Below are 345,644 nucleotides of genomic sequence, written 5' to 3'. Positions count from 1 at the left end.
TCACACCCGAGCTGCACATAGCTGTTGCAAACGGAGTCTTGCCAGTACGCGAGGCGCTGGTTTAGCGGCACGTTGTTTGTGTCGTAACGCGTCTGAATATCCATGTGGTCCCCTTGAATGGATCGACAAAGCATGTCGATCTTGCCCGAAAAAGCAAGTTTTTCCGCCCAGACGCAAAAGCACGACCGCCTGTGATCCGACAGCCTCTGTGCATCCAACGGAGGTGCACCATGTCTACTCAATTCAAAGTCGCTGCGGTTCAGGCGGCCCCCTGCTTTCTTGATCTGGACGCAGGCATCGACAAAGCCATCGGTCTGATCGAAGAGGCCGCGAAGAACGGCGCCAAGCTGATTGCATTCAGTGAAACCTGGTTGCCGGGCTATCCCAATCACATCTGGCTGGGCCCTGTTGCCTGGCAGATGCAGTTCGTGGGCCGTTACTTTGACAATTCGATTGTTGCCGGCAGCGATCAGGAAAAGCGCCTGTCCAAAGCCTGCCGCGACAACAACATCCAGCTGTCAATGGGCTGCTCTGAACGTGATGGCGGCTCGCTCTATATCGCGCAATGGCATTTCGACGAAACCGGTGAGGTGATCAACCGCCGCCGCAAGCTGAAACCTACCCATGTCGAACGCACGGTCTATGGCGAAGGCGACGGCTCGGACCTGAGCGTGGTCGACACCTCGATCGGGCGCGTCGGGCAGCTGGCCTGCTGGGAGCATCTGCAACCGCTGAGCAAATACGCCATGTATGCCCAAAACGAACAGATCCATGTGGCCGCCTGGCCGAACCTGGCGCTGTATGAGGGCACCGCCTATGCGCTGGGGCATCAGGTGAACAACGCGGCGTCCATGATCTATGCGGTCGAAGGTGGCTGTTTCGTTCTGGCCCCCTGTTCGCTGGTAACCAAAGAGATGCAGGACCTGCTGTGCGAGGGCAATCCCGAGAAAGAGGCGCTGTTCCCGCTGGGCGGTGGCTATACCGCGATCTTTGGCCCGGACGGGTCGGAGCTGGCCGAACGGATCCCGCATGACCAGGAGGGCATCATGTATGCCGATATCGATCTGCACATGATCGGCTATGCCAAGGCGGCGGCCGATCCTGCGGGTCACTATGCGAAACGCGACAGCACGCGGCTGCTGATCAACCGCAAGAAACAGCGCGCCGTCCTGCACTTCGACGATGCGCCCGGCTGGGAAGAGGTCGACCTGATCGACACCCAACCCGAAGCCGCGGAATAGCCGTCTCGGCGATGGCCCCCGGGGCGGGGCCATCCCAAAGCATCAAAAGGGGATCCGAAATGACAGACCCAACACCCGCAATTCCAACGCATGAAGAGTTCTACACCGACCAGCAGCGCAAGCTGCAGGACGCGCATGGCCACACCAAACTGTCTCATGCCGTCATTCAGGCCATCGTCCGCGATCAGTTGGAAGAGTATCACATCGACTATATCGAAAGTCGCGACTATTTCTTTCTGTGCACGGTCACAGCACAGGGCGAGCCGACGGTGTCCTACAAGGGCGGGCCCGTGGGCTTTGTGAAATCACTGGGCGATAACCGGCTTGTGTTTCCGAATTATGACGGCAACGGCATGTGGCTTTCGATGGGCAATATCGACGCCGCATCCAAGATCGGCATGCTGTTCATGGACTTCGAGACACCTTGGCGCATCCGCGTTCAGGGTGAGGCGAAGCTTTCGAAAGACCCCGAACTGATGGCCCATTTCCCGGGCTGCAACATGGTTGCCGTGGTCGAGGTCACACGCGTCTTCCAGAACTGTGCGCGTTACATCCACAAACACAAACGAACCGAGCCGCACTCAATCTACGTGCCCGACGCCGAAGGCAACCAACCTTTCCCGGCCTGGAAACGGATCGAACCGATCCAGGACTTTCTGCACGAAGACGACCAAGGCAAAGCCGCCGAAAACGGCGGCACAATCACCGAAGAAGAATACATGGGCAAGATCATGGACGGCACCTCTTAAGAAGGTTCGGCTAAAGACGACCCAAATACCAACAGGAGAGAAAAATGAAACGTGTAACCCCCCTGGTCACAGGAATGGCTGTGCTATGCCTGAACGCCTTTGGCACAGAAGCTCAGGCAAACGAAACCACACCGATTTGTGGAATGGGCTCGGGCGAAGCCGCAACAGGTGAACCCATCAAGGTGGGCGGCATCAACGGCAATGCCCCTCCGGGCGACTTTTCTGGCGGAACCGACGCCGCTGCGGCCTATTTCGCCTGCGTCAATGCCAATGGCGGCATCAACGGGCGCCCTATTGAATACATGGTCGAAAATGACCAATGGAACCCCGAGTTGGCGGGTCAAGTCGCCACCAAGCTGGTCAAGGACGAAGGCGTTGTAGCGCTGGTGGGCAATGGCTCGGTCGTTTCGATGGCTGTGAACACCAAGCTTTACGAAGACGAAGGCATCATGGCCATGGCATCGGGCTGCGCAATCTCGGAATGCTATGAAAGCGCCAACATTGTCTCGACCAATCAGGGTCCGGTTCCTTCGGGCATCGGCGCGCTGAAATACGCGATCGAAGAGCTGGGCACCACAAGTGCGGCCTGTATCGGGTTCAACATCCCCAACAATGGTGGCTGGGCCTGCGACTGGATGAACACCTATATGGAAAGCAAGGGTGGACGCGGGGTTTCGATCCTGATGGATCCGACGGCGGTCGATCTGAACTCGGTCTATTTGCAGGCCATTGCCGAAGGGGTTGATACGATCCTGCTGATGTTGCCAGCAGGCCCGGCCATCGGGTTGCTGAAGGTTGCCGAAGAACAGGGCGGGCGCGATCTGTTCACATGGGTGTCGCCGACACCGCTTTACGAACCGGGTGTCGAGGCCGTTCTGGGTGATTACTGGGCCGACAACCTCTATATCAACATCGAGCTGAACCAATTCGACAGCGCAGGCGACGACAATACCAACTGGGCTGCGGTGATGGACGCCTATGGCCAGGACGGAGACCGTCGCGATACGTTCAGCCAATCGGGTTATATCTCGGCCAAGTTTTTTGTCCACGCCCTGCTTGAGATGGACCCGGCAAGTATCGACCGTGCTTCGGTGACCGAAGCAATTCGCAACATCAGCGGAGCAAGGTCGGATTTGCTGTGCGGGCCATATTATGTGGGCAATGGCGACAAGCATCAGCCAAATCATGCGGGACGAATGGTTAAGTTCACCGGCGCTGGGTTCGAATTGATGCGTGATTGCTATGAGTTGGACACAGCCTATCTCGAGCCCTTCTTCGAGCAAGAGCGTGCTCTTGGGTTGCGATAACCGGTAATGAAGCGATCGGTGCGGGGGCCGCACCGATCCGTTTCCAAGGATGTTTCCCATGGTCTATGGTTTGTTTCTTGTCTCGGGACTTGCTGTCGGGTCACTCTATGCGCTCGGTGGCATCGGATTGGTGATCCTGCGCAATTCGACCGGCGTGTTGAACTTTGCCTATGGCGCAATCGCTGCCTTTGCTGCGATGTTTGCCTGGCAAGTGTCTGAATGGGGTCTGCCCGGAATTTTCGCCTGGTTGTCAGCGGTGCTGACGGGCATCGGTCTGTCCGTGGCCTATGGCACGTTTCTGGCACCATCGCTGCATTGGCGCGAACCAGCGGTCAAAGCCATCGCCACACTGGGATATATGTTGATCCTGTTTGGGGTGATGGGCGTCTTTTGGGAGGACGCGCTGCGCAAGATCTCGCTGCCCAGTGACAAGATCGCTATCACGATCCTTGGGGTGCGGGTCACTCTGACACGGATCATCGCTTTTGTGGTGTCCATTCTGGTGGTCATCGGCATGGTCACCTATCTGCGCCGCTCACGTACTGGGCTGAATATGCGCGCCTTGGCCGACAATCGCAATCACGCGGCTTTGCTGGGGATCCCGATCGTCAAGACCGAGACGCTGGCCTGGGGCATTTCCGGCGCGCTGGCCGGGTTCACCGGACTGATCTTTGGCAGTCTTGTCCGGCTGGAACCAACGGTGATCACCTTCATGGTCATCCCGGCTGTGGCTGCAGCCGTTTGCGGGCGGTTGACTTCGCTGCCGCTGACTTTGGCCGGTGGGCTATTCATCGGCGTCGTTGAATCGATGCTGACGCTGTACAAACCTGCCGCCGGGTTGCGCACCATGGCCCCTTTCCTCATCGCCGCGCTTGTCATCCTTTGGATGCAGCGCGGCCAGAAACTGACTTTTGCGAAAGAGGCCTAAGATGCTCAGACTACTTGCCGTCCCGCTGATCGTATTCCTTGTCGCTGTGCTGCTTCTGCCGCTGGTCCTGCCCGCGCTCTGGATCAAAGTTGTCACTTCTTCCCTGATCTTTGCGCTCGCGACAGCGGGGATCTCGGTACTATTTGCGCAGCTTGGTCTGATCAATCTGGGTCAGGTTGCGCTTGTGGGTGTTGGCGGATGGATCGCGCTGCGCCTGAACTACGCAACGCCCTTGCCCGTTACCGCGATAATCGCCATCGCGGGCATGATCACTGCCTTGATCGGAGCGGTGCTGGCGCTGCCTGCGCTGCGCATTCGTGGGCTCTATCTGGCCTTGGTCACCCTGATGGCAGCAGGCGCATTCCAGATCCTGTTCAACGCGTTCCAATTCCCCAATGGCGGGCCGGGATTCTGGGGGGTCGCGCAGCAATCGGGCGCAGAAATTCGACGCCCGAGTTTTGCCAAATCAGACGCGGCCTATCTGCGGTATACCATCTGTGTGCTGAGTTTCGGCTTTGGCCTTGTTGCGCTGCATCGGATCACCGCACCCGGCCGTGCCTGGGCTATGATCCGGCAGTCTGAGGCAAACGCCATGGCCGCGGGCATCAACGTGACCTCCTACAAGATCTGGGCATTTGCCCTGTCCGGCCTGTTGGCCGGCATCGCCGGAGGTCTTCTGGCCCATGCGCTGGGGCAGTTGGATGCGCGCAGCTTTCTGGCCGCCGAGGGGATCTTGCTTTTTGCCCTGACCGTGGTCGGCGGTGCGTTCTCGTGGGTCGGTGCGATCATTACCGGCATTCTCTACAAGCTTTTGCCTGCGTTGCTGAATGACTTTGGGGTCAGCGCTGACCTGGCTCTGATCATCTTCGGGGCGGCTCTGCTGCACGCCATCATGACAGCCCCACGCGGGATTGCCGGGCAATTGCTGGGCGCTTTGCAAAGGAAACCCACATGATTACCATCAACGATCTTTCCGTGAAATATGGTGGTGTGGTGGCGCTGGACAGTGTCACGCTGACCTTGAGGGACGATGTGACCGGTCTGATCGGTCCCAACGGTGCGGGCAAGACCACCATGACAAATGCGTTTTCCGGCTTTGCCCCTATCGCGGGGGGCGAAATCGTGATCGACGGGCTAAGCCTTCTGGATCTGCCCCCGCACAAGCGCGCCCGCTGGGGCCTGGCACGATCGTTCCAGAAGGTGCAGATCGTCGATGACCTTACAGTCGAGGCCCATCTGCACGCGGTTTGCGATACCAAGAAGATAGGTCGGCACGATCGTTCCGCTGCCATTGATGAGGTGTTTGAGTTTGTCCGGCTCAGCGATCAGCGCACCAAAATGGGGGCCGATCTGAATCCTTATGAAAAGCGCATGTGCGAAATTGCCAAATGCCTGATCGGTGCACCCAAGATCATCCTGCTTGATGAGCCGGGGGGCGGTTTGTCGGAAAGCGAAATGCAGGATCTTCGACGGATCATTCGCGAAACCAAAACACGATTTGGCGCCCAAATCATTATGGTCGATCACGACGTCGATCTGGTGCGAGATGTCTGCCAGTCAACAGCAGTGCTGGATTTTGGACGGCTCATTGCCTTTGGTCCGACGAATGAAGTGCTACAGGACGAGGCGGTCAAAACCGCCTATCTGGGCCGATAGGGAAAAAGTAGATGTTAAAAGTGAACAATATCTCGATCCAATCTCAGACCCGAACTGTCGTCAATGGCGTCTCCCTCGAGGTTGCCAAGGGCGAAATCGTGGCGCTCTTGGGCCCCAACGGTGCGGGTAAATCCGAACTGGTGCTAGGCATCGCAGGGGTGATGCCCCTGAACTCGGGCGTCGTCACCGTGGAAGACGCCGAGGTGTCGGGGCTGGACAGCCAGGCCGTAAGACGCGCGGGAATTTCGGCCGTTCCCGAAGGGCATCAGGTGCTGGAAAATCTCAGCGTGATAGATAACCTGCGGGCTGCCGGGTCTAACCTTTCGGCGCAGGAGTGCGCCACGGAAGTGGAGGGCGCATTGCAGGTTTTCCCCGAATTGGTGGCGTTGAAAGATCAAGCTGCGGGATCTCTTTCAGGAGGACAGCAACAGATGGTAGCCATCGCACAAGCGCTGGTGGCCCGCCCGCGCTTTTTGCTGATCGACGAGATGTCGCTTGGGCTGGCCCCGGTGATCATCGAACGCCTGATCGGTGTCGTGCGCGAGCTGCGCACCCGTGGCATCGGCATTCTTCTTATCGAGCAATTCACCCAACTGGCGCTGAATGTAGCAGACAGGTGCTATGTACTTTCACAAGGGAAAATACGCTTCGACGGAAAGCCATGCCAGCTCAAGGAAGATCCATCCATTCTGGAACGTGCCTATTTAGGCAATTGATAGGATCTGCAGACGCCTATTGTGCCAAAGATGTTTAGAGAGTCGAGATCTACTCCGAACAAGGAACTCTATGAAGCAAGCTCTTTGGCATCCAAATCCAAAGACATCACAGTTTACGGTTTGATAGCATCGCCATCATCGGATTGAATCGTTGGGATCGTTCCCAATTGGGCTCCAGATAATTCAAGTTTCGCCAAACTGCTGATGTTATCGGATCTGATATGTCCAAACCCGCTCGAGAACCCTGGTTTTCTAGAGAGCCATCTTGAGACGTGGGCGACTTTTCTGCCTGTAAAAATGGTCTCAAACCCCAAGATATTTCGTCAGGATCGCGCCATTCCCGGCGACATCGGAAGGTAAGACTGTCTCGCGGTCTTTGCCGTTTTCGATAAAGGTGATGCGGTCGGCGATGGACAGAACCGCGTCGATGCGCTGTTCGACCAGTATGATGGCATAGCCTTCCGCTTTCATCTTGACCACGACCTGCCGGATTTGCTCGATCATGGATGGCTGAAGCCCTTCGGTGGGTTCATCCAAAAGAAGCACCTTGGGGCGCAGGCACAGCGCGCGCGCTGTGGCCAGCATTTGTTGTTCACCGCCAGACAGCGTTCCCGCCACCTGATCCAGGCGCTCTGAAAGGCGCGGAAAGAGATCAAGCACCCAATCGCGGGTCTGAGCGCCTTCCCCTCGCGTCATGAGCCCCATCTCGATGTTCTCGGATACAGTCAGTTCCTTGAACAGTCGCCGCCCCTGCGGGACATATCCGATCCCGCGCTTGGGCACGAGATGCGCTGGAAGCCCGTCAAGATGCTCCCCGTCCAATTGGATCTCACCTTGTTTGAGCGGCAACTGCCCCATGACTGCCTTAAGCAAGGTCGATTTGCCGGCTCCGTTTCGCCCCATCAAACAATGGATCTCGGCGGCATTCACCGTCAGGGAAACCCCAAACAGAACCTGTACCTGGCCATAGCCGGTGTGGATATTCTTGACCTCAAACATCCGCAGTGGTCCCCAGATAGGCCGCCTGAACTGCGGGGTCGGCGTGGATTTCCTCGAAACTGCCCGAGGCCAACAGGCGGCCCTGATCCAACACAGTGACATGGTCGGCCGTGTCAGTAACGACGCGCATATTATGTTCTATCAGCAAGATCGTCGTTTCCTCGGCCATTGATCGCATGAGTGTCACGAACGCGTCCACCTCACCTTCGGCAAGGCCCTGGGTCGGTTCATCCAGAATGAACAGTTTGGGATCTTGCGCCAGGCCCATCGCGATCTCCAGCACGCGCTGGTGGCCATAGCTTAGATCTGCTGCGGTCTGATCGGCGCGCTCGGCAAGACCGATTTTCTCCAGCACGGCAGCGGTTTTGGCTGCATGGGCGGCTTTGTCATGGGCCAGTTTGCGGCCAGCAGCAAGAGCCACATTATCCTCGACCGTCAGGCCGGGGAAGATCGAGGTGATCTGGAATGTATAGGCCATTCCCAACTGCATGCGCTTATGTGCAGGCAAGGTACTGATGTCTTGACCTTCGAAGAACACCTTGCCTCGGGTCGGCGTTGTACGCCCGCTGACCATGCCGACAAAGGTTGATTTGCCAGCGCCGTTTGGCCCGATCAGCGCGGTGATTGCGTTGCGCTGCAAGGTGAAATCAATGTCTGTGTTGGCCTGCAACCCGCCGTAGATCTTGGTCAGGCCCTTGGTTTCAAGAATGTTCATGGCAGCCATGGCAAAGCCCTCTTGCGCAGAGTGCCCGCCAGCCCTTGTGGTGCGAACAGGGTCAGAAGCACAAGGGCCAATCCGGCTACAAGCATATAGGCGTTTGTGACCCCGCTGGAAATGTCGATCAGGTAGAACATGAAGATGACGCCAATCAAAGGGCCGACAGTGGTGCCAGCGCCGCCCAGCAGGACCCAAAGCAACGGAAAGATCGAATACTGAACCGAGGCAAAACTGGCGCCGACATAGCCGAACAACAAGGCATAAGCAGCCCCGGCCACGCCCGAGAACAGGCCCGAGACAACCAGCGCTGCCAGTTTCAACCGCGCAACGTCATAGCCCAACATGCGGGCGCGTTCCTCGTTCTCGCGGATCGCGATCAGGCGTTTGCCAAAGGGTCTTTGCACCAGTCGCGCCATCGCAAGAAAGCAGAAAGCAAACAGAATGAAGGCAGTGAAATAGCGCGCTGTTTCCGTGGTCAGGTCAATCCCGGCGATTTGCCTTTGGGCCTGCTGGATGATGAAGCCCTCATCGCCTCTGGTGTATTCGCCATAATAAAGGATCACCAAATAGAAGGTCTGGGCGAACATCAGTGTGACGATCATGAAGGCCACGCCGATTGTGCGCAGAGCCAGATAACCCGCCCCCAGCGCCAGAAGCCCCGCCGCTCCGACGCCGATGAAGAAGGCGGGCAAGACGGACAAGCCGCCCATGTTCATGCTCAGGCCGAAGCCGTACATACCAGCGGCAAAAAACATCGCGTGGCCCAGGCTGAGAAGGCCGGTATAGCCAAAGAGCAGATTGAAGCCGATGGCATAGATCGCGAGCACCATGATCCGCGAGAACGCTCCGACATGATAGGCGGGCAGAATGAAAAAGAGCGCAAACAGCACCACCAGAGTGCCGATATGAAGCGCATTTGATTTCGTCCAATCCATCAGGCGGCCACCCGTCCCATCAGGCCCTGAGGCCGGAAGACCAGCACCATGGCCACGAGAAAGGTCGCGATGATTTTGGCTAATGTCGGCGAGAAAAACACCGAGATGATACCGTCGCTCATTCCGATAAGAAGGGCCGCGATGACGGTTCCGGGCAGGCTGCCAAGCCCGCCGATGATCACGACGATAAAGGCCAGCAACAGCGGATCACCTCCCATCAGGTAATGAGCTTGCTGAATGGGTACAACCAGCACCGCCCCCAGCGCGGCAAGCCCCGCGCCCAGGCCAAAAACCAGCGAATAGACCTGCCCGACAGGGACCCCGAAGGCTTGCGCCATATCCCGGTCTTGCTGGGTTGCGCGCATCACCAGGCCAATCTTGGTGCGAGTCAAAACCAGCCACAGCGCGCCGAGTACCACAATGGCCGCGCCGATCACAAACAGCTTGTAGGTTGTGACGCTCAGCCCCCAGGGCCAGATCATCTGGAACCCGTTTTCGCCAAATTCAAACCAGGGCAGGGCGAGTCGCAGGTTAAAGGGCGGCTCTACGGGTCGTGCTTCGGGCCCGTAGAGCATCAATGTGGATTGCTGCACGATATAGAGCACGCCGATTGTGGCGACGATTGTGCGATCTACGTCATAGTCGATCCGTTTGAGGATCAGTTGGTCCACACCCGCCGCGATAGCTCCGACCAAAACCGGCACGATAATCAGCGCGGCCACAAAGCCCAAGGCGGCATGCCCGCTGATCATTGTCGTCACAGCCCAGGCAAACACGGCACCTAGCATGAAGAACTCGCCATGCGCGACATTCACCACGCGCATGACGCCGAACACGATGCTGAGGCCCATAGCCGTAAGCACAAGAATAGCCGAGATGACTGCCCCCTCGAGGGAGGCAAGCATCAGGTGAGGCCCGAAGTCCATCGCTGGTCTCGCTTAGTTGAGAGTGGGTCGTTTCAGAAGGATTGTGTCGTATAATCCACTTCGTCCGCATAAAGCCCATCTTCGATCGAGGCTGTGTGCACGACCTCAAGATTTCCGTCGCTGACCTTCGAGATGAACTGTTTGCCAAACGCCTGATGCGTCTTGCCGTTGAACAGCTTATCCCCTTGAGGATGGTCAAGTGACTCGGGCATGTCGGTCATGGCTTCGACCGCCTCGATCAGTTTGGTGCGATCTGCAGGGCCCTGATAGTCGGCAGCTTCCATACCGGCCTTGATCACGTTCAGAGTCTCCCAGCAGCCAAACATATGCGCGTAGGTTGCGACATTTGCCGGGTCGTCAATCGCGGCACCGCGGTCATTCACCCCAACCGCTGCACGATAGGCCGAGGCCGCCTCTGATTCATTTGCTTGTTTGTGGCGGGGCATGCCCTCCCAGAAATAGGTGCCTTCCAGGAACTCAAGACCGGGGCTTTGTATATCGACGGCTTCGAGGCTGTCGATAAAGCCAAAGATTTCGGGTCGGCTGGGTCCAAAGAACTCGCCCATTTCCTTGACGAATGTCAAAACTGCGGGGCCGACCATCACGTGATAGATGACTTCGGTTTCGCGCGGGATGTTGGGGAAATAGCGGGTAAAGGTTGTCTCGGTTGGAGGGATGGCGATCTTGGCCACAACTTCACCGCCTTGCGCTTCGATCGCTTGCGAGAAGAAATCGCGGTGATCGTGGCCGAAGGCAAAATCAGGATAGATCATAGTGACCTTTTTGCCGAGGTTGTCGGCCACGAAAGGCGCCATCGAGATCACCTGGCTTTTCACATCGGTGATACCCGGCTGCAGCGTATAGCGATTGAGCATTCCGCTGGCCACATGATGGCCTTCAGAGACCACAAAATAAGGCAGTTTCAATTCGCCTGCGCGAGGAGCAGAACCGATCACCACATGGCTGAACAGGGTTCCGAAGGCCACATCGACCTCATGCTGGTTGGCGAATTTTTCCAACACTTCAGCACCGCGCCCCGGATCGGTTGCGTCATCCTCGGTGATGATCTCGACGGGGCGACCGTTGATACCACCCATCTCGTTGATGCGCGCGACAGCCGCGGTTGTTGTTGTATCGTACCAACGGCCATAAGCGGCCCCGATACCGGTGGCATGTTTCTGAAAACCGATTTTGATCGGAGCCGAGCTTTGCGCCTGCGCAAACCCAAGCGAGCCGGGCAGGACGCCGGTTGTCGCCAAGGCTCCGGCGCCAGCACCGAGACCCAAAAGTGTCTTTCTGCGACTGATCTTTGGGGGGTTCTTCATGGCGTTTTCTCCTCTGTTGTTTGCTGGGCGATGTCTCGCCTCTTTTGAAGTAGTTTGTATGCACACTAACGAGTTGTCTACATTTTTATGCGCCTCTTGGGCTTGCGAGCAGCCAGAGTCCGAAGATTGTGTAGAAAACCATTAGAATTGAGATACCCGATTGCAGGGCCAGGATGTCTCGACGTGAACTGCAAAAAGTCTCGGCGGTTCGGTGACTTAGGATCACAGCCAGCACATGTGACAAGACAACCGCGCCTGCCTGGCAAAGCCATATTGCTTTTACCGTGCCGGGGACCGTCAGAAACCCGACCATCACGCGACGATGTCCCAGACCGAACAGGTTCCAGCCAAGAGCGAACGGATCTGCCAGTGTGGCTAGCACAACTTGGATCTGAACCAGGAAGGTCACAAAGTAATGTGCGAAATGATAGCCAATCGCAATCGGTAACAGGGTGACCGAAAAGCGTACGAAGGCTGTTTTGAATCCGACGCTGCCTTTGACCAAGGCTGTTCCTAAGAAAATGGCGAGTGCGAAAATCGCAGTCAGAAATAGAATGCTGCCGTAAAGGCCAAGCGTTGTAGGCCAGACCAGCGCAGTTCGGCCCGGATATTCAAGTGGATTGACCCCAATCCGCGCAAGCCACCAAAAGGTTTCGTAGAGGCCGTCGAAACTGCCCGACGCCAGGACAATCAGGATAAACCCCGCGTGGCTGAGATCTAGCCGATGTTTGCTAAAGACTTGCCACCCCGGAAAACCAATTGAGCTTCCCTTCACGGGACGAAGAAGGCCGATCAGAGTGAACAGTACCGTAAAGCACTCGACCTGCCGCAGCCAGGTCTCGCGCCCGAAAACTGTCATGCCCGCCAATGTAAACACCCAGTAGCCGATTACGAAAAGCGCCAAACGCTCAGGATCATTTGGTGCGGCGTCGGCGAGTACAAAGCCCTGAAATGCTGCCATAACCACAACTGCAGGCCAGATCGATAGACCGGCCGGCAAGGTGATCAGCGCTTTGGATTCAGGCACTAAAAACCGGTGCAAGGCAGGCCACGGGTTGATCCACGACCAGATGTCGAAAACCAGGGCCTGCACAACAAACAGCAGCATCCACCAGACTGTCCATAAGACCAAGGGCATCAGGTTTGCCTGCGGATCGGTGGGGCCGCGCAAGCCGATCAGTATCAGAAGCGCCAAACAAGCAGCGGCAAAAAGCTGCCCCCACTGGTTCCAGTCCCTTGCGCCCGGCGGCGGACCAAATTTCACTGGGCGCATCAAGTGGTCAAGCTGTCCGGGTCGCAGCAGGATAAGCAACAGGATTGTGGCCGCGACGGTCAGGGTGCCCCCGACAATATATGCGGTGGTCGGCAGAAGAAGTACAAAGCCCTGATCAGCGGCGTGGGCCAATGCGGGCCCCGACGCCAAAATGACGGCCAAAGGCGCAGCAAGGCAGGACTTCACAAGCAGCGTCATTTTATTAGTATACACATAAATTTCTGCGAGGGGGCAAGTCTGATGAAGAAACGCTGGTTCGTCATTGCGAGTGTCTCGGCTCTGCTTGGTCTCACCTACGTTTATACGAGTAAGCCGCAAAGTGAAGTTAAGGTTTCTGACGGGCGCGCCGTGCCTATGGGAGCCTCGGGCGAGCTGTTCATGGTCACTTTGAACCTGCAAAATGACGGTGCTGCGGTGGCCTTACAGGGCGTTACTTCTCCGTCCGGCGCAGACGTATCCTTCATGAACCCCGGCTATGATGGTCGTCTTGTGGTGCCCGGGGGCGATACGGCGCAGCTGGCGATGGATGGCGCTCATGTCGTACTGCGCGTGCCGCCGGGATCGTTTCCGGCGGGCGGGTTTCATTCCGTGGCCCTGGAATTCGACGACGGAAGCGAAGTCTCGGCTCGTATCCTGCATCCCGAAGTCACCGCAGCAACGGCAATGGATCACAGTGCAACCAGTGGAGTCGCCCTGTCGCCGGGGCCAACCATCGCGTTGGTGCAAGATCCTGAGGTCAGACCTGAAGGGTTTGATGTTGAGATCCGCGTTGAGAATTTCGAATTCACCCGTGTTGATGATAGCGCACCCCATATCGATGGTCAGGGCCATGCGCATATCTATCTGAACGGGCTCAAACTAGGGCGCCTTTATGAGGAACGTTTCGCCATTGGAACGCTGGCACCGGGCGATTATGTGCTGAGCGTTGTTCTCAATACGAACGACCATCGCCCTTACGTCTCGAACGGCGAGCCTGTCGTGTTGTCCTATGCGTTTAAGCTGTAAACTGTGCCGGTCGGATATTCGGGGATCTGTTCGTACACAAAATCTTTTGCCAACGGCGGTGCTTGAGCAGGCGTTCCACGTCAATCCACGAAAGCGCGTTCGACCACAAAAGTATCGGGCTTGTTGTTCGACCCCTCGACCAGCCCGAAACCTTCAAGGGCCGTCTTGGTGTCTTTGAGCATGGACATGGAACCGCAGATCATACCCCGATCAGCTTGGGGTGAGATCTGTGGCACGCCCAGATCGTCAAAGACTTTGCCCGAGGCCAACAGGTCAGTGATCCGGCCCATAAAGGGATAATGCTCGCGCGTTGTTGTCGCATAAAGGCGCAAGCCGCTGGCAAACTCACCACATAACGGGTCGTCCTTGACCGAGGCGACCAGGGTCTGGCTATAGGTCAGCTCGGCCACCTCGCGACAGGTATGTGTGACGATGACCTCTTCGAATTTCTCATAGGTTTCGGGATCGCGGATCAGACTGGCAAAGGGGGCAAAACCCGTGCCGGTCGCGAACATCCAAAGCCGTTTGCCCGGCAGCAGAGCGTCATTGACCAATGTGCCTGTCGGCTTTTTCCGCATCAGGACAGTGTCGCCTTCCTTGATCTTCTGCAAGTGCTCGGTCAACGGGCCGTCCGGAACCTTGATCGAATAGAACTCAAGCTCTTCGTCCCAGCTGGGTGACGCGATGGAATAGGCCCGGAATACCGGCTTTTCCGCGTTGGGCAGGCCAATCATCACGAACTCACCGGATCGGAACCGAAACGACGCGGGCCGCGTCATGCGGAAGCGGAACAAACGGTCAGTATAGTGTTGTACCTCGGTGACCGTTTCGGCGAATACGCCTGTGGGGATCGGGAATGCGGTCTCGATTTTGCCATCCATAACACTTACTCTAATCGTTAGTATACTAATGAATAGGCGATTGCCCGCGCGTGTGTCAATTCTTGTTTTCAAGGCTTTGAGCCGAACAAACAGGCTTGACGCTTTGCCCTAAGATATATTCGTATACTAACGAACGGATGGAGGTGCTCGTGGAAAAGCTGGTCATAAAAAACATCGGCATGATTTTGTCTGGCAAAATGGAAGAGCCGATCTTTGACGGAGACTGCCTGATCGCGATTGATGGCAAGATCCTGGAATGGGGGAACGAGAAAGATCTGGATACCGAGGATGCCACCTGTATCGTCGACGCACATGGGGTGACGCTGGCGCCGGGTCTGATCGACAGCCACGTGCACCCGGTTGTGGGTGACTACACCCCCCGTCAGCAGCAACTGCACTGGATCGATTCCACCCTGAATGGTGGCGTGACCACGATGATTTCAGCGGGTGAAGTGCATATGCCCGGGCGTCCCAAGGACATTGTCGGCCTCAAGGCGATGTCGATTGCGGCGCAGCGCTGGTACGAGAATTTTCGCCCCTCCGGGGTCAAGGTTCATGCGGGTGCGCCGGTGATCGAACATGGGATGGTCGAAGAGGATTTTGCCGAGCTTGCCAAAGCCGGGGTCAAATATCTGGGTGAGGTCGGGCTTGGTTCGGTCAAGGATGGCAAGACGGCCAACCAGATGGTGGACTGGGCCCGCAAATACGGCATTCAATCGACGATCCATACCGGAGGGCCATCAATCCCCGGTTCAGGATTGATCGATGCAGACATGGTGATCGAGACAGGCACTGACGTGATCGGCCATATCAACGGCGGTCACTCGGCCTTGCCCGATGATCAGATCATCTGCCTGTGTGAAACCTGCACCAAACAAGCCTTCGAGATTGTCCACAACGGCAATGAGCGGGCCGCCGTGCTGACAGTGAACACCGCGCGCGAGCTGGGCAAGCTGGATCAGGTCATTCTGGGCACCGACGGGCCTGCGGGTTCGGGGGTGCAGCCATTGGGCATTCTGCGCATGATCGCGATGCTTTCGGCCTTTGGTAATGTGCCCGCCGAGATCGCATTTTGCTTTGGCAATGGCAACACGTCCCGTCAACGTGATTTGGATGTCGGATTGATCGAAAAGGGCTATGCGGCTGATTTTGTCCTGTTGGATCAGGCTCAACACGCTCCGGGTAAGACCATGCTGGAAAGCGTGGCGCAGGGAAACCTGCCCGGTGTGGGTATGACAATCATCGACGGGGTAATCCGCTCGGAACGGTCACGTAACACACCACCGGCCCAAAGGCTGCCTGAACGCATCTTGTAAAGGGCGTCTTAGCTGATCTTTTTGAGCAGTTGCAGCAGGGTTTCTCGTTCAGCTGTATCAAGCGGAGCAAGCGTTTCGTCCGATATCGACAGCCCGTCGGCGTATAGCTGATCCATCAAGGCCGCGCCGTTCGACGTCAGCGAGATGATCGACCTGCGCTTGTCATGAGGATCTGACGCTGATTGCAACAAACCTTTTGACTTGAGCCGATCCACCACCCCCTTGATTGTGGCGATATCCATTGCGGCCAAACGTCCAAGCTGGTTTTGACTGACCTCGCCGGTTTCGGCGACGCGGATCAGGGTGGCAAATTGCGTAGGCGTCAGCCCTTCCGAGACCCGACTTTGAAAGATTACAGCGTGGCGCTGGCTGGCCAGCCTCAGAAGGTATCCGACCTGTTCACTCAGCCGATATTTTGTTTCGCTTTCGGACAAGACGGACTCCCATTTACCGAAGCCCGTCTTTGCCCTCTGCATCCGCATGGGTCAAGCCCCCGACACGTGGCAGGGGTCGGCCGCTATCAGTGACGGCGACGGCCACCATAATCTCATTGGCGCGCGGCGCATCGTTCAGGCGCACTTCGATCCCGTCAAAATGGCTGCGCACATAGGCGGCGTCCTTATGACCGAGAGGGACGTCCAGCACCTGACCGGGTGATCCCATCTTCTTTGATGAGGGCACCAGAGCGGCACCTTTCTCGACCTCTTTGCGCAGCGGAGCGCCAAGCTTTGGGTGCAGGATGGCTGCGGCGTGTTCCAATTCACCATTTTCGCCAACCATTGCGGATTTGCCAAAGCTTTCGGCCTGATCGGGAGTGATGCCCAAAGCCTGTACACATTTGCGACCCAAAAGCGCGCCCAGCTCTGCGCCAATATCCATCAGCGGTGTCAGATCTTCCTGATAGGCGCCCGCAAACGGGTTTTCGATCACCGCAACGGCCACCGCCTTGCGCGTGGCGGGTTCTATTTTGCGCCCGATTTCGGCGTGGATTTCTTCGATGGTAACGGCAATTTTGCGTATCTTGGCGGTCATCTCAGCCCATCCTCTCCCTTGATGTCTGCGGCGGCAAGGCCGCCTGCGCGGTTATGTATCCGCGCGCCGGTACTCATGACCAGAACCAGAGCCATCTCATGCGCTTTGGGCGCATCATTCAAGCCTACTTCCATACTGTCGAAATGGCTGCGCACATAAGAGGCGTTGATATGGGTTATCGGAACGTCCAGACGCCCACCAACACCGGCAACTTTCTTCGATGACGGCACGATTGCGTTGGAATCGTTCAACAGCTCGCGCATCGCATAGCCGCCCGGCGCGTGCCAAAGCGCGCCATGTTCCAACTCGCCTGCTTCGCCGATCATCGCGCCTTTGCCGTAGCCTTCGATCTGATCGGCATCGCCCAAAAGGTTCACCAGCCGCCCGGCCATCTGCAGGCCCAGCGGTTTGAGATCTTCCGTGAACCACTGGATATCCGGCTCATAGCGGCCAGCAAAGGGGTTGGTTATCACCGCAATTGCGGCAGCTCGGCGAAGGGGGGTCTTGGGCGCGGGGCCGCCTTCATGAAAGATTTCTTCGACCGTATAGGCGGTCTTGCGCAGGTCAAGCTTGGACATGTTCAGGCTCTTGTTGGAAGGTTAATATCTGAGCGCCGAGGGTGGCGCAGCGGCCTTGCAGGAACGCTGCAGCCGCAGCGATGCACCCCTGGGCTTGAAAGGTTCTGGCTGTTTCGATCCCGTTGGCCAGCGCGCGGTCGCACTCGTCGTCAGAGAGCGTGTCACAACTGACAGTGACAGGCAGATCGCCCAAATCGCTGGCCTCGTCAACCTCGTGGGCCGGGCGTCGGGTGACCGCAGGATGATCCGGCAAATCGACCGCATTTGCCACAAGCGTCGCCGCGACATCAGCCTTTGCGGCGGACCGGGCCAGAACGGTGACGCTGTCGGCGATCCCCAGCGACAGGCTGCGCCCGTGACGACCCGAAGTAGCGATGCCGCCAATACCATCTTCGGCCGAAATGTAGATGTGCCCCAATTCCTTACCATCATAGGCGCTGATCGCTGTCCTGAACGATGTGCCCGACGCCAGATATAAAGCGATATCACCACCATTGTTGACGTAGGCGCGGGTAAGGGTCGCGCCAGAGGTCATGGCGCCCAGCACCTCATCAGCTATCGCACCAGCAACGGCGGCCATGCGTGTCAGTTGCGTCTGACCCACATAGGGCAGGCAGACATCATGCATCCTCTTCGCAACCGCGCCTTGGGGCCGAGCGCTGCGGGTACTAAGGCGGGTGCGCAGGTCGGGGAGTTCGTCCACAAGCTCGGCGATGATGGTGCCAAAGCGCTTGGTGGCAGCGTGATAGGCCTGATCTCGGGCCCCTTCAGCCCATACGACCAGATCGCTTGGCCCGTGTTGCAGATGAAGCCGTTCGCCATCAGGCAGGATGCGGGCTGTTGCGCTCATTCGAGTTGGGCTTTCCACCGGTAATTGCCCAGATCCATCGGATCGCCCGCTTTGGGGTTTTGGGGCACGCGGCGTGTTTCGGTCGCGTTGATATCGCTGACGCGCCGCATGCTGTTCACGTGGCCACCCAAGGCGGCATAGTCGCTGACGCGCAGAGTGAACTCGATCGGTGCCACCAGTGCGGGTGTCGGCACATAGCCGAATGAGTTGGTGGGCATGTCCAAAACATCTACCATTACCGTGATGCCGCCACCGGGCCAGACATAGGCATTTGCGCCACCGCAAGAGACATGTGTCAGCGCGTCCTTGACCGATTTGGTCAATCGCACAGGGTTCTCGGTCACACCTGCGCGCAAGCTGCCACCGGCGCCCCCCATGAACAGGACCGAGCATACCGAAGGTTCGCAGTTCTCGGCGATCAGATGGGCCGACAGCGCCAGTGGCTTGGGCACATCGCGGGGCTCTGGCACAAGGTCCGCGTTCAACTCGTAATAAGCGAATTGTTCGCCGGTTGTGGACACCATGAACAGCCGCAGCCCTTCCCAGGCCACTTTGGGATTAAAAGGTCCAAGGATCGCCAGCGGATCTTCGATATCAGTGCCGCCCCAACCGGTGCCCGGTTCGGCCACCTGGAAATAGCGCCCGGGCGTCGAGCGACGCCCCTTGATCTTGATGCCTGTCGGCGGCACGTCCAACTGCTTGCCGGTTTCATGTTCGCTGAGCACACCGGTGATGTGGTCATCCACAACCACCACATCGTCCACATGGCCGATCCACTGTTTGGGGAACATGCCGATGGTGGCTGATCCACAGCCCACACGCATCAGGTTTTCGGTCACCCCGTTGATGATCGGGGGCTTGCCCGCCTCGACAACCACTTCGGTGGCGTGATCTGCCTCGCCAATGGTCATTGTTACGGCTTCGCGGTTGCACAGACGCAACAGCGCGTCGCAGGTCACCCGGCCTTCTTTTTTCGAGCCACCGGTCAGATGCTCGACCCCACCAAGTGAAAGCATCTTCGAGCCATATTCCGAGGTCATCACATGGCCGATGGGCTCTCCATCCACGCGCACGACATCACGCTCATGGCCGATATGGCGGTCGGTGTCGATCTTTACCTTGACGCCGCAATAGCTGAAGATCCCTTCAGTTACGACGGTGACCATATCAACTCCGTCGACCTCCTGACTGGCGATGAAAGGGGCAGGTTTGTAATCGGGATAGGTGGTCCCGGCGCCCACGGCTGTTACGAATTGCCGCCCACCCTTGATGATGTCGCCATCCCAGTCTGCTTGCGCGCCTTCACCCATGAACGGCACCAGATCCTGACCGCTTTGGATTATGGTAAGGGGATCCAGCCGGACCAACGTGCCCTTATGGTTGGCATAACGATCACAGGCACCGGAGTTGCCATCGGCGATATAGCACATCACCGGGCAGGCATCGCAGCGGATCTTTTCGGCTTTGCCCGCATCTTTCATGATGAGCCCCTTTGGTTGATAGCCGCATGGACGGTGCTTGGCGTGGCTGGTCCCTTGTACAGCCGCACACCCGTTGCATGTTTGATCGCGTTCAAAAGCGCGGGTGCAGTGGGGATCAGTACATGTTCACCCAGGCCCTTGGCCCCATAAGGTCCGTGTGCGTCCTGTTCTTCGATGATGATCGTCTCAATCGGGGGAATATCCCCGATGGTCGGTATCAGATAGTCATGCAAATTCTCGGTCCGGCCCGGGATATACTCTTCCATCAAAGCCATACCCAGACCTTGTGCAATGCCCCCATGCACCTGACCTTCCACCAGCATGGGGTTGATGGCCTGACCCACATCATGCGCCGCGACAAATCTGATAGGTTTCACAGTGCCCAGGGTCAGATCGACCTCGACTACCGCAAGATGCGCCGCATAGCCGAATTGAGCATAGGGATGGCCCTGACCGTTTTCATCCAGAGGTTTGGTCGGCGGATCATAGCTTTCGGAGGCGCACAGCACATAGCCCTCATCGTCAGCGGCCAAGGATCCAAGGTCCAGAACATGAGTACCGGCGGCATCGATGGCGTGAACCGCGCCTGCGCGGAACTCGAGCGTGGCATCTTCGGCCACGTTCAGCCGCTCAAGAATGGCCGCTCTCAGCGCTTCACCAGACAGCCGCGCGGCGTTGCCTGACACAAAGGTCTGGCGCGAGGCCGAGGTTTTGCCTGCATCGGGCGTCATATCCGTATCCGCTCCGACGCGTTCGATCTGGGCTGCATAAATGCCAAGTGCGGTGGCAAAGACCTGCGTGATCACCGTATTCGCGCCCTGACCGATATCCATCGCGCCCTGATGCAGCACGACTGTGCCGTCGGCGCGGATGCCGCTCTTGATGGTCGAGGGGTTCGGGAGCGAGGTGTTTCCACAGCCGTACCAGCCGCCCGCAACGCCAACGCCGCGTTTCACCTGTTGGTACTCGGCGTTGAATTGCGCCGCCGCCGCGCGTTCGCTGGCCCAGGCGGGACGCAGGGCCTCAAAACAGGCTTTGATGCCGACCCCCTGGTCAAATACCTGGCCACAAACGGTTGGGACTCCGTTGTCCAGTGCGTTCAGGACACGAAAGTCCAGCGCATCCATACCCAGCGTGTCGGCCAGTTCATCAAACAGGCTTTCTTGCGCAATCGCCGATTGCGGCACACCAAAGCCCCGGAATGCTCCGGCAGGGGGGTTGTTAGTATGTACGCCTTTGGCGTGAGCGCTGTAATCGGCCACGTGATAGGGCCCCGAAGCGTGAACCGGCACTCGGTTTGCAACCGTCGGTCCCCAACTGGCATAAGCGCCGGTATCGAATGTCCCGCGAAAGTCGAAGCCGCAAAGCTTTCCATCCCGGTTGGCTCCAATCGTCACCGTAATGTCCGAGGGGTGCCGTTTGGTCGAGCTTTGCATCGATTCCGTTCGGGTATAGCAAAGCCGCACCGGTTTGCCCGTTTTCAGTGCGGCGAGCGCAAGATAGGGTTGGACGCTCAGATCGAGCTTCGACCCAAACCCGCCCCCAACAGCTGTTGGGACGACGCGGATTTTGGACCGGCCGATACCCAGAATATGTTCCAGCCCTTCAAGGTCCATCACCGGGGCCTGCGTGCAGGCGTGAACCTCAAGGCGACCATCGACCAGTTGGGCAAACCCAGCCTCAGGCTCGATATAACCATGTTCAACAAAACCGCTTTGGAACCGGCCCTCGACCGTGACATCGGCGCGCGCTAAAGCGGATTTGGCATCACCGCGGCTGACAAAGCCGCCGCACATCACGTTGCGTTCGCGTCCCTTGTGCAATTGCGCCGCATCCGCACTTTGGGCTGCGTCAACATCGGTAGCAGCGGGTTCTTCTTTCCAAGTGATAGGCAAGCTCGTGGGATCAATTGCGCGCAACCTGTCGCGGGGGCCGACCAGTGCCGCGACAGCTTCACCCCGAAACCGCGTTTCAGTTTCCGCAAAGACGGGCTGATCCTCGAACCCAGGGATCACGCCGTATGTATTCTGACCCGAGACATCAGCCGCCGTCAAAACCGCATCAAGCCCTGCCTCTTGGGCAAATCCCTGCAGGTCGCCGATTTCAAACTTGGCCCGCGCAAAGGGGGACCGGATGACCAGGATCTCAAGGCAACCCATTGGTGCCACATCGTCGCCATAGGCGACTTGTGCGTTGACCTTGTCTCGCCCATCCAGATGCCGGATCGCATCGCCAACGGCGCCGTCAGTTCTTACCGCGACAGCCCGTACGCCCATCACCGCATCAATGATCCTGCGGTAGCCGGTGCAGCGGCACAAAACACCACCAAGCGCGTCTTGCACCTGTTCCTCACTGGGTTCGGGCACGTCGCGCAACAAAGCAATCGCCGATACCATCATGCCCGGTGTGCAGATACCGCATTGTGCGGCACCATGGTCTAGAAAGCTCTCGCTGAGACGGGTGGCCAGAGGATCATTGGCCTGAAGGCCCTGTACAGTTTCAACTTCACGACCGGCAACCTGATGTGCCGGTGTCAGACAGGCACAGACAGGTGCGCCATCGATCAGAACCGTGCACGCGCCGCAATCGCCCGCGTCGCAGCCGATCTTGACATCGCGCTGTCCGAGCCCTTCGCGCAGCAACTCGGACAAGCGCTGCCCGGACGCAAGAATTGGGGCCTGATCCTGCCCGTTCAGGCGGAACTGCGTCGGTTTGTCTGTCACTGGTTTATTCATGTTTCAATCGCCCTCAGGAAAGAACGTTGAATCTGTTCGGCAGCTGCCGCCAGGCGATAGTCACCGCTTCCGCGCACGTCATCAATGGGCGCCAGCGGGGCCAAGTGCGCCTGCGTGATCCAAAGTGCCCTCGGATCCTGGCCAATAAGATCGGCCTCAAGATCAGCAAGCCTCTGCGCCACGGCTGAACAGGCCCCCACAGCGATACGTGCTTCGGTGACCTTACCCTGTTTGTCCAGTACCACATTGGCCGCCGTCATGACGATCGAGATCACCAGATATCGGCGGCTTCCCAGCTTCTCAAATCCGGACCTCATGCCGGGTGGGCATTGGGGCACCAAGATAGCGGTCACCAACTCGTCTTTTGCCAAAGTGGTCTGCCGCACTCCTGTGATGAATGCGCTCAGCGGTATTACCCGAACACCGCGCTCCGCACTACAGAGCTCGACCTTTGCATCCAACGCCAACAATGGCGGCACACCATCCGCGGCTGGAGAGGCATTGCAGATGTTTCCCGCAACTGTGCCCGCGTTCTGAATTTGAAGGCTACCCACTTCGCGCGCCGCTTGTTTGAGCGCATCAAAGCCTGGTGGCAAATCCGCCTTAATCACATCGGACCAGGTGACAGCCGCGCCAAATCGGACGCCCTCGTGGTCCTGCGTGATGTCCGAGAGGCCATCTATCCGCGTGATATCAAGCAGTGATGTCGGCTGTTGCCCGGGCTGCATGGCGGGATAGAAATCGGTACCACCGGCCACAACACGTGTTTCGGCCTCCTGAAGAACAGAAAGAGCATCAGATAACAAGCTGGGTTGCGAGTAGGCCATGCGCTCCTGCTATCGTCGTTAGTATGCAAACGATAAGGGCTCGCATCTGACCGAGTCAACAACAATATCTGATTGGCGTAACGGATCTGGGCCGATTGATGAGGGATGGAATTTTCCGATTACCAACCATTGCAAGGGCAAGCGTCGCAGGCGGGTCGCGCGGAACCTAAAGGCGGTCTGGCCAGGCGACGCGGAATCCGTGATGTGGTGTTGCGCTGTCCGGCGATGTGCCCGATCGCGCAGCGATCCGGTACCGATAGCAATAAGAGCGGTGGCACAGGAATGATCCGCCTTTGGACAACTTATAACCTGGCATACTCGCTAGCCGGTCCCGGACTTGCTTTTTCAACGACTTGATCCTGAACGCATCGGCTGTCCATTCCCAGACATTGCCAACCAGATTGTACAGCCCATAGCCGTTTGGATCGAACGAGCGCGCAGGGGCCGTAGTGATAAAACCGTCTTGGCCGGTGTTAAACTCCGGGAAACGGCCTTGCCAGATATTACAGGGCAAGACATCGGTATCGTTGGGCTCCTGGTCTCCCCAGGGGAAGCGCACGTCGCCCAACCCCCCTCGGGCGGCATGTTCCCATTCGGCCTCGGTGGGAAGATAGCCTCCGACCCAAGTGCAATAGGCGCGCGCGTCGTTCCAAGAGACCTGAACCACCGGATGGTCTGCGTGCCATGTGTCTGCTTGTGTGCCAGGCCCGTTTATGTCGCGCCAGTTTGCGCCGTCGACCCGCCGCCACCATTCGGCCCCGGAAACAGCCTGTGTCGGCCCCACCTCTTTCGGGACCTCAGACCAGAATACAAACGACCATCCGATCCGTTCGGCTTCGGTGACATAACCTGTGGCCTCGGTGAAAGCTTGAAACTCTGCGTTTGTGACCGTCGTAGCACCTAAGCGAAACGGTTTTATCCTTGTGCGACGCAACGGTGCTTCGCCATCGTTTGGAATGAATTCGGTGCGGGTGCCTAGCAGACTGTTGCCACCGGGAATCTGGCAAGCGGTTGCCCAGAGCTTTTGATTTGTCAGAGGATCTTTCAAAATCTCAACAGGGGCCAGTCGAGAGCCGTTTCGTGCTGGCCCGCAACAGTTTGGATTTTTGTCAGAATGCGTCACAGGTTGGACACCTGCCTTTATATCGGTCAAAGAAAGTGGCGATGCGGTTGGATGCGACAATATCAAAACCAGAGACCACGTCGATATGCATATCATACGATTTGAGACCAGGTCATTTTGTTGGCCCGTGGAATGGGCGCTGCGCGGCGTTCCTTCCAGCCCTGAGCCTATTGCGTGAGATGATTGCCGACCTTAGAGCTTACCAAGACGCTGCGCGACCTGTCGTCACCACGTCAATTTGACACGTTCTTCTTCCTCGAAAAGGAAACCCGATGCCTGAATTTGCAAACTATCCCAGCCTGAAAAACAAAACGGTCATCGTCTCTGGTGGTGCCCAAGGGATCGGGTCCGAGATCGTCAAGGCGTTTGCTGCACAAGGTGCCAAGGTCGGGTTTCTTGATGTCGATGAGGCTGGAAGCATCGCTCTGACAAAAAGCACGGAAGGTGTGACCTACGAAATCTGCGATCTTCGTGATATCGCCGCGATGCAAGCGGCGCTAGGGCGCCTGACAGACCGTTTGGGTTCTGCGCATGTGCTTGTGAACAACGCTGCGCGAGACGACCGTCATGATTGGAAGGACGTGACACCTGAATACTGGGACGAACGCCAAGCAACCAACATTCGTCACATGTTTTTTGCCATCCAAACCATCGCACCGGGGATGATCGCAAATGGTGGAGGGTCCATCGTCAACATGGGTTCGAATTCCTGGTGGGAAGCCGGTGGTGGCTTTCCGGCCTATACAACCGCCAAAGCAGCAGTCCATGGTCTGACAAGAACGATGGCGCGTGATCTGGGGAACCACCGCATACGGGTCAACACCGTGGTTCCGGGTTGGATAATGACTGAACGTCAGAAAGAATTGTGGGCAACGCCAGAAGGTCTTGAAGCACACCGCAATCGCCAATGCCTGCCGGACCTGATCGATCCTGTCTATGTTGCTCGCATGGTATTGTTCCTGGCTTCCGATGACGCCGCGATGTGCTCGGCCAACAATTACATGGTCGAAGCTGGCTCGATCTGAATTGATGCGCGTGCTGACGTTTGGCGGGTGAACGCTTCCTGCGTGTCGCTTTCGATGTATTTCGCAAAACCCTTATTGTCGCTGCGCAGCCGCGTCGAGCCCCTTGTGCGGCGACCGTCGCGCGTAACCGCTGTGGCCTCGGCATAGACCAGTGCCGCGCCGCCCATGGCAAAGCGACCCAGATGCGCCAGATGCCAGTCATTGGCCAGGCCGTCCCTGGCGCGATATTGGCTCATCGGTGAGACTGCAATACGGTTTTTGAACACTACTTTACGAAGCGCGAAACTGCTGAAAAGCGCGGCCATCTGGTTCCCTCTTGCCCGTTAGTGGCACCTTAGCGGCAGACGACGCCCAAGCCAAAATGGAAAGGGTGCGTTTGACAGATCCGGTCTAAAAAAGTTGTGAAGGGTCAGGCGTCTCGAACCTGGGCCGTTGACCCAAGAGGCTGTGTTCTGTTCAATCATTGCATGGAAAGACCGATGAAAACCTGCTGTGCGATGATGGCTTGCCTTCTGCCCTATGTTTCGGCGGCAAACGCACAGGGTTGCACGCGCGATGCGATGTTGGTGTTTGATGGCTCGGCGTCGATGGCAGAGCTTGGTCTGCAATTGGATCAACCGCGCCGCATCGACGATGCCCGGACGGCTTTGCAGGATGCCATGCCGCAGATCGCTCCGATCCGGCGCATTGGGCTGATCACCTATGGGCCGGGACCCGAGAATTCCTGCGAGGGGATCAACCTGAAATTCGAACCGGTTGAGAACGCCGCGCAACCGGTGATGGACGCCATTGCTTTGCTGGATCCCAACGGATTGACGCCTCTGACCGAAGCGGTCCGGGTGGCCGCCGAAGTTTTGAATTACCGCACTGATCCCGGAATTGTGGTGCTGGTCACGGATGGAAACGAGACCTGCGGAGGCGCGCCTTGCGCTTTGGGGGCCGAACTTTCGGCAACGGCTGCCGATCTGACGGTGCATGTGATCGGCTTTCGCGTCGCCACGGATCGGTTTGCCTGGGACAGCCCGAATGTCGATTTGTTCCCCGACGGTATCTCGGTCGCAAAATGTCTGTCGGACAGCACGGGTGGGATGTATGTCTCGACCGAGACGATCGAAGAGCTTAGCGAAGCCTTGCGCAACACCCTGGGGTGCAGCTTTATTGGCTAGCCGTGGTTTGACGTTCCCTTTGGGTGTTGTTTGCGCGTTCGATGGAGGGCACAGCTGCCAATAGATCGCGGGTATAGCGTTGTTTTGGAGCGGAAAAGACGCAACGTTGGATCGTCCCATTTGTTTTGGACGATCGTTATGATTGAGAAACGGAGGACCGAATAGCCCACCAGAAGGAGTGCAATCAAATTTCGTCAAAGGCTATGAGCGTCTGATGGTGCAAGTCTCGCCGGCAACATAGGGTTGGGACCTTCAGGTCTATTGTGACGTTTCGAGGTGATTTGCTTCTCGGTCATTGACTCTTGGACTCTGGACACGCCGCCCTGACAGGTTTCGCAATCTGAGTTCTGAATTCGCGATCCCCTGCCCCGATCGCCTCTTGGCCATGATGACAATTTACCGACGAAGCAGACGCACAACGTCGCAGAGACTTACGGCAAAGCGATGGCCAGCCCAAATCGCACAAGAAATGACGAAACGAGGAAAGCGGTAGTCATTTTTAGTACGGTTGGGAAATCTGGCTGATTACAGTCAGAGGCTTGTCGTCAGTGCGTGCGTCGCCAACGACTTGAAAACCAACAAAAAAACAGCCTGGCGAATTGGTAAACCCCTTCTTTGGTAGCCGAACAATTCAATCGCTTGAGCCAAACTTGGTTTGGATAATGAATTGCGTCACCGGATCAATATCTTCGCTTTCAAGCAAATCTGCGAGTTGGCTATCCAAACGTGTTTCATTCCAATCGCGCATCGCAATCGCAATCTCCAATGCCGAAGAGTGATCTTGTTCCAACTCGCGGGAAAAGATCACTATGATCTGATCCCTAAGAGCCGGTGACACGGTGCCTGAATCAGCCAAAGCCCGCATGAGCGAGCGCTTATGCTCCAGCGAAAGATTTGCCGCTTCCAAAGCGGCGTCAATGGTGCTTACGGCTGACGGCCCATCCATCGCGACGCCGGCCAGCGCCCAATCATAGGCATATGCCGAGTTTTGAAGAACGGATCTGGGATATCGGGACCGGACAACGCGTTTGGCTTTGTCGTCATCAAGCTGAAGACCCAGCAACCGGATCGCGACCGGAACGAAGCTGATCCGGTTGATGTTGTTGAACTCGTGCAGCAGATCGTCCGTCGAAACTGAATTTCGCAACATCTGGATACTGTCGTATGGCGCACGGTCCATCTCGACCAACGCGGTGTCACGTAGAACCGGATCCTCATGCGAAAGATACTTTGCGAAAAATGCAATGCGCGCATCGGGTTCTGTTGCACTTGTCCGCCAAAGCTCTCGTTCCCTCCAGAGCGCATCCAGAAAGTGTTCGCGCGCAGTGTTCAGCTTGAATATCCTTGTCCACTTGCGTGACAAACCACGTCCGGCAGCGTCTTTAGTCACGGTTCCGTAGGTCAGCAGAACTGTCATCTCGGGGTTCGCACGGAAGGCCGCGCGGGTCGTGCTATCAATCAAAAAGGGGATTTCAGGAATTCTCGCAAGCTCGTCTGGTGAACCTTTGATTTGTTGCTTTGGAACGAATTTGAACGGGTTTTCCGGTACGGGTGCTGCAAGAACAATGACATCGGCAGCAATCAAATGATCTGCGAGTGTGGTCTCTGGCAATGTTGTGCAGACTGGGCATGCCAAAGCAAATCGCGGACCGAATACGCAGAAGAACAAAACTGTAGCGGTAAGAAAAAGCCTTGAAAACGGCCCCAGCAACCGCCCGCAAAACTGAGAGACGCAAGTCCCAATGCCTCGCTGCACCCGGTTCGATGTCAGATCGATAGATAGCGTTACAGGAAAACCAGCGCGCATTATTCACTCCTCAACCACTTATCGTGAACTACCCAAAACGGATAAGACGGTGTCGCCATACTCAGCCTGCAGACGGGCTTTGGTCAACATTTGTCTAAAATAGGTAAAATATCCGCCACGGCGCTGCCGTCTGAACGGCTCAGCTGCATATGGATCTGTTGCAAAGCTACTTACTGACCGAAGAGTTGGCACCGGCCCCGCAGATCATCTGCGCGACGCCTATCCCATTCAGTGTAGCCGCCGTTCGAACGAAGGCCTTGAACCCTAACGTCGGCTGAGCTCGTCTTTTGACGAAGCGCTGGTCCTGTTCCACGTTGCTTTGCGGGTATTTCCGCCTGACCATCGCGATGGAGATCGGACAGCCAAAGCTTTCCAGCATCTTGTTTATGGCGTTTATGCCAGCCGTATTTGCATCGCTTTTGTCGCTATCAATCTCTCTCTGTGGGCCGTTGACCTCCAGCATCCGCGCAAAGAATTCGGCGTTGGCGGGTTTGTTTCGACGACGCACAGCATCTGCAATCCCACAAGGGTAACGTATCACCCAGTGTTTCAGTGTGGTGTGACGGGCCAACATACCGCATCTCTTCGAGATCGCGTCCGACACAGCGAAAAGAGCAACGTCATTTGGACAATGCGCAGCTTTGAAGGAAACCATGAGCAGACTTTCAGTCGAATACTAACACTCCCCAAACCGGCGCAAACTCTACGATGGTCAATGATCATACGCTCGCAACAGATCTTAGTGTTCTCGGCGCGCCACCAGCATCTTAATTCGCATATGTGCAAAATATATTCTTTTTGCACATAACGTCTGATCTTCGCTTGTATTGTAAAATTCTGCGAAAGAGAGCCTTCGCACTAACATAGTAGCTTCTGAGCGAAAACGAGCACCATATGATGCTGGAAAGCTACCTTCCCCTTTAAATACAGCAAAAGCTCGTCGTGTTAAACCAGCGAGATAGAACACCTTCACTTAGCGCTTGGGCAAACGGAAACGTACCTCCCGTCCTTTTCTCCGAAGCCTACTCACCCATCCCTAAACATCGCGCACATGGCCAAGTCGGGTTCTTTCATAGTTTAAGCCATCATTTCAGCTTAGATCTTCGCGCAGAACCACAACCCAGATTGCACTGACAGCCACGACAATACAAAGCTTGAATCGGCACGAGAACGCTTGTCGCATCAACGTTTCTCATCACGATAAACTGGGTTTAGGCGAACCCGTCAGTAGTCATTCTGTTTTCAGTTACTCATCAAAAATGAAGGCGGTAACCCGTGGGTTACCGCCTGGCACATGTGAAATCCGATGGGACGTAACCCGTGGGTTACTCCTCCCTTAAGATTGCCTCAAAAGCCTCCACAGCTTTCTGCAGCTTGGAGCGATCAATTGAACTAAAATCCAGACGAGACAGGATTCTGCACTCACCTTTTCGAGCAGTAATCTTCGAAGACCCTACGTGAAACTCGTACTTCACACTCTCGCTTTTTTCTTTCGCCCTGCCCTCTGCGGGATTCTCAGCGGGTTCTGCCGCAAATGTTGCAAGAATTTCGTTTTGTTCCTCTGCCGTGTTCACACGCGCCAAACGCTCTTTCAAAGCCTCAGAAGTGCCTGCCGCGCGAAGCTTGCGCGCAACCTCCACGCCCAGGTTTCTCGAAATGGCCTTGGGGTAAGGCAGAGCTTCCTCGAGCGCGCCAAGAAGAAAAACAAAGCTGCGAATATATGAGCGCTTCATCTTATGCAAAGAAGCATAGAGCCTCCCAACCAATGCGTCAGCGTCCCCTGCCCCCAGCTCAGAATCGCGAGCTGCAAGAATAGCGACCTGCGCCATCTCTGCGAATGTCAGGTCTTCACGAACGACATTCTCCTCGACCATATCAACATACAGATCGATACGATCGACCCGAGAGTTGTCTACACGCGCCGTAACGCTGGCAAAACGCTCATCACCGGTTTCTTCGAAAAGCTGGCTGAGAGCCGTAAGACGCCTCCAACCTTTCTTAAGCTGGAAACGACCTTCGGAGTCTTTGTACACCTCAATCGGTTCTTTCTGACCTCTTTCCTGTATCGACGCTTTGAGCTCATCCATTTCATCCGAACTCGCCACCGCCGAGAGATCCAACCGATCACGTGGAAGATCCGAGGTGTGAATTGCATCCAAACCGATCACAGCTAAGACACGGCCTTCGTCCTGCGCTTTGCGATACTCCTTCGCGTCTGAAGCGTTCTTGCGCCGTTGCTCTACACGATCTTCCGTGCTTTCGCTCAAACTGTTTGCTGTTTCGCGCACAGCCGCACCCATGGGACCTACGTCGCGACGGCGGGTTTTCTTGAGATCGTTCTCATTAATCGGAGAGAAACCAAACTTGTTCCGGCTCATTCGATGCGCTCCTCAACCTTAGTCCGCGCGTTCCACGCCTTAAGTACAACGCCCTTAAATTCTCCATAGGCATTGTCGAATGACTGACGCGCGCGCTTCCATGTGTCTCGGGTCATTTGCCTATAGTCTTGCTCGTAAACCGACATCTGGAACCTACCAGACTGTTCAACCGCGCGCGTCATCTCGATAGGGTTTTGACAGACATCCGCACCAAATACGTTTTTGAAAGCGTCCATCATCGCGACATGCAGCGAATTGCTTGCTTCGAAACGCGTCATGAGTACACGAATGTCGTCAAACGTCTTGGGAAGAGTAATACCTGCATCCTGCGCGATACGTTCGAACCCGTTCGTAATATCTTCCAACGCATCGCCCAGTTGTCCCAGGTAGCTGGTTGTACTGTCATACTCCCAATAACCGGGGCCCGAGGGTATGTAGAGAATGTCTGCGGCAAACGCTGCATTCAAAGATTGATACCCAATCGCGGGCGGGCAATCGAAAATGATCAGGTCATATTGGTCATCAGGAAGCTCGTCCAGATACCGGGCGATGCAACCAAAGAAACTCCAGGCCTTGTGAATGGATCTGTATTGCGCGGAAGCAAACTCGACAAACGCGGCATTCGCACAGCTTGGGATAATATCGATTGTCGACCAGGACGTCTTTTGAATGAAATCCTGTACGCGTTGCGACCCAATTGATTGCACATCTTCAGGCAGTTCGTCGGCGGTAGGGTAGGGGCAGTCCGCTGGATCGTCATATTCTTCTGCGATCCTGTTTGCCTCACGACAAAGGTCGCGACACATAATGCCCCAAACCGTATTCCACTCTCTGACTTCTGCCAGACCCATTGAATGGGTCAGAGTCGCCTGAGGATCGAAATCCACAACAAGAACGCGGTAGCCATCCAGCGCAGAAGCGTTCGCCAGATGCTGTGCAACGACAGTTTTGCCGACGCCGCCTTTGAAATTGGAAACTGCCACCCTCATTGCGCGTCCCGCTGGTCTTTGCGGAAGGAGGCTCTTGCCTCTGAACCTCAATCGACGCCTGAGCTCGTTTATTTCTGCGAGGGAAAACCACCTTTGGCGCCCGTCATCTTCAGTAGCACCCTGTGGAAGAGACGGATCGTCCGCCAGTTTCTTCCTCAAAGTGTCTGCTGGGACATCGAACATGAACTGGCTAATTTCCCAGATTGAAAATGGTCGAAGCACTTTCTCATCGGAAGGTGAAAAGGTAGCGCGGCGAACGGCCGCCTGTTGGGCCAGGCTTCGTTCGTTCATCGCTTGAAGGTCGGTGTGGTCACGCATAGTGCTGCTCTTGTTATATCACGAATACTTTCTAATAACGCGATTTAGAGAATCTGCAAAACGCAAAGATTCAAAATTCCGCTTTTTGCTTGGGATTCTTTGAAATACGGGAGTAATTCTGCGTGAGAAGCTAAGTTTTGGTGACAGAAAATCAGCGCTGACCACATATAGGGTGACAAACTGGGGCCAATAGGGTGACATGCATCTGTCACCTATAACCGATATACCGAAAATTCTTTTGATTTTGGAAAATTGGATTTTGCTCCCGTTTTTCGAAGTGAGTTGACAAACTACGGGATTTCACCACACTGATTACAACAAATGGAATCGGACGTCGAAACCGATCCGCATCAGGCACAGCGGCAGTATCAAAATGGAAATAAAACGATTTACAGGACCTCAAGCCGGATCCCAGAAATATGACCTTCTGACTGCTATGTCCGTCGCCGGGCTCAATGGAACGAAGGGATTTCAATGTTCGATGATGCGGCTCATTGCATTGGTCACTGCTCGATACAATTGGCGAGTCGATGAACTGACGGTGGGGCAAAAGGAAATGGCACGCCTTTGGTCAGTTGATCAGCGCACCGTCAAGCGGGAGGTCAAGCGGTTGACGGAATGTGAAATCCTTCTTCAACTTCGACCTGGGGTTCGAGGTCGGGTAGCCGCATATCGCCTGAACTACAGCGAGATTTTCCGGCTCAGTGAACCGACTTGGAAAAATGTTGGATCTGACTTTGTCTCGCGTATGGAGGCCCAGACTCCAAAACCCGAGAACAAAGTTGTTCGTGTTCAGTTTGGACAGGACGTACCAGTGACCTCGAACCCAACAGAGCAGGACTTGAAAAACCCTTGGGGCAGGGCGCTTCGTCGTCTTTCGCAGTCCGAAACGCTATTGTTCAAAAGCTGGTATCGCGATCTCGAACATGTGGAAACACAAGATCAAGTCGTCATACTGCGAGCACCCAGCAAGTTCATAGCGCAATACATCCAGTCACATCATTTGAAACCGCTGTTAGGGGCGATCCAGCTTGAATTCGGGCAGTCTTTCAAGGTTGGCCTGATCGAGTAACACCTGCTGCTGATATCTCTCGGGGTATGCGGAAAATAGCGCCAAGTACGTTCGCAAAACGAACGATACGCGCGCGGGTCCAAGGTCAGGCAAAAAGAGGGCAGGGGAGGGGTATTCCCGGATCCACAACTCAGAATAGTTAGAGCAAAAATGCCCGCTTCTTGGGCTTCAGATTTTGACCGATTTGGCTTGAAATAGCTGCAAATGATCATCTCTCCCGACGTGCCGTGATGGGTTCAAAAACCGACGCGATTCTAAGCAGAAATTTCTTAAGCGGTTGATCAATATGGAAAATCTTTTGTTGCCGAAACCGGTTTCGAGTGTAAGATTGCTCGCATGGGGGAGAATACCGCAGATCAAAACAGCTTGTCCAAGCGACCTACGAAGGTGACAATCCAAGATGTCGCCCGTTCTCTCAATATGACTAAGGGTACCGTCAGCCGCGCGCTGAACAATTATGGGGACATCGCCGCTGAGACACGCGCACGTGTGAGAGCAGAAGCGGACCGGATGGGATATGTCCCAATGGCTCTGGCTCAGGCCATTCGTACGGGCAGGGCAAAATCCATCGGTCTTGTGATTCAAGAAGATGAACTTGGGGGGTTTGCTCCGTTCTTGGCCGATTTTCTGGCAGGTGTATCTACCGCGGCCAGTAAAAGCGGTTGGACTTTAACCGTAGCAACAGCCAACACCATGGACGGTGTTCTGGAGGTGCAATCCAGGCTCATAAGTGAACGTAAGGCTGATGGTTTTATTCTTCCGCGCTCGCGGGTTTCGGATCCTCGGGTCGACAAATTGGTTCAGGCCAATGTCCCCTTCGTTGTTTTTGGCCGGGAACCAGAAGGCATTCAATGCGACTGGTTCGATGTTGCGGGCGAAGATGCCATGCATGATGCCGTTTCGCGGCTAGTGAAATTTGGGCATTCGCGAATAGGGTTTTTGAAGGCCGGCGAGGACTATGTCTATTCCGGCCTCCGCGAGCGAGGCTATGTACAGGGCTTGGCTTCCGCAGGATTGCCATTCGCACCAGAACTCGTCGCAAAAGACGTGATGACACTAGAACAGGGCTCCATTGCCGCTCGTAAATTGCTCAGCTTGGAGGTCCCGCCAACGGCTATCGTTTGTTCGGTCGACCGAGCGGCACTTGGTGTTTACAGGACAGCATCAGAAGCAGGCATAGAAATCGGAAAAGATCTTTCGGTCATTTCCTATGACGGGATTCCTGAAGGCGAATTCGCAGTGCCCGCGCTGACAACCTACTCAGTCAATCGCCGTCATGCGGGAACACGGCTGACGCAGATATTGATCGATCGCATACGCAATTCCGATGCAGAAGCATTTTTGGAACTTGTGCCGGCTCAACTGATCGAACGCGCCTCTGATGGGCCACCGCGATGCAGTTCGGCTGACTTGGCTAAACTCTGGCACACATCATTCAACTAGCTGTTCTTACAGGGAGGTAGAACATGAAAATCTTGAAAAATTCCACGTTATTGGTCGGCGCGAGCCTAATGGCCACGATTGCTGCGGCAGACATGCTTGCGGCTCAGGAATTGCGTGTCTGGACCACAGAAACTCAGCCTGCGCGCTTGGAACGTCAGCAAAAAATGGCCGCAGATTACGAGGCTGCGACCGGTGTGAAGGTGGAAATGATCCCTGTGGATGAACAGGAATACGGTACGCGCGCAACCGCGGCCTTTGCGGCCGGTGACTTGCCAGATGTGATTTATTATCCGCTCCAATATGCTCTTCCCTGGACCGAAGCGGGAATTCTGGATGCCGAGGCCGCTCAAGAGGTGCTTGAGGAACTGGGAACCGAAACTTTTGCACCGGGACCGATCAATATGGCCCAGACTGAAGATGGGGTCGCAGGTGTTCCCGTCGATGGCTGGACTCAGATGATCGTCTACCGGAAGGATCTGTTTGAAGAGAATGACCTAGAGCCCCCCACCTCTTACGCGAATGTTCTGGCTGCTGTAGAGGCATTGCATAATCCACCAGAGATGTTTGGATTTGTTGCTGCAACCAAGGTCGACGAAGGCTTTATGAGTCAGGTCTTGGAGCATGTGCTTCTCGCCAATGGCGCAACCCCCGTTGATGAGAACGGGTTCAAAGGTTTTGATGAAGCCAACACCATTGAAGCCTTGGAGTTCTACAAAGCCATCGCTGAAGCGTCGCCTCCTGGTGAACTGTTCTGGAAGCAATCTCGAGAGCTTTATTTCGCGGGCCAAGCCGCAATGATCATCTGGTCGCCATTTATCATGGATGAATTGGCCGGGTTGCGGGACGCAGCTCCTGTTACCATCAACGATGACCCAACGTCTCGTGAATTAGCCAACGCAACGGGCTTTGTCACAAACTTTTCTGGGCCTTCAAATCCAGATGGCGCGGCATGGGCCGATTCACGCTATTTCGGTATTACGGCGGATGCCGACACTGAAACAGCGCAGGACTTTGTTCGGTTCGCTGTAAGCGACGGTTATATGGATACGCTTGCTATTGCACCTGAAGGCAAGTTTCCAAGCCGAAATGGCACGGCAGACAACCCAACCACCTATATTGATGGCTGGTCCAAGCTGGATGTGGGCGTTGATCGCCGCGCACCGCTTTCCGAGCTTTACGACGCGGCTGTTATCGACAACATCGTTGCTGGCCTAGATGTCGGCCAGCGTTGGGGTGTTGCTGAAGGTCAGTTGGGCCTGGCGTCCAAGATCATCAACAGCCAAGCCATCAACCGTGTTGTGCGTGAGTACATTGACGGTGACATTGACGCAGCTGCAGCAGTTGCGAAAATGAACGAAGAACTCGCTTCGATCGAATAGGCATCAGATCTTTCTCGAAAATCTGATCGGCGGTTGTGTACCGCCGGTCGGTGCCTGCGAATTCCCAGACAGGAGAGGTCGATGTCGACTGCAGTACCACCAAAGGGTACGGGGCCACTTGCCAGACGCGAAGCGCGATTGGCTTGGGGGCTTCTGTTTCCAACCATCTTCTCTGTCTCACTTGTGGTGATCTTGCCGTTGCTGGCAATCTTCTGGGTCAGTTTTAAGCCGATAGGGCTCGAAGACCTTCGACCACCAGAAACCGTTGTTCGTGAACAGTTGCGCGGAAGACCAGCCGAGGCAGGTGACGATGCGACGCTCAGGTATCGGATACGGAATTCCAGCCAAAACAAACCGCTTTCCGACGTCTCGATAACCGATACTTTGCCGGATGGCTTGACTGTCGTTCAGGTGGATGAACGTTGTTCGATCGATGGCGTGCTGCTGACTTGCGAGTTGGGAGATTTTGAAGGCGGCCAACGCGAAAACATTGAGATCGATGTGACGGTGAGCCAGGCATTCCTGGACGCTGATCCCGATCTTGAGGATACTCCAACAATCACCACGGGCACGGGTGAGAACATTCTGACGAACTCAGAGTTCACGCTCGAGAATTTTGCGCGCATCTTTGATGGCCGTGAATTCTGGGCTGTTCTCTATGCAACTATGTTCTACACAATAGTCGGAACAATCGGAGCCCTTGTGGTTGGTCTCTTCGCGGCATTGCTTTTGAACAAGGAGTTTCGCGGAAAAGGCATCATGCGTGGCCTTTACTTGTTTCCCTACGTTGCTCCGGTCATAGCCGTGGCGTTCTCATGGGTGACACTTTTCGACCCGTTCTCCGGCTCTGTGAACGCTTTGCTGGTTCAAATGAACGCCATCGACAGCCCAATCAACTTTTTCGGACAGCGGCCTCAAGCACTTATCATGGTGACCGTTTTCGAGATATGGCGATATTTCCCGCTTTCGTTCCTGTTTATTCTTGCCCGGATGCAGTCCATCGACACCGATATGTACGAGGCAGCGGATATGGATGGTGCAAGTCCTTTCCAAAAATTTTGGTATCTGTCATTGCCAATGCTGCTTGGCATTCTCAGCGTATTGTTTTTGCTCAGGTTCATTTGGACCTTTAACAAATTCGACGACATCTTCCTTTTGACAGGCGGTTCGGCTGGTACGCGTACCTTGACGGTTAATGTCTACGAGCAGGCTTTTGCTGTCTCCAACATTGGTGCAGGTGCGGCCGTAGCAGTTGTCATTTTCGGCTTTCTGCTGGCGTTCTCGATCTTTTTCTTCAAGTTCATGAGCCGGGAGGAAGGGCTGTGATGCGGGTGATCCAAAACGGCTATATCACAGCGGCAGTTATCGGTTGGTTCTGGGCCTACACCATAGCTATCGTTGTCGCGGTTCTAATGTCTTTCTCAACGGGCGACCCGTTCAAGCCTTCGTTCATGTTTTCGCTGCTGCTAGGAGCGGGAACCGGGCTTGGTACACTTTTCTACCGCCATAAATTGACCATGGCGGCGGGGCTGATGCTTTTGTCGATCTTGCTTGGCATGATTGGTTTCGGTCCAATCATTGTTGGTGAAGAGGCTGGCACATTCGGGATAGTTGTCTCGGCAGCTTTGTTCGGGCTTTTTACTGCATGGCCGTTGCTTACAATGCTTGAAAGCTTGGTTCCGGGTCAGCTGGATAAACATGAATTCGAAGAGGCGGTTATCCATTTCCTGACCGGATTTGGGTATATTTTCTTCACCACAGCGGTGTTGGTTCCATTCTATGTGATGGTGATGACCAGCTTGAAGAACCAACAAGAGCTTTTGCAAAACCCGTTGGACTTTACGATCGACTTTTCCAAAGGCACGGATCTTTTTCGCAGCTATGTCGAGCTTTTTGCTGACTTCAATTTCGGGTCGTATCTTTGGACGAGTTTCTACGTCTCTGTCCTGACCGTTTTCATAACCTTGGCGTTTTCGATCCCCGGGGCCTATGCAGTCGCGCGATTGAGGTTCAAAGGTCGCGCTGCGTTTGGCCGTTCGATCTTGCTTATCTACATGGTTCCGATGATCGTTCTTGCGTTGCCGATCTACATTGTTTTTTCGGTGACCGGGCTCAGGAATACCATTGTTGGCATCGTCATGATCTATCCTGTGACAACGATCCCTGTCGCTTTGTATATGCTGCAGGGCTATTTCCGAGGCTTACCTTCCGAGGTTGAGGAAGCAGGTCTAATGGATGGCCTTTCACGCATTGCGGTCATTTGGAAAATCACCTTACCTTTGGCTCTGCCGGCACTTGCCTCGGTCAGTCTCTATGTCTTCATGATCGCCTGGAACGAGTTTCTACTGGCTTTCATGCTGTTGGATGATCCAGCGAAATTCACGCTTACGCGGGGTGTCGCTTCGTTGAATTCATCTGAGGTACCGCGCCAGCACCTGATGGCCGGGGCGGTCATCGCGACCTTGCCGATCATGGCGATTTTTCTCGGGCTAGAACGCTTCATGACCAAAGGCCTCACCGCCGGTTCGGTAAAGGGCTAGACCGATGGACCAGATCGTTCATGACCGCAGACAAACGGTGGTTTGGCTTTCAAAAGTTAATGAGAGCCCGGCCAAGCCTTTGGGTCCGGGCCGTCTTGATGCGCGTCCCACTCGCGGCTTCGAAAATGTGAAACAAGCCGCCGCCCAGAAATTCAATGCGTACAGTCTGGTTGATGAACCGCGCACCGCTGGAGGTTCACAATTGAATACGAAAGCTCTGCTTTGTGGGGGCGAAATTCTGGGCACAGCCGGGGTCTGCGTGACTTCTGCTTCGCCATTCAAAGGAGGACACTGATGGGTTCGATAAAGCTGGATGCCGTAGAAAAATGGTACGGTGATCTTCAAGTGATCAAAGGTGTTGATCTAGAGATTCAAGACGGTGAATTCATCATTTTCGTTGGTCCGTCAGGGTGCGGAAAATCGACTCTTCTGCGTATGATCGGTGGTTTGGAGGAAACTTCGCGCGGCGCGATTGTCCTTGATGGTACGGACGTGACCGATCAGCCCCCGTCCAAACGCGGGTTGTCGATGGTGTTCCAGTCTTATGCGCTTTATCCCCACATGACAGTCCGCGACAATATGGGGTTTAGCCTAAAAACCGCAGGGGCACCCAAAGAAGAGATCAGACAAAAAGTTGACGAAGCAGCTCGGATCTTGAAACTTGAACCCCTGCTTGAACGTCGACCGAAGGATATGTCGGGCGGTCAACGCCAACGTGTAGCCATTGGCCGGTCTATTGTTCGGGCTCCAACAGCTTTTCTTTTCGACGAGCCGTTGTCGAACCTTGATGCGGCGTTGCGCGTTGAAATGCGCTTGGAAATTGCCAAGCTGCATCAGTCGCTTGAAACCACGATGATCTACGTCACCCACGATCAGGTCGAAGCCATGACATTGGCCGACCGTATCGTGGTCCTGGATGCTGGCCAGATCGCGCAAGTCGGAACGCCACGAGAGCTTTATAACAACCCTCAAAGTTTGTTTGTGGCTCAATTCATCGGCAGTCCCAAGATGAACATCTTACCTTGCAGCGCATCAGCGGGTGAGTTCCACTTGGAAGACGGGCGGGGTGGTGCCTATGGCGGCAGCGGTGCCCCATTGAAACTGGGTATCCGGCCAGAACACATTACTGTGGGCCAGCCTGGCAGCGGAAACTGTGATGGTGTTATTGAAGTGGCCGAATATCTCGGTGCCGACATATTCCTTTTTGTCGATTGCGGCGCATTGGGTGTTGTCAACGTCCGTGTCGAAGGTGGTGCCAATTTCAAAGTGGGGGACAAGGTCGGACTTGCGTTTGCACCCGATCGCTTGCACTTCTTCGATGAAAACGGCCTGGCCACCTGACAACGAAGCCGAGGTAGACATCGGCAACGATCGCATTGATCAAGTCGGTCGCCTATCGAGGCGCGCCTGCCGCGTCTCGTGAGATCGCGTGGTTCCACCCAGACAGGACCAATTGTTCGTTCGGGTGCTTGTTTCCATCCTCGATTTGATCTTTTCCGTCATAGATCTGGCACAAGACTGTTTTGCGTATCTTGTTCGAACGGTTGGGCATCGAACCGTGCAATGTGAAATAGTGGAAAAATACGACGTCGCCCGCCTTTGCTTCTACGACTGTGGCGTTTTCTATCGGATGGGCATCCAAAACATTGTTCGCTTGTCGGCCGTTCGCCCCTTCGATCCGCCCAAGTTTGTGAGAACCGGGATAGACCCGGAGACACCCCATATCATCTGTTGCGTCTGAAACATGAATTATTCCAGCTATCATGCTGTCGTTCTTGGTCGGGAAATACGGCCAATCCTGATGCATCGGAAAGGGTGAGCCATTCTCGGATGGTTTCTGAAAAAGCTTGGAATGGTGAAGGATGAGATCATCGCCGACGATTTGACGAACGACATCTAGAAAGCCGGTGTTCAAAAAGGCATCTAACCAAAGTCGCGAATACCTCTGCACGTTATGGGTATGTAAAATAACATCATCTTCGCTTGCCAGTTTGCGAGTTTCTGTTCCATCCCAAGTTGCATCAATTTGGTCGCCGCTTTGGTTTATTTGATCAACGATAGCGTCAAATTCCTCTTCCAGAGACGCAATCATATCAGCGTCAAAAACACCTTTTGCATGGTAGTAACCATTCTCGGAAAAGAACTCAGCGACGTTCGACATACTTCCATCCTCTTGCACACGATAGAAGAAATATAGTGTGCTGAACCAACCAGCTGAATTGCAAAACATCGGCAAAACATTGCATAATCCGTGATAATGACCGCTATCGACATTATCCCGGCACTTACACCAAACGAAGGATTTCGTGTCTGGCGTCGCAGCACGAGACGGAAATACGATTCAGCACCTCGGCGTTTGCCTGAGTGGAATGTTCTAATTTGCGTTAAGGGCAGGGCGCGCTATTTCGTTAATGGTACAATCGTGCAGTTTCGGCCGCGCGCTGTTCTTGTCCTGCCACCGGGTGACAGCCATTTCCTCATAAGTGAGACCAGTGAGGCGGATTTTGTCGTGGCACTTTTCGTCCCACAAATATTGAAGCAGACCCCGGTTCATCCTGATGTCAGCAGCATGCCAATCGGAGGGCACCGTCAGCTAAAGCTGTTGGAGGAGAGTGCGTATCGCGAAGTGGTCGAAATGGCCCAGACTTTGATAAACGAGGAACATCCTTCTGCTCTTCGGGTCGGCATCGACTGGTGGTTGCACCGCGTTTGGCGCCACTATCTCACTGCTGGACAGACAATTCGTCAAGACGGATTGCATCCAAGCGTCGCGCAGGCTTTGACTCTGTTGAAAGATGATCCAACGCGTAGCGTCGCAAGCATAGCAAACAGTGTGCCGCTGAGTGGTGATCATTTAAGTGTTCTGTTTCGACGCCAAATTGGAACAACCCTAAGCGGCTACCGTACAGCACTTCGGATTGAGATGGTTGAGGACATGGTACTTGGCGAGCCTAGTATTCGCCTCGAAGAAGCTGCCGCCAAGGTTGGTTTTGCGGATTATTCGTCATTCTATCGCGCGTATCGGAAGCTTAGGGGACAGGCGCCGCGAAACCTGCGCTCGCAATCAGACGGATGAACAGCAAGCTGACGAGGATATCTTTGAAACTGGATGATCTGTTCGGCCAAAAGGTTGATATGCGCGGGATTGATACGCCGGGACGCGCAGATCAGGTGAGTGTCCGAAAAGCGCACTTGTCGTGGTGCGAAATCGTGCCGGTTTCATTATTGTGCAAGGCTTCTGAATTGTGTTGGGCTCAGACCTGTGTGTTTTCGAAAGCACCGGTTGAAGTTTGAAAGCGACCCAAAGCCACTTTCCGTAGCAATTTTTAAGATATTGTCGGTGCCACGCATCAGCATGGCCTGCGAATAATTAAGCCGCAACAACTGGATGTATTCGTTCATCGTAACTCCTGTTGACCGCTTGAAAACGCTCATGGCGTACTTTGGGTGCAGCCGCGCGACTTCGGCGACGGCACTGGCGTTCAAGTCTTCGCGGAAGTTCTCGACGAGAAAATCTAGAATTCGCTTTACCTTTTCGTTTGTCGACGGGTCCGGAGCAACTGCAGAAGCATCGTTCGGGCTTGCCAAAACGAAGTCTTCAAAAGCAATCCGTTCAATTCGAAGGATCAGTTCCTCACCAGCGTGTTGCATCAGTTTAGCGTCACCTGAGCGCAAATATTCGCAAATACGGCGAAACGCGTGCCTGTCCTCGCGCGAACGGGACTTCGACAGGAGCGCACTTCCCTGCATCAGGGCTTCGCGGATCGTTTCGGGCAAGCGCAACCGGAAGTACATCGATAGGGGCAAATGGATTGCTTCGACCAAAGTCGTATCTTCGCATTCGCTCAAACGGTGCGGCAGTCCACCCCAGAACAAAGCGATTTCGCCAGCTTCTACCGTAAACTCGCGACCACACATTTCATAGGTAAGGGCGCCCTCGAATACATAATTGAGTTCAATCTGCATATGCCAATGGGCGAGCTTCATTATTGCAGCTTGACCGCGACCAATCACGATATCATTCGGCGCAAGTTCAACAGTCGATTCGGCGGGGTTCCAGATCTTTGGTCCTCGAATCTTACTATCTGCGCAATATTCCTGACTGTCAGGCAAGACGTGGCTCCTTCCTTGACGAATGATACTCACAGAGCGGCTTGGGGCAAGCTGCGACATCAGTGGAGGAGAGACCATGAAAAAAGTGATGTTGCCGACGGCAATCTGTCTGGCTGTTTCTGCGGGTTCCGTTCAAGCCGAAAATGACATCACCGTATGGGCTTGGGGGAGTGCTGCACCAGCGCTGCAAGCAACGGTCGACGGATTCAACGCACAGCACTCCGATATCAAGGTCACGATTGAACAGAATGGGTATTCGGATGTCAAAAGCAGGGTCTTGGCAGCTTGTGCTGCCGGTGGGGCAGGGCTGCCTGATGTATTCCAGTTCCAAAATGTCGAGATGGAGTTGATTACTGCACAATTCCCGGACTGTGCCGCTGACCTTGTTCCGTTGGGCTTTGACCAAAGCGCACAATCTGCTTTTCCCGACTTCAAGCTTTTTGCGCTGAAACAGGGTGATCGTGTGCTTGGGATGCCCTGGGACAGTGGGCCTGTGATGATGTTCTATCGCCGTGACTTCTATGAAAACGCAGGGGTTTCGCTTGAAGATATCGAAACGTGGGACGATTTCATTGAAGCGGGGAAAAAGGTGCAAGCTGCCAATGATGGCGTCACCATGATCAATGACAATCTTAACGGTGGAGCAGAGTTCTTTCGAATGATCGCCGAGGAACAAGGTTGCGGCTATTTCTCGGCTGATGGCAATCAGATCACGATGGCGCAGCCAGGATGCGTAGCTGCGCTTGAAGTGATTGGCAAATTGAACGACGCGGGTTTGGTCACTGCGGCCAACTTTAACGAAAAACTCCAAAACAACGCAGCAGGTGTGGTTGCAACGCAGATGAGTGGCGCCTGGATGGAAGGCCCAATCCGCAACAACGCGCCAGAAGACCAAGCAGGTAAATGGGGTATTTACGAGATGCCCAGTGTCGTCGACGGCGGGGCACGCGCGGCGAATTTCGGTGGCTCGCTTCTGGCCGTCGCTGGAAACAGCGATCAAATGGAAGCCGCATACGCGTTCCTGTCTTATGCGCTTGGGTCGGTCGAGGGCCAGGTCACGATGCTGAAAGACCAAGGTCTGGTGCCATCGCTGACGTCTGCTCTGAACGATCCTTTTGTAAGTGAGCCGAGTGCTTTCTGGGGCGATCAGGCAATTTGGACAACGGTGCTTGGCCGCTTGGAACGGATTCAACCGATCAACGGTACCGAGTTCTTTAGTGACGCAGACCAGGTCATGATCGCAACGCAGACCGCGTTCCTGAACGGCGAATTCGAGAGTGCTCAGGCCGCTCTTGATGATGCTGCAAAGCAAGTCAGCTTTGCAACAGGGCTCGCGGTGGCAGAATAATTCCACGAATATCGGGCGCGCGCCAACGTATCGTTCGCGCGCCCAACGGAGGACAGCCAATTGCGTTTGCGCACAAAAACCGCCTACGGCTTTATCGGCCCTTACTTGTTAATTTTCATAACGTTTTGGGCTTGGCCGATCTTGTATTCCTTTTACCTGTCCTTTCTTTCAACGCGTCGTGCACCTTGGTCCTTTGATCCGACCATGACTTGGGGTCGGCTGTCGCAGGACCCCGCGTTTTACAATGCTTTGAAGAATACGCTGACAATACTAGCCATACAGGTTCCGATCATGATCTCGTTGGCCTGCGTTCTGGCCGTGATGCTTAGCTCTTCGCTATTGCGAGCTAAAGGTATAGTACGTTTCGCGTTCTTCGCGCCGGTCGTGATCGGGGAAGCAGCTTATGCAGCGGTTTTTCGACTGATGTTCAACGCTGAATTCGGGATTGTGAACAAGGCGCTGGTCGGTATCGGGCTCCCTAAGATCGACTGGTTTGCAAACCCGACGGCGGCGATGGCATTGATCATCCTTGCTGTTACCTGGCGATGGGTCGGCTACAATGCGATCATTTTGCTCGCGGGGCTCCAGTCTATTCCGAAAGATGTCTACGAAGCCGCTACTTTGGATGCGGTATCACCGCGACAGCAGTTTCTGTATATCACTTTACCGCTGATTAAGCCTGTCATCGTTTTTTGTCTGGTCCTGTCGACTATTGGTTCGATGCAGCTTTTTGCCGAGCCGTTTTTGATCACGAATGTCGGCGGGCCTGGTGGCGCGACCGAAACGCTTGGGTTGTTCCTATATAAGCAAGCTTTCCTGAACCTGAACTTCGGATATGCCTCTGCGATCGCCTACACCATCGCCGCGCTCGCTCTTGTGATCTCTGCTGTGAACCTTTGGGTCTCGCGTGAGGATGACGCATGAGCGCGCAAAACAGTACAACGCGTTGGCGAGCGTTCGGTCTACATGCCTTTATTCTGCCATTGGCGCTCGTCTGGCTCATGCCGATCTGGTTGATGTTCGTGTTCGCGACGCTTGGGGACAAAGCCATCTTTTCCCCAGAAATCCAGCTATGGCCCGGTTCAGAGTTTTTCACCAATTTCGAACGTCTTCAGGAAGACCTCGAATTCGTTCGGACTGTCTTTGTCAGCTTTGTTGTCGCTCTTGTTTATACAGCTGCTTCGGTGGTGCTAACGTCAATGGCTGGCTGGGCAATCGCGATCTACAGTTTTCGCGGAAAATGGGTCGTTCTGGGCCTAATCTTGGGCACACTGACTTTGCCGTACTTTGTAGTGGTAATTCCGCAATTCATCATGGTTGCCCGAGACTTTGGTCTTTCAAACACCTGGTTTGCGCTTGTTGTGCCCCCGCTTTTCAATTCGCTTGGCGTGCTATTTATGCGGCAAGCATTTGCATCAATGCCAAAAGAGCTTTTTGACGCAGCGCGCGTCGAAGGGGTCAAAGAATGGCAGATATTTGTCTTTGTAGCGATGCCTCTGGCAAAGCCAATGCTGGCGGCGCTCTCGATCATTTTGTTCCTGCACTCCTGGAACAACTATCTGTGGCCTCTGCTGATATCAAACGACAAAACGATGATGACCGCACCAGTCGCGCTCGGCTCACTATTTGGGTTGGTCGACGTGTCCTGGGGTGGGGTCATGGTTGGGGCGACCTTGATGACCGCCCCAATGCTTGTGGTCTTTGTTTTCCTGCAGCGTTTCTTCCTAGCGGGGATTACCGCAGGTGCAATCAAATGACCAGTTCACATGCTTTCCAATAAATCACCAATAGGTCCAATTCATGCCTCGTAAGCCGCTTTCATATCAGACGCTTGGCGTTTGCTATTATCCTGAACACTGGCCGCAGGATCGCTGGCCACAAGATGCGCGCATGATGGTCGAGGCAGGGATAGAATTTGTCCGGATCGGTGAGTTCGCATGGTCGCGCCTGGAACCGGAACCAGGTCGCTTTGAGTGGGCTTGGCTTGACCACGCTTTTGAGATCTTGGCCGAAGCGGGTTTGAAGGTCGTTTTGGGCACCCCAACGGCAACACCACCCAAGTGGCTTGTCGATGCGATGCCAGACATGCTGCCAGTTGGGGCCGATGGTCGGGTGAGGGGCTTTGGATCCCGGCGACACTATTGTTTTAGTCATAAGGGATACAGGGCCGAATGCGCTCGGATCACAACTGCTTTGGCAAAACGCTATGGTGAACACCCAGCCCTCGCGGCCTGGCAGACCGACAACGAATATGGATGTCACCGGACAACACTTTCCTATTCGCGGGCTGCACTATTGGGTTTCCGAGATTGGCTTGCCCAACAATATCAAAGTATCGGAGCGCTAAATCGAAGTTGGGGCAATGTATTCTGGTCGATGGAATACAGATCATTTGATGAGATCGAGCTGCCAGTGGGGGCTGTGACGCAGGTTAACCCGTCCCATTTGATTGATTTCCGCCGATTTGCTTCTGATGAAGTGGTGGCCTTCAATCGGTTGCAAGCAGAAATCATCCGTCTCCACTCACCCGGTAGGGCAATCAGCCACAACTTTATGGGCAAGTTTTTCGAATTTGACCACTACGCCGTAAGCGCCGATCTCGATATCGCAACTTGGGATGCGTATCCTTTGGGTTTCCTCGATCGCGAGATAGGGGATCCGGTTTTTATGGAGCGGTACATGGGTGTTGGTCACCCAGATTTTGACGCGTTTCATCATGATCTGTACCGAACTTGTGGCCAGATGCGGCAGGGCACGGAAAACGGGCGCTGGTGGGTAATGGAACAACAGCCACCGGGGCCGCTCAATTGGGGCGCATTCAATCCGGAACCCAAACCCGGCGCGGGGCGACTCTGGGTGTGGGAGGCCTTTGCGGCTGGAGCAGAGGTCGTAAGCTTCTTTCGGTGGCGCCAACCACATTTCGCACAGGAACAGATGCACGAAGGCCTACTGTTACCTGACGGAACGCCAAATCATGGGTATGAGCTTTGCAAAGAGATAACAGCGGATCTGGCCACTCACACCCCTGTGCCGGTGAACAAGAGATCTGATGTCGCTCTTGTCTTTGACTACGACAGCCAATGGATGACCGAAATCATGCCCGTCGCTGCAGACGCATCACATTTCGATAGCGTCTTCCGTAGCTATTGCGCCCTGCGACGAGCTGGGATCAGCGTTGACATCATACCGCCTTCGACAGACGCCATTTCCAGCCGCAAGCTGATAGTGATGCCCATGCTCGTGCACTGTACTGATGCTTTCGCAGAAGCGCTCGACCGCAGTGAGGCCGTCATTCTTGCAGGTCCATGGACGGGGGCGAAGACACGTAACCTTGCTATCCCTGAAAACCTACCACCGGGTCCGCTTCAATCACTCATCGACATCGCATTGCGGCGCGTCGAAACTCGAAGGCCCTTTGCACCATTCAAGATCGCCAACAGTGAGGCCTTTGCCGGTTGGCGCGAGGACATTGTACCAGGAGAAAGTGTTGACGTGATCGAACGGCTGGAAACAGGTGGGCCGGCTGTTTTGCAGAAAGGCAAAGTGATTTATCTTGCCGGGCGTGGGGACGAAAAAATGCAAGACAAACAAGTGCGTCGAGCGCTTGATCTGGCAAAGATCAAATGGATCGATCTGCCCGAGGACCTGCGAATCCGCGATAACGGGCAACTGAGTTATGTGTTTAACTATGGAAGCAAAACGCGAGATATTACTTCGATTGCCAAGGGCCGGAAACTTGAAATGGGGTCTTTGCAATTAGAGCCGTGCGGCGTGACCTGTCTTGGACCGCGCGTATAAAAACTGAGCATCCGTAAACCGGTATAGAACCAGCGGCAGGCCGAGTGCCAAGCGCCGGATCTTCATTTGGGGGCAGAGAACAAAGCTCGGCTGGTGGTCTTAGCTGTGGGTCCTGATCGGACCAGAACAAGAATTGCTCTGGCCCGGATCAAAAGTCTCAAGGCTTGAAAGGGTCAGAAAGACCAGCGTAGCCCGGCAAGAAAGTTCGGTCCTTGTGCATCAGATCCAAACTCTTGTTCGGCATTGGCCTCGAACCGCATATTGTCGAAGAACTGGTGCTCATAGCCGATTTCGATGCTGCCACCGCTAAAGTCATTTGCGGCAAAAGACAGGGTCTGGGTCGTCGAGAAGAGTGTCACCGCTGCGCTGGTGTCATCAAGGTTTTCGCGCACCACTCCGCTCAGCTGGCCATAGATTGTGCCACCGCTGTTGAGAACCTTGTCGATCTCGATACCCAACCGTGCTTCGACAACCTCGGTCGTGCTGTCGCCAACCGTGACGTTGGCCAGTGAACCGGTTTCGGTATAGCTGTCATCGTCCTGGTTGCTATAGCGCACCTCTCCAAAGCCTAGCAGACCAATTTTGTCACTGACGTCAAAGGCACGCTGAGCGCCCAGATGGACGGTCCACAAGGTGCTGTCGAAATCGGCCTGGGCATCGCTACTGCCGCTGATCTGGCGCGTGCGGTCGGTGGACAGCCACGCGTATCCAAGGCCCGCCTCGACCTGATAGGCGCCGAACTGACGCCCGACAGCGGCGTTGACGTAAAAGCCGTCCGTGTCGAAATCGATATTGCTGGTATCCCCGTCAGAGCGGAAAACGCCGATCCCGGCCGAAAGGGCCAAACCGTTTTCCAGATGGCCGGAATACCCGGCGCTGCCGTTGAAGACGGTGACATCAGTGTCGCTGCCGGGGATGTTTTCAAACTCGCGCGATTCCCCTTCGATCAGGGCAAAGGGACGGAACCCACCGATCGAGAAACGTGAGATACCGCCCGCAGCGTTGCGCGTCACTTGTGCCTCGGGCTCAAAGCTGAGCGTATCTGCCGACCGGCCGATCAACTCACCATAATAGGCTGTCAGGTTGGCCTGGGCCAGCAGGTCGACCGCATCGACGCTGGCATAGATCGGATCAGTGCCATCTTCATCTTCGATGAACCAGGCGAACCGGTCGTCCGAGACAGTGGTGACAAAGGCGCCGCTGCCCGGGGCTGCGTCCTCAAAACGGAACACCGCGCCACCGCTGACTGCATCCAGATTGACGTTGTGATCCTGCACTCGGATCAGCCCATTGACCTGATCGGTGGTGACAATGTTCAGCGTGCCGGTACCTGTGCCCAAGAAGATGGCATAGGCATCTCCGGTGTCCGAACTGGCCGAGATCTGGCCCACCCGGGTGATCACCCCGTCGAAGTTTTCGAAATACAAACCAAAGGCTTGCGAGGTTTCGGCACGCGAAGCGCTGGCCGAGATAACACCGGTATTGGCAAAACTGCCCTGCATATCCTCGACCCAGATGCCCGCGGCGCTGACCTGATCTGACGGCCCATTTCCGGCGGATACGGCCGAGGCCGTGATCGAGCCCGAGTTTCTCAGTGCACCTCCATAGGTGCTTTCAAGCTGGATGCCCTGCGCCGAGCCATTCGTACTGGCATTGGCCCGCGCAACAATCGAGCCGCTGTTGCGGATCGCCGCGCTTGTGTCTTCATCAAGGTAGATGCCCTGTACCACGGCCCTATTGCCGGCTGAGGTACCGATCGCCGTGATCGAGCCAGTATTCGACAGGGATCCTCCCAAGATGTTCGTAATCGCAATGCCCTGCGCTTCGACGCTTGCAGAAGAGGGGCTGCGCGCCGTGACACTGATCGTGCCAGAGTTGGTCACGTTGCCTGCGGTCGTGCCGCCACCGCTGCTGTAGATGCCAAAGGCTTCGGCTGAACTGCTCAGATCAACAGATTCAACCGAGATAGTGCCGGAGTTTGTGATGTTTCCACCAACACCGCCGATCAGGTAAAGCCCGCCGGCTGTCGCTTCGGTTTCGCCAATTGCGGTTGCTGCGATGCTCCCTGCATTGGTGACACTACCGGTTGTGCCGCCGGTCACGGAAAGACCAAAAGCCTCGGATTCTTCTTCCAGCGTATCCGCGAGGACAGAGATTGTCCCAGAGTTGTCGAAGTTTCCGGTCAGCCCTCCGGATACGTCGATGCCGTAAGCGGTTGCAGATGTATCACCCTTGGCGCGTACGGAAATCGAGCCGCTGTTGGAGATATTCCCGGCCAAACCACCGCTGATATCGGCCCCATAGGCCTCGGCCTCGGAGGTCCGGTCAGTCGCGATTACCGTGATCGTACCAGAGTTGTTGAAGTTTCCGGTCACGCCGCCGCTTACGTCAAACCCATAGGCGGTTCCTGAACTTTCGCCGTCGGCGCGGGCAAATATTGTGCCGCTATTGGTAATGTTGCCTGTCACACCACCCGAGATGTCGATAGCTTCGGCGACCGCCTCGTCCGTTTGGTCTGTCGCGCGCACGCTGATGGTGCCGGAATTGTTGAAGTTCCCGTTCAATCCACCGGTTATGTCAAAGCCGATCGCTGTGGCCGATGAGAATCCTTCGGCAAGAACATCAATCACGCCAGTATTCGTGATGTTTCCGGTCACACTGTTGCGAATGTAGACCCCGGTCGCCTCGACCTCTTCGCTTACATTGTCCGTCGCGCGAACGGTAATTGTTCCTGAATTCAAGAACTGCCCGTTCAAGCCGTCACGAATTTCAATGCCAACAGCGGTTGCCGAGGACGCGCCATCGGCCTGAGCGATGATCAAGCCGCTGTTTGTAACGTTCCCGGTCACCGTGCCAGATACATAAAGGCCGTTTGCTTCGCCTTCTCCGTCTGTCGCATTTGCTGTGGCACTGATGCTACCCGAATTATTGAAGCTACCATTCAGGTCACCCGACAGGTAGAGGCCTGCCGCCGTTGCGGATGTGCTACCTTGGGCGTTGCCGATCACGGTGCCGGTGTTGGTGATGTTGCCGGTCGTGTCGCCCTGAATGTAGACGCCTGCACCGTCGGCTGAGGCGCCGGTGGAGTTGGCGATGCCCTGGAGTGTTCCGCTATTTGTCAGGCTGCCATTCAGATCACCGATGATGTGATAACCCCAGCCGGTTGCGCTGCTGAAACCGTTGCCGGTTGCGCTGATGGTGCCGCTGTTGGTCAGGTTGCCGTTAATATCATTGTTGACGCGTACACCTATGGCTTGGGCGCTGGTGCCTTGGTTGGCGGTTGCCGTGATGGATCCGCTATTGCTGAGGTTGCCATTCACATCCGTGGCAAAAAACAGGCCCATGGCCGTGACCGAGCTGGCATCGCGTGCAAGCGTGGTGATGGTGCCGGTGTTGACAACGGATGTATCGACGTCATCAAAGAACGAAAACCCGAACGCACCTGCAAAGCTGGAGCCGTCGCTGTCGGCCTGGGCGGTGATGATGCCGTCATTTCGGATCGTGGCGGTGGATTCGGCGCCGTCATCAAAGAAAAGGCCTGCGGCGTTTGCGCCACCACCGGCGCTGTCGGCAATAGCCGTGATCGTGCCGGTATTGGTTACCGCGCCTTCGACACCGTCGTCGAACACCAAACCGCCCGCAGAAACGCCGGAGCCCATTGCGTTGATGTCAATGGTGCCATTGTTGATGATCTGGCCGCTGGTCAGGATTTGCCCGTCAAAGAACGCACCCACCCCAACATTACCCCCGGCCGATGGGCCGGAAATCGTGCCATTATTTGTGAGGGTGCTGCCAAAATCGGGAACAACAAAAAGCGACGGACCGCTTGTTGTGGTCAGATTGATTGCTCCGGTCGGCGTGATCGTGATGTCGTTGTCGACAACAACCACTTCTTGTGTGGTCTGCGGTGCCGAGATTACCTGGGCCGCTGCGATACCAGCCGACAATGCCGCAACCGATACGCTTGCCAGGAACACTGAAGGGGCGACGCTTGCGATCTGCCCCTTCCACTTCACCACTCGCCCACCACGCGATACACGCGACGGCGTGTTTGTCGCTGCACAACCCTTCATATCAAGATTAACCCCGAAATTCACTTATACGTTTACTGATCCGTTAGCGTAGTGCTCAAGGTGGGCGCAAATATGGCCTTTGCGTAAAACTTTCGAAGATTTTGTAGTATGGCATAAAGAACACACATATGCTGGGGTTAGATCGCACCTATCGGAGTGGCAGAGGATGGACGCGCTTTGGTGTTTGGGCTACCAGAGCGGGGCTGGCCTAGATCCTTGAATAACGTCGGCGATCCAGAGGCAGGGCGATGACGCAACAAAAACAGCTTTCGATTCAACAGGCGTTTGAGCTTGGGGTCTCGCACTATCAGGCTGGCCGGTTGCAGCAGGCGGCGGCGTTGTTTTCCCAGATTGTCAAACTTGCGCCGAAACATGCGCAGGCGCACCATCTTTTGGGGCTCGTGGCGTTTCAAGCCGGGCAGGTTGATCCAGCTGTTTCGCTATTGGAAAAAGCTGTGAAAATACAGCCAGATAATGCGCATTTTCTGGCCAATTTTACTGAAGTGCTGCGCCAGGCCGGTCGGTTGGACCAGGCTCGGGCGGTTGGTGAGCGCGCGGTACATCTGGAGCCGGGGAACGCGGCGGCGCAGTCCAATTTGGGGCTCGTCTACTACGATCTGGAGCTTCTTGATCAGGCCAAAACCGCGCAAGCGCGTGCGATTGCCTTGTCGCCCGATTTCGACCGGGCGCTAAACAATCTGGGCAGTATTGCGCGGGATCAAGGGGATCGCGACACGGCAATCACGCAGTATCGCACGGCGCTGCGGGTCAATCCGGGCTCGGCCGAGACCTCCAACAACCTGATTTCGGTTCTGATCGAGGCCGAGCGGATTGCCGAGGCACGAAGCTTTGCAAAAGGGCAGGGTGCGCGCTTTGCCAAGGATGCCGAATTTCAGCGCAATCTGGGCCGGATTTGCGTCATGGAGAATGATCTGGATCGTGCCGAACAGGCGTTTCGGCGCGCGCTTGTTTTGGATGATCGTAAGCCGGAAAGCTATGTAGGCCTGTCTCAGGTCCTTTTTGAGAAGAACCACCCCAAGCTTGCGCTGATCGAAGCAGAGCAAGCCCTGCGGCTTGAGCCCGACAACGCTGCGGCCTGTCATCAGGCGGGGCTGGTTAAAGCGCATCTGGGCGATGTCGAGGCCGCCACGGCGCTTTACAACAAGGCGATTGCGCAAAAGCCCAAGCTGATGGCAAGCCGTCTGGCGCTGGGTCATCTGGCCGTCGAGCAGGGAGATTTCGACACAGCGCGCGACTATTTCGAAACGGCGGCTCAATCCCCTGACGATGCGCTGAGCGCGCATATTGCCTTGGTTCGGTTGGGCAAAATCACCGAAGATAGCCCGTCTTTTCAGGCGCTTCAGGCGGCACTGCCCGAGGTGGACAGCATGGTTCTCCCGAAGGCGGCGGCGTTCTATTATGCGTTGGGCGAATGCTATGACAAGCTGGGGCACTATGACGACGCCTTTGCGCAGTTCCAGCAGGGCGCCCGGATCAAGCGGGGCCTGGTGTCTTATGATGCGGATGCGACGGATCGGATGGTTGACGATCTGATCTTAACCTTCGATGCCAACCGAATTGCGCAGTTGCGGCAGAACGCCATTTCCAGCGCCAAGCCGATCTTTGTGGTGGGAATGCCACGGTCGGGCACCACTCTGACCGAGTCTATTCTGGATTCGCATCCCGACGTGTTTGGCGCGGGTGAGTTGAACGATCTACAGGCGCTGTTTGGCTCGGTTGGCGCGGGTCAGGCAAATGTGGCCGCTGCAATCCGCACCATGTCTGCGGATCAATTGACGCGCCGGGCCGAGGATTTTGTGGATGTTTTGACCGCTGTGGGTGGTGACGCGCCCCGTGTTGTCGACAAGATGCCCGCCAATTTCCAGATGATCGGGCTGATCCATGCGCTGATGCCACATGCCAGGATCATTCATATCAGCCGCGATCCGCTGGATATCTGCTTGTCCTGTTACACCCGTCTGTTCGAGCGCAGCCAGCAACACAGTTATGACCTGGTCGAGCTGGGGCGGTACTACAACAACTACGTGCGGATCATGTCCCATTGGCGGGATGTTCTGCCAAGCGACGCGTTCCATTCTATCCGCTACGAAGAGCTGGTGGATGACATTGAAACCGTCACGCGCGGGATGTTGGCCTATTGCGGGCTGGATTGGGCCGACGATTGTCTGAGCTTTCATTCCGGCAAACGTCGTGTGCGCACAGCCAGCGTGCAACAGGTGCGCCAGCCTTTGTATCGCAGCTCAAAAGAGAAGTGGCGGCGCTATGAGACGCATCTGCAACCGCTGATCGACACGATCGGTGACAACCGAATCTAGGGCCTGACCTGATCCTGTAGCTTGTCGGCCAGTTTTTGCAGCAGGGTCAACAGCTTGTCGTGATCTTTGTCACCCAAGAGCGTGCGATAGTGCTCTGCGATCTCAATCGCTTCGCTGAGATGCGTGTCGATGATTGCCTGACCCTGCGAGGTGATCGCGATATGGTGGCGTCGCCGGTCATCGGCGTCGGTTTCGCGCTGGACGTAGCCACTGCTTTGCATGGATTGAACGATCCGCGTCAGGCTGGGCGACATCAGACCTGCGCGTTTGGCAAGATTGCCCGCATCCATCGGCCCGCTTTCGCTGAGCACCCGCAGAACCCGCCATTGCTGCTCGGTGATGCCAGCCTTGAGCAGCATTTTACGGATAGGAGCCATGACCGCCTCGCGCGCCAGTATCAGCGACACGGGCAAAGACTTGCGGGTCGGGGGCAGGGAAGTGCGTTGATGAGAGGGGGCGGGTTTGGTCATGAGGCACCGTGATTACATCACATGTTAAATAAATCGATTGACTCGACTCTGCAAGCTTGGGTAAGACTGTCATTAGTTAACATGTAAAATAAAAGCTGAACGCCATGCCGCATATTCAGATCGAGTATTCAGGGAACCTTGAAAGGATCGTTGACATGTCGGCCCTGTGCGAGGCGATCCGGCAGCGGGCTGTGCAGATCGAGGCGTTGCCGATGCCTGGTCTTCGGGTACGGGCGGTGCGGGTGGATCACTATGCCATTGCGGATGGGGATCCAAAGCATGGGTTTGTCGATATCAGTCTGCGTATCCGCGAAGGGCGCCCGAATGCGGTCAAGCAGGACGTGGTGACCCAGATCTTTGAGGCGGCACAGGATTTTCTGGGCCCGGTGATGGCCAAACGCCCGGTGGCCTTGTCTGCCGAACTGCGCGACATTGATGCCCGGTATTCGCCGAAATGCGGCACGATCCGGGATCATCTGGAGTAAGCACATGACCACACGCGACGAGAATATCAAAAAGCTTGAAGTGTTGCTGGCGCGGTTTCGTGAGGGCGGGATTCAGAACCGCATTGCGGGCGAAGATCGGCCCGGATCGGGCGGTGTGTTCGACACGATTTCGCCGGTGGACAAAAGCCTGATCTGTAAGGTAGCGCGAGGAGGGCCTGAGGATATTGACGCCGCGGCGCTGGCAGCAGCGGACGCGTTTGCAGGGTGGCGCGACATGCCCGCCAAAGAACGCCGCGCCATCCTGATCCGCGTGGCCGAGGCGATTGAGGCCCGCGCGGAAGAGATTGCCTTGTGCGAATGCTGGGACACCGGGCAGGCGTTCAAGTTCATGTCCAAGGCGGCGCTGCGCGGTGCCGAGAATTTCCGGTATTTCGCCGATCAAGTTGTGCAGGCCCGCGATGGGCAGCATCTGAAATCACCCACCTTGATGAACATCACCACCCGCGTCCCCATCGGACCGGTTGGGGTGATCACGCCTTGGAACACGCCCTTTATGCTGTCCACCTGGAAAATTGCACCTGCCTTGGCGGCGGGTTGCACTGTGGTTCACAAACCGGCCGAGGCCAGCCCATTGACCGCGCGCCTTCTGGTCGAAATCGCCGAAGAGGCCGGGTTGCCCGAGGGCGTGCTGAACACGGTGAACGGGTTCGGTGAAGGGGCAGGCAAAGCGCTGTGCGAACATCCCAAAATCCGCGCCATCGCCTTTGTAGGCGAAAGTCGCACAGGCAGCCTGATCACCAAACAGGGGGCGGATACGCTCAAGCGCAACCATCTGGAGCTGGGCGGCAAGAACCCGGTCATTGTGTTTGACGATGCTGATCTGGACCGGGCGCTGGATGCGGTGATCTTCATGATCTATTCGATCAATGGCGAGCGCTGCACGTCTTCATCCCGGCTGCTCGTACAAGACTCGATCCGGGCCGAGTTTGAGGCCAGGTTAATCGAGAGGGTCAACGCCATCCGCGTCGGCCATCCGCTGGACCCGAAGACGGAAATTGGGCCTTTGATCTCTGAAGAGCATTTCAACAAGGTCACCGCCTATTTCGACATTGCCAAACAGGATGGCGCAACCATTGCCGCCGGGGGCGAGACCGTTGGCGATGAAGGGTTTTTCGTGCGGCCCACCTTGTTCACCAACGCGACCAATGACATGCGCATTGCCCGGGAAGAGATCTTTGGCCCGGTGCTGACCGCGATCCCGTTTTCGACCGAGGACGAAGCGTTGCAACTGGCCAATGACACGCCTTACGGCCTGACCGGCTATGTCTGGACCAATGACCTGACCCGCGCGCTGCGCTTTACCGACCGGCTCGAGGCCGGGATGATCTGGGTGAACTCGGAGAATGTGCGCCATTTGCCAACCCCGTTTGGCGGCGTCAAATCCAGCGGCATCGGGCGCGATGGTGGGGATTGGTCGTTCGAGTTTTACATGGAACAGAAACATATCGGCTTTGCCACCGGTCAACATAAGATCACCCGGCTGGGGGTTTAGACCTCATGCCGATCGTCAGCTCAGGAGTTTGACATGCCCGTACCCGCTCCGAATCTATACCCGGATTTCAACACCATCCGTCTGAGCCATGTGTGCCTGAATGTCAGCGATCTGGCCGCATCGCGCGCTTTTTACGTCGATCTGTTTGGCTTGCAGGTGTCTGAAGAAAGCGACAGCCATATCTATCTGCGCGCGTTGGAAGAGCGTGGGCATCATAGCGTGATCCTGCAGAAATCCGATCAGCCCGGCACGGTCGAGGTGATGGGGTTCAAGGTCTTTGATGAACAGGATCTGGACAGAGCTGAGGCGTGGTTTCAGGCAAAAGGACGTCCAACAGAGTGGATCGAGCGCCCGCATCAGGGGCGGACGCTGCTGACCTCGGACCTGTTTGGCATTCCGCTGGAGTTTTACCACAAGATGGACCGCCTCACGCCGATCCATCAGGATTATGCCCGCTATCACGGGGTGCGCCCATTGCGGATCGATCATTTCAACTGTTTCAGCCCCAATGTCGATGACAGCGTGGCCTTTTACAGCGAAATGGGATTCCGGGTGACGGAGTATACCGAAGACGAGGAGAGTAAGCGGCTTTGGGCCGCGTGGCTGCATCGCAAAGGTGGGGTGCATGATATGGCCTTCACCAACGGGACGGGCCCTCGGATGCACCATGTGGCCTTTTGGGTGGCCAACCCGTTGCACATCATCGACTTGCTCGATGTGATGTCGACCACCGGCTATGTCAGCAATATCGAACGCGGTCCGGGGCGGCATGGCATTTCGAACGCGTTTTTCCTCTATATCCTTGACCCGGACGGGCATCGGATTGAAATCTACAGCTCGGATTACCATACGGTCGATCCCGATCATGAACCGTTGAAATGGGATCTGAAGGACCCGCAGCGTCAGACCTTGTGGGGCGCGCCTGCGCCGCGCAGTTGGTTCGAACATGGCACAAGATTTGTGGGCACGGATGTGCGAGAGCCTGATCTCTACGCTACACCGATCATCGCACCATAAGGGGGGTCTATGGACTGGGAGGATTTCAGCGACTGGGGCAAGAAGATCGCGGATTGGGCGGAGGAGTATCACAAATCTCTGCCCGACCGTCCCGTGCGGGCGCAGACCGCGCCGGGTGAGATTGCAGCGCAATTGCCGGGCCACCCGCCCGAGGTCGCCGAAGAAATGGAGCAGATCATGGGTGATTTCGAGCGGATCGTCATGCCCGGTATAACCCATTGGCAGCACCCCAGGTTCTTTGCCTATTTCCCGGCCAATGCAGCCCCACCATCAATGCTGGCCGAGATGCTGGTGACCACGATCGCAGCGCAATGCATGTTGTGGCAGACCTCTCCGGCGGCGACCGAGATGGAGCAGGTGATGATCGACTGGTTGCGGCAAGCGCTGGACCTGCCCGAGGGGTATACCGGTGTGATCCAGGACAGCGCGTCCTCGGCCACTTTGTCTGCGGTTCTGACCATGCGCGAGCGGGCAACCGGCTTTACCGGCAATCGCGACGGGCTGAACGGCAAGGGCGCGTTGCGCATCTATTGCTCGGATCAGGTGCATTCCTCGATTGATCGAGCCTGTTGGGTGGCCGGGATCGGACAGGAAAACCTGATCAAGATCCCAACACTCGGGCCGCGTCACGGGATGGATGTTGGTGCGTTGCAGGAGGCGATCAGTAAGGATCGCGACGCAGGTCATTTCCCTGCCGGGATCATCGCGGCCACCGGCGGCACCGGGGTTGGGGCCAGTGACCGTTTGGGTGACGTGCTGGCTGTTGCGCAGCGCGAAAACCTTTATACCCATCTGGATGCTGCCTGGGCGGGATCCGCGATGATCTGCCCCGAGTTTCGCCAGGATTTCTGGGATGGGGTCGAAGGCTATGACAGTATTGTCTTTAACCCGCATAAATGGCTGGGCGCGCAGTTTGATTGCTCGGTCCAGTTTCTGCGCGATCCGCAGCCGCAGCTGAACACGCTCAAGATCGAGCCGGAATATCTGAAGACAAGCGGGTCCGAGGTGACCAATTATTCGGAATGGACCATTCCGCTGGGTCGCCGGTTTCGGGCGCTGAAGATCTGGTTTCTGATCCGCGCCTATGGGCTGGAAGGCTTGCGCGCCCGTATTCGCAACCATGTTACCTGGGCCGGCGAGGCCTGTGAGGCGATCCGGGCCCTGGACGATTTCGAAATTGTCACCGAACCGATCCTGAGCCTGTTTTCCTTCCGCTGCCCCGGAGACGATGCGATGCAACAAGAACTGGTGGATGCGCTGAATGACGACGGGCGGATCTATCTGACCCAAGGCATGTTCGAGGGGCGCAAGGTGATCCGGTTCTCGGTCGGGCAGTTCGACACGACGCGCGAACAGGTGATGATGGCGCCCAAGGTGATCGCAGACGTCTGGAGGTCGTTGACATGAAATTCGCCACCTATTCCGTGGGCGATCAGACCCATTATGGGGCCGTCAACGATCAGGGGATGATCGCGCTGGATCCGGTGTTTCCGCATTGGCCGACGCTGCTGGATGCGGTCAGGGCAGGGGGGTTGCCTGCACTTACCAAGGCGGCTGAGGAGCGGCTGTTCTCGCATACTGACTTCACCTATGAGATGGTCCTGCCCAATGCCACGCGCATTCTATGTGTCGGGGTCAATTTCCCGGACCGGAATGCCGAATACAAGGACGGCACCGCGCAGCCGGGCAACATGTCCTTGTTCCCGCGTTTTGCCAGCGGGTTTACCGGCCATGACAGGCCGCTGATCCGTCCGCCGGAAAGCCATAAGCTGGATTATGAGGGCGAAGTGGCCATCGTGATCGGCGAGGGGGGGCGCAGGATTCCTCAGGCGCAGGCCTATGACCATATCGCGGCACTGACCTTGTGCAACGAAGGCACGATCCGCGACTGGGTGCGTCATGCCAAGTTCAACGTCACCCAGGGCAAGAACTGGGATCGTTCTGGCGCGATGGGGCCCTGGCTGGTGCCGTTCACCGATGCGGCGCAGTTGGATGAAGCGCGGATCCAGACCCGCGTGAATGGTGAACTGCGGCAGGACGACAGCCTGAACCGAATGATCTTTCCGATCCGGCGGCAAATCGAATATATCTCGACCTTCATGGCCTTGCAGCCCGGCGATATCATCGTCACCGGCACGCCCACCGGCGCGGGCGCGCGGTTTGATCCGCCCCGGTTTCTGACCCCCGGCGATCTGGTCGAGGTGTCGGTCGAGGGGATCGGCACGTTGCGCAATACGGTCGAGGATGAGGCACCATGACGCCCGAAGACCACGCCCGCGCGGCTGAAGATCTGTTGCAGGCCGAACGCAGCGGGCAGCAGATCGGATTGCTGAGCCTGCGCTATCCCGAGATGGGCATGGATGATGCCTATGCGATTCAGAACGCGCTTTATCGTGCCAAGCTGGCGCAGGGGCGCCGCGTGATCGGGTGGAAGATCGGGTTGACCTCGAAAGCGATGCAATATGCGTTGAATATCGACATTCCCGACAGCGGGATCGTGTTTGACGATATGCTATTTGACACCGGGGCGCAGGTGCCCAAAGGTCGGTTCATTCAGCCAAGGATCGAGGCCGAGATCGCCTTTGTCATGAAAGCCCCGCTGAGCGGTGTGGATGTGACCCGCGATCAGGTGCTGGCCGCAACCGATTATGTCGCGCCAGCACTAGAGATCCTCGACACACGTATCCTGCGCCGTGACCCGGAAAGCGGGCAGACGCGCTCGGCCTTTGACACGATCAGCGACAATGCGGCCAATGCCGGGATCGTGCTGGGCCCACAGCGCCACGCGGTGGATGCTCATGATCTGCGCTGGGTTGGGGCGATGACCTTCCGGGACGGTCAGATCGAAGAGACCGGCCTGGGGGCTGGGGTTTTGAACGATCCGGTTGAAAGTGTCGTTTGGCTGGCGCAACGTATGGCTCAATACGGGCAGAGCATCGCACCGGGGCAGGTTATCCTGTCGGGCAGCTTTATCCGCCCTGTCGAATGCCCGCCGGGCACAGAGATCCACGCCGATTTCGGCCCGTTTGGCCAAGTCGGTATCACGTTTGAATGAGGTACAAATGCCCACCCCACATAATCCGTTCAAAGCCGCGCTGAAGCGGGGCGAGTTGCAGGTCGGCTGCTGGTTGGGCCTGGCCGATCCCTATATCGCGGAAATCAGCGCCACGGCGGGGTTTGACTGGGTTGTGGTCGATAACGAACATTCGCCCAATGACCTGCGGTCAACCGTGGCGCAGTTGCAGGTACTGGCGGCCCATGCCTGTCATCCGGTTGTGCGTCCGCCGATCGGAGAGGCCTGGATCATCAAGCAGATGCTGGATATCGGGGTGCAGACCCTGCTGATCCCGATGGTCGAAAGCGCCGAGCAGGCGCGCGAGTTGGTGCGGGCGGTGACCTATCCGCCCGAAGGCATTCGCGGGGTCGGGGCCTCGCTTGGACGTGCCTCGCAATTTGGCGGCATACCCGATTATCTTTCGACCGCGCGGGACGAGATTTGCCTGCTGGTGCAGGTCGAAAACCGCAAGGGGCTGGAGGCTCTGGACGAGATTTTGCAGGTGGACGGCGTGGATGGCGTTTTTGTGGGCCCGGCGGATCTGGCTGCGGATATGGGCTTTCCGGGTCGACCGGACGCACCTGAGGTCAATGCCGCCATTCTGGAGGTGATGCGCAAAGCCGTGGCCGCCGGTAAGGCTGCGGGCATTTTGACGCTGGACCCTGGGATGCAGGCGTCTTGCATTGCCGCAGGCGCCACGGTCATGGCCACCAATATCGATGTCACTGTTTTTGCCGGATCGATGCGCGCGGCGGGCAAGGCGGCGCAAGGGCTGAAAGGCGGCAGCTGAGGCGCAAGAGCTTGGGGGCGATATGGCAGATCTGTTAAAAAAACCGTTTGGAAAACGCGGCAAGGTTCATGATATCACGTCCGGCTCGGCCGGGTGGCGTTATGTCGGGTTCGGATTGTACCACCTGAGGGCCCGGGATGTTGCCGCCGAAGTGACGGGCGAATCCGAAGTGATCCTGGTCATGGTTGAAGGCAAGGCGCGGCTGACCGGGGCCGGGCAGGACTGGGGTGTGCTGGGCGATCGTATGGATGTGTTCGAAAAGACCGCGCCCCATTGTCTCTATCTGCCCAACGATTGTGATTGGCGCGCCGAGGCGGTGACCGATTGCGTTATCGCCGTCTGTACCGCTCCGGGCAAGGGCGGGCATGGGCCGCGCCGGATCGGCCCCGAGGCCATCACCCTGACCGAACGCGGTAAGGGCAACAACACGCGCTATATCAACAATATCGCGATGGAGGATGCCGACTTTTGTGACAGCCTGCTGGTGACCGAGGTGTTCACTCCTGCGGGCCATTGGTCGTCCTATCCCAGCCATCGCCATGATGAGGATGATTTCCCCCGGATCACCTATCTTGAGGAAACCTATTACCATCGTTTGAACCCGGCAGATGGGTTTGGCATTCAGCGCGTCTATACCGATGATCGGCAGCTGGATGAGACCATGGCGGTTTCGGACGGAGATGTTGTGCTGGTTCCGCGCGGGCATCACCCCTGCGGCGCGCCTTACGGGTTTGAGATGTATTACCTGAATGTCATGGCCGGGCCCCTGCGCAAATGGCGCTTTGTTCCGGCCCCCGAGGTCGAGTGGATCATGGAGCGCGACGCCTGACAGCGCACGGTTTGGGTGGTGACCTTCATAGGTCATGCGCATGTTTGCTAGGTATTGAATTCGGGTAAGGGGCGGGCGCTATAAATTCTCAGTTGCGTACATCAACCATTTTTTCGAGTGAAGGGATGCTTTTGGGTAACCAGACCGACTTGCTGACTGACCCGAACACACGTGTCGTGGTTCCCTTGCTTTCACCCAAAGTTGCACCCCAACTGGCCATTCGATTGAAACCGGATTTTCTGGTCGACAGGCAAGAGATGGGGGTGGTGACACGGTTCCTTGCGGCTGTTCCGACAGCTATTTTGAAAGAGAAGATTGGTAATTTGCGGGTCAGTCCGACCAGATTACAGTCGCCTTCGACATACAGATGAAGGGTTTCTGAGCATTTACCATAATCATCATTACGCGCGACTTCATTCGTACCCGCAAAACAAACATGTCGCGGCCGCTTTCTCGCGCACATGTGCTTGTCAGTTGACCGTCCCTGTCGCAAATGCGGGGCGCATGACACGCCCCGCTGCTGTTTTTAACGCCCCCTTGCCTTGCCAGGGATATCCATTCGTTTGGCCGCGCGCGGTTGGGGCTTTATTCGCAGGTCGCGCGGTGGTTTAGTTTTGGCTTTGAATCTTTTGGCGGATTTTGGGGGCTCCTCCCCAGCAGGAAGGGTCCGCCCGAAGGTGGTTTTTGGTGGTTTGAAGGGCATGTTGCACCTCATGACAAAAAGAAGCTGAAATCGTGCAGATTCACGACCGAAAACACCCACGAGGGGTTAGCGTCGTATGTCCATTGTCAGAGTCCTCCGCAGGAGCGTTACATTGCGCATTCTGACATTCCGGGTCAGTGCGCGGCTGTATCAGAGAGTTTGCTGGTCCATTGTTAGAATCTCCTCTGCGAATGGCAGAAATGTTTCAAAACACGCAGCATATGTCAAACCTGCTAAATCAGCGGGTTCTACGGTTGTCGTGAGATCGGGCACCAATCCAATCTAACGTCTTGAAATGAAGCGCCTTTTCTGGGTCCGTGATGGGTTTTTCAAAAGGTATGAGGATGAGCTCGGACCTGTGATTGATATCCAGACAAGAATATATCGGCCCATACAGTACAAACCCATCAAGCGTCGGAAGCTTTGGAACATGGTCGTCGCATTGCCACATCTAACGGCTGAGATCTGGGCGCTGATTTGTTTTGCGGCCCCGCATCGCCCCTCTCGAATGATTAGCGTCGAATAAATCGTCAAGCTCGAAGAAGTCCACCGCAGAACCTTGAGGTTGCAGCGATCGCGGATCATGATTTGAAGACGTTCGGTTGCGACATTAACGAGACACGCGGGAAATTCGTCTTCTGGCAAACACTTTCAGAGGTCTTGCACAAGTTGCCGGCAAAGCCGAAGGTGCGACCATGGCAGCCGAACTTGAGTTTTCCATCGCAGCGCTGAGCGGTCCAGCGAGACGGCATATCCGGGTGTTTCAAGTTCACCAATTTCTCGATCGTTTCGCGATGGGCTTGACGGTAGCGGTTGTTGCACTGGCCTTGACCGATCGCGGCATGGATATCTTCCAGATTTCGCTGCTTTTTGGGGTCTATTCACTCACGACCATGGCGATGGAACTGCCATTTGGCGGATTGGCGGACAATATCGGACGCAAGCCGGTTTTTCTGGCAGCGGTCGTCGCAAGCGTGATCTCGCTCGCACTCTTTCTTTCGACAAGCGATTTCTATGTTCTCGCGTTGTCATTTGCCTTCATCGGGTTTGGGCGGGCACTAAGGTCGGGTACGCTCGACGCGTGGTTTGTTGAAACCTTCAAAGCCGCTGCGCCAAATGTTGATGTTCAGCCCGCCCTCGCAAAAGCACATTGGGCCAATGCGATGGGTCTGGCGATTGGCGCAGTGTTAGGGGGCGTGTTGCCCGATCTTTTGGGTCCAGTGGCGGTTGGGCTGGGCGTCAGTATCTACGATGCGTCTTACGCAGCAAGTTTGGCGGTGATGCTTGGGGTGTTCGTCTATACTCTGTATTTCATCGAGGAAAAACCGCGCCCGTTGAATCCCAAAGCCCTGAAACAAGGGTTCACCACTGTTCCATTGGTGATCAAAGACGCAGGTCTTCTTGCCCTGAAGCATCCGGCATTGTCGCTACTTCTGGCTGCACTGGCGTTCTTCCTGATGGCGACCAACCCCGTCGAGGTGATCTGGCCGACCCATGCAAAGCCCATGCTGCAGGAAGGCTATGCCAACACAATCATCGGTGTCCTGACTGCAACCTACTTCTTTTCAATCGCCTTTGGCGCGTGGTTGTCGCCGCACATCAGTCGGATTTTCAAACGACAACACGCAATGACACTTGCTGCAGCTTTTGCTTGCATGGCGGTTTTTCAGATCGCATTGGCTCTGCAGGCAAATATCGTCGGGTTTGCTTTGGTCTCGATTGTATATTCTGTTGCTCTTGGTGTTTCTGAAACGCCTGCCAGTAGTGTTTTGCATAAATGTGTGGAAGATCACCAAAGATCCACGATGTTGTCCTTACGGTCGCTGATACAACAGCTTGGTGCAGCTTTGGGCCTGATTTTGGCGGGAGCGATTGCCGAGCTCTACTCTACTCCTACGGCTTGGATCGTCGGTGCGGTGTTTCTTGTTCTTTCCGTGGTCCTGATTGCAATCCTGGCCAAACGGCTTGGCGCAGGGATCGATTAACGGCCATTCAGGAATCTTGCAGTTTTCGTCCTTGAGGTTTTTCCCAACGTTTGCGGTGTTTTGCGCCAAAGGTTTGTTTGGCCAATCTAGAAAAAGGCCCACGGCTTTTCTAGAAGTGAAGCGGAAGCGAATAAGAGCCACTCGTTAGCTTTCAGACCCCGCAACCAAGGCGTTCGTTTTCATGGTCCCCTAAAACGGCCAAGGCAAAAGATATGCAATGTCGCCACAAATAAATATTGCAACCGGTTGCAAAATAGACAACACTGATGCTCGGCGAAGGATGGCCCAGATTCTAAGAATGATCTTGGATCGGGCAGTGCCGGGTGTTCGATACTGGTAGAGTCGAATGTCCGGTGTGGTCTTGGCCAGACGTGACAAAGACGTGCGCTTGCACGAAAACCGGGAGAGAACCATGAAAAAGATCTTTTTGGCCGCTGGCCTGTCCGCGCTTATGATGGGCGGCTCTGCGATGGCGCAGAATATCGGCGCATCCATCGCGCGTTTTGACGACAACGGCCTGACCATCATGCGCAACGGCATGACCGCGCATATCGAAACACTGGATGGTGTGAACCTTCAGATGGAAGATGCGCAGGACGACGTTGCCCGCCAGTTGGACCAGATCAACAACTTCATCGCATCCGGCGTTGACGCAATCATCGTGAATGCTGTGGATACCAATGCAACCGAAGCGATGTCGAATGCGGCCGCTGCTGCGGGTGTCCCTCTGGTTTATGTCAACCGCCAGCCGGTCAACATGGACACGTTGCCTGATGGCCAGGCCTTTGTGGCCTCGAACGAGATCGAATCCGGTACACTGGAAGCGTTCCAGATCTGCCGCAACTTGCGCGCTGAAGGCAAATCGGGCGGTGCGCGCGGTTATCTGATGAACGGTCAGCTTTCGAACCAGGCTGCGGTGCAGCGCTCGAAAGACGTGCATGACGTGATTGGCATGGATATGTGCAACTTTATGGAGCTGATCGACGAGCAGACCGCAAACTGGTCGCGTGATGAAGCACAAGACCTCATGACCAACTGGATGTCTTCGGGCGAGCCGTTTGACTTTGTCATCGCCAACAATGACGAGATGGCGATTGGCGCGATTCAGGCGATGAAGGCCGGTGGCATCGACATGGCAGACGTGCAGGTTGGCGGTGTCGACGCGACTCCGGATGCTCTGGTGGCGATGGCAGCTGGTGACCTTGACGTCACTGTGTTCCAGGATCTGGCCGGTCAGGGCGCGGGTTCGATCGATACGGCGCTGAAACTGGCAGCTGGGGAAGATGTCGACAAGACCGTGTTCATCCCCTTCATTCTGGTGACACCCGAAAACGCCGCTGAATTCCAGTAAAGACAGTACGCAAGAACTGAGGGCAGCGCTGCGGTGCTGCCCCCTCTCCCGATCCGGGCGAGACACGAGTAGTATAGAGGGAGGGACTGACCGATGGCCGATACGTCGCACGGAATTGGCGGGTTAACCTACGACAAAAAGAAACGATCACTGCCGGGAGAGCTAAACATCTTCCTCGCGATGATCATAATTGTGGTTATCTTCGAGATTCTGGGTCAGGTCCTGCCCTATATGAACGGACAAAGCTTCCTGTTTGACACGCAGGATCGCTTTGACACCATTTTCAATGAGGCGCGGTTGCGCATCATCATCCTACAGGTTTCGATCATCGGGATCATCGCGCTTGGGGTGACGCAGGTGATCATCTCGGGCGGGATCGATCTGTCCTCGGGGCCCTTGGTGGGCGCGACAGCAATGATCGTGATGTCCTTTGCCCAGACCGAGCTGGTCAACGGCAATCCCAACCCCAAAGCGGTTTTTGGACCATGGGCCTTTGACTTGCCGGTGATCATACCGGTGCTGGTCGGGCTGACTTTCGGGGCCATAATAGGTTCGATCAACGGGGCGCTGATTGCCTATACCCGCATTCCACCTTTCATCGCCACTCTGGGCATGTTCTTGATCTGCCGTGGCATCGCCCAGGCCTGGACACGCGGTCAGCCGGTTTCGTTCCCGACCGAAAGCTTTGCTGCCTTGGGCAAGGGTATGATGCCGGTCTTCTGGTTCGTTGGGCTTGCCATCCTGATGCATATCGTCATGCGATATACTCTGCACGGCAAACATACTTATGCGATTGGGTCGAACGAGGATGCTGCGCGGATGTCAGGGATCAATGTCAAACGGCACAAGGTGCGCGTTTACATGATCGCCTCGATGCTGGCGGCTTTTGCGGCCATCGTGCTGAGCTCGAAGAACCTGACGGCACAATCGGGCATGGGTATTTTCTATGAACTCTACGCCATTGCCATGGCCGTTATCGGCGGCGTCAGTCTGACCGGCGGGAGAGGATCGATCCCAGGAACAGTGTTGGGTGCGATGGTCTTTGGCGTGATCCAGTCCGGGTTTACCTATGTGAAACTTGATGCCTTCTATCAGCTCATGGCCATGGGTGGGATCATTATCGCCGCTGTGGTGCTGGATAAGATGCGACAAGAACGTGCGGCAGCGCGCAGTTAAGGAGGCTGACATGAGTGAAATCATTCTTGAAACCAAGGGCCTCACAAAACACTACGGTGGTGTGCATGCCTTGAACGATGCCAATTTTGTCCTGCACAAGGGCGAACACGTGGCAATTATGGGTGATAACGGGGCCGGAAAATCGACCTTCGTGCGTCAGATCACCGGCGTGGAACAACGCACCAGCGGCACGGTGATCTTTGATGGTCAAGAGGTTCATTTCTCGGGCCCTCTTGATGCCCGCGAAGCCGGGATCGAAACCGTGTTCCAGACCCTGGCCCTCGCCGATGCGCTGGACGTGCCTGACAACCTGTTTCTGGGGCGCGAAAAGACCAAATTCGATTGGTTGGGTCCGTTCCGGTTCCTGGATTACAAGGCTATGCGGAACGATACGCTGGCCGCTTTGGAAAAGACCGGCGTTAAGATCCCCAATATTCGCAACACGATCCAGAACATGTCAGGGGGTCAGCGCCAATGTGTTGCCATCGCGCGCACGGCCTCGTTCCATTCGAAGCTGACGATCATGGATGAGCCTACTGCGGCCCTGGGCGTGCAGGAAACAGCTCAGGTCGAAAACATCATCCGCACGCTGAAGGAACAGGGCGAGCCTTTGATCCTGATCAGCCACAACATGCGTCAGGTGATGGATTTGGTCGACCGGATCATCGTTTTCCGACGCGGGCGCATCGTTGCAAACCTCAAAAAAGAAGAGACCGACGGTCAGGACATCGTGGCCTATATTACAGGTGCCAAAACAGGAGCCGAGTACGAAGGTGCCGCCTAAGAAGCAAGCAAGGTTACTCGATTTCGACATACCTTTCTTTCTGCCCGTATGGCGGCGCGTTCTGGTCGTGGTTGTGCCTGTTCTTTGGGCGATATTCGAGTTTTCAACCGGCGCGCTTGCTTGGGGCTTGATCTTCCTGGGGCTCGGTGGCATCGCCGGTTGGAAGCTGCATATCGCGGATTGGGATGCGGTCCGGGCGGCAGCTGAAGCCGAAGATAAGGAATAGGCAAAGGAGCGTTCTTGGTGCCGGTGACATTGAAAGAGGTTGCAGAACGTGCGGGCGTGTCCCGATCTGCTGTCTCGCGCACCTATACCGAAGGCGCCTCTGTCAGCCCAAAGACCCGCGCAAAGGTGGAAAAGGCCGCTGCTGCTTTGGGTTACAGCCCCAACGCTTTGGCCTCATCTCTGACAACCGGGCGCACAAAGCTGATCGGGTTGGTGTCAAACAACTTTCACAACCCCATTTTCCTGCGGGTGTTCGACCAATTCACCAAAGGTCTGCAGCAGCGCGGATTGCGCCCCTTGCTGGTAAACCTGACGGATGAGACCGAGCCCACAGCGTCCTTGCGCATGCTGCAGGCCTATTCCGTGGATGGGGTCATCGTGGCCTCATCGACCTTGCCTGCAACCTTTGCCGAGGCGTTCAAGGATGTTGGCATCCCGGTGGTGCATTCCTTTGGTCGCCACTCGCCCAGCCCCAAGGTCAACATATTGGGGATCGACAATATCGAGGCCGGTCGCCTGGCTGCGGGAACCTTGATTGCCCGGGGATATACCCGCGTGGCGTTTCTGGGTGGCCCCGAAAGCGCGACCTCGACGCAAGACCGTCTGAAGGGATTTGCCGAGGTTCTGGACGCGCATCCATCGATGCAGTGGTCGGTCAGCTTTGCCAGCAATTACTCGTTCGATGCAGGCCGCGCTGAAATGCTGAACCTGCTGAAGGGTAAACCTGCCGAAGCCTATTTCTGCGGCGATGATGTTCTGTCCATCGGGGCTCTGTCCGCCATTCAAACCGCTGGTCTGAGCGTGCCCGACGACATCGGTATTATCGGTCTGAACGACATGGAAATGGCCGGGTGGCAGAATATCAACCTCACCACCATCGGCAACCCGATCGGGCAGATCATCAACTCGTCCATCGAGCTGATCGAGGCCTGTTTGAAAGACGAAAACCGCCTGCCTGAGGCGCGGCTTTTTGCATGTACGATTGTGGAAAGGGGCACATTGCGCCCCCTGCCCTAACGTTGTTCAGCGAAACATTGGCGGACGCGCATCCAGCCACGCGCCGTCAGCCTTGGCCGAAGCGACGGCCTGATGCACTGCCGCAATCGAGCGCAGCCCATCCGTGGCAGACGGGAACGCGCCATGGGCTTCGCCCCGGATCGCTGCGGCCAGATCCACATAGATATTGGCCACGGCCATCGGAAACCCTTCGGGGTGGGCGATGGCAACACGGCTGAGGCGTGCGGCCTCGTCGGACAGACCGCCCTCACCTTTCTCGATGATCTGGGTGCGACCGCCCAAGGGCGTATAGAGGATCTGGTTGGGCTGTTCGGCAAACCACTTCATGCCACCGGTTTCGCCAAAGACCTGAATCTCGAACCCATGCTGACGGCCAACCGCCACCGATGAGGTCCAGAGCCGCCCGACCGTGCCATTTTCCATGCGGAAATTGACCATCGCGTCGTCTTCCAGCTCTCGGCTGCCAATGGTCGAGGCAAAATCCGCGGACAAAGAGCGCACCTCGTCACCTGCGATAAAGCTGGCCATATGCATTGCGTGGATGCCGCAATCGGCAAACTGGCCCGAGACCCCGGCCATCGCCGGATCATAGCGCCAGCGCACGCGCGGATTATCGGCATCCGCTGCGTCGCCGTGGTGTCCGTGGCTGAAATTGGCCACGATCAGGCGCACTTTGCCGATCTCGCCCTCAGCCACCATGTTGCGCATCTCGCGCACCATCGGATAGGCCGAATAGCAATAGTTGACCGCGCAGATCTGCCCAGTCTTTTCGGCGATCTTCACGACCTCTTCCGCCTCTTCCACGGTCATGGTCATCGGCTTTTCGCAAAGCACGTTAAACCCCGCCTCAAGGAAGGCTTTTGTGATCTCGAAATGGGTCGAGTTTGGCGTGGCCACGGTGACCAGATCGACCCGATCTTCGCGGGATTTCTCGCCTTCCAGCATCTCTTGCCAGTTGCCATAGGCGCGATCTGCCGCGACGCCCAGCCGCTGGGCATAGTCCTTGCCGCGTTCCGCGTCATGATCTAGCGCGCCAGCCGCCAGAACAAAGTTGCCATCCGCCTGCGCACCCATCCGGTGCGCCGGTCCGATCTGGCTGCCTTCACCGCCGCCGATCATGCCCCATTGCAGTCTTTTCATAAGGAGGTCTTTCCCTTTTCTGGCCTTAGAAGCCAATGGATTCCAGATATTTGCGGTTGCTTTCCGCGTCTTCCAGCGGGGTGCCGGGCAGCGACGGATCACAGTCTTGTTCAACGGTGCACCAGCCCTCGAACCCGGCATCCAGCAGAACCTGGCGGACGGCGGGGAAGTCCACATCGCCCTGTCCCAGATTGCAGAAAATACCCTGCCCACAGGCCTTGTAGAAATCGGTGCGGTTGGCAACGACATCGGTTTTCACCGCAGGATCGATATCCTTGAAATGCATATAGCTGATGCGGTCGACATTCCGCTTCATGAACGCGACCGGGTCGAATCCCGCATAAGAATGATGGCCGGTGTCAAAGCAGATTTTGAGGATGCTTTCGTCTACTTCGGATAGCAGTCGCTCCAACTCGGGCTCGAAATCCATGAACCCACCGGCATGGGCGTGAATACCAACGGTCAGGCCGTATTCTTCGCTCCCCATTTTTGCGATGGTTTCGATCTTGTCCCGGAACGCAGTCCATTCGGCCTTGTCCATTTGTTCGGCCTCATCCGCCCGTCCGGCTGTGGGCGCGCGGCGGGGTGAGATGCTGTCGATCAACACCAGGTGCTGGGCACCATGGGCCACAAGCGCCTTGCAGGTCCGCACCGAGGCATCCATGACCTCATCCCATTTGTCAGGATCATGGAAGGGGCGAAAGACAACGCCGCCGATGATGGACAGGTCATTCTTGTCCAACTCATCCCGCAGGACGGCCGGATCTTCGGGCATATACCCGATGGGGCCAAGTTCGATCCCCTTATAGCCCGCTTGCGCGCATTGGCTGAGCACCGATTGCCAGGTTGGATAGGCCGGGTCGGATGCAAATTCGATACCCCAGGAACAGGGTGCGTTGCCGATCTTGATCATGTCTTTGTACTTTCTAATAGTCGGCCACGTTGACCCAAGCGTTCGTCTCGCTTGAATCAAGCGCTGCCTTGACGACGCGATTGACTTCCAGGCCTTCCGCAAAGGTCGGCCAGATGTTTTTTCCTGTTGCGATGGCGGTCAGGAAATCCTTGGCTTCGATAATGATCTGGTCCTGATAGCCGGTCCCATGCCCGGGGCCCTGACAGAAGGGTTCGTAGTCGGGATGGGCAGGCCCTGCCAGGATCTTGCGAAAACCGCGCTCGGCCTCGGGGCCTTCCATCGTATAGAGATGCAGGGCGTTCTGATCTTCTTGATCGAACCGGATCTGCCCTTTTGTGCCTTGGATTTCATAGGCATAGCCCATCTTGCGCCCTGTCGCGACGCGGCTGAAGAACAGATGACCCAGCGCGCCGTTTTCGAACCGGCACATGAACTGCGCCTGATCATCATTGGTCACCGCAACACCACCGCGTGTGGCATGGACCGTCTCGACCTGCGCGCAAAGAGATGTGATCGGGCCGATCAGCGCCCGGGCACCATTGATCATGTGGGGTGAAAGATCCCCCATACATCCGTTGGCCATGCCTTCGGTCCGCCAATTGCCGGGCAGGTCCGCATCGGCCAGAAAATCTTCGGTATGTTCGCCGCGGAAATAGGTGACTTCCCCGATCCGGCCTTCGGCAACCAGCTGCCGTGCATATTGCGACGCGGGCGTGCGGATATAGTTGAACCCGACCATATTGATCTGACCACTGGCCACGGCCGCATCATTCATTGCGATCGAATCGGCCAGATTCTCGCCCAGAGGTTTCTCGCAGAACACCGGCTTGCCCTTGGCAAAGGCGGCCAATGCGATCTCACGATGTGTGCTTTGCGGTGAGGCTATGACGACAGCCTCGACCTTGGGGTCATCAACCAGATCACGCCAGTTGTCGGTGCCCCGTGCAAAGCCATAGGCGTGCCGATAGCGTTCCGCCGAGGCTTTGGAGGTCGCGCACACAACTTCGAGCCGTGGTCGAAGTTCGGTGTCAAACAATGTGGCGACCGCGCTATAGGCGGCAGCATGCGCCTTGCCCATATAGCCGCCACCGATGATGCCGATCCCGATTTCTGACATCCCAGCGCCCTCCCTAAAATTTTCTTGCAACCGGTTGCAAAACGGATATCCTTACTCTACCACCAAGGTCAACATACAATCGTGACCAGCGCAGAATTTGCACTATCAAAAGGGAGGAAATCCATGGGGCACGCGGCGCAGACCGTGACGCTGACCACAGCGCAGGCCATTGTTCGGTATTTGGCCAACCAATGGATCGAAATCGATGGCGTCGAGACACGAATCTGCGGTGGTGGGTTCGGTATTTTCGGGCATGGCAACGTGACCTGTCTGGGTGAGGCGCTGTATGGGCATCAAGACGAACTTCCTTTGTACCGGGGTCAGAATGAACAAGGTATGGGATTTGCCGCAGCGGCCTATGCCAAGGCTTGGCTGCGCCGTCGGTTCATGTTCTGCACCGCATCGGCAGGGCCCGGTACAGCAAACTTGCTGACCTCGGCGGCGCTGGCCCATGCCAACCGGCTGCCGATGCTGATGCTGTGTGGTGATGCCTTCCTGACACGTTTGCCCGACCCGGTCTTGCAACAGCTGGAGCATTTCGGAAACCCCACCTTTGGAACCAATGATGCGTTCAAGGCGGTGAGCCGGTATTGGGACCGCATCACCCATCCCGCACAGGTGATCCAGTCCCTGCCCGCAGCGTTGGCGACAATGCTCGATCCCGCAGATTGTGGCCCGGCCTTTATCGGCTTGCCTCAGGATGTGCAGGGCTGGACCTATGACTATCCCGTCAGTTTCTTTGATAAACGCGTGCACCGGATCCGCCGGCAGGCCCCGGATACGCTTGAAGTGGCCGACGCGGCTGCGCTGTTGAAATCGGCCAAACGCCCGATGATCATCGCGGGCGGCGGTGTGCAATATTCCGGCGCGGTGGCTGAATTGACCGCCTTTGCCGACAGCACAGGTATCCCGGTTGTCGAAACCATCGCGGGACTTGCCAACCTTGTGCATGATCACGGGCTGAACATTGGCCCGATTGGGGTGACCGGCTCGGATTCGGCCAACAATATCGCAGAAGAGGCCGATGTGATTCTGGCCGTCGGAACGCGTTTGCAGGACTTTACCACCGGGTCCTGGACCGCCTTTGCCCATGACGCAAAGATCATTGGCCTGAATGTCGGGCGCCATGATGCGGCCAAGCATATGTCGACCACGGTTGTGGGTGACGCTAAACTGGCCCTGCCCACCTTGGCGGATGCAATCGCAGGCTATGCAGCGCCCGCAGATTGGACCGCCAAAGCCAAGGCCGAGCGGGCCAAGTGGGACGAATATGTCGCCGAAAACACTCGCGTCGGAAATGGACCGGCCTCTTACGCGCAAGCCATTGGTGAGGTGAACCGCCTGTGCGATGCGCGCGACCGTGTGGTTGCGGCAGCAGGTGGTCTGCCTGCCGAAGTCACCGCAAACTGGAAAACGCTGGATATCGGAACGGTGGATGTTGAGTTTGGCTTTTCCTGCATGGGTTATGAGATCGCAGGCGGCTGGGGCGCGCGGATCGCGCAATCGCAGATGGAGCCCGACCAGGATACGATCGTGTTCACCGGCGATGGCTCATACCTGCTAATGAATTCGGATATCTATTCGTCGGTTCTGACCGACAAAAAGCTGATCATTCTTGTGCTGGACAATGGCGGCTTTGCGGTCATCAACAAATTGCAGAACAACACAGGCAATGAAAGCTTCAACAACCTGATCGCCGATACGCCAACGGCCACCAATCAGGTTGGAGTGGACTTCGAAGCGCATGCCCGCGCCATGGGGGCCGAGGCTGAAACCGTCAGCTCTCCGTCCGAGTTGGAAGAGGCGTTCACGCGCGCCAAGGCCGCCGTCCGGACCTATGTGATCAGCATGAAGGTTGATGCGTACGAAGGTTGGACCACCGAAGGCCATGCCTGGTGGGAGGTGGGCACCCCCCATGTCACCGCATCAGACAAAGTGCGCGCAGCGCATGTGGATTGGGAATCCACGCGTCCCAAGCAAAGAAAGGGCGTTTGATGTCAGCTTTGTTGGACGGCATCAAAAAGAACAACTTTGTTGTGGTTGGCCGCGCGGGGATCGATTTTTTCACCGATCCCGGTGTTGCGGCTGAGGATGCCAAGACGGTCACCGTAGGGCTAGGCGGGTCTTCGGCCAATATCGCGGCAGGTATCTGCAAACTGGGCGGTCAGGCATCGCTGGTCACGCGCGTATCGGATGACAGTGTTGGCAGCTACTGCATTGGGCAGCTGAAACGTTATGGTGTAGGCACAGAGTATGTCACACCGGTGGGCGGCGAATACCGCAACTCGCTGGCGTTTTACGAAAGCCGCGTCGAAGGCCACCGGAATGTGATCTATCGCAACGGGGCTGCGGATTTCCAAATGAATTCCGATGACGTGGCCGCTGTGGATTATGCCAAGTTCGGGGCTTTGATCACCGCCGGTACGGTTTTTGCCGCCGAACCCTCGCGCAGCGCAACGTTTGAGGCATTTGATCGCGCGAAAGCCGCAGGGCTGCCGATTATCTTCGACGTGGATTACCGCCCTTATTCGTGGCCCTCACCACAAGTGGCCGAAGAGGTGCTGAGCCGCGCGGCGGCAGCGTCGGACATGATCGTCGGCAATGATGAAGAGTTTGGCTTTATGGCAGGTGGGATCGACAAGGGTTTGGACAAGGCGCGGGCGCTGGCCGAAAGCACCGCGACCATCGTGATCTATAAGATGGGCGAAAAAGGTGCCGTTACCTTTGCCGACGGTACCGAAATCCATACCGGGATCTGGCCGGTTGAGGCGCTGAAGCCCACCGGCGCTGGCGACAGCTTTATGGCAGGCCTGGTGACCGGTCTGGCTGAAGGCCAGGACTTGCGTGCCGCGATCCTGCGCGGGTCGGCCTGCGCCTCGGTCACCGTTTCGCGCCCCGGCTGCGCGCCCGCGATGGCCGACACTCCGACACTTACGAAATTCATGGCCGAACACCCCGGCCCGACTGACGCCTGAGAGGACCCCAGATGCATATTCCACCGTTTGACAACCAGAACAAACCCATCGTCGATGTGGATGATCCCTGTGTTCCGCTGAACTATTTCAACATCGTCAAGTTGAAAAAGGGCGAGGCGTTTGAATACGCGGTGCCGGGGTACGAGACTTGCATTGTCCCGGCCACGGGCACCATCGATGTGGATATCGAAGGGTTCAAATCGCAAGGCTTGGGCGAGCGTGTCGAAGACGTTTGGGATGGCGAGCCGGAAGGCGTTTACGTGCCCACCGCCGCCAAGGCCGAGATGGTCTGTATGTCGGATGAGGCCGAGATCTTTGTCTGTGGCGCGCGCTATGACAAAGTTCTTGACGCGTTTGACGTGCGCAAGGATGAGCTGGATTTGGTGCAATACGGCTCGGACGAGACCAAAACGCACCGGAAGATCAAGCATATCCTGGGCACCAAATACCACGACAAGGTCGGGCGCTTGTTGGTGTCCGAGCTGTTTACAGTGGGTGAAGGCGGCTGGTCGGGCTTTCCCTCGCACAAGCATGATACGGATCGTCTGCCCGACGAAACTCGCCATGACGAGACCTATAATTTCCGCTTCAAGCCGAACCATGGTTCTGGTGTGCAGATGTTGCAGCGCGAGGATGGTAAACCTGGCGATGCCTATCACATCGTCGACGGATCGACGATCTGTCTGGACAGCGGCTATCATCCTTGCGCGGTGTTGCCGGGATATCAGATGTATTACTTCACCATTCTTGGCGGCCTGTCGCAGCGCAGCCTGGCTCAGTTCTTCCAGCCGTCCCATGCCTATCAGATCGAGACGATTCCAGGCATCAAGGACATGATCGCGAAGTTCAAATGACCCTTGTCACACTGAAAGACGTCCTACAGCCCGCGTTGCAGCAAGGCTATGCGGTTGGCGGGCTGGTTTGTCTGGGCTGGGAGGATATGCGCGCCTATGTGGCCGCTGCCGAGGCTGAAAATTGCCCCGTGATCCTGCAAGCCGGGCCAAGTTGCCGGGAACATACGCCCTTGCCGATACTTGGAAAGATGTTCCGGCATCTGGCAGATAAGGCCAGCGTGCCCGTGGTGGCCCATCTGGATCACGGATACACCTATGATGAGTGTTCCGAGGCGCTGGATTCGGGTTTTACGTCGCTGATGTTTGACGGCTCGCGCAAGCCGCTGGCCGAGAACATAGCCGAGACTCGCAAGATCGCCGACCTGGCGCATCAGGCGGGGATTTCCTGCGAGGGCGAAATCGGGTTTGTCGGCTATTCCGGCGGCGAGGCCTCGGCCGGGACCGACCCCAGCGAGGCGGCAACGTTTGCAAGCGAGACCGGTATCGACGCAATGGCCATTTCGGTCGGCAATGTGCATCTGCAACAGGATAAAGAAGGCGGCTTGGACGAACCCCGGATCGCCGCAATTCAAGCGCTGACACCGGTGCCTTTGGTCATTCACGGTGGTTCGGGCGTGCCTGTGGCGCAGCGTAAAGCGCTGGCAAAGAACACAAATATCTGCAAGTTCAACATCGGAACCGAGCTGCGGATGGCCTTTGGTCAAGCGCTGCGAACAGCTGTGAACGCAGATCCCGACCGCTTTGATCGCGTGACGATCTTAAAAGAAACACATGATCCGGTTGTCGCGGCTGCGCGGACCGTTCTGCAAACGCTCAAAGGGTGAGAGATGGTAAAGATCGGGATTCTGGGCTGCGGTCGCATCGGTCAGGTGCATGTACGCAGCATCAAAGCGCTGAACAATGCACAGGTCGTGGCCGTGGCGGATGCCGTCCCAAAGGCGGCAGACGCATTGGCAGCGACCGCAAGTGCACGGGTCTCTACTGCAGATGAGATCATCGCAGCGGCGGATGTAGATGCAGTGGTCATCGGCACTCCCACCGACACGCATTTCGACCTGATCCACAAGACCGCAGCCGCAGGCAAGGCGATTTTCTGCGAAAAGCCGATCGATATGTCGGTGGACAATATCCGCACCTGCATGAAAGCGGTCGAAGAGGCAGGCGTGACCTTTATGACCGGGTTCAACCGGCGGTTTGATCCGAATTTCGGCCATCTGCGCGCCCGCATCGCCGCAGGGGATATCGGCGCGGTTGAACTGGTGAGCATCACCTCTCGCGACCCTGCGCCACCGCCTGTTTCTTATATCGAACGGTCAGGCGGATTGTTCCGGGACATGATGATCCACGATTTCGACATGGCGCGTTTCCTGATGGGGGAAGAATTTGTGCGCCTTCACGCGGCCGGGTCAAATTTAGTGGACCCGGCCATTGGTCAGGCCGGAGATGTGGACACAGCCGCCGTGATCCTGACCACGGCCAGCGGCAAGATATGCCAGCTATCAAACTCGCGCCGTGCGGCTTATGGCTATGACCAGCGGATCGAGGTGCATGGTCAGAACGGCATGTTGCGGGCCGAAAACCAGTTGGAGACGACGGTGGAATACGCAACCTCGGACGGGTTCCGCCGTGCACCCGCGCAGCATTTCTTCCTTGAACGCTACGGTCAGGCCTTTGAAGCCGAGATGGCGTCCTTCGTCTCTGCGGTGACCGAAGGAACATCGGTCACTCCCGGTATTCAGGACGGGTTGCAGGCGCAGATACTGGCCGACGCGGCCAGTGCGGCACTTGAAAGCGGTCAGCCGGTCGAGCTTGGTTAATCGACTGAGAACACGTCATACGCCTTGAGCGCCTTGGCGCTATAGGCGTAGGATGGTCCGCCACCCATATAGGTGGCCATGGCCAGTGCCTCGCACAGTTCCTCGCGGGTCGCGCCCAAGCGGATCAGTGATTTGACGTGAAAGCCAATGCAGCTGTCACAGCGCGTGGCGATGGCGATGCCCAGGGCCATGAACTCTTTGGTCTTTTCGCTCAGCGCGCCATTAGTCTTGGCGGCTTTGCCCATGATGCCGAACCCGCGAGCGGTATCCGGCACCTCTTTGGTTAAGCTGCCCAGGTTGGCCTCGGTCTCGGCCATAAACTCTTTCCAGTCCATCAGGTCCCCCCTTATCCACGCTCATCCGCGCCCATGCGGCGTTCCAACCAACGTACTCCGGCGCTGATGATCAGCACTAGGATCAGATATTCGAAAATCAGCAGTGTATAGATCTCGAGCGGGCGGTATTCCGTCACCACCAGCTCATTCGCGCGGCGTGTCAATTCCTGCATACCGATGACACTGGCAAAAGCGCTCATCTTGACGATGTAGATGAACTGATTGGCCAGAGGCGGCAGGATGCGCCGGATCGCCTGCGGCAGGATCACATAGCGCATGGTCTGCACATAATTCAGCCCAACGGTCTGCGCCGCCTCGCGTTGACCGCGCGCGATGGACTGTATGCCAGCGCGATAGATCTCGGCGGTGAAGGCGCTGTCGGAAATGGCCAGCGTGATGATCGCCCCCCAGAACGGATCGATGGGGATGTTCAACGCCATGGACTTGAAAACAATCGGCAGCCCGTAAAACACCCAGAACAGCATAGGCAGCAAGGGGATGGCGCGGATAAATTCGACATAGACCCGATTGACCAGGCGCCAGCCGCGTTTTTCGGAAAGGCCGGGCAGTGCCACCAGCAAGCCAATCACAATCGACAGAGCCGCTGCGATCAGAGAAATCAGAATGGTTGCGCCCATTCCCGAGATCAGAAACTTGACGTTGGTCCAGCCCGCATCCGTTGTCGGGTTGATCACATACCAGCCCCAGGTTTGGGAGGACGAACACCCTGCCAGAAGAGCGAAAACTGCGAACAGAAGAAAGTTTCTCATCATCGCCCCTTAGTGCTGCAAGATCTGGCTGAGGAATTTGCGACACCGCTCGGACTTGGGATTGGTGAAAAAATGTTCGGGCTTTCCTTCTTCGACAATCTCTCCGGCGTCCATAAAGATCATCTTGTCAGCCACCTTGCGCGCAAATCCCATCTCATGGGTGACGACCACCATGGTCATGCCGTCATTTGCAAGCTCGACCATCACATCCAGAACTTCCGAGATCATCTCGGGATCCAGCGCCGAGGTCGGCTCGTCAAACAGCAGCACGCGCGGCTCCATACATAGCGACCGGGCAATCGCCACGCGCTGTTGTTGCCCACCAGACAGCTGAAGCGGGCGTTTATGGGCCTGATCGGGGATATGCACACGATCCAAATAGTGACGCGCCCTCTCTTCCGCGTCATGCCGTGAAAGGCCACGGGCCTTGATCGGGCCAAGCGTCAGGTTTTCCAGAACGGTCAGGTGCGGAAACAGATTGAACTGTTGAAACACCATGCCAACCTCAGAGCTGATCGCAGCGATGGATTTGGCATCATCGGTCAGCTCCACCCCATCCACACGGATGGTGCCTTTCTGGTGCTTTTCCAGCTGGTTTATGCAGCGCACAACAGTGGACTTGCCCGACCCGGATGGGCCACAGATCACCACCTTTTCGCCGCTCTTGACCGTCAGGTTGATGTCTTTGAGCACATGGAACGTGTCAAACCACTTGTTTACGCCCACAAGCTCGATCGCGGCGTCTGGCATATGAGGATCTGCCCCTGCTTTTGCTATTGATAATATTATCTTGAGGTTATCTTTCTCTTTAGGCTTAAATCAATGAACATTAGGGCAGCAAGGCGATCCGCCCCAACGGGAGAAACAGATGAACACTTTTTTGAAAGCTGCCGCAGCAGCGGCACTTGGATTGGTATTGTCAGGCGCTGCGCATGCTCAATCCGCGCTAAACGAGATACTGGATAGCGGCGTCTTGAAAGTAGGGACAACGGGCGACTGGAACCCAATGACCCTGCGCGATCCGGCGACCAACAGCTATAAGGGCTATGATATCGACATCATGAACGAACTCGCCTCCGATTTGGGGGTTGAGGTCGAATTTGTACCCACCGATTGGAAAACTCTGGTGAACGGCGTGGTGGCCGGGAAATACCACCTGACCGGCTCGGCCTCGATTTCACCGCCACGGATGAAGGTTGCGGGCTTTTCCGACAGCTACATTTCGGTCGAGCTGTTTCCCTATACCACCGAAGACAAAGCGGATAAGTTTGATGGCTATGACTCGATCAACAAGCCCGGTGTGACGGTGGCCACAACCTTGGGCACCACGTTCGAAAAACGTGTGCGTGAGTGGTTCCCCGAGGCTGAGATCAAGGTTGTCGAGGCCCCGGCGCGTGGATTTCAGGAAGTGATTGCCGGTCGGGCGGATGTGTTTATCACTTCGAATATCGAAGGTTCGACCCTTGAAGAAAAGTTCCCGGTTGTTCGGGTCAAGAATGCCGGGCCGCGCGCGCCGTCACCCATCGCGATGATCCTGCCACAAAGTGATCAGGTCTGGATCAATTATGTGAACAACTGGATCGAGGTCAAAGAAGCGCAAGGGTTCTTTGAACAGAACAAGGAAAAGTGGGGTCTGTAAGTTCATTCCCAACGCTTCCGAACGCCCGGTCTTTGGATCGGGCGTATTCTTTTTCAAAGTACATCGGTCGCGAAGCGACCGCTCTGCCAACCGTTGCGGCGCTTTGAAAAAGTAATGATGAACAGCCTTATTCACCTGCGACGGACGCGCCGGTGTTTGGGGTCTCAGAAACTTGGTTGGGTTTCGGGCGTTCTTTGAAAGGAGCACTTGGCGTAAAGCGCCAAGCCTCCAATCAGTGTCGCTAGGAAGCCAGAAGCCATGTAGAGGCTGAACGCTATCAGTATGCCATGCCCCATGATCAATGCTGTGATAAAGGTCGTAAGGCCCGTGACTACCCCCAATCCCAACACTACAATCAGCATGTATTCCATCTCCATCCCAAGCTGTGCCAGTGAGTTTTTCAGCGAAACCAGTCGCTGAGTGCACAACCTTTGCGATTATGATTTACAGAGTTTCTGGCTAAAGTGTGGCAGCCAAGTGTTAACAGCTGACTAATTTATTGAGGGAAAGTGGTGAGATTTGGCCTTGGCAAGTGGTCTGCCGAGGTTCGTGACCTACCACTTCTCACTAATCTAAGGCTATCACAAACAGGTAATAGACCAGCAATTACAGAAGTTTAAACTATGAATTCCAGCGCCAGAATGCATCTGAACCCCGGGTATATTTGTGCCCAGAGCTCATTCCGTATCCAAAAAAGAGTAAGCAGCAAAGCTTTGCCGATCAGGACTTTCCGTCGAATTCACGAGCGATTCGAGTGCTGATCATTCGTTTGGTCTGACGCAAATTGCTCATCAGACGATTCTTCGGGCGCGCTTGCTCGGCCAACGCCTGCTCGCGATCCGCCAGGTACTCATCACTTAGTTCTGGCGCGGCGGCCAGTGGCTGCGACAAATCGGGGTCATACCCAAAACGATCGAAATCAATGTGATAAAGCTCGGTAATCAAACGTATCTCGGCCTGTGACGGTTTTACCTTTTCTGTTGAAACCGACCGATAGTCACCGCGCTTGTTCACGTGCGGAAGAACGCGAGGTCCTGACTTTTCTCCGGTTATTCGGTCAAACCATGGGATCAGTGCGTCGAGCCCATGTTCGAGGTGAAAGATTTCAGCCTCAGGAGGTACGATCTCATCCATTGAAAGAAGGTGGTTATCAAATGCATAGCGTGGGTTGTCGGGCAGTGTTTCCAACCAATCGCCAAATGAAATGTCATTGATCTTACCTTCGACTTCTTTCTGGAAGTGAAACGCGCTGACGACACGTGCAACTGGATGGCGTACAATTGCGAATGAACGGTCAAAGAAGTTTTCTGGAAAAAGCCGGTCCAGCGCCGACAGGTTAATATGTTGGGGCGATGTCTTGGACCAACGTTCTTTTTCGTCAATCATGTAATATCGATTGTCTGAGAAGGCGAGCCCACCAAAACGTTTGTTTATATAGTCCGCGACTGTGGAACCGCCGCATTTTGGTACATGCGCATAGTATACGAGCTGAGTCCCGGTTCGGAAAAACGGCATGGGAAACCTTTGACAAGAACACCTTCAAGCAACGAAACAAAACGTTCCGTATTGAAGATGTGTTAGTAAATCCGGGTAGCTCAGTCTACGGCTTACAGAAATTTTTGAACAGGTGCGCGGAAATCAGCTTCAAATCAGTTATTTAGTCACTATTGTTGCCGACTTGGAAATCAAATCTCGTGCTTCCTTCTGCCCGAAGCGTGTCCACTATCGCTTCGACCATGAGTTCCGAAAAAGCATCACGTTCAGAAGCTGGGACGTGAGAAAAGTCAGGTATGTCGATTGTTTCAACGCCTGGAACGTCCTCGAAATGAATACCCTTCGCAGGAATGGCCTCTATCATTTTGTCCCAATATTGAGCTCTTGGAAAAAACTGGCTTTCGGTTTCGTACACGATATCGGCCGATGGCATCCGAACGAGAATGACGCTGCCGCCGCGTGCTTGTATTTTACCTATTTTTTCAGACAGATCTGCATAGGCTGCGTCCCAATCGAAATCTTGTGGGACCGAATTTCCCTCGGCGACGACTTTCGCTGCCCAGTCCGTGGCCCGCTGTTGCGCCCGATCTACGTCGATTACAGTAAGGTATTGCTGCCTATCATCACCGGTAATTATTATGTTTGTTCTGTTGTCCGTCCGAATGGGTCGCCCGGTCTGAGCGATATTCCTAACCATCGTCGAGAACGAATGGTTGTTGTTCCGCAGCACCATATGGCTTGCGACGGCATTGCCCATTTTGGTCTCAGCGGCACGGGCGAGATTCCAGTGGCTATGATAATATTGAACCATTTCCACCTGATCGTGACGCCCCTGATCAGGCAATAGCCACGTGGAAAGAAATGAAACAATGACGAGACCGCTGAAGTCGGTATTATCTGCAATATCTGCAAGAGCTTCGTATGGCGCCTTTCCAACATAGGCGAGGTTGTAAATGTTTGCGCCAGGCATGGCTTTGCGCAAAACGTCATGTGACAGGCCGCTTTGCGCGCGTGACGCGCCCAACAGTACCACGGCTTGAGACGAGGTATCTTTTTCAACCTGAGATCGAACAAGCGCCCACCGTGCGATCGTATTCTCGACGCTGGGCACTGCACCAAGTGATCGGATCCAATACTCGATAGAAAGAATGAGACCAAAACCAAGGGCAGCAGATAAGATGAGGGTGCCGAGAGGAGTCCAGCGCTTAGAACTGAAAATAGATGAAAGTGTCATACGCTTCCCCTCCCATCAGACCAATCATTGCCACCATGAACGCGCCGACGCATACGCGACACCAGTTCGGTATCGCCCTCACTATATCCTCGAATCGTCGACCACGCATTGTCCAGTGAATGCTGGCCAGGGAAATTGAGCAAATCAGTACGAGGAGCTTTTCAGTTGTCGGTAGATAAAACGCCGTTTCGGGATGCGAGGTGAAAAAGCTCGCATACATGTCCATGACCTGCTGGAAGCTGCGTGACCGAAAAATGATGACCAGCAACATCATGGTCATCAGAGTCATGCCCGAGAACAAGATCGTCGCGAAACGTGTTTTCCAGATTTTCCAGGACCCTATCGATCTTTGCAGCAATATCTCGATCACAATGACAAGGCCATTCAGGAAACCCCAAAGAACAAAGGTAACTCCTGCTCCGTGCCACAGGCCGATCACTGTCATCGTCATGAGTTGGGCGAAAAGCTTGTAACCAAAAGATGAGTTTTTGCCGCGAAGCGGTGCGTAAAGGTAATCTCTGAACCAACTGGACATGGAGATATGCCAGCGTTGCCAGAAATCCTGCATGCCAATTGCTGAAAATGGAGCGCGAAAGTTTTCAGGCAGACTAAAGCCCATCATCATCGCCACACCGATGGCAATAAGCGAATACCCGGCAAAATCACAGAATATCTGAACCCCAAACGCCATAGCTGACAAAAGCACCGTTTCGCTGGGCAGCGTCCCAGACTGTGCAAAGACGCTGTCAACGACAGGAGCCATCAGCCCGTCTGCGATGGCAATCTTCTCGAAGAAGCCGATGAGCACAAGTGTTCCCCCCCAGCCGAAACGCTCGCGCGTGACGACAGGAGGCCTCAGGAGTTGCGGCAGAAAGAAACGTGCACGAACAATCGGACCGGCAACCAACTGGGGAAAGAAGGTCACAAACAGCGCAAAATCCAAGAACGATCGAGTCGGCTTGGTTCGGCCGCGATAGATGTCAATCGTATAGCTAAGAGTTTGAAACGTATAGAACGAGATCCCTACGGGTAGCAGGATATTCCATGGTGCCGGCTCATAGGTGATACCAAAGGCAGCGACAAACTGCACGAACCCTTCCAACAAGAAGCTGCCGTATTTGAAATAGCTGAGTACGCCAAGATTTCCGACAAGGCTGATAATCAGCCAGAACCGCTTTTGTCTTTGGGTAAGTGCTTTTGAAATTCTGTAGCCGCTGACAAAGTCGAGGACGGTCGATAACAAGATCAACAACAGATATGGGGCGTTCCAAGAAGCATAGAACAAATAGCTCATCAGTAGCAGGATCAGCTTCTTGATCCGCCAACCAAGATTCAAAAAATAGATCGAGAACAGTACGACTGCAAAGCAGATGAAAAGGTAACTATTAAAGACCATGGCTGTCAGTGGCCTCAGTCACAACGGGTCCTCTACATTTTTGGTCTTCGCAACGTTTCATAGCTCTCTGTAATGTTTGTTCAAAAACGCAAACTTGCCTAAGCTATGTTGTTTCTAAGCCGTCATAACAAAGAATCAAAATATGAAATCGTGGCTTCCAGCCCGCTTTTCAGGTCGACCTTCGGCTGCCAGCCCAAAACATCGTTCGCGCGCTCAATAACTGGGCGCCGCTGGGTTGGGTCATCAGGGGGCAACGAGAGGTAGGTCAGCTTTGATTTGGAGCCGGTCAGCGACAGGATGGTTTCGGCCAGTTCGGTCATCGAAATCTCGACCGGGTTGCCCAAGTTGATGGGGCCGGTCACATCGTCTCCGGTGGCCATCAGGCGGCTGAGCCCGTCAATCAGGTCGGTTACAAAGCAGAAGCACCTGGTCTGGTTGCCATCGCCATAGATCGTAATCTCTTCGCCTTTGAGGGCTTGCACGATGAAATTCGATACCACGCGCCCGTCATCGGGATGCATATGGGGCCCGTAAGTATTAAATATACGGGCGATTTTTATGCGGACCTGGTGTTGTCGGTGATAATCGAAAAACAAGGTTTCGGCACAGCGTTTGCCTTCGTCATAACAACCACGCAAGCCGATCGGATTGACATTGCCGCGATAGTCTTCGGGCTGCGGATGAACCAGTGGGTCACCATAGATTTCTGATGTCGACGCCTGCAAAACCTTGGCGTTTGTGCGCTTGGCCAAACCCAGGATATTCATGGCTCCGTTCACGGTCGTTTTGATCGTTTGAACCGGGTCGTTCTGATAGTGGATCGGGCTGGCAGGACACGCCATGTTATAGATCTCATCCACTTCAAGATAGAGCGGAAAAGACACGTCATGGCGCACGAGTTCAAACGCGGGGTTGTCCATCAGCGGGACAATATGTCGCCTGCGCCCGGTCGAGAAGTTGTCGACGCAAATGACCTCGTCGCCACCGTCCAAGATCTTTCGACACAGATGAGACCCCAAAAAGCCCGCGCCGCCGGTCACCAAAACACGTTTTGGAGTGAGTTTTTCCTGAATAATCTGAGTCACGACCTTAAAACTTTGTTCTACCCATTAAACAACTGACAGTCGCAAAAAATCATCTTTGCCCGAGTAAGGCGAGCGATTTTTGCGGTATACTCGATAATACGTCTCATACCTGAGACAAAATCGGTATAGTTTTCAAGATTGTTTCCTGGCTGGTGATCTTTCGGGCGAAAATGGTAAAAAGGGGTGATATTGCCGCAAAAATGAGTGATTTTAGCTGACAAGTGTCGCCACGCCTTGCTGAGTTCGGGCAACGTTCCATGTAAGGGCATGTTTTTTAGTGATCAGGGTTTGAACAAAATATGACGGATTCAAATACAAGAAAGGCCATCATTATTGGCGGTGGCCCCGCCGGGTTGACCAACGCGTATGAGCTTTTGCGCCTTGAGCCCACCTGCAAACCTGTTGTCTTGGAAGGCGACAAGCTGGTTGGTGGAATCGCCCGTACCGAAAGCTACAAAGGTTTTCGCTTTGACATCGGTGGTCACAGATTTTTCACCAAGATCAAAGAGATCGACGACATCTGGCATGAGATCTGCGGCAAGGAATTCATCACCGTCCCGCGGCAGAGCCGGATCTTTTATCAGGGTAAGTTCTACGACTACCCCCTGAAACTGACCAATGCGCTGTATAATCTGGGTATTTTCGAATCCCTGAGTGTCATGGCCAGCTTTGCAAAATGGCGTGTTTTCCCGAGCAAACAGGAAGATACTTTTGACCAATGGGTGACAAACCGGTTCGGCAAGCGCTTGTTCGACCACTTCTTCCGGTCCTACACGGAAAAGGTTTGGGGCGTGCCCTGTTCCGAGATCCGCGCCGACTGGGCCGCTCAGCGCATTAAGGACCTGTCTCTGACCAAGGTCGTGTGGAACGCGATCTCGGGCGCCAATGATTCTTCCAGCCTGATTGAAGAATTCCAGTATCCGCGCCTTGGCCCCGGCCAGATGTGGGAACTGATGGCCGAGCATGTGGAAAACAAGGGCGGCGAAGTGCGGATGCAATCCTATGTCAAACGGGTAATCCGGGACGGGATGCGAATCACAGGTGTCGAAGTGGTGGCACAAGACCCCGAGACCGGAGAAACGCGCACTTATGTCGAAGAGGGTGATACCTTCTTCAATTCGATGGGGTTGCGCGATTTGATTCATTCTATGGATCCTCCACCCCCGGCCGAAGTGGTCGCAGCAGCAGATCGGCTTAAATACCGCGATTTCATGATCGTGACGCTGGTGCTCGATCATGCCGACCCCTTCCCGGACAACTGGATCTATGTCCACGAACCCGAAGTACGTGTGGGACGGATTCAGAATTTCCGCGCATGGTCTCAGGACATGATGGCCGACAAGACCAAAGCGTCGATCGGGATGGAGTATTTCCTCAACGACGATGAAGAGATGTGGCACACCGATGACAAAGAGCTGGTGGCGATGGCTGCACGCGAGTTGGAGCGTGTGGGTCTTGCACCTGCAAAATCGGTGATCGACGGGGCGATTATTCGCCAGCCAAAAGCTTATCCTGTCTATGATGCCGAGTATATGGAGGCGCTTGAGGTGATCCAGACCTGGCTACAACAGCTGGAAAACTTTGAAACCGCCGGACGCAATGGTTTGCATCGTTACAATAACCAAGACCATTCCATGCTGTCGTCGATTTATGCGGCGCGTAACATGCTGGGTGCCGACTACGACGTGTGGAACGTGAATGTCGAACGTTCCTATCATGAGGAGTTTCAGACAAAACCTTATGAACGGGGTGAGTCGGCCAGCGCGGCCTGACATGGACCTAGTTGGTTGCCCAGTGTTTGGACACCGGGAAAAATGGTATGAGTGACAAGGTATCAGGACCATTCCGATATGGTGGGCTTTGGCTTTTGGCCGCATTGGTCATGAGCCTGTCGGTCTATGTGTTGAACGGCGGTCTGCTGTATTATTTCGATACGGCCGGATACATGATTCAGGGGCTGAATACTCTTGAGATTCTGAACCTGTTGCCTGCGCAAGCTGCGGCGGGTGAAGGCGGTGGCGGCGGTGGAGCTCAGGTCGATACGGGTAACACGGTCAACGGATCGCGGTCACTGTTTTATGGTTTGATCGTGGCCGGTCTTACCAGCTTTGCCCGACTAGAACTGATCATGGTTTTGGGCTTTGCGACGATCTTTGCGTCGGTTTGGTTGTTGCTGCGCGTGGTTCAGCGCGCCGATCAGGTTGCTCTGTCTCCGATCGCGGTTGCCGGGGCGTCGGTCTTCGTGGCCTGTTTTGGTGCCCTGCCCTTTTATCTGGCCTATGTGATGCCCGACATTCTGGCACCGGTGCTTATTCTGGTTATCGCGCTTTTGGCTGGGTACGCAAATCGCATGAATGTCTGGGAGCTGGCTCTGGCGCTAGTGCTGGGCTTTGCTGCCGTTCTATCGCACCCCTCTCATCTTGCGATTGCGGGCCTTAGTATTCCGGTGGTCGCCGTAATTGCAGCCTTTGTTCAGCGTCGCAGCTTCTGGATTGCTCCGGCTCTGATCGGAGTGTTGGTGCTGGGTGCGGTTGCCGAACGACAGGTTTTCAAATCGCAAGTGACCGAACGCACCGGTTCGGCTGTGGTTTATAACCCCTATATCACCGCGCGGTTGATCCAGGACGGACCTGCCTATGCATATTTGGCCGATCATTGCCCGGATGCCGCCATCGCCACCTGCGCATTGTATGAGGCGTTGCAGAACTCGGACGATCCGATGCGCCTGACGGCGAGCCATATTATTTTTGAGAAAACTGAGCAGCTGGGGTCGCTGCGTCATCTGGATGACCAGGCCCAGAAAGCCATCGGGGATGAGCAATACCGGTTCTTCTTTTCGGTCTTGATGAACCGACCTGTGCATACGATTGGCGCGCTACTGGGTAATACGCTGGAACAAGCCAGCCATTTTGGAGTCTATCAGACGATCCCCAATGACAATGCGCGGCGTAATGTTTTGGAAAGCGCCAAGATCCCGGACGACACCTTTATCGATGGGCGATTAAGGCGTGACCAGGGCTGGAACAATCCGGTCTATGTGTTTCAGACCGCGCTTTATGCGGTGTCGCTGGTGGTTATTCTTGCGCTGTTGATAAAACCTTCGCCCGTATCCGGGCGGCTGAAGGCTGTGGCGGTCATGCTTGTGCTGGGCATTTTGATCAACGCCTTTGTGTGCGGAGGACTTTCGCAACCAGCGGCGCGCTATGGCGCGCGGGTGATCTGGTTGCTGCCGCTTATGGCCGTGATTTTGCTTGGCGTCTCGCGGGCGCAGGTTTTGAGATCTGGAACAATGGGGCAACCTCAATGAGTGACGTAAAGATCAGCGTGATCATGCCTGCCTTCAAAGCCGCGCATCTGTTGCCGCGCGTGTTGCCACCACTGTTGTCGATGCGCGACCGGGGCGAGGTAGCCGAGGTGATCGTGATCGACGATGTCTCGCCCGACAACACCGCTGATCTTGCGCGCAAGATGGGTGCGGATGTCTATGTCATGGACAAGAACGGAGGCCCGGGCGCGGCCCGCAATTTCGCTGCGACCAAGGCCACCGGGGATGTATTGTGGTTTGTCGACTCGGACGTAATTGCCAAGGACAACGGGGCCCGGCGCTTGCAGGAGATTTTTGGCAAGGGTGATGTGGCGGCGGCATTTGGGTCTTATGATGAAAGTCCCGAAGGCCCCTGGTTTTCACGCTACAAGAACCTGATGCACCGGTTCTATCATCAGACAGCGCGCCGTCAGGCCCGCACATGGTGGGCGGGGTGCGGTGCGATCTCGGCGGATATGTTCAAGCGTGTCGGTGGGTTTGATGTCGAAACCTATCGCATTCCTTCCATCGAGGATATCGAGCTGGGTTATCGCATACATGCAGCTGGTGGTGACATCGTGGTGGATCCCGAGCTTCAGGGCAAACATCTCAAGATTTGGTCGGTGCGCAATTCGGTCCATACCGATATCTTCTGTCGTGCGCTGCCTTGGTCGCGGCTGATTATCAATCGCGAAGGTCTGACAGATGATCTCAATACCGGGATCATGGAGCGTGTGCGGGCCGGTCTGGCGGGTCTTCTGTTTTTGTCGTTTTTGGCCACGATCGCGCAGCCCTCGCTGTGGCCGGTTCTGATCCTGCTTTTGGTGGCCGTTTTCGCCGTCAACAGCCAGCTTTTCCGCTTTATGTGGCAGGCAGGTGGCCCAACATTTGCCATCAAGGCGCTGCTTTATCATCAGTTTTACTACGTATATTCCGCAAGTGCCTTTGTTTGGTGTCTGTTTGAGTATCATGTTCTTGGCCGAAGGAATCGTTTGCATGTGCCCTGATTTCCGCAGCTTGTTTTGGTGTGAAAGGAATCCGCGATGGCTCGATTCCTGATCACCGGCGGTGCCGGATTTGTCGGCATGCATCTGTCCCACGCCCTGACCGGCGCCGGGCATGAGGTTGATATTCTTGATAATCTCTCGACCGGTCGCCGCGCCAACCTGGCGCCGGGGGTTCGGTTCCATGAAAGCGACATCAACAATACCCAGCTGCTGCGAGATGTGCTGCAAGAGATCGACGGAGTGTATCATCTGGCTGCAGTGTCCTCGGTGCAGACCTATCTGAGCGATTGGACTGGCTCGGCACGGGTCAATCTGGGGGGCACGCTTTCGGTTTTCTCGGCTGCGGCGGACGCGAATGTACCGGTTGTCTATGCCAGTTCGGCGGCCATTTACGGTGCTGCAACCGATCTACCGATCCGCGAAGACAGCCAACCCAACCCGATCTCGGGCTACGGGGCGGATAAGCTGTCGGGCGAATACCACGCTCGCGCCATGGCCGAGGTGGCGGGCCTGAATTCGGTGGGGCTGCGGTTCTTCAACATCTATGGCCCCGGCCAATCGCGCCAATCGGCTTATACCGGGGTGATCACCATCTTTCTGGACCGCTGGCTGAGCGGGGATTCGGTGGTGATCTATGGTGATGGCACCCAGACCCGTGACTTCATCTATGTGGGCGATGTCGTGCAGGCGCTCATGCGGGCCATGACCCATGCTCAGGCCGGACATAGCGATGTGTTCAACATCTGCGCGGGCACTTCGGTTTCCGTGCGTGATTTGGCCGATGGCATCGGCCGCATCACAGGCCGCGCGCTGAGCTATGACTTTGCCCCTGCCCGCCCCGGAGAGATCCACGCCTCATGCGGGTGGCCCGACAAGGCGCGCGAGATATTGGGGTTTGAGGCCCAGACAGAATTTGAAACAGGCTTGGCCCAGCTGATCGACTGGTTCAAGGCACAAGATAATGCAGTTGCCGAATAGCACGCGATGGCAGGAGCAGTTCCGAACATGACCACACAGACCACCCTGACCGAGGCAGAAGGACAGGACGCCGCGCCGCAAACGCTCAGCGTTGTGATCCCCGCCTATAACGAGGAAAATGCCGTCCGCGCGACGGTGGAAGATGTGCGCGAACATCTGGCCCCCTTGGGGATCGACTATGAGATCATCGTTGTGGATGATGGGTCCGAAGACAATACCCGCGCCGAAGCCGAGGCCAGCGGTGCGATTGTGGAATGCAATCAGGTCAATTCTGGTTACGGGGCCTCGCTGAAGCGCGGTGTGCGCCGGTCGAAATACGAATATGTCGCCATTCTGGATGCCGATGGCACCTATCCCGCGCGGTATCTGCCCGAGATGCTGGAGATGTGCCGCCATCAGGATATGGTGGTCGGAGATCGCGGTGCGGCGATGAAAAACGTCCCGCTGTTGCGGCGCCCGGCCAAGAAATTCCTCTTTGCCTTCGCCTCGTTCCTGGCCGAGCGCAAAATCAATGATCTGAACTCGGGCCTGCGGGTGTTTCGGCGGTCTGAGCTGATCCCGTTCTTGCCACTGCTGCCACAGAACTTTTCGTTTACCACAACGATCACCCTTTGCATGACGTCAAACGGCAAGCGCATGGTCTATACGCCCATCGAATATGGCAAGAGGGTTGGCAAATCGAAGATCAAACCGATTGATTTCATCAATTTCATCATTCTGATCCTGCGCATCTCGACCCTGTTCAATCCGTTGCGTGTGTTCATCCCGCTGGGGCTGGTGTTCATGGGACTGGGTCTGATCAAGCTGGTCTATGACATCTTTGTCGGCAACCTGTCGGAGAGTGCGATCTTTGCCTTCCTGGCCGCGATCATGATCTGGTCGCTTGGGTTGATCGCCGACATGATCTCGCGCCTGCATCTGAGGCCGTGACGTGACGCAAGCCCCGCATAGCCCTCGTGTCAGCCGCAAATGGTTGATCCGCGCCGCAGGTTCCGGCCTGTTGCTGGCGGTGCTGTTTTGGCTGTTGCCCTGGGATGCGATCAAGGCCGGGTTTCAGGCCACACCTTTGGGGGTCTTTGCGGCGGTTCTGGCGATCTTCGTCCTGGCCCATTTGGGGGCGGCTTTGAAATGGCGGATGCTTCTTGGCCCGGATATGCCCATCGGTACCACGTTTCGCGCGCATTTTGCCGGGCTGGCCGCAAATCTGTGCTTGCCGGGCGCCGTTGGTGGCGACGCCGTGCGTGCGGCGATGGCACAGGCGCAGCTGCGCGATGGGCCTCGGGTTGTAGCTGTGGCGATGATCGACCGGGTGATCGACATGGTCGCCTTGCTGATGCTGTCGGCACTTGGACTGTTGCTGGCGCGCGGGCATGAGACCGGCTTGGCCATCATCTTGCAAACACTGGTTGTGCTTGCTCTGGTGATCGCCGGGTTTCTGGCCCTGCCCCGGCTCTTGCCGATGATCTGGAGGGTGATCCCCGCTTTGCCCGGGCGCGGCTTTGGCGAACGGCTGGCCGACAGTTTCCGCCTGTTGGCGGCACGTCCAGCCCTGCTGGTCAGCGTGTTTCTCGCCTCAAGCGTCGTGCAGATCGTTTTGGTCTCGATCGCCTGGTGGCTGGCTGTTGCCGCTGGCGCTGGTGTGGCCTTCTGGCCCTGGCTGTTTGCGTGGCCTTTGGCGAAACTGGTGGCCGTTCTGCCGGTGTCGTTGAACGGTCTGGGCCTGCGTGAGGCCACGTTGGCCGGATTTCTTTTGCCCTTCGGGGCCCATGCACCTGCGGTGGTGGCCGCGGGCCTGATGTGGCAAGCGGTGTTGTTTGCCGCCGGCGCCTTGGGCGCAATGATATTGGTTTCGACCGGCCAGGGCCTGAGCTTTGGTCGCAAAGAGGATATTGTCAGCAGTGAATAAACCGGTGGAACAAAAACCCAAATACACCATTCTGGGCGGCGGCCCCGCAGGGCTTGCGACGGCACATCTGCTGGCGCGCGACACCGAGGCCGAGATCGCCTTGATCGACCGCGCGCCGAAGCTGGGCGGCAATGCCGGATCTTTTAAGATCGAAGGCATTATCACCGACTATGGCTCGCACCGGTTTCACCCGGCGGCGGACCCCCATGTAATGAATGAGGTCAAATCGCTCTTGGGCGATGACCTCTTGCTGCGCCCGCGCCATGGCCGGATCCGGCTGGGGGGACGTTGGATCCACTTTCCGCTCAAACTGGGGAATGCGTTGAAATCGCTCCCCCTGCCTTTCGCCACATCCTTGGTCCGCGATATGGTCACCGGCCCGCTGCGCCGTGCACCCGAGGGTCCGGCGACCTTTTCCAGCGTATTGCTGAAAGGTCTGGGGCCTACGATCTCGGAAAACTTCTACTTCCCTTATGTGCGCAAGCTGTGGGGGCTCGATCCCAGGGCGCTGGCGGTCAAATTGGCTGAACGGCGCGTGTCGGGTTCATCCGTGTCAAAGATCGTAATGAAGATGGTGCGTATGCTGCCCGGATTGCGCGGCGAGACGACGGGGCGATTCTTCTACCCCCGCAAAGGTTTTGGCCAAATCTGCGAGTCGATGGCAGAAAGCGCGCGCAAGAACGGCGCTGAAATCCGTCTGGAGGAAGGCATCGAACGGGTCGAGCGTGACGGCAACACCGTCACCGCTGTGATCACCAAAGACAAGGCCGGGGTTGAGACGCGGCACGAAAGCAGCCAGGTACTGTCAACCATTCCACTGACCGCGCTTCTGAAAGCCATGCATCCGGCGCCACCGCCCGAGATCGTTGCGGCCGCCGAGGCGATCCGGTTCCGCAGCATGATCCTGATCTACATGGTGCTCGAAACCGGCCAGTTCACGGAATATGACGCACATTATTTCCCCGAGATCTCGATCCCGATCAGTCGGATGTCGGAGACCAAGAACTACAACAACGTGACCGCCCCCGAAGGCCTGACAGTTTTGTGCGCCGAGCTGCCCTGCGACCCAACCGATCCCTGGTGGGAGATGTCTGATGATGAGCTGGGCGCGCATTTCCAGCAATGGCTAGGCAGCGTGGATCTTCCGGTGAATGTGCCAGTGCGCAAAGTGATTACGCGGCGTCTGTCGCATGCCTATCCGGTCTATGATGTGGACTATGCCGATCACTTCGCCGTGGTCGATGACTGGCTGGAATCGCTGGATGGGCTGGTCAACTTTGGCCGTCAGGGCCTTTTTGCCCATGACAATACGCACCACGCCTTAGCCATGTCGTTTGGCATCGCCGATTGTCTGGGGGCCGATGGGTCTTTCGATCAGGCGAAGTGGACGCAATACCGCGAAAAATTCTCGCATCACGTGGTGGAGGATTAGACGCTTGGCAAACCCGGTGATCGATATTCTGATGTATCATTCGATTTCCGACGCGGGCGGGCCGACGTCGATTGCGCCGGATATCTTTGCGGCGCAGATGCAGGTTGTGGCCGATTCCGGCGTTGCGCTGATCACGCTGGATGATCTGGCGGATCATGCAAAGCTGCCTGCGCGGTCTTGCATTGTGACTTTCGATGACGGGTTCGAAGATTTCGCCAAAACCGCTTGGCCAACCATGGCCAAGCTGGGCGTTCCTGCCATTGTTTATCTGCCGACCGGATGTATGGGCGGTGCCGAGAACTGGCGCGGCTCCAATACGCCACCCCGCCCATTGATGAACTGGGACACGGTGCGTGATCTGGCCAGTGACGGCGTGCAGTTTGGCAGCCATACGGTGGCGCATCCCGATCTGGATGGGTTGGATGAGGCACAGCTGGAACAGGAGCTGGTTCAATCCAAAGCGACGCTTGAAGACAAGCTTGGCCGCCAAATCCGCCATTTCGCCCCTCCTTACGGGCGGGCACAGGCGCGCGTGCGAGCCCGGATCGCGCAGCATTATGATACCTCGGTCGGCACGCGACTGGGTTGTGCGGCAGCATCCGGCGACCTGCATGATCTGCCCCGACTCGAGATGTTCTATTACCGCGACCCCAAACGCCTGCGCGCGCATCTGCTTGGACGCGGGCGTAGTTATCTGGGGTTGCGGCGTGGGTTGCGCGCAGTGCGAGACCTGAGTTCCAAACCCTGGGAGCGGACAACATGAGCGCGTTGCAATCCATTGCCCGCAAGGTGCTGCCGGAAAGCACGCGCCGCTGGATCACCGTTCAGCGTCAGAAACACCGCCTGCAATGGCCGCGCGCGGGATCCATCGATTTTGGTGACTTTGATCGGCTGGCCCCGGTGTCCAACATCTTTGGCTTTGATCGTGGTCAGGCCATTGACCGCTATTACATCGAGGCGTTTCTGCGCGAGAACCGCGCTGACATCACGGGCCGCTGCCTGGAGCTGGGTGACCCGGCCTATATCGAGAAATATGGCCAGAATGTCTCGCAAGCGGATGTGTTGCATTATGTCGAAGGCAACCCACAGGCCACCATTGTGGGCGATCTGACCAACGCGCCGCATATTCCCGACAACAGTTTTGACTGCATCATCTTTACGCAAACCATTCAGATGATCTATGAGCCGCGCGCCGCATTTCAGACTCTGCACCGGATTCTGAAACCGGGTGGCGTGGCTTTGATAACCTCAGCCGGAATCGCCAAGATCGGACGCCGCCTTGGGCGCGACGATTGGGGCGAATACTGGCACTTCACCGCTCAATCCCTAAACGCAATGGCCTTAGAATTCTGGGCCGAAGACGGGATCACCATTCACAGTTATGGAAATGTAATGACCGCATGTGCATTCCTTCAGGGCTTGGCCGCTGAGGAGCTTTTGCCCGCTCAACTGGATCACCGAGATGAGGATTTCGAAGTCATCGTAACCGCACGATTGCAGAAGGAGGGCGCATGACAGAGATCATCCTGACGCCCGAGCAGATGCGCGGTGCACATGACTATCTTGGCGGTGACACAACCGTTCTGGGCCAGCTGTTTGAACAGGTCGCGCCCGGTCAGAACGTCAAGCTGCCTGTCACGCCTGAGACGGTGTTCTACATCGAAGGCATCTGGCGGCTGTTGGTAGACAAAGGTTTGAAGCCGTCCTTGATGCCTTCGGAAGGGTTGAACGCGCGGGAAGAGGAATTTGTCCACGACTTCAAACATTTCTTCCTGAAATCAGCCCCTCCGGGTGAGGCGAACCCATCTTCGATGCTGTCGGACGCAATGGCTTTGTTGTGCCATGGCACAATGGCGTTTTTGACGCTGGGCCCCGGCCCGGTGCCCGAGCGGCAGACCATGCCATCGGTGGTTCTGATCGGAGCCTATGGGGGCGAACATGTCGGAGATGCGGCCATTCTGGGCGGCGTTTTGCTGGGCCTGCATCATGACTACGGCACTGTCCACGCCACGATCATGAGCAAACGCCCCGAACACACGCGGCGCTTGGCATCAGCGCTGGATACTCCGGTTGAGGTGACCGTGGTACCCTATGGGCATCGTGAAATTGGCAAGGAAATCGCGGTCAGCGACGGGCTTGTCTTTGCCGGTGGCCCGCTGATGGATCTGCCGCGCATGTTGGTGATGCATCTGAAAGCTGCTCGCCTTGCAGCAATCCATCAGGTTCCATTTGTGGTGCGCAATGTGGGCGTTGGACCGTTCAAACGCAAACTCTCTCGCTGGATTGCGCGGCAGATTGCCATGCATGCCGCTGTGTTCACAGTACGCACCAGCAAGGCCGCAAAAGCGCCCGAGCTTAAGGGGATCGACGTCAAGATCGGCCATGATCCGGCCTTTGATTACCTCAACAGCCGACCTGCTGATCTGGGCAAGCTGACGGCGCCCGAACAGCAATCGGTGGATCAGCTGCTGGACGGCACCAAAGGGCGGACGCTGATCGGCGTCAATATACGGCCCATTCGGCATGATTGGTCTGACCGTGGTGAGGCATTTTCACGCGAGGCCGAAAAGCGGTGCTATGAGGAATGCAGCAAGGCGATGATCCAACTGGCGCAAACCAGCACCCAGCCGGTGACGTTTGTGTTTTTCCCGATGAACCCAATCCAGCTAGGCGCATCGGATCTGGAATCGGCCTTTATCCTGCATCAGATCGTAGAAGATCAGATTGATTTCCGGGTGCTTGAAGCTGACCCGGATGTGGATGGCGTGCTGTATCTGCTCCGCCGACTGGACGCGGCCATCGCAATGCGCTTCCATGGCTGTATCTTCTGCCTGTCGCAACAGATCCCCACTTTCGGGATCGATTACTACCCAGGTCAAGGCGGTAAGGTCGAACAACTGTTCACGGATAATGATCTGAGCGCGCGGGTTCGGATCATGGATCAAGTGCAGGCAGATTGGCTGCAAGACGGCCTGGATGCGGTGGTTCAGCAACTGAACGCATCACCGGAGCACAAGGATATGAAGCAAAGCGCCGAGGGTATTGTTTAGAGGAGACATGTTATGAGCGTTGGACAGAATATTACTGCGGGCAATGCAGATTGGACATTTGGCAACGACGTGCCCGACACGTTTGTGGACCACATCAAGGTTTCGGTCCCGCTTTATGAAAGCGGCCATGATCTGGTCTGTCAGCTATCTGATTATTTCGTGAAAAAGCAGGGTGTCGCCTATGAGATCGGCACCTCGACCGGAGAATTGCTGCGCAAACTGGCCGAACATAACAGCCATAAGCCTGATCTGCGCTGGATCGGTCTGGACGTCGAAGAGGCGATGATTGCAGCCGCGCGCAAACACTGCGCCGATATCCCCCAGATCGAGATCCTGAACGAAGACATCCGTTTGATGGAGCTGGAAAAGGCGGATCTGATTGTCAGCTATTATACGATGCAGTTCATCTCACCGCGCGACCGGCAAGCGGTCTTTGACAAGATCTATGAAACGCTCAATTGGGGCGGCGCCTTTATCATGTTCGAAAAAGTGCGCGGACCGGATGCGCGGTTTCAGGACATCGTCACGCAGCTTTACAACGACTTCAAGCTCAAGAACGGGTTCTCACCGGAAGAGATCATTGAAAAATCGCGCTCTCTGAAAGGTGTGATGGAGCCGTTTTCCACCCAAGGCAATCTGGACCTGTTGGGCCGCGCCGGGTTCAAGGACATCATGAGCATTCAGAAATATATCTGTTTCGAAGGCTTCCTGGCGATCAAGTAAAGGTGTTCGGTCAAAAGACCGGGCGCCCAAGGGTCCATTTTAGCTTGGTACCATCAGGCAGTTGCACCATGACCGGATTGTCGCCGTCGTCTGCGATCATCTGGAACCGGGTCTGCTGCCAGTCGGGAACGGATTCAAGCTGCTTTGTCTCTGCAGCTTGACCGTTCAGCAGAATTTGTACCTCAGCCCCTTCATAATCGGCCAATCGCAACCGCAGATCCAGCGGTTCACCCGCGCGCAGTTTGCCTTTGGCGAACAGTCGGGCCGATCCATCCAGTTGCAGGGGCGCATCATAGGCGGGGACGCGCGCCCAGCGATCTGGTTTGAAGGCAAACCCATAGATACCGGCTCCCAGTCCCAGAACGATGCCCAAGGGCAACAACCATTTCAGGCGGAACATGCCTCGCCACACAAGCGTCGGTGCATTGGGGGTGGGACCATCCAGCGCGGTTGAGATCCGCCGCGCATAGACAAGCATTCCGAAGATGGCCAGCCCGGTCAGCATCACACCAAAAGCAAACCACAAGATGCGCGTTGCCATGCCGCCCCATATGCCGAAATGCAGGCTATCTGCTGCTTCTCGCAGGCGGGTCATGAGGCTCAGCTCTTGCGCAGTGAACGCACCGAGCACTGCCATATTCGATGGATCCAATGTCACCTTGTTGGCCCGCCCGCGCACCAACCACGCGTCAGCCTGACCTTGCACAACGATGCTTTGCCCTGGGAATGACGGTAAGATCACCAGCTCAGGTTCCAAGGTTGGGATCTCTTCCTGCGCTACGCTGACGGCTCGTAGCACATCAGCCCCATCAAAGCTTGAAGGCAGTGGTTGCTGGCGCTTTTCGATCGTTTCAGCTGCAGGATAGTGATATGGTGTCAAGCTGAGCACCGCAGCAAAATAATACAAACTGGTCAGCGCCACGACGACAAGAAAAGGAAGTGACCACAGCGCTGTTAGTCGATGCATACCTCCCCAATAGGATCGCGCATTCATCTCCCGTTTCGGCCAGCGGAAAAAGCCGCGCCAAAACCTGCGGTAGCTTATTAGACCGGTGATTATCAGAATGATCATTATCGGTGCGGCCAATGTAACAACAAGAGTTCCGACCACGTGTCGAGTCAATAGGCTGTCGTGGAACGATCGGAGGATTTCTTTGAAGTCAAGCTTACCCGTAATGCCTTGAATTTCACCGGTTTGCGGGTTGGTCCACACCAGCGCCTGTTCTCCCCAAGGGGTCAGAATTGTGGTGTTATCCGCTACGAAGCCAGAAGCCTCACGCTCAATTCTCTCGATTCTGGCTTGCGGCCACTCGGCGCGGATATTGTCATAAATCTCAGCTACGGGCAGTGGTGCGCGCGGCGCATCCGCGCGGCGTGTACTATCAACCAACGCTTCGATTTCAGGTGCCAGAACCAGAACGGTGCCCGAGAGGAAAATGAGTGTCAGATACAGAACGATATTCAGACCAAACCATGTATGCAGCCAAAACAAAAAAGAACGAAAAGACTTGCGGTTGCTCATAATAGGTCCTGATAAACGCAGCTCGGCGCGCGGGTTAGTATATGCCCAATCCGCGTTGAGTCTATGCCGCGACCCTGCGGCATATGTGCTTTGAACTTAGTCTGAGGCGCGCTCGGGTGGCTTGGCATAAGCAACGCGCACGAGGTCGGAAAACAGGGATTTTCTACGTACCAATCCGCACAGAACAAATACCACCAAACCGGCAAATCCGGCCTGAACCCCCGTACCAAGCGCGAACCACACAGTCAGCGCCGCCAGCGCCGCAAGGCCCGGTATTACGCTCGGACGGATCAGGGACATCGCTCCGATCTGACGGTTCACAGCAAACTGCGTAACGCAAGCGCTGGCAAAAACTGCGGCGAAAAAGCTTAGGGCGGCACCGACTGCGCCCAGATGAGGAATGCATATTAGGGCTACGGTGATCAGGGCCAGCGCGCCTACGATCTCGGCGCGCAGCAGAAGCCTTTGTTTGCTCTTGGCAATCAGGGACCACCGCGCATGGCCGCTAAGCAACCGCAAGGGAAACACCCAGGACAGGCAGATCAAGACGGGGGCGGCCGTGGCGAAGGCCTCGCCAAACACAAGAGTCATGATCGGCGTGGCAAACAGCGTCAGGCTGAGTGCTACAAAAATACCTCCCCAGGCAATCACATGGATTGAGGACTGCATCATCCGTTCCCATCCGGCAAGGTCATTGTACAGGCTGCGGGTGATCGCCGGGTATAGGTTGAAGTGATAGATAAAGCTGAGCACCAGCAGCGAGATCACCAACCGCTGAGCCGCACCCAGCCAGGCGGATTGTTCGGGCTCGGCCAGAACCGACAACAGCATCATCGGCGCATAAAGCATGAAGGCCCAAAGCATGTTCGACAGACCAACCGCAGCTCCGGTTTTAAGGAAAGTCAGCGACTCGCGGATCGGCCAGCCGGTTCGAAATGGCAGGCCCAGATAGTATTGGCCCGCGATGTAATAGACCGAAACCAGCAGCAACGTGACGCATTCGATCCAGCCCACTGTTGCAATCGAGGTGCCCGGATGCACCAACAGAAACACGCCTGCGGCAAAGCCAAGCGAACGGATCGGGCGCGCCAGAGCTGCCAGATTCATATGTTCCAACCCCTGAAACAGCCATTCCTGCTTCAATGGCGCAAAGATCAGGCTGGTGATATAGATCCACAAAAGCGTCTGGCCCGTTGGTGTCAGATTGGCCAGCAGTGACAGCAAAAAGGCCGCGGGAATGACGAACAGGGCCATGATAAACCGCGCAACCGGGATCTGGCTGGCCAGAACGCCGGCGTCTGCGGGCTTTACAGCCAGCGCCTTGACCCCGATGGGCCCGACACCGCATTCGATGACGATGGCCGCAAAGGCAGCAATCGATATAGCCAGCTCGATTGTTCCATAATCTTCGGGGCTCAACTGCCGCGCCAGATAGGCGAAGGTGATGAACCCGACGACCATGCTCAGCGCCTGCCCTCCGGCCAGCGACAGCAGATCGCGCAGAAATTTGGGCCCGGATCGAGAGAAGAACTTGCCCAGCCAGCTGGTCGGTTGATCACTTGGGGGCATTTGATTTCAACACGACGATGCCGCCGCTCGCCAAGGTGCCGTGGAAATAGTCGGCTTCGGAGAAACTCTCCTCAATGGTGCTCAGGATATCTGCGTGCCTCCGTCGGGTTACAGATGGAAAGGTATAAACGATCCAGGTTTCCTGTTCGGGATCGTAAAGCGACTGAAACTCGGCCAGACTGTCCGCCCCGGCCCAATGCGGCGCAAAATAGTCCCGGTATGGGGGCACGGTCAGGCCCAAGGCAATGACCTGAGCATCTGCGGCGCGGTGGGTTTCGACATAATCACGCGCGCCGGTGAAATCCTGTTTGGGATAGAGGTAGTTCTTGGGCAAAAGAACCAGCGTCGACACGATCCCCAACAGGGCCAGCCACCGTCCCGGATGGGCGATCGAAAGCCTCAGCTTGGTGGCCAACCAATCCCCCAGCCCGGTGGCGCCATGGATAAGGAATAGGCAGATCAGACCCAGATCACCCAGAAAATACCTCGGCCAGACCCGGAACGACAAAGCGACCAGCAAAGCAATGGTCAACGCAATGTGCAGCACAAGCACCAGCGGCAAGACGGGCGCGGTTCGGTACAGCCGGACCATGGCGATGCTCATGACCGCAAGAGCCACCGGTAAAGCGGGCCCAAGGATCGGGCCAAGCCCGCGCACGATCTCGGCCAGAGTCCAAAGCGGGTTCTTCCATTGGGCAATCGACTCAGCCCGCACAGCATCTTCAGGCCCGGATTGTACGGCGGTGAATGTGGTGATCATCGAGTCGATCATGGGCAGGTAGATTGCGGCTGTCAGGGCAAGACCAAAAAGCGCACCGACCAAAGGCATCAGGATCGACCCACGCGGGATCTCTTGCCCGCGCAGCCGCGTAAGCGCCAAGGCCAAAATCCAGGTCAGCCCCAGCGCAGCAAAGTAGAACGCTGCCGACAGGTGGGTATACATGGCGCAGGCGAAAACAACGCCAAAGCCCAGCCAGATGCGCCGGCTGGGCCTCCGCATCCCCTCCAGCACCAGCACCAATGCAATGAGTCCTAGAAACAAAAGCCCGGTATAGCCGCGTGCGTTTTGTGAGAACCAGACATGGTGGTAAGACACGGCCATCAATGCTGTGGCCATCAACGCCTCGGGCACGGGTACAACGCGGCGGGCCAGCAGCCAAAGCGCCCAAAGGCTGGCCACGCCCCACAATACTGCGGGCAACCTGAGGGCCCAGGCGCTTTCCCCGAACAGTCCGATTGAAGCTTTGCCTTGTAGTGTGAAGAAGACGTGGTTGTTCAGGCTGTCATACTGCGTGAACAATTGCGCCAGCGGTAGGCGGACGTAATCGACCAGCGTGTTAACCTCATCATACCAAAGTGCTGCATCCAAACGCGCCAGACGCAAGGCCAGCCCGACCAACAGGATCCCCCCAAGGATCACATATTCATTGCGCGAAACCGCAGGGGCCAGAGGCTGATCTGAGGAACGAAACCGGTTCATGGTACCAAAATAACAAACACTATCCTGCATTGGACTAACGGAAATCTTGGTCCAAAGCCAGCATCGTCATTGGACGTGCCCAGCTTGCGGCCAGTATGTCACGCAAGCGTCAATTGTTTCCGACTATTCGAACACGCGGGTGCGGTCTAAGGTGGGTGAGTATTTGGTGACTCAGTGATGTGAGGGCATTCATGTTCGGTTTTTTCAAACGCGTTTGTTTATTTGTTTTCTGTGTTGCGGCTACGGGACAAGCGGCCCAGGCGCAGGACGCCACGATCCAGCTTTACCCCGATCAGAAATTCCAGACGATCAACGGCTGGGAGGTTCTGGCCCGTGGATGGGAATACGACAAGGCCGCGGATCGGTTCGATGGCAGCTGGTACCAGGACAAGGCGCTGCATGATCGCATCATAGACGCGCTGGTGGAACAAGCTGGGATCAACCGCGTTCGGATCGCGATCCGATCCGGCATGGAGAACCCAATTGACTATTGGGCGCTGTATGAACGTGGTGAGATTGGCTATGAAAAGGTGAAAAGCCATTTTTATCATAAGGTTAACGACAATGATGATCCCTTTAAGGCGCGAGCAGAGGGGTTCCAGTTCTCATATCTCGACTTTCAGATCGAAAACATCGTCAAACCGATGCAAGAACGGCTGCAAGCGCGGGGGGAAACGCTTTATATCAACCTCAATGTCGTGGACTTCAAATGGGGTGGCGAAGAGCAGAGCAATTTCAAACTGGCCAGTAACCCGCAGGAATATGCAGAGCTTGTGACACAGGCGATGCTGCATCTGAAGAATACTCATGGGATTGTGCCTGACGCGCTTGAGGTCATTCTGGAGCCAGAGAACACCAACGGCTGGCGCGGTTTTCATATCGGACGGGCCGGAGCAGCGGCGTCTGATCGTCTAAACCAGCATCAAATGGCGCCCGAACTGTTGTTGCCCTCGGTCCTTAATGCGCGCAATGCGGTACGCTATTTCGAGGCCGCGATAAGCGTTCCCGGCGTGGCCCCACGCACGGGCGCGATCACCTATCACCGCTATGCTGGGCGTCGGGCTTCGGTTATGGGCGATATCCGCAATGCGGCGGCGCGGCGGGGGATCCGCGTCGAGATGCTGGAATACACCAATGGCACGGTAGAGGATCTGATCCAGGACATGACAGTTGCGCAAGCCAGCGCCTGGCAGCTTTTTTCGATCATCGCGCGACATCCGCCCGCATCATCCGAGGTGGCGCGCAGCGTGCTGTTTTATGGCACGCCAGAGGACGGCAAGATCGGACTCTCGCACCAAGGGCGCAGTTTGGCGCAGTATTTCCGCTATGTCCGCCGGGGGGCCGAACGGATTGGTGCTGTCACAGATAACGGGGATTTCCTGGGCCTGGCCTTTGTAAACCCCGATTATGCGCTTTACCCCGGAGCGGTTGTGGTCATTCGCAGCCAGCGTGCGGGTGAGGTAGCTGTAAACGGCCTGCCCTACGGGCGTTATGGTGTCAGCTATTCTGGCGCGGGCGTGGTGACAGGCGAACTCCCACCGCTGACTGTTGAGGGGGCGCAAGCTACGTTATCGGTGCCGGCCAATTCTGTAGTGACGATTTATCCCGCGCCCTGACGCTCAAGACCCGTCCAAAGCGACCGCTTTGAACTGGTCGTTTTCGTATAGGACCGTCCCGTCCCATGGCGTATCTGCGTAAAGAAGAGCGAAACTTGCACCCAACTTAGTGGCAGCCGGTATCCAATCGGTGTTTTCCCGATGGGCCCTACGCATTTCCCGCAAGGCACCAAAGCCGCGTTTGGTAAAGGGTCCGTAGAGCGCCTCTAGCCGGTTGCGCCAGTTCATCAGCCCCGCGTCGTCAAAAGGGATTGCGGTAAAGCTGACCAGAACGCCGCGATTGGCCAACAGCCTGAACCGTTCCTGATCAGGTGGCACAACCCAGATCGCGCCCTCGGGGCTGATTGTGCGGGCCTGACGGGCAATATCCGCTTCGGCATCGCGGTGATCGGACCAGCTAAAGGCCGTTTTTGCCAACGGCCCGCTTGTTGATGATTTGGCCACCATGGCGAGGGCAAGAGGCAGGCCAATGCTGAGGATCACGGCCAGCATCACACTACCCCTAAAAGGTCGCAATAGAACCAGCGCCAAAAGGGCAAACGCCGCAACACCACGCAATGTTTGCATTGGCACGCCATAACGCCAGGCCAATGCCGCTGCGATCAGAACGCTGAAGCCCAACCCTAGCCAAATTACGATCTCAGCGTTGGTTTTCAAAAGCTTGCGCACTATCCAGACCGCAAGACAAACCAACAAAACCAGCGTCACCGCATAGGGCTGCGCGTCCGCGCTGGCCAGCAGCAGGATCAGCGCGCAGATCAGCGCCGTTGCTTGTTCTCGGGTATAAAGATCTCCGATCAGGCGGCCCAGCAACAGAAACCCGGCCCATTTCACCACCATGAGCATTCGAAACACTTGCGCAGTGGCCCATAGGCGGCTGTGATGAACATCTGTAAACCACAGGCTTGCCGCACATCCGACCAGCACCATCAGACAGACGAGCGCCAACATCAGGCTTTGCTTGCCCGGCAGGGCTCGGCGCGCGGCAAACCAGAGGAAAATGCAAGCTGTCAGGGTGACGAACAATCCGGCCTCGATCCACGAGCGGCGAAAGAATTCAGTGCCCAGATAGTGATGGGGTGCGCGGAAGCTGATCAGGATGTCAAAGAATTCTGCATCCGTCAGCTTTGCGCTGTCATGCCCACCTCCGGGCAGTGCCCAGAACACCACCATCAGCACAACAAACAAAACCCCGGCACCAACAATGGGTGCGACGGTGCGCAGACGGGGCTGGGTTTCAGGCGTCAACAGACCCACGATACCGGCGGCCAAAAAAGCCATCATGGCAATCTCGGTCCCGATCAAAGGATGCATCAGAGCGGCCGGTACAAAGGCGACAACTGAAAGCCAAACCCGCCCTGTGAACAGCAAAACCATCCCACCCAACGCCAGCGCGATGGCGACATTCGCGGGCTGAAAACTGTCAAAGCGCAAAAAGCCGGCCAGCCCCAGTGAGAAGCTGCCATTCGTGATCGCCAAAGCCGCGGACAATAGTGCTCCGGTGCTGCTGGCTCCCACCAGATTGCGCGCTCCTAGATAAGTGACCGCTCCTAGCACAAAGGCGAACAGACACATCAGGCTGTGTACGACGATGGGCAAAGGCATCAGGCTGACCAATGCGGCCATCGCTTTTGCATAATAGATCCGCGGGCCAAATGCGGTGGCATGATCGGTATAGAAATCCCCGGCCATGGCCGAGGGATCAAGCAGTCGGGCGATGATCGGCAGTTGCTCGACCTGATTTCCGTGACCAAACAACGCGCCCACCAGAGGCAACAGTGATAGCATCGCCAAAAGCGATAGAATCTGGAATGGGCCGGGCTGTGGGGATTTGGGCTGCGCTGACATCTTACCTATAAGAACTTGTTCAAATCGCCGAACATGTTGGCACCCAATTCATACCTCAGCTTGCACGCCCAACCCAGAGCTTCGCGCGCATTGCGTTGATTTTCTGATCAATCCGCGAATGCGTGCCCTATTTGTTTCACCGCCGCGACGAATACCCTCCAAGCTTGGCGCACCTTGCGAAACCTGTTTATGCTGCACGCAGTTTCTGGGCCTGATTTGACGAGTAAGTTCATTGACATGAAGACGATTTCGATAGTCTCACCCGCCTATAACGAAGAAGAGAATGTAGAACGCTGCTACAGCGTAGTGCGTGATCTGTTCGAGGCCGAATTGCCCGGTTATAAGCGCGAGCATATCTTTGTCGACAACGCGTCCGAGGATGAAACGGTTGAAATCCTGCGGGGGCTTGCAGCCAAGGACCCGGCCGTCAAAGTGGTGGTCAATGCGCGAAACTTTGGTGTGTTCCGGTCGGTTTTCAACGGTTTAAAATACGCCAAAGGCGATGCGGTTCTGGTCATGCTGCCGGTTGATCTGCAAGATCCGCCCGAGTTATTGCCCGAATTCGTCAAGCTTTGGGAAAACGGATATGAGGTTGTAGCAGGCGCGCGCACGGTGCGCGAAGAAAGCTTTGCCATGCGCTCGGTTCGCAAGGCGTTTTACTGGATCGTCAATCGTTTGTCGGATTTTGAGATCACGCAGAATGTGGGCGAGTTCCAGTTGCTGGATCGCAAGGTGATGGATGCGCTGATGGCGCATGAGGATCAATATCCCTACATTCGTGGCATGATCGCTTCGCTTGGGTTCAAGCGCATCATTGTCCCTTACGTCTGGAAAGAGCGTAAACGCGGCCTGTCCAAACACAATCTGCCGATGCTTGTAGATCAGGCGCTGAACGGCATTTTTTCGTTCACCCGCGCGCCCATGCGGTTTTGCACCATCGTGGGCCTGTTCATCTCGATCTTCTGTATCGCCTTCGCGCTTCTGAACGTGATCTTGTTCCTTCTGAACCCCGAACTTGCCCCCCGCGGGGTAACCACGATCATCACGGCGCTGTTTTTCCTGTCGGGCATACAGATGTTCTTTATCGGGATGCTTGGCGAATATGTGACCTCGATCCACAACCAGGTCCGTCGCGGGCCCATCGTGGTGGAACGCGAGCGGATCAATTTGGATGACGACGTCAGCTAGGCTTTGGTGAACGGGAACCGCCCGGTCAGAACTTTGCCAATCAGCAAAAAGGACAGCACTGCCGCTGCGGGCGCCATAATCGCTTGTGCCAGATAGGGCGACAGGCCGGTGCCCAGTGCAAGCTGCAAGCCAAACGCGTTAAACAGGTAGATCACGCCGTAACAGAGCGCATAGGCGGGGAACTTTTTGAACCCTTGTGCGCTTTCTGAAAAAACCAATTTGGCATGGGTGAAGAAGTTCCACAGTACGCCCAAGAAAAACGCCAGCGCCAGCGCCGGTTGCGGTGGCAGACCCAGAAACACCAAAGCGGCATAGATCAGGTAACCGACCAAAGTGTTAAGCAGTCCGACCAATACGAAATGCAAAAACCTGCGCGAGTCACTGCGCATCTTTGACATCCTTCGGCAGCAGGTTTTGACGTTGCAGACAGTCCTTCAGACCGTCGGGCAGAGAATACCGCGGGCTCCACCCGATGCTGTTAAGCTTTTTCGTATCTGCGCAAATCACCTCCGGGTCCAAGACGGGCCGAGACCGTGCGCCGAGCCGGATCAGATCGGGACGGCCAAGCAGCGTAGCGGTTCCCATGATCAGGTCTTTCACTGGCTTAGCAGTGCCCGAGCCGATATTGACCGCACCGCCAAGCTGACTGTCCAGCACTGAGGCCAGAGCTTCGCCAAGATCACTTGCATAGAGAAAATCACGTCGCTGTAGGCCATCGGTACAGTCAACGGGTTCTGCGTTTACAATACCTTGGGTGATATCGCTCAGCAAGCGGCCAGGGGCCTCATTCGGGCCGTAACAAAAGAAGATCCGTGCCCAGCTGAGGGTGAGGCCAAGGTCTTTTTGCGCCGCAGTCAGCAGTTCTCCGGTATGGGCTTTGGCTTTGCCGTAAAGGCTGGCCGGAGCCAATGCGCTGTCCTCGCGCAAAACACCCGTGTCGCCCAATGCCTCTGGCGACCAGTCATATTCGGCACAGCTGCCCGCACACAGCACGCGTTGGCCCCCCGATGCTGCGAACTGGCGCACCAGATCAATCGTGGCTGCCGCCCAATCCAGGTTTTCAGGCGCGTGCCAGCGGTCTTTGGGGTCGTCGTGCCAGGCCAGATGCATCAGATACGAGGCCTCTGCCGCGCGGATCGCATCCCGGCGCTGCGCCTCATCCAACAGATCAGCCTGAATATCGTTTCCCGCACCGCGTCCCAAGGTGACAGTCTGAAAGCCGCGCTGCTCCAGAGCCCGATGCGCATGGGGGCCGATCAACCCCCCTGCCCCCGTCATCAGGACGCGGGGTTTCATCGCGAGAAGATTTCCAGTGATGGGATCGGCACCACAAACTGCGTGCCCTGTTCGGCCAGATCACTCAGTTGCTCAGCAATTTCATCGCGCAGGTTCCAGGGCAGGATCAGCACGAAATCGGGCCGCTCTTCGCGCAGGCGCTCAACCGGGCTGACCGGGATATGAGAGCCCGGCAGCAGTTTGTTCTGCTTGGCTGGGTTGCGATCGACACAATAGAGGATGTCGTCTGAGGTGATGCCGCAATAGTTCAGCAAGGTGTTGCCCTTGGCGGCTGCGCCATAGGCGGCAATGCTGCGCTTGCCCTGTTTGGCCGCACGCATGAAGGTCAACAGGTTCTGCCGGATCTCGCGGACCTTGTCATCGAACCCGTCATAGCCTTTGGGATTGTCCAGATTGGCCTGACGCTCTTTTTTGCGCATCCCTTCAACGATGGGCCGTTCGGTGCGGTCGGCCTCTTGCTGGCAGATATACAAACGCAGTGATCCGCCATGGGTGGGCAAAGTCTCAAGGTCGAAGACCCGCAGCCCGGCGGCAGCAAAGATAGTCTCAAGCGTAAGCAGGGACAGATATGTGTAGTGCTCGTGATAGATGGTATCGAACTGGACCTTTTCGATCAGGTTCAACAGATGCGGAAATTCAACCGTCCAAACGGCGTTGTCGTCCAGCAAAGTGGCGATACCACCAACAAAATCGTTGATGTCAGGCACATGCGCCAGCACGTTTGCCGAGGCCACCAATGACGGGCGCAACCCTTCGGCCACCAGTTGCTTGGCCAAGGCGCTGTCGAAATATTCGATCCGCGTTGGCACGCCCTTTTCGATGGCGGCGTTAGCGACCCCAGCTGCGGGTTCGATCCCCAGCACGGGAATGCCACGTTCCACAAAATATTGCAGCAAATAGCCATCATTCGACGCGATTTCGATGACCAGATCATTGGTGTCCAGCTTCAGCTGATTGGTGATAGTATCCACGTAATTGCGGCAATGGGCCAGCCAGCTTTCCGAGAAGCTGGAGAAATAGGCATAATCTTCGGAAAAGATATCCCCCGCCGGAACCGCATCTTCGACCTGAACCAGAAAGCACTTATCACAAACGCGGACATGCAATTCGTATTCAGGGCATTTGACCCCTGCATTTTCGGGTTTGACATACGAGTTTGCCAGCGGAGACATCCCCAGATCGACCAGAGTACGGGTCAACGGCGCGTGGCAATGGCGGCAAGTCGGGGACGTTTGCATTATACTTTCGAACCTCTGTTCTGGTAATCGTTAATCTGCGACAGGCAGAGCGCAGTGACGTCATCGCCCCGCGACCAGCCCGCGTACCAATCCGCAACCATGCGTATCGTTTCTTCAAAATTCAATTTGGGCGCCCAGCCGATCTGACGGGCGCGGCTGCTATCCAGCCGGAGCGTGGTGGATTCGTAAGGCGCATCCTTGGGCATATCGATCTCGATCCGCCCCTGCCCCAAGGCACTTGTCAAAGCCTGCGCCACATCGATGACTGGTCGCTCATCCGATTGATCCGGGCCGAAATTCCACCCGCTGTCATGCCCGTCATGCTGGGCATAAAGCCCTTCGGCCAGCATCAGATAACCGCGCAGAGGCTCCAACACGTGCTGCCATGGGCGCACGGCGTTGGGCGAGCGGATCTCGACACGGCCTTCATCGCCCAGACATCCCCGAATGATATCGGGGACCAAGCGATCTTCCGACCAATCCCCCCCGCCAATCACGTTACCCGCACGGGCCGAGGCGATCCGACAGGGATGGCCACCTTGCGCGTAGGGAGCAAAGAAACTGTGGCGCATCGCTTGCGTGGCCAATTCGGTACAACCTTTTGACCCTGAATAGGGGTCGAGGCCCCCCATCGGGTCGGTTTCGACAAAACTGCGACCGTCCTCGCGGTTCTCATAACATTTGTCCGAACTTACGATGACGCAGGCCTGCACAGTCTTTGCCGCTGCGATGGCCTCAAGCAAATGCACAGTGCCCATGACATTGGTGGCAAAGGTTCCGGCTGGGTCCTGATAAGACCGACGCACAAGGGACTGAGCGGCCAGATGCAAGACGATATCCGGCTTGGTGCCCTGCACCACATTGATCAAAGCGGATCTGTCGCGGATATCGATCTGGTGGTGTTCAACATCGCTCTGACCGCTCGAATCCCACAGGTTGGGTGTGCTGTCAGGCAGAAGGCTTACGCCGGTGACCTCAGCCCCCATTTGATTTAACCAAAGTGTCAGCCATGCGCCTTTGAAACCGGTATGTCCGGTCACCAGCACGCGTTTGCCTGTCCAGAAATTCGGGTTCACGTCGCGGGGTTGCATCGTCAGTCCCAGATCTTCCAGGGTGCCTTGCCGGAATCCCACAGTTCTTCAAGTTCTTCGCGTTCTCGGATCGTATCCATCGGTTGCCAGAACCCGGGATGGGCATAAGCGCGCAAATGGTCATCTTCGGCCAGTTTTTGCAACGGCCCCTGCTCCCAGATCGTGCGATCCCCTTCGAGATATTCACCCACCTCGGGCGACAGCACGAAGAACCCACCATTGATCAATCCGCCATCGCCAAGCGGTTTTTCCGAGAAATCCATGACTTTGTCACCTTGGGTGATCAATTGTCCAAAGCGGCGCGGTGGCGGAACGGCCGTCACGGTCGCGCGTTTGCCATGGGCTTTGTGAAACGCAATTAGGTTTGAGATGTCTACGTCACCAACACCGTCCCCATAGGTCAGGCAGAAGGCTTCCTCGTCCTTGAGCAAGGGCAGAACACGGCGCAGACGGCCCCCGGTCATGCTATTGGCGCCGGTGTCTATCATTGTGACCCGCCAAGGTTCGGATGCGCTGTGGCTAAGCTCTATCTCACCCGTCGACAGATCGACGGAGACGTCGGACATGTGCAGGACGTAATTGGCGAAATACTCTTTGATCACATAGCCTTTGTAACCAAGGCAAACGATGAAATCAGTGATGCCATGCGCGGCATAGATCTTCATGATGTGCCACAGGATGGGGCGGCCACCGATTTCGACCATGGGTTTGGGAATGCGCACGGTTTCCTCGGCAAGGCGAGTGCCCAGGCCACCGGCTAGAATGACGCATTTCATAAAAACCCTCTCTTACTTTTTAACACTTTAACCGGACCAAACCGTCACGTAATGGCCGCACCTTACCCCAACGTCGGATATGAGGAAATGACGAGCTGACCTGTCGGTGAAATTGGATCAAAATTTTTGACAATAGCTATGCGGATCGGAGTTTGTTGTGCGAAACGCAGGTAGAAAAGGCAAGGAAATCAGCACTTCAGAGCAATACCGAAACGTAGACCGAAGGCTTTGGCAAGCCTTCAGCTCCACTGCCTGCTGATTCTTTACTGGCCGCTGACGCCAAGCCGGATCGCGTCAGTGAACCCTGTCTGAAACCCCGCTGCTCGCGGCTTCGGGCGTGATCACCATCCGACGGAAATCCCGCGCGAACATGGTCCGCGTGAACCGCCCCAGACCTGTCGGGTGCTCACCAAAAGTTTCAAGGCGTGACAGAAGCACCGATTTGATGCGCGGGTCGACCTGGGTGTCAAAGCCCATTTCCTGATCGAACCGGAACGCATCCAGCGGCGTATCGAAATCACTGTTCTGCCAGGCCTCAATATCGTACCAGGTGGACCAGATCGGTGTATCCTCAAGGGTTTCTGCAAAAGGCACACTCAGCATGGTCGAGCGGTAATAGCTGATAATGCTGTAGAGCTGCGTCAGCGCATCACTATCGTCAGTCGGAAGCAGTTCGGCAATCGCACGATGCAGGAAGTCGAGGGCCTCTTCCACGATGATGAAACGGCCGATCATGGCGTATTTCGACAGAAGGTTACCACCCAGATCGCCCGAGATCAGAGCATCATAGTTCTCTTTGGCCCACTCCACACATTCGTCGCGGGTTTCGAACAGCTCTGACTGATTTTCGGTAAGGTAATCGTCGATCGTTTTCTGGAACCCTTCAGGCGCCTGATCCAAAAGCTCCTGCATTTTGCGGACCACCAGATAGGGGCGAATGCCCTGCGCGCGGCAGAACCGGAACGCCTCTTCGAAATTTCCTTCGTAATAGAAAATCGTCAGAAGCAGGTGGAACACGCGGGTGTCTAGATAATCCTGGAACGAGAAGCTTTCGCTTTCGACAACCATCTCTTCGGTTTCGACCACTGTATTGCCGGTATAACGGCCCAAGCAGCGGGCCACCACGCGGTGTCGGGTCTTGAAGCCGAACTTTTCGCGCGAATCCGGATTGGACAGAGGCGCGCCATGCAACAGCATCAACTGATGCGCCGCAACGCGGCTGACACCGGTTTCTATCAACTGGTCCACCGCATCCATGAAGCTGGCCTTGGTTTCGCCGGGCATACACAGGATCAGTTCTCCATAGGATTGCATCCCTTTTGCATGCAGGTCCTGTTGAATTTCGGCATAAGTTTCCAGCTTGATATTGTCGCGTTTGATGTTCTTCAGCACGGTCGGGTTCAGAGATTGAACCGATGACGTCATCGGCAAGCGCCCACGGGCCTTGTTCATCACCTTGAGGATACGGTCACCGCGGTTTTTCCCTGTCGTGGTGCGGATGTATTTGGGCCAGTCATATTCATCCATCAGACTGCCCAGATAATCGGCAACCTCTTCATCCTGCACATACATCCCGAAATTGTCATCAGCGAAACACAGTGGGCTGGATCGGTCTATCCGGCTGACCAGATAGTCCAGATCCGCCTTGGTGCGTTCAAACGAATGACGGAACACTTTCGAGTTGGATTTGACGGCCGAATTGCAGAAAGTACAGGTGAACGGGCAGCCACGCGCAAGCTGCATCAGGGCAAAAAGCCCGGTGTCAAAAAACTTGTCCATATAGCCCGCCAAATAGGGCGAGGGGATCTCATCCAGATCACGAATGCGGGGCACTTCGGCACCGCGCACCACTTCTCCGCTTGTACGATCATACCATAGCGCGCCGTCAATGGGTTCTGACTGCGCCTTCTTAAGGTCTTGATCGCAATCGATATAGCGCTGAACGGTATTGAGAAAGGCGCGCTCGCCTTCATATGTGGGGCCACGCACATGGATGTCGATCTGCGGCATGGTGCGGATCCAGTCATCCTGTTCATCATGGGTCAGCGGAAAGTTTGGTCCGCCCATCAGCGTAAGTGTCTCTGGCGCGCGGGCTTTGACGTAATGCGCAAATTCCTCGGCCAGACGGTGGTTCCAGGAATAGCTGGAAAAGCCCACGATATCCGGTATTCCACGATCAAGAGCATCCTTGAACTCCGACGGGTTGCGGAAGATCTCGACCGTTACCGGTGTTCGGCTTTTTGCGTAAGCCGTTACATATGTCGCCAGGTTACCAACCCCCAATGGGTAAGTATCCGAAGTTTCGGTGACCAGGTTATGTCCTAGGTCGGCCAAAAAAATTTTCATCTGCAATCCTCTCAATGAGTGGAAGCAGCAGGCAGCGTCTCGTGCCGTCTTTTTTGTTTTTTTATGCTAAATTATGAGGTGGCTGCCGCCTCCGTAAACTGTTCGATCTCACTATCCTCGTTTGTCTTGATTTCAGATTTTGGGTCAATGATGATGGTGTCGCCGTCGATATGGCAGGCGACGCGTTTCAGCTTTGGCAAAGTTTCGCAGGCGGATTTACCTGTCTTTGCCTTGAAGGGCAGGTTGTGCCAGGGGCACACCACACTGTCGCCATCGACCCAGCCGTTGGCTAGATCACCACCCGCATGGGGGCAGCGCCGTGTCAGCGCAACAACGTTGCCTTCGGACAGATGAGCCACGCAAAGCGCAGCAGATGCGCCACGTACCGTTCCCGGTGGCACCTCGGACAGGGGAACCTCAATACCGCGGTCGGTCTTTGTTCCGATGGCTTCGGCTGGATTTGGCTCGGGGTTTTCGGGCGCCATTGAGGGGATCAACTTGTTGCGCGCCCGCAGCGCAAGGCTGGTGACATAGCTGGATTGCAGCTTTGCCGGCCACTCTGCCAACGGGTTCAGCGCGCCAGAGCCGCTCCAGCCGGAATAGACGTAATTGTGGTGGTGCAGCTGCGGAAAGACCGGACGGTCGACAGACAGGCGGCAGGAAATGGCAAAGCGCGTTTCATTCGTGCGGTTCAGCTCGGATCCATGCACGTGATCGGTGTGGAAAATGACCACATCGCCGGGATGCAGGTCAAAGGTCCAGGTTTTGTGCAGCTTCTCACCATCAGAGATATTGCCGGAGGTTTCGAACTTGTATTCGCCAACATAGTCGTCGGGATAGATCGTCAACCCGTTGCCGGGTCGGATGCGGCCCATTGCAAACCAAAGGTTCATCCCGTTCGATGGACAATCCAGCCAGCTGTCGCGGTGCGGACCATGTGCCGCGATTTTGCCCTGACCATAGGTTTTGGCGAATTTGTTGAACTCGTCCTTGTGGCTGCGGGCAATGTCATAAGGAATATGGAACCGCACATTGGGTGCGCGTTCGTAGAAGAAGGTTTCCACATCCGGGAAAGTGCCCTTCATGAAACGATCAAGAAAATCATGGGTCAGCGGCTCGATCTCGGCATAGACCGCGTCGGTCACCTTGGGGATATCAATCGGCGAGACCCATTCATGAATGCGGTGAAACCCGTCGCGTTCAGCGCGGTCTGCGGCTTCTTTGCCGACAGAAGCAGTGATCCCGCGGATCGTCGCTTCGTGCCACATGTCATAGAGACCAAATGCCTGCAGGGCCTGACGGAAAACGTATACTTCGCCATCCAGGACCTTTTGCTGCATTCCCGACCGGTTCAGGCCTTCGCCCTGATCAAAACGCAGATCGTGGTACCCCATAACACTTTCACCTTTCAATGCACTCGAAATCGAATCAACCAAACGCCGCACCATCTAAATGAACAGCGATGGCATCCTTGTTATCTTAACATGTTTTTGCACGAAAAAACCCATTTCATGCAATTCCCTTCCCCGACTCCGGGTATCTTTTCGGCATTCTTGAGCCTCAAATCCGGCTCAGATACATAATTGTTGCACAACAAGAGACAATTTCGCGGCAGGTTGCTGCGGCATTGGCAAAGCTCTTCGGAAGTTTCTAAGCTTTGTGCATAACCGGATTGCGATTGCAGTTAAGATTTTTGGATTGAGTACGCGGGACAAGACATGACCCAGATTGGCCAAACCGGTCCGGAGACGGCTGCACGAAAACCGGCTTACGAACAGCTTTGCCGAGACAATCTTGTTTCGCTGATCTTGGTGGGTGAAGGCGACACTGCCGTCGACGAACATGGGTTGCGATCGATATCGCGCTTTGCCAATGCGCGCTTCGACTATCATGAGCTGATCATTATCGCCTCGGACCGTGCGCCGGATTGGGACAATCGGTTGCGGCAGATCGGTCAGGAAATCGAACATCTGCGTGTGCTGAGCGTTGACCGTCAAAGCGACTATGAAGACATGGTCATTCACGCGATGCACCACGCCATCGGCGATTACATCCTGTGCATGGCCCCGGACGCGGCTTCCGAGGCCGAGTTGGACCAACTGCTCGACCATATCGCCGGGGGTGAGTTTGATGTGGTCAAAGCTGTCTTTGACCCCGCACAGATCCGGCGGCGCGACCGCGTGACTGCCAGTGTGATGGCAGGGATCATGCGGTTGGTCACCGGTCAACAGATTGAATCCTTTCAAGCCCGCGCTTTTGTGCTGACCCGCACCGCCATGTCGCGGTTGGAACAGATGGGTGATATCCTCAAGTTTTTCCGCATCCTGGATCTGTCTGCGCATCTGTCGCAGAAACGGGTCTTTGTCTCGCGCCCGCCCCGCCGCCGTTTTCTGGCAGGGTTCAGCGACAAGGCGCGGCTGAGCGCCGAGTTGGTCTCGCTGTCCTCTGAACGGCTGGTACGCAGCTTTGCGCTGGTCTGCCTGTGCCTGTCGCTGCTCAGCATTCTGGCCACGCTCGGGGCGATCATCACGCGCTTGGTTTTGCAAGATGTGGCCCCCGGCTGGGCCTCGCTTGCGGTGCTGTTCTCGGCCTTGTTTGCCGCGAATTTTGGCGTGTTGTCTGCGATCTGCCTTGGACTGCTGCAATTGCTGAGACAGGGTCGGCGTCGCCGCGAAACGGATTTGGTTTCGGAAATCAGTGGCGGTGACCTCTATCACGTCAGCGCCGCGTTGAACGTAGAAGGATCGGACGAGAGCAAATGACACATGCTTTGATCGGTCATACCGGTTTTGTCGGCGGCACGCTTTGGGGCACAGGCCGCTATGACGTTGGTTTCAACTCCAAGAATTTCCGAGACATGGAAGGCCAGAGCTTTGACACAGTGACCTGCGCCGGGGTGCAGGCGCAGAAATGGTGGGCAAACCAGAACCCTCAAGCCGATTGGGACGGCATAGCGCCGCTTTTGGACGTGTTGGGAACGGTCAAGACGCGCCGTATGATCCTGATCTCTTCGGTGGATGTTTATCAGACACCAGTGGGCGTTGACGAAAACAGCCCCACGCCCGTGGACGGGCACCATCCTTACGGGCTGCATCGGTTGCAGGTCGAAGACCGCCTGAACGCCCTGTTCGACGATTGTCGTATTATCCGCCTGCCCGGTCTTTACGGCGCAGGTCTGAAAAAGAACCTGATCTTTGACACGCTGATGGCGCGGGACCTGTCCGGCTTTGACGCAAGATCCGAGTTTCAGTTCTATCACCTGAAACGGCTTCAATCCGATATCGACCGCCTGTGCGAGACGGGTATTCACAAGCTGAATTTGGCGACCGAGCCGGTGTCAGTGAAAGACGTCATTCACAGCATCAACGGGCAATCCCACACGCTGGAGCTGTCGCGCCCGCCAGTGGAATATGACATGCGCACCTGCCACGGGGGTATCTGGGGCCAAGACGGGCTATATCTGGTCTCGGCTAAAGATTGTCTGGCCGATATCGCCGCATTTGCGGATGAGTGGCGGCGCGAACACCCATGAAACTTGCGGTTTCGAACATCGCTTGGACGGCAGAAGAGGATGCCGTGATCGCACAGCGGTTGCGGGATGCGGGGGCGGATGCGCTAGAAGTCGCGCCGTCGCGGGTGTTTGCCGATGTTGCCGCGGCCACTTCTGAGGATGCGCTTGCGGTTAAGGCGGACTGGGCCGCAGAGGACCTGCCGATCGTGTCCATGCAGGCACTTTTGTTTGGGCAGCCCGACCTGCGCTTGTTCGGTACCGCCCGGGATCAAGACGCTTTTGTAGATTATCTGGCGCATGTCATGGCACGCGCTGGCGAGTTGGGCTGTGGCCCGCTGGTCTTTGGCTCTCCGGGCAATCGCAAGCGTGGGGGGCTGAGCCTGGATCAAGCCTATGACGCAGCGCTGCCGGTGCTGCGCAGAGTTGCAGAGATCGCCGCTGAAACAGGCACGTATTTCTGTCTTGAAGCCAACGCCACAGGATATGGCTGTGATTTCATGACGCAACTGTCAGAGGCCGCCGAGATGGTGCGGCGCGTTGATCATCCCAACATGAGGATGGTTCTGGACACTGGTAATATGCTGATGGCCGGTGAAGACGTAACTGCCATCGAACCGGTCCTGCCGCTGGTTCAGCACGTCCATTTCAGCGCCCCGCAACTGGCCCCGATTGCAGAGCACGCAGCCTTTCTGCGTGCGGTTCTGAGCGGCGTGAAAACTGCAGGCTATGCTGGTTATGTCACGCTTGAGATGCGCAAAACGGACAGCCTGACGCCTTTGCTGAATAACCTGGCGTTCCTGCGTCGGGAACTGGATGAGGCTATGGCATGACGCAACTGCCTCAGTCGGCGGATGTCATCATCATTGGTGGCGGGTTCTATGGGGCGTGTCTGGCCTTGTTCTATCGCTCGGTCGCTGAAAATGTCGTGGTGCTTGAGGAACGCGGGGGTCTGCTGGAGCGCGCCTCTTACGTCAATCAGGCGCGCATTCACACCGGGTTCCACTATCCCAGAAACTTCAAGACCGCACGTCGGTCGCTGTCTTTGTATCAGCGGTTCATTGCGGATTTTCCGTCAGCCGTATTTGGCAATTTCACCATGCTCTATGCCGTCGCGCGGCATGGTTCACGCGTGACGCCGCAGCGATTTGAGAAGATGTTTACCGATCTGGGCGCACCGATTGAGCGGGCCAATCCGACAGAGGTCGCGCTGTTCAATCCCGCTGAGGTCGCGCAGGTCTGGCGCTGTCAGGAATATGCGTTCAACGCAGCGGCTTTGCGCAAGGATCTGGAACACCGTCTGGCACAACAAGGTGTCTCGGTGGCGATCGGGGCCAAGGTTGTCGCGGTCACCCCGGACGGCCCTGATGCGCCGATCCGCGTTGCTGTGGACGGCCATGGAGAGATCCGCGCGCCAATCGTCATTGATGCCACCTATGGTCATCTGGCAGGCCAAAGCGACAGCGGCAACAGGCTGGGCTTCAAATACGAACTGGCTGAGGTTGCCCTGATCGACCCGCCTGCGGCGCTGGAGGGTGTGGGCGTCACCATGATGGATGGTCCGTTCTTTTCCACCATGCCTTTCCCGGCCGAGGATGCCTATTCGCTGACCCATGTACGCTATACCCCGCATCGCGCCTGGTTGGCCGGGCAGGCGCCTCAAGCGGCGGCGTGCAAAAGCCACTGGATGCATATGTTGCGCGACGCCAGCCGTTACCTGCCCTCTCTGTCAGGGGCCACATGGCGCAAGTCTTTGTATGAAACAAAGACGGTTCTGCTGCGTAATGAACGCGATGACGGGCGTCCGATCCTGCTGGACCGAGACCCGCGCCATCCGGGCCTGATGATGGTCATGGGGGGCAAGATCGACAATATCTATGATCTGTTCGAGCGGCTGCAAAGCGATGGCGGATTGGCGCAAAACGCCCATACCCGGTTCATCGAGCGGGGTGGTGTGGCATGATCAAAACCGCGGAAATCGGCCAGATGGCCCGGTTCCTGACCACCGCAGTCGGCGGGTTGGTTCTGGATCTGGCAGTCGCCAGCGCGATGATCCTGATCTGGGCCTTCAGCGACCCTGTCGCCGCCTTTGTTGGCCTTGGCTGCGGCATGGTCTTTAACTATTTCGTTCATCTCAGCTGGACCTTCAAAGATCAGAACAAACGGGCCTCATTCGGTCATTTCCTTCGTTTTGCAGTGGGTGTCGGCGTGGTGCTGGTGTTCCGCATTGGGCTTTTGTGGGCGATGGAGGCCTACGGGATGCAGGCCTATCTGCACCCCACCATCCGATTGGGCATCGCCGCAGGCCTGTCTTTTGTCTTCAGCTATTTGATTTGCAGCCGGCTTATTTTCAGAAACCAGTCCGCAAACCCAGATACCGAGGGGCTTTATTGATGCGCGCTCCCATACAGTTGATTTTGGCGCTTGGTTCTCTGGCAATCCTGATCGGGATGTTGGCTGTGGGCCCCAGATTGCTCCCCCCGGATCCAACGCTGCCAAATGTTGCTGCGATGCAGGGGTATAATATTGGACTGGCCTGGATATTGATCTTTGTCTGGGCAGTTTTGGTGATCTTGCTAACCAGCCTGCCCGCCCAGACCCATGCGGTTGAGGCCCAAGCCACGCAAAGGCCCGTTTCGCTTGTGCAGGCTTGGGTAGAGCGTCTGGTGGTTACCCTGCCCCTTTTCGTTTTCTATTGGCCTTCGGCCATTGCGCGTTTTGGCCCGCATATCGAAGACAGTTACTTCATCGCCGCGTTGCACCGGATATCCTGCGGGCAAATCCCTTATCAGGATTTCGAGTTCCTCTATGGCCCTTTGATGCTGATCCCAGCAGCGATGCTGATAGGCGACGGGTTCTCACCGCTTGGCTATTACTGGATTTATCTGGGTCTACAGGCGGCGTTGCTGATCATCGTCATGGCGGTGCTTCAGCGACTGATCCCGCAAACGGGCAAGCGTTGGCTGGTATTTGTCTTGCTGCTGCCCTTCTGGGTCGATGTCTTGCTTGGGCTGAACTGGATCGCGTGGCGTTATCTGCCCGCCATTCTGGCCATTGTCCTTGTTGCACATGCGCCCAGAAAACCGTCAATGCTGGCGCTTGTTGCGGTTCTTCTGGGGATCGGTGCCGGGTATTCGCATGAATATGCGATAGCAGGTCTGGTTGCTGCCATTGCCATTCTGGTGCTCGATGGCTGGGACCAGCCGCGCGCTTTGGCTCTGCGGATTTTAGGCCTGATCGCCCTGACAATTGTCATCTGGTTGCTGGTTGTGTCCTGGGCGCTTGGCGGCACTCTCGCACCCTATTTCACCCAAACCTTGCAGGTGATGTCTCGTGCCAGCGCAGAAGGGCTGGGGCAGTTTTCCTTTGCGTGGAGCCTGCATAGCCTCGCCTTGTTCGGCCTTCTGGCTGCCGCTTGTGTGGCGGCGGGATCGGGCGTGCGGCGACTGGCGGGCACGCACGCAACCGAAGGGGATCTGATGTTGATGGGTTCGGGCGTATTTGCTGTGATCACGCTCAAGATTGCGCTGCAACGGGCCGATTTTCTACACCTCGCCGTGCCGTTTGTGCCTTTGATCCTGGTCTGGCTTGCGGGCCAACCGACCGCTTTGTTTCGCGTATCCCTGCCGCTTAGACGGTTTGGGGTTGCGATGATTGCATTGGCGGCCTGCGCGCAATTGGCGGGTCATGCGCCTCTGGGCCGCTGGGTTCTGTTCAGCAACCTGCGAGGGCTGTTCCATGAGGTGACAGGCCGCGACACCGCAGGCGCGATTGAGGCGCGCGGACCATCGACACAGGCGTTCCGCACCAAGGCGCAACCAGCGCGTGTTGATCTGGCCGACCGCCTCGCCGCGCCGGATTTGGCTGGGCGGCCTGTGATCTTCTATGGCAATCTTTGGAAAATGGCGGCCGAAACAGGCACTTGCCCGGCAGGATATTCGTTTTATGACATCCTATATACCGACCCGTTTAACCCGCTGTCCCAGACCGCCCGGGCAGAGGGCACAATCATTGTCGCCCGTGCAGATGACCTAGCTGACTTGACGGCAGAGACCGGGACAGAGCCCAAGGCACAGCTCGCCAAATCAGGGCTTTTGCCTTGGATTATCGGCGACGTCGCCTCACAATCAAAACTGGAAAACCAAATCGAGTTTCGCATGTGGCAACAGGCTTTGGGGGCGGATCTGGTAGAGGACTTCGAAATGTTCGACCAGTCAGGGCCTTACGTTTTGATGGAGCAAAAAGATGACTGATCAATTGCTCTTTTCCATCATCATGCCTGCCTATAACGAAGAGGACGTGATCGAAGATACGATCCGCGATCTGTGTGAGCACCTGAACACGACCGAGTTCCACTATGAGCTGATCGTCGTCGATGATGCCAGTTCGGATGCCACCGCCGAAATTCTGAAGAAGCTGGTTTGGGATTATCCGAACCTGCGCAATATCCACAATGCAGGCCCGAACGGGTACGGATTTGCGATCCGCAAGGGGCTTGAGGTGTATAAGGGCGATGCTGCGGTTGTTGTCACCTCGGACGGGGCCGATGCGCCGCAAGATGTGGCGGCCTATTTCAAATGCATCGCGGATGGGGCCGATTGTGCCTTTGGCGCACGGTTCGGGCCGGATAGCACCGTGGTGGGCTATCCGCCCGTCAAACGCGTGATCAACCGGGTGACAAACACGCTGATCGGCTGGATGGTTGGCGCGCCCTATCGGGATTTCACCAACGGGTTCAAATGCTATCGCCGGACGGTGATCGACGACATGCAGCCGCTGGTGGCCGGTCAGTTCAACATCACGATCGAAATGTCTCTTAAGGCGGTTCTGGGCGGTTGGAACTATTCGGTTGTCCCCAATGATTGGCGGCAGAGGGATGGCGGAGAATCCAGCTTTAGTATTCTCAAGCTGATCCGCCCTTACGGGGCCACTCTGCTGTATTGCCTGCTGCGCAATTACCTTATGTCCGTACGTCGGTAGCTGCCATGAAACCTTTGCGCATTGCCATGGTCACCACGTTTTACCCGCCCTTCAATTTCGGCGGTGACGGGATTTATGTGCAGCGTCTTGCCCGGGCGCTGACCGCGCGAGGCCATCATGTTGAGGTTATTCACGACACTGACGGGTTCCGCCAGTTGTCAGGCCGCACCCCCGATCTACCACCAGAGGATGGGGTGATTGTGCACCGTCTGGGCTCGCGCTTTCCGATGCTGGGCGCTTTGGCCGTGCAACAAACCGGCCAGCCACTGTCGCATAGACGCGCCTTGCAAGAGCTTTTGACGGACCGGTTTGACGTCATCCACTACCATAACATCTCGCTGATCGGCGGGCCCGGGATCTGGAAGATTGGCACCGGGATCAAGCTGCATACCGCACATGAGCACTGGATGGTGTGCCCCTCGCATATATTGTGGCGCGACAACCGTGAGATCTGTGACGAAAGGCGCTGCTTACGCTGCGTGCTGCGCCACAAGCGACCGCCGCAGCTGTGGCGCGCGACCGACCTTGTGGCGCGCGAGGCGCACCATGTGGACGCGTTTTTGATGCTCAGCCAGTCTTGTCTGGACAATCATCGCCGCTTTGGGTTCACAGCGCCTGCGCAAGTGATCCCCTCGTTCCTGCCTGACGCGCCCGAACTGCCCGAGCAACCCTCGATCCACCCGCGCCCGTTTTTCTTTTTCGCCGGTCGATTGGAAGTCATCAAAGGCTTGCAGGACGTCATCCCCGCCTTTGACGACCGATTGAATGCCGATCTGCTGATTGCAGGCGATGGCGAATATGAACCTGAACTGCGCCGTCTGGCCGAAGGGAAATCCAACGTGCATTTCCTGGGTAGACTACCGCCCGAAGATCTGCGGCGATACTATCGCGACGCACTGGCCGCTATTACACCTTCGCGTTGCTATGAGGTCTTCCCGCTGGTTGTGCTTGAGGCGTTTCGCGACGGCACGCCGATCATCGCCCGCGATCTTGGTCCCTATCCGGAGATTGTTCATCACACGGGGGGTGGGGCTCTGTTTCGATCGACCGATGAGCTTGCGAAAATCCTGCGGCAATTTGCGGATGATCCCGCCCTGTCAGCCCAATTGGGGCAGAAAGCGCTTCGGGGATTTGATGAAAACTGGCGAGAAGACGTTGCCCTGACGGCCTATTTTGGAATCATCGAAAATCTGAGAGAACAGCGATCTTGAAGACGCTTTTGGGTTGAACGGCCCCTCAGAGCCCGTATGATCAAAACTTAATATCTTATTTAAACCCTCAGCTATTTTCATTCCAGTGTTGCGAACATATCATTATCCACCTGAAAGGCCCAGTTTGTGGGGGCGACTCCCTATTGTTGACAAATTTGTCCCGCAGGTTTCGGGGCATTCCGGTGGGGTGAAGATTCTTCGGTGGTTAGTGAGTTGAAGGGAGAGAGTTCGGTGAAGGCCATTTTCTGTGGCAATGAAGCGCTGCTGTTACAATCTGCGCAGGTTTTTCTGGATCGCGGCGGCGAAATTTCGGGTGTTCTATCGCGGGATCCAAGGGTTGTGTCCTGGGCGGTTGAACGGGATTTGCCGGTCTTTGCAAGCGACCAAGAGGCGGTCCAATCCGCGGCGCAATGTGATTTTCTGTTCAGCATTGCCAATACGCAGATACTGTCCGCAGATCTGATTGATTTGCCCCGGCTCGCTGCGATCAACCTGCATGATGGACCCCTGCCTGCCAGAATTGGTGTCAACGTTCCTGTCTGGTCGATCTATGAAGGGCGGACGGCCCACGCAATCACCTGGCATGCGATGCAGCCGGGTTTGGCGCCGACGCGTGCCTATCTGATCCGCGAGTTCGACATTGCCCCGGAAGATACCGCCTTCAGCCTGAATGCGCGCTGTTATGAAACAGCGCTTGAGACCTTTCCGCAGCTATTGACCCTGTTAGAGAAGACCCCGGAGCCCGCGATCATTTTGGCGGGTACGGGTCAACGCTATAATCATACGAAGCGCCCGGCCCATGACGGGCAGCTTGATCTGCAACTGTCCGCGTCGGACCTGATGCGTCAGATCCGTGCTCTGGACCATGGGTCTTACAAGAACCCGGTGGCTTTGCCCAAGCTTTGGACCGGACAGCAGGTTTTGATGATCCGTTCTGCCAAGTTGTCCGGTGCAGCGAGTGGTGTTCCCGGTCAGGTGATCGAGGTCACAGGCGACACAATCACCGTGTCCTGCCAGGATAGCGATCTGGTTTTGCACGGCCTGCAAGACGCAAACGGGAACGCGCCCAAAGGGCTTGAGCAGGGGCATATCCTGCCTCCTCCTCTGAATGTTGATATCGGCCTGTCAGAAGGCAGCGCCAAGCAAGAGGGCAACTGGGCCGCGGCTCTACTGTCTGCAAAACCCGCTATTCCGCCCTATCCGCGCAACACGATGCGCAACGATGCGGTACAGCAGCGGATTTTGGTGGACATTCCAGCCAAAGCCGATGCGACGCAGCTTACAGCAGCTTGGCTTGCGTGGAATGCAGGCTTGAACGGCGCGCAAAACGCTTCGATCTCTGTCCTGTCCACGCCGGGTTCGGCGCTGTTTGCGGGCGACCGCCCGATGGGACTGGACATCGATCCCGAGCAGCAAGTGGAGCAGTTTCTGGCGCAGGCCAGGGCCGAATGGGAGCGTGTGACCCAAGCCAGCCCCATGGCGGTCGACCTTCCCTTGCGGATGGGTGCGCAGCGCGATCAGGCGTTGAATGCCCTGTCCGTCGCTGTCGATCTGCGCACCAGTCCAGCGACGACCACACAGGACTTTGTGCTGATCCCCGCCGAAGGAGATCTACCCGCCAAGCTGAGTGTATCCCCTGCCCTGATGACTGATGCGGTGGTGCAGGCCATCGCGCGTGATTTCGCGGCGTTCTTGCAATCGATGCTGGACAGGCCCGAGGCCGCTCTGGGCGATTTGCCACTGGGCACGCCCACTATCGCTGCGCGCTCGGATGAGGCATCAGATGGCGCGGCCAGCGTCCATGCCGCTTTCAGACGTCAGGTCGCGGCCACCCCGGATGCCACCGCCCTTGAGGTCGAAGACCGCCGGTTCACTTATCGCCAGCTTGATGCAGACTCGGATGCTTTGGCTCGCGTCTTGCAAGCGCGCGGGGCGCAGCCGGGGCAGATTGTCGGCCTGTGTCTGGAGCGCAGCGCCGATCTGGTGGTTGCGATGCTGGCCATCCTCAAGACCGGTGCCGCCTATCTGCCGCTGGATCCGTCTTACCCCGAAGACCGTATCACCTATATGATCGAAGACAGCGCGGCGGCGCTGATCGTCTCAAGCCCGTCTGCGGCGGCGCGCCTTTCCCTTCCACCTCAGATCACCATTATGGCGTCGGAACGTGATCAAAGCGGCGCGCCGCTTCCTGATCTGGGAGCCGAAAACGATCTGATGAACCTGATCTATACGTCAGGATCCACAGGTCGGCCCAAAGGGGTGATGATCCCGCATCGCACTGTTCTGAATTTCATGGCCGGTATGGATGACGAAGTGCCGCTGCTCGCCGGATCCCGTTTGTTCGGTGTAACCTCGGTATCCTTCGACATCTCTGTGCTCGAGATTTTCTGGATCCTGTCGCGCGGCGCCACGTTGGTGTTACAAACCGATGGGGCCAGCGAAACCGTCCTTCCCGATTTCTCATTGTTTTACTTCGCGTCCGAGGCATCTGGAACCGGCCATCACGCCTATCGCCTGCTGATCGAAGGGGCCAAGTTTGCTGATCAGAACGGGTTCAAGGCGGTCTGGACACCGGAACGGCATTTCCACGCCTTTGGCGGGCTCTATCCTAACCCGGCTATTGCTGCGGCCACCTTGGCCGGTATCACCAACAATATTGAATTGCGCGCAGGCTCTGCCGTGTTGCCCCTGCACCATCCCGTGCAAGTGGCCGAAGATTGGGCGCTGGTTGATAACCTGTCGAACGGGCGCGCGGGCATTGCTTTGGCGTCAGGTTGGCAGCCAAATGACTTTGTTTTGAACCCATCAGCCTTTGCCAGGCGCAAAGAGGTGATGATCGAAGGCATCGATACGCTGCGCGCCCTCTGGAAAGGCGAAGAGCGCAGCTTTCCGGGACATGACGACAAACCGGTTTCGCTGGAAATTCACCCGCGCCCGGTGCGTGGGGACATACCGCTTTGGCTGACCGCTGCGGGCAATCCCGAAACCTTTGCTGCAGCGGCCCAAGCTGGGTGCGGGGTTCTGACCCACCTTCTCGGGCAAAGCTTTGACGAGGTGGCGGAAAAGATCCGTGCCTACCGGCTCGCCTGGCGCGCTGCCGGACATCCCGGAAACGGACATGTTGTGTTGATGCTGCACACTTTTGTTTCAGACGACGAAGAGAAAGTGCGCACCCAAGCCCGCGAGCCGATGAAGCAATATCTGCGCTCATCCGTGGACCTGCTGAAAAAGGCCGCATGGACCTCGCCCCTGATGGCGGAACGGTCGCGCGAGTCGGGCATGAACCCACAAGAGATGTTCGAAAAGCAGGAACTCAGCGAGGATGAGCTGGACGCGCTGCTGGATCATGCGTTCGAGCGGTATTACCACAGCTCGGGCCTGTTCGGCACGCCCGACAGCGCTGGTGACATGGTGCGCCAGCTGGCGCAGGTCGGTGTGGATGAAATCGCCTGCCTGATCGACTTCGGGATCGACACCGATGTGGTCATGGAAAACCTGCCCCATATCAAAGCGTTGATGGACAACCTTACGCAACAGGGCGGCGTCGATCGCAAGGCCACCGTGGCCGAAGAGATCATCGCCAAGGAAATCACCCACCTGCAATGCACGCCACCCATGGCCTCGTTGTTGGCCGCTGATGGTGTCGGACGGCAGGCTTTGGGGCAGCTGGATGTGATGATGGTTGGCGGCGAAGCCTTTCCACCCGATCTGGCGCGCGGCATCCGCGACGCTATGGCTAAGGACGGGCTGTTGCTGAACATGTATGGCCCCACCGAGGCGACGATCTGGTCGTCAGTCGCGCGTCTGGATGACCCGCAAGCGCTGATCCCGCTGGGCGACCCGATCCGCAACACGACACTTTCGATCCGTTCGGATACCGGGCGCGAATTGCCGGATCTGGTCGAGGGTGAGCTTTGGATTGGCGGCGAAGGCGTTGCTGACGGCTATTGGAAGCGCCGCGACCTGACAGCCGAACGCTTTGTCTCAGCCGCTGGTCAGAAATTCTATCGCACCGGAGACTTGGTGCGGCGGGGTGCGTCCGGTCAGTTGGAATTCCTGGGCCGCAAGGACAATCAGGTCAAAATCCGTGGCTATCGGATGGAGCTGGGTGAGATCGAAGGCGCGCTTGGTGCTGTTGCCGGTGTGCGGCAGGCCGTGGTCAAAGCGGTTGAGTTCGGACCGGGCGATATCCGGCTTGTTGGCTATGTCACCGCCAGCGGACCGGCACCTGACCCAGCGGCCTTGGGCACAGCCTTGGCACAGGAGCTGCCCGATTTCATGGTGCCCAGCCAATTCATGGTCATGGCGGATTTCCCGCTGACCCCAAATGGAAAGATCGACCGCAAAGCGTTGCCCAAACCGGTACTGGAACAGGTTGAGGACGGCGCATCCGCCGCCACCGAATTTGAGGCGGGAATTGCAGAAATCTGGGCCGAAGCACTGGATGTGCCAAGCGTCCCGGTCACGGTGAACTTCTTTGATCTGGGTGGGCACTCGTTGTTGGTGGTGCAATTGCGACGCAGGTTGAAAGACAAATTGGGCCTGGATGTTGCTGTGACCGATATTTTCCGCTTTCCAACTGTACGAGGGTTGGCTGAGCATTTGGGGCAATCTGGGACGGACACAGGCAACCAACCCAGCAAAGCTGCAAGCCGAGGGGCTGCGCGCGCGCGAGCCCGTCTGGCCCACACGAAACGACGCTGAGGCGCAGGCTGGTATACCGTCTGGAGAACGAGCAATTGAGCAACGACGCAACAGGCAGTTTTGACAACCGCATCGCCATCATCGGCCGCGCAGGCCGGTTTTCGGGTGCGCCTGACATTAATGCCTTTTGGCAACTGCTGTCCGAGGGTCGTACAGGTGCGGCGCGTTTGTCTGACGCAGATCTTTTGGCGCGCGGTGTAACACGCAAAGAATTGGCCGACCCGAACTATGTCAAAGTCGCGCATATCCTGCCGGATATGGAAAACTTTGACGCGGGCTTTTTCGGATTTTCCCCGCGTGAGGCCTCCATTCTTGACCCGCAGCACCGCCATTTCCTGCAATGCGGCTGGGAAGTGCTGGAAGACGCGGGCTGGATGCCTGAAAGCTTTGACGGGCGTATCGGTGTGTATGCCGGTTCTGGCATGCAAAGCTATCTGCCCTTCAATCTTCTCAGTAACCCTGATCTGGTCGAAGAGATCGGGATGTTCCTGTTGCGCCATACGGGCAATGATAAGGATTTCCTGACCACTCGGCTGTCTTATCTGTTGAACCTCACCGGTCCTTCTGTTGCGGTGCAAACCGCCTGTTCCACCTCGCTTGTGGCCGTCCATCTGGCCTGCGGGGCACTGATGAACATGGAATGTGACATGGCTCTGGCTGGGGGTGTCACGATCGAGCTTCCGCACCGCGTCGGATATGGCTTTTCCCCGGGTGAGATCCTGTCGCCTGATGGCGTCTGTCGCGCCTTTGACGATGACAGTCAGGGCACTGTCTTCGGGTCGGGCGCTGCCGTTCTGGCCCTACGGCGCTATGAGGATGCGGTTAGGGACGGTGACGACATCAAAGCCGTCATTCTGGGCACAGCGATCAACAATGATGGGGTCGGCAAGGCCAGCTATCTTGCGCCCTCGGTCGACGGACAAGCCGAAGCTGCCGCCGAAGCCCTGGCCCTGGCCGGGCTTGAGCCGGGCGATGTCGATTATATTGAAGCCCACGGTACGGGTACGCCAATCGGCGACCCGATTGAGCTGACCGCATTGCAAGATGTCTATAGCGGTGTGCAGGCTGGGTCGATTGGTATCGGGTCGGTGAAAACCAATATCGGGCACACAGATACCGCCGCAGGGGCGGCCAGTTTGATCAAGGTGGTCGAAAGCCTGACCCATGAACGCTTGCCTGCGAGCCTGAATTTCAACACACCCAACAGCCGGTTCGATTTCGCCCGCAGCCCGTTCCAGGTTGAGGCGCGCGGGCGCGATTGGCCGCGTGGACAACGGGTCCGCCGCGCCGCTGTGAACTCGTTGGGAGTGGGCGGTACCAATGCGCATGTGGTTGTTGAAGAGGCCCCCGCCCAACAACAGACACAGGAAGACAACCAGTGGCGGTTGTTCCCGTTCTCAGCCCGCAAAGATGGCGCATTGTCCGCGCTGCGCGAGAAATGGGTTGATTACCTGTCCGACCATTCTCCGGCCAGCCCCGACATCGCAACCACGCTGCGCGATGGCCGCCGCGCCTTTGCGGAACGGTTTGTCGTCGCAGCGCGCAATCCGTCAGAGCTGCGTTCGGTCCTGCAAGCCAAGGCGCATCCGCTTGGTGCAAAAGGCAAAAGCACCGAAGGCGATACGACGCCCGAGATCGTGTTTCTCTTCCCCGGCGGAGGCGCGCAATATCCCGGTGCAGGCACCGAGATGCGCACATCATCGGTTGTGTTTGACGCCGCCGTGCATGAATGCCTGAACGCGTTGCCCGCAGACGCGCCTGCAGACCTCGAAGAAATGATGTTCGCGCGGGATCGCTCGGATGCTGAAGCTTCGGCCAAGCTGTCGCGCTCGGATTATGCGATACCGGCTTTGTTCATTCTTGAATATGCCTATGCGCGGCTGTGGGACAGTTGGGGCGTCAAGCCCGACGTGATCTTTGCCCACAGCGTGGGCGAATACGCGGCTGCAGTCATCGCTGGTACGATGCAGTTGGGGGATGCGCTGAAAATTGTCACCCTGCGCGGTCAGGTGATGGAAGCTGCACCCGAAGGTGCGATGACCACCGTGCCCTTCAACGAAGCCGACACTGCCGAATTTATCCAGAGGACCGGGGCCGAGCTGGATATCGCCGCGCTCAACCTGCCGGACCGCACAGTGGTATCCGGCCCCTTGCAAGCCATCGAACGGCTTGAGGACGAGCTTGCCAAACAAGATCACGAGGTGCGACGGATCCACATCGCCGTGGCCGCACATTCGCGCCAATTGGACGGTCAGCTGGATCGCTTCCGTGCCGGATTTGAGGGCGTGACCTTTGCTGAGCCTAAGATCCCGGTGATGTCGTCGTTGCGCGGTGCCCCCGCGCAATCCAGTGATCTGGCCTCGGCTGACTATTGGGTGCAGCATTTGCGGCACACGGTCCGCTTTACCGATGCCACGAAAGAGGCGCTTTACGCGCCGGGTCGGATCGTGATCGAAGTGGGCCCTGGCCAGACCTTAGGTCCGTTGGTCGAGGCGATGGAGCTGCCTCACAAACCACGCGCAATGGTCTATTCCGCACCTTCCGTGCGCGCGCCACGCGACGAGTTCGGGGTAATGCTGACAGCATTTGGCGCGCTCTGGGCCAATGGCTGCGACGTTGAATGGGACAAGGCCGTTCCCAGGGGTGGTCGCCGGATCTCGTTGCCAACCTATGCGTTTGACAAGACACGACACTGGATCGAACCGGGCCGTGGCAAAGCTGATGCTGATGATCAGGGCCCGCTGACCCTGCCCCGCATCGCGCAGATGGATGACTGGTTCGAAACCATCGAATGGGCACCCACGCCTGTGGCCTCGTTGGGTGCGACCACAATTGGCGCATCACCATTGTTGGTCTTTGCCGGGTCCGACACTTTGTCGCGTGCGGTTGTCAAAGACCTGTCGCGCGCGGGTGCAGAAACCACCGTAATCACTGTCGGGTCTGCATTTGCCAAAACCGAGGACGGCTATCAGCTGCGCCCGAACGCGGTTGAAGATTTTGATGCATTGCTGGCTGAAATCGGTCAGGCTTTGCCAGCGCGGATCTTGATGTTGTGGCCTTTGGCCGACACAAGCACAACAGCGTTTGACAGCACCGTTCTGCTGGCGCGCCTGTTGCAACAGGCCGATACTGGCCGAATTCGGGTTGTTGTTGCCGCACGGGGGGCCACTGGCCCGGATACGCGTGATCCCGAACTGGCGCTTTTGGCGGGCGTCATCCGATCTGCCCCGCGCGAAGTGCCCGAGTTGGAAGCCGTGCTGGTTGATCTGGACGCGCAGGCCTCGGAACCTGCTGCAATCGCTACGGATGCGCGCCGGATATTGGACGAGGCGCTGTCCACAAGTCCGGAAGATCAGGTCGCTTGGCGCGGCGACGTCAGGCTGACGCGCAAACGCGTTTCCAGCCCCATGCCCACTCAGACGGTGGAGTCCCGCATCCAACCCGGTGGCACCTGGTTGATCACCGGCGGCACCGGTGGCATCGGGCGTCAGTTTGGGCGTTGGCTGGGTGAGACCTATCAGGCCAAGATCGGGCTTCTGTCGCGCTCTGCCCATGAGGATGAGGCGCTGGCCCGCCAGATCCGCGCGGCGGGCGGTGATGTCATGTTCCTGAAAACGGATGTGACGGATAAAGACGCCATGGCTGCCGCAATCGCCTATCTGCAAAGCAGCTTTGGGCCGGTGCGTGGCGTCTTGCATGCAGCGGGCGTCCTGGATGACGGCCCCTTGTCCGTCAAATCGCTGGACGATCTGCATGCAGTCATTGCGCCGAAAGTCAAAGGCGCGCAGATCCTGGACGAATTGCTGCCCGATGGCAGCCTGGATGCATTTGCCGTTGTCTCTTCGACCTCGGTCGAAACCGGACCCGCCGGACAGGTGGGCTATGTGGGCGCCAATGCGGCGCTTGAGGCGCTAGCGGCGCGGCGTAGTGATGGGCTGTCTTTGGCTTGGGGTGCCTGGCGCGACAGCGGCATGGCCGCGCGCGTCTTTGGCCATGCTGGTTTTGAAGCGGAAACGGATAGACATCCGCTTTTGGGTCATCGCCGCAGCGAAGACAACGGTGAGGTCATCTTTGAACGGCTGATGCATCCCGAAGAGGATTGGGAGATCGCAGATCATGTGGTAGCGGGCCTGCCCGTCCTGCCCGGTACGGCCTTTATCGAGCTAGCGCAAAGTGCCGCCAAAGAGGTTCTGCAATCGTCACCATTTGAAATCTCCGCCCTGTCTTTCAACCAGCCGATGGTATTTGCTGAGAACCTGCCGCGCCTGATGCGGGTTACACTGACTCCGATCCAAGACGGGTTCGAGCTGAAAATCAGCAGTATGCTCAGCGCCTCTGATCCTGCCGAGGACCAAGTGCAGATGCAAATCCTGACAAAACGCAAGGCAGACAAAGCCTTGCCACACGGGTTCGACGCCATCCCGGCGATGTCGCCCATAGCGGTCGAGGATTTGGTCAAGCAAGATGACGTGATCGGGTTTGGTCCACGTTGGGACACGGTTGGCCCGGCCCGGCGTGCGGGCAATTGGTGTGAGGGTCAGTTCACCCTGCCCGAGGCCTATCTGGCCGATCTGAGCACCCATCCGCTGCATCCCGGCCTTCTGGATATGGCCGCCACCGTTGGTCTGAACGGGCTGCAACGCGACGCCACAGCCCCGCTATACGCTCCGATGTCGGTGGCCCGCATCCGGGTCTTTGCACCGCTGTCCCAAGCGATCACCGCGCAATCGGTGAAAGTGGCGGAAACCAGAGGTCAGTTCGCAGCCTTTGACGTGGTGATCCGCGACAGCGCAGGCGTTGTGCTTATGATCTTTGAGCATCTCGCCCTGCGCGCCCTGTCGCAAGAGGCGCTGTCCACCGCCCCGGCCCCCGCGCAATTGGGCAACCAACTGCTGGCGACCGGTATCCGGGACAGTGAGGCTGACGCGCTGTTCACACAGATCTTTAGCCATCCCAGCCGCCATCAGATCATCTCGCCGGTCTCGCTGGATCTGGTTAATCTGATGATGGTCGAGGCGCGCCCAAAACCCAAAGCGCGCGCCAAATTAGACAACGCTTCCAAATCCAAACTGGGACCTCACAGCGCCAAGATGGCCGAGATCTGGGAGGACATTCTGGGTGCGCCCGATCTGCAGCCCGAAGATGACTTCTTTGACCTCGGCGGCCATTCCCTGAACGCGGTTCGCCTTTTCGCGCGGATCCGGCAGGAATTTGACGTGGGGCTGCCGCTGGCCACGCTTTTTGAAACGCCGACCCTTGGGGCGCTGACAGCTTTGGTGCTGCAAACCGCAGGCTTGAGCGAGGACGAGGATGTGCCCACGCCCAGCCTTGCCACCTCATGGAGCCCTCTGGTTCAAATCACCAAAGGCGACGAGAAAAGCCGCCCGTTGTTCTGTATTCACGGCGCAGGGGGCAATATCCTGAACTTCCGTCCGTTGGCCGGGTTCCTTGATCCGTCCATCCCGTTCTTTGGGCTGCGGGCCCTCGGCTCGGATGGCGGTGCCGAAGTCGATGCCACGATCGAGGAGATGGCAGCGCGCTATATCACAGCGATCCGCGAACGTTATGGCAAAGGCCCTTACCGTCTGGCTGGATATTCGGGCGGTGGCGTGGTGGCCTTTGAGATGGTCCGGCAATTGCGTGCGGATGGTGAAGACGTCGACAGCCTGACTTTCTTTGACACGATCGCCCCACATATGTCGCAGCGCCCGCTGAGCCTGGGCCAAAAGCTGTGGGCGGCGCGAAAATGGGATCTGGCCTATGCGCTGGATTGGATGAACCGACGTCGTTCGGGCCAGGAGAATCGAGACAAGCTGTCCGAGATCAAAGCCATTCTGGAGTCGGGAAAACCGCTGCCGGATGAGCTGATCGGTCCGCGCATGACCCATTGTTTTGTGCAGGCGCAAAACCTTTACGACACACCCAAACTGGACGTGGATATCCACCTGTTCAAAGCACGTCGCGCCAGCGCGCTGTTCATTGCGGCGGGGGACGATCTGGGTTGGGGCGAATATGTCGAGGGGCAGATCACCACGCGTGAATTCGACTGTGACCATTTCACCATGATGGCCGAACCCGCCATCGCCCTGATCGGTCGAGAGTTGAACCAGCGGTTGCTTGGCCTTGAGCACGAAGCAGATGAGATGGGCAGCGTGGCCTGACGGTTAAGTGTCGGGACCGACGACGATAAAGGCTACGAGATCTTCGGCCAGCCCCTGCGTCATCAGGTTGGTATGGGTGCCGTCAGGATAGACTATCTGCCGCTTGGGTTCGGGCAACGCGTCATAAAGCAAGTTTGCCCAAACCATGGGAATGTCGCGATCTTTTTGCCCATGCGCCAGCAAGATCGGCGCGCTCAGGTCAGAGGCATGGGCGATGACATCATGGCGCTCGGCCCACATCAGCCGACACATGGGAAAACCGCGTAACCGCCTTTCCTGAAAGCGGCACAGGCTGTCATAGCCTGCTTCGATGATCAAACCACCCACTGGGCGCTGTGCCGCTAAGGCTGTGGCCGGGCTGACGCCAAGGCTGTATCCGTGAACAAAACGTTGTTCGGGTGACGTCGACCGCCCAATCAAAGTGTCCAGATGGTCGTACAGCGCCATTGCATCAGCGGCGAAATTTGCCTCGGACGGAATGCCCGGCGCGTCCCCTGAGCCGCGATATTCCAGCATCACCACTCCGATCCCCTGATCGATGATCGGCTGAAGGCGAAGGAACGAGGGCATAAGGCCAGTGAAGTTGCCATAAAAGCTGATCAGGACGGGCGCATCCGGCAGGCCGGGCACCGCAAAGGCCCGCAACTCGGTGCCGTCGCTTGCCCGAAAAACCACACGTTCGACGCCTTCAAACGCTTCGGCACGGGCAGGTTCGGCTGAAAACCGGTAGATCTTGTATTTCGACCAATACAGCACCCCTGCCATGACAGCAATTGCCAGTACCACAAGCCCCGCAAGGGCGAAAACAAGAAGACGCGCGCCGTCCATCGTACCAAATTTCCTGAAGCTGCTATGCCCTGTTCATGGCAATAATTTCGGTCCACTTGATGGGCCCGCTGACAGATGTCCTGTTCAAGATCACGTCAAAGCCTGCCTGCTCCAATAAATAGCGATGGTTATGCGAAAAGGAATGCTCCTCTCCGTGGCTGAAGCTTTCGGTTGTGCGGTCCATAGCATGCGCCTGGGCCACCGGTTCGACCAAAGCCATGGCGGTCCCGGGTTTCGACGCCAGCAGACCGTAGACATCTCGGAGCTTCTTTTCCGAGAAATATTCCAGAACACCTCCATAGGCCAGTACCAGCAGATCGCGCTTCAAGTTTTGTCTGAGCCATCGCTGAGCACCGAAACAGGTAAACTCCAACCTGCGCTTGTTTGAAAAGGCGCGTTTGTTGCGATCGATGATCGATTTGTTGATATCGATACCGGTAAACGTCATGCCCTGCGGCATATTCTGGGCACAATAGTCAAGGACGCGCCCGTCACCGCAGCCGATTTCGACCATATTCTCGAAGTGCCGGGCTCGCGAAAACGTCACCAGGTCTTTGAAAAAATCCTTATGTGTGCTGCGAAACCACATCTGAAAGCGATCAGAGTATCGATCATAATACTGCGTATTGATGCCATCCTGCCAGAGGCTTGCAAAGGCCGTTTGCAGTTCCTCTTCGTTGCCACGTCTCGACGCCCGCTCGACCCGGGCCCATGTGATCAATTCCCGCGCCTTGCGACTAAAGGAACCGCCTTTGTTTTCGCTCAAAGGCATGGCGTATTCCAGCGTTGTTCCCAGAGCGATGCGCAACTTCTTTCGTAGTCTATTCATAGAATACCCTTTCCGGTCTAGCTGACGATGCAGCAGGTGACCTCAGGTGATATGTCCAAGAAACGTACTTCGCATTTGGGCTGGCTTGGGTGCTTGATCCCAATGGGCCAACCGTCTTCCAGTTCAAGTTCAATTGATTTTGGCGCCAGTGACAGGCCTTCACCGGTCAGTTTCATGCGCGCCTCTTTCGCGGTCCAGAACGCAAAGAACCTTTGGTTCCAAGCTGCGCCCGAGACGGTGTTCAGGACAGCGCATTCGGACTCGGTAAAGCAACTTTGCGCAATCCCTTGGCTCGCCAGACGGCGGTCATTGAATTCAAGGTCAATGCCCACCGACCTTTCTGCCGAAACAGCCAGAACCGCGCGGTCACGACTGTGGCTGAGATTGAAATGAGGGCCAGACGCGAGCGTCGGTTTACCGTTACCGATTTCGGTGAAGGCCACATCCTTTGCGGAACAGTCGAGATACCCGGCCAATACCTGCCGCAAAAACCCCCGGCCCCGCACAAAGCGATGGCGGTCTCGATCATAGACAAAACGGTCAGCCCGACTGCGCTCGACCAGATTGAGCGACCGCAGCGCAATGTCCAAATCTATTGTGGCATCATCGTCCAATGAGGCGGACCAAATGTCCAACCCGGTCAGTGTAGTGGATATTTGGTCCACTAACGCCATGGCTAAGTCTCGTTCGGATTTTGAAGATGTGCTTCCATCGTGCCGACCAAGACGCGCGCCTCGTCCCCGACAACCATCCCAAGGTGAGACCCGCTGAGGAAGCTCGAACGATACTGCCCATCCAGCAGAAAGCGACTCCATCCTAGTGAGGGTTCGATGTCAAAGGCTTTGCGTTCTTTCAGACAGGCGGGCTCGACAAAGATCAGGCTGGTCTTGCCGCCGAAAATGCCCCCGTCATAGCTTTGCGCAGCCTGAAACCATCCTTGTTCTACTTGCTGAAGCAGCGCCAGTTCGGGGCTATCGGGACGTAGCCGTTTCAGCAGCTTGTTGCCCAGACCGTGGCGCCAACGCGCATCCAGACGCTCCTTGAAATAGCTAAGGCCCCGCGCGCGCATCAGCTCGATCTCGTTCTGAACCCATTCACGCGGCCCAAGATGAACAGGGGATCGGAAATTTTCCGCAAACCCCGGCGCATAGGTGTCCAGAATGAACAGTCGACGAACCTTTTCACCCGCGGCTTCGAGTTGGCGGGCCATCTCAAAAGCGGTGATCGCTCCGCCGGAGTATCCGGCCAGTAGATAAGGACCTTTGGGCTGGTGTTGGCGCAGGTATCGGATGTTGTCCTTGGCCATCGCCTCGATGGTGGTGTGCATCCTGTGGCCAAGAATGCCACGCGTCTGCAGCCCGATGACCGCGCGATGGCTTCCCATAATCGCGCCAAAATCCAGAAGGTTGTTGACGTTGCCACCTGCGCCGCCGACCACGAACAAAGGTGTACCCCCATCTTCTGGTCCGGGGTGAATGACCGAACTTGGATCCCAATCGGCATCAGGATCAAATTCGCCATCAGCATCCTGAACCCGCAACAGGCGCGCCAGTTCACGCACCGTGGAATGCTGGAACAATGTCGATATGGGCAGTTTTGATCCAAACTCTTCGTGGATCCGAGCAAACAGACGCACGGCGAGAAGAGAGTGTCCGCCCAATTCAAAAAAGTCATCATCGACATGTAGTTGGGTGGTCCCCAGAACCTCGGCCCAGATTGCCAGCAGTCGAGTTTCTTCAGGAGATTTAGCGGCAACCGGGTCTTCGGTTTGAACACGTCTGACAGGGGCCGGCAGCCTTTTGCGATCAACCTTACCATTGTGACTCAGGGGCAGGCTGTCCAGTGCTACAAACAGCGTGGGTCGCGCATAGGCTGGCAGCGTGTCGCGCATATGGTCGTCCAACTCGGCGCGGCTCAGCGCCTGATCCTGCGGCACATAATAGGCCACAAGAACCTTGTCGCTTTGACCCTGAGGTATGCGCGCCTCGACCACAGCCTGGCGAATTCCAGGGTGTTTGACGAGCGCGGTTTCTATTTCGCCCAGTTCGATACGGAAACCGCGGATTTTGACCTGAAGGTCGGCACGGCCGAAAAACTTCACCATACCATCGGTCGCGCGGCGCACCAGATCTCCGGTGCGATAGAGCCGCAGGTTTTCATCCCAAGGCGCGGCCACGAACTTGTCAGCGGTCAGGTCCGCGCGGCCCAGATAGCCCAGGGCCAACCCGTCGCCCGATACACAAAGCTCACCCATTTCGCCATCCGGCAATGGGTTGAGATCAGCATCCAGCACATGGATCTGAGTGCCGTTGATCGCATGACCAATCGGCAGCGCCTGCCCGCTTTGCGCCTGCGTCAAAGTGATCCTGTGGCAGCAAGTGAACGTGGTGTTTTCGGTCGGGCCATAGCCATTGATCAAGGTCAAATCCGGGCAAGCCGTCAGAACCTGTGCAGCCTTGACCGGAGAAACCACGTCCCCGCCTGTCAAAAGCTGCTGCAAGGGGCGGAAGGCCACGGGGGTCTCATCCGCCATCGCGTGGAACAATCCAGCGGTCAGCCAAAGGGTGGTGATCTTCTCGCGCGCTATGATGTCGCCCAAACCGTCCAGCGACGCGGGCGTCTGTGTATCGCGCAGCACCAGCGCACCCCCGTTCAACAACGCGCCCCAAATCTCGAAGGTGGCGGCATCAAAGGCGATGGGTGAGTTCTGCAGGATGCGCTGATCGGGCCCGAGATCGGCAAAATCCTGACCTTTGACCAGACGCAAAACACCACGATGCGGAACCATTACACCTTTGGGTCTGCCGGTCGAGCCGGACGTGTACATCACATAGGCAAGGTCCTCGCCACCCAGCTCGGGCAAATCTGGCATTGGGTCGACCTCGGGTAGAACCGAGACATCGAGTGTCTGGACCCTGGGCAAACCCGCATCAGGTCCAAGTATCAGGCTTAGACCGGTATCTTTGACGATGAACTCGATCCGTTCTGGCGGCAGCGATAGATCCAGCGGGACGTAGGCGCCACCGGCCTTGAGGATGCCGACCAGTGCGGCGATCTGTTCCAGCGACGACCCATAGCTGAGACCGATTTTTTCCCCTTTGGTTACTCCTTTGCCCAACAAATGCGCCGCAATCCGATCCGACCATCGGTCGAGTTCGGCATAGGTCAAAGCCTTGCCATTGCAGCCGACCGCTTGCCGGTTTTGATGCGTCGAAGCCGCTGTTTTGAAGGCACGCGTGATGCCTCCGTCATAGTCTGCGGGGCTTGTTTGCGGCGATTGCTGCGGCGCAGTTGATTCACCTTGATCCCGCGTCAGCTGCCCAAGCGGGGCGTCCGGCCCGTCAACTATGCTGGCCAGCAGCTCGGAAAACCCGGTGATGTGCCGCGCGATGGTCTCGGCATCAAAGAGATCGCGGTTATAGCTCCACTCGGTTGTGACGCCGCCGTCAATCTCGGTGACATTGAGATAGAGCTCAAAATTCTCAAACGCGCGCGGGTTTGAGGTGAACGTATCTGCAGGAGACCCCACGGCCAGTGCCGACAGGTCGATACCGTTGTCCACGTTGAACACAACCGAGATCAAGCCGGGCCGCGACGGATCGCGTTTCTGCTTGAGCGCGCGTGTGAGGACCCCATAGGTAAAGCTCTGATGATCCGCGCCGTCCAGCAGGGCGGTTTTGACCTCTTTGAGATAGTCGCCAAAGGATTTGTCGCCTGAGGGCTGAGTGCGGATCGGCATCAGGTTGACGCAATGACCCACCATCGACTCCATACCATTGGCCGCCTGCCCTGCTGAGGGTACGCCAACAACCAGATCCTGATTGCCCGAAATCCGCGCGACATAGGTTTTGAACGCTGCCAAAAGCAGGGTTACGAAACTGCTGTTCTGACGCTCGGCCGTTTTGCGCAAACCGGCCACAAGCTCGGCATCCAATGCCGCGTCAAGCCGGGCCCCACGGACGCTGCGGATGGCAGGCCGGGGGTGATCCAAGGGCAAGTCCAGCACGGGAACTTGCGTCTCAAACCGCTGAAGCCAATAGGCTTTATCGCGCTGCGCACCCTCGGATTGTGCCCAATCCTGCTCGTGGCGTGCATAGTCGATGATGCTGTGCGGCGCGTCCAGAATTGCGGGCTTGCCGTCGATGATCATCCGGTAAAGGCGCGCGATGTCGCGCATGATCACATCGATCGACCAGCCGTCACAGATGATGTGATGGGCTGTCACCACCAGATGATGCAGCGCCTGACCATCTTCTTCGCCCATATCCACAAGATCGGTGCGCAGGAACGGGCCGTTCTGCATATCGAAGGGTTCCGAGACATGCTTGTCCAACAGATCTTGCAGTTTCTGCCGGCGGTCCTGCTGGCCAAGCGTGCTCAGATCCATCTGTCCGATTTTGTGGTACATCTCGGGTTGGATGAACATGGTCAGCCCATCCTCGGAGAAGGTTGCGCGCAACGCGTCGTGTCGCGCGTAACAGGCCTGAATGGCCTCAAGCAGCGCATCGGTGCTCACCGCACCCCGGATTTTCAGCGTAACGCTTTCATTATATGCGGCAGCAACTTCGGGCGTGACCACCTGGGCGGCAAAGATCTCGCGCTGCGCTTCCAGAGTCGGGCAGGCCAGCGGTGCCAGAGGGGCGGCCATATCTTGCGCGATGCGGGCTTCGCCACCCGGCAAACTCAGCCGAGGCGGAGCCGCGGTTATCTGTGGGTCATAGTCGCGGCTGTCGGCCCGTCCGTCGATCAGGCCATCGGCGCGCATTTCCGAAGCGCTGTCCTTGATGGCGTTGATGATGTGGTTGATATCCTCATCATCATGGGCGGCGGTCATGTAAGAGGGAAAACCTTCCAGAAGGAACACGCCCCGGTCGCGCAGATGCGGACCCAAGAGGCCGCCAAACCGCGCATTCTTGTCGATCCGCAAATACATCAGCGACCCGCAGTTCGGCATCTCGAACGGCATGTCGTTTTCTTTGAACCAGCGATCGACCGTACCCGCGACCTTGTCGCCTTTGGCATCGATGGTTTTCCAGAAAAACGCGGGCTGCGATTTGAAGAACCGCATCATCTGGACGGTGGCAGCCATCACCAGAGGATGGCGCACGAAGGTGCCCGCAAAGAACGTCACCGGAGCTTCGGGGAAGCTGTCATCCCCGTAATTCCACTGACCCCCATCAAAGGTGTCCATGTATTGGGCCTTGCCGGCAACAACACCAAGCGGCATCCCGCCCCCGGCGATTTTGCCATAGGTCACAAGATCAGCTTCGATGTTGTAATAACCCTGCGCGCCGCGTGGCCCGAAACGGAATCCGGTGACGACCTCATCAAAGATGAATAGCGCACCGTGTTTCTGGGTGATGTGGCGCACTTCGCGGATGAACTCATGCGGGCGGAATTCGGGCCGACGGCTTTGCACCGGCTCGACCATGACGGCCGCCAGTTTGCCCGCGTTTCGGCGGATGTAGTCCAGCGCCTGCGGCGAGCCATAGGGCAACACGATCACATTCTTGACCGCATCACGCGGCACACCGGGTGCGATGGGCAGGCTGCGCAACCCGTCCTTGCCTTCGACCCCGCGCACCAGAACTTCGTCGAAGTTGCCGTGATAATCCCGCGCAAACAGAACAATCGTGTCGCGCCCGGTCACGGTGCGTGCAAGACGCATCGTAGCATACACAGCCTCGGACCCCGTGCAGACAAAGCTGGCCCGGTCATTGCCGGTGACGTCACAGAACAGCTCGGCCGCTTCCATTGCCAACAGGCTTTGCGGCCCAACTTCGAATCCGTCATCCAGCTGTGTGTGCAGAGCCTTTACAACACTGTCCGGGGAATGACCCAGAAAGCCCGGACCAAAGCCATTCAGGATGTCGACATATTCGTTGCCATCCACGTCCAGAAGGCGCGAGCCTTTGGATTTGACCGATACGATCTGATAGACAAGGTCTTTCCACAGCCGGTTAAAGCCCGATGCTGTGCGCGGATCGGCATGTCTTGGGCGGTGCTTTTGTGTCAGCGCTTTCGACTGCGGCGTCTTCGCGTTGAACCGGGCCACCAGCTTGTCGATATGTGCCTGTTGGCGCGGTGTCAGCGCCTCATCCGTGGTCGAGATTTGCGTAACGGGCGCGGAAATCTGCGGATCCGCTTTGGCAGCCTCGGGCGCGGCAGGGGCTGGGGTGAACTCCTGATCAGACGGGCCTTCGGTACCGATCTCACCGTGTTTTTCGATATGTTCAGCCAAAGCGCCAACATTCGGGAAACCGTCAATCAGTTCGCGCAGCGAAACCGCAACGCCGAACTGATCTCTCAACTCACGTGTGGCCTGTGTCAGCAGCAAGGAGTCAAAGCCAAGTTCCATAAAGCCTGCGGTTGGAATGATCTCTTCTGCGTCCAAACCGCTGAGATCCGAGAGCAAGGCTTGCACCGCGCTAAGCGCATCGGGTTTTGCAATCACCTCGGTGGGAGCCGTATCCGGCACATCGGCTGTTTCAGGGTCAGAGGTAATGGCAGCAGGTTCGATCCAGAACCGCTTTCTGACAAAGGGATAGCTGGGCATCCCGTGCTGGCGCGGTGTCTCGGTATCGACGCCGATACCGGACCAATCCAACGGATAGCCACAGGCCCACAGCTCACCAAAGGCGCGGTACATTGTCAGTTGCGCATTTGCCTGCTCTTCATGTGCGTGCGGTAAGGATGACAATGCCGGAGAGGCCGTTGCGCGATCAGGGTTCTGGGCGGCCAGAACCGACAATGTTCTGCCAGGTCCTGATTCCAGGAAGATATACTCCCCATCTGCCCACAGCACCTGCATCGCATCAAAGAACCGGACAGGGCGGCGCATATGCTGCGCCCAATAGTCGGGATCGGTTGCTTCATCCTCGGACATCCAGTCGCCGGTGACGGTGGACAGGATCGGACGAGTTGGCGCTGCCAGAGACAGTTTGGCAAGCTCAGCTCGGAATGGCTCAAGCGCCGGGTCCATCATTCTGGAATGGAACGCGTGGCTGGTATGTAGTTCCGAAGTGGCGATGCCCGCTTCCTCAAGCACGGGGATCAAAGCCGCAATAGCTTCATCCGACCCGGCCAGCACGCAGGCTTTGGCACCGTTCACAGCGGCCAGATCGACCGTATCCCCAAGGTACGGTTGCAAGTCTTCCTCGGATGCACGCACCGACAGCATCTTGCCGCGCGGAAGATCTGCCATCAAACGACCGCGCAGAACGATCAGGTTCAGCGCGTCCTTTAGCGAGAAAACACCGGCCAGCGTAGCGGCCACAAATTCACCGATGGAATGCCCGACCATTACGTCGGGGCGAATACCCCAGCTTTCCCACAGCTTGGCCAAAGCAAAGCTACAGGCGAAAATGGCAGGCTGGGCGAAATCGGTGCTTTTCAGCTTTTCGCGCGCCTCTGCAATCTGATCGCCTTCGGCATAAAGCACAGCCCGCAGATCCAGGCCCATCGCCTGCTCCAGCGGGGTCAGGCATTGATCCAACGCGTCGCGGAACACTGGTTCGTTGTCGTACAGGTCACGGGCGATACCCACGTGCTGAGACCCCTGCCCGGCAAACATGAAGACCAGTTTTTCGCGTGCACCGGCCCTTTGCCCCTGCCCCTTGTGATCTTGGGCTGCCTTGGCGAGTTCAGCCATATCATGGGCGGCTATCACCGCGCGGGTTTGGAAGGCATGGCGGTGTTCGCGCAATGTTGTGGCTAGACCATCGGGGTCCGCTTCGGGATTGGCCAAAGCCCATGCGCCAAGGTCTTGCATCGCCAAACCCAACGCTTCGGGGCTTGAGGCTGAAACAGGGAACAGACGGGGTTTGCGCGTTTTGGGTTTCGGCTTGGCCACTTGTGCCGTGCCTTCGCCAAGGACCACATGCACATTCGTGCCGCCCACGCCAAAGGACGAAACCCCGGCATAGCGCGGTTCTTCGCCCATGGGCCACTCCGTCAGTTCGGCCACGGGCCGGAAGCTGGAGTTCTCAAAATCGATACGTGGGTTTGGTTTTGTGTAATGCAGCAGCGGTGGGATTTTGCCGTGTTTCAGGCAAAGTGCGGTTTTGATCAAACCGGTCACGCCCGCAGCGGCATCCAGATGACCCACATTGGTTTTGACCGAGCCGATTGCGCAACGCCCGGTTTGCCCGGTGTTGCCAAAAGCCTCGCACAGGGCGGTAAATTCGATCGGGTCCCCCAGAGGGGTGGCGGTGCCATGGGCCTCGACATAGCCGATGTCTTTCGGCGCGACCCCGGCTGCAGCTTGGGCCATGCGAATGGCCTCGGCCTGAGCGGTGATCGACGGCGCAGCATAGCCTGCCTTTTGCGCCCCGTCATTGTTGACGCCATGACCCCGGATCACCGCGATGATATTGTCGCCATCGGCCTCGGCATCTTCCAGACGGCGCAGCACAACCAGCCCGGCGCCATCGCCAAAGACCGTCCCTGTCGCCTCCGCGTCGAAAGTGCGGCAATGGCCATCGGCCGAGGCCATGCCATCGGGCAAATACGCATAGGGCCGTTTGGTCGGGAAGGTCACCGCAACACCGCCCGCCAGGACCATATCGGCGCGCCCCATGCGCAGGCTGTCGCAAGCTTGCGCCACGGCCAGCAGCGATGTCGAACAGGCTGACTGAACATTTACCGCAGGCCCGGTCAGACCCAGCTTATAGGCAACGCGGGTGGCCAGAAAATCCTTGTCATTGCCAAACAGGGCCGAGAAATCTTTGACTGGATAGCTTGCCGCGAAATTGCGCGCAGCACCAGGTGCGGACAACACGTTGTTGAGCAAATACGAGTTCTGTGCCGATCCGGCGAAGATCCCGATGCGCCCATCAAACCGCTCGGGGTCATGGCCCGCATTGTCCAAAGCCGTCTGCGCAAGCTCCAGCATGATCCGATGCTGCGGGTCCAGCGCCTTGGCTTCTTGCGGCGGGATGTTGAAATGGCGCGCGTCAAACAGATCGGCATCTTCCATAATGCCCCGTGCGGCCACATAGGTGCCTTGTGGGTCGTCCTTCGCCGGATCGACCTCAAGCTCGTCGGCTGAGAAGTGCGAGATCAACTCTTCCCCGGCCAGCAGTTTTTGCCAGAACGTGTCGATATCCCTGGCACCGGGGAACCGCCCGGCCATGCCCACAATCGCAATCATTCCTGATCCGGCGGGCTTGGTTACGGTGGTCTCGCCGCTGTCGCGGCTTTCCGTGTGATGACTTAACTCTGCTGCCAAAGACCGCACGCTGGATTTGTCGAACAAAAGCGTGATTGGAAAACGCCGATTCAGTGCAGTTTCAAGTTGGTTATGCAACCGCGCAAGCTGAAGGGACGAGGCGCCCAGATCGAAGAAATTCACATTTGGATCGACTGTTTCACACTCAAGGATATCTTTCAGGAAGCCCGAGATGAGCGTTGCGATGTCAGCCCCTACATTGGCGGCTTTGGCACTTGGGGCAGCAGATTTCGGCTTGTCCAAGCTGGCCAACAATGCCCGTCGATCCACCTTGCCGTTATGGTTCAATGGCAGTGTTTCAACGACCTCAAGCCGTGCGGGGCAGGCATATTCAGGCAACGTATCCCGCAGATGGGATTGAACGGCTTTAGCATCAAAATCCGCATTCTTTTGAACAACGCAGAACCCGATCAAGGACTTGTCAGCTTGATCCGCACCAGCACGGGCAACCACAGCTGCGCGGGCAATTGAGGGATGCGCCTCAAGCGCAATCTCGACCTCGTCCAGTTCCACCCGGAAACCCCGGATCTTGACCTGAGTGTCGATACGTCCAAAGAACCGAACGACCCCTGCGTCGTCCATTTCGACCAAATCGCCCGAGCGATAAAGAAGCTGATCTGCGTCCCAAGGGGCGGGAATGAATTTCTCCTGTGTCAGATCGGGGCGGTTCCAATAGCCCAGGGCAAGCCCGGCGCCGCCGATATACAGCTCACCCTTTTGGCCCGACATGCACGGGTTCAGATCCTTGTCTAGAACGAACAGGTCCGTACCCTTGACCGCTTTGCCTATCGGGATCGCCTGCCCTGTCTCAAGATCTTCAGGAGTAATCAGATGCGCGCTGACCACGTTGCTTTCGGTTGGTCCATAGCCGTTTATGACCTTCAAATCCGGGCAAATTGCCTGAACCTTGGCCACATGGTTGGGCGAGACCACGTCGCCACCAACAACAAGCTGCTTTACCTTTTCAAAACACTCCGGTTGCAGGTCAGCAATGGCGTGAAACAAGCCGGATGTCAGCCACAGCGTGTTGACGCCGTTACTATCAATCGCGTCCACCAGATCCGAGATCGAAAGCCGCCCGTCTTGCGGGATGACAACTGTGCCGCCGTTCAGCAGTGGTGCAAAGAAATCTATGATCGAGGTGTCAAAGGCAAAGGCCGACGAATGCAGCGTCACGGTATCGCGATCAAGCGCAAGCCAGTCGGCATCGCAAAGCAGTCGCATGACAGATCTATGGGGAACCATTACACCTTTTGGCGTGCCCGTAGTGCCTGAGGTATACATCACATAGGCGATGCTTTCACCGGTGATCTGCGCGTCGGGTCTTACGTCTGTTTCCCCTGGGAAAGCTTCGGCGGCTAGTATGGTTAGGCCCGGATCGTCGAGCGTCGCGCAATGACCCAACAAGACCGAGATGCCGGTGTCCTGGGCCATAAACTTCAGACGCTCAGCAGGCAATGTCACGTCAAAGGGTACGTATCCTGCCCCAGCTTTCAAAACCGCCAGAATTGCGAGGGGCAATGCCAGAGATCTTTGCGACGAGATCCCAACAAGATCACCGGGCCGCACCCCTTGATCGATCAGCCAAAGAGCCAGCGCATCAGAACGGCGATCCAAAGTGGCATAGTCCATAGCTTCATCGCCAAACCGCACGGCAGTGCGTTTGCTCAGTTCATTCGCGATTTGGCGAAACCTTTGAACAACGTCGCTATGCCCCGACACCGGCAAATCCTCTACTGTCCCAGACAAAGGTTGGCTTTCGGCTACTTCGGGGATGATCTGTCTATTCATGAAACTGAGAACTCAATAAACCTACACTCAAAACACACCTTACTCGGCTTCAGGTTGTATGGATTCGGGGAACTGGGGGTGCTGACGTCGCGCGACGTCCACAAAAAGAATCCCGCATCAACCTGGACTTAAACTCTAGCCCGCATCAGCCGTGAATCGTAGTGAAATCGCATCCAGCGAGCCAATGGCCGTCAATATTTATGTGTTTCAAACGCTATTTTCAACATTATGAGGTGTTCTTAAGATATTGTTTCCATTTCAGGCATTAACCTGAAAGAGCACCGTGGAATCTTGCAAAAATTTCAGTTCACCGAGCAGGAAATTCTTAATATTTTTTTAGAAAAAACAGGCATTGAGTGGCGAAGTTATCCACAGGATCGGTGTTTTAGTGCCGCTTGGGTTGAACGTTTTCCGGTTAAACTGGGGGGGGCAAAGAGCCCCCCAAAATGTCTTACGCCTTGGTGACGTTCTTTTCTGAAAGCTGTCGCCGCGCAATCGCGTTGCGAGTGTCGATCACCGGAATCCCGAGGTTAACCAACGCTTCATAGTCAACCTCGTCATGGTCGGTCGAAATCAGGATGGCGTCAAAATCCTCGGCGCGAATGTCGTCAAACGGCAGCGATTGCCAGCCCAGAAACTCGGGATATTCGCGCATTTTCGGGATCGCCGGTACATGCGGATCGTGAAAGGCCACTTTTGATCCGGCCTGGTTCAGCAATGACATCAACCGGACCGAAGGGCTTTCGCGCATGTCCGAGACATTTTTCTTATAAGCTATTCCGATGATCAGAACCCGCGCTCGCGACAGGCCGATGCCTAGTTCGCGATCCAGCGTTTCGCGCAGGCGTGCGACAACATAGTTCGGCATGTTCGAATTGATCTCGCCCGCCAGCTCGATAAAGCGCGTCGACAGTTCATATTCGCGCGCTTTCCACGTCAGATAGAACGGGTCGATAGGGATACAGTGCCCGCCAAGGCCGGGACCGGGATAGAAGGGCATGAACCCGAATGGTTTGGTCCCTGCGCCGTCGATTACCTCCCATACGTCGATGCCCATCGCGTCAAAGATCACCTTCAACTCATTGACCAGAGCAATATTCACAGCCCGAAAGATGTTCTCGGTGATCTTGACCGCCTCGGCGGTTTGGGTGGTCGAGACAGGTACCACCGCGTCCACAACATTCTCATAAAACAGCGTGACCAGCTTGCCAGCGGCTTCGCCGTCGCCGGCAACGATTTTGGGAATGGTGGCGGTGCGAAAATGCTTGTTGCCCGGATCCTCGCGTTCTGGTGAGAAGCCAACGAAGATCTCTTCCCCCGGGACATGGCCGGACTTCGCCAGGATTGGTGTCAGAACCTCGGCCGTGGTGCCGGGATAAGTGGTTGATTCCAAAACAACCATCGCACCGGCTTTGATGTGCTTGGCGATAACCTCTGTGGTCTCGGTCACGAATGACAAATCGGGGTCACGGTGTTCTGTCAACGGTGTCGGCACGCAGATGACGATGACATCCATGCCTGACAATTGCGAAAAGTCAGCGGTCCAGGCCACGGTTCCCGCATCCAGCAGCGATTTGAGGTCTTCGCTGGCCACAGCTTCGATATAGCTGTCGGATTTGTGCAGAGCGTCAATCTTGAACGGGTCGATATCGAACCCGGTGACAGGCATACCCTTTTTGGCCGCCGTCACCGCAAGCGGCAGCCCGACATAGCCAAGCCCAATTATGCCAACTTGGGCGCTTTTGTTTTTAAGCTTGTCCCAGAGGTCCTGAAAGCGATCATGTTTCAAAAGATTTTTTCCCGTTTTGACCGTGGGCGATCCCATTCGGTGCAAATGTGTTGGTCATGAGATACTCGCGAAGAGCAGCGGTGAATTGCGGGGGGGCGTCCTGAGACACGGGTGCCTGTTTGTGCTGACCCAGCGTTTCAAGGGTGCGGTCCAGCAAAGCGGGCAGTTCGGTTTCATCCTTCGCCACAAAGATGTTGGGCCGATCTCCCAAGTGTTTGGCGGTGGTGAACTGATGGTCGTTGCGGGTTTCGCGCAAGTGACCCCTGCGGGGCATTACAACAATGGGTTTCCCGCGGCTTAACGCTGTCAGGATCGACCCCATACCGGCATGGGAGATGATCAGATCCGACTGCTGGAATTTCAGATTGTAATCTTTTGGCGTCATGCGCGCGACCGCCTCGAAATTCTTCGGGCGGTGATGGGTCATGCCTTCATCGGTGATCTGACCGAACACTTTGGGGGGGTTGGGCGTCGTCCCGCACCATTCATCGATCGCGCGGATCAGCCGTTCAAACGGCTCGTGCGTCCCAATCGTCAGAAAGATCACAGCACCGCCCCCAAATAGTGGGGGCCCTCGGGCTTGGCCAGATGCTCCCATTGAGTCAGCCACAGATCAACATGTTTGCCGATTTTCTGACCCGAGAGCGAAAGCTCTTCGGCGTTGGCCATGCTGTCGATCCAGATGGTGCGTGCGCCCAACAATCCGCCCAAGCGAATGGCGAAATAGCCCGGAGCTGCTCCGGTGCTGACAACCACATCCGGGCGATAGCGGATTAAAACCCAGGTGATCTGAATTAGCTGCTTGATCAGGCGAATTTTTTGCCAGCGGTTCGCTTCGGTCACCGTTGCGAAGTTGGGCGCAGCTTCGCCCGCCTCTTGCGCCTGTTGTCTCAGCAGCTCGCCCGAACCGGGATCGGTCGTTACATAGGTCACTTTCATACCGTCCCAAGCCTTGCGCAGGCGCATCAACTGCACCCAATGCCCGCCTGTAGATGAAATTGCCATGACATGTGGCATCTTACTCATACTCTTCTCCGCATAGCGGCCTCTAAACTGGTAAACCCAACGCTTGTCTCAACATCCAGAACATCCGTAGAAGCCTGAGTCGAAACAGCGTTGCAACCGTGGCACAATACTCTCTGGCCCCTTGTAGGCGTGGTGATCGCAGGACCTTTGGGATGTGTACGACCGCGCTGAGCGGCATTAAACAGGCCCGCCCGATCCAGCTTGCGCGGCCCAATACACCGGGCCGGTTCTTTTGGAACAATAGATAACTTTCATTGGTGAGGCGCTGCCATTTACGGCGCAGTGCGTCCCAATCCGAACGGCTGGGATGTGACACCGCAAGCGCATCCACATAGATCAGGGAATAGCCTTTGTCACGGGCGCGCCAGCACCAGTCATTGTCCTCGGAAACACCTGCCTTGAACGGGCCGACGGCTTCGAAAACATCTCGGCGTGTGATCAGGTTTGCGGTAACCGAAAATCCCTTTTGCTCTATGTAGGACTGACAGTTAAACGCAAACACCGTCTCAAAACCTTCCGCACCGCTACGAGGAGGAGGAGTTTCGTCGAACACATCGACGCGCCCACCGATCATGTCTGCATCAGTTCGGACCCGCCGCGCTGTTTCAACCCAATCGTCGGCAGCAACACAATCGGCGTCGATGAAATACAGATACGCCCCTGAAGTTTCAGCCACACCGCGATTGCGCGCTGCGGCTGCTCCTTTTTCGCCTTCGGCAACAATGCGCACGTTCTCATATTTGGTGCGAATTTCGTCCAACGACTGGTCAGATCCGTTGTCTACAACAACAATCTCGACCTCCGATAGGTCGTTGGCCATAAGCGAGGCCAAGCAGCGATCAAGGCGGACCACGTCATTGTAGTGCGGGATAATGATCGAAGCGCTTATTTGAGTGTCATTAATAGCCATAAGCCGTATCGCTGTAGTGACATTTGTTCAAAATGACACCCATCACATTTGTCAGCTCAGCCAAGTGACGTTCTGCGATATCAACTTGTTTGACCGATGTCTTGTCGGCTTCGACCATAAGCAACGCGCAGTCGACATTCTTGAGGAAAGCAAAATTATCGTCGCTGACCAGCAAAGGTGGCATGTCAAATAGCATGATGTCTGGCTTGTACGCTGCTTCAATTGCGTTCAGCACGCGTCCAGTCGATTGCGATTGCAGAACCTCAGCCGAGCTTCCGACCGGTGCATCATTCGCACCAAGTATGACGTTCTCACCGATGCGAATACCGTGTTCGGCAAAGTCGACCTTGCCCTCGAAAACAGACTTCATGTTCGATTTGGGCTGCAATCCGAGCAATCGCGCGAGGTTTGTGCGGCGTAGATCGCAGTCTAAAACCATTGTGCGCAGGTCGGCCTGTCGCTCGAAGCTGAAAACAAGGTTGGATACCGTCGTGGATTTTCCGCATCCGCTGTGCGGCGACACAATCGCAATACGTTTCCAGTCATTCAGCTGCGCCAGCTGCAAGATGCGCGTCCGCAGCATATCGTATGGGGCTGCATGTTCGCCTCCGGAATAGGCGACCATCCGGTTCTTTCGCAAAATTCGCGGGTTCAGCTCCGCCTGTGCCAATGACGCCCAGGCCGAATTTACGGCCTCTTCCGGCGTTTTGACGGGTTCGTTGACCACTTCCGGTTTTTGAACCGGGTGTCCATTGATCGTCTGGGATTCCTGGCGCTGGACCCGCGCTTTTTCAATCGCGGCCTGAAGCTTTTCCATTTCTTAGTCCTTTCGCCCCAATACCAAATACACCGTCATCAAGCCGCCCCCAGACTGTCGACAATAGGTGTTACAATTGCATCAAGTGGTTGATAATAAACATGAACCGCATAGAGCAGCGCGGGCACTCCGACTACGATCGCGATCAGCCAGGCGGCGACGCGCATCCGTGCACGGAAACGGTCAGCGGCTGTTTCAATGTAGGGAATCGTCGCCAGTGGCGTTACATTGAGCCGGGAAACCAAGTCTTGCGGGCGATGCACCGATTGGTCCAGCAGCATCAGCAAAATAATCAAAGCAGCGCCCGTCATGATGCCGAAGAAACTGCCGCCCACTGCAATGAGCAACCGATTGGGCTTACTGGGCGCATCAGGGATCGACGGTGGCTCCAAAACGACGACGCGTTGCCCTTGATTGCCTTCGACAATCTCTTTGCTGGCAGCGGCGTCTGCCAGTTTTGCGCGAACATCAGTGTACTGTCGCTGGATATTGTCGCGCTCCAGCGTAAGTTCTTCCAGTTGAATTGCGTTGATTGGTGTCTGGTCGATCGTGGCTTCGATCCTTTCCAGCTGCAGCAACGCGTCTGTTTTTTGTGCTTCGATATCCGCAATGCGCGAATCGATATCGGCCAGTTGGCTATCCAGCAGCGGGTTGCCGGTTGTTCCCGGCTGTGCTTGCGGAGCGGGTTGCAGGCTTACCACCTGTTCCAACTGCCTTACCTTCGCGATCAACACTTTGACCTGAGGGTGTTCTGACGACTTAACCGCCAGTTCATCATTCAGCTGCGCTTGAAGAACTCTCAACTGTTGTTGTTCTGGCGTCAGGTTCTGTGTCACGGCAGCACCGCTAACTTGTCCCGTCGACTCGAATATCTGGATCAGACGCACACGCTGATCTTGAAGGACCGAGCGATCACGCTCGTACTGTGCGATCCGGTCCAAAAGAGTGCTTTGCTGACCCAGCCGAGTGTCCAGCGTTTCGGGCAAAGCGTTAATGTTCTCGCTCTTGAATGCCAGGATGCGGGCGTTCTGGTCGGCCAGCTTTTCGCGCAACTCGGTCTCAAGACGTTCGAAGAAACCAAGTTTTTGTGCTGCGTTTTCAACGCCTTCATCAATACTGATCTGATTGATGATTTTCAGATATTCTTCAAGAACCCACGCCGCATGCTCGGCTTGTTGTGCCTCAAAGCTGATATCCATGAATGTGGCTTCACCGCGCCGTGCACGTGCCCAAATATAGGTCTTGCTGCGCATCCAACTTTCAATTTCATCTGGGCTTTTATTTGCTTGATCCGGCACCGGCTGTACTAAGTCGGCGATTGCCAGAAGGTTGGCCCGGGTCATCAACTTGCCCTGCGCAATCTGCAGCTGCGCTAGCTCCGGGGCAAGTTGTCCTGACGGGTCATCGATCTTTGGACGTTCAACTGCCAGCTTGGCCGCCGACACGTAAGAAGGGGGCAACGTTTGCGCAACAGTGATCGCGACCGCCGAAATCGCAACGGCGATAATCAGCAGCAGAGGAAACCGCCGCATGAACAATGAGAAATAGTAACGTACGTCCAACACTAGCCTAAGAACCTTTTACCCTAGATGCCCCTACCACCCAATTGTGGCATTATCCTGTCTGACCTTCCGGAATGATGCGGTCGGATGACCGAAGGAAAAGCAACTCGCTATTGTCTTTTTCTTTTTCTGCGGTGCTCTTCTCGTCGTCATTAATTTCGTCCTCGTCGCTCTCAAGCGCGAAGCCACCGAAGAACACGCCGTCTTTCAACACAGACTTCACCACCCTCAACGACACAACATTTGTCTCGTCGCTCCAGGCGTACATCAGCGCAAATTCACACAGTTGGTTTACCAGCCGGGGAACACCCTGTGTGGCTTGAAAAATCGCTTTGCAGGCACCTGAGGTGAACTCTTTGCCGGTACCACCAGCGGTTTCCATGCGGTGCGAGATATATTTGGTGACCGTTTTCTGATCCATCTTATCAAGGTGGAAACTGGCCGCCACACGCTGTGCAAGTTGGCGCATGCTGGGTGAACGTACCATATCACGTAGCTCTGGTTGACCAACCAAGATGAGCTGGATCAACTCATCTTTATTACTGTTGATGTTGGTCAACATCCGAAGTTCTTCCAGCCCTTCCGACGACAGGTTCTGCGCCTCGTCGATGATGAGGACGACGCGTCGCCCGGCAGCATATTCGCTGATCATGAATTCCTGAAAACGCTGAAACATCGAGACATAGCTTTCGCCTTGCACGAAAGGCACGGAAAGCGCGTTCAGAACCCATTGGAGCAATTCACCGCGCCCACCCTGAGCGTTCGAGATCAGGCCGATCGAGACCTGTCCGTCGTCCACCTTGGACAGCAGCTTTTGAACCAGTGTTGTTTTGCCAGCACCGATTTCACCTGTGACCAGAGTAATCGGAGCGCGGGACATAATGCCGAATTCGAGGACAGAGAACGCGCGTTGGTGTTGGGTCGACCAGTACAAAAAGCTTGGGTCCGGAATAAGCGTGAAGGGGCGCTCATTCAGGCCAAAAAAGCCAGTATACAACTCTCCCGAACTCATCTCGTTTTACCGACTTTCTCCGAAACCACGACGATCTTTACCAACACATAGCACGCATCCACGACAGTCAGGGATACACGAGCCGTAGCACAACATCTTACTCAACTTTCTGAATGATTCATTTGCTGGATGCAAATTGTCCAGCGGCTGATACACGATTACCACTCAATCTCTTCTGGATGCGTCAAATATAATCCTTTCTGGAAACAATACTAGGCCACTGCCTATGCCAGCATCGCGCCTAAAGCGAGATTTTTCTGCGGTACAGCATAACAGTGAATCACCTGCTCGCGGCTCAAGTATCTTGTGGATCAGAATTCTAGACAAAAAGGGTATGCGGTCGGGCGCTGAAGGTAGTACTTGCGATAGTTGGGTATCTTATAGGTAGAATCGCCTTTGGCCGATGACGTCGAGAGCCCAGAAAACGGTAGGGCAAAGTGGGAAAGATTCTGTCAGAACTGTGCCTTGTACAACAGTTGCGCCGACATTTTGTGCATCAATGATATTTCTTAGCCAGTATTGCGTAAGCAACGGAAACAATTCGGCCTTGAAGATGTACAGTGATGCTGATAGTAATGTACAGGTTATCAAAGGCTTAACGCGAAAATTAAAATTTTTTGCCAGAACGAGTAAAAATTATGGCGACAAAGCTGGTCAAAACCTGAGAAAACAGGGTGACAGCATTTGGAAAATTTTCATAAAGATGCGTTGTTCGTCGAGTAGTGAGTAATGCCAGGGCGTGTGTGTTAGCGTCCGGTTTTGGAGTGAAGTTTGTAATGGTAACACAGATGCATAATTTCGATGCCGTGGAAAAAGTTTCCCCGGACGGATCTGTAAGAAGTGCGCGTGCGCTCGGGCGACCGGCCACACAGCTTTATCGTGACTACTTGAAGCGCGCTTTGGATATTTCTTTCATCCTGTTGGTTTCGCCGATCGCTCTGCCTCTTGTCGCCATTCTTGCGCTGGTTGCATCCCGCGATGGAGCCTCACCTTTCTATACCCAAGCCAGGGTGGGTCGTAATGGTGTCGTTTTCACCATGTATAAAATCCGCACTATGGTGAGCGACGCAGATGCCCGTCTTGAAAAACATCTGGCCGAAAATCCGGGTGCACGGATCGAATGGGACAGCACGCAAAAGCTTAAAAAAGACCCGCGCATCACTGCAATCGGTACGTTCATGCGCCGTTCTTCTTTGGACGAGTTACCACAGCTGCTTAACGTTCTTCGCGGTGACATGTCGTTGATTGGGCCGCGACCGATGATGGTGAGCCAAAAGGCCTTGTACCCAGGGCGTACCTATTATGAGTTGCGCCCAGGAATTACAGGCTTGTGGCAAGTTTCGGATCGCAACGAATCGACTTTTGCGGATCGAGCGCGATTCGATACTACATATGGGAAAACCCTCTCTTTCAAAAATGACCTGATGATCTTGTTCAAAACTGTCGGCGCTGTGTTGCGCTGCACTGGACACTGAGCAGGGAGTTTCACAGCGCCATTGCGCAAGTATTTGGTTTCGCTGTGAAAAAAGAGAAAGCTTTTGGAATGCTGAGTTGGTAAAATTTAGAAGAGGCTGAAGCAAATTTGTCTCAGGTTTTTCTCCGGCTCGAAAATAATCTTCGTACGGCCCGACTAAGGGTTAAATTTGACAACAACTTCACAACCGGGGGAGACCAGATGTATAAACTCCTTTGCAGCCTTTTCGCCATTGCTTTGATGGCCACGGGTCTGACTGCAACCAAGGCATCGGCACAAGCTGGATATCGCATTCAACCAGGCGATATCTTGCAAATTGAAGTGCTGGAAGATGCCAGCCTTAACCGCCAAGCACTTGTGCTGCCAGACGGATCTATCAACTTTCCGATCGTTGGCTCTGTTCAGGCAGCGGGTTCATCCGTTGGCCAGCTTCGTGGCACTTTGACAAGTCGTTTGGCACCGAACTTCGCCACGACACCGACCGTCTTTGTTTCAGTTGGTGCACTTGCCGCGCCAACTGTGGCTGCAACGGCTGCAACCGGCAACGATGTGTTCATTACCGGAGAGATCACGATCCCAGGCCGTGTCCCGATCATAAACAACGCCACAATCCTGCAAGTTATCGCGGAAGCTGGTGGTTTGACCCGCTTCGCAGCCGGAAAACGCATCCAACTGCGTCGGGGAAGCAACGTTTACAGCTACAATTACTATGACAACACCGGCAATGTTGCGCTTCAGGCTGGTGACGTTATTGTGATCCCACAGAGGAAGCTATTTGAATAACCATCGCCCAGGAGCAGGGGGCCCAGGTGAAAAACAACAAAAGTTTGACGTTGGCACTCGCGGCAACGACCGCCATATGTTCAGCCAACACAGCTGCAGGCCAAGCAGTACCAAGCGCTCAGTCAGCCCCGGGGGGGCTGACTTACACGTATGGGATCAGTTCTTCACTGCGTATTAACGATAATTTCGGACTTGATGTCGGAAGTTCGCAGGAGACGACAACTATTCTGGACACCACATTGTCCTACGGGTTGTTGAAAGAAACCCAGATTGACACTTTGCAATTTGATCTGAGCGGCATCGTGCGGCTGGGTGAGGTTCCGGGACAATCCCAGAATGTCGATGTCGACGATCCCAATGCGTTCTTTGCCTATACGCGCGATGGCGCCAATAGTCGTCTCGCGACAGATGCACGGATCCGTCGGGTCGATCTGAATTTCGACGACCCGTTGCGCGTTCAAGACCAGTTGAATTCGAACAGCCTGATCATTGATGATGGAACGCGGACCACCTCGCGGCTGAATTTCGCTTGGGAAAATGGGATCAACGACGCGGTTGGCTATGGGTTCGACCTGCAATACTTAGATGAAAGTTTTGAGGATACAACGGATCCCGGCCTTTTCGATAACGACGAATTGCGCTCTGAGGTATTTGGCACGTTCCGCTTCACATCGACCGCAACCGGGCGCCTCAGCTATTCGCGGATCGATTATGAGGCCGATGACACGCTTCAGGAAGAACGCGAAACACAAGAGTTGTTGTTTGACTTGACCTATGCGGTCAATCCGATCACCGACGTTTCCGTACGGGTTGGCTACGCTGATATCGAAGAGACAGATATTACGCCATTCACCACTGAAGAAGATGGTCTTACTGGTGGGCTGACCGTTACACGAAGCCTGACCAATGGCTTTGCGGCAATTGGAATTGACACCGGTGTGGCGATCACTGGCCGTCGGACGAATTTCGACGTTACACGATCGTTTTTGTTAAAGGGTGGTTCCTTTGATGCAACGCTGGGTGTCACGCGTGGACCGTCGGGCGATATAGATCCGATTGGACAGATCGGATACAACTATACCTTGGCGAACGGGTCGATCGGTGCCGCATTTGTGCGAGACTTCCGGAACGACGTTCAGGGTAATGACATTCGATCGACACGCGCAACGTTGAGTTACCTAACTGACATCAATCCGGTGTCCAGCCTGGATTTTCGTGTTGGATACGGACAAGTGGACGACGCCGGCAATGGTAGCGTGACCGATACCGACAATACTACTTTCCGAGCAACTTACATCCGCGCCTTGAACGCCGATTGGAACCTGTCTGCAGGTTATGAATACCGGCACCGTTTCGAAGAAGGTGTTGGGTCAGCCAAATCCAACGAAATCTTTTTTTCATTGGACAGGTTTTTCGTCGTTCAACGCTGAACGGATTGATCGTGTAGTAACAGGAAACGATTTCTTTCCAAAAGAAATGGTTTCCTGTTTTTTCTCGCGACTGTTGAGCTGATCATCTATTGTTCTGTTTGCCGGATGGCGTTGATTCATTAGTTTTCTTGTTTGTGTAACCAAGTCTCTGGGAAGGCCGGACAATGTTTCGATCTGCACTGCTGATCCTGTCCGGGAACGCGTTCGGGTCTGCGATGACCTTTCTGCGCAACCTCCTTGTTGCCCGGTTGGTCAGTGTTGAAGATTATGGCATCGCGGCGACTTTCGCCATCAGCATGGCAATCGTCGAGCTCACCTCTAGCTTTGGATTGCAACAACTGATCGTTCAGGACAAAGACGGAAACGACACAAAGCTTCAATCTGGCTTACAAGGCTTTCACGCCGTACGCGCCGTGTTTTCGGCAGCCCTGCTTTTCTTCCTGGCCCATCCGATCGCAAATTTCCTTGGAATACCGGAAGTTGCTTGGGCCTATCAGGTTCTGGCCATTGTCCCGCTCTTGAACGGATTTATCCATTTCGATGTCTATCGCTTGCAACGGCAACAGAAATTCGGCCCGCTGATCCTCAGCACCAGCCTGCCTGCGTTTCTTTCGGTGGTTCTAACCTGGCCTCTGTTTCAGTATTTTGGCGATTACCGTGTGATGTTGTATGCGGTGATTGCGCAAGGTGTCGCGACGGTACTCTTTTCTCATCTGGTGTCGATCCGTCCTTATTCTTTGCGCCTTGATCGCCAGTTGGTGGGACGAGCCTTTCATTTCGGTTGGCCGCTTTTGATTAACAACATCTTGCTTATTCTTGTCTTGCAGGGTGAAAAGCTGGTTGTCGGTCGCGAACTGGGCATGGCTGAACTGGCGATCTTTGCTATGGGCTTCACCTTGACGCTCACGCCAACATTGATCGTGGCCAAAAGCACGCAAAGCTTTTTTCTGCCGCAACTTTCTGCAGCCAAAGGCGATCAAGAGCGTTTTGAGCAGTTAGCCTATGCAACCATGCAGACGAGCCTGACAAACGGTCTGTTTCTGATGGCGGGCATCGTGGTGTTTGGCGCGGTTTTTGTTCATTTTGTTCTCGGCGACAAGTACGCAGCACTTGTCCCTTACCTCATCCCCTTGGCTTTGTTGCATGCCTTGCGAGTCTTCAAAACAGGAAGCGCGGTCGTTGCCCTGGCTAAAGGCCGGACGAGCAACGCTATGATCGCAAACATGTTTCGGGTCATGTCACTACCCGTCTCATGGTATGCGGCCGTTCACGGATACGGTCTGTTTGTCATTATTCTCATAGCATCTTCAGGAGAGCTTTTTGGGTTCATTGTGTCACTGCGCCTTGTTCAGACGCGCGTAAATCTTTCGCTTGGCCCAATGGGTATTCCGGTTCTGATCGCTTTTGTTTTGCTGGCTTTGGCAATGACAAAACAAATCTGGTTCTCAGGCTTAGACCTTCTTTTGACTACGGTCGTAACCGCGACCTTAATGGCGGTTGCCCTTTTTGTGATGAAGAACCTTCGACGCTATGTAAGCCAGCGTGTGTTCACGCAATATGTGGAGTGAACTGTGACCAATCCCCTGCCGTTACTTCATATTGGGTATCACAAGACCGCAACGACATGGATGCAGAACCAACTGTTCGTTCCGCGTCACGGGTTTCGCCAACTGGCCGGGCACCAGACGATTTTTGAAAAAGTCGTAACTCCACATGGGCTGACGTTTACGCCCAAGCCGATGCAGGCCCATATTGAAGAGGCCTGGCAAACACTGAAACCTGGCGAAGTTCCGGTGATCTCGTCAGAGATTCTAAGCGGCCATCCCTTCTTCGGTGGTCGCGAAAGTGACCTTTATGCGCGCCGCCTGAAGAAAATCTTCCCAGACGCTCGTATCCTTGTGTCAATCAGAAATCAAATGCGCATCTTGCCATCAGTCTATATGCAATATCTGTTGCGCGGTGGCACGATGCCCTATGACCGGTTTTTTCGAGAAGAAAATGACCTTGGTTTTTTCTCGTTTTCTGCGGTGCATTTCGAATATGACCGGTTGATCGGACTTTACCAGTCTCTTTTCGGTGTCGAGCATGTCTATGTGTTGACGCAGGAGAGCCTAAGGCAGGATATGGACGAAGCAGCAGAACGTCTGGCCAAGTTCTGTGATAACAAGCGGTTTGAAAGCATACACCCCGACGCTCGCGCAGCGCATACGCCAAGTTACCCCGAATATGCTGTACCGGTCCTGCGCAGAATTAATCAGGTGCAAAGCTCGGTTCTAAACCCCAATCCGTTTCTTCACTTGGGGCATACACCAAACGGTTTGTATCGTGGCGCCGGATATTTGCTAAAGCGCCCATTGGCTAAAAAGCTCTTGCGTCGAAAAAAACCAGTTACGTCTTTTGTAAAAGGTCACTTCTCTGGTCGATATTCTGATAGCAATCACCGTTTACGGTCTTTGGTTGGTGAACAGACAGATCTCAGTAACTATGATTGACGGCCCTGCCGAACCGGAAACCGCGTGTAGTTGATTTTTCTTTTGCTTTCAGTTTCTTTGGAACCGTTTTGATCTTCTTTCGGTTGATAACTCAGAAACCAGCCACCGGTGCCAAGTAGGAAACTATACAAAACAAACGGTACCTTCCAGAAATGTACCATCCAGCCCGCCATAAAAAGACCGACCATCGTAACTATCCATCCCATTCGGTATTGACGCATTTTAGGATCAGTCAGTGGTCGTTTGATTATAGAAATCATCATGCCGAAATACGCAGCCAAGACTAGGAAGCCTGCCGGCAACCCAGCAATCATTGCATAGTAAATCCAGAACATATCGACACTGTCTGTCAACCAAGCTGGACGAACCCAGTCATCAAACCCAATTCCGAAAAGCGGATTAGCCAGGGCATTCTGCATGCCGTAGTCAAAAATCAGAATTCGCCCGTAACCCGTTTGAGCGTTCAGCGCGAAATAGCTGATCATAACTTCAATCGGTGTCCTGTTGGACAGAATATCGACGGCTACGTACCATATTGCCACCAGCCCTGCGAGTATCCACCAACGGCTCTTTACGTCACGCAAAACAACGTCCCAGGCGATCAAACCGAACTGAGCTGTCATTGCCGCGAGGGGCCCTGAAGACAACGAGAAGAACGCTGTAAGTGCAACGAGACCTGTGCGCCAAATTCGGCCCCACACATCACGACCATAGCCGTAAACATAACACGCAAGTCCGATCAAAGCGCCGCCGTAGACCCCGAAGTGGATCGGGTGTTCGAAAGGACCTTGGACGCGATCGAAGCCGAGCCTCTGCTCGTGGTCGACATCAGGAAATGCACTGCCAACATAGCTCCACAATTGGAGCAGAACGTTTTGTGCGGTTAGAGCTTCGATCAGAGCGAATGGCAACAATAGTGAGAAGCAGACAACAAGCAGTTTGGCAACTTTGAAAAATTGCTCTGGCGTCCTAACGAACGCGCGTCCGAGTAAGTAGCAGCCGAGCAATTCGGCGGTATGCACGCCAACAGTTTGCCAAACACCCAATCCATGATTTGCGACCATCGCGATGATGAACCAGGCGCTTAATCCGATCATCGCATAGTCTGCGAAATTTCGCGGCCCGGCTTGCCCTCGACACCATGCGATAAACGCGGGAAAAAACAAAAGCAGAGCGACCGCACGATACGCGAGCAGCTTTATTCCAGCCAGTTCAATCGTGAGAGGCACCAAAAGACTGAACAGAAAAAAGACCACCAGGATATTGAGTTTTGCCCCGGTGTCGCGTGTTTGCGCGCGCGTGTATGTTTCTTCTGGGTGTGTTACAGCCATCTAACCAAAAATCACTTTCCCGGCGTCAATACCCGTCTTGCCATTCCTTGCGCCGATGCCAGATCTCACCCCAGACCGTCGCAGCCTCCTGCCGGCGCAAGAGTTTCAGCCCCACCATACGCGACCAGGGCCACAGCCGAAACATAGATTGTCCGATCCCTCGTTGCCATTTGGGGAAGTGATGCTGGATTAACGTCATCTTTGCCCTTAGCAACCGCACCATTTTGTCCGAGCGTACTTTTTCAGAAGCACCCGCATAGTGGATGATCTGAGCCGTTGGTGTGATGCGCGGACGCGCGCCTTTCGCGCGGGCTCGCAAGCATAGATCTGCTTCTTCTCCATACATGAAAAAGGCTTTGTCAAAACCGTCCAGTTCTTGCCAAAAATCGCGTTTGATCAGGAAGAAACAGCCTGTCACGATATCAACTTCGTACTCGCTGTCACGGTCCCAGCCTGGAATGGCTTCTGGGTTGAACAGATCGCTTTTTCGAAACACGCTCGAGAACCCAAGCGCTTGACTGATCACGCCCCACAGGGTCATCTGGTTCCACGCATTTGTCGGGTTCAGCGACATGTCACCATAGTAGGTCTTGCCACCCCAAATCCGCGCTTGTGGGTTTTTATCCGCAAATTCAATAAGATGATTGATGGCATGATCCAAGACAACCGTGTCGGGGTTTAGCAGCAACAGGTATTCGCCTCGTGCCCTTAGGGCAGCAATGTTATTGGCCAGAGCAAACCCGTGGTTGTCCTTTTCTGCCATCAATTCGATGTCGGGGAATTCGGTCGCAATCGCGTCGGGCGAACCATCGTTCGAAGCATTGTCGACCACGATCAATTCATAAGGAACTTGGGTCTGCTCCTGAACCGAGCGCAGGCACTCTAGCGTCATGTCTTTGGTGTTGTAGCTCACCACAATAATGGACACTCGCGGGGAGTCACTTGGGTCGATTTGGGTCACTGCTTTACTCATTCAAATTTGGAGCCAAAAAAAAGGGGTAACGGCCCTGCCCCCTCATTACATATTTTAGGATAGTTTGTAAGGATTTCCCGCGTTCTCGTGCGAAGTCGTCAAAAACAGCATGAATTATCGCCGGATTGGTTTTAATCAGGCAAGTTTGGCCGGTATCGTTTTTGCCAGACCAAACAAGAAAGGAGCGCGAGTTTCCCCGCGCCCCGAATACTATCAACCAAACACAGCCATCGAGTCGTCGATGACATTTGTTGTGTCAAAGAAGTTTGCTTGATCGTCGATGCGGAAGTCGTAGATTTCGCCATCAAACCCGTTGCCCCATTTGGGCCCCAGGGTCCAACCCCACTCTTTGCCACCAGCACCGACAAAATCGAGATCATAGCTTTGTTCGTCGAGAACAAGTTCACCATCCACGATCACCTGGATTCGGTCGGTTACTGCATCAACGATGACCGTCAACTGATGCTCATCGGTATCGTTCAGACCAAGGTCTTTCAGGATAAACCCGTCTGAGAATTTGGAGTCATTGTTCGCAACCTGAATTTCCAGCCCGTCACCAACCAGCGAAACACCAATCTTTTTGTGGTTCCAGACCAAGGCTTCTGTTTTTCCATCAGCAGTGTCACGTTTGAAGTCAATGCTAAACGAAATCTGATCAGAGTCTTCTAGCGGCTTAAGACGACCCAAGTCAGCCTTGTCTTTCACACCATCCAGATAAAGCGCTTTTTCACCGGACGCTGTCGTAATGACTTTGGCGTCGCCTTTCAGAGCAGATGTGCCTTCGATATCATCCAAGTCCAATATGTAAGCGTCTATCGCAAAGGAGCTGACATCAAAGTTGGATGAAGAACTCCCGCTGGTATCCACAGGATCAGGGTCAACCGTGACTGTTGTCGGGTCTGTGGTCTGAACAGGATCAGTGACAGCCGTGTCAACCGGGTCAGTAATGACAGGAGTGGTTGTGGTCGGTGTCGAGGTCGTCGGGGTCGAAACTGACGACTGACTTTCTTCAGGATGTGCGAGGATCGCCCCCGCGTTCAGAAGATCGACAATGCTGCCTGGGATCACATCGTAATTGTGGTAAGGCGTGCTATCGTTAAGTGACTGGGCCGTGAAAACGTCCCCATAAAAACCTGCGCCGTTTGGATTACTGTTTTGGATCAGTGCGTTGTCTTGAACATTCCAATTTGACTGACCATTATACCCGTCAATTTTTGCGACCGCGTTTTGCTCGATAGTTACATTTGTCGATCTGGATGCGATATTGATCTGTGGTGGTGCCAATGAACCACCTGTCGTCGGCATATTGGGATCGCCGAAAGCCTGTACGATCGTGTTATTGCTGACCACAAGACCATTGGTTTCACCGACCGTGATCCCGTGATACTGCTGATTGTAGATGACGTTATTCTCGATCGTGATGTTCTGATAAAACAAGGACGTGTTGCCTTGTTCAGCCGCCAGATTGCGCATGAAGATCGTTTGCGTCCAACTTCCCTGACCGATGTCAAAGGTGTTGTTTCGGATGACTACGTCCGTCGTCGCTTCGGTTGTTTTGTTCGTCCAGAACTGGATCATATCCCGGTGGTCGCCCGACGTTGGCGATGCTTCAAAGTCGTGGATATAGTTTCCTTCGATAAGGACACCTTGCACCTGTACAAAGTTCAGGCCATCCGAGCGGATCGAGTGGATCTCGTTGTTGGAAACGTTCAGGTTTGTGCTGTCTGTTAATACCGCAGCTTTCCAGAAATCATACATTACATTTCCGGTGAAGGTGATGCCGTCCGACCCATCAACGGCCAGGCCTTTCCCGGCGCCGTATCCATTATCTTCTGCGGTCAAACCACTTGCGACATCCCCATCGAAAGTGGAATTCTGGATCGCGATATTAGAGCTGTTGTTGATCTGAAACGGTTCGTACCAAATCTTGTCACCAGCGCTGAAGCTGTAGTCAAATTCGACGCCGTCGATAGTAATATTCGACGCGCCATTGATATTCATAGTCGAGAAACTGGCGGGATTGCTTGGATCGTCAGAGACGATGCGGACTTCAGAATTGAACGATTTGCTGATGTTCAAAGCGCCGTAATCGCCCCCAGACAAGCGGATCTCATCCCCACCGCTTGCGCTGGACAACGCAGCCGTGAGCTCTGCTGCGTTGGTTACGTTATAGATTGTCATCCGTAGTTTTCTCCTGCTCGGATTTCCATTCCCCAATCAACGGTTATGCGGGGTGGAAACAAACTGCATCTATTTTGTTAATTATCCCTTCGATTACGGCAGAAAGGAGCCGATACTATGGATGATCGGTGGCTAGTTGCTGAAAAATGGAGGTAATTAGGCGTAGTTCCGTGAGCAATCGGCGAAGTTTTGCCGCTGAAATAAGGCAAAATCGTGGAATCCACACATTTCGCTTGCTCATCCGAGTCGCATTCGAGAATCAGTATGTTTGCGACTGTATGCCACTCTGTGATCAGCTTTGACGTCTTTTTCCAGCCGAGGTTACTCTGCGCTGTCTGGGGGGCAGAGGTGCGATTTTCATCGTTTGCTTTTCTACCGGCGGCGTTGTGAAAACCTCTTCTCGATCACCTTGCTTCAATACACGCCCCTTGTGCAGGATCATCACTTTGTTTCCGGCTTCAACGATACTTGGACGATGTGCCATGGTTACGACGATACTGCCGCGGTTGCGCAGGTCTTGAATCGCTTTGACCAAGGCAGCGTTACCACTCTTGTCCAGATTTGAGTTTGGTTCGTCCAACACAATCAATCGCGGCTGTTTGAAGATGGCTCTGGCCAAACCCAGCTGCTGAACCTGACCACCTGACAAAGGGTAGCCACCCAGACCGATGCGTGTCCTATACCCATCGGGCATATTCTGGACCATATCGTGGATGCCAGCGATCTGTGCGGTCTGAACAATGTCTTGTTCGTCGGTTTGCTCTTCAAAGCCAGATATGTTCTGGGCGATGGTACCGGGCAATAGGTCTACGCGTTGCGGCAAATAGCCGACGGACGGCCTGCTCGAACTATTTCGCTGTGTTACCACCGGAGTGCCACCCAGCAATACCTGTCCGGTGTCAGGTGTCCAGATGCCCACAAGCAATTTGGCCAGGCTGGACTTGCCGGCCCCGCTGTTGCCTATCACCACCAACCCGTCTCCGGGCTGCAGGGACAGTGTTACCTGGCTCAGGATGTAAGGCCGCGTCATTTGTGCCCCGGTTGGAGCGGACTTACTTATCGCATCGACGCGCAATTGGGTGATCAGGTTTGCGGACGGGTCCACCGTTACCGGTTCCGCTGGCACAGCTTGCAACGCCGAAAGCCTGCGATGAGCGGACAACACACGACCGAAAATGCGCCACTGGGTGATAACGTGATCCAAAGGGGCCAAAACGCGACCGGCAAGAACCGATACCGCAATGATCGCACCCAAAGAGATCTGGTGTTGAATTGCCAGAACAGCGCCGGTTGTTAGCAGTGCTGATTGTAAGAAGAGTCGAAAGCCTTTTGAGAACGCTGCAAAATACTCAGAAGTGTCTGAACCTTTGAAAAAATGCGACATGCTTTGCTGGTGTAAGCGATCCCAATGCGCGATGACATTATCTTTGATCCCTAATCCGAATATCGTTTCGGCGTCGCGGTGAGCGTGGCGAATAAAACTGCGCTCGTGATTGTCCGCTCGAGTCGCTTGCGAGACAGGCGCCTGAGTGAGCTTTCTGTTCAGCAACGCTGCAACGATAACAATTGCAGCACCAGAGATGGTTAAAAAACCCAGCCAGGGGTGGATCCAGAAGACCACCCCTAGAAAAAGTGGTATCCAGGGCAGGTCGAACAACGCCAATACGACGGGGCTGCTTATGAAGTTCCGCATGATCTCGAGATCGCGAAGGGGATCATGCTGAGAGCCTGGCTGTTCGATAGCTTCTACCAGCCATTTTTCGCATACCGTATCGCGTGTTTCGGCATCCAGTTGGAAACTGGCTCGAGACAAGATCCGTGTTCGCCACCACTCGAAGACGCCAAATAGAACAAACAGGATGATCACAAGCAAAAAGAGCTTAACCAGAAGATCCAGCGACCCAGAGGGCAAGACCTGATCGTATACAACGATCATGTAAAGCGGGCCTGTCAGGATCAAAAAGTTGACGATGGCGCTCAGCCCGCCAACTTGCAGGATTTTCGCCCGCAGCTTGTCAATCGCCAGACGGTAGAAATTTTTCTCCGCTGAAGAAGGTCTTTTGATTATTGGTTCAGTTTCTGATGCATCGAGTTTCACTAGTCACCATTACCAAACTGATACAGCCTAAACCGCCTTCAAGTCATATCCGTGATCATCGGAACGAGTTCAGAGCTTCGAATAGAACTCAATATTGTCAAGCCACTATGACACAAATCCATAGCTTCGCAACCGCAGCAGCATATGCTGTCTGCGTTGTATTCAGCTTGTCAGTTGGCTTTGTGCTAGTCCAGAAGCCCGGCCAGGTAGGCGCCATAGCCGTTCTTCGAAAACCGTTTGGCTTGCTGTTCCAGGGCCTCGCGGCTGATCCATTGCTGTTGATAGGCAATCTCTTCGGGACAGCCGGTTTGCAACCCTTGCCGCTCCTCGAGCGTGCGCACAAAGTTTCCAGCGTCCAGCAGCGATGAATGCGTCCCCGTATCCAGCCAGGCATATCCGCGCCCCATGGTTTCGACTTGCAATGCGCCCTCTTCCAAATAGCTTTGCAGAAGCTCGGTGATCTCCAATTCGCCCCTGTCCGAGGGTTTGACAGCACGCGCCCGTTCGGGTGCTGTGGCATCTAGAAAGTAAAGCCCCGTCACAGCATAGCGTGAGGGCGGAACCTCGGGCTTCTCGATGATTTCACGGGCGCGCCCGGCTTCGTCAAAGGCGACCACGCCATAGCGTTCGGGATCGGCCACGTGATAGCCAAACACGGTGCCACCAGAAGGTTTCTGATCCGCTGCGGCCATCAGAACCGGTAGGCCGTGGCCGAAAAAAATGTTGTCGCCCAGGATCATCGCCGACGGCGCGCCGTCCAGAAACGCTTCGGCCAGGATATAGGCTTGCGCCAGACCATCCGGGCTGGGCTGAACCTGATAGCTGAGCGAAATACCCCATTGCGACCCGTCGCCCAGAGTTTGCTGGAACTGATACTGATCCTGCGGGGTGGTGATGATCAATATATCGCGGATACCGGCCAGCATCAGCACGCTGAGCGGATAATAGATCATGGGCTTGTCGTAGATCGGCAGCAATTGCTTCGACAGCCCCATCGTAATCGGGTAGAGCCGCGTGCCGCTGCCCCCGGCCAGGATGATCCCTTTGCGATCCGTCATCCGGTTTCTCCTAAGTCTTCCAATATCTGTGTCAGCTCTTGACGCCAGTCGGGTCGCGTAAGGCCAAAAACCTTTTCGGTTGCGCTGCAATCCAAGCGCGAATTCAACGGCCGCGTTGCAGGGGTCGGGTAGTCCCGGGTGAGGATATCCGTGACCGAACAGGTGATCTGCGCGCGGCTGAATATCTCGCGCGCGAAATCGGCCCAACTCGTTTCAGGCCTACCCGAAAAGTGATAGATGCCGGATTTGTTCGGATCGGACATCAAGCCCTCGGCCATAATGATACAGGCCGCAGCGATTGCGCGCGCCGAGGTCGGGGCGCCGATTTGGTCGCTTACGACGGTCAGATCATCACGGTCGCGTCCAAGCCGCAGCATGGTCTTGATGAAATTACTGCCATGTGCAGACACCACCCAGGAGGTGCGCAAGATACCATGATAGGCCCCGGCAGCCATGATCGCCTGCTCTCCGGCCAGTTTGGTGCGACCATAGGCACCCAGTGGCGCGGTTGCATCCTGAGGTGTCCAAGGCTCGGTGCCGGACCCGTTAAACACATAATCAGTTGAGATATGAACCAGCGGAATGCCCAGATCGGCACAAGCCCTTGCCATGGCCCCCGGCGCGTCACCGTTAATAATGCGCGCGGCCGTTTCTTCGTCTTCCGCCCGGTCAACTGCCGTGTAGGCTGCCGCGTTGATTACCGCCGCGGGTTTGGTATTGCGTATCGCCTGCGCGCAGCTTTCCGGATCAGAAAGGTCTGCAGCGGCTCGATCCAGGCAAGACACGTTGGGATAGGCGGCAAGTTCCTGCGCCACCTGCCCCGTCTTGCCAAACACGAGGATCACGCTTTTACTCCCAAACGCTCGCCCACACCCTGCCGGTTTTGTAGTGCGCGCCACCACTCCTCGTTGTCCAGATACCATTGCACCGTAAGCTCCAACCCCTGTTCAAGCGTGACAGAGGGGCGCCATCCCAGCTCGGTTCTTATCCGGGTCGGGTCAATGGCATATCTAAGGTCATGACCGGGGCGGTCGGCCACAAAGGTGATCTGGTCTGCGTATGACCCGCCGGTGGGGCGTTTTTCATCCAGAATGGCGCAGATCATTCGGACCAGATCGATATTCTTGGCCTCGTTCTCACCGCCCACATTATAAGAGCGACCGTTCTGTCCCTTTTGCAGGATGGTCAGCAGCGCGTCGGCATGATCTTCGACATAGAGCCAATCGCGGATATTCTCGCCCTTGCCGTAAACCGGGATCGGTTTGCCCGCCAAAGCATTCAGGATAACCACAGGGATCAGCTTTTCGGGGAAATGATACGGCCCGTAGTTGTTCGAACAATTCGACAGGACAACCGGCAGCCCATAGGTCTCATGCCAGGCGCGCACGAGGTGGTCGCTGGCCGCCTTTGACGCCGAATAAGGCGAGCGGGGATCATAGGCCGTGTCTTCGGTAAACTCACCGGTGTCGCCCAGCGAACCAAAGACCTCATCGGTCGAGATATGGTGAAACCGAAACCCGTCGGGCTGACCTTTGCCATGCCAATAGGCGCGGGCGGCTTCGAGCAGCGTGTAGGTGCCGGTGATATTGGTCTCGATAAAGGTGCCGGGCCCGTCGATCGAGCGGTCGACATGGGATTCGGCGGCCAGATGCATCACCGCATCTGGTTGATGTTCGGCAAAAACCCGGTCCATTGCGGCACGGTCACGAATGTCGGCCTGCACGAAACTGTAGCCGGGGGCTCCTGCCACACTTGCCACATTGTCCAGGCACGCCGCATAGGTCAGCGCGTCCAGATTGACCACGTGATGCCCCTGGCCAAGGGCCTGGCGCACGACCGCCGACCCAATGAAGCCGGCGCCTCCGGTCACGATGATCTTCATGCCGCGCCCTCCCATATGAAGGGGCTGTCAAAGTTGTCAAACCTTGCGGCCTTTGTGTCTTTTTCAGACAGGATCGGGGGCTTGCTCAACCCCCAATCAACCCCGCAGCTGTCCCAGTGAACTACACCGTCACAGTCGGGTGCGTAGAAATCGGTGCATTTATAACAAATCTCGGTGTTAGGCTTCAGCGTAAGAAAGCCGTGCAAAAACCCCTTTGGGACCAGCAATTGGCGACCGTTCTCGGCCGACAGCTCAACCGAGATCCATTTGCCGAAGGTGGGCGAGCCTTTGCGGATATCGATCGCCACATCCAACAGCGCCCCACGACCGCAGCGCACCAGTTTGTCCTGTGCATGCGGTGGGGCTTGAAAATGCAACCCGCGCAACGTACCCGTTTCAATCGACAGAGAGTGATTGTCTTGTACGAAATCAAACTCTATCCCATGGGTGGCCAGCGTGTTTTTGTTCCAGCTTTCGCTGAAAAAACCGCGCTCGTCGGAGAACCGCTTGGGTGTTAGAACGACAACCCCCGGCAGAGCGGTCTCTTCTACTTGCATCAATCAGTACCCTTCTTAAACTACTCGAACTCTTAACAATGGATAAATGCGTTGTCACTAACGCTACACGTTACCTGCCACAGCCCTTGGACGGTGTTGAAAAAAAGTGCAATACAATCATCGCCAAACTCATATCTATAAAGCGAGATTATTTTTTCTTACGGATCTATTTGCGCAACAGTCTACTTGGTATTCGGAAAATTGTTCGCACATATCGTGTTTTTTTGGGGTTGGGTCGTTTTGTGCCTGGAAAGTGTGCCGGGCCCCTACCGAGAACACCGAAATAGCGCTCACATCGCACCTTTTGTGTTACACCACCGTCGCTAGGTTAGCAGACCAGAGGACCCATCCCGATGATTGCCTATGTTACTGTCGGCGCTGACGATCTTGCCAAAGCAAAACGGTTCTATTCTGCGTTCTTGCTTGCGTTGGGCTATACGTTGGACGAAGGGCCCGAGGGGCTCAGCTTTGCGCTGCCGGTCGCGCCCGGTCAGCGACCTGTTTGTCCAGACTTCTATGTGAAACCCCCGTTTGACGGTGCGGCGGCCTCGACCGGTAACGGGGCGATGGTGGCTTTCGAGGCAGGCAACCAGCAGCAAGTGCGTCGACTTCATGCCGCCGCCCTGGACGCAGGCGGTACAGATGAGGGTCAACCGGGCTTTCGCCCCAACTATGGGCCACAATTCTATGTCAGCTATCTGCGGGATCCGCAGGGCAACAAGATTGCGCTGTTTTCAAGCAACCCAAATGAGCCCGGGCGCGATGGTTAGGCGGGCACCCCGACTGACCAATTGAACTGGGCCTCACATGGATCGTAAACAGCCCCGTGCCTTACCAGACGAAAGTAACATCTCGAATGTCCAACCTTCTTTATGATGCGCTCTTCGCTCCCCACGCGACCAATCCCTCCTGTTTCATAAGCCGCAAGGGCACAGCTGATCTCAGCTATGCCGAATTTGTTGCACGCGCCGCCCAGTTTGCGCACGCCCTGCAAGCAGCCGGTGTGCATCCGGGGGATCGTGTGGTTGTGCAGGCGCATAAATCGGTCGAGATGGTATTGCTTTACGCGGCCACGCTTCAGGCCGGGGCTGTGTTTCTGCCTTTGAATACCGCCTATAAACGCGATGAGGTCGCCTATTTCGTCTCTGACGCGGCCCCTAAGCTGCTGGTCTGTGACCCGTCATCGTCTGAAGCTTTGGGGGACATCGCCGAGCAAGCCGGTGCCCGGCTTCTAACCCTTGATGCGGATGGGCATGGAAGCCTGAGCGAGGCTGCGGAAGGCCAATCCTCGCATTTCGAAACGGTGCCCCGAGCGCCCGGCGACTTGGCGGCGCTGCTTTACACGTCAGGCACCACGGGCCGGTCGAAAGGCGCGATGCTGAGTCATGAGAACCTGCTGTCCAACACCCAGGTGCTGACGGATCACTGGCAGATCACCGCCAAAGACCGTCTGATCCATGCTTTGCCGATCTTTCACACCCACGGTCTGTTTGTCGCGCTGAATACCGCGCTTTATGCCGGATCACAGGTCGTGTTCATGCCCGGCTTTCACGCTGATGCGATCCTCAACGCTCTCCCTGATGCAACCATGCTGATGGGTGTTCCCACCTTCTATACTAGGCTTCTGAATGACCCACGCCTGACCAAAGAGGCGGCCGCAAATATGCGCCTTTTTATCTCGGGCAGCGCACCGCTTTTGGCCGAAACCCACGAGGCGTTCACCGCCAGAACCGGGCACCGTATTCTGGAGCGGTATGGGATGACCGAAACCAATATGAACACGTCAAATCCTTATGACGGCGAACGTCGCGCGGGCACCGTTGGCATGCCCCTGCCCGGCACCGAGGTGATCGTGACCGACCCTGAAACCGGTGCCCCCCTGCCCCAGGGCGAGGTTGGGATGATCGAGGTGCGCGGTGCCAACGTGTTCCAAGGCTATTGGCAGATGCCGGAAAAGACCGCTGAAGAGCTGCGGGACACAGGTTTCTTTATCACCGGTGATCTTGGGCAATACAGTGCAGATGGATATCTGACGATTGTGGGCCGATCCAAGGATATGATCATAACCGGCGGCTACAATGTTTACCCCAAAGAGGTCGAAGATGTTTTGAATGACATCGATGGGGTGCTGGAATCTGCCGTTTTTGGGGTGCCGGATGCGGATTTTGGCGAAGCGATTGTGGCTGCCCTCGTGGCCGAACCCGGGGTCGCGCTCTCCATCGATCAGATCGCTGCGGTTGTGAAAGAAAAACTTGCGCGGTTCAAACATCCCGGTCGGTATGAGGTTCTGACAGAACTGCCCAGAAACACGATGGGGAAAGTGCAGAAAAACCTGCTGCGGCAGGAGTACGGCGCACGCTGAACAAGTTGGACCGCCGGTGACAGCGGTCCAATCATTTTACCGGCCGCTGATCCCCGTACCCAGGGCCGGGAACCGGACAATCTTGTAGGTCCCGATTGACGCGTCTTCGCCGCCGTTCAGCACCGGTGAACGGTGAAGCTCGTTGATCGTGGCATAGACATAGCCATCAACGCCCATCGCAAAACCGTCTGGCCAGGGCAGCCCCTCATCCGACTGATACAGCACCTCATAGGTGCCGTCGGGTTTGGTAACACCCAGAGCATTGTCGGTCATCGCGGTGATATAGACATTGCCATCCGCATCAACAGTTGATCCATCCGAGATGACCTTGTCGCCATAGCGTTCGACCTTGGCGGCCAAATCCGCATCGCTGAGGCTTTCATCCAACAGATCGGTGGTGCGGACACGGTACATCGCGCTGGCCGTCATCGGCGCGAAATAGACCCAGGTGTTGGTCGGATCGATGGTGATCGGGTTGATCCCGATCTTGGCGGGATTGCCGCCCAATAGGATCTCGCGCCCGTCGATGATCATCGGCGTGTCTTCGGGAATGGTGAATTGGCTGCCTTCCAGAACCCGGCGGGCACGACCGGTGTCCATATCAATGACGATGATGGCAGAGTTCTGCCCGTCACCGGTATCCGAGATATAGATCGCGCCGTGTTCGCGGTCGATGGCCAGGTCGTTCAGGAACGATGTTGCGCGCGCAGCGGGCTGTCCGACATAGTAGATGGCGTGCAGCTTTTCACCCTTGGTGTCCCAGCCGACAACACGACCGGTCTGCCCTTCGCCCTGCCCGTCGAGCATCCACAAGATGCCCTCACGGTCGGCGCGCAGACCCAAAACACCGCGCAAGCCATCTCCGTCCTCGACAGGTGCGCGAGCCCATTCCTCGGTCGGATAGGGCTTGGTTGTGCCATCGGGCATCACCTCAACCACCCGCAGTTCTGGGCCATAGAATTCATGCACAGACATGAACATCCGGCCATCAGGCCCAATGGCCAAATTGCCCGGAGGCATATCTTTTGGAAAATCCAGATAGGTTTCTAAACCCTCGGCATGGCTGATTCCGGTCAGCGCCACGCTCAAACCAGCGGCAAACAACAGTTTCTTCAAGGCAGTCTCCTCCATTTACTTGGCGAAGGGATAGATCAATTGAATAACTTGGATAAATAGGCTCAATATGGAAACCTGTGTTCGAAATAATCGAATGATCTGACCAAATGTATAGCATCGACGACCTAAAGACGTTTGTAGCCATCGCTGACGCACAGGGTGTTACGGCAGGCGCAAAGCGGGTGGGGATTTCACCAGCCACCGCAAGCCACCGTCTGAACAAGCTGGAAATGGCGCTGAAACTAACGCTGTTCCATCGCAATAGCCGCATGTTGCGGCTGACCGATGAGGGGCAGATATTCTTTGATCGCACACGGATCATTTTGGCCGACTTGGCGCAAGCCGAACGGGACGCCGGTAGTGGGTCGGCACAGCTGACGGGACATCTGCGGGTCACAATGTCACCTTGGGTTCTGTCGCGTTTTATCTTGCCGGGGCTGCCGAAATTTCAGGCGCAGCATCCCAACCTGACCTTCGAATTCCTCGCGGTGGATCGGTTTGTTTCTCTTTCGGCCGAGGGGCAGGACTGCGCCATCCGTGTGGGCAAACTCGCCGACAGCGCCATGGTGGCGCGCAAGCTCAGCGACAATCACCGGGTGATCTGCGCGGCGCCTGAATTTCTGGCCCGTCATAATCGGACACAAACGGCAACCGATCTGTTGCAACACCCTTGGGTCTGCCTGCCGTGGCAGACCCGGCTGTCCCTATGCGATGCCAAAGGCCGCCGGCGGGATGCCACAGTGAAATCGAACGTTCTGGTTTCCAATTCCGACATGCTCACCGACGCGGCGGTTCAGGGGCTTGGGCTGGCGATCAAATCCCGCCTCGCCATCCAGACCGAACTGGAAGAGGGCCGTTTGATCGAAGTTGCGCCGGGTTCGTTGTGGGAGGCCGAGGCCCCGATCTGGTTTCTGTTCTCGCCTGAATCGCGGGCGGGCCAGAAGAACAAGATTTTTGGCGAGTTTGTCTCGACCTGTTTTGCCGGACACACACGCAACTGACCCTTGGTCAGAGCGGTTGGGTGCCTAGTCCCAGGGTCTCAGGATGATTTTGGGTGCAGGCACCTCGCCTGCCCGCAACGCCCTGAAAGCTGCAGCCCCATCAGAGAGCGGCCGTTCTTCTATCCAGCTCAGCGCGCCCAGCCGGCCGTCATAGATTGCCTGCGCCGTGTCGCGAAAATCCTGATCTGTGTAGGTGTAAGTGCCGATGAAAGTAATCTCCTGCAAAGTCATCCGCCGCACATCAAGACCGCCCGCGCCGTCACCCAGACCCACATGCGCGATCACACCTCCGGGTGCCGCCAGCGCTGAGGCGGTCTCGCGCGTTGCGGCATAGCCTACGGCGTCGATGACCAACGGGTATTCCCCATTGGCCGATTGGGTGGTTTTCAGATCATCAATCTCGTCCAGATAGGCACGGCGCAGGTCGTTGGGCTCGACTATTGTGACATCGCCAACGTTCATCGCCTTTAGCGCAACGGCCGCCGCCACCCCAATGGCGCCACCCCCAATGACCAGTGCACGGCGCTCCATCGCCGGGTGCAAAGCCTCAAGGCCCAGACGCGCCGCGTGCCAACTGACGGCCAATGGCTCAGCCAGAGAGGCTTTGGCCAAAGAAACGTGGTCCGGCACCTCAACCAAATTGCGTGCGGGCATGGCGACGTATTGCGCAAAGGCCCCTTCGCGCGGCGGCATCGAGATGATCTGCCGGGACGGGCACAGGTTTTCGCGGCCCGAGGTGCAATAGGTGCAAGCCCGACAAGACACCAGCGGGTTGATTGTAACCCGTGCCCCATCCTGCGGGCCGCCAACGATGACACCTGCGGCCTCATGGCCCAGGATCAACGGCGCCGGACGCCGTGCATCGTGCCCCAGATAGGCGTGCATGTCAGACCCGCAAATGCCTACGGCGTCAACCCGGATCAGCTGTTCGTCTAGTCCGGGGACCGCATCCGGGACATCCCGAAGCACAACCTGTTCAACGCCTTCATAGACCAAAGCTTTCATTTCGCCGTAAACCCCCCGTCGACCATCAGAACCTGCCCCGTCACATAGTCGGACGCCTGCGAGCAGAAAAACAGGATCGGTCCGTCTATATCGTCCATCCGACCATTGCGCCCGATACAGGTTTGGGCGGCGTTGCGTGCGGATCGCTCGTCGTCATCAAACACGGCCTGGGTCAGTTCGGTTGGGAAAAACCCCGGCCCTATGGCGTTGGCGGTGATACCGAAAGGTGACCAAGCCTCGGCCATCGCGCGGGTCAGTTGGCCGATCCCTGCCTTGCTTGCACCATAGGCGATGCCCCCCGGAAAGGCGCGCGTTGTTTGCAGTGATGCAAAGGTGACGATCCGCCCCCATCCGCGCGTTTTCATGGCGGGCACCAAGGCTTGGCTCAGAAAGAACGGAGCGCTCAGGTTCAGCGCCAAGGTTTGATCCCATCCTTCGGCAGTGACCTCATCGGCCGCTTCGCGCGTGTTAACGCCTGCGGCATGCACCACGATGTCCGGCGCGCCGAACGGGTCGGATATCTGCCGAGCCAAGGCTTGAACCTGATCCCGATCCGCCACATCTGCTGCAATCGCCGCGGCGGAGGGACCTATTTCAGCCTGCAAACCTTCCAACGCATCGCGACGGCGCGCTACAGCCACCACCCGCGCACCGGCAGCGGCCAGAGTCTGAGCGGCCTGGCGGCCAAGGCCCGAACTGGCCCCCGTGACGCAAGCCACCCGCCCCGTCAGATCGAACAGGCGGCGCGGATCATCCATCTGCGGTCAGGTCGAACTGCTCATCCGGGAAATACTTGGCCAGGCGGACATCAGCAGCACGGGCGTGCCCTTCCATCCCCTCCAGGCGCGAAATGCGCGCGGTGGCTTCGGCAATCGATTTCGACCCCTCACGCGTTGCCCGCTGCCAGGTGACGATTTTCATATACTTATGCACACTCAGACCACCCGTATAGCTGGCCGCGCCCGAGGTTGGCAGCACGTGGTTCGTGCCGGTGGCCTTGTCGCCATAGGACACGGTGGTTTCTTCACCCAGAAACAGGGATCCGTAACAGGTCAACCGATCCAACCACCAATCCAAATCTGCGGCCTGAACTGTCAGGTGTTCCGGCGCATATTCATCGGAACAGGCCGCCATCTCTTCCCTGTCCGAACACAGGATCACCTCAGCATAGTCGCGCCAGGCCGCAAACGCGTTCTCACGATTCAACTCGGGCAGAGCGTCGATCAGAACGGGCACCTGCTCCATCACCTGTTCAGCAAGCGCACGATCATCGGTCACCAGCCAAACCGGTGAGTTATAGCCATGTTCCGCCTGACTGACCAAGTCGGTCGCCACCACATGGGCATCGGCCTGACCGTCGGCCAGAACCAAGCTGTCGGTTGGCCCCGCGATCATGTCGATGCCGACCTTGCCATAGAGAATGCGTTTGGCTTCGGCAACGAACTGGTTGCCTGGGCCCACCAGAATATTCGCTTTGGGCAAACCAAATAGCCCATAGGTCATAGCTGCCACACCCTGCACCCCGCCCATGGCCAGAATGCTGTCGGCCCCGCAGATATGCGCGGCATAGACGATTGCTGGCGCGACTCCTTCGCCGGGGCGCGGCGGAGAACAGGCAGTGATATGGCGGCACCCGGCCACCTTGGCGGTGGTCACCGTCATGATCGCACTGGCGATATGGCTGTATCGCCCGCCCGGCACATAACACCCTGCCGCATCCACCGGGATCGCCTTTTGCCCGGCGACAAAGCCTGGCACGATCTCCATCTGCACGTCCGATACGGTGGCTTTCTGTGTCTCGGCAAACCGGCGCACATTGTCATGCGCAAAACGGATGTCGGCCTTCAGCTTCTCCGGCACCTGCGCGATTGCAGCGTCAATATCGGCCTGTGTCAGTAAGACATTGCCATCGAACTTGTCGAACTTGGCCGCATATTCCAGCGCCTTGGCATCTCTTCCGGTCTCGATATCCGCGAGGATAGTTTTGACTGTTTCATGCACTTCGCCTGCATGAGACTGAGAGGTTAGCGTTGCCTTTTTCAGATAGTCACGTGGCATGGTTCAAAGATCCCTCAACAAATGTGCCGCCCTCGCGCAGAGGCTTGGACGTGCAATGTAAGCGCTTACACGCAAAATGCAAGCGCTTGCATTTGGGCTTTTCCCCAAATTCGAAAACCGCTACCTTCTTTGGTATTGGCAAATCAAGAGTTCAGAAATGTCGAAACTAAATGTGGCTCCGACCCTTGGGGATGTCGCTAAAAAAGCAGGAGTGTCCACAGCCACCGTTTCCCGCTGCCTCAACGATCCCAAACGTGTGGTCGAGGCGACCCGTGAACGGGTGATGTCGGCGGTCGAGGCTTTGGGCTATACCCCGAATTTCGCTGCCCAGGTAATGGCCGCCAAGCGGAGCCTGACCATTGGTGCGATCATTCCAACAATGGAGAACGCCATTTTTGCGCGTGGTTTGCAGGCTTTTCAGGAAGAGCTGCACAATCGTGGCTATACCCTTCTGGTTTCAAGCTCGGCCTATGATCCGAAGATCGAGAAGGAACAGATCAGAACCCTTGTGGCCCGCGGTGCGGACGGGATTCTGTTGATCGGGCATGAACGGGATCCGGCGATACATGACTATCTTGCGCGGCAGAACGTGCCCGCTTTGGTCGCTTGGTCTTATCGTTCTGACGCGACGCTACCATCAATCGGGTTTGACAATCGCGCGGCCATGTCTGATCTGACCTGCAAGGTGCTGGACCACGGCCATAAGAGTATCGCGATGATCTCTGGCATCAGTTCGGGGAATGACCGAGCGCGTGAACGCATCGAAGGATTTCAAGCGGCGGCAACGGCGAATGGGCTTGATGCGCAGGCCTTGCCGATCATCGAAAGCAGCTATGATATCGAAAGCGGTGCTGCAGCCTTCTCCAAATTGATAACATCGACGCCGCGACCAAGCGCGGTCTTGTGCGGCAATGACGTTCTGGCCGCTGGTGCCATAAAGCGAGCTACCGAAATGGGACTGCACGTGCCAAATGACGTTTCCATCACCGGGTTCGACGATATCGAACTGGCGCGCGTGGTCAGCCCAGCTCTGACAACCGTGCATGTCCCGCATCGAAAGATGGGGCGCAGAGCGGCGGATATGCTGATTGCAATGGTTGAGGGCAACTTTTCGGGCACGTCGAAACAGCTTGAAACGCACATCATCGAGCGCGCATCGCTGGGGCCGGCGCGCGTGACCTGATCACGCGTATAGTGGGCTATTTCAGTGCCCGCGCCAAAAATGCCTGAGTGGCTGCCTTTTTCGGGTTTCCAAACAGTTCCTCGGGGCTACCCTCTTCCACGATACGACCGTCTTGCAGGAAACAGACCTTGTCGGCGGCCTCGCGCGCAAAGCCCATCTCATGTGTTGCCATGACCATCGTCATCCCCTGCTTTTTCAGCATCAAAAGCACGTCCAGAACTTCACCCACCAATTGCGGATCAAGGGCCGAGGTGATTTCGTCAAACAGCATCACCTCGGGCTGCATGGCCAGGGCGCGGACAATCGCGACGCGCTGTTGCTGACCGCCCGACAGTTGATCGGGATAGTTGTGCATTCGGTCGGCCAGACCAAATCGTGCAAATAACTCCTCAACCTCGGGCAGCAATTCGGCCCGCGATTTGCCGCGCACGCGACGCGGGGCAAGCATCACGTTTTCAATGGCTGTCATATGCGGAAAGAGGTTGAAGCTTTGAAACACGATCCCGATCCGCGCCCGCACTGATTGCGGATCCAACCCGGGGACGGCAATATCTTCTCCGTCAAAGAAAATCTCACCGTCTTCGATGGGCTCAAGCAGGTTGATGCAGCGCAGAAGCGTGGATTTGCCCGCGCCTGAGGCGCCGATCAGGCAGACCATCTGCCCTTCTTCAACATCCAGATCGATACCGTCGCACACGGTTCTGTCGCCAAACCGTTTGACGACGCCGCGCAGTTCCAGTTTTGCCATTACTGTCTCTCTCGCATCTGGCGCGCCATCAGGTGATCGGCATAGCGCGTGGCCGGAATGGTCACGATCAAAAAGATGATCGCCGCCCCAACATAAGGAGTGAAATTCGCCAGAAGCGACTTGAAAACACCGGCCTGGCGAAAGATCTCAACCGGGCCGATAAAACTGAGCAGCGAGACGTCTTTTTGCAGCGCGATCAGCATGTTCATCTGCGATGGCACCACATTGCGCACCGCCTGGGGCAGCACCACATCGCGCATCACCTGCCGTTCGGACAGACCCAAAGACAGCGCCGCCGCACGTTGGCTGTGATGGACGCTTTCGATGCCCGACCGGAAAATCTCGGCCACATAGGCGGAATAGGTCAGGATCAACGCCAGCGAGCCCCAGATATAGGGTGAGTTCCACGGGCGCGGCAGGCCCAGACCCGGGATGCCGAAACCGATCAGATATACGGTCAGAATAACCGGTACGCCGCGAAAGATATCTGTGAACGCAGCACCGAATATGCGAAGCGGAAACAGCGCCGGAGATTTTGCATCACGCGCCAAGGCAATAAGCAGGCCCAAAACGGCAATGGCCGGAGCAGACCAGGCAAAGATCATCACGTTGATCCGAAACGCCTCGAGCAGTTTGGGAAAGGTCTTCAGCAAAACCTCACCGTTGAAAAAGCTCAGCTGCACCTTCTGCCAACCAGGAGCGAGCGGCACCAGAAGGACCAGCGCAGCCAAAACAACAACAGTGCTGGTCGCGGCGATGATCAAAGACCTGCGCCGCTGCTGCGCCTCATAGCGTTCGCGGCGGGTCTGTCCCGCCGCCTGTGATTTGGTCATGTTACTTGATCAGCGGAACACCGGTGGTGTCCTGAAGCCATTTTGCCTCGATCTCTGCAAGCATGCCGCTGCTGGCCAGGGCCGCGATGGCCTCATCCACGCAAGCCTTGAGCGGGTTGCCATCCTCCATCAACATGCCGAACTGATCGGGATTGTCGCTGGCATCAGCTGGGAATTGACCGATCACCTTCGAACCCTCGATCATCACGGCGCTCAGGAACAGAGCGGTCGGCAGGTCGAACAGGGCCGCGTCAATCTGATTGGCCGAGATGGCCGCGTTCACATCCGCATTGTCACCATAGAGCAGTGGATCGCTGTCTGGTTGGATCACACTTGCCAGTTTCGGTACGGCAGTGGTTGTGCCCACAGCGCCCCATTGCAGCCCTTTCAGAGCTTCAATGCTTGGTTCGGTCTCAGTGGCGTTGGGGCCAACCAGCACAGCCATGGGCGCGGTGTAGTAGGGTGCCGAGAAATCGACCACTTGATCCCGTTCCGGTGTGATCGAGTATTGCTGCATGTTCACATCAAACTCTTTCGCACCCGGTTGAATCGCCTCGTCAAACGAAGATCGCACCCAGACCACGTCTTCGGCGGCGAAGCCCATTTCTTCGGCCACAGCATAGGCCACAGCAGCTTCAAACCCTTGCCCGCTTTCCGGTGCGTCATCCAGAACCCAAGGGTAATAGGCCGGATTACCGGTCGCGATGGTGAATTTGCCGTCGGTCAGCGTTTTGCCCGCGGCACAATGCCCATCTGCAAAGGCGGCAGTAGACAAAAGTGCAAGGCTTGTCGCGGCAAGGGTAAGCGTCTTGGACATGGGCACGATCCTTTTGTTGGTGTCGCGCCAAGGTAAATCCGTGTCCCTTGTCTGTCCAGCAGGTTGGCGGTTGCAATGTCGCATTCAGCTAGTCTGAAACTGGACAATGCTACCTTAAGCTACCCTTGGCATCCATCCAATGCCCAGCGACGCAAATTGACTTTTAGACCGCCACCATAGGGGTGTTGTTTTGCGACATTCCCTGCCGCTGGGCGTTCGACATAGGTTTGCGCCTGATCGCATAAGGCTTCAGCGGTCCACTGATGGCAGTTGGAGCAGCTTTGATCTTTCCACAGCTCCTCGGGGAGCCCTTCGATCGGAGGGAATTGAGGCGAGCCCGCCACCAATTGATTGATCGATTGCCCAAGCACATAGGAGTTTCCAAATGTCAGTGGGGAGTCGAGCGTTAGAACGATGTCGGCAGAAATCGCCCCTTTGTTTTCCGCATCAGGCGCCTCGACATTGGGCTCGGCTTTGCGCGTTACCGTTTCTTCACCCAATCGTAGGGCTGCCATGCGTTCGACGGCATCATCGGCGAAAACACCGTCCGGGAAGCTGTGAAGATAAACCTCGTATGAATGAATCGTGTCGTCGGTGAGCGCCAACTCATACATCAGTCGATCTGTTTCAGTTGCCTCGGCCTTAAGTTGTTCTGGGTCTGAGTCTGTCGCGGCGGGCTTAATTGGTGTGCCGAAAGAATCGGCCATGACAGATTGCAGTAGGTCCGCCGCGTCAGTTGAGTGAACGCTGTTGGGATAGGCTCTCATAAACAGCATGATCTGTACGGGGTCGCGAGAGCTATTGGCTGCTTGCCACAGATCCTCTTCACTTTCGTGCTGTGTGATTTGCGTTTGTGTTTCGGTCGAGAAGGTAAAGTCCAAGGTCAGCGATGAAGTATCCCAAGGTGTTTGCAGGCCACGGGTTTCTTCCAAAACATCCACTCGGACCTTCTTAAACAACTGTTCGATCGCCATACCGGGCGTATCGATGTGTTTGGCAAGGCTCAGGGTAAAGGGGCTGTTTCCGGTTTCCCCGTCCAGCGCCACCCCGCCCGGGTCGGTCGCGTAGGCCAGGAATGTGCCGGTTGGAGCCTTCATTTCGGCCAGGCCGTTGTCGTCCATGTCCACAAGATCTTCGAACGGATTGTTCCGGCAGGCGTCGAGAATCACAATATTGGTCTTGTTCTTTGCCGAAGCCATTTGATGCAGAACCGAGCGCGCTTCGACCGCCATCAGATCGAGGTCGGCCGGGTCGTTCAGAGACACGTCGATCGGCAGAAGATAGTTAGAGCCGAAAGATTGCACGCCATGCCCTGCATAGTAGAACAGCCCGACGGCGTCTTCTCCACCATTCCGCAGATCGCGTCCGAATTGTGCGATGGCGCGTTTCATATCCACTTGGTGGCTGTCGGACAGATGTCGAACCTCGAAGCCTAAGCCGGTCAGTTTCTCGGCGATCAGCGCAGCGTCATTCACAGGATTGTCCAGGGCCGAAACGGATCCATATGCCGAATTGCCGATAACCAACGCGATGCGCGGTTCGGCCCAAGCCTGCACGGCCCAGCACAGGCTTACCAGCGAAACCAGAATTTTGACTACGTGACGCACGTTCGGTCCCTTGAATCCCTTTTTCCATTCAGCCCGTGACATGGGCGCACCAAGCTGAGTCGGATCTGACTAGCCAGCTTTTTTGGCTTTGTTGTGGCTCGTTCCTGTCTTATTCAATTTGGGGGCAAAAAAGATAGGAAATAGTTCACACATGTCACATTCAGGCTTGGTGCGATTAGTTTTTACCATTTTGACGATTTTTGCAGCCAATTCCACATGGGCACAGAGCATTGATCCTTTTGAATATGGATGGGAACTGGATGCTGGGTCCTCCGAACTGCAGTTTTTGTCGGTCAAAAAGAACTCGATTGCCGAAAACAGCGGTTTTGCAACCCTATCTGGTGTGATCAGTCCAGAAGGCGCAGCAGAGATCCGTGTGCAGATGGATAGCGTGGACACCAAGATTGACCTGCGCAATGTGCGTATGCGGTTCTTGTTCTTTGAAACCTTCAATTTCCCCGAGGCCGTGATCACGGCACAGCTGCCCCCGGAAAAGCTGATCGATCTGCATCAGACGCGGCACAAGATCATCGACTTGCCGTATCAGCTTTCGTTGCACGGTGTGACCAAGGAAAGCACCGCACAGGTTGCGATCACATTGGTCGACAACGACCGGGTCGCAGTGGCCAACACCACCCCGATCGCGATCGCCTTGACGGATTTCAACCTTGAAGAAGGCCGTGCCAAGCTCGAAGAGGCGGCAGGCGTCGACATTCTGCCCTTTGGGTTCATCAGCTTCGGGTTTGTCTTCGACCGCGCCCAACCCGGCACCCCACCGCAGCTAGAGCTGGTTTCGGCCACGCCCGGAGCTGCCGCGCTTGAGACCAAAGGAGATCTGGATCGCGAAGCTTGCGAAGGTCGGATGGAGATCCTGTCGCGCACCGGCAATATCTATTTCAACTCAGGCAGTGCGCGGTTGTCGGATGCTTCGATCCCGCTGTTGACCAATCTTCATGATATCGTAAGCCGATGCCCAGATCTGACGATCGAAATCGGGGGCCACACAGACAGCGATGGTTCGGACGCCGCCAATCGCGCGCTCAGCGAACGTCGGGCACAAGCGGTCAATACTTATCTGGTCAATCAAGGTATCGCACCGGAACGCCTTGTAACCGTCGGCTATGGCGAGAGCCGCCCGGTTGTCTCGAATGACACGGTTGAAGGCAAACGCCGCAACCGCCGGATCGAGTTTGTACCGATCAACTGACACCCGCGATTAAGTCTCTGGAAATCGCTTAAGAAACTTTAACCTTTTGGTGGGGAAGACCTCATCGAAAGCTCTCATGTTCTTTCCTGAACAAGGTCTGAATACGAGAGGAGTCTGAGATGGCCTTTACCGAACACCGAACCCCGGGACATTTCTTCAGCTGGCTTGTCGGGCCTGTCGAAGAACGCAAAGCACAGCAGGCACTGAAAGCTGAAAAAAGGCGCAAGAGACTAGAGGAAAACCTCAAGGTGGCTCGCGACCTGAGCGCTTCTGGCTATTTCGACGAGCTGCCGCCTGAGGGGTATTATTACCGGCACTACTATTTTTGACCTGGTCTATCGCCGTGCTTAGACGTCAGGTAGCGTGAACTCGATCCTTCGGTTTTGCCACCGGCCGCAGCCACGGAGCAAAGCCTGGCAATAAAGGTAGATTCCGGTAAGGGCGCAAGATTGTAACATGCTCAAATCCGGCGATGGTGACGAATTGAAGCTATTGGATTCTCTACCTCATAACATTTGATTTTGCTAACATATTAAATCTACCAGAAAACCACTTGTTCAGATTGGAGAGCAAAGGTCTGCTTTGCGGACAAAGCGGACTTTCAAACTTGGCCGCAAGAAAGCCTCTGCGTGAAACCGGCTAACGCGCTCAAGTTTGTAATTAGAACCTGACCCTAAACGCCAGGCCAATCAATGGGGCAGTCTCATAGCTTTGACGACTAATTTCTGCCCCGTTCGCATCATCCAGCGTCAGGCGGCCGTCAAATTCAGCGCCTGCAAATACGCTCAATGAAACCCCAGGATTCGGGTTGTACCCAACAGAGAGAACGACAGGGATGCTCTTGTCTTCGCCCACTCCATCCGGGGCAAGGCCATCTCCATTCAACCTGAACCGAATTCTCTCGGATCGCGCACTTAGTGAAATGTCCAAGGCCTCATTTAACTTGTAGCTTAGCGTTAACCCCGGCCCCTGCGTCGCTCCGACTCCAGAACCTGTGTTCAAGTTCCAGCGATCATTTATGTCCCAATCGATCAGCAATGCAGGAAAATAGTCTGCACCGTCCTCGTCAAACTGAGAAAACGCACCAAAGGCCGGACCTATCGTCAGCCTCTCGTTCAGCTGCCAAGCAATACCTGCAAAAACTCCGTAAGTTCTGCCGTCAGATGAGGAAGCCCCGCTTTGATAGTCCCACCTGAGCTGTGGTGACACAAAAATTGTTGCTGTGTCGCTCGCACGAAATCGCATGGGAACACTAACGCGAAAGTCACGGATGTTTTCCCATGGCTGATTGTTCAATTGACTAAAGCTATATTCCAGCTTGCCGAAGCTGGTTGAAAGCCCAATGGAGCTTCCTCCTTCAAGATTGTAAAGTGCGGTCGCACGTAGAAATGCCCGGCTTGCCGAGAACTCACCACCGTCGCTCAGATCCGCGTCCCCTTGAAACGCAGCAATCCCATCAACCTGATACGCCCAACCTAGCCGGGGCTGTGCAGCTAACGGAAACGCTGCAAACCCAAGGGAGATAGTTCCAAAGCAACACGTTAGAACTAGGCTTTTCATCTTACATTTCTCACGTGACGTTGGTTTCCTATTGGGTTGCCATTCATGGACGAGCGGTTCAAGTCCTTTAAAGCCTGCCCAAAGTACAACGCAGCCGCCCAGTTCAAGCGGCGGCTATGTAGGCGTAAGGTTGGCCAGGTGTTAATTGGCCGCAACAGTCTTAGGCATCAAATCGTACGACGCTTTCGCCGTTTCTTCGACAAAGTACTTTTGCGCGTCATCCAGCACGACATCGTGCGCCCGGAACATTCGCATGTCGGTCTTTGGCTTCGAGCCTACGAAACCCACCTCAATAGGCCGTGCCAGGATGTTCGGTTCAGTTCTCAGACAGAATGATCGGGTCAAATCCACCTCTGCGCCATTGTTGCAGGGCCGAGGTGAAATTTGGTCCGGGCACTCCGTCGATTGCGCTGGAGTAATAACCGGCCTGCTGTAGCAGTTTTTGAACTTCCATGATTGTCTCGCGTGACCATTGGTCTGATGCCAATGAGAGCTGATCGAGGATGGCACCATCATCCTCTGCCGCGCCACGTAACAGCATCCGGGCCGCTTCAGATGGATCACGCGGAACCCCGCGGCCTTCATCCAGTAAAATGGCCGCCGCCAGATAGCCCTGATATTCTCCGTCGCGCGCCGCTCGCTGGAAATACCCCAGCGCCTGGTCTGGGCTGCCGGCGATACCGTCCTGAGCCAGTACGCCGAGGTTGAAGGTGGCTTTGGCCGAGCCACCATCTGCCGCTTGCTGCAACAAAGCCACTGCTCGGGTTTCGTCTTTGGGAACGATCTGCCCCTCGAACAAGGTCACGGCCAGGTTGATCATCGCGTCGAAACTGCCGCCTGTCGCAGCGCTTTCGTAGAGTTCCAAGGCACGGCTGGTGTCCTGCCCCACACCGGTGCCGCCTTCGTACAACTGCGCAAGCGAGACCATGGCGCGCAGGTCCCCTTGCTCTGCTGCCTGTCGATACAGCGTAACCGCACGCTCGATATCGCCGGACGCAATGGTTGCCCGGGCCAGAAGGGCCACGTAATGCGGCAGATCGGGCGATTGAGCAGCCGCGGCACTACAGGCCTGGATCGCCGAGATCGCATTTTCCTGCAATCGTGTGAAAGGAACTCCGGGAATGCTGGCGGTTCGGTCCCTTGGATGCGTTGCCAGTCTTTCGCAAATGCCCCCGGGTGTGCTGTCTTCGGGACGCGGAATCGATGCAATCAGCCGCTGTGCTTGTTCCACATGACGTCCGTCAGGATACTGCTCCAGATAGAATTCCAGCAAGGGACGCATCCGGCTGCGTTGTGCGAGTTTCCAGAGCCGTTCAGCCTGCTCATCCGCGTCACCGGTCGAAAACGAGCGGGTTACGATCTCGCCTTGATCGGCTTTGTCCAGAAAGGCCACCACTTCACCCACATGCGCGCCCTGAGGGTAGCGATCGATGTAAAGCTGCATCAAAGTCGGGTCTTGCGCATTGGCCGCGACTTGCCACAGCAGAGTTTCCTCGGATGCAGTTACAGGGCTGTTGTCAAAGCGGAATTGTTGGGTCAGGGACGAATTGTCCCACGGGATCTGGCGCCCGCCGGTGGCCGCCAGCACATCCTTGCGCACCGAGATCAAAAGATCCGAGATATCCTGACCCGGCGTATAGATATGGCTCAGCAAGGCTTCGGTGAAAAAACTGTTCCGTCCGGTCCCGTCATAGGCCACATTGTCGGGCTGTGTGGCATAAGCGAATAGAAAGTCAGCCGCGCTGCCCACGCGGGCAAGCCCATCACCCCCCACATCAAGTCCGGTGCCCTCGAACGGATTGTCGCGGCAGGCATCCAGAAAAACCAGCCGGATCCCATTCGAACGTTCCATGCGGCTGACAAATTCCTCCATCGCGACGGTCTGTTCGGGGATGTCCGCGGGGGTCGAGATCTCGGCATCCACGGGCACAAGATAGTTGCGACCGTCCACCTGAAACCCGTGACCCGCGTAAAACAGAAGGGAGACGTCGGAGTCCGCCGCCGTCGCCCCATAGGATTCCGCAAGCGTCAACATCTCGTCCCGAGTCAGATCCGTGCCCAAAAAGACGTCAAAACCAAGCCCTTCAAACGCGATGGCCAGATCCGAGGCGTCATTGATTGGATTGTCCAGCGAGCCAACCGCCAGGTAATCCGAATTGCCAATCACCAAAGCCACGCGTTTGTCTGCAAGCGCAGCGCAGGCGCTGAACAGCATCAATATCACAGCGGCGAGGCTACGGATCAAAAACACGGTGCTTACTCCGGCAGATCAAAGGCCGATGGCGCGGGTGAGGCTGATTTCAGCCTGGCCTACGGCAGCTACGATTGTTTCTACCTGCTGGTTCTGGATGATGACAAGTTCCGGGTCCGTTGCGCGGATCAATGTGATCGCTTTGCGAATTTCGCGCTGCGCCTGCTGAATCTCGCGCCGCGCCTGTTGCACCGCATCGCGGCGGATTGCTGCGCGCTCTTCTGCGGTGGTGGCCAAAGCCAGACGGCGGTTGGCCGTTTCGCCGGCTTCACGGATGCCCGCGCTGGCGCCTCGGATGATGTCGCCCACGGATTCAAGGCCGGGCGGAAGACCATCGACGATCTCATCCAGATCTTCGGCGTAGTCATCCATGGCTTCGGCCAGGCATGACAGGTATTCGCTGACATTTTCTCCGCTGCTGGCGCAAGAGGAAACATCGCTGTCGAAATCCTGCGACGCATTCTCGACCGTGCCCAAAGCCGCTTCTGCCTCGGCTACGGTTGTGACGGCTGTGCCACCGCCGCCGCCACCGGTGATCGTCGTGTCAACTGTGGGTGTGATTGTCACTGTGGGTGTCGGGGGCACCGGAATAATCGTTGTTGTGCCACCGATCACTGCGACCCCCGGCAAAGAGGCGACCGCATAGTTCACACCGCCGGAGCTGACCAGGTTCGATGAGCTGAGCGTAAAACTCGTTGTGCCCGGTGAGGTGCTTGCGAAATTTGGCGACTGGAATGCGGATGCGGTGTTCAACGTATCCGAGGCGGGTCCAAACAGGTAGACCGAAGGCCCACCATAGACGGTGCCGGTTGCGGTTGCCGTCGATGTCGCACCGGTTGGGACAACCATCGAATTCGGGATCGCAAAGACCACTGGCGAGGTCGTGTAGTTGGCTGGGTTTGTGCTGCCCGTTCCGGGGGCCCAGTTTGTTCTGAAATTCCACCCTTGGGCGGAAGCGAGGCGATAGAATGTTTGCGTGTTCTGCAGTTGTCGCGTGGTCAGGCTGGTGCCGCCGCCCGCGCTGGACGATTGCCCGGTTGTGTTGCGGTTCCAGAACGATGCGTTAACCGAGCCGGTATTCGCACCAACCAGCCCACCAAGTCGCGGCGAGACATTCGCCCCGGAAAAACTGACGGGCCCGGTGGCGTAGGTGCGCGTTATCGTGCCGCTATTTGATCCGACCAGACCGCCAAAATTGGCTGGTGATGTCGACGGCGCCAGGCTGTTTCCACCTGTCACACTCGACGTGGAATATGAATCCCGTATCAGAGAAAAATTCTCACCAACGAGACCACCCATTACATAGGTTAACGAAGCGCTGCCGGTTACCGACCCTGTGCTATGGGATCGGATAATGCTGCCGGTGTTTCGACCCACCAAGCCACCGGTGATTACCGTGTCCGATTCAATCGGGATCACATCGACGGCGGCTGTGGAAAAGCTATCGATGATCGTGCCGCTGTTTTCGCCGACCAATCCGCCGGACGGGGCATAGCCACCGCTGAACAACGTCCCCGAAGTCATCACGCCCGATACGGTGCCGTCGTTGACGGCGGCCAGTATACCACCTTCACCAACCGAGACGTCGGCATTGGTGATCGACAAATTCCGGACCGTGCCGCTGAGGACGTTGAAAAGCCCAGCGGCGTTGAAGGTGTCGTTTATGAACAATCCGTCGATAGCAAACCGGTTGCCTTCCAGGGTGCCAGAAAAATTCATCGGTTCAAAACCGCGGAACCAGGTCGAGGTGGCAGAGGCGTCGATATTGTTGGCCAGTTCGAAATTGAGGCTGGACAGCTGCGAGCCGCCAATGCCTTGCAGGCCATAGACGTCGGTCAAACTGTACGGATTCGAACCTGATCCGTTGCCACCCGTGACGCGCAGGAAATTGGCTGAGGGGTTGATCGCGAAATCGGACGCCGCAAAGCTGGGCAGATTGGTGCTGATCTGACGCCAGAAGCCTGCCAGCAAAGAAAATGTGCCGACATTGACGTCCCCACCGGCGCCTGTGGTGATCAGACCAAGCCCGTCGACGGCCCCGAGCGCAGTTAAGACCAACCCACCGCTGGGCGCAGTGATGGCACCGTTCAGCGTAATCGCATTGTCCGCGATCAAGATAAGATCGGTGGCGCTTGTCCAATCGATATCCGCGTTGATCGTGATGTTGCCCGCATCCGGACCGGTTCCCGACGTGGTCAACGTCACATCTGCCGAGGCCAGTTGCCCTTCCAGAACAGCTTCCGAAATCGTGCCGGGAACGGTCACATTGATCGGGTCCAGCAGCAACTCGCCAATTCGGCCATTGGGCGCGCGCAAGTCGGCGAAACCGCGATAGATCAGATCGATCTTGCCAGAAACCTCGGCAAACCCGCCATCGCCAGCTTCGGCGCCGCCACGGGCCGAGATGTCGCCATGGAACTTGGTCAGATAGTCGGACCAGACGATGATGCGCCCGCCGTCACCGCGCGTACCGCCATTTGCGACGATCTTTGAATTTGCATCCACCGTGGTTGTATGCGCCGTTTGCAAGGACCCGCCGCCCTGGAAGTCACCGCCAACAAGGATGGTGCCGCCGTCTCCGGCCCCTGCCCCATTGGCTTTTAACGTTGCACCGGCCAGCTTGATCGCCTCGCCAGTGACCGTGATTGTGCCACCATCCGGCGACCGAACCCGGGGCCGGGGCGAGCGGGTCAGTTCCGCTTTGCGCGCCGAGGTGTCGATCTTGCCGCTGATTTGGACGCCGCCACCGCTGCCGCCAAGCACCACTGCGCCGGACACACCACTGACCGAGCGGGCCTCGATCACGCCTGACATATTGATAACCTGACGCGCCGCATTGCGCGCGCTGGCGGCTTTCAGGTGCACAACACCTCCATCCGCTTCGATCCGCCCGGAATTGGTGACCAGATCCTCCATTGTCGTGTCAGAGGGTACGGCAACCTGAAGAAAGCCATCGCCCGACACATCCAATGTTACTTTTTCTCCGGCCCCAAGCCCGACTTTGCCCAAGGGAACCTGGATCAACCCCGAATTGGTCACCTTGCCACCGATCAGTGCGGCATAGCCCCCGGGTACGATGGATATCGTCCCGGCATTCTCAACAGCGGCTGACGCGCCGTCGCCAGCGTAGCGATATCTGCCGTTCAGAAAATCATCATCCGAGATATCCAGTGTCGAGGCCACAAATCCCGCTGCGTTAACATGGCCATTTGGCCCGATGACGATACCGTTGGGATTGACCAGATGAACCTTGCCATTTGCGTTCATCTGACCGTGGATTTGGCTGGTTGTGTCGCCGGTCACGCGATTCAGGATCACACTGTTCTTGCCCGGCTGCTGGATGTTGACCGTCGATCCCGACCCGATCGAGAACCCGCTCCAGTTTACAATCGCAGCGTTCGAACCCTGGTTGATGTTCAACGTGTTCGCGTTGGGTTGCTTGATCTTGACCTGGCCCGCTGCAACGGTTCCGCCATTGGGCAAGGATTGCGCCACCGCCGTTGTGGTCCACAACAGCGCCGAGGCGGACAAAATCGCCGCGCAGTACCACAGGGTGGCTCGCTTAGAACCTGCGGCTTGCAACGATGGTGAACCTGTTTCCATCTTGTCCAAGGTCATCGCGTTCGCCCCTTCCATATTCCACTCGTACCGATCCGGATCGATAGGCCGAGTCTTCAATCGTAAACAAATCAAGCCCGATCCCATAGGAATAGGCAGTGGTTGTGCTTTGCTCAAATACTGTGGGTTGTTGCAGGCCAAGTTCTCCGTATGCGCCGAAAGCATAGGGTTTCAGCAACAGAGGAACCCCAGCAAGCGTGACTTGCTGCGACCGCCCAACCTCGGTCCGAACAACCCAGCCATCATCCCCGCGCAACTCGCCGGCATCAAAGGTCGACAATTCGCTAGAGCTGGCGATATTGAATTGCTCGGAGGTCACCAGCGGGTCTCCAAAGCTTGTTTGAACGCGACCACTCATGCTAAGCGACCACAGCGCGCTGAGCGGGCGCTGATATTGCGCCGACAGAACCAGCTTGGTGAACTCTGCGCTGGCCCCTTGCCGGGACAAGGGTGTGTCGCCCGGCCCCGCAGTCGAACTGGCACCAAATGCGTCCAATCCACGTGACAAGATCGCGCTACCCCTCAGAAACGATCCGTTTTCATAGTTCACCGACGCGTCAGCCGTCGCCCGTAGAACACTTAGATCGTCGTCATAGATCGGCAGCTTGAGTGATCCTGCCAAAATGTCCTGCGAGTCGCTGATCCGATCCAGAATAAGTTGTGATGACAGGTTCAGTTTCCGCGACCTGATCCAGGGATAATACAACCTGAACGAAAAGCGGTCGAAACGGCTTTCATTAGGCAGGAAACTGGAATCGGGTTGCGCTGTACTTGTGGTGAATTCAGCGTTAAGGGTCAGACCGTCGTAACCGACCGGAAGCACAGCCCCCGCCGCAAGAATCCGGTATTGGGGATCACTTGAGAAATAGCGTGGCGCTGCACCGCCTGCGTTGAAATAGAATGTCTCACCCAGATCAAACGCACCGTTGACCTCAAGCCCGAGCGACAGGTTTACAGGGCCAAGTTCATCCGACAGCGTGTTGTCAAAGCCATAAGATCCGGTGAACTGCTTGAATTGACCATCCAGTGTCAAAACCGTTGCACCCGAAGCATCACCGGCTGACAGTGTTGAAGCCAGGCGCAGTCCAAACGTATCGCCCGCAAGCAACAGGGCGCGTTCAATCTGTTGCAGTGTCACTCCGCGCTTGCCGATCAGAGGCTGCGTGATCGCAACAACCCGTTCGCGCGCCTGATCGGGTACCTTTGCGGCAACAATCCGTTCGATGAAGCCATCGATCACGACGATCCGCAGGGTTCCGCCGTCTCGCAGCGTCTGCTGCGGAAGGACCACGCGGCTTAGAACGTACCCCGCATTGGTGTAGGCGGTTTCAAGCCGATTGGTCGCCGCAAAGATCTCGGATACGGCAACGCGCTTGCCGGTCAGCCGTTCGGCAAAAGCGGCGTTGGCCTCGGCCATCTGTGGCAAAGCGCCTTGGATATCGACACCACCGACGGTGACAAACAATCGATCTGCACCCTCGGGAATCGGAGCGCCAGGATCGCGCGCGACAGTAACTGGCCCGGTACTGCGTTGATTTTGCGGTTGAAATGTCGAAGGTGCCAGGTTGGATGCACTTTGCGCCTGCGCGGGCCCGCTGGTGACCAGAGACAAAGCCGCAATCATCGAAGCGACCGAAGCGAACTTGTTGATAGGCGTCATGGGACGAGGCGGCCTTTGGCGTTTGGTCTGGTTTGGCTTGGGAGCATTGCGGCACCGATCAGAACGCAGCCCAATACCCAAAGCAAGATCGGTTCGAGCATTACTGCCTGCTTGTTGAATTTACCCCACATAAGGAAACCTCTTCGCGGGTTTTATGTGATCGGTCTGTGTTCCAGATCACAAAGGCGGGGCTCCTGGTGCAAAAAACTCAAAAAAGACCCTGCTCAAGCCATTCTTCGATCTTGTCGCGGCTCACTTCGAAATGCATCGAATCCTCGCGTCCCCAGGCCGCCCCCCATACCCATCCTTCATCGCGGAAGAAGTCTGCCAAGATTGTTAGGCCAAGCTGTGTTTTTCCGTCGCCAAGGGTATCGAGCACACCGTCAATATTGAGATCGACCGCAAGACCATAGGCATGCGCAGAGGCCGATTCAGTCGCCCCTCGGATGCGGCGCACACATAGTGAGCCGGCCGTATTGATCCGGGCATAGAGATCGGGGTCTGTGCGTTCGATGTTCTCGAAAACCGTTCTCAGGGATTCGATTGCCGGTTTCAGCATCCGCACCCGAACCGGCCCAACATCCTCCAACACCAGGTTATCCTGCAGACGAGGGTTGGTCATCGACTGACATTCATCCGTCAATTCCTCGCGCGGCAGGCCAAATGTTTCGCGAAGAAATGCCGCGCCAGCCAGTTCAAGATCTTCGTTCACCTTTTTGCGGTCTGCAATCAGCACAACCTGAGCGTATGCGTCTATGATTTCATTCGGTGTCGAACTGTCGAACCCAAAATCATCCGCAGCATCAAGGTTTTGCTGCTGTAAATACGTCCCACCGCTCTGGCCGCTGGACATCTGCTGAGTCAGGCGTTCGACCTGATTGCGCAAATCCTCTACCTGTTGGCTCAGCATCTCGATTTCGATCCGCGCGCCCGAGTCGATTGCGGGCCCCTCGAAGTTTTCCTCGAAAGGCATGACCAGAGGAACGACATACCAGAGAATCGGGGCAAGAATAATTGCCACGGCCAAGATGATCGCGGGCACGATGCGCATTGCGTGGGTTTTCCTGTTTTCTGCTGCCTTCTAGGTTGAACTTAAAATGCGCCCGCCAAGTTGTCACCCAATTGCCCTAAAATTGTCTTTCGACTGTGTGACATTCTTCATTGTCGGGTGTTGGGCGCACCGGTAATCTCTGGCTCAAATTGAGAAGGAATTGGACAAATGATTGCACTTTCATCCCTGAAATATATCGGCGCTTCGGTGTTTGCTATCGTATGCGCGACCAATATCGCTTTGGCCCAATCTGACGAGCTGACCACCGACGAGATCACGGACGCTTTTAACAAGCAAAAAACGCGTGGGCTGGTTCTGGTGCCCTCCACCGCGACAGATGAGACGGCCAATGTCGTGACTGAAACCACTGTCGCCACAGCGCCCACTGGATATCAACCCGTAGCAGCCGAAGATCAGGTGAACATTCAGGTTCGCTTTGATTTCGCCTCAGCTGCGCTGCGCGAAGATGAAAAGCCGAAACTGTCGTCCCTGTGCCAGGCCATGAAGAATGTGGACGTGAACGTCTTTCAGATCATCGGCCACACCGACAGCGCCGGTTCGGCGGAATACAACCAGAACCTGTCTTTGCTGCGCGCCAAGGAAGTTAAGCGCTTTCTGGTCAGCGATTGCGGCATCGCAGAAGAGCGGCTGGAGGTTTTGGGCCTCGGCGAGGCCGAACCTCTGAACAAAGCTGATCCACGTGCTGACGAAAATCGCCGCGTTGAATTCCAGGCCCTTGGCTGATTTATAATCTGCTAAACACCTAAAAAACTGAGGGCAGCATGACTGAATCCCGCGCAGGCGACCTGTTTCAGCCGGGCGATCTGGTGAACAATACTTATCGGATCGAGGCCATTCTTGGGCGGGGCGGTACATCTGACGTCTATCGGGCCCGCTCTGAGATTTCAGGGCGGCTCGCAGCGCTGAAAGTTCTGAAGGCCGAATTTTCAAGCAATGACGACTACCTCGTTCTGCTGACCCGCGAAGAGGAAATTCGCGATATCCGCCATGATGCGGTTGTCCGGTATTCCGAGAACAACCGCACCGCAGATGGGCATGTCTATCTGGTGATGGACTATGTGGATGGCCCGGGTCTGGATCAGAAATTGCGCCAAGGTCCGATGTCTGCGGCGGACATACTGACCGTTTGCAAACGTGTTTGCGAAGGGCTCGAGGCCGCCCACGCGCGTAAGATTGTCCACCGCGACCTGAGCCCTGACAACATCATTTTGCGTGATGGGGATCCGGCGCAGGCGGTGATCATTGATTTCGGAATTGCAAAAGACACGAATCCGGGTGCGGAAACCATCGTCGGTGGAGAATTTGCGGGTAAATACGCCTATGCAGCCCCCGAACAACTTTCGGGCAAAACGGATCAACGCACGGACATCTATTCTCTGGGCGCTCTGCTGCTGGCCAACTTTCGTGGGCAAAAGGCCGACGCCGGGCGCAACCTTTTGGAAGTTGTCGAGAACAAGAAACAGCCGCTGGACACGAGCGGTGTACCGGAACCTTTGAAGGCTATCATCGACAAGATGACGGCGCCCAATCCCGATGAGAGGTACCAAACCGCCAGCGACGTGCTGCGCACTTTGGCGTCTGCGCGGTCAGGCGCCTCTGTCGAAGCCGAGAGCGAAGACGACGCGACAATTATCGTTCCCAAAAGCCAGTCCGCGCCAGCGCCGGAATCGGTGAAGGCCCCGTCCGAACCCGCCCCGACCCCGCGCAACACGAGCTCAAAGCCTGCGAAGGCCGGTCAAACCAAGAAGTCGCGCGGGGGACTGGTTGCAGTTGTTGGCGTTCTGGCCGTCGCAGGTATTGGTGCTGGTGGTTACTTCGGCGGTGCATTTGACGGCTTTCTGGCCCCGTCCTATCCCGTCGCGGCACCCTATACGCTTGTGGCAGATAAGCGCGCCGACCTGCCGCCGCGCGTAGTGGGCTTTGTTCCTTCCGAAGATGTTCGTGATGCCTTGACCAGCGACATGACCGCCGAAGGTGGCGAAGTCGATCTGACCCTGGCTTCGGGCGACATTTCCGAGAATTGGGGCAGCGCTGTCACTGAAATCGTCGACTCGGTCATGGAAATGGACGAATGGCGACTGGTGGTGAACGGGAATGAGGCGAGGCTGACCGGCCAAACCACCAACGAAACCCTGCATGGCGCATTGGAGCAGCTTTACTCGGCTGGCCTTCCTGCTGGGCTCGAAGGCTCTGTCGAGCTGGAGCTTGAGCCCTTGTTCCTACCCGCCGCCGATATTCGCCCGGTCTTGAATGGGCTGGCCGATTGCGGGCCGCTTGAGCTGGTCGATGCCCCGGCCACAGGTTACGGCCCCGAGACAGCGATCAGAGTCAGCGGTACCCTGGCGTCGCAGGACAGTATGATCGGATTGCAAACCGCGTTGAATGCGCTTGCCGGTGGTCGGCCTATTGATTTGGGCCAGGTCAATTTGCTGAACCCAACCCTGTGCTTGATCGAAAATTTCCTTCCAAGCGCTCCGTCGAGCGATATTTCAATCGCATTTTTCAATGGGGAAGAAAACAACAGCCCGAACCCATCCGGGGATTTCGTTGTAGGGCAAAATCCAGTGATTGATGTCGATCTGCCCGGTGACGTGCAGGATGGTTACTTGTCTGTGTCCGTGCTCGATGTGTCTGGCAACGTCTTTCACCTGATCCCGAACGTGACACGTCAGGAAAACAGTATCTCAGCTCTGCGAAATGGTGAAACGGGTCCGATGTCGGTTCGGGTTGCCTATTCGATCCCCGAAAGTCGCGAGAACGGTGGCATCGCGTTTCAAGTCGATGACAGTGCGTTGGGCAAAAGCAAAGTGATTGTCCTGCACACCGACAACCAGCTGTTCGACACGCTCCGGCCCACAACCGAATCCGCTGCGGGTTATGCCGAAGCGCTTCGGGAACAGGATCGGAACGTCGACACGCAGATCCTGTCCTTGGATAGCCGCATCCTGACAACTCTGGAACAATAGGAACGGGTGCGCTGATATCATGCCCTGCTTTTGCAAATCCAACGCGACCACCCTGCCCAACCTGAGGCCAACGGCGAACCTGTCGGTGCGCGCAGTGCCGCCACAGATGATGAAGCTTTTGTCGTTGCTGGGTCTGCAGGGCAATGCCAGCAGTCAGGCGCGCGCGGATCTGAAACTGAACGCGATGCTGCCTGATATGACGCCTGACATGTATATGCGGGCGACCATGAATGCCAAGGCCCCCAATGTCGCTCTGCCAGCTATCTTGCCAACTGACGGTGGTGGTGCGATCTCAATGATGATGAAACTGGTCGCCGCCGGTTTCCCGCTGACCAACACGCGCGCCTTGCTGGCAGAGATACAGCAAGCGGTGATGAGCCTTGCGGCAAATGTCCTGCCCGCCGCGCAGAACATGCCCAAGATACCGGGGCCTCAGCTGCAAAACATGACCTTGGCAGCCAATATGACACTGGCGTTGCGTGCGCGTGGGATCTGTCCGATGGCGCTTGCAGGGCTCGATTATTCCTATGAGGCGGCCATGGAAGTTGGTGAGGCTGGATCGCGAGGCACCTGTTCTGCGGCTCTGAACTTCGCGGCCTCCCTGCCTCGTATCACGCTCCCGCCCTTTGCCTTGCCGCGCCCCAAACTTGATCTGTCGAGACAGCTTGCCTTGCTGGCCCCGGCGGCAGCGGCACCGGCGAGCATGGGTCTGCCTCCGGTTTCGGATCCGAACATGATGCGGGCGCTGTTGGGGCAGTTGGCGGCGCTTTCGGCGATACCGGTCCCGAATTTGCCGATCTCATTGGATGAGCTGATGGCCATGGCCGATCAGCTAAAGGATCTGACAACGATTCAAGAGGCCTTTGGCCCCGACGCGCTGACGCCCAGCGGTATTGCCCGGGTTAACGCGATGCTCAGATACATGGCGCGGTTGCATGTCCCTGTCCCGCTGGAAGCTCAGGCGCTGCAATTGCAACTGGATGCGCTGCCCAAGCTAGAAGACGTCACACAAGGGGCACAGACCGCACAAAGCGGTGCGATGAACCTCGCAGCTTCACTGCGTGTTCAACCCCCAGCGGTGCCGATCCTTCCGATCCTCCAGGCGCTGGCGAAAATGGCCAAATCCCTGCCGGGACTGCCACTTGGGCCTTGCGACGCCTGCACCACAGATATTGGATCAGTGCGCGACAGCCTGAGCAGCATGAAACTGCCGCCAGCCCCAGCCATCCCGCCGTTGCCGCAGATGTTCTAGGTCAGAGAACGTCCACCACGATCACGCTGATATTGTCAGCCCCGCCGCCATCCAGAGCAACTTGGATCAACTGATCCGCAACCGTTTCAATCGGCATCTCGGTCAGGGCCTTCTCGAGCATCGAGAAAGTGGCATATTTGCTAAGCCCGTCCGAGCAGATCAGGAAACGGTCGCCGGGCTGAACCTCGCCGCGGATTTTGTCCAGCTCCAACGTGTCACCAACGCCAACCGCGCGGGTGATAGCATTGGATTGCGGATGTTGTTCGGCCTCATCCCAGCTCATTTGTCCGGCCAGAACCAGATCGGCAACAACCGAATGATCAGTCGTCAGCATCTGGATTTTGCGCTCCCGCAACAGGTATATCCGGCTATCCCCCGCCCAGAGCCCGACAAAATGCCCATTGGCGAGCATGATGCACGCGACCGTAGTGCCAATGGTGCCACCGCCTCGAGCCTCGGATTCCTGACGGATCACGCCATGCGCTTTCTGGATCGCATCGCGCAAGGCCGACAAACGCTCGGTCGGAGGCAATCCCGGCGGCATCGCGGCAACCATGTCGGCCACCAGGCGGCTGGCATAGTCCCCTGCCTCATAGCCCCCCATGCCGTCAGCAACGAGCCAAAGGCTTTCCTCTGGCAGCGCCAGCACCGAGTCTTCGTTGACCTTGCGCTTTAGCCCGACATGGCTGCGGGCGCTGTACCGAACGCGGTGACTTGAATTCATATTGGTCTGGCCTCGGTCCATAATGCGGCGTGAAGATTGAACAGGCCTTGCAGGTTTGGCCCTTCCGGCAAACCTTCACAGACCATCAGCCTTGGCACCCCGTCGATTTCGGTGCTCCAAACACTTGGGGTGCGATATCGTTGCGATGCCAACCCGGATGCGAAATCCGGCAGCAAACTGTCGGACGCTTCACCGCGTGTCAGGACCATCGTATTTCCATGTCCCCGGACGGGCGCTGCAGGTTGTTGGACGGGCGCGGCGATTTCCGCCAAACCCGCCTCAAGCTTGTCACGGGTCATGTCATCTTCCAACGCGGCCAAAGCCAAGTCTTCAAGCTTCCGGTAGGTGTCCAATGACCGGAAATGCGCCAGCAGGGCCGAACCTTCGTTTGACAATGGCGCGACCAGTGTCAGGGGAAAACGGCGACCGACCCGATCAACCGACGGCATCAGCACGCCCAGCATCTTTTGCGGACCGGCCAGCCCCGGCGACAGGCAAAACCTCCAGATCGGGCTGGACATATAATGCTGGTCCCACGCCTGACCCAGGGATTGCGCCGCGTCCAGCATGCTGCGCTGTATCCAAGTATCCCAGGGCTGCACGAAACTCGGGGGAACGCCCAGTCGAAAAAAATCCCCGACCGAAGGCATTTTGCCAAAAGCGCCAAAGCCCGTCTGCTGCATCAGAACGACTTGGGGCAGCTGAACTGTTGCAGCGCCGGCAGTGCAAAGGGGTTGATGACCGATCCCGACTGCAACTGGAAGATCGCGATGCGACCGCCCACGTTAAAGATCACTTTCTTGCGGTCCGAGACATTCGTGCGGCGCACCTCTGCCGCATCCAGCAGACGGAACCACGCCCAGGGGCCATCCTTGGACAGCACACTTTCAATGTTGCGTTTTTCGGGGTCAAAGCTCACCCGTGCCAACCCGACCGACCCCGGCCAGGTCACCGCCAAGGGCGATGGCAGTCCGCCACGGTGACGGAACTCAAGCGATTGGCCGTCGATCTCAAGCTTTACACCTTTTGCCTTTGGGTCCAGCGCTTCGGGCATGATCTGAAACTGGATCTGAGGCTGCGGACCTGCGGCAAAGAACGCCTCTTTGATTTCGGCGGCGTTCTGGAATTGGGTCAGGACAGCCTGGCTAATCCCAAGATCGGCCTCGTTGACACCGGATTTCCAAGACCATGGCCGGGTGCGCATATCTACGTGTTTGGCCAGATTTTGCGTAAAAAACGTGTCGATCAAACCCTGCGGGCCGAACAGCTTGCCAAAATCGCCCATCGCCACATCAGCGCCCGAGCGGCGGTTGAACGGATACCGATCGGTAACCACCTGTTTGCAGAACGGCAGAACATTGGCCTGCCAACGCGCATTGATCGACGCCCGGGTGCTGTCCGAGGTGATCCCTGACGATCCGTCGATGATCTGTACGGCCCAGCGTTCCATCGGGCCGGGTATGCGGGCAGCCTCTTGCTGGAACTGCTGCAACGCCTGACCGGTCTCACCGCCTGAAACGCCACTGAACGACATTTTGTTCAGCTCTTGATACACGCCGGTTAGCGAGCCCATCAGCATATCCAATTGCGAAGGTTGCCCCTCTTGTGAATCGACCAGTTGATGCAGCCAGGAAAAGCGATCCTGCACGTACTGGCCCGGTTCCTGCACCGGTTCGGAGTTTCCAACGCCGCTGGACTTGGCCAACGCTTCAAGCAGGATCTGGGTTTGAACCGATGTGGCCGACTGCAATTCAAGGCTTGCAGCGTTTGACAAGCCCTCGTTCAGAGCGCCACTATCCGCCAAAAGCGATTTGCTTTCGGTCAGCTTGGTTTCATCTGAAATCGAATTCAGAATGTTAACAATCGGAGACGTTGGGCCCGACAGAACGTTCGTCACCTCAACCGCGTGGCTGAGGCTTTCCATCGGAACAATGTCGATATCACCGAGCATCGCGTCATAGCGGGCGATATAGTCGTTGTAATAGAGATCCAGAACATCCCGGCTGAGCGCAGCAAGCGCCTGCTCGGTCTGTTCGGCCTCACCACGCGGACCCAATACCCAGCTTTCCTTCTGCACCCGTTTCGCGACGCCGAGGGCTTCGCCCAGCAAAACATCGTTGAACCCGGAATGCGTAAAGATCCCTTCGATGCCCTCATTCAGCGGCTTACCCGAGGAGCGGACCAGAACACGGCCCACTGCGGGCCCACCAACATCCGTGATCCGCCATTCTGGAAGCGCTGTTGCCGCGGGGCTAGAGATGATACCGTTGTAAACACGCTGTGCTAAAGGCAGTTCCGACAGGATGCCCTGAATTTGATCGACCATCGGGCCGTTCAGCGCCACCTCTTGCATCGGCTGGCTGAGCAGCGCATCCAGGTGGTCGTTCAGATCAGTGCGCAACTCTTCCCGCGACGGACCAGGGAAGGACACTGTCCAATCGATATTCATCCATTCCTTGACCAGATCCTGGTTCATAGGCCCCTGCAGCCCCAGCATCAGATACACTTTCAACGCTTCGTACAGAACGTCGGGGTTGTTGATATTGGCGGCCATCTGTTCTTCCAGACGTAGCAATAGCCGCGGCAGCAAACGCTGGTTCAACGCAGCGCGATAGGTTTGCGCTGCCTGCGTGCCAATCACATCGCCCTGATACAGCCCATAGGTCAGTCGCCGTTCCGGGTCTGGGTCGGACAGTGTCGGATTGGCGGGCAGGTCGCGCAGGGAATTCAACGCGGCAACAACCGGCACCAGATCAGTATCGCCCACCGGGCTGGGCGGCAGGGTCGCCGCCGCTGCCTGATAGGCCGACACGCCCTCCTGCGCTTCGGCGATCAGATCGGAATTGCCCATAAAGCTGCGCACCAGCAACCCACCGACGGCAATCGCTGCCAGCAAAGTGGCCGCAATCGACGCCCATTTGGTGATTTTGTATCGCCGCTCGACCTTGTCATCGGCGCTGACCAGACCTGCCTCGCGAAAGATGACCTGATCAAAGAGCCGCGTCAGGAAATACGACCGCCCCGAGCCCTGCCCGGACCCGATGGCCTGACGCCCGATGCCGAAGGTGCGCGCCATGCCGAGCATCAGCCGGTCAATCGGAGTACCTTCTTGCGTGCCAGACGTGAAATACACGCCGCGCAGCATGTGGCGATGTTGATATCGGCTGTCCTGAAACACTTCGGTCAGGAATTCATGCGCCACTTTGCGGACTGAAGCGACCTGCATCGGGAAACCGGCGATCAGCGCACGGCGCTGCGGATCGGTCTCGGTCTGCATACGCTCCAGCGACTGAGCATTAAGACGCCCCAGCAACAAAGCAAATTCTTCGTCAAAAGCCGCGACCGGTGATTGTTCGCTGCGCGACTTGTCCAATGGCAGAGTGAAACCCCAGACCTGTTCGCGATCTTCCTTGCCCAGATTGTCAAAGAACTCGGCAAAACCCGCGATCAGGTCTGCCTTGGTAAAGAGGATATAGACCGGGAACCGCACGCCCAGCTTCTCGCGCAGCTCTTCCAGTCGACGGCGCACTGCTTTGGCGTGTTCTTGTTGCGTCACCTCATCTTGCAGCGACAGATCAGACAGGGAAATCGCGATCATCGCGCCATTGATCGGCTGGCGTTTGCGGTATTTCTTCAGCAGGTTCAAAAACCCGATCCAGGCCGCGTTGTCGACCTCGGCATCGCTTTCCTGGGTCGTATACCGACCGGCCGTGTCGATCAGCACGGCGTTCTCAGTGAACCACCAATCGCAGTTTCTTGTGCCCCCAACACCGCCGATTGCCGTTTTGCCCAGCTCATCCGCCAGAGGGAAGTTCAGGCCCGAGTTGACAATGGCTGTGGTTTTTCCGGCACCCGGGGGGCCGATCATCACGTACCAGGGCAGTTCGTTCAGGTGACGCCGTCCGTTCTTGGATTTACGCAACGCTGCCATGGCGGTTTTCAACTTGCCGCGCAGCTCGGAAATTTCGCTGTCGATCATGTCACCGCCATCACTGACGGACTCAGTGATCTCTTCGGTCAGTTTCTTGTCGCGCCGCCGGCGCAAGAAGAAGACTGTCAGCCCGATGGCCAAGAAAAAGGCGTAGATAACCCCGCACCAGATCAGTCGTGTGGTTGAACTGTCCAATGGTCGCCACTCATCCGATCCGATCATCGGACCGAAGAAGTACAAGGCCAGCGACAGCGCGGTGGCCGTAAAGAACAGCACGGTGTAGATCGACAGGAATATGAATTTCAGAATCTTGAGGAAATACATCAGCTCTCCTCCTGAACCAGCAGGACTTCGATCCGGCGATTGGTCGCCCGACCTTCGCGGGTGGCGTTATCGGCAATTGGCTCGCTTTCGGCGCGGCCCTCGGCGCTGAGCCGGTTGGGGTTGGCCATTTCACCGGCCATTTGGTTCATCACCGATTTGGCGCGGGCCAAAGAGAGGGCCAGATTGGACGGGAACCGGGACGAGCGGATCGGCACATTGTCCGAATGCCCCGCGACAATCACCGTTCCGGGCTCTTCATTCAGGGCGACGGCCACGCGGCGCACCGGTTCGCGGAATTTGTCTTGCAGATGATCCGAGCCCGATCCGAACATCCCCGACCCTTTGATACGTATGATCAGCGTGTTGCCCTTTTCAAAGACTTCTACCAAACCTTCATCGATTTCCGGCTGCAAGAAGGCCACGACCTTTTCGACCTGCGGCTGAGCTTGCGGTGGCGGTGGCGGTGGTGGTGGCGCACGGCGCTGTAATTCGGTCACCGGCCCTGCATCAATCACTGACATCTGTCCGACGAGGTTTTCGGTTTTGTTCGACAGGGCATACGACAGACCGCCAAACTCGATCATCAGCAACAAGGCAGTTACACCAAGCGCGATCCAGACCGGTTTCCATAGGCTGAGCGCGCGATAGGGCTTGTTCTCACCTTCCCAATGCGGTGCCAGATCATGTTCGAACGCACCGCGCTGTGCCCGGATCACGCGGGCCAGACCCTGCCGGATTTGCAGATGTTTGTCGGGCCCGCCCTGTTCCACCCGCAACCGGCCTTCAAAGCCAAGCGAAAGGCACATATACACAAATTCCAGCAACTCGATATTGTTCGCCGGATCCTGTTCCAGCCGGGCAAGCAAGTCATAAAACCGGTCACCGCCAACAGTTTCGCGATGGAATGTCCCCACCAGGGATTGCGTGGCCCAAGAGGATTGCCCTCCCCAAGGCGTGTTCAGGACAACATCATCCAAAGTGGCGCACAGCGCATATCGGGCGACCTTGACGCTTTGGGCCGGGATGCCAGCTTGCAGTGCGGTATTCTCAAAGCTGCGCACCTCGGCCACGACGCTTTGGCGCAGTTTGTCCGGGTCCATATGCTGTGCGCGGTTGCGAATGCGGCTGATCAGGGAAAACAGCGGTGCCGCACAGGCATTCAACCGGTTCATACCCGTGGTTGCCAAATCCTCGGTCGGGCCCGAAGGCGGTTGTGACTGCGCGGGCGGCACACCGTATCCCGCCGGAGCTGCTGCTTGCGATGCAAGCGGCTGCTCTAGCGGATCGGGATACCCTGCCGGATGTTGCGGCGCCGCAGGCTGCTGCACGCCACCAGTTTGACGGCGACCACCCGGATTGGGTCGGATCACCGTTTTGTCGGTATCGTCCGGTTCGGCAAAAGGATCTTTGTCGGACATCGTCTACCTGTTTCCTTCAAGGCCCCCTGTTGCAGTCTGAGCCACAGGATCGACCCTATCAATTTGTTTCGCCTCAGCCAGTAATCACCTTCACACAGGAAGGGGTGAATTTACTGATTACGGATGGCCCACAGCTCCATTTCAAGCCCCGGATATTGCCCCGACACATGCACTGCGATACCGCCAGAAGTTGTCATTTTGCTCCAATACGGGCTGGCGGCATCAAGCTCGAAATAGACAACGCCAGAATGGTAGGGGATTTGCCGCGGGGCCACGGGCAAAGGCCGCAAGGTAATTCCGGGCAGAGCCGAATTTACCAATTGGCGGATTTCCTCGACCGGGCCAGTCTTGGCCTGACCGGCAAAGTGGCGGCGCACGTCTTCGGCGGGAATATCGGCATTGACGGCCAGCACAAAGCCCGCGCTGCCAATCAGCTTGCGATCGGCAATGACGCCAACGCTGATGCCGTATTTGCGCGGCTCCAGCGGGATCGAAATCGCGGTCTGTTCCAGAACCGAGCTGAGATATTGCCGCAGCGCCCGGATCACCGGAGCGAATGACTCGGTCAGACTGTCATGCTGATAGGCCGGGAATTGCACGGCCTCTTTCTCGGCGCTCATGAAAGTTGCCAATTCGCCCGCAAGCGAGGCGCAGACGCGATAGGCGTGTTCGGGATGCACATTTTCGATATTGGCGAAATGGCGTACCAGCGGCAGGTTGCGGTTGATTGTCATCAACAGCAAAAAGTCCGAGATCTCGGCCGCACCTTTAGCCGGGCCGCCCTCAGACAAACGCCCGGCCAGCGCTTGCATGCGATGAGACAGCATCCCCTCAAGCTCGTTCATGAAGCCAGCCAGCGCGGGTGCCGCACGCACGTCCAGAACCGACGGGATGAACCCGCGATCCAGGATGATCTCTTTGTCGGGGCGCACTTCGATGATCTTGGCAATCGGAATGGCCAGCTTATCGGCCAGATCATCCACTGCGAGCGCAAATTGCAGGCGCAGCTTGCCAACGCCCAACGTCACCGGTTTTTTCTGCTGGCTCATCACATCGGTGATTTCCTGTTCCGCTGGGCGCAACCGGCTGACGGATTGCTCCGCACCGCTCAAATCGACCTCGGACGCTCCCTGGCGACGTTGCGGGACGGTCAGATAGACAATGCAATCCTTGATCGTTTCCGGCACTTCCAGCGCGGGCGGGTGATCTTCGGCTTGTGGCACGCGAAACACCTGCCCGTCCGGTGTCAGCCCCGAACAGGATTTCAGCGCGAATTGGCCGACTTTCAGAACTTCGTCATCAATCTCAAGCGCGCTGACACCCCAGGCATAGGGGGTGACGCGGCGGGCAAGCCCAGCGACAAGCGCCTCGGTATACCGATCCGCCTGCTGAAAATGATGGGGTTGCAGAAACAACCCTTCGGTCCAAAGCACCTTGCTGTCCCAGGACAATGGCTGCCCTCCTTTGTTCTTTCGCCCAATTCAGGCGTTATTTCAGCTTTTCCAGCTGATCTTTGTACGCGCGCGCGAATTCCCGGCTGAAGAGATCGTGGAAATCATTTTCTGCCTGATCCGAGATTTCGGCATACATCTTTTCGTATACTTCCCAATATTGGGCCTTCTTACCCTTGAAAAGTGACCCAAGTTTGCCCGAATCCTCAATTTTTCCAGCCAGCACCTCGGGGTCGAGCCGGGCCAGAACGCCTTTCAACGCGGCCTCCATGCCCGTAACCATCGCAACCTCATGGGCTTTGATGTCATTCAAAGCCTGCTCGGTGGCTTCCTCGGACGCCAAATACCCTTTGACCCGGGGTTTGACCAACGCCTCGATGGCCTGTTCGGCACTGATCGAGAATTTCAGCGGGTTGTTCCCACCGGCGCTGATCATCGTCTGATCAATGCGAAACTCGGACTTGATCGAGGTGCGCGTCATCAGGATTTCGCGCAGACCCGAGATCATGGTGCGCAGCACGCGACCCATCCGCCCCATCGTTGCGGGCAGGTCAGCATCGTCGATTTTCAGATCATCGACCTCCAGTGCTTCCAAGAACGCACGCGCCGCGGACGGATCACCTACAGTTGCGGTCACCGGTGCGGGGGGTTCGGGTATTGGCGGCTTGGGATGCGCAGGAGTTTGATCTTGCGGCGCAGGCCTTACAGGCGGGGGGGTGGTTTGTGCAGAAGGTTCCGGTGTGGAAAAAGGATCTGCAGGTGCGCCGCCTGAAGGCGACAACAGATCATCATCCCAATCATCCGGAATCAGGTTCGCCCTGCCCCCGCTTTGTGGGGCCGTAAACGCATCCGATGTGGACGGGTTATGCATCGCATCGCTAGCCCCCATACCTGCATGTGGATCTTTGGGTTTGGCGAAAAACGGATCGTCGTCATCGAGCGGAGGCAGCAATTCGTCCATCGGATCTGGTGTCGCAATCTGCCCCGGTCCCTTTGGCGCATCACCGCCCAGCAGATCATCGAGAAAGTCACCACCCGGCCCTGCGTCATCCAGCAAAGCCAAAGGATCCGGCGCATTCTGAGCCTGACCCGGAGAGACCCCGGCCTGTTGCATCGGCTGCGGGATCATTTCTTCGAATGTCGGAAGATCTGCGCCAATCTCGACGATCATCTCATAGCCGCCCGCCGTCAGCACATCGCCGTTGTTCAAAGGCGTTGGGGTGCGGCCCAAGGCGATCTTGGAATAGTTCAGAAAGGTCCCGTTCGTCGACAGATCGACGATCACCACATTGCCATTGTGATCTTCGATCACAAAATGGCTTTTGCTGAGCGTTTTTTCGGGATCGGGCAATACAAGGTCGTTGGCCGGGCCACGCCCGACGGTCAAAGAGCCCCCCTGCATCGATACCGGGCGCCCGTCGCCCGGCACGATGCCGGTGGATTGAAATTTTAGTGTGACCGTCATTCCTGTGTCTTCATCCTCCAACCAGCACCGTGAACTCCCCCTTGATGATCGGGCCGCCGCAGGCGCAGGTATCCATCACCCGCGCCGCCGGTAACTTGCTGATCAATACCGTCGCCGACCCCTTGATGATCGGGTGCGGGAAGGCCGGTGTCGCAAGATCCGTCAGCCGCGCAGCAGGCAGCTTGGCAACCAGAACCGTTGGGCAGCAGGGTGGCATGATCGGCATTGGCACCGGGGCCGGTGGTGGTGGCGCTGGCGGCGGCGCCGGCAGCGTACACATGTGCAAATCCGTTACACGGGCCTGAGGGAATCCCATGTCTAATCCTCTGTCTCGTTCGTGGCCGCCTCGCGGTCCAGCTTACCATTCCCACCCCGAGCAATATCGACGCCTCGGTCGATCAGCAACTGCACGTAGGCATCAAAATCGCCTTCATGGTTGTCCATGGCAACAACATTCATCGCAAAAGCCACTGTTTCAGCAGCGCCCGGAGGCGAGGGAATGTTGGCCAGATCTCCTGTTCCCAGCGTTCCTTCGGAATATAGCACGCCCATGGCGCAGTTCACGGTCTCGTCGTCGGGTTCTGCCAAGTCGAGCGTTTCTCCGGCCTTTTCACGGTTTTCCTCGGTCGGCCGAAACACCCATTCCTCGGCGGCGGCAAGCGAAGCCGTGTTGTTATCCGGTGCTTCGCCTACATAATCTCGCGCCGCGAGGCACGACCACCAGACCCGCTCGCGTGGCGGCAGCGCAACACCCAAAAGACGCAATATGTCGATAAACGCCTCTTTCTTGTCCAGCTCAGCCAGCACAACATCCAAGGGTGCGCTGGCCGGCGCGTCGAGCTTGGTCCCCAATCGGGCGTTTGCGTCCGCCAACATGCGCGCCGCTGGCGCGTCGGGGGTTTTGGTCATTCCACTAAATCGATCACTCATCAGCCTATCCCCTAGTTGATCATGGTCAGGCCGCCCTTAAGGGTCAGCATCGCATCGCCATTCACGGTGGTCATCGGGCTTTTGGCGTCAAGCTTCGCATTCGCTTGCACCTTGATCATGGTGCTCTTGATGGTCACCGACGTTGGGTCCAGCTTGATTGACGAGCTGCCAACTTTCAGCTCGATCGACTGCATGGCAGTCATGGTGATCTTACCAGACTTCGCGTCGACCTGGATGTTGCCCATGCTCACCGTCGTTGTCTTGTTGCCGGATTTGACCGTCTCGACAGTGTTGCCGGTCACGGTCCGGGTCGACTTGCCTTCGATCGTTTCGGTCTGGTCGGTCTTGATGCTGACCGTCTGGCTGCCGGTTTCGATCTTGAAGGTGTGATCACCTTCCTTGATCGTTTCATCCACGTTCTTCTTGACTACCTGGCTTAGACATCCGTCGCCACCATTGCCACCCTTGTCCAGCTTGTCATAACCGATGGTAATAGTGGACATGTTCTTGACCAGTTTCTCGTGGTCTTTCTGCGCCTGGAAACGGACAAGCTCGGCGTCTTTTTTATCTTCGAACATAAGTTCGTTGTAAGTATCAGCACTGCCCTTGGTGGTGGACCGGGTCTTGATCCCAGACTGTGTCTGATTGGCAGGCAGAGCATAAGGTGGCATCGTGTCTGCGTTATATAGCATCCCGGTACAGATCGGCCTGTCGGGATCACCCTCTTCAAACTGGATGACCACTTCCTGACCGATGCGCGGTATGCTGACCATACCCCAGTTCTTGCCCGACCACGGTGTCACAACGCGCACCCAGCAGGTGGTTTTCTCGTCGTTTTTGCCTTCGCGATCCCAGTGGAACTGAACTTTGATACGCCCATATTTGTCGGTCCAAATCTCCTCGCCCTTCTTGCCTGTCACAATCGCAGTATGCAGGCCGGATATCTCTGGCCAGGCAATCGTCCGCAAGGATTTAAACTCAGTTTTCGCAGGCTGAGCCTCGAACTCGACCATGAACATCTCGCCGCTGTCATCGGGAAACTCCAACGCGCCGGTGTCCAGGTCCTTTTGCTTTTTCTCAAAGCCATAACCTTCGGTTGTCTGAATGAAATACTTGGCGCTGACGATCAGGTATTCGGCATTCTGAGACTTGTCGGGATGATCCGTCAGCGTGAACTTTCGCCCCGTTTCCAGCGACCTGACCGAGGCACGGGCCCGGCGTCTATCAAACAAGGCGTCTTCTGCCAGCATGCGCACCCGGGCACGGGTATCACCCAGCTTGGTCTCTTTGTGGTGACCCGGAATGTCATAAAGTTCCAGTTTGTCTTTGAAACTATGGCCGGGTTTGGTTGCCGTATTTGCCCGCGCATCCAACGACGCTTTGGGTTTTTCAAAGTCGAAATCCCCAAGCGAGACGACACCCGGTTTGATCGCTTCGGACGCGGCCCATTCGGTGACGAAATCACCCAGCCGTTGTTCATAGTCGTCACCGCCGCGAAATTCGACCTTGGGCTCTCCTTTGATCGGTGTATGGGCTGTCGGGCCGTCGCACAGAACAAGTTTTTCGTTTTTCTTGTCCGCGTCAGAATAGTCGAAGAAGTAGTAGATCCCTTCTTCCTGCATCAACCGGGACACGAAGTCGAAATCCGTTTCGCGATATTGAACGCAGTATTCTCGCTTTTCATAGGTTGAAGACAGGACTTTTTTGAAGTCAGAAATCTTGTGCTCGTCCTTAAAGATTTTCTCGATGATCTCGACCGATGTCATGTTCTGGAAAATACGACTGTTGGTCGATTGCGTGAGCAACCAGAACCAAGGGCGCAGTTCGGCCAGAAACTGCACGAAACCGTCGCGCAGGGCCAGACGCTCGACCCGGACAATCGTGCCGGTGAATTTGCGCTTTGCGCCTTCTTCGGCGTCAAGGTGAATGGTCATCACCTTGCCCAACAGCTTATCCAGTTCAATCGTCGTCATTTCCGACATGAACTCGACCTGAATCTCGGTCAGTTTCCCAAGTTCTTCGGTCACGATGGCGCGTCGGATGACCAAATCATCTTCGCCATAGGAATATGAACCTGTGATCCGGAGGGGCCACTCTTTGCTCTGCAAACTTTCCGCCATTTACCATTCCTTCCAAATCTTGTTCGCCCTGTTGTCACAAGTCGGCAAGCAGCGCCGCCAATTCAGGGTCGATATCATCTTCACTGTCGTCCTCATCATCCGAACTGTCGTCGAACCCGGCCAGAAAATCATCCAGATCGCTCGAGTCGTCCAAATCGAGATCGAGGTCCAGATCCAAGTCGAGGTCGGTCGCCTCCGCGTCTGATGCGTCGTCGGAACCCAGATCGATGTCGAGATCCAAATCATCCACATCGAAATCAAGGCTTTCATCGTCGTTTGTGTCCACCTCATCCGTTTCGGGCGCGGCTGGAATATCAGGCGAGGGATCCGGTGCCGGGGCATCGGACCAAGGCCCCAGGATTTCCTGACCGGCGACCGAGTTGAACGAGCCAAGGCGGATTTCGTCACGACCCTTTATCGACAAAACGGGCATGTATCCGCGCTGAACGGAATGTTCGTGTTTTTCCAGCGTGATGTTGCGTTCCGTGCAGGGCAGCGCGACCTGATCCCCGTAACGATCATTGACAAAGTGATAGGGAACACCGCCCAAGCTCATGACCGAACCCAGGTTCATCGCTTTGCCGTTTTGCTTGAATGACCGCGCCAAAAGGATAGAGACCAGAACCGCTGGGTTCGCCCAGAGCATCCCGCGCAGGCCTTCGGCCTCGGTGAATTCCTCAAAGTCGAACTCATAGATCGGTTCGGATTTCGCCCCATAAGGACGCCGCAACAGGAACCGCGGCGACGCCAAGCCAACATAGCCGGCCTCGGGCATTGCGCGCAGCGTCTCCCAGGCCTCGACCACCAATGAGTGTCGGTCTTCGGGTTTGATATGGAGATATGACGGCGTGATGGCGCTGATAAAGGGCGCGTCCACATGTGCCGCCACGCGTCCAATCCGACCCAAAAGCTCAGCATGCGGGGGTGTTTCTTCGAACGTGTAAAGCCCGATCATCGCCGAATAGCCGCCGCGCCCGTTTTCTTCGTCCAGGGGTTCTTCGGTGAGCAGACGCACCAATCCGGTCTGCGCCAGATCTTCTTCTGCAGCCAGATCGGCTGCAATTTCTTCAGCAGACACATCGTAGAGGATAACATCCAGTGTATCGTCATCTTCGATGCTGCGAGCAATCAGATCAAGGCTGCGCCACTGCGCCTCGACCGACTGAAACTCGGGGTGGTGCAGCACCATGCGCATGGCCGCGCTCAGCGCTTCATCAACCGCAGACTGCATGGCCGAGACATCGGGGCTGGGCAATTTGTGGATATGCGGGCCGACGACACGCTTGAGCAATTCTTCAACTGGCGACGCTTGCGTCAACTCTCCACCGCTATCCCCGATCAGCTTCTGGAAATCGCTCAGTTTCAGGTCAGCGCGGACAGTGTTGCCGCCCGAGCTTTTGCGCGGTGGTACAACGGCCTGACCAAACTCTTCACCCCAAGCAGTCAATTGCCTGGCCGCGTGATCTGCCGTTGCCCCGGCGCTGAGCTGGCTTTTCAAGCTGGACAAACCATCAAACAGTTCGACATTTTCGTACAGCTCGTCGGGGTGCAGGTCATCCAGCTCTTTCAGGTTTACCGCGATCCCGGCCCCGTCCTTGCCGATGGGAAGCACCAGTTTGGTGGCAAAGCTTGTGATGACCTCATCGACCGTGTCGGTATCCAACAGGATAGGCTTGCGTGCTGCCAGTGCATCCCCGGTTTCGATAAGCCCCCGGGCTGCGCGACCCGAAAAGTCACCGAAAATCGCAAGACGGAAGCGCGTGCGCTTCAAACGCTCTGGATCGGGTCTGTCGGCGCTCATGCGACCAAAGGCCAGAACCGGCTCGTCGGTCAGCTGGGCCTCTTCTGCTGGAGGTTCAGCTTCTGTTTCGTCATCGCCGAGGAGATCATCGATATCAAAATCCGCCCCCTCTGCGTCCGACGCGGGAACGTCATCATCCAGATCTGACAGCAAGTCATCCAGATCAACATCGTCGAAATCGGATTGTTCTGTTGCTGCGCCGTCTTCATCGTCCGAACTGTCTGCGCTTGCCTCAGACGTATCATCGTCGGCAAGAAGATCGTCGATGTCGATATCTGCCGAGTCTTCCGGCTCATCGCTCAGGTCGTTCAACAAAGAATCCAGGTCGACGTCTTCGCCTTCCGCCTGTTGTTCCTCATCGGCACCAAGGTCGTTCAGAAGATCATCCAGATCCACCTCGTTTTCATCCGCTGGCGTATCTTCGGAAAGATCGGCAAGCAATGCGTCCAAATCTTCGGTTTCATCGGTCGGTTCGCTGTCGCCCAAACTGCTCAGGGTGTCGTCCGATGTCTCCTCCGCATCGCTCACCTCGGTATCCGGCACCGAAGCCAAGATGTCATCCAGTGTGACGTCGGTTTTTTCGTCTTCCGTTTCTGTTTCGGCCAGATCCCCTAACAGTTCGTCCAACGCATCTGCGTCAGGTGCGTCCTCAGGGGCAGCATCTGCCAATTGGTCCAGAACGTCCGAAAACGCCTCATCCTCCTCGCCCTGCTCAGGTGCATGGTCGGCAAGGTCATTGAGCAGATCATCAAGGTCGCTGTCATCGGTTTCGGTATCCTCGGGTGCAGCGCCCGCCAAGCCGTCCAGAACATCCGAAATATCTTCTGCATCTTCTTCGGTGAAATCAGGCAATGACGACAACGCGTCCGCGGTCGCGTCCTCGTCCGTTGACGCATCACTGCCCAGATCCACAAGATCGCCCAACACGTCATCCAGGTCGGTATCGCCGCTCAACTCGGCTTCAACCGGTGTTTCGGCCAGTTGGGTCAAAACCTCTGAAGAGTCGTCGTTTTCGGTGGCCTCGACGGTTTCCGGGACCGATGCAAGGGCGTCTTCGATTGCTGAGTCAACGGCAACAGGCTGGGGTTCGGCTTCGGAGAGATCCGAGAGAATATCGTCGCTTGAGTCTTCGTCTACGCTGTCCTGATGGTCGGGCAGCGACGATAGGGCATCCGACAATGATGTGTCTTCCACGGTCTCCGTCGGCGCAGTGTCGACAAGGTCAGTCAAGACATATGTTGATTTGTCATCGGCTTCGTCGACCGTGGTTTCAGGGATCGACGCAAGTGCGTCCTGAACAGATGTATCTTCGGGTTGATTTTCCGGAGCAAGAGTCGCCAGCCCGTCCAATACATCACCTGTGTCAACATGCGGTTCGTCCGCTGGCGCAATCTCTGGCAACGAAGACAGCGCGTCCGCAACGGACGTGTCTTCGGGCGTCTCGTCTAGTGCCGCATCAGCAAGGTCTTTCAAAACGTAGGGCGCAGTATCGTCTTGGGTGTTGCCGTGGACCTCAGGAAGTGAAGCCAGAGCGTCTTCGACCGATCGATCCTCGGGCGCGTCCTCCGGAGCCAGGGCGCGTAGAGCGTCCAGTGTAGCGGCAGAAGCGTCCCCTGAGACCTGACTGTTAGCCAACGAACCCAGCAGGGCCGGATCGGCAAGGATCTTTTCGATCAACGCCTCAGCCCCGGCTTTGCCGTCCATATAGGCCATCAGAGTGGCAAGTTGTGTGCGGGCCTCAAGAAGCTTTTGCAAGGGTTCGATCTTGGCCGCGATCTGAGCGGGGTTGAAATCCTCCATCTTCTCGAAAGTCAGATCAACGCCCAGATTGCCTTCACCAGTCAGAGTGTTGGGCACCGAAAACTCGACCCTTGGGGCCATGGCTTTCATGCGATCATCGAAATTGTCGACGTCGATCTCAAGAAACTTCCGGTCTGAAACGGCGGGCGTTTCAGCTTTTGACTTGCCTGACAGATCGCTCATCACCCCCATGACAAAGGGCAATTGAACCTTCTTCTCAGCGCCATAGAGTTCGACATCATACTCGATCTGGACCCGAGGGGCCCGGTTTCGGGCGATGAATTTCTGGGAACTGTCAGCCATCGGTCTGACCTTTCAGCTCGGCCACTTCGCGGCGCAGGGCCCTGACCTCGACCAACAGTTCTTTGACATGATCATCCACAATATCGGTCTCGCTGCGAACCAGTTCGCGCAGGTGCGAGAACTCTTGGACCGATTCATCCTCAACGGCAGATTGCATTGTGTTCACAAGCAAACCGATGAACAGGTTGAGAACCGAAAAGGCAGTGATGACGATGAAGGGAACAAAAAAGATCCACGCGGTCGGGTGCGTTTCCATGACTGGGCGTACGATCCCCATGGACCAGCTTTCCAGCGTCATGATCTGGAACAGCGAGTAAAGCGACCGGCCCAACGTTCCGAACCACTCGGGGAAATCGGGGCCGTACATCAACGTCGCCATAACGGCAAAGACGTAGAACACGATCGAGATCATGATGATTACCGCGCCCATGCCCGGCAGCGCATCCAGCAAAGCCTGAACCACAGCGCGCATCTGCGGGATGACCGACAAAAGGCGCATAGCCCGGATCACGCGCAAGCCACGCAACGCGGACAGGCCATCACGGTTGGGCAACAGGCCCAGTGTCACGACAACAAGGTCAAAGATATTCCAGGCGTTTTTGAAGAAATCCAATCTATAGGCATAGAATTTCAACAAAAGCTCAGCGACAAAAACGCCAAGCACAAGGGTGTCAATGACCCGAAGCACATGACCCAGATTGGCCTGGATTGACGGAGAGGTCGACAGGCCCAGCGTGATGGCATTGAAAATGATCACGCCAAGGATCGTGTTGGTGACTGCCCTGCGCTCGACAAACTCGCGCACGGTGTCGCGGAGCGCTTCGCTCTTCTCGATACCGGTGTTCACCATTGCCTCCTGTCGTTCATTGCAGACCGGGCGTGGCTTGGCCCCGCCCGGTTCGATTTATGTCTTAGCCTACAACGTCACTGATTTCGTCGACCAGCGTGTATACGCCTTTGACCGAAGTCAGCATCGTCTTGGTCTCTTTCAGCACAGTCATCTTGTCCAGCTTCTTGAGCTTGTCGACAATCGTCGTGTCGTCCACCTTCAGACCGTTGCCTTCCATCAGAGCTTCCATTTCAGCCAGGAACTTCTGGCGCTCTTCCAGTTTGGCAGCCATGGCACTTGCTTCGCGCTTGACGGTCATGCACTCGGCGCCCAGCTTGATGCCTTCTTTCAGCGTTTTCTGCGATTTGGCAGCCTTCATCAGTTTGTCTGCCGCTTGGCCCAAGGAATCCACTTTCTGACGGGTCTTCGTCGTGTGTTCCCGGTACAACTTGCGCTTTTTATCCGAGTCCTTCTGGTAAGCCTGATAGCCCTTGATCGCGAAATCCATGATGTCCTTGGCGATGGCTTTGGGGTCGCGCCCCTTTGTCACTTCTTCGCCCATACCAACGGCTTTGGCGGTCAGCTTCTTGATCGCTTCCATCGGCTTTTTGACAGAAATTCCAGAGGTATCGGTAATCCCCTGCCGCTCGGCGGCCTGCATGATCGATGTTCCGCGCAGGGTGATGTATTTCTGGATAGCGCCGTACAAGTCCTTGCGAAGCTTTTCCTCGCCCTTCAGCTGCTGCTGAACTTCCTTGCCCAGCTCATAGACCTGTTTGACAATCGTCTTATAGGCCATCACATCGGCCCCAGACGTGGCCACCAGGCGGGTTACAGCAGTGCCGATCTTGATCACACCAGCCGTGACCTTCAGCGTGGTTTTGACCCGCGCCTCTTTCAGCAGTTTGTCTTTGTTGGCTTCAACCTTGATCTGCTTTTCGATTGCAACCTGCGCGGCGCCCTCGGCAGATTTCAACGCGTTCTTGATCATCACGTTGGTCGCCTGGATCATCTTCTCGGCCTCAGCCTGAGATTTCTGACCCGGCGTCTTCATCAGTTCGCCAACTTTTTTGTCAAGCTTGACGGCCTCTTCCGAAATGACCTTCTCATAGCGTTCCAGCTCTTTCATCCCGGTCGCTTCAAGACGCTTAAGCGTTGTCGACGGGACCGGGCCTTTGGCGGTGACATCGAATTTGACGTCAACGCGATAGCTGGGGATCTCAATATACTGCAGTTTGGGTTTCGACCGTATCAGATCGACAACGTAGAACTTGTGCGATGTAACTGTCGTCTTTGCCATGATAGAACCTTGTGTTTTCTAGTGTTTTCCTGCCCCCGGATATTTTGCACCGCGCGTGCTAGTCGCACGCGCGATGCCAGTGATTGCGTTAGCCGATTGCCTCTTCCAACTGATCTTTGCCTTCGGATGCGATGTCGTTGAACAGGCCCAAAGCCGTGTTGACTGTGTCCAGCGTGCTTGAGGCTTCCTTGAATCCGACGCCAGCATTCGCGCCGGCCAGGGTCAGATTGACGACTACAGGAAAGACCTTGTCGAAGATCTGCGCATATTTCGGGTTGGTCGAATTCAGCGCATCCAGCATCTTTTTGAGGTTGGGTGCGTTTTTGTCGGCGTTCGAGACACGCTCCATCATCGACGAACACCCATCCAAAGCCTTTTGCAGCGCTGCGCGGGCCTTTTTCAATTTGTCCAGATATTTCCCGGCCTTCTTGGCGTCGGCCTTCTTCATGGCCTTTTCAAGCTTGTCGCAATCAGCCAAGCCCTTGATGATGGCTTGAGACAGCTTGCGCCCGCCCACTTCAAGTCCGGCGACCTTGTTCTGCCAAAGCCCGTAATTCTTGTCGCATTTGGGCAGCGTTGCCAGGAAAGGCGCGTCGGTGCCCAGAATGCCTTTCAGAACCGAGGCACCCACTTCGGCACCACCCTGTACATTCTTTTTCGCTTCTCCTTCGGCGTTGCGATACCGTTTCAGCAGCGTGTCCAGATCGCTTTTCAGGGTCTTTTCGACCTTTTCCGCCTCTTGAGCGGTGTCTTTGATCTTGTCGGCCAGCTGCGCAACACCGCGCACCAAAGATACGATGCCCAGGGCCAAAGACGCCCCACCGGTTGCGGCGGCACCCGCAACCCCCACAGCACCGCCCACAACACCCAATGTGCCAAGCGCGATGTCAAAGCCGGTTTTGACCTTGTATTCCTTGTATTGCTGTTTGCGCTTTACAAAGGCTTGCCAGCGTTTCGCAGGGATTGCCTCGTAATGCTTCTTGGCACCGTTCATGATGGTCTTGAGCTTGTCCTCAAACCCCTTGATCAGCGCGGCCCGCTTTTTGGCGTCCGTTTCCTTTTTGCTCGCCGCATCCGTCGACATCAGCTCTTTGGCGATCAGCGCCACAAGCTTGTCGGTCACAGCATTGGCATCATCCACCATCTGCTGAGGCGTGACATAGTCGCCTTCGTCTTCCAGAACATCCAGAAGGTCTTCGTTCAGCTTCAGCTGGAACGCATAGCCTTTGAGATCCTTCAGCCAATCCGGCTTGAACTTCTTGGTTATCTCCTCGCCCAGATCCTTTTTCCAGATCACAACCGATTTGCCGACTTTCTGTTTTGGTGTGTCGGCTGGTGCCGATTTGGCGCGATCCTCGGCGTCCTTCTGCTTGGCCTTAAGCTCTTTCTCGGTCTTGTCGATGATCTTGGGATATTTCTTGAGAACCGTAACCGTGTCAGTATGTTTGGACCCGGCGGCTTTGACCGCCTCGGCAACCTTGCGCTTGACATCTGACAGCGCTTTCAGCGACTTCGCCCAGTCCATCTGATCCTCGGCGATCTGATAGGCTTTCAGCGCATCACCCAAGCCGGTTTTCTTCATCAGCTTGGGCTTGTTCTTTGACCACCATTTCTGGTCGAGTTCCGGTGTCATTGTCGGTTTCACAATAAGTCCCTTTCGGTTGCCAGACGCATCATGCGTTGTGGTCAATCAAACCCATAAGTGAACTCGCCGTCTGTGACATTGATCACGACTTTGCTAACTTCTTGCCCTTCCATCATTCTTTTTAAGAATTCGGCCGAGATGTCCGGCAACATGGTATTGGTAACGATGGCGTCGATCATGCGGCCACCGCTGTCGAGCTCCTGACAGCGATTCACGATCTCTTCTACAACAGCGTCGGTGTATTCGAACGGAACACCATGGGCCTGTTGCACGCGCTTCTTGATGCGGTTCAATTGCAGCTTGGTGATTTCGCCCAGCATATCGGGGCTGAGCGGGTAGTAAGGGATGGTCACCAGACGCCCCAGCAGCGCAGGTGGGAACACTTTGAGCATCGGGTCGCGCAGCGCCTTGGCCATGCCTTCGGGATCCGGCATCAGATCGGGGTCGGCGCACATATCCATGATCATCTCGGTCCCGACATTCGAGGTCAGCAGGATCAGCGTGTTCTTGAAATCGATCACGCGGCCTTCGCCGTCTTCCATGACACCCTTGTCGAAGACCTGGAAAAAGATCTCATGCACGTCGGGGTGGGCTTTTTCGACCTCGTCCAGCAGAACAACCGAATAGGGTTTGCGCCGCACCGCTTCGGTCAGCACGCCGCCTTCGCCATAGCCCACATATCCCGGAGGGGCGCCTTTCAGGCTGCTGACGGTGTGGGCCTCTTGGTATTCGGACATGTTGATGGTGATGACGTTCTGCTCACCGCCATACAGCACCTCGGCCAGGGCCAAAGCGGTTTCTGTTTTGCCGACACCGCTGGTCCCCGCCAGCATGAACACGCCAATGGGCTTGTTGGGATTGTCGAGCCCTGCGCGAGAGGTCTGAACGCGTTTTGCGATCATCTTCATTGCATGGTCCTGGCCGATCACGCGTTGCGCCAGACGGTCTTCCAGGTTCAGGATCGTCTCGATCTCGTCCTTGACCATGCGCCCGACCGGGATACCGGTCCAGTCGCCAACGACGCTGGCCACGGCCTGATGATCCACGATGGGCAGGATCAGGGGGCTGTCGCCCTGCAAGGTCTCAAGCTCTTCGTTCTTTGCCTTCAACTCGGCCAGCAACGCGTCGCGGTCGATGGGTTGGGCTTCGACTTCGGGGGCCTCTTCAGTTGCGGCTTCGCCTTCGGCTGTGCCGGTACCTTCAACCTCTTGCCCGCCTGCCCGCAGCTTAGCCCGCAGATCGAGGATATCCTCGACCACTTTCTTTTCGGCATCCCAACGGGCGGTGAGTTCTTCCAGCCGCACCTCTTCCGTCTTTTTCGCAGAGTTCACCGCATCGCGCCGGTCGGCGACGTCATAGCCTGCGGTCTCATCGCGTTCGATGATTTCCAACTCGGTGGTCAGCGCCTCGATCCGACGGCGGCTGTCGTCGACTTCGGCCGGAACTGCGTGTTGAGACACGGCAACCCGGGCGCAGGCGGTATCCAGCAAGCTGACCGATTTGTCGGGCAATTGCCGGGCTGGAATATAGCGCGCCGACAGGGTCACTGCGGCTTCGATGCCCTCATCCAGAACCTGAACGCGGTGATGTTTTTCCAGCATCGACGCGATGCCGCGCATCATCAGAACCGCCTTGGGGATATCGGGTTCCTCGACATGCACGACCTGGAAGCGCCGGGTCAGGGCCGGGTCTTTTTCGATGTATTTCTTATATTCGGCCCATGTGGTCGCGCCGATGGTGCGTAGTGTGCCGCGCGCCAGGGCCGGTTTCAGCAGGTTGGCGGCATCACCGGTACCAGCAGCACCTCCGGCGCCCACTAGCGTATGGGTTTCGTCTACAAACATCACGATGGGCGTCGGGCTGGCCTGAACCTCATCAATCACCTGACGCAGACGGTTTTCAAACTCGCCCTTCATGGACGCGCCGGCTTGCAAAAGGCCAACGTCCAGCACCAGCAGACGCACATCCTTCAGCGCGGGTGGTACGTCGCCGCGTGCAATACGCAGGGCAAAGCCTTCGACCACAGCCGTTTTGCCCACGCCCGCCTCACCGGTCAGGATCGGGTTGTTCTGGCGACGCCGCATCAGCACGTCGACTATCTGGCGTATTTCCTCGTCGCGTCCCACGATCGGGTCGATCTCGCCATTGCGGGCCTGCTCGGTCAGGTCGGTGCAGAACTGTTCAAGCGCTTCGCCCTTGCCCATTGCGCCGGGCGCCATTGCGCCGCTGGCCTCACCCGGTTCCGCGCCACCACCCACGTTCGAGCCATCCTGCGCACCCAAAGTATCCTCGGGCGAACCATCCGTGGCCACTCCGAAATTGTCGGCCAGATCATCGGCCCCGATCTTGGCCAGTTCCGGCGACATGCTGGCCAGAATGTTACGTAATGCAGGGGTCTTGAGCATCCCCAGGATCAGATACCCTGTGCGAACTTTGCTGTCGGAATAGAGCAGCGACCCCCAGACCCAGCCGCGCTCCATCGCGTCCATCAGATGATCGGACAGGTCCGAGATCGAAGACGCCCCGCGCGGCAGCATGTCCAAGCTGCGCGTCAGTTCCGAGGCAATCTTGCCCGGGTCCAGATCATAGTGCTGAATGATGCGGTGAATGTCGCTGTCCTGCCCGTTCAGGATCTGATGCAGCCAGTGCTGAACCTCGACATAAGGATTGCCCCTCATCTTGCAGAATACGGTCGCCCCTTCGATGGCCTGATAGCCCAGCTTGTTCAGTTTACCAAACAGCGAAACACGGCTGATTTCCGTCATCTTCAATACCTCTCACTATGGGCCGCTTCCTGGGCCTCGAATTCTTGCGTCGCGAAGGTGGGATACAGGATCAGATCATCTGCATCCTGCCCTGCCACATCCGGGTCGTCTCGGGTCTTTATCCAACTGGTGTGGCCCAATTGTGTTGTTCCACCCAGTGATGCGCGTGGGACCTCGTCGCCTGCCAGAACCAGATTGACCTCCCAATCCAGCGTGTCGCCGACATAGGTGCGCAGAATTGCTTCCATCCGGCGTTGGGACACGCCACCGGGCAGCAAGCGTTTGTAATCGCTCAGGGTCAGCGGCCCGATCCGCAGACGGAATTTGGCTGACCGGGACCAGACCCGGCTGCCGATGTTGGTCGACTGTCCAAGCCGTGCAGCCCCACCTAATTGCCAAGTGTCATCGGGTTCCAGCTCAAGCCATGAGCCGATGAATTGCTGCACATGCACCTCGACCCCAAAATAGTCGGATAGGATGGCGATCAGCCCCTCGACCGTTTTTGTACCCGAGCCCAGATGCCCGGAAAAAAACCGGCGCAGCATATCCGGCATCGCGTCGCGGTCAGAAAAATCAACCCCCTTGAACCCGGCCAACGCAGCGATGCGTTGCTCGAACGGGTCGTCGCCACGGTCAAAACTGGGGGCGGGTTCGGCTTCGGCCCAGGCGCGATAGAGCAAGCTCATCATGCGGTGGGTCAGCATATCCGCGAAGGCCACAAAGGTCGGGTCGCGGTGATTGCGCAGACGGTCGCGCGCAAACTCGGTTAGGTGCAGCGGCAAAGGGCCTTGCGGGCCAAAGAACCCAAAGAAAAGATTGCTGAGCTTGCCAGGTTCGGTAGCGGTTCCCGGCTCGAACTTCGTCAGGGTCGTGGGCGGAAACGCAAGTGACACATCCTGCCCAAGCCGCACGCGGTCTTCGCGCGGCCGTCGCGACTCGCCCAGGCGAGGTGCGTCGGTATAGTGCGCCTCGATAATGCGAAGCGCCTGAAAGACGTGGTGCCTTTCAGGATCAGCCGCCAGCGCGGCCAGCAGGCTCAGATGATCCTGCCCAGACCCGCCGCCGGTCGCCATCTGGCAATCTCTCCTCGTTTTTCTGTTTTAAGCACCGTTTCGGTGAAACTGTTGATGGTCGTGTATTTTCGGAAGAACCGTTCCAGCACGGCGCCCAGCACGTAAACACTGGTGCCCTCGTAAAAGCTCTCGTCAAAACCTAGCGAGATTTCGAGACCCCGTACCGCTGTGCTGAGAACCTCGTCGCTCATGCGGCGCACGATGGGGCGGCTAGTGACCGAGACCACGCCCTCCAGCTGCTTTTCGGTGACGCGATTGCCAAGGGGCGCGTAGATGCCCAACAGCTCACGCAGGGCGCCTGCCCCGCCTTCAGGACCATCACCGGCAATGGACAGATAATTCAGGCTCAGGTGGCTGATCAGTTTCCAGGCCGCGTCCCCTTGTGCAAGCGTTGCATGGGGTCGGGTTGGTGTCACTGGCGTACGTACCGCTTTGACCGGCCCGCCTTCGGGCAGATGAAACACGTCATCACCACCTGCAGCCAAAAGCAACGGCAGATCCCGGTTCGAACACAAAGCCTCGACCGCAAGCTGATCCAGAGACACCGGGTAAGGCGCCTGCGCACGGTCCACCAGAGTCAGATACACTTCGGAGCCTAAATATGAGGTCCGAACCCCACGCAGTCGTTCCTTTTCGTTCCGTTGCCGCATCCGGCGTTTGACGGTGTAATAGGCCAGGTGGTTGTCGCCCGCAGCGGTCAGATCGGTATCGCTGTAGAACGGTCGAAACGGAATATCGCCCTCTTCTTCCGACTGAATACCCGTCACTTTGCTGATCGAGTAGATCTCAAAATCCAGCCCTGCGGTTCTGTTGGGAACCACGTGATGTTGCGTATCCATCTGTGTGATGTGCACGCGGTCACAGCGCCGGTGAAACAGGTTGACTGCTGGTACGGCATTAAGCGTGAACGCAGCCGGTGTGACTGCCGGGGCCAAATCGCGCATGCCGTCTTGTAACAAGATGTAGATGTCTACATCTGTGCCGGCTGACTGGGTCAAAGCCACGTTTAAACCGGTCAGTTCGACGAACAGAAACCGCTCTGGCATGGCGAAATATTCCTGCAACAGCCGATAGCCATCGAAGGACTGGCGCGGTGTCGGCAGCAGGGCCTCATCCGCCTCGAACCCTTTGGGGATCACATCCGCATCATTCAACCGCACCGTCCAGTCGGCGCGGCGATCCGTCGAGCGGGCGGTCAGCCCAACACATTGCGTGCTGAGCACTTCGTGCAACGACCAGGCCTTGCCGCTTTGCGTATCCAGATGCAACACAAGACGGTCTAGGCCCAGTTCGGCCATCGGCTCGCCATCGGTGCGGTTCAGACGCAAGCGAATACCCGCACGCGCATTGGTTTCCTTGGCCACGCCGGCAGCAACCAGCTCTCCGCGCCCATCGATGTATTCCGCTTCGGTCACTTCAATAGGCCAGAGCGTCAGATCAGACGATGTCGTGAATTCACACGCGGTCTGCTCTCCTTCGGCCAATCGTGCGCGCAGCGTCGTGCCTCGCGGCATGGGATAGCCTTCCTTGAGCGCGGCATTGCCGATATCGGGCTCGAACTGAGCGATCATCATCGACGGTGTGGGCGCCAGATAATGTGGGTAGACGATTTCCAGCAGGTTCGACGTGAAGGTCGGGAACTGCATGTCCAGTTCCAGCTGAACACGCGCGGCCAGAAAAGCGCTGCCCTCGAGCAAACGTTCGACATATGGATCGACAACTTCGATCCCTTCCATGCCCAAGCGCGATGCGATTTTGGGATAGGCGCTGGCAAATTCCGCACCCATTTCGCGCAGAAAAGCCAGTTCGGTTTCGTAATGCTTGAGAAGCCGCGTATCCATTCTGCTTAGCTCCTCTCGATCGCCACTTCACCGGTCGTCACATCGACACGGCTGCGCAAATAAAGCTCAAGCGGCATCGGCTGCGCCCACATGACGGCGCGAATGTCGAACTCAACGTGCATTTCGCCGGACCGTTGTTTGGAACGAAGGTCAACGACTACGGAGCCTTTGACAATCCGCGGCTCGAACACTTCGATTGAATCGGCAATCGATTGCTGGATGCGTTGCGCCTGACGCATGGTGGAAAATGAGCCCGATGTTTCGCGAATCCCATAGTTCAGAACCGACTTGGCGGCGTGGGGATAGACATCTTCGTCGATCAGGTCGGACTGATCGGTCGTGTTTAGCAGCAGGGAAAGATCACGTTGGATGATCTCGCGTAGACGGCCAACGTCGATCACCCGCGCGTCGCGGCCTTCTTTCAGCTGATCCGGGGCATTGTCGGTCAACCGGTCAAGAAGCGAAGGTTGTAGTCTTTCGACAAGCGCCTTCTCAGCCATCTCCTGCCATTTCCCCGGACTCGGTGGTCACGTTCAGGACCAATTCGCGAACGTCCAACAGAGCGACATCTGACGTATCGGTCGTCAAAAGACGCTGTCCCAATCCAACAAAGGTCTCGGCCCCGGCATCGATCCAACTGGTCGCGCGCGCAAGGCGTGCGGCATCATCCCCTTGATCCGTTGTTCCAGCGTAACGCGTCGGGATCAGAGCCGCGACCTCGCCGCCGCTTGCGACGGTGAGTGTACACGCCGTCCAAACGGAATCTCGCAGATCGCTGGGTTCTTCGATTTCAAGCCGGGCGATCTGAGAAAACGGCAGCCAGAAATAGCGCCCGTTTACAATCACCTCCAAAACCGGCCCCAACCGCATATCGGCATCGGCGATCCATTCAAACGCTTCGCCATTCACAGTGCCCGACGTTGCAGGAGCCGCGTCAAAGGCTTTGGCCCGCAACTCGGCGGCCTGTTCGAAATGGCCACCTGCCGTCAGTTTCTGAGCTTCGATCAGATGAGCCAGCCATTCTTCGGGCTCACCAAAAATCATTGGGGTCTTCTCACCCGCAAAAACCTTTTTACGATAGACCTCGCAGATAATGGCCTCGCGATAGGTTTTGGCCATCATCGTGGCCTCTTCTTCCATTTCCGCGCTCAGTTTCAACTGCGTTATGGCGCGTTTCCAGTCGCCCATGACACAAAGCAGCTGAAACAGAAAAATCCGCAGCCTTGCATCTGCGGGGTTTGCGCGGATCTTGTCTTGCAGCGTTGAAAGCGTTGCGGTCAGATCGCCTGATTTAAGATGTTCTTCTGGCGTCATGAAACCCTCGCGCAGTCTGGAAGCAAAAAAGCAAAAGGGCCCCGGCGGCACCTGCCGCCAGAGCCATTTTCAGATCGGACCTTAGCTGACGTCGCCAGTCTCCAGATTCCACTTGAACTCGTTGCAGTCGCTGAGTTTGCCGGTTTTGAAATCGGCGATCTTGTATTTGACCGAGATGCCACGATACGCGACGGTCCAGGATTCCGACGGGATCGAATCTTCGCCACCCGAGACCGAGTAGCTGTCGACGATGGCGTCGCGCAGGGTGATGATCAGGTAAGGTTCCATACCCTTCTTTTCATCATCGCCCGCCCGGCACAGATGGATTGTCATCTCGCCGTTTGCTTTGCCCGAGGCAACATAGGTCATGATCTTTGCCGAAGCTTTGCTCAGCTCAGTGCTCAGTTCGACCTTGCCAAAATTTGCGTTCGCATAGCCGCGCTGGGTTGTGCCCATGTCGGACATATCCAGCGTCCGCTCGACGTTCCAGCTGATCTCTTTACACGCGATCCAGTCTGTGTGTGCTTTTTCCCGGGCCTCGCCAGGGAAGTCCATTTTGATGAATACGTTTTCCATTTTGGGTTCCTCTAGTATGTGTACCCTTGGTTTACCTGAGGGCTACATGGGCGGCAGTGAATTGCTTCACATGCCGCCATTTTTTTTCGCGAAATTATCCAGCTTTTTCAGATGGAAGTTTCGAAACAAGGCGCAGGGACACTGACAAGCCTTCAAGCTGATAGTGCGGACGCAGGAAGAACTTGGATGTGTAGTATCCAGGGTTTCCTTCAACGTCTTCCACAACAACCTCGGCAGAGGCCAGCGGCTTGCGCGCTTTTTCCGCTTCGGCCGAAATATCGGCGTTGAAATCCACGTACTGGTTGATCCAATCCTGCAGCCAGCTTTCCATATCCTGACGGCTTTTGAACGATCCGACTTTGTCGCGCACCATGCATTTCAGATAATGCGCAAAACGGCAGGTCGCGAACAGATAGGGCAAGCGCGCGGCCAGATTGGCGTTCGCGGTTGCATCGGGATCATCGTATTCTGCGGGCTTGTGCAAAGATTGCGCGCCGATGAACGTTGCCGAGTCGCTGTTCTTGCGGTGGATCAGAGGCATCATGCCATTTTTGGCCAGTTCCGCCTCGCGACGATCCGAAATCGCGATTTCGGTCGGGCATTTCATGTCGACACCGCCATCATCGGTCGGGAATGTATGCGCGGGCAGGCCTTCGACCGTACCGCCACTTTCCACTCCGCGAATGCGCGAGCACCAACCATATTCCTTGAAGGACCGGTTGATGTTCACCGCCATGCCGTAGGCCGCATTCACCCAGCTATAGCTGTCGCTGTTGGCACCGGTTGTATCTTCCTCAAACGCAAACTCTTCGACCGGTTCGGTCTTCGAACCGTAAGGCAAACGGCCTAGGAAGCGTGGCATCGCCAGACCTACATATTTGGAATCTTCGCTCTCGCGCAGCGACCGCCACGCGGCGTATTCCGGTGTCTGGAAGATCTTGGTCAGATCGCGCGGGTTGGCCAGTTCCGACCAGCTGTCCATCTGGAACAGGCTTGGCTTGGCCCCGGTGATCAAAGGAGCATGAGCTGCGGCCGCAATCTTCGACATCTCACCCAGCAGTTCGATGTCCTGCGGGCTGTGGTCGAAATGGTAATCTGCCACCAGCGAGCCGTAAGGTTCACCACCAAACTGGCCGAACTCTTCTTCGTAAAGCTTCTTGAAGATTGGCGATTGATCCCACGCGGTGCCTTTGAACTTGCGCAGGGTCTTGTGCATGTCTTTCTTCGAGATGTTCATCACGCGGATTTTCAGCATCTCGTCAGTTTCGGTGTTGTTCACCAGATAATGCAGACCACGCCACGCGCTTTCCATCTGTTGGAACTCTTCGTGGTGCAGGATCAGGTTGACCTGTTCGGTCAGCTTCTTGTCGATCTCGGCAATAATGCCTTCGATTGACCGCAGCGCGTCATCAGAGATCAGGCCAGCGTTGGCCAGAGCCTGTTCGGCCAGCGTTTTAACCGCGCTTTCAACGGCGGTTTTTGCCTGATCCGATTTCGGACGGAATTCCTTTTGCAGCAGCGCCTCGAATTCCGAGGATCCAAACGCTGTTGCGCCTTCGGCGGCTTCTACCTTGGCTTCTTCTTCGGCCATCTTTTAGTCCTCCTCGGCTTCATCGCCGCCCGGTTTGGGTTGGGCTGCCAGTGTTTTCAACAAGCTCGGGTCCTGCATGATCTTTGTAATCAGGTCTTCAGCACCGGTTTTGCCGTCCATGTAGGTCATCAGGTTGGACAATTGAGTGCGGGCATCCAGCAGCTCTTTCAGCGGCGCGACCTTTGCGGCTATCGCAGCAGGGCTGAAGTCATCCATGCTTTCAAAGGTGATATCGACCGCCAGGTTGCCTTCGCCGGTCAAGGTATTGGGCACGGTGAACGCGGCACGTGGGGCCATCGATTTCATCCGGTCATCGAAATTGTCGACGTCGATCTCAAGAAACTTGCGGTCGGCCACTGCGGGCTGTTCGACCTCGGACTTACCGGCCAGGTCGCTCATAACGCCCATGACAAAAGGCAACTGAACCTTTTTCTCAGCCCCATACAGTTCGACATCGTATTCGATTTGAACCCTCGGAGCCCTGTTACGGGCTATGAATTTTTGTGAACTGTCAGCCATCTGATGCTCCTCGATTCATGTGTCTGTGTTTGTTCTAAGTCCGCTGTCCCAGGGCATCTGGGGCGGTTCAATAATCGTCATCGTCTGATTTGAGGCCACCAATCTGACGGACCTCATCCAGACCTTCCTTGGCCATATCTTCGATAATCGTCAGGAAATCCGCGTTCACAAGCCGTTTGGCGCGCTCAAGCAGAATGGGCAGTGGGCTCGACGGTTCGCAGCGTGCGTAATAGTCCATGATGCGGTCCAGCATACGCGTGACATCCTCGGGCGAGTTGATCGCCCCGCCGCCCGACGGACCAGCAGCTGCCGGAGCTGCAGAAGAAACAGGCGCGTCGTCATCGCTATCGCTTGCGTCATCAAGCGCCACCTCGCCTACGTCAGCATAACGTGCCAACGCTTGTTGAATACTCTTCAACGCCTCGGTCAGCGGATCAAGACTTGGTCCTTCGCCAGGCGTTTTATCGGCAAAGATTGCATCGATAGCAGCGATATCTTCCAGCGCTGCGGCAGCAGCTTCGGCATTCGCAGCCAACACCTCGTCATCGGTGTCTTTGAAAGCCGCCGCAACACTGTTTTCGTCGGGTATCTCTTCCAGATCCGCAGGCATGTTGATCCGGCCATCAACCACGTCGAGATGGCGCAGTGTCATACGGCCAAACATGCGACTGTCTGTGATACCGGTGCGCCGCAAAGCGCGCACCATGCGGTCCGACGAGGACAACCCCTGAACCGCGTTTATGCGCATCGTGGCATCGCCATCGTCTTCATCAAGTTCGGGATGGCATGTGTCCCAGAACTCATCCAGCAGCGATCTCGCATAGCCAACTGCCGCGGCGAACGCTGGCAGACCTTTGGTGTGCAGAACGGCCTCGGCCAGATAAATGGCGGCACGCAAGTCATGGCTCTTGTCCATAACAGCCAGCGCCTTGTCTTCGACGTCGCTCCAGTCCTGCTCTTCTGCTGCGACGTTCTCGTCGCCCATCTGCCGCTCTTCACCGGGCTGTGCAGCGATTTCAAGATCCGTAAACGCTGGATCGTATTCCAGATTCTCTCCGCTTGGAGGTTCTTCACCTCTGGGTTCGAGATATGAGGATAGGTCCATTTTCTGTTATCACCCTATTGCCCGTTGGCCGCGTTTCGTTGTTGTTTATCGCCTACCGCAGTGCTCACGATCTTGTGTATGACCTAGTTCACATGATCATTAAACTCGCAAACTTTTCTACTATTTTCGCAGCTCGTGTTCTGAATCAGCCGCATCACCGGGCTAAAGTCAAACCTCTTAAATACGTTTTTTTTGCGGCATGGGCTCGGCGCTACACTGCTGAAATTCAATCGCGGCTTTCTGGTCACAGGCGCTTCGTGCATGTCTTGGAAAAAACTTCTTCCCGCGTTGAACCGAATGCTGCAATGATCAAGCCTGAATGCGTTTGGGCCTTATATTCTTGATCCTGACGCGATCTGACATCGGCTTTGCAGGGTCGATACATGACGGCGAAAAAGGGAAAAACATGAAAATACGCATACTTGGCGCAATTGCGCTGATGCTCGCACCGCTGGTTGTCGCAGCTGAAGAGGGGAAGCTGTCGATCGAGTTGAACAAGTTCGAACCTGGTGAGAGCAACGGATGTCGTGCGTATTTTCTGTTTCGAAATCGGACGGAGAACAGTTTTGAAGACTTTGAAATGTCGCTGGCTATCCTGGACAATGATGGTGTGATTGACCGGCTTCTTTCCATTGACGCCTCGCCGCTGCCTGTGCAGCGCACCGTGCTGAAACTGTTTGAAATCCCCGAGGTCAATTGCGCAGACATATCCGAAGTTCTGCTGCATGATCTGCCTGCTTGCAAGCCACAGAACGCTGAACCGATGGATTGCTTCCCACTGCTGACGCTTGGCAGCAAAACGACAGCTAATCTGGCGCAATAAACAATGTTTGGCTTTGAAAACTTGGGCACAGGTGGGCCCATCATTGCGGTTCTTGGTCTGCTGTCGTTGCTGTCGCTGACCCTTATCGTGGTCAAAACCCTGCAATTGGCGCCGGTGCGGTCGGGCGAAGCATCGCGGGATGCCGCCTTTGTACAATGGGCCAACGGGGATCGACAGCCCGCTCAGGCGGCAGTGGCAGCCGGCAAATCCCCTGCAGATCGCGTTTGCGCCTATGCAATGCAGGCCCTGATGGATGGGTTTAAGGGATCAGCGCTGATGGCTGAATTGACCCGACGCGGCAATCAGGAATTTGTTGCAATGAACACCTGGATCAGAGTGCTGGAGCTGATTGCGATGATCTCACCGCTTTTGGGCCTGCTGGGAACCGTGACCGGCATGATCCAATCTTTCCAACAGTTGGAACTGGCCCAGGGCGCCGCCAACGCGTCGGTCCTTGCGGGCGGTATCTGGCAGGCCTTGCTGACCACCGCCGCAGGGCTTTTGGTCGCCATTCCCGCAGCCATCGGCGCCTCGCTTTTGTCCGGGCGCGCCGAGGCCGGGGCGCAATCCATCGAAAACGCCATCGGCCAGTTGATGGTGATCGAGGAACGAGGCACGCCATAGGATCCTTCCATGACCTCCGAGCTTACCCTGCACAGGCGCAAACCGACCCGGCCCTTAATCTCTTTGGTGCCGATGATCGATGTTTTGCTGATCCTGCTGGTGTTCTTCATGGTCACCTCGACCTATCTGAATCTAGACATGATCCCGGCGCTTGCTCAATCAGACAGCCCGGCCCCAGAACAGCAGGCGTCGGGCGAAACCAACGCCAGCGCTTTGTTGATCCGCATCGGCGCTGACGGCGCACCTTATCATCAGGGCAAACCACTGACCCTGTCCGAACTCGACACATTGTTGGCATTGCGTCTCGAGGATGACCCGTCAACTCAGGTCATCATTCTGCCCACAGGGGGTGCGGCACTGCAATCGCTGGTATCGGTGATGGACAGTGTGACACTGGCAGGCGTTGTGAACATGCGTGTCGTGCGGCTTGAGGCCAGCCCATGAGGATCACACGCCCTGCCCCCCGCACGCAGCCAGAGACCATTATCGCTCTGATCGATGTGGTTTTCTTTCTGCTAGTGTTCTTCATGCTGATCGGTCGCATGGACGCTACTGCACCGTTTGATGTGACCCCGCCAACGGCCACTACCGGTGCAGATATGCCTGCCGGTGGTATCACCTTGTCAGTGGGTGCTGATGGTGTGTTGGCTTTGGACGGCGTCGAACTGAGCCAGCAAGACGCACAGGGCACAGTGCTGGCGCGGATCTCTGACAATCCTGAAACGCGTGTGCGCATCAACGCCCATCGTGACGCGATTTTGCGCGACATCCTGCCCCTGATCGCGCGGTTTGAGGCCATGGGTGCGCGCGAGGTAGTTCTGGTCGTGACACCTCCGGGGCCGATCCGGTGACGGGCGGACCGCTGATTTGGGGGGCCGGGCTTGTAGGCTCGGTCGCGCTGCATGTCGCTGGGGCGCTGCTTTTGCTCTGGACCATCGACCCCGACCCGGTGCTGGACCAGCCCGTTCCCGAAACGCGGATGCAATTGTCGGCCCACCAGGTGAAGCAAAGCCAAGCGGTAGAAGCCCAACTGCAATCCGATGCGGCCCGGGCCAAAACCGCCAGCGGGGCGCGTCTGGATCAGGGTGTCATAAGGCAATCCAGCGCTGCCGCTGCCCCATTGCCACAGCAATCGCTTGCAGCGTCACCGCCACAAACCAACGCGCAGCCCCCGCTCGCGCATACCGCCAACCGGATCGAAGCGCAGCTGGCGCCAACGCTGGGCCTAACCGAAGTTACCAGCGCCGCTGAGGTGCTTGTGAGTGCCAAGGTTTCCCCGACCCCTGTCACCGCTACGGTTGTCAACCAGGCATTGTCCCGACCCGCAGAACTGGAGGCACAGCCCATTGTCTCGGCCACCCCGGCGACGGAGACGGCGCAGGCGGTTTCGCCACAACCTGTTGCGCTCAGACAATCCGAGCCCGACACGACAACAGCCGTGGCCTCAGATGTCATGTCAACAACCGGAGACGGCCCGATTGACCCCGTCTCGCTGGCCGCAATCCAAAGTTTCATGCGCCCCGAGGATGCCGCACAGGCTGCGCAGGATTTGCGTGACGGGATCGATGGCCTGCTGGCCCAAGTGCCCTGCTCCCGCCTGCAGGTGCAGTTCCAACCCGAAACCAACACGCTTGAGGTGATCGGCCATATTCCCGAAGACGGGTTGCGCGCTCCGACGCTTGCGGCGTTGCAGGCCCAGATGGGCGAGAATATCCGCGTCGCCGACAACATCCTGCTGCTGCCCCGTCCACAATGCGGCGCGCTGAGCGGAATTGCAGATGTCGGCCTGCCGCAATCCACGGACCAGATCACCAACCCTCTGCTGATCGGCGACGATGTGCACGCGCGCGAATTTCGCTATGTCCAGGGTCAGCAACTGGTTCTGGATCTGTCCGGCGCAGATTATGACGCCTATGTCTATGTGGATTATTTCGATGCCGATGGGCAGGTGATCCACCTCAGCCCCAACGCGTCAACACCGCTGGAGCTGACACCGGCCAAAGCCTCGCTTCGTATCGGAGCAGATGAGCCCGGCGAACCGGGGCTATTCATCACCATCGGCCCACCTTACGGCCAGGAGATCGCGGTGGCCTTTGCGTCTTCGGTGCCGCTTTACCAGGACGAACGGCCATTGGTCGAACCCGCTGATGACTACCTGAGATTCCTGAAATCCCGCATTTCTGCGGCCCGCTCGGAGAACCCGGATTTCAAAGGTGAATGGGTCTATTTCTTCATCACCACCGCAGCAGAATAGCCTAGACGTCAACCTATGCTGTCGTGCAAGCCGAGCGCAGCCCGTAGATCGCGAACCCGTTCGGCGTTATCTTTAGCAAGGCTGCCATCTGCATTGTGCAGATTGTTTTCAAACCCGATCCGCATCTCGCCACCCATTTGGTGGGCCTTGACCAGGCAGGCCGTTTCAGTCTGACCGAAGGCACATGCCATCCAGCGCGTTGGCCGAATGCCGACATCCAGAAACGGTTGCAGGTTTTCCGGGCGACTTGGCAACCCGTCCTCATAGCGCCCCAACACAAACAGAACGCGCTGCGGCTTATCGGGTATCACATGCCGGTCTTGCAGTTCCTCAAGCCACTCCCGATCTTTCGGAGAATAGAGAATGTGTTGGATTTCAATGCGCGACTCATCCGCCCAGTGATAGAACTGCCGCGCCGTGGCATCATCGGTACCGGTCATTTGTTCCCGCAATGCGACCGAGACACGCTGCGGCATCACATCTCGGACCAGTTTTCGTTGATCCGCAGCATCATATCGGTCGAGGCTTTCGGTGGTGATCTGCAACTGCAATTCCGATACCTGCAGGGTGCATTCCTGCAAAACCTCGCGATATTGCCCGGCATCCAGCAGGTGATTGCCTGCGCTGTCGCGAACATGTGCATGAAGGGCGTCCGCCCCAGCGGCATGGCACTCCTGTGCGCAGGCGATCAGTTCGGCAACAGTTGTCGGGACAGCAGGATGATCCGCCTTGGTCTTGCGACCACCATTGGGCGCGACCATGATAAACGGCTTTTTGAACTCATTCATGGCTGCTGTCTGGTTGCTTTGCGCCGGGCTGGCAAGAGCCTTTCTTCTGCTTTTCCTTTGTCGCTTGTTGCGTTGAAATCAACGGGCGACTTCAAACGCCTTGCGACATCAGCAAAAGATGGTCGGTGACAGCGACAAAAAACAAGACACTGCCGGTCAGCACAAACACATGCCAGATTGTGTTGTGAAAGGGCAGCCATTCCATCAGGTAAAAAACCACACCGATCGTATAGACCAGGCCACCCGCGATCATAAGCGTCAGGACAAAGGGCGATAGCTCAGCCAGCATCGAATGCCCGGCAAGCACAGCCGCCCAGCCCATGATCAGATAAAGCGCAAGGCCGAACCAGCGGAACCTGTCCGGGTCCAACATTTTCAAAACAGATCCAAGCGTGGCCGATGACCACAAACCCACCAAAAGCCCGGTGGTGGGGGCGCCTGAAAGCACAAGAAAGGGCGTATATGTCCCTGCAATTTTTACATAGATGCCCGAATGGTCCAGACGGCGAAACAGGTCGGTCATGCGATGGGTGTCGAACATGTTGTAAACCGCCGAGAACGACAGCATCAGCACCAGGGTGCAGCCATAGATTGATGCGGCCAAAACGGCTTCGGTCTTGGGGTGGCTGTAGGCTGTGACCCATATGAGGATTGGCACCGCGATGACGGCTGAGGACACCCCAAGTACATGAACACATCCGTCACTGATACGCTCTGCCCGGCTATAGGCTGGTCGGATATGCGCAAAAGACATCATGGATCAAAGGTAAGCGCACAGAACCCTCGCAACAAGTTAACAAAACCGCGAGTGTGAGCGCCACGCCTATTCCGGCGTGTCATCCGGTTTGGGATCCTTGTACCGGTTCAGATCAAAAATCCCCGCCTGTAATGGGTCGCTTGCGGCAAAAGCCTGATGCAACTGGTCGCTTGATGGCCAGAAGTTCGGGCTGGTCCGGCGCACACCAAAATTGTTGACCAAAGTCAGATAGTCCTCCTGCGTTGCGATGGATTTCACCTCTTCTGTAAACACATCAAGCTGTGCTTGTGGCACCCGAAAGAAGAAATTGGGATAGCTGCCGAAGAGCCCCGGGAGGATCGTCAGAACATCCTCGTCAGGCTGGCGCCGGGACGGCTCGTGAAACAGAAACGCGATATTGGAATGCGCTTTGTCATGGGCAATGGTGAAGATCTGATCCTCTTTGTCCGGGGTCTCAATGATCAAGACCGAGAGATCTGGAAAGAACTTGGCCCAATGTCCAGGTTCAGCAGCGATGGTACGCAGGGCCTGATCCCTGCAGGTTTCGTCCGTGCACCGATTTATCGGGTCAGACAGAGGCCAAAGACCACCGCCTCGCGCAAGTAACGCTAGCAGAAATTCCTGTTTCGGTTGGTTTGTGGCATACGCGATCCCGGTGGGAAACGTGTCATCCACCCGCCGCTGATGCCAGTAGGTATGCAATTGGGCCAGAGGCCCGCTATACCAGCTCTTATGAATCTCTGGACGGCTCTCACGTGGCATGAAGGTCAGGAATAGATCCTCGCTCTCCATCCGCAACTCGTCCATGTAAAGCCGTGTCGCCAGCTGATGTTCAATCCGGCCAAAGACATCGAAACCGGCAACTAGGTCGTAATAAATCCGCTCGAACACGGGGTAGTCGATCACCCATGCGGTTTCCGGGATCGCACCGTGAAATCCAGTCATGGCCGACGCGTTGTCGAAATTGCGAAACACCGTCAGTAGGGCGTTTGTGTTCGTGCCCTCACCGTCCCAGATCGCGTCATAGCCAAACCCTTGTTGATGCGCCGGGCTGGCACGGTATCGGGCGTCGCGGAATTCAAGATAGCGGACCTGATTTTTATGGGACAGACCATGCAAATCGCCCAGCTTTCCCCGATCGACCTGCGCCACCGGCAATTCCAGGAAGGCGGCGCCGTCTTGTAGGAAACTTGGGTCGGTGACCGACAAATCCGCGTCCGGGTCCAGGAAACTGACCCAGAACCGATCCTCAATAACGTCAACCGCTGTGGCCCCATGACAGACCGGGCCGCGGATAAAGCTGCGCACAAAAAACAGGGCGTCGTCCAATAGAAACTGATAGCGCGATCGTGGGGGCAGGCTGGCGAAGGTAGTGAACGGATCACCACCCTCGGCATCTCCGTAAGGCGGCAACCCAGCCAGCGTCCAATCGCTGTCCAAAAACAGCTCTTGATACCGCGCCATGCGGTCGGCGCCCAGCGAGTAAACCAGATGCTCTTTGTGGACAATGGTTTCGTCGATCACCCGCAGCCTGTAGTAGAACGGTCCGTCTCCGGGGCTGTCGAACGGGCGGCGGGTTGCGATGACATCGATCTCTTGGCCGTACGGAGTTCTGGATCGGACCAATTGGAAGAACCGTCTGGGGTCATCCCCGACAAAGTACAGATGGGCCAGGAACAGGTGTTCGTAGAGATAGCGGCTCATCAACTGGGTCCGCATATCTGAGGCGTTCAAAAAGGCCTCCCATTCGGCAAGCTGACGTTGGATGTCTTCCGGCACCTCGGTTTGTACTGTAGGTACAACCGCTCCTGCGCGCGCCCAGGCCGCCAAGGTTGCATATTCGTCATCGCCCAAAGCTGCGGCTGCATAGGGCATTCCGGCCAATGGGTTGTTTTTGGCAAACGCGTCGAACTGATCGGGCGTGGGGCAAACCAGAGTTCGATCAACCGCAAGCTCCAATGCCTGCGGGACAGGCGCATTCGTGGACAAGGGAGTCTGCCTCCCCAACTCAAGATAGCGTTCGATCAGATTGGCCGAGGCTTCTGCCTGCTGCGGATCACGGGTGACAGAAAAGAATCCAAGATCCCGCCAACCTGCCACGGTTGTAGCATCAATCCCCAGCCGCGTGGGCTGCGCATCGCTCAGACGTTCGGTGTGATAGACAGGCTGCTGGCTCGCGCCGCGCAGAATACCTTGTGGGGATGTCAGTTTAAGCTGACAGGGTGCGTCATAGCAGCTGTGGCAGACAACACAGCGCTTATCCAGAACCTCTTTCACATCCTTCCAAGCAGGTTCAGACAGCGTATCTTGGCTATGCGCCATGATTGGAAAGCAAAGCGCAAAGACCAGCCAAAGCACCCCTGCGTTCCATTTCTGACCCGTGTGTTGTCGATCATGCGGCATGTCCGGCCCCCTGTTCGGCAGATGTCTGCAAGACCCATGACACCCCGATCCGAGATCGGATACAAGCCGGGACCGGATTAAGTTTGCCGGAATGAGTCCCTGAATGAGCAAGACTAAACCGAGCCGTCCTGAATTTCGGCCAAAAGCCAGGATTTCAAGCTTTGGGCGCCTTCGGACAAATGCTCATCCGCGCGCCCGACCAGATAGAAGTTGTTTGGCGCCGGGATCGCGTGCTCATCCAAAGCCACGAGCTTTCCGCTGTTCAGCATCGGGTGCACCAGGCGTCTCCAACCCAAGGCCAGACCCGCCCCTTTGCGCGCCAGTTGCAAGGCCAGCGCATAGCTGTTCACCCGCGATTGCACGGGAACCTGCCCGGTATATCCAAGTGCCTGAAACCAGGCGGGCCATGTGGTCCAGCTGCTGTCATGAGTGTCGAGATGGATCAGAGGCTGCTGCGCAATGTCAGCAAGCGTGGCCCCTTTCAGCTGAGTGGCCAGTGTGGGGCTGCAGACAGGGGTCAGCACATCCCGATAGAGTTGCGTATGCGGCAGAGATGATCCGGGCGCGTGGCCATACCGTATGAAAAAATCCACATCAGATCGATCGTTAAAGGCCGTATCCTGTGCCAGCTGGTTCACCTTCACATGCGGGTAATCCTGCCAGAAGCGGATCACCGAGGGGGACAACCAAAGGGCCGCCACCGCAGTGGTTGCGCCCACGGTGACATGGTTTTCCGAGTCCCCGCTGCGAATTTGTTCAAGCACTTTGGACACTGTCTGAAAAGAGGTGCTGAGCGCCTCGCACAGTGCGGTGCCCCCGTCGGTCAGAGCAACGCCGCGGTGACGGCGGATGAACAACGCTGCCGACAGCTCGGTTTCCAGGGCCTTGATCTGGTGGCTAACGGCCCCCGGGGTGACAGACAGCTCGACGGCTGCGTCCTTGAAGCTCAGATGGCGTGCGGCGGCCTCGAACGCCGAGAGCGATGCAAGCGGTGGCAAGTTGTAGTGACGTCGAGACATTGGCTGCGAGCATATCCAGTTGGCTTGAGCGACATTCACCCCAGCTTGGCAACAAATCTGTCAGAAATCCACTTGTTTCACCGCCCCATGCGCTCACCAAACGGCAACCGGATCGCCCACTACGGATTTGTCGACTTCGATGCCCAACCCCGGAGCATCCGGCACCATCACGCCGCCATCCTGGACTGGAGCATCAAACCTCGCGGTCGACAGAGTTACCATGTCGCGACAATCCAGAATGCAGCGCAGGAAACGCCGCGGTACGGTGGACCCCAGATGAGCAATGGCAGCAAAGGCAATGGTTGACCCCACCGTGTCCTGCACGCTGAGTGTCAGACCGGCGGCGCAACAGATATCGCGATGACGCCGCCCATGGGTCAGGCCGCCCGCTTTTGAGATTTTCAGGCCAATCCCGTCAGCCACATCCTGCGCAATGATCTGAATGATGTCCTGATCCTGCTGCGCCAACTCATCGATGATGATCGGGACATTGCATCTTTGCCGCAAAGACAGCGTCTCGCGCCAAGTGGCACAGGGCGCTTCCAACACGAAATCGAGCCCTTGGGGCAGCAATCCCAACATCCGAAGCGCGGTTTCCGGCAACAGGCCACCGTTTGCATCAACGATGAAATACTCACCCGGCAGGCGGTCCGCCAGGGCGGCAGTGATCCGTTCCGCATCCAGCGCCGGACCACCTTCGCTGTCCAGCGCACCGATTTTGATCGAATGCCCTTGATACCCCATGCTGCGATGTTCGGCGACGCGGTGGCGCATGTCTTCGGGCGTGCCCGCATAGATCGACGAGATGATGGGCATGCGATTCCCCGTCGACCCGCCCAGCAAAGCACAGACGGGCATGTTCACGGCTTTGCCAAAGATGTCCCAGCACGCCACGTCCAGCGCGGTTTTGGCGTGGTTGTGGCCCACAAGCGCTGTATCCATTGCATCATTGATCCGATCCACATGGCGCGGATCGCGACCGATCAAATGTGGTGCGATCTCGGCGATGCCAGCACGTACTCCACGCGCATGAGCGGCGATATAGCTCGCCCCAAAGGGCGTGCTTTCACCCCAGCCTTCGATCCCGCACTCTGTTTCGATCCGCACGATCCCGGCGTCAAAACTGCAATATGTGCGGCCACCGGACAGCTGATAAACACCACCCGAATAGGGCAGTTCAACCTGATACAGTTCGATGCGCTTGATTTTCACTCAGGCACCTCGGGCGGAAGCAGAACAAGCTTGCCGATATGCCGTTTTGCCAGAAAATCCTGTTGAGCGCGGGCAATCTCTTTCAACGGATAGGTAGCCGACAAGGCCGGACGGATCTCACCCCGTTCGATATATGAGACAAGGTTCGGAAACACCTCTTCAGCTTGGTAGGTCGAGCCGAAAAGTGAGAGGTCTTTGAGGTAGAGCGTGCGCACATCCAGCTCTGCCATTGGCCCTGCGATGGCCCCTGCGGTTGCGTAACGGCCTCCTCGGCGCAATACCTCAAGCATGCTGGGCCATTGCGGCCCCGCTACCAGATCGATCACCACATCTACCGACATTTTCCCCAAACTGGTTACTAAACCGGCATTGCGGTCAATAACCTCGTCGGCACCCAGATCCAGAACTTCATCAGCTTTCGATCTTGAAGACACGGCTATGACATATGCGCCCCGACGTTTGCACAATTGCACAGCCGCTGAACCCACGCCGCCTGACGCGCCGGTGATCAGCACGCGCTCGGCCCCGACCGAGGCTCGGTGCAGCATATTTTCCGCCGTCGAATAGGCGCAAGGCATCGAGGCGAGTTCGGCATTGGTCCAACCGCAATGAACGGGATGGGCAAATTCGGATTTGGCCAAGGTGAATTGCGCAAAGGCACCATCGCATTCCGAACCAAAAGTGATGCAGCTGAAGGGCGGGTGTTCGCGCAAGGGTTGGATCGATTGCACCAGCACTCGTTGCCCGATCCGCGACGGGTCAACGCCATCCCCGACGGCCTTGATATATCCGCAGGCATCTGCGCCCTGAATGCGCGGAAAGCTCAGCGGAGTGCCTGACCAGCTGGCGTCGCTGTTATCAACACTCTCGAACCCCTGAGCGCCACCGGTTTCAGTGTCTTCGGTCACCGCTTTGGAATACCAGCCGATCCGGGTGTTGATATCGGTGTTGTTGATGCCTGCCGCCGCAACGCGGATCAGAACTTCGCCCGGACCCGGTGAAGGTACCGGTATATCGGTGCGGTATTCAAGCTTGTCCAATCCGCCATGACCCGTCAGCACGACCCCTGCCATCGTTCTGATCATGATACCGCCCCCTTCGGTTAACAATCCCAACTCGTCCTATACCATCATACCCTAAACCATCGGCTCAAACGCCCCTTTGCGTCAAATGCCCAAACGCTCGGCACGTCCCCGCTCGTACAGTTTACGGTTCAACTCCTCTGCTTCAGGTGCGCCATGTTCCAGCGCGTAGACAAAAGCGTGTGTAAGATAAAAACAGGCGGCATCGTAGTCCTGTCGCACCTCTGCAACCTCAGCCGCTTGTTGATACAACTGAATCAGCGCCCGCACGTCCTGCTTGGCGTGGGCCTGCAACAGCTGCTGATCCAGTTTGTTCAGGTCCACTGTCAGTCCGCGTGCGGCGCCGAGCGCGCCTTTTCGATCTGCGAAGCAACCCAGTGATGAAAACAATGCGTCGGTCCGTCCATCACAGGTGAAAAGCGGCCACCGTCGAACTTAATGCCATGCCGGCCCTTTTGCATGCCTTCGACGACAAACACATCCTCTTCGAAAACCGTTTTCCAAAGAGCCGCATTCTGGGCGCGCAAAGCTTCGTGCTCGGGTGTATCCTCGGGGGGTTGAGCATAGTAGAGCTCGATCCGTTCGTTCGAGCGCTCATGGCTGATCGGGTCGATGATAAAGGCAAACCCGTGGTCGCGCTGTACGCCCAACAAGGTGTTGGGATAGACAACGATATATTCGGCCCCTTCGGTCCATTTCTCGCTTAACCCAGCGAAATCATCCAGCTTTTCGCCCGCCTCCCCTTCGAATTGGCGGTACACATAGGTGCCCTGGCCGGAATACTTACCCAGTTCGTTGATGTTGTAATGGTCCTCAAGACGGGAATAGCTGTTCAGCCCGGGATGCACCCAGGGCAGGTGATAGCTTTCGCAGAAATTCTCGACCGCCAGCTTCCAGTTTGAGGCCAGTTCCAGATGGACCGAAGCGCCGTCTCCCCCGTGATACATCGGTTGATCGAAATCCTGCCAGCGCTCCATCAATTCGCCGTGCACCTCTTCGAAGTCAGGAGCGGTGCCGTCGATATTCACAAAGATCACATCGCGCCAAACATAGGATCGGATGCGGATCAACCCCAGATCGGCATAGTCCATATCCTCATGTGTATTCTGACCGGGGCCACCAACATGCGGTGCTGCTTTCAGCGTGCCGTCCAGCCCATAGCACCAGCTGTGATAGGGGCAGCGGATCGCGCCGCGGATCTTGGCAGGCTTGTCCACTAAGATCATTCCACGATGGCGACAGGTGTTCTGAAACACGCCTATCTGGCCTTCGCGATCTCGCACCATCAGCAAAGGCATCCCCAGAAACTCGATCGGATAAGCATCGCCCGCTTCGGGGATATCCTTGCCAAACCCAATGCCAGACCAATTGGCAAACAAGACGGCATCACGTTCTTCCACAAAGACATTCGGGTCGATGTAATGGGCGTTGGGCAGACCTTTGGCCTTGTTAACCTCGGTCAGAACAGATGAAAGCGAGACGCGTGTGTTCATCGATTACTCCTGATTGTCCAGAATGGGCTTGGTATCAGGACCCATTGGCAATGCTATTGATCGATCTTCAATATCAAAAATCCTAACCGATGAGTGAGCTTGGCTAAATTGAAATCTACAAAGGCTTAGATGCGGTGTTCTCAGCGTCCGTCGATGCTGGTGGAAGAGCCACCTTGGTCAAAAGGCGCGAGATTCACGCGCAATACGTCTGAAAAAGGGAAAAAGGCCGCGAAAATTCTCCGTTTCAGGCCGATTTCGCGGACTGTGCGCCCGTTGGTGCTGATACAGATTGAAGCCACCGACCACGAATGAGAGCTCAGATGTCAAAAACTTGTTATGCCTACCAATCCATCGCCCGCGCCACTCATGAACATGGGGTCGATACCATGTTCGGCCTGATGGGTGACGCGAATCTGTTCATGGTCGACAGCTTTGTGCGCGACTGCGGCGGGCGGTTTGTCGGTGCGGCGCATGAGGCGAGCTCGGTCCTGATGGCGTTGGCCTATTCCTATGTGTCAGGCAAGGTTGGGGTGGCAACAGTAACGCATGGCCCGGCGCTGACCAATTGCACAACTGCCCTGACCGAGGCCGCGCGCGGCAATGTTCCGATGGTTGTTCTGGCTGGTGACACACCGGTCAGCAACCCGCGCCATGTGCAGGGCATCGATCAGCGCGAGGTTGTCAAAGTCACCGGTGCCGGATTCGAACAATTGCGCTCGCCCGAAACCATTGGCGCGGATGTGGCTCGTGTGTTCTATCGCGCGCAGATCGAACAGCGCCCGATTGTTCTGAACATGCCTGCTGATTTCATGTGGCAAGAGGTTACGCACAGCGCCCATGTTCTGAACGTTTACAACGCACCCACCGGCGTCGCGGAGAGCGATATTCTGGATGACGCGATAGGCATGATCGCCTCGGCACGGCGACCGTTGATCCTGGCCGGAGCCGGGGCCGTTGCAGCCAAGGATCAGATCATCAAGCTGGCCGACCGGCTGGAAGCGCCGCTTGCCACCACGCTCAAGGCCAAGGGCCTGTTCAACGACCATCCCTATAATATCGACATCTTCGGCACGCTCTCGACCCCTGCGGCCTATGAGTTGATTGCTCAATCCGATTGTATCGTCTGTTTTGGCGCGCAACTGCATGATTTCACAACCGATCGTGGCAAGCTGATGAAGAACAAGCGGGTGGTTCAGATCGATGTTCAGGCCTCGGCCATTGGTGGTGGGTTGCACCCGGATGCTGCGTTGATCGCAGATGCCGGACTGGCGGCAGAGACGATCCTGTATTGGCTGAACGAGGCGGAAATCCCAGCCAGCGGCTTTACCCGCGAATTGGATGTACCAACGCTTACCGCCCATCCCGACCCTGCGGACAAAACTGCGGGCGGTTGCATCAACTATATCCACGCGCTGAACCGGCTTGAGGCTGAGCTGCCCCAGAATCGCGTGATGGTTACCGATGGGGGTCGTTTCATGACCGAGGTCTGGTGTCGCCTATCCGTGCCCGACCCTCACAGCTTTGTGCCGACCGCCAATTTCGGATCGATTGGCCTGGGCTTGCAAGAGGCCATCGGCGCGGCCATTGCCGAACCAGACCGCCCCACGGTTTTGTTCTGCGGCGATGGTGGGTTCATGATGGGCGGCATCAACGAATTCAACACAGCCGTGCGGTTGGGGCTGGATCTGATTGTCATCATCGCCAATGACTCGGCCTATGGCGCTGAACATATCCAGTTTATCGACCGCCAGATGGACCCAAGCCTGACTGAATTCAACTGGCCCTCGTTTGCCGAGGTCGCAAAGTCACTGGGCGCAGACGGGGCCGAGGTGCGCACCAAAGACGATCTGGAGGCTGCACTTGACGAGGTCAAAACCCGCAAAGGCCCGTTCCTGATCGAGCTTCACCTGGATCCCCATGATGTGCCGCGCATGCGGATCTGAGCCTGCCTAACTGGCTGCCCAAGTGCAATCTGTTCACCCCATATCAGTTGGGGTGACGCGCAGTCAAAAGGACCATTGCGAATCTATCTACCTATTGGTAGGTAAATGTGTGAACCCTTCATACCGTGTGATCTCACCACCAGAAAGGAATTCCCTCATGGAACTGAACTCCGATTTTACGTCCCGCGTGGTGGTTCATTCTGATCAGCTTGATTGGCAAGCTTCGCCGATGAAGGGAGTCGACCGCCGAATGCTGGATCGGATCGGTGGTGAAGTTGCCCGCGCAACAACAATCGTGCGCTATGCGCCGGGCAGCAAGTTTTCCGCGCATACCCACACCGGGGGCGAAGAGTTCATTGTACTGGACGGAGTGTTTCAGGACGAACACGGGGATTTCCCGGCAGGCACCTATGTCCGGAACCCGCCGACCTCGGCACATACACCGGGGTCCGAACCGGGCTGCACAATCTTCGTCAAGCTGTGGCAGTTCAACATGGACGACCGAACGCAGTTTCGAAAAGACATGGCGGCCGAGCTTGCTGCGCCCGTAAACGGAGTTGCCACCGCTGCTTTACACGAAGACGCCCGCGAGATCGTCACCTACAGCCACATTGATCCGGGTGCGCAATTGTCGTCGGATGCGAAGGGCGGAGTCGAGTTGCTGGTGATTGACGGCGAGATCACAGCCGGTGCTGATGTTCTGCGCAAAAATAGCTGGTTACGCCTGCCCGAAGGGGAAGCGCTGGCAGCAACAGCGGGTGCGGACGGTGCAAAGATCTGGATGAAAACCGGGCATTTGCCCTATGCTCAAGCCCCTGTGGTGTGACAGATGACTGACCCTAAACCCCTTGCTTTGGTGGCCGGTGCCGGCGCTGGCCTTGGCCAATCTCTTCTGACCCGCTTTCAGTCTGCCGGTATGGAGCCGGTCGGGCTGGGCCGCACGAGACCCGAAGACACCGTTGGCACGTTCCATCAGGTTGATCTGTCAGATCCCGACAGCGTGTCGCCGATAATAGCTAAACTGATCGCCACCCATGGCCCACCCAAGATCGTTGTGCACAACACCGCTGAACTGGTTATTGCCCCCTTCGCCGGGACAACACTGGAAGACTATCAGCGCACTTGGGCTTCGATGGTTCAATCCCTTGTGGTCCTCGGGCAATCGGTGCTGCAGCCGATGGTGCGGGGTGGTGGAGGCACCTTTATCGTCTCGGGCGCAACGGCATCACTGCGCGGTGGCGCGAGGTTTTCGGCTTTTGCCTCGGCGAAATTTGCCTTGCGCGGTCTGACCCAATCGCTGGCGCGGGAATACCAGCCTTCCGGGATACATGTGGCGCATGTCATTCTGGACGGTATCATCGATACGCCGAGATCCCGCGAACTGCACAGCCCGGATCCGTCAAAGATGATGAAACCCGATGAGATCGCCGAAGCCTATTGGCAATTGGCGCAACAGCCCGCGTCAACCTGGACCCATGAGTTGGATCTGCGCCCGGCTACAGAGGGTTTCTGAGCAATGCAGACCGAAACGCTGATCATCGGCGCAGGGCTTTCAGGCCTGTCACTCGCGACGCAACTGGCCGAAACGGGTCAGGACTATCTATTGGTCGAGGCCCGCGACAGGATTGGGGGTCGCATACTGACCGAGCGGTCAGGGGCCGGTTATTTTGATCTGGGCCCCTCATGGTTCTGGCCCGGACAGCCCCGGATCGCGGCGCTGATCAGCCGGTTGGGGTTGGAGCGTTTCGATCAATACAGCATCGGAGCGCTCAGCTTTGAGGATGAGCAGGGCCGCGTGGAGCGTGGCAGAGGCTTTGCCTCGATGGAGGGCTCGTATCGGGTCGAAGGTGGGTTGGCTGCCGTGACAAACGGATTGGCGGCACAGCTCAAGCCGGATCGGCTTATGCTGTCGACACCCATTGTCGGCCTGACGCGTACACCGAACGCGATCGTCGCTACCGGTAATGCAGGACAAGAGATCAAGGCAAAGCAAGTCGTGTTGGCCTTGCCACCACGGGTCGCAAGCCGGATCACGTTTTCGCCTGTGCTGCCGCAAGCCACCCGGACCGCGATGACGGGCATTGCCACCTGGATGGCGGGTCAGGCCAAGGCTTTTGCGGTCTACGAGACTCCGTTCTGGCGAGAGGCGGGGCTTTCGGGCGACGCCATGAGCCGCTGCGGACCGATGGTGGAAATTCACGATGCCTCACCTGCAGAAGGTGGACCCTACGCTTTGTTTGGCTTCATCGGCGTCCCGCCGCAAGCCCGGCAAGACGCGTCAAGTCTGCACCAGGCTCTGCAAGATCAGTTGATCCGACTGTTTGGGCCCAAAGCCGCGGACCCTATTGCGCTATTTGTCAAAGACTGGGCGTTTGACCGGTATACGGCGATCGAATCTGACCAGCGACCATTGACTGCGCATCCGGCCTATGGGTTGCCACAAGCCATGTCGGGCCTTTGGGATAACGCTCTGATCTTTGCTGGCACCGAAGTTGCCACGCAATTCGGAGGCTACGTGGAAGGCGCCCTCGAAGCCGCAGAAAACGCCATGGCCCGGATCGAAAGGAAAACCCCTGCCCCACAAGAGCACTGATACCAAAACGGCGCTGCTGGATGTGGCCGAGCTTGCTGTGCGGTCGCGAGGGTTTGATGGATTCAGCTATGCGGATCTGGCGCAAGTCGTTGGGATTCGCAAAGCTTCGATCCACTATCATTTCCCGACCAAGGCGGATCTGTCAGCGGCCTTGGTCGAACGCTACCACAATGCGCTCGACCAAGAGTGCCACCGGATCGAAACTCAGCACAAAACTGGGCGCGACCGGTTGCAGGCCATGATCCAGCTTTATCGAGACGCGCTGAATGATGGCACGACCTTATGCCTGTGTGTGTCGCTGATCAGCAGCCGCGAAAGCCTGTCCATTGGCGTGATCGAAAAAATCAAAGCTTTCCGCGCAATGATGGTCGCCCGATTTGCTGAAGTCTTCCGGCAATGCCAACAAGATAATTCGATCCGCGACGTGTCAGATCCCATGGCCGAGGCCCGCGCCGCCCTTGCCCTGCTGGAAGGGGCGCATTTGTCGGCGCGCGCTGAAAACAGCGTTGACGCTTTCGATCGTGCATTGTGGATATTGACGTCCCGTTTGCGGTAAAGCTGCTGCTCGCAAAGGCGTGGCTGCGGTCTGACAACAAGCTGTCTGCCGGAAGCCTTTGCCCCGCCCATGAGGATTGACGCATCGACGGATAATCTGAATCGTGACAGAGTTACGCATGCTTGGACCCCGAAAAGGAATGCGGTTTGTCGGATACAGAAATGTCAAAACGAAAAGCCATCATCGCGCATTGCAGGGCACTGAACAGCAGCGGGCTTAATCAGGGAACAAGCGGTAATATCAGTATCAGACACCAGGATGGGATGCTGATCTCTCCGACCAGTCGCCCCTATGACAGTTTGCAACCCGAAGACATCGCCTTTGTTGATCAGAACGGCATAGCCACAGGCAAATTTGCCCCGTCAAGTGAATGGCATTTCCACCTCGACATTCTGCTGCAGCGTCCGGACGTAAACGCCGTTGTTCACGCGCATCCGACCTATTGCACCACTTTGGCAATTATGGGCAAGGAAATCCCACCCATTCACTATATGATTGCAGCGTTTGGCGGCGCGACCATTCGATGCGCTCCGTATGAGATCTATGGCACCGCTGCCCTGTCGAAGGTCGCGGTAGCGGCGCTTGAAGGGCGTAAAGGATGCCTGCTGGCACATCACGGCATGATCACTGTGGGTCAGTCGATCGAACAAGCCTTTTGGTTGGCCGGAGAGTTAGAGGCCCTTGCGCGCCAATATCACGGCTGCCTTGTTTTGGGCGAGCCGCCCCTGCTGAGCAATGCGCAGATCGAAGAGGTTCTTGAGAAAATCAGTGGATACGGTCAAAACCACAGTAGCTGACACCGTATTCTTCACACAGCGAACACATCACATCTTAGAATGTTCATCGCGAAAAACCTGGCTTTTTCGCGCGGATCGTTCAGTATTCTGAACAAACGAATTGAAGGGTCGCGAAACCCAACATGCTTGACCTACTCAGCGATATCCTCACGCGGCTGTCCATGCGTGGCACCTTGTATTTCCGAACGTCCTTCAGCAAACCCTGGGGCGTGGCCGTGCCCCAGCATCAAAACGTGGCGCGATTTCACTATGCACATCGGGGTGCATGTCTGGTCGCGGTCGTTGGGCTGGAAGAACCGGCATCTGTCGAACAGGGCGACCTGATCATCATCCCCCATGGCGCGCCGCATGAGCTGTATTGCGGTCACAAGCCCGAGGAAACCATTCTGCCGCTTGAGACAGTATTAGAAGACTCCGGCTATGACGGATCGGGGGTGCTGGTATATGGCGGGAACGATCAACCGCTGAGCGAAACGCAATTGATCTGCGGGCATTTCTCGTTCAACGCGCAGTCGCGCCACATTCTGTTCGAGCGTTTGCCGCCGCTGGTGCATATCAAAAACTATGGCGAGTCTGCTGGCAAATGGATGGATGCGACGTTGCGGGTAATAGGCGACGAGGCCGGAGCGCACCGGATGGGTGGCGATCTGATTGCATTGAAGATGTCAGAGGCGATCCTGGCCCAAGCCATTCGCAGTTTTCTTGAAAGCGACCTGGCTGAGGATTGGAAATTGGCCGGGTTTTCGGACAAGAACCTTGCTCAGGCCTTGGACGCATTTCATCAGAATCCACATCGCGCATGGACTGTTGAAACGCTGGCAAGTTCGGCGGGGATGTCGCGCACCAGCTTTGCAGTGGCCTTCCAAAAGAAAATGGCCATGACACCCATGGACTATGTGACAAGCTGGCGTATGGAGCTTGCCAAACAGGCGCTGTTGGATCCTCTGAATACTGTCGCCGACGTAGCCGAGTCCGTAGGATACGCATCAGATTCCGCCTTCGCGCGCGTATTCAAGAAAGAAACCGGTTTTACCCCTGCAGGGTTCAAACGCCTCGAAAACGCAAACCGTGCAATAGTTTGAACGTTCTGCGCGAAAAAACGAACGGGCGGACATTCATAGATCGAAACAAGCCCCGTATTTCTTAGTTATCGGCAATATTGACCGGATTGAGAAAGGAAAACACGATGCCTCGTTTCGTTACCAAAACCATTCACGCATATCTCGACTATCCTGTTGCTTTGAGCTTGGTTGCCATGCCCTTTCTGTTTGGGCTGGGCGCCTCAAACCCGCTAGCTTTTTGGCTATCTGTTATCACAGGTGTCGCCGCTTTTGTGCTGACGGTGTTGACCGATCATCACCTGGGTATGATCCGGGTGCTGCCGTATAAACTCCACCTAGCGGTCGATGGATTGGTCGGTGCTGTCTTTGTCCTTGCCCCGTTCGTGCTGGGCTTTGCCGGTCTCGACATGTGGTATTATGTCATTCTGGGCGTTACGGTCCTTCTTGTAGTCAGCTTGCATCAACCGGACGAAGCAGGCGCGGCCACCTAAACTACACGGGGGACCAGGCATTCTACTCGGCCCCCCGATAATCTTCGCAATTGACGGGTGGATCAGGCCAGCTGTTTCAGCCTCGGCATCAAATCCAGTAGTTCTTGAGTGTAGGGATGCTGAGGTGCGTTAAAGAGCTTGTCTGTCTCCTGAACCTCGACCAGCTTTCCTTGCCGCATAACACCTACACGGTCGCACATTTGGCGCACAACCGGTAGATCGTGACTGATGAACAACATGGTCAGGCCAAGGTGGTCTTGCAGGTCCTTGAGGATGTTCAGGATCTGCGCCTGAATCGAAACGTCAAGCGCGCTGGTGGGCTCATCGCAGATCAAGAACCTGGGCTGTGTCGCCAGCGCCCGAGCGATACAAATTCGCTGGCGCTGGCCCCCTGAGAACTCATGCGGGTATTTACGCCAGGCATCCTTTGCCAAACCGACCCAATCCAGCAGTTCACGCACGCGGGGGCCGATATCGGCTTTGGGTAAGATCTTGTGGTGATGAATGGGTTCTGCGACCAGATCACCGACCTTCATGCGCGGGTTGAGGCTTGAGAAAGGATCCTGAAAGATCATCTGGATCTGACGACGGTACCCTTGCAAAGCATCGGCCCCCATGGCCGTGACATCCTCACCGTCAAAGATCACACGGCCACCGTCCACGGGGTAAAGCGTGCCGACCATACGAGCCACGGTTGATTTGCCCGACCCACTTTCGCCGACAAGTCCAAAAACTTCGCCATCTCGGATGTCAAAGCTGACCTGATCCACAGCGGTGAAATACTGCCTGTGCGACGGAAGAATCGCGCCCTTTTGCAAAAAGGTTTTGGTGATGTTTTCAACCTCAACCAACTTGCCGGATTTGGACAGATCGGTTTTGGTCCAATGGGCTGCCAGATCGTCGATCTTGAACGTGCTGACACGGTCGCCATAGCTGACCATGGGAAACCGCTCGACCTTGGTATGGGGCCGTGGCACCGCAGCGATCAGCGATTTGGTATAGTCATGTGTGGGCGCGCCCAGGATCTGATCCGTTGTGCCGCTTTCGACCACATGGCCGGAATACATGACCGTCACCGTATCAGTGGTATCTGCAATGACGCCCATGTCATGGGTCACAAGAATGACGCCCACCTGACGTTCCTTGGCCAGTTCCTTGATCAGATCCAGCACCTGCGCCTGCACTGACACGTCCAACGCGGTTGTCGGCTCATCCGCGATCAGCACGCTGGGCTCGGTGCACAAGGCCAGCGCGATCACCACCCGCTGACGCATCCCGCCGGAAAACTGGTGCGGATATTGGTCGAACCGATCGGCCGGGTCCGGGATCGAGACCCGATCAAGCAGCGCAATCGCGCGCTTTTTGGCCTCGGCCGCTGACAGGCCCAGATGCAGCTGGATGGTCTCGACCAATTGCTCGCCCACGGTAAAAAGCGGGTTGAGCGAGGTCAGAGGGTCCTGAAAGATCATCCCGATCTCTTTGCCCCGGATCCGGCGTTTGTCTTCGGCGTCCAGCGCGTCGATGCGGCGACCGTTCAGCCACACCTCACCCTCGGACACATGCGCCGGAGGGTCCAGCAGCCCGATCACCGCGTTGCCGGTCATCGATTTGCCTGCGCCGCTTTCGCCCACAACGCCCCGGATCTCACCGGGATGCAGGTCATAGGTCACATGCTCGACCGGTTTGAAAATGCCGTGGCGCGTGGGGATTTCTACCGTCAGGTTGCGGATCGAAAGAACGGGGTCGGTCATTTCAGCCTCGGGTTCAGAACATCACGCAGCCAGTCGCCCAGCAGGTTCACACTCAGCGCCAGCGCCAGCAAGGTGCAGGCCGGGAAGAACAAGATCCACCATTCGCCCGAGAACAGGAACCCCTGCCCGATGCGAATGAGCGTCCCCAGCGAGGGCTGTGTCGGCGGCGCGCCTACGCCCAGAAAGCTGAGCGTGGCCTCGGCGATGATCGCAAGCGCCAGCGAGATCGTGGCGATAACCAAAACCGGTGACAGCACATTGGGCAGGATATGACGCAGCATGATGGTCAACGGGCTTTGCCCGATGATGCGCGCGGCGGCGACATAATCCTTGTTCTTTTCTACCAAAGTGGCCCCGCGCACGACCCGCGCAAACTGCACCCAATCTGACAGGCCAATGGCCAGGATCAGCACCCAGATGGCCATCTGGTCACGGTATTCCACCGGGGTCACACCCTTGGCGATCCCAAAGATCAGCATGGCCAGCAGGATCGACGGAAACGTCAGCTGCACATCCGCGGTACGCATGATGATCGTCTCGGTCCAGCCGCCAAAATAGCCCGACAACAGGCCCAGGATGATGCCCAGCACCATGGCAAACAAGACGGCGGCGACACCAACAAACAGAGAAATACGCATCCCGTAGAGGATGGTGGAAAACACATCCCGCCCCTGATCGTCGGTGCCCATCAAAAAGCTTTCACCGGTGAAGGCGTTGGGCTGCATCGGCGGGGTAAAACCGTTCATCAGGTTCAGGCTGGACGGGTCGAACGGGTTTGTCGGTGCTATCAGTGGTGCTAGGACCGTCGCAAGGATCAACAACGATGCAACCGCAGCCGACACCATGGCCACCGGAGAGCGGCGAAACGCGTAGAACTGATCGCTGTCCAGAATAGTTTGCAGACGGCTCATGCGCTGACCCTCAGACGCGGATCGATAAAGGCATAAAGGATGTCGACCGCAAGGTTGATGGTGACGAAGATGACCGAGATCATCATCAGATAGGCGGCCATGACCGGGATATCGACGAACTGGATCGCGTTGATGAACAAGAGGCCAAGACCCGGCCACTGGAACACCGTTTCGGTGATGATAGCAAAGGCGATTATCGCCCCCAATTGCAGGCCGATAATTGTGATGACAGGCACCATCGTGTTTTTCAACGCATGGCGAAAGTTGATGGTCCGATCGCTTAGGCCCCTTGCACGGGCAAAACGAACATAGTCCTGTCTCAACACCTCGAGCATTTCGGATCGCACCAGACGCATAATCAGAGTCATCTGATAGAGGCCAAGCGTGATTGCCGGCAGGATCAGCGCCTTAAGACCGCTGGCCGTCAGCAGCCCAGTATTCCACCAGCCCAAATCCACAACCTCGCCGCGCCCAAAGCTGGGCAGCCAGCCCAGTTCGACCGAGAAAACATAGATCAGCAAAATCCCGATCAGGAAGGTGGGCAGAGACACCCCGATCAGCGATGCCGACATGATGAAATTCGCTGCAAACCCGTCGCGTTTGATGGCGGTGAACACTCCCAGCGCAATCCCTAAGACAACCGCAAAGATGGCCGAGACCAATGCCAGTTCCAGCGTCGCCGGAGCACGTTCGGCCAGGATTTCGGCAACGGGGCGGCCTTGGCGAAAGCTGACCCCAAAATTGCCTTGCACCGCTTCTTGCAAAAACTTGACGTATTGCACGGGAAACGGTTGATCCAGACCAAGCTGCGCGCGCAAACGCTCTACATCTTCCATGGTCCGTTCCTGCCCCAGCATGTTGTCGATCGGATCACCGACAAACCGGAACATGGAAAAGGCGACAAGGCCCACGACAAAAAGTACCAGCGCCGACTGGGCAATGCGCCTGACGATGTATGACAGCATTTAGTTGACCGTGACCCAACGCAGCAGGAAGAAATTGTCAGGGCGCTGGGTCAGTTCGACATTGCTGCGCGCACCCCAGACCAACGGCTGGACATAGAGCGGAACATAAGCCACCTCGTCTTGCAGTATTCCCGCAACCTCATCCAGCATCGCCTGACGCTTGGGCTCATCGATCTCGGACTGGATCAAGGGCAAAAGCTCATCCACGCGCGCGTTCGAGTAGCCGCCAAAGTTCCAGGACCCCAACTTCTTTTCCTCATTTGGAGTCGAGGCAAGAAAGCGCACGGGATGTTCAGCATCGAACGTGCCCGGCGACCAACCCAACAGGTACATATCAAAGTTGTCGGCGCGCAGTTCCGGCCAATAGTTCTGCACCGGCATCGCATCCAGCGTCACGTTCAGACCAGCCTGAGTCAGCATGGCCGTGATCGCCTGACAGACCGACTCGTCATTCAGATAGCGGTTGTTGGAGCATTTGAAGCTGACCTCGGCCCCTTCGGCCCCGGCCTCAGCGAGCAGCGCCTTGGCACCTTCCAGATCAAAGGCGTAAGGGTCGGCATTCGCAGCCGAGTATCCGCGCATCGCGGGGCTGACCAATTGGCTGGCCACTTCGGCATTACCGCGCATGATGGTCTGAAGGATGGCCGGAACATTTACCGCCTTGGCCACAGCCTCGCGCACACGGGCATCTTTGAACAGATCCGAGCTGCCCTGCCCCGTTTCGCTGGCACCCTCTTTCTGGTCAAAGCCCAGCATGATCACGCGAGCCTCGATACCCTGAATGACTTTCACATCCGGGTTGCCCTGCAAGCGGGCGACGTCCTGAATGGGCACAGGGTTGATGAAATCCACATCCCCTGACAGCAGCGCGGCCAGAGCGGTTGCGGGGTTCTGGATCGGCACCAGTTCCGCGCTGGTCAGGTTGTGTTCAGCCTCATCCCACCAACTGTCAAAGGGCTCCAGAACCGTGCGCAGCCCGGGCTCGCGTGCGGTCACACGGAAAGCACCAGTGCCGTTGGCGTTCAGCGTGGCATAGTTCCCGGCTTCTTTATCTGGCAGCGCCGCGTCATTTGCCTCGGCCCAACCACTGTCCATGATCATCCAGTTGGCGATGCTGTCCGGGAAGATCGGGTTTGGCGCGGTGGTCATGACGTCAACGGTATAGTCATCAACCTTAACCACATCGCTGACCGGTGCAAACCAGCTGCGTGTGTCCGAGCTTTCGTCCGACGCGCGCTGATACGAAAAGATCACGTCATCTGCGTTGAACTCGGACCCATCATGAAATGTCACACCTTCGCGCAGCTTGAACCGCCAACCCGCACCGCCATCGATGGTTTCCCAACTGGTCGCCAGAGCAGGCTCGATGGTCATGTCTTTGCCACGACGCACGAGGCCTTCATACACATTGTTCAGAAAACCCAGCACCGGGGCCGAGTTGACCGCGTGCGGGTCCATGGTTTGTGGATCGGTTGTCACGGCGAATTTGAACTCTTCGGCCGCAACGGGCATGGCAAGCGCGCCCATCAGCGCGGCAGTGGTCAGACGTTTCATGATAGCTCCCACTTCATATGGTGACGGACCCCGTGGGTCGGAGCCCGCCAGAAAGGTTTAGTTCAGGCCGAAATGCTTGACCATGGGCTGATCCTCGGGATCAACCTCGATGGCCAGGTTTTCTGCCATGCCCCAGTTCAGCACCTGATGGTGGATCGGGATGTACAACTGCTCGTCCTGCACAACACGCCAGATATCAGCGATATCCTTGTTGCGCGCGTCCAGATCGGTGTTCGAGGCAAGCGATTTGATCTTCGCATCAAGATCGTCGTTGTCGAAACCGGTACCGTTCCAAGTGCCGATATCACTTTCGCGACCATGGACCAGGAAGTTGAAGATGTATTCCGAGTCATATGTCGGAACACCCCAACCCAGCATGTAGAAATCGGTCAGACCATCGGTGATCAGCGGGAAATGCTGTGCTTTTGGCTTGGCGTCGAGGTTCACCGTGATCCCGATTTGACCCAACATGCCAACCGCTGCCTGACAGATACCCTCATCGTTGATGTAGCGGTCATTCGGGCAGTCCAGCCGGATCGAGAAACCGTCCGCATAGCCTGCCTCGGCCAACAAGGCCTTGGCCGCTTCGATATCAGTGCTGCTTTCGGCGTCCATCTCGGCCGTCCAGCCGTTCACAAACGGAGGCGCAATCATCCCGGCGGGTTGAGATTGGCCGCGCATGACAACCTGCTGAATGGCATCGCGATTGATCGCTTTCGACATCGCCTGACGTACGCGTACGTCCGCCAGAGGGTTCTTGCCGTCAATATTGTCGGCTTCGATATCGTCCGCGCCCTGGTTCATCCCGAAAAAGATCACCCGGTTTTGTGGGGCCTGTTTAACAACCAACCCATCGACGGCATCGACCCGCTGAAGATCTTGTACCGGCATGTCCTGCAGGAAGTTCACCTCACCCGACAGCATTGCCGCAACGCGGGTCGCATCGTTTTGGATGGGGGTATAGATGATCTCGCTGATCGCCATTGGAAACTGATCGCGTCCCCAATAGTCCTCGTTGCGCTCCATGACGGTTTTCACGTCGGGTTCACGGCTGACCAGTTTGTAAGGACCGGTGCCATTCACATTGGTGGTCGCAAAAGTGATCTCACCACCTTCGAAATCCTGCACGTCGACTGTGTTGTTCGCTTCGGTCCAGTCTTTGTCCATGATGAACAGATCGGTCAGGTTTGCAGGCAGGATCGGGTTCGGACCATCTGTCACGATCTCGACCGTATGGTCGTCAACCGCGCGCACTTCGACAATCGAATTGATCAGCTCTTTCATGTCCGAGTTTGGCTGTTTCGCGCGATTGATGCTGAACACCACATCCTCGGCAGTGAAATCCGCTCCATCGTGGAATTTCACACCCTGGCGCAGGTTGAATACCCACACGTTCGGATCGTCCGCGCTAGGGGCCCAATCGGTGGCAAGAGCTGCTTCGAACGCACCAGACGTGTCGCGAATAATCAGTGGCTCATACATCTGATGGCGCACAGTATGTGTCGGCCCTTCGTTCTGCGAATGTGGATCAAGCGTGAGCGCATCGCCCGACCGCGCCCACCGCAAGGTTTCCGCACTGGCCAACGAGGTCGTCGTCATCAATAGCGCAAGCGCTAGCATAGGTTTTTTCATTTTTTACTCCCGTTTTGCAGACATTTAGCTGCGGTGAATTCGCGATTCTCTGTCACGAATTTCTATGAACGTTATGGCTGCGGATAGCATACCAACTGCGGACGCATGTCAATCAGCGATCGTATGGGATTAGTTTGGATCAACTACCTGAGTTTCGGCGTCAGGTAAGCTTGTCGCAAGTAAAGGACGATGCAAATGTGTGCCGGTTAGAACCTTCGAGCGCCTAGCTCAAAACAGGTGAGACGAGGACTTGATACTCATTAAAACACGGAATGATGCGCCGGGAGTTGCCGCGTCTAAAGGTGAACACAGGTTCGACTTTTTCATGGCTCGTAATGGTACAATCAAACGATGCTGTCTCGGCTAAACGTCTTAAACTGAAAGACCGGTCCAACCGCAATAGGCCCACGCAAATCGCGTGGGCCTGTTTCGTTTTGGAACCTTGCCATCAATAGCGGTACCTGCAGCTTTTCAGCTGTCTCGCTGGCATTTGAGGTTCGAGCATGGTCCAACGTCCAAGTATCTTCTCAACGCGCCCAAATCTAAGACTGAAAAGAGGACACTGATCGCCGCAAAATTGAGCAAACCCTGAATAGCAGGGCGCCCCAAGCATTCTCTCCAACTTTGTTTTGCATTATGGAAACAATGGCCTCTTTGGCAGATTATTGCTAATTAATACCTTTTGGACGTCATTTTTCCGTCTCTTTTCTCGGCTCTTCAAAAGAGGACCAAGAGAAGTGAGTTGAACGCTGTTGTTGGGCGCAGGGATGTGAAGAATGACTGGCTTGAAAAAGAATGAATACGTCGAAGAAGAGCAGACGTTTGTAGACGAGCTGAAGCCCGGTACAGAGCTTATGCACAGGCAGTTTCGGATCGAACGTTTTCTGAATGCTGGAGGTTTCGGGATCACTTACGAAGCCAAAGACAGCCTCAATCGGCGCGTTGTCATCAAGGAGTGTTTCCCCGGAGCATTCTGCCGACGTTCGGTTGTTCAAGTCGTGGCCCGTTCGCGTGCGCACCAGCAAGATCTTGCCTCGATCGTAAAGCTATTTGTGCGTGAAGCACGCAGCCTCGCCAAGCTCAAGCATCCCAACATCGTTGGCGTGCACCAGGTTTTCGAGGAAAATAACACCGCGTATATGGCGCTTGATTTTGTCGACGGCCGCGACCTGCTTCAGATCATTGAAGACAAGCACACCAATCTCTCTCCAGCGCTGATCGAAGAAATTTTAACTAATTTGCTTGATGCTGTCGCGTTTGTGCATAATCAGAATGTGTTGCACCGGGATATCTCGCCTGACAACATCCTGCTGGACCTTAACGATCGCCCGGTTCTGATTGACTTTGGCGCCGCGCGCGAAGAAGCCACGAAACAAAGCCGAGTATTGACCGCCATGCGTGTCGTCAAAGACGGCTATAGCCCGCAAGAGTTCTATATCGCGGGCAGTGAGCAAGGACCGCATAGCGATCTATACGCACTTGGCGCCAGCTTCTATCACTTGATCTCGGGCGAAGTGCCGCCAAACAGCCAGGCGCGCCTGTCCGCTGTGGCAGCTGGCGACCCCGACCCTTACCAGCCGCTGGAAGGGCGCTTTGACGACTACAACCCCAACTTCCTTGCAGCGCTTGATAAGTCGTTGGCTATCCTGCCCAAAGATCGCATGGCGAGTGCAGAAGACTGGCAGGCGATGATAAAAGGGCTGGCCCCGAAATCTGCTGATGTCGTCGTTCTTGCGTATGGTTCCACGCCAAAACCGGCTAACGAGGTCAAAGCAGAACAACAACAAGAGCTGAAAAAAGGGAAGTCCCGCACCGGGTTGTTGTTGGCATCCGCAGCAGTTGTAGCAATTGCTGCAGTTGGCGTCGCATATCAATCAAGCCAGCCCGGTGGTCTCGATCTTGGGTCGTTGACAGGCATTAGCGTAGCTGTGACCGCAGAGCCGAATACGGCAACAGCGGAAGATGCATCCGAAGTAGCTGCGGCGACTCCGAACCCGGCTGAGAGCGCACCTGCCCTGCCTGCGTCTTCTGTTTCTGAAACCCAGCCAGCAGATGGCTCAACGCAGGACGCACCGGCCCCTGTCATCGCTGACGCCAACAAAGCCGAGACACCGGAAACTGTTGCTGAACCCGAAGTCAGCGCACCCGTTGTCGCAGAAGCGGTGCCTGCAAGCCCGGAAAGTGTCGTGCGGACAGAAGTTGCGACAGACGTTCCGGCAGCTGAATCCCAGCCGGCAGAGACAAGCCAGCTCGCTTCAGAGGTTGCCGCTTCGGAAATCGTCACACCAAACGCATCTGACGACGACACGACCGAACTGGCCAGCCTCGGAAATGCAGCCGAGCCAGTGGTCGATCTGTCCTCGACAACGACAAGTGTTGAGACTGCGGTCGAAAACACCCCACCCGCTGTTGCGACGCCGGTCACCAAAGCCGAGCCTGCGGCGGTCGACACCAAAGTCGTCCCCGAATTGCCGGCGCAGAATGATATCGAAATCGCCGGACTACAGTCCGAGCGCTTGGTGCAGCTGCCCTATGAAGGCCTGCTTGATGCGAGCGAAGGTGAGACGCGCATATTTGCCGTCAATGGGACACCAGTTGCTAACCGGGACGATTTCAATGCTGTGACCGAAGGCCTTCTGGCCAATTCAGATGGCTCGACCCTGGAAGTAACTGTCAGCATCGGCGTCACCACCGCGGACGCACGGGAACAGACCCTGACTTTGCCGGTTTTCCAGCGTGTGACGCTTTCCAACGGTCTGATGTTCAACACTACTTATCAAGGCGATAGCTGGACAACACGCGTTGCGGCTGTCCCGGATGAGCTGAACCTGGATATGCGCCCCGGCGACATTCTCTATGGTTATCTCATGACAAATGAGTTGCTGACCGGTCCGTATACAGTTGAGACAATCCTGGAAGAGGAAGTCGGGCAAGGGAAATCTTCGTTCAGCTTCGCTGTCAAACGCGGTGAAGACATCTGGGCCGTAGCTTTCCCTTTTGATGGCAATGCTCCGATTGTCACGGCCGCTGCCACGGTAGACCAGTAAACGGTTACAGATCCACAGACGGAGGGGTTGTTGTGAACTTTCTCAAGAGGCTATTTGGATCCAATTCCGATACCAAACACGACGCACGCAAGCGCGCGTCGGCCAAAAGAGAAATCGCTAAGGCGGACGCCGAACGGAAAAAACGGCTCCACGCTGTGGTGAACCGGCATTCTCAGAAAACGGCAAAACCTGCTGAAGCCAAGGAACAAAAGCCTCAGCCGAGCAAACCCGCCACCCGCAAGGAACAGGCCAAAACCCGTTTGATTGCGCTTGATCGGTCAGAACCTCAAGTTGTCGATCTGATTGGGAATCGCAAGCAAGCGGCGAAGGATACGAAAAACCAGTTCCCCGTGGGCTGGCTTGTCGTGATCGGTGGGCCCGGTCAGGGGCGTTTCTTCCCACTGCACTCGGGCCTGATGCAGATCGGACGCGGCGAAGACCAGCAGATTTCCCTGGACTTCGGAGACACTACGATTTCGCGGAATAATCATGCTTCGCTCGTCTTTGACGCAGACAGCAACCAGTTCTTTCTGGGGCATGGTGGGAAGTCAAACATTGTCCGTCTGAATCAAAAACCAGTTCTGTCAGATGTGATCTTACAGGACCGGGACGAAATTATTGTAGGTGAAACTGTTTTGAAAATCAAAATGCTGGCCGGTGCTGATTTCTGCTGGGCCGAAACCGGCAACAACAAGGAGCGTAAATATGTGGAGAGCGCCTGAACCGCGTTATGATGTCGCCTCAGGGCTGTCTCAGGGTGGTCGCGACTACCAGGAAGACGCTTTGGTAACTGATTTCCCCTTCGGGATGGACAGCGGGGTTGCCGTTTTGGCCGACGGGATGGGCGGCCATGAGGCCGGAGACGTCGCTTCGAAAATTGTATCGACCGAGGTGTATAGCGCCCTCAAGTTTCGCTCGGCCAGTTTTGCCGAGGCTGAAAAGGACATACCCGATCACTTTGCAGTCGCAACAGCCGGGGCCAATGGCACGATCCGTGACTACGTTTCGGAAAATCCGGGCGCTCGCGGTATGGGTGCGACACTGGTTGCTGTCGTTGTGGCGGAAAACCGTATGTATTGGATGAGCATCGGTGACAGCCCGCTTTATTTGCTGCGGGGTGGCAAACTGCAGCAGTTGAATGAAGACCATTCGCTGGCACCGCAGATTGATTTGATGGCAGAACAGGGTCTTCTGAGCCCCGAGTTGGCCAAAAATCACCCGGAACGGAACTGCCTGACTTCAGTCATCATGGGTCAGAACATTCCTAAATTTGACTGCCCGTCAAAGCCTTTTGAGCTTCAGCTTGGCGACATCGTGGTCGTATCCTCTGACGGGCTTCAATACCTGGGTGAGCCGATGCTGCAAAAGATCTTGCACCGCTATCGCCGACGGAAATCGGCAGAAATTGCAGGGCATCTGTTGAACGCGATTTCAGATCTCGATGATCCCGATCAGGATAATGTGTCCTTTTCGGTAATCAAATTGAACCACATGAAACCCGTCGAGCGTAAAATCACGCAAAAACCGATCGGCATGTCCGAAGAACAAGGTCAAAGCCTTACTCGTGTGGTCAGTCTGGAAGACAAAACCAAGACTGCTGCTGGCTCGAACGAACCGGCGGATCAACCGGAGTTCAAGCACGCCCGATCTGGTTAGAACGCTTGATAACTCTCAAAATAGGGCCTGCTTGCGGGCCCTTTTTTGTGTCTTGGTATCCGAGCCAAAAGTCGGGATTAGGGTCCTAAACGCGTTTCGATTAACGCGTCTTGGCGAAATCGCAAGAGAACCCATAAATTAACAACATGCAGAACATCTTCCACCACTCAGACATCTGTCAGATTCTGTACATCGTGGAATGCTAAGACTTCCAATCTTTCTCCCGCAGCAACCCCCTGATCCACAATCGAAGCCGATGTGGGTCAACCAATGGGATCCCCGGGTTTCTGCATTCGAAACAGAGTGCAGCATCTTGGGGATCCCATTTGGTGCCTGTGTCGTCAAAGGCGTATACCAAGGGTTTCGCGTCTCAATAAGGTTGCGACCCAAATGGCATGCGATGACCTGACAAGTGGGTTCCTCACTTCGTTTCCTGCCCAAAACCTCGAAATAAAAAGTGAGTGACTCACCCAATTAGTTGTGGATTATCAAATAGTGGGTTTATTGGTCTTTGCGGGTCTAAGCTGCTCAGACCCCGACTGAATAATGGGAGGACATCATGAAACATCTTAAAGCGTTCCTTGGGGGCGTTTCACTGGCAGCGGTGATGGCAACCGCATCAACGGCACAAGAAGTCACGCTCAAACTGCATCACTTCTTGCCCGCGCAGGCCAATGTGCCGCGTCTCATTTTGGATGTCTGGGCTGACAAGATCGAGGCCGAGTCCGAAGGGCGCATCAAGATTGATCGTTTCCCGACCATGCAACTGGGGGGCAAGCCGCCCGAATTGCTGGATCGTGTGATTGATGGTGTCGATGATATTACCTGGACAGTGGTCGGCTATACGCCCGGGCGTTTCCCATCGACTGAGGTATTCGAGCTGCCCTTCATGGTCGAAGATGCCCGCGCAGCGTCTTGCGCCTATTGGACGATCTTTGACGAAAGCATGAAAGACGGTGAATTCAGTGACGTTCAGATCCTGGGCACTTGGGTACACGGGCCTGGTATGTTTCACACCGCTGATCCGGTCGAAACACCTGCTGATCTTGAGGGCATGAAAATCCGTGGTGGATCGCGCCTGGTGAACGATCTTTTGTCCGAAGCGGGCGCAACACCGGTTGGCATGCCCGTTCCCGCAATCGCCGAAGCACTCTCGAAAGGTGTGATTGACGGAACCACTATCCCGTGGGAGGTCACACCAGCGCTGAAAATACCTGAACTTGTTGAAAACCATACCGAATTCGAGGGGCCCTCTCTCTATACCCTGACCTTTGTTCTGGCCATGAACAAAGCGTTGTATGAGGGCCTATCGGATGAAAACAAGGCCGTAATCGACGCCAATTCCGGAATGGATTTTTCGGTCTTTGCTGGTGGCACACAGGCGGATGCCGATGGCCCGGCGCGTGAGGTTGCGGTGGACGCGGGCAACACAATCATCACCATCTCGGACACTGAGGAATGGAAGGAACTGGCCGCGCCGATCTATGAAAACTGGATCGCTGATCTTGGAGAAAAAGGTATGGACGGCCAGGCATTGATCGACCGCGCCCAAGGGTTGATGAGCGGTGAGTGCAAAGGCGCAAACGCGAAAATGTAATCCTCCTGATCCAGCGCCCGTCATCGGGCGCTGGCGAGGCTTGGGGTGAATTCTGAATATGCACGCTTTTGTCTTTAGGCTTGCTCGTCTGCTAGCGCATTTGGGCGGGATCACCTTGGCTGCGTTGATCCTGATTGTGTGCGTCTCGGTCGCCGGGCGCTTGCTGAATGGCGTTTTGCACGGCGATGCAATACAAAGCTTTGCTCCGGGTATTGCCGATTGGCTGCTGGCCTTGGGAATTGGTCCTGTCAACGGTGATTTCGAAATTGTCGAAGCCGGAATGGCCTTTGCGATTTTTGCCTTTCTTCCAGTTTGCCAGATCACTGGCGCCCATGCTTCTGTCGATATCTTCGCCTCAAGACTACCTGCCCCGGCGAACAGGGTGCTGAGCTTGTTGACCGAGCTCTTGTTTGCCGCCGTGCTGGTTCTGCTGGCCTGGCAACTGACCTTGGGTGGGCTCAGCAAATTCCGGTCCGGTCAGACTACCCTGTTGCTGGAGTTTCCGGTCTGGTGGTCCTATGCCGCAAGCATCGTCGCGATGTGGATTGCCGCCCTTGTAGGGATCTACATGGCCGTGTTGCGCGCCGGCGAGGTCATCGCAGGCCGAGACAACCCTCTTTCTGACGAAAGGCAAAACTCTTGAGCGACATTGCCATTGGACTGTGGTCCTTTCCGGCGCTTCTTGCGCTGATTTTTGTGCGCGTGCCGATCGGTCTGGCGATGTTCGTGACCGGGTTTGTAGGCATCATCCTGATGACGGGTGACACCAACATCGCCATCGGACGGCTAAGGACCGAGACCTATACGACCTTTTCGAACTATTCCCTGTCGATCATCCCGATGTTCCTGCTGATGGGCCATTTCGCGACGCTGGGCGGGATGAGCCAGGCCTTGTTCAAATCCGCTGAAAGCTGGCTGGGTCACCGCAAAGGGGGTGTGGCCATGGCCAGCGTGGGGGCCTGCGCGGGGTTCGGGGCTATCTGCGGATCATCTCTAGCGACCGCAGCCACCATGAGCCGTGTCGCGCTGCCCGAATTGAAACGCTATGGCTATTCGGGTGGTTTCTCGACCGCTACGCTTGCAGCGGGTGGAACATTGGGCATCCTGATACCGCCCTCGGTGGTATTGGTGATCTATGCCATTATAACCGAACAGAACATTGCCAAGCTGTTTCTGGCGGCTTTCATCCCCGGCATTCTGGCGGCCATCGGCTATATGATTGCTATTTCGGTCTATGTCCGCGTCAATCCCGGTTCGGCGGGAACGCGTGAAAGGATGCCTTACGGAGAACGTTTTCGAGCATTGTTTGATGTCTGGCCGGTGCTTTTGGTCTTTTCGCTGGTTGTGGGCGGTATCTATCTGGGGTGGTTTACCCCAACCGAAGGGGCGGCCATCGGCGCGCTTGGCACAGCTGTTATTGCCTGGTTTGCTGGCGGACTGACCCGCGCCAGTCTGAGCGAAAGCTTTGTGGTCACCGCCAAATCCACCGCGATGATCTTTTTTATCATCCTGGGGGCTGCATTCTATAATGGCTTTTTGGCGCTGACCCAGATGCCGCAGGCTGCCGCTGAATGGGTTTCAAACAGCGGGTTCGCACCGGTCACAATCATCCTTGTGATCCTTGTCTTTTATCTGATCCTGGGATGTTTTATGGACAGCCTGTCGATGATCCTTCTGACGATCCCGATCTTTTGGCCTATCGTGCAAGGACTTGATTTCGGTCTTGTTTCTTTGGTCGAGTTCCAGTCTGCGCGCTTGGATGATTTGATTGCCTCTGGCAAAGAAATCCCCACAGCCGCCTTGGCCGAGGCCCAAGCCTTGTTGGCCTCAGGCCAAGAGCTTAGCCGCGAGATGGCCCGTGAACTGGGGCTGCGCGGTGCGTCCACCGGAGCCTTCAATCGGGTGAATATCGAACAAACAGCCATCTGGTTTGGCATTCTTGTGCTGATTGTGGTTGAGGTCGGGTTGATCACTCCTCCTGTGGGCATGAACCTGTTTGTCATCAACGCGATGGATCGGGAAACACCAATGACCGAGACCTATCGGGCCGTGCTCTATTTCGTGGGCTCTGATTTGATCCGTGTCGGGATATTGCTTGCCTTTCCAGCGATCACACTCATGCTAATCCCTATTTAAAGGCGGTCCGAGGTCATGTGCTATTCCCGTCAGATTGTACACAGATCCGGAAAGAGGTCCCCACAGTGACTGTGCTGATTGCAGGAGCTGGAATCGCAGGCCTGACGATGGGTCTGACCTTGCACCAAATTGGTATTCCGTTTCGCATTTATGAAAAAGTAAAGCGACCGCAGCCGCTTGGCGTGGGCATCAACTTGCAACCCCCGGCAGTGCGGGAATTATTCGACCTGGGGCTCGAACCGCTGTTGGACCGGGTCGGCATTCAGACTCGCGATTACGGGTTCTATACTAGGACCGGTGTCGAGATCTGGACCGAACCACGCGGTCGATTTGCAGGCTATAAATGGCCTCAATATTCGGTTCACCGTGGTCATCTTCAAATGCAATTGCTGGAGGAGCTGTTGCAACGCTGCGGTGAAGCGTCTGTTGCGTTTGGATGTGATGTCGAAGGATTTGCGGACAGAGGCGATGGCGCAGAGCTGATCCTGCGCGGCTCCGATAGTCGCGACAGCGTGTTGGGATCCATGGTGGTTGCAGCCGACGGTATCCATTCGGCGGTTCGCGCGCAGATGTACCCATATCAAGGCCCTCCGGTTTGGGGCGGCGGGATCATGTGGCGTGGCACAACAATTGGGAAACCCTTCCTCTCCGGTGCCTCGATGATTCTGGCGGGGAATGACACGCAGCGCTTTGTGTCCTATCCGATTTCGCAGCCAAACCCGGATGATGGCAGGACCGTTATCAACTGGATCGCAGAAATGCGGGTCGACCCAAGCTCGGCAATCGAGAAAGAGGACTGGAACCGCCGAGTTGATGCGGTCCGTTTTGCGAACGAATTTGCTAATTGGGATTTCGACTGGATCGATATTCCCGCGTTGATCGCGGAAGCCGAGGCCGTATTCGAGTACCCGATGGTCGATCTTGAGCCTGTGGACACCTGGACCGACGGGGCCGTCACTCTGATCGGTGATGCCGCACATGCCACCTATCCGGTTGGGTCAAGCGGCGCGAGCCAGGCCATCATTGACGCGCGCACGCTTGGCGCGGCCATTCAGGATCTGGGCCCTGGTCACGCTGCGGCGCTGAGATATGAGCAAGCCGTGCGCCCGATGGCTAACGCGGTCACCCGCGCCAATCGCGGATCTGGCGGCCCTGATGCGATCATGCAGATGGCCGAGGACCGATGCGGTGGCGATTTCTCCAAGCTTGATAATCTATTACCGATGGCCGAGCGTCAGGCCCATGCGGATGGATTCAAACGGCTCGCGCATTTGACTGTCGAAGACACCAACGCACAGGTCTCGCTGATCAGGCTATCCTCAGACAAATAGCGTCAGGCCAATCATGGACACGATCAGGAACAGAAGGGTCATGATCCCGCCCGAGCGGATAAAGTCCACAACGCGATAACCCGCAGGACCCATGATCAGCGCATTCACCTGATGTGTCGGGATCAGGAACGAGTTTGAGGTCGAGATTGCAACCGTCAGCGCAAAAACCGCCGGGTCACCACCGGATGAAATCGCGATGGATACCGCCAAGGGTACCAGCAGGACCGTAGCGCCCACATTTGACATCACAAGCGTAAAGATCGTGGCCAATATAGCCAGTCCCGCCTGGAGCGACCACAAGGGCCAGCCATCCAGCAGCGACAGGATCTTTTCGGCGATCCAGGCAGCTGTACCGGTGTTTTGCACCGCCATACCCAAGGGGATCAGCGAGGCCAAAAGGAAAACGGTACTCCAACTGACAGCTTCATAGGCTTCGTCAATGGACAGCACGCGCGACAGGATCATACCGACGGCACCTGTCAGCAACGCAAGCGACAACAACAGGTCTGTGAACAGGATCAGGCACAGCGTCAACAAGAAGAACCCAAGCGCCCAGTTCACTTTGTGCGGGCGCAGTTCTTCTTGCGGAAAGTCCGAGGTCACGACCACGAAATCCTGATCTGATTTCAAACGCGTCAATCGTTCCCATTGGACATGAACCACCAGAGTGTCACCGGCCTGAAGATTGACTTCGCCGATATGGGTAGCCTCGTGGACTTCGGTTTCAACATGGCTCAGAGTTCCTTCGCCCCGATGTATTGCCAGAACCGACAGGCCATGGGTTTGTCGCAGGCGCAGCTCGATCGGGGATCGCCCGATGACGCTGGAACCGGGTGGGATAACCACTTCGGCCACACCAGATTCAGTGGCGGCAAAATCATCGGCAAACACGTCCAGCCCGGGCAGGATTTCCAGACCATAAGGCTCGGCGAATTCGTCATGCAACACCCGTCGCAGACCCAGAACAGCCAGACGCGCAGGCGCTTCGATTGTGGTATCGGCCATTGGCGCGATGACCTTGTGACCGCGAAAGGAGGTCCCCAGAATATAGATGTGATGCGCCACCATGATATCGGCCAGCGTCTGACCGATCAGGATCGACCCTTCGGGCACGCGCACTTCGAACATATCGGCGCGCAGCCCATAGGTATTCTCGATATAGGTCTGCATCGAACGCGCAGCACCCGCATCCTCGCCTCGCGCCCGTTTACCGGGCAGTATCCATCGGCCCAACAGAACGAAATACAAAACCCCGGTCAGCACCAGCATCACTCCGATGGGTGTGACGGAAAACAAACCAAAAGGCTCCATTTGATGATCTGCGGGCAAGCTGCGATTGGCCGAGATCAGCAGGTCATTCAGCAAAATCAACGGGGAAGAGCCGACCATCGTGATCGTCCCGCCAAGGATGGCGCAAAACCCCATCGGCATGGCCAGGCGGCTCATGGGTATTTCGGTGCGTGCCGATATGCGGCTGATGACAGGCAGGAACAACGCGGCAGCGCCAACATTCTGCATGAACGAACTGATGACACCCACGGTGCCCGAGACGATGGGGATGATCCTGGCCTCGGTTGTTCCCCCGCGTTTCAGGATCAGCGCGGCGACCTTCGACATTAGGCCGGTTTTGTCCAACCCCGCTCCGATGATCATCACAGCGATGATCGAGATAACCGCGTTTGAGGAGAAGCCAGAGAAAAGCTCGGACCGGCTGGCGAGGCTTTCAAGACCCGGCAGTGTGCTGAGCACGCCCAGGATCACCAGAACCAGGATCGCCGCCAGATCAATGCGAATTATTTCCGAAACAAAGAGAAATACGGTCAATGCCAGCAGTCCAAGGACCACCATCATTTCGAAAGTCAGTATTGTTGTTTCCATCGTCTATCCTTGCGCACAAGTCTAGCGAGGGTTTCCAATTCCGCATAGGGCCAATCCAACAGTTTTGCTTTGCCAGTTCCCAAATTCGAGGCAAAGCTATATGCGCAGTCAAAGAGGGTAGCGTTCTGATAGATATGCGCTTTTACACATCGTAAAGACCCTACTAGACTGGACAGAGCTCAAAACACTGCCTTTGGCGATGTCACTGAAACTCGAAGTGGCGACCCGATACAAATCTGTATTCTGGCATCTTCGTTCAACACCGCTGTGTGTTCACGTGGATGGCATAGAGGCTGGTGGTTGCTGTGATGAACAAGTGCGTGTTCCTTGTGCCGCCAAATTCAAGGTTGGATACAACCTCGGGCACAAAAATTCGCCCAAGCAGTTTTCCATCTTGATCGAAACACTGCACGCTATCAGCAGAGGAAATCCAGACGTTTCCATGGCAATCGACACGCAAGCCATCCGGTATACCCGGTTTAATTTCAGCGAATACGGCGCGCTCAGAGAGCGTATTTTCTGCGGTCACATCGCAAACATAGACCGTTGAGGGGACCGAACGATCATGACTGGCACCGGAGTCAGCGATATACAAACGCGTCTCATCTGGAGAAAAAGCAAGCCCGTTAGGCTGCGCAAAGGAGTCGATGACTGCTTTTGTCGATCCGGTCGTTGGATCAAAGCAAAAAACGGATCTGGCAGCTTGTTCCGGGACAGCGCGGTTGCCTTCGTAATTGCCCATGATCCCGTAGGTCGGATCGGTGAACCAAATGGTGCCGTCTGCTTTGACGACAACGTCGTTCGGAGAGTTCAGAGGTTTTTCATCATATTTGTCGGCCAGGGTCTCAATCGATCCGTCGTGGTTGGTTCGGGTCACGCTGCGTGTCCCATGCTGGCAGGTAATCAGCCTCCCTTCGGCATCTAGTGTGTTGCCATTGGCAAATCCCGAATTTTCGCGAAAGACTGTGATCTGCCCATCCGGCGTCCAACGATGAATCCTTTGGTTAGGAATGTCGGAGAAATACAAGCATTGATGCGCGGGGACCCAAACCGGGCCTTCGGTCCACATATGACCGCTGGACAGTTGCATGAGTTGGACGTTGTGAAGGATCAAATCCAGGAAACGAGCGTCGACGATGTCATATTCGGCCTTCATGCTGCGTACTTTCGTTTACTTGCAAAGACTACAACCATCATGATGATTACTCCGGTAAGGATCAGTCGCGCACCAGCCCCAAATCCATAACTATTCAGCATTGAGACCAACAGGAACATAAACAGGGCTGCCCCACAAACGCCGGGCACATTTGAATTGCCACCCGCGATGGAACTGCCGCCGATCACGACCACAGCGATTGAGGTCAACATGTACTCGGCGCCCATATTCAGGTTTGCTCCACCCGAGAAATTCGCCAGCAGAAACCCTGAAAGTGATGCAAGGATGGCAGATGCAACATAAACGCCAAAGCGCACACCATTGACCGGTACTCCGCTAAGTTGCGCAGCTCGCATGTTCTGGCCAGTGGCCAGAATCCAGCGCCCCACAATCGCGCGTTCAAGTACGATCCAAGCAACCACAGCAACACCGATGGCAACCAGTGCAAGGTTCGGGATCACTAGTCCACCCGTTGCAAAATCAGCCAATGGTTCAGGCGGCTTGATCCGCAGCCCACGGTTGGACCAGATGGCCAGGGACTGAAATAGGAAAGACGAGGACAGCGTCGCGATAATCGGCGGGATACGCAAAAGCAGGATCAGACCGAAATTGAAGATGCCACAGGCTGTTCCAATTCCCAGTGCGATCAAAAGCCCCGGCAGCATAAGGCTTGTATTGGTATCCATGAACTTGAGCGCCAGTGTCGCCGCCAGTGTCATGGTGGCGGGAATGGACAGATCAACATTGCCGGGGCCCAGCGTGATCACAAACATCTGCCCGACACCCACGATGACGGCAAAGGACGCAAAGGTCAGCGCCGCGAAGAAAAGCGACCCGCCGCCCTGCCCGCCCGAGACGATCATCGTTGCGCCAAAGGCCGCAAGTGCCGCCAAATAAGACCAGATCCACGGTTTTTGACTCAAGCCAGACATCAGCGTTCCTCCCGGCGGGACACCAGCAGCCGCACTGCCAAAACAAGAATGAGGATCGCCCCCTGTGCTCCGATCTGCCAATCGGGCGACAGGCGCAGGAAGGACAGAAAACTTGCGGCAAGCGTCAGCGTCAAAGCACCGATCACGGCTCCGATCGGTGAGACCCGTCCACCGGTGAACTCACCCCCACCCAAGATAACGCCGGCAATCGAAAGCAAAGTATAGCGCAAGGCGATGTTGGCATCCGCAGATGTCGTCAGCCCCACCAAAGCCATTCCGGCCAAGGCACCAAAAAGACCAGCGATCCCGTAGGCTGTCGCCTTGAGTTTTACAATCGACCACCCGGCACGTTCCAAAGCGCGCTCGTTCCCACCGACGCCTTGCAGCACAACTCCAAAAGACGAACGCTTTACGAAAAGATGCGTCACAAGAGCGATCAAGGTGGCAGCGATGATTGCCATAGGCACCAGAGGCGGTTTGGATTTCATCAATGTCTGCAACCATTCTGGCGATGCACCGCCAGGTGACGGCAAAATCAGAACGGCAAGGCCGGACCAAACAAAGGACATCCCCAATGTCACGACAATCGCAGGCAAACCCCGGGCATGGATCACAGCCCCGATGGCAGAATAAGCCAGGATCGCAATGGCAAGAATGGAATAGCCCAACAGCGGCGTGTCATGGACAAAGGTTGCTGTGACACAGGCGCAGAAACTGACAAATGTGCCGATCGACAGGTCGATATCGTTGACCATGATGATCATCATCTGCGCAATAGTCGCCAAAGCGACCGGTATCGCGAGGTTGAAGAGCAGGTTCAGGCCGAAATAGCTCATCGCTCGGGGCTGCAGATAGAACACCGCGGCCAACAAAACGGCCAGTGACAGCACTGGCAGCAGGATACGAAGTTGATCCCGTGTCACGCAGTGGCCTCCTGTAACTCAAACGAAGCGCGCAGCAGGTTTTCCTCGGTGATCATGTCACCTGTCAGCTCGGCCGAAATCTCACCATCGCGAAAAACATAGACCCGGTCGCATTCCAGCACTTCTTCTGTTTCAGTCGAATACCAAAGAAAGCTGCGCCCAGTGTCAGCCTCGGCACGGATCATGGAATAGACCTCTTTCTTGGTGCCGATATCGACGCCGCGCATCGGGTCATCCATGATCACTATCGGCGCCGACGAAGCCAGAGCTTTGGCAAAGAGCACTTTCTGCTGGTTGCCGCCAGACAGCGACAGGATCGGGTCCAGCGGGTTATTGGCCTTGATTTTGATCCGCTCTTTCCAAGTTTCATAGAGCCTGTCTTCTTCGCTGCGATTGACCAAACCGTTTTGGCTGAACTCGCGCAGCGTCATCAGGCTGAGGTTCTTCAGGATCGACCACAAAGGCATCACACCATCACGGGTGCGGTCACCCGCGACAAAGGCCACTTCGGGGGTCTTAGAACTGCGCCAGACGGAAGCACGAGACATGTAGAACCGTGCCAGTGCCTCGGCCTGCCCGTGCCCGGCAAGCCCGGCAAGGCCCACAATCTCGCCTGCGTGAACCGTCATGCCATTGTTGAGCCTGGCAACTTCTTCTCCAACCGCCCGGCGTTGCCTTGCACTTTGCGTACGACCTGAGGTTTCGACAACATGGCCCATGGCATCGACCAAGCTGTCGCGGGTAAAGGCATTGGCCTGTTTGTCCTGCGTCACGCGACCGTCTTTCATCACCAGAATACGCGTGGCGACCTCAAAGATTTCGCCCAACAGGTGCGAGATAAAGATAATCGTGCCGCCTGCCGCACAGAATTTTTTGATATGGCTCAGCAATTGCTGCGCGATGGCGGCATCCAGTGACGATGTCGGCTCGTCCAGGATCACCAATGCCGGTTCAGTATCTCGCTCGGCGAAAGCAATGGCGATTTCAACCATCTGCCGTTCCGCAATGCTGAGATCGCCGACAACTGCATCAGCCGATATCCCGTGATCCGGGAAAACTTCGTCCAACGCCGCCAGCACCATGCGCCGCGCTTCCCGGCGCCACGCCTTGCGCGGCATGTTGCGATACGGGATGCGCAGGTTCTCCAAGACGGTAAGATTTGGGCAGAGAGACAGTTCCTGGAATACACTCCTGATACCGGCTTCTTGAGCACCAGTGGCCGCGTCGAATTGACCGCCGTGGCCGGAATACCGGACTTTACCCTGGGTTGGAGTGAGGCGCCCGTTGATCACATTGACCAACGTGGACTTGCCCGCCCCGTTATGTCCGACAAGGCCGACGCATTCACCCGGCCAAAGTTCAAATCGCGCATCGACCAATGCGTGCACAGGTCCGAACGACATATGTACGCCGTCAAGCGATACAACCGGCGCCACTGCGGCGCCGGGTCTTGTGTTGAGGTCTGTCAAAATATGCCCTCGGGACTATTGGCTGGCGTCGATGACGGCCTTCGCGTCTTCCAGAGAATACTCCACATTGGCAACAGAACCGACCGGTGTCGTTTCAAGCGCGGCTTCCAATCCGTCCTGTTCGATGGTCAGGAACGGCACTGTCAGATCTTTCGGAACATCGGCACCATCCAGGATCTGTTGCGCCACCCAAAAGGCCAATGTGCTAACCCCAGGTGCGATGGAGAGCGACGTGGTCTCATACCCGTTTGCGGCCTTCTGCTCGGCCCACCAGGCAAGTTCGTCCTGACGGTTGCCCATCACGATGGTGGGTGTCGGACGATTGGCTGCAGCAATCGCCTGCGCAGCGCCATATCCGTCGCCGCCCTGAGTCACAACCGCCGTCAACTCGGGCAAGCTGGGCAGAATGCCAGCCACAGCTTTCTGCGCGACATCTTGTGCCCAGTCACCGTGAACCGACCCGACGATTTCGAAATTGGTGTTCGCGACCTCTTCGTGAATGCCTGCGCTGATTTCATCGTCAACAAACACGCCAGCCAGGCCACGGATTTCCAGCAGGTTGCCGCCGTCAGGATAGCGTTCGGCCAGGTATTTCACCTGATTTCGACCCATTTGCTTGAAATCCACCGCGATGCGCCATGCACAGGGTTCAGTGACGATCCCGTCAAAGGATACAACCGTGATACCTGCATCGCAGGCCTCTTTCACGGCACCGTTGATCGCGGTTGGCGATGCAGCGTTCAGAACGATCGCATCATAACCCTGCAAGATCATGTTTTGTATCTGGGCCGCTTGTTCAGTGGCTTGGTTTTCAGACGTGGTAAACGCATCCGCAGCCTTCACAACCCCATCGGCCACCGCAGCGCCCGTGACTTTGGACCAGCTTTCGAGCATAGCCTGACGCCAACTGTTGCCCGCATAGTTATTGGAAAGCGCAATACTCTTTCCCGATGTATCAGCCGCAACGGGCAAAGCTGTGGTCATCGCCAAGGCAGCTGTAACCGTAAACAGTTTGGCAATCGTCTTCATCATGTTCCTCCCATGTGCGGTCGAAGCCGCAGAAATTCTTCCTAACGCCTCCTCGCGTCAGGCCAAAGCTAGCGGCAATCGCCCGCCAGCATCAGGGTAGCAGTCGCAGGTCAATTGCGGTTTCCCGCAAAACCCATGAGGTGAAACGCAAGACCCAGGGTAAGCTTTCGTCTAAGCTTGGTATCGGGAGGAGAATGCATGTGTCCGAGCTTGAGTATTTCCTACGCATTTCGAACCACCTTGCTGGTGAGGTCGACATTCAATCTGCGTTGCGGGCGGTCAAGGCCGAGATCGACAAGATTATCACCGTAGACCATCTGGACATTTGTCTGATGGACGAGGCCAATCGCACCAATCGTTCCTATGAAGTGGGTTTGAGCACGTTCTGGAGCACCAGACGGACGTTGGTGTCTCGGTCTCCGGTCCGCGATGTACTGCTGGGAAAGACAGACTCGATGCTATCGGGGGATGCCACCAAGGATTCTCGTTACATTTTTCCAGGTGCAATAAGTGGGCCGATTACTCAACACGGGTTGCGAAGCCGTATCAATGTCGCGATGAAAGTCCTCGGTCGCACTGTCGGTGCACTCAATTGTTCGTCGCGCCAGGTTGACTATTACACCGAAGAAAATCTGCAAAAGGTCAAGATCCTGGCTGATATCCTGGCACCCTATTTCTTTGCTTTGCGATCTTCGGAAGATGCCCGGCGGCAGGCTGTCAGACGCGCCCGCGCAGAAAGCAAGCAAGAAGGATTAAGGGTTGGGGCCTTGCGCCTTACCCACGCGCTGGAAGCTGAAAGACAGCGCATAGGTATGGATCTGCATGATCAGACTCTGGCCGAACTTACGCGGCTGGCGCGCCGTCTTACACCTGAAATGACCGAATCTGAAACAGCGGACCTGCGCAGCGACATGCACGCATGCATCCAGCATCTGCGCGAGATTATAGACAGTTCGATCCCCTCTATTCTGGAATTGTTTGGTTTCGAAGAAGCGGTGCGGTCGCATTTTGAAAGCGCTGGCGGCGCGGTGGCTGGTCTTACCTTCCAGTATGAGGATCAAACCAATGGCGAGATTGACAAGCTGCGCGATACCGTGAGAACAGCGCTTTTCCGGATAGCGCAAGAAGCGATCAATAACACATTGCGCCACGCCCAAGCTTCCCAAATCAACGTTCTTGTCAGCCAATCACCCGAAGGCACTTTGGCTATGACCATTCGCGACAACGGGTCGTTCAAAGCGCGAGTTGACGCTCGGTTGGGAGGGATTAACCATATGCAGACGCGTGCTCAGCTCATCGGAGCGTCATTTGAAGTCAAAGATAAAGACGGAACCGAAATTGGAATTCGTCTTGAGCCGGAAATTCTGTCGGAGTTGAGACATGCACATTCTTTTGGTTGAAGACGACAAAATGCACCTCGCGTATTTGCGCGACCAAATCACTGCGACATTCGGTTCATCTGCCCGCGTGGACGTTGCCCAGGACGGTCGCGAAGCCGAGACGCTGGCGCGTGCAGAACAAATACCCGCGGTCGTGATGGATCTTCGGATGAAGGATCGCAGCGGCATCGACGCGGCGCGCGTTATCTGGGGCGAACGTCCCGATACGCGCGTGCTGTTTTGGTCGAACTATTCGGATGAAGCCTATCTGCGCGGCATTTCGCGGATCGTACCGGACGCGGCGGCCTATGGCTATGTGCTCAAGACCGCGTCGTCAGAACGTCTGGCACTTGCCTTACGAGCTGTGCTTTTCGAAGGACAGGTGATGATCGACCGCGAGGTTCACTCGCTCCAAAGCTCACAAATACGGTCTCCTGACGCGTTGACAGAAGTCGAGCATGCCATCCTTCTGGATGTCGCCATCGGCCTGCCGGACAAGGCCATCGCAGAAAGACGCGGGTTATCATTGCGCACCGTACAGAACAGGCTCACGACGCTATACGAAAAGCTAGGCGAAGATCCTGATAGCGATTGCGGGATTGGTCTGAATAAACGAATGCGCACAGTCACGAATGCCCTGATCCGTAAGCTGATCAATTCCGAGATTCTCGAAGAGGCCGACCGTGACTTGCAACTTTGGATGAGCCGTCAACGCGCAAAGTAAAGACTGCGCCATCCGGCCAAAAAAGGGGTTTGGTCGAAGACCAATCGCCAACAACTGCTTGCTGGTCAAATCAGGTAAGCAACCGGAAAACAGGCATTAACTGCGAAAACACCGCTATCGTACGCGCCACAAGCTTTGGCTCGGTTGCAAAACCAGGCGTCTGGGTGTCATTCCACACGCTAAATCCCTTCCGCCGCAGAGCGTCTTTATTTGGGTGACCTTTTTCAAAACCTGCAGGAACTCGTTGCAGCTCGGGCTCACCCACCCTGAAACCTTCATTGCGCATCCGGTCAGTAAGCTGGATCAGCTCAGCCCCTTTTGGCCCAGCCATCGCTTTACGAAACTCGGCCAGCGCCTGTCTTTCATATTGAAAAACTCCACAGCCTAGAGACAGTTTTTCAGGTGAAAGGCCAAAAAACCACATCGGCGGTTGAGCCGCAGTTTCTTCAGGTTTGAAAGCGATATGCAGATGCGCGTTATAGGGTGTTTTGTCTTTGGAGAACCGGACATCGCGATAGATTCGAAAGATCTTGCTGCTGTGCGGACGTCCAGTCAACTCTTGCAACGCTGCGCACATGTCTGCAGCAAAGTCCTGACCGGGGCCCTTTATTTGGGCCTCGTAAACAGCCTTGTGCGATGTAAACCAATCTTTGTTTTTATTGGCCTTCAGATCCTTAAGAAAGACCAGCGCTTCAGGCTTGAAACTGTCAAATCGTGTCATCAAAAACTCCATTCAACTCTTCGCCGGAAGCGCGGCGGCATGACCTAGACAAAGCTCTAGCCATCGGTCGAGCGAGGGACCGTCACATTCGGCGGCGTTTACGGTCACGAAACCCCCAAGTTTGCGGCCCCCGTGGATCACCGGTTGGGCGCTTACGTCCTGTAAAGCCAAGCTTTCATTCGCTTTGCCAACTCGAAACATGAACCGGCCAACACCATCCTTATGTAGTCGTGCACCACACAGCATGTTACCGTTCAAAAAGAAGCACTGACCACCCATCATCTGTTTTTCCGAGATACCCGCACACGTGGCCAGAGCGTCACGTATGCGAGCGTTGAGAGCTTGATCAACAGGCATCAGCCGGCCACGACAAGATGCCAGAGGATGGCCAGTGCCAGCACCAGCATGGTGAGTGTAGTTAGCGCCGCACCGACCGCCCGCCCCTTCCCATCTGGTGCAGAACGCAGACTGAAATAGTGGATCAGGCGGGCAAGCAACAAAGCCCCACCACAAAGCCAGACCAGCCAGGGGGCGGTTCCAACAATTTCGGCTCCGGCAAGCGCCAGCAACGCAAGCGGGACATATTCGACAAAATTTCCATGCGCACGCATCAGCCTGAGCAGGTCATCATCCGTACCATGCAGCAGAAGTATCCCGGTTTTACTGCGGCGCACACCAACGGCAAGCGCCATTGGAATACTCATCAACACAAAAACTGCGGTGAACCCCAATGCGATTTGGGGAAGCTGTTCCATCTGATCGCTCCTCTTCTGCGCTATGCCTGTGAAGCCATGCTTTCATAAGTAATCAGTGCGAACCGGGCACCTTGCGGGTCGGTCAGCGTGGCCATCCGCCCGACCCCGGGCATATCCATTGCCGGCTGAACCACCGTGGCACCTTTGGCCTTGGCCGTATCAACACTTGCGTCCACATCGGCTACAGTGAAAAAGATCGTCCAGCTGCCCTGGTCCTCGGGCATAGGAGAAAACCCTCCAATCGCCGTCTCGCCCACTACGGCTGCGGAATAGCTGGATCCGTCCTGCATCGGCATATCGTTGATCGTCCAGCCCAGGACATCACGATAGAAGGACTTCGCCTTGTTCTGATCGGGGCCGGAATGTCCGATCCAACCTGAGTTGCCGACTGTAGTCATTTCAAGAATACTCATGGGTATCTCCCTTGGTTGCGCCCGCCACATGCGGGTCTGATCCAAGGACGCGCGAGCCGAAAGCCGACCTACATCTCATCCAACATTTTTTGGCTGATCCTGATTTTGTCTTTAATCACAACACGTTCCGGTTCAGTTGGCGCAAGGGTCAACACCGTCTCAAAGGCGTCAATGGCCGCCCGGTGATCACCCGTTTCCTGCAACAACCCACCCCGCATCGCATGAAACCATCGATAACCGGACAGGTCCTGTTCCAAAGCCTCAAGTGCCTCAAGCGCATGGTGAGGACCGTGGATTTTGGCTTGTGCAGCGATCTGATTAAGCCGGACCACCGGTGTTGGCTGCAGTGCATAGAGCGCCGCGTAGTGGCTTTCGATCAGCGTCCAGTCAGTATCCTCGTGTGACCTTGCACGGGCATGCGCCGCAGCGATTGCCGCCTGAATGACATAAATCCCATGATGACCGGTCCTTTGTGCTTTTTGCAGCAATCCCATGGCTTCGGCAATGTTGGGGCCATCCCACAAGTTTCGATCCTGATCATCAAGAGCGACAAGCTTTCCCACCTCGTCTATCCGCGCACGTCGCCGCGCATGCTGAAGCAACAACAAAGACAACAAAGCCGCTTGCTCGCCCATGGCCGGAAACAGGTCCACAAGCAAGCGGGCCAGCCGGATCGATTCTTCGCACAGGGTCAGTTTCATCTGCGTTGGGCCCGCCGAGGTCGACCAGCCTTCGTTGAACATCAGGTAGATCATCAACGACACTTCACCCAGCCGCGTCCCGCGCTCGGCTGGGCTTGGAGTTTCAAAAGCAACCCGGTTGCTCAGAATTTTCTTTTTGGCCCGCGTGATCCGCTGCTCCATCGTTTTGGGTTTGACCAAAAAGCCTCGCGCGATTTCTTCAACGCTCAGGCCCGCAACAACGCGTAACGCTATGGCAATCTGATCCCGCCGGTCCAGTTCGGGGTGACAGCAGATGAACAGCAAGCGCAAGACATCATCTCGCAACTCGTCCGGATCGGGTGTTTCTGCGGGCATCGGCTGAAATTCCTCGGTATGGCGCGACAGGATCTCTGCGCGCCGCCGGGATTTGCGCAAACGATCCAAACCAGCGTTCCGCGCCGTTGTCAGAAGCCAAGCCAACGGATCACGAGGCGCACCATCCTGCGACCAGACCGTGAGGGCCTTTACACAGGCATCGGCAAAAGCCTCTTCGGCCAGATCTATATCCCGGAACACCCGCGTCAGAGCCGCGATCGCGCGGGGGCGTTGTTGGACGAATGTGGCCTCAAGCCAGTCCGACATTTGCTATTCCGAAGAAATGGCGCCACCTGCCCAGGCGACAGGGCGCACCTCAAGCCGCGCAACCGGAGAAGAGATCATCTTTGCATATTCCAAAGCCTCATCAAGATCCTTGAATTCAGCGGCATAGAAGCCAAGAAAGCTCTCTTTCGTCTCGGAAAACGGGCCGTCCGTGATCAGGGGCGCCGCACCTGTGTTCCCCGCTGCTTCAACCATCACAGCCGAAGTCGGCGGCATCAGCTTGATCGAAATAAACTCTCCCCGCTGCGCCAAAACCTCCTGTAGCGCGGTATGCCCACCAAGCACCTCGTCCTGACGCTCTTTTGGAAGAGCTTCAAACACTCCGGCTTCGCCATAAATTGTGATCGCGAATATCATTCTAACCTCCTTAAATGTTGGTACACTGCAAGGACGCTCCGAATCCTGCAAATCCGACATCAAACGATATCTATTTGTCTACGCCACGCTATAGGGGTCCATGTCATACAGCACCCAACAGCGCAGCAAAGAACTACTCGAAGCTTGAAAACGTTATCGAACAGCCGGAAAAGCAAGGCATCAAACTCACGAACTGCGACTGAGCCGCTCTTTGACGAAATCTTCAGCCGTTTCCAGAATGTCGTTCTCTAACCTGCGCGCGGCGGGGGACAAGACCGCACCAGCTTTGCGCAAGATGTGAATCTGCCTTTTGGCAGTCTCATCTGCGAGCGGGCGAAAAACCAAATTCCACTGCACCGCTGAAATCGCTGCAAGTTCAGGTAGGATTGTGATGCCAATCCCGGCTCGAACAATCCCAAGGATTGAGGTAATGTTGTGGGCAGAAAACAGCGACCTGGCGTGAAGCTCCGCCGCTTCTTTGGCAGGGATACTTTCTGAAAGACTGTTTGCAATTAAGTTCTGCGACCTCAATGCGTCCCAACCTATGGGACTCGTGGTGTTAGCCAGCGGATGGTCGACCGGTAACAGCACACCAAACCTGTCAGTAAGCAAAACCTGACCATGCAGGCCGGGAACATTGGCCCCCAAAGTGGCAATGCCGATATCGATGCGATCACGAAGCAGCTCGTGTCGAACCGACTTCGAATCCATGTCTCTCAGATCAATCCTAACATTTTGGTAGCCCCCGATATTTCTGGCAAACGCTCGAGGGATAATCGTCGCAGCTATGGAAGGAACCGTGGCTATTTTTACCTGTCCAATTTTCGAATTTGCAAAATTCTCGATGGCGCGTACCGTGCTATCGAAATGCAGTAATTCCTTTTCCGCTTGCTCGAACACAAACTCTCCCAGCGCGGTGAGCTTGTTCTTTCGATCTGTCTCAAACAGCGGTTCTCCTAGATGCGTTTCGAACTGTTTCAGCATCATTGAAAGGGCTGAAGGTGTCCGTTTCAGTGTCATGGCTGCGTCGGTCAGGTTCCCATAGCGAGCAACTGCGACAAAGCCGCGAAGCATTTCTATTTTGAGTGTCATCTCGGCGGATTTCAGATTTGTTGAAATTTTTTTCAATAATTTTAGTTTGATTGACGCCCTAATTGGAGTCCATACCCCAACAAACGATTTTTTGTGGGGAAACAGCCGTGGCTGACGTTCAAAAGAACCTAATAGCTGGTGAATGGGTCATCGGTGACAGTGTCATCGAAAACCGTAACCCTTCCGATCTGACCGATCTGATTGGTGTATTTGCGCAGGCTAGCACGGATCAATTGCAAAAGACCTTGGATCAGGCCCGCATCGCCCAGCAAGAATGGGCAGCCTATGGGCTGGAGCGTAAGCAATCCGTTCTGAACGCTATCGGCAATGAGATGATGGCCCGCGCCGAAGAACTGGGCACCTTGCTCAGCCGTGAAGAAGGCAAACCATTAGCCGAAGGAAAAGGCGAAGTTTTCCGCGCGGGGCAGTTCTTTACCTACTATGCCGCCGAGTGCCTGCGTCAGATCGGCGAGAACGCCGATTCCGTGCGTCCCGATATCGAGGTAGATGTGCGCCGCGAAGCCGTGGGTGTTGTCGCGATCATCAGTCCGTGGAATTTCCCGACTGCGACCGCCTCTTGGAAGATTGCCCCTGCGCTATGTTACGGCAACGCGGTAGTCTGGAAGCCTGCCAATATCACACCAGCCTCAGCTGTGGCCTTGACCGAGATCATCGAGAAGCAGGACATCCCAAAAGGTTTGTTCAGCCTCGTCATGGGTTCAGGCGGTTCGGTCGGACAGTCTTTGGTCGAGAGCCCCAAAGTAGACGCGATTTCCTTCACCGGGTCTGTCCCGGTCGGAAAGGGAATTGCCACCGCTGCCATTCAGAACCTGACGAAAGTGCAGATGGAGATGGGCTCCAAAAACGCTTTGGCCGTCATGGATGACGCCGATCTGGATCTGGCGGTGTCACTGGCCTTGGGTGGCGCGTTTGGCGGAACTGGTCAGAAATGCACTGCGTCGTCCCGCCTTGTTGTGCATGATCGCATTCACGATGCGTTTGCCGAGAAACTGGTGGCAGGTGCTCAAGCGATGAAAGTAGGCCACGCGCTGGAAGAAGGTACGCAAATGGGTCCCGTCGTCAGCCAGCAGCAGTTGGCTGAGAACCTGGCTTATGTCGATCTGGGCAAGTCCGAAGGCGCAGAACTGGCTTGTGGAGGTGTTCGTCTGGATATGCCTCACGAAGGTTTCTATATGTCACCAGGCGTGTTCCTGAACACCGACAACGCAATGCGCATCAACCGAGAAGAAATGTTTGCACCGCTGACCAGCGTGATCAGGGTCGGCAGTTATGACGAGGCGCTGAGCGTCGTCAACGACACCAACTTTGGCCTGACCTCGGGCATTGTGACCAAGTCATTGGCCCGTGCCACGCACTTCCGCCGTAACGCGCGTACCGGTGTTGTCACCGTGAACCTGCCCACGGCAGGCACGGATTATCACGTGCCGTTCGGCGGTCGCGGCGACAGCTCTTACGGGCCGCGGGAACAGGGTAAAGCCGCTGCTGAATTCTATACGACCGTCAAGACTGCCTATATCAGCGCGGGACCTGTGTGATGCTGATCGACGGGCTGCAATATGCGAACTGGTCTGAAAAGATCTTTCGGCAATTGCGCCAGGGGGACGTCGACGCGATCCATGTCACGATCTCGTATCACGAGAATTTCCGCGAGACGGTTCTGAATTTCGAGAAGTGGAATCGCTGGTTCGAACAATATCCGGACCTGATCATGAAAGGCCGCTGGGCCAGCGATATCGATATCGCGCGGGAAACCAGTCGGACGGCTGTGTTCTTCGGGTTCCAGAACCCGTCCCCGATCGAAGATGATATCGGCTTGGTTGAAGTCCTGCATGATCTGGGTGCGCGATTTATGCAACTGACCTATAACAACCAGTCCCTGCTGGCGACCGGATGCTATGAAGCCGATGACACAGGCATCACACGAATGGGCAAACAGGTCATTAAAGAGATGAACCGCGTCGGCCTGGTGGTCGATATGAGCCACTCCGCAGACCGCTCTACAATTGAGGCTGCAGAGCTTTCCGAGCGACCAATCGCGATTACCCATGCCAACCCATATGACTGGGCCCCGGCCTTGCGCAACAAACGCCATGACGTAATCCAGGCGGTCACGGAAAAGGGTGGGATGCTGGGCTTTTCGGTCTATCCTCATCACCTGAAGGATAAATCCGCCTGCACCGTGGAAAGCTTTTGTGAAATGATCGCTCGTACTGCCGAAAAATATGGTGTCCAGCATCTGGGGATCGGCACGGACCTGTGTCAGGATCAGCCAGACAGCGTCGTCGAATGGATGCGTGTCGGTCGCTGGACCAAAGAAATAGATTATGGTGAAGGCTCGGCCTCGGCACCCGGTTTCCCACCGATGCCTAACTGGTTCAAAGACAATCGCGACTTTGGCAACATCGCCGCTGGCTTGCGTGCAACGGGCATGAACGACACAGAAGTCGCCGGGATAATGGGCGCGAACTGGTATCGTTTCTTCGAGCACAGTTTCAAGCCAAGCTCCTGACCAAGGACCAACGATACGTTTGAATACCAATTGGAGAGAATGGTAACCGACCTGAAGAGGCAAGACCGAATGGCAGACGTTTCCCGTCGTGATCCGAACATCGTAATGCGCCTGGCCCGGCTTGGCTCGATGCATCAGTCACGTCTTTCATTCATGCGAATCCTGACCCGGCGCTTGGCTCGGGAAAACTGGCGGTTTGAAAGGGCAGCATTCGACATTGACTCGACGGGTGTTGGGCACGCGATCTATACCGCCCACGGGCCCGATCGGTCTTATTCGCTGATTGCCTATGCACATGATTTACCGCCGGAGAAGCGATCCGATAGAGTGATCGCAGAAGCATGGGATGCCACTTTTACATTATTTGATGGCGTTCCGACCGCCGACGATATCGAACGTCTTTCGCACAATATTCCTGTGCAGGAGGCCGGACGCGTATCTGAAACCGAGCTGTCCGTTTCTCGAGCCAATAGATCCGTTCGCCTTTGGGAGCATGTGGTCAACGAATTAGCCGAAGGTCGCCAACCGTCGTACGAAAAAATAGCTGCGGTGGGCTATTTGATGCGTACCACCGCAGTCTATGGGTCAGGCAAACTGGGAGCCGCCGACCGGGAAATGATTGCAGACCGACCCGAGTTTCGCGCTCCGTTCCAGGTCGAAATGCTGTCGGTCTATCTCACGCGTTGGTTCGTAGTTGATTTGGTGCAGCACATGGCCAAAGCGCGGGCGGCATTGAGCGGCACACAAGCCGCTGAATTAGATGCGGGAATCGCGCGTTCAATAGGCATCGGCAATTCAACCGGATTGGGTATGGCACCGTTCTTGCTAAACCATCCGCGACTGTTCAATAACTGGATAACCGCGCGTGAAGACGCCATACAGGCTGTGCGCAATGTCAAATGGGCACGGGACGAAGAAATAGCGCAGTTCCATGACATTCTGCTGCGTAACATCCAACTTATTGAATCGTGGCAGTCTCAGCACCCAGTTCAAATTGAAAAGCTAGCGGTGCTCGGCAAGGACATCGCTTTGGTAAAGGGCTATCTGTCGCGCACCGACCTCAGCATGAAACAGCCCTGGGACGCGTTGTATTCCTGGTCGGAAGCAGCCTTGTCGCTGGAGGGGCAAGAATGGATCGCCTCACTGATTCTGGAACCCTACGGAGCTTTGGTCGATAAATTCGCCAAAGCCATGGCTTCAGATGACGAGCCTGTTGCCCTCATTGCCGGCGCGACGCAAATCGGCAGCCTTCGCGCCGTTTTGGAGGATGTCTACCGTTGGGCCATTGATACGGATTGGACGGTTCCGACCAACATGGCCCGCGCTTGGTACATTTCGGAGGAAAAGCAAGAACCTCGTCTGGGCCAACGATTTGAAGAACCAATCGAAGAGTATGAACAGCCTTTGGCGCCCGGTCGCGATGCTGCAGTGCTCTATCAAGCGTTGACGCATTGGCCCGACGAAGCGGAAGTGGCCGATTTCTTGCTAGAGAATCCGGAACACCGGCATACCTTGCGTCGTATTCAAGTTGCAGGGTCCTCACCCTATGCGGAAATTCGCGACAATACGATCTCTAACAGCATGTTGCCCATCGACATGCTACGCTGCAAACTTTCCTTTTTCGGCGCGACCAAATTCGACCCGCGATCGGATCGATGGGTTCGCATTTGCATGTATGGAAACGCCCCGCTTCCCTATGAGCTCTCGCAAGCAAACGCCGACTTTTGGGTTTTTCCAAACTCGACCGAGACGACTGCATGAGCCATTCGCTGAACGAAATCGAAACCATGAGCAAACGTGCCGCGCGTGGTGCGGGTCTGCCATGGGGTTTGGCTGAAGAGGCTGGTAAAACCACACGCTGGCTGTCCGCCTATGGCTTTCCGGGTGTTAACCTGTTGGTCGATCTGCTTGAGATGCACGACGCGCTTCCAATTCTTGATGTATCTCCTGTCTCGCTGGAGGCGGAAACTTGGTCTGCGCCGATTGGCCGGATGAGCCCCCTGATCGCGAATGCCTCGGTGAGCGACTGTGCGGCCCGCCTTTTATCTCGCCGGACGATCACCCTCGAAAATGTCGACCTTCCATTGCTGGCAGTGCCATCCGTCGGTGCGGTCGCGTCAACTCTTGGGGTCTCGGTTGCAGCCGAGTGGCAGAATGCTCGGCTAGTGGCAGATGGATCAGCGATTTGTGTAGAAGGCGACCCCAAGGCGCTGGAAGCGCGCCACACGGCCAAGATGGTGTTTTCAATACCCGCCGAGTTGAAGCATCGACAAGAGCCAATGCTAAGGGCTCGTGTGTCCGATAGAAGCTGGAGCAAGCTCAGCGCATTCGCCCATCGAACCTATGCGCCTGCTACCGAAGAAAGCCGACAACTCGGTGCGGGTAGCAGCCGGAACGACAACGACTGACAACGCGCTCCTCCCAGAAAAGAAACAAAACGATGAACAGGAAACGACCATGATTGCCACTGAAACCCTGTCTCTGTCCGAAATCGAAGATTTGGCCTTTCAAGCGCTTGTCAAAGCGGGAACGTCCGAGGAAAACGCGCGCCCGCTTGCAGTTGCGACGGCAATGACCGAGGCAGATGGCGTCGCCTCTCACGGTCTTGCTTATATCCCGATCTACGCGCAGCATGTTGAGTGCGGCAAAGTAGACGGGTTGGCCGAACCCTTGATATCACGTCCACGCCCCGCTGTGGTCGCAGTAGACGCAGCAACCGGATTTGCCCATCGCGCAATAAATTTGGGTTTTGAAAGCTTGATCCCACTGGCACGCGAACAAGGGGTGGCCGTATTGGCAATCAACAATTCCTACAATTGCGGAGTTCTGGGCATTCACACCCAACGCATCGCTCAAGCGGGCTTGATGGGTATCGGGTTCACAAATGCTCCTGCATCCATCGCTCCTTCGGGCGGCGCCAAGCCCGTATTAGGAACAAACCCAATTTCGATTTCTGTTCCTGACGCAGATGGCAATCCGGCTCTGTTGATTGACCAGTCCGCCAGCACAATCGCAAAAAGCGAAGTCATGAAACACGCGCGTGAGGGCAAACCGGTGCCAGAAGGTTGGGTCCTGGATGTAGAAGGTCAGCCCACCACAGATGCTGCGGCTGGCTTAAAGGGTTCTATGGTGCCGTCTGGTGGCTACAAGGGTGTCGGAATCGCATTGACCGTCGAGCTGATGGCTGCGGCTATGACTGGTGCAAATCTAGGCTCTGTCGCCAGCCCATTCTCGGGCACCGAAGGCGGCCCACCGAAAACCGGTCAGTTTTTCATTGCAATTGACCCGCAGGCTACATCGGGCGGTCTATTTCAAGAAAGGTTATCGGATTTGATTGGCTCGTTTCGTGCTCAAGACGGTGCGCGACTGCCAGGCGATTGGCGCCGGAAGTGTCGCGAACGCGCGTCGACCGAAGGTGTTGCGGTGAATTCCGCTATTCTTGAAAAGGTACGCGCGCTGGTCTGACTTCGTTTCAGACAAGCTCTGTCAACGCGTACGCTAGTTGCACAAAAACTTGCGAAAGGCGGTATTCAACTGCCGCCTCTCTGGTCTTTCCCTGGCGCTTAATTCTCGAGTGCAATTTCCTTCAAACGGACCGCGACGCCCCCGTGGTCTGCAAACCATAGTCCGGATGGATCAAAGGCCGGTCCTGCGCTTCCAATCAAGTCAGAGCACTCGCTTGGGCATGAACGATATCTTGAAGCTTCTGCAAGACGTCGTGCTGAACCGGTTTGAAAGAAAACCGCCGCCCGCTGGTGGAACGAGACAAACCGAGCTTTCGATGCGATGCCAAATCGTGCTATCCGCACCATAGAGGGCGAGGCCTTTGGGAAACGTCAAAAATCTATTGAAACCGTAACGTTCGGGACTGAAGCAAAGGCGGGCCAAACAGATGAAACAGATTGCCTTGATCGCACATGACAACAAAAAACCTGATCTGGCCGATTGGGTGAAACGCCACGCGACCCAATTGCGCCCGCACAACTTGATCTGCACAAAAACAACAGGGACTGTGATCCAGGCCGGCGTCTCTTTAGAGAATATCGAACTTGTTAAGAGCGGACCATTAGGAGGAGACCAACAGATCGGCGCCTTAATAGCGCTCGACAAAATAGATCTACTTGTGTTCTTCACAGATCCGATGACACCTCATCCCCATGATGTAGACGTCAAAGCCCTGACTCGTCTGGCGACCGTCTACGACATTCCTATGGCGTGTAGCAAAGCGACCGCGAATTTGATTATCGCTTCAGGATTCTTGGAAAGCTAAACTGTTCCATCAATTGGCGTCGGCAGCCCAAGACCAAGCCAGCGGCGATTTTCGTTTGAGAGCACCGCTTAGATGACGCCTCATGCGATGAGAGGCGCCCAGGTTATCTCCCGCCTCCAACAGATCCAAGATTTCAATATGTTCAGTGCATTGCTCGATAAGGCGGTCGTGGTTCACATCGGCACGATACTCCATGAGGCGCCGCATGCGATTAACACGCTGCAGTGAAACCAGGAAAAACGGGTTTCCGGAAAGCTTTATGACCTCTTCATGAAAAACCGAACCGTTTTGTAAAAGTGTTTCTGCCGGAACCGAGCTGAAATCCATTTCCAGCATTCCTTCCTGCGTCCGCCTTAGTTCAGTCAGAACTCCTCGGTTCAACTCAAAGGATGGTTCGAGCATCGCAGCGGGCTCAATCGCCATACGAAACCGATAGATCTCGTCAAACGCTTCTGGTGTATTTGCCACGGGAAGAAACCGCCAACCATAGCCTTCTTTTCTCTCGACCCACCCTTCACGCGTCGCCCTCACCAGAACCTCGCTTGTGCAGGCCTTCGACCAATCATAGCGCTGGCGCAAAAACTGTTCTGTGACTTCTTCGGGAAGCTCTCCCCTTAGCCAATCATCCGCCAAACGATGATAAGGGCTTTGGTCTTGCTCGGGTTGCTGTTCCAGCACCTCTGCAACGACATCAGGATCCAGTTCTCCAACAAAGAACCCTCGGTTCTCCTGACGCTGTAGAAAACCTCTTTGTTCAAGTAAATTCAAAGCTTCTCTGATCGGAGTTCGCGAAACTCCGTAACGATCCGCCAATTGTTGCGCTCCCAGATGCTGGCCCGTTTGCAGCCCACCAGAGGCGATATCTTGCAGCAATCGTCTGGAAATTCTCTGTGGAAGGTCACTTGAGCGCAAACCGCCCTCCGGCTATTTACTAAGTTGAATTGGCTGAGTAGCACGACATGTTTCAGCTTATTGGTTTTTAGGGCCAATTTGCAACGTCAAAAATGGTTTTTATCGAACCAATGTGCAGCGCAAGTTAAGCGCTCTTAGAGATAACCACAATTCCCGACTGCGCAGTCTTTGGTGCGTTTGTAATCGAATAACGACCGCCAACCAGCTGCAGCGTGACGCGGTTTCCATCGGCTTGAACCATGTGACCCTTCGCACGAACAACATTTGGATCAGAGGCCAGCGTTTTGGCGAACGCATCCGCATCGACCGTTTCGGTCATTGACAGTGTATTTGTCACCAAAGGGATTTTGTGAGGCGCAATATCCAGGTCTGACGCACGATCAACGCTTACGTCATCCAATAGTAGTATACGAGCAATGCCATCTACCTTGCTTTCAAGCACACTGGCTGAAGGGGCATGGCGACCGACCAGTTCACGACTCAGGCTCGTTTTCTCAGGCGGCGCAAGATCGGTTTTGGTCAGGATCACAAGATCGGCCGAATTGAGTTGTCGTGTGATCGTGTCTGAGATGTAAGTATCGCTGAGAAGATCTGGCAGCGTTTCTGCATCCACCAAGGTCACAACTCCGTGGAACCGGATGTCGTCGCCAAACCGGCTGATAGAAGACGCGATTGCACGAGGCAAAGCAACGCCCGACGCCTCAAGCAAAATATGGTCAGGGGCCGGATCCATGTTGCGGATCTTCGTCAGCGCGAACATCAGGTCGTCACCATAGGAACAACACACACATCCGCCCGCAAGGGTCACCAGATCGCCGTCCTGCGCCTCGATCAGGTCGGCATCAATAGGAAGGCTTCCAAATTCGTTGACAAGAACTGCGAGGCGTTGCCCCTGTGCGTTGCGCAACAGTGTATTGACCAGGGTGGTTTTCCCGGCCCCCAGATTGGTTGGCTCGATATGCCAAGTCGGATTGATTATTAGTGCATGATTGGTCTCTGGTTCATCGGGGTAATGGTTTCCGGTGCCGATGGACGGTAACCCAAGGCGCTGTGTGGTCTCTTGTTGTTGTAGTGCTTTCTCCAACTTTCAATGATGATCTGCGCTTCTTTCAAGGAGTAGAAGATTTACCGGTTCAGCAGCTCTCTCTGACTCGAGCGTCGAAAATCTCAATATAGGCATTCTCCCAAGGGCTGCCTTGCTCGATGAAGGCTGTCTTGGCGCCGGCTGCTCCGATCCAGTCTCGAACCGCTTGGGCAACAATTTCCGGTCCCGTAACACCTTCGGAATGATGTTAATGCAGAGGCTATGATTTCCTGCGCAGCCCTCAAATAGCGCAGCAGGTGATCATAGCCGGTTCTCAGGTCTCTACAGTGGTTTTGCGACAAACCACACCGAAGAGGAGACCGACTATGACCGACACCATTATTACACAGTCAGAAGCCGTTTTAGTGGCGATTGATATTGCCAAATCCGACCACGAGGTTCTGCTTCAGATCCCTGGGACGAAGCGCCGACGCCGTTTCACCATTCTGAACCAGCTTGACGACTTCAATCGGTTGATCGCCATAACCACCTCGATTGTTTCAAACCGCGTAAGCAGTTCTTCCCACAAAATGCGCAGCTGCATTTCTGCTACTCCCCCTATCCAAGTCAAGACTTTCCCAATCAGGTCTTCTTTGGTGACACGCACTTGCATACGTCCTATTCGACAGATGCGGGGATGGTCGGTAACACACTTGGTCCTGACGAGGCGTATCATCATCATCAATCAGCGACAGGTTGATGTTCTAGCCAGTCAGTTCGAAGACACCTGGCGGCGCGCTCCGACGGCGGAGGAATTGGCAAAGCTGAAGGAGGATTGGCTGAACCGCGAAGTTCTTTACCGCGAGGCGATGGCGCTGGGGTTGGATGGGAATGACGAGATTATCCGCAATCGCCTGGTGCAGAAGATTAACTTTCTTCTGGCCTCTGAGGCGGGCGCGGCCCGGCCCGAGGATGAGGTGCTGCAGATTTACCTGTCGAACAATGCTGAGGCGTTCACGACATCTGCACAACTTGCAGCAAACCTTGTTTACCTGGGACAAAACCCCAGCGACACGTTTGTCGAACTGACACGGGCGCGTTTGGCTGCAGGCGAAGATCATCGCAGTTTGGGCCAGGCTTCACTGCTACCGACCGAGTTTGATATGAGCGCCCGAAGCTCAGTTGATGGCAACTTCGGAACGGGCTTTTTTGATCAATTGGAATCATTGCCGCTGGACGAATGGAGCGGACCTGTTCAATCGGCATTCGGGTTTCACTTTGTTCAGCTCGTTGAAAGATCTGACGCTGTTTTGCCACCGCTTGGCGCGATCCGCGATCGCGTTTTGGCGGATTGGCGAGAGAAACAAATTCAACGTGCGACAGAGACGTTCATAGACAATCTTCGATCCACTTATACCGTGCAAGACTTGGCCGAGGCGGGTACGCCTGCGGGTGAATCATGAGGTGCAGTCTGACGCTGATCGCGTTTCTGGCGGGGCTGCTGGCCCCCATATTCGCGCACGCCCATGCACTGGAACCGGGCTATCTGGAAATCTCGCAGGAAACCGAAAGCGACTGGTACGTGTTCTGGCGCAAGCCTGACGTGCAGGGCGCGCCGATGGATATCGACGTTGCTCTTCCGGATGTCTGTACCGCGCCAACTTTTGAAGCGCCAGCCTTTGACGGCCGCGCTTGGACGCAGATCTGGCGCATGACCTGTACCGAAGACCTGCGTGGCAACACGATCCGGATCGACAAGCTTGAGGCGCAACGCACGGACGTTTTGCTGCGGGTGGGGTATCTGGATACAGTGAATATGGCGACCTTCCGCCTGACCCCCGACGCACCTGCCGTCACGCTGCCCGCACAACAGGGGCTGGTCCAGACGCTATGGCAATATGGCGTGCTAGGCTTTGAACATATCCTTGAAGGCTGGGATCACCTGCTGTTTGTCTTCGCCTTGCTGTTTCTGATCCGCAACCTGCGCCAGCTCATCTGGGCGGTAACCGCCTTTACCGTTGCGCATTCGATCACGCTGGGGCTCGCCACTTTCGGCGTGTTGAACGTACCCGGCCCACCGGTCGAGGCCGTGATTGCCCTGTCCATCGTCTTTCTCGCAACCGAGGTTCTGCGGTCGGAGGACAAACCAAAGACACTGGCGAGCCGCTTTCCATGGGTGATTTCCTTTGGGTTCGGCCTGCTGCACGGATTGGGCTTTGCCGGGGCGCTGGCCGAGATTGGCTTGCCCGAGCAAGACATCCGGGCAGCCTTGCTGGCCTTCAACCTTGGGGTCGAGGCCGGGCAGCTCACCTTCATCTTAGCAGTGCTGGGCATTTTCCTGACGGCCAGGAAAGTGGCGCAAGCGCTTTGGGGCTGGTCTTTGGCGCATGGTCCGTCGCGCCAGATCCTGGGATATCCGATCGGATGCATCGCTGCATTTTGGCTGGCCGAACGTCTGGCCGGATTTTGAGTTAACCACGAAAAGGAGAATAGAAAGTGACTAAGATACTGGGGGGTGCGATGGTTCTCGCAATATTCGCGATCAGCGGTTGCGATGTCGTCGATCCGGATTGCACACCGGAAAAAGCCGCGAAGCGCCAAGTCCAGCAGGCGACGATTGGCATCAGCGCCAACCGATGCACACCTGCAGAGACTGCACGCGATACTGCAGGTATCGATGGTTAAAGAATTCGGATACACCAGAACTGAAACGTGAGTGGTGGCGAAGTGGCGTCCGGTACCATCCTGATCAGACCGGCGTCGCTTTCTCAGATTCTGGTAATCCGGATCGGTTCCCCGTTCAAACCTCGTAGATCGGGGAACCGTCAGAAATTGGTATTGAAACGCCCGGATAGGATGGAGACAACATGCGCTGGAAAGGACGACGCACAAGCAAAAACATCGACGATCGACGCCATACGTCACGCGGTGCGTCGCGCGCGGGTGTGGGCGGCCTTGGTTTGATCTTTATTGTTGTCGTCGGGTTTTTCCTGGGCGTCGATGTGACCCCGTTTTTGACCGGTGGTGGTCAACTCTCGGCACCGCAAGCAAATGCTCCTGTTCAGATTGACGATGAAACCGAAGAGTTTGTGGCCGTCGTTCTTGCAGACACCGAGGTGATTTGGAGCGAGATATTCAGGGGTTCGGGGATTCAATACACGCCACCTGTGCTGGTGCTGTTTGCAGGCAGAACCCAATCGGCTTGCGGACGTGCCATGTCGGCAACCGGTCCGTTCTACTGCCCGGTCGATCAGCGCGTTTACCTCGATACGTCCTTCTTTCAGGTGATGGAGCAACGTCTGGGCGCACGCGGTGATTTTGCCAAAGCATATGTCATTGCGCATGAGGTGGCCCACCACGTTCAGCATAGTCTGGGGGTATTAGACCGGGTGAACCGCGCAAAACGACAGTCCAGCCAAGCCGATGCGAATGCCTTGTCCGTGCGCGTGGAACTTCAGGCTGATTGCTATTCCGGTGTCTGGGCGCGGGCTATGGATCAACGGTTTGGAGTGCTGGAACCCGGTGATATCGAAGAGGCGCTCAACACAGCCGCCGCCATTGGAGACGACGCCCTGCAGCGAGCTCAGCAGGGCGTTGTAGTCCCTGACAGCTTTACCCACGGCACCAGCGAACAACGGCAAAACTGGTTTTACCGTGGATATGAAACCGGGGACCCAAACAGTTGCGACACCTTCTCGACGAACCGGTTGTAGGAACAGATGATGACGACGTACGTATTCGAGTTTCGGAACAAATTTTGCTTAAAAAACCTCTGAACTTCGCTCTTCGGAGAACCAATCTAATTGAACGATGTGAGTATGAAACGTGAAATCTCTTTTATCCTGAGTATTTCTGTGCTGCTCGCTTTGGTATCTTTGCCAGCCATCGGCAGAGCACAGGATCGTAGTGGCCCTGTGCCAATCGCTGCAGCAGTTTGTCCACCTTTCGTGATGCAGGAGGGTGAAAATCTGGATGGTCTGGCCATCTTCTTGGGGGCTCGCGTCGCCCGGGAGCTTGGGCTGGACTACGACATCACGCTGATGAATTTCGGAGACATGATCGACAGCGTAGCTGAAGGGCGATCGGCAGTCGGGATTTCCTGCCTGTCGATTACACCCGAGCGGGAAGAACGGGTGGATTTCTCGCATTCGTTTTTCGAGACGCACAAGGCCATCGGGATCAAGAAAGCCAGCTATCTAAGGTCCATTCGGCAGTTTCTTTTGAGCCCGCGCATTCTGACCGCGATCATCATCGTGTTGGGTGCAGCAGCTCTGGTGGGTGGGATTTTCTACCTGCTCGAACACAAGATAAACGCAAAGCTCTATGCTATGAAAACGCGCGGTGGGAAAGTGATGGAGGCGTTGGTCATCGGTATGCTGTTCGTGACGCGCGGACCCATTCGGTATTATGAGTTCAAAACACCAACGGCTCGTATTCTTTCAGCGGTGCTGGCAATTGGCAGTACCATCATGGTCGCAAGCATCACCGCAATTCTGGCCAGCGCGTTCACGCTGGAACAGATCCGATCCGAAATACGCTCGCCAGACGATTTGGTAAATGTAAGGGTTGCGACATTAGCGGATTCAACCTCATCAGAATATCTACAGCGTTCGGGCATTGCCGCGCGGTCCTATGATAGTCTGACCGAGGTGGTCACCAGCTTGGAAGCGCACCGCGTCGATGCGGTTGTCATGGACGCGCCCGCCCTGAAATACGAAATACTGCGCAGCCGCGAACAGGGGCGTTTCGAGGACCTTGAAGTGCTGCCCTATGAGTTCGAAGAGCAGAACTATGCCTTCGCGCTGCAGGATGAAAGCGAGTATGTTGAAGTTCTCAATCGCGCTTTGCTGTCTGTCCGCAAAAGCCTGGCATGGGACACCGAGGTGCTAAGATACATCGGGAAGTGAACCACAGAATTTCTGATATACTACCGGAGCTTGATATTGATTGAGGTGTGTTGATGGATTTCTTTGTTGATGGTCTGAACGGAATTCTCTGGAACTATGTTCTCGTATACGGCCTGTTGGGGGCAGGGCTCTACTTTACGATCCGGTTGGGCGCCCCGCAGTTCCGGCACTTTGGTGAGATGCTGCGCGTCATCACTGCCGCCCCCAGCACCGACAAGCGCGGAATCACTCCGTTTCAAGCTTTAACCGTCAGTCTTGCGTCGCGGGTCGGCACCGGAAACCTCGCAGGAGTCGCCGTTGCTCTGACTCTGGGTGGTCCCGGAGCAATCTTCTGGATGTGGATGGTTGCCCTGGTTGGCATGGCGACGGCCTATTCCGAAAGCACCCTGGCGCAGCTTTATAAGGTGACCACCAAGAACGGTGACTTTCGCGGCGGTCCTGCGTTTTATATCTCAAAAGGACTGAATGCCCCTTGGGCAGGTGCGATGTTCTCGGTCTGCCTGATCCTCAGTTTTGGTCTGATCTTTGTCGCTGTTCAGTCCAATTCGATTGCCGAGGCGCTGAACGGCGCGTTTGGGATCGAAAAGCTGTGGGTTGGTCTCGGCATCGCAGTTGGCGCGGCAATCGTGATCTTTGGTGGGATCAAGGCTATTGCGAGAGTCGCCGAAATTCTGGTGCCGTTCATGGCGGGTGGCTATCTATTGATCGCGATTATCGTGATGGTCCTCAACATATCCGAAGTGCCTGGACTGCTGTGGTTGATTGTATCCAGCGCACTGGGTCTGCAAGAGGCCGCGGGCGGTGTTGCCGGCGGTGTGATGGCCGCCATGTTGAACGGGATCAAACGCGGGTTGTTTTCCAATGAAGCGGGCATGGGATCGGCCCCCAATATTGCCGCTGTTGCGACGCCTTCGCCACATCACCCGTCAAGCCAGGGTTTGGTGCAGGCGTTTGGGTGCTTCGTCGACACGATCCTTGTTTGTACGGCGACCGCGCTGCTGATCTTGTTGTCTGGCGTGATTGATGGCGAAATTACTGGCATGCAACTGACTCAAAGCGCACTGGACGTTCATCTGGGTCCGGTTGGGACTTATTTCATCGCCATTGCCATCATATTCTTCGCCTTCACATCCATCCTCGGTAACTATTCTTATGCTGAAAATGCCATGGTTTTTCTGGGGCTGGAGGGCAAGGCCCCGATAACTATCTTGCGAGCGGCCTGTCTGGCGATGGTTGTATGGGGAGCACTGCAAACCGTCGCAACAGTCTTCAACTTTGCCGATGCAGCAATGGGTTTGATGGCTGTCATCAACCTGACCGCAATCCTTTTGTTGTCCGGGACGGTGTACCGGCTGACCAAGGACTACTTTGCTCAGAGAAAGGCGGGGCAGGAACCGACGTTTGTGCTGGAAGAGTTCGAAGGCGCGACGGACGGAATATCTGATAAAATTTGGAATGAAGATGCCCCAACTGCCTGATCCCCCTGAAACCCAGAAAGTGCTGGATGATATCGCTGCCCGAATGGCGGGAGAGACTGATCGCGGCGAGGTGGCAAGCTATATACCGGAATTGGCGCGCGTTCCGCTGAACCGGTTTGGCATGGCGTTTGCGCCGTTGAACGGAGAACCGATCATTGCGGGTGACGGCGATGTGCCGTTCTCGATCCAGAGCATCTCGAAAGTGTTCGCGCTGGTCGTGGCGCTTGGGCATGTCGGCGCGACGCTTTGGCGGCGTGTTGGTCGCGAGCCGTCGGGCGATCCTTTTAACTCGATCGTCCAGCTTGAATTCGAACGTGGAAAACCGCGAAACCCCTTCATCAACCCCGGCGCGATTGTTGTCTCTGACGTGATCTTGGAGCATCAATCCGGCCAGGCTGCACCGCATCCGGTTCTTGAGATTTGCCAGCTTCTGGCCGACGCACCTGATATCGCGGTCGACGAAGACGTCTTCGGCTCCGAAGTCGCGACGGGTGATCGCAACCGAGCCTTGGCTTACTTTATGCTTGCCGAAGGGAACATTCGTGGAGACGTAACCGCAGTCACCGAAAGCTATTTCCGTCAATGCAGCATCGAGATGAGTTGCCGTCAGCTCGCTGCGGCCACCCGGTTTCTGGCAACCGGTGGCGAAGGGGCTGATGCCGAAATCGCGGGTGTCACACCAGAACGCGTCCGGCGCCTGAATGCCCTGATGATGACCTGTGGCTGCTATGACGCCTCGGGCGAGGTGGCATTTCGGATCGGATTGCCCTGCAAAAGCGGGGTCGGTGGGGGACTTGTTGCCATTGTACCCGGTGTTGGGTCTATCGCTGCATGGAGCCCCGGTCTGGACAAGAAAGGCAACTCGGTCCTGGCCATAAAGGCCGTTGAAGAATTGGCACATCGGCTTGGCTGGTCGGTGTTCTGAGCGCGAAAAATCGACTCGCTTACCGACAAAACAAGGTGGAACAAATGAACCTCGTCAAAGCAATTCCGGCTGCGTTTCTGTTTGTGACAAGCGCCGCGCTCTGCGCTGAATACGAAGAGCCACCTGAACTGTCGGCGCAGGAAACCGTTCAAGACCTTCCGCTTTCGACTGAGACTTATCGGATAGAAGGACAGGTGCCGACCGACGGGTTCATGGCGATCTACCGGATCGATACCGCATTTGGACAATTCTCGGCCTCGGGTCCAGGCATGTTGCAGGCGCGTTTGACCGAAATCCAGGCTCTTGCCGCACTTGATCACATCCAGAACGATCAGCAATTCATCGATGCGGCCGAGGAAACAGCCGGAGAAACCTTCGAAAACCTGCGCCAATTCGCCAAGCAGCCGAAAGAAACTTTGAAAGGCGTGCCGGAAGGCATCGGGCGGTTTTTCAAACGCACAGGACGGTCGGCCAAGACCGGTCTGCAAAAACTAGGTGATGTTCGAGAGGGAAACTTGCCAGGCGTTGATCCCGAGAATGTTTCGAACCTTCCCGGCGGTTCGGCGGATCAACATGCAAGCCCGCAGGGCAGCTTTACTGAGAATGTTGCACGCGCTGGGGGCGATGTTGCGGTCAACATACTCGGGTTTGACAAACAACGCCGCCGGTTGGCCAAGGAATTGGGTGTCGATCCCTACACCACCAATCAATTGCTGGCGGCGCGTCTGGACGAGGTCACGTGGGCAGCGTTTGCCGGTGGGCTGTGCCTCTGCACATAGACTGGGGCCCCAGAGTCAGCTCAGGCAGGCTAGAGGCCGGCATGGTCGTCTGTGTCGAAAGCCTTATCGCCGAGGAAGGATCAGAGAGCGTAAAACTGGAAACCCAGGTGTTGGTGACCGAGAACGGTTATGAGCGTCTTGATACGTTCACTTTCGAGTGAATCAGTCACACCCGAGCTGCACATAGCTGTTGCAAACGGAGTCTTGCCAGTACGCGAGGCGCTGGTTTAGCGGCACGTTGTTTGTGTCGTAACGCGTCTGAATATCCATGTGGTCCCCTTGAATGGATCGACAAAGCATGTCGATCTTGCCCGAAAAAGCAAGTTTTTCCGCCCAGACGCAAAAGCACGACCGCCTGTGATCCGACAGCCTCTGTGCATCCAACGGAGGTGCACCATGTCTACTCAATTCAAAGTCGCTGCGGTTCAGGCGGCCCCCTGCTTTCTTGATCTGGACGCAGGCATCGACAAAGCCATCGGTCTGATCGAAGAGGCCGCGAAGAACGGCGCCAAGCTGATTGCATTCAGTGAAACCTGGTTGCCGGGCTATCCCAATCACATCTGGCTGGGCCCTGTTGCCTGGCAGATGCAGTTCGTGGGCCGTTACTTTGACAATTCGATTGTTGCCGGCAGCGATCAGGAAAAGCGCCTGTCCAAAGCCTGCCGCGACAACAACATCCAGCTGTCAATGGGCTGCTCTGAACGTGATGGCGGCTCGCTCTATATCGCGCAATGGCATTTCGACGAAACCGGTGAGGTGATCAACCGCCGCCGCAAGCTGAAACCTACCCATGTCGAACGCACGGTCTATGGCGAAGGCGACGGCTCGGACCTGAGCGTGGTCGACACCTCGATCGGGCGCGTCGGGCAGCTGGCCTGCTGGGAGCATCTGCAACCGCTGAGCAAATACGCCATGTATGCCCAAAACGAACAGATCCATGTGGCCGCCTGGCCGAACCTGGCGCTGTATGAGGGCACCGCCTATGCGCTGGGGCATCAGGTGAACAACGCGGCGTCCATGATCTATGCGGTCGAAGGTGGCTGTTTCGTTCTGGCCCCCTGTTCGCTGGTAACCAAAGAGATGCAGGACCTGCTGTGCGAGGGCAATCCCGAGAAAGAGGCGCTGTTCCCGCTGGGCGGTGGCTATACCGCGATCTTTGGCCCGGACGGGTCGGAGCTGGCCGAACGGATCCCGCATGACCAGGAGGGCATCATGTATGCCGATATCGATCTGCACATGATCGGCTATGCCAAGGCGGCGGCCGATCCTGCGGGTCACTATGCGAAACGCGACAGCACGCGGCTGCTGATCAACCGCAAGAAACAGCGCGCCGTCCTGCACTTCGACGATGCGCCCGGCTGGGAAGAGGTCGACCTGATCGACACCCAACCCGAAGCCGCGGAATAGCCGTCTCGGCGATGGCCCCCGGGGCGGGGCCATCCCAAAGCATCAAAAGGGGATCCGAAATGACAGACCCAACACCCGCAATTCCAACGCATGAAGACTAACACATTGACGACCGGCGGCGGTATGAGCACCGAAGAAGGTTGCATGGGAAAGACCATGGACGGACCCTCAGAGGAAGGACTGGCCCTGAACGGAATGTGCTTGCCGCATAAATCCCATGAACTCAACATTTGAGGGGATTGCGTCGAAGGACAGGGCGCTGACCAAATCAGGCCTTGCATCCAACGTTACGAGCCTATGTCATACCGCCATTGCGACTGGATGGTTTGATCAGAGGTTTACGTGTCTCAAGGCTTGGAAAAATCGACTGAAGAACAGCCCGCGCAATCTTCCCCGAAAGTGACCCGAACGCTTGGGCCCTGGACCTGCACCGCACTTGTGGTCGGCAATATCATCGGTTCGGGCTTTTTCCTGGCACCCGCCGCCCTGGCCCCGTTTGGAGCCGTCGCGATCATCGGCTGGATCGTGATGTCCATCGGCGCCTTGTGTCTGGGCCTGGTGTTTGCGCGCCTCAGCCGGGTCGCGCCGGAAACCGGTGGCCCCTATGCCTATACCCGCCTGGGGTTTGGGGATTTTGCCGGGTTTCTTGTTGCCTGGGGCTATTGGATCGCGGTTTGGGTGGCGCTTCCGGCGATTGCCTTGGGTGCAACGGATTATCTGCTGTATTTCGTACCAGGCCTGAACGACCTGCCGGGTGGCGGCACCACCGTAGCTTTGGCAATGATGATCGGGGTTGGACTTTTGAATCTCAGAGGTGCTGAAACCGTCGGAGTGTTCCAGCTTGTCATCGTCTGCATCAAGATGATCCCGTTTCTGGCAGTCTCATTTGTGGGACTGTTCTGGGTGGACTGGGGGCATTTTACTCCGATCAACCCGACGCCGCAGTCCTTTCTATTGGCCCTTGCAGGCACTGCGCCGTTCATCATGTTTGCTTTCACCGGTGTGGAATCCGCCACTGTACCCGCGGGCGATGTCAAAGACCCCAACCGCACAATCGCCTTTGCAACCGTCGTTGGAACGCTTTTGGCCGCACTGGTCTATACGTTCGGCACGCTCACGGTGATGGGCGTCATGGATGCGGACGCGCTTGCGCAGTCTACAGCTCCTTTCTCGGATGCCGCCAGCCTGATTTGGGGTGATTGGGCGGGATATGTCATCGCCGTCGCCGCCGTGTTGTCATCCGTGGCGGCGCTCAATGGCTGGACATTGCTTATGGCGCAGGTGCCGCTTGCGGCTGCGCGCCACGGGTTATTCCCCGCATGGTTTTCTCAACTGAACAAGAACGGTGTCCCGGCAAAGGGGATCGTGATTTCAATGGCGCTTTCCGTTGCGATCCTGCTGTTCAAATCCTTTGCGTCCAGCTCTTTGCTGGGGCTGTATGAATATCTGATCGACCTGTCGATTGTGACCGACATGGTCAGCTATTTGTTCTGCTGCTGTGTCGAAGGCCTGATCCTGATCTCGCTGGGCCGCCGTATCGGTTTCCTCAACCCGTGGACCTATCTGCCCGTCGCTGGCATCGCCTTTGTGTTTTCGCTGCTGACCATCTATGGCGCTGGGGCCGAAGCCGCGATGTGGAGCTTTTTGCTGCTTCTTGCTGGAATTCCGATCTTTGTGCTGAATCGGATCCGTCAAGCGGCTCGGCAGGACTAAGCGGATGAACGTGAATGCCAGAACGTCCTCTGAGCGCATCGAAACGCTGTCCCGTGCTGCCAACCCCGCCCTGTTCGAAGCTGCGATAGATCCACAGCTTTTGACGGTTCTGATGCTGGCCAATCTTATGAGCCCGACGCTCTGGCAGCTTAGGGACAAAGTGCTTGCCCGGGCCCACGCAAAATACCCCAACGAAGACCATCTGAGGCAAGCCCATATCACGCTTGAGATGCTGGCCTATGTGAACCAGCATTTCACCCATGACTATCCCATGAACACCGCACAAAAGGTTGGCGTGGCCGAATTATCCGACATTCGCCAACGTCTGGGGGCCGCAGGTGTGGACGACGCGCTGGATTTGATCCGGCAGCATTTCCATCACCGCGATGAACAAGGGCTGCTGACGCCGGCTCTGGATATCTTTCCGGTGCTGAATCAGGAAAAGTTCCCGATCTTCAACTATTCGACCATCGACGGCCTGCGTGCCATGCGCCGTCTTTTGGGGCATAAGAAACACAAGCCCATGGGTGTGACCATCTGCGCGGATGAGGCGACGCTGACAGCGACATTGGCCAATATCCTGCACGGTATATCTTTCGTAGACATCTTTTTGCTCGCCACGCCCGCCCATTACACGACCTTCCTGCGCAAGGACGGTGAAAGGTTCTGGTGCAATGGCAAGCCCGAGTTTTTTGACAAGCACACATGGGACAAGACCTGCGCCGCGCCTGGGTCTCCGGGGCCGCAAGCTGCCTTTGCCGCACGGCTTCCGTTCCTGGATCGGCTTATCTCACCGCTGGGCACGTTGCGGATCGCGACCGGTGAAAGCTCAATTCCCAAACCCGCGCTTGATAGGTTTCTGGACGAAAGCCGTGCCTTTTTTGGCTGTACCCTGGACCCGCTTCAGCAGGCCGTAGATGCAGGCATCACATTTCAGACGCCAAGCATCGATGCATCTGATCTGCGGGCTCTGGACCAATTGACGGGGGCCGATCACGCGCGTCAGGTGATTTCCGATCTTGCCAAGGCTCAACCGATGTCGGTATTCGATCAGGCCTTGTACTGTATCCGCGATCTGGATGTCCCCTACCCCGGAGCCTATCTGGCCGCGGCTTTGCACGGGACCAAACTTCGGGGCGCTGCGGCTCGGGTCGCGTCTTGGGCGGATGCCTGCGCAGTGGTTGATACGATTGCGGGTACCGAGCCTGTGCTGGGCGCCCGTGACAGGCTTGCGCTGCCTGATGAGGTATTGTTGTTTCAGACCGGCGACGATGTGGACAAGGGGCTGTTGCTGTTCTCATTGCTCTTGGCCAGCGCAGCCTTTGACGAAACGGACAAAGCATCCGCGCAGCTTCGAATTACCGAGCACGCGACCTACTGCACTTTTCAGGGTCAAACCATTGACCTTCGCACCCTCACGCCGGTGGTCACCCCAACGGGTCGGGACCGTCTGATCCTGACCCAAGCCAGCTTGAACACCTAGAAGAATTTTCGTCGGCTTGATCCGTTTGGGGGCTGGCGATCCGGCCCAATACCCACTATCGCCAAAGCCAGAGATCCTTGTGATCGGGACTAATTTTCATGGAGATTTCCAACGTGACCATCACCCGTATTGAAACCGGCCAGCGCATGAGCAAGATCGTGAAACATAATGGCGTTGCCTATCTGTGTGGTCAGGTCTCGGATGCCGAGACCGCAGCGGATCAGACCCGCGATATTCTGGCCAAGGTCGAGGATCTTCTGGCTCAGGCAGGCAGCGACAAGACGCGGATCCTGCAATGCGTGATCTGGCTGTCGGATATGGCCGATTTCGCCGAAATGAACCAGGTTTGGGATGAATGGGTGCCGCAAGGCCACGCCCCGGCCCGCGCCTGTGGCGAAGCCAAACTTGCACGCGATGTGCTGAAGGTTGAGATGATCGTTACCGCCGCCTGCGACTGACAAGGGCGGCATTAAGGTGCCCGACCAGGGCCCGGATCCCGCGCGGCTCCGGGCTTTTTCTACCAGATCGGCGGTTACAGTCCTGCCATCTCGCTTTGATAGCCGAACAGGGCCGGCAACCCGCCCGTATGCACCATCACAACCTTTTGCCCCGGATGGATCTGCCCGGTTTCCACCAGATCCAGCAGCCCGGCAAAGGTCTTGGCTGTATAGACCGGGTCGAGGAATATCCCTTCGGTCCGCGCCATGCGTTCAAGTGCCGCCTGTGTCTTGTCGCTCAGCTTGCCATAACCCGGCGCGAGCGCGCGATCCCAGATCTCGATCCGCGCTTGCAACGGTTCGGGATCAATCCCAAGCAGATCCGCCAGCTTTTCCAGCACAGTATGCATCCGTGCTGTTTGTTGTTCCGCGTCACGACGCACACAAACGCCAAACACCTTGGCTGGAACGCCCGAGACCGCAATCCCGGTCAAAAGACCCCCATGGGTGGCCCCGCTACCCGAGGCCACAACAGCCACATCGAAATCCGGCATCTGGGTGCAAATCTCTTGCCCGGCCACCACATATCCCAAGGCCCCCAGCGGCGGGTGGTGCAGCCCCAAATGGATGACGTAAGGGGTACGCCCCTCGGCCCGCAGCGCATCAGCGCGCGCGTGCAGGGCCGCATCGGCCCCAGCCTCATCTTCGCCTTCAGGATAACTCATGTGTTCAGCGCCCAAGAGCTTGGCCAGCAACACGTTGCCCGAACTGTAATACTCCGCACCCATATCCGGCACCCGCTCTTCCAGCTGCAGCACCGATTGCATACCCAGACGGGCGGCGGCAGCAGCAGCCGAACGAACATAGTTCGATTGCACCGCGCCGGTGATCAGGATCGTATCCGCCCCTTTCTGTTGCGCATCGCCAAAATAGTATTCCAGTTGCCGGGTCTTGTTGCCGCCAAAACCAAGCCCGTTCAGATCGTCGCGTTTCAGCCACAGATCAATCCCCAGCTCAGCCGATAGCCTGTCCAGCCGCTCCAGCGGCGTGACCCCCGACATCAGCCGCGCCCGTGGGAATTGCGCAAGAAGGTCTGTCTCTGTCATCGTCATTTCCCCAAATTAGGCCATCACATAGGCGCGTTGAAAGAGCAAAGCGCAGGCCAGCACGGAAATGATCCGTATGGTCACACTCACCAGGCGTTGCGGCAGATAAGGGCCCACCACGCGACCCATCAAGCTGCCGAACACCGTGGCGGCAACAAAGGCCCAAAGCTGCGGGCCCAAAGGCAGTGTTGACGTCCCGTGCAGCAAGAACGCCACCCCGTAGGCAACCAGCGCAATGGGTTGCACCAGGCGCGCAACCGCGCGCCCCGCATGGCCTTTTGCCATCAGCCCAAGCACCATCAGTGGCCCCGGCATCGCGGCCCACACCGTGGCCAGCCCGGATAGGCCCGACATGGCCATGAACCCCACAGGCCCGGTCGCGCGGCGCAGGGGCACCAAAGATGTTGCCAGCCCGATCAACAACAAACATCCCGTGAGGGCCAGAACAAAAGGCTCGCTCAGCAGCGGGTAGAGCATCAGCCCGATCCCCACCCCAATCAGACAGCCCAGAATGGCGATCAGAATGCTGCGCCGTTCGGCCTTCACCACGTGTGGATCAGTGGCCACCGCCGACACTAAGGTGTTGAGCAGCAGCAGAACGGGCACCGCGGTTGATGTGCCCAGCAGGATCATCATCGGCGGCCCGGCCAGAATGCTGAACCCGATACCTATTCCCACCTGCACCACGGCGCCCAGACAGATGGCAAGGATCAGAAGGGTCAGATCGACGGGCACGTTGCTCTCATGCGGTTTACTCTGCGGATCGCGCAGCAGACCCTAGACGCAGTCTTGACCTCAGGTCCATGCCCTTTCTCACCCGCTGCGGCACAGGCCCAAACGATAGCTAGAACCGCATCGGTGAGAACGCCGCCATGTCGGTGTTGGGGTGACGATCTGACATAAGGTCTGCCACAAGCTCAGCTGTTTTGGGCGCCATCATCAGCCCATAATGAGAATGCCCAAAGGCGGTGAACAGCCCTTTGATCCCTTCAATCGGACCGATCGCAGGCAAACTGTCGGGAAAGGACGGGCGACGCCCCATCCAGAACCGCACCTGACTGGTATCTAGATCAGGCACCATGGATTTCGCCTGATCGATCAGCATCTTCTGCTTTTTGGGATCGGGCGGCGCATCGATGCTGCCAAATTCGGCTGTCCCAGCCACACGCAACCCACCTTCCATGGAACTGGCCACTACTTTTGCGTCCACATCCATGATCGAATTGTTCAAGGTGGCCTCGGGGTTCGAAAACTCGACGTGATAGCCGCGTTCGGCCACCAGCGGCACGGAAAGCCCCAATGGTTTCAAAAGATCAGCCGACCAAACGCCCGCTGCCAATATCACCTGCTGGGACTTCAACGTCTTGTCCTTGGTGACAACCTGCCAACCGCCCTGCTCTAATCGCGCCAGTTTGGTGACCTCGGCACGCAGGAACTCGGCCCCTTGCGCGCGGGCTTTGTCGGCCAAAACCGCCCCCAAACGACCGGGTGAAAGGGCCCGCGCCTGGCCCTTGATCACGATCGCCGCCTTGAAATCATCGGACAGAGCCGGTTCCATCCGGCGCAGCTCGGCCCCTTCGATCCGTTCCAGATCGCCACCTTTTTCGCGACGCACGCGATAGCCGAAATCATCCAGACTGGCCTGATCCGCGCGACGGAACGCATGCAGGTAATAGCTGTCTGCGATCAGCCCCTCATGCCCCGTCCCCTGTAAATGACGCCGATACAGGTCAATCGACGGGCGGCACAAAACCTCCATACCGTCCGAAATCTTTCGCACGCTTTGTTCGCCCGAGATGCTGAGAAAGCGCAGCCCCCAGGGGATCATTCTGGGCCAAAACCCGGCCCTTACCGAAAGCGCGCTCCTGGGGTTCAGCAAAAGTTGCGGAAGTTGCTTCCAGATCCCTGGAACTGCCTGCGGGATGATCGACCAGGGCGATACCACACCGGCGTTGCCAAAAGAGGTCTCCTGTCCGGGCTCACCCCGGTCGACAAGCCGGACAGGAATTCCGCGGTCTTGCAGGGACAATGCGCAACAAATGCCGACGATCCCTGCGCCGATAATTGTGACCTGTTCAGCCATCCTTTCAGGCCGGTGACTGACTGCGGCTGCGGCCAATCAACTGGGTGATGATCACGGGTGAGGCCACAGCCAGAGCAACAAGATCAGCCGTCAGGCTGGGCGCAACAAAGATCACTCCGGCGATGGCCATCAGGATCCGTGACGCGAAGTTCAGTGGTTTCAACCAGTAGCCCACAACCGCCGCCGACAGGGCGATGACGCCTGCGATACAGCTGGTGGCGGTATAGGTGAACTCCCACAGATCAAAGCCTGTCGACGACACAAACAGCAGCACCGGCGCATAGACAAAGGCCATTGGCGCTATCACCTTGCCCAAGCCCAGGGTAAAGGCCGACAAACCAGTTCGGAACGGGTTCGAGTTTGCGATGGCCGCCGCCGCATAGGCCGAGGTACAAACCGGTGGCGTAATCTCGGACACCACGCCGTAATAGAGCACGAACAGATGAGACGCGATCGGCGGTACACCCAGCTGCGCCAGCGCTGGCTGCGCGACCGAGACCAGCATGATGTAAAGCGCCGTGGTCGGAATGCCCGCCCCCATCAGAATGCAGACGATGGCAATGAAGACCAGCGAGATGAACAGCTGCAAGTCTTCCAGCGCAAACAGCTGGAAACTGCCAAACGAGATCATGTTATAGACATCTGCCGCCAGATTGCCTGCCCCTTGGGTCACCATGAACCCGATGCGAAAACCGATACCGGTTGTGTTGATCACACCCACCACGATGCCGACCGCAGCAGCAGCAGCACCCACAGCCAGCGAATATTTCACACCCAGTTCGACCGCCTGCAGCATCTCAGGCACTTCGATGCGTTTCTGTGGGTTGAAGGTGGCGATCACCGACAAGCCACACAGGATGGCCGTCATGGTCAGATCAAACCCGCCATCGGAAAACTTCCACAGCACAAAGGCCAGGAACGCAGCAGCATAGATCAGTGTCGGCGGTTGCTTGACCCGCGACATGCCCGCGATGACAGCCAGCGAAATGCCGCAAAAGGCCGACATGAACGGCGTGTATCCCGTGAACAGAACCACAAGAAGCCCGATCAGCGGCACGATATTGGCCCAACCTTCGGCCCAAACGGCCTTGAGCTGCGGCAGTTGTTCCTTGGCCAGACCTTGCAGGTTCAGCTTGCGCGCCATCAGGTGCACAACGGCAAAGACGCCGACATAGTGCAGGATCGCAGGGAAAATCGCGGCGATCACGATTGTCGTGTAAGGGACCTCAAGGAACTCGGCCATGATGAAGGCCGCAGCCCCCATGATGGGCGGCGTGATCTGCCCGCCTGCCGATGACGCGGCTTCAACCCCGCCTGCAAAATGGCCGGGGTATCCAAGGCGCTTCATGTTGGGGATCGTCAACGCACCGGTCGAAACGGTGTTCGCAACCGAAGAGCCGGAGATCGTGCCGAAGAAGGCCGAGGATACCACCGACACTTTTGCCGGACCGCCAGTATAGCGACCCGCCAAAATCGTTGCATTGTCGATGAACAATTGTCCCAAACCGGTGCGCTGAGCGATCACACCAAACAGGACAAAATGGAATACGATGGTCGAGACCACCCAAAGCGTGACGCCATAGATCCCCTCTTGCGGGAAATACATCGACGACACGAAAGTTTTGAAGTTCACACCAGGATGTTGCAGCAACCCGGGGAAATACGGCCCCAGCAAGGCGTATGAAATAAAGACACAGATGATTAGCGGCAGCACCCATCCCAGCGTGCGGCGCGCAATGTCCAGCACCAGCAGGATGATGATAACACCCAGGATCACGTCATAGGTGTTCGGATTACCCATGCGGAAAGTCTGTTCCTCGATCCCGAGGAACGGAATACCGCGCCAGGCAACACCCACATACAGAGCGGCGATGATGCCAAGCCCCATGAAGACAAGATCATAAAGAGGAATATTGCCGATCCGGAACCGGCTGACCTTGAGAGCATAGAGGTTCTTTGACCCGATGATCGGGATCGTCGCATAGACCAGAATGAACAGCAGGGCCAGATAGATGCCCATATGCCAGTGATCGGCTGGAAGGCCAAACCCGGCGGTAAAGAATTCGTAAGCTGCGAAAATCAGGGCAACAACGCGCAACACCATTCCGGTTGTTGGGCTCACCTGACGAACCGCTGCGCCTTCGTCGAACTGTTCTTCGATGGCCGCAAGCTCTTCGGCGGTCAATTCGTGGTCATCAAGCTGCTGATTGTCGGTCATTGCGGCCCCCTGCCTTCGCATAGATCGGCTATGCGGTGCCCCGAGGATGGGGCACCGGCGATTTCATTGCGATGTGATGTGGTTACTGAAGAAGCCCGGCTTCTTTATAGAACTTCTCGGCACCCGGATGCAGCGGAACACCCAGCGCGGCAACACCGTCCAGCGCCGTGTCAGGCGTGATCTGCTTGCCTTTGGCGTGGCCGTTGTCCAGCAGCTTGCGGGTGTTGTCGTTCCACAATGCCTTGGTCAGTTGATAGACCAGATCGTCTGACAGCTCTGACGAGACAACCAGCATCGCGCTGACCGCAGGGGTTTTGGTTTCCGTATCGATACCTTCATAGACACCACCAGGGATGGCCGACGGGATATAGGCCGGGATGATCTCGTTGATCTTGGCCAGATCTTCGTCGCTGAACGAATGCAGGTTCATACCTTTGGTCGAGGACAGCTGCACCATCGCGGCAACCGGCCAGCCCGCCGCATAGAAATAGGCGTCCAGCTGACCATCGGCCAGGCGCTCGGCGCTCTGGCTGTTGTTCAATTCGGCCTCATCCATGTTGTCGCGGGTCACACCCCAGGCGTCCAGCATTTGCAAAACGGCAACCTGCGTGCCCGATCCGGCCTGCGCGATACCGACGCGCTTGCCTTCCAGATCGCTAAGATCACCGATGGTTTCGCCCGCAGGCAGCACCAGGTGCAGATCTTCGGGGAACAGGTTGGCGACGATCCGCAGGTTGGGATGCGGCTTGCCTTCGAACTTACCCTCACCCAGATACATCGAGCGGGTCACGTCAGCAGCCGCCAGACCGGCCTCAAGCTCACCGTTTTGAACAGCAGCATTGTTAAAGACCGACGCGGTGGTCGATTGCGCAATCGCGATCAGGCCCGGAACACCACATTGGCCGCCTTCTTCACACGGACGCGAACCCGGAGGGGCCGAGATGCCGTTTGCGATGGTGCCACCGATGGGGAAGTAGGTTCCGCCAGCACCGCCGGTGCCGATACGGAAAAAGGTCGGGTCCTGCGCCAAAGCCGGTGCAGCAAAGGCTGCCGCCAGGGCCAGGCCGGTCAAGCTTTTCATAAAACTCATCATGTTCTCCAGTGTTGGTTCGTCGGATTCGGTTTGCCCGAACTTCGATTTTGATGAGCCTAAAGAGAATTCGCATAAATACAAATTTGTTATATTTCATAAAACTAAAGTTTGGCTTATATATTTCCACATGAACCTGACGCAGCTCACCGTGTTTCGCGAAGTGATGGAAACCGGCTCCATTTCGCAAACCGCGAAGAAATTGAACCGCACCCAACCCGCCATCAGTTTGGCCCTGAAAACGCTTGAGAAAAACCTGGGCCTTACTTTATTCGAACGCAAAGGACGCAGATTGGTCCCGGTGCCCGAGGCGCATTACCTGCTGGCAGAAACCACCGGCATTCTGGATCGCCTTTCGGTCATTTCGAATACCATGGAAGGTTTGATCAAGGGCCATTCCGGCAGTCTGAACATCGCCACCATGCCCGGCCCTTCGACCTTTCTCTTCCCTCATTTCATCAGCAAGTCGCTGGGAGAGAACCCCGACATCCGAATCACGCTGTCGACGCGCAGTTCTCTGCAGATCATGGAATTGGCCGGCACCCAGAATATCGATTTCGGCTTTGCCGATTTCGAACATTCGTCGGGAAAAGAGCCGCAATACTCCGCCGAACTGATCCGAGCAAACTGCTTTTGCGCGGTCGACCGCGATCACCCGCTAGCGACGCGCAGCAGTGTCTCGATCTCAGATCTTGATGGCGTACCTATTGGCGGACTGCACGCGACACACCCGTTCCAAACCAGAATCCAGAACGCGTTTCAAGAAAGCGGCGTCGACTACAATCTGACTGTGAACTGCCAGTATTTCCTGCCGCTGATCCCCTTTGTCAGCTCGGGCCAATGCTGTTCGATCGTCGACCCCCTAACCGTCGCGACAGAGCGCGAGTTGAATGCATCCAAAGGCAAAGTGGTGTTTGTGCCGCTGAAAAGCCCGCTGCAGTATGAGTACGCCATTTTGGAACCAAACCACCGCCCTCCATCACAGCTGGCCTTGAAGATCAAAGCCGGATGGATGGCTGAAGTTCTGAACAAGCTGACGGAATTGGATGCGGAACCAAGCGTCAAAGAGATTGGTGCAAACGACAGTAACTGACATCTCCAACGATCCGAACGGCTTAACTCTTTGGCTGGTGGTTACGGCTCTGATGCAAAGATTTGGCTGTTGATGCACTAGTGTTTAGCGAGTGGATGGCCTTTCGGATAATGAAATTCGCCGCGCGCGCGCCGAAGAACTTGCTACGAAATATGGCGTCTCGGCCCATAACATCGCGACGGCCTGGGTTCTCGCGCAGTCATTCCCATCGCTTGCTTTGATCGGTCCACGAAGCCCGGGTGAGATCGCGTCGACACTTCCTGGCCTCGGTCTCGATCTGACGACCGAAGAAGTGGCTTGGCTCTATCTCGAAGGGTGATTGCGTCGCGAGCGCCCGGCTCGCGCTTACGAGGCATACCAAGATTTGCGAGAATGGTGAAACCCGTCAGGGATGTGTCACAAACTTTGAGCCTGGATTGACGAGCATTCTTCATCTGAAGTTTGTGCTGGTCGAATAGTTTTCGAAAAGGTTATTTGAGAATGCTTTCGTCAAAGCGGTAACGGCAAGCGGACCCGGTATTTGGTCAAGAAAAGCAGTTGTTAGTCCGCCCATGACAAAATCAGCAGGGTTCGCATGCTGCGGTTTTGTCGGAAAGAAAACGCCGATGACCCCTGGTTCGGGATCGTGACTGATCAATTCACCGCCCAAGAACTTGTTGATAGGCGGCACAGGAAACCTTGAACGACCTCACCTTGGGTCCAGTTCTCAGAGGTAATTGTATCTGCCTCCAAACATCCCTTTTGTGTTGGTGGCTCTTGCGGCAGGGGCTCAAGCCAAAGCTCGCAACCATGCAGCTAGTGCTTGACCGATCTGTTGCCCGCTGTCTTCCTGGATGAAGTGGCTGCCTTTGACGGTTATCTCCTGCTGGTTTTTCCAACTGCGGCAGAAGTCACGCGCTGCGCCGACGAGGATTGCGCCGGGGTCGGCATTTACGAAGAGTTTTGGCAGGTCGTTTTCCGCCATCCAATCCGCGTATTCCGCGGCAATCGTGGTTACGTCTGCCGGGTCGCCACCAACTGGAATCTGGCGCGGCCAGGTCAGCGTCGGCCAACGGTCTTCCCGGTTTCGGAAGGGGCGGCGGTATTCATTCTGCTCTGCTTCGGTCAGGTCGCGGAGGACAGAGCCAGGCAGAACCTTTTCGACAAAAAGATTGCGGTCGAGCACCAGTTCTTCGCCCTTATCCGAGCGGAAGCCCTGGAAGAGCGGCGCAGCCTGGGGGTTGAACTCGGACCAATCGGCCAGTGGTTTCACGATCCCTTCCATGTAGGCAATGCCGGAAACGGCATCGCGGTGACGGTTGGCCCAGTCGAAGCCCAGTGCCGAGCCCCAGTCGTGGATGACCAGAACCGCATCGCGCGTCACGCCCACGGCGGTAAGAAAGCCCTCGACAAAGCGGCGATGGGTTTCAAACGTGTAGGTATTTGGGCCGGGATCGGGCAGTTTGTCGGAATCGCCCATGCCAATCAGGTCGGGCGCAATGAGGCGACCCAGCCCCTCGCATTCGGGCATGACATCACGCCACAGGAAGGACGAGGTGGGATTGCCATGGAGGAACACGATTGGCCGCCCTTCGCCACGTTCGACATAGGCCATGTCATGACCATTCACTGCTACTTTGCGCTTTTGCGCTGCCCAGTCGGAACTCATTGCCGTTTCTCCTTTTTCGTCCAGCGCGAAATCATCGCGCGCATGTGGTCACTGCCGCCGGGGCCCAGAACCGGGGTTACATCGCGTGGGCCAAGTATCCGTCCGTCTTGCGCCGTCACGGCTATCTCTTGCACCGGCCGCCCTGTTTCCCGTTCCACCAGCGTGAGGCGTGGTCCACGCCCGTTTGGGGCCCATTTCTCTCCCCAGTGCAGAAGCGCAACCAGCACCGGGTAGAGATCGAGCCCTTTCTCGGTTAGCCGGTATTCATGCGAGCGCCCATCCTCGGGGTTGGGCAGCTTTTCGATCACACCTTGCTCAGTCAGTGTTTTCAGTCGTGCCGCCAGAACGCTGGTGGAAATGCCCAGGTGATCCTGAAGCGCATCGAAGGTGTGCATCCCGTTGAAAAGGTTGCGTAACACAAGAAGGGTGCGCCATTCGCCCACCACGTTGAGCGCCTGGGCCACACCACAATCGTCGGTGATCGGTGTGCGGGTCATTCGCCTTTGAACTCCGGCTTTTGCTTGGCCAGGAACGCGGCGATCCCGTGAGGGCCGTCATGGGTGCGCATCATGGCGGCGATGGAACGGGTTTCCTTGTCAATCTGCGCTTCGAAGCTTTCGGAGAATGCCGTTTCGAGAAGACGCTTGGCCCCGCCATAAGCTTTGGTTGGACCCTTGGCGAACCGGGTGGCGAGTTTGCGCGCCTCTGTCATCAGGTCTTCAGCCGCGACCACGCGGGTGACGAGGCCCCATTCACAGGCCTCATCAGCACTGAGAACACGATTGGTCAGTACAAGCTCTTTGGCGCGCAGAAGCCCCACATGCTTGGCAATGTAATAGGTCGATGACCCGTCCGGGGTCAGCCCCGAGGCGGTATAGGCCGAGACGAACTTGGCCCTGTCCGAAGCCAGAACGATATCGCCAGAGATGGCGATGGAAAAACCACCGCCGCCAGCGGAACCGTTTACGGCGGTAATGACGGGCGCGTCCAAATGGGTCAATCGTGCCAGCGCGGCGTGCAGGATCGTCGCCATTCGGGTCACGTGGTCCGACTTGTTCGCGGCGGCCTCGAACTCGGCCAGATCGCCACCACCATTGAACATCTTGCCCGCGCCTGTGACGATCACGGCGCGCGCGCCTTCCGCCTCGCATCGGCAGGCGACATCGAACAGTTCATCGGCCATCCGTGCATTCAAGGCGTTGGCGTTGTCAGGGCGGTTCATCGTGATCTCGACGACGCCGTCTTCAAAGGCCCAGTCCAGTGTTTCATATGTCATGGAGCCGTCCCTTTGATCATTCTGCGGCAACGCGAACACCGCCTGACATGGTGGCCAGCCGTTTGACAATGATCGCATCGGCTTCATCCATGATCCGGTCAATCAACTCTTTGCAGGTGGGGATGTCGTCAATCAATCCAGCGACCATGCCACAGGACCAGGCGCCGGCGTCCATATCACCATCGAGCATGACCTTTGGATAGACGCCCGCGACCTCTTCGACGATGTCCTCGAACCGGATCTTGTCGCCCAGATTCTTTTCCTTTTCCAAAAGGCGTTCGACCGCCGCATTGCTCAGCACCCGTTCGGTATTACGCAGCGGGCGCATGACAAGACGTGTGTCCAATTCGCTCGCCGCGACGATGGCATCCTTGACCCTCTGGTGTACCGGCGCTTCCTGCGTGGCAATGAAACGTGTGCCCATGTTCATACCTTCGGCACCCATCGACAATGAGGCAACCAGGCTGCGCCCATCGGCCATGCCACCCGACGAAACAAAGGGGATCTCTAACTCGTCCGCAGCGCGGGGCAATAGGATCATGTTGGGAATGTCATCTTCGCCGGGGTGGCCGCCGCATTCAAACCCGTCCACCGACACCGCGTCACAGCCAATCTCTTGCGCTTTCAACGAGTGACGCACCGAGGTGCATTTGTGGATCACCTTGATACCTGCATCCTTGAGATACGGTAAAACCTCGGATGGGTTGCGACCTGCAGTTTCCACGACTTTCACCCCTCCATCGATGATGGCTTTGACATAGCCCGGATAATCGGGGGCATTGACAGTGGGCAGGAATGTCAGGTTGACCGCGAAAGGCTTGTCGGTCATGTCGCGGCATTTCGCGATCTCATTGGCAAGGTCGGCAGGAGATTTCTGTGTCAGCGCGGTGATCGTGCCCAATCCGCCTGCGTTTGACACGGCGGCGGCCAGTTCGGCAAACCCGACATAGTGCATGCCGCCCTGCAGGATTGGGTGCTCGATGCCGAACATTTCGGTGATACGGGTTTTCATGGATTGTCCTTCGTTTTTCGGGCTGAACCTGAGGTCCAAAAAATAGCTTTCTTTATCGAAGTTTAATTTCCCCTATGGGCCACGCAAGCTGATTCCAGCCGGGTTCGGGAAAATGCCGTAACGTCGTGACGGAGTTAGGATTGTGAGTTGTCGGTCAATGTACCTGCGGCGATCCCCAAAGCAAACGTCGTCGGATCGCTGGCATCCGCAGAAAATCTTGGCAGTTCCCGCGCCAAGAAACACTCTGTTCCGTCACCGTTGACCCTGCTGCCAGAGGTCTGGTCGTCGTGCGATTTGGGATTCCGCGCGCTACTTCGGTTCAAGAAGCTGTTCTATCTCAACGCCTTGGTTTGCAGTGCTCGTTATGACAGCTTCCCGCAACGCCCTACTGCGCTCAACGAGCCTGCCGAATCGTTCCTCGTCCAGCACGAATAGTGTCGTGGGCACAATCGCTCGGACGGAGGCGCGGCGTTTTTGCCGAAGCAATAACTCGGCCTGCCCGAAGATATCACCACGCCCTAGCCTCCAGCTCTGGCCACCCATCTCCAATTCAACGGCGCCTGAAGCAATGAAGTAAACGCCTCGCGCTGGTGCGTTCTTTTGGATGACAACCTCACCTGCCTCGCCGTAGCGAGTTTTCAAGACGCGGACGAGCCGTCTTAGCCTTGCGTGATCCAAAAGCGCACGTTCGGCCAGACGAATTGAAAGAGATCTGTCGCGCACATTGCCGAGGACAAAACCGAACCTCCCTACACTATTATCACACCATACTTGCAATGCTCATTATAGCGCTATTTTGCACATCACTGGGTCGGCGGCTCTTCGGGCTAGTGATCCTCAAAAGCCTCGGGCTCGAGCTCCGCCCAGAAGTTTATGATCGCCGCGGCGTTCAGACCTGACCGCCAACCATGTGCCCGAAAATGTTCGCGGTCCAGATCATCTTTCAGCCCGGCCATAAAGAGCCGCTTATCAGCGTCTCTCTGGGTCGGGTTTCGTCGCGAAACCAGATCTTGGACCACCGACAGCTTGCGCGCACGCTCCGAGCGTTCCGCTGCGCGAGACGCATAGGCCAGATCCTCTCGCTGTTTTTCCTCAGACCGTTGTTGTGCGGCAGCAATAGCATCAGAGTTCGGTTCAGCAGGCTTTACAGATTCGGGCGGACGAAAGTCATCGCGCAGGGCGGCCGACAGATAACCAACTGTCGATTTCACACCCCCCTGCCCTTTCACGTAATCCAGTTTCTCGCGCACATAGTCTTCACCATGTTCCGCAATCCATTGCCGCGCCAATCGGTCCGACACACCTTGCGCCCGAAGCGTTTTATAGACTTCCAGGTTTCGAACACCATCATTGTCGTCAATCTCGAACATGGCTTTCTGAGGATTGCCTTTGATCCGAAACCGTATGTCCGTCACGCTCCGGCCTTTTTTCTGAAACTCCGGTTCGATGAAAATGTCCGAGCTTCGGTTCACTTCCGACACAGCGGGTTTGATAATCTTGGCGTTCAGGTGTTTGAAACTTGCATAATAGTCGCTGCCATCCACACCCATCAGTTTGCGAAATACATCCAAAGCCCACCATCCTGTCGAGCCTGTTCGGACGAATCGATAGCAATTTTCGTATAACGCCAACCCATGACCAGAGCTGAAATTGCGCTGTATATGTACATTGATCAGCGCATAGATCTTTGGGTCGTAAAGCTTCTGCGCCAGCGCGGGTGAATAGGCATATTCACACACGCCTGCCTTAAGTTTGGCGAAACTCAACAACGAGGATACGCCCCATTCCTGCCGCCCCTGCTCGTCCAGCATATCCCATTCGGCGACCGTCTCCGCTAATGCACGCAAGCTGGCCCGCAAAGTGTCAAAATCGTTCGAGTTATAGCCAACCATCATCGCCAATGTGCGCGCATCAATGGTATGGGTGGTCGCCGAGGTCAGCGCATCATAGGCATTGAGAAGCAACACGTTCGAAAGCTTGCGCTGCAACAGCGAAAGCTTACCGCTGATATGTATCGCGGCAACGTTCTTCTTCACCGTCTCTCGACGCAGTGCGCCCGAAAGGTGATCCATGTCCAATTGTGTATCCGGCATGATTCTGCCTGGCTGCTCGTTTTTTGAATTTGTTGCACAAAAGGTACCCAGGTTGCAATTATATTTGGGTGCCCAAATACGGGATTGGACTGATCCCGCAAACAGGTACCCTAAGCGTGGATTTCAGAGTTATCCACAGAAAGCCTTTCATTTGGCCTCTCGTCAATCTGGTCATGGCCCGAAGAAGCAGGCTCTATATTCCCAATTAGACCCAGTTCAGCCATTTCCCGAGAATCAGTGCCCGTAAAACCGAAAGCAGCGACCCGACATCCTGTATATTGGTTCCTTTGATCCCGTATCCGGTTACCTTTGAACCTGTTTTTGGTTACCCTAACCTGGCTAAGTATATGTTTATGATAGATAATATTATCCCAAAATATACAAAGTAACTAAATAAAAGAAACGATTTGTGTGGTCTTCAAATTATTGATTCAGGAGTTTCGTGACGAAACACCCCTCTCATAGCCCTGTTCTGTGGAAAACTCGAATTTCTGGGATAGCCACTCAGGAAAAGGTTCGCTAACTTGGTGAATATACGCCGCAAAGGCGAACATTTTTCGAGGCAACGACAGTGAACAAATCCAACCAACCTCCGCTCCCGCCTTATTTCAATTTGGACCCGGGTACTGCGGCGTCGAAATTACCTGATCCTATCGGGACATCACGATTCGCAAAAGCCGCCACTTTCTGTGCCAAGGGTCGCGAGGATCTGGCGCGGCGCGGCTATGCACCCGATGGCGAAAAGCGGCTCCGACGGTTCTCGACCTGGGAAATCACGAAGTACCTGATCCCTATCGCACCAGCCCATCTGCGCCGCGTACTCAAGGCCAACCCGGACTTGCCACAAGGCGAAGGCGAAGGTGGATCAAAGTGGTTTACACTCGATGAGGTGTTGGTTCTGCGACAGCATTTTGCGGCAGAAGGCGTCAGCACCAAAGAGTATCTGCCCTATCGGCCCGAAGGTCTACCGGCCAAGGTTGTGGCCGTGGCTAACTTCAAAGGTGGTGTCGGCAAGACGTCGACCGCCGCGCATCTGGCCATGTCAGCGGCGCTGGATGGCTACAAGGTTTTGGTGATTGACCTGGACAGTCAGGGTTCGATGACCTCGATTCTCGGAGGGCGCGTGGCCGATGAGTGGCAAACGGTATTTCCTCTGATTGCAAAAGACTATGCGCGCGCAGTGCAGTCGGAGAACCGTGTTCGCGCGGCTGCGGGTCAGGCTGAAATTCCTCTGGATGAGACCTTGCATGAGGCATTGTCCACCTCGCCGCGTGATGTGATTCAGAAAACCCATTGGCCGAATATCGATCTGATCGGGGCGCAGTTGAACCTCTATTGGGCAGAATTTCAGATCCCGGTCTGGCGGATGGGGCTGCGCAGCTGGCCCTTATGGGACGGGTTGACCAACTTCCTTCAGGACGAGGGTGTATTGGATGACTACGACATCGTCTTCCTCGATACGCCTCCTGCTCTTGGGTACCTAACGATCAACGCCTTGGCTGCGGCGGATATATTGTTGGTTCCTCTCGGTGCGAGTTTCCTGGAATTCGACTCCACCGGTCGGTTCTTTGATATGCTCTACACCACCTTCGCCAGTATCGAAGACGGGGAAAATGCAGCCCACAGGGCGGCGGGTTTACCAGAACTTAAGTTCGAATGGGATGTAGTACGGGCTATCATCACGCGGTTCGATGCCAGTCAGCAAACGGATATGGCCAATGTAATCCAAGCCTATTTCGGCGATTTCATGAATGCCTACCGGCAGGACTTTACCGCTCTGGTTGGTCAGGCCGGGGAACAGGTCAATGGTATCTACGAAGCCGACTACCGCGATTTCAACCGTGACACCTATGTACGGGGGCGGGAAACTTTCGACAGAACCTATGCCGAGTTCAAAGAGGTTCTGATCGGATGTTGGTGGCGTGATGCTCAGATGGGAGGAGAGGCAAATGGCTAAACGCAGAAGACTTATCGCCCCGGACACGGCTGAGCTGGAGCAAATGGAGGCAGGTTTCGCGACGAAACCCTCGATCAGCCCGTTCGATACCAAGTCAACGCCACCCATTGCGCAGGTCGCCGGAGAGGCGGCGGCCTTGGGCGGGATGGCTGCTGTGACGGATCGGGTTGCCATGGCCAAGGATCACACAGATGCCGAGCTGTGGCGGGAAGCGCAGACGGCAGGGTTGGTCGCCGAAAAGCTGGCGTTGGATCAGATTGATGCGGATTTCATCCGTCGTGACCGTATGGTCGAAGACGAAGAGGCGATGGCGGAACTGCTTGAATCGCTGCGTGTTCACGGATTGCGCACCCCGATTGAGGTAACGCGGACCGAGGACGGGTATGGCTTGATCTCGGGCTTCCGGCGCCTGAACGCGTTCCGCAGGTTGGCCGAGACCGATCCGGCCTTTGCCGCAATTCCAGCATTCGTACGCGATGCCGGGACTGGGCAGGGCGCGTATGTCTCTATGGTCGAAGAGAATGAGCTGCGGTCCAATCTCAGCCCCTATGAGCGCGGTCGCATCGCTGTTTTGGCGGCGGGGCAGGGGATCTTTTCCAGCACCGAGGCAGCGGTTGATGTTCTGTTTGGTGCTGCGTCCAAGGCCAAGCGGTCAAAGGTGCGTGGTTTTGCGATGGTGCATGAGGCGCTTGGGGATCTGCTGCGCTTTCCGGTCGCGCTGTCCGAGAAAGCCGGGCTTAAACTGGCCGCCGCTTTGCGGGAAGGAGCGCAAGCCAAGCTGCGCGATGCCCTGGCAAGCGCTGATGCTGTTGACGCCAAAGCCGAGTGGATGGCACTTGAAAATGCGCTGAAAGCCGTCCCGCAAACGGGTACCTCAAAGCCGCGCGGTGGCCGCCCTCAGCAAATCTCGCGACTGCCTGCAACGGATTTGGCCGGTGGTGGCGCAATCCTGGCAGAGCTGTCGAGTGACGAGCTGCGGATCCGGATCAAAGGCCGTAACCTGTCAACGGATGAGGCTCAGACGCTCTTGGCTCAGATCGCAAAACTCCTGAGCTAAGGCAAACAGACAGGCGGGGTAGGGGGGCTAAACGCCTCCCTTTCTTTCACGCGAGTAGAATTCTTGTCTGAATCGACACTTAGTGTTTGCAGCTCTCAGTGGCGAGAAAAAACAATTAAAAACAATAGCTTATGCGCCAATATGAGCGCAGCACCTCAAAATATCGTGAAACCCAGATCTAAGCGCAAATTCACCCCCGCAACACCCGACCCAAAGGGTCAAAAGGCGGTTCATGCAGGATAACCGCCTTGTGCGGACGGCCCAAAACCATCACTTCAACCGCGTCTCCGGGCTGGGCGTTTTTGACATACCCCAGCGCCAGCGACATGCCGACGGAATAGCCGTAAGCACCGGATGTGACACGTCCGATACCCTGGCCATCCTTGAAAATCGGCTCACCTCCGGTTGCGTCCGCATTCGATGCGGTGACGTCCTCTGCGTCCAGATGCAGCATCACCAGCTGCTCGCGCGCGGGGTTCTGCAACACCTTCTGCGCGGCGTCTTTGTTCAGGAACTCTTTTCCGAACTTGCACAGCCGGTCCAGACCGACCTCATGGGGCCAGTATTCGGGGCTGTATTCACGGCTCCACGAGCCGTAGCCCTTTTCGACGCGAAGCGACATTAAGGCCCGGCTGCCGACGGGGCCTGCGTCAAATGCCGCTCCGGCCTCCAGCAGCGCCGTGTAGAGGCGGGATTGGTGTTCTGTGGGGCAGTGGACCTCCCACCCCAGATCGCCTGTGAATGAGACGCGCAGGGCCAGCACTTCGATCCCGGCCAGTTCGATCCGGGCTGACCGCATAAAGGGGAAGTCTTCGGTGGCCAGAGAGGTGTTTGTCAGCCTCTGCAAAATCTCGCGGGATTTCGGGCCGGCGATGTTGAAGCCACATATCGCGTCGGTCATGGATGTGAAGGTGGTGCCTTCGGGCAGGGGGACCTGTTTGAAGAACCGTTTGTGATAGCGTTCGGCCATGCCGGAACCGATGATCCAGAACTCATCCTCGGCCACGCACGTCACGGTGAAATCGCCCGCGATGCCACCGCGTTTGGAAATCAGCGGGGTCAGGCATGATCGCCCCACCGTTTTGGGCATGGTATTGGCAAAGACCGCGTTCAACCAATCCGAGGCACCGGGGCCTTTGCAGACGTATTTGGCAAAGTTCGAAATGTCGATGATCCCCGCCCGATCTCGTAGCATCTTGCATTCTTCGCCCACTGGCCCCCACCAGTTCTGCCGGGTAAAGCCGTTGGTCTCGACCGCGCCGGGCGTGTCGGAGAACCACAGCGGATGCTCCCAGCCTGCGTTCAGGCCAAAGACGGCGCCCATGGCCTTTTGCGTCTCATAGACCGGGCGGATGCGGGCAGGGCGGCCCGCGCTGCGTTCCTCGTTCGGGAAATGGATGGCGAAGCGATGGGCGTATTGATCCTGCACCCGCGCCTTGGTGAAGTCCTTGGTGGCCCAGTTGTCAAAGCGGGCCAGATCCCAGGCGAACATGTCATATTCGGTCTCACCTTCAATGATCCACTGCGCGGCCATCAGGCCCATGCCGCCGGATTGGGAAAAGCCGGGGATGATGCCGTTGCAACAGAAATAGCCATCGACCTCGGGCACCGGGCCCATCAGAACGTTGGAATCCGGAGACCAGATCATCGGGCCGTTGATCACCCGTTTAATCCCGGCCTCACCCACAGCAGGCAGACGTTCGATGGCGTTCATCATGTTTTCTTCGATCCGGTCCAGATCGTCGGGGAACAGGTCATGGGCAAAATCCAGCGGCGTGCCCTCTTCGGCCCAGAACCGCATGTCTTTCTCATAGGCCCCGACCAGCAGGCCCTGACCTTCCTGCCGCAGGTAATATTCACCATCCCGATCGGCGACCGAGGGCAGACGGGTACCGTGCCCTTCAACATCCGACATGGTTTCGGTGACGAAATACTGGTGCTCGGTCGGTTGCAAGGGCAATTCGATCCCGGCCAGCGCCGCCACCTCGCGGCCCCAAAGCCCTGCGGCATTCACCACCCAGGGCGTGCGGATGTCGCCCTTGGGCGTTTTGACGATCCACGACCCGTCGTCCTGCTGCTCGGTCGCGGTGACGGGGGTGAAACGATGGATCTCTGCCCCGCGCTGACGCGCGCCCACCGCATAGGCATTGGTCACGCCCGAAGGGTCAACATTGCCACCATCAGGTTCATACATCACACAGCGGATACCGTCGAAATTGACCAGCGGGTGCAGCTTCTGCGCCTCTTCAATGCTTATCTCATAGAAATTCATGCCATAAAGCTTGGCCTTGGCCGCCTGCAATTTCAGCTGATGCTCGCGCTGTTCGGTCTGCGCCAGATAGAGCGAGCCGGGCTGAAACACGCCGCAGCTTTGGCCGGTTTCTTCTTCCAGCGATTTATACAGGTTCATCGTATAATGCTGGATGCGGCTGATATTGGTGCTGTCATGCAGCCCGTGGATATTTGCCGCCGCGTGCCAGGTCGAACCCGAGGTCAGCTCGTCGCGTTCCAGCAGAACCACATCGGTCCATCCCAGCTTGGCCAGGTGATAAAGGATCGAACATCCGATCACGCCTCCGCCAATTACAACTGCCTGTGCTTCTGTCCGCATGTCCAAATCTCGCGCGCTTTTCTGTCTGATGGATGATCTACGATTGCCGCCTAGCCGACAATCCAGACAAAATTCATTGTCGCGTGAGGCAGCCTCATCTCAGACCACAAAAGCGACGGGATCAGGGGGGCATATGACGGGATTGGCACATGCGTCTGCGCACGCGCCCGTTTGTCGGCCTGTGCGGGTACATAGCGCCAGAATCAACGTATCTGCCGCAGGGATTGGTTACGCGATCTCGTGCGACCAGGGCGGGTTTGCACCTGCGCGCGATACGGTCACTGCAGCGACCTTGGCCCCCAGCGCCAGCGCTGCGCGCAAGGTGGCGGGCGGTAGCGCACGGAGGCCAGGTTTCGAGAGATGACCTGCCTCTTCCAATGCGGCCAACACACCTGCGTTAAACGTGTCGCCCGCGCCCACGGTATCGACCACCTTTACCGGCTCGACCGGGACCGAGGTTTGGCGGCCATCCGCCAGATAACCCGTCGCACCTTCGGCGCCGCGCGTGACGATCACCACGGCAGGACCGGCTTGCAGCAGCAAAGGTACTTTCTCATCCAGGGTTTCTGGGCCGGGGATGATCCAATCCAGATCCTCATCCGAAACCTTGACGATATCGGCCTGCGCGATCATCCGGTTCAGACGGGTGCGATAGCGGGTTTGATCCTTGATGAAACCGGGTCGGATATTGGGGTCCAGCATCACCGCGCGATCTGCCCCATGTTGCTCCAACAGGGCTGCATAGGCATCTGCGCAAGGTTCACAGGCCAGGCTTATGCCCCCGAAATACAGTGCGCTAATGGCACCGGGCAGTTGGCGTGGCATATCTTCGGGCCGCAACATCCGGCCAGCGGTGTTTTCGTCGACAAAGTTATAGCTGGCGTGCCCGTCCTTCAGCTGCACGAACGCCAGGGTTGTGGGGCGGTCCGACTGGATCACATGGCTTGTTTCAACGTGGCTGGCCTGCAGGGCTGCGGCCAGTTGCTGGCCGAACATATCCGTCGACAGCCCGGTCAGCAGCCCAACGGGTGCGCCCAAACGGCCTAATGCAATCGCCGTGTTGAACACCGCACCGCCGGAATGGGGCACAAACCCGTCCGCGCCCGAGGCCGTGGGTTCTGCGATCATGTCGATCAAGGCTTCACCGCAGCACAGGATCATGAGGTCCCCTCCCAGGTGCGTGCTCTGTCAATCGGACAGGGCAGATTTGCAGAAGTTGTTTGCACCGATCACACCGAATTCGGCGTGATTCGAAATGTATAGGTTCAGCCCTTGCCGCACGGAATCGAACCGTCCTCCAGCGTTAAAGGCCGACCGGAAGGCTTCTCCGAACAGCCAACGGTTCTTGTCGGCCACACCGCCCAGCAGGAAGATCCCGCCCGTGGGCATCAGAGTGACCGAGATATCGCCGATCACCGCAGCCAGATGGGTGGTAAACATCTCGGCACAGCGGACGGCAACAGGGTCTGTAGCGGTTTGGGCATCTTGCAGGATGTCTTTGGCCGGGCGGGCGGCCACATCCGTCAGCCCTTCGGCCAGACCAATGGCTTGATAGAGAACCGGCAAGCCGGTTCCGCTGAGGAACATTTCGGCCTCAACCGCCAGGCTGTCACCAAAGAAGCATTCTGGTACCAGAGTGCGGGCAGCCTCGAACACCGCCACTTCTTCGCGATAGCGCGGGGCCAGACCCACATGACCGCCTTCGCCCGATGCCGTATGATAGCGGCCCTGTGACCATAGTAAGGCACCGACCCCAAGACCGGTTCCCGGACCAACCACAAGCCGGGTACCCGCGGGCGGGGTCGGGTCGCCTTGCAGCACTTGTACGTCATCCTTGCCAATCTCGGCCACCGACCAGGCGGCGGCGGTGAAGTCGTTGATAACAAAGGTTTGTTCGGCTCCGGTGGCCTTCGCGATATCGGTCTCGGACAGGGTGACTTGCGCATTGGTCAGGTGAATTGTGCCGTCACGGACCGGCCCCGCGCCTGCGGCCACGACGGCCAGCGGGTTGCTGCCCACCACATCGCGGGTTGCGTGAAACGCATCCAGCAGGTCGCTATTCGTACCGGTCGGGAATTTGTGCAGCTCAGTCACTTCTCCGTCAATGACCACACCCAATCGCATATTGGTTCCGCCGATATCGGCGACCAATGTCCAGCTGGGCTTGGCCAGTGTCGGAGTAGGGAAACGTGCGGTGGACAAGAGACTGGTTCCCAAAAAGCTGCTTTCAAGTTCGATACGTGCTTCGGTATTACGGCGCAACACCCGATCAGGGGTTGCACAGCCTCTAGCAACTTATGTTAGCGGTATCAATTCTTATGATCATCCGTCTATTCGACTTACAGTTCGTTGAAGACCACACCGCAGCCCGGTACCTGCGTGCCGTTCCACTCGACCGCCTTGTCGTTATAGTTGATCAGGACCTCATGCCGCGCCGTTTCGCGTCGCCGCAGGCCAGGGGGCATCGGAAAGATCTCTAAGCCCGTGGCTTGTGCCGCCAGAGCGATGACCCGATCCCATAGCGGCTCATCCGGGAAACAGCCCAAGTACCACATGTCATCATTGCCCATCAGTGCCGGGGTGCCGTCTTCGAACTCCAACAGTTTGGGCGCTGTGCCGGACAAGCGTTCCACCCAATGCTGCGCCGCACCGCCACCGGTGACCGGACGTTCGACAGTGGGGGGCAGGCTTTCGACCAGCTCGACCTGGCAGTCCAAAGCGAAAAGGCCGGGGCGCCCGCCCGCCGGAATCTGGAAATCGGGCGTGATCGCACCGCTGCGCGGACCAAAGAGGGCCAGATCACAACCGTTCGCGATGCGCGCCGCCAGAGCGTCATCCACCGAGGCCAGCCCTGGGGCCAGGATCAGTTTGTAAGCTTTTTGCGGGATGTTCTCGGTCGATACAAAGTCTACCGACAAACCGGCCCGCCGCAGGGCGCGATAGGTCGAAAAGACCAAACGGAAATAGTCAAACCCCGCCCCTTGCGGTTGCGTCGCCCAGGCCCAGTCTGATGCATAGTCAAACACGATGGCCACCTTTGCCGGGCGCACTGATGTGTCCCCCAAACGCGCAAGATCTTCGGCAGTTTGGCGCGCCTCGCCCATGCCGGGGGCCTCGGTGTCATGCGGTGTCAGCAGCCCCGCATGCATTTGCTCTTGCGCAAACGGCGCCTGTCGCCAGCGGAAATAGCTGACCACCTCGGCCCCATGCGCCACGGCCTCAAGCGACCACAGGCGGACCATGCCGGGCAGGGGGGCCGGGTTGAACGGCGCCCAGTTCACCGGGCCGGGCTGTTGTTCCATCACCCACCAGCGTCCACGCCCGACAGCGCGATAGAGGTCGTGGTGAAAGCCCTGCATATCGGGATCACCCTGCTGTAGATAGGCCGCTTTGTGCGCCTCGTCAGCCTCAAGCCGGTCGGACAGAAAGCCGATGGGATAGCTGTCCCATGTGGCGATATCAAGATCGGCACCCACTGCGAAGTGATCAAACTCCAGTACGCGGCCCATGTAATTGTGCAGCAGCGGCGCGTCGGTTAACTCGCGCAGTACATCGACCTGCGCCTTGTTGAACGCCACCACCTGATCCGAGCTGAAGCGCCGGAAGGCCAGAACATGCGCCGGGTTCGGTTCGGTCACCGTCAGGTTTGGCAGCTCGATCTGATCAAAACTGTCATAGTCCATCGACCAGAACACATTGCCCCAGGCTTCGTTCAGCGCCGCGACCGTGCCATAGCGTTCCGCCAACCAAAGGCGGAACGCGGCCAGCGCAGGCTGCGAATAGCTGAGCGTGGTGTCGTGACAACCATATTCATTGTCGGTCTGCCAGGCGGCCACATGCGCATTGCGGCCATAGCGTTCAACCATGATCCGGGTGATGCGCCGGCATTCATCGATATAGCCCTGATGGCTGAAACAGTAGTGCCGTCGCGACCCGAATTTACGGGGGTTTCCCTGAGCATCCACCGCCAGCATGTCGGTGTGCCGGTCCAGCATCCAGCGCGGCGGCGTTGCCGTGGGTGTACCCATCACCACCTTGAGGCCCGCCGCGCCCAGTGTTTCCACCGCGCGGTCCAGCCAGTCAAATTGCAGATCGCCCGGTGATGGCTCCATCCGGCTCCAGGCAAACTCACCGATCCGAACCCATGTCAGGCCGGTTTCAACCATACGTTTGGCATCATCGGCCCAGCTGTCTTCGGGCCAGTGCTCGGGGTAGTAACAAACACCCAGTTCGGGTTTCATAGAAGGACTCGTGGTTCTGCTTGGCCCTTGCCCGCATTGGCGGCTGCAAAGGTCATGCCGTTGCTGGGTTGACGCGCCATAGTGTCCGCATCGACGTCAACGCTGGCGGTAGTGCAATAAAGGGTGGTCAGATCCGCGCCGCCAAAGGCAGGGCACGAGGTATGCTGCGCCTCGAAACTGACGGCCTGAAGAAAACGCCCTGCAGGGTCATAGACCGCCACGCGCGATGCGCCCCATTGGGCGATCCAGATGTTTCCCATTGCGTCCACAACGGCCCCGTCGGGGTTCAAGCCTTCATCCCGAAGATCAAGATAAAGCTCGGCCGTGCCAGCGGGCCAGCCGGTTTCTGGGTCAAGTGCCTGACGCATGACCTGCCCAGAAGCTGTATCGCTGTAATAGGCGCAGCTTTTGTCCGGGGCAAAGCAGATCGCATTGGTGATGGTGACATCACTCACCAGCTTGCGAAGTTCGCCTTGGAACAACCGGTAAATCGAACCGGCACCGGTTTCGCCAGATTTCCCCATCGTCCCGATCCAGAACCCGCCCCAGGGGTCTGCACGCCCGTCATTGGAGCGGGTGACCGGATTGTCGGCCTCAAGCGGAACCACAAGCTCTTTCGCACCGGTGTCCAGGTTGAACGTCCACAGCCCGGTTTCCGAGGCGATCAGCAGAGTGGTGGTGTCGATCCACCCTGCAGCCGAGACATGCTCGTCAAAGCTCCAGCTTTTCGCCTCGCCGTTTTCGCGCGTCATCAGCTGTTTGCCGATGATGTCGAACCAGAACAGTTGCTGTCGTTCGGGGTGCCAGAGTGGTCCTTCCCCCAAGGCGCAGGGGCGGTTGTCGAAAACCTGGCTCATGCCAGGGCCGCGTCATAGGCGGAAACGATCTGGGCTGCGCGTGTGGCGATGTCATCCACCGACATGCCGGGCTTGTAGAGCGCCGAGCCGATGCCAAACCCGTCGGCGCTGGCCTTGAACCAATCGCCAAAGTTTTCAGGGCCCGCGCCGCCTACGGCATAGACCTGCGTGCCCTCGGGCAGCACGGCGCGCAGCGCGGCCAGCCCGGTTGTGCCAGCCATTACGCCCGGAAACAGTTTCAACCCGGTTGCGCCAGCCTTGAGCGCCGCAAAAGCTTCGGTGGGGGTAAAGATGCCCGGCCAGCTTTCAAGGCCCAGCTTGGCGGTATGGGCAATCACCTCGGTATCACAATTGGGCGACACGATCAGCTTGCCACCGACCGAGGCGACACCGTCGACCTGCTCTACGCTCAGCACGGTGCCTGCGCCGATCAGGGCACGATCCCCAAAGGTCTGGGCCAGCGCGCCGATAGAGTCCAGCGGATCGGGCGAGTTCATCGGCACCTCGATCTTGTCGATGCCTGCGTCGATCAGCGCCTGACCAACGTCCGCGGCTTCGGCGGGAGTCAATCCGCGCAGGATGGCGATAAGAGAACGGCTCATGCAGTTTGCCTCGTTCGGTTGCGGGCCATGGCAAGCCCGGCCAGAGTGGTTGTTGTGGCGTCTGCGGTCTCAACGCTGGCCCCTTGGGCACCGAGCGCTGTGGCATAGGCAGCGGACAGGGTTTTCGAGCCGATGATTGCGATCTGCTGACCCAGCCAATAGGCACGCGAGGCGGCCAGCTCGGCCCCGATCAAAAGGCCCGACAGACGGGCGCGTGCGACAGAGGCATCTTGCGCGTGCAACAGATCCGCGGCGCGCAGACCAAACAGGCGTGCGGCCAGCTGTTCGGGTTTCGACAGCGCATCTGAGACGGCCTCGGCAAAGGCGTCGTCATCCCAGCCGTCCCCGATCGAGTGTTTCAGAACCGATTGCTTTCGCAGCAATTCGAACATTTCACCGGTCATGAAAGTGCGGAAGCTCACCACCTCGCCAGCGCTGATCTGGGCCCATTTGGTGTGGGTGCCCGGCAGGCAGATAATTCCGTCCCAGTTGGGATGGGTGGCCAGAAAACCCGCGATCTGGGTTTCCTCGCCGCGCATCACGTCTGGCGGGCTGTCCTGTTTCAGACCGGGTACAACAAAGGCGCGGATGCGCGGATCGGTATCGGGCACACGGATCGGAATGTCGGGCACAGGTGCAGAGGGTACAGCCGCATAGGGTGCCTCGACCCAGCCCTGACGGGCGCCAACCATACCGCATGCGATGACATCAACAGGGTCAATACCCAGCCAGCAGTCGACAAGCTCCAACAGGGCGGGTTGAAAGCCGCTCTTGTCCAGGCGTCCCATGCCTTTGGCGGATTGCTTTTGGTCCTGCACAGCGTCGCCGCGCATTGCCCAAACGCGCAGTTGCGACGTGCCCCAATCCACCGCGATCCATTCAGCGTTCATCGCATCACCCCGACACCACAACGCCGCCGTCGACCGCCATGCACTGCCCGGTCATGGCCCGGCTGGCTTCTGAGGCCAAGAAAAGTGTAGGCGCAATCATGTCTTCGGGCGACAGATGTTCTTTCAGACATTGACGGTCCAGATGGGCGGCCAGATCTTCCGGCGTGGCCCACATATCCAGTTGTTTCTGCGTCAGCACCCAGCCCGGTGCCAGCGCGTTAACGCGGATTTTCTGCGGCCCCAGCTCACGCGCAAGCGACCGGGTCATGCCCGTGATACCCGCATTCGACGTGGTATAGATCGGGTATCCCGCATTGCCCATCATATAGCTGATCGAGCTGAAATTGACGATGGCGCCGCCTTTGCCCTGCATCTGGCGCGCGGCCTCCTGACAGGCAAAATAATAAGCCTTGAGGTTCACCTCGATCATCCAGTCCCAAAACTCGGGCGTGGTTTCTTCAAGCGAGTGCCGTTTGTCATTGGCCGCGTTGTTGATCAGCACATTCAGCGGGCCATGCGCCTCGGCCGCCTTTTGCATCGTGGCATGCAGCAGTTCGGTGTCGGTCATGTCGCCCTGCATGAACAGCGGCGCGCGCCCGTGTTTCTCGTGCATCTCCTCGACAAAGGCCGAAGCGTCCGAGCGCCCGATAAAGGCGACATTTGCGCCTTGTGCCAGGAACCCATCGGTCAAGGCCGCGCCAACGCCCGAGCCTCCACCGGTGATGTAGACAGAGGCGCCGTTCAGATCGTGGAAAGTGGCGGTTTGGTCCATCAGTGACTCTCTCGTGTGACTAGGCGTGTATCTTTGCCGACAAGAAAATCAAGGTCGGCACCTCGATCGGCTTGCAGCACGTGGTCGATATACAGCCGCGCATATCCGCGGGTATAGTGCGGATCGTCCGGTTGCCACGCGGCGCGCCGGGCGTCCAGTTCGTTTTGATCCACCAGCAACTCAAGCTCACCCTTGCTGGCTGAAACGCGGATGCGATCTCCGGTTTTCACCAAGGCCAGGGTGCCACCGGCCTGGGCCTCGGGGCTGACATGCAGGATCACGGTGCCAAAGGCGGTGCCCGACATGCGTGCATCCGACACGCGGATCATATCGCGGGCACCCTGTTTTACCAGCTTGCCGGGGATCGGCATATTGCCCACCTCAGGCATCCCCGGATAGCCTTTTGGTCCGCAGCCCTTGAGCACCAGAATGGTGTCGGCGGTCACCGGCAGATCGTCGCGGTCAATATTGGCCTTTAGGTCTTCGATGCTTTCAAACACAAAAGCCTCAGCCTCGGTTTCCAGCAGCGTATCGGTCGCCGCCGACGGTTTCACAATCGCGCCGTTCGGGGCCAGATTGCCGCGCAGAACGCGCAGACCGGCAGCGGGTTTCACTGGATCATCAAAGGGGCGGATGACATCGCTGTTATAGCATTCGGCCCCCTCATAATGCGCCGAGATATCCTTGTTCAGCACCGTCTTGGCCGGACGCAGGAAGGATTTGAGTTCATTCAGAACGACGGGCACGCCACCGGCGTAACAGAAATCCTCCATCAGGTATTTGCCCGAGGGCATGCAGTTGACCAGCAGCGGGATTTGCGAGCCGATCTCGAAAGCCTTCAGTGTCAGGTCAACACCCACACGGCCCGCCAAGGCCAGCAGATGCACCACGGCGTTGGTTGATCCGCCCACGGCCGCATTGGCCAGAATGGCGTTTTCGAAGGCTTCCTTGGTCAGGATGTCCGAGGGTTTCAGGTCTTCATCCACCATCTCGACAATGCGCTTGCCGGTCAGATGCGCCAGCGCCATGCGACGGGCATCGACAGCGGGAAGGGCGGCGTTGGTGGGCAGGGACATGCCCATCGCCTCGACCAGAGACGCCATTGTGCTGGCGGTGCCCATGGTCATGCAGACCCCGGCGCTGCGCGACATGCCGGATTCGGCGTTCATGAAGTCCTGCAGGGTCATTTCGCCCGCGCGAACCTCTTCCGAGAATTTCCACACATCGGTGCCCGAACCGATATCCTTGCCTTTGAACTTGCCGTTCAGCATCGGGCCCGAGCTGACCACAATCGACGGCAGGTCGACCGAGGCCGCGCCCATCAACTGGCCCGGTGTAGTCTTGTCGCAGCCACCCAGCAGAACCACGCCGTCAATGCCATAGGCGCGGATCGATTCCTCGACATCCATCGCCAGCAGGTTGCGGAACAGCATGGCGGTAGGCTTCATCTGGGTCTCGCCCAGTGACATGACCGGGAATTCCACCGGAAAACCTCCGGCCTCCCACACGCCGCGTTTCACGCCCTCGGCCAGATCGCGCAGGCCCGAGTTGCAGGGCGTCAGTTCCGACCAGGTGTTGCAGATGCCAATAATGGGCCGCCCGTCAAAGGCGTGATCGGGAAAGCCCTGGTTCTTCATCCAGGACCGATGAATAAACCCGTCCTTGTCGAGTTTCCCGTACCAGTGCTGAGACCTGCGTTTTCGGGTCATAGCTTGTGGCCTTCGATGACCCACATGGATTGTGGGAAGCTCCAGGGCAGCGACAGGCCCTGGCTCATCAGATATTGCCCGCTGACGGTGATCGGCCCCTGTTTCAGGGCCGGGTTGCCGCGCGACAAGGTGGCCGGTGCGGTGGCCGTATCCCGCAGTTCGACGCGGTATTGGGCATCCGCCTCAAGCCGGGTCAGGCGCAACGGGCGCGGCGCGATTTGCGAGGACGTGTCGGTTTTGCCGGCAAAGACCACAAAGCGCGAGCCATCACTGGTTTGCTGCTGTTCGGCAATGACCGACGGGTCTGGGCTGTCCAGTCGCAGGATGTCGGCATAGTACAGCCAGTCGCGGTTGTCCTTCCACCATTGGGTGACCTCGCGCAGAACCGTCTCTTCTTCGGGGGTCAATTCGCGAGGGTCCATCTCGAACCCCATATGGCGTTGGGCGGCAACCCATGCGCGGAACTGGATGTCCAGCACGCGGCCCGAGGTATGGCACACGCGGGGCCCCACATGGCTGCCGGTTACAGCCATGGGCAGGAAGATCGCGGCGTTGTGCTGAATGCGCAGCCGTTCCAGAGCGTCGTTGCTGTCGCTCAGCCAGACCCTCTGAGTACGTTTGAGAATGCCGAAATCAATACGCCCGCCGCCGCTGGCGCAGCTTTCGATTTCCACATGCGGGAAGTCCTGCCGCAGCCGGTCGATCAGCGCATATGACCCACGGGTCTGGGCCGCATCGGGCATGGGCAGCACGCGGTTGTGGTCCCATTTAATATAGTCGATGTCGTGGCCCGCAAGGATTGTCGACATGCGTTCATAGAGGAACTCGCGCACCTCCGGCAGCGCCATGTTCAGTGCTTTTTGCTGGCGGCCCAGGATCTGATCTTCACCCCCCAGCGCCCATTCGGGATGAGCCCTGTGGATGCTGCTGTCAGGGTTGATCATCTCGGGCTCGAACCAGATGCCGAAGGTCATGCCCAGCGAATGCACATGTTTGATCAGCGGGTCGAGGCCATCGGGATATTTCCGGGTATCGACCTCCCAGTCACTCAGAGAGGATGTGTCATCGTCACGCTGGCCGAACCAGCCGTCATCCAGCACGAAGCGTTCCGCGCCAAGCGCGGCTGCGCGGTCGGCAATGTCCTTGAGCTCGGGGAGGTTGTGATTGAAATAGACCGCTTCCCAACAGTTGTAATGCACCGGCCGTGCACGGTCGGGCTTGGGAAACGCGACGATGCGGTCCCGCAAATGCCGTTGGAACGCAACTGCGCAGCCGTTGATGCCATCGGCCGAGAACACCGCATAAAGCGGCGCGGTTTCAAACCGGGTCGAGGCCTCGCGCTCCATCCGGGCGGCCTGTCCGAACTGGATCTGGCGGCGCCCGTCGGGCAGCTCTTCGGCCACCATACGGTGCCCACCGGACCAACCGTAGTGGAAGCCATAGGCCTGGCCTTGCGCGTTGGTCGCACCCCGGACCGGGACGATCAGGCCGGGGAAATGCTCGTGCCCCGTGCGCCCGGTACGGTTCTCGCGATAGCGGATACCGGGCGACCACGGCGTGGTGTTCATCTGAAACTCACCACACCAGCGACCGGCAAAGTCGATCAGCTCATCCGACAGCTGTGGGGCCGGAAAGACCGGGGCCGACAGCCAGTGCAATAGCACCGGGCGATCCGCCTCGACCGCTGCGCGGGCCTCGATGATGTGAGTTTTCGGGTCGATCGAAAAGATCGCCTGATAGGTCAGCCGATGATCATCATCCCGAAAGGTCAGGGTCAGGTGGTTTTCCGAAACCTCTTCGCTTTCGAAACAGAATTTCGGAAGGATCGGCGTGCCATCCCCGTCCCGCATGATCAGGCCTGGCTGGCCTGGGAAACTGCGCGTGGCTTCAGGACAGATGGACAATTCCGGGTTGGCATCCAACATGCCCCCGGTCACGTCCAGCCCGTAGGCGTCAAATAATGTGTCTAGGTTTTCGTCATCCGGCAATCGAGGGCCAAAATACACAACTTCAGGAAGGTGCTCGCGATGGGCCGCGAGCACCAGAGATTGTCGCTCATCATGAAGCGACCATGTTCTTATCATTACTTTACAGCTCCGAGGGTAAGACCTGCGATGAAGTGTTTCTGCATCAGGAAGAACATTGCCACCGGTGGCAGGGCCGCGACGATAGAACCCGCACTCATCAATTGATATGCGGCACGGTACTGCGCGTTAAAGCTGGTAATACCGGCTGTAACAGGTTGGCTTTCAGGACCTTGTGTCAGCACGACGGCCCAGAAGAAGTCATTCCAGATGAAGGTGAAGATCAAGACGCTGAGCGCGGCAATCGCCGGTTTCATCAGCGGCAGGACAACATACCAGAAGATGCGCCATTCACTGATGCCTTCAACCCGTGCGGCCTCGATCAGCTCGAAGGGCAGGGCGCGGATGAAGTTGCGCATGAAGAGGGTGCAAAAGCCGGTCTGGAACGCGATGTGGAACAGAACCAGCCCGGTCTTGGTGTTGTAGAGGCCCAGCTCCAATGTCAGGTCCCGAACCGGAACCATCAGGATCTGGAAGGGGACGAAGTTGCCCGCAACGAACATGAAGAAGATCCAGATGTTCGACTTGAACTTGTAGATCCCCAAGGCAAAGCCGGTCATGGTGCTAAGTGCCACCGCTCCGATCACCGTTGGAATGGTGATCATGAACGAGTTCAGCAGATACCGGGGCATGTCCGAGTTGAAGAAAACCTGCCCGTAGTTGAAGGCCCCCTCAAAGCTGGAGGGAAGCCCCCAATAGTTGGCGTTGGTGAAATCCGCTGCCGGTTTGATCGAGAACAGGGCCACGGCCAGAAGGGGCCCCAGCCACAACAGCAGAGCGACGGGCAACAGGGCCTGATAGGTGATCTGCGCGGGGCGGGATTGTTTTTCTATAGGTGTCGGAAACATCTTAGTGCCCCTTTTCTTCGCGATACATCGACCACAGGAAGTAGGCGATGAAGCAGAGCATGATCAGGAACAGGACCACGGCGATGGCAGCACCATATCCCATGCGGAACCCGTATTCGGACAGGGCGACTTCGAACATGTAATAGGCCAGCACGCGGGATGAGCCGAACGGGCCACCCTGTGTCATGATCGAGATCAGGTCGAATGAGCGCAGAGCGCCGATGATGGTCACGACAAATGCAATGAAGGTGGCCGGGCGCAATTGCGGCAGGATCACATGCCACAGCATCCGTCCACCCTTGGCACCGTCAAGACGCGCAGCCTCGATCTGTTCGGGATCCACCGCGTTCAGACCGGTGAGATACAGGATCATGCAATAGGCCGTTTGCGGCCAGAGACCGGCAAAGATGATGCCGTAGGTTACGAACCGTTCATCCCCCAGTACGTTCAGCGGACCCATTCCGAATAGGCCGAGAAATTCGTTCAGAAGGCCGAAGGTCGGATCATAAAACCAAGTGAAAACCAGGCCAACCACAACCTGCGAGATCACAAAGGGGAAGAAGAAGAGCGATTTGTAGAGCCGGATGCCCCAGACCGTCTGGTTCAGAAACAGCGCGATGAACAGACCGGCGGGGATCGCCAGAAGATACAGGACCAGCCAGATCAGGTTGTTCTTGAGCGAGACATAGAATGCGTCGCGGTCAACCCATTCCCAATAGAGGTCTTCATAGTTGCGAAACCCCACATATTCAGCGGCCCCCAGACCGTCCCATTCGTACAGGGACAGGTTGAAGGATTGGAAAACGGGGATGATTACGTAAACCAGGAAAAACAGCAGGCCGGGGGCTAGAAACAGCCATGGGGCGAGGCGTTGCTGGTTTTTGTGGAACCAGCTTTCCTGTTCAGGGACGTCGACGGCTACGGTCATGGAAATACTCTGGCTAGGGTGAGACAGGGCGGGATCATGGCCCGCCCTGTGCTGAGCTTTGGCAATGGCCGGGACATAGCCCGGCCGTCACCCCTATCAGTTGTCGTAGATGCGCTGACGTGCGCGTTCCAGCTTGGCCAGAACCTTGTCAGCATCGTCGGGCTTGACCATGAATTCCTGGAAGCCTTCCATCGACACTTTCGCCATTTCCGCTGGTGCGTCACGGTCCCAGAACTGTGCAACACCGCCCGGGCTGTTGGACGACAGCATCTCAAAGCCTTGCAGCAGGAATTTGTCGTTATCCACCGAGGATTTCGCGTTCACGGGCAGCTGACCCAGGTTCGCGCCGTTGTTGATCTCGGTCTGCTCGTCCGGAGAAACCACAAAGCGCAGGAACTCGCGCGCGGCTTCTTTGTTCGATGCATTGGCCGGGATGTGGAACGTGTCGGTTGGCGCGTCTTCGGCCAGTTCGACATCAGGGTTGATCGATACGAACTGGTAGAAGTCCAGTTGATCATCGGTCAGGCCTGCTTCGCGCAGTGGCGCAACAGCAAAGTTCCCCATCAGATAGGCCGCGGCTTCACCGTTGACCATGAAGGGCAGAGCTTCCTGCCAGCTGTAGGTCTGGTGGTTGTCGATGAAGGCACCCATGTCGATCAGCTCTTTCCAGTTCGCGAAAGTCTGCTTGACGCGATCATCTTCCCAGCTGATTTCACCGTTGGCCAGCTGGTTGTGGAACTCATAACCGTTGGTGCGCATGTTCAGATAGTCGAACCAGCCGCCGGCGGTCCACAGGAACTTGGTGCCGATGGTATAGCAGGCACGGCCCGATGCGACGATCTTTTCGCAGTTGGCCTTTTCTTCTTCCCATGTGGTCGGCTCGGACAGGCCCAGCTCGTCAAAGATGTCTTTGCGATAATAGACGCCCCACTGATAGTAGGTATAGGGCACGCCCCACTGTTTGCCGTCGATGGTCATCGCACCTTTGGTGGATGCCAGGTTCTCGGCGATCTCGGGCTCGGCCCACAGATCGGACACGTCTTCGAACAGACCCGCCTCGACATATGGCTTCATGCGGTTCGCGGCGTACCAGGTTGCAACGTCAGGCGTGTCCGCCGTCAGGAAGTTGCGGATCTGGGTTTTATACGCTTCGCGGTCGATCACGGTTGTCTCGATTTCCAGGCCCGGGTGCTGGGCTGCGAAACGGTCGATCATCGCTTCCATCGTCGCGCGTGGCGCAGGGTTTGATGTGTCCAGGAAAATCCGCAGCTCACCTGTGAGCTCGGCAGCAACGGGTGCTGCAAGTGCAACGCTGGCGGCCAGCGCGGCCGCGGTGCGCTTGAACATGGAATGCATGGTGTCCTCCCTTAAGCTTCCATATATTCAGTTCCAAATATTGAAACCAAGTTTTATATGTTGAAAACTACACATCGAATCGGCTAGTCTTGTCAAGACCCTCGTCGGGAGAGCGATGGTCAAACGGAGGAGACTGACACCCGTGTCAGGTGATGGAACGATAGGCAAGGCATGTGACGTGCTGGATCAGGTGGCCGCCTTTGGCCGGCCTGTGCGATTTGGGGAATTGCTTGAACACAGCAGCTTCCCCAAGGCGACCCTTTATCGGTTTCTGCAATCGCTCAGCAATCAAGGTATGCTCAGCTATGAGCCGGATCGGCAGACCTATTCGCCGGGCATCCGGTTGGTGCGTCTGGCCCATGCGGCCTGGATGCAAAGCTCTTTGGCACCGATTGCGCGCCCGGCCCTGGATGCGCTCAGCCAGGACACGGGTGAGACCGTTCATCTGGCGCAGTTGGACTCGGGTCAGGTTATCTATGTCGATAAGCGCAACGCGCACCGCCCGATCGAGATGTTTTCGGACGCCGGCAAGGTGGGCCCCGCCTATTGTACCGGTGTTGGCAAGGCGATGATGGCCTATCTGGACGAGGCGCAGCTGCAAAAGACGATCTCTCAGCAAAGCTTTCATCGGTTCACGCCAAAGACATTGACGTCAGAACAGGCGCTGCGCCGAGATCTCGCAGCCATTCGCAAGCGTGGCTATGCGGTGGATAACGAAGAACACGAGCCCGGCATCATATGTGTCGCCTGTCCCATCCTCACGGATGGGGGCAGGTTGCTGGGTGCCGTGTCCGTAACCGGTTCGACCGAGCGGATGAAATTAGAACAATTGGAGACATGGGTTCCCCGCGTGCGTCGTGTCGCCGAACAGATCGGAACCGAGGCGCAAGCATGGCGCTTTCCAGAGAATCAGCAGAATAGGATGCAAGTAACATGACGGGTGTGACTCTGAACGGTGCAATCAAGCGCTATGGTCAAACGCAGGTGATCCACGGGATCGATCTTGAAATCAAGGATGGCGAATTCTGCGTTTTTGTCGGCCCGTCGGGGTGCGGCAAATCCACTTTGCTGCGGATGATTGCCGGGCTTGAAGAGACCTCGGAAGGGCAGATTCATATCGGTACGCGGGACGTGACCCATCTGGACCCGGCCAAGCGCGGCGTGGCCATGGTGTTCCAGACCTATGCGCTTTATCCGCACATGACCGTGGCTGAAAACATGGGTTTTGGCCTGCGCATGAACGGCGTGCCCAAGGCAGAGATCGAAAAGAAGGTTCAGGAAGCCTCAAATATCCTGAAGCTGGATCAATATCTCAAGCGCAAACCAAAAGCTCTGTCTGGTGGTCAGCGGCAGCGGGTGGCCATCGGTCGTGCCATCGTGCGCGGCCCCGAAGTGTTCCTGTTTGACGAACCTTTGTCCAACCTTGACGCCGAATTGCGCGTCGAGATGCGGGTCGAGATCGCCCGTCTGCACAACGAAATCGGCGCGACGATGATCTATGTAACCCACGACCAAGTCGAAGCGATGACCATGGCCGACAAGATCGTTGTGCTGCGTGATGGCCGGATCGAACAGGTTGGTGCGCCAATGGATCTCTACCGCGATCCGGACAACAAATTTGTGGCGGGCTTTATTGGCTCGCCTGCGATGAATTTCCTCGATTGTGAGGTCGCAGATGGCGCGGCGCATCATTCGGCGCTCAGCGCGCCGATCCCGCTGACCAACAGCGTGCCAGCCGATGCCAAGAAGGTTACGCTGGGCATTCGGCCCGAACATATCGAGGTTGACCGGAACTCCGACGCCTGCACCGTGGATCTGACCGAAGCGCTTGGCGGCGTGTCTTATGCCTATTTGCTGGCCGCCAATGGCGACAAGCTGATTGTCGAAGAACGCGACGATCACCGCAGCACAATGGGTGAGAAAATCGGAATCTCGGTCCGTACTGACCGGGCGATGATGTTTGATCCCGAAACCGGTCTGCGCCTGCGCTAAGCTGGTCCGACAGTTCTTGTAAGTCTCAGGGGCGCCGTTGAGCGCCCCTGACCTTTTTGGGCGCGTCGGTTTTGTTAGTGGGATTTTAGTTTTGGATTCTGTATCCAAAATCCATTACTGATTGACGCAGCTGACCAACCAACCGAGTCGCAGATTTGCGAGAAGGAGCCCAACCATGCAGCCGACCATCTTTACCGGCATGATGCCTGCCCTGATGACCCCGTGCAAACCTGACCGCACGCCAGACTTTGATGCTCTGGTCCGCAAGGGGCAGCAGATGATCGCGGCGGGGATGTCGGCAGTTGTCTATTGCGGGTCGATGGGGGATTGGCCGCTGCTGACCGATGCTGAGCGGATGGAAGGTGTCGAACGGCTGGTTGCGGCTGGGTTGCCAGTGGTGGTGGGCACGGGAGCGATCAACTCGAAATCCGCCACCGCCTTGGCCGCGCATGCGCAGCAGGTTGGGGCGGCGGGGTTGATGGTGATCCCGCGCGTGCTGTCGCGGGGGTCATCCGTGACCGCGCAACGCAACCATTTCAAAGCCATTCTGCAAGCCGCGCCAGACGTGCCGGCCATTATTTACAACAGCCCGGTTTACGGGTTTGCGACCCGGGCTGATCTGTTCTTTGCGCTACGGGATGAACATCCCAACCTTGTGGGGTTCAAAGAGTTCGGTGGCAAGGATGACCTGCGCTATGCGGCGGAGCATATCACCTCGCGTGATGATCAGGTCACGTTGATGGTCGGTGTGGATACCGAGGTCTATCATGGCTTTGTCAATTGCGGCGCAACCGGTGCAATCACGGGGATTGGCACCGCGCTGCCGAAAGAGGCTTTGCTGCTGGCGGCCTTGTGTGAAAAGGCAGCACAGGGTCATGCCGAGGCGCGACTGCGTGCGCGCGAGCTGGAAGAAGCGTTCGGCGTTCTGGCCAGCTTTGATGAAGGCACCGATCTGGTGCTGTATTACAAACATCTTCTGGTTCTGAACGGCGAGGAAGAATACCGGCTGCATATCAATGAAACCGACATGCTGTCGGATGCGCAGCGAAATTATTGCGAACAACAATACCGCCTGTTTCAAACCTGGTTTGCCGATTGGTCCCGGCAGGGCGGGGTGATTGCCGAATGCATGTGATCGACAGCCATACCGGGGGTGAGCCGACACGTGTCATCCTGAACGGAGGGCCCGATCTGGGCCAAGGGTCCATGGCCGAGCGGGCACAGCGTCTGGCGCAGGATCACCGTGCCTTCTACCGCTCGGTCCTGTTGGAGCCGCGCGGGCAGCCAGCCATGGTGGCCGCGCTTTTGGTGGAACCGCAGGATCCAAGCTGTGTTGCCGGTGCGATCTATTTCGATCTGGATGCGGTGTTGGGGATGTGTGGCCATGGCACCATTGGCTTGGCCGTTACCCTTGCGCATCTAGGGCGGATCGATCTGGGCCGCCACCGGATCGAAACCCCGGCGGGAGTGGTAACGATTGAATTGGAAGATGCAAACACGGTCACCGTCACCAATATCGAAAGCCGCTGCGTGGCGGCGGATGTCGTGCTGGACGTGCCGGGCTATGGCCCGGTGACCGGAGATGTGGCCTATGGCGGCAATTGGTTTTTCATCGTCGACCCCAGCCCGATCCCCATCGATCCGGCCAATATTCCACAGCTGACAGCCTTCACCACCGCGATCCGACAGGCATCCATCGCGCAAGGCATTGGTGGAGAGGCGGGCGAGCCGATAGATCATGTGATCCTGCAAAGTCCGCCTGAAGGCGCGGTACACAGCCGAAATTTTGTGCTCTGCCCGGATGACAATTATGATCGTTCCCCTTGTGGAACCGGCAGTTCTGCCCGTTTGGCCTGTCTGGCGGCGCGCGGGGTGCTGCGCCCGGGCGAAGAGATCGTGCAGGCCAGTGTTATCGGCAGCACCTATCGCTTGTCCTATCAACCGGGGTCCCGCGGTGGGGTGATCCCGCGTATTACTGGCAAGGCCTTTGTGACCTCGGACAGTACGATGATCTTTGACGCGAAAGATCCGTTCCGGTCGGGCATCGTGCTGTGAAGCGCGTTGTCATTGTTGGTGCCGGTGTCATCGGGATTACCACGGCGCTGGAACTGCAACGCCGGGGGCACGCGGTTCAGGTGCTGGACCGGGACGGAGTTGCGGCGGGTGCCTCTGCCGGCAATGCGGGGGCCTTTGCCTTTGCCGAGATCGAGCCTTTGGCGACACCGGGGATCCTGCGCAAAGCGCCGCGTTGGCTGCTGGATCCACTGGGCCCGTTGTCGGTACCGCCTGCCTATGCGCTGAAAATCGCGCCTTGGCTCTGGCGGTTCTGGCGGGCCAGCCGCGCGCAGAACTATCAGCACGCATTGGCGGCGCAAGCTGGTTTGATGCAGCTGTCCTCGGCCGCTTTGGACCGGTTGATCCCCTTTGCGGGGATGCAGGACATGGTGCAGAACGACGGTCAATTGCAGCTGTATGAAAGTGAGGCCGCATTTCGCGCCAGCCTGCCCGGCTGGGAGCAGCGCCACCGTCATGGTATTGCGTTCACACTGCTGGAACATCCCGAGGCGATTGCCGAAATTCAGCCGGGGCTAAGCCCTCGCTTTACCCATGCGGGGTTCACGCCGGATTGGATCAATACCGCAGATCCAAAGGCCTGGGTCGAAACGCTGGCGAAGGCGTTTCAAGACAAGGGCGGACAGATCGACCGGCGCGAGGTGTGCGCCCTGTCTGTGTCTGATCAGGCGGCGCAGGTGCACACGACTGATGGCACGATTGCAGCCGACAGCGTTGTGGTGGCTGCTGGTGCCTGGTCGCATTTTCTGGCGCGGGGCATGGGTGACCATATCCCGCTGGAGACCGAGCGTGGATACAATACGACCCTGCCTGCAGGCGCGTTTGACCTGCGCACGCATTTGACCTTCTCAGACCACGGGTTTGTGGCCAGCCGGATCAACGGCGGTGTGCGTATCGGCGGTGCGGTTGAACTGGGCGGGCTCGACATGCCGGCCAATTTCAAGCGGGCAGATGTGATGCTGACCAAGGCCCGCGATTTCCTGCCGGGGCTGAAGGCCGAAGGCGGCCAGCCATGGATGGGATTTCGCCCCTCTTTGCCCGATAGCCTGCCGGTGATCGGGGCGGCGTCACGCAGCGATCGGGTGATATATGCGTTTGGCCATGGTCATTTGGGTCTGACGCAATCAGCAGGCACGGCTGAACTGGTTGCAGCGCTGATTGATCGCCAACCACCGCCCATATCGCTTGCCCCATTCGCGCCGACGCGATTTTGAAAGAGTTCTTATGCGAAGCCGTCACGACACAGACAACACTCTGAACACAGGACGCCAGACATGACAGCGAAACGTGCGATCCAGCGCCAAAGCCTGCCCGATGTTATTGCCAGCGATCTGCGGGAGCGCATCCTCAGCGGCGATTTGGCCGAAGGCGAAACCATCCGGCAAGAGGCGCTGGCCGACGAGTACGATGTCTCGCGCATGCCCGTGCGAGAGGCGCTGAAACAGCTGGATGCCGAGGGGCTGGTACAATTGACCAACAATCGCGGCGCCACGGTGACAGAGCATTCACTGGCTGAGATTGCCGAAATCTTCGACCTTCGCGCCTTGCTTGAGGTTGATCTGTTCCGACGTGCCATTCCGGCCATGACGACGGTGGATTTCTCAGTCTGCACCAAGATCCTTGAGCAGATGGAACAGTCTTATGACGCCAATGATGTCAGCGCCTGGGGGGCGCTGAATCACAAGTTTCACACCGCACTTTATGCGGCGGCGGATCGCGGGCTGACCAACGATCTGCTACACCGGGTGGCGCTGCAATCGGACCGCTATGTGCGGATGCATCTGAGCGTGATGGAACAACGCGAACCGGCACGCAAAGAGCATCGCCAATTGTTGCAGCTGGCCCAGTCCGGTCAGGTCGACGCGGCCTGCACCTTACTGTCACATCATATCGGACGCACGAAAGAGGCGCTTTTGGCACTGATGGCCGCGCGAAATGACCCAGAGACTACTGTGTGAACATCAACCGCGCGGTTACGGGTATCGTGCGGGTAATGCTGGGCAGCTGCGCCAGCTCCATCAACTTGTCGACCCCGGCCGAGACATTTGCGTCTTCGGTGCTGATGAACACCATGTCATTGGTTGAAACCATGACCCGGTCTTCGGCCACCCGCAGGATGAACATATCCGCATAGAATTCGACATCGGCGCTTGCCAGCGACAGGGTGGCATCCACCTCGATCACCGATGTCTCACCAACGCTCAGCCCGGAAACAGCATCCATGTCGATCTGGGCGGTCAGTTTGGCAGTTGGGGCTTTGCGAAACACATGTTCGATCATCCGTTCGTTGCGAATATCGATATTGGTTTCGACCGAGGACAGATCGATCTCAATCTCGACCTGACCATCATCGCCGACATGACCCGACAGGTTGGTGAAGGAATTCACCTCGCCCAGATCCTCAAGCTTGATCGTGCCATAGGCCAGATGCGAGGTGTCCGGGTCCAGCGTCCAATCTGCGGCCAGGACTGGGCTGGCCAGCAGGACCGACGCAATCGTGATTGTTTTCATCATCAGTTTCATTTCTTTCCTCGCCGTAATATGTCACTCAGGGCAGGGGTTCTGGCCCGTCTATGACATAAACACACACAGGTCGCGGCTTATTCGATGGATGTCGATCTTAACTCGGAACAAGCCGTGCGCGGCGCGATCCAGACGCATTCGAAAAGGGTATGGCGGTTTGCTTTGTCGCTGTCGGGGGCGTCGGATATCGCTGATGATCTGCTACAAGCAACTTGCCTTCGCGCACTGGAACGCCACCATCAGGTGACATCAACGGCCCGGTTGGACAGTTGGCTGATGACAATCTGCCGCTCGATCTGGCTGAATGAAATACGGTCCCGCTCGGTCCGCAAGGCGCAGGCCTTGTCGGTGACGCCCGAGGTCGAATTGATTTCACAAGATGCCGACGCAGAAACGAATATTTTTGCGGCTGAAGTGTTTACGAAAGTGATGGAACTGCCCGAAGCGCAGCGTGAGACGGTGATGCTTGTGTTTGTAGAAGGATACAGCTACCGCGAGGCGGCGGATATTCTGGGCGTTCCGATTGGCACGATCATGAGCCGGCTGTCCAATGCCCGGCAGAAACTGAAGTCTGCGATTCAGCCTGATGAGGCTGGGTCTGATCGACGGAGTGGCAAATGAAGTTTTCCGACGAGACGCTGTTGGCGTATCTGGAAGGCGATCTGGATCGCGACACGGCCAGCGCCATCGAAGACGCTGTTGCCGAAGATGCCGAGCTGGAGTCGCGCCTGATGGCGCTCGACCCGATAGCGCCCATGGTTCAAACCGCGTTTGAAAACGTGCCCGCCAAAGCACCCGTTATCGATCTGCCCGAACCAGAACTGGCACCCATTGCAGGCCCCTCACCGGCGATGGGAATTGGGCGTTTGTTGGCTGTGGCGGCTTCGGTCTCGGTCATTGCGGTCTCGGCGACCTTTTGGGCCACCCGCCCCGAACCGATGGGATGGGCCGAGCAGGCGGCGATTTATCAGTCGCTTTACGCGCCAGAAACGGTTGCCGCGCTTGACCCGTCACCCGAGGCTTTGGATGCGCAATTTGCGCAGGCAGAAGAACAGCTTGGTCGATCTTTGAACCGCGATGTGCTTGAAACCCTTCCGGGGCTTGATCTGAAGCGTGCGCAAATTCTCTCATTCAAGGGGAAACCGCTTATTCAGGTGGTATTTGCAGACGCACAAGGGCAGCCATTTGCCTTCTGTGTCATACGCCAGGGGCCTGGCGCACCAGCAAAGAATGTTGAACACGCCGTTCTCAGCGGTTTGGCAACCGCGACCTGGGCGCAGGATGGCTATGGCTATATCCTCATGGGCAGCGATGCCGACAGCCCGCTTGAAGGGAATCTGGATATTCTGACCACCAGTTTTGCAAGCTGAGCCGCGCACCGCGAAAAGAGCTTGAGAACAGGTGAAAATCTTCGAAGAATGGGCGGTATGAAGCCCAAATCCGCCATACCTGATCCGGACGAGGAAGAACTCGGGCCGCGCAGCATCTATGATTCCGATCCGGTGGATGAGGATGACCTGTGGTTCTTGCCACCCGAAGAGGAAGTGGCCGATGAGGATTTCCTGCCACCCGGACCGCGCGCGGAACAGGGTCTGCTGTTTGATCCCCGCGACTGGCAGGCGGCGCAGAATGATTTGTCCGCCGAGCTTGCCGATCTGTGTCTGACCTTCGGAGCGCTCGATGAGCGCTTGCGCGCGGGCCCCAAGGGCTGGGGCCATCGGCTGGCCCTGATGGACGTGTCGGATCTGGGCTGGTGGACCGGCGACCGGATCAGCGTTGATCGGCTGGCGCTCTGGACCGAGTTGCGGATCGGAGCCACCTCGGATGATGTGCAGGCGCTGTACCGCGCCGGTTGGGCCGTGCGCCGCCTGACCTCGGGCGCGCCACCTGCGGATGGTGGGTGGGAGCAAGGGTTGACCGCGTTTCTGGATCGCATGGCACAAGGGCTGGACGCGGTGCCCGAGGCGGTGGCCGATCTGGCCGAGGTGTTGCACAACGCGCAGAGCCTGCATCCGGCGACCCAATCCGCGATTGCCTTTCATGCCTGGCGGGCCCTGTCGCAAGGTATTGGTCAGGATACCGAGGCGGCCATCATCGCCGCACGCCATGCCGCCAGCATGGGCCGGGGTGGCGCGCTGTTCATGCCGCTGGCCCTGTCCGGCCCCGGTGCGCTGCGCGGTGTCGGCGACCCGCATGAAAAACTGGGTGCCTGGTTGCGTGGGGCAGGGCAGTCCGCTCTGGCCGCCTTGCTGCATCTGGACCGCGTCAGCGCGTGGGACACCCGCGCGCGGGGCGCTACGACAGATCTGAGCGGCCGCACCCCACCGCGGTTGATCGAAGTTCTGACCGCGT

At 56.6% G+C, this 345,644-nt stretch carries 288 protein-coding genes and 3 pseudogenes; 137 read left to right on the top strand and 154 right to left on the bottom strand.

What is annotated here, in order from left to right; all coding sequences use genetic code 11:
- Window positions 1–230: 230 nt before the first annotated feature.
- The 7 genes from GOV38_RS13925 to GOV38_RS13895 are packed head-to-tail and all read left to right on the top strand — an operon-like array spanning window position 231 to window position 6,597.
- Window positions 231–1,241, top strand: coding sequence for a carbon-nitrogen hydrolase family protein (locus tag GOV38_RS13925; protein ID WP_171208162.1), 1,011 nt, complete (start codon window positions 231–233; stop codon window positions 1,239–1,241).
- A gap of 59 nt (window positions 1,242–1,300) precedes the next feature.
- Window positions 1,301–1,990: a pyridoxamine 5'-phosphate oxidase family protein gene (locus GOV38_RS13920; protein ID WP_171208351.1), complete on the top strand. Its 690-nt coding sequence runs from the start codon at window positions 1,301–1,303 to the stop codon at window positions 1,988–1,990.
- Between the two features lie 44 nt (window positions 1,991–2,034).
- Window positions 2,035–3,297: an ABC transporter substrate-binding protein gene (locus tag GOV38_RS13915; protein ID WP_171208350.1), complete on the top strand. Its 1,263-nt coding sequence runs from the start codon at window positions 2,035–2,037 to the stop codon at window positions 3,295–3,297.
- Between the two features lie 58 nt (window positions 3,298–3,355).
- Window positions 3,356–4,225, top strand: a complete 870-nt coding sequence (locus tag GOV38_RS13910; RefSeq protein ID WP_171208349.1) for a branched-chain amino acid ABC transporter permease — start codon at window positions 3,356–3,358, stop codon at window positions 4,223–4,225.
- A 1-nt stretch (window position 4,226) separates the two neighbouring features.
- Window positions 4,227–5,180 (top strand): branched-chain amino acid ABC transporter permease, encoded by a 954-nt coding sequence (locus tag GOV38_RS13905; RefSeq protein ID WP_171208348.1) that lies wholly within the window; start codon window positions 4,227–4,229, stop codon window positions 5,178–5,180.
- On the top strand, window positions 5,177–5,881 hold the full coding sequence (locus tag GOV38_RS13900) for an ABC transporter ATP-binding protein (protein WP_171208347.1): 705 nt from the start codon (window positions 5,177–5,179) through the stop codon (window positions 5,879–5,881). The genes GOV38_RS13905 and GOV38_RS13900 overlap by 4 nt, the downstream gene beginning before the upstream one ends.
- 11 nt (window positions 5,882–5,892) lie before the next feature.
- The gene (locus GOV38_RS13895; RefSeq protein WP_171208346.1) at window positions 5,893–6,597 is read left to right on the top strand and encodes an ABC transporter ATP-binding protein; all 705 of its coding nucleotides are present in this window, start codon (window positions 5,893–5,895) and stop codon (window positions 6,595–6,597) included.
- A 303-nt stretch (window positions 6,598–6,900) separates the two neighbouring features.
- Here the strand turns inward: GOV38_RS13895 and GOV38_RS13890 are convergent, their stop codons facing one another.
- The 6 genes from GOV38_RS13890 to GOV38_RS13865 all read right to left on the bottom strand — a co-directional run bounded on the left by GOV38_RS13890 (window position 6,901) and on the right by GOV38_RS13865 (window position 12,986).
- The gene (locus tag GOV38_RS13890; protein WP_171208345.1) at window positions 6,901–7,596 is read right to left on the bottom strand and encodes an ABC transporter ATP-binding protein; all 696 of its coding nucleotides are present in this window, start codon (window positions 7,594–7,596) and stop codon (window positions 6,901–6,903) included.
- Window positions 7,589–8,311, bottom strand: a complete 723-nt coding sequence (locus GOV38_RS13885) for an ABC transporter ATP-binding protein (RefSeq protein ID WP_171133007.1) — start codon at window positions 8,309–8,311, stop codon at window positions 7,589–7,591. The genes GOV38_RS13890 and GOV38_RS13885 overlap by 8 nt, the downstream gene beginning before the upstream one ends.
- Window positions 8,308–9,249, bottom strand: a complete 942-nt coding sequence (locus tag GOV38_RS13880) for a branched-chain amino acid ABC transporter permease (RefSeq protein WP_171208344.1) — start codon at window positions 9,247–9,249, stop codon at window positions 8,308–8,310. The genes GOV38_RS13885 and GOV38_RS13880 overlap by 4 nt, the downstream gene beginning before the upstream one ends.
- A complete protein-coding gene (locus tag GOV38_RS13875) occupies window positions 9,249–10,175 on the bottom strand; it encodes a branched-chain amino acid ABC transporter permease (RefSeq protein WP_171132946.1) in 927 nt (308 codons plus the stop codon). Before GOV38_RS13875 ends, GOV38_RS13880 begins: the two co-directional genes overlap by 1 nt.
- 32 nt (window positions 10,176–10,207) lie before the next feature.
- The gene (locus GOV38_RS13870; RefSeq protein ID WP_171208343.1) at window positions 10,208–11,500 is read right to left on the bottom strand and encodes an ABC transporter substrate-binding protein; all 1,293 of its coding nucleotides are present in this window, start codon (window positions 11,498–11,500) and stop codon (window positions 10,208–10,210) included.
- 85 nt (window positions 11,501–11,585) lie between these two features.
- On the bottom strand, window positions 11,586–12,986 hold the full coding sequence (locus GOV38_RS13865; RefSeq protein ID WP_171208342.1) for a hypothetical protein: 1,401 nt from the start codon (window positions 12,984–12,986) through the stop codon (window positions 11,586–11,588).
- A gap of 27 nt (window positions 12,987–13,013) precedes the next feature.
- Here GOV38_RS13865 and GOV38_RS13860 point away from each other — a divergent pair, with 27 nt between their 5' ends.
- On the top strand, window positions 13,014–13,778 hold the full coding sequence (locus GOV38_RS13860) for a hypothetical protein (RefSeq protein WP_171208341.1): 765 nt from the start codon (window positions 13,014–13,016) through the stop codon (window positions 13,776–13,778).
- Between the two features lie 80 nt (window positions 13,779–13,858).
- Here GOV38_RS13860 and GOV38_RS13855 read toward each other — a convergent pair whose 3' ends face one another.
- Entirely contained in the window at window positions 13,859–14,659 is an 801-nt protein-coding gene (locus GOV38_RS13855) for a ferredoxin--NADP reductase (protein ID WP_171208340.1), read from the bottom strand.
- Between the two features lie 179 nt (window positions 14,660–14,838).
- Between GOV38_RS13855 and GOV38_RS13850 the strand changes: the two genes are divergently transcribed.
- Window positions 14,839–15,975, top strand: a complete 1,137-nt coding sequence (locus GOV38_RS13850; RefSeq protein ID WP_371808505.1) for an amidohydrolase family protein — start codon at window positions 14,839–14,841, stop codon at window positions 15,973–15,975.
- Window positions 15,976–15,983: 8 nt separating this feature from the next.
- Here GOV38_RS13850 and GOV38_RS13845 read toward each other — a convergent pair whose 3' ends face one another.
- From GOV38_RS13845 to GOV38_RS13810, 8 genes are all read right to left on the bottom strand, one after another.
- Entirely contained in the window at window positions 15,984–16,409 is a 426-nt protein-coding gene (locus GOV38_RS13845; RefSeq protein ID WP_254430479.1) for a MarR family winged helix-turn-helix transcriptional regulator, read from the bottom strand.
- Window positions 16,410–16,422: 13 nt separating this feature from the next.
- A complete protein-coding gene (locus GOV38_RS13840; protein WP_171208338.1) occupies window positions 16,423–17,007 on the bottom strand; it encodes an amino acid synthesis family protein in 585 nt (194 codons plus the stop codon).
- Window positions 17,004–17,585, bottom strand: coding sequence for an amino acid synthesis family protein (locus GOV38_RS13835; RefSeq protein ID WP_171208337.1), 582 nt, complete (start codon window positions 17,583–17,585; stop codon window positions 17,004–17,006). The genes GOV38_RS13840 and GOV38_RS13835 overlap by 4 nt, the downstream gene beginning before the upstream one ends.
- Entirely contained in the window at window positions 17,572–18,435 is an 864-nt protein-coding gene (locus tag GOV38_RS13830) for a UPF0280 family protein (RefSeq protein WP_171208336.1), read from the bottom strand. The genes GOV38_RS13835 and GOV38_RS13830 overlap by 14 nt, the downstream gene beginning before the upstream one ends.
- Window positions 18,432–19,916: a 6-hydroxynicotinate reductase gene (locus GOV38_RS13825; protein ID WP_171208335.1), complete on the bottom strand. Its 1,485-nt coding sequence runs from the start codon at window positions 19,914–19,916 to the stop codon at window positions 18,432–18,434. The genes GOV38_RS13830 and GOV38_RS13825 overlap by 4 nt, the downstream gene beginning before the upstream one ends.
- A complete protein-coding gene (locus GOV38_RS13820; RefSeq protein ID WP_171208334.1) occupies window positions 19,913–22,651 on the bottom strand; it encodes a molybdopterin cofactor-binding domain-containing protein in 2,739 nt (912 codons plus the stop codon). Before GOV38_RS13820 ends, GOV38_RS13825 begins: the two co-directional genes overlap by 4 nt.
- A complete protein-coding gene (locus GOV38_RS13815; protein ID WP_171208333.1) occupies window positions 22,648–23,478 on the bottom strand; it encodes a xanthine dehydrogenase family protein subunit M in 831 nt (276 codons plus the stop codon). The genes GOV38_RS13820 and GOV38_RS13815 overlap by 4 nt, the downstream gene beginning before the upstream one ends.
- Before the next feature lie 166 nt (window positions 23,479–23,644).
- The gene (locus GOV38_RS13810) at window positions 23,645–24,526 is read right to left on the bottom strand and encodes a formylglycine-generating enzyme family protein (protein WP_254430478.1); all 882 of its coding nucleotides are present in this window, start codon (window positions 24,524–24,526) and stop codon (window positions 23,645–23,647) included.
- A 347-nt stretch (window positions 24,527–24,873) separates the two neighbouring features.
- On the opposite strand from GOV38_RS13810, the gene GOV38_RS13805 reads away from it, so the two are divergent.
- Window positions 24,874–25,626, top strand: coding sequence for an SDR family NAD(P)-dependent oxidoreductase (locus GOV38_RS13805; protein ID WP_171208331.1), 753 nt, complete (start codon window positions 24,874–24,876; stop codon window positions 25,624–25,626).
- On the opposite strand, the gene GOV38_RS13800 is transcribed toward GOV38_RS13805, so the two are convergent.
- The gene (locus tag GOV38_RS13800) at window positions 25,599–25,931 is read right to left on the bottom strand and encodes a hypothetical protein (RefSeq protein WP_171208330.1); all 333 of its coding nucleotides are present in this window, start codon (window positions 25,929–25,931) and stop codon (window positions 25,599–25,601) included. The two genes, GOV38_RS13805 and GOV38_RS13800, sit on opposite strands and share 28 nt — an antisense overlap.
- A 174-nt stretch (window positions 25,932–26,105) precedes the next feature.
- On the opposite strand from GOV38_RS13800, the gene GOV38_RS13795 reads away from it, so the two are divergent.
- Entirely contained in the window at window positions 26,106–26,792 is a 687-nt protein-coding gene (locus GOV38_RS13795; protein WP_254430477.1) for a VWA domain-containing protein, read from the top strand.
- A 631-nt stretch (window positions 26,793–27,423) separates the two neighbouring features.
- Here the strand turns inward: GOV38_RS13795 and GOV38_RS13790 are convergent.
- From GOV38_RS13790 to GOV38_RS13775, 4 genes are all read right to left on the bottom strand, one after another.
- A complete protein-coding gene (locus tag GOV38_RS13790; RefSeq protein ID WP_171208329.1) occupies window positions 27,424–28,254 on the bottom strand; it encodes a hypothetical protein in 831 nt (276 codons plus the stop codon).
- A 511-nt stretch (window positions 28,255–28,765) separates the two neighbouring features.
- Window positions 28,766–29,173, bottom strand: coding sequence for a DDE-type integrase/transposase/recombinase (locus tag GOV38_RS13785; RefSeq protein ID WP_254430476.1), 408 nt, complete (start codon window positions 29,171–29,173; stop codon window positions 28,766–28,768).
- A 751-nt stretch (window positions 29,174–29,924) separates the two neighbouring features.
- Entirely contained in the window at window positions 29,925–30,977 is a 1,053-nt protein-coding gene (locus GOV38_RS13780; RefSeq protein WP_171208327.1) for a ParB/RepB/Spo0J family partition protein, read from the bottom strand.
- The gene (locus GOV38_RS13775) at window positions 30,974–32,284 is read right to left on the bottom strand and encodes an AAA family ATPase (protein WP_171132939.1); all 1,311 of its coding nucleotides are present in this window, start codon (window positions 32,282–32,284) and stop codon (window positions 30,974–30,976) included. The genes GOV38_RS13780 and GOV38_RS13775 overlap by 4 nt, the downstream gene beginning before the upstream one ends.
- A 373-nt stretch (window positions 32,285–32,657) precedes the next feature.
- Here GOV38_RS13775 and GOV38_RS13770 point away from each other — a divergent pair, with 373 nt between their 5' ends.
- The 7 genes from GOV38_RS13770 to GOV38_RS13740 all read left to right on the top strand — a co-directional run bounded on the left by GOV38_RS13770 (window position 32,658) and on the right by GOV38_RS13740 (window position 40,059).
- Window positions 32,658–33,356 carry a DnaA N-terminal domain-containing protein gene (locus GOV38_RS13770; protein ID WP_171208326.1) on the top strand — a complete coding sequence of 233 codons (699 nt, stop codon included), beginning with the start codon at window positions 32,658–32,660 and terminating at the stop codon, window positions 33,354–33,356.
- A 336-nt stretch (window positions 33,357–33,692) separates the two neighbouring features.
- The gene (locus GOV38_RS13765; protein WP_171208325.1) at window positions 33,693–34,799 is read left to right on the top strand and encodes a LacI family DNA-binding transcriptional regulator; all 1,107 of its coding nucleotides are present in this window, start codon (window positions 33,693–33,695) and stop codon (window positions 34,797–34,799) included.
- A 23-nt stretch (window positions 34,800–34,822) separates the two neighbouring features.
- Window positions 34,823–36,178 carry an ABC transporter substrate-binding protein gene (locus GOV38_RS13760; RefSeq protein WP_171208324.1) on the top strand — a complete coding sequence of 452 codons (1,356 nt, stop codon included), beginning with the start codon at window positions 34,823–34,825 and terminating at the stop codon, window positions 36,176–36,178.
- Window positions 36,179–36,259: 81 nt separating this feature from the next.
- The gene (locus GOV38_RS13755) at window positions 36,260–37,504 is read left to right on the top strand and encodes a sugar ABC transporter permease (RefSeq protein ID WP_171132935.1); all 1,245 of its coding nucleotides are present in this window, start codon (window positions 36,260–36,262) and stop codon (window positions 37,502–37,504) included.
- A complete protein-coding gene (locus GOV38_RS13750) occupies window positions 37,504–38,718 on the top strand; it encodes a carbohydrate ABC transporter permease (protein ID WP_171208323.1) in 1,215 nt (404 codons plus the stop codon). The genes GOV38_RS13755 and GOV38_RS13750 overlap by 1 nt, the downstream gene beginning before the upstream one ends.
- Window positions 38,719–38,722: 4 nt before the next feature.
- Entirely contained in the window at window positions 38,723–39,013 is a 291-nt protein-coding gene (locus tag GOV38_RS13745; RefSeq protein WP_171208322.1) for a hypothetical protein, read from the top strand.
- Window positions 39,013–40,059 carry an ABC transporter ATP-binding protein gene (locus tag GOV38_RS13740; protein WP_171208321.1) on the top strand — a complete coding sequence of 349 codons (1,047 nt, stop codon included), beginning with the start codon at window positions 39,013–39,015 and terminating at the stop codon, window positions 40,057–40,059. The genes GOV38_RS13745 and GOV38_RS13740 overlap by 1 nt, the downstream gene beginning before the upstream one ends.
- 52 nt (window positions 40,060–40,111) lie before the next feature.
- Here GOV38_RS13740 and GOV38_RS13735 read toward each other — a convergent pair whose 3' ends face one another.
- Window positions 40,112–40,948, bottom strand: coding sequence for a phytanoyl-CoA dioxygenase family protein (locus GOV38_RS13735; protein WP_171208320.1), 837 nt, complete (start codon window positions 40,946–40,948; stop codon window positions 40,112–40,114).
- A gap of 27 nt (window positions 40,949–40,975) precedes the next feature.
- Between GOV38_RS13735 and GOV38_RS13730 the strand changes: the two genes are divergently transcribed.
- Window positions 40,976–41,794, top strand: a complete 819-nt coding sequence (locus tag GOV38_RS13730) for an AraC family transcriptional regulator (RefSeq protein ID WP_171208319.1) — start codon at window positions 40,976–40,978, stop codon at window positions 41,792–41,794.
- Window positions 41,795–41,940: 146 nt separating this feature from the next.
- Here GOV38_RS13730 and GOV38_RS13725 read toward each other — a convergent pair whose 3' ends face one another.
- Entirely contained in the window at window positions 41,941–42,831 is an 891-nt protein-coding gene (locus GOV38_RS13725) for a helix-turn-helix domain-containing protein (protein WP_171102217.1), read from the bottom strand.
- Window positions 42,832–42,907: 76 nt separating this feature from the next.
- Between GOV38_RS13725 and GOV38_RS13720 the strand changes: the two genes are divergently transcribed.
- From GOV38_RS13720 to GOV38_RS13705, 4 genes are all read left to right on the top strand, one after another.
- Window positions 42,908–44,179, top strand: coding sequence for an extracellular solute-binding protein (locus GOV38_RS13720; protein WP_171208318.1), 1,272 nt, complete (start codon window positions 42,908–42,910; stop codon window positions 44,177–44,179).
- Window positions 44,180–44,470: 291 nt separating this feature from the next.
- Window positions 44,471–45,103: a carbohydrate ABC transporter permease gene (locus tag GOV38_RS13715; protein WP_217352093.1), complete on the top strand. Its 633-nt coding sequence runs from the start codon at window positions 44,471–44,473 to the stop codon at window positions 45,101–45,103.
- Window positions 45,100–45,936: a carbohydrate ABC transporter permease gene (locus tag GOV38_RS13710; RefSeq protein WP_171208316.1), complete on the top strand. Its 837-nt coding sequence runs from the start codon at window positions 45,100–45,102 to the stop codon at window positions 45,934–45,936. The genes GOV38_RS13715 and GOV38_RS13710 overlap by 4 nt, the downstream gene beginning before the upstream one ends.
- 43 nt (window positions 45,937–45,979) lie before the next feature.
- Window positions 45,980–47,977, top strand: coding sequence for a beta-galactosidase (locus GOV38_RS13705; protein ID WP_171208315.1), 1,998 nt, complete (start codon window positions 45,980–45,982; stop codon window positions 47,975–47,977).
- 173 nt (window positions 47,978–48,150) lie between these two features.
- Here GOV38_RS13705 and GOV38_RS22605 read toward each other — a convergent pair whose 3' ends face one another.
- Window positions 48,151–51,996, bottom strand: coding sequence for an autotransporter outer membrane beta-barrel domain-containing protein (locus tag GOV38_RS22605; RefSeq protein WP_171208314.1), 3,846 nt, complete (start codon window positions 51,994–51,996; stop codon window positions 48,151–48,153).
- Between the two features lie 302 nt (window positions 51,997–52,298).
- Here GOV38_RS22605 and GOV38_RS13695 point away from each other — a divergent pair, with 302 nt between their 5' ends.
- On the top strand, window positions 52,299–54,386 hold the full coding sequence (locus tag GOV38_RS13695; protein WP_171208313.1) for a tetratricopeptide repeat-containing sulfotransferase family protein: 2,088 nt from the start codon (window positions 52,299–52,301) through the stop codon (window positions 54,384–54,386).
- On the opposite strand, the gene GOV38_RS13690 is transcribed toward GOV38_RS13695, so the two are convergent.
- Window positions 54,383–54,856, bottom strand: a complete 474-nt coding sequence (locus GOV38_RS13690) for a MarR family transcriptional regulator (protein WP_171133215.1) — start codon at window positions 54,854–54,856, stop codon at window positions 54,383–54,385. The genes GOV38_RS13695 and GOV38_RS13690 overlap by 4 nt on opposite strands.
- 104 nt (window positions 54,857–54,960) lie before the next feature.
- Here GOV38_RS13690 and GOV38_RS13685 point away from each other — a divergent pair, with 104 nt between their 5' ends.
- The 15 genes from GOV38_RS13685 (at window position 54,961) to GOV38_RS13615 (ending at window position 69,786) form a co-directional block, all read left to right on the top strand.
- Entirely contained in the window at window positions 54,961–55,341 is a 381-nt protein-coding gene (locus GOV38_RS13685) for a 5-carboxymethyl-2-hydroxymuconate isomerase (RefSeq protein ID WP_171208312.1), read from the top strand.
- 4 nt (window positions 55,342–55,345) lie between these two features.
- Window positions 55,346–56,854, top strand: a complete 1,509-nt coding sequence (gene hpaE, locus GOV38_RS13680; RefSeq protein WP_171208311.1) for a 5-carboxymethyl-2-hydroxymuconate semialdehyde dehydrogenase — start codon at window positions 55,346–55,348, stop codon at window positions 56,852–56,854.
- A gap of 33 nt (window positions 56,855–56,887) precedes the next feature.
- Window positions 56,888–57,871 carry a 3,4-dihydroxyphenylacetate 2,3-dioxygenase gene (gene hpaD, locus GOV38_RS13675; protein ID WP_171208310.1) on the top strand — a complete coding sequence of 328 codons (984 nt, stop codon included), beginning with the start codon at window positions 56,888–56,890 and terminating at the stop codon, window positions 57,869–57,871.
- Between the two features lie 9 nt (window positions 57,872–57,880).
- The gene (locus tag GOV38_RS13670; RefSeq protein ID WP_171208309.1) at window positions 57,881–59,278 is read left to right on the top strand and encodes a pyridoxal-dependent decarboxylase; all 1,398 of its coding nucleotides are present in this window, start codon (window positions 57,881–57,883) and stop codon (window positions 59,276–59,278) included.
- Window positions 59,275–60,129: a fumarylacetoacetate hydrolase family protein gene (locus GOV38_RS13665; RefSeq protein ID WP_171208308.1), complete on the top strand. Its 855-nt coding sequence runs from the start codon at window positions 59,275–59,277 to the stop codon at window positions 60,127–60,129. Before GOV38_RS13670 ends, GOV38_RS13665 begins: the two co-directional genes overlap by 4 nt.
- On the top strand, window positions 60,126–60,926 hold the full coding sequence (gene hpaH / locus GOV38_RS13660; RefSeq protein WP_171208307.1) for a 2-oxo-hept-4-ene-1,7-dioate hydratase: 801 nt from the start codon (window positions 60,126–60,128) through the stop codon (window positions 60,924–60,926). Before GOV38_RS13665 ends, hpaH begins: the two co-directional genes overlap by 4 nt.
- 7 nt (window positions 60,927–60,933) lie before the next feature.
- On the top strand, window positions 60,934–61,716 hold the full coding sequence (locus tag GOV38_RS13655; RefSeq protein WP_171208306.1) for an aldolase/citrate lyase family protein: 783 nt from the start codon (window positions 60,934–60,936) through the stop codon (window positions 61,714–61,716).
- A 22-nt stretch (window positions 61,717–61,738) separates the two neighbouring features.
- On the top strand, window positions 61,739–62,545 hold the full coding sequence (gene iolB, locus GOV38_RS13650; RefSeq protein ID WP_171208305.1) for a 5-deoxy-glucuronate isomerase: 807 nt from the start codon (window positions 61,739–61,741) through the stop codon (window positions 62,543–62,545).
- A gap of 125 nt (window positions 62,546–62,670) precedes the next feature.
- Window positions 62,671–62,916 carry a CcdB family protein gene (locus tag GOV38_RS13645; RefSeq protein ID WP_171208383.1) on the top strand — a complete coding sequence of 82 codons (246 nt, stop codon included), beginning with the start codon at window positions 62,671–62,673 and terminating at the stop codon, window positions 62,914–62,916.
- Window positions 62,917–63,943: 1,027 nt separating this feature from the next.
- Window positions 63,944–65,233: an MFS transporter gene (locus GOV38_RS13640; protein WP_171213016.1), complete on the top strand. Its 1,290-nt coding sequence runs from the start codon at window positions 63,944–63,946 to the stop codon at window positions 65,231–65,233.
- 412 nt (window positions 65,234–65,645) lie between these two features.
- Window positions 65,646–66,584: a sugar ABC transporter substrate-binding protein gene (locus GOV38_RS13635; RefSeq protein ID WP_171133205.1), complete on the top strand. Its 939-nt coding sequence runs from the start codon at window positions 65,646–65,648 to the stop codon at window positions 66,582–66,584.
- A gap of 93 nt (window positions 66,585–66,677) precedes the next feature.
- Window positions 66,678–67,760 (top strand): ABC transporter permease, encoded by a 1,083-nt coding sequence (locus tag GOV38_RS13630; RefSeq protein WP_171102199.1) that lies wholly within the window; start codon window positions 66,678–66,680, stop codon window positions 67,758–67,760.
- 10 nt (window positions 67,761–67,770) lie between these two features.
- Entirely contained in the window at window positions 67,771–68,544 is a 774-nt protein-coding gene (locus tag GOV38_RS13625; protein ID WP_171102198.1) for an ATP-binding cassette domain-containing protein, read from the top strand.
- Entirely contained in the window at window positions 68,534–68,770 is a 237-nt protein-coding gene (locus GOV38_RS13620) for a hypothetical protein (RefSeq protein WP_171208303.1), read from the top strand. The genes GOV38_RS13625 and GOV38_RS13620 overlap by 11 nt, the downstream gene beginning before the upstream one ends.
- Window positions 68,771–68,787: 17 nt before the next feature.
- Entirely contained in the window at window positions 68,788–69,786 is a 999-nt protein-coding gene (locus tag GOV38_RS13615) for a LacI family DNA-binding transcriptional regulator (protein ID WP_171208302.1), read from the top strand.
- Window positions 69,787–69,792: 6 nt separating this feature from the next.
- Here the strand turns inward: GOV38_RS13615 and GOV38_RS13610 are convergent, their stop codons facing one another.
- From GOV38_RS13610 to GOV38_RS13600, 3 genes are read right to left on the bottom strand one after another with little or no spacing between them, the layout of a single operon-like run.
- Entirely contained in the window at window positions 69,793–70,926 is a 1,134-nt protein-coding gene (locus GOV38_RS13610; protein WP_171208301.1) for a Gfo/Idh/MocA family protein, read from the bottom strand.
- A 25-nt stretch (window positions 70,927–70,951) separates the two neighbouring features.
- Complete coding sequence (locus GOV38_RS13605; RefSeq protein ID WP_171102194.1) at window positions 70,952–71,839, bottom strand: sugar phosphate isomerase/epimerase; 888 nt, start codon at window positions 71,837–71,839, stop codon at window positions 70,952–70,954.
- Window positions 71,840–71,852: 13 nt separating this feature from the next.
- Window positions 71,853–72,956, bottom strand: a complete 1,104-nt coding sequence (locus GOV38_RS13600) for a Gfo/Idh/MocA family protein (RefSeq protein ID WP_171208300.1) — start codon at window positions 72,954–72,956, stop codon at window positions 71,853–71,855.
- 123 nt (window positions 72,957–73,079) lie between these two features.
- Here GOV38_RS13600 and iolD point away from each other — a divergent pair, with 123 nt between their 5' ends.
- The 5 genes from iolD to iolG are packed head-to-tail and all read left to right on the top strand — an operon-like array spanning window position 73,080 to window position 78,602.
- Entirely contained in the window at window positions 73,080–74,951 is a 1,872-nt protein-coding gene (gene iolD / locus GOV38_RS13595) for a 3D-(3,5/4)-trihydroxycyclohexane-1,2-dione acylhydrolase (decyclizing) (protein WP_171208299.1), read from the top strand.
- On the top strand, window positions 74,951–75,931 hold the full coding sequence (locus tag GOV38_RS13590; RefSeq protein ID WP_171208298.1) for a PfkB family carbohydrate kinase: 981 nt from the start codon (window positions 74,951–74,953) through the stop codon (window positions 75,929–75,931). The genes iolD and GOV38_RS13590 overlap by 1 nt, the downstream gene beginning before the upstream one ends.
- Window positions 75,932–75,942: 11 nt before the next feature.
- Window positions 75,943–76,785, top strand: a complete 843-nt coding sequence (locus GOV38_RS13585; RefSeq protein WP_171208297.1) for a 5-deoxy-glucuronate isomerase — start codon at window positions 75,943–75,945, stop codon at window positions 76,783–76,785.
- The gene (locus GOV38_RS13580) at window positions 76,782–77,609 is read left to right on the top strand and encodes a class II fructose-bisphosphate aldolase (protein ID WP_171133195.1); all 828 of its coding nucleotides are present in this window, start codon (window positions 76,782–76,784) and stop codon (window positions 77,607–77,609) included. The genes GOV38_RS13585 and GOV38_RS13580 overlap by 4 nt, the downstream gene beginning before the upstream one ends.
- Before the next feature lie 3 nt (window positions 77,610–77,612).
- On the top strand, window positions 77,613–78,602 hold the full coding sequence (iolG, locus tag GOV38_RS13575; RefSeq protein WP_171208296.1) for an inositol 2-dehydrogenase: 990 nt from the start codon (window positions 77,613–77,615) through the stop codon (window positions 78,600–78,602).
- On the opposite strand, the gene GOV38_RS13570 is transcribed toward iolG, so the two are convergent.
- The 3 genes from GOV38_RS13570 to GOV38_RS13560 are packed head-to-tail and all read right to left on the bottom strand — an operon-like array spanning window position 78,599 to window position 80,457.
- Window positions 78,599–78,937, bottom strand: coding sequence for a carboxymuconolactone decarboxylase family protein (locus GOV38_RS13570; protein ID WP_171102187.1), 339 nt, complete (start codon window positions 78,935–78,937; stop codon window positions 78,599–78,601). The two genes, iolG and GOV38_RS13570, sit on opposite strands and share 4 nt — an antisense overlap.
- 11 nt (window positions 78,938–78,948) lie before the next feature.
- On the bottom strand, window positions 78,949–79,707 hold the full coding sequence (locus GOV38_RS13565; RefSeq protein WP_171208295.1) for an amino acid ABC transporter permease: 759 nt from the start codon (window positions 79,705–79,707) through the stop codon (window positions 78,949–78,951).
- Between the two features lie 9 nt (window positions 79,708–79,716).
- Entirely contained in the window at window positions 79,717–80,457 is a 741-nt protein-coding gene (locus GOV38_RS13560) for an amino acid ABC transporter ATP-binding protein (RefSeq protein ID WP_171133192.1), read from the bottom strand.
- A 118-nt stretch (window positions 80,458–80,575) separates the two neighbouring features.
- Here GOV38_RS13560 and GOV38_RS13555 point away from each other — a divergent pair, with 118 nt between their 5' ends.
- Window positions 80,576–81,346 carry a transporter substrate-binding domain-containing protein gene (locus GOV38_RS13555; RefSeq protein WP_171208294.1) on the top strand — a complete coding sequence of 257 codons (771 nt, stop codon included), beginning with the start codon at window positions 80,576–80,578 and terminating at the stop codon, window positions 81,344–81,346.
- A gap of 720 nt (window positions 81,347–82,066) precedes the next feature.
- On the opposite strand, the gene GOV38_RS13550 is transcribed toward GOV38_RS13555, so the two are convergent.
- The 4 genes from GOV38_RS13550 to GOV38_RS13535 form a co-directional block, all read right to left on the bottom strand.
- Window positions 82,067–82,861: a sulfotransferase family 2 domain-containing protein gene (locus GOV38_RS13550; protein ID WP_171133190.1), complete on the bottom strand. Its 795-nt coding sequence runs from the start codon at window positions 82,859–82,861 to the stop codon at window positions 82,067–82,069.
- A gap of 142 nt (window positions 82,862–83,003) precedes the next feature.
- A complete protein-coding gene (locus GOV38_RS13545) occupies window positions 83,004–84,074 on the bottom strand; it encodes a hypothetical protein (protein WP_171136743.1) in 1,071 nt (356 codons plus the stop codon).
- The gene (locus GOV38_RS13540; RefSeq protein ID WP_171208293.1) at window positions 84,046–85,368 is read right to left on the bottom strand and encodes an MBOAT family protein; all 1,323 of its coding nucleotides are present in this window, start codon (window positions 85,366–85,368) and stop codon (window positions 84,046–84,048) included. Before GOV38_RS13540 ends, GOV38_RS13545 begins: the two co-directional genes overlap by 29 nt.
- Window positions 85,369–85,592: 224 nt before the next feature.
- Window positions 85,593–86,555 (bottom strand): UDP-glucuronic acid decarboxylase family protein, encoded by a 963-nt coding sequence (locus GOV38_RS13535; protein WP_371808503.1) that lies wholly within the window; start codon window positions 86,553–86,555, stop codon window positions 85,593–85,595.
- A 299-nt stretch (window positions 86,556–86,854) separates the two neighbouring features.
- Here GOV38_RS13535 and GOV38_RS13530 point away from each other — a divergent pair, with 299 nt between their 5' ends.
- Genes GOV38_RS13530 through GOV38_RS13480 form a run of 11 tightly spaced genes read left to right on the top strand, consistent with a single transcriptional unit; the run spans window position 86,855 to window position 98,955 of the window.
- On the top strand, window positions 86,855–88,327 hold the full coding sequence (locus tag GOV38_RS13530; protein WP_171208292.1) for an NAD(P)/FAD-dependent oxidoreductase: 1,473 nt from the start codon (window positions 86,855–86,857) through the stop codon (window positions 88,325–88,327).
- Between the two features lie 47 nt (window positions 88,328–88,374).
- On the top strand, window positions 88,375–89,862 hold the full coding sequence (locus GOV38_RS13525) for a hypothetical protein (protein ID WP_171208291.1): 1,488 nt from the start codon (window positions 88,375–88,377) through the stop codon (window positions 89,860–89,862).
- Entirely contained in the window at window positions 89,859–90,866 is a 1,008-nt protein-coding gene (locus GOV38_RS13520; RefSeq protein ID WP_171208290.1) for a glycosyltransferase family 2 protein, read from the top strand. Before GOV38_RS13525 ends, GOV38_RS13520 begins: the two co-directional genes overlap by 4 nt.
- A gap of 36 nt (window positions 90,867–90,902) precedes the next feature.
- A complete protein-coding gene (locus tag GOV38_RS13515; protein WP_171208289.1) occupies window positions 90,903–91,844 on the top strand; it encodes an NAD-dependent epimerase/dehydratase family protein in 942 nt (313 codons plus the stop codon).
- Window positions 91,845–91,871: 27 nt separating this feature from the next.
- A complete protein-coding gene (locus GOV38_RS13510; protein ID WP_171208288.1) occupies window positions 91,872–92,774 on the top strand; it encodes a glycosyltransferase family 2 protein in 903 nt (300 codons plus the stop codon).
- 1 nt (window position 92,775) lies between these two features.
- On the top strand, window positions 92,776–93,750 hold the full coding sequence (locus GOV38_RS13505; RefSeq protein ID WP_171208287.1) for a lysylphosphatidylglycerol synthase transmembrane domain-containing protein: 975 nt from the start codon (window positions 92,776–92,778) through the stop codon (window positions 93,748–93,750).
- The gene (locus GOV38_RS13500; RefSeq protein ID WP_171208286.1) at window positions 93,743–95,182 is read left to right on the top strand and encodes an FAD-dependent oxidoreductase; all 1,440 of its coding nucleotides are present in this window, start codon (window positions 93,743–93,745) and stop codon (window positions 95,180–95,182) included. Before GOV38_RS13505 ends, GOV38_RS13500 begins: the two co-directional genes overlap by 8 nt.
- Before the next feature lie 4 nt (window positions 95,183–95,186).
- A complete protein-coding gene (locus tag GOV38_RS13495) occupies window positions 95,187–95,945 on the top strand; it encodes a polysaccharide deacetylase family protein (RefSeq protein WP_171208285.1) in 759 nt (252 codons plus the stop codon).
- Window positions 95,942–96,697: a methyltransferase domain-containing protein gene (locus tag GOV38_RS13490; RefSeq protein ID WP_171208284.1), complete on the top strand. Its 756-nt coding sequence runs from the start codon at window positions 95,942–95,944 to the stop codon at window positions 96,695–96,697. The genes GOV38_RS13495 and GOV38_RS13490 overlap by 4 nt, the downstream gene beginning before the upstream one ends.
- Window positions 96,694–98,232 carry a polysaccharide pyruvyl transferase family protein gene (locus GOV38_RS13485; RefSeq protein WP_171208283.1) on the top strand — a complete coding sequence of 513 codons (1,539 nt, stop codon included), beginning with the start codon at window positions 96,694–96,696 and terminating at the stop codon, window positions 98,230–98,232. The genes GOV38_RS13490 and GOV38_RS13485 overlap by 4 nt, the downstream gene beginning before the upstream one ends.
- 12 nt (window positions 98,233–98,244) lie before the next feature.
- Window positions 98,245–98,955 (top strand): methyltransferase domain-containing protein, encoded by a 711-nt coding sequence (locus GOV38_RS13480; protein WP_171102170.1) that lies wholly within the window; start codon window positions 98,245–98,247, stop codon window positions 98,953–98,955.
- A gap of 10 nt (window positions 98,956–98,965) precedes the next feature.
- On the opposite strand, the gene GOV38_RS13475 is transcribed toward GOV38_RS13480, so the two are convergent.
- The 3 genes from GOV38_RS13475 to GOV38_RS13465 form a co-directional block, all read right to left on the bottom strand.
- Window positions 98,966–100,477, bottom strand: coding sequence for a PepSY domain-containing protein (locus tag GOV38_RS13475; protein WP_171208282.1), 1,512 nt, complete (start codon window positions 100,475–100,477; stop codon window positions 98,966–98,968).
- A 96-nt stretch (window positions 100,478–100,573) separates the two neighbouring features.
- Entirely contained in the window at window positions 100,574–102,046 is a 1,473-nt protein-coding gene (locus GOV38_RS13470; protein WP_171208281.1) for an oligosaccharide flippase family protein, read from the bottom strand.
- Window positions 102,033–103,526 (bottom strand): glycosyltransferase family 39 protein, encoded by a 1,494-nt coding sequence (locus GOV38_RS13465; protein ID WP_171208280.1) that lies wholly within the window; start codon window positions 103,524–103,526, stop codon window positions 102,033–102,035. The genes GOV38_RS13470 and GOV38_RS13465 overlap by 14 nt, the downstream gene beginning before the upstream one ends.
- A gap of 191 nt (window positions 103,527–103,717) precedes the next feature.
- Between GOV38_RS13465 and GOV38_RS13460 the strand changes: the two genes are divergently transcribed.
- The gene (locus tag GOV38_RS13460; protein ID WP_171208279.1) at window positions 103,718–105,142 is read left to right on the top strand and encodes a hypothetical protein; all 1,425 of its coding nucleotides are present in this window, start codon (window positions 103,718–103,720) and stop codon (window positions 105,140–105,142) included.
- Between the two features lie 3 nt (window positions 105,143–105,145).
- Here GOV38_RS13460 and GOV38_RS13455 read toward each other — a convergent pair whose 3' ends face one another.
- On the bottom strand, window positions 105,146–106,990 hold the full coding sequence (locus tag GOV38_RS13455; RefSeq protein ID WP_171208278.1) for a DUF6798 domain-containing protein: 1,845 nt from the start codon (window positions 106,988–106,990) through the stop codon (window positions 105,146–105,148).
- 237 nt (window positions 106,991–107,227) lie between these two features.
- Between GOV38_RS13455 and GOV38_RS13450 the strand changes: the two genes are divergently transcribed.
- Window positions 107,228–108,178 (top strand): glycosyltransferase family 2 protein, encoded by a 951-nt coding sequence (locus tag GOV38_RS13450; RefSeq protein WP_171102164.1) that lies wholly within the window; start codon window positions 107,228–107,230, stop codon window positions 108,176–108,178.
- Here GOV38_RS13450 and GOV38_RS13445 read toward each other — a convergent pair.
- The 7 genes from GOV38_RS13445 to GOV38_RS13415 form a co-directional block, all read right to left on the bottom strand.
- Entirely contained in the window at window positions 108,175–108,567 is a 393-nt protein-coding gene (locus GOV38_RS13445) for a GtrA family protein (protein WP_171102163.1), read from the bottom strand. The two genes, GOV38_RS13450 and GOV38_RS13445, sit on opposite strands and share 4 nt — an antisense overlap.
- Complete coding sequence (locus tag GOV38_RS13440) at window positions 108,557–109,474, bottom strand: NAD(P)-dependent oxidoreductase (protein WP_171208277.1); 918 nt, start codon at window positions 109,472–109,474, stop codon at window positions 108,557–108,559. Before GOV38_RS13440 ends, GOV38_RS13445 begins: the two co-directional genes overlap by 11 nt.
- Window positions 109,471–110,712, bottom strand: coding sequence for a class I SAM-dependent methyltransferase (locus GOV38_RS13435; protein WP_171208276.1), 1,242 nt, complete (start codon window positions 110,710–110,712; stop codon window positions 109,471–109,473). Before GOV38_RS13435 ends, GOV38_RS13440 begins: the two co-directional genes overlap by 4 nt.
- The gene (gene rfbG, locus GOV38_RS13430) at window positions 110,712–111,803 is read right to left on the bottom strand and encodes a CDP-glucose 4,6-dehydratase (protein ID WP_171208275.1); all 1,092 of its coding nucleotides are present in this window, start codon (window positions 111,801–111,803) and stop codon (window positions 110,712–110,714) included. The genes GOV38_RS13435 and rfbG overlap by 1 nt, the downstream gene beginning before the upstream one ends.
- A gap of 2 nt (window positions 111,804–111,805) precedes the next feature.
- Window positions 111,806–112,579: a glucose-1-phosphate cytidylyltransferase gene (gene rfbF / locus GOV38_RS13425; protein WP_171208274.1), complete on the bottom strand. Its 774-nt coding sequence runs from the start codon at window positions 112,577–112,579 to the stop codon at window positions 111,806–111,808.
- Window positions 112,580–112,873: 294 nt separating this feature from the next.
- A complete protein-coding gene (locus tag GOV38_RS13420) occupies window positions 112,874–114,925 on the bottom strand; it encodes a radical SAM protein (RefSeq protein WP_171208273.1) in 2,052 nt (683 codons plus the stop codon).
- A 71-nt stretch (window positions 114,926–114,996) separates the two neighbouring features.
- Window positions 114,997–116,319, bottom strand: coding sequence for a Rieske 2Fe-2S domain-containing protein (locus GOV38_RS13415; RefSeq protein WP_171133166.1), 1,323 nt, complete (start codon window positions 116,317–116,319; stop codon window positions 114,997–114,999).
- 324 nt (window positions 116,320–116,643) lie between these two features.
- Between GOV38_RS13415 and GOV38_RS13410 the strand changes: the two genes are divergently transcribed.
- From GOV38_RS13410 to GOV38_RS13365, 10 genes are all read left to right on the top strand, one after another.
- Window positions 116,644–117,687, top strand: coding sequence for a hypothetical protein (locus GOV38_RS13410; protein ID WP_171208272.1), 1,044 nt, complete (start codon window positions 116,644–116,646; stop codon window positions 117,685–117,687).
- Window positions 117,684–118,457, top strand: coding sequence for an NAD(P)-dependent oxidoreductase (locus GOV38_RS13405; protein ID WP_171208271.1), 774 nt, complete (start codon window positions 117,684–117,686; stop codon window positions 118,455–118,457). Before GOV38_RS13410 ends, GOV38_RS13405 begins: the two co-directional genes overlap by 4 nt.
- A complete protein-coding gene (locus tag GOV38_RS13400; RefSeq protein ID WP_171208270.1) occupies window positions 118,454–119,266 on the top strand; it encodes a sugar phosphate isomerase/epimerase in 813 nt (270 codons plus the stop codon). Before GOV38_RS13405 ends, GOV38_RS13400 begins: the two co-directional genes overlap by 4 nt.
- Complete coding sequence (locus tag GOV38_RS13395) at window positions 119,263–120,396, top strand: FAD-binding oxidoreductase (RefSeq protein WP_171208269.1); 1,134 nt, start codon at window positions 119,263–119,265, stop codon at window positions 120,394–120,396. The genes GOV38_RS13400 and GOV38_RS13395 overlap by 4 nt, the downstream gene beginning before the upstream one ends.
- The gene (locus GOV38_RS13390; RefSeq protein WP_171102153.1) at window positions 120,393–120,827 is read left to right on the top strand and encodes a GtrA family protein; all 435 of its coding nucleotides are present in this window, start codon (window positions 120,393–120,395) and stop codon (window positions 120,825–120,827) included. The genes GOV38_RS13395 and GOV38_RS13390 overlap by 4 nt, the downstream gene beginning before the upstream one ends.
- Window positions 120,827–122,686: a hypothetical protein gene (locus GOV38_RS13385; protein WP_171208268.1), complete on the top strand. Its 1,860-nt coding sequence runs from the start codon at window positions 120,827–120,829 to the stop codon at window positions 122,684–122,686. The genes GOV38_RS13390 and GOV38_RS13385 overlap by 1 nt, the downstream gene beginning before the upstream one ends.
- Window positions 122,679–123,413 carry a glycosyltransferase family 2 protein gene (locus GOV38_RS13380; RefSeq protein ID WP_171208267.1) on the top strand — a complete coding sequence of 245 codons (735 nt, stop codon included), beginning with the start codon at window positions 122,679–122,681 and terminating at the stop codon, window positions 123,411–123,413. Before GOV38_RS13385 ends, GOV38_RS13380 begins: the two co-directional genes overlap by 8 nt.
- 5 nt (window positions 123,414–123,418) lie before the next feature.
- Window positions 123,419–124,624, top strand: a complete 1,206-nt coding sequence (locus GOV38_RS13375; RefSeq protein ID WP_171208266.1) for a glycosyltransferase family 4 protein — start codon at window positions 123,419–123,421, stop codon at window positions 124,622–124,624.
- Window positions 124,625–124,855: 231 nt separating this feature from the next.
- On the top strand, window positions 124,856–129,328 hold the full coding sequence (locus GOV38_RS13370; protein WP_171208265.1) for a MupA/Atu3671 family FMN-dependent luciferase-like monooxygenase: 4,473 nt from the start codon (window positions 124,856–124,858) through the stop codon (window positions 129,326–129,328).
- 35 nt (window positions 129,329–129,363) lie between these two features.
- Window positions 129,364–135,489 (top strand): type I polyketide synthase, encoded by a 6,126-nt coding sequence (locus GOV38_RS13365; RefSeq protein WP_171208264.1) that lies wholly within the window; start codon window positions 129,364–129,366, stop codon window positions 135,487–135,489.
- Window positions 135,490–135,492: 3 nt separating this feature from the next.
- Here the strand turns inward: GOV38_RS13365 and GOV38_RS13360 are convergent, their stop codons facing one another.
- The 11 genes from GOV38_RS13360 to GOV38_RS13310 form a co-directional block, all read right to left on the bottom strand.
- Window positions 135,493–136,317 carry an alpha/beta hydrolase gene (locus GOV38_RS13360; RefSeq protein WP_171208263.1) on the bottom strand — a complete coding sequence of 275 codons (825 nt, stop codon included), beginning with the start codon at window positions 136,315–136,317 and terminating at the stop codon, window positions 135,493–135,495.
- A gap of 22 nt (window positions 136,318–136,339) precedes the next feature.
- Complete coding sequence (locus GOV38_RS13355) at window positions 136,340–137,146, bottom strand: class I SAM-dependent methyltransferase (protein ID WP_171208262.1); 807 nt, start codon at window positions 137,144–137,146, stop codon at window positions 136,340–136,342.
- 17 nt (window positions 137,147–137,163) lie between these two features.
- Complete coding sequence (locus tag GOV38_RS13350) at window positions 137,164–137,820, bottom strand: 4'-phosphopantetheinyl transferase superfamily protein (protein WP_171208261.1); 657 nt, start codon at window positions 137,818–137,820, stop codon at window positions 137,164–137,166.
- Between the two features lie 2 nt (window positions 137,821–137,822).
- A complete protein-coding gene (locus GOV38_RS13345) occupies window positions 137,823–148,166 on the bottom strand; it encodes a non-ribosomal peptide synthetase/type I polyketide synthase (protein ID WP_171208260.1) in 10,344 nt (3,447 codons plus the stop codon).
- Window positions 148,167–148,617: 451 nt separating this feature from the next.
- Window positions 148,618–149,955 carry a nucleotide sugar dehydrogenase gene (locus GOV38_RS13340; RefSeq protein WP_254430474.1) on the bottom strand — a complete coding sequence of 446 codons (1,338 nt, stop codon included), beginning with the start codon at window positions 149,953–149,955 and terminating at the stop codon, window positions 148,618–148,620.
- Window positions 149,945–150,502, bottom strand: coding sequence for a glycosyltransferase (locus tag GOV38_RS13335; protein WP_171102142.1), 558 nt, complete (start codon window positions 150,500–150,502; stop codon window positions 149,945–149,947). Before GOV38_RS13335 ends, GOV38_RS13340 begins: the two co-directional genes overlap by 11 nt.
- Entirely contained in the window at window positions 150,499–150,981 is a 483-nt protein-coding gene (locus GOV38_RS13330; protein WP_217352092.1) for a UDP-N-acetylglucosamine--LPS N-acetylglucosamine transferase, read from the bottom strand. Before GOV38_RS13330 ends, GOV38_RS13335 begins: the two co-directional genes overlap by 4 nt.
- Window positions 150,982–151,003: 22 nt before the next feature.
- The gene (locus GOV38_RS13325) at window positions 151,004–151,891 is read right to left on the bottom strand and encodes a glycosyltransferase family 2 protein (RefSeq protein ID WP_171208258.1); all 888 of its coding nucleotides are present in this window, start codon (window positions 151,889–151,891) and stop codon (window positions 151,004–151,006) included.
- Complete coding sequence (locus GOV38_RS13320; RefSeq protein WP_171208257.1) at window positions 151,881–152,708, bottom strand: CpsD/CapB family tyrosine-protein kinase; 828 nt, start codon at window positions 152,706–152,708, stop codon at window positions 151,881–151,883. The genes GOV38_RS13325 and GOV38_RS13320 overlap by 11 nt, the downstream gene beginning before the upstream one ends.
- A 38-nt stretch (window positions 152,709–152,746) precedes the next feature.
- Window positions 152,747–154,051: a hypothetical protein gene (locus GOV38_RS13315; protein ID WP_217352091.1), complete on the bottom strand. Its 1,305-nt coding sequence runs from the start codon at window positions 154,049–154,051 to the stop codon at window positions 152,747–152,749.
- A gap of 271 nt (window positions 154,052–154,322) precedes the next feature.
- Window positions 154,323–155,150 (bottom strand): ExeA family protein, encoded by an 828-nt coding sequence (locus GOV38_RS13310; protein ID WP_254430495.1) that lies wholly within the window; start codon window positions 155,148–155,150, stop codon window positions 154,323–154,325.
- Window positions 155,151–156,070: 920 nt separating this feature from the next.
- Here GOV38_RS13310 and GOV38_RS13305 point away from each other — a divergent pair.
- The 5 genes from GOV38_RS13305 to GOV38_RS13285 all read left to right on the top strand — a co-directional run bounded on the left by GOV38_RS13305 (window position 156,071) and on the right by GOV38_RS13285 (window position 161,461).
- Window positions 156,071–156,757, top strand: coding sequence for a sugar transferase (locus GOV38_RS13305; protein ID WP_171102137.1), 687 nt, complete (start codon window positions 156,071–156,073; stop codon window positions 156,755–156,757).
- Between the two features lie 107 nt (window positions 156,758–156,864).
- Window positions 156,865–157,539 (top strand): polysaccharide biosynthesis/export family protein, encoded by a 675-nt coding sequence (locus tag GOV38_RS13300; RefSeq protein ID WP_254430473.1) that lies wholly within the window; start codon window positions 156,865–156,867, stop codon window positions 157,537–157,539.
- A 239-nt stretch (window positions 157,540–157,778) separates the two neighbouring features.
- Entirely contained in the window at window positions 157,779–158,969 is a 1,191-nt protein-coding gene (locus GOV38_RS13295; RefSeq protein ID WP_171208254.1) for a hypothetical protein, read from the top strand.
- Window positions 158,970–159,133: 164 nt separating this feature from the next.
- Window positions 159,134–160,537, top strand: coding sequence for an oligosaccharide flippase family protein (locus GOV38_RS13290; RefSeq protein ID WP_171208253.1), 1,404 nt, complete (start codon window positions 159,134–159,136; stop codon window positions 160,535–160,537).
- A gap of 3 nt (window positions 160,538–160,540) precedes the next feature.
- Entirely contained in the window at window positions 160,541–161,461 is a 921-nt protein-coding gene (locus tag GOV38_RS13285; protein ID WP_171208252.1) for a sulfotransferase, read from the top strand.
- Here GOV38_RS13285 and GOV38_RS13280 read toward each other — a convergent pair.
- The 8 genes from GOV38_RS13280 to rfbC form a co-directional block, all read right to left on the bottom strand.
- Window positions 161,452–162,792: an O-antigen ligase gene (locus tag GOV38_RS13280; RefSeq protein ID WP_171133142.1), complete on the bottom strand. Its 1,341-nt coding sequence runs from the start codon at window positions 162,790–162,792 to the stop codon at window positions 161,452–161,454. The genes GOV38_RS13285 and GOV38_RS13280 overlap by 10 nt on opposite strands.
- A gap of 25 nt (window positions 162,793–162,817) precedes the next feature.
- Window positions 162,818–163,753, bottom strand: coding sequence for a glycosyltransferase family 2 protein (locus tag GOV38_RS13275; RefSeq protein ID WP_371808502.1), 936 nt, complete (start codon window positions 163,751–163,753; stop codon window positions 162,818–162,820).
- 225 nt (window positions 163,754–163,978) lie between these two features.
- The gene (locus GOV38_RS13270) at window positions 163,979–165,946 is read right to left on the bottom strand and encodes a right-handed parallel beta-helix repeat-containing protein (protein WP_171213014.1); all 1,968 of its coding nucleotides are present in this window, start codon (window positions 165,944–165,946) and stop codon (window positions 163,979–163,981) included.
- A 292-nt stretch (window positions 165,947–166,238) separates the two neighbouring features.
- A complete protein-coding gene (locus GOV38_RS13265) occupies window positions 166,239–168,044 on the bottom strand; it encodes a type I secretion system permease/ATPase (protein ID WP_171208249.1) in 1,806 nt (601 codons plus the stop codon).
- 185 nt (window positions 168,045–168,229) lie between these two features.
- Window positions 168,230–169,102 (bottom strand): glucose-1-phosphate thymidylyltransferase RfbA, encoded by an 873-nt coding sequence (rfbA, locus tag GOV38_RS13260; RefSeq protein ID WP_171133138.1) that lies wholly within the window; start codon window positions 169,100–169,102, stop codon window positions 168,230–168,232.
- Entirely contained in the window at window positions 169,099–169,947 is an 849-nt protein-coding gene (rfbD, locus tag GOV38_RS13255) for a dTDP-4-dehydrorhamnose reductase (protein ID WP_171208248.1), read from the bottom strand. Before rfbD ends, rfbA begins: the two co-directional genes overlap by 4 nt.
- Window positions 169,944–170,984: a dTDP-glucose 4,6-dehydratase gene (gene rfbB, locus GOV38_RS13250; RefSeq protein ID WP_171208247.1), complete on the bottom strand. Its 1,041-nt coding sequence runs from the start codon at window positions 170,982–170,984 to the stop codon at window positions 169,944–169,946. Before rfbB ends, rfbD begins: the two co-directional genes overlap by 4 nt.
- Window positions 170,981–171,541: a dTDP-4-dehydrorhamnose 3,5-epimerase gene (gene rfbC / locus GOV38_RS13245; RefSeq protein ID WP_171208246.1), complete on the bottom strand. Its 561-nt coding sequence runs from the start codon at window positions 171,539–171,541 to the stop codon at window positions 170,981–170,983. The genes rfbB and rfbC overlap by 4 nt, the downstream gene beginning before the upstream one ends.
- Before the next feature lie 353 nt (window positions 171,542–171,894).
- Between rfbC and GOV38_RS13240 the strand changes: the two genes are divergently transcribed.
- Both GOV38_RS13240 and GOV38_RS13235 read left to right on the top strand, forming a co-directional pair.
- Window positions 171,895–172,311: a VOC family protein gene (locus tag GOV38_RS13240; protein WP_171208245.1), complete on the top strand. Its 417-nt coding sequence runs from the start codon at window positions 171,895–171,897 to the stop codon at window positions 172,309–172,311.
- A gap of 86 nt (window positions 172,312–172,397) precedes the next feature.
- A complete protein-coding gene (locus GOV38_RS13235; protein WP_171208244.1) occupies window positions 172,398–173,903 on the top strand; it encodes a malonyl-CoA synthase in 1,506 nt (501 codons plus the stop codon).
- A 36-nt stretch (window positions 173,904–173,939) separates the two neighbouring features.
- On the opposite strand, the gene GOV38_RS13230 is transcribed toward GOV38_RS13235, so the two are convergent.
- Window positions 173,940–175,019 carry an SMP-30/gluconolactonase/LRE family protein gene (locus GOV38_RS13230; RefSeq protein ID WP_217352090.1) on the bottom strand — a complete coding sequence of 360 codons (1,080 nt, stop codon included), beginning with the start codon at window positions 175,017–175,019 and terminating at the stop codon, window positions 173,940–173,942.
- A gap of 107 nt (window positions 175,020–175,126) precedes the next feature.
- Here GOV38_RS13230 and GOV38_RS13225 point away from each other — a divergent pair, with 107 nt between their 5' ends.
- On the top strand, window positions 175,127–176,020 hold the full coding sequence (locus GOV38_RS13225) for a LysR family transcriptional regulator (RefSeq protein ID WP_171208242.1): 894 nt from the start codon (window positions 175,127–175,129) through the stop codon (window positions 176,018–176,020).
- Window positions 176,021–176,044: 24 nt separating this feature from the next.
- Here GOV38_RS13225 and GOV38_RS13220 read toward each other — a convergent pair whose 3' ends face one another.
- Genes GOV38_RS13220 through hisD form a run of 3 tightly spaced genes read right to left on the bottom strand, consistent with a single transcriptional unit; the run spans window position 176,045 to window position 179,083 of the window.
- Window positions 176,045–177,025 carry an alcohol dehydrogenase catalytic domain-containing protein gene (locus GOV38_RS13220; RefSeq protein ID WP_171208241.1) on the bottom strand — a complete coding sequence of 327 codons (981 nt, stop codon included), beginning with the start codon at window positions 177,023–177,025 and terminating at the stop codon, window positions 176,045–176,047.
- Window positions 177,022–177,783, bottom strand: coding sequence for an SDR family NAD(P)-dependent oxidoreductase (locus GOV38_RS13215; protein ID WP_171208240.1), 762 nt, complete (start codon window positions 177,781–177,783; stop codon window positions 177,022–177,024). Before GOV38_RS13215 ends, GOV38_RS13220 begins: the two co-directional genes overlap by 4 nt.
- The gene (gene hisD, locus GOV38_RS13210) at window positions 177,776–179,083 is read right to left on the bottom strand and encodes a histidinol dehydrogenase (protein ID WP_171208239.1); all 1,308 of its coding nucleotides are present in this window, start codon (window positions 179,081–179,083) and stop codon (window positions 177,776–177,778) included. The genes GOV38_RS13215 and hisD overlap by 8 nt, the downstream gene beginning before the upstream one ends.
- 157 nt (window positions 179,084–179,240) lie before the next feature.
- Between hisD and GOV38_RS13205 the strand changes: the two genes are divergently transcribed.
- Window positions 179,241–180,266: a LacI family DNA-binding transcriptional regulator gene (locus GOV38_RS13205; RefSeq protein ID WP_171208238.1), complete on the top strand. Its 1,026-nt coding sequence runs from the start codon at window positions 179,241–179,243 to the stop codon at window positions 180,264–180,266.
- A gap of 16 nt (window positions 180,267–180,282) precedes the next feature.
- On the opposite strand, the gene GOV38_RS13200 is transcribed toward GOV38_RS13205, so the two are convergent.
- The 4 genes from GOV38_RS13200 to GOV38_RS13185 all read right to left on the bottom strand — a co-directional run bounded on the left by GOV38_RS13200 (window position 180,283) and on the right by GOV38_RS13185 (window position 184,313).
- Complete coding sequence (locus tag GOV38_RS13200; protein WP_171133126.1) at window positions 180,283–181,014, bottom strand: amino acid ABC transporter ATP-binding protein; 732 nt, start codon at window positions 181,012–181,014, stop codon at window positions 180,283–180,285.
- On the bottom strand, window positions 181,014–181,847 hold the full coding sequence (locus GOV38_RS13195) for an amino acid ABC transporter permease (RefSeq protein ID WP_171208237.1): 834 nt from the start codon (window positions 181,845–181,847) through the stop codon (window positions 181,014–181,016). The genes GOV38_RS13200 and GOV38_RS13195 overlap by 1 nt, the downstream gene beginning before the upstream one ends.
- A 1-nt stretch (window position 181,848) precedes the next feature.
- On the bottom strand, window positions 181,849–182,664 hold the full coding sequence (locus GOV38_RS13190; RefSeq protein ID WP_171208236.1) for an ABC transporter substrate-binding protein: 816 nt from the start codon (window positions 182,662–182,664) through the stop codon (window positions 181,849–181,851).
- A 119-nt stretch (window positions 182,665–182,783) separates the two neighbouring features.
- Window positions 182,784–184,313 carry a caspase family protein gene (locus tag GOV38_RS13185; protein WP_171208235.1) on the bottom strand — a complete coding sequence of 510 codons (1,530 nt, stop codon included), beginning with the start codon at window positions 184,311–184,313 and terminating at the stop codon, window positions 182,784–182,786.
- Between the two features lie 109 nt (window positions 184,314–184,422).
- On the opposite strand from GOV38_RS13185, the gene GOV38_RS13180 reads away from it, so the two are divergent.
- Window positions 184,423–185,478, top strand: coding sequence for an OmpA family protein (locus GOV38_RS13180; RefSeq protein WP_171208234.1), 1,056 nt, complete (start codon window positions 184,423–184,425; stop codon window positions 185,476–185,478).
- Window positions 185,479–185,597: 119 nt separating this feature from the next.
- On the top strand, window positions 185,598–185,807 hold the full coding sequence (locus GOV38_RS13175) for a hypothetical protein (RefSeq protein WP_171208233.1): 210 nt from the start codon (window positions 185,598–185,600) through the stop codon (window positions 185,805–185,807).
- Between the two features lie 331 nt (window positions 185,808–186,138).
- Here the strand turns inward: GOV38_RS13175 and GOV38_RS13170 are convergent, their stop codons facing one another.
- The 5 genes from GOV38_RS13170 to GOV38_RS13150 all read right to left on the bottom strand — a co-directional run bounded on the left by GOV38_RS13170 (window position 186,139) and on the right by GOV38_RS13150 (window position 195,618).
- The gene (locus GOV38_RS13170; protein ID WP_254430472.1) at window positions 186,139–187,038 is read right to left on the bottom strand and encodes a hypothetical protein; all 900 of its coding nucleotides are present in this window, start codon (window positions 187,036–187,038) and stop codon (window positions 186,139–186,141) included.
- Between the two features lie 316 nt (window positions 187,039–187,354).
- Window positions 187,355–189,289 (bottom strand): caspase family protein, encoded by a 1,935-nt coding sequence (locus tag GOV38_RS13165; protein ID WP_171208232.1) that lies wholly within the window; start codon window positions 189,287–189,289, stop codon window positions 187,355–187,357.
- 18 nt (window positions 189,290–189,307) lie between these two features.
- Window positions 189,308–192,925: a filamentous hemagglutinin N-terminal domain-containing protein gene (locus GOV38_RS13160; protein WP_171208231.1), complete on the bottom strand. Its 3,618-nt coding sequence runs from the start codon at window positions 192,923–192,925 to the stop codon at window positions 189,308–189,310.
- On the bottom strand, window positions 192,852–194,567 hold the full coding sequence (locus tag GOV38_RS13155; RefSeq protein ID WP_254430471.1) for a ShlB/FhaC/HecB family hemolysin secretion/activation protein: 1,716 nt from the start codon (window positions 194,565–194,567) through the stop codon (window positions 192,852–192,854). Before GOV38_RS13155 ends, GOV38_RS13160 begins: the two co-directional genes overlap by 74 nt.
- 208 nt (window positions 194,568–194,775) lie before the next feature.
- On the bottom strand, window positions 194,776–195,618 hold the full coding sequence (locus GOV38_RS13150) for a M15 family metallopeptidase (RefSeq protein ID WP_171208230.1): 843 nt from the start codon (window positions 195,616–195,618) through the stop codon (window positions 194,776–194,778).
- 168 nt (window positions 195,619–195,786) lie between these two features.
- Here GOV38_RS13150 and GOV38_RS13145 point away from each other — a divergent pair, with 168 nt between their 5' ends.
- Genes GOV38_RS13145 through GOV38_RS13135 form a run of 3 tightly spaced genes read left to right on the top strand, consistent with a single transcriptional unit; the run spans window position 195,787 to window position 199,857 of the window.
- Complete coding sequence (locus GOV38_RS13145; RefSeq protein ID WP_171208229.1) at window positions 195,787–196,362, top strand: OmpA family protein; 576 nt, start codon at window positions 195,787–195,789, stop codon at window positions 196,360–196,362.
- Between the two features lie 38 nt (window positions 196,363–196,400).
- Window positions 196,401–198,605 carry a serine/threonine protein kinase gene (locus tag GOV38_RS13140; protein WP_171208228.1) on the top strand — a complete coding sequence of 735 codons (2,205 nt, stop codon included), beginning with the start codon at window positions 196,401–196,403 and terminating at the stop codon, window positions 198,603–198,605.
- A gap of 19 nt (window positions 198,606–198,624) precedes the next feature.
- The gene (locus GOV38_RS13135; RefSeq protein WP_171208227.1) at window positions 198,625–199,857 is read left to right on the top strand and encodes a hypothetical protein; all 1,233 of its coding nucleotides are present in this window, start codon (window positions 198,625–198,627) and stop codon (window positions 199,855–199,857) included.
- Between the two features lies 1 nt (window position 199,858).
- Here the strand turns inward: GOV38_RS13135 and GOV38_RS13130 are convergent, their stop codons facing one another.
- The 23 genes and pseudogenes from GOV38_RS13130 to tssA all read right to left on the bottom strand — a co-directional run bounded on the left by GOV38_RS13130 (window position 199,859) and on the right by tssA (window position 230,682).
- Entirely contained in the window at window positions 199,859–200,581 is a 723-nt protein-coding gene (locus GOV38_RS13130; protein WP_171208226.1) for a PP2C family serine/threonine-protein phosphatase, read from the bottom strand.
- Window positions 200,578–201,264 carry a type VI secretion system-associated protein TagF gene (gene tagF / locus GOV38_RS13125; protein ID WP_171208225.1) on the bottom strand — a complete coding sequence of 229 codons (687 nt, stop codon included), beginning with the start codon at window positions 201,262–201,264 and terminating at the stop codon, window positions 200,578–200,580. Before tagF ends, GOV38_RS13130 begins: the two co-directional genes overlap by 4 nt.
- The gene (tssM, locus tag GOV38_RS13120; protein ID WP_171208224.1) at window positions 201,264–204,836 is read right to left on the bottom strand and encodes a type VI secretion system membrane subunit TssM; all 3,573 of its coding nucleotides are present in this window, start codon (window positions 204,834–204,836) and stop codon (window positions 201,264–201,266) included. Before tssM ends, tagF begins: the two co-directional genes overlap by 1 nt.
- On the bottom strand, window positions 204,836–206,254 hold the full coding sequence (icmH, locus tag GOV38_RS13115) for a type IVB secretion system protein IcmH/DotU (protein WP_171208223.1): 1,419 nt from the start codon (window positions 206,252–206,254) through the stop codon (window positions 204,836–204,838). Before icmH ends, tssM begins: the two co-directional genes overlap by 1 nt.
- Window positions 206,255–206,364: 110 nt before the next feature.
- Window positions 206,365–207,705: a type VI secretion system baseplate subunit TssK gene (gene tssK, locus GOV38_RS13110; RefSeq protein WP_171208222.1), complete on the bottom strand. Its 1,341-nt coding sequence runs from the start codon at window positions 207,703–207,705 to the stop codon at window positions 206,365–206,367.
- Window positions 207,706–207,742: 37 nt separating this feature from the next.
- Window positions 207,743–209,170 (bottom strand): type VI secretion system-associated FHA domain protein TagH, encoded by a 1,428-nt coding sequence (gene tagH / locus GOV38_RS13105; protein ID WP_171208221.1) that lies wholly within the window; start codon window positions 209,168–209,170, stop codon window positions 207,743–207,745.
- 10 nt (window positions 209,171–209,180) lie between these two features.
- Window positions 209,181–209,486: a PAAR domain-containing protein gene (locus GOV38_RS13100; protein WP_171103373.1), complete on the bottom strand. Its 306-nt coding sequence runs from the start codon at window positions 209,484–209,486 to the stop codon at window positions 209,181–209,183.
- A 2-nt stretch (window positions 209,487–209,488) separates the two neighbouring features.
- Complete coding sequence (locus tag GOV38_RS13095) at window positions 209,489–210,100, bottom strand: hypothetical protein (RefSeq protein WP_171103371.1); 612 nt, start codon at window positions 210,098–210,100, stop codon at window positions 209,489–209,491.
- 11 nt (window positions 210,101–210,111) lie between these two features.
- Complete coding sequence (locus GOV38_RS13090) at window positions 210,112–212,220, bottom strand: type VI secretion system Vgr family protein (RefSeq protein WP_171208220.1); 2,109 nt, start codon at window positions 212,218–212,220, stop codon at window positions 210,112–210,114.
- Between the two features lie 34 nt (window positions 212,221–212,254).
- The gene (locus GOV38_RS22375) at window positions 212,255–214,933 is read right to left on the bottom strand and encodes a type VI secretion system contractile sheath domain-containing protein (protein ID WP_371808504.1); all 2,679 of its coding nucleotides are present in this window, start codon (window positions 214,931–214,933) and stop codon (window positions 212,255–212,257) included.
- Between the two features lie 711 nt (window positions 214,934–215,644).
- Window positions 215,645–216,124: pseudogene (tssB, locus tag GOV38_RS22370) on the bottom strand (type VI secretion system contractile sheath small subunit); the annotation flags it as partial.
- Window positions 216,117–216,974, bottom strand: coding sequence for an ion transporter (locus GOV38_RS13080; RefSeq protein WP_171208218.1), 858 nt, complete (start codon window positions 216,972–216,974; stop codon window positions 216,117–216,119). The pseudogene tssB (GOV38_RS22370) and the gene GOV38_RS13080, both read right to left, overlap by 8 nt.
- 61 nt (window positions 216,975–217,035) lie before the next feature.
- Window positions 217,036–218,253 (bottom strand): hypothetical protein, encoded by a 1,218-nt coding sequence (locus GOV38_RS13075; RefSeq protein WP_171103361.1) that lies wholly within the window; start codon window positions 218,251–218,253, stop codon window positions 217,036–217,038.
- Between the two features lie 88 nt (window positions 218,254–218,341).
- The gene (locus tag GOV38_RS13070; RefSeq protein ID WP_171208217.1) at window positions 218,342–219,886 is read right to left on the bottom strand and encodes a hypothetical protein; all 1,545 of its coding nucleotides are present in this window, start codon (window positions 219,884–219,886) and stop codon (window positions 218,342–218,344) included.
- 53 nt (window positions 219,887–219,939) lie between these two features.
- A complete protein-coding gene (gene tssH / locus GOV38_RS13065) occupies window positions 219,940–222,663 on the bottom strand; it encodes a type VI secretion system ATPase TssH (RefSeq protein WP_171208216.1) in 2,724 nt (907 codons plus the stop codon).
- A gap of 2 nt (window positions 222,664–222,665) precedes the next feature.
- Window positions 222,666–223,736 (bottom strand): type VI secretion system baseplate subunit TssG, encoded by a 1,071-nt coding sequence (gene tssG / locus GOV38_RS13060; RefSeq protein ID WP_171208215.1) that lies wholly within the window; start codon window positions 223,734–223,736, stop codon window positions 222,666–222,668.
- Window positions 223,700–225,577, bottom strand: a complete 1,878-nt coding sequence (tssF, locus tag GOV38_RS13055; protein WP_171208214.1) for a type VI secretion system baseplate subunit TssF — start codon at window positions 225,575–225,577, stop codon at window positions 223,700–223,702. Before tssF ends, tssG begins: the two co-directional genes overlap by 37 nt.
- 5 nt (window positions 225,578–225,582) lie before the next feature.
- Window positions 225,583–226,077: a type VI secretion system baseplate subunit TssE gene (tssE, locus tag GOV38_RS13050; RefSeq protein ID WP_171103351.1), complete on the bottom strand. Its 495-nt coding sequence runs from the start codon at window positions 226,075–226,077 to the stop codon at window positions 225,583–225,585.
- Window positions 226,070–226,891: a type VI secretion system accessory protein TagJ gene (locus GOV38_RS13045; RefSeq protein ID WP_171208213.1), complete on the bottom strand. Its 822-nt coding sequence runs from the start codon at window positions 226,889–226,891 to the stop codon at window positions 226,070–226,072. Before GOV38_RS13045 ends, tssE begins: the two co-directional genes overlap by 8 nt.
- An 81-nt stretch (window positions 226,892–226,972) precedes the next feature.
- Window positions 226,973–227,467: a type VI secretion system tube protein Hcp gene (locus tag GOV38_RS13040; RefSeq protein WP_171103347.1), complete on the bottom strand. Its 495-nt coding sequence runs from the start codon at window positions 227,465–227,467 to the stop codon at window positions 226,973–226,975.
- Window positions 227,468–227,561: 94 nt separating this feature from the next.
- Window positions 227,562–229,058 (bottom strand): type VI secretion system contractile sheath large subunit, encoded by a 1,497-nt coding sequence (tssC, locus tag GOV38_RS13035; protein WP_171103344.1) that lies wholly within the window; start codon window positions 229,056–229,058, stop codon window positions 227,562–227,564.
- Window positions 229,059–229,061: 3 nt separating this feature from the next.
- Window positions 229,062–229,577, bottom strand: coding sequence for a type VI secretion system contractile sheath small subunit (gene tssB, locus GOV38_RS13030; RefSeq protein WP_171103342.1), 516 nt, complete (start codon window positions 229,575–229,577; stop codon window positions 229,062–229,064).
- Window positions 229,578–229,644: 67 nt separating this feature from the next.
- Window positions 229,645–230,682 carry a type VI secretion system protein TssA gene (gene tssA / locus GOV38_RS13025; RefSeq protein ID WP_171213012.1) on the bottom strand — a complete coding sequence of 346 codons (1,038 nt, stop codon included), beginning with the start codon at window positions 230,680–230,682 and terminating at the stop codon, window positions 229,645–229,647.
- A 406-nt stretch (window positions 230,683–231,088) separates the two neighbouring features.
- On the opposite strand from tssA, the gene GOV38_RS13020 reads away from it, so the two are divergent.
- Genes GOV38_RS13020 through GOV38_RS22600 form a run of 5 tightly spaced genes read left to right on the top strand, consistent with a single transcriptional unit; the run spans window position 231,089 to window position 234,383 of the window.
- Window positions 231,089–231,505, top strand: a complete 417-nt coding sequence (locus GOV38_RS13020) for a hypothetical protein (RefSeq protein ID WP_171133015.1) — start codon at window positions 231,089–231,091, stop codon at window positions 231,503–231,505.
- Window positions 231,506–231,508: 3 nt separating this feature from the next.
- Complete coding sequence (locus GOV38_RS13015) at window positions 231,509–232,129, top strand: MotA/TolQ/ExbB proton channel family protein (RefSeq protein WP_171103331.1); 621 nt, start codon at window positions 231,509–231,511, stop codon at window positions 232,127–232,129.
- A gap of 9 nt (window positions 232,130–232,138) precedes the next feature.
- Complete coding sequence (locus GOV38_RS13010; protein ID WP_171208211.1) at window positions 232,139–232,573, top strand: biopolymer transporter ExbD; 435 nt, start codon at window positions 232,139–232,141, stop codon at window positions 232,571–232,573.
- Window positions 232,570–232,980, top strand: coding sequence for a biopolymer transporter ExbD (locus tag GOV38_RS13005; protein WP_171208210.1), 411 nt, complete (start codon window positions 232,570–232,572; stop codon window positions 232,978–232,980). Before GOV38_RS13010 ends, GOV38_RS13005 begins: the two co-directional genes overlap by 4 nt.
- A complete protein-coding gene (locus tag GOV38_RS22600) occupies window positions 232,977–234,383 on the top strand; it encodes a DUF4384 domain-containing protein (protein WP_171208209.1) in 1,407 nt (468 codons plus the stop codon). The genes GOV38_RS13005 and GOV38_RS22600 overlap by 4 nt, the downstream gene beginning before the upstream one ends.
- A gap of 8 nt (window positions 234,384–234,391) precedes the next feature.
- Here the strand turns inward: GOV38_RS22600 and GOV38_RS12995 are convergent, their stop codons facing one another.
- The 8 genes from GOV38_RS12995 to GOV38_RS12960 form a co-directional block, all read right to left on the bottom strand.
- Window positions 234,392–235,171, bottom strand: a complete 780-nt coding sequence (locus tag GOV38_RS12995) for a 3-keto-5-aminohexanoate cleavage protein (protein WP_217352089.1) — start codon at window positions 235,169–235,171, stop codon at window positions 234,392–234,394.
- Between the two features lie 91 nt (window positions 235,172–235,262).
- Window positions 235,263–235,928 (bottom strand): hemolysin III family protein, encoded by a 666-nt coding sequence (locus GOV38_RS12990; RefSeq protein WP_171208208.1) that lies wholly within the window; start codon window positions 235,926–235,928, stop codon window positions 235,263–235,265.
- Between the two features lie 66 nt (window positions 235,929–235,994).
- Entirely contained in the window at window positions 235,995–238,331 is a 2,337-nt protein-coding gene (locus tag GOV38_RS12985; RefSeq protein WP_254430470.1) for a fatty acid cis/trans isomerase, read from the bottom strand.
- A gap of 113 nt (window positions 238,332–238,444) precedes the next feature.
- A complete protein-coding gene (locus GOV38_RS12980; protein WP_171208207.1) occupies window positions 238,445–239,350 on the bottom strand; it encodes a LysR substrate-binding domain-containing protein in 906 nt (301 codons plus the stop codon).
- Between the two features lie 93 nt (window positions 239,351–239,443).
- Window positions 239,444–240,562: a mandelate racemase/muconate lactonizing enzyme family protein gene (locus GOV38_RS12975; RefSeq protein ID WP_171208206.1), complete on the bottom strand. Its 1,119-nt coding sequence runs from the start codon at window positions 240,560–240,562 to the stop codon at window positions 239,444–239,446.
- A complete protein-coding gene (locus tag GOV38_RS12970; RefSeq protein WP_254430469.1) occupies window positions 240,559–241,647 on the bottom strand; it encodes an alcohol dehydrogenase family protein in 1,089 nt (362 codons plus the stop codon). Before GOV38_RS12970 ends, GOV38_RS12975 begins: the two co-directional genes overlap by 4 nt.
- An 81-nt stretch (window positions 241,648–241,728) precedes the next feature.
- Window positions 241,729–241,968: a hypothetical protein gene (locus GOV38_RS12965; RefSeq protein WP_171208205.1), complete on the bottom strand. Its 240-nt coding sequence runs from the start codon at window positions 241,966–241,968 to the stop codon at window positions 241,729–241,731.
- A 2-nt stretch (window positions 241,969–241,970) separates the two neighbouring features.
- A complete protein-coding gene (locus tag GOV38_RS12960; protein WP_171208204.1) occupies window positions 241,971–243,137 on the bottom strand; it encodes an aromatic ring-hydroxylating dioxygenase subunit alpha in 1,167 nt (388 codons plus the stop codon).
- A 320-nt stretch (window positions 243,138–243,457) separates the two neighbouring features.
- Here GOV38_RS12960 and GOV38_RS12955 point away from each other — a divergent pair, with 320 nt between their 5' ends.
- The 8 genes from GOV38_RS12955 (at window position 243,458) to GOV38_RS12920 (ending at window position 250,578) form a co-directional block, all read left to right on the top strand.
- Entirely contained in the window at window positions 243,458–245,080 is a 1,623-nt protein-coding gene (locus tag GOV38_RS12955) for a thiamine pyrophosphate-binding protein (RefSeq protein ID WP_171208203.1), read from the top strand.
- Window positions 245,081–245,237: 157 nt separating this feature from the next.
- Window positions 245,238–245,906, top strand: a complete 669-nt coding sequence (locus GOV38_RS12950; protein WP_171208202.1) for a cupin domain-containing protein — start codon at window positions 245,238–245,240, stop codon at window positions 245,904–245,906.
- A gap of 3 nt (window positions 245,907–245,909) precedes the next feature.
- Window positions 245,910–246,593, top strand: a complete 684-nt coding sequence (locus GOV38_RS12945) for an SDR family NAD(P)-dependent oxidoreductase (protein ID WP_171208201.1) — start codon at window positions 245,910–245,912, stop codon at window positions 246,591–246,593.
- A 3-nt stretch (window positions 246,594–246,596) separates the two neighbouring features.
- Window positions 246,597–247,673 (top strand): NAD(P)/FAD-dependent oxidoreductase, encoded by a 1,077-nt coding sequence (locus tag GOV38_RS12940; RefSeq protein ID WP_171208200.1) that lies wholly within the window; start codon window positions 246,597–246,599, stop codon window positions 247,671–247,673.
- A gap of 22 nt (window positions 247,674–247,695) precedes the next feature.
- Window positions 247,696–248,229, top strand: a complete 534-nt coding sequence (locus GOV38_RS12935) for a TetR/AcrR family transcriptional regulator (protein WP_371808501.1) — start codon at window positions 247,696–247,698, stop codon at window positions 248,227–248,229.
- A 161-nt stretch (window positions 248,230–248,390) separates the two neighbouring features.
- The gene (locus tag GOV38_RS12930; RefSeq protein ID WP_171208199.1) at window positions 248,391–249,026 is read left to right on the top strand and encodes a class II aldolase/adducin family protein; all 636 of its coding nucleotides are present in this window, start codon (window positions 248,391–248,393) and stop codon (window positions 249,024–249,026) included.
- 122 nt (window positions 249,027–249,148) lie between these two features.
- Entirely contained in the window at window positions 249,149–250,108 is a 960-nt protein-coding gene (locus tag GOV38_RS12925) for an AraC family transcriptional regulator (protein ID WP_171208198.1), read from the top strand.
- A gap of 104 nt (window positions 250,109–250,212) precedes the next feature.
- Window positions 250,213–250,578, top strand: a complete 366-nt coding sequence (locus tag GOV38_RS12920) for a hypothetical protein (RefSeq protein WP_171208197.1) — start codon at window positions 250,213–250,215, stop codon at window positions 250,576–250,578.
- A 62-nt stretch (window positions 250,579–250,640) separates the two neighbouring features.
- Here GOV38_RS12920 and GOV38_RS12915 read toward each other — a convergent pair whose 3' ends face one another.
- Genes GOV38_RS12915 through GOV38_RS12895 form a run of 5 tightly spaced genes read right to left on the bottom strand, consistent with a single transcriptional unit; the run spans window position 250,641 to window position 257,391 of the window.
- Complete coding sequence (locus GOV38_RS12915; RefSeq protein WP_171208196.1) at window positions 250,641–252,329, bottom strand: ABC transporter ATP-binding protein; 1,689 nt, start codon at window positions 252,327–252,329, stop codon at window positions 250,641–250,643.
- Window positions 252,326–253,240 (bottom strand): ABC transporter permease, encoded by a 915-nt coding sequence (locus GOV38_RS12910; RefSeq protein WP_171103297.1) that lies wholly within the window; start codon window positions 253,238–253,240, stop codon window positions 252,326–252,328. Before GOV38_RS12910 ends, GOV38_RS12915 begins: the two co-directional genes overlap by 4 nt.
- Window positions 253,237–254,205 carry an ABC transporter permease gene (locus tag GOV38_RS12905; RefSeq protein WP_171103295.1) on the bottom strand — a complete coding sequence of 323 codons (969 nt, stop codon included), beginning with the start codon at window positions 254,203–254,205 and terminating at the stop codon, window positions 253,237–253,239. Before GOV38_RS12905 ends, GOV38_RS12910 begins: the two co-directional genes overlap by 4 nt.
- The gene (locus tag GOV38_RS12900; RefSeq protein WP_171208195.1) at window positions 254,206–255,759 is read right to left on the bottom strand and encodes an ABC transporter substrate-binding protein; all 1,554 of its coding nucleotides are present in this window, start codon (window positions 255,757–255,759) and stop codon (window positions 254,206–254,208) included.
- Window positions 255,760–255,816: 57 nt separating this feature from the next.
- A complete protein-coding gene (locus GOV38_RS12895; protein ID WP_171208194.1) occupies window positions 255,817–257,391 on the bottom strand; it encodes an ABC transporter substrate-binding protein in 1,575 nt (524 codons plus the stop codon).
- A 776-nt stretch (window positions 257,392–258,167) separates the two neighbouring features.
- Here GOV38_RS12895 and GOV38_RS12890 point away from each other — a divergent pair.
- The 7 genes from GOV38_RS12890 (at window position 258,168) to GOV38_RS12860 (ending at window position 267,158) form a co-directional block, all read left to right on the top strand.
- Entirely contained in the window at window positions 258,168–260,438 is a 2,271-nt protein-coding gene (locus GOV38_RS12890; RefSeq protein ID WP_171208193.1) for a serine/threonine-protein kinase, read from the top strand.
- Between the two features lie 32 nt (window positions 260,439–260,470).
- Window positions 260,471–261,160 (top strand): FHA domain-containing protein, encoded by a 690-nt coding sequence (locus GOV38_RS22595; RefSeq protein ID WP_171208192.1) that lies wholly within the window; start codon window positions 260,471–260,473, stop codon window positions 261,158–261,160.
- On the top strand, window positions 261,144–262,094 hold the full coding sequence (locus GOV38_RS12880; RefSeq protein ID WP_171208191.1) for a PP2C family serine/threonine-protein phosphatase: 951 nt from the start codon (window positions 261,144–261,146) through the stop codon (window positions 262,092–262,094). Before GOV38_RS22595 ends, GOV38_RS12880 begins: the two co-directional genes overlap by 17 nt.
- Window positions 262,095–262,653: 559 nt before the next feature.
- Window positions 262,654–263,691, top strand: a complete 1,038-nt coding sequence (locus GOV38_RS12875; protein ID WP_171208190.1) for a TRAP transporter substrate-binding protein — start codon at window positions 262,654–262,656, stop codon at window positions 263,689–263,691.
- Between the two features lie 58 nt (window positions 263,692–263,749).
- On the top strand, window positions 263,750–264,334 hold the full coding sequence (locus tag GOV38_RS12870; RefSeq protein WP_171208189.1) for a TRAP transporter small permease: 585 nt from the start codon (window positions 263,750–263,752) through the stop codon (window positions 264,332–264,334).
- Window positions 264,331–265,827, top strand: a complete 1,497-nt coding sequence (locus GOV38_RS12865; RefSeq protein WP_171208188.1) for a TRAP transporter large permease — start codon at window positions 264,331–264,333, stop codon at window positions 265,825–265,827. Before GOV38_RS12870 ends, GOV38_RS12865 begins: the two co-directional genes overlap by 4 nt.
- 65 nt (window positions 265,828–265,892) lie before the next feature.
- Complete coding sequence (locus tag GOV38_RS12860; protein ID WP_171208187.1) at window positions 265,893–267,158, top strand: flavin-dependent oxidoreductase; 1,266 nt, start codon at window positions 265,893–265,895, stop codon at window positions 267,156–267,158.
- Here GOV38_RS12860 and GOV38_RS12855 read toward each other — a convergent pair.
- The 6 genes from GOV38_RS12855 to GOV38_RS12830 all read right to left on the bottom strand — a co-directional run bounded on the left by GOV38_RS12855 (window position 267,147) and on the right by GOV38_RS12830 (window position 274,545).
- A complete protein-coding gene (locus tag GOV38_RS12855) occupies window positions 267,147–269,036 on the bottom strand; it encodes an SLC13 family permease (RefSeq protein WP_171208186.1) in 1,890 nt (629 codons plus the stop codon). The genes GOV38_RS12860 and GOV38_RS12855 overlap by 12 nt on opposite strands.
- Window positions 269,037–269,292: 256 nt before the next feature.
- Entirely contained in the window at window positions 269,293–270,192 is a 900-nt protein-coding gene (locus GOV38_RS12850; protein WP_171208185.1) for an SMP-30/gluconolactonase/LRE family protein, read from the bottom strand.
- Window positions 270,189–271,124: an ABC transporter permease gene (locus GOV38_RS12845; RefSeq protein ID WP_171103270.1), complete on the bottom strand. Its 936-nt coding sequence runs from the start codon at window positions 271,122–271,124 to the stop codon at window positions 270,189–270,191. The genes GOV38_RS12850 and GOV38_RS12845 overlap by 4 nt, the downstream gene beginning before the upstream one ends.
- Window positions 271,124–272,047, bottom strand: coding sequence for an ABC transporter permease (locus tag GOV38_RS12840; protein ID WP_171208184.1), 924 nt, complete (start codon window positions 272,045–272,047; stop codon window positions 271,124–271,126). The genes GOV38_RS12845 and GOV38_RS12840 overlap by 1 nt, the downstream gene beginning before the upstream one ends.
- Entirely contained in the window at window positions 272,044–273,516 is a 1,473-nt protein-coding gene (locus tag GOV38_RS12835) for a sugar ABC transporter ATP-binding protein (protein WP_254430468.1), read from the bottom strand. The genes GOV38_RS12840 and GOV38_RS12835 overlap by 4 nt, the downstream gene beginning before the upstream one ends.
- 15 nt (window positions 273,517–273,531) lie before the next feature.
- The gene (locus tag GOV38_RS12830) at window positions 273,532–274,545 is read right to left on the bottom strand and encodes a substrate-binding domain-containing protein (RefSeq protein WP_171103264.1); all 1,014 of its coding nucleotides are present in this window, start codon (window positions 274,543–274,545) and stop codon (window positions 273,532–273,534) included.
- A gap of 200 nt (window positions 274,546–274,745) precedes the next feature.
- Here GOV38_RS12830 and GOV38_RS12825 point away from each other — a divergent pair, with 200 nt between their 5' ends.
- Window positions 274,746–275,945, top strand: coding sequence for a sensor histidine kinase (locus GOV38_RS12825; RefSeq protein WP_254430467.1), 1,200 nt, complete (start codon window positions 274,746–274,748; stop codon window positions 275,943–275,945).
- Window positions 275,926–276,648, top strand: coding sequence for a response regulator transcription factor (locus tag GOV38_RS12820; protein WP_171103260.1), 723 nt, complete (start codon window positions 275,926–275,928; stop codon window positions 276,646–276,648). The genes GOV38_RS12825 and GOV38_RS12820 overlap by 20 nt, the downstream gene beginning before the upstream one ends.
- Before the next feature lie 70 nt (window positions 276,649–276,718).
- Here GOV38_RS12820 and GOV38_RS12815 read toward each other — a convergent pair whose 3' ends face one another.
- The 7 genes from GOV38_RS12815 to GOV38_RS12785 all read right to left on the bottom strand — a co-directional run bounded on the left by GOV38_RS12815 (window position 276,719) and on the right by GOV38_RS12785 (window position 281,344).
- A complete protein-coding gene (locus GOV38_RS12815; protein WP_171208182.1) occupies window positions 276,719–277,369 on the bottom strand; it encodes a DUF2461 domain-containing protein in 651 nt (216 codons plus the stop codon).
- A 12-nt stretch (window positions 277,370–277,381) separates the two neighbouring features.
- A complete protein-coding gene (locus GOV38_RS12810; protein ID WP_171208181.1) occupies window positions 277,382–277,726 on the bottom strand; it encodes a TfoX/Sxy family protein in 345 nt (114 codons plus the stop codon).
- Window positions 277,726–278,124, bottom strand: a complete 399-nt coding sequence (locus GOV38_RS12805; RefSeq protein ID WP_171208180.1) for an MAPEG family protein — start codon at window positions 278,122–278,124, stop codon at window positions 277,726–277,728. Before GOV38_RS12805 ends, GOV38_RS12810 begins: the two co-directional genes overlap by 1 nt.
- Window positions 278,125–278,144: 20 nt before the next feature.
- Complete coding sequence (locus GOV38_RS12800; protein WP_171208179.1) at window positions 278,145–278,537, bottom strand: VOC family protein; 393 nt, start codon at window positions 278,535–278,537, stop codon at window positions 278,145–278,147.
- Between the two features lie 68 nt (window positions 278,538–278,605).
- Window positions 278,606–279,841, bottom strand: coding sequence for an RNA polymerase sigma factor (locus GOV38_RS12795; protein ID WP_171208178.1), 1,236 nt, complete (start codon window positions 279,839–279,841; stop codon window positions 278,606–278,608).
- A 3-nt stretch (window positions 279,842–279,844) separates the two neighbouring features.
- Window positions 279,845–280,216, bottom strand: coding sequence for a YciI family protein (locus GOV38_RS12790; protein WP_171208177.1), 372 nt, complete (start codon window positions 280,214–280,216; stop codon window positions 279,845–279,847).
- 186 nt (window positions 280,217–280,402) lie between these two features.
- A complete protein-coding gene (locus GOV38_RS12785; protein ID WP_254430466.1) occupies window positions 280,403–281,344 on the bottom strand; it encodes a LysR family transcriptional regulator in 942 nt (313 codons plus the stop codon).
- A 71-nt stretch (window positions 281,345–281,415) separates the two neighbouring features.
- Here GOV38_RS12785 and GOV38_RS12780 point away from each other — a divergent pair, with 71 nt between their 5' ends.
- The 6 genes from GOV38_RS12780 to GOV38_RS12755 all read left to right on the top strand — a co-directional run bounded on the left by GOV38_RS12780 (window position 281,416) and on the right by GOV38_RS12755 (window position 288,108).
- Entirely contained in the window at window positions 281,416–282,864 is a 1,449-nt protein-coding gene (locus GOV38_RS12780; RefSeq protein ID WP_171208176.1) for an aldehyde dehydrogenase family protein, read from the top strand.
- The gene (locus tag GOV38_RS12775) at window positions 282,864–283,838 is read left to right on the top strand and encodes a membrane dipeptidase (protein WP_171208175.1); all 975 of its coding nucleotides are present in this window, start codon (window positions 282,864–282,866) and stop codon (window positions 283,836–283,838) included. The genes GOV38_RS12780 and GOV38_RS12775 overlap by 1 nt, the downstream gene beginning before the upstream one ends.
- Before the next feature lie 69 nt (window positions 283,839–283,907).
- Entirely contained in the window at window positions 283,908–285,599 is a 1,692-nt protein-coding gene (locus GOV38_RS12770) for a hypothetical protein (protein WP_171208174.1), read from the top strand.
- Window positions 285,596–286,246, top strand: coding sequence for a DUF3726 domain-containing protein (locus tag GOV38_RS12765; RefSeq protein WP_171208173.1), 651 nt, complete (start codon window positions 285,596–285,598; stop codon window positions 286,244–286,246). Before GOV38_RS12770 ends, GOV38_RS12765 begins: the two co-directional genes overlap by 4 nt.
- 49 nt (window positions 286,247–286,295) lie before the next feature.
- The gene (locus GOV38_RS12760; RefSeq protein WP_171208172.1) at window positions 286,296–287,303 is read left to right on the top strand and encodes an Ldh family oxidoreductase; all 1,008 of its coding nucleotides are present in this window, start codon (window positions 286,296–286,298) and stop codon (window positions 287,301–287,303) included.
- A gap of 427 nt (window positions 287,304–287,730) precedes the next feature.
- A complete protein-coding gene (locus GOV38_RS12755) occupies window positions 287,731–288,108 on the top strand; it encodes a methylglyoxal synthase (RefSeq protein ID WP_171103233.1) in 378 nt (125 codons plus the stop codon).
- Between the two features lie 9 nt (window positions 288,109–288,117).
- On the opposite strand, the gene GOV38_RS12750 is transcribed toward GOV38_RS12755, so the two are convergent.
- The 3 genes and pseudogenes from GOV38_RS12750 to GOV38_RS12740 form a co-directional block, all read right to left on the bottom strand.
- On the bottom strand, window positions 288,118–289,020 hold the full coding sequence (locus GOV38_RS12750; RefSeq protein WP_171208171.1) for a GntR family transcriptional regulator: 903 nt from the start codon (window positions 289,018–289,020) through the stop codon (window positions 288,118–288,120).
- Between the two features lie 124 nt (window positions 289,021–289,144).
- Window positions 289,145–290,104, bottom strand: coding sequence for a GTP-binding protein (locus tag GOV38_RS12745; protein ID WP_171208170.1), 960 nt, complete (start codon window positions 290,102–290,104; stop codon window positions 289,145–289,147).
- A pseudogene (locus GOV38_RS12740) lies at window positions 289,999–290,294 on the bottom strand (transposase); the annotation flags it as partial. The gene GOV38_RS12745 and the pseudogene GOV38_RS12740, both read right to left, overlap by 106 nt.
- Before the next feature lie 417 nt (window positions 290,295–290,711).
- On the opposite strand from GOV38_RS12740, the gene GOV38_RS22355 reads away from it, so the two are divergent.
- The 13 genes from GOV38_RS22355 (at window position 290,712) to GOV38_RS12675 (ending at window position 303,194) form a co-directional block, all read left to right on the top strand.
- Window positions 290,712–290,804: a DUF3604 domain-containing protein gene (locus tag GOV38_RS22355; protein ID WP_254430485.1), complete on the top strand. Its 93-nt coding sequence runs from the start codon at window positions 290,712–290,714 to the stop codon at window positions 290,802–290,804.
- Window positions 290,805–290,859: 55 nt separating this feature from the next.
- Window positions 290,860–291,507 carry a hypothetical protein gene (locus tag GOV38_RS22590; RefSeq protein WP_371808500.1) on the top strand — a complete coding sequence of 216 codons (648 nt, stop codon included), beginning with the start codon at window positions 290,860–290,862 and terminating at the stop codon, window positions 291,505–291,507.
- On the top strand, window positions 291,504–292,514 hold the full coding sequence (locus GOV38_RS12725; protein ID WP_171208169.1) for a HupE/UreJ family protein: 1,011 nt from the start codon (window positions 291,504–291,506) through the stop codon (window positions 292,512–292,514). The genes GOV38_RS22590 and GOV38_RS12725 overlap by 4 nt, the downstream gene beginning before the upstream one ends.
- Before the next feature lie 26 nt (window positions 292,515–292,540).
- The gene (locus tag GOV38_RS12720; protein WP_171208168.1) at window positions 292,541–292,729 is read left to right on the top strand and encodes a hypothetical protein; all 189 of its coding nucleotides are present in this window, start codon (window positions 292,541–292,543) and stop codon (window positions 292,727–292,729) included.
- Between the two features lie 182 nt (window positions 292,730–292,911).
- On the top strand, window positions 292,912–293,757 hold the full coding sequence (locus GOV38_RS12715) for a neutral zinc metallopeptidase (RefSeq protein WP_171208167.1): 846 nt from the start codon (window positions 292,912–292,914) through the stop codon (window positions 293,755–293,757).
- A 105-nt stretch (window positions 293,758–293,862) separates the two neighbouring features.
- A complete protein-coding gene (locus GOV38_RS12710; RefSeq protein WP_171208166.1) occupies window positions 293,863–294,951 on the top strand; it encodes a transporter substrate-binding domain-containing protein in 1,089 nt (362 codons plus the stop codon).
- Window positions 294,952–295,004: 53 nt separating this feature from the next.
- Window positions 295,005–296,429 (top strand): sodium:alanine symporter family protein, encoded by a 1,425-nt coding sequence (locus GOV38_RS12705; RefSeq protein WP_171208165.1) that lies wholly within the window; start codon window positions 295,005–295,007, stop codon window positions 296,427–296,429.
- On the top strand, window positions 296,413–297,354 hold the full coding sequence (locus tag GOV38_RS12700) for a glutaminase (RefSeq protein ID WP_171208164.1): 942 nt from the start codon (window positions 296,413–296,415) through the stop codon (window positions 297,352–297,354). The genes GOV38_RS12705 and GOV38_RS12700 overlap by 17 nt, the downstream gene beginning before the upstream one ends.
- Window positions 297,355–297,398: 44 nt before the next feature.
- Entirely contained in the window at window positions 297,399–298,133 is a 735-nt protein-coding gene (locus tag GOV38_RS12695; RefSeq protein WP_171208163.1) for a hypothetical protein, read from the top strand.
- Window positions 298,134–298,529: 396 nt separating this feature from the next.
- On the top strand, window positions 298,530–299,540 hold the full coding sequence (locus tag GOV38_RS12690) for a carbon-nitrogen hydrolase family protein (RefSeq protein ID WP_171208162.1): 1,011 nt from the start codon (window positions 298,530–298,532) through the stop codon (window positions 299,538–299,540).
- 342 nt (window positions 299,541–299,882) lie between these two features.
- Window positions 299,883–301,253 (top strand): amino acid permease, encoded by a 1,371-nt coding sequence (locus GOV38_RS12685; RefSeq protein ID WP_217352087.1) that lies wholly within the window; start codon window positions 299,883–299,885, stop codon window positions 301,251–301,253.
- Window positions 301,254–301,257: 4 nt separating this feature from the next.
- The gene (locus tag GOV38_RS12680) at window positions 301,258–302,736 is read left to right on the top strand and encodes a hypothetical protein (protein WP_171208161.1); all 1,479 of its coding nucleotides are present in this window, start codon (window positions 301,258–301,260) and stop codon (window positions 302,734–302,736) included.
- A gap of 98 nt (window positions 302,737–302,834) precedes the next feature.
- Window positions 302,835–303,194, top strand: a complete 360-nt coding sequence (locus GOV38_RS12675; RefSeq protein ID WP_171132856.1) for a RidA family protein — start codon at window positions 302,835–302,837, stop codon at window positions 303,192–303,194.
- Window positions 303,195–303,268: 74 nt separating this feature from the next.
- On the opposite strand, the gene GOV38_RS12670 is transcribed toward GOV38_RS12675, so the two are convergent.
- The 5 genes from GOV38_RS12670 to GOV38_RS12650 all read right to left on the bottom strand — a co-directional run bounded on the left by GOV38_RS12670 (window position 303,269) and on the right by GOV38_RS12650 (window position 309,670).
- Window positions 303,269–304,279 carry a D-cysteine desulfhydrase family protein gene (locus tag GOV38_RS12670; protein WP_171208160.1) on the bottom strand — a complete coding sequence of 337 codons (1,011 nt, stop codon included), beginning with the start codon at window positions 304,277–304,279 and terminating at the stop codon, window positions 303,269–303,271.
- Between the two features lie 15 nt (window positions 304,280–304,294).
- Window positions 304,295–305,014 carry a hypothetical protein gene (locus tag GOV38_RS12665; protein ID WP_171208159.1) on the bottom strand — a complete coding sequence of 240 codons (720 nt, stop codon included), beginning with the start codon at window positions 305,012–305,014 and terminating at the stop codon, window positions 304,295–304,297.
- A gap of 109 nt (window positions 305,015–305,123) precedes the next feature.
- Window positions 305,124–306,362, bottom strand: a complete 1,239-nt coding sequence (locus GOV38_RS12660; RefSeq protein WP_171208158.1) for an FAD-binding oxidoreductase — start codon at window positions 306,360–306,362, stop codon at window positions 305,124–305,126.
- 4 nt (window positions 306,363–306,366) lie between these two features.
- Window positions 306,367–308,580 (bottom strand): TRAP transporter fused permease subunit, encoded by a 2,214-nt coding sequence (locus tag GOV38_RS12655; protein WP_171208157.1) that lies wholly within the window; start codon window positions 308,578–308,580, stop codon window positions 306,367–306,369.
- A gap of 82 nt (window positions 308,581–308,662) precedes the next feature.
- Window positions 308,663–309,670, bottom strand: coding sequence for a TAXI family TRAP transporter solute-binding subunit (locus tag GOV38_RS12650; protein WP_171208156.1), 1,008 nt, complete (start codon window positions 309,668–309,670; stop codon window positions 308,663–308,665).
- A 130-nt stretch (window positions 309,671–309,800) separates the two neighbouring features.
- Between GOV38_RS12650 and GOV38_RS12645 the strand changes: the two genes are divergently transcribed.
- Both GOV38_RS12645 and GOV38_RS12640 read left to right on the top strand, forming a co-directional pair.
- Entirely contained in the window at window positions 309,801–310,763 is a 963-nt protein-coding gene (locus GOV38_RS12645; protein ID WP_171208155.1) for a LysR family transcriptional regulator, read from the top strand.
- A gap of 91 nt (window positions 310,764–310,854) precedes the next feature.
- The gene (locus GOV38_RS12640) at window positions 310,855–311,082 is read left to right on the top strand and encodes an aldo/keto reductase (protein ID WP_371808499.1); all 228 of its coding nucleotides are present in this window, start codon (window positions 310,855–310,857) and stop codon (window positions 311,080–311,082) included.
- A gap of 450 nt (window positions 311,083–311,532) precedes the next feature.
- Here the strand turns inward: GOV38_RS12640 and GOV38_RS12635 are convergent, their stop codons facing one another.
- The 4 genes from GOV38_RS12635 to GOV38_RS12620 are packed head-to-tail and all read right to left on the bottom strand — an operon-like array spanning window position 311,533 to window position 314,699.
- Entirely contained in the window at window positions 311,533–312,411 is an 879-nt protein-coding gene (locus tag GOV38_RS12635; protein ID WP_171208154.1) for a haloalkane dehalogenase, read from the bottom strand.
- Window positions 312,408–312,908, bottom strand: a complete 501-nt coding sequence (locus GOV38_RS12630; protein ID WP_171208153.1) for a helix-turn-helix domain-containing protein — start codon at window positions 312,906–312,908, stop codon at window positions 312,408–312,410. The genes GOV38_RS12635 and GOV38_RS12630 overlap by 4 nt, the downstream gene beginning before the upstream one ends.
- On the bottom strand, window positions 312,905–313,687 hold the full coding sequence (locus GOV38_RS12625) for an enoyl-CoA hydratase/isomerase family protein (RefSeq protein WP_171208152.1): 783 nt from the start codon (window positions 313,685–313,687) through the stop codon (window positions 312,905–312,907). The genes GOV38_RS12630 and GOV38_RS12625 overlap by 4 nt, the downstream gene beginning before the upstream one ends.
- 16 nt (window positions 313,688–313,703) lie before the next feature.
- The gene (locus tag GOV38_RS12620) at window positions 313,704–314,699 is read right to left on the bottom strand and encodes a nitronate monooxygenase family protein (RefSeq protein ID WP_171208151.1); all 996 of its coding nucleotides are present in this window, start codon (window positions 314,697–314,699) and stop codon (window positions 313,704–313,706) included.
- Between the two features lie 147 nt (window positions 314,700–314,846).
- On the opposite strand from GOV38_RS12620, the gene GOV38_RS22350 reads away from it, so the two are divergent.
- Complete coding sequence (locus tag GOV38_RS22350; RefSeq protein ID WP_254430500.1) at window positions 314,847–315,134, top strand: hypothetical protein; 288 nt, start codon at window positions 314,847–314,849, stop codon at window positions 315,132–315,134.
- A gap of 15 nt (window positions 315,135–315,149) precedes the next feature.
- Here GOV38_RS22350 and GOV38_RS22345 read toward each other — a convergent pair.
- Together GOV38_RS22345 and GOV38_RS12610 are read right to left on the bottom strand one after the other, a co-directional pair.
- Window positions 315,150–315,422, bottom strand: a pseudogene (locus tag GOV38_RS22345) (cyclic nucleotide-binding domain-containing protein); the annotation flags it as partial.
- A 104-nt stretch (window positions 315,423–315,526) separates the two neighbouring features.
- Window positions 315,527–316,792 carry a replication initiation protein gene (locus GOV38_RS12610; protein ID WP_171208149.1) on the bottom strand — a complete coding sequence of 422 codons (1,266 nt, stop codon included), beginning with the start codon at window positions 316,790–316,792 and terminating at the stop codon, window positions 315,527–315,529.
- 571 nt (window positions 316,793–317,363) lie between these two features.
- Between GOV38_RS12610 and GOV38_RS12605 the strand changes: the two genes are divergently transcribed.
- The gene (locus GOV38_RS12605; protein ID WP_171208148.1) at window positions 317,364–318,749 is read left to right on the top strand and encodes an AAA family ATPase; all 1,386 of its coding nucleotides are present in this window, start codon (window positions 317,364–317,366) and stop codon (window positions 318,747–318,749) included.
- Window positions 318,742–319,806 carry a ParB N-terminal domain-containing protein gene (locus GOV38_RS12600; RefSeq protein WP_171208147.1) on the top strand — a complete coding sequence of 355 codons (1,065 nt, stop codon included), beginning with the start codon at window positions 318,742–318,744 and terminating at the stop codon, window positions 319,804–319,806. The genes GOV38_RS12605 and GOV38_RS12600 overlap by 8 nt, the downstream gene beginning before the upstream one ends.
- 190 nt (window positions 319,807–319,996) lie before the next feature.
- Here GOV38_RS12600 and GOV38_RS12595 read toward each other — a convergent pair whose 3' ends face one another.
- From GOV38_RS12595 to GOV38_RS12535, 13 genes are all read right to left on the bottom strand, one after another.
- Window positions 319,997–322,417, bottom strand: a complete 2,421-nt coding sequence (locus tag GOV38_RS12595; RefSeq protein ID WP_171208146.1) for an FAD-dependent oxidoreductase — start codon at window positions 322,415–322,417, stop codon at window positions 319,997–319,999.
- A 228-nt stretch (window positions 322,418–322,645) separates the two neighbouring features.
- Window positions 322,646–323,578, bottom strand: a complete 933-nt coding sequence (locus tag GOV38_RS12590) for a carbohydrate kinase (protein ID WP_171208145.1) — start codon at window positions 323,576–323,578, stop codon at window positions 322,646–322,648.
- A 27-nt stretch (window positions 323,579–323,605) separates the two neighbouring features.
- Window positions 323,606–324,619 carry an ROK family protein gene (locus GOV38_RS12585; protein ID WP_254430465.1) on the bottom strand — a complete coding sequence of 338 codons (1,014 nt, stop codon included), beginning with the start codon at window positions 324,617–324,619 and terminating at the stop codon, window positions 323,606–323,608.
- Between the two features lie 137 nt (window positions 324,620–324,756).
- The gene (locus GOV38_RS12580; protein ID WP_171208144.1) at window positions 324,757–326,658 is read right to left on the bottom strand and encodes a beta-galactosidase; all 1,902 of its coding nucleotides are present in this window, start codon (window positions 326,656–326,658) and stop codon (window positions 324,757–324,759) included.
- Window positions 326,655–327,515 (bottom strand): SMP-30/gluconolactonase/LRE family protein, encoded by an 861-nt coding sequence (locus GOV38_RS12575; RefSeq protein WP_171208143.1) that lies wholly within the window; start codon window positions 327,513–327,515, stop codon window positions 326,655–326,657. Before GOV38_RS12575 ends, GOV38_RS12580 begins: the two co-directional genes overlap by 4 nt.
- Complete coding sequence (locus GOV38_RS12570; RefSeq protein WP_171208142.1) at window positions 327,512–328,117, bottom strand: 2-dehydro-3-deoxy-6-phosphogalactonate aldolase; 606 nt, start codon at window positions 328,115–328,117, stop codon at window positions 327,512–327,514. The genes GOV38_RS12575 and GOV38_RS12570 overlap by 4 nt, the downstream gene beginning before the upstream one ends.
- Entirely contained in the window at window positions 328,114–329,007 is an 894-nt protein-coding gene (locus GOV38_RS12565) for a 2-dehydro-3-deoxygalactonokinase (RefSeq protein WP_171208141.1), read from the bottom strand. The genes GOV38_RS12570 and GOV38_RS12565 overlap by 4 nt, the downstream gene beginning before the upstream one ends.
- Before the next feature lie 4 nt (window positions 329,008–329,011).
- A complete protein-coding gene (locus GOV38_RS12560; RefSeq protein ID WP_171208140.1) occupies window positions 329,012–329,779 on the bottom strand; it encodes an SDR family NAD(P)-dependent oxidoreductase in 768 nt (255 codons plus the stop codon).
- Complete coding sequence (locus tag GOV38_RS12555; protein ID WP_171208139.1) at window positions 329,779–331,488, bottom strand: IlvD/Edd family dehydratase; 1,710 nt, start codon at window positions 331,486–331,488, stop codon at window positions 329,779–329,781. Before GOV38_RS12555 ends, GOV38_RS12560 begins: the two co-directional genes overlap by 1 nt.
- Window positions 331,485–333,572 (bottom strand): alpha-galactosidase, encoded by a 2,088-nt coding sequence (locus GOV38_RS12550; RefSeq protein WP_171132831.1) that lies wholly within the window; start codon window positions 333,570–333,572, stop codon window positions 331,485–331,487. The genes GOV38_RS12555 and GOV38_RS12550 overlap by 4 nt, the downstream gene beginning before the upstream one ends.
- Window positions 333,572–334,420: a carbohydrate ABC transporter permease gene (locus GOV38_RS12545; protein WP_171103003.1), complete on the bottom strand. Its 849-nt coding sequence runs from the start codon at window positions 334,418–334,420 to the stop codon at window positions 333,572–333,574. Before GOV38_RS12545 ends, GOV38_RS12550 begins: the two co-directional genes overlap by 1 nt.
- A 1-nt stretch (window position 334,421) precedes the next feature.
- Entirely contained in the window at window positions 334,422–335,348 is a 927-nt protein-coding gene (locus GOV38_RS12540) for a carbohydrate ABC transporter permease (protein WP_171103005.1), read from the bottom strand.
- A 96-nt stretch (window positions 335,349–335,444) separates the two neighbouring features.
- Window positions 335,445–336,704, bottom strand: a complete 1,260-nt coding sequence (locus GOV38_RS12535) for an ABC transporter substrate-binding protein (protein WP_171103007.1) — start codon at window positions 336,702–336,704, stop codon at window positions 335,445–335,447.
- Window positions 336,705–336,846: 142 nt separating this feature from the next.
- Here GOV38_RS12535 and GOV38_RS12530 point away from each other — a divergent pair, with 142 nt between their 5' ends.
- The 6 genes from GOV38_RS12530 (at window position 336,847) to GOV38_RS12505 (ending at window position 342,727) form a co-directional block, all read left to right on the top strand.
- On the top strand, window positions 336,847–337,641 hold the full coding sequence (locus tag GOV38_RS12530) for an IclR family transcriptional regulator (protein WP_171208138.1): 795 nt from the start codon (window positions 336,847–336,849) through the stop codon (window positions 337,639–337,641).
- Window positions 337,638–338,696 carry an ABC transporter ATP-binding protein gene (locus GOV38_RS12525; protein ID WP_171132829.1) on the top strand — a complete coding sequence of 353 codons (1,059 nt, stop codon included), beginning with the start codon at window positions 337,638–337,640 and terminating at the stop codon, window positions 338,694–338,696. The genes GOV38_RS12530 and GOV38_RS12525 overlap by 4 nt, the downstream gene beginning before the upstream one ends.
- A 175-nt stretch (window positions 338,697–338,871) precedes the next feature.
- Window positions 338,872–339,831: a dihydrodipicolinate synthase family protein gene (locus tag GOV38_RS12520; RefSeq protein WP_171208137.1), complete on the top strand. Its 960-nt coding sequence runs from the start codon at window positions 338,872–338,874 to the stop codon at window positions 339,829–339,831.
- The gene (locus tag GOV38_RS12515) at window positions 339,822–340,751 is read left to right on the top strand and encodes a proline racemase family protein (protein ID WP_171208136.1); all 930 of its coding nucleotides are present in this window, start codon (window positions 339,822–339,824) and stop codon (window positions 340,749–340,751) included. The genes GOV38_RS12520 and GOV38_RS12515 overlap by 10 nt, the downstream gene beginning before the upstream one ends.
- On the top strand, window positions 340,748–341,983 hold the full coding sequence (locus GOV38_RS12510) for an FAD-binding oxidoreductase (protein ID WP_171208135.1): 1,236 nt from the start codon (window positions 340,748–340,750) through the stop codon (window positions 341,981–341,983). Before GOV38_RS12515 ends, GOV38_RS12510 begins: the two co-directional genes overlap by 4 nt.
- A gap of 60 nt (window positions 341,984–342,043) precedes the next feature.
- A complete protein-coding gene (locus tag GOV38_RS12505) occupies window positions 342,044–342,727 on the top strand; it encodes a GntR family transcriptional regulator (RefSeq protein WP_171208134.1) in 684 nt (227 codons plus the stop codon).
- Here the strand turns inward: GOV38_RS12505 and GOV38_RS12500 are convergent.
- Window positions 342,717–343,292 (bottom strand): YceI family protein, encoded by a 576-nt coding sequence (locus GOV38_RS12500; protein ID WP_171208133.1) that lies wholly within the window; start codon window positions 343,290–343,292, stop codon window positions 342,717–342,719. The two genes, GOV38_RS12505 and GOV38_RS12500, sit on opposite strands and share 11 nt — an antisense overlap.
- Window positions 343,293–343,376: 84 nt before the next feature.
- On the opposite strand from GOV38_RS12500, the gene GOV38_RS12495 reads away from it, so the two are divergent.
- The 3 genes from GOV38_RS12495 to GOV38_RS12485 form a co-directional block, all read left to right on the top strand.
- Window positions 343,377–343,913 (top strand): RNA polymerase sigma factor, encoded by a 537-nt coding sequence (locus GOV38_RS12495; protein ID WP_171103022.1) that lies wholly within the window; start codon window positions 343,377–343,379, stop codon window positions 343,911–343,913.
- Window positions 343,910–344,662 (top strand): hypothetical protein, encoded by a 753-nt coding sequence (locus tag GOV38_RS12490; protein WP_171208132.1) that lies wholly within the window; start codon window positions 343,910–343,912, stop codon window positions 344,660–344,662. The genes GOV38_RS12495 and GOV38_RS12490 overlap by 4 nt, the downstream gene beginning before the upstream one ends.
- A 57-nt stretch (window positions 344,663–344,719) precedes the next feature.
- A partial coding sequence (locus GOV38_RS12485) for a hypothetical protein (RefSeq protein ID WP_171213011.1) occupies window positions 344,720–345,644 on the top strand: 925 nt, incomplete at its 3' end.

The organism is Ruegeria sp. HKCCA5839, assembly GCF_013035585.1.
GTDB lineage: Bacteria > Pseudomonadota > Alphaproteobacteria > Rhodobacterales > Rhodobacteraceae > Ruegeria.
This window is presented reverse-complemented; position numbering and strand designations above follow the sequence as displayed.

Coding starts and splice junctions, on each gene's coding strand:
- GOV38_RS13785 (WP_254430476.1), bottom strand. CDS start 29,173: ATGTTGGCCCGTCACACCACACTGAAACACTGGGTGATACGTTACCCT.
- GOV38_RS13405 (WP_171208271.1), top strand. CDS start 117,684: ATGACACATGCTTTGATCGGTCATACCGGTTTTGTCGGCGGCACGCTT.
- GOV38_RS13875 (WP_171132946.1), bottom strand. CDS start 10,175: ATGGACTTCGGGCCTCACCTGATGCTTGCCTCCCTCGAGGGGGCAGTC.
- GOV38_RS13805 (WP_171208331.1), top strand. CDS start 24,874: ATGCCTGAATTTGCAAACTATCCCAGCCTGAAAAACAAAACGGTCATC.
- tagH (WP_171208221.1), bottom strand. CDS start 209,170: ATGACGGTCACACTAAAATTTCAATCCACCGGCATCGTGCCGGGCGAC.
- GOV38_RS12940 (WP_171208200.1), top strand. CDS start 246,597: ATGCAGACCGAAACGCTGATCATCGGCGCAGGGCTTTCAGGCCTGTCA.
- GOV38_RS12920 (WP_171208197.1), top strand. CDS start 250,213: ATGCCTCGTTTCGTTACCAAAACCATTCACGCATATCTCGACTATCCT.
- GOV38_RS13130 (WP_171208226.1), bottom strand. CDS start 200,581: ATGAATTCAAGTCACCGCGTTCGGTACAGCGCCCGCAGCCATGTCGGG.
- hpaH (WP_171208307.1), top strand. CDS start 60,126: ATGACGCCCGAAGACCACGCCCGCGCGGCTGAAGATCTGTTGCAGGCC.
- GOV38_RS12705 (WP_171208165.1), top strand. CDS start 295,005: ATGGATTTCTTTGTTGATGGTCTGAACGGAATTCTCTGGAACTATGTT.
- rfbG (WP_171208275.1), bottom strand. CDS start 111,803: ATGCAACCCCGCGACGTGAACCCGAATTTCTGGACAGGCAAACGCGTG.
- GOV38_RS13090 (WP_171208220.1), bottom strand. CDS start 212,220: ATGGCGGAAAGTTTGCAGAGCAAAGAGTGGCCCCTCCGGATCACAGGT.
- GOV38_RS12955 (WP_171208203.1), top strand. CDS start 243,458: ATGTCAAAAACTTGTTATGCCTACCAATCCATCGCCCGCGCCACTCAT.
- GOV38_RS12795 (WP_171208178.1), bottom strand. CDS start 279,841: ATGTCGGACTGGCTTGAGGCCACATTCGTCCAACAACGCCCCCGCGCG.
- GOV38_RS13605 (WP_171102194.1), bottom strand. CDS start 71,839: ATGATCAAGATCGGCAACGCACCCTGTTCCTGGGGTATCGAATTTGCA.
- iolG (WP_171208296.1), top strand. CDS start 77,613: ATGGTAAAGATCGGGATTCTGGGCTGCGGTCGCATCGGTCAGGTGCAT.
- GOV38_RS13720 (WP_171208318.1), top strand. CDS start 42,908: ATGAAAAAAGTGATGTTGCCGACGGCAATCTGTCTGGCTGTTTCTGCG.
- GOV38_RS13825 (WP_171208335.1), bottom strand. CDS start 19,916: ATGAAAGATGCGGGCAAAGCCGAAAAGATCCGCTGCGATGCCTGCCCG.
- GOV38_RS13830 (WP_171208336.1), bottom strand. CDS start 18,435: ATGAGCGCAACAGCCCGCATCCTGCCTGATGGCGAACGGCTTCATCTG.
- GOV38_RS12890 (WP_171208193.1), top strand. CDS start 258,168: ATGACTGGCTTGAAAAAGAATGAATACGTCGAAGAAGAGCAGACGTTT.
- GOV38_RS12725 (WP_171208169.1), top strand. CDS start 291,504: ATGAGGTGCAGTCTGACGCTGATCGCGTTTCTGGCGGGGCTGCTGGCC.
- GOV38_RS13645 (WP_171208383.1), top strand. CDS start 62,671: ATGCTTTTGGGTAACCAGACCGACTTGCTGACTGACCCGAACACACGT.
- GOV38_RS12915 (WP_171208196.1), bottom strand. CDS start 252,329: ATGACCGACCCCGTTCTTTCGATCCGCAACCTGACGGTAGAAATCCCC.
- GOV38_RS12625 (WP_171208152.1), bottom strand. CDS start 313,687: ATGACATATGAAACACTGGACTGGGCCTTTGAAGACGGCGTCGTCGAG.
- GOV38_RS13140 (WP_171208228.1), top strand. CDS start 196,401: ATGACTGAATCCCGCGCAGGCGACCTGTTTCAGCCGGGCGATCTGGTG.
- tssB (WP_171103342.1), bottom strand. CDS start 229,577: ATGGCTGACAGTTCACAAAAATTCATAGCCCGTAACAGGGCTCCGAGG.
- hisD (WP_171208239.1), bottom strand. CDS start 179,083: ATGCCACGTGACTATCTGAAAAAGGCAACGCTAACCTCTCAGTCTCAT.
- GOV38_RS13795 (WP_254430477.1), top strand. CDS start 26,106: ATGAAAACCTGCTGTGCGATGATGGCTTGCCTTCTGCCCTATGTTTCG.
- GOV38_RS13690 (WP_171133215.1), bottom strand. CDS start 54,856: ATGACCAAACCCGCCCCCTCTCATCAACGCACTTCCCTGCCCCCGACC.
- GOV38_RS13155 (WP_254430471.1), bottom strand. CDS start 194,567: ATGACGCCTATCAACAAGTTCGCTTCGGTCGCTTCGATGATTGCGGCT.
- GOV38_RS12690 (WP_171208162.1), top strand. CDS start 298,530: ATGTCTACTCAATTCAAAGTCGCTGCGGTTCAGGCGGCCCCCTGCTTT.
- GOV38_RS12820 (WP_171103260.1), top strand. CDS start 275,926: ATGCACATTCTTTTGGTTGAAGACGACAAAATGCACCTCGCGTATTTG.
- GOV38_RS12950 (WP_171208202.1), top strand. CDS start 245,238: ATGGAACTGAACTCCGATTTTACGTCCCGCGTGGTGGTTCATTCTGAT.
- GOV38_RS13815 (WP_171208333.1), bottom strand. CDS start 23,478: ATGGCCTACTCGCAACCCAGCTTGTTATCTGATGCTCTTTCTGTTCTT.
- GOV38_RS13310 (WP_254430495.1), bottom strand. CDS start 155,150: ATGTCCCGCGCTCCGATTACTCTGGTCACAGGTGAAATCGGTGCTGGC.
- GOV38_RS12875 (WP_171208190.1), top strand. CDS start 262,654: ATGAAACATCTTAAAGCGTTCCTTGGGGGCGTTTCACTGGCAGCGGTG.
- GOV38_RS13470 (WP_171208281.1), bottom strand. CDS start 102,046: ATGCCCCCAAGTGATCAACCGACCAGCTGGCTGGGCAAGTTCTTCTCT.
- GOV38_RS13640 (WP_171213016.1), top strand. CDS start 63,944: ATGGCAGCCGAACTTGAGTTTTCCATCGCAGCGCTGAGCGGTCCAGCG.
- GOV38_RS12490 (WP_171208132.1), top strand. CDS start 343,910: ATGAAGTTTTCCGACGAGACGCTGTTGGCGTATCTGGAAGGCGATCTG.
- GOV38_RS13715 (WP_217352093.1), top strand. CDS start 44,471: ATGATCTCGTTGGCCTGCGTTCTGGCCGTGATGCTTAGCTCTTCGCTA.
- GOV38_RS13270 (WP_171213014.1), bottom strand. CDS start 165,946: ATGACAATCTATAACGTAACCAACGCAGCAGAGCTCACGGCTGCGTTG.
- GOV38_RS13735 (WP_171208320.1), bottom strand. CDS start 40,948: ATGTTTTGCAATTCAGCTGGTTGGTTCAGCACACTATATTTCTTCTAT.
- GOV38_RS12760 (WP_171208172.1), top strand. CDS start 286,296: ATGATTGCCACTGAAACCCTGTCTCTGTCCGAAATCGAAGATTTGGCC.
- GOV38_RS13740 (WP_171208321.1), top strand. CDS start 39,013: ATGGGTTCGATAAAGCTGGATGCCGTAGAAAAATGGTACGGTGATCTT.
- GOV38_RS12580 (WP_171208144.1), bottom strand. CDS start 326,658: ATGAAACCCGAACTGGGTGTTTGTTACTACCCCGAGCACTGGCCCGAA.
- GOV38_RS13910 (WP_171208349.1), top strand. CDS start 3,356: ATGGTCTATGGTTTGTTTCTTGTCTCGGGACTTGCTGTCGGGTCACTC.
- tssE (WP_171103351.1), bottom strand. CDS start 226,077: ATGGCTGAGAAGGCGCTTGTCGAAAGACTACAACCTTCGCTTCTTGAC.
- GOV38_RS12775 (WP_171208175.1), top strand. CDS start 282,864: ATGCTGATCGACGGGCTGCAATATGCGAACTGGTCTGAAAAGATCTTT.
- GOV38_RS12695 (WP_171208163.1), top strand. CDS start 297,399: ATGAACCTCGTCAAAGCAATTCCGGCTGCGTTTCTGTTTGTGACAAGC.
- GOV38_RS12715 (WP_171208167.1), top strand. CDS start 292,912: ATGCGCTGGAAAGGACGACGCACAAGCAAAAACATCGACGATCGACGC.
- GOV38_RS12845 (WP_171103270.1), bottom strand. CDS start 271,124: ATGTCTGGCTTGAGTCAAAAACCGTGGATCTGGTCTTATTTGGCGGCA.
- GOV38_RS13555 (WP_171208294.1), top strand. CDS start 80,576: ATGAACACTTTTTTGAAAGCTGCCGCAGCAGCGGCACTTGGATTGGTA.
- hpaE (WP_171208311.1), top strand. CDS start 55,346: ATGACCACACGCGACGAGAATATCAAAAAGCTTGAAGTGTTGCTGGCG.
- GOV38_RS12555 (WP_171208139.1), bottom strand. CDS start 331,488: ATGACCCGAAAACGCAGGTCTCAGCACTGGTACGGGAAACTCGACAAG.
- GOV38_RS13800 (WP_171208330.1), bottom strand. CDS start 25,931: ATGGCCGCGCTTTTCAGCAGTTTCGCGCTTCGTAAAGTAGTGTTCAAA.
- GOV38_RS12670 (WP_171208160.1), bottom strand. CDS start 304,279: ATGACAGAGACAGACCTTCTTGCGCAATTCCCACGGGCGCGGCTGATG.
- GOV38_RS12655 (WP_171208157.1), bottom strand. CDS start 308,580: ATGACCGACAATCAGCAGCTTGATGACCACGAATTGACCGCCGAAGAG.
- GOV38_RS13860 (WP_171208341.1), top strand. CDS start 13,014: ATGAAGAAACGCTGGTTCGTCATTGCGAGTGTCTCGGCTCTGCTTGGT.
- rfbA (WP_171133138.1), bottom strand. CDS start 169,102: ATGACGGATCGCAAAGGGATCATCCTGGCCGGGGGCAGCGGCACGCGG.
- rfbF (WP_171208274.1), bottom strand. CDS start 112,579: ATGAAATGCGTCATTCTAGCCGGTGGCCTGGGCACTCGCCTTGCCGAG.
- GOV38_RS13360 (WP_171208263.1), bottom strand. CDS start 136,317: ATGGACGGCGCGCGTCTTCTTGTTTTCGCCCTTGCGGGGCTTGTGGTA.
- tssC (WP_171103344.1), bottom strand. CDS start 229,058: ATGGCCGAAGAAGAAGCCAAGGTAGAAGCCGCCGAAGGCGCAACAGCG.
- GOV38_RS12630 (WP_171208153.1), bottom strand. CDS start 312,908: ATGACCCGCACACCGATCACCGACGATTGTGGTGTGGCCCAGGCGCTC.
- GOV38_RS13400 (WP_171208270.1), top strand. CDS start 118,454: ATGAAACTTGCGGTTTCGAACATCGCTTGGACGGCAGAAGAGGATGCC.
- GOV38_RS13235 (WP_171208244.1), top strand. CDS start 172,398: ATGTCCAACCTTCTTTATGATGCGCTCTTCGCTCCCCACGCGACCAAT.
- GOV38_RS13180 (WP_171208234.1), top strand. CDS start 184,423: ATGTCACATTCAGGCTTGGTGCGATTAGTTTTTACCATTTTGACGATT.
- GOV38_RS13590 (WP_171208298.1), top strand. CDS start 74,951: ATGTCAGCTTTGTTGGACGGCATCAAAAAGAACAACTTTGTTGTGGTT.
- GOV38_RS13280 (WP_171133142.1), bottom strand. CDS start 162,792: ATGGCTGTAACACACCCAGAAGAAACATACACGCGCGCGCAAACACGC.
- GOV38_RS13445 (WP_171102163.1), bottom strand. CDS start 108,567: ATGCGCAGTGACTCGCGCAGGTTTTTGCATTTCGTATTGGTCGGACTG.
- GOV38_RS13185 (WP_171208235.1), bottom strand. CDS start 184,313: ATGTCACGGGCTGAATGGAAAAAGGGATTCAAGGGACCGAACGTGCGT.
- GOV38_RS13760 (WP_171208324.1), top strand. CDS start 34,823: ATGAAAATCTTGAAAAATTCCACGTTATTGGTCGGCGCGAGCCTAATG.
- GOV38_RS13170 (WP_254430472.1), bottom strand. CDS start 187,038: ATGAAAAGCCTAGTTCTAACGTGTTGCTTTGGAACTATCTCCCTTGGG.
- GOV38_RS13325 (WP_171208258.1), bottom strand. CDS start 151,891: ATGGCTATTAATGACACTCAAATAAGCGCTTCGATCATTATCCCGCAC.
- GOV38_RS12645 (WP_171208155.1), top strand. CDS start 309,801: ATGAACCTGACGCAGCTCACCGTGTTTCGCGAAGTGATGGAAACCGGC.
- GOV38_RS13315 (WP_217352091.1), bottom strand. CDS start 154,051: ATGACCCGGGCCAACCTTCTGGCAATCGCCGACTTAGTACAGCCGGTG.
- GOV38_RS13585 (WP_171208297.1), top strand. CDS start 75,943: ATGCATATTCCACCGTTTGACAACCAGAACAAACCCATCGTCGATGTG.
- hpaD (WP_171208310.1), top strand. CDS start 56,888: ATGCCCGTACCCGCTCCGAATCTATACCCGGATTTCAACACCATCCGT.
- GOV38_RS12910 (WP_171103297.1), bottom strand. CDS start 253,240: ATGAGCCGTCTGCAAACTATTCTGGACAGCGATCAGTTCTACGCGTTT.
- GOV38_RS12800 (WP_171208179.1), bottom strand. CDS start 278,537: ATGAGTATTCTTGAAATGACTACAGTCGGCAACTCAGGTTGGATCGGA.
- GOV38_RS12925 (WP_171208198.1), top strand. CDS start 249,149: ATGCTTGACCTACTCAGCGATATCCTCACGCGGCTGTCCATGCGTGGC.
- GOV38_RS13190 (WP_171208236.1), bottom strand. CDS start 182,664: ATGTCCAAGACGCTTACCCTTGCCGCGACAAGCCTTGCACTTTTGTCT.
- GOV38_RS12635 (WP_171208154.1), bottom strand. CDS start 312,411: ATGAGTTCCGACTGGGCAGCGCAAAAGCGCAAAGTAGCAGTGAATGGT.
- GOV38_RS12565 (WP_171208141.1), bottom strand. CDS start 329,007: ATGAACGCTGAATGGATCGCGGTGGATTGGGGCACGTCGCAACTGCGC.
- GOV38_RS13770 (WP_171208326.1), top strand. CDS start 32,658: ATGGAAATAAAACGATTTACAGGACCTCAAGCCGGATCCCAGAAATAT.
- rfbB (WP_171208247.1), bottom strand. CDS start 170,984: ATGAAGATCATCGTGACCGGAGGCGCCGGCTTCATTGGGTCGGCGGTC.
- GOV38_RS13685 (WP_171208312.1), top strand. CDS start 54,961: ATGCCGCATATTCAGATCGAGTATTCAGGGAACCTTGAAAGGATCGTT.
- GOV38_RS13610 (WP_171208301.1), bottom strand. CDS start 70,926: ATGAAAAGACTGCAATGGGGCATGATCGGCGGCGGTGAAGGCAGCCAG.
- GOV38_RS12810 (WP_171208181.1), bottom strand. CDS start 277,726: ATGCCTGTTGATCAAGCTCTCAACGCTCGCATACGTGACGCTCTGGCC.
- GOV38_RS12610 (WP_171208149.1), bottom strand. CDS start 316,792: ATGCCGGATACACAATTGGACATGGATCACCTTTCGGGCGCACTGCGT.
- GOV38_RS13855 (WP_171208340.1), bottom strand. CDS start 14,659: ATGGATGGCAAAATCGAGACCGCATTCCCGATCCCCACAGGCGTATTC.
- GOV38_RS13450 (WP_171102164.1), top strand. CDS start 107,228: ATGAAGACGATTTCGATAGTCTCACCCGCCTATAACGAAGAAGAGAAT.
- GOV38_RS13510 (WP_171208288.1), top strand. CDS start 91,872: ATGACCACACAGACCACCCTGACCGAGGCAGAAGGACAGGACGCCGCG.
- GOV38_RS12600 (WP_171208147.1), top strand. CDS start 318,742: ATGGCTAAACGCAGAAGACTTATCGCCCCGGACACGGCTGAGCTGGAG.
- GOV38_RS13490 (WP_171208284.1), top strand. CDS start 95,942: ATGAGCGCGTTGCAATCCATTGCCCGCAAGGTGCTGCCGGAAAGCACG.
- GOV38_RS13385 (WP_171208268.1), top strand. CDS start 120,827: ATGCGCGCTCCCATACAGTTGATTTTGGCGCTTGGTTCTCTGGCAATC.
- GOV38_RS13485 (WP_171208283.1), top strand. CDS start 96,694: ATGACAGAGATCATCCTGACGCCCGAGCAGATGCGCGGTGCACATGAC.
- GOV38_RS12870 (WP_171208189.1), top strand. CDS start 263,750: ATGCACGCTTTTGTCTTTAGGCTTGCTCGTCTGCTAGCGCATTTGGGC.
- GOV38_RS13730 (WP_171208319.1), top strand. CDS start 40,976: ATGACCGCTATCGACATTATCCCGGCACTTACACCAAACGAAGGATTT.
- GOV38_RS13465 (WP_171208280.1), bottom strand. CDS start 103,526: ATGAACCGGTTTCGTTCCTCAGATCAGCCTCTGGCCCCTGCGGTTTCG.
- GOV38_RS12550 (WP_171132831.1), bottom strand. CDS start 333,572: ATGATAAGAACATGGTCGCTTCATGATGAGCGACAATCTCTGGTGCTC.
- GOV38_RS12575 (WP_171208143.1), bottom strand. CDS start 327,515: ATGAGCCAGGTTTTCGACAACCGCCCCTGCGCCTTGGGGGAAGGACCA.
- GOV38_RS13625 (WP_171102198.1), top strand. CDS start 67,771: ATGAGTGAAATCATTCTTGAAACCAAGGGCCTCACAAAACACTACGGT.
- GOV38_RS12595 (WP_171208146.1), bottom strand. CDS start 322,417: ATGCGGACAGAAGCACAGGCAGTTGTAATTGGCGGAGGCGTGATCGGA.
- GOV38_RS13780 (WP_171208327.1), bottom strand. CDS start 30,977: ATGAGCCGGAACAAGTTTGGTTTCTCTCCGATTAATGAGAACGATCTC.
- GOV38_RS13530 (WP_171208292.1), top strand. CDS start 86,855: ATGACGGATTCAAATACAAGAAAGGCCATCATTATTGGCGGTGGCCCC.
- GOV38_RS12560 (WP_171208140.1), bottom strand. CDS start 329,779: ATGGACCAAACCGCCACTTTCCACGATCTGAACGGCGCCTCTGTCTAC.
- GOV38_RS13550 (WP_171133190.1), bottom strand. CDS start 82,861: ATGCCGTTTTTCCGAACCGGGACTCAGCTCGTATACTATGCGCATGTA.
- GOV38_RS13850 (WP_371808505.1), top strand. CDS start 14,839: ATGATTTTGTCTGGCAAAATGGAAGAGCCGATCTTTGACGGAGACTGC.
- GOV38_RS13705 (WP_171208315.1), top strand. CDS start 45,980: ATGCCTCGTAAGCCGCTTTCATATCAGACGCTTGGCGTTTGCTATTAT.
- GOV38_RS12830 (WP_171103264.1), bottom strand. CDS start 274,545: ATGAAGACGATTGCCAAACTGTTTACGGTTACAGCTGCCTTGGCGATG.
- GOV38_RS13415 (WP_171133166.1), bottom strand. CDS start 116,319: ATGGGGTACCACGATCTGCGTTTTGATCAGGGCGAAGGCCTGAACCGG.
- GOV38_RS12520 (WP_171208137.1), top strand. CDS start 338,872: ATGCAGCCGACCATCTTTACCGGCATGATGCCTGCCCTGATGACCCCG.
- GOV38_RS12985 (WP_254430470.1), bottom strand. CDS start 238,331: ATGCCGCATGATCGACAACACACGGGTCAGAAATGGAACGCAGGGGTG.
- GOV38_RS12535 (WP_171103007.1), bottom strand. CDS start 336,704: ATGCATTCCATGTTCAAGCGCACCGCGGCCGCGCTGGCCGCCAGCGTT.
- GOV38_RS13395 (WP_171208269.1), top strand. CDS start 119,263: ATGACGCAACTGCCTCAGTCGGCGGATGTCATCATCATTGGTGGCGGG.
- GOV38_RS13745 (WP_171208322.1), top strand. CDS start 38,723: ATGGACCAGATCGTTCATGACCGCAGACAAACGGTGGTTTGGCTTTCA.
- GOV38_RS12945 (WP_171208201.1), top strand. CDS start 245,910: ATGACTGACCCTAAACCCCTTGCTTTGGTGGCCGGTGCCGGCGCTGGC.
- GOV38_RS13925 (WP_171208162.1), top strand. CDS start 231: ATGTCTACTCAATTCAAAGTCGCTGCGGTTCAGGCGGCCCCCTGCTTT.
- GOV38_RS13885 (WP_171133007.1), bottom strand. CDS start 8,311: ATGAACATTCTTGAAACCAAGGGCCTGACCAAGATCTACGGCGGGTTG.
- GOV38_RS13290 (WP_171208253.1), top strand. CDS start 159,134: ATGTTTCGATCTGCACTGCTGATCCTGTCCGGGAACGCGTTCGGGTCT.
- GOV38_RS13695 (WP_171208313.1), top strand. CDS start 52,299: ATGACGCAACAAAAACAGCTTTCGATTCAACAGGCGTTTGAGCTTGGG.
- tssA (WP_171213012.1), bottom strand. CDS start 230,682: ATGGACCTATCCTCATATCTCGAACCCAGAGGTGAAGAACCTCCAAGC.
- GOV38_RS13350 (WP_171208261.1), bottom strand. CDS start 137,820: ATGGCGTTAGTGGACCAAATATCCACTACACTGACCGGGTTGGACATT.
- iolB (WP_171208305.1), top strand. CDS start 61,739: ATGGCAGATCTGTTAAAAAAACCGTTTGGAAAACGCGGCAAGGTTCAT.
- GOV38_RS13195 (WP_171208237.1), bottom strand. CDS start 181,847: ATGACCAAATCACAGGCGGCGGGACAGACCCGCCGCGAACGCTATGAG.
- GOV38_RS13135 (WP_171208227.1), top strand. CDS start 198,625: ATGCCCTGCTTTTGCAAATCCAACGCGACCACCCTGCCCAACCTGAGG.
- GOV38_RS13420 (WP_171208273.1), bottom strand. CDS start 114,925: ATGAAAATTTTTTTGGCCGACCTAGGACATAACCTGGTCACCGAAACT.
- GOV38_RS13540 (WP_171208293.1), bottom strand. CDS start 85,368: ATGAGCTATTTGTTCTATGCTTCTTGGAACGCCCCATATCTGTTGTTG.
- GOV38_RS13410 (WP_171208272.1), top strand. CDS start 116,644: ATGACCCAGATTGGCCAAACCGGTCCGGAGACGGCTGCACGAAAACCG.
- GOV38_RS13755 (WP_171132935.1), top strand. CDS start 36,260: ATGTCGACTGCAGTACCACCAAAGGGTACGGGGCCACTTGCCAGACGC.
- GOV38_RS13205 (WP_171208238.1), top strand. CDS start 179,241: ATGTCGAAACTAAATGTGGCTCCGACCCTTGGGGATGTCGCTAAAAAA.
- GOV38_RS13870 (WP_171208343.1), bottom strand. CDS start 11,500: ATGAAGAACCCCCCAAAGATCAGTCGCAGAAAGACACTTTTGGGTCTC.
- GOV38_RS13355 (WP_171208262.1), bottom strand. CDS start 137,146: ATGAATAGACTACGAAAGAAGTTGCGCATCGCTCTGGGAACAACGCTG.
- GOV38_RS12905 (WP_171103295.1), bottom strand. CDS start 254,205: ATGCTGTCATACATCGTCAGGCGCATTGCCCAGTCGGCGCTGGTACTT.
- GOV38_RS12770 (WP_171208174.1), top strand. CDS start 283,908: ATGGCAGACGTTTCCCGTCGTGATCCGAACATCGTAATGCGCCTGGCC.
- GOV38_RS12680 (WP_171208161.1), top strand. CDS start 301,258: ATGAACGTGAATGCCAGAACGTCCTCTGAGCGCATCGAAACGCTGTCC.
- GOV38_RS13665 (WP_171208308.1), top strand. CDS start 59,275: ATGAAATTCGCCACCTATTCCGTGGGCGATCAGACCCATTATGGGGCC.
- GOV38_RS13775 (WP_171132939.1), bottom strand. CDS start 32,284: ATGCGTGACCACACCGACCTTCAAGCGATGAACGAACGAAGCCTGGCC.
- GOV38_RS13670 (WP_171208309.1), top strand. CDS start 57,881: ATGGACTGGGAGGATTTCAGCGACTGGGGCAAGAAGATCGCGGATTGG.
- GOV38_RS13220 (WP_171208241.1), bottom strand. CDS start 177,025: ATGAAAGCTTTGGTCTATGAAGGCGTTGAACAGGTTGTGCTTCGGGAT.
- GOV38_RS13305 (WP_171102137.1), top strand. CDS start 156,071: ATGCATAATTTCGATGCCGTGGAAAAAGTTTCCCCGGACGGATCTGTA.
- GOV38_RS13895 (WP_171208346.1), top strand. CDS start 5,893: ATGTTAAAAGTGAACAATATCTCGATCCAATCTCAGACCCGAACTGTC.
- GOV38_RS12755 (WP_171103233.1), top strand. CDS start 287,731: ATGAAACAGATTGCCTTGATCGCACATGACAACAAAAAACCTGATCTG.
- GOV38_RS12815 (WP_171208182.1), bottom strand. CDS start 277,369: ATGACACGATTTGACAGTTTCAAGCCTGAAGCGCTGGTCTTTCTTAAG.
- GOV38_RS12660 (WP_171208158.1), bottom strand. CDS start 306,362: ATGGCTGAACAGGTCACAATTATCGGCGCAGGGATCGTCGGCATTTGT.
- GOV38_RS12880 (WP_171208191.1), top strand. CDS start 261,144: ATGTGGAGAGCGCCTGAACCGCGTTATGATGTCGCCTCAGGGCTGTCT.
- GOV38_RS12495 (WP_171103022.1), top strand. CDS start 343,377: ATGGATGTCGATCTTAACTCGGAACAAGCCGTGCGCGGCGCGATCCAG.
- GOV38_RS12990 (WP_171208208.1), bottom strand. CDS start 235,928: ATGATGTCTTTTGCGCATATCCGACCAGCCTATAGCCGGGCAGAGCGT.
- GOV38_RS13655 (WP_171208306.1), top strand. CDS start 60,934: ATGCCCACCCCACATAATCCGTTCAAAGCCGCGCTGAAGCGGGGCGAG.
- GOV38_RS12570 (WP_171208142.1), bottom strand. CDS start 328,117: ATGAGCCGTTCTCTTATCGCCATCCTGCGCGGATTGACTCCCGCCGAA.
- GOV38_RS12545 (WP_171103003.1), bottom strand. CDS start 334,420: ATGTTTCCGACACCTATAGAAAAACAATCCCGCCCCGCGCAGATCACC.
- GOV38_RS13240 (WP_171208245.1), top strand. CDS start 171,895: ATGATTGCCTATGTTACTGTCGGCGCTGACGATCTTGCCAAAGCAAAA.
- tssM (WP_171208224.1), bottom strand. CDS start 204,836: ATGTATTTCCTCAAGATTCTGAAATTCATATTCCTGTCGATCTACACC.
- GOV38_RS13635 (WP_171133205.1), top strand. CDS start 65,646: ATGAAAAAGATCTTTTTGGCCGCTGGCCTGTCCGCGCTTATGATGGGC.
- GOV38_RS12855 (WP_171208186.1), bottom strand. CDS start 269,036: ATGGAAACAACAATACTGACTTTCGAAATGATGGTGGTCCTTGGACTG.
- GOV38_RS12675 (WP_171132856.1), top strand. CDS start 302,835: ATGGAGATTTCCAACGTGACCATCACCCGTATTGAAACCGGCCAGCGC.
- GOV38_RS12790 (WP_171208177.1), bottom strand. CDS start 280,216: ATGATATTCGCGATCACAATTTATGGCGAAGCCGGAGTGTTTGAAGCT.
- GOV38_RS12590 (WP_171208145.1), bottom strand. CDS start 323,578: ATGATCCTGTGCTGCGGTGAAGCCTTGATCGACATGATCGCAGAACCC.
- GOV38_RS13915 (WP_171208350.1), top strand. CDS start 2,035: ATGAAACGTGTAACCCCCCTGGTCACAGGAATGGCTGTGCTATGCCTG.
- GOV38_RS12995 (WP_217352089.1), bottom strand. CDS start 235,171: ATGAATGAGTTCAAAAAGCCGTTTATCATGGTCGCGCCCAATGGTGGT.
- iolD (WP_171208299.1), top strand. CDS start 73,080: ATGGGGCACGCGGCGCAGACCGTGACGCTGACCACAGCGCAGGCCATT.
- GOV38_RS13565 (WP_171208295.1), bottom strand. CDS start 79,707: ATGAGAAACTTTCTTCTGTTCGCAGTTTTCGCTCTTCTGGCAGGGTGT.
- rfbC (WP_171208246.1), bottom strand. CDS start 171,541: ATGCAAGTAGAAGAGACCGCTCTGCCGGGGGTTGTCGTTCTAACACCC.
- GOV38_RS12620 (WP_171208151.1), bottom strand. CDS start 314,699: ATGAAAACCCGTATCACCGAAATGTTCGGCATCGAGCACCCAATCCTG.
- GOV38_RS12765 (WP_171208173.1), top strand. CDS start 285,596: ATGAGCCATTCGCTGAACGAAATCGAAACCATGAGCAAACGTGCCGCG.
- GOV38_RS13045 (WP_171208213.1), bottom strand. CDS start 226,891: ATGACGCCAGAAGAACATCTTAAATCAGGCGATCTGACCGCAACGCTT.
- GOV38_RS13200 (WP_171133126.1), bottom strand. CDS start 181,014: ATGGCAAAACTGGAACTGCGCGGCGTCGTCAAACGGTTTGGCGACAGA.
- GOV38_RS13515 (WP_171208289.1), top strand. CDS start 90,903: ATGGCTCGATTCCTGATCACCGGCGGTGCCGGATTTGTCGGCATGCAT.
- GOV38_RS13600 (WP_171208300.1), bottom strand. CDS start 72,956: ATGTCAGAAATCGGGATCGGCATCATCGGTGGCGGCTATATGGGCAAG.
- GOV38_RS13520 (WP_171208290.1), top strand. CDS start 89,859: ATGAGTGACGTAAAGATCAGCGTGATCATGCCTGCCTTCAAAGCCGCG.
- GOV38_RS13750 (WP_171208323.1), top strand. CDS start 37,504: ATGCGGGTGATCCAAAACGGCTATATCACAGCGGCAGTTATCGGTTGG.
- GOV38_RS13020 (WP_171133015.1), top strand. CDS start 231,089: ATGAAAATACGCATACTTGGCGCAATTGCGCTGATGCTCGCACCGCTG.
- GOV38_RS13390 (WP_171102153.1), top strand. CDS start 120,393: ATGATCAAAACCGCGGAAATCGGCCAGATGGCCCGGTTCCTGACCACC.
- GOV38_RS12505 (WP_171208134.1), top strand. CDS start 342,044: ATGACAGCGAAACGTGCGATCCAGCGCCAAAGCCTGCCCGATGTTATT.
- GOV38_RS13580 (WP_171133195.1), top strand. CDS start 76,782: ATGACCCTTGTCACACTGAAAGACGTCCTACAGCCCGCGTTGCAGCAA.
- GOV38_RS13835 (WP_171208337.1), bottom strand. CDS start 17,585: ATGTCCAAGCTTGACCTGCGCAAGACCGCCTATACGGTCGAAGAAATC.
- GOV38_RS13890 (WP_171208345.1), bottom strand. CDS start 7,596: ATGTTTGAGGTCAAGAATATCCACACCGGCTATGGCCAGGTACAGGTT.
- GOV38_RS13015 (WP_171103331.1), top strand. CDS start 231,509: ATGTTTGGCTTTGAAAACTTGGGCACAGGTGGGCCCATCATTGCGGTT.
- GOV38_RS12515 (WP_171208136.1), top strand. CDS start 339,822: ATGCATGTGATCGACAGCCATACCGGGGGTGAGCCGACACGTGTCATC.
- GOV38_RS12895 (WP_171208194.1), bottom strand. CDS start 257,391: ATGAAAAAACCTATGCTAGCGCTTGCGCTATTGATGACGACGACCTCG.
- GOV38_RS13570 (WP_171102187.1), bottom strand. CDS start 78,937: ATGGACTGGAAAGAGTTTATGGCCGAGACCGAGGCCAACCTGGGCAGC.
- GOV38_RS12805 (WP_171208180.1), bottom strand. CDS start 278,124: ATGGAACAGCTTCCCCAAATCGCATTGGGGTTCACCGCAGTTTTTGTG.
- GOV38_RS13375 (WP_171208266.1), top strand. CDS start 123,419: ATGAAACCTTTGCGCATTGCCATGGTCACCACGTTTTACCCGCCCTTC.
- GOV38_RS13475 (WP_171208282.1), bottom strand. CDS start 100,477: ATGAGCAACCGCAAGTCTTTTCGTTCTTTTTTGTTTTGGCTGCATACA.
- GOV38_RS12500 (WP_171208133.1), bottom strand. CDS start 343,292: ATGAAACTGATGATGAAAACAATCACGATTGCGTCGGTCCTGCTGGCC.
- GOV38_RS13070 (WP_171208217.1), bottom strand. CDS start 219,886: ATGACACCGGAACTCGACCAGAAATGGTGGTCAAAGAACAAGCCCAAG.
- GOV38_RS13160 (WP_171208231.1), bottom strand. CDS start 192,925: ATGGAAGGGGCGAACGCGATGACCTTGGACAAGATGGAAACAGGTTCA.
- GOV38_RS13215 (WP_171208240.1), bottom strand. CDS start 177,783: ATGGATGATCCGCGCCGCCTGTTCGATCTGACGGGGCGGGTGGCTTGC.
- GOV38_RS13455 (WP_171208278.1), bottom strand. CDS start 106,990: ATGTCAGCGCAGCCCAAATCCCCACAGCCCGGCCCATTCCAGATTCTA.
- GOV38_RS12970 (WP_254430469.1), bottom strand. CDS start 241,647: ATGATCAGAACGATGGCAGGGGTCGTGCTGACGGGTCATGGCGGATTG.
- GOV38_RS13880 (WP_171208344.1), bottom strand. CDS start 9,249: ATGGATTGGACGAAATCAAATGCGCTTCATATCGGCACTCTGGTGGTG.
- GOV38_RS13040 (WP_171103347.1), bottom strand. CDS start 227,467: ATGGAAAACGTATTCATCAAAATGGACTTCCCTGGCGAGGCCCGGGAA.
- tssF (WP_171208214.1), bottom strand. CDS start 225,577: ATGGATACGCGGCTTCTCAAGCATTACGAAACCGAACTGGCTTTTCTG.
- GOV38_RS12650 (WP_171208156.1), bottom strand. CDS start 309,670: ATGAGTTTTATGAAAAGCTTGACCGGCCTGGCCCTGGCGGCAGCCTTT.
- tagF (WP_171208225.1), bottom strand. CDS start 201,264: ATGCAGCAGACGGGCTTTGGCGCTTTTGGCAAAATGCCTTCGGTCGGG.
- GOV38_RS12710 (WP_171208166.1), top strand. CDS start 293,863: ATGAAACGTGAAATCTCTTTTATCCTGAGTATTTCTGTGCTGCTCGCT.
- GOV38_RS13545 (WP_171136743.1), bottom strand. CDS start 84,074: ATGACACTTTCATCTATTTTCAGTTCTAAGCGCTGGACTCCTCTCGGC.
- GOV38_RS12900 (WP_171208195.1), bottom strand. CDS start 255,759: ATGAAACGTCTGACCACTGCCGCGCTGATGGGCGCGCTTGCCATGCCC.
- GOV38_RS13765 (WP_171208325.1), top strand. CDS start 33,693: ATGGGGGAGAATACCGCAGATCAAAACAGCTTGTCCAAGCGACCTACG.
- GOV38_RS12960 (WP_171208204.1), bottom strand. CDS start 243,137: ATGAACACACGCGTCTCGCTTTCATCTGTTCTGACCGAGGTTAACAAG.
- GOV38_RS12525 (WP_171132829.1), top strand. CDS start 337,638: ATGACGGGTGTGACTCTGAACGGTGCAATCAAGCGCTATGGTCAAACG.
- GOV38_RS13320 (WP_171208257.1), bottom strand. CDS start 152,708: ATGGAAAAGCTTCAGGCCGCGATTGAAAAAGCGCGGGTCCAGCGCCAG.
- GOV38_RS13225 (WP_171208242.1), top strand. CDS start 175,127: ATGTATAGCATCGACGACCTAAAGACGTTTGTAGCCATCGCTGACGCA.
- GOV38_RS13560 (WP_171133192.1), bottom strand. CDS start 80,457: ATGCCAGACGCCGCGATCGAGCTTGTGGGCGTAAACAAGTGGTTTGAC.
- GOV38_RS13010 (WP_171208211.1), top strand. CDS start 232,139: ATGACCTCCGAGCTTACCCTGCACAGGCGCAAACCGACCCGGCCCTTA.
- GOV38_RS13905 (WP_171208348.1), top strand. CDS start 4,227: ATGCTCAGACTACTTGCCGTCCCGCTGATCGTATTCCTTGTCGCTGTG.
- GOV38_RS12700 (WP_171208164.1), top strand. CDS start 296,413: ATGCCCCAACTGCCTGATCCCCCTGAAACCCAGAAAGTGCTGGATGAT.
- GOV38_RS13345 (WP_171208260.1), bottom strand. CDS start 148,166: ATGAATAGACAGATCATCCCCGAAGTAGCCGAAAGCCAACCTTTGTCT.
- GOV38_RS13630 (WP_171102199.1), top strand. CDS start 66,678: ATGGCCGATACGTCGCACGGAATTGGCGGGTTAACCTACGACAAAAAG.
- GOV38_RS13460 (WP_171208279.1), top strand. CDS start 103,718: ATGTTCGGTTTTTTCAAACGCGTTTGTTTATTTGTTTTCTGTGTTGCG.
- GOV38_RS13710 (WP_171208316.1), top strand. CDS start 45,100: ATGAGCGCGCAAAACAGTACAACGCGTTGGCGAGCGTTCGGTCTACAT.
- GOV38_RS13920 (WP_171208351.1), top strand. CDS start 1,301: ATGACAGACCCAACACCCGCAATTCCAACGCATGAAGAGTTCTACACC.
- GOV38_RS13080 (WP_171208218.1), bottom strand. CDS start 216,974: ATGGTGAACACCGGTATCGAGAAGAGCGAAGCGCTCCGCGACACCGTG.
- GOV38_RS12980 (WP_171208207.1), bottom strand. CDS start 239,350: ATGTCTCGACGTCACTACAACTTGCCACCGCTTGCATCGCTCTCGGCG.
- GOV38_RS12930 (WP_171208199.1), top strand. CDS start 248,391: ATGTCAAAACGAAAAGCCATCATCGCGCATTGCAGGGCACTGAACAGC.
- icmH (WP_171208223.1), bottom strand. CDS start 206,254: ATGTCCGACAAAGATCCTTTTGCCGAACCGGACGATACCGACAAAACG.
- GOV38_RS13480 (WP_171102170.1), top strand. CDS start 98,245: ATGAGCGTTGGACAGAATATTACTGCGGGCAATGCAGATTGGACATTT.
- tssG (WP_171208215.1), bottom strand. CDS start 223,736: ATGGCGACCGGCGGCGGGTCTGGGCAGGATCATCTGAGCCTGCTGGCC.
- GOV38_RS13840 (WP_171208338.1), bottom strand. CDS start 17,007: ATGACCGCCAAGATACGCAAAATTGCCGTTACCATCGAAGAAATCCAC.
- GOV38_RS13005 (WP_171208210.1), top strand. CDS start 232,570: ATGAGGATCACACGCCCTGCCCCCCGCACGCAGCCAGAGACCATTATC.
- GOV38_RS13525 (WP_171208291.1), top strand. CDS start 88,375: ATGAGTGACAAGGTATCAGGACCATTCCGATATGGTGGGCTTTGGCTT.
- GOV38_RS13145 (WP_171208229.1), top strand. CDS start 195,787: ATGATTGCACTTTCATCCCTGAAATATATCGGCGCTTCGGTGTTTGCT.
- tssH (WP_171208216.1), bottom strand. CDS start 222,663: ATGACGGAAATCAGCCGTGTTTCGCTGTTTGGTAAACTGAACAAGCTG.
- GOV38_RS13330 (WP_217352092.1), bottom strand. CDS start 150,981: ATGAGTAAGATGCCACATGTCATGGCAATTTCATCTACAGGCGGGCAT.
- GOV38_RS13150 (WP_171208230.1), bottom strand. CDS start 195,618: ATGCGCATCGTGCCCGCGATCATCTTGGCCGTGGCAATTATTCTTGCC.
- GOV38_RS13900 (WP_171208347.1), top strand. CDS start 5,177: ATGATTACCATCAACGATCTTTCCGTGAAATATGGTGGTGTGGTGGCG.
- GOV38_RS13820 (WP_171208334.1), bottom strand. CDS start 22,651: ATGAATAAACCAGTGACAGACAAACCGACGCAGTTCCGCCTGAACGGG.
- GOV38_RS13440 (WP_171208277.1), bottom strand. CDS start 109,474: ATGAAACCCCGCGTCCTGATGACGGGGGCAGGGGGGTTGATCGGCCCC.
- GOV38_RS13435 (WP_171208276.1), bottom strand. CDS start 110,712: ATGCAAACGTCCCCGACTTGCCGCCATTGCCACGCGCCGTTGACCCGT.
- GOV38_RS12850 (WP_171208185.1), bottom strand. CDS start 270,192: ATGAAGGCCGAATATGACATCGTCGACGCTCGTTTCCTGGATTTGATC.
- GOV38_RS13100 (WP_171103373.1), bottom strand. CDS start 209,486: ATGGGATTCCCTCAGGCCCGTGTAACGGATTTGCACATGTGTACGCTG.
- GOV38_RS13075 (WP_171103361.1), bottom strand. CDS start 218,253: ATGGCAAAGACGACAGTTACATCGCACAAGTTCTACGTTGTCGATCTG.
- GOV38_RS13380 (WP_171208267.1), top strand. CDS start 122,679: ATGACTGATCAATTGCTCTTTTCCATCATCATGCCTGCCTATAACGAA.
- GOV38_RS12540 (WP_171103005.1), bottom strand. CDS start 335,348: ATGACCGTAGCCGTCGACGTCCCTGAACAGGAAAGCTGGTTCCACAAA.
- GOV38_RS13175 (WP_171208233.1), top strand. CDS start 185,598: ATGGCCTTTACCGAACACCGAACCCCGGGACATTTCTTCAGCTGGCTT.
- GOV38_RS13095 (WP_171103371.1), bottom strand. CDS start 210,100: ATGAGTGATCGATTTAGTGGAATGACCAAAACCCCCGACGCGCCAGCG.